Raw genomic sequence first — 461,373 nt, forward strand, 5'->3', positions numbered from 1 at the left:
AATGATCGGATCTTCATCACCAAGTCCATTTTCCGTTACATACATCTTTATGTCACCGTAACGCGTTTTCAACATATGCAATCCCTCTAAGAAACCTTCGGGAGATATTTCCCATCCCCATTTTGTATATGTTTTATCATCCATTTTAACTGTTCGATAAAAACCATCAAAAGAAGAGTTACCTGGAGCAAGCGTTGAGTTTTCTCGAGAATATTCCTCACTCTTTATATCCATATCATATCTTTCTACTCGTATTGGTTGATAATAATTCAAGCCAATAAAATCATTTTCTTCTGCATTTTGTTTAATGATTTCTAATTCTTCAACCGTCCAATTAGGAGTCCATCCTTTTTCCTTTAATTGTTGTACAACATAAGACGGATACTCGCCTTTTAAAATTGGATCATAATACCAATACGTTTCATATTCATTCGCATGATTTGCTGCTTGTATATTTTCTTTTTGATCATCCACACTATAAGCTGGTAAGAAAACATGTGTAATCCCAATTTCACCATATTGTTTCAGCTGCTTGTACACCGCAACTGTTTTCGCGTGTGCATAAAATACATAATGAGTAGCTTGAAAATACTTTGGAACATCATTTTGTATTCCTGGTGGATGTGCACCTTTTAAATAACCTAATCCACAAAACATTACGGTCTCATTAAAAGTAATCCAATGCTTAACTCTGTCACCAAATGCCTTAAAACAAGTTTCTGCATATTTTACGAAAGCCTCTGCTGTTCTTTTATTCGTCCATCCACCATCTTTTTCTAACGGTAATGGTAAATCCCAATGATATAAAGTGACAAACGGCACAATCCCGTATTTTAAACATTCATCAATTAAGTTGTTATAAAATTCAATCCCTTTTTCATTTACCTTTCCATCTCCAGTCGGCAATATTCTCGCCCAAGAAATAGAAAAACGATACGATTCTAATCCCATCTCAGCCATTAAGCGAACATCTTCCTTATATCGATGATAATGATCAACAGCTACATCACCATTTGTTCCATTGTATGTTTTGCCAGGAATTTTTGAAAACTCGTCCCAATTCGTAACACCTTTTCCATCTTCATTCCATGCACCTTCTACTTGATAAGAAGCTGAAGCAGCTCCGAATAAAAAATCATGTGGAAACTTCATAGTATATACCTCCATTTCATTACAACAAATCAAATTCAATCATACATATAAAATTTATAGGTACAAATTTTATATGTATGATTATATCTTATGTTTTTATTTTTTTCTATTATAAAAGTACAATTTATATTGTTGGTTATTGGAAAAGAAAAAGAAGCGATATATTTTATCGCTTCTTACTCTCATCATCTTTATTCTTTTATTAATGACTTATTCGCTCTTATAACTTCTTGATACAATAATGGTGACCACTTTTCATTTATGTAGTCTTGAATTACCCAGCCTACTCTCGCAGGATTCTTTTGTTTTATATGGTTTGCAATTTCAGGATTTATATAAGAGGCATAGTAATATGGACTATTCCATGCTGTACCACCAGAAGACAAGCTTGTAAAATTTATATATAGATGATTTAAATCCTCACTACTGTTCATCGTTTCATTCATCGTATCTTTAATAGATTTTACTTTCTCATCATAACTCACTTTATATTTATCTTGTACTGTTACATTTACATTTTGATTTACAGTTGTGGTAAACGTCTCATTATCTGGCCAATAAAAATTATTATATCCTCCAGATTCATTACTACCACTATATCTTTTTAGTAGTACAATTTTCCCACGAGCATCTCCAAGTTTTATATTTCCTTCTGTTTTTAAAAAGATAGGATCAACAAAATATTTTTTTTCAAACGTACTACTAAATGGACCTTCTGCCCCTTTCATATCCTCATACTCTTTTTTTAAAGACATAATAATCGTTTCACTCGGGTTATCTCTTAAAAATTGTTTCGCTTCGTTTATGAATTCATGCAGTGTTACATAAAGATATAATGGCCCATGATGAAGAACTATCGTATTATCATCTGTTAAACGTCCTCTTATATCAAAAATGCGAGCTCCATGGTCCATTTGATAGCGAAAATCATATTCTTGCGTCATTCCCCATACTTGCTTAATCGGATTTTGCAACTTGAACGTCCCACTATCGTGTGTTCCTGGAATTGAAATTCGTGCTAACGGGATATTATCAGGTATAGGTTGCATCCATTTTGACAAATTTTCAAACTCATTAACAGAGCTAGCTGCAACTACTCTCTTATCATGTAAAGCAAATACAAATGTGATAAATATTGTACTACATATGAATAATTTCAAAATTAACTTCTTATTGCTCATTATTATCCCTCTCTCTTTCTGTTTTTACATCAAACTTATTGAATATAATATAAGCTAGCTCAGAAAAAATAAATAACATTTCATCAATATGAAATATTGCATAGAAGTAAAGTTAAAAAATCATTCACATATACTAAATTAGAAAAATTTAAAGGAACTTCATCTGAAGTTCCTTTTACTTATTTTATGTTCAATACGTATGAACCATTTTTATTCTCATATTTATAGACGTATAAATAATATTTACCTGGCTTTGCATTATAAGTTCCTTTAACTACATTGCCTTCATTTTCACCATATGCTACATAGTTATTTAAATCTGATTCATGATGAAGTACCCATGTCATTCCGATATTTTGTTCATTTAGTAAAGAAATATTAATATTTTCCGGCGAATCAATTTGGAAAGTAAATACATCTACTCTATCACTATTATGTAGCGTTCCTTTCACCGGTGTATGAAAGTTAACTTTATTTGCCTGTCTAGGCTCATTATTTGGTTCATTTTCTGTTACTTGTAATTCATTCCCACCGTTTGGTTTTCTTTGTTCATAGCCTAAGTTTACTAGTATAGATTTCAAATCTGGTAAAACACCAATTTTATCTGCATATGGATCTTTAGATTTTGTTCCTGTACTCTGGTTGCTTAATATTGCTCTTAGTTCACTAGGTCTATATGGTTGTCCTAAATTTTCTTTAGCAATGCTTTGTACTAAAGTCGCTGCCCCAGCAATAATTGGCGAAGCACTAGATGTTCCGCTAAAGCTTGAAGTATAAAGATTTACAGCACTTCTACTTTGTTCAGCTGTAGTTGTATCTACATTTTCTCCCCATCCGTACACATCAATACGGCTTCCATAATTCGAAAACCACATACGTTCATGAGGGAAAGATGAAGAGCCAGCTCCTACCATAATTGCACCCGAATCTTTAAAATCTTTACTATTACGATTTAAGACTTGCTTACCTTTTCTATCTTTGAACTGGTCTAAATCATTCCACCCATTTGCTCCGGCCTCTATAATTACAATCCCTTTATCTGTGCCAGCACGAATTGCATCAAAGATATCTGGTTGTACTTCAACAGGTAAATATTTATCACCATATCCATCGAAAGATGCTTGCGCCTCTAACAATAAAACATCCCCAGCTTCTAACTGATTTACAGCACTTAATATTGCATCAGCCGTATTATACTGTCCGTTATCTCTTATTTGAGAGATAACCTTTGCTTTCGCTTTTGGCGCAATCCCAATATTCCCAACTTCATTGTCCTCAGAGGATACAATTCCTAGTACAGACGTCCCATGACCGACATGCTGATCTATATTTCTTCCAGACATTAACTCAATTTTTTGATGTAATAAATCCTCATGATTTAATAACCATCCGTATTCCATATCAACAAAAGTGATACCATTTCCATTACCGCCTTGAATTCCCCAGGCGAAAGGCGCATTAATACCGTATGGGGCCGCTTCAAGATAACCTTGTTTTTTAAATCTAGGATTGTTACTAGGATTAAGAGCTACACTTGATGATTGCACTTCAGGTGGCATTATTTTCTCTTGTTTCTTCATATACGCATCTTCTATTAAAGAAGATGCCTTTAACTTATCTACTATTTCTTCTTCATACCCACTATTTTGATTTTGAAGAATATAGTAGTTTAATAAACTTGTAGATACATGATTAGGTGCTTTCACTTCAAGGTTTTGTATTTGTTCCGGGCTTACAGATGTGAATAAACGAGTAAATGTTACATCTGGATATTCTGTCAAAAGATCTTTTATTACTTTATCATTCGTTTGAGATTGTATTTGTTTTTCAATACCATCTTCATACGGCAAATCCAAATCCGCTTTAAATTTTACAATGATTTGCTTATCTGTTTCTTGTTCTATCCCTGATTTAATCTGCTGTTCTATAGAATCAGCATGTACACTATTGATAGTACCTCCTGTTCCTAAAAGTGTTGTAATGATTACAGTTGACGCACACATTTTTTGAAATATTTTCATTACATTAATCCTCCTATTAATAATTAATCATTATATTAATCTATAATGATTTTATTTCTATAACGTATTCCCTTTCTACTAAATAGATTATAGTAATCAGAAATATGAACTTCAATGTATTTTCATATGCAATATTTCATATTCGGACTCTACACTACACGAATATGAAACTTATAGTGATTATTTATTTTATATGTGCTAATATACTTACATTAATATATTATGCATATACACATTCAAACTACATTACTTAATAGTTTCACCTTAATTTTTTGTTAGGAGGATTTACAATGAAATTACTAAAACTAAAACATATAATCCCTTTATCTGCAGCTGCAATTACATTCGTATGTAGTCAAAGCACAGCTGAAGCTTCTACCATTCATACAGTAAAAAAGAACGATACACTTTGGGGCATTAGTAAACAATACGGAGTTTCAATACAATCCATTAAACAGGCTAATAATAAAGGAAACGATCAAACCTTTATTGGCGAACAGTTACATATTCCAGGGTCCGTGAAATCAAATGAAATCACTGTTCCTCAAAACGCCAAGCCTGCGAACATTTCTGGACAAATTATTTATCAAGTTCAACCGGGAGATTCATTAGAAACGATAGCAAGGCGTTACAATGTCACTGTCCAATCTATAAAACAAATTAACAATATAGTCGGAAACAAGCTTTATACAGGACAACATTTAAAAATCAACTCAAGCATTTCACAAAAAGAAAAAGACTTAATGGCACGCTTAGTTACCGCTGAAGCAGGTGGCGAATCCTATAAAGGAAAAGTAGCAGTAGCGAAAGTTATACTAAATCGTGTAAATGCAAAAGGTTTTCCAAATACAATAACAGGCGTTATTTATGAACCTATTAAATACGGATATGCATTTACTCCTGTTACAGATGGAAGAATTAATCAGCCTGCAAGCGCAGAAGCAAAAATGGCTGTAGAAGAGGCTATCTCCACAAATGGAGTACATTCTGACTGGCTTTATTTCTACAATCCAAAAACATCAACAGACAAGTGGATTACGACACGTCAGACAGTAGCAGTAATTGGTAATCATGTGTTTGCTAAATAAGATTTAAAATCATTAACAGACCTCTTCACTTAAAAGGTCTGTTTTTTTTCTATGTAAGATGTTATTAATCATATGACATAGTTATTTTTTAAACTATTTCTTCTTTCAAATAAAAATTTTTGTATTTACTCCGCCACTCGTAGAAATTAATAAAGCATCAAGTTCAAAAACTCCCACTTTATTAATAAAAGCTATTTCTTAACTTCATAAAATTGTTATACACTAGAAAAATAAAAAACAAACTATTCGTTAGCAGGTGGAAGAATATGTATGATGTTACGATTATCGGCGCTGGAGTAAGTAGCATTTTTATGGCTTATTCACTAGCTAAAAGTAACAAAAAAGTTTTAATTCTTGATAAAGGTAAAGCGCTAGAAGATCGCCATTGTCCTTTAGACGAAGGAAAAGTGTGTAATTGTACTACATGTGATAAATATTTCGGGTTTGGTGGTTTAGGCAAATCTGAAGGGAAATTTAATTATACAAACGGATTTGGCGGAGAACTTGAGAAAAAAGTCGGTAAAGAGGGTTTTATACAACTCATGGCTGAAGTAGATGAAATTCTATGTCAGTTTGGTGGAAGTTCGGTTTCAAAATATTCTACTGAAAATTCAAGTCTCACTAAGAGAGCTGAAGCGTGTGGTTTACAAATGCTAACAACAGAAGTAAGACATCTTGGTACTGCACTTTCCAGTAACATTTTTCAGCAGCTCTATGAATTTTTACTGACGAAAATAAAGATCCAATTTCATATAGATGTACAACATATTCTGAAACAGGAAGATCATTTTACAATAGATACAAATCAAGGAACAGTTCAAACTAAGCAACTAGTATTTGCAACTGGGCGCTCTGGGGCCGATTGGTTAAAAGAAATGTGCAGTTCCCTAAATATTTCTCAGGAGCAAACACGTGTAGATTTAGGAATTAGAGTAGAATTGAAAGAACATCAATTACGTTCTATATTAAAAGATACTTTTGAAACAAAACTTTCTTATCAAGGTGAGCATTTCACAGCAACTACTTACTGTATGAATCCAAAAGGACGCATCATTCGAAAGTGCGAAGAAGGTTTAGTTATGCCTGACGGTCAAAATTTTCGAGAGCAAGGAACTGGCACTTCTAATTTAAATTTCACTTTATTTATTCCTCGCTATTTTCCAACTCTCAAAGAAGCAAATGCATACGCAAATTCAATTATTAAAGGCATTAACCAAGGACGAGATCGGATTGTTATACAGCGCTTAGAGGACTTACTAAAGAAACAACCTACGGCGGAAAACAGCATGGAACATAGCCGTATACAGCCTACACTACAGGGGGATTATGGAGATTTGAATCAAGAAATTCCTCAATTATATATTGAAGGGCTCAAAGAATTTTTATTACGTTTAGAACAATTTATACAAGAACCTATTGATCAACATACTTTACTATATGGAATTGATGGAAAGTTCTATGCTCCTACGATAAAAATTAATAATCATTTTGAAACTAGTATACATGGGCTATTTTTAATTGGAGATTGTTCAGGCGTTACGCACTCATTATCTCAAGCAGCTGCAAGTGGTCTGTATGTTGGAAAGTACTTATCTGACATTTAATTTCTATCATTAAGATTCTAGTCAAATATTCCTAATTTCAAAACACTTTACTTATATAGTAAAAATATATTAATAAGCCCCCTATCCTTCCCGGCTAATGATTAACCGACAAAAAATCGGAATTTTACAAGATACATATGTAATATAACTACATATTTAAAACTGTTGGTATTCAATTCTAATAAATTGAATGTCAACAGTTTTAAAAGTCTCTATCCATTTTCACTTTCATTTGTTCGATATTTTGTAACATCATCATAGTGTTTAATATGGTAGGATGTCTATAAGTCAATTTCACTACAACTACGACTTTTTCTGCCTGTTTCTCAAAAAAGAGTTATATTTATGCTACTACGCTTTAAAAATCCCCATTGTATATATATGAATACTTCAAATTATTCCCTTTAGAAAACAAAGTCTAAATGGTTCATTACACTCTAATAGTTATAAAAACATAATATATAACTTCAGTTAAATAAATTGTATAAAGAAGGTGTAAAAATGAAGAATAAAATAAATTTACAAATGCAAAATATAAGCTTTGTTATAATAATGGCTTTAGCAGTATGGTTAAAAACATATCTTATTACGCGATTCAGTTTTGATTTAAAAATCGAGTCTTCAACGCAAGAGCTTATTTTGTTTATTAGTCCTCTAGCCGCATCATTAGCATTTGTTGGATTAGCATTATTTTCAACTGGTGAAAAGCGAAATTATATAGCGCTATGTATTAATTTCTTGTTAACAATCGTACTCGTTGGAAATGTAATGTTCTATGATTTTTATAGTGATTTCGTTACATTACCAGTACTTGGACAAACCTCAAACTTTGGACAATTAGGCGGCAGTATTATAGAAATATTAAACTACAAAATTATACTCGCATTCGTAGACATTGTTTTCTTCTTTATTTTATTAAAAAAGAAATCATTGGTCTTTAAAACCGAACGTGTAACTCATTCTACACGCTTGTTATACTTTCTTTTAACAATTGGTGTATTCTTTGCGAATCTACATCTTGCAGAAAAAGAGCGCCCCGAATTATTAACGAGATCATTCGACCGAGTCATGCTTGTCAAAAATTTAGGCTTATATACTCACCAAGTATATGACTTAACACTGCAAGTAAAAGCCGGTTCACAAAAAGCGCTTGCTGATAGTAGTAAATTACAAGAAACTGAAAACTACGTAAAAGCAAACCAAAGCGAGCCAAACCCTAATATGTTTGGTGCAGCGAAAGGAAAAAACGTAATTGTCGTCACTCTTGAATCCTTGCAAACCTTCTTAATAGGCGCATCAGTCAATGGGCAAGAAGTTACACCATTCCTAAATGAATTCATAAATGAAAGTTATTACTTTGATAACTTTTTCCATCAAACTGGTCAAGGGAAAACATCCGATTCTGAATTTCTAATCGATACGTCGTTGTATCCATTAAGTCGAGGGGCTGTATTCTTCACACACGGTAACAATGATTATACTGCGACTCCAGAAATTTTACGTCAGCAAGGTTATTTCACTTCTGTATTCCATGCGAATAACGCAACATTTTGGAATCGTAATATCATGTACTCTGCTCTTGGTTATGATCGTTACTATAATGAGCTTGATTACAAAATTACACCAGAAACAAATTTAAATTGGGGATTAAAAGATATCGAATACTTTGATCAATCAGTAGATATATTAAAAACTGTTAATCAACCATTCTATGCTCGTTTCCTCACTTTAACAAACCATTATCCATTTACGTATGATGAAGATACAAAATTCATTGAACCATACAACTCTGGTAATGGCGTATTTGATCGTTACATCGTAACAGTACGTTACTTAGACGAATCAATTAAAAAATTTATTGAACGTCTAAAGGCCGAGGGGCTTTACGATGATTCTATTATTGTGTTATACGGTGATCATTATGGTATTTCCGAAAAACATAATCGTGCAATGGCACAGTTTTTAGAAAAAGATCAAATAACAGAATTTGATACTTTAAATTTACAACGTACGCCTTTATATATTCATATTCCTGGACAAACAGAAGGTCAAACTATTTCAAAGCCTACGGGACAAATCGATATGAAACCTACGATTCTAAATTTATTAGGTGTTGATTCTACGAATGATATTCGTTTTGGCCATGATATGTTTTCAGATGAATATACTGGCTTTGTTGTTTTACGTGATGGTAGCTTCGTTACAGATAAGTATGCATACAAAAACAACACTTTCTACGACCGTATAACAGGTAAAATTGTAGATTTACCAAAAAAAGAAGCTCAAGCCCTCATTAAACGTGCCCAAAATGAATTACGAATGTCTGACAAAATTATTGAAGGCGATTTATTACGCTTCTCAGAAAGCAATAAAATTAAAACTGGCGAAGTACAAACTAAAATTAAAGAAACAGAAAAATAATCTATATATGAAAAAGGGAGCAACTTATTACAGTTGCTCCCTTTTACTTTTATTCTACGCTTGTTTCTAAAGCTACATCCGTATAGGTATTATCATTACCTATATTTAAAATTACTTCACATTGACGCAATCTCAATTCAAAGAGCATGATAGAATCATGATAGATTTCAGGATTTGATTTCATCTTATGTAATATCTCTTGTTTTTCTTGTATTTCTAAATGCGTGTTTTCTACAGCTTGCTTTAAGGAGTTAAATGGATTCCTAAAGAATATATTAATATCTCGCTCTTGTGTGTTTTCAAACAGCTCAAATTGCAAGAAAAATTTCTTCATAATAGAAGCCGTTACTTCAGTATAATCTTCATTTTCTACATACTGTTTGTATTTGTTATATAGCATAGATTTATTTTTAGGAAGAACTCCAAATAATTTACCGGCACTTTTCAGTAAAAATTGTGCTGGCGTAAATCGACGTAAAATATTTACTTCATCCATTTGTATTCTAGTCGTCATCCTGTCAGTATCTCTGCGCCAGTCATCAAGCACTTTAAAGTCACATTCTAACTGTATTCTATTTTCTCCAAATAGTGAATTAAGCCCTTCACTAAGTTCTTCTAAATACGTTTGACTTTGAAGAAGCTCATTATTAGAAGTTGCAATCCAATTTTGCATAGAAAGAGCAAGATTAGGTAATACAGTTTGTTCTAAATATTTATGCACTCTTTCATTCATTGCTTTATTTAGTTCCGTATCCATGTGCCCGAAATCACTTTCTTCACTAATTAAATTAGAACAGCTCTTTAATATCTTCGGAATATTTTCGGTAAGATCATTTGTAATTTCAGTCTTCATTGAACGATATGATTGTGTAATGAAATGAATTTTTTCCCTTTCAAATGCAGTAAGGTTATTAATGCTACCGTTTAGTTTCACTAGCATATCTTCATTCCAATTAATAGCATCCACCAGGTTATTTTCTTTCTCAACACGTTTCTCCAAAAGATATGTAATTGTTTTTCGAATGAAAAATAATAACTTTTCAGTACGTTCTGCATCGATATTTTTATGATTAAAGTTAAAATGAATAAACTCGATTAAACCATTTAATTGTTGACTACTTGTATATAACGAGGAATAAGGGAAAATTCTCGCATACGGGAAATATGTATTTATTCTCGTTGCCGTATCATGTAATACCCTTTTCACTTCTGCTTCACTGTAAATGTTATCGATTTTATTTAATAAGAAATGAATTTGTAAATTTGGCGTATGTTCTTGAATACTTAATAGAATGTCACGTTCTTTATCAGTAAAAGGTGAATCCGCATTCAATACGAACAGTAATTCGTCTACAGAATTTAAATATTCGAATATCTCATCTCTAGTGTCGTTATTTCTATTAAAGCCAGGTGTCACTACAAATGTAAGTTTATTTTCATTTAAAAATCTGCATGGTAATTTAAATTCAACACACGCTCTATCTCTATATGTTTGATGGTGCTGAGACATCATATTATGGTAATCAGTGATATCTTCCGTTGTTGTAATTGCTGAGTCTGTTATAGCGTTTATTTCTATATGAGCATCATTTTTTAAAACTACTACATTTGAAATTGATTTTTCTAATATATTTTCTCCTAATATAGAGTTAATAAATGTAGTTTTTCCGTTCCCTGAAGTTCCCGTTACTAAAATACGATTTGTTCTTAAATCTGCGAGCTCGTCAACTAACCATTTAAATCGGTGACCTATTTCTATATTCTGCTTTTGTGCCCACTGTGTAATAGATTCAAAAAGGTGTAAGCTGTACTCTAAACCATTTACATGATTAATAGAATGTGACAGTAAGTTTTCCGCATGTTCTATATTTGCTGAATCTATTTTGGAAGGGAAAATCTCATCCCATGCCAATACAGCTGCAGATGGAAATACAGCATAAGATGGATTGACTACCTTTAACCAGTTTGCTAACAGATTTGGTATGATATCGTCTAATTGTCTAAGCGTATATTGACCTTGAATTAATGTAAAGTACGTTTCTTCGTAAAGAGCAGAAACTTTGTTCCATATATCGGACGAATGTATTTCAATATGTAAGAAAAATTCATTTATTGTATTAAGCCATAATAAATAATTTGGTTCATCTTTATAACTGTTCCAAAGTGATGAAACCATTTGTGTAAATTGTACTTGATCTACATTATTTAATGTAGCTAATGCATCATAAAAATAGTCTGGTGAAATATGTTTAGTAAACCCTTTATCGATATATCCTTTTAACACCTCAAACCACGGATACGACTCTATTCGAATTAACTCATTCACAGCAAGCTCTACTGCACTATCAAAATCTTGCTGTTCCTCATAAAAGGAACGGGCAATTTTTGTGACGTTCGGATAATCAGGATTTAAAGAAACTGCTTCTTTAATAACACCGAAAGCTGAATCAAAATTATTTTGCTCAATGTAAAGAGAAAGTAGTTGTAATCTAATTTCGGTCATCAATATTTTATTATCAGTAGTAATGGAAGTATAAATATTTTCAGCATATGGTAATTGATTAAGTTCGAAATAAGCATCCGCAATATTTTTTTGTGCCCATGGTGCTAATTCATTACTAACCTTCTCCCATTTAAAAATAGCTGCTTCAAAATCTTGATGACGATAATAAAATTCACCTTGTGCAAAACGAATATAAGACCCATCAGAAATCTCATTTCGTTCTTCGTTTACATAAGCTTGTCCAAGTACGTCAAGAATTGACTTTGTTTCATTCTCCATTAGGAATGTTTCATAATACACCTTTTTTATTAATTGTTTTTCTAATCTCATCTTTTCCCCCACTATATCTTGAAAATACATTTTTAAGATATGTCAATGCTTTTTGTATGTATGCTTTTTATCTTAACAAAGAATATCTTTTGGAAAATTTCATTTTCCTTTCATTTTTCAAGTTAGATTGAATTTTTATGAGAAAAGTTTCAGTTTTTTTTCAATTCCCTTTCAGTTATGAAACAGCATTAAATGTTCCTAATAACCTAATAACACTATAATATTCCACATTATATTATCAGGAAAACCCCATATAAACCATATTATAAAAACAATCTATAATGAATTTATATGCGCAATTCACTGTGCTGTCAAACAAAAAACAACAATAGGAGCCAACATCTATTCATACCATTTCTTTCTCAAATTGTTTTCCTTTAAAATGTTTCAGTAGTTATGTAATTAAATTCCATTAACCTATATAAATAACTAGTCCAAAAAATATCTATATGCATATCATGTTATAGTAAAGAATTTAGGAGATCCTAAAAGGAGGCATTTTCATGTTTGAAGATAAATCTAAAATAAATTACCCATATGAATTTACTGAAACTACAACAGTTCCTCTAAAGAACCCCATTGACAAAAAATTCAAGAACGGCACAGGTACACATAACTTCCCAATTAAGAAGCACTATAAAGAGCAAGTTCTATACACTGAAAAAATTAATAATAATAAAAATAAGTAATTGTATAGATCCTTATGACAATTGGCTAAATAAGAAGCAACATTTGGCCATGCATAGTTATTTAGTTAGTAATGATACAATTCATGCACCTTTTAAAAAGTGCTGTATACAGCGCTTTTTTATACATAGATAAATTTAAGTTAACGCAACCAAGAAATACAATACAAAATTACTCCACCATATTCTCGTTTACAATTAAATCTACATATGAAAAGGGAGCAACAGTAAATGTTGCTCCCTTTTCATATGTAATCTATTCACTCTACATAACCCTCTTAAACATCTTCTCCAACTCATAAGTAGAATGATGCACAAGAATTGGTCTTCCGTGCGGGCATGTGTACGGGTTTGTTGTTGTACGTAGTTCTTCCAGTAAAGCAAATATTTGATCGTTCGTTAAATATTGATTCGCTTTAATGGATGCTTTACAGCTCATCATGATGGCTGCTTCTTCACGTAACTTTTTAATATCAACTTTTTTTAGTTTAACAACTTGCTCCATCATTTCATCGATGATTTCTGTTTCTTGTCCTTTCGGGAACCATGTTGGATGCGAGCGGACGATAAAGGATTGATGGCCGAATTGTTCTAAAAATAGCCCGACTTTTTTTAGTTCTTCTAACTGCTCTTCGACACGTAAAAATTCAGTAAGAGATAGATCAATACGGTACGGTACAAGTAACTCTTGTACTTCTTGCGCTACTCTTCCTACTTTATCACGGAAGTATTCATAATTAATACGTTCCTGCGCGGCATGCTGGTCAATCATATATAATCCTTTATCATTTTGAGCGAAAATATATGTTCCATGCATTTGTCCAATTGGATAAAGCGGTGGTAAGTCATTCCCGTTCATCTCAATCTCTTTTATTTCCCGAACTTCTTCTTCTAATTCCTCTAGTTCAAAGTCCTCTTCATTACTGTCCCACGATTTCTCTTCTTGAATTGGCTCTTCGATTATCGGTTTAGTGGATGGTTGCCAACTTTGTTCTTCTCTCACGAGCGACTGTGGTGGTTGCCATTCTTGCTTCGGTGGTTGCCAAAGCTGTTTCACAGCCTGCGGTTCTTCTTGTTTTGCATCCATGCCAGTCGGTAAAACGATGTCCGGCATAGATGGTTCTTTCGGCTTCGCATGCTCAAACTGGAACTGTTCTTGCACACTTTCGTCTTTTTCTTTTTTCTTCGTTGTTACACCTGCATCTGGAATAAGCTGTATTTTTTTAAATGCAGCTTGCAATGTTTCTTCGATCAGCTTTAGCAATTCTTGTTCTTTACTAAAACGAACTTCTAATTTCGCTGGATGTACGTTAACGTCAACTAACATTGGATCCATTTCAATCGATAAGAAACCAATTGGATACCGGCCAACTGGCAGTAATGTATGGTATCCTTGCTGAATTGCTTTCATTAATACAAAGTTTCGAACGTAACGACCATTTACAATCGTTGACATATAATTACGAGATGCTCTCGTTACTTCTGGTAATGTTACATAACCTTTAATTGTAAAGTCTAAAGATTCAGCTTCAATTGGAACAAGCTTCTTCGCAACTTGAATACTGTAAATCGATGCAAGTACTTGTCTTACATCACCGTTACCTGACGTATGAAGCAATTTCTTTTCATTATGAAATAGTTTTAACGATACTTCTGGATGTGACATTGCAATACGATACACGATATCTGTAATATTTCCGAGCTCTGTATGAATGGTTTTCATATATTTAAGACGTGCTGGTGTATTAAAGAATAAGTTTTGTACTGTAATATCTGTTCCTTTTCGGCTCGCAGTCTTCTCTTGCTTTATAATGTCTCCACCTTTAATAATAAGGTGTGTACCAGGCGCATCACCTGTGCTAGTAATTAATTCTAATTCACTAACTGAGGCAATACTTGGCAATGCCTCACCGCGGAAACCGAGTGTTCTTATGCGGAACAGATCGTTTTCATCTTTAATTTTACTCGTTGCATGGCGTTCAAAAGCGACGATACAGTCTTCTTCTGCAATACCATCACCATTATCAATGATACGAATTTTCGATAACCCAGCTTCTTCTAAGTGGATTTCAATAGATGTACTATTCGCATCGATAGAATTTTCCACAAGTTCTTTTACGACTGAAGCAGGGCGCTCTACTACTTCCCCTGCCGCAATTAAGTTAGAGAGTTGGTCATCGAGTTTGCGAATTTTCCCCATCTACTTACTCATCCTTTCTTTAACTTTTTCTGTAAGCGATACAATTCGTTCATCGCTTCTAAAGGTGTCATATCAAGTAAATCGATTTTTTTAATTTGCGCCAGTACTGCTGTTTCTTTTTGATCTAGCAGAGGCTTTTCTTGTTTCTTCGAAGACTGTTCTCCTCCAAAGAAAGATAGTTGCGATTCTTCTTCAGTCTCTACTTTCGTTTCCTGTATTTCTGCTATTTCTTCTTTTACAACTACAGGTTCTGGAGTAGCTTCTTGTACTTTCACTTCTACTCGTTTTGGAATAATAATTTCTTCCTGTCCTTCTAGCTGTGCTAACACTTCTTTCGCACGAGCGATTAGGCTATCTGGAAGCTCCGCAAGTTGCGCAACGTGAATTCCGTAACTTTTATCAGCTGCTCCATCTTGAATTTTATGAAGGAATACTACTTTTCCATTCTCTTCAATTGCTGAAACGTGTACATTTTTCAGTTGATTTAAACTCTCTTCTAACACCGTCAATTCGTGATAATGCGTAGAGAATAACGTTTTTGCACCAATTTGGTCATGAATATGTTCAATAATCGCTTGTGCAAGTGCCATACCATCATACGTAGATGTACCGCGTCCAATTTCATCGAATAAAATTAAACTTCTTTCTGATGCGTTTGCAATTGCATTTTTCGCTTCTAACATTTCGACCATAAATGTACTTTGACCTGAAATTAAATCATCCGCTGCACCAATTCTCGTAAAGATTTGGTCAAATACAGGTAATACTGCTTCTGTTGCTGGTACGAAACAACCGATTTGCGACATAACCGTTACAAGTGCTAATTGTCTCATATACGTACTTTTACCAGACATGTTCGGCCCTGTAATTAAAAAGACATCCATATTCTCTGGCATAATACAATCATTCGGTACATACAATTTCCCGTTCAATACTTTTTCAACAACAGGATGACGACCATCTTTAATAAAGATTTCGCGCTTCGTTGTCAGTACAGGTTTTACAAACTGTTCTTCTTCACTAACTGTCGCAAAACTTTGCAGTACGTCTAATTCACTAATTACTTTCGCTAAATGTTGTAATTTCGGAATAAATACTTTTACTTCTTCACGAAGTGCTGTAAATAAATCGTATTCTAGCTGTACAATTTTTTCTTCAGCTTCTAAGATTAACGTTTCTTTTTCTTTCAGTTCATCTGTAATGAAACGTTCAGCATTAGCAAGCGTCTGTTTACGCTCATAGCGACCTTCTGGAAGTGCTGCAAGATTCGCTTTCGTTACTTCAATGTAGTAACCGAAAATACGGTTGTATCCGATTTTTAACGATTTAATTCCGGTAATATCACGTTCTCTTTTTTCAAGCTCAGCAATCCACGTTTTCCCGTTTTTACTAACGTAACGATATTGATCAAGCTTGTCATTATAACCATCTTTAATAATATCTCCATCTTTAATCGAAAGCGGTGGGTTTTCTTGAATACTTCTTCCTAGTAATTCTGTTAAGCTTTCACATGGATCTGCACCTTGAATTAATCTCGATGCATAAGCGTTATCTAACAAACTAATTGCTTCTAAAATAGCTGGTACTTGAAGCAATGAACGTCTTAATTGTAATAAGTCTCTTGCATTTACGTTACCAAATGCAACTTTTCCTGCTAAGCGTTCTAAATCATATACTTCTTTTAACTTTTCCTTTAAATCTTCACGTAAGAAGTAATCATTTACAAACGTTTCAACCATTTCTAAACGCTCTTCAATTCTTTCTTTTTGTATAAGTGGACGTTCCATCCACTGTTTTAACATACGACCACCCATAGCTGTTTTCGTCTTGTCCAATAACCATAATAGTGATCCTGTTTTTTCTTTCGTTCGAAGTGTTTCTGTCAGTTCTAAATTTCGCTTTGAATGTACATCAATTTTCATAAATTGATTCGAATAATAAATTTCTACTGGTTGCAAATGATCTAAAGAACGTTTTTGCGTTCTTATTACATAGTTAAATAAACGTCCAACTGCTTTAATTAATTTTGCTTGTGAAACATTTTTCACAAGATGTTCTAATCCTTCCGGAATTGCCGTTGCATCTTCATACGAAATCGTCATTTTCAATGTTTCAGTTAACTTGTTTAGTTCATCTTTAGAAAATGAAGAATCAACAACAATTTCTTTCGAACCAGTTGCATACACTTCTAATAAAATATCTTCTACTGAACCAGTCAATAACGTTACTGTATTTTGTCCAGTCGTTAAGTCGTTACAAGCTAATGCATATGATCCATCTTCAAAATGTGTTAATGCGGCTAAGAAGTTATTTTCTTTCTCATCAATTGTACGCCCTTCCATCATCGTTCCTGGCGTAATTAATTGTACTACTTCACGACGTACTACACCTTTAGCTGTTTTCGGATCTTCTACTTGCTCACAAACAGCTACTTTATATCCTTTTTCAACAAGTTGTTCAATATAGTTTTTAGCCGCATGATACGGTACACCGCACATTGGTATACGTTCACTACTACCGCCATCTCGGCTCGTTAATGTAATTTCAAGTTCATGAGCTGCTTTTACAGCATCCTCAAAGAACATTTCATAAAAATCGCCTAAGCGAAAAAATAAAAAGGCATCTTGATAATCTGCCTTAACCTTTAAATATTGCTGTATCATAGGCGTATATTGAGTCATACTTTTCCTCCATAATTCTTACATGATAATCTATTTTCATATATGTCGCATTTCACGGACACTCTTATCTCCTATTTCAGGAGTCTTTCTTCATTATAACATATTTCATAAAGAATCATGTTCATTCAGCCCCACTTATGTAAAGTAAAAAGCTAGGAAGAACTTCTCCCTAGCTTTCTATTACTCTTCTTCTGCATCAACTATAAAGTTCGGATCTAATTCTTCAAATTCATCATCAGCAATTTGGAAATCATCATCTGATTCTACGCAGCCTTCAGGATTTACACTTACACAAATTTTCGTTTCTCCAACTACTTCTGTTACAAATTCACGTTCTACAGTTACAACAATTTTATTACCATTTGGTGATACAAGTGCTTCTAAACAATTTGGCGGCTGAATAACACGAGCAATAATTTCTAAATCGTCACCAGAAAAGTTTTTATCACGATAACCAATACTTACTTCGTCCGTGTAGTTCACACGTTCTGTTACAACTTCAGTCTTTGTATTTCCATCAAATGAATACCAAGTGTTCACATCATAGAAACCTTCAATTTCCACATGTTTTCCATTCTTTCTTGCTTCGTACGAGTGGTTAATTACCCAGCACCCTAAAATACTTGTTGGCTCATTATTCGATTCACATGTATGCGTTGACTTTGTATACTTACGTCCTTTTCCAACCACTGCTTTTGTAATAATCTCTCTAAATTCGGACATTCGTAACCCTCCTCAATCACTATTCACTTAATCATATGCGTGACAATAGCGGAATGTGTCATTCTTTTTTTGAGAAGAACTTACGTTTAATCCACAAAAAAAAGAGATGTCAATATGACATCTCTTTAACAACCACAATTTCCTTTTTTACTTTCTACCGCTGCGCCAGTTTCACCCTTTAGTACATCGCCACCAGTTGAAATTAATATTTCATCTGTTACGTTGTTAGAAATTGTACTAGCAACTAACTGTAATAAGTCATTTACGTATGTTTGTGAAGATTTAAATTGTTGTACGACTGGAATACTGTCTAACTTATCTTGCAATGCATCAATTTCAGCTTCTACCTTTTTTAAAGCTTCCCATTTCCCGTAATGTTGCAAGTTTACTGCTTGTTTTTGCAGTGCTTTAATTTCATCGATTGCGCGCTTTACATTTTCATTTTTATGAATTTGCGCCTCTGCTTTCTTAAAAAAATCAACTTCTTCTGTTTCAGAAATCATTTTTGCTAATTCTTTCGCTTGTTCAACAATGTCATCTTTCGAATATACTTTCATCTATTATTTCACCTCAATCGGCTCTTCAACTAATTCCCCGTTAAGAGACCAAGTTTTTGCTTCCGTTATTTTCACTTTCACAAGCTGACCAATTAAAGATTTTGAAGCGACGAAGTTTACAAGTTTATTCGTACGAGTATAACCTGCAAGTACTTCCGGATTATTTTTACTTTCCCCATCAACTAACACTTCTACAATTTGACCTTTGTAACGACTATTCTTTTCAATTGCCAACGTATTTACTAGTGTATTTAAGCGCTGAAGACGTTCTTTCTTTACTTCCATCGGTACATTATCTTTCATTTTTGCAGCTGGTGTACCTTCGCGAGGAGAATAAATGAATGTAAAGGCAGTATCAAACCCTACTTCACGATATAACGACATCGTTTCTTCAAATTGCTCATCTGTTTCATTTGGAAAACCAACGATAATATCTGTTGTTAATACTACATCTGGAATTGCTTCTTTAATTTTTCTTACAAGTTCTAAATAATGCTCACGCGAATATTTACGTGCCATAATTTTCAGCATATCTGTACTTCCAGATTGAACTGGTAAATGGATATGTTCTACTAGGTTGCCACCTTTTCCAAGCACTTCAATTAAGTGATCATCGAAATCACGTGGATGGCTCGTTGTAAAACGAATACGGGCAATATCAACTTTACGAAGTTCGTCCATTAAATCGCCAAGACCGTATTCTATATCTTCAAAGTCTTTACCATATGCATTTACGTTTTGTCCAAGTAAAGTAATTTCTTTATAACCATTTGCAGCTAAATGACGAATCTCTTGGACAATATCTTCTGGACGTCTACTTCGCTCTTTTCCGCGTGTATACGGTACAATACAATACGTACAGAATTTATCACAGCCATACATAATATTTACCCACGCTTTAATATCACCACGACGTACTTTCGGAAGGTTTTCAATTACGTCACCTTCTTTTGACCAAACTTCAACTACCGTCTCTTTCGAGAACATCGCATCTTTTAGAATATACGGTAGTCTATGAATATTATGCGTTCCAAATACCATATCTACATGCTGATTTTTTTGCATAATTTTATTTACAACAGATTCCTCTTGAGACATACAACCACATACACCAATTAAAAGGTCTGGATTTCTTCGTTTGAGTGACTTTAAATGGCCTAGCTCACCAAACACCTTATTTTCAGCATTTTCACGAATTGCACAAGTGTTTAATAAAACTACATCTGCATCCTCAGTTGAAAAAGTTGGTTCATATCCAAGTGCTGTGAAAATACCTGCCATTACTTCCGTATCATGCTCATTCATTTGACAACCATATGTACGAATATAGAACTTTCTTCCTGTACCAAAATTGCGAAACTCTTCAGGTAAGCCAAAATCCCGTTCAATTTTAACTTCTTCTTTCCCACGCTTTTTCGCATCCTTTAAGGAAGGTGGTTGATATACACTTTCAAAGTATTTACTATAATCTTTCTCTTCTTTTTTCGTAGAGGAATTTGCTTGTTGACTTGCTAATCGTTGTTGCTCGTTCATCGGTAATCTCCTTTCACCCTTAACTATACACACTCTATAGTCCATTTTAATGCGCTTAGACTCACCTCAAAAATGGTTAGATAGCTGGAGAGATAACTTGTCCTTTGAAACTTGAGTAATCAATCTAATCATTCATAAGAATGAAGTCTTCCCCACGCAAATAGACATTCCCTTTTTATCATTTCTTGTTGTCCTACCCAAAAGCATATTGCTTTATCCCTATAAACATTACCATAGTATGACGTGTTTCGCCAATTTTAACAATACAAAGGCCTTTTATTACCTTACATTTCATAAGCAATGAACTTGCCATTTTCATACAACGATTTATATATTATTTTATCATTCTGAATTTTCCAAGTAAATAAGACTACCCTATATTTTTGTACATAAAAAAAGGTTGCCAAATCGGCAACCTTTTTTTCTTACATTACATAAATTCAGCAACAAGCTCATCAAACATTTTCTGATCCATATTTAAATCAGATTTCACTAAAGGCTCTTCACTATAGCCTTTAACAAGTTCTTGATATGATGGTTGCTTAGTATTTTGATAAATTAACCCTGTTACTAAACCGTTATTTTCCATTAAAGTTTGCATAGCCATCATGCGATTAGATGGATCATATCCCTCTACTGTGCTTAGTTTCGTTAAGTTCTCTTTAAACCAATCGTAAGTATTTACTTTATTGTAAGTAACACATGGGCTAAATACGTTAATTAATGAAAATCCTTTATGGTTAATACCAGCTTCAATAATTTGTGTTAATTCTTTTAAATCACTCGAAAAGCTTTGCGCCACAAATGTCGCACCAGCTGTTAAGGCCATTTCCATTACATTTAGTGATGGTTCAATTGAACCTTGTGGTGTGCTTTTCGTTTTAAATCCAGCTTCACTACGTGGTGAAGTTTGCCCTTTTGTTAATCCATAAATTTGGTTATCCATTACGATGTACGTAATGTCGATATTACGACGAATAGAATGGATTGTATGTCCCATACCAATCGCAAATCCATCACCGTCACCACCTGAAGCGATAACTGTTAAATCACGATTTGCCATTTTCACACCTTGTGCAATCGGAAGGGCACGACCATGAATACTATGCACACCATATGAATTAATATAACCTGAAATACGGCCTGAACAGCCGATACCAGAAATAACAGCAAGTTCATCTGGATTTAGGCCAACGTTAGCTGCCGCACGTTGAATTGCAGCTTGCACTGAGAAGTCTCCGCAACCTGGGCACCAGTTTGGCTTTACACTGTTACGAAAGTCCTTAAATGTTGCCATTTAATACAACCCCTTTTTTGCATTCGTTGTAAATCTCTTTCGGCAAGAATGGGTTTCCATCATATTTTAAAAGACTAGAAATTTTCTCACCATTACCAAGATTCATTTTCATAATGTTAGCAAGCTGACCTGTTGCATTGTTTTCTACTACTACAACACGCTTCGCCTTTTTCACAAGTGGATCGATTTCAGCTGTTGGGAACGGGTGAATTAAACGCACATGAGCATGGTTTACTTTCATACCCTCTTGTTCTAAACGCGTCATTGCCTCTTCGATCGCACCACGAGTTGAGTTAAATCCAACAAGCAATACGTCTGCTTCTTCATGCTTAACATTTTTATAAACAGGGGTATTAAACTTCAAGTTCTCCATTTTACGGAAACGTTTGTCCATTTGATCTTTACGGTTTATTGCTGATTCCGATGGTTTTCCAGTTTCATCATGTTCTACACCTGTAACATGGTGAACACCATTTTTCATACCAGGTAAAACACGTGGTGAAACCCCGTCTTCTGTTACTTCATAACGCTTGAAGTATGCTTTATTTTCACGTTCTGGTAATTCTGCTTCTAAATCAAGCTTACCACGACGAATTTCCACTTTATCTAATTTAAGTGGTTCTACTGTTTGTTTTCCTAACGAAAGCTGTAAATCTGTTAAGAAAATAACAGGAACTTGATATTCTTCAGATAAGTTAAATGCTTCTACAATGTCATAGAAAGCTTCTTCAACTGTACTTGGCGCCATTACGATTTTTGGAATTTCACCATGCGTACCGTAAATCATCGCCATTAAGTCAGACTGTTCTTGTTTCGTTGGTAATCCTGTACTTGGGCCGCCACGTTGTGTATCAACAATTACTAATGGGGTTTCTGTAATACCTGCTAAACCGATTGCTTCCATCATTAATGAAAGACCAGGACCAGCAGATGCCGTTAATGTACGAACACCAGCATAGTTTGCACCGATTGCCATTGTACAAGCTGCGATTTCATCCTCAGTTTGGATTACTGTTCCGCCGACTTTCGGTAATTTTTTAATTAAGTATTCCATAATTTCTGATGCAGGTGTGATTGGGTATGCTGACATAAAACGAGCACCACCAGCTACCGCACCAAATGCGATTGCATCGTTTCCAATCATAAACATGCGTTTTTTACCATCAGCTTTTTCAAGCTGCATCATGTTTACTTTCTCACCTAGTAATTCTTTCATATATTGAGAGCCGCGTTTAATTGCGTCCATATTCTTTTGAACGACTTGCTCTCCTTTACGACCAAAGATTTCTTCAACAACATCTAAATAAGCTGTTTCATCTAATCCTAATACTGCACTTGATGCTCCAACAGCAACCATGTTTTTCATTAATGATGTGCCTAATTCTGAAGCAATATCTGTAAACGGTATCACATATAGATTTACATCTGTATTGTCAGGTATTGTTGGATTAAATTTCGCATCCGCAACTACAATTCCACCTGGACGTAGTTCGTGGAAATTAAAATCAATTGTTTCTTGGTCAAAAGCAATTAAAATATCTAAATCATCTGAGATCGCTCGTACTTCTGTTGTACTTACACGAATTTTATTATTTGTATGGCCGCCTTTTATACGTGATGAGAAGTGGCGGTAACCGTATAGGTAATATCCTAATCGGTTTAATGCAATACAGAAGATTTCTCCTGTACTTTCAATTCCTTCACCTTGTTGGCCTCCAACTTTCCATGAAAGTTGACTAATCATCTCCTACACCCCTTTTGGCTGCATTCATTGTAGTGTATTTTTTTACAGTAATAGTTTAGCATTTTTTATGCAAATAAACTACAACGGACGCAAATTATGCCTCTTCTGATTTCCCTGAATCTTTAGTATAAAGCTATTTTGTTTTTCATTCTAGTATTAGGTCTTAAAAAAAGCAATAAAATCAAATGAATTAATTTTAATTTTTCTGAATTTTAAATCAGAATTTAAAAACTCATATGTTCTACAAAATTATCATATAAAAATCGTTCTACAGTAGATGTAGCATAGTGTTTACAAAGCTCATTCATTACATTTTCATAATCTCGATACGCTGATACATTTACAACTGTTTCTAAAATCCCATCAAAATCGGAACCAAATCCTATATTGCGCTCTCCACCTAATGAACAAATATATTCGATATGTCTTACTATATCTGCTACATTCGCTTGTTTTTCATTTGTTAGAAACTGCGGTACAAAAGTGACACCAATCATGCCATTTCGCTTTATAAGAGCTTTAAGTTGTTCATCGTTTAAATTACGTGGGTGCTCGCAAAGTTTCATACAATTTGAGTGGGAAGCAATAGGATTTTTTGCAATCTCTATAACATCCCAAAAACTTCTTTCATTCAAATGAGACACATCAGTCCATACATGTAACGTATTCAGTTCTTGTACAACATGTTTACCAAAAGTCGTTAAACCCGCCCCACGTGTCTCTAGCGCACCATCAGCTAAGAGATTGGCATAATTCCATGTTAGTCCAAAAGAACGTACTCCTAGGCGATACAACAACCGTAATTTCATTGCATCTTTTCCAATTGCTTCGCATCCTTCTATTGTTAATATCGCTCCAATCTCGTCCTGTTTTAATATGTTAATATCATCTTTTGTCTGAATAAACTTCACACCTTGTAGGGATAAAATTTCATTATAAAAAATATCTACCATTTGTAATGCTACTTCAAATCGGTTTTCATATGCCACTGTTTCTGGTACATATATAGCAAAACATTGTATACTTCCTTTTCTTCTCTTTAACTGTTCAAATGTAATATGTAATTGTGAATCATCTTTAAAATTCCTTTTCCCTTGTGCACTCCATAACTGAAGAAGCACGTCACAATGAGCATCAAAAATTTTCATTTTCATTCCTCCATTATAAAAACAACCTGTTTGCATACTGCAAACAGGTTGTTTAAACTTAACGAGGTTCTACAATTAATTTTATTGCTGTACGCTCTTCGCCATCAATCATAATATCTGTAAACGCTGGGATACAAATCAGGTCCAAACCACTAGGCGCTACAAATCCTCTTGCGATTGCTACTGCCTTTACAGCTTGGTTCAATGCACCTGCACCAATAGCTTGAATTTCTGCTGTTCCGCGTTCGCGAATAACACCTGCAAGTGCACCAGCTACAGAATTAGGGACCGACGTTGCTTTAACTTTTAATATTTCCATTCCGCGTTTCCTCCTCGTTTCTTTAAAAAGTATTAGCAATTATTTCACTTTAACTTATATTCACGAGGAATGGCGCGTATTCCTGCTAAATTTTCGTAATTTTTCTAAAAAATTAAAATATAATAACTTATCTAAAATTTAACGAAAATTTACTCAAAAAATGGTTGATCATCATTAATTAAAATACGTTCAATTTTCTTTGCTTTTCCTGTATTTGGATCCACATCAATTAACACTGCACTTAATTGCGTTCTACCATTTGTTACTTCAAATCGTACTGGTAAGTTTGTTAAAAACTTCTTCAATACTGCTTCTCTGTCCATACCTAATATTCCGTCATACGGCCCTGTCATCCCAACATCTGTAATGTATGCCGTTCCGCTTGGTAAAATACGGTTATCCGCTGTAGGGACATGCGTATGCGTACCTACTACTGCTGTAGCACGCCCATCTACATACCAACCTAGCGCTTGTTTTTCACTTGTAGTCTCCGCATGGAAATCAACAAATATAATATTCGTACGTTTTTTCGCAATATTAATTAATTCATCCACTTTACGGAATGGACAATCAATTGGAGGAAGGAAAGTACGTCCTTGTAAATTAATAACTGCAACTTCTGTTCCATTACAGTTCACAAAGATAAGTCCTTTTCCTGGAGTTCCTTCTGGGAAGTTAGCTGGTCTTGCAAGATATTTTGCATCATCGATGAATTCAAATACTTCACGATTATCCCAAGCGTGGTTTCCAAGTGTAACTGCTTGCGCCCCACATTCTAAAAAGTTTCGATATATTTTTTCGGTAATCCCACGGCCACCTGCTGCATTTTCTCCATTAATGATTGTTACTGTAGGTGTATATTTTTTCTTTAATGCCGGTACGTATTGTTGAATCATACCTCTACCAGGAGATCCTACTACATCCCCAACAAATAATATTCTCATATGTCTTACCCTTTCTATGTACTGCATTTTTTATTGCTATAGCATCAAGTAAATTCCTTATAATATCTTTATTATAAGTTTGTTTCACTTTTATGCTATATAGCTAACTGTCTTTATTTTATCCAATTCCAACACAAAAAAATAAAGTGGTGTTTCACCACTTTATTTTGCGTATTCCACTGCACGTGTTTCACGAATAACAGTTACTTTAATATGTCCTGGGTAATCCAGTTCATTTTCAATACGTTTTCGGATATCACGAGCTAAACGATGTGCTTCTAAGTCATCGATTGTATCTGGTTTTACCAAAATACGAACTTCACGTCCTGCTTGAATTGCAAATGATTTTTCAACGCCTTCATAAGACTCTGAAATCTCTTCTAACTTTTCAAGACGACGAATATAGTTTTCAAGTGTTTCACTACGAGCTCCCGGTCTTGCAGCTGATAAAGCATCTGCTGCTGCAACTAAAACTGCAATGATAGAAGTTGGTTCTGTGTCACCATGGTGAGATGCGATACTGTTTATAACTACAGGATGCTCTTTATATTTCGTTGCAAGTTCAACACCAATTTCAACGTGGCTTCCTTCTACTTCATGGTCAATCGCTTTTCCGATATCATGTAATAGACCTGCACGTCTTGCTAGTTTTTCATCCTCGCCAAGCTCTGCCGCCATAAGTCCAGTTAAATATGCAACTTCCATAGAGTGTTTTAAGACGTTTTGACCATAACTTGTACGGTATTTTAAACGACCTAAAATTTTAATTAAATCTGGATGTAATCCATGAACACCCACTTCAAACGTTGTTTGCTCTCCGACTTCGCGAATATACTCGTCCACTTCACGTCTTGATTTTTCGACCATCTCTTCAATACGCGCTGGGTGAATACGTCCGTCCTGTACTAGTTTATCAAGAGCGATACGAGCTGTTTCACGACGAATTGGGTCGAATCCAGAAAGGATTACCGCCTCTGGTGTATCATCGATAATTAAGTCAATACCCGTTAACGTTTCTAACGTACGAATATTACGACCTTCACGCCCGATAATACGTCCCTTCATTTCGTCATTTGGAAGATTTACAACCGAAACGGTTGTTTCAGCAACATGATCAGCTGCACATCTTTGCATTGCAAGAGATAAAATCTCTTTTGCTTTCTTATCCGCTTCTTCTTTCGCGCGAACTTCACTTTCTTTTACCATAACAGCGATTTCATGAGAAACTTCACTTTCTACTTTACCAAGAATAATTGCTTTCGCTTGTTCGCGTGTCAGATTGGAAATGCGCTCTAATTCTGTTTGTTGCTTTTGAACTAACTCTCCCACTTTGCTTTCCAACTCTTCAATCTGTTGTTGTCTCGCTACAAGAGATTCCTCTTTCTTCTCTAACTGTTGCTCGCGTTTATCGAGCGTTTCGTCTTTACGATCAAGGTTCTCTTCTTTTTGCATTAAACGATTTTCTTGTTTTTGTAATTCGCTTCTACGGTCACGAATTTCTAATTCAGCTTCTGTACGAAGTGTATGAATTTCATCCTTTGCTTCTAAAAGCGCTTCTTTCTTAAGTGCTTCAGCATCACGATTCGCTTCGTCTAAAATACGTCTCGCTTCATTAGCTGCACCATTAATCTTCGCTTCAGCAATAGACTTTCGAACAAAAAAGCCAACAACTGCACCGACTGTTGCAAGCAAAATGGAGATGAGTATCCAAACTGTACTCGTCATGATTTCACCTCCCCTTGCTATGAATGAAAAAAGACTGTCGGCATGTACATTGAATTACAACATACAGCAAAGACCGTCGTCCCGCTTTTTTAAGGGACTTTCTTCATTTCACAATTAAAATGTCATATTATTATTTCGGTAAGATTTAAACCTTACTCCGAATATTACTTCTCTTCTTGAGAAGAGTATATTGTATATAAGAAAAAATATACATTCTCATTGTATCTATCGTAATTTTCATTGTCAAGCGTTGTCTACTTTTACTTTCTTTACCTTCAGCCTTGAATGTGACCTAAATTTAAAAAGTAAGGAGCCTACTATACTGGAAAACCTTAGTAATTCCCATTTCTTTTCCTTAAAATATTTAAATATCCTTCTTTACACAACCCATTTGAAGTAAAAAAATAAAAGACACGAGGCCGTGTCTTTTATTTTTTTAATCAAGAAGAGTTGAATCTTCTGCGCCCTCAGCACCAGAATCTTCACTAATTCCGTGATGCTCACGAATAAAGAAGGCAATTTCTTCTCTTAAATCTGTATTTTCTTTTAAGAACTGCTTCGAATTTTCACGACCTTGTCCTAGGCGTTCTTCATTATAAGAATACCAAGCACCGCTCTTTTGAACGATATCAAGCTCAGAAGCCATATCCAAGATTTCACCTTCTCTTGAAATACCTTCTCCGTACATAATATCAACTTCCGCAACACGGAATGGTGGTGCTACTTTATTTTTCACTACTTTTACTTTTGTTTTATTACCAACGATGTCGTTACCTTGCTTTAATTGCTCCGCACGACGCACTTCAAGACGGACAGTTGAATAAAATTTCAACGCACGACCACCCGGAGTTGTTTCTGGGTTTCCGAACATAACCCCAACTTTTTCACGAATTTGGTTAATAAAGATTGCAATTGTTTTTGATTTGTTAATTGCTCCTGAAAGCTTACGAAGTGCTTGTGACATTAAACGCGCTTGTAAACCTACGTGTGAGTCACCCATGTCGCCTTCAATCTCTGCTTTCGGTACAAGAGCTGCTACAGAGTCAATTACGATAATGTCAACCGCACCACTTCGTACAAGTGCTTCCGCGATTTCCAATCCTTGCTCCCCTGTATCAGGCTGTGATAATAGTAATTCATCTATGTTAACGCCTAATTTTTGTGCATATACAGGATCCATTGCGTGCTCCGCATCGATGAATGCTGCTTGTCCACCTTGACGTTGTACTTCTGCAATTGCATGTAATGAAACTGTCGTTTTACCTGAACTTTCAGGTCCGTAAATTTCGATAATACGGCCACGTGGATATCCGCCTACTCCTAGTGCCACATCAAGTGCTAAAGAACCACTAGAAACCGTAGAAACTCTACGCTCCGCTTGTTCTCCTAATTTCATGATTGAACCTTTACCGAATTGCTTCTCTATTTGTTTTAACGCCATATCTAACGCTGCTTGACGATCACTCATTCAAAATTCCTCCTTAACTGAATTGCTAATCTTATTATACCTATTTTCAATTCAATTTGCCAACAAAAATCGAACATTTATTCGTTTTTTTATTTTCTATCAAATAATATCTAAATTTAACCGTAAAAAAAACTAGAAGAAACTTATATCTCTTCTAGCTTTTTATATAAATGATAAAATCCATATTTTACTGTTCGTTCTCTAATTTGTTGACGACTTCCGCTTAAATTAAGAGGAAAGACTACAGTTGGCTCATCCTTAATCGAAAGCCCAACAAATACTGTTCCTGGTTCTTTCTGTTCTGAAGCATCTGGCCCTGCTACCCCAGTGAAACTAATTCCGATATCCGCTTTTAATACATCCTTAACATTTTCAGCAAGATAACGAGCACATTCTTTACTAACTGCACCATCAGTATGCAATACTTCTTCAGGCACACGTAAAACATGTTGCTTCACATCATTATGATAACAAATGACACCGCCTTTAAATACAGAAGAAACACCAGCGTTTTCAGTTACTTGATTTCCAAAAAGACCACCTGTTAAACTTTCTGCACACGCTAAAGTTAACCCTTTTCTCTTCAATAACTCGATTGCCTTATAATGCAAAAATTCTTGGTCATATCCGTAGAAAAATTCTCCTACTCTTTCTAAAATCAAATCTTCCACATGTTGAATTAGTTTCTCCGCTTCGCTAACATTTTGATGCTTAGCGGTTAAACGTAATGTCACTTCTCCATCATTTGCTAACGGGGCAATTGTTGGGTTTGTTTGTCCATCAATTAAATCTTGCACTTTCACCTCTAATTGGGACTCCCCAATACCGAAGAAACGAAGCACACGAGAATAAATGTTTTCTCCTGTTGTAAAATTACGTAAAAAAGGCTCTACGTAACTTACATACATTGGTTTTATTTCTTTTGGCGGCCCTGGTAATAAAACATAAACTTTTCCGTTCTTATTTACCCCCATACCAGGCGCCATACCGTGGTCATTTGCAAATACTGTTGCTCCATTTAAAACGAGCGCTTGCTTTTTATTATTCTCCGTAAATTCACGGCCTGTACGCTTAAAGTAATTACTTATTAAGGCTAATGCCTTTTCATCATACACAAGCTCTTCATCTAAACTAGCAGCTATCGTTTCTTTCGTTAAATCATCTTTTGTTGGTCCTAATCCACCTGTAAAAATAAGTATATCAGCACGTTCTTCCGCAGCTTCAATCGCCTTTTGCAATCGCTTATTATTATCACCAACAACAGTATGATAGTACACGTTAATTCCGATTGAAGCTAACTTTTCAGATAAAAACTGGGCATTTGTATTTGCAATTTGTCCAAGTAATAATTCAGTTCCAACCGCAATAATCTCAGCATTCATCCCAATTCCCCCATAAACTTCTATTTTGAGTTTACAAAAGCAGCTCTATTTTTCCAGAAATAATCCCATCCTGAAATAACAGTAAAGATTAATGCAATCCATATGAAGATATCTGCAACTGGAATATGGATTAAATTTAAAGGTACATCGTGTAATAAATATGCTGCAATTGCAATAATTTGTGTCCACGTCTTAATTTTCCCTAGCTGGTTTGCTGCAACTACTTCCCCTGTTCCAGCAAGTACAAGACGTAAACCTGTTACCGCAAACTCACGACTGATAATTACAATAACAATCCAAGCCGGTACATATTGCATCTCTACCAATGTAATAAGTGCTGCCGAAACAAGCAATTTATCAGCTAACGGGTCAAGAAACTTCCCTAAATTCGTTACAAGATTATACTTTCTTGCGTAATGTCCATCAATCCAATCTGTAGCTGAAGCAATGATAAAGATAAGTGCCCCCACTAAATGTTGAATTGGCAAATCAACATCACCAATTTTGTATGAACCCCAATCAAAGGGCGCTAACATAATTACCATAAAAATTGGAATTAAGAAGATTCTAGATATTGTAATTTTATTTGGTAAATTCACAGCTATTCCTCCATCATATCAAAAACATTTGTTCATCGAAAAAAAGTCATCGAAGCGATGACTGTTATTGTGCTGGTTGCTCTATCCCTCGGTTTTTAATCACCAATCTTTGGTGATATTCTTTTTGTGGATCTAACGGGAAAGCAAGCACTTGGCCATTCAGTTTAATTTCAACATTCGGTGCACTTCCAATATTAAGTCGTACTTCTTTTAATGTTGATACATCGCGTTTCTCTGTTTGACCGCTTTGTACTGTAGTATTTAGAATTTCGTTACCCGCATCATCCTTAACATCTACATAACTTGTACCCTTAGCTGAAATTTCCAGTTCTAATGTTTTATTATTATGAATTTCCAAAGTAGATACCTTTCCAGTTGTTCCAACTACTTTCACTTCTTGCTGTTCAGTTGGTTGTGCTGGTTGCTCCTCTTTCTTTGGTTCTTCTTTCTTTGGTTCCTCTTTTTTTGGCTCTTCCGCTTTCACTTCATCTTTCTTCGTATCTAACGGAGAATCTTTCGCTTTTTGAACTTCAATTTTCTCACTTTGAGCGCTTGGAACTTTTTCATCATCTTTTCCAGTTAACGCTTGAAACACAAACCAGATTACCACTCCAACTGCGATGACTAACAGCGCAACTAAGATTTTCGGCATGTGATCTGCAATTGGCCATGATGAAGATTTTTGCATTGTTTCTTGTGTTTTTTGTCCCGTTGATACTTGTGGAACTTCACGCTTTTCAGATTGTGGTATCGTACTCTGATGTTCTACAAGCAGTTCCTCTCCATTTAATCCAACCGCATCTGCGTATTGTTTAATGAATGCACGCGCATAAAAAGCTCCTGGCAATACATCATAATTGCCTTCTTCAATTGCCACTAAATGGCGTTTTTGAATTTTTGTAATCTCATGCAGCTGATCAATAGACAAGCCTTTCGCTTCTCTTGTTTCTTTCAGCTTTTGTCCCAATTCCGTCACTACTAACACCTCAATATTTCTTTAAAAGTCAAACATAGAGAAATTATTTTGCGTACCTTGCTCAATTTCATCTACTAAATTATATTGTATTTCTTCATCATAATCGTTACGCAACTCGATAATATAATCAAAATCATCCAATGTGTATTCTGACTGACTCACAAATACATCAGGATGTTCCACAACTTTCGTTGCAGGCAATCTCATAATTTCACGAACGAGCTGCCAATGTCTTTCGTTAGCACGCTTCGTTGACACAATTCCATCTAGGATGAAAATATTGTCATCGCTATACTCATCTTCAATTAATTGACTGCGAACAGTTTGCTTAATAAGAGTAGATGATACAAATAACCACCTTTTATTTGCACAAACACTTGCAGCAACAATGGATTCTGTTTTTCCGACACGAGGCATTCCGCGTATCCCAATTAGTTTATGGCCTTCTTTTTTCATGATTTCTGCCATAAAGTCTACAAGTAAGCCTAATTCATCACGCACAAATCGAAATGTTTTCTTATCATCTGCATCTCGTTGTATGTACCTACCATGCCTAACCGCTAGCTTATCTCTTAGCTTGGGCGGACGATATTTCGTTACCGTTATGTTATCCATCGTATTTAAAATTGATTCAAGTCTAGAGATTTGCTCTTGATTATCACACATAAGAAGTAACCCACGTCGTGCATTATCTACACCATTAATTGTGACAATATTAATGCCGAGCATACCGATTAACGAAGAAACGTCACCAAGCAAGCCAGGTCGGTTTTTATGTATTTCATATTCAAAATACCATTCAATCATCCAAGATCACTCCCCTTGCTTACTTTACACCTACGTACTATATTATATGATTTCACCCTAATAGGGAAGCTAAATGTATAATCTATCCTGTGTAATTATTATACAAAAAAAGTAGAGAGGAGAATCTCCTCTCTACTTTTACTTATGTTGTACGAACTTAACCATTAAATTTGCAATTGTATGTTGCTCCTGTTCATCAGCAACTTTCCAAAGCTCAGCTAATAATTTCTCTTGGTCATTGCGTCCTTCTACTTCATTAGCAAGATAGTCGCCAACACGAAATGCCATATCTGATACCGCACCGCCATCTAAACCTTTGTCTTGCGCTTGCTCTAAACGTTCTCCTAAAAAGCTCTTCCACTGATCAAAATTATCTAATACTGACATAATTAAGCACCTCACTATTGAGTAATAAAATCATCCTTAATTTGTGCAACTATTCATTTTTTATGTAAGAATTTTTTAGCAGTGCCAACCGCCATTCACTCCGATAATTTGTCCAGTTATGTAAGACGCTCCTGGTGATACGAGAAATGAAACTGTTTTCGCTACTTCTTCTGGTAATCCTATTCTACCTAATGGTATATCTTCAGCAATTCCCATTTTATCTTCTTCAGAAAAAACACTTAACATTTCCGTTTCAATTGCTCCTGGTGCTACTGCATTCACACGTAATCCACTTAAAGAAACTTCTTTCGCTAAAGCTTTCACATATGAATTTTGCGCCCCTTTTACCATTGAATAAAGCACTTCACAAGAAGCTCCTATTTGTCCCCATATAGATGAAACAATTACAATATTACCACTTCTTCTCTCAATCATAGGCGGAAGTGCCATTGAAAGTAATTTATATACGTTCTTCACTTGAAGTTCTACCATATAATCTAATTCATCGTTTGTTACATCTGTTACTAATCCAAAAATACTCTTCCCCGCTGCGTATACAATAACATCAATAGGATGTTCAATTTGTCCCCACAATCGTTCTGCTCCATCACTAGAAGCTAAATTGGCTTGAACAGGGATAACTTCTCCCCATGCCTTCTGCAATTCCAATACCTTTTCTTTACTGTTATTATAATGAACATAAACTGTATATCCATCTTGAATTAATTGTTTCGAAATAGCAGAGCCAATCCCTCCGCTCCCTCCAGTTACTAACGCATACTTTTTCATAAATTCCCTCTCTTATCTCTACAACTTCAATTTTCACACAACTAAATAATACCCTCATCTTACAATTTTTCAATGATAAGATGAAGGTATCTTTAAAATTTTATTTTTTCGGTAACACCTGACAAACACTCATTTTTTCTTCTGATAACAATAATCCCGCTACTTCTTGTAAGTCTTGAACGGTTAGTCCTTCTAATACAGTCAATGCATCAAATAGGCTAGATTCATTAAACGCGTATCGTGTAAATTGATTTGCAATATATTCTGGTGAATTTAACGAGCGTAAAAAACCACCAATTTTCTTTTTCTTCACTCGTTCTAATGCCGTCGCATCTAATTGATCATAATCTGTTTTTAATAAAATATCTTTTAAACGATCTGCCAATTCATCAGGTTGTTTCGTATCACCACCAACCATTGCAAAACCGAAGTTATTTTCTTCTGTATAGTCATACGAGAATGAATCATCAATAAGTCCTTCATTATATAAAGCTTCGTAATGAACAGAACTTTTTCCAAATAAATAATCTAAAAGTAACGTAAGCGCAATTTCTTGTTTTAAAAGCGCTTGCCCCTTTTCTTTTAAATTAGTCGCTTTAATACCAACTAAACATTTCGGTGTTTGCACAGGCATTGAAATAATTTTTTTCTTTTCATTTACCTCATTTGGTTCTTCTTCAAATGAACGCACAATTTCTGGCTGGTTTTTATAATCTTTTTTCGCTTGATTTTCACGTACTAAATCCATTGTTTTCTCTGGATCAATTGCACCCACAACAAATAATAACATATTGCTCGGATGATAAAATGTTTCATAACATTCATATAATAAATCTTTCGTAATTTTACTAATAGATTCGATTGTCCCCGCAATATCAATTTTAATTGGGTGTTTTACAAATAAGCTATCAATTAACCCAAAGTACAAACGCCAATCTGGGTTATCTTGATACATTTGAATTTCTTGCCCAATAATCCCCTTCTCTTTTTCAACCGTTTTTTCAGAGAAATAGGGCTCTTGTACGAAGTTTAGCAATGTATTTAAATTTTGTTCTACGTTTGAAGTACCTGAAAAAAGGTAAGCTGTTCGTGTGAAGGATGTAAAAGCATTTGCCGATGCTCCTTGTTTACTAAACAATTGGAAAGCATCATGATCTTCTTTTTCAAATAATTTATGCTCAAGAAAATGTGCAATCCCATCTGGCACACGAATCATTTCTTCTTTCCCTAATGGTACAAATGTATTATCTACAGAACCATATTTCGCCGTAAACGTTGCAAATGTTTTATTAAATCCTTGTTTCGGTAAAACATATACATCTAATCCATTAGGAAGTTTTTCATAATAGAGTGTTTCTTTTAATTGCTCATAAACAATTTTCTCCACTTACTCTCCCTCCGTTCCTTGTAAAAAGTAAATTGTATCTAGTTCAATATTTTTAGCAACTTTTACAATTTCTTCTTTTGTCACACTTTCTATACCTGTAAGCCATTCTTCAACTGGACGTGTACGATCTGAAATAATACCATGATATAGCATTTCTACAAAGCCACGTGGTGTATCAATTGCCTCTAATATTTGATTTTGGATGACACTTTTTGTTTGATGTATTTCTTCTTCAGAAAACTCTCCGTTTTGCATCGCAAGCATTTGTTCTTTAATAATCTCAACTGCTTTTTCATAATTTTTCGCTTCAATTCCTGACATAACAAATAATAAACCTTTATGACTTTCAAAGCGCGATGCTGCATAGTACGCTAAACTATTTTTTTCACGCACATTTACGAATAACTTCGAATGAGAAAAGCCACCAAACAATCCATTGAACAATTGCAATGCAAAATAATCTTCATCTTTATATGTGACAAATGTACGATAACCGATGTGTAATTTACTTTGTTTTAATTCTTGTTTTTCAACAACTTCTTTTTCTTCATTATTTCGTCTATGAAGGAGTACATTTCTTTCTCTCACTGGACGAGCTGAAATAGAAAAATACTTACTTACAAGATCAACGGCGTTTTCTGAAATATCACCAATAATATATAGATCCATTTCATCTTCCGCTAACACCTTTTGATAATATTGATACAGACTTTCATTTGTAATAGACATAACACTCTCTTTTTTTCCATTTGCACTTAAACGATACGGTTCTACTTTGCACATTTCTTCAATTAAACGCTCGTTTGCATAACGCATTTTATCGTCATAAGTAGCTTCAATTCTCTGTAACAGTGCTCTTTTTTCACTTTCTACGATAGAAGATAGGAAACCGTTGCCCTCCGTTGCTGGATGTAACACAATATCTGACAACATAGAAAGCGCTTTTTCAAATAACGGTGGTGCATCATGTAAGTAAACTTCATTTGCAATGTCTACATAAATGGAGATAATATGGTCTTCCCCTTTTTTACTTACATCTACCGCTAAAGAAGATCCGTATAATTCTTCTAAATATTGACGAAGACGAATTACAGAAGGTAATTTTTCTGTCGCACTTTGCAATACGTATGGCAATAAGGCACGCTCTGTCACCGTCTCCTCATTTAAAGGCGCTTTAAAACGAAATACAAAGGTATTCGTTTTATATTTATCAGTCGGAATAATATGTACGCGCAAACCATCTAACTCATGTAGTTGTTGTTCCATTAGTTTCATTTATAGCCCTCCTTTACGTATATAGGAATATTCCTCTTCAATATACAGTTTTTAGAAATAAAAAATCAACTTTTCTCCCTTATTATGCTTACATATGATTCTTTCTAAAAACTTTAATATGTAAGGAACATAGTAAAATTCCGTATTAAATATATTCTATGTAAAAAAGCCCACACTAATGTGCGAGCTTTTTTATACTTATAAAATACTTATCGTTTTCCTTTTTCATAAGGAGTTCCTAATGCTTTCGGAGCTTCAGAACGACCTACAAAACCAACAAGCGCTAATATTGTGAATACATATGGTAATATCGTTAATAAAACACTTGGAATTTGATCTAATACAGGAATTGTTCCGCCCGTTACACTTAGAGATTGCGCAAAACCAAAGAATAGAGCTGCACCTAATGCACCTAGTGGATTCCACTTCCCAAAAATCATAGCAGCTAAAGCTAAGAAACCTTGTCCTGTAATAGTTGCCCCTGAGAAGTTATTAGAAATTGACATTGCAAAAATCGCTCCACCAATTCCAGCAAACACTCCTGAAATACAGACTCCAATATAACGCATTTTATATACATTAATCCCCATCGTATCTGCTGCCATTGGGTGTTCACCAACAGCACGTAGACGAAGACCGAACGGTGTTTTATAAATAACATACCAAACAACGAATGCTAAAATAATGGCAATATACGACGTTATTGGTACGTTCGAGAAAAATATTTTCCCTAAAACCGGAATATCCGAAAGGCCTGGAATATCAATCTTTTCAATACGATACTGAATAAAGTCAGTCTGCCCTTTATCAAAAATCTTCTTAATTGCAAATACTGTTAAACCAAGAGATAAGAAGTTAATGGCTACACCACTTACAACTTGATCTGCTCGGAATGTAATAGAAGCTACCGCATGAAGTAATGCAAATAATCCACTACCAATTGCCGCAAATAATAACGCAATCCATGGAGTCATCGTTCCCCAAGTATCACCCATTAATAAGTTTGTAACAACTCCAATAAATGCACCAAATAGCATTAGTCCTTCTAATCCGATATTTACAACACCCGATCGTTCACTAAATACACCACCTAGTGCTGTGAAAATGATAGGTGCCGATGTATATAACGTACCCGTCACAAGAATGGCTAATATATCTAAAAAGCTCATTTATTTCCCCTCCTTGCTCATGCGTGTAAGCGCCCATCTTAACACATAACTACATGCAACAAAGAAGATGATACATGCAATAATTACATTAATAAGCTCTGACGGTACATCTGCCTCAAAGTTCATTTGAGGGGAAGCACTTTTCAAACCACCAAATAATAAAGCTGAAAGGATTATACCAAACGGATTATTCCCTCCAAGTAATGCTACGGCAATCCCATCAAATCCTACTCCTGTAAACGAAGACATCGCTGTCATACTCTGGAATGTCCCTAATCCTTCCATCGCTCCACCAATCCCCGCAAATGCACCAGCAATTGTCATAGAGAATACTACATTACGAGAAACTTTCATACCTGCATATTGAGAAGCATGCTGATTAAATCCTACAGACTTTAATTCGTAACCTAAAGTTGTTCGATCTAATAAGAACCACATTAAAATAGCGATTAAAATTGCTACAATAATTCCCCAGTGTAGACGTGAACCGTCAGTAATAGAAGCAAGCCAGTCTGAAGATAGTGACGCACTCTCTTTAATATCATACGTTTTGTCATTACCCGCATGTAAGAAACGCTTAATGATGTCATACGTTACATACAACGCAATATAGTTCATCATAATAGTTACAATAACTTCATTCACTTGAAACTTCCCTTTTAAATATCCCGGAATGAAGCCCCAAATTCCGCCCACCAATGCGGCAAATAAAATCGATAATGGAATATGAAGGAACGCTGGTAGTGAGACTGCATAACCGAACCAAACCGCTGCAAGCCAACCAACTAACAATTGACCCTCTACCCCGATATTAAATAAACCTGTACGAAATGCAAACGCCACCGATAAGCCAGCAAGAATAAGCGGTATCATTGTACGGAGCGTTTCACCAATCGCACTTGCGCTGCCGAACATTCCTGTCCAAAGTGCACTATAACCAACAATTGGATCATAGCCACTAACTAGCATTACAATCGCTCCTACAAGTAAGCCGAAAATAACGGATAGTACTGGGACTAAAATATTTATCGTTCGTTCTGTTAAAAGTTTTTTAGCCATTTGTACCCACCTGCTCCTTCTTTGTTCCTCCAGCCATTAACAATCCAAGCTGTTGTTCATTCGTTTCTTTCGCATCAACTATTGCTACAATTTCCCCTTCATAAATAACAGCAATTCGATCGCTAACATTTAAGATTTCATCTAACTCTAATGATAAAAGTAATACACCTTTTCCTTTATCCCTTTGCTCTATTAATCTCTTATGAATAAATTCAATTGCTCCTACATCTAAACCACGTGTTGGCTGTGCCGCAATTAATAAATCTGGATTTCGGTCTACTTCACGTGCAATAATTGCTTTTTGTTGATTGCCCCCAGATAGAGCGCGTGCTAACGTTTGCTCACTAGGTGTACGTACATCAAACTGTTCAATAAGAGCCTTTGCTTTTTCTGTAATTTTGCTGAAATTTAAAATCCCTTTCTTTGAAAACGGATTTTTATAGTACGTTTGAAGAACTATATTATCTCTAACAGAAAAATCAAGAACGAGTCCGTGTTTATGACGATCTTCTGGAATATGACCAATTCCTTCTTCTGTTATTCTTCTAACAGGCCAATTTGTTATTTCTTTTCCTTTAATTGCAATAGAACCTGACTCAACTTTTCGTAAACCAGTAATCGCTTCTATTAATTCACTTTGTCCGTTTCCATCAATCCCTGCAATCCCAACAATTTCCCCCGCACGAACAGTTAAGTCAAGGCCTTTTACAGCAGGTAGTTGACGAGCATCGTGAACAACAAGGTTTTCAATTGAAAGTACCTCTTCTTTTGGCTTCGCGTCTATTTTTTCTGTTTTAAAATTCACTTGACGTCCGACCATTAATTCTGCAAGTTTATTTTCATCCGTATTTGCAACGTCAACCGTTCCAATCCCTTTTCCTTTACGAATAATCGTACAACGATCGCAAACTTCCATAATTTCTTTCAACTTATGTGTAATAAGAACAATAGATTTTCCTTCTTGTACAAGCTTTTTCATAATTTGAATTAGCTCATGAATTTCTTGTGGTGTTAACACAGCTGTCGGTTCATCAAATATTAAAATTTCTGCACCGCGGTAAAGAGTTTTCAAAATCTCAACACGCTGTTGCATACCCACTGAAATATCCTGTATTTTCGCATATGGATCTACAGCCAAACCGTATTGTTCAGACAGTTTTTGAATTTCTTTAGCAGCATCCTCAACAGCAATTTTCCCTTTTTTCTTCGGTTCATTTCCGAGAATAATATTCTCTGTAACTGTAAAATTATGAACAAGCATAAAGTGTTGATGGACCATTCCAATACCAAGGTCATTTGCTATATTCGGATTTGTGATTTTTACAGGTTTACCTTTAATTTTAATTTCACCCTGCTCTGGTTGGTACAAACCAAATAGTACATTCATCAATGTGGATTTCCCTGCACCATTTTCTCCAAGTAAAGCATGTATCTCACCCTGCTTTACTTGCAGCGTAATATCATCATTCGCTACAATGCCTGGGAATACTTTCGTAATGTTATTCATCTCAATTACGTATTCCATTGTGTTCCTCCTTTTAACAGGGAACATTCCCTATTACACTATTAACTTATTAAGCAATTCGGAAGTTTTATACATACAAAGGTTAGTTCTATGAACTAACCTTTGCTATTTCTCTATTTATTTTTTTAGAGAAGCTTCGTATTCTTTATACTCTTTATCTGTAGCTGGCACTTTAATTTCACCGGCTGTAATTTTCTTTTCAAGCTCTTCTACTTTTGTTAAAATTTCAGGGTTAACTTTTTTCACGTTATCAGTTGTTTTTGAAATACCAATACCGTCATCTTTTAAGCCAAACTCTTCAATTTTCCCACCTTTTAAATTTCCATCTTTTGCTTCTTTAGCTACTTTTTCTACAGCTACATCAACACGTTTAATCATTGAAGTTAATGTTACATTTTCAGGCATACCTTCTTGATGTTGGTCACGGTCAACACCGATTACCCATACATTTTCACCTTTTTTCTTACGGTTTTTCGCTTCTGTGAACACACCGTTACCTGTACCACCAGCAGCATGATAAATTACGTCTACGCCTTGACCATACATTGCTGAAGCAAGAACTGTACCTTTTTCAGGCTTATCGAATGCTTCTGCATATTCAGATACGATTTCAATGTTTGGATTTACTGCCTTTGCACCAGCTTTAAATCCATTTTCAAATTTACTAATTAAATCACTTTTCATTCCACCAACAAATCCTACTTTATTTGATTTTGTTGACATAGCTGCTACCGCACCTACAAGGAATGATCCTTCATGATCTTTAAACGTAATGCTCGTTACGTTCGGTGCATCTACAACAGTATCTACGATTGCAAATTGTTGTTTTGACGATTCTTTTGCTACTTCTTTAATTGCACCCTCTAATTTATAACCAATTCCGAATGTTAAATCATATTTATCTTTCGAGAATTTTTTTAAATTCGGAATATAATCAGCCTCTTTTTCAGACTGAAGGTAACGATAATTTGTCTTTTCTTTTAAACCATTATCTTTACCAAACTTTTGTAACCCTTCCCAAGAAGATTGGTTGAATGACTTATCATCAACGCCCCCAACATCCGTTACAAGACCAACCTTGAAATCTTTATTGTCTTTCGTGTCTTTCTTGTCACTGCTCGCCTTATCCGAGTTACCACATGCACCTAAAACTGTACTTGCTGCTAATGTTAATGATAATAAAAGGCCTGCTTTTTTCTTCATACTAGAAACCCCTCCAAAAATGATATATATTTATTTATTCTTACGCTGCTGTTCCTTACTTCTTGCTGTCACCTCCCTAAAAAGGAATTTACCTACATACGCTTTCTTAATACGTGGAAGCTAAATTTATCAGCTCTAAAGTAATTGATAGAATATAAGATTGGCTCATCATTTTGATCATAGTGCATTTGTTTTAATACAAGCAGTGCTGTTTCAGGCTCACATTCTAAAATCGGTGAGATTTTAGGGTGATAGCCAATTGGCTCAATGTGGGCAACCGCATATGTTATGCGCTTATGTGTGTTATTATGTATCACCGTTAATAATGATTCCTCATTGTAACCCGATAAATCTGGCAATATTTCTTTTGCAAGTTTATCGATACAATACACAACAGGTTCCCCATCTGCTGTACGCACGCGTTCAATCATCACTGCATTAAAACCATCTTCACTATTAAACTTCTCTTTTTCCTCTTCTGTTAAAGTTGTAGTAGATGATGATAAAAAGATTGTTCCTGGTGTTTTCCCCACACTAGAAATCATATCTGTAATACTAGAAAGTTGTTCTATTCCAGAAGAAAATAATGGCTTTGCATTTACAAATGTCCCTACACCATGTCTACGAATGACAACATTTTCTTCTTCTAAAATACGCAACGCTTCCCTTAAAGTCGCTCTACTTACGCCAAGTTCTTTCGCTAAATCAAACTCTGATGGTAACTTTTGTCGTTCTTTATAAGCCCCATCTTTAATTTTTTCTTTGATGTGATCAATCACCCGTAGATATAGGTGACGACTATCGGATTTTACTGACATAAGACTCCCCCGCATTTCAATTATTCGACCTCTGATGTAAGACTTCTTTTCTCTTTTTTCAACTTACAACATAGTACAAATGACTAAACACCAAAATAAGCGTAATTGTCGAATAAATAATAATAATTTTTTTTAATGAAATTTTCACTCTTTATTGCATAAAAAAAACTTTGCACCATAAACATTCCTCATTTCGAGAAAAAGTTCGGCACAAAGATCCTTTACATCCTTTGTTACACACTTTTCCCCTCATAGTCTAGCAATTCATGGTTGCCAGGTAGAAACTTATGGACCTTATCTCCAAGATTATATGAGGCAGTGATTCTTTTCGAAGTAATCTTACCACTTGCTCTCATACGTGTCAACAAAATCGAACATTTTTCTGCATTAAATATCGAACATTTACATAAAACATACTCAAAGTATTCGTATTCTAAAGAGCACTCCTGAATGTAAGCCCTTTCTTTATTACTGAGTATAGTATATAACAAAAACACTATATAAAAAAGCCTAATTGTAAAAACAATTAGGCTTTTTTTAAGAACTTTTTTCTTGTACATCATTAATGAGCACTTCTCTCGGTTTACTACCTTCATATGGACCTACTACACCATTCATTTCCATTGCATCAATTAGGCGAGCAGCTCGCGTATAACCTACTCTAAACCTACGTTGTAACATAGAAACAGATGCTGTTTGCATTTCCACTACAAGTTGAACCGCTTCATCATATAATTCATCTTCTACTTCCTGCTTCGTATCAGGAACATCTTGCGGAATCATATCTTCTTGATATTGTGCTTTTTGCTGTCCAATGACATATTCTACAACTCTCTCAACTTCATCATCTGATAAAAATGCGCCTTGTACACGTACAGGTTTCGATGCACCAATTGGTATAAACAGCATGTCTCCACGACCTAGTAGCTTCTCTGCACCACCACCGTCAAGAATTGTACGAGAATCTGTTTGAGAAGATACAGCGAATGCAATACGTGATGGAATATTTGCTTTAATAACACCCGTAATAACATCAACTGACGGACGTTGCGTTGCAATAATTAAATGAATACCAGCAGCACGAGCCATTTGCGCTAGACGCATAATCGCATCCTCTACATCAGACGAAGCAACCATCATTAAATCTGCTAACTCGTCCACAATTACTACAATATAAGGTAATTCGGGTTGTTTCGCTTCTGATTGACTATTATGCTCTTTTATATAATCGTTGTATCCTTCAATGTTACGTGTACCACTATGAGCAAACAATTCATAACGACGTTCCATTTCACTCACAACTTTTTTCAATGCTTGCGATGCTTTTTTCGGATCAGTTACAACTGGCGTTAACAAATGAGGCACACCGTTATATACATTTAACTCTACCATTTTCGGGTCAATCATCATTAATTTTACTTCATGTGGTTTTGCACGCATTAAAATACTAACAATAATACCGTTAATACATACACTTTTCCCGCTACCTGTCGCACCAGCTACGAGTAAATGGGGCATTTTATTTAGACGGGCTAATACAGCTTCACCTGTAATATCTCGGCCAAGACCAATTAACAACTTCTCTTCCGGATGGTTATTAGCCTTAGAATCAAGCACTTCCCTCAGTGTTACCATCGAAACTTCTGAGTTCGGAACTTCGATCCCTACAGCTGATTTCCCGGGAATTGGCGCTTCAATACGAATGTCCTTTGCAGCTAAAGCAAGGGCTAAATCATCACTTAAACTGACAATTTTGCTTACTTTTACCCCCATATCAGGATACACTTCATATTTTGTAACTGCAGGACCTCTATGTACTTTTGTTACTTTCGCTTTCACTCCGAAACTTTGGAATGTACGTTCTAATTTACGAGCATTCTCATAAATTTCCGCATTTTCATTTGTAACTTGCTTATTCTTTGGAAATTTTAATATATCAAGTGAAGGAAGCTTGTAATCTTTATTTTCTACATTTGAAAATTGCATAGGAGGTGCTTGCGCTTCACTCTCTAACGATTCAACAATTTTTTCTCCACGCTTTTTCTTTGGTTCTTCAATTGGCGGAGTCTCTTCAATAAACGGTGAAGTGATCAAATCTTCTTCCTCTACTTCGATTCGTTTATCCTCTTCTTCATTTACAGGATAATTCTCAGTGAAATTCGAAATAATCGGAGGATCAATTGAAATTTCTTCCATAGGCTCAATAATTTCTTCTTGTTCTGCAGCACGTTTGCTTCTTGTGCTTCTTGTTGTTTTTTTCTTTTCTGTTTGTTCAGCCGTTCTTTTAGCTCTCCAATCTTTATAATCCCCTTGCATCACTTGAAATTGACTTCTAAGAATTCTACCAACTGGCGCTAACACTTCTCCAATATGCTTATTTGTTATACAAAGTATACCGAGAATAACTAGAATAATACCAATGATATAAGCTCCTACTTCGTCAAATAAGAAGTAACATGTTGCGAACATAAGCGCACCAAACATACCACCACCTAAATGAACGCTATCTGGCCCCTTTTTCATTTCAAGAAAGAAGTTATCTTTCGTACTCACAATAACAGAAGTATTTTGCACTGCTCCATCTTTTGTAAGAAGGTTAAATAATGTAATATGACTAAACATTAATATCGCCAATACAATTAAATAAAATCCAATTAATCGTTTATTTAAAAGGTTCGGCCATCCGCGTTTTATAACAAAGGAAACCGATAAAGCTATTACACCTAACACACCAATTATGTACCACTCACCAAAGAAGAAGCGAAAAAATAACACAAACGATTTTCCTACAACGCCTAGCTGTAAAATCGTAATGATTGAAAGTGCAAAAAGAGTTAAACCGACGATTTCATAATACAAAGTTGGCTTTATCGTACGTCTTGCCTTTGCCTTCGTCCCTCTTTGCTTTTGTTTTGCCATTTCTTCACCTCGCGTTCTACATATAAATAAAGCTCCCCTCAAAACGCTCTATTTATATGTCTGTTTTCTCTATTTTTCAGGTCTTTATATCTTCTATTTTTACACTTCTTGTAAAATGCTAAATAAACAGAAGAAAGCAGCCTACTCATGGCTGCTCAACCGTCTTGTTTTTTATATTATACCATAGCTTCTAAACAAAATCCTTCTTTTTGCTAAAAGGTTATTTTCTGACCGGGCTCAAACTCTAAATAGTGAAGTGGGTCCGTACTTAGCACACGTACAATAGAATAACATCCATGTTCCTCTTCAGAAACCATTAATTCCACACCATTTATATTTACAACTTTTTGACTTTCACATTGTGAATAATCGGCCGGATACACAAGTTGCTCTGGCATAATTGTATATAAAATCATTGTAGCATTGTCCCTTCTGTACTATCTTCCGCGCGAACATCTATTAATTCGTTTAATTTTCGAATCGCATTTCCAATACCGCCAACATCATCTATAAGACCGTACTTTACTGCATCCCCACCAATTACATTCGTCCCAATATCTCGCGTTAAATTCCCTTTCGCAAACATAAGCTCTTTAAAACGATCTTCTGTTACTTTTGAGTGCTTCGTCACAAAACGAATGACTCTTTCTTGCATCTTATCCAAATACTCAAATGTTTGTGGCACACCTATGACAAGACCTGTTAAACGAATTGGATGAATTGTCATCGTCGCAGTTTCCGCAATAAACGAATAGTCAGTAGAAACAGCAATCGGTACACCGATGGAATGTCCCCCACCTAAAACTAGAGATACTGTTGGTTTTGAAAGTGAAGCTACCATTTCAGAAATTGCTAGCCCAGCTTCAACGTCACCTCCAACCGTATTTAATATTAAAAGCAAACCTTCAATTTTCGGATTTTGTTCAATCGCAACAATTTGCGGAATGATATGCTCGTATTTTGTTGTTTTATTTTGCGGTGGTAATTGAACATGACCTTCCACTTGTCCGATAATCGTTAAACAATGAATACGTGATTCATTCATCTGTGGTACATTTGTCTGTCCAAGCTGTTGAATTTTTTCGACTATTGAAGCCTCTTTTCCAGCTTCTTTTGGCTCAGCTTCTTTTTCTTCATTTGTATATCGATCACGTTCTGTCATTTCGCATCCCCTTTCACTCGTATATAACTATTATTTCTTAAGTTATAAATTTCATTCGATAGGGTTAAAAAGAAAAAAGATCACCCATAAGGGTGATCTTTTTTATACTTCCATAATAATCGGTAAAATCATAGGTTTTCTCTTTGTCTCTTCGTACAAGAACTGTCCTAATAATTCACGAATATTTTGTTTTAACATTGACCATTCAATTGAATATTCTTTAATTGACTGCTCAACAATCATACGTACAATCTCTGTAGAACGTTCAATTAACGCTTCTGATTCACGAACATATACGAAACCACGTGAAATGATTTCTGGACCAGAGATAATTTTCTTTTCATCTTTACCAAGCGTTACAACAACTACTAGTATTCCATCTTGAGATAACATCTTTCTATCTCGAAGAACGATATTACCAACGTCACCTACACCTAATCCATCAATTAAAACATTACCAGCTTGTACTTTACCGACTAAGTTCGCTTCATCGTCACCAAAAGCAATTACATCGCCTTTTTCTACGATAAAGATATTTTCTCTTGTAATACCTACATCTTCAGCTAAATATGCATGCGCTTTTTGCATACGGAACTCACCATGTACGGGTACAAAGTACTTTGGTTTCATTAAATTTAACATTAATTTTAATTCTTCTTGGCTACCGTGACCTGACACGTGAACTTTTCTTTCGCCGTAATAAACAACTTCAGCTCCAGCTCTAAATAACAAATCAATAATTTTTGATACAGATATTTCATTACCCGGAATTGGCGAAGCAGCAATGATAACAGTATCACCTTTACGAATTGAAATTTGTTTATGTGCTTGTTTTGCCATTCTAGATAGAGCAGCCATCGGTTCACCTTGACTACCTGTCGTTAAAATAGCTACCTTTTTCTCTGGGAAGTTGTCTACTTCTTGTAATGAAATAACCATACCTTCTGGAACATCTAAATAACCAAGACGTCTTGCAATGTCTACTACTTTCACCATACTACGTCCTACTACCGCTACTTTTCGCCCTGTTTCAGCAGCTGCATCAAATACTTGTTGAATACGATGTACATTTGATGCAAATGAAGCAACGATAATACGACCTTCTGCGCCATAGAACACTTTAGAGATTTCTACACCAACTTCTTTTTCTGAACCTGTATAACCTGGGCGCTCTGCGTTTGTACTATCAGATAATAAGCAAAGTACGCCTTCATTTCCGATTTGCGCCATTTTCCCAAGGTCTGCTCCACTATTTCCAATTGGAGTTTGATCGAATTTAAAGTCTCCCGTATATACGACTGCACCTTTTGATGTATGGAAACAAACGCCAACAGAATCCGGAATACTATGTGTCGTTCCGAAGAATGACACCGTTGTAGTGTTAAATTCTACTGTTGAATTTGAATCGATTGTTTTTAGGTCTACACGGCCTAACATGCCCGCTTCACCAAGTTTTTCTTGTATAAGTCCTACTGTTAATTTCGTTGCATAGACTGGAATAGATAATTTACGAAGTACATACACAATTCCACCAATATGATCTTCATGACCGTGAGTAATAAATAAACCTTTTACTCGCTCTTGATTTTCCACTAAATATGTAATATCAGGAATAACGATATCAATTCCAAACATTTCATCTCCCGGGAACATTAACCCTGCATCTACGATAAAGATTTCAGAATCAATTTCAACACAGTACATGTTTTTCCCGATTTCACCTACTCCACCAAGAGCAAATACTTTAACAGACTCATTCTCTTTTCTCTTCATGTTGTTGCCTGGTTTAAAAATCTTGCAAACACTGATTTCACTAAAATTGCAGAGACACCAGGGGAAACTCTACAACCACCATATTTTCACCGTCCAAGACGAATGTCCTTACCGTTATGCGATATCATGTCCTTGTTTATTTTTTAAACCAGGTTTCACCTCTCTTTCATTATATAAATCAAATATCTTATTCGATATGATATGAAAATTTAATTAAATTATAATTTTTCCCAATTTTGCTAAGCATACCCGTACTAAGCTACTTAGCCATATTATACCTGATACAAGAAATAGAACACAAGTTAAATCGTGCGAAAGAAAGAGTAAAAGAACGGAATGACAACAAAAGTATCGAAGGTATTTCCTTTATATTTACTTTGATTTTATACTCCATATTATTTTGAAGAACTAGCCATACATACGCTAAATTCATTTCATAATAGGGAGTTTCAAGATTTATTTTTCTAGAATCCAACAAAAACACTTACAAAATGGAGTTTTTTTATGAATTACGTCAAATTTGAGGGGATTTCTCTAAAAACAAACACCGTAGTTTATTACGTTTATTCCATAATATCTATCATTTTTTGACTCGGTTAAAGGAGTACGATTATTTTCTTATACACATAATGAAGAAGCGATTAATATTCTTATAAGAACACATATAGGTGAGAAAACGAGAAAAAGATTTGCATATAATAAAAAATGACCTAGTTCTACACTAGGTCATTTTTTATTAACGAGGGATAGATTGCATTACAGATTGTAACGTTACTCTTTCTTCTTCTGTTAATGGAAGAAGTGGTAAACGTACAGAACCTACATCTAATCCAACCATTTGTAACGCTGTTTTTACTGGAGTTGGACTTGGCGCCATAAATAATGAATCAGTTACTCTTACAAGTAATTGATGTAATTTTTGTGCCTTCTTAAATTCTCCTGATTGAAATGCTGTAATCATTTCTTGCATTTCGTTTCCGATAACATGAGATGCTACCGAAACGATACCTTTCGCTCCAACTGCCATAGCTGGTAACGTTAAACCATCATCACCGCTGTATACCGCAAAGTCGTCCGCTGTTTTTTCAATGATTTCTGTCATTGTTAACACATCGCCGCCGGCATCTTTAATAGCAACAATGTTTTCTATTTCTGATAAACGAACAACTGTATCAACGGAGATTTGTACAATAGATCGTCCCGGAACGTTATATAGCATAACCGGAAGCGGCGTACTTTCAGCAATTGCTTTAAAATGCTGATACATTCCTTCTTGACTCGGTTTGTTATAATACGGTGCTACTAGCATTACTGCATCCACACCAACTTCTGTTGCCTTTTTAGTTAAGTCAATAGAAGCATGCGTATTATTGCTACCTGTTCCAGCGATTACGGGCACTCTTTTATCGACAACAGATACGACATGGCGATATAACGCTACTTTCTCTTCTGAAGTTAATGTAGGAGATTCTCCTGTCGTTCCTCCTACCACGATTGCTGTTGTACCGTTATCAATTAAATAATTTACCAATTTCGTTGTCTTTGCAAAATCGATATTCCCGTTTATATCAAACGGTGTTACCATCGCGGTTGCAATTGTCCCAAAATCTATCATGGTCTCACTCCTTATTGTTCCAGTTGCTTTTCTTTTGAAAGCTCAAACGCACTATGTAATGCATTTACAGCCTCCACCAAATCAATTTCTTTTACAAGAACCCAAATTGTTGTATGACTATCTGCCGATTGCAGGATTTGAATACCTTTTTCTGCTAAAGCTGTAACGATTTTTGCAGTAACCCCTGGGATGCCTGCCATTCCAGCTCCAACGATAGATACTTTCGCACAATGTTCTGTCACAATTGGCTCATATCCAAGTTGTTTTAGCACTTCGACAGCACGAGCTGATACATTATCATTTACTGTGTAAGCTACACCAGTAGGAGAAATGTTAATTAAATCAACACTAATGCCTTCGTTTGCCATTTCTTTAAATACATGCTGCTGTATGTCGTATGCCGTTTCTTTTGCAAGTACTTTAATTTGCGTTACGTTCGATACGTGGGCAATACCTGTAACAGGACGTTCTTCTACATCCTGCCCTTTTGTAGCACCATCGTATGCTGCAATAAGAGTACCTTCACTTTCAGAATACGTAGAACGTACACGAAGTGGCACTTTTGCATGCATCGCAATTTCAACTGCACGTGGATGAACGACTTTCGCACCTTGATAAGCCATGTTACAAATTTCGTTATACGTTACAGTTTGAAGATGACGTGCATCTTTTACAATACGAGGATCCGCAGTCATAACACCTTCTACATCAGTGAATATATCGATATATTCAGCATGAAGTGCAACACCTAATGCTGAAGCTGAAGTATCACTACCTCCGCGTCCAAGTGTTGTCGTATCACCTTTTTTCGTTTGCCCTTGAAATCCTGTAACGACGATTACATCTACATTTTCTAACTCTTCATGTATACGATCGCAATTCATTTCAATAATCTTTGCATTCGTAAAGTCATCATTCGTTACAAAACCAGCTTGTGCACCATTTAATGCTGCTGCTTTTATACCGTTCTCATTCAACATATTAGAGAAAACAATTGCAGAGATTAACTCTCCGCATGATAATAATAAATCTTGCTCACGTTTAGAAATAGTAGATTCCTCTTGATTTACAAGACTTAATAACGTATCCGTTGCATATGGTTCACCTTTACGGCCCATAGCAGATACGACAGTAACTACTTTATAACCAGCAGCTAATGATTTTTTTATATGATGAAGCGCATGCTTACGTCCATTGTCATCACGTACTGATGTGCCACCAAATTTTTGAACAATTATTTTCATATTTTGCACCTTCTCTTAGCCGTTTACACTAATTGTAATTTTACTAAGCGCTCTGCAATTTGAACAGAATTCCATGCAGCGCCTTTTAATAAGTTATCAGATACGACCCAAAGATGGAATCCTTTATCGTTATTTAAATCTTTACGGATTCTTCCAACGAATACTTCGTTTTTACCTACTGCAGTAGCTGGCATTGGATATAACTGCTCTTCTGGATTATCTTGCAGAACAATACCTTCCGCATTTGCAAGTAAGCTCTTTAATTCTGCTACTGTTACGCCTTCTTTTTCTACTTCGATGTAAACAGACTCAGAGTGTCCTGATACAACTGGTAAACGTACACATGTTGCCGCTACTTCTAATTCAGGCATATGCATAATTTTTTTCGTTTCGTTAATCATTTTCATTTCTTCAAACGTAAATCCATTATCTTGGAATTTATCAATCTGTGGAATCGCATTAAAAGCAATTGGGAAATGCTTCTTATCACCTGATACAGGAAGAACATTTGCCTTAACTTCTTCGCCATTTAAGATTGCTTGTGATTGTTCATGCAGTTCTTCAATAGCTGCCGCACCAGCACCTGATACAGCTTGATATGTGGAAACGATTACTCGTTTTAAACCATATTGCTGACGAACTGGCTCAAGAGCTACTACCATTTGAATTGTAGAACAGTTTGGATTTGCAATAATACCATTATGTTCTTTTAAGTCGTTTTCATTTACTTCAGGTACAACAAGTGGCACGTTTTCTGTCATACGGAATGCACTTGTATTATCAACAACAATCGCACCGCGTTTTGCTGCTTCTGGCGCTAATTGTTTCGATACAGATCCACCAGCACTAAATAGTGCGATATCTACTCCTTCAAAGCTTTCAGGAGTTGCCTCTTGAACTGTAAATTCTTCGCCTTTAAATACAAGTTTCTTACCTGCAGATCGTTTAGATGAAAGTAACGTTAATTTCCCGATTGGAAATTCTCGTTTCTCTAAAGTATTTAACATTTGTTCACCAACTGCGCCGGTTGCTCCAACTACAGCGACATGAAAAGTTTTTTGCTTTTCCATCACTATGCCCCTTTCTAGATACCAATCCTTCTATAACTTAGAATCAGAAGGAGTATACAATACCCCTTCTGATCTTAATAACGTTAATTTTATCATATTCTACAGTAAGAATGATGGTTTCATCAAAAATTGTCCGTTTTTTTTCGTTTTTTAATTCATATATCTGAATTTTTCTACGACCACCGGTTGCAATTGCTTCCCTTGCAGCGCTTCTAACACTGTATCTTCCAGCAGCTCCATGCGAGCTACCATTGAGTTCGGTTTTTTCTCTGGTGCATCTTGGCCGAATGGGACGAAGTAGATGTTTTTTGTTGCCATTAGGCGCATGAGGTTGACGCCAACATGGTAGCGACAATATAAACATTTCTTTTTTCTTCTATTATATATATTCATTTCAAATCCTGTAAATTTATTTTGTATACCATATTCTTCACAGGTACCCATAAACGAATTAGACGATACTTTAGTAATTAAATGGAAAAGTTCTACTTTGATATTGAGTTTACTACAGCAGCATATTTACATATATATCCTTTAATTGGTATGATTTACTTGTTCGCATAAAAGGGGGGAGATTTTTGAGTTTAAATATGTATTTAGGGGAAGTACATGCCCAAACACAAAGTATGAATGCTGTATGTACAGCTACCATTCAAGCTATGGAACAAGCGATTCAGTCGATTGACACTTTTGCAATGGATACTGTGTTACAAGGGCAAACATATAGCAGTGCAAAAACCTATCTTGTTCAAACATTTCGGCCTTTGGCGCAAGGAATTATATATTTATGTGAAGAATTAATTCGTCAAAATGATGCGTTTCCAAATGATTTTCAAGCAAAGGTTGCTTCAACAGATGTTATCGAACAAGAAATAAGAGAACAAATCCAAGAAATCAATCAAACAATTGCAAGTATAGAAGCAATAGAGTTACTTACACCTATGCCTGGAGTAGACGCAATTGTGGCTGTTTTAGTTGAGATGAAAAAAAAACTTGTAGAAAAACTAGAGCATTTATATGAATTCAATTATACATCCAGTAATAACTACAGCACTGCTCTTCAATTAGCAGCTAGTATCACAGCCGGACTCGCTGAAGTGCAAAGTGGAAAAGGATTTAGTCCCGCAAGTGGGACGTTTAGCACACAAGGGTTGAATATGGAATGGACGACTTCCATTCAGGTGATTGAAGAAGATAGGAAGCGTCAGGCTGACAATCTTTTAAATGGTAGTTCAATTGAAGAAGGAGCAATGTGCGGTCCATTAAATAGTGAAAAAAAAGATGAATCTTTACTAGATACGTTTAAACATGGTGTCGAAGATATTTATGAAGGTGCTTTGGACTTTATACAAGGCGCTGGCAGTGCAGTAGCTGAAGACTATATTGGACTAACACCACCTGATAATGATAAATTAGAAAGCAAAGCAACTTATCAAGCTGGAAGATTTACTGGACATGTTATATCAACGGCAGGATCTATTGTAGAAATCTTTGAAGGTATTTCAGTCATAGGTGGGGCTAATTTCTTAACATTCTTCGCAGAAGTAGGAAGTGGTGGGTTAGCATCACCAATTGTTCTTCCATTAGATGCAGTTGCTACAGCGGCTGGTGTTGGTGCTGTTGTACACGGTGGATTGGTTTGGGATAAATCGATTCAAAATGCCCAGGATACTCTTCAAAAATTCAAGTCTTCTTCATCTTCTGGTGAGCGTGTTAATAAAGTTAAAGAGAATGGTAAACTTGATAAAGAGGGAAATGCAACTAAAAAAATAGATAATGCTGGTAAGGAAGCCAACGGAGCTAATTCCACAATCACACCCGAAATGGAAGAAAAAATTCTGTGGGGACAAAGAAAAAATCCTAATAAGAATGAGATTATTGGGGGACATTCTTCTGGAATAAATAATAATCATCATAACTATGTTGTAGAGGAAATTAAAATTAATCCAGATGGAACAAAGAACATTAAGTATACTACTCAGTTTCCAGATGGTAAATTATCTAAAATAAAAAGTAGTACAGTATTTCCAGATGGGTGGAGTGACACAAAAATAATAAATAGCGTTAAGAATATCGGGAATTCTAAATTAATTAGTACTAGAGCTAGGGACGGAGCAACTTGGCATCGAGGTACTATTGATGGTGTAGAAATAGATGTGATAAAGAAAGGAGATAGTGTTATTAGTGCCTATCCGACAGGTAAAGTTAATGCATTACCACCATCTGGATTTTAGAAATAAAGGAGGAATAAGAAATGTATGAAGAATTAAATGAAATATTATCCGAAAATAGTTCAGAAGATTCTTGGTATGATGATGGATTTATGTATGCTCAAGAACTGCTGAATGATTTTACTGACAAAGATTGGGGAAAATTATTTCAAAGTATTAATGATAAAAATGATAAGTGGAAAATTAGGCTGGCTTATTGCATTGATGATGATTTAGGAATAAATGGATTAGAATTACTATTGAATATGCTTGATGAAAGTGATGAAGTTGTTGAGACTACTATAGATTCTTTAAGGTCTTTCAATTCTGAAGAACATAAAAAGATGATAGTATCCAATAGTCGAGTAATTGATACAGCACAAAAATTATTGGAAAAGGCTAGCTTACCCGTCAAAAGAGTTCTAGAAGATTTTTTGAAAGATATTAAAAATTAATTTTTCGGGATATAAAGAAGAAGTAGCATAGGTGAAAGTAATTGAATTTGACTAGCTATTTTACTAGATTCTGAGCACAAGTAAAGTAGAGAACTTTTCGAGGAAACAGTTTTCTTTAAGATTGGATATTTCAATGAAGCATGTTATCTAGCTTGGATTAAGTGAAGAGAAGTTACATATGGAGAATAATCAACAAAAGAGACCTCACATTTGAGGTCTCTTTTGTAACTCTTACTTTACATACACATAAGCTTCAATTGCTGATACATAGTATGTTTTGCCCTTTCTATTTTGTACTTTGTATTTTGGCGAACCATTCACACTTACCTTTGCACCAATAGTAAAGTCTAATCCCATATCTATAGAAACAGCAACATCTTTACCCTACCAAAAAGGAGATTCATGGAAAGGAGAATTTTATATGTCTTTAGATAAGTATAAAAATATGTCTGATGAAGAGTTTAAACAATTGTCTACTCAAGAATTTCAAAACTATATAAGATTAAAGCAAGAAGATTTTTCAAGACATTATAGGAAAATAAATGAAATTACTATAGATGTGATGTTAAAACCTCAGGAAGCAATAGAAATTGCTAAACATTATCATAAGAAAAATAAATTAGATGGAGTAGTTACTGAAGATATCAACCACCTTTTCTTTGATGAGGCTTATACATTTAAAATTGAGAAAGAAAATAGAAACAACGATGATATAAGACCAGCTTGGAGAATACTAGTGGATTTACCAAAAAAACCTTTTCTTATGGAGGACTATACACTGATTGTATCTGATAGGGATAAAAAAGTGATGGGTATGCTCGATCCAAATGGGCATCCAGTATTTAAAGACAATGAATTTACAGATGAGGATTCTGAAGATTAATTAAGGTAATTATTCGTTTGTTTTTAAATGGTAATGGTAAAATTATTTCTGCATTTCCAAGACAAGTTCGATGATGAAGATGAAATTGAAATCTCTCTTAAAATAGAAACTATTATATTACGAAATCTAATACACATTTGGATAAATGATCACACAAAACCATCTGAACTTACTCCAGCAGAAAGAGCCAAGGAAATTCGGGAACATTGGAAAAAACGTGGTAGTGAGTATGTTTTACCAGGAGAAGGTATTTAAAATTAAAAATAGAGGTGAAAACAAATGAATTATAATGAAGTAGAGTCTATATTATCAAATATTCTAGAAAGAGAAACCGAGGTATTAGACAAGCCCACAGATAAAGAATGGAAAGAATTAAGTGATAAATTTAATTGCTCGTTTAGTAATGAATTTAAATATTTTATTGAGTTGATGACATTCTGGTCATTTCCAGGTGATATTTATAATATTTCAAAGGGGAAAACAAATGGAAATGATACACTAGAAGCGGTATATAATTATGAAATGAGTAATGGTAATTGGGATTCAAATATGCTCCCATTCTATGGTATTGGAAATGGAGATTATTTTTGCTTACATAGATTAGAATCGAAGGTGTATTATTACTATGATGATAAAGAGAAATTCGAAGAATATTGCGATAGCTTCAAAGCATGGATAGAGGATTTACCAAATTTTTTAGCTTAAAATCTGTTTGAAATGGACTTATTTAAAGTTACGACTCAAATACCTCACGAATTAGATGTGCACCCCAATTATATCTAACATTTGGGGCGCATTTCATAATAGACGGCCTTTTTCGTTAAATTAACGTACATTCACATACGTATCACTAGCCGTAATATAAAATACTTATATAGAAATCATGTTTTGTTAAATTGCTGTGATTTTATATGGAAGAAAAATTTTTATATAATGATACATTTATTAATATCAACTAGGAGGAACATTCCTTGAAAGTTGTACGCTCTATATTTAAGGGCTTTCGTTTAATAGGTTTAATTATAAAGCCAGTACTTAAAGCATTATCTAAAAGTAAATTTTAAATCTCATAAATATTAAAATCCCCTTCTGCATATAGGTGCAAAAGGGGATTTTTTTCAAATTATTCTATTCGTTCTACAGACAGTACTCATAGATAAATAAGAAACGGTGTATATTTACCCTAACATTTATAAAGATGAAAATCAATATATAATTATCTACACATAGAACCAGATAATAATTATTGTTCATAAAACTATTCTTTTGTTTTATTTTTTAATGTACTCGTACCACCAGTTTCTTTCATCCATCCAAGCTGTAATCATATCAAGCTCACCATTAGGTAGTACTTCAGTTTGTAAGTAAGCTAAACCAGTTAATGGATCAGAGATAACCTTCCCTTTTGTTCCACGCTCATTCATAGCATTTACAACTTCCTGAACTAATGAAATACCAAACCCACCAGATTTAACATATTGATAGCCGCCATTGACAATAGCTTGTTCTGGTTGTTTTTCTCCTGTAAACCAAGATAATGATTTACTGCCAATCAATTGGTTCAAATCACACTTTCCGATACCTGGTACATTTCCTGTCTCGGTGTATTGCCAGATATCACATGGATAAGCTGGTCTATTCCCACCATATCGGGGAATCCATACAAAATCAGCGTTTACTTTATCCGCCTGGAACTCTTTATATGTATGATGACCAACATATAGACCAACCTTTTTAGCACCTAACTGGCGTAGTTCATCAATAAAAGCTAACGTTCCAGCTAACATATTCCCCATTGTTTTCACTTCCACATCCGCTACCCAGAACAATGCATCTTTATCTCCACGATTCCAAAAGTCGCGAGCTTCTACACGTGCATCATTTTCAGAAACGAATCGACAAAACGCATAGTTACCAAAAGAAACACCACGTTTTTTCATTTCACCCACATAACTTGGATACATATGATCAACTACGTTAGAACCATCTTGTACCCTAGCAATTACTAAGTCTAATTGCAGTGCTGCTACATCCCAGTTAATATTACCATTCCATTTTGAAATATCAACGATATACCCCATTATTGAACATCTCCTTCAAATAGTTTTTGTTTGATTTCTGTTACATCTTTAGAGATAGATCCAAAAGCCTTTGCTTGCTCTTCTATTACTTGTTGGTTTCTATCAATTACTTGTTGATACTTTTCTTCACGCTGCTCATTCTTTTTTTGTGTAGTAAATAGCATCCACACAAATAACGCTGCAAATGCACCTTGTTGAATAACTGAGTTGAAAATTGCATCTTCCACTGTTCTCATCTCCTTTTTTGACAATAAAAAAAGACCAGCTTATGGCTGCTCCTGCTCTGTTTGTGTGTTATTTTCATTAGTTGGTGTTGGCGGTTCTTGAGATGGGTAGTTCCCTGTAAGTGATGCATAACACTCTAAACAAATATTCTTTTTCGCAAATCCCATATCTAGTGGGTACAAACGCGCTCCGCGTTTACATATTTCACACAACGTAGCAATTCGAAACTTTACTGTCCCATCCATTTCTCTCCATACTTCGACCCTGCTAACACCGTTTAGCAGACCTGCATTATTTAACATATCAGCAGGTATTTGAACAAAAATCCCTGTCTCTGTACGCTCTGCATCCACCAGCCTCCCCATAAAAGGAAAGCTTTCACCTGCTTGAAGTGGCATCATTTGATTCTCATCCATTCTTACTTCTCCTTTCTATCCAAGTGCATTAAATTTCCAACCACTTGGAGTACTCGCATAAAAACCTGCTCCAGCATTACCGTCTGTAAAACGAATATGCCCCCATTGTTGGAATCCACCCCCACCTAAGTTAACTCCCTGCATTGCTCGTATATTCCTAAAGATTTTAACTTCTTTTTCAGTACTTATATCAAACGTTTGTCCGTCTGGTGCTGGAGTTATATTATTATTCACACCACCTATAGCAAGTGCGTTAAACGGCTGAATGCCATCCGCTCTTTCTGCTGCTGCACGATCCCAATTATACATAGATGCATATTTGCCACTGTATAGCGTTACACCACTTACACAAATCGCTGTCCCTTGTCTCATGTCAGCACTTCCAGAACAAACTTTAATAATCAATGCATGTTGTTGCGGAATATAGTTTTTCGGCACTTTGAAGGTAAATGAATATCTTCTGATTTCTCCATAAAATGTAGACGGCTCAGGAAAGTCCATTTTTTGTTCATTCCATATATCGTAACTTACATTGTCTCGGAATTTAACACAACATACATGTAAGCGTGGTTTCCCTGTTTTACGTACACCATTTATCATAGATGCTCTAAAGTGAGCAGATACTGTGTATTCATTTCCAGGATGTATCCCATTATTCACGATCGATTCTGGATAGTTATACATGTCTACCCTTGTAGCATTCACCATTTGCTCGTAATCGAATATATGTGTATTCTTTTCTATTACGACATTTCCCCATGACCTCCAAGTAAGACCGTATCCACCTTCAAACCCATAATAATCGTTATGTCCAATGTTTTTCTTTGTAACACTAGAAAAGTCGGGATCTGCTATTAGGTTTCGTCTTGATACCGCAGTTGTTTTTGTTCCCCATTCGTCTTGGAATAGAAAATCTAGCATTTTAACAGTTACACCATCTTTATCAATGGTTATCTTATCACCGTTAATTCTAATAAGATTCGTATCAATACCTTTTGCTGTTAGCCATTTGACCATTGTATCTGCATTAATATCCAGTTTTGCAGCATTGATTGTAATTTTCCCAGGGGACATATTGATGGCAGTGACAATGCCATCCTTTAAAATCTGCGCTAAAATCCCTTCATCTAAAACTTCTAACTTAGATTCCGTTTTCCTTACATAGGCATTATAAGTCTCATTTATAAACGTTTCTTGTTTTCCAGAGATGATTGAAACGCCTTTTTCATTAGCACTAATACTTCTTTCTAATTCTGTAACTTTCTGATTGTATTTCTCAGTAGCTACTCTATTAGCTATATCTTCTAGCATTTTATCAATATCCGTTTGATCTTTCGGATGTAACCAAAATTCTGTAGCTATAGTGCCACGTTGTAACATAGGTGCAGCACACCATAAACGCCCATTTCTTGTAACGTAATAACGCCATCTCACAAACGCTGCATTAGCAGGTGCTTTATCTGAACATACAGCACGAACCCATGTATGATTTACAACCTTGATATTCGTTCTAGCTGTTTTAATGCGAGTTTTTTTGTCACCAGTCCACCATTCAATTTCAATAAATGCACCACCACTATCAATAGGTGTTTTCCCATCAGTATTGAAGTAACCTGATGCAACAAATTCTTCGTTAACCTGACACTCAAGGAATTGGCTTGTAAGTCCCCACCAACGATCTTGAGTCTGGCCAGTAACTGTAATTGCAAATGTATTCATACCTTTGTATTTTAAATTCGTATCAATAGAACCAGTAGCCCCATTACCACTATTCCAAAACCAATATTTCTGCGCTAACTTAAAATCAGCATCACGCAACTCGTTGACAGTACCTAAACCGCCTACATAATCCTCAACATCTTTCTTTTTCATTGTTAATTTCAATGCTTCAGAGTGTTGCTGTATCGTTGTGGCCGCCTGAGTTAATGTTTTCCCTTGCTCAGTTTGTGTTTCCTGTAATTTCTTAACACTTGCAGTTGTTCCTTCTGCATTCTTTTCTACAGTGTTAACACGTTCATTAAAAGAGGTTTGTGTTTTTTCTACCGTTTTTATACTTTCTTTAATACCATCCACACTTTTTTCAATCTCGGTTGTTTTCTTAGTGAATTCATCACTCGTTACTTGATTTTCTGGAGCTGGTGTCCAATCCTGTGGCTTATTACCTTTATATAAAGCAACCCATTCTACAATGGCTTTTGTAGTGTTACTTGGAAAGTTATACAGACTCAACTTTCTTTCATTTCCACTCGTTGCTGCTACAGCTTTAAAAGTTACATAGGTAATTCCATTCGCATAAACACTTGTTGCATATCCAACATTATTCGAACCGCCATTTTGCCAAATCCCGAACTTCTGCCCCTTCGGAACGCTACCTTTAATTACAAATGTATATTCTTCACCTGTAGAGAAATTTTCGGTTAGAGAATATGAATTGATTAGATAATCTGTTTTTTCGTATTTAGCATTTGAATCTAATAACAGATTACGTCCTCCAGCTTTATCGTTATTAACTTTCTTTTCTACACTCTCCAACTTCTCACTAATCTGACCAGCCTTTTCTGTAATTTCAGTTGTGGTTTTCTTTAAAGCATTTGTTGTTTGCTGCACCTCAGAGATTGTCTTTTCTGTACCTTCAGCAGTCTCTGCCACTGTATTTAATTTTTCAGTGATTTCACCGTCTTTTTTTGTTAAAGATTCAATAGATTTAGTAAAACCCTCGTTAGTTTGTTTCATTTCAGAAACAGTTTTATTAATTTCACCTTGAAAGTTTTGTACATTTTTAATAGTTTGCGAAACTTCTTGGAGACTATTTTTAACTTCCTTGAATCGTCCAGTGGTTTCACTTTGAGCTTCTTCCACTTTCTTATTTAATTCTTCTTCTGTAAGTTTGATATCTTTATTAACCTGCTCCATTGTTTCCTTCTTGATAGTTTCCACATCAGGAATAAGAAGCTCCCAACCTTTACCGTTCCACACTTTTAAAATACCAGGTTTACCGTTGCTAATATCTCGCCATAATGTTTTACCTACTATAAGATTATCGGTCGGTGGATTTTTAGCTTCAATAATATTTACCGCATTATTTTTAAGATTCTCTTGCACTTTTTCAGCCAGTGTTTTTGCTACTTCTGATTCTTTCTTAGCATTATTAGCTGTTTCATTTGCATCTTTCACTAATTTATCTAACTGATCTATCAGTTCTTGCTTACTACCTAGTGAACTAAGGATACGATTGTAAATCTTTCGTAGCTCATCATTAGGGTCAACAATTTCGCGGTAATCACCAAATGCGTATTTATCTTGCGAAGGATCAGTATGTGATTCATCACCAGCGATTGCCCTTGCTTCTAAATAAAGCTTAGGTGTGAATCCAACATCTTTAATTCGGATTGTATCTCCTTCATTGATTAACTCGTGGGCCAGCCCAAATACACGCCCTATACTTTGTGCTTGAACATCATAAGAGACAGAGGTATTCACGCGTTTTGCTAACTCTGTTTTCATAAGAGTCAATAAGCGTTCTGGTGTTATATCTTCTTCTGTTTCTGGAGTATAAAATCCAAATTTGTGTTTACCTTTTTCATTCCAACGTTGAAATGCATCGTTATCCACAATATATGGAATACCCTTATTTATATCTGAGATAGTGAGAACTTCTCCACCTTCTTTTTTGATAAATCCAATTAAAGCTGTACAAATGTTTTGTGAGTTCTCAATACGTTTGATTCCAATTAAATCTTTACCTAACGTGACTTCCTTTCCTGTTTCTCTTCCTCTTTTTTTCACCATATCTACATACCAACCTACGATTTTAGAACCGACCACTTCAACACGGTATATAATTTCTAATTCAAATAGGGAAGCAATCTTTTTTAAGAAACTCAACGGATCTATAAATTCTTCAATAGTCATAGAACGAAATCCAGCATACTCCGTTTTACCACGCTGCCATTTTACACCTACAAGAGCAATGTCCATAAATTCATTTACTGTCTTACCTTCAATTTTCTGTGGACGAATATAGTCATCTTTAGCAAGATTAATCCATGCACCTGATGCATAAGTAATTACGGATCTATCGTCAGGGTCTTTTTCTACTTCAGTGATTACATACGGAACAATACGCCCATCCCTTACTTCTTTTAATACTAAGTTTTGTTGCATAAGTGTTGCTGCATATTTCGTGTTATCAAATACTTTAAACTCTAAAGTATCGATATTATTCTTGATTTCCCAATGACGTTTATCATCCCAATAATCCTTTGGTTGTATAGCTGAAACGATTTGACTCGTTTTAAAATCAATAATATGTAAAACTCCACTTGGCGTCCTCATCTAAATCGCTCCCTGTATTTAACCTTTGCTGTTCCGATATCATAAGGCATGATTTCTAGTGTATTCATACCTTTATTAATGATAGGAAAATTACTGAAAATGTCTTTAATATTAATCGCATCCTTCCCTTCAATCGTTACATGACTATTTTCGGTATCAATTACGACTTTATCGCCAACATCTACTATATAAGGCGGTGTGTTTTTCGTATTTAAATTCACTTTCCAAAACTTTAAATCACTAACTGACATTGCTTCTACTGGCGGTACATCCTGCCATTGCATAATGCTAATCTGTATTTGAGCTGCTTTTTCCATATGATAGTTATTTTTATCTGTCCACCGTGCAAAACGCTCTGAATCATCTTTTTCTGTCCCAGGAAGAAATTTCGAAATATACGCTTCCCATACATTTCCTGTTCTAGCTATCCACAATCGTCCAAAATATTGATTCCATGTATTCGGATAATCACCACTCTCATAAATCAGCCCTGTTTTCCCTGGCTTGTTATCGTATCCAATAACCATCGTTCCAAAATTTTGTTCAGCTTGCCAAAAGAGATCATTCATAGCAATTTTTGAAAGCACCTTACTGTTTTCATCTAATATCGCTATCTCAACTCGGCCCATTTCATTGATTTTCTTACTCTTACATGTAACGTAGGCTTGCATAATAAAATCTTGTACTGGACCACCAGGTATACTCTTTTTGACAGCTGCACCGTGCCATCCTTTTCCCGTTCCAGTCCCAAAATCAGAACAATAGAATTGGTATTTATCTGATTTCATTTCGCCAACCGGTTCACCATCTTCCATTGAACTGACTTTACTCCATCCAACAGTAGTGGCCATTTCATCCCATACTATACGTTGATTCCTTTCCACAGGCTTTTCTACAGTTTTTAGTGGCATACCGATACGAAAATAATCTCGATCACTTAAGGATACCCCGCCAAACCATACATCTAAAAAAGTGTTTGGTTTCGTAATGTCAATCTCAATAATAGGATTAGAATGAACAGTTCCTTTGTTTTGAACGTTTGCCGTTAACCCAAGCGCACCTGTTTGAAATTCTACTGTTCGGGTAGGTCCTAATTTATAAGGCATTGGACAAATAAATTTCAAAGTGCCTTTACCTAACGTAACGAAATCATCAAGATTAAAATCTTCATCAATTATAGCTAAATATGTTCGATCAGGAGTTGCATCAAATACTAGCTCAACTGCTTCTTCTGTAATTAACCATGCTGCTATTTCTTCTTTTAACGTTTCTAAATCTGTTCCATCTGGAACGATAATTCCTACAGGGACAGGAAGTGGACGAGGGTCTGTATCCGTTCCTAATAATCTTGCACCTGGATATCCAGGTGTTTTTAAGAAATTACGTTTTAGAGGTGCCCATGTTGGTGGACTCCATCCCTTTTCTATTTGAATGTACTCCTTTCGTTGGTTGTTAAAAGTAAAAGAACTCATGCCAACACCTCATTTCTTTATAAAATAAAAGAAACCCAAACCTAAAAGGCTGAGTTTCTTTTTGCTTCTCTTTCTTGATACTCAGTTGTATAGCGATAAGTACCGCGTGCCACATCTCTTCCTTCTAAATTAACAGGCACTTCAATAACTAAATCCCCCCCAAGCATTGGAATAACTTCACCACTAGAAGATGAACCAGATCCGTAATTAATCACTTGATTTGATACGCTGCTTGCCATAGCTTGTCTACTATTTGACATGCTTCCATACACACCACTCATGACACTCTTTAATCCTGATAATTGACTCACAGAACTAGCCATCATACGGCTCATGTCACCCATTAGTTGATTTATTTCTCTCGGCATAGCAAATTGTTGTCGTGGCATGGCTGCCACAATTCCTGCACCAATATCTCCAAGTGTCTTTTTATTCAGAGGAAGCACTGCTTCTCGCCCCGCTTCTCCTGCACCTTGCAAGTTTCCGCCATTCATTCCAAAGATAGTTGGTTTAGTAAAGATACCGCCTTTCGCACGCCAATCAATATTAATTCCTGACGGAAATGTAATATCTTTACCTAAAACATTTTTCGTGCTTGTTTGTAAGCTGAAGTGTGGAAGAGGTGGCATTTCTGGTTTTGGAATTTTCAACTTCAAGTCACTAAAGAATCCTTTAATCTTTCCAATAAATTTTTCTATACCGTCAACTGCATCTTTAATTGGATCTATAATGAAATGTTTTGCCGCTTCAAATTTTTCTTGAGCTGCATTCTTAACAGAATCAAATTTTTCCCGTGCTGTGTTGTACATATCATTGAATTTCTCTTTTGCAGAATTATAAGCTGAAATAACTGGTTCAACGATGTATGTGTAAACCATCTTCCACGCTTCAAGTGTATAACCTTTTATTTTCACCCAAATTCCTAACATCCAATTGGATAAATCACTAAACTTTTCTTTTACTAAATTCCAAGTATCTTGTACAGGTTTTATAATATATTGTTTAAATAACCCCCATGCTGCTGATGTATATGATTTAACTGTCTCCCATTGTGAATTTAGCCAAGAAACTAAATCACTGAACTTTTCTTTTACTAAGTTCCAAGTGTCTAGAACAGGTTGAATAATATATTGCTTAAATAGTCCCCAAGCAATTTGTGCCATAGCTTTTGCAATTTCCCATTGTGTACCAAGCCAAGTGACCATTTCACCGATTTGTGTACTTATCCAGTCGTAAGCTTCCTGAATCGGTTGAATAATATATTGACAGATTGCCGCCCATGCAATTTGTGCACCTGCCTGTATTAACAACCAACCAGCTTCTAAAACGGTAGAAACTGCCGAAATAATTGGATCTAAAACAGTAAGAATTGTATCCCATGTTTCTTGCCATGCTTGCGTTAATGTTCCCCACAATTCAGACGCCGTTTCAACTAAAGAGGACCACCAAGAGGAAGCAGTTTCAACAATGCCAGACCATAAACTACTAAAGAATTCACCTATCGGATCAAAGAAACTGTGCATCATTTCTATGAAAGAAGACCATGCTTCAGAAAAGAATTCAACAGTAGAATTCCATGCATCGCTACACGCCTGCTTTACACCCTCCCATAAATCACTAAAAAATTGACCTATCGGATCAAAAAATTCATGCATTGCTTCTAAAAATGAAGACCATGCTTCACTACAGGATTGGGATATCCCATTCCAAAGCTCTATTAAGTACTCTTTAATAGAATCCCATGCTTCTATTGTCCAATTTTTAATATCATCCCAGTTTTTATAAATAGCCACTCCTAGAGCAACTATAGCGGCTATGATAATAGGAACAATAGCAACTATACCTAGTGCCGCGGCGGCCCCAATTTCAAATACCCCCATGACCGATACAACAATTGGTGCAATAGCCATAAGTGCCCCTGAAATTACTCCAATAGCCGTTGCAACTGCCGCTAATGTCGCTGCTAATTCTGGATTATTAGAAATCCAATCAGCAATACTAGCAACAACATCAGCAATTACTCCTAGTATAGGTTCAAGAGCCATTTGTAAATCGCCCATCGCTTTTTGGAACTTTACAGCTGGATTTGCATCTAATTTTTTAACAGATTCATTTAAGTTGTCTTGGTTTTGTTGAAGATCTTTTGTTTTCTTAGAAGCTTCAATTAAAGTGTTTGTTAAATTTTGACCTTGATCTTCAAACATAGTGGCTAGAACTTTAACCCCAACCTGATTTTTCTTAACTGGGTCTTCTATTCCGTCAATAGCTTTAGCTACTTCTACCATCGCTGCTGCGCCATCTCTTCCGCCTTTAGCGACAGATGCTCCCCATTTTTCTATTTGTTCAGTCGCAATACCAGAACCGTCAAGCGCTTCTTTTAAAGCCTTATCAGCTCCTTGTGCGAATTCAGTTAATTGAATCCTACCTTCTTTCAGTCCGTCTAAAAGATTATCAATATTCCAACTACCAGTTTCAACACCAGCTTCCATAATTGCTTGGACTTCCTCAGCTTTAAAGCCTGCACGGGTTAGCTGGCTACCATATTCAGCAATGATGTCTAACTGTTCTGGCGGAAATCCCATTTTTAACAAAGCATCAACCATACCAAGAGCACTATCTTGCGTTATTCCTAATTCATTTCCTATTTCATAGGTTTCTTGAATCAACTCTGTAAAATCTATACCGTCATAGGATTGCGCGATTGTTGCTGCACCTTTAACGATAGATGCATTCGCTTCATCACTAATATCTTTATTTAAAGCCCATTGCCTACGTACACCAGCAAGTGATTCTTCAGCATCCACTCCATAAGCTGTTACGCCTCTTATTGCTTCTTCTACTGATTTTTTCGAGGATTCAGGGACATCAAAAGATATATCAATTTTGGTTTTCAATTTTGACATATCAAGTGCTTTTTCAACAGCTGTTGCAATTCCACCACCTGCTGTTAATCCACCGATAACATTCTCTAATCCCACTTTTAGACCTTCAAACTTCTTCTCGGTTCTGCCAGCTTCTTGTTGTAAGTCTCTTAACTCATTTTGTACTTGTTGAATAGAGTTTCCGGCATCCACAGATCGGAGGGCGCGTTGTAATTTTTCAATATCAGCTTCAGTTCCTAAAGCTTCACGACCAATAAGACCAATTGCTTGTTCTAACTGTCGACTTGTAGCCGATCCACTTTTAATTGCATTTACAAGACGATTACCTAATGCGCTCGCAAAATCATCAACACTTTTTCCTGTGGCACTAAATAAAGTTTCTAATTGCCGTGTTGAACTTGCTACATTTTCTTGTTCGGCTTTCATATTACCGAGCTTGTTTTTCAGACCATCAAGTGACCCTTGTGTAAATTCAATTTCACGCCTAAATGCGCGATACTGCTCTTCTGAAATTTTCCCATTTTGAAATTGCTCTTGAACCTGTTGCTCCGCTTCTTTTAATTTATCAAGCTTTTGTGTAGTTTTTTCAATTTGTTGTGTAAGCAACTGTTGCTTTTGAGCAAGTGCCTCAACGTTACCGGGATCAAACTTTAATAAACGTTCAACATCTTTTAACTCTTTAGTCAAAGAATCACTTTGCTTATTCACGTCTTTTAAGGCATTTTGTAACGGCTGCGTATTCCCTCCAATTTCAATCGTAATTCCTTTAATTTTTCCTCCTGCCATTATCTCACCCCTTTTTCTTAGAAAGCATTAAAGTCTTCTTGAGTTGCTTTTCGAACTTTTTCTTTTCCTGGATTTTTCATTTCAGCATACTCAGCGATATAATCAAAACAATCACCAATCGTCATCACTTCTAAGTCCCAATATGTGAGCTTTGCTTCATAACAAAGAGCAAGGAACAATTCAGTGTTTAATTCTTCATCACCGAAAGTCCCTTGCTCTCCATTAATTTTCTTTACTTTTTTTTTGCTCCCATTGTTTTTTGAACCATCTCATTAATTTCCGGCATTATATCGTAAATAGGAAACTCATCAAATCCTTCTAACCAAGTCATCGGGTCTGGAATTTCAGGATCAGCTGTTTTAGCGTATAACCAAACTAAATCGTAACAAACTTCAAAATCTACTTTATCGAAATCTAAGTTGGAAAAATCAATAGTGCCTTCTGTTGCATCTTGCGAAGCGAATGTCCCTATAGCTCCTAATTTAAACATATCGGCAAATAAATCCCGTCTAAATTGCGCCTTATATCGCTTGGCTGATGCTGCATTAGCTTTTAATTTGACCTGTTTTCCGTCTATTATAATTGTCTTTTCCATTTACTTACGCTCCTTTTGGTAATGCAGGTACTTTTGTATACACTTTTTTGTACCAATTATTATAAATATCTGTTTTTGATTTAGTAGTAGTTTTCGTTTTAACCATACGTTTTCCATTAATATCAATAGGGCTGGACACAAATTTAAGTTCATTTGTATTTGGCTCCGCTGAATTTGTTTTCGTTTTAGATGCAAGTGTTGGACGACTTGCAGAACAGTTAAACATAACGTGTCGAGTTGCTCGTACATCGCCATCAAATTCAAATAATAATGCAAATGATTTTCCTTTCGCATCCGCTAACTCATTTAACACACCATCTTCTTCGTCTAATTCCTCCCCTAGTGCATCAATTGCAAATTGTTCCGGAATAGTCGCAATAGAAAGCGTTCCATCATACCCTTGGTTATTACTTGCAGCGTAATAAAGCATGTCATCAGCGTAGAATTCAATTAAATCCCCTCGTGGATCAAACGTTAATTCAACCGCACCAGGTAATGGAATTGGTGTATTAAATGTAACTACACCATCTTTAATATCGAAAAGCGCATAATGGACATTCTTTAAACCAAATGCTACTTTATTTTCATTCATTTATATCAACCTCGTTTCATAAAATTTTTGATACATATTTTCAGATTCAATAAAAGTCCCATACGAGTCATAAGGAATCTCGTGATCATCTAGTACTTGTTCTAACTTGGCTTCCGCAACTACATCTTTCTTAGTTGTATAAAGCTCTATATTTACATCATTTATCTTGTGATACACCTTGTTATCAGCCATTAAATTTGCTGACCCATCCACAAGAAAACAGATATACGGTGGCGCTGGAACTGGATTACCTGGTGTTGCTATGAAATGCGAATAAGCCACAGGATAGCCTGTAGCTTCAAGAATTTTTATAAATTCTCCTAATGTTAATGTCATGATTCAATTGCCCTTTCAATACGTTTTGGCAATTCATCAATTACATACTCTTCAACGGGACGAATATGCACTTTCTCCGGTACTCGGCCACCACTAGCTTTCGCATGGCCATTTTCTAAAAGATGCGTTAATTGCCCTTTTGTATTATGGATAACAACGGCTTTACCTACTTTTTTCTTACGCCAACCTTTACGATAACCACCTGTTTTTTTAGGACTATTTTGTCTTAACTTATTTACAGCAATATCAGCTACATCTTCTTGTGCATTTGTTAATTCTTCTTCCACAACATTTGCATACCTTTGCAATTCTCTAGCAAGATCACTCGCAAAATTACTCATATTAAACATGCTCCTTTGCGATAATAGTCAATGTTTGATACATTTCATCATCATTCATTGGCGGTTCGATAATGTCAAAGATACGATTCTTCATATTAATTCGCATTAATTCTGTAATACCTGTTGTATAAGGAATTACAAACCGATAAATTCGTGTAGACTGTGAAGCTGAAGCTTCAATATACTCAGAGCCTTTCACCGTTTTTATCATTGCCCATGCACTTTTAACTTCTTCCCAATTACCTGTTTCAATTGCTTGATTCAATTCATCTTTTATTATTTGAGGTTGTTCAATGCTAATTCGATTTCTAAAGTCACCTGTATTCAGTGGTTTTTTATACTGAAAAGGACGCATATTACTCACCGTCCAATTTGATTTCTTCTAATGCTTTTGCAATACCAAAACTATTAATTTCGGTTAAAAAGTTTTTAGTAAAATACTCAAGTGCATCATTATAAGCATAACGAGAACGTTCAAAAACTAATTCTTTGAACGTCTCATCTTTGTTTATGTCATACAATCCACATACTTTTAATAAAGCTTCATTGGATGCATAAAGGATGCGCTTTAGGTTATCGTCTTCATCATCACCCAAGTGCATCCTATCTTTGAACTGCTGTATTATTTCGTCTGAAATTACTGTTTCCATTTACATCACCCTTCAGTCGGTGGTGTTACTTCTTCAAGCTTTAGTGTGTAAACTTGTGAAGTGTATTTATCCTTCGGTTTACCTGTAGCATATTGTTTAGCAATATAAACAGTTGCATCTTCTAAAGCTAATGTTTCTTCATACTTCTTGATTGGCTCTGTTCCACCCATTGCTGCAACATATTGACCTTTAACAAAGAATAATACTTTTCCTTGAGGTACAAACACTGACTCTGTAAGAATTGGATTAAATGGCAAACTAGTTACATATACTCCAGCCGCATTCTGAATTGTCGCGTTTGCTTGAATATCAAAAGTATCAAAAGGATTAGTTACCATAACTACTTTACCAGCAATATTTTTTGGTCGATCTGCGTCTGAACCATCAGCATTTAATTTTTTAGCTAGTAGTTTAACAACACCTTTTAATTCATTGATTGTTTTGCGGCCTGGCTCGAACGTTAAAGTGCCTACTGGCTTTTTATCTGGATATACTCCATTCACAACACTTCCACTTGGATCTTTTAATAACCCAATAGGTTCATTTTTACCTGTACCAGCTACAAATCCACGTTCTAAACCTACTTTCATCGCTTCTGTAATCATTGTACGAACATAACGTTCTACCCATACAGGCCCAAGTTTCAACATGTCATTTGCTAATGGAATAAATGCCGTCAATTTAAGTTGGGAAATGCTATCTTTACGGAATGTAGCATTTAATTGACCTTTAATACCATCAAATAATGGTCCCCATACCGCTGCGCCTTCTGGATCTCCGTAAATAAATTCTGTTACTGCACCCAGATTTTCAAGACCGATATGTTGTAGGAAAGGATGATCTTCAACTAAATCATCAAAAATACGTTCTTGGGTTGTCTTAGGTAAAGTTTCAGTAGACTTAAAGCCGCCTTCTTCCACAACTGTATTAAAGAACGTCATTTCTTCACTTGTTAATACATTAGCACCGCGAGATTGCATAATAGAACGATCTACCATTGATTCATTCACTTGATTTAAAATATCTGTTCTTACATCTGTAGCAAGTGCTTCAATCATGGAGTTCAATGCTACTGATTGTTCTTCTGCTGTACCTTCCTGTGTAGTTTTTGCAAATGCTAGTTTCTTTTCTTCAAAATTACTAAACTTGATAACCATATTTTATTTTCCTCCTAATGTTAAAAAGAGCGTACTCAGATTCTGTTTTGTATTAACAGGCTCTTGAATAAGCTCTTTTGGATTTTGATTATTTTGTTGTTTCGTATACTTAGCTACTAAACTTTCTTTTAAGTTTTCTACAACTTCCTCCTCTTCATCCTCTTGCGTATCATCAATTTCAATTTCATCAGCAATTTCATCAGCTAAACCAAGAGCTACTGCTTCCTCTGCTGTTAGCCAAGTTTCATCTTTTAAAAGTTGTTTTAATTCTTCATCTGTTCCAACAAAACGTTTCTTATAAGATCCTGCTAAAGCTGAATCAATCTTTCGTAAATCTCTTGCTGTTTTTTCAAAAAGATCTGCGTTTCCATATTCAAAGGTACTTGCTTGGTGAATCATCATCATAGTATTACTAGGCATAATAATTCTGTCTCCTGCCATTGCAATTACAGACGCGGCACTAGCTGCCCAACCATCAATATGAACTATAATTTCTGCACTATGCTGCTTTAACTGATTACAAATTGCTACACCATCGAATGCGGAACCTCCACCCGAATTAATATGAACGTGAATTTTTTCTGCTTTAACATCTTGAATTTTTCTTCTTACTGCTTCAGCATTATTTTCACTAAACCATCCACCAATTGATCCATAAACAGTTAATTTGTATTCATTTTCACCTTTAGCTTCAAAACGAATGTCTCGTTTTAAATTCAAAAGCTTACTCATATTCACATGTTCCATCATTTCTCCCCCCCTTCAGATTCATTTAATTTTGTATAGTTCTTCGTAATATGATGGACATTTAGGTTTGGATCATCTGACTCTTCATAATCTACTTCTGAACGAATTTCATTTCCTGTAAATGCACTTGAAGAAATGAGCTTATCAATACTTGTCGCAAGATCAAATATACTTTGATAGGAAACAGCTTTAACCTCAATTTTTTGTCCCAAAAGATATTCACTCATTTCAAAGAATTTAACGTTCGCTTCATCAGATAGTTTTTTTAATAATGGTCGTACTGTGAAAAGCATATAATTTTTCGTTTGCTTTTCTACATCAGCCATTTCTCCATATATCAAAGCTATAGGAATACCGATTGCCATAGCTACTTGATTTAAGAAACCATTTGTTACTTTATTGATTTCTTCCACACTTGGACCATTTGCAACACCATTGTATATCTCGTTATAATTAATACCTTTTTGCTGTGGAACAATAGCTATATCTTTCGCACCAATTGACTTATACATGTTGTCTATAAACTCTTGTAACTTTGCTATTTGTTCCTCAGTTTTAGCACCAATCATATCCATATCAACTGTTCCACGAACTTGATTTTTACGTTTTTGAGAGTTTAATATTCTGCCGAACAAATCCCCATAATCTGCAAATAATCCATCAATAAGTGGGGTTAATTTATCATTCCGATACTTCAAATGAATAACTTCGCTTTGCTTAAAACTTCTCTTAAACGTATAATCTTTTACCCTTACATCCGTAAAAGTATCTTCAAACACAGCGTACTCATTATGTTGAAATCCATCTGCAATAAGTAAATCACTATCATCTGCTTGTATAACTAAACACTCATTATCATAAATAAGTTTTCGAACAAACCGTTCCCAAAAAGTACTTGCGGTCATATTCTTGTTTGGTCTTACGTTTAATCGATAATAAAGCTCATCCTTCTTAAATGCTTTACCATTTCTTATTCTAAATTCAGATTGACTAATCGTCCTTCCTAAGAATGAAACGCATGTATCAATTGCCAATCGTTTCATATGAAGCCTGTTTGCTGTATCAGTTATTATGTCCAGATCCAACATGAATTCTAGTTCTTTATTTCTTTTAAATACTGAGCCTAACCATCCAATGGTTATCACCCCCTTTATTAGAATTTAATATTGCCTATAACAAAATCCGTAGCTTCTTGTATCTCATCCGCCCGATAAAGAGCATGAACAAAACACTGAAACCCATCTGTTTTTCGACGAACGGGCTCTTTCTTTTCGTATATTTTATTTCCATCAGCTTTGATAACAACCAACACATTTTGCGTATACCAACGCATTAGTGGATTATCCTCAAAAACAATTTGTTTATTTGCAAACGCCATTTCAATACGTGGAGCTAACAAACTATGAATTGCTTTTGGGTTTCGTATAACTTCTATTTCAAATCCTTCTGCTACTAATAGTGGTCTTATTGCTTCCATACGGAAGTTATCAGCTATAATTTTTTTAATCCCATATTGTTCTCGCATTTCTACAAACCAATCAACAATGTGTTGAGGATTAATAGTCGGTTCATCAACAACTGTTAGTAATCCTTGCTCCTCCCACTCTTTTATAGGAGCAAATTTCTGTTTTTTAAATTCACCTGCTTTTTTAGAATATCCGTAATATATATCAACAAATTCTTTTCGCACGAAGGAATGAGTTTTAAAAATGTATTCCCCATTTTGTCTAAATAAAAGACCACATGCTGCAAAGTCCCGAATACTTGCAAAGTCTAACGCCCCTATGCATTCTTGAGCATATAAATCAGGAAAAGGACGATTTGTAGCAAGAATTTCTGACCATTTTGCAACGGACCGTTCTAAATTTGTAACAGGTAAGTTCATTCGCTTTGTCATGAACTCTTCTCGGTTACTTGGATCGTCCTCTAAATCCTCATACTCTTCTTTTATTGTTTCAAGTAAGCCTTCGGCATACTCACTTAACGGCTGAGATAACATTGGATTCGCCATTTCCCAATTATCGATTTCATCAACTTCTTTTTCATCATTTAATTTACAGATGAAAGGGAACAGCGCATTCGGACGGGCTTCACCCTTTAAAACTTTCATTGCCTTTTCTTTTAATTTATCTAAGAATCCATCTCTTACATATCCATCTGTACCAATGTAAAACTCACGCGGATTTTTCTTTTTTCCCAAACCACTGATGTGAACACGGACATCTTTATTGCTTTCATATTGATGGACTTCATCAAACATTACAGCGCCATCGCGAAGACCATCTTTTGTGTCTCCGTTTGATGTTCTAAACTTCACTACACTTCCAGTCGATTTCGAAATGGTTTGTGTTAATGTTGTTTTAAAAGCTCTTTGTAAAACTTCATTTCTTTTAATACATTTATGAATTTCATCTGGGCTTGTTTTCGCTTGCTCTTCACTGTTTGCGACAACGGAAATGTTGTATTCAGGAATTCCATGTAATTCGCTTATTAAAAAGTGAAGAATAACTGTCATTAAACCATTTTTACCGCCGCCACGGCCAAGCATCCACAAGAATTTACGATAAAATACACGACCATTTTTCTTATAAAATAAAAAGACGAATGCTATTAAGAATTTTTGAAATGATTGTAATGGGAAGTACCACTTTTCACCAAAGCGGATACACTTCTCGATCATTTCATCATCAAAATACAAGTCGTCTCTATTTAAAACGTATTTTTCCAGGTATTCAATTAACAGTTCTCTTTCATTGTTGAACTTTACTTTACCACTTCTATAAAGTTCAATGTATTCATCTACATATTTTTGCCTAATCATACTAAATCACTTGGACTGTAACCCGAATTAGAAGCACCAACTTTAGGAGAAAGTTTTATATCTCTTCCCAAAGCAATTAATGAACTGTTAATTTTATTCCTCTCACTTATAAGAGGGTGGGCTTTAACAAAAACTTGAGAACCATTTTTTATCGTTACGGACTCGCCTTCTTTATTAATAGTTTTATTTATTTTTCTAAATGCTTTTACAAGATCAATATATCTTTCTACCTTTTCAACTTCGACTAAATCTGTAATATCAATACTATTCATAAGCTGTTCTTTTAACTTCACAATACTAACAGCCATCTACCTACCCCCCTTACGTGCGTAAAATCGAAAAAAACCTGACAGTTAACCCCCTCCTCCGGTGCCCCTTAGAGCAATTTTTGCTGAATTTTTTTAGGGGGGGTGTTATTACCGAATCATTTTCACCACTTTTCATCGTTTTCCCATTTATTCGATTTCTTTTTGAATGTTCTACCGTGTTCTTTATTATGACAATCCACACAGACTGTTTCTAAGTTATCTATTTCTAATGCAAGTTCTGGATGATGTTCTAGTTCTTTTATATGATGGACAACGAGTTGAATCTTCTTACGCTTTGCACGCTCACTGTATTCGTTAGTGTCTGTTTGTACTCGACCATTTCGTTTACACTCTTGGCATTCATAGTTGTCACGTTTCTTTACTTGTTCACGTATACTCTTCCACTCACCACTGTCATAGAACTTACGCTTCTGTTGTTTTGTTTTATATTCATTCACTATTCATAACCCCACTCATCATTTTAAATTTCCTCTTTCATCCCTCCAAAATAAAAAAGCACCCGTTACGGATGCTTTCAACTAATCACAATAGGCATTTCATTAGTACTTAATCTTTTATAAAATCCCTCTAACTCGGATTGATTTAATGCGTTTGTTCTAATTCCATTTTTAAACTTTTCGAGATTAGCATATGGAGTTACAGATATACATTCCACACCTTCGTCATATGCATATTTTTGAAGTCTTCTAATATAGTAAGTAGATATCCCTTTTTTTCTTAATGAGTCTTCATGAACATATAGTAACTCTATATCTTTCCTCAAGTTCTTATGCTATTACCATATACGGTAAATGAAGTTTTATTCTTCTTCCAGTTACTTAATAATTTGTTTACAAACTATTAAGTAGCTGGAAGAAGAGCAAAAGCCCTTCTCCGTTTACAAAACGTGAATTGCAATTGAATGTGAAATCGAGAAACAATTGCTCACCCAATCTGCGACCATCGCCACCGGTTATGACAATCCATTTTCAGTTATAAGGAATTTTATAAGCAATGTTTTCCGCCACTACTCACAATACAAATATATCACGTTGATTCCAAAACAACCGGCAAATTTACTGCCAAAAAACGGTCGTGATTCTGCCAAAAATATTTTATTAAAATAAAAAAGCCCCCAAAATGGGCTTTTTATAAAAATGGACCAATTGCCGTTTTCCAAGTTTCATAGGCCGTGATTAGAGCTGGAGATTTTGTAATAAGATCTATACCCTTTTGTAGACCTTCTACAATTCCTTTTAACATAAATTTATTGGGCTTTCCACTTTCTACTTGCTGTTCTACCGTTTCAATCGCTTCTTTCATTTCTTGCTTAACTTCAGGATCTACACTCGCTTTTTCTAGTTCTTCTAACAATGTTTTAGTTGCATTTTTACTATTTTGAACTATATGACTAACATTTTGATGTTCACCAATTACAACTTGTCCATTTTCTTTGGCATCTATATTAGCATTACTAAAATCATATTTACTCAATTGATTCCCCTCCATACTAATGTTTATATTTATTATCCCTTGATTCCCCTCTAAAAACTTGCTCCACCCAGGACTTAATTCCTTAATTAATGCCAAACTTCCCTCATTATATAATCCAGAATCAATTACAGATGCAGGTTCTATAATATTTTTATTCATTTTGCTAGGGCGAACGCCCTTTTTTTTTTTCATCTCAGCTGAGTTTCTAATGTACTGTCTGTAATCTGGATTAAATTCAAAAATAGGGAATATTTGCTCTGCCAATAAATCTATATCGTCTTGGCAACGTGTGCAAAATACTGTTGAAGGAATACTCATAGGAAATTCATCTAAAGTCATTATAGTATAACTACAATCTGGACATCTAACTTCCCATTTTATATTTAATTTCCCACCTTTTACAAGGTGTAATAACCTTTCAAATACATCGCTTAAAGGAAGTTCCAACTCCCTTGCAACGACTGTTGGATAAAATGATTTAATAAAAGAATTCACTTTTCTATCAACCCAACTATCTACATCCCATACACTGGCCATAGCAGAACCTCCTCTAAGCTTTTAATCATTATTATATACTATTCTCTCCCGAATGTAATTTATTACACCTTCAGTTGCAGACGAGACAAAAAATATGCTATTTACTCTTAATCCTACACGTATAGTATAGGACTGCATTATACCATTATCCGGACACTTAAACCTTATAAATCCGCTTTGGTGTTGTAAATATGGACGTAAGAAATCATATAAAGGTTGTCCTCTTAATTCTTTATCTGATCCCATTGAAACTTTCTGCAAACCTGCCAAAATAATAGCTGTAAAAGGAGTTTCCAGTAAATTTTCACCAAAAACCTCTTGTGCTCTTACAAGATTTTCTTGTAAAACCTCAATATCATCTGTTGCAAAGAAATTATCTAATGCCCCTAAGATATCTACAGTGGCTTCTGCTTGCTCATGGCTAAAACCTTCAAGAAGATATTCAGGCTTAGAATTAGTATCGATGACTTCCCCTTCTAATTCATCAGCGAACGCCTCTACATTATCACCAAAAGGAGCCATTACTTTAACCGGTTCCATAAATGTTCTCTGATTAATTAAAGTAAAAATTGTTTTAGCAATCTCAGTTGCCATCCTTGGATCGGCCCTAACCTCTACAATTCCTCTTTCTTCATTAATATATGCCGTACATGCTCTTGTCTTCGGATAAGTTGCCATATCCCTATAATAATCAAACCCCACCCCATATTTATAAATAAATCGTAGGTAATACTCGTGATCATTTTCTCCATCAGCCGCACCAATTAAAACAGGAGTAGATGTTATAGCATCCTGAGGTGGGATTACAACTTGTTCAAAAGGATTAAAACGTGAATTATTTCTAATTATTAATTCTTTTGAACCAATTAAATTTTCATTAGTTGTACTATACCATGTTACTGAACTTTTCCCCGCTACAATCTTATCTTTTACACTTTCTAAAGACGTGTTCTGTAACTCCCTACTTTCTCTTACCATCCCCCAAATTCTACCTGCTAAATCTTTTATAGTTCCTTCAGTAGGTAAATTAGAATCTGTACATATTTCTTTCAACAAATCTTTAGGTAGACTTACTAAATCTTTTATCATCGCAAGATTTTGTATTGTATTCATTTCCCCTTCACATCCTACACCTTATATTCCTTATATTAGATTTTACTCTTTATGTAATCATTTATTTAGTTCATATGATATTCAAATACTACAATTAACTTATATACGTATTTCTATATTAACAATATTTTCATATTTTTGTAACCCCCAATTACCCATATCTTATATTGTGTGTAACTGATCCCTTCGTTGAATCCTTTGGTATCATTGATTTCATTTAACTTTCTCTTTTGAGTTACACAGTACGAATATTATGAGTAACTGTATAGTGATACCACCAACATTTTGCAAAATAACCTACTCTATGTGAAAAAATAAAATAAGCTGTCCATGTGGACAGCTTATTTATATAATTATCGTTACCAGAAGTAAAATTTAACTCGAAAATAGCTAATTTTATCAGTTGTGGAATGTCTGAAAAAAATCAAACCAATGATATTGTTGAGATCCTTTGGCGATTTCTTGCTGTGATGACTATCATAGTGACTTTTTCTCCAACAACAACTATTAGTAGCTAATTACCATAAGGACTTATTTTTGAAATTTGCTATTTTTTAGAAAGTGTGTTAATTTAAGAAAGACCTATTTTTGTTTGGCTTGAGATTAAGAATAAATTTTGTTTTTCGTCTAAGGTATTTGAGCAAGGGTAGTAACATATGTGTGGGTATCCACACTAGGAGGCAACAATTATGGAACAAGGTAAAGTAAAATGGTTTAATGCAGAAAAAGGTTTTGGATTCATCGAGCGTGAAGGTGGAGAAGACGTATTCGTACATTTCTCAGCTATCCAAATCGACGGTTTCAAATCTTTAGACGAAGGACAAAGTGTAACGTTTGAAGTAGAAAAAGGACAACGTGGCCTACAAGCTACTAATGTTCAAAAAGCTTAATATTAGCTGATGAAAGACCCTCTTGTAGGGTCTTTTTTTATTTTGTTACAATATTCCGCATACAACTTTTTCAAGGGAATTTGGGGTGCTTAACTTTTAATAAAAAAGAAGATGTTAGAAATCATAGTTTTAGCATTATGGGCTTTTTTTAGTTATCTTGCAATTACATTAAAAATACCAAAAAACGGATTATATAGTCGTAGGATTTCCAATCTTATTTGTTGGTGGACTTTTGATTGTGCATCTATTTTTGTTAAAAGCTTTTTTGGATAATTACGATCCTATTGGGAACATTAATTTTTATGGAGGTGATTGTAATGAATAATAACAAACAACCAAACAAAACTTCTATAGGAACAAATGCTGCATCTGCATCTAACAAATTTGGAACGGAATTTGCTAGTGAAACAGATGTACAAGCAGTAAAAAAACAAAACGCTCAAGCAGAAGCTAAAAAGAACCAACAATCTAGCCAACAATAACCTTAACAAACAAGGGATATTTTCCATAATCGTGGGAAATATCCTTTGAGCAAACTATCCAAGATGCGATAAGACGTCATTCATGAAACCCAATTACGTAATAGAAAAAGACTACTTCTTTTAACTGGGAAAAGGTAGTCTTTTTCTGTTTTTAAACTGTATATGGTATTCATGCTTGGTTAACATAACGTCTCATTATCGGTTGCAATGAAAAGGGGAAACCGTACGCTCACCAAGGAACCTTCTTTTTTGTTCTATGGATTTATGCATTTTTTTATACTTCCCTATCCTAGCGTGGTTTTAGGGTTCTTGTTTGTTACTGGAACTGTATAAAATCTTGCATACTCTTAGCTTGTTTTTTTCCAAAGTGCTGCGATACCCATAGATTTAAAAAGAAATAAGCAAGGATTAGATTTTAAACCTAGTCATTGCTTTATCCATTGCATCTTGATTTACACCTATATAACGTAACGTGACCTTCTCTGACGAGTGATTGAATATCTCCATGAGTAATGCTATGTTTTTCGTTTGCATGTACATGTGATACCCGTATGTTTTTCTTAACGTATGTGTACCTATTTCATCTAACCCGAACTCTGCCGCTGCTCCGCTTAATATCTTATATGCCATGCTACGACCAATTGGACGATTCTTACCTTGTCTGCTTTGCAATAAATACTCATTGTCTTCTCTTTCTATAATAAACCATTTAAGCTCTCTTTTCAGTGCTGCAGTAATTTGGATTCGTTTCTGTTTCCCTGTTTTCTTTTCCCGCATAGATATATGACTGCTTTTAACATCCCCTACTTTCAATTTCAAAATATCTGAAATTCTGAGGCCTGTATTAATACCCATAATGAAGAGAATGTAATTACGTAAGCTCTTTTCCTTAAAATACTCTTTTAACTGCTGTATTTGCTCTGGATCACGTATTGGTTGAACAAAATTCATTATTCATTGCCTCCAGTTTCTTCTGCCTCATATACTTCTAATCTAAGTGCAAAAGCTAGTTTATAAAAAGCATTAGATTTATTTCTTCTATACGTACGCTCACTCATACCAATTTCGTTATAAACCATGTAATCATAGACCTCTTCATCTTCTAAATATCGTTTTACAATAATATCCCTTTGGTTTTTACTAAAACGACTTAACGCCTTATCAATTTGAAAAGACAAACGTTGTAGTTTCACTTCTCTTTCACTCATAGCAACATTGGCTAAAGCGATATCTTCAGCTGGCTTCCCTACTATATTTGTCGGACCGTGATATCTTACCTCGCTAGATGCTGTAACCTTCATCTCATGTCTAATCATCCCAAATTGTCTATAGATACGAACGTTTTCAAGAATCTCTTCTACACGAACCTGCGTTGCTTTGCGATCAATTTTAGGTAAGAAAGTTAATTGCGTCATATATAAAAACACCCCTTATATATTTTGTTAATAAAAACAAAAAAGCGGACACCAAACTACAGAGCAATATCAATAATGCTCTTATAGTTCGATGTCCGCTGGTTCTTCCAGTAGGACTAAATGTGTAATTTGGATTATTATATCATTTTCTCATATTTTAGTAACCTTTTATTAGAAAAGGATTATTTTGTTAAAAATTTCACTCTAATTTATAAACACTATCTTTTTCTTATATTTTCCATTAAAATTTAATAGAAATATTCCGATAACAAAGGAGCAACCTATGAAACATAATATAAATCTATGGTCCTTTATTTTTTCATTCGTTTGCATTGCTTTTTTTCTTTTATATCTTGAAGTATGTACACCTGAAATAAATGCATCTTTTATAAACGCCGTTTATTTTCACCCTTTATTTTTCGTACTCATTTTTTCAATAGGAACTTTTTTTGCTGGTATTAAAGGATTCTCTAAAGTAGATAATTGGATATCAATGCTTAGAAGCTTAGAAGCATAGTAACAGTTCTACTAACACTGTTATTATCAGTGTTTTTAACACTAACTTTGATTGTGGGCTATGCATTAAGTTAATCGTAGTTCTTCACGAATAAAAACCAATATTCCGTCAATACTGTAGACACATGGTTATCTTTCTCCGATTTCCTTATATGAGCAGTTAGCTTTTGCTAGCTGCTCTTTTTTATTGAGTTGAAAATAAATATTAGGTCTTATTCCTTTTCTACATCATATATTTTTAACCTAAACATCCAGCTCAAAGTGTTACCTCCTATCTTAAAAAGCACTTATGCATGGTGCTCTTTTTTATTTTATTTTCTTTCATTTCTGAATAACATTTTTAACCCTGTTCATACTATTTTTGTAACTTAAAGTTACAAACTATTTCTGTAAGCGCGGCGTTTCTTTTGTATAACAAGCGGTTAGTTTTATTAACTAGCTGCTTTGTTGTGCAAAAGAAAGGTTTTTTTAAACTGCACATTTATTAAAAACATACATAAAATATCATGTGGTATTCTTTTTCAATTTTAGTTTTGGTCATGGAGCGCCTTAAAAAGCGCTCTTTATATTTGTTAATAAATAACCATTTTCCTCAAACATACTCACGGTTCATATAAATCAAGCATATATTTACATAGACAAGACATAGCTTTTTATTATACATGCGCAATTTTTGTGCATGTTTTTTCTTTAATACAATAAAAATTTTGTTCAAACCACCCTAGTTCCCACATTTTTCCAGAATATAATCCCATACATCTTTTGAATTATTTTATTTAAAGATTATAAAAGTCTAATCATGGATTCTATTATTTTCATACATATATAATAGTTTAACTTTTCTAGGGATGTCTTATCTAGCTTCATGTACAAAAAGGGATTTTTACTAATCTATGTAAAGAAGAGAGGTGATTTTTTGATTACTAATCTCATTATTAATGGTGGATTTGAAAATGGAACACTCGTACCATTTTTAACAGTGAATGCTTTAATTGATGGTACACATAGCCATTCTGGCCTTTTCAGTGCAAATCTTTTGGGCGGAATAGGGAATGCCGTTATTGTTCAAGAGGTACCTGTTCCCTCGAATCAAAGTTTTGAACTATTCGCTTCTCTTTCTAAAGTTGGAGCAGCTGCAAGCCCTACTATCTCGATTACAATTGCTTATTATGCAGGGGCAGTTATTGCAGCAAATTTTTTAGGGTATGGTCTATCTGTTATAATTCCGTCAAATCGTCTTCCAGATAACAGTCAAAATACCTGGTTGAATGTGTATCAAACTACTTCTGTAGCACCAGCTACAGCTACCAAAGCCCTTGTATCTATTTTTAAGTTAGGGCAGATTGGAAGTCCCGATGTAGTAGTAGATGATATATCATTGCTAGCATCGGAGCAATTTGGCGCAACTGGTCCTACTGGCGCAACTGGTCTTACTGGTGCAACTGGTCTTACTGGTGCAACTGGTCCTACTGGCGCAACTGGTCCTACTGGCGCAACTGGTCCTACTGGCGCAACTGGTCTTACTGGTGCAACTGGTCCTACTGGCGCAACTGGTCTTACTGGTGCAACTGGTCCTACTGGCGCAACTGGTCCTACTGGCGATACAGGTCCTACGGGTCCTACTGGCGATACGGGTCCTACTGGTGCAACTGGTCCTACTGGTGCAACTGGTCCTACTGGTGCAACTGGTCCTACTGGTGCAACTGGTCCTACTGGCGATACAGGTCCTACGGGTCCTACTGGCGTAACTGGTCTTACTGGTGCAACTGGTCTTACTGGTGCAACTGGTCCTACTGGCGCAACTGGTCTTACTGGTGCAACTGGTCCTACTGGCGATACAGGTCCTACGGGTCCTACTGGCGATACGGGTCCTACTGGTGCAACTGGTCCTACTGGTGCAACTGGTCCTACTGGCGATACAGGTCCTACGGGTCCTACTGGTCCTACTGGCGATACAGGTCCTACGGGTCCTACTGGCGATACAGGTCCTACGGGTCCTACTGGCGATACGGGTCCTACTGGTCCTACTGGCGATACGGGTCCTACTGGTCCTACTGGCGATACGGGTCCTACTGGTGCAACTGGTCCTACCGGAGTACTGTAATTAACAGCCGTCAACTATATTTATATAACAAATACTAATAATGCTACTGTATCTGTGATTGATGGTACAACAATTAGCGTAATCGCTACGATTCTATTTGGACATGATTCAGGAAGAATAGAAAGCAATTCAACACTTCAAATTCGAAATAACAGCCTCTTTAACAAGCAAAATATTGTAACCTGCTTTAGTGGTGTAAATGCTATAGAATAAATCATCCCTAAAAATTAAACTAATAAAAATATCCCTTCGAATACAGTTTTTATTACCCCATAAATGAAAAACCGTACTGTTCTTTTACTCAAACAGTACGGTTTCTCTTTTATTCTTCATATATTTACTCCATACCTTACTTAACTCTATATTCCACCATTTGACTACCTTACTATCAATAGTTTCAATTTCATATTCACCATCAGCCATGAATTTAATTAACTTCCCAACCTTTAAATTCTAGGATTTGTATAAAGAATATTTTTCGTCTAATACATCCATTCTATTATCTATCATTTTCCATTAAATTAATTGCGTTTTCCGCTCATCCATACGAGTTACTTTTCCATCTTTATATACAAACGACTGTTCACCATGACCAGTTGACGGCGGTTCAATTGAATGAATCTGTCCATCCTTCACAACATAAATCATATTTTCCACTAAAGAAATTTCAGCCTTCATTCCTACAATATTTTCTTTGATAATCGGCACCGAAACCACTCCCAAATGTGTTATAATTACTTTGTCGGAGTAAGTTGAGAGTGATCTCAGCTTTTTTTATTTGTCTATAAATACTGCACAACATTTTCCGGAACAAATGATTGTTCCAGTGATAGATGGAGCCGAATTGAAATCGGCTTTTTCTCATCCCGTGCTCGCTTACACATTTCTTCTGCTTCTTCCCATACAAATTGCTTATCCTCCGCTCGTTTGTAACGCCAAATCCCTATTACGTAATCTTCAAACAACTCATACCGCTCATCAGGCGCTGTTGTCAGTTTTAATTCATCAATTGCTTTAGCTTGGCGTGGTATTTGCACAACCACATCTGTATACCTTAATTTTGAATTCAAACGGTGAATATGAGCTTTCTTAGGATCAAATGATAAAACTGGCTCCACGTCAAAAATTGTTAATTGCTTTGGCATTGTTTTTCCCCTCCAATACCTGCAAGCTTGCAATTAAAATTCCTTCAAGCTGCGTTAACGTTAGTTGATCTAATGTTTTTCCGTTAATTTCAGTTAATCCTAATCCCAATAATTTACGAATGATTATTAGTTTTCTACGTTCTACTTCCTGACGTAACAACATGATTAAGCCTCCTGTTGATGGTTGAACTTTCTCTCTAAATTTACAAACTTACTAAATTCTTTAATAAATGCTAGTTCAACAACACCAACTGGACCGTTCCTCTGTTTCGCTAAAATAATTTCCGTTATGTTTTTATTTTCCGTCTCGCGGTCATAGTAATCTTCACGGTATAAGAATGCGATTAAATCCGCATCCTGCTCAATTTGACCATTCTCACGTAAATCTGATAGTAACGGCCTCTTATCTTGCCTACTTTCTACAGCACGACTTAACTGTGATAATGCAACTACACATACATTTAATTCTCTTGCCATCAGTTTTAACTTACGACTAATCTCACCTATTTCTTGCATGCGGTTCCCTCTATGCTTCGGATCCCCTACAATAAGCTGTAAATAATCAATTGCGATTAAAACTTTTTTATCAGGGTACTTACGCTTTAATTTCCTAGCCTTTGCATAAATCTCTTGTATCGTTACATTTGCTTTATCGTAAATTTCTAATGGCAAATCATTAATTAATCCCATTGCTTGACTAATCTTTTCCCAATCCTTTAAGTTACATAGCTTCTTAGGATTCTTTAATTTCGTAGCATCTATATTTCCGGTACTTGAAATCATACGTTTAAGTAACTGCTCCTCCCCCATCTCGAGCGAGAAGATTCCTGTTGCTGTATGAGCACTTGCTGCATGAAAAGCAACGTTTAATACAAATGCTGTTTTCCCCATTGAAGGACGGGCACCGACAATGATTAAATCCCCTTCTTGTAACCCTGCTGTCATTCTGTTCAAGTCGTCATAACCAGTTGGTATACCGGTTAAATCTCCTACATCAATTTGCATGTTCTTGTACAAATCAACAAGCGTATCTTTCAAGTTAAATTCATCTGAGTAACCCGTTTCTTCAATGGCGCTTAATTCATCAATTGATGTACTAATAGCACTCATATCCCTATCTTGCTGAAGGCGGTTATATAAGTTACCAGCAACCTCTTGAGCATGTCTCATTTTCCATGCTTCGATAACTAAGCCTTCGTGATACAAGAAATTTTTAGTAGTCGTAACAACTTCTGTTAAGTTTACAAAGAATTCGATTCCGCCAATTTGATGCATAAAACTTTCATCAAATTTTCCAATGAGAGCAACAAGATCTATCGGAACCTCAGCATCCTCTAATTCTCTCATCGCCTTGAAAATCACTTGATGCGTTGGTGAAGAGAACTGTTTTACCTTTAGCTGACAATCTTTAATTAAATCGCCTTCTTGGATAATGCTACCTAAAACACTTTGTTCAGCTTCTACGTTACGAATCATATCGTTACTCATTGGGCCAACCACGCATTCCGTTGGTTAAGTACTGCAAGTTCTTCTTCTGTTGGAATGTTCCGCTCCCATGCTTGTTGCTGTTGTATTACGTTTTTAGTAGTTTCCGATAAGCCCTTTTGTTGATAAGGTGCTTGTGTCTGTTGCTGAGATTTTGTTAATCGCTGAGCACGAAATGCTTTATCAGCTGCCTCAACATCAGTTACTGTTTTAAAGCCTTTAAGATGCCAATCTCTTAAAATCGTATTTACGTAAGACATGTTTCTCGTATTCTTCTCTAAAGCAATCTCCATAGCCTTAATAACTAGCTCTGCATTTAAATCATCTATCCAAGCATAAATACCATCTGCGATAAAAGGTGTAATGAATCCGAAGTTTTGCTCGTAAAAAGAAATTGGATTAACCTCAACAACTTCTTCCGCGCCTGCGCGTTCTTCTTGTTGTTGTTGTTCTTTTTCTTCTTCTTTTTCTTCTTCCTTGCTAGGGTCTTGGAAGCCCCTTATAAGCCCCTCCAAACGGACTGATAAATACTCCTTAATACGAGGAATTTTAAAATCTTGCTCTTTTTCTAATTGCAAGCAAGTTTCATAGAAATCAACTAAAAAATCCTGGTCCTTCACAGATTGAATCTCTTTTAAAACACACTTTTCAATGTTTACATTTTTAATTGGATTGAATTTCAACCAGTTGATTAAGAACAACTCTTTTGTTTTTTGGTTGTAATTAATTTTTCCATACTCAGCAAAACGTTCTAATAGCTTCATAACAGTTTCACGGTTATATCCTGTATCAGTTTCAATGATACGAAGTGGAAGCTCATAGATTCCTGATTGAGACGTCTTACTGTTTGTCATCAAATATAAGTAGAAATACTTCTCCTCCGGTGTAAGATCTAAAACAAATGAATCCTGCCAAAATGAAACGTGTACTGGTCTATAAACTGCCATATTATTCATCCTCCCGTTTACATATCGCGAATCCGTCCTCTACACGTAATAAGCGATAATTCTTATATCCTATTTTGAGATATTGTTTTACTAAGCAAATTAGGTGTTGCTCTGATGTTGCTTGTTGAAACACTTTAGGGTTCAGCAACACTCTATGTAACGATTTGTCTAAAAGTATGTAGCACACTCCGTTGTTATACGAATGCTAATTTGATATAATTAATCCTAAGATCTTTTGCAAGACCGTTTGTCTATCACTCTGCCAAGTGATAGATCTTTTTATTTTCTACGTGTTACTAACGAAGCGTTAACTCCTCTTGCTCTTAAATCTTTAATCACTACACGATAACTCATCGATGCCTCATGTTCCTCTTTCGTATCACGAAGCATTTTAAATTCCCTTATACATCGCTCCAGCTCTTCTTCCCAGTGATTTGATTCTTCGGTTGACTCTGCATTAAACATGTTATAAATACATTCACTCATACAGTTACGAAGTTTACTCGCAAATGAAAAATCTCCAGGAAGAACTAGATCATGAAGACAATTGTTTTTATCGTTCATGAATTACATCTCCTTTCTAATTAAATTAATGCTGTACGCATCGTTACAACCAGAAAGGAGTTTTGTAGGGGTAAGGGAGGAACAATCCCTTTCTGGTCATAACGACAAGCACAGTGCTTGTCTAGTTAATAAAAATATCTAAAAACCTATTATTTTGGTATAATCTTCCTTGAAAGGAAGGTGATAAAATGGATAAGTTAGAAAAAATTATTGACGTTCTTAAAGAGTTAAGGGAATCTTCTTTAGCAATCGATTCTGAATCAGATTTAAAATCAACAATGCAAAAGTACAGTATGCTTTTCTTAGGCGGCAGTTTTAATAAAATAACTTCTATGGAACTTCGCCACTGTCTACTGACTATCTTTGAATACGAGATTTCGGAAGAAGAGTTTCTTAAATTAATACCAGTTGCTTGCAAATCTCTAGGCATGGAAGTTGAACCATTATCGCGTTTGAAAGAACCTGGACAACTAGTTGGATATTACATTCAACTTTTTAAATAACCTCTCATGGCTAGGGTCTTCAATTGGCTCTAGCCCTATTAACGTTCTAGATTCTTTTAAAGATATTCTCCCTTGTATAAATAAATTGTTTATTAATTCATTTCTCCTATCCTGACAATCTATTTCAGGAGCCTTCTTTTTCGTTTCCATCATCTACACCTCATTTCTTCTTTTATGGATGCTGTACACATCGTTACAACCAGAAAGGAACATTGTAGAGGTATGGGAGGAACAATCCCTTTCTGGTCATAACGACAAGCACAGTGGCTTGTCCAAATGATTTATATAATGTTATAATTGCTTTACGATATTTTTCAGAGCTACTGTTGTCTAGGCGGTAGCTTTTTCTTTTGCCCATTTATGTTTCAAAATAAATGATGCTTCAATAATTTTGATTCGAATCCCCAACAATTTCTTCTCTTGCTTTAACTCAACTGTTTTTGAATCCTCATTGAGTAATTGTGCTATTTTAATTTCACCAGTTAGTTTTGCATCATAGCGAATTAATTCCTTATATTCTCTTAAACTAGGTTTCTTATAATCTACTGTCATTTTCCTTCCCCCTTTACAGCACCTTTGTTAAATTCATTAAGCTATCCACCGATTGAATAATAACGTTTTCTGCCATAGCCTTTTGCAACCAACTTCTTTGTATTTGTTCCATAATGCCAAAATGAACTTGTTCAAGAGCTTGAACTACACATTGAGTAGCTTGGATTGTATCGAATATTTCTTTTGCATGAACTGCGTACTCATGTTTCTTCTTCTCATCATGCTTCCATGACCTTGTTGTAACTTGTAGATTCATGATTTCTTTAGCTGCCGCAATTCCTTCTTCAGCTTGCTTAATATAGTTCATCAATTGTAGATTTACATCTTGAGTTAAGCGTGGATCTGTAGGTGGCAACCCAACACCATAAATATGTTTAATTGCTTGTTGATTCAACTTTGCTCCTGTTGCATGGCACCAATCCATCGCAAGTTCAAATTCTGGTTTAGAAAGTCCAGATTCAATACGGGTTAACCTTTCATGTGTAATACCCAGGTACTTAGATAACCCTTTCTTCGTTTTCAGCTGAACATTATCACAACATTCTCTAGCATTCTGTAATAATTCCCCTATTGCTGAATTGCAGTATATGCTTGTTCCCATATCTGTTCGCCTCCATATTTAGTTTTCAAATGGTTACAATGAACTTAGTACATATGTAACTTGTCTACTTTTCGTATAAAAAGAGAGGAACTATTCCTCAACATTTTCTTTTACTTGTATTTCTTTGATGATGGCCCAACCAGCCTTGTAATATGCTTGACGGATTTTATCAATATCCTTTTGTGATTTTGGCTCAGGAGCCACAACATGGACTTTCGTTTTTCCAAATTCATAAGTCGCCGCATATTCTTCTTGTTGGCTCATGGTGTCACCTCTTGAAGTGCTTTTTATATGTTTATGCGACGGTTCTGTTGGTACTGCCATGTTAGTTGATGGCATTTTCTCACCTGCTTTCCATCTATTAAGTATAAGATTCTTGTACTCTTGTACATCAAATTAAATCCTTTACATCACTACCAAGAATAGTGGCTAATCTAATAGCCTTTTCAAGATTTGGATTACTATAACCATTTTCCCAATTACTTATTGTAGATTTTGTAACTTGCATTTTTTTTGCAAGATCTTGTTGCGTTAACTTACTTTTTTTTCTAGCTCTAATTAATTTGATATTTTTGTTCACTGTCTCGCTCCTTGTATAAGTATTTTGTACTTTTATTATAGGTATAAGATTCTTGTACGTCAATACATTTGTACAATTATCTTGTACAAAGTTTTACAATCCATCTTTATAAGGTACAATATCTTTGTACTTTTTATTAACGGGAGGTGCTAAAAATGTTGAGACAAAGATTAAAAGAGATGCGTAAAACGCGTAAGCTCACTCAGCAAGGATTAGCCGATAAAGTAAATACCACTAAAGGCACCATTAGTAACTATGAGAATGGTCATAGCACTCCCTCAAACGAAATGCTAAAAGATTTAGCGAATGTTTTAGGAGTAACAACAGATTATCTATTAGGAAGAGAAGATGAATCAAGAGTGTCTAATACACTTCCTGATTTAAACAAAAAAGATACTCGTGATATCGCTCGTGACTTAGAAAAGACTTTAAAAGACTTAGAAAATAGCGAAGATGCTTTAATGTTTGATGGAGAACCAATAGACGAACATACAAAAGAAATGATTCGCATTTCTCTAGAAAACTCTATGCGCATGGCAAAACAATTAGCAAAACAAAAATTCACTCCAAACAAGTATAAAAAAGATTGAACGGAGCGAGAAATGAAAATTAAAGACTACGTAATGAAAATCGTAAAAAAACACGGCACAACAAACCCCTTTGAAATTGCTAAACGAAAAGATATTATAGTGTTGTTTGAAGACCTTGGGAATACTCTTGGTTTTTACAACACTTATAAACGCTTTAAATTCATTCATATTAATAATCAAATTAACGAAACTACTCAACAATTTGTTTGTGCACATGAATTAGGTCATGCTGTACTTCATCCTAAAGCAAATACCCCCTTCTTGCGTAACCAAACCTTCTTTTCAGTGGATCGCTTAGAAATCGAAGCAAATACATTTGCTGTAGAATTGTTACTTACCGATGAAATGATTTCTGCTTATAAAGATACTCGTTTATCTATTCAAGAAATTGCGGAGGCTCATGGGATTCCTGGGGGATTCGCTCGTTTAAAAACTTACGTTTATTAAGAAAGCAGGTGTAATTCTATTAAATTATGGAGGATTAATAATGAAAAAATACCTAATACCATTTACAGCGCTCTTTTTATCTATTGGACTAGTTGGTTGTGATACTAACAATCCAGTTAAAGAAGACGAACAACAACATCAAGAAGCTAAAGTCCAACGCCTAGCAGAGGAAAAAACGAAGCAAGAAGAACAACAACGTCAGGAAGCTGAAGTCCAACGCCAAGCGGAAGAAAAAGCGAAGCAAGAACAAGCAGCCAAAGCAGAACAACATCAGAATCAAGAAAAACAACTCGAAGAAAATGATTCCAGTAATCAGTCAGCACCCAAAATAGAAGGACCCGAATTGGAGCGATTCAAGGAGGAGCAAATAAGAAAACTTCAAGCCGCTGATCCAAAAGAGAAAGAGGAAGCTTTCGAGAGGGCGGCAGCCTCTCGTCGTGAACGATTCGAAAGACAAGAAATTGAAAAAATGGATTGCGATACAGCACGTTCTGCTTTATCTCAATTAGAAAAAATGGATGACGATCCGATTGCAAAAAAACAGGTAGTTTATTTTTACGATAAAGTAGCAAGGTGCAACAAATCAGGTAATTAAACAACTTAAAAAATTGTAAGGAGTTGTTCAAAAATGAATGACGTTTGGAAGTTTTTAGTTCCGTTTATTATTTCACTTTTCTCAGCTATTCCAATTATGTATCTCAAACTCATACATTTTAGAGAAAGGGATCGCTTATTTTTAACAAAATTAAACCAGGCTAAATTAAATTTAAGTAATTCAATTGGTATATATATAGTGCTCTTAATAATGCTTTATATCATTCCTGCATCAAGTTTTCTATTCATGGATGGTCTTAGTCTAATGACAAAGTTTGAAAATCAAAATAATTTCTTACTCTTTCTTACGTGTAGTTTGTTGATATGTTCCATCTTCTTATCGCTTACTTTGTTTGTAACAAAAAAATGGAACCCTCATAAAAAACTAATTATGATCCTAGCTTTTATAACTATAATTAGCTCTTTATTTTTTTACTGTCCAGTTTTTGCCTCAACAGTACTATATCTTCGTATTTATAGTGCTTGGGCTTTTATTATTGTAATCCCTATCGCCCTAACTGGTTTCCTGATGTATGTTGTGAATCAAACGACTGAAAAAAAGGAAATTCTATATTTATCAAGGATTGTTTCTGAAGAATATATTAAAGATTTAGACTTAATTCATTCTCATATGGTAGATGACAGTAGAGCATTACTATATGATAGATACCGTTCAAAGGAATATGTATTTTATATATGCGATTATTCAGCAAAGGTATACCTCGAATTTTTAGAAATTAAATCAGTAGATGATGACGATAACTAAAAGTAATAATACATATCAAAAAATTTTCATTAATTTCAAACACACTATGAAAATTTAAATTTTCGTTAGAAACTTCTACAAACGCTTTTAAGTATATAAAAGAAAATCCTTTAAATAGGGTTTTCTTTTATTATTCATTACTTATACTTCTTGAAAATAAACGCCTTTTATATAATAGTTACTAAGCTAAGGAGGTAATCTTATGAAAACCGCAATCTACTTAAGAAAATCCCGCGCTGATCTTGAAGCTGAAGCCCGAGGCGAAGGCGAAACTTTAGCAAAACATCGAACTACCCTGCTGAAAATTGCCAAGGAAATGAACTTAAATGTTTTAGTTGTCCGTGAGGAAATCGTTTCTGGTGAGAGTTTAGTGAAACGACCTGAGATGTTAGCACTGCTCGAAGAAATTGAAGATAACAAATATGATGTTGTTCTTTGTATGGATATGGACCGTTTAGGTCGTGGTGGTATGAAAGAGCAAGGAATCATTTTAGAGACGTTTAAACGCTCGAATACGAAGATTATGACACCTAGGAAGACATATGACCTTAATGATGAGTGGGACGAAGAATACAGCGAATTTGAAGCGTTTATGGCACGTAAAGAATTGAAAATTATTACACGACGTATGCAACGAGGTCGTGTCGCCAGTGTAGAGGCTGGGAATTACCTTGGTACACATGCACCATTCGGATATGATATTCATCGCTTAAATAAGCGAGAACGTACTTTAACGATTAATCCAGAAGAAGCCTCAGTTGTAAGAATGATATTTGATTGGTATGCAAACGAGGATATGGGAGCAAATGCAATTAGGAGCAAATTAAATGATCTTGGCTACAAAAGTAAGCTAGGTAATGAATGGAACCCCTACAGCATCTTAGATATATTAAAGAACAATGTGTACATCGGAAAAGTAACGTGGCAAAAACGAAAAGAAGTAAAACGTCCTGATGCTGTAAAAAGAAGTTGTGCACGACAAGATAAATCGGATTGGATTATTGCCGATGGTAAGCACGAGCCAATCATACCTGAAAGTTTGTTTGAACAAGTACAAGAAAAATTAAACTCAAGATATCACATTCCTTACAATACGAACGGAATTAAAAATCCTCTAGCTGGTATTATTAAATGTAGTAAATGTGGTTATAGTATGGTCCAACGTTATCCGAAAAACCGAAAGGAAACGATGGATTGTAAGCACCGTGGTTGCGAAAATAAATCAAGCTATACGGAATTAATTGAGAAGCGTTTACTCGAGGCATTAAAAGAGTGGTATATTAATTATAAAGCTGATTTTGAAAAACATAAGCAAGATGACAAATTAAAAGAAACACAAGTTATTCAAATGAATGAAGCTGCATTACGAAAACTTGAAAAAGAATTAGTGGATGTCCAAAAACAAAAAAATAATTTACATGATTTATTAGAGCGTGGTGTTTACACAGTCGATATGTTTTTAGAACGCTCGAATGTAGTTTCTGATCGTATTACTGAAATTACTTCCACGATGGAAAACTTAAAGAAAGAAATTAAAACCGAAATTAAGAAGGAAAAAGTCAAGAAAGATACAATACCTCAAGTGGAGCATGTTCTTGATCTGTACTTTAAAACAGATGATCCAAAAAAGAAAAACAGCCTCCTAAAGTCGGTTTTAGAAAAGGCTGTTTATAAAAAGGAAAAGTGGCAAAGGCTCGATGATTTCGAACTTGTGCTTTACCCTAAGCTCCCTCAAGATGGCGACATATAAGCGTTTATGCTTTGTCGTCACCTTGTTGGTGTAATTAGGTTTACTCCATTAAGCCCTAGAGCATCATTCGTCGAAACAGCCAATACGACAGGCTTGCCATTTCTTAACGTCGCTTTCGCTGCCATTAATACTGGAGAGTCTGTCATTGCATTTGCAAATTTACTCATAGAATTCCCTGTTAGTGGTGCAATTACCATACAATCTAGTGGAATTTTAGGTCCTAGTGGTTCTGCACCAACGATTGAATTAATTGCTTTAAAACCTGTTATTTCTTCAATCTTCTTAATCCACTCTGCTCCTTCTCCAAATCTAGTATTTGTTGATTGAACAGTGTAAGAAACAACAGGACGTACTTCTGCTCCCTCAGCAATTAATTTTTCTAAATGAGGCATTACTTCTTCGTACGTACAATGTGAACCTGTAAATCCGAAACCAATTCGTTTCCCCTTCAAACTCATTTCTTTTCCTCCTCCTTTGCAATTGCATCTGCTGCTAATAACTGAGAAAGAACATTTGCTAAAATTTGCCCAGCCGTTTTTGGGGCAACAATACCTGGTAATCCAGGTGCTAGCAATGCTTTGACTCCTCTTTTTTCCGCATATCTAAAGTCGGTACCGCCTGGTTTAGAAGCTAAATCAATCACTAACGTATGAGCTGGCATTTTTGCAATAACATTCGCTGTTACAACGAGATGCGGAATCGTATTAATTACAATATCGATATTTCCTACTTCTTTCTCTATGTCTTGCATATGAAAAGGAGAAAACATCATTTCTGTAATACGTGCAATATGTTCAGAGCGTCTTGCTCCAACTTTGACATGGGCTCCTAATGATTGAAATGCTCTCGCAACACTCATTCCTGTTCTCCCAAATCCTAGAACCATTACATTGGATCCATGAATTGTATAGTCGGTATGTTGAATTACCATCATTAATGTACCTTCTACCGTTGGAATAGAATTGTATATTGCTACATCATCACGATCAAATAATTTAACAAGTTTTCGATTCGTAGTAGATACGAGATTTTCCAAGTAAGGTGTACCAATACCTGAATATATAGTAAAGTGTTCTGGTGTATTTTCAATTTGTTCTTTCGTTATTGAAACTTTTTCATTTGAAAAAATAGTATCTACTTCTCCTTTGGCATTTGTACCGGCAACCGGCAAAATAATTGCGTCTACAGAAGTGAAATCTAAATTTTGTATACTTTCTTTTGCTGCCCCTGTGAAACCATGATCTAACTGATCAAAACCTATCAAAGAAAGTTTCGCATCCAATTCAACTAGCTTACGAATTACTTCTAGCTGCCTTGCATCTCCTCCTATGACAGCAATATGCATCTCAGTCAACATTCCCTAATTCACCTTCTTTTTCTGTCATTTATAAGAAAAGTGCCTACTTTTTCTTTTTCCTCCACATCATATGTAATGTACGAGTTTATGGTGATTGAAAATCCAAATGCACATATGATTTATCAGGTTTCTATGTAGATACAAAAAAAGATGACCAAAATGGCCATCCTTCACTCCGAATTTGAACGATCTATACTATCACAAAGAAGCATATCGTGTCCGACTTTCTTTATTTGACTCCATGCCACTCTTACTTCTTGTGGTTCCTTTTTAAAACCTCCCCACTTCCCTACAGGTATTATAAGTGTTTGTATTTGTCCGTCTTTCTCATTAATCTCTAAATCCATATAACCTAAGGCTCCCATTTTTTCCGCTTTTTCTATATCTACAACCTCTTTACCGCTTAATTCACTTAATCGCATACTCACTCCACTCCCCTACTAAATTTTTCATTTGCATTGTCTATAATTAGTACCTATTCTATATGTATAAAAAAAATAACCTTCTCTCATTTAAAAAGAGAGAAGGTTATTTTCAGATACATCGTAAAAGTTGATTATAGTTTTATTCCTTTTGGAAGTTTTCCATCTGGACTAATTAATGCTGCAGAGAATTCATCTGTAAACATGTTACGAATTAACCCATCTACATTTTCTTTTGTTACAGTGTTTACACTTTCGATAATCTCATCAAGTGAACGATGCTTACGAAGTAGCAATTCATTTTTACCATTACGGCTCATACGACTATTCGTACTTTCTAAACTTAACATTAAGTTTCCTTTTAATTGCTCTTTACTATTAATAAGCTCTTTTTCTGTAATACCTGTATTTTTCAATGTTTCTAATGTTTCTTGCATTGTTTCATACAGTGTATCTAATTGTTGACTACCTGTTCCACCATACAGTGTTAACATACCTGTATCTTCATAAGAAGAATGGTAAGAAAATACTGAGTAAGCTAACCCACGTTGCTCACGTACTTCTTGGAATAAACGGCTACTCATACTACCGCCTAAAACGTTATTTAATACAATTAAGTTATAAATATCTTCGTGTCCCATTTGTAAGCCTTTATATCCTAAACATAAATGAGCTTGTTCTGTTTCCTTTTTACGTGCTACTTTGTTAAAATGGAAAATTGGACTATGTACTTGTTCACGGTTTGTTGTTCCTTCATAACTACCGAAATATTGCTCTACCGTTTGTAAGAAGGCTTCATCAATATTTCCTGCAACTGAAACAACTACATTTTCAGGTGTATAATGATCCTTAATATATTGGCGTAGCGTATCACCTGTAAACGTATCAAGTGTTTCTTCTGTTCCTAAAATAGGATATCCAAGCGGATGCGTTTCATATGTTGCTTTCGTTAACATATCATGCACAATATCGTCTGGAGCATCTTCGTACATTTTAATTTCTTCACATACGACATTCTTCTCTTTTTTCAATTCTTCTTCATCAAATGTTGAATTAAAGAACATGTCAGCTAATACATCTAAAGCATATTTAGCATGTTCATCTAGCACTTTTGCATAGTAACAAGTGTACTCTTTTGAAGTAAAAGCATTCACTTGCCCACCAATACTATCAAATGATTCTGCAATTTCGCGTGCACTACGTGTTTCTGTCCCTTTAAAGAACATATGCTCTAAAAAGTGAGAAATCCCGTTATTTTTTTCATTTTCATTTCTTGATCCCGCATGGATCCAAATACCAATCGCAACCGATCTTACAGTTGGTATATTCTCCATAACTATTCTTACACCATTTTTACAAGTATATTTTTTAATCAAAAACTTTCCTCCTACTGCCAGTTTCTCTAAATAAGTGCTATTATTTAATGATAACAAGTTTAAGGATGAATGTCATGCAAATGTATTTAATCCACACGTTTTTCATCCAGTAATTCTGTTATATTCCCTACTTTATATCCTTGTTCCTTCAATTTTTTAATCATTGTATCTAATGCTTCTGCCGTTGACGAAGTAGGATGCATTAATACGATAGCACCTGGGTGTATTTTTCTCATTACTCTCTGCAATAGTACATCTGGCTCAGGTCGCTTCCAATCGATTGTATCGACAGTCCACATAATCGTTCCCATTTGGAAATCATCAGCGATTTTCACGACTTCATCCCGAAAACTTCCACTCGGCGGGGCAAACCATCTCACCTTTTGATTCGTAGCAGCTTCAATCATTCGATTTGTTTTTTGTAACTGCTCTCGTATTTCATCAGACGATAGCGTTTTCATATTAGGGTGCGTATAAGAATGATTTCCGACTTCTTGATTTGCATCGACAATCATTTTTGCAAATCGTAAATTTTCTTTCACCCAACGTCCTTCTAAAAAGAAAGTCGCCTTCACATCATGCTTTTTCAATATTTCTAATATACGAGGCAAATACTCGTTTCCCCATGCCACATTTATTGTTAATCCCACCATCTTTTTATTCGGATGCCCCCTATAAATTGGAGCAGGTGATAAATCTTCTAAGTGGACACTCGGTGATACTTCCTTAAATTCAAGGTGTTTTTGATCAAATTCCTTTAGCTTCTTCATATTGTTATAGGATGCTTCCATATCAACTTGTCTTCCATTATATCCTGGTGTTGCTTTCCATATCTTATCAATCATCGCATTTTGAGGTGCAATCTCATATTGTTTTGCATGCTTTTGAATTTCTTCATATAAGTTATCCTGTGCAAAAACAGAATAAGAGCCTAAACTGACATATAAAGAAAATATACATATGTATGCCAATATACGAACTTTCATATAAACCCTCCCAAATTAACTATATAAAAAAACATTTTCTTCTTATCTTTGTTAATTTGAGCGTTATAATGAAAACTATACCTATACTGACATAAAAATATATATAAATCATATTTTTACATAACAAAAAAAGCCAGTTAAACTGGCTTTCGCTTATTGCTGCTCTTGTTTGTTTTCTTCTTTAGCAGCTTCTTTTTCTTGCTCTTCTTTTAGCAATACTTTTCTAGATAGATTAACACGACCTTGCTTGTCAATCTCGATAACTTTAACCGTAATTACGTCACCGATTTTTACAACGTCTTCTACTTTACCTACACGCTCAAGTGCAAGTTCAGAAATGTGAACTAATCCATCTTTACCGCTGAATAATTCAACGAAAGCACCGAATTTCTCAACACGTTTCACTTTTCCTTCGTAGATTTCACCTACTTGTACTTCGCGAACGATATCTTCGATAATTTTCTTAGCTTTGTCGTTCATTTCTTGGTTTATTGAAGAAATGAATACTGTGCCATCTTGCTCGATGTCAATTTTAACGCCAGTTTCTTCAATAATTTTATTGATTTGTTTACCGCTCGGTCCGATAACGTCACGGATTTTATCTGGATTAATTGTCATTGTAATAATCTTTGGAGCGTACGCTGATAATTCAGTGCGTGGCTCTGGAATAACAGATAACATATGATTTAGAATGTGCACACGACCAACTTTCGCTTGTTGTAATGCCTCTTCTAAAATTTCACGAGATAGACCATCGATTTTAATGTCCATTTGTAGTGCAGTTACACCTTGTGCTGTACCTGCTACTTTAAAGTCCATATCACCTAAATGATCTTCCATACCTTGAATATCAGATAAAATTGTGTAATGCTCACCAGTTTTAACTAGACCCATTGCAATACCTGCAACTGGAGCTTTAAGTGGAACACCAGCATCCATCATTGCTAAAGTACTACCACAAATACTTGCTTGTGAAGTAGAACCATTTGATTCTAAAACTTCAGATACAAGACGTACTGTGTATGGGAAATCTTTTTCAGATGGAATTACAGGCTCAAGTGCGCGTTCTCCTAGTGCACCGTGACCGATTTCACGACGACCTGGTCCACGCATTGGTCTAGTTTCACCAACACTAAATGATGGGAAATTGTAATGGTGCATAAAGCGTTTTGATTCTTCTACACCAAGACCATCTAAAATTTGCACATCGCCTAATGCACCTAATGTACAAATACTTAATGCTTGTGTTTGTCCACGAGTGAACAAACCAGAACCGTGTGTACGAGATAAAATGCCAACCTCTGATGCTAATGGACGGATTTCGTCACCTTTACGGCCATCTGGGCGGATTTTTTCAACTGTAATAAGACGACGTACTTCTTCTTTTACAATTTTATATAAAATCTCATTTACTTGTCCTAATGTATCAGCGTCAGCTTCCTGCGCTTCGTAATGCTCAATAACACGCTTTTTCACTTCGTTAATTGCATCTTCACGTGCATGTTTCTCATGTACTTGAATTGCTGAATGCATATCTTCTTCAGCCATTTCACGTACAGCTTGGTTAAGATCAGCGTCAACTTCATAAAGTTTCACTTCTGATTTCTCTTTACCTACAGCTTGTACAATCTCTTCTTGGAATGCAATTAGACGTTTAATTTCGTCATGACCAAACATAATTGCTTCTAACATTGTTTCCTCAGGCACTTGATCTGCTCCTGCTTCAACCATGTTAATTGCATCTTTCGTACCAGCTACAACAAGGTGAATATCACTTTGTTCTTGCTGTTCTACTGTTGGGTTAATAACGAATTCGCCGTTAATACGACCAACTGTTGCACCCGCGATTGGACCTTCAAATGGAATATCTGAAATCGATAACGCTAATGAAGAACCAAGCATAGCTGCCATTTCAGAAGAACAATCTTGATCAACACTCATTACGATGCTGACAACTTGTACTTCGTTACGGAAACCATCTGCGAAAAGTGGACGGATTGGACGGTCGATTAAACGACTTGCCAAAATTGCTTTTTCACTTGGACGACCTTCACGTTTAATGAAACCGCCAGGAATTTTTCCGACTGCATATAAACGCTCTTCATAGTTTACTGTAAGTGGGAAGAAATCTACATTTTTTGCTTCTTTTGATGCAGTTGCTGTAGATAGAACCGCTGTATCGCCATATCTTACTAATACTGCTCCGTTCGCTTGTTTTGCAAGCTGACCAGTTTCAACTGTTAGCTGGCGACCAGCTAAATCTATCGAGAAGACTTGCTTTTCTTGACTCATTTAAGTACCCCTCTCAATTTAAAGTATTCAATTCTTCTATGTAAATGGATAGTATATCACAATATTCTACCTCTAGTATTGCCTAAAATTAAGTAAGCTATAAAGCGTAGAAGATATATTTTTACCTAACAAAAAAGCGGGAATATTCCCGCTTCTTTGACTATCGACGTAAGCCAAGCTTTGTGATTAATTCACGGTAACGTGTGATATCGCTATTACGAAGGTAAGTTAGTAAGTTACGACGTTTACCAACCATCTTTAATAGACCACGACGTGAATGATGATCTTTCTTGTGAGTACGTAAGTGCTCGTTTAGAGTGTTAATTTGCTCCGTTAGGACAGCAATTTGAACCTCTGGAGAACCAGTATCAGTCTCATGAGTTCTAAATTGTGCAATGATTTCATTTTTACGCTCTTGTGTTAAAGCCATCCTATTTCACCTCCTATTAATTAAACCCCCAATTACCTAGCAAGCGTCGGTGAGTCGCAATGCCAAGCAATGGTTGTCATAAAGTACATAACATAGAATACTACTTTTCATTTGAAAAAGCAAGTATATTCTTTTCGCTCACAAAATATTCTTGGGCTGTTTTCTTATCTTTTGCGATTTGTTCAACTAACTCATCAATACCGTTGAATTTCTTTTCTGCTCTTATACGCATATGCCACTCTACTGTAACATTTTGATCGTATATATCTTTGTTAAATTCAAATAAATGCACTTCAATTGATAATTGACGCTCATCTTCTTTAAAAGTCGGTTTATATCCAATATTACATACACCATCGTACCATTCACCGTGAACTTTTAATCTCACTGCATAAACACCTACAGGTGGCAATAAATACTCATCACTTAAACCTACATTAGCTGTTGGAAAACCAATTTGACGTCCACGTTTGTCGCCGTGTATAACTGTTCCCGCTACAGTATAGGCTCTACCTAAAATAGATGGAATTTGCTCCATTTCGCCATTTCGAATTAACTTTCGTAATGCTGTAGAACTTACTTTCTCTTCTTGAAATTCAACTTTTTCAATCACAGTCTGTGTAAACTCCCCTCTTGCATGAAATGGTAAAGTCTCCATCTTTCCTTTTCCTAAACGTCCATATGAATAATCAAACCCTGCTACTACATGCTTTACATTTAAACCAATAATATAATCATCTACAAATTGTTGCGGTAATAACCCTGCAAATGATTCATCAAATTTAATTACATATAATATATCGATTCCTAAGCTTTCGACTATTTTTTCTTTATCGCGCATCGGTGTAATATACTCCACATGCGCATCCTTTTTTCCTAAAACAACAGATGGATGAGGATGAAATGTCATAACTGCACTTTTATATCCTCGGTCGTCCGCTATTTTTTTCGCAGTTCGAATTACACATTGATGTCCTAAATGAATGCCATCAAAAAATCCTAATGCCATTACAGTAGGTGGTAATTCTAATTTATTTTGTTCATGTGGATGAGTTAAATGAATAAGTTTCACGCTTGAATTCACCTTTTTCTGTAATAATCCTTCCAATAATTCATTATAGCTTTAGTTCTTGATTATTCACAAGTACTTTCATCGGCTTTAACATACCAGGATGTTTCGGATGATGTTCATAAATTGCTAAGCAACGATCATTTTTATCAAACACTGTAATAAATGGTGCTGTTATTTCTAATTCATTTTTTAAGAACATACCATTCTTTATTTTCTCTGCTTGCTTTTCATCTACAACCATTTTTGGAAACTTACTTAATGCTTCATCAATTGAAATGAAGATAGACTCTACTGTTCCATTTTGCACGTTTTCTTCAATTTCTTCAAATGATATGCAATCTTCTAATAAAAATTCACCAGATGCCGTTCTTATAAGGTGCGACATATGTGATGGGAAACCAAGTTTTTCCCCGATCATTACAGCTAACGTTCTTACATATGTTCCTTTACTACACGTTACACGGAAACGGAATGAAATATTTTCTCCTTCAAAAACTTCACGATCATCAAGTAATATGAATTCATGAATTATAATTGTACGAACTGGACGTTCCACCTCTTGCCCTGCTCTTGCATATTCGTATAATTTTTTCCCGTTTACTTTTACAGCCGAGAACATTGGTGGCATTTGTTCAATCGTGCCTGTTAATTCCGCAAGGACTTTCTCTACTTCCTTACGAGTAATAGTACGATCTACATTTTTCGTTTCAACAACCTCACCAGAAGCATCTTCAGTTGTCGTTGAAAACCCTAATGTTACTTCACCTTCATATGTTTTCGTTTCACTTGTTAAAAATTGTGCAATTTTCGTTGCTCTTCCAACGCAAATTGGTAATACTCCTGTTACATCAGGGTCTAATGTTCCCGTATGACCAATTCTCTTTTCTCGCAATATCTTTCTTAATTTAAATACACAATCATGTGATGTCATGCCTTTTGGCTTATGTAATAATACTACACCTTCCATATATGTTCACCTCATCATAATTCTCTCGTAGTAAATATCCAAAACTTATTTTGCATTGAAAAAATGGATAGACAAATGTCTATCCATTATTCTTCACGTTTACCGTCTTTATTAATTTCATGTAAAAGTGTATCAATTCGATGACCATATCCGATAGACTCATCAAACTCAAAGGTAATTTCTGGTGTTTTACGAAGACGAATACGTTGGCCAATTTCTGAACGAATAAAGCCTTTTGCCTTCGCTAAACCTTTTAAAGTATTTTCTTTCTGTTCTTCATCACCTAAAACAGAAATATATACTTTAGCAATTTGTAAATCACCACTCACTTGTACATCAGTTACTGTAACAAATCCAATACGTGGGTCTTTAATTTTACGACTGATAATGTCGCCTAATTCTTTTTTCATTTGCTCGCCCACACGGTTCGCACGTAATTTCATAACTCTTCACCTCATTCAATACCATTCCAAATGTGTTATTGTACGTTCAATTTCAGGAAATGAATCGATGTACTCAAGTACACGATTCATTTCTTTCTCACAGATAACACGATTTGAGGATACGGAAACAACTGCAATTTCTGTACGTTGCCATACATCTTGGTGCCCAACTTCAGAAACAGCTACATTATAGCGCTGTTTTACACGAGTTAACACACGTTGTAAAATTGCACGTTTCTCTTTTAAAGAATGCACATCGTAAATCATACACTCGAATGAGAGTGAAGCGATAATCATCGCTTCACTTCTTCCATAATGTACGCTTCAATGATGTCCCCTTCTTTAAGATCATTATATCTCTCAATTGTAATACCACACTCATAGTTTTGTGCAACTTCTTTTACGTCGTCTTTGAAACGTTTTAACGTATCAAGTTGTCCTTCGAAAATTACTACGCCGTCACGGATAATACGTACGCCACTATCACGCGTAATTTTACCGTCTGTTACGTAACAACCTGCGATTGTTCCAACTTTTGTTACTTTAAACGTTTGACGAACTTCTGCTTGACCGATTACTTTTTCTTCGAATTCTGGATCAAGCATACCTTGCATAGCTGCTTCAATCTCTTCGATTACTTTATAAATAATACGGTGTAAACGAATATCAACGTTCTCTAATTCAGCTGTACGCTTCGCGTTCACATCTGGACGTACGTTAAATCCAATTACAATTGCATTAGATGCAGAAGCTAAAATGATATCAGATTCTGTAATCGCACCTACACCAGTGTGAATGATTTTAACTTTTACGCCTTCAACATCAATTTTACGAAGTGATGCTGCCATCGCTTCAACAGAACCTTGTACGTCTGCTTTTACGATTAAGTTAATTTCTTTTACATCGCCCTCTTGGATTTGTTGGAATAAATCTTCAAGGCTTAATTTAGATTTCTCACCACGTTGTGCAACTAACGCTTCTTGTGCACGTGATTCACCAATTTGACGAGCTTTCTTCTCATCAGCAAATGCCATGAAACGATCTCCAGCCTGTGGTACTTCGTTTAAACCAGTAATTTCAACAGGAGTTGATGGACCAGCAACTTTTACACGACGACCAATATCACTTACCATTGCACGAACACGTCCGAATGAAGTTCCAACAACGATTGGATCTCCAACTCGAAGCGTACCATTTTGAACAAGTAATGTCGCGATAGTTCCTTTACCTTTATCAAGCTGTGCTTCGATTACTGTACCAGTTGCATAGCGGTTTGGATTTGCTTTATATTCTTCTACTTCACTTACAAGAAGGATCATTTCTAGTAAGTTGTCAATGCCTTCGCCTTGAATTGCAGAAATTGGTACGAAAATAGTATCTCCGCCCCAAGCTTCTGGAACTAATTCATATTCAGTTAGTTCTTGCATTACGCGATCAGGGTTTGCAGCTGGTTTATCCATTTTATTCACAGCAACAATAATTGGTACTCCTGCTGCCTTCGCATGGTTAATTGCTTCAACCGTTTGTGGCATAACACCGTCATCCGCTGCAACAACAAGGATTGTAATATCCGTTACTTGTGCCCCACGAGCACGCATCGTTGTAAATGCTGCGTGACCAGGTGTATCTAAGAATGTAATCTTCTTATCGTTTACTTCAACTTGATATGCACCGATATGCTGAGTAATTCCACCCGCTTCGCCTGCAGTTACTTTTGAGTTACGAATAGAATCCAGTAATGTTGTTTTACCATGGTCAACGTGTCCCATGATTGTAACTACAGCTGGACGTTCTTTTAAGTTCTCTTCATCATCTTGCTCATCAATGAATGTTTCAAACTCAGTCTCGCTTACAATTACTTCTTCTTCTACTTCAATACCGTAGTCGTTAGCAATTAACTCAATTGTATCTTTATCCAAGTCTTGGTTAATTGTCGCCATAATTCCAAGCATGAAGAGCTTCTTAATAATTTCAGATGGCTCTTTGCTTAATTTTTTAGCAAGATCTCCTACTGTAAGGCTTCCAGAGAAAGTAATTTTATCTGGTGTTTCTACAATTTGAGTTTGTTGTCTACCAGCAAAGTTCTCTTGACGTTTGTCTTCGTTTCCTTTGCCTTTTTTCTTTTTCTTATTGCTGTTCTTTTTACTGCGAACAACTTTTTCTTCTACTTCAAACTCATCTGCAACAGAAGGTTTTTCAGTTTGATATTCATTATCTAATTTATTTACTACTTCATCGTCTAACATTGTCATATGATTCGAAACCTCGATATTCATTTCTTTTAGTTTTGTCATAAGATCTTTACTTGAGATATTATGTTTTTTTGCATATTCATGCACTCGAATTTTACTCATACCTTCACCCCCGGTAATTTGTATCGAGCATGCTACGCAGCTTTTTCGCAAAGCCTACATCTAACACAGCTACAACGACTCGCTCATCTCTCCCAATCGCATGCCCTAATTGTTGTCGATTTTCGACCTTTCTCATTGGTACGTTGTAGTACGTAGTTTTATCTGTGATGCGTTTTGTAGTATTTACTGACGCATCTTCAGATAGCAATACAAGTTTTGCTTTGCCACTTCGTACTTCTTTTAAAACGAGTTCTTCACCCGAAATAATTTTCCGAGCCCGGTTTGCTAGTCCTAAAAACGATTTCCAATCGGACACTTATTTCGACTCCTTCTCAACAAGCTCAAGAAGCTCTTCATATAAAGAACCGTCGATTTTCGCTTTTAGATGATGTTCCAAAACATTTTTCTTTTGAGCTTGAAGAATGCTCTCCTTGTCCTTCGACAAGTAAGCACCTCGTCCTGATTTTTTCCCAGTTAAATCAATGGACACTTCTCCCTCTTTGGAACGAACAATGCGAACGAGCTCTCGTTTTGATTTCATTTCTTGCGTTGCAACACATTTTCGTAACGGAACTTTTCGATTGCTCATACTCATCACCTCTATTCGATTTCGTCTTCCACTGAATCGAATCCAAATGCGATTACGCTATCTTCTTCTGTTACAATACCAAGTTGTTTCGCATCAGACTCACTCTTAATATCAATTTTCCAGCCTGTTAATTTAGCTGCAAGACGTGCATTTTGTCCACGCTTACCGATAGCTAATGATAACTGGTGGTCTGGAACAACTACTGTTGTCGCTTTTTCTTCTTCATCTACAAGTACTTTAACAACTTGTGATGGGCTTAATGCATTTGCAACATATTCAACTGGATCATTTGACCAGCGGACGATGTCAATTTTTTCACCTTTTAATTCGTCTACAATGCGTTGTACACGTTGCCCTTTTGGTCCTACACAAGAACCAACTGGATCAACATCAGTGTTCTCTGCATATACAGAGATCTTAGAGCGATCGCCAGCTTCACGTGCTACAGAACGAATTTCTACAGTTCCATCATAGATTTCAGGAACTTCCATTTCGAATAAACGTTTTAAAAGACCAGGATGTGTACGTGATACGTAAATTTGTGGTCCTTTTGTCGTTTTTTCTACTTTCGTAATGAATACGCGAATACGATCATGTGGTTTGTATTGCTCATTAGGCATTTGCTCACTTACAGGTAATAAAGCTTCTACTTTTCCTAAGCTTACATAGATGAAACGAGCATCTTGACGTTGTACAATACCTACCATAATATCTTCTTCACGGTCACTAAACTCAGAGTAAATAACACCGCGCTCTGCTTCACGCACTCGTTGTGTGACAACTTGTTTTGCAGTTTGTGCTGCAATACGACCAAAGTCTTTTGGTGTTACTTCAATTTCTAGTACGTCACCATCTTGGTAGTTTGGATTAATTTGTCTTGCTTCCTCTACAGAAATTTCAAGACGTGGATCAAACACATTGTCTACTACGTCTTTACGTGCTAAAACTTGAATTGTTCCCACTTCTGGGTTAAAGCTCACACGAACGTTTTGTGCTTGATTAAAATTGCGCTTATAAGCAGAGATTAAAGCTGCTTCAATCGCATCAATAATAATGTCTTTGCTAATGCCTTTTTCAGATTCTAATACGAGCAAAGCATCTAATAACTCAGTGCTCATGAAGATCCCCCTTCTAACTAAAACGTAACAGCAAGTCGCGCATTTGCGACTTTATCCATCGAAATTTGGATTTCTTTTTTACGTGTTTTAATTGTTAATAATAATGTTATTGTTGTACCATCGTAAGAAAGCAGTTTTCCTTCAAACATCTTTTCACCATCAATCGGCTCATATGTTTTAATTGCCACTTGTTTTCCTACCGCTTGCTGGAAGTCTTTTTCTTTCTTTAATGGGCGTTCCGCTCCAGGAGATGATACATCCAAAAAGTAAAGATGAGGAATTGGATCCTCTTTATCTAAAGCTTCGCTTAAACGTTCACTTACCGCACCGCATTCTTCAATGTCGACTCCCTTTTCAGAATCGATGAATACGCGTAAGAACCAGTCTTGTCCTTCTTTCACATACTCTACATCTACAAGTTCAAGATTTAACTCTTCAACGATCGGCTGCGCAAATGCTTCTACAACTTCTGTGACTTTCTTATCCATAAACAGCCTCCTTCCTGCCGTCATGTACCATTTAAAAGAAGAAGACCCCGCCACTTTAAAAACGGTCTATCTTATTCTTTCTCGTTAGCTAACAAAAGCCCCTGCTGTTCAGCAGGGATTATCTGTCTTAGTATTACCAAATTTAAGAAGTAAAACTTGTAACAAAATATGTATATACGACAGAAATCTTTTACCTATCTACGTAGAGAAAACATAGATAGTAACACGAAAGAGTGGGTTTCCCCACTCTTTTCTTTACACAATATACATGACATGGTTATCTCGGTTAATAGTATATCATAGGAAATGTTGATTTGCAAAGACTTTTCCTACCTACTAGAACAGTGATAACTGGTTTTGATCCGGTAAATCTCCTAAACAACCTTGACTATCTAAATACTCAATAATTGTTTTCGAAACCTTACTACGCTGCTGCAAGTCCTCTTTTGATAAGAAGTCTCCATTTTTACGTGCTTCCACAATACTTAAAGCTGCGTTTGTACCAAGACCAGGTACCGCATTAAATGGAGGAATTAATGTGTCTCCATCAATAATAAATTCTGTTGCATGTGAGCGGTATAAATCCACCTTTTGGAATGAGTATCCACGCTCACACATTTCAAGTGTCATTTCTAGTACTGTTAATAAACTTTTCTCTTTCGGCGCTGCATCCAATCCTTTTTGAGCAATTTCATCAATTCTTGCACGTATAGATGCTGAACCTTTCGCCATTGCCTCTACATCAAAATCATCTGCACGAACTGTAAAATATGCGGCATAGAATAACAGTGCAAAATGTACTTTAAAGTATGCGATACGTACAGCCATAAGTACGTAAGCAGCCGCATGGGCTTTAGGGAACATGTATTTAATCTTCTTACATGAATCAATATACCAACCTGGTACATTATTATTTTTCATGTCTTCTTCCCATTCTTCCGGTACACCTTTACCTTTACGAACCGACTCCATGATTTTGAAGGCTAATGATGGATCTAGACCTTGATAGATTAAATATACCATGATGTCATCACGACAACCGATAACTTCGCTCAGCGTACATGTACCGTTATAAATTAACTCGTTTGCATTACCAAGCCATACGTCAGTACCATGTGATAGTCCAGAAATTTGGACTAACTCTGAGAATGTCGTCGGTTTTGTCTCTTCTAACATCTGTCTTACGAATTTTGTACCAAACTCTGGTATACCAAGTGTACCTGTTTTACAGTTAATTTGCTCTTCCGTTACCCCTAACGATTCTGGACCAGAGAAAATTTTCATTACTTCTGGATCATCCGTTGGGATTGTTTTCGGATCAATACCACTTAAATCTTGTAACATACGAATAACGGTCGGATCATCGTGTCCTAGTATATCAAGTTTTAATAAATTATCATGAATCGAGTGGAAATCAAAATGCGTTGTTCTCCATTCAGCACCAATTGAATCAGCTGGGTACTGTATTGGTGAGAAATCAAAGATATCCATGTAATCTGGCACAACGATAATACCGCCTGGATGCTGTCCTGTTGTACGTTTTACACCGGTACACCCTGCTACTAAGCGATCAATCTCTGCATTTCGAATCGTTAAGTTATGATCATTTGCATAACCTTTTACATATCCGTAAGCAGTTTTTTCCGCAACTGTACCAATCGTTCCTGCGCGATATACATAGTCTTCACCGAACAGTACTTTCGTATAGTTATGGGCACGTGGTTGGTATTCCCCGGAGAAGTTCAAATCGATATCGGGCACCTTATCTCCTTTAAATCCAAGGAACGTTTCGAAAGGAATGTCATGTCCATCTTTTACATATGGAATATTACAAGCAGGACATTCTTTATCTGGTAAGTCAAAACCAGAACCTACAGAACCATCATTAAAGAATTCTGATTGCTTACACTTCGGACATACATAGTGTGGTGGTAATGGGTTTACTTCTGTAATTTCCATCATCGTTGCAACAAATGATGACCCTACCGATCCACGCGAACCTACTAGATATCCGTCTACTAACGATTTTTTCACAAGCTTATGTGAAATTAAATAAATTACGGCGAATCCATGCCCAATAATACTTTTTAATTCTTTTTCTAAACGTGCTTCTACAATTTCCGGTAGCTCTTCACCATAAATGCTACGCGCCATTTTATAACTCATATCACGCGTTTCATCATCAGCACCTTCAATTTTCGGTGTGTATAGATCGTCTTTTACTGGATGCACATCACCAATTAATGACGCAATCTTTTGTGTATTTGTTACAACAACTTCTTTCGCTTTGTCTTCACCTAAGAATGAAAAACATTCTAACATCTCATCAGTTGTACGGAAATGTACTGGCGGTAATGAATGTCGATTTAACGGATTGGCTCCGCCCTGCGAACTGACTAAAATTTTACGATACATCGCATCCTCAGGGTCTAAATAATGCACGTTTCCTGTAGCAACAACTGGTTTATCTAACGTCTCACCTAGTTTTACTAAGTTAGAAATAATTGTTTTTAATTGACCTTCGTCTCGAACAAGCTCACGTTCTACTAAATGACGCAACACCTCTGGAGGCATTACTTCAATGTAATCATAGAACTGGGCAATTTCTTCTACCTCTTCAGGTGCCTTTTGCATCATTGCCTCGAACACTTCACCTTTATCACAAGCCGTTCCTACTAAAATTCCTTCACGATATTTTTTTAATAGTGACCTCGGCACACGTGGTACACGGTAAAAGTAATTAAGGTGAGAATATGAAACAAGTTTATATAAATTTTTCAATCCAACATCCGATGTGGCAAGTAACGTCATATGACTTGGACGGCCACGCTTATACGCATCCCCTTGTCCCATGCTATCATTTAATTGATCGTGATATTCAAATCCCTTTTCAATTACGTCTTTCAACATTTTCACAAGTAAATATCCCGTCGCTTCTGTATCATAAATCGCACGGTGATGTTGTGTTAATTCAATATCAAGTTTTTTACACATCGTATTTAATCGATGATTTTTCATTTCTGGGAATAAAAATCGTGCAAGTTCTAACGTATCAATAACTGGATTATTCGTTTTTTCTAGTCCAGCCTTTTTAAAACCTACGTTAATAAAGCCCATATCAAAGCTCGCGTTATGGGCAACAAGTGTATGGTCGCCCATCCATTCCTCAAACTGTTTAAACACTTCGTCCACTTCAGGTGCATCAGTTAACATATCATCCGTAATACCTGTCAATTCAATAATCGTCGCTGATAATGGTTGATGTGGATTTGCGAAAGATTCAAAGCGATCAATAATTTCGCCACCCTTTACTTTTACGGCAGCCAACTCAATGACTGTATCGTATACAGCTGATAAACCTGTCGTCTCAACGTCGAAAACAACATACGTTTCCTCTGCAAGTAAACGATGCGCTTCGTTATACGCTATCGGTACACCATCATTAACTAGATTTGCTTCTACACCATATATAACTTTAACACCAGCCTTCTTCCCTGCAGAATACGCCTCTGGGAAGGACTGAGCCACGGCATGATCTGTAACCGCAATAGCCTCATGTCCCCATTTACCAGCTTGAGCAACAAGCTTAGAAACTGGAGTGACAGCGTCCATTTGACTCATCGGAGTATGGAGATGCAGCTCTACTCGTTTTTCGCCTTCTGGTGCTTTATCTTTACGAGACGGTCCTGTTATTTCATTAATATCATTTGCAATCATTACTAAATCTCGAACGAATGTATCGTTTTGAACAGAACCACGCGCTTTCACCCACATTCCTTTTTTCAAGGATTGCAGCATTGGAATATCTTCTTTGTCACGCGAGAACATTTTGATCATAATAGAATCCGTATAATCCGTTATTTTTAAAGTTAATAACGTACGCCCACTACGAAGCTCTTTTGTTTCTACATGGAAGACATATCCTTGAACCGTTTTTCTTCTTTCTTCATCTTGAATTTCTCGCATCGGTGTAATCTCTTCATCTGGCTTAATAAGATACCCGAGTGTAATCGGTCCTTCATACACAACGCTGCTTTCTTCAGCTTGCTTCTTCGCCATTTCTTCCATAGCTTGTATAACACGCTCACGGTCTTCTTGCTGCGTTTGTTCACGAAACTTTTGCATTTCTTCTGTATTTTGCTGTATATGTGTGTCTAACTGAAAACGCGGGAATCCAAAAACTTCGTATTGATCCCCTACTGGTTTCGCAACGTTTTTCTTTAAAGCCGTAGACTCCAGCTCGTTATTTACATTTATTAGCAACTTCACTCCATTCACCTGTGGAAGCTGCTTCTTTAAGTATGCGAACATAGGTGAAAATGTAATTCGTTCCGTACAAAGCGGCCAATACGCCCTCACTTCTTCTTCTGTAAATTGTTTATTCTCTGTTTCTAATGCAAATGTTGTTCTTGCAATATGAGAAAATGATTGCTTAAGCTTTGTTTCTAGCAATTCATATAATTCTGTAGGCAAAATACGTGGCACTTGTAAATCAAAATGCCAACTTTTATTCGCTTTATCAATAACGAGCCTTTCAATACCACCGCCTTGTAAATATTGATTTATAAGGTCGTCTGGTATTTGCAACTGCTGGAGCAAAATTTGAAATCGCTCTTGTTGTTCATTTGTTAAAGACATAAGCACTCTCCTTCCATTTGCTATTATAAATTGAAACGTACCACAAAGAAAGATTTCTCACCTCTTCTTTTACAAAATACGTTTACAAAGAAAGAGAAGGTACCCCATTACGAGGTACCTCTTCTTATTTTAAAATATTTGCAATATATGTTTGAAGTTCTTCTACTTTTACTTCTTCAGACTCACCTGTAGCACGTACTTTCACTTCTACAATACCTTCGTCTGCTTTTTTACCAACTGTAACACGAACTGGAAGACCGAATAAATCTGCATCTGCAAATTTAACACCTGCACGTTCTGCACGATCGTCTAATAACACTTCATAGCCTTGTTCTTGTAATGAGTTGTAGATATTTTCACCCATTTCACGTTGTGCATCAGATTTCATATTTACTGGAATTACATGCACATGGAACGGTGCTACCACTTTTGGCCAAACTAAGCCGTTCTCATCGTTAAATTGCTCTGCAATTGCTGCTACTGTACGAGATACACCGATACCGTAACAACCCATAATAAGTGGTTGTGTTTTTCCATTTTCATCTAGGAATGTTGCGTTCATTGCTTCACTATAACGAGTTCCTAATTTGAATACATGACCAACTTCAATTCCGCGTGCGAAAAGAATTGTTCCGTTTCCATCTGGAGATTGGTCTCCTTCTTGAATAAAGCGTAAATCTGTATATTGACTTACTTTAAAGTCACGTTCTGGATTTACATTTACATAATGGAACCCTTCTTCATTCGCTCCTGAACATCCGTTAACAATTGATGCTACAGCGTGATCAGCAATAATTTCGATATCACCTGTTACATTAATCGGTCCTAATGAACCAACTTCACAATTTAATAATGCTTTTACTTCTTCATGAGAAGCAAGCTCAACAACTGAAGCGCCGTATACATTTTTCACTTTCACATCGTTTACTTCGTGATCACCACGAACAAGTACAACTACTAATTTCTCATCTACTTTAAACACCATAGACTTAATGCACTTGTCAGCTGCAATGTTTAAGAATGCAGATACTTCTTCAATTGCTTTTTGGTCTGGTGTTGCTACTTTTTCAAGTGCTTTTTCTGCTTCGTCACTCTTCGTATACGTAGCTACAACAGGAGCCATTTCGATGTTTGCTGCATAATCAGATGTGTCAGAGTATGCAATTGTATCTTCACCAACATCAGATAATACCATAAATTCATGTGTATCTTTTCCGCCCATTGCTCCAGAATCAGCAATAACTGCACGGAAATTCAAGCCACAGCGAGCAAAAATGTTAGAGTATGCTTTATATAAGCGATCGTATACTTCATCTAAGCTCTCTTGTGTAGCATGGAAAGAGTATGCATCTTTCATTAGAAACTCTCTTCCACGTAATAAGCCGAAACGAGGTCTTTGCTCATCACGGAATTTTGTTTGAATTTGGTATAATGTTAACGGTAATTTTTTATATGATTTCACTTCATCACGCACAAGATCCGTAATTACTTCCTCATGTGTCGCTCCTAATGCGAATTCACGAGCGTTACGATCTTTCATACGCATTAATTCAGATCCGTAAGAATACCAACGACCTGATTCTTGCCATAATTCTGCAGCTTGCATAGCTGGCATTAATAATTCTACAGCTCCTGCGCGCTCCATTTCTTCTCGAACGATACGTTCTACTTTGTGTAATACTTTTAATCCAAATGGTAGGAAGCTATAAATACCAGAAGCATTTTGACGCATAAAACCTGCACGAAGTAATAACTGATGACTCTTAATTTCAGCATCAGCTGGAACTTCACGTAATGTAGGACTGAATACCATACTTTGTTTCATTTATTTGCACCTCTTCATTTTACTCTTACACGCAGTAAAACCCCTCACCTCGAGTTAGGTGAGGGATTTTATTCTACGAGCTCTATTTCATTATAAGTTTCACTTTATTTTACAAGAAAAACTTACGAATGTCATTCCAAGTTACAACTAACATAAGTAACATTAATAATGCAAAACCAATAAAGTGAACCATTCCTTCTTTTTGGCGATCAATTGGTTTCCCTCGTAACGCTTCAATTAAGAAGAAGAATAAACGGCCACCATCTAAAGCAGGAACTGGTAATAAATTAAATAAACCAAGATTAATGCTTAGAACTGCAGCTAAACTTAGTACACGCGTAAACCCATAATCTACAACTTGATCTGTTAGATTATAAATTCCTACTGGACCTGACAACTCATTAATAGAAAATTGACCAGTTACTAATTTAACAAGAGATTCAAAAATTAGTTTCGTCCATTGGTACGTTTGTTCAAATCCTGATTTAATAGAACCCATTACTGTTTTCTCTACAGGAGAATAAACACCGATTCTACCAACTTCGTCTTTTCCTTCTTTATCGAGTGTTGGCGTTACTTTCACATTAAACTGTTCATTATCACGCTTTACTTGTAACGTAATTTCTTTATTTGGGTTTTCACGTACAATAGTAACAACATCTTTCCATGTACTTGTGTTTTTCCCATCAATAGCTTGAATTGTATCATTCTCTTTCAATCCAGCTTGCTGTGCTGCACTGTTATCCATCACTTTTCCGACCATTGGTTTGTCAATAGGGACCCCTTGTACAAATCCAAGAATCACAAAAATAACAAATGCTAAAATGAAGTTCATTGCAGGACCCGCGAAGATTGTTAAAGCGCGTTGCCCTAGTTTTTTCGAGCCAAATTGTCTATTATACGGAGCAATTTGAATTTCTTCCCCCGCAGTAATAATACGAGCCTTTTCATTCACTCGGAATGTTTGAAGCTCTTCCTCGTACTCTTCATAGCCCGAAATTGTTAAATTATGCTCCAAATCAGCTTGTTCGACTTCAATAACACGAACATTTGGATACTTTTCATATCCATCAAAAACTAATTTCACAACTTCGTCTTTTTCATTTAATACAAGGCCAACCTTTTTCCCAGGCTTTAACTCAACTGTGTCCGCATCCTCGCCAGCCATTCTTACATAGCCACCAAGGGGCAGTAATCGAATCGTATACACCGTTTCATTCTTTTCAAATGAGAATATTTTCGGACCAAAACCAATCGCAAACTCGCGGCATAAAATACCTGCTCTTTTTGCGAAATATAGATGCCCTAGCTCATGGAAAAATACGAGTGCACCGAAAATTAATATAAAGGCAATCGCTGTATTCAATTCCATAACCACCTTTGCTAAATTTGTTCCATCACAAACCGTCTTGTGGCCGCATCAATTTCCAAAATTTCCTCTAAGCTCGGTCGTGCAATGACATTGTGATGGTTCATTGCTTTTTCAATGAGGTCTTCCACTGTTAAGAAATCAATTCTCTTTTGTAAAAAGGCTTCAACAGCTACTTCATTCGCTGCGTTCATTACAGCTGGCATACTTCCACCTGCTTTTCCAGCTTCATACGCAAAACGTAAACAACGGAATCGTTCTTGGTCCATTTTCTCAAAATGCAACGTCCCTATTTCCCATAAGTTTAACTGTTTTGTGTCTGAAAGAGGCAATCTATCAGGATATGTAAGTGCGTATTGAATTGGTACTCGCATATCAGGTGAACCAAGCTGCGCCATTACACTACGATCTTCAAATTCAACCATAGAATGGATAATACTTTCTTTATGTAAAACAACATCGATTTGCTCATAAGGGATACCAAAAAGCCAATGTGCTTCAATTACTTCTAGTCCCTTATTCATCATTGTAGCAGAATCAATTGTAATTTTCGAACCCATTGACCAGTTTGGATGTCGAAGCGCATCTTCTACGGTCACATGATGCAATTCATCCCTCGTTTTATCGCGGAAACTTCCACCAGAAGCCGTTATAATAAGACGAGAAATTCTTTTTTCATTTTCACCATTCAAGCATTGAAAAATAGCCGAATGTTCACTATCAACTGGAAGTAACGAAACATTATGTTTTCGTGCTGCTTCCATTACAAGATGTCCTGCAGTTACTAACGTTTCTTTATTTGCAATTCCAATTGTTTTTTTCGCCTCAATTGCACGAAGTGTTGGTAACAACCCTACGCTACCTACAACAGCATTTACTACAATCTCCGCATCTGGATGTAATGCTACTTCTAAAAGTCCTTCACTACCATATACAATTTTTGTATTACCAGAAACAGATTGTAATTTTAAAACATCTTCCTCTCTTTGCACAGAGACGATTTGCGGAGAAAATTCTTGAATTACCTTTACTGCGTAGTCAATATTTTTCCCTACAGAAAAAGCAACGAGACGGAATTGGTCTGGGTGCGAGCGTAATACATCTAAAGTTTGTGTACCAATTGATCCGCTTGCACCTAATAAACTAATGTTTTTCATGACTCCAACCCCTCGTTCATTTATTAATTATATTGTAATAAGAAGTAGAGAATTGGTAAAACGAATAACCAACTATCTGTTCGGTCTAATATACCACCATGCCCAGGTAAAATTGTACCTGAATCCTTTACGCCATAATGACGTTTAAAAGCAGATTGTACTAAATCACCAATTTGTCCAAAAATAGAAATAATAATTGTCAGCACAATTAAAATTACTACATTCGATTCGACTGGGAAGAACACGTTGTAAACAAGTGCCACAATAATTCCACAAACGATGCCCCCTAATGAACCTTCAATCGTTTTATTTGGACTGATTTCTGGCCACAATTTTCTCTTGCCCAATGCTTTTCCTACGAAATATGCGCCTGAATCAGTAGCCCATATAACAAATAATGCGCAAAATACATATTTAATTCCTAATATTCTCGTTTCATTTAAATATAAGAATCCCATTGCCACATATGTCGTTGCCATCAGTAAAAATGAAGCATTATCAAAAGTAAATGTATTCTTAGAAAGGACTGTATATGATAAAAGTAATAAAACAATCACAAATGTGATTTCCAATTTACCTAATCCAATCCATGTAAACAGTTCTGATGCACTACTTGGAATTAAAAGAATCCACAATAATACTGCAGCTAAAACTGTCGGTACTGAAATAAGCGTAAGCTTATTCATACGAATTAATTCATATAAACCTATAGAAGCAAGTGCATACACTAAAACCGTAAAAGGCACGCCACCGTATATTACGATGGGAATGAATAGCGCGGCAGCAACCACTCCAGTAATAATTCTCTGTTTCACTACCAAACCCTCTCTTTCTACACGCCTCCGAATCTGCGCCCTCTATGTTGAAAGTCAGTAATCGCATTTAGCAAATGTTCTTCTTTGAAGTCTGGCCAATACACGTCTGTAAACCAAAACTCCGAATATGCAATTTGCCATAACATGAAATTACTAATACGTAGCTCTCCGCTTGTTCGGATTAACAACTCTGGATCAGGTAAAGAACTCGTCATTAAGTAGGAGGAAAGCATTTCTTCACTTACCTCTTCAGAACGAATTTTTCCTTCCTCATTATCTTTCATCATATGTTGCACAGCAGAAACGATTTCATCTCGACTTCCATAGTTTAACGCGAAATTAAGAATTAATCCCGTATTCTCTTTCGTATCTTCCATGGCTTTCTCCATCGCTCTGCGTGTATGCGTAGGAAGACGATCTTTTTGCCCTATTACTCGGACTTGTACGTTTTCTTCAATCAATTCTGGTAAAAATGTACCTAGAAATTCTTCTGGAAGCTTCATTAAATAATCAACTTCCTTTTTCGGTCTTTTCCAGTTCTCAGTTGAAAAAGCATAAAGAGTTAACACTTTCACATTAAGTTTACTTGCAAATTTTGTAATTTTCTTTACAACTTGCATACCTTCATGATGTCCCGCAATACGAGGCATTGCTCTACTCTTTGCCCATCTTCCATTCCCATCCATAATGATGGCAATATGTTCTGGGATATATCCTTTTTTCACTTCTTCAACGAGATGATCAAACGATGTGTCCTTTTTACCTTTAAAAAAAGGAAAGTTTTTAAACATCATTCATACCCTCCAGCAAGCAGACGTATGCCTAAAAGTGTAAAAAGACCCCCTTAAGAAGAGGGTCATAATTGCGAAGTTATCGCTATTACACTTCCATGATTTCTTTTTCTTTGTTTTTTGCGATTTCGTCAACTTTTGCAATATATTTATCTGTTTCTTTTTGGATATCTTCAGTATATCCTCTTAAATCATCTTCTGTAATCTCGCCAGCTTTTTCAAGCTTCTTAAGATCATCATTTCCGTCACGACGTACGTTACGAACAGCAACTTTAGCTTCTTCAGCATATTTTTTCACAACTTTTACAAGATCACGACGACGTTCTTCTGTTAATGCAGGGAATGCAATACGAATTACAGTTCCATCATTAGAAGGATTTAAGCCTAAATCTGCTTTTAAAATTGCTTTTTCAATATCACCGATAGAAGTTTTATCATAAGGTTGAATTACTAGTAAACGCGCTTCTGGAACTGTAATGTTCGCTAATTGCACAACTGGTGTTGGTGCACCATAGTAATCAACTTGTACCTTATCTAATACAGACGCGTTTGCACGGCCAGCACGAACTGTTGCTAATTCACGAGAATAAGCAGCAACTGCTTTTTCCATTTTTTCATTTGAAGACTTCAATACTTGTTGTCCCATATTTATTTCCCCCTTACCACTGTTCCGATATTTTCGCCTAAAACGGCACGTTTAATATTACCTTTTTCCATAACTGAGAATACAATTAATGGAATATCATTATCCATACATAGAGAAGAAGCTGTAGAATCCATTACACCTAAACCTTCTTTTAATACGTCTAAGTAAGTAAGCGTTTCATATTTCGTAGCTGTTGGATCAATAGATGGATCCGCATTATATACACCATCTACATTGTTTTTCGCCATTAAAATTACATCTGCTTCAATTTCTGCCGCACGTAATGCTGCTGTTGTATCTGTAGAGAAGTATGGGTTACCTGTACCTGCTGCAAAGATAACAACACGTTTTTTCTCTAAGTGACGAACTGCTTTACGACGAATGTAAGGTTCTGCAACTTGACGCATCTCAATTGAAGTTTGTACACGAGTTTGAATTCCGATATTCTCCAAGCTATCTTGAAGAGCTAACGAATTCATAACTGTCGCTAACATGCCCATGTAATCTGCCCCTGCACGATCCATGCCCATTTCACTTCCAATTTTCCCACGCCAAATGTTACCGCCACCAACAACAACAGCAACCTCTACATCAAGTTCTGCAATTTCTTTTACTTGTTCCGCAACTGACTTAATAACAGTTGGGTTAATTCCAAATCCTTGCTCTCCAGCTAAAGCTTCTCCACTTAGCTTTAAAACGACACGATTATATTTCGGTTTACTCATAATGAACCTCCAATTGCTTACATCTTTATTTTAAAAAAGGGAACACAATGTGTTCCCTAATCTGTATTAGTTGCTACCTTTTACTTGGTTCATTACTTCTTCAGCAAAGTTGTCTTCGCGTTTTTCGATACCTTCACCAACAGCGTAGCGAACGAATCCTTTTAATGTTCCGCCTTTAGAGTCAACGAACTGACGAACTTTCATATCAGGGTTTTTAACGAATGCTTGGTCAAGTAAGCAAATCTCTTCGAAGAATTTGCCTAAACGGCCTTCAACCATTTTTGCAACGATTTTCTCAGGCTTGCCTTCGTTTAATGCTTGTTGTGTTAATACTTGACGCTCATGCTCAACTTCTTCAGCTGTTACAGCATCGCGGTCGATGTATTTAGGGTTAACTGCAGCGATGTGCATTGCAACATCTTTAGCAGCAGCTTCATCAGTAGAACCTTCAAGAACTGTTAATACACCAATGCGTCCACCCATGTGTAGGTAAGCGCCGAATGCATCTGCATCAGTTTTTGATACGATTTCGAAACGACGAAGTGTAAGTTTTTCACCAATTTTAGCGATTGCTTCGTTGATGTGCTCTTCAACTTTTTTACCGTTTTCCATTGTTTGAGCCATAGCTTCTTCAACGTTAGCTGGTTTGTTAGTTAATAAGTGAGCAGCTAATTCTTTAATTAGTGTTTGGAAACCTTCGTTTTTCGCAACGAAATCAGTTTCAGAGTTTAATTCTAAGATTAAAGCGTCGTTACCGTTTGTTTCGATGAAAGTTAAACCTTCAGCAGCAATGCGGTCAGCTTTTTTAGCAGCTTTCGCAATACCTTTTTCACGTAAGAAGTCAATTGCCTTCTCCATGTCGCCGTTAGTTTCTGTTAAAGCTTTTTTGCAGTCCATCATACCTGCGCCAGTTTTTTCACGTAATTCTTTTACCATTTGAGCAGTGATTGCCATACTTTTCATCCTCCTAAAATATGTATTTATACCTTTTATAAAGGTGTTTATACCTTAAAAAAGGTGATAAAAGGCCGAACCCCTTATCACCTTTCCAACTTTGTTACGCAGTAACAGTTTCTTCACCTTGTTTTGCTTCAAGGATCGCGTCTGCCATTTTAGATGTAAGAAGTTTTACAGCACGAATTGCATCATCGTTTGCTGGGATAACGTGATCGATTTCGTCTGGATCACAGTTTGTATCAACGATACCGATGATTGGAATGTGTAATTTGCGTGCTTCAGCAACTGCAATACGCTCTTTACGAGGGTCTACTACGAATAATGCACTTGGAAGACCTTTCATATCTTTAATACCGCCTAAGAATTTCTCAAGACGCTCTAACTCTTTTTTAAGTTGAACAACTTCTTTCTTAGGAAGTACTTCGAAAGTACCATCTTCTTGCATTCTTTCGATGTCTTTAAGACGCTTGATACGCTTTTGGATTGTTTGGAAGTTTGTTAAAGTTCCGCCTAACCAACGTTGGTTAACGAAGTACATACCAGCACGAGTTGCTTCTTCTTTAATAGCTTCTTGTGCTTGTTTTTTAGTACCTACGAATAAGATGTCTCCGCCTTCAGCAGCGATGTCGCGCATCGTTCTGTAAGCTTCCTCAACTTTTTTCACAGTTTTTTGTAAGTCGATGATGTAGATACCGTTACGCTCTGTGAAAATGTAACGCTTCATTTTTGGGTTCCAACGACGAGTTTGATGTCCGAAATGAACACCAGCTTCAAGCAATTGCTTCATAGAAATTACTGACATAATATAGTTCCTCCTAAATGGTTTTTGATATCCTCCGTTTACTTCATCTCTAAGCGAAACTACAAACGTAGCACCAACACTTAAATCAGTAAACGTGTGTACTTTGTACTGACACCACTGCTTACTATATCATACTGAAATATTACAATCAAGTCGAAAATGCGAACAATGTAAAACTTTCTTTGTTCATACTCGAATTCTAGTATTACCAACCTTCATTTCTTTTAAGCAAAAAAATAAATACAATTAATAGTTTTCTCAGAAAACACGCTTATGACACTTTTCACAAGCACCATCTATCCATTGCACATAAAAAACTCTCCTCAATCGAGGAGAGTTTTTTACAAATTAGTTTGTTTTTAATTTAGCAAGTTCCTGTAGAAACTTGTCGTTTAGCACTTTAATGTATGTTCCTTTCATACCTAAAGAACGAGACTCAATAACACCAGCACTTTCTAATTTACGTAGTGCATTTACGATTACAGAACGAGTAATTCCTACGCGATCAGCAATTTTACTTGCAACAAGTAAACCTTCTGTTCCATTTAATTCTTCGAAGATGTGCTCAATCGCTTCTAACTCACTGTAAGATAATGAGCTGATCGCCATTTGAACAACAGCTTTACTACGTGCTTCCTCTTCGATTTCTTCTGCTTTTTCACGTAAGATTTCCATACCTACAACAGTTGAGCTGTACTCAGCAAGGATTAAATCATCATCTAAGAACTCTTGACCAAGACGAGCTAATACTAATGTACCTAGACGCTCACCGCCACCAACGATTGGTACGATTGTAGTTAAACCTTGACCAAATAATTCTCTGTTTTCTACTGGGAATGCTGTGTAAGCACTGTTCACATCTAAGTTTGAAGATGTTTCTGTAATGTTGAATAAGCTTTGTGTATATTCTTCTGGGAATTGACGTTCTGCAAGCATTTGCTTCATGCGTTCGTTTTCGATTTGTTGGTGAATTGCATAACCTAGTAATTTACCACGACGGCTAACTACGAATACGTTTGCTTCGATTACTTCACACATTGTGTCAGACATTTCTCTAAAGTTTACAGGCTTCCCTGCTGCGCTCTGTAATAACGCATTTAATTTTCTCGTTTTTGCTAATAATTCCATTTCAAAAGTTCCTCCTACATGTTACTCACATATTTTTTCATCACTTGGAAACTAGGGCGAGTCACCTGATGACACTATTACAAAATAAACTGGCTCACATCTTTATTTTTAGCAATTGTTGCTAATTTCTCCTCAACGTATTGAGGTGTTATCGTTATTTTCTCTAACGTAATTTCAGATGCTTCAAACGATAAATCTTCAAGGAGCTTCTCCATAATCGTATGAAGTCTTCTTGCTCCAATATTATCTGTATCCTGATTAACTTGATAAGCAATCTCAGCAATCTTACGAATAGCTTCGTCTGAAAATTCAATTTCTATACCTTCAGTCGCTAATAATGCCATATATTGTTTAATTAACGCATTGTCAGGCTCGATTAGTATTTTAACAAAATCGTCTGTCGATAATTTTGTTAATTCTACTCGAATCGGAAATCTCCCTTGCAATTCCGGAATTAAATCCGACGGTTTAGACATATGGAACGCTCCAGCTGCAACGAATAAAATATAATCCGTTTTTACTGATCCGTATTTTGTCGCAACATTCGACCCTTCTACAATCGGCAAAATGTCACGTTGCACACCTTCACGTGATACATCTACGCTATTCGACTGCTTACCAGCAATTTTGTCAATTTCATCGATAAAAATAATCCCGAGCTGTTCAGCACGATAAACAGCCTCTTGTGTAACTTCATCCATATCAATTAAGCGCTGTGCCTCTTCATTTGTCAAGAGTTTTCTTGCTTCTTTTACAGAAAGTTTACGTTTTTTCGTTTTTTTCGGCATAAAACTTCCTAGCGCATCTTGGAAATTCATTCCCATTTGCTCCATGCCAGTTCCTTGTAACATATCAAACATGGAAGACTGTTGTTCAGTCACTTCAATCGATACAATTTCGTCTTCAAGAAGCCCTGCAGCAAGCTTTCTCTCCACATCTTGACGCTTCTTTTCGATTTCAACATCTTCTTGTGTATCAGACGTTTGATTCGAATTTTGAGTACCTCCAAAAAGCATCTCTAATGGATTTTTGAATCCAGATTGTTTCTCTGGACTCGGTACTAAAATTTCAACAAGACGTTGATTCGCTTGCTCTTCGGCTTTATCTTGAACTTTCACTACCATTTCTTCTTTTACGATACGAACCGATGTTTCCACCAGGTCACGTACCATTGACTCTACATCTCTACCCACATATCCAACTTCTGTGAATTTTGTAGCCTCAACCTTAATAAAAGGTGCTCCAACGAGTTTCGCCATTCGTCGTGCTACCTCTGTTTTCCCAACACCTGTCGGTCCAATCATTAAGATATTTTTAGGTGCAATTTCGTCACGTAAATTTTCAGCTAATTTACTGCGACGATATCGATTTCTCAACGCTACAGCAACCGCTTTCTTTGCGTCTTTTTGACCGATGATGTATTGATCTAATTTTTCCACAATTTGGCGCGGAGTAAAATGTAAATGCATATAAAATGCCTCCCTTACGATTCTACAATTCTTCAACAATTATGTTGTGATTCGTATAAACACAAATATCGCCAGCAATCTCTAAACTCGCTTTCGCAATTTGCTTCGCTGTTAAGTGTTCACTTGCATATTGCTTTAAAGCACGACCTGCAGAAAGTGCATAATGCCCACCAGATCCAATTGCTAAAATACCATCATCCGGTTCAATCACTTCTCCTGTACCTGAAACAAGGAGCATAGTTGTTTTATCCATGACAATGAGCATTGCTTCTAGCTGACGTAACATTTTATCGCCACGCCATTGTTTGGCCATTTCAACAGCAGCACGCTGCAAGTTGCCATTATACTCTTCTAATTTCCCTTCAAACATTTCAAAAAGAGTAAATGCGTCAGCAACTGATCCTGCGAAACCAGCTAAAACTTTACCTTGGAAAAGTTTACGAACTTTACGAGCTGTATGTTTCATTACAACAGCATTTCCCATTGTCACTTGGCCATCTCCAGCCATTGCACATTCTCCATTATGATGAACTGCAAATATCGTTGTAGCGTGGAAATTTCCCATAGAAAAAACTCCTTTATTTGTTTTTATAGCTTTTAAAGCAATTTATGCCCGCGGGTGATGCTTCATGTAAACAGAACGCAATCTTTCTTTAGAGACATGCGTATAAATTTGTGTCGTCGACAAATTTTCATGGCCTAATAACTCCTGTACAGTACGTAAATCCGCCCCTTCATCTAGCATATGTGTAGCAAATGTATGCCTTAACATATGGGGACTTATCCGCATTGTCAGCGAAGCCTTTTTAATGAGTTCATTTAAAACATAACGAACTCCACGACTTGTTAGCGGTTTACCTTTCGCATTTAAAAATACCATATGAGAGTCTTCGTCAGTCTTATTAACTAACTGTTTTCTCCCATTCTCTATATAAGTAATTAAAGAATCTTGCGCATAGCTTCCGAACGGAATATACCTTTGTTTTTTTCCTTTTCCCATTACTAAAATTGTTCCCACCGCAAAGTCAATATCGGTAAGTTGTAAATTGACACATTCACTCACACGGATCCCAGTCGCATACATCAACTCTAACAAAGCTTGATTCCTTTGACCTAATGGTGTTTCCGTGTCAGAAACTTCAAATAATTCCTCTAACTCTTCAGCATATAAAAACTTTGGGATTGACAATTCTTTTTTGGGGAGTGACGCAAGTGCAAACGGATTATCCTTTCGATAACCTTCACGCATCAAAAAACGATATAAACTTCGTAAGCTTGATACTTTTCTTGCGACAGATTTACGGGCTAACTTCTCATCGTGCAACGTCGTTAAGTACAAACGAACATCCGCGTATGTAACGTCTAAAAAAGAGGATATGCCTTCTCGTTCCATAAATTGCACAAAATGTTCTAAATCATTTTGATAACTTGCAATTGTATATTTTGAATAATTTCTTTCAATTTGTAAATATCCAACGAATAATTGTAACAATTTCTTCACATTCACACAACTCACCTCAATAAAGGCTACTAAATCGTATCACAACTTAGTAGCCTTTGCAAGAAATTTAACTAAATATTTACAAAATTTCGAATCGTTTCTAAAGCGCGTGCTGCGTACGCTTCATTTCGTTCTGCTTTCTTTTTAATCTTCTTCTCTAACGGTGCAAATAGACCGAAGTTCGCATTCATCGGTTGGAAGTTTTTAGCATTCGTTGCCGTAATGTAATTTGCCATGCTACCCATCGCAGTTACTGGCGGTAATACAACTGGCTCTTCACCTTGCACAAGACGCGCAGCATTAATTCCTGCTAATAATCCTGATGCTGCTGATTCAACATATCCCTCTACTCCAGTCATTTGACCAGCGAAGAATAAATCATCCCGTTGTTTATATTGATATGTTGGACGAAGCAAATTAGGTGAATTAATAAACGTATTACGATGCATTACACCATAACGTACAATCTCTGCATTTTCCAATCCTGGAATTAACTGTAGCACTTCTTTTTGCGGTCCCCACTTTAAATGTGTTTGGAAACCTACGATATTGTATAAAGTTCCCGCTGCATCATCTTGACGTAACTGAACAACAGCATATGGCGTTTTCCCTGTTTTTGGATCTTCCAATCCAACAGGTTTCATAGGTCCAAATACTAACGTCTGTCTCCCTCTACTTGCCATAACCTCTACTGGCATACAACCTTCAAAGAAAATTTCTTTTTCAAACTCTTTTAAAGGCACTGTCTCAGCAGCAATTAGAGCCTCATAAAAACGATCAAACTCTTCTTCTGTCATTGGGCAATTTAAATATGCAGCTTCACCTTTGTCATAACGCGATTTTAAATATACTTTATTCATGTCAATGCTGTCTTTTTCTACGATTGGGGCTGCAGCATCATAGAAGTAGAAATAATCTTCTCCTGTTAATTCTTTCAATTTTGCAGAAAGATCAGGAGATGTTAATGGACCTGTAGCAATAATTGTCGGTCCCTCTGGAATATCTGTAATTTCTTCATTCATTACAGTTACATTTGGATGGTTCTTTACGTATTCTGTTACTTTAGCTGCGAACTCATGACGGTCTACAGCTAAAGCGCCTCCAGCTGGTACAGAGCACTCATCCGCCGCACGAATAATTACAGAATCCATTAAGCGCATTTCCTCTTTAATAACGCCAACTGCATTTGTTAAAGTGTTTGCACGAAGTGAGTTACTACATACTAATTCAGCGAATTTATCTGTGTGATGAGCTGGCGTTTGCCTTACCGGTCTCATTTCATATAATCTAACTTGGACACCACGTTTTGCAATTTGGTAAGCTGCTTCACTTCCTGCAAGACCTGCGCCAATGACGTTTACTACTTGTGTTGTCATTTATATCACCTTTCCTTTTCTTCCCGAAAAAAATGTGAGCAGTTACGCTCACATTTGTTGTTCTTCTTCATAATCGCACGAAATACATTGTACTTGCACGCCTTTTTTCAACTTTTTCTCTACAAGCATGCCTTCGCACTTCGGACACTTACGACCAATTGGCTTATCCCAAGATACAAAGTCGCATTCCGGATACGTACCGCACCCATAGAAAAGGCGTTTCTTTTTATTACTACGGCGTTCAATAATTTGACCCTTATCACACTTTGGACAAGTAACACCGATTTCTTTCACAATCGGCTTTGTATTACGACAATCTGGGAAATTCGAGCAAGCCATAAATTTCCCGTATTTACCCATTTTAAAGACCATTGGGTGATTACATAATTCACAATCTTCCCCAGCTGGTTCATCTTTAATTTCCACTTCACGCATTTCTTTTTCCGCTTTTTCTAAACGCGGTTCAAAACCTACGTAGAAATCATCAACAATTTTTACCCAATTCGCATTTCCTTCTTCTACTTCATCAAGGCTTTGCTCCATATTGGCAGTAAATTCAATGTTAATAATTTCTGGGAAAAACTCTAAAATAAGTTCAATTACTATTTCACCAAGTTCAGTCGGAACGAAGCGTTTATTATCCAAGCCTACATACCCACGCTTTTGAATCGTTTCAAGTGTAGGTACATATGTCGACGGTCTTCCAATTCCAAGTTCTTCAAGTGTTCTTACTAGGCGAGCCTCTGTATAGCGCGGAGGAGGTTGTGTAAAATGTTGCTTTGGTTCTAAATCCTTTGAAAATACAGTTTCCCCTACTTCTAAAGGCGGCAACATCTTATCCTTTTCTTCAGCACCATCATCTTTTGACTCTACATACACTTTCATAAATCCCGGGAACTTTACAACCGATCCACTTGCACGGAACTGAACATTGTTATTAATGAGTCTCGCTGTCACAGTATCCATTATAGCAGACGCCATTTGACTTGCAACAAATCGCTCCCAAATCAATTTATATAATCGAAGTTGATCACGACCTAAGAAACTTTTTAGTTCCTCTGGCTTTCTCATTACCGAAGTAGGACGAATTGCCTCATGCGCATCTTGTGCATTTGACTTTTTCGTTTCTTTCTTCTTTTCTGTTCCTATGTATTCCGTACCATACGCTTCAGTGATGTAAGTACGAGCCTCTGTTTGAGCTGTTTCTGAGATACGTGTTGAATCAGTTCTCATATACGTAATAAGACCTACAGTTCCTTGTTTTCCAAGATCTATCCCTTCATACAATTGCTGTGCAAGCATCATTGTTTTCTTTGCTCGCATGTTTAACTTACGGGCTGCTTCTTGTTGCAAGGAAGATGTTGTAAACGGTAATGCAGGGTTACGTTTTCGCTCTTTGCGCGTTACATTTTCAACTGAAAACGCATTGTCTTTCATCTGTTCAATTATTTCATTCACTTGCGTTTCATTTGTTAATTGAACTTTTTCACCATCTACACCGTAAAAGCTTGCTTCAAATGTGTCTTTTCCTTTTACAAATTCTGTTTTAATTGTCCAGAATTCTTCAGGTTCAAAGTTTTGAATTTCCCTTTCACGCTCGATGATTAAACGAACTGCTACAGATTGTACACGTCCTGCACTTAATCCTTTTTTTACTTTCTTCCATAATAAAGGACTAATATTGTAACCAACAAGACGATCAAGTATACGTCTTGCTTGTTGTGCATCCACTAAATCCATATTAATTGCACGAGGATGTTTAAATGATTCTTTGATCGCATCTTTCGTAATCTCATTAAACACAACCCGACAATCTGATTCAACGTCCACATTTAACGTATTCGCTAAATGCCAAGCAATCGCTTCCCCTTCACGGTCTGGATCGGCCGCGAGATAGACTTTCTTTGCTTTTTTGGCCGCTGATTTTAAATCTTTTAAGACGGGACCTTTACCACGAATGGTAATATACTTCGGGGTGAAGTTGTTCTTTACTTCTATCCCCATTTGACTTTTTGGCAAATCGCGAACATGTCCCATAGACGCGACAACTTTGTATTTTTTCCCTAAATATTTCTCAATGGTCTTCGCCTTAGAAGGCGACTCCACGATTACGAGGTAATCTGACATGCTAGTGCCTCCTTAAGAGGTGGATTCAAGTCTTCATTAATCTTATTGATTTCTCTTGTTTTTGTCAATCAAGAATGAATATACCATACAGTGCCAATCTACCATTTGTCAATAATTGTTTAATAAAAACATAAAAATATAAGGTTAATTTAAAATCTCTTCCAAGATATCTTCTGCATTTCTTACTAGTTTTGCTCCTTGCTGAATAAGATGATTCGTTCCCGATGCCCCCTCTATAAATATAGGTCCAGGAAGCGCAAATACCTCTCTACTTTGCTCTAACGCAAGGTCCGCAGTAATAAGTGTTCCACTTCTCGATTTCGCTTCTACAACTAAAACACCTTTACTTATACCACTAATAATCCGGTTTCTTTTTGGAAAATACCATTTTTTCGGTGCATAGTGCGGCGGATACTCTGTCAATAACAATATATATTCCTTCCACATTTCATATAAAGGTCTATTTTCTTTCGGATACATAAAAGACAATCCATGCCCTAATATCGCAATAGTCGGGCAATGATGCCTTACTGTAATCTCATGAGACATTGTATCTATCCCTTTTGCAAACCCACTGACAATAAGCCACTCTCTTTCTAATAAAGGGTGTAAAATAAACTTCAAACTCTCATGACCATATAATGATGGTTCTCTCGTTCCAACAACTGCTAATTTATTTACTTTATTCAGGAAATCTTTCTCTCCTTTTCCATATAAAATGAAGGGAGGGTCTTGTATTTCACGTAATAATTGCGGATAATTTTCATCCCATATCGTTATATAAAAAATACGATTTTTCTCTAAATAAGATATATATTGCGGAAGATTTGAACTTTGAAGAAATTTTACTAGTTCTGAAGATTTTTTCGAGGATATTCCAGTGTAGTGTTCCATTTGTTTTTCGTTAAAATTATATATGTTCTCTAATTCTGGATCGACATATAGTAGCCTCTCCATCGCTTTCCAATAATCTGCTAGCAAGTAATGAAGATGTAATAATCTCTCTCTTTTCATCTTGATTCTCCTTACCCATAATTTTTATTATGTAAACAGAAAAAGTCTAAAAAGACACCCTCAAGTAAGAAGGTGTCTTTCAACAGATTAATAGTTTTTACAAGTCTCAAATAAACCTTTTTCTTTTAAAACAGAGATTAGCGTTTCTCCCATAACTGCTGGAGTTTCAGCTACTTTAATGCCACAAGCTTCCATTGTTTTAATCTTTTCAGCAGCAGTTCCTTTACCGCCAGAAATGATTGCACCAGCATGGCCCATACGTTTGCCAGCAGGCGCTGTTTGACCACCAATGAAGCCTACAACAGGTTTTGTCATATTAGCTTTTACCCATTCAGCTGCCTCTTCTTCTGCTGTACCGCCGATTTCACCAATCATAATTACAGCATGTGTTTCTTCATCTTCATTAAATGCTTTTAAAGCATCAATAAAGTCTGTACCGTTAACAGGGTCTCCGCCGATACCTACAGCAGTAGATTGGCCAATACCTTCTTGTGTTAACTGATGTACAGCTTCATACGTTAATGTACCAGAGCGAGATACGATACCAACATGACCTTTTTTATGAATATATCCTGGCATAATACCAATCTTACATTCATCCGGTGTGATTACACCTGGGCAGTTTGGTCCAAGTAAACGTGTATGTTTACCCGCCATATATCTCTTTACGTTTACCATATCTAATACAGGAATCCCTTCAGTAATACATACTACTAAATCAATTTCTGCATCAACAGCTTCCATAATTGCATCTGCCGCAAAAGCGGGTGGAACGTATACAACTGAAGCGTTTGCGCCTGTTGCTTTCACTGCATCTTCTACTGTATCAAATACTGGTACACCTTCAATATCAGTGCCGCCCTTACCTGGTGTTACACCACCGACAATTTTCGTACCGTATTCAATCATTTGTTTTGTATGGAATAAACCTTGAGAACCTGTAATACCTTGAACAATAACTTTTGTATCTTTATTAACTAATACGCTCATTTTTCTCCCCCGCTTTCTATTAGCCCACTAGTGAAACAATTTTTTGTGCACCGTCTGCCATAGATTCTGCTGCAACAATATTTAAGCCAGACTCATTTAAAATTTTCTTACCTAGTTCTACGTTTGTACCTTCAAGACGTACAACTAAAGGTAACTCAAGACCTACTTGTTTCGTTGCTTCAATAACACCTTCTGCAATAACATCACACTTCATAATGCCACCAAAAATGTTAACGAAGATACCTTTTACATTTTTGTCAGAAAGGATAATTTTGAATGCTTCTGTAACTTTTTCTGCAGTTGCACCGCCACCAACATCTAAGAAGTTAGCTGGGTCACCGTGGTAATGTTTAATGATATCCATTGTAGCCATCGCTAAACCTGCACCATTAACCATACAACCGATATTTCCATCTAAAGGAATGTAGTTTAAGTCGTATTTTGAAGCTTCAATTTCTTTTGAATCCTCTTCATCAAGATCACGAAGCTCTAAAATGTCTTTATGGCGATATAATGCATTAGAATCAAAGTTTAATTTTGCATCTAATGCCATAACTTTACCTTCACCTGTTGTAACAAGTGGGTTAATCTCAGCGATAGAGCAATCTTTTTCGATAAACGCACGGTATAAGCCCATCATAAACTTCACAGCTTGTCCTACAAGCTCTTTTGAAATATTGATGTTAAATGCGATTCGGCGCGCTTGGAAACCTTGTAAGCCTACTGCTGGATCAATATATTCTTTAAAGATTTTTTCAGGTGTTTTTTCTGCTACTTCTTCAATTTCTGTTCCGCCTTCTTCAGACGCCATTAAAACAACTTGAGAAGTTGCACGATCTAAAACTAGACCTACATAATATTCTTTTTTAATATCGCAACCTTCTTCGATAAGTAAGCGTTTTACTTCCTTACCTTCAGGACCTGTTTGATGTGTCACAAGTGTAGTTCCTAAAATGCTTTCTGCATATGTACGAACTTCATCTAAATTTTTTGCAACTTTTACTCCGCCAGCTTTGCCGCGTCCACCAGCGTGAATTTGTGCTTTCACTACACATACATCTGTTCCTAATTCTTTCGCCGCTTCTACAGCTTCTTCTACTGTAAATGCAACCTTCCCGTTCGGAACGCTAACCCCATAGCTTCTAAGGACTGCCTTACCTTGGTACTCATGGATATTCATGGTCCCATCCTCCCCTGTTTTCCTGTTTTACTCGAAAAGTTTTTTAATGTTTAAAAAACATTACATTGCCATTGTATAAGATGATTGGCACGCTGTCTACAATAAAGTGTCAGAAAACTGAAATCGCTTTATTCTTTTTCGAAAATAGTAATGTTTATATGCCAAAATAAAAAAATAAGCTGTATATTTACAGCTTATTTTTGAATCATATCTTTAATTGGTGCGAATGACTTGCGGTGTTCATCTAGTACTCCATGCACTTGAATTGCCTCTAAATGTTGCTTTGTGCCATATCCCATATGTTGCTCAAATCCATATTCAGGATACTTCTCTCCCAGTTCTTTCATCATACGATCTCTCGTTACTTTTGCGATAATGGATGCTGCTGAAATCGAAACACTTTTCGCATCACCTTTAATAATTGATGTTTGCGGAATTGGTGTAGGAAGCTTCATCGCATCAATTAATAAATGTTGGGGTGTACAAGATAAATTTGCAACTGCATCTAACATCGCTCGTTTCGTTGCTTGGTAAATATTAATGTCATCAATAACTTGCGGTGATACAATTCCTACTCCAATTGCAATTGCTTGTACTTTTATTTCATCATAAAAACGCTCACGTTTCGCTTCACTCAACTTTTTCGAGTCATTTAACCCTGGAATATAAAAATCCTCAGGAAGAACGACAGCTGCCGTCACAACAGGCCCAGCCAATGGCCCGCGCCCTACTTCATCAATACCCGCGATATATGTGACCCCTTTTTCACGCAAAGCATTTTCATACTTGGACATTTCAAAAAACTTCTCTTTTTCTTTCTGTTCTAACTCTTTTTGTTTATACCACTTCAAAACGAGCTTTTGAACACCTTTTCGATCATCTTTCATTAACAGTTGAAAGCGATCATCTTCTTCATTCATAATTTCTTTCAATACATTTTCTGCTTCTTTTATCGTCATAGTTTGCATTTATACAAGCTCCTTTTTAAACATATCCAAAAAGAAAAGACGCACAAACGCACGTCTTATACTTCTTCTATTTTTTCCACATCTTCTACTTGCTCTGCAAACTCTTCCGGTGTTTCAAACGTCATTTTTCCAAGTTTGCCACCACGAAGCTCACGAAGCACAAGCTCAGATGTCTTATCATAATCAATCATTCCGCCGCCCATTAAGCAGCCTCTATTTTTTCCAATTGCATCGAATAATTCCACAATATCTTCTGGAATCTCATTTAAATTATAGCGTTCTTTCAAGCGTTCTGGATAATGTTTCTCCATAAAACGTAATGCGTAAACAGCTACATCTTGTAAATTTAAAATTGAATCTTTAATTGCACCCGTTGTCGCTAAGCGAAGACCCACTAATTGATCTTCAAATTTAGGCCACAGAATACCTGGTGTATCTAACAATTCCATTTCCTTCCCAACTTTAATCCATTGTTGAGCTGTTGTCACACCTGGACGATCTCCTGTTTTAGCAATATTTTTCTTTGCCAATTTATTAATCAATGTAGATTTACCAACATTTGGTATACCTACAATTAATGCACGAATCGCTCTCGGTCTAATACCTTTTGCAACCATTTTATCAAATTTTTCTTTAACAAGCACTTTACAAGCTGCTGCAATTTCCTTCATACCTTGTCCAGCTTGCGCGTTAATCGAAATTGCCATATGGCCTTTTTCTTTAAAATATGCGATCCATTGTTTTGTTAAACGATCATCCGCCATATCCGCTTTATTTAAAACAACAAGCCTTGGCTTATGTGTAATGATTTCATCAATCATTGGGTTTCGAGATGATAATGGTAATCGAGCATCTACAAGTTCAATTACAACATCAATTAATTTTAATTTCTCCGTTACTTGGCGTCTAGCCTTCGCCATATGCCCTGGAAACCATTGAATTACCATGTTGCCACCTTCTTTTTCATTTATTTCACAATACGTGCGTCTTCTAACGGCCAATATAACATATTAGCTTTACCAATTACTTGATCCATTGAAATCGTACCGATTGAACGGCTATCTTTACTAAAACGACGATTATCACCTAAAACAAATAATTGATCTTTTGGAACGGTTTTCTTGCCTGTCATTTCTTCAAGATTAAAATCATATGTAAGCGGTCCGTCAGCAATTTGCTTTTTCTGCTTGTCTAAATACGGCTCCTCATAAGCTTTTCCGTTAATATACAGTTTATCATTACGATACTCTATTTCATCGCCTGGCAGGCCTATAATGCGCTTAATGTAATCTTTATCTTCTGTTGCTCGAAATACGATAATATCAAAGCGTTTTGGATCTCCAATGTGATAACCAATTTTATTCACAATCATTCGATCACGATCATGTAAAGTAGGTGCCATCGATACCCCGTCTACGAGAATTGGCGCAAAGAAAAACTGTCTAATAACACCAGCTAATACAACAGCAATCAAAATTGCTTTAATCCATTCCCAAAGTGAACTCTTCTCTTTTTTCATGCATTTCCCCTCCACGGTTATGTAAACTGCTCGTATTATACCAAAATTTCATATAGATTGGAAAAAGGGAGCTTGTGCATTTACAAGCTCCCATACATGTCTTATCGAATTTCTTTAATACGTGCTTTTTTACCGCGAAGGTTACGTAAGTAGTATAACTTAGCACGACGTACTTTACCACGGCGAAGTACTTCGATTTTCGCGATTCTTGGCGTGTGAACTGGGAATGTACGCTCAACACCTACACCGTAAGAAATCTTACGAACTGTGAATGTTTCACTGATTCCGCCACCACGACGTTTAATTACAACACCTTCGAAAAGCTGAATTCTTTCACGAGTTCCCTCAACAACTTTTACGTGTACACGTAAAGTGTCACCAGGACGGAATGAAGGAAGGTCAGTTTTTAATTGGCCTTTTGTAATTTCTGCGATTAATTGTTGCATATTAAATTCTCTCCTTTAAACAGATGCTCTTATAAAGTCTTAATAAATTACAGCGGAACATCGTTAATACGGCTACTGATTTCAGTAGCACAAATGTTATAATAGCATATTACTAGGCCTGTTGCAATAGCAAATATATGAAGTTATTACTGCTCTCGCTTTATTTCCTCAAGCCATTTTTTCTCTTGTTTAGATAGCTCTCTCTCATCTAATAAATCAGGTCTACGCGTATACGTTCGGCGCAAAGATTCCTTATGTCGCCATTCATCAATGTTTTTATGATTCCCTGACATTAATACATCCGGTACCTTCATACCACGAAAATCAGCTGGACGTGTATAATGAGGATGCTCTAATAAACCTGTACTAAACGAATCCTCTACTTGTGAAGCATGATTTCCTAGCACACCTGGCAAGAGACGTACCACACTATCAGTAATAACCATAGAGGCTAATTCTCCGCCCGTTAATACATAGTCACCAATAGAAATCTCATCCGTTACGAGATGCTCACGAATTCGTTCGTCATATCCTTCATAATGCCCACATACGAAGATTAAATGTTCTTCCCCTGCAAGCTCTTCCGCTTTCTTCTGCGTAAATCTTTCGCCCTGCGGACACATTAAGACAACTCTCGGCTTACGCTCTGTCTCTTTCGTCAAATCTTCTACAGCATCAAAAATAGGCTGAGGAGTAAGCACCATACCAGCTCCTCCGCCGTAAGGATAATCGTCTACGCTATTATGCTTACTTGTTGTATAATCACGAAAGTTAACAACACGAAGGTTTACCGCTTCTTTTTCTTGCGCCTTCTTTAATATAGAAGATCCAAATACACCGGTAAACATGTCTGGGAACAACGTTAAAATATCAATTTTCATTATAGCAGCCCTTCCATTACATGAATGGTTACTAATTTATTTTCAATATTAACTTGAAGTACAACATCATCGATATAAGGAATTAAGAGATCTTGACCCTTCGGGCGTTTAATTACCCAAACATCATTTGCACCAGGAGATAGAATCTCTTTGATTGTCCCTAGCGCTTCTCCTTCTTCCGTTACAACACTGCAACCAATAATTTCATGATAGTAGTATTCACCTTCAGCAAGTTCGCCTAACTGCTCTTCTGGTACTTTTATTAAAGAACCTTTAAACTTCTCTACTTCATCTACATTGTTATATCCTTCAAATGTTAATAAATCGAATGTCTTATGTTGGCGATGAGAAGTTACCTTCACCGGAAGATAGTCTGTGCCTTTCTCATTCGATATGTATAGCGTGTTTCCTACTTTATATCGCTCTTCTGGAAAATCAGTACGAGAAATAACACGGATTTCTCCTCTTACGCCATGAGTATTTACAATTTTCCCTACGTTAAACCATTTTGTCATAAATAGTATGTCACCCCTGGTTTCTATATAAATTAAGCATCTCCATTTCGCAGATGGAACATGCAATCTCTATTTAAATGTTAAAAAAGGGAGAGGAATAACTCCTCGCCCTTTTTACGTTTATTGAATTTCCAGTGTTACTTTTTCATCATTATGATGTCCCACTGAATACAAGAGCATTCGAATCGCTTTCGCAACTCTCCCTTGCTTTCCAATGACTTTTCCAACATCCTCAGGATGTACAGTTAATCGATACTTTATCTCTCCGTTGCAAAGTTCCTGTGTAACTTTTACATCTTCAGGATAATCGACAAGAGGCTTGACAATCGTCTCGACTAACTTCTTCATAGTCATTGCCTCAATTACTTACCTTGTTTAGATAAGTGGAATTTCTCCATGATACCTTGGTTAGAGAATAAGTTACGAACTGTATCAGATGGTTTAGCACCATTTCCTAACCATTTTAATGCTGCTTCTTCGTTGATCTTAACTTCAGCTGGTTGAGCAACTGGATTGTAAGTTCCGATTTCCTCAATGAAACGTCCGTCACGAGGAGAACGAGAATCTGCAACAACTACACGATAGAAAGGAGTTTTTTTAGCTCCCATACGTTTTAAACGAATTTTAACTGCCATTTATAAAGCACCTCCGAATTTATTTCACACAGATAATTATATTAGCAAAAAGACTATTGCTTTGTAAAGTATTTTTTCTTAACAGAGCCATCTTTTTTTCCTTACATGAATGGAAACTTCAATCCACCTAGTCCTTTTTTCTTACCTTTTTGCATTCCCGTCATCGTCTTCATCATTTTTTTCATGTCATCGAATTGCTTAATTAGACGATTGATTTCTTGTACAGTTGTACCGCTACCTTTGGCAATGCGCTTTTTGCGACTAGCATTGATTATTTCCGGTTGTTCTCGTTCTAATTTAGTCATAGAACGAATAATTGCCTCAATATGCCCAATTTGTTTTTCATCAACTTGCGCATTTTTCAGCCCTTTAATTTTATTTGCACCAGGAAGCATTCCTAACAATTCATCAAGCGGCCCAAGTTGGCGCACTTGTCCAAGTTGTTCTAGGAAATCGTCAAGCGTAAACGAAAGCGTACGCATTTTTTGCTCAAGTTCTTTTGCTTTCTCTTCATCAACTGTAGCTTGCGCTTTTTCAATTAACGTTAAGACATCGCCCATCCCTAAAATACGGGATGCCATACGCTCTGGATGGAACGCTTCAATTGCATCTAGTTTTTCACCCATACCAGCAAATTTAATCGGCGTGTTTGTTACAGCCTTAATAGATAATGCAGCACCACCGCGCGTATCACCATCTAATTTCGTTAATACAACACCTGTTAAACCTAACTGTTCATGGAAACTTTGTGCAACATTTACCGCGTCTTGCCCCGTCATCGCATCGACAACAAGGAAAATTTCATCCGGTTTCGCAACTTCTTTCACTTTCGCTAATTCATCCATTAATTCTTCATCAATATGCAGGCGACCCGCTGTATCGATTAAAACATAATCGTGATGATCTTCTTTTGCTTTTGAAATCGCTTGTTTCGCAATTTCAACAGGACTTACTTGATCTCCTAAAGAAAATACAGGCATGTCCAATTGCTTCCCTAATGTTTCAAGCTGTTTAATCGCTGCTGGACGGTAAATATCCGCTGCAACAAGCATCGGTTTACGATTATGCTTTTTACGAAGCAAATTCGCAAGCTTACCTGTCGTCGTTGTTTTACCCGCACCTTGCAGACCAACCATCATAATAACAGTCGGTGGCTTATTAGCAACAGCAATTTTGCTTTGCTCTCCGCCCATAAGTTCTGTAAGTTCTTCCTGTACAACTTTAATTACTTGTTGTCCAGGTGTCAAACTTTTCATTACATCTTGTCCGACAGCACGTTCAGACACACGCTTCACAAAATCTTTTACTACTTTAAAGTTAACATCCGCTTCTAAAAGAGCTAGACGAACTTCTCTCATCATTTCTTTCACATCGGCTTCAGAAACTTTTCCTTTGCCGCGGATTTTTTGCATTGTCTGTTGAAGTCGGTCGGCTAATCCTTCAAATGCCATATTGCCGCCCTCCTAATCTAATTTTTCGATAGCTTCAACAACTTGTTTCATTTCTTCATTCACATGCTCTTCTTCGCTGATTAGCTGTTTTAGCTTTGCAACAAGTCGCTGTCGCTCTTGAAACTTTTGAAGTAATACTAATTTTTCTTCATATTCTTCAAGCATCGCTTCAGTCCGTTTAATGTTATCATACACGGCTTGGCGACTTACATCAAATTCTTCCGCAATTTCACCAAGAGATAAATCATCTAGATAATAAAGCGACATATAACTTCTTTGTTTTTGCGTTAACAACGATTGATAAAAATCAAATAAATAGTTCATTCTCGTTGTTTTTTCGAGCATGTTGGATCATCCTTTGTTAAGTGATTTCCCTTTACATGAATTAGTTTACATGTAGTCCAAAAGAGTGTCAAGTTTTTTTCTTAACATCATATATTTTTTATAGAAAAAGAAGCGGAAATACCGCTTCTTTCGCTTATACTTCTTCTGTTTCTACTAAGTTCGCAAATAAACCATACACATATTGTTCTGGATCAAACTGCTGCAAGTCATCCATTTGCTCTCCTAATCCAACAAACTTCACCGGTACATCCATTTCGTTACGAATCGCTAATACAATACCACCTTTAGCAGTTCCATCTAACTTCGTTAAAACAATACCAGTTACATTCGTTGCTTCACGGAATGTTTTCGCTTGGCTTAAACCGTTTTGTCCTGTTGTTGCATCAATAACAAGCAATACTTCATGAGGAGCACCTGGTACTTCACGCTCAATTACACGCTTCACCTTCTCTAACTCTTTCATTAAGTTCACTTTATTTTGCAAGCGTCCTGCTGTGTCACATAGTAATACATCTACCTTACGTGCTTTCGCTGCTTGTACAGCGTCATACATAACCGCCGCTGGATCAGATCCAGATCCTTGTTTAATCACTTCTACACCAACGCGATCGCCCCATACTTCTAATTGTTCAATCGCTCCAGCACGGAATGTGTCTCCTGCCGCCAATAGGACTGACTTACCTTCTGATTTAAACTTATGCGCCAGTTTACCAATTGTCGTCGTTTTTCCTACACCATTAACACCAACAAATAAAACGACCGTTAATTGGTCCTCTTGCATATTAATTTCGTTACTAAAATCGCTGTCACCTTTGTAAATTCCTACTAGTTTTTCTGAAATAACAGCTTGTACTTCTTTTGGATCTTGAATGTTACGACGTTGTACTTCTTCTTTCAATTGGTCAATTAATTCCATTACCGTCGCAACGCCAACGTCTGCACCGATTAAAATTTCTTCTAACTCTTCGAAGAAATCTTCGTCCACTTTACGGTAACGATACACTAAATCATTCACTTTATCCGCAAATGAATTTCTCGTTTTTTCTAATCCTTGTTTAAATTTCTCTGTAACTGTATCCGTTTGTTTTGAAATTTTTTCTTTTAGTTTTTTAAAAAAACTCATACTTTCCCATCCTTCCTATTCACTTGCAATAAGTTCTTCTCCGGCGTCTAAACGAACCGAAACAAGTTTAGATACCCCCGATTCTTGCATTGTTACACCGTACAACACATCAGACTCTTCCATTGTACCTTTTCTATGTGTAATTACAATAAACTGCGTCTCATCACTGAATTTCTTTAAATACTGTGCAAAACGAGCTACATTCGCCTCATCAAGGGCTGCCTCTACCTCATCTAGTACACAGAACGGTACTGGGCGTACTTTTAAAATACCAAATAAAAGCGCAATTGCTGTTAAAGCACGCTCTCCACCTGAAAGTAAACCTAAGTTCTGCAGTTTCTTCCCTGGCGGTTGTGCTACAATATCAATACCCGTATTTAGTAAATCCTCTGGATTAGTCATTACTAAATCCGCTCTACCGCCTCCAAATAATTCAGAGAATACCGATTGAAACTCCATTCTAATGCCTTCAAACGTAGTAGAAAAGCGTTTTTTCATTTCTTCATCCATTTCGGTAATAAGCTGGTGCAATGTCGCTTTCGCTTCTTCTAAGTCGTCTCTCTGCTCTAGTAAGAATGTATGACGCTCCGCTACACGTTCATATTCATCAATTGCCCCTAGGTTCACTGTACCTAACTCTTCTATGGATAATTTGATTAATTTTACTTTCTTACGCGCATCTTCTGCAGGCATTGTCATTGTATATTTTAGTTTTGCCGCTTCAAATGAAATCGTATATGTTTCACGTAAATGTTGTAATCTATTTTCCAACTCTACATCCAGTCGATTTATTCTCACTTCTTGATCTTTCAACATTTCAAGAACATATTTATGTTTACCTGTCGTTTCTTTCAAATTGCGCTCTAAATGTTCTACTCTCTCTTGCAACGATACACGTTGTTCACGACGAGAGCGAATTAATTCTGAAGTTTGATTACGATCATATGCTTTCTTCTCAATCATATTCGTAATTTGCTCTTCACCACTTGAATTAGATGTCATTTCTTGTTTTAAGAACGCTAAATCCTCTTTCGTTTTTACAAGTGTCGCATCCGTTTCTTCTTTTTCCTTCGTCAATCGTTCAACTTTTTCTTTTTGATTAGATAAGCGTTGTTGCTTTTCAGCTGCCAGCACTTTTAACTCAGTCATTTCTTTTTGAACTTTTTCTTTCGAAGAATGTTGCTCACTTTTTTGTTTTGTTAAAGCTACAATTTTACTATCTAACTTAGTGATTTCAGCTTGAAGATTCGTTAAAACCCCTTCTAACTCCTCTTTACGCCCTTGCATTTTTACTCGATCTTGTAAAAACCCTTCAATCTCTAAATCATAAATAGACAACCGATCATTAATACGATGTTCTTCTAATTCTAAACGATTAATCTCTTCTCTTAATTTCTGCTCATCTACACGATCTGCTTCTACAGTTTGCCTTAGTTCGCGTATTTTCACTTCTTTTTCTTGAATCTCTTGTTTTACTGCTTTAACAAAGTTTTCTAACTTCGTTGTTTTTTCTTCCATATCAGTTAACTTGCGAGTCCACTCTTCCAGTTCACGTTGGCGTCCTAATAAAGAAGATTTCGCTTGCTTTACCGCCCCACCAGTCATAGAACCGCCAGGATTCACTACGTCACCTTCGATTGTTACAATGCGATAACGGTATTGCAGTTGTTTCGCCAACTCATTTGCTCCACGTAAATCTTTCGCAACAATAACAGTACCTAATAAATTTGAAACTACATTTTCATATTTATTGTTGTACTGCACAAGTTCTGCCGCCACACCTACAAACGATGGGTGTTGATTTGCAATGCGTAATTGCTCAAATGATAACGATCTGCTTTTAATAACAGCTTGCGGTAAAAACGTTGCACGTCCATGTTTATTTTGCTTTAGAAATGCAATCGCATTACGAGCATGTTCCTCTGTTTGTACAACAATATGCTGCATCGCTGCACCTAGAGCGATTTCCATTGCAACTTCGTATTCTTTCGGTACCGTTAACAGTTCCGCAACAGCACCCTCGATACCTTGCAACCTATTTTCTCTAGCTTTCAATACTTCACGTACACCTTGATAGAATCCAGAATAATCTTCTTGCATCTCTTCAAGCATTTCTTTTCGAGAACGTGCCTGTTGCACAAATTGATATGCTTGATACAGTTTTGTTTCATTTTCACTATACTGCGTCTTACATTTCCCAAGCGCCGCCTCTGTCTTCTGTATATTTGAGAGAATGCCAGCTACTTTTTCTTTCGCTTGTTCGTAACTTTCTACAAGTTTCGTCTTTTTCGCTGTAATTTCCATACGCATTTCTACATATTTCGCATTCTCTTCATCTAGACGCTCGTTTTTAGACGTTTGCTGTTTCGATTGTTCTTCAATCATAGATAATTCATTACGATGACTAGCTTGTTGATTTAAAAGCTCAATATAGTCACCTTTTAAATTCTCAATCTGTTCCTCTAAATTGTCAGCAAAAGTAGCAAGCAGTTGCTCATTATCATGCAATTTTTGCTCCAACTCTTTTACTTCATTCACAAATTGCATTAAAGATTCTGTACTTGACTCAATCTCACCATCGTAACTTTTAGCTTTCTCAGTTAATTCAACAATTAACTGCTCAAGTTGCGCACAATGCGTCGTAGCATTTTGCTTTCTTTCTTTTAACAACTCACGCTGCCCTTCTAGTTTTTCTAGCTCTTTACTAGAAAGAAGAAGTACTTCTTGCAACGAGTCTACAGACTCGTCTACCGCTTGTAATTGTCCTCGTAATTCCTCAAGCTCTTCTTCACTTTTTTGTAAATTCGTTGACATTTTAGCTTCTTCGTTTTTATTATGCCCAAACTGATTTCGAAGCGCTTCCCATTTCTCATGCAATTCTTCAATTTCATGAACAATAAGCGCAGCTTCTACTTTCTCTAATTCTTCTTTATTCTCAAGATAATCTTTCGCAATAGAAGCTTGTCTTTCTAAAGGTTCTACTTGACTACTTAATTCATGAATTATATCTTGTACACGATTTAAGTTTTCTTGTGTTTCTGCTAGTTTCCCTTCAGCTTTCTTTTTGCGAAGTTTGTATTTTAGTACGCCTGCCGCTTCTTCAAATACACCTCGACGCTCTTCTGACTTACTACTTAAAATCTCTTCCACTTTCCCCTGGCTAATAATTGAAAAAGCTTCTCTTCCCATACCAGAGTCCATAAATAAATCGATAATATCTTTCAATCTACATGATTGTTTATTAATATAAAAATCACTATCACCTGAACGAGATACACGACGTGTTACACACACCTCATTGTATTCAATTGGTAAACGTTGATCTTCATTATTTAAAGTTATTGTTACTTCAGCAACATTAACCGCTCTCCTCGTATCACTGCCTGCAAAAATAATATCCTCCATCTTTGCACCACGTAATGATTTTGCAGATTGTTCACCAAGTACCCAGCGAATTGCATCAGTAATATTACTTTTCCCGCTTCCATTAGGTCCTACTACAGAAGTTACACCTGGGACAAAATCAACAGATACACGCTCAGCAAAAGACTTAAACCCTGCTATTTCTAATCTTTTTAAAAACACGAAAGGCCTTCCTCCTATTCTCCGTCGTTATAAATGTTCTCTATATAAAAACAAGTATTATACGGATTTACCTTCTTTTTCTTTATAAACAAAAAGAAAGTTTCATTCTATGCATAAGGAATCCCCCTCATTCAAAGGGGGATTCCTTATAGTTGTTCTTTTAATTTTTTCAATGCTTCTGCAGCAGCTTGTTGCTCTGCTTCTTTTTTCGACCTACCACTACCAAGACCTAAAGCTACGTTATTTAACGTAACACGTGACACAAATTCTCGATTGTGAGCTGGTCCTTTTTCTTGCAAAATTTGATACTCAACATTGCCACTGCCATCACGCTGAATCAATTCTTGCAACTGACTCTTATAATCCATCACATGAGAAAAAGCACCCTCATTAATTTTCGGATATACAATTTCTTTTAAGAATTCCCAAACTGTTTCTAGCCCTTGATCAAGATAAAGGGCACCAATAAACGCTTCAAAGACATCCGCTAATAAAGCTGGTCGTTCACGTCCACCTGTCATTTCTTCACCTTTTCCTAATAAAACAAGGCTGCCAAATGACAATTCGTTCGCAAAACGAACAAGAGATGGCTCACATACAATAGCTGCACGTAGTTTTGTTAACTCTCCTTCGCTCATTGTCGGATATTTTTGAAACAGATACTGTGATACAGTCAGTTCCAATACTGCATCTCCAAGAAATTCAAGACGCTCATTATCTTCATGCGGTTTTTTTCGATGCTCATTCACATACGATGAATGCGTAAATGCTTGAATCAATAATTTTTCATCTGTAAACGTAATACCTATCTTTTCTTGAAACACTTTAAATGCTTCACGATATTTTGTTTCGTATTTTTTTTCTCTATATTTTCGGTACGGCATAGGTCCCTCCAGATATAAGCCAGAAAGCCCCGCTAAAAAACGGGACTTCACTTAAGCATTATAGATGACTCTCTATGTAAGTCACAGCATCGCCAACAGTAGCAATCTTTTCAGCATCTTCATCAGAAATTTCCATTTCGAATTCATCTTCTAATTGCATTACAAGTTCTACTACATCTAGGGAGTCTGCTCCTAAATCTTCCTTGAAGCTTGCAGCTGGTACTACCTCAGTCTCTTCTACTCCTAAACGATCAACGATGATTTTTGTTACGCGCTCTAAAACATCTGCCATTCCATTCACCTCCCCTCAAATATTATATTAAATATTGACCAAAAAAACTAGGTGAAATCGATTCTTTTATTACATTACCATACCGCCATCAACATTTAACGTTTGACCTGTAACATATTTGCTTTGATCAGAAGCAAAAAACATTACAGCATTCGCGATATCTTTCGCTTCACCAAATTGAGCAGCTGGAATAACTTTTAACATTTCAGCTTTAATATTCTCATCTAGTACATCCGTCATATCAGTCGCAATAAAGCCCGGCGCAATTGCATTCACAGTAATATTTCGACTTGCTAACTCTTTTGCAGATGTTTTTGTTAATCCAATAACACCCGCTTTAGCAGCAACATAATTAGCTTGCCCTGGGTTTCCTATAACACCCACAACAGAAGCGATATTTATAATTCTACCGTGACGTTGACGCATCATATAACGAGATACTGCTTTTGTACATAAGAATACACCTTTTAAGTTTGTATTAATAACTGTATCCCATTCTTCTTCTTTCATACGCATTAATAAATTATCTTTTGTTACACCAGCATTATTTACAAGAATATCAACTTGTCCAAATGTATCTACTGTTTGTTTCACCATATTTGTAACATCATCAGCATTTGCAACATCTGCTTTTACCGCAATTGCATCAGAACCTAATTTCTTAATTTCATCTACTACTTCATTTGCTTTTTGTTCATTACCTGCATAATTTACTACTACATTTGCCCCTTGTTTCGCTAAATCGATCGCAATCGCGCGACCAATTCCACGTGAAGCGCCAGTTACTAATGCTACCTTCCCTTTTAACATCAGTTTTCTCCTCTCAAATTTGAAATGGTATCTTTTAATGTCTCTTCATCATATATCGCATATGCTTTCACTGATGAATCAATTGACTTCATAAGTCCAGCAAGTACTTTTCCAGGCCCAATTTCAATAAATGTATCTACTCCCTGCTTCACCATACATTCAATAGACGGGTACCATAATACAGGCGAATAAAGCTGTTCGATTAACTTTTCTTGAATGTCGGCACCACGTGTAATAACATCCGCCGTAACATTTGCAATAACAGGAATGTTCGTATCATGAATTGTAATTTCATTCAAAACACTTTGAAACTTCTCAGCTGCCGGCTTCATAAGTGAAGAATGGAATGGCCCACTTACTTTTAGTGGAATTGCTCTCTTTGCACCATTTTCTTTCGCTCTTTGAGAAGCAACCTCTACGCCTTGCTTCGTTCCAGAAATTACAATTTGCTTCGTACTATTCATATTAGCGATTTGCACTGCATATCCTTCACTTGTTACTTCTTCTGTAACTTGTTTCAGCATATGTGGGTCAGCACCTAATATAGCTGCCATTGCACCTTCCCCGCCCGGAACAGCTTCTTCCATATATTCCCCGCGTTTCCTTACAGCATATACCGCATCTTCAAAAGTTAATGCACCAGCTGCTACAAGAGCGCTATATTCACCTAAACTATGACCAGCGACAAAGTCAGGTGTAATGTCATACTCTTTCAAAGCTGTCAAAATAGCAAAACTCGTTGTTAATAATGCAGGCTGCGCATTTGTTGTTAATGTAAGCTTTTCCTGCGGTCCTTCAAAAATCACTTCTGAAAGTGAATCTTGCAACACCTCATCTGCTTTTGCAAACACTTTTGCAACCTCTTTATTATTCTCTGCTAATTGTTTACCCATTCCAACTGCCTGTGAACCTTGGCCCGGAAAAAGAAATGCTATTTTTCCCATTTCAAATCCTCCTCTTATTGGAGTGACTCTTTCTCCATTACGCTTGAAATCGTAGGAATTACTTCTTTCGCTACCATTTCTCTCGTTTGACGAATCGCACTAAATATCGACTGGTCATTAGAAGAACCGTGAGCCTTAATGACAGGTGCTTTCAATCCAAATAATGCAGCTCCTCCATACTCCGAATAATCCATTTTATCTTTTAATACCATAAGTTTTGGCTTTAATACCGCCGCTGCTAATTTACTCGTAAATGAACTCATTAATTGTTCTTTCAACATAGAGAATAGCGCAAGTGCTGTTCCCTCTAATGATTTCAACGCTACATTCCCTGTAAAACCATCACATACAACAACATCTGCTACACCTTGCAATAAATCTCTTGATTCAATGTTCCCAACGAAATTAATTGGCGCATCTTTAAGCATTGCAAATACTTGCTTTGAAAGCTCGTTTCCTTTTCCATCCTCTGTTCCAACGTTTAATAGTCCAACGCGAGGATTTTCAATTCCTCTTACCTTCTCAGCATAAACAGATCCCATTACTGCATATTGATATAAATGAATTGGTTTTGCATCAACATTTGCTCCAACATCTAACATAACAAAACCTTTTCCATCTACAGTTGGCATTGTAGGCGATAAAGCTGGTCGCTCAATTCCTTCCATACGACCGACAACAAATAATCCAGCTGCCATTAAAGCTCCTGTACTACCTGCGGATATACAAGCGTCTGCTTCTCCATCCTTTACTTGTTGTGCCGCAAGCACCATTGAAGCTTGTTTTTTTCGACGAACCGCTCTTACTGGTTCCTCCGTTGATTCTATTTTTTCGTCTGTATGAAGAATAGTAATTCGTTCATCACTCGTTAAGTATTGACGAATTTCCTCTTCTTTCCCTACTAACGTAATATGTAAATCAGAATATTCCTTAATAGCTTTCATTGCCCCTAATACTACAGCCTTTGGAGCGTGATCTCCGCCCATTGCATCTATTGCGATTTTCATAAGTTGTTACCTTCCTCACTATAATTACTAGATCGATACATTTCAAAAGTGCCTGTAAAAACAAGTTCTTCTCCAACGAAGCTACGCACTTTGACAACCGTCCGTCCCTTATCATTCTCTACATCTTCAACGCGCGCTTTTGCAACAACACGCTCTCCTAATTTTACAGGGCGAATGTATCGAATGGTAGACTTTGCAGTTAAAGCTAATTCTTCATCAATAACTGCAACAGCTAGTGAGTTTGCTTGCGCAAACAGATGATGCCCACGGGCAATTTGATTTCTTTTAAATACATGTTCTACCTTTACTTCAAAGATAGAGATTGCATGTCTATCTAATTCAATATCAATAATTTCTCCAACAACCTCTTCTAACGGTAAAGATTTCACATCTTCTTCATGTTGCTTTGTAGCTACATGTTTAATTCTCTCTCTTAATTCAGGAATAGACAATTCCATACGATCAAGTCGTACTGTTTGTATACTCACTTGAAATTTTTCCGCTAAATCTTCATCCGTAATAAAAGGATTTGATTCGATTGTTTGTTGTAATAACTCTTGTCTTTCTTTTTTACTTCTTCTTTTTTTCATACCGCACCATCCATTTTTATGACTAGGTACTAACAGTAGTATATAATCATTAAAAGTAGAATGCAACAAAAACTTTTGTTGACTCCCTTTAATCGAGCTTCTCTCCTTGGAACACCCCTGTCCCATCAAGATACGTACGCAAGGCAGCGTACTGATCATTGTGCCAAAACGCTTCTGAATCTACTAGTATCGCCGCATCTTGCCTTGCTGTTTCTAACGCTCGATAATCATGTACCATGTCAGCAACCTTAAATTCTGGTAAGCCACTTTGCTTACTCCCAAAGAAATCTCCAGGACCTCGTAATTCTAAATCTTTTTCTGACAATACAAATCCATCATTTGTTTCAGTCATTATGCGCATTCTTTCTTTCCCTGTTTCTGATTTAGGGTCTGCTATTAATAAACAATATGATTGCTCACTACCACGGCCGACACGCCCTCTAAGCTGATGAAGCTGCGATAAACCGAAACGTTCTGCATCATAAATAACCATTACAGTCGCATTCGGTACGTTCACACCTACTTCAACAACTGTTGTCGATACAAGAATTTGCACTTTATTTTCACTAAACTGTCCCATTATCTCTTCTTTTTCCTGAGACGATAATCTCCCATGCATCAATCCAACTTGGCATTTCCCTTGGTAATGATGCGTCAGCATACTATGTAAGTCGATAGCATTTTGCACATCAAGTTTCTCAGATTCTTCAATTAGAGGACAAATAACGTATGCCTGTCTTCCTTTTTTTATCTCCTTTTCAACAAAACCGAGAACGCGATCTAACATATCATGTTTTGCCCAATATGTTTCAATCACCTTTCTACCTGCTGGCATCTCATCGATTATCGAAACATCCATCTCTCCAAATGCAGTAATTGCAAGCGTACGCGGAATTGGTGTCGCTGTCATAAATAATACATCTGGACTTTCACCTTTCTCCCGTAAAACTCGGCGCTGCGCTACACCAAATCGATGCTGTTCATCTGTAATAACGAGACCCAACCTATGAAATATAACTTCATCTTGAATTAAGGCATGCGTTCCAACAAGAATATCTATTTCTCCTTGTTCTAACTTCGCTAAAATTTCTCGACGTCTCGCACCTTTAACAGAACTTGTTAACAGTTCCACCTTCATACCAAAATGCGAAAACGTTTCAGCAAGCGACTGATAATGTTGCTCAGCTAAAATTTCTGTAGGAACCATTAAAGCACCTTGATAATGAGCTAATTTCGATGCATAAAGGCCAATCGCAGCAACAACTGTTTTCCCAGAACCAACGTCACCTTGCAATAGTCGGTTCATCCGATAAGGAGATGTCATATCTTTCAAAATTTCATCTACAACTCGGCGCTGCGCACCCGTTAATGGAAACGGCAGTGCATCGATAAATTCTTGTAATTCTACTGACGGAATCTCTTTCTTCGTCCCTTTTGAATTTTCCCTCTCCATTTTCCGGAGCGTTTGCATTTTCAGCTGAAATAAGAAAAATTCTTCATATACAAAACGGCGACGCGCTTGCTTCAAATCTTCCTGTCCTACCGGAAAATGCAATGCCCTAAGCGCTTCATATCTTGGTAATAATTTATATCGCCCTAACAAACCATCCGGTAACACTTCGACTATAGAATCTCCATATTCCTTTAACGCTTGAGCAATAAAACGACGCATCTGTTTTACTGTAAGTTTCCCCTTTACTGAATAAACAGGTTCCACTTCTTGTTGACGTACAACCGGCCCAAAATGAAGTTCTGATACAGCAATTGTTTGACGATGTTGATCCCATTTACCAGTAATCGTTACCGTTTCATCTAACTTTAATTTTTGCTTATAGTAAGGCCTATTAAAACATACCGCCGTAATTAAATAACGACCGACGAGAACACGAACTGTTAAACGCGATTTCTTCTTACCATAATATTGCAGCAAAGGAGCACTATGAATCTTCCCTTCAACCGTTACACGTTCATCATGCTTTACTTCAGCAAGATCTTTCATCGCATAATCTTCATAACGGTATGGAAAATGTTCTAATAGATGAGAAACTGTATAAATACCCATCTCATGTAGTAACTCAGATGTTTCTCCTCCGATCCCCTTTACATCCGTAACAGGAACTTGTACAACATCATTCAAGATTCTCACACCCCGTCACATTATTTTCTTTATTGCATTTTATTTGAGTACCAATTAGCATCTGTAATCGCTCTCTTTCACCTTATATATTCTATCATAGGCATTCTAAGAGAAACTACTCAAATCCCTTATATAAAACAAGTAAAAAAGAGCCTCACTATTAGCAGCAAGGCTCTTTTCTCTCTTCAATATGCTAGCCTTTTGAATAAAAACTAGTAATAAACTTCATATTACTACTTCTTATCCATTAGCAAGTAAGTAATCCATTTATTTTCAAAACGAATCTTATCTTATTCTACAGAGAAGATGAAAGAATACACTGGTTGGTTTCCAGCATGCACTTCTACTTCTGCATCTTCAAATTTCTCTTCTACAAATTCAACTAACTCCGCTACTTCTTCGTCAGTTGCATCTTCACCTTGTAGAATCGTTACGATTTCAGAATCTTCATCAATAAGCGCTTCTAGTAATTGCTTCGCAGCTCCTACTTTTTCAGCATTTGTAGATACAATTTTCCCATCTGCAATACACATGAAATCATCTTTTTGAATTGCTACACCATCAATTTCCGTATCACGTACAGCATACGTAATTTGACCTGTTTTCACATGAGATAAAGCTTCTTGCATGTTTTCTTCATTCTCTTCTAACGTTCCAACTGGGTTAAATGCTAACATTGCTGCCATACCTTGAGGAACTGTTTTCGAACGAACAACAATAACTTCTTGATCTACAACTGATGCCGCTTGTTCTGCTGCCATTACAATATTTCCGTTATTCGGTAAAATAATGATTTTTTCAGCATTTGCTTCTTCAATTGCCTTCACGATATCCTCCGTACTTGGATTCATCGTTTGACCACCTTCGATAACTTTCGTTGCGCCGATGCTCTCAAATAAAGTTTTAATACCAGACCCCATAGCTACAGTTACGATACCATATGGTTGTTTTTCTTTCGATTGAGCTGGTTGTTCAGGAACCATAGTAGGTTCATCTAATAAAGCAGTATGCTGTTCACGCATATTTTCTACTTTAATCTTAATTAAACTACCGTATTTTTGCCCGTAGTTCATAGCGTCTCCAGGATGTTCTGCATGGATATGAACTTTTACAATTTCATCATCAGACACAACTAGTAGAGAATCACCATATACACTAATATCTTCACGGAATTTTTGTTCAGAGAAATTATGCTCTTTCACCTTTTCAGCCTCTAATTTCACCATGAATTCCGTACAATATCCATACTTAATATCTTCTGTACTCAATTGGCTTTGTACACTACGGTGATGTTCTGCGCGTACCATTTCATTCATAGATGGTTGCGTCGGTGCATCAGAAGAAATCGTTTCTCCTTTTAAGTCAGCTAAAAATCCTTCGTATACCACTACAAGACCTTTACCACCGCTATCTACAACGCCAACTTGTTTTAATACAGGTAATAAATCTGGCGTACGATTTAACGATGCGTTTGCTTCTTTCACAACGTCTTCCATAAACAAAACAAAGTCGCGCTGTTTTTTCGCAACTGTTACTGCATATTTACCCGTTTCTCTTGCAACCGTTAAAATCGTTCCTTCAATCGGTTTCATAACCGCTTTATAAGCCGCCTCTACTCCAGCTTCTAGTGCTGCAGCAAAATCAACTGTTGTTAATTCTTCTTTTTGTTCAATGGATTTAGAGAAACCACGGAACAACTGAGATAAAATAACTCCAGAGTTACCACGAGCTCCCATTAATAATCCTTTGGCTAAACTTACGCCGACTTTACCAGCATGCTGTGAAGGGTTTGCTTTCACTTCACGCGCACCTGAAGTCATAGATAAGTTCATGTTTGTACCGGTATCGCCATCTGGAACTGGAAATACGTTTAATGCATCAACAAGCTGAACATTGTTTGTTAAATTATTCGCTCCTTGCATGATCATTTGTGATAAACGTTTTCCATCAATTTTTTGAATTGACACAGATTTTCCTCCTTAATGCACATTACAAGTTTATTACTTTAACTCCTTGTACGTAGATGTTTACAGAATCTACTGCTAGTCCTACAGTTTGATCTAATGTATATTTCACTTTCGTCTGCACATTATGTGCCACTTCTGAAATTTTCGTACCATAGCTCACAATAATATACATATCAATATGTACTTCATCTTCATCTTTACGAACAATAACACCTCTAGTGAAGTTTTCTTTTCGTAAAATGTCTGTTAATCCATCTTTTAACTGATTTTTTGATGCCATACCTACGATACCGTAGCAATCTACCGCGGCACCTCCAGCAATTGTTGCAATTACATCTGTACTAATATCAATTTGACCGTACTTCGTTTTAATTTCAATTGACATCTCGTTTCCCCCTTCATAAATGGTGAAAGTGAGCTAGACTACTTTAGTTACTATCATATAATCTTTTTAAAGAAAATTCCATCGTTCTTTCTTTTCACTCTCATATTTTATGTTTTAAATTACACTTTTTTATGATGAGCAAAATAGTCCATTGTTATTATACAACATGTACCACTATAATATGTCAAGCAATTTTTATGGATTTCAACTTTTCTTCATTGACATATAGTGTCAAGTAAATTTTCTTGATTTCTTTTTTCTACGGTGTTGCATTCTCTTTTTAGTTGTGTTAAATTATAGTAGTGTTTTTAGCATCGCATAAAAGACTAACATTGAAAAATTACGTATGGTAAGGTATCAAGGGAGGGAAATATAAATGGCTCGTGTTTGTGCTATTACTGGAAGAAAAGCTCGTTCTGGTAACTCTCGTTCTCACGCAATGAACGCTACAAAACGTAAATGGGGCGCTAACCTTCAAAAAGTTCGCGTACGCATCGACGGAAAAGTTCAACGTGTTTACGTTTCTGCTAGAGCATTAAAATCTGGCAAAATCGAACGTGTTTAATAATAAAAAAAAGAGCCGATAGGCTCTTTTTTTACTATAACAATGGAAAAAGCACCGGTGATAGGTGCTTTTTTTAATCTTTTTTGAAGGTATTTAACATTGCACGAACTATTCCACCAAGAAATTTAGGTAACTTAATTGTATAAAATCTCATGGTTTCCCTCCTAATCCCCATTACTCCACTTGGTCACTATATGATGTAAGGAGCAAAATTGTTTCTTCAATCAGTGCTTCTTATCAACATTAATATGCCAGAAGTAAATGAAAAAGTACCTTTTTCCTCAACGAGTTCGTTACTAATACAAAGTGTTGATCCCCACTCTATTGTTTTATTAGTAAGAGGGTACTTAAAACCAAACAATGTAATCCCTTCCACTATTTCAGTAACTGGTACAAAAGATACATAAGGAAAATTTTTATTTTCTTCAATTATATGTGTACCCATTTTTTTAACTGTTATTTCATTTTTATTGTCCACAATACACATTTCTATCTCTACTTCTAACCCTTTTAAAAGCATCTGTATATTTGCCAAACCGTGATCAAGCCTTCCACCAGTAGCACCAAAAATACGAATTAGTGCCGGCTTCTGTTCTAATGCCCAGTTGATTGCAATTTCTAAATCCGTTTGATCTTTTTCCCGCGGAACAATATGTAATTCGTTCGTTTGCTGTCCCATCCATACTAATTCTTCTTCAGTAACTGAATCGTAATCTCCAAACGCAACAGCCGGGGTAATCCCTTTCTTTAATAGACGGTATACTCCCCTATCAACCGCTGCCCACACTACTTCCTCATTCTCGTATCGAGCAAAATCTGCGCAATATTCCGAAGGTCCTCCTGCCAAAATATGAATAATCATTTTTTCTTCTCCTCCCATTGTAAAAAGGCAATCTGCCATTCGGTAGATTGCCTTTTTACATATTTTTATCCTATCCTATAAATGCCTTACTAGGATAAAAGTTCATCACTACCCACGAATTACGCGAATTGCTTCACCGCGGTCTTTTTGATTGTATACTGCTGACCCAGCTACAAGTACATTTGCTCCTGCTTCCACACAAAGTCTTGCTGTTTCAGCATTTACACCACCATCAACTTCAATTTCCACTTCTAGATTGCGCTCTTTCACCATGTCTGCAACTTGTTTAATTTTCGGTAATACAGAATGGATAAACTTCTGTCCACCAAATCCAGGGTTTACTGTCATAAGTAATACCATATCTATATCTTCTAATACATGCTCAATCACTGAAACTGGCGTATGTGGATTTAATACAACGCCCGCTTTAATACCATGAGATTTAATTAACTGAATTGTACGATGTAGATGCGGACACGCCTCTACGTGAACAGTAATAATATCCGCTCCCGCTTGTGCGAAAGTCGGGATATAGTTATCAGGATTTTCAATCATTAAATGTACATCTAATGGTAATGATGTAATCGGACGGATTGCTTCTACAATTAACGGTCCAATCGTAATATTTGGTACGAAATGTCCATCCATTACGTCAACGTGAATGTAATCCGCTCCGCCCTTTTCTACATCTTTAATCTCTTCCCCTAATTTTGAAAAATCTGCTGATAAAATCGATGGTGCAATTTTAATCATAACTAATACCTCGGCTTTCTCTCTCTAATTTCTTCTACGAATTGTTTATAGTTCTTATAGCGATATTCTGTAATCTTCCCTTCTTCAACCGCAGCTTTCACCGCACATTTCGGTTCAGAAAGATGTGTACACCCTCTAAATTTACAGTATTGGCTCGCTTCTTTCAACTCTGGAAAACAATATGTAAGATCTTCTACTTCTATATCAATGAAATCTAGTGAACTAAAACCCGGTGTATCTGCTACTAGTCCACTCCCAATTGCAATTAATTCTACGTGTCTTGTCGTATGCTTCCCGCGTCCTAAATGGGAAGAAATATCATTTGTTTTCAGCTCTAATTCTGGACGTAGCACATTAAGCATTGAAGATTTCCCAACACCAGATTGGCCCGCAACGACAGAAACACAATTTTCTAAGTATGGTTTTAATATATCAATACTTTCTGACGTATTAATAGAAGTAAATAAAACATCATAACCCATCTCACGATAATCATTCGCATAAGCTTCAACAGTTGCTTTCATCTTTTCATCTACTAAATCCATCTTGCTAATACAAATAATTGGCTTAATGTTATGATATTCAATCAGCACTAAAAATCGATCTAACAGTCCAGGATTAAAATCTGGTTCTACTGCAGAGAACACAAGGATCGCTTGATCGACATTAGCAATAGGAGGTCTAACAAGTTCATTTTTTCGATCAAACACTTCAAGCACATAACCTTCAGTTGGATTATCTGCCTGAAAAACAACTTGGTCTCCTACAAGTGGTGTAATTTTATTTTTTCTAAATACACCTCGCCCACGACATTGCGTAACCCCTTCTTCATGCTGCACGTAATAAAACCCACTTAAAGCTTTTATAATTTTTCCTTCTGGCATAGAATTCTCCTTTTTTGTATAAGGTGATGCTGAATTTAAAAATGAATGGATTTAAATTTTCCAAATAACGATTTCAAAACCTACCATATATACTTTCGCTAATATACATTGAATTTCCCATTAAATGCAAAAAAATATTTACAGCTGCATCACTTTACTAGCTTTTTGAATCATATATTTTTGCCTGCTATACCGTCCACTTTGTAGACAGCATAACAGGCAATAATAATAATAAGTAGACTTTCACTATTATTGAGTTGGATATGGTACTTCTTTATCAATAATCGTTACTCCATCCCGTACAATTTTATAGTGTCCCTTTGAACCTTCTTGAATTACAAATTCTAAAGAAATAGTCGCTGATTCAGTAATTGTTCTCGTTTCAACCGGTCTATCCATTTTTTGCTGCATGTCTTCTTTATAAATTTCTATTGTTTGCGGCTTTTTTTCACCTGTTACAGCAGGCTCATATGGGATAGAGATATTGTCCACTTTTACCGTTTTAGTCACTTTAGGCTTTTGACCATCAGAGATAATAATAGTTACTTTATCTCCCTCTTTTAATGGTGTACCTGGTTTTGGAAATTGCGAAATTACAAGTCCTTTTTCGACTGTATCTGAATACTCTCGTTTTATATCTGACGTTAGTTTTCTCTCATTCAAATAACCAGTTACACTATTTTCAGTCCACCCCGAAAAGTCACCTGGTCTAATTTGATAAGGCCCTTTACTTACCCAGATTTTCAGTTCTTGCTCCGCTTCTATAACCATCTGATCAGGCGTCGGAATTTGTTCTACAATTTCACCTTTCGGCTTATCATTTTCAATATAATTTACCGTAACTTGTTTATATTTTTCTTCTAACTCAGCTTTTACACTCTCAAAGTTTTGACCTGTGAAATTTGCCATCTTACTTTTCTTTTTTCCACCTGATTGATAGATAGTAATTTTAGCGTTTTCTTTTACGACTCTTCCTGCTACAGGGTCCGTTTTTATTACATCCCCAACTTCAACATCATCTGTATATACAATATTAGGCTCCGTCACCTCAAAGCCCTTTTCTACTAATGTATTTACAGCTGTCGTGTATTTCATACCAGCCACATCAGGAACTTTCACATCTTTCGGAATAAATAATCCTGGAATAACCGTAAGTGCTAATGTTATTCCTATTGCTAAAAATAAAAATGTTGAAATTAAAACTTTAAGCCACTTGTTACTCCGTTTTTTCTTCTTATCTAACTCAGCTGCTTCTGCTCTTATCGGTTCTTCCACCTTACTCCCTTTTAAAACAATCGTTTCATCACTTACATTTTCAAATAATTGTTCTTGTTGAATAATCGGAATCGCTTTCGTCGCTTCCATATCTTCCGGTATGTAAAATGGTTGCTCATTTATCCTCTCTGGATATAGCGCAGTTTCAATATCTCGCTTCATCGCATTGGCAGATTGATATCGGTGAAACGGATCTTTTGCAGTTGCCTTTAATATAATATTTTCAACACTTTGCGGAATATTTTCATTCCATCTTTTTGGTGATGGGATTTCACTTTGTAAATGTTTTAAAGCTATAGCAACAGCAGATTCGCCAGAAAACGGTTGTCTTCCTGTTAACAATTCAAACATAACTATTCCAAGAGAATAGATATCTGATTGTTTATTTGCTATCCCGCCACGTGCCTGTTCTGGTGATAAATAATGGACTGAACCGAGCACTGAATTTGTATGTGTAATTGTTGTTGCACTTGTAGCTGTCGCAATTCCAAAATCTGTTACTTTTATTATTCCATCAGCTCGAATTAAAATATTGTGCGGCTTTATATCACGATGCACAATTTCAAAATGATGGGCATGTGCCATAGCGGATGTTAACTGCTCCATAATATCAAGAGCTTCTCCTATAGGTAACATCCCTCGCTCAATTATGTATTGCTTCAATGTTTGCCCTGGTACATATTCCATGACAAGATAGTATATACCATCTTCTTCTCCGACATCATACATATTCACAATATTTGGATGCGACAACGTTGTAACAGACTGCGCTTCTCGATGGAAACGTTTAATAAACTCTTCGTTATTTGAGTAGTCGAGTCTTAATATTTTTACCGCTACATCTCGGCCAAGTATATCATCATGAGCTAAATATACATTGGCCATTCCGCCACCACCAATCATTTTCAGCAGCTTATAACGGTCATTTAAGCGTTTTCCAATCAGCACGTTGCACTTCACCTACTTTCGTTTGTCGAACCCGCATAATCAATAAGAACAAGTGTGATATTATCTTCTCCACCGCGATCATTTGCCAATTGAATGAGACACTGCCCTTTACCTTCAAGCTGTTCATTTAACTGTAAAATTTGTCGCATATCATCAATAGAAACTTTGTTTGATAACCCATCAGAGCAAAGAAGTAATTGATCATCTTCCTCAATCACCAACGTTTTAACATCTAACCCAACTTTTTCTTCTGTTCCTAATGCTCTTAATAACACATTCTTTTTCGGATGATACTCTGCGTCTTCCTTTGAAATTTCACCATGTTTCACAAGCTCATTTACAAGTGAATGATCTTCCGTTACTAGCGTCATTTCTCCTTCTGATACCATATAGCAACGACTATCTCCTATATGCCCTATTGTCACAAAGCTTGGTGTACAAACAGCTATTATAAGCGTTGTTCCCATACCATTACATTCTGCATTTTGCTGAGCGTATTCATATATACGCTCATTAATAATCCCAACACTAGTATGTAACCATTGTTCTACTTTTTTCGGCTCATTCATATTATGTGTTTGCTTCCAATAATCATGGAATAATTGAATGGCCATCGAGCTAGCTACATCACCAGCTCGATGACCTCCCATTCCATCTGCTACTACCGCTAATACATTTCCATCTAAATTGTGAAAAACTCCTGCACTATCTTCATTATGTTGACGAACTTTTCCTTTATCCGATAGAAATACGGCTTTCATCTCGTCACCTCGTCTCTTCTTTGCGCTCCTTCGCACGCAACTGACCGCAGGCTGCATCAATATCATGACCTTGTTCACGGCGAATCGTTACATTCACTCCACGATCTTTTAACGTTTTCTCGAACAAGAAAATTTGTTCACGTGGCGTACGTACATAATCACGTTCAGGTACGTAGTTTACCGGAATCAAGTTCACATGACATTTTACACCTTTTAAGAGCGCAGCAAGCTCTTCAGCATGCTCTACTTGGTCATTTTCTCCTCCAAATAATCCATATTCAAAAGTAATACGACGCCCTGTTCTATTTACATAGTATTTAATAGCTTCCATTAAATCTGGTAATTTATAAGCACGGTTAATCGGCATTAATTTTGAACGTAATTCTGAGTTTGGAGCATGCAATGAAATCGCAAAATTAATTTGTAGATCTTCTTCAGCAAACTTATAAATTTTCGGGATAATTCCACTCGTCGAAACAGTCATATGTCTCGCACCAATATGAAGTCCTTTTTCATGGTTAATGATGCGTAAGAATCCCATTAAATTATCATAGTTATCAAATGGTTCTCCAATCCCCATAACAACAAGAGAACTTACACGTTCTTCCGTTTCATCAAGCGCACGCTGAACTTCTACTACTTGCGCTACGATTTCTCCAGCTTCTAGGTTTCGCTTTAATCCACCAAGTGTCGAAGCACAGAACGTACACCCAATACGACAACCCACTTGCGTTGTTACACAAATGGAATTTCCATATTCGTGTCGCATTAATACCGTTTCAATAGAATATCCGTCATATAATTGGAATAAGAATTTAATTGTTCCATCCGAAGACGTTTGTTTTACTAACGTGTTTAAAGTAGTAATATCAAAGGAATTCGACAATTTATCACGCAATCCTTTAGAAAGGTTTGACATATCCTCATAATTTTTTACACGTTTTTTATATAACCAATCAAAAATTTGTCCAGCACGGAACTTCGGTTCTCCTTGTTCCTTTAACCAATCTTGCATTTCATGAAGTTGTAAAGAGTAAATTGATGGTTTCTTCGTTTCTAAATTTTTCTTTTGTTTTCTTACAGTCGTTTCCATGATGCTACACCTTCTTCCTTAAACAAGCAATATAAAAGCCATCCGTCGCAAAATAATGCGGTAAAATTTGTACTTGACCTTCATCAATATACGGAGTTAATTTTTCTGGCATACGCTCTTTAAGCGTAGTATCCCATTCAAATTCAGGATGTTCTTGTAAAAATTTCTCTATTACTTGTTCATTTTCTATTTTCTCAATTGTGCACGTACTATAAACAAGACGACCGCCTTGTTTTAATAATGGTGCTATTTTTTCTAGTATTGCAATTTGAATCGTCGATAATCTTTCACTATCGCCTTTATCTTTTCCTAACTTAATATCAGGCTTACGTCTAATTACACCAAATCCAGAACACGGTGCATCTACCAATATTTTATCAAACGTTTCATTTGCAAAGTGCTCTTGCACTTTTCTAGCATCTAGCGCTTTAGTTTCGACATTTTCTAGACCAAGTCGCTCTGCTTGCTGTTTAATTAAACGTACTTTGTGTGCATGTAAATCAAGGGACATGACCTTACCAGTTCCCTTTAATCGTTCCGCGATATGCGTTGTTTTTCCGCCTGGAGCAGCACAACTATCAAGAACTGCATCTCCCGTATTCGGTTCTAAAGCGCGTGCTACAAGCATAGAACTTTCATCTTGAATAGAAAGAAATCCTTTTTTAAACGCTTCTGTATGCGCTACATTTCCTCTTTCAATCTGAATTGCATCATCTGATAAGTCACCACTTTTTGCTTCTATACCTTCACTTGCCAACAACTCAATCGCTTCTTCTACCGTTACCTTATCAACATTCACACGCGCTGTTGGTACAGGGGGTAACATGTTTACTTCGCACATTTTTTCTGCAGTTTCTAAACCGTATTCTGAAGTCCACTCTTGGACAAGCCAAACTGGATGACTTGTTGTAATTGCAAGACGTTCTACTGGATCCTTGATTTCATCTACAGAAGGTACACCTTCTCTCTGAATCGAACGTAATACACCGTTCACCATACCAGCAATTCCTTTATGCCCGCGACGCTTTGCAATCTCAACCGCTTCATGAATAGCCGCTCTTTCTGGCACTCGGTCTAAATAAATCATTTGATATAAAGATAAGCGAAGCAATACTCTTACCCACGCCTCAACCTTCTTTTTTAAAAAAGGCTGTAAATAATAATCTAATGTGTCACGACGTTGAATCGTTCCATATACAATTTCAGTTAATAAACCAATATCTTTTCTATCAATTGTACTTTTTTCAATTAGATTATTTAAAAGTAAGTTGCTATATGCACCACTTTTTTCCACTTGAATTAAACCATCAAGAGCTAATTCACGAACATTTTGTCTCATGCATTTTCTCCTAACTTCGTTCCAATTTCAGGTTTTGTTCCACGTAAAAATTGTGAACAACTCATACGCTTTTTACCAGAAGGTTGCAATTCAGTAATTTTAACACCTGTTTCATTACTCGTTGCTACAACAAAACCATCTTCTTCGATTGCAACAATCGTACCTGCTTCAGCCGGTTCAGTTATAGGCACTTTTTCTCCCCACCATACTTTAACAACTTGTCCCGCTAAAGTTGTATAAGCAACTGGCCATGGATTCAATCCGCGAATGTGATTGTATACTTCTTCACCTGTTTTTGTCCAATCAATTTTCTCTTGCTCACGTTTTATATTGTACGCAAACGTTACTTCTTCTTCGTTTTGTTTAATCGGTTCTAACTTACCTTGGATTAATAAAGGTACTGTTTTAGATAGAAGGTGTGCTCCTGCTTCACTTAATTTATCAAATAATGAGCCTGTCGTTTCACGCTCTTCAATTTCAACTTCCACTTGCGTTAAGATATCACCAGCATCCAATTTTTCTACCATATACATAATTGTAATACCTGTTTTTTCTTTACCTTCCATAATTGCATAATGAATTGGTGCACCACCACGAAGTTCAGGAAGTAAAGAAGCGTGAACATTAATACATCCATACTTCGGTGCTTCTAAAATTTCATTTGGTACAATCTGCCCAAATGCAGCTGTTACAATTAAATCTGGCTCTAATGCCAATACTTTTTCATATTCATCTTTTTCACGAATTTTTAACGGCTGTAACACAGGGATACCATGTTTTTCCGCTTCAACTTTAACAGGTGTAGGTGTTAATACTTTTTTTCTACCTACTGGACGATCAGGTTGCGTCACAACACCTACTACCTCATAGCCATCTTCAATAAGACGACGAAGCACCGGCACTGAAAAGTCCGGTGTTCCCATAAACACTACTTTTATCATTTAAAAACCGCTCCTTTTAACACCTATTCTAGTTCGTTTTCTTCATAATATCTTGTCACTTTCGATGTAAATAAAACACCGTGTAAATGATCAATTTCATGTTGAATTGCACGCGCTAAAAATCCTTCCGCTTCTAATAAGAATACTTTCCCACGGCGATTTTGCGCTCTTACTTTAATATAATCGGCACGTTCTACTTCACCATAAAGTCCCGGGAAGCTTAAACAGCCTTCGGGACCTACTTGTTCACCACGTTTTTCTAATATTGATGGATTGATTAACTCGATTTTCCCAGTATCATCATCGACATCAACAACCGCTACTTGCAAGCTTACACCTACTTGAGGCGCAGCTAAACCGACTCCGTCCGCAATTAACATTGTTTCATGCATATCTTTCAACAATTTCACTAACTTTTTATCAAAGTTAATTACTCTTTCGCATGGTGTTTCTAACACTTCATTTGGATGCTTTATTATTTCTAAAACTGCCATATTTCCCTCCGCTACATTAACATTGTTGGATTAAAATCAATTGAGATTTGTAGCTCTTTTTGCATTTCTGCTTGATAATGTTCATTTACCATTTTGAGCACGTTCTTTAAGTTTGGTTCCCGTTTGTATTTTATCATGCATTGATAACGATATCTATCTTTTATCCTTGGAATCGCTGAAGCAACTGGTCCTAGCACCATTGTTTGCTGTGAGCAATGCGTTCGTAAATACGAGGCAATTTTTTCCGTCACTTGTACCGCTTTTAATAATTCAGGATGAGATACAGTTACGAGTACAACATAGTAATATGGGGGATATTGTCTTGTTCGTCTCATTTGCATTTCTTGGTCAAAAAACACATCATATTGTTGGTTCTTCGCTAACTCTATACTGTAATGTTCTGGCGTATACGTTTGAATCACAACTTCCCCTGGCAATTCATGTCTACCCGCTCGTCCACTTACTTGCGTCAATAGCTGATATGTCTTTTCACTCGCCCGAAAATCAGGTAAGTGAAGCATCGTATCTGCAGTTAACACCCCAACGAGCGTTACTTTCGGAAAATCTAATCCTTTAGCAATCATTTGTGTTCCGAGTAATATATCTGCTTTTTCTTCCCCGAACGCCTTTAATAATTTTTCATGCATTCCTTTTCGACTTGTCGTATCTACATCCATTCGAATGACTCGTGCCTCTGGAAATAGTTTTGTAATTTCTTCTTCTACCTTTTGTGTACCTGTACCAAAGAAACGAATGTATGTACTTTGACAAGCTGGACACTCAGTTGGCATATTCTCTTCGTAACTACAATAATGACATTTTAAACGATGATTCATTTTATGATATGTCAATGAAATATCACAATGCGGACATTGAACAACATACCCACAATCACGGCACATAACAAATGTAGAATGACCTCTTCTATTTAAAAAGAGTACCATTTGTTCTTTCTTTTCTAATCGATCTGCTATTTTTTCATGCAGCGCCTTAGAAAACATTGATCGATTCCCGTCACGAAGTTCTTCTCGCATGTCAACAATCTCTACCGTTGGTAAAGCTTGTTCATTCATACGTTTTTCCATTGTTAATAGTTCATAAACACCTTTTTTCGCCCTTGCAAACGATTCAAGTGTTGGTGTCGCACTACCAAGAACGATAGGACATTTATGATATTGTCCTCTCCAGACAGCTACATCTCTTGCATGATACCTCGGATTATCTTCTTGTTTGTAACTTGATTCATGCTCTTCATCAATAATAATAATCCCTAAATTCTCAAAAGGCGCAAAAACAGCTGAACGCGCACCAACTACAACTTTCACTTCTTTTCTTAAAATCTTACGCCACTCGTCATACTTTTCTCCAACAGACAACGCACTATGAAGAACTGCAACTTGTGAGCCAAACCTACCTTTAAAACGATCCACCATTTGGGGCGTTAGTGCAATTTCAGGAACAAGAACGATAGCTTCTTTTCCTTTCTTGAGCACTGCTGCTATAGATTGTAAATATACTTCTGTCTTTCCACTTCCTGTAACACCATATAGTAAAAATGGATTATAAGTTTCATTTGTAATTGATGATAAAATCGGTGTAATAACTTGTTTTTGTTCCTCCGTAAGTGGAAATGGTTTTGTTTGTTCAAAATCATCATCGTCATACGGATTTCGGTATACTTCCACATACTTTTCTGAAATGAATCCCTTTTTAACAAGTGCTTTTATTGGAGCATCTGTTATTTGTAACTCTTCTGTAATTACTTTCAACGGTGCACTTTTATAATTTTCCACAAAATAATAAAGTACATCTTGTTGTTTTTTACTTTTCAGTTCAAATGCCGCTAATTCCAATTTATCTTCTGGCAACTCCGGCTGAACCACTCTTTGCTTCTTCTTTTGTACTTTATCTTTCACTTGATAAACGACTTCAACCGTACCATTTTTAATTTCTTGTTGAATAGTTCGGTATAAATGTGGCTGTTGCTCGATTACTTCAAAATCAATTGCTTCTTTATCCTGAAATAAATATAGTATTTCAGGTGCTATTTCTTCCTGTTTACAAAGTTGTAGACGTTTTTTATACGTTGCTTTTATCGCAGTTGGAAGCATCACTTGAAAAGCTGAAATCATGTAGCATAACGTTTCACTTGTAAGCCAATATCCAAGCTTTAATAATTCATCATTTAAAACCGGTGTTACATCTAATATTTCATGGATTGTCTTTAACTTCTTACTTTCTACATCCACCGAATCTTTAATCCCAATAATAAAACCTTGCAATTTTCTTGGGCCAAACGGAACTACTACACGCATTCCTGTCTGTACAATATCTTCCCATTTTTTAGGGATAATGTAATCAAATGGTCGATCTGTCTGACGGGCAGGTACATCAACAATTACACTTGCAAATTTCATAAACGATCATCTTCTAACATCATTTCAATTTGCTTCAATATTTCACGAGCTACCTCTTTTTTCATTAAAATTGGCAACTCAATAACTTTTCCATCTTTTCTATACATTGTTACAATATTCGTATCCGTGCCAAATCCAGCTCCTTGCGCTTTTACATCATTCGCGACAATCATATCTGCATTTTTCTCACGTAGTTTTTTCGTTGCATATTCCTCTACATTTGTCGTTTCAGCAGCAAAACCGATAAGTAACTGTTTATCCTTTTTCTGACCTAACGTTTTTAAAATATCCACCGTTCTTTCAAGTTCAATGACAGCATCACCATTTTGCTTTTTCATTTTATTCTCATGAACATATTTCGGACGATAATCTGCAACTGCTGCTGTTTTAATGACAACGTCTACGTTTTGATAATGTTGAAGAACCGCTTCTAACATATCTTGTGCAGATTCCACTTGCACTGTCGTTACATGTAACGGTGGATTTAATGCTGTCGGTCCTGAAACGAGTATAACATCAGCGCCTAAATTCGCTGCCACTTCCGCAATCGCATACCCCATTTTTCCAGAAGAAAAATTTGTCATAAAACGAACTGGATCAACCTTTTCACGTGTTGGGCCAGCAGTTATTAATATTCTTTTTCCCTGCAATGGTTTGTGTTCTGAGAAAGCTTCCTCTAACCGTGCAATAATTGCTTCAGGTTCTTCTAGTCGTCCCTTCGCCACATATCCACATGCTAAAAAGCCTTCCCCAGGCTCAATAAATGTATATCCTAGCGTTTTCAATGTCATCATATTTTTTTGAACTATTTTATTTTCATACATATGCACATTCATAGCAGGCGCAATCCATACCGGAGCTGTAGTAGCTAACAAAGTAGTTGTAATCATATCATCTGCAATACCACCAGCTAACTTTCCAATACAATTGGCAGTAGCAGGTGCGACAAGTACAACATCCGCCCAATCTGCTAAATCAATATGAGCAATAACAGCTGAGTCTTTCTCATCAAATGTATCCGTATATACATCATGGCGAGAAAGCGCTTGGAATGTAAGAGGCGTAACAAACTTCATTGCCGACTCACTCATCATTACTTTTACAATCGCGCCAGATTGTGTCAATTTACTCGTTAACGCAGCTGCTTTAAAAACCGCAATGCCTCCTGTTACACATAGAAGTATCTTTTTCCCTTTTAGCATATGACTCGTCCTCTTTCTTTTTCAAACTTATAATACTGAAATAGAATTCTCAGCTCGTCAGTACCAATATTTCATTCCTTTCGTAAAAAAATAACAACCTACTTGTAAATAGGTTGTTACCGTTACATAGAAAATTATAAAGTCTATGTTTTATTTTGTCGAAGGCAAAGGCTTATTCAGCTACTTTATCTTCACTTGGTACGTAGCTTAATGCTTCTGCATCGATTTCTTCTAATGCTTTACCTACACATTTATGAGAAACAGGTTTTTCTACAACACAGTTATTAGCAAGTTGCATTTCACGCGCGCGTTTTGCAGCTACTGTTACTAATGTGTACTTAGAATCGATTTTTTGTAGTAATGAGTCAATTGATGGATTTAACATAATTATAGACCCTCCGTCATTTCTTTATAATATTTTGCTACCCTTTCGCGGCGGCAATGTTCGCCAACCACAATTGCTTTAATTCTATCACAAGCTAATTCAACTTGATCGTTTTCTACTACATAGTCGTAAGCGTCCATCATCTCGATTTCTTCTTTCGCTACAGTTAAACGATTTTCAATAACATCTTCAGTCTCTGTACCACGTCCGACAATACGGCTCTTTAGTTCAGATAAACTTGGAGGTGCTAAGAAAATAAATACACCTTCTGGGAAAGCTTTCTTAACTTGAATTGCTCCTTGCACTTCAATTTCTAAGAATACATCTTTTCCTTCTTGTAATGTTTTTTCAACATAGTCAATCGGTGTTCCGTAATAATTACCTACGAACTCAGCCCACTCAAGTAATTTTTCATTACGAATCATTTCCTCAAATTCTTCTCTTTCTTTAAAGAAATAATCCACACCATCTACTTCACCTTCACGCGGCTTACGTGTCGTTACTGAAATAGAGTACTGAAAACGTGTATCCTCATGGCTAAACAGCTCTTTACGAACCGTCCCTTTTCCAACCCCAGAAGGCCCTGAAAGAACGATGAGCAATCCTCTTCTACTTCTCATAAATATGTAAAACCTACCCTTCCTCACTTAAATCTTCTTTATTATTCAAACGATGTGCAATCGTCTCTGGTTGAATTGGACTTAATACAACATGCCCATCATCCATAACAATAACCGCCCTTGTTTTTCTCCCATACGTAGCATCAAGCAAAGCATTATGTTCGCGTGCTTCCTGTACTGTTCGTTTAATAGGAGCTGACTCCGGACTTACAATAGCAATAATTCGATGAGCAGATACAATATTTCCGTATCCAATATTTAAAAACCGCATGGCCATAGTTTGCGCCTCCTAGTAAGTCTATCCGATTTCTCCACCACGTATAACTTTATATATTTTTTGAAAGCTACTCAATATTTTGTACTTGTTCACGAATTTTTTCAAGGTTATTTTTCATTTCTACAACATATTTTGAAATTGTTAAGTCATTTGCCTTAGAACCAATCGTATTAATTTCTCTATGCATCTCTTGCACGATGAAATCCATTTTCCTTCCAACAGGCTCTTCAATCTGCAATGTTTCACGAAATTGCTCTAAATGACTTTGCAAACGAACTAACTCTTCATGAATATCACAACGCTCTGCAAAGATTGCGACTTCTGTTAGCAATCTTTGTTCATCTAGATCTTGATTATGTAATTCTTTTAAGCGATTTTCTAATCGTTCACGATATTTTTGTGTAACAATTGGTGCATGTGGAATAATTGCATTTACACAATTGCTAATCTCTTGTAAACGATACGCTATATCTTTATGTAATCGTTCTCCTTCGCCATCTCTCATCGTTTTCAACATATGAGCAGCTTGACGAACAGCCTCATATAAACTGTTCTCAAAATGTTCATTTACATTTTCTATTTCTTCAATTGCTGTTACTTCTGGCATTGCCATTAATTGCTGAAGTGTAATAGAATCTTGTAATTGAAATTTCCCTTTTATATCTTCCATCATCGATTGGTACTGCTCAAGAAGTGACCAATTCACACTTAATTTTCTTTCAACAAGTCCTTCACCCACTATACTAATAGACACTTCAATGCGTCCACGTCGAACTTGCTGTGCAATTATTTTACGAATTTTGTCCTCAAATACCATCATTTGCTTAGGAAGTCGAATACTCATCTCTAAAAAACGGTGGTTCACCGATTTCATTTCTACTGTAATTTGAAAAGTATCACTTTCTACTTTCGATCTTCCAAACCCTGTCATACTAGAAATCATTTTTATCACATCCAAGCCATAAAATAACTCAATGAAAAAGGTAATAGAGACAAGGCTCTACTACCTTCTGTAAATTATATCACATTTTCATAACATTGACTATTTCAAGTTTAATCCCTTCTTATATAATATCGGCTTTTTCTTCTTAGTCTTTTTCCCTGTTAATAAAGAACCTACTAGTAAGAAAGTCGGAATTGATGACAAACCTCCAATTAATAACCAATCTCTTGCTTGTATCGGCATTGTGCTAAAGATTGGTTGTAACGGTGGATAATATATAACCACTAGCATGAGTAGTAACGAAATAATAACCGCCCCTACTAAATACACGTTCCCAAATGGATTACGGTGAAAGACAGAATGCTCACTACGACAATCAAATACATGAATAAGCTGAGCAAGTACCAACGTCGCGAACGCTACAGTTTGTGCATATTTCAGTTCATTTGGATGTTGGTTATACGCAATAATAAACGCCACTAACGTCACTGCTCCAATTAAAAACCCTCGACTTATTATTTTCCACGCAAGCCCTCTAGCGAATACCCCTTCTTTCGGGTGACGCGGTGTTCTCTTCATCACATCTCCTTCAGCCTTATCCAAACCTAATGCCATCGCTGGTAAACCATCAGTAACTAAGTTCACCCATAAAATTTGAATAGGAACCATCGGCAGTGGTAATGCAAGTAACATCGCAAATAACATAACTAAAATTTCTCCAACATTTGACGCCAATAAGTAGCGAATGAACTTACGTATGTTCTCATATATATTTCTTCCTTCTTTAATTGCCGATTTAATTGTAGCAAAATTATCGTCTAGTAAAACAAGTGAAGAGGCTTCTTTCGCAACATCTGTCCCTGTAATTCCCATCGCTATCCCAATATCCGCTGTTTTTATCGCTGGAGCATCGTTCACTCCATCACCTGTCATCGCTACTATATGTCCTTGATTTTGCAGTGCCTTAACAATTTTCAATTTATGCTCAGGTGATACACGAGCGAATACATACGTATCTTCTACAACATTTTCTAATTCCTCCACATCCATATTCGCGAGTTCTACTCCTTCAACAACGCGTCCATCTGGTGGTAAAACTCCTAATTGTTCAGCAATCGCCATTGCTGTCACTTTATGATCACCTGTAATCATTACTGTTCGAATACCAGCTTCTTTACACTCTTTTACCGCCTGCGCCACTTCTGGCCTTGGTGGGTCAATCATACCTTGTATTCCAACCAACATAAAATCTTTTTCAACGTCTCTTTCATGTTCAATAGAATCCGTGACTTTTAAAGGTTTAAACGCAACTGCAATTGTTCGAAGCGCTTGACTACCTAAGCTATGAATAGCCGCCTGTACTTCTTTTCTATATAGCTCACTTAACGGCTGCTGCTTATCCCCCCATAAGATTGTTTGACTCAGTTGCAAAAGAACATCCGGTGCTCCTTTCGTAACAATAAACTTTTTCCCCTCTCGATCTCGTACAATAACACTCATCATTTTTCGAGTTGAATCAAAGGGGAATTCACGAATAATTTCAAATTTCCCTTTCAATGCCTCACGTGTTATCCCAGCTTTCATTGCTGCAGCTACAAGCGCTCCCTCTGTTGGATCTCCATCTAATACGTACGCCTTTTTCTTTTGAATAATATTTGCATTGTTACATAGTGAACCAAATGTAAGTAGCTGATAAAGTGATTTTGTCTTAGCTGGATTCACTTCTTTTTCACCTTTCATAAAAGAGCCATTAGGTTCATATCCTTGCCCTGTCACTTTCCACAATTCTCCGCCTGACCACATATGTGTTACCATCATTTTGTTTTGCGTCATTGTTCCCGTTTTATCAGAGCATATAACAGAAGCGCAGCCTAACGTTTCTACGGCCGGTAACTTCCTTACAATTGCTCTCTTTTTTATCATACGCTGTACACCAAGTGATAAAGCTACTGTAACAATTGCTGGCAATCCTTCTGGAATAGCCGCAACAGCTAGCGATACGCCAGCTAAAAACATATGATATACTTCATTCCCTTGATACACACCAGCCAATACAACGAGCGCTGTCAAAATAAGAGCTACAATAATTAATATTTTTCCGAGCTGTTCTAACCTTCTTTGCAGTGGCGTTTCCATTTGCTCTGCATTTTGCAACATATTTGCAATTTGCCCCATCGCTGTATTCATACCAGTTGCTACAACAACTCCTGTACCAGATCCTCGCGTAATCATTGTCCCCATAAAAGCCATATTTTTTTGATCCCCAATTGCAACATCTTGCCCTTGCAATGCTTCTACCTTCTTTTGTACAGGTACGGACTCCCCTGTCAAAGCAGACTCTTCAATATATAAACTTGATGCCTCAACAAGACGCACATCAGCCCCAATACGATCACCACTGGAAAACTTAATAATATCCCCTAAAACAAGTGCTTTAGATGGTGCTTTTACCCACTTTCCATTCCGCATTACAGTAACTTGCGGAGCGGCTAGTTCCTTTAAAGCTTCCAATGATTTTTCAGCTTTTCTTTCTTGAAAAAAGCCGAGAATACCATTGATAATAACAATGGCAACAATAGCAATAGAATCAATGTATTCACCTAAAAACGCAGAAACAATTGTTGCTCCAAACAAAACGAGTACCATGAAATCTTTAAACTGTGCTAAAAATACCATTAGTGCAGAAGGCCTTTTTGCTTCTTCTAATTCATTAGTACCAAATTTCTTTACTCGCCCTTCTGCTTCTTTCTCTGTAAGTCCAACCTTTACATTCGTATTCGTTCTTTCTTCCACTTCATGTGCTCGCATTCCATACCAGTTCATCCTGCTATCGACCTCCTGATTCCAGACATACTCTATTGAAAGCTTATTCAGCCTCGTCCAAAAAAATGCTATAATTAACATTTAGTTAGAAAGGAGTGTTCATTTATGGCATTCGATGGATTATTTACAAGAGCAATTACACATGAAATTGAAAATTCTCTTTACACAGGAAGAATTTCCAAAATATATCAACCTTCAAAATACGAGATTTTATTACATATTCGAGCGAATGGAAAGAACCAAAAACTAATTCTTTCATCTCATCCTACATATGCGCGTATGCACTTAACGAATCAAAACTACGATTCGCCAGCAATACCGCCGATGTTCTGTATGCTTCTTCGCAAACATTTAGAAGGTGGATTTATTGAAAAAATTGAACAAATCGACTTAGAACGCATTATTCAAATTACAGTTCGCAGTCGTAATGAAATCGGAGACGAATCATTAAAAACATTAGTAATTGAAATAATGGGACGACATAGTAACATTATCTTATTAGATACGAAAACAAACGTGATTTTAGATAGCTTAAAACACGTTTCATTAGCCGTAAACCGTCACCGAACTGTATATGCTGGTGCTGAGTACGTCGCGCCACCAGCCCAACATAAAATCAATCCTCTGCAAATTGAAACCGCAGATGATTTTATTAGACCGCTAGACTTTCTATCTGGAAATATGGATAAACAACTCGTCGGTGCTTTCATGGGAATATCCCCATTATTTGCAAAAGAAGTAGTAAAGAAAGCCGGTATGGCAAACGAGAAAGCATTATCAGAAGCATTTTTCTCTATACAAACACCATTACTATCTCATGCATATACACCTACAATGATTACTGCAAATGGAAAAGAATTCTTTTATCTTTTCCCTCTTACACACTTGCAAGGAGAAGAAAAAACATTCTCATCAGTGAGCGAATTGTTAGATCGTTTCTTCTTTGGCAAAGCAGAACGTGATCGTGTAAAACAACAAGCTCATGATTTAGAACGCTTTATGCAAAACGAAAAAAACAAAAACGAGAAAAAACTCATTAAACTCGAAAAAACACTGCAAGATGCTGGAAAAGCAGATAAATATCAACTATTTGGAGAGCTACTTACAGCCAATATGTACGCTTTAAAAAAGGGCGATAAAGATATTGAGGTCGTTAATTATTACGATGAGAATGGTGGAACTGTAAAAATTACATTAGATCCTTTAAAAACACCATCTGAAAATGCACAACGCTATTTCCAAAAGTATCAAAAAGCAAAAAATTCAGTTGTTGTTGTAGAAGAACAAATCGAAAAAACAAATGAAGAAATTCTTTATTTTGATAGCTTACTTCAACAAATGGAAGCTGCTTCTTCAAAAGATATTGAAGAAATTCGTGAGGAATTAGCTGAAGAAGGTTATGTGCGCAATCGCAAAACGAAAAACGCAAAGAAAAAGCCTACTAAACCAGTATTAGATAAATATGTAGCAAGTGATGGCACAGAGATTTTCGTTGGTAAAAACAATAAACAAAATGATTATTTAACAACGAAGTTTGCCCGCCGTGATGAAATTTGGTTACATACGAAAGACATACCTGGCTCTCACGTTGTCATTCGTTCTTTAGAGCCTGCTGAAGAAACTTTACTAGAAGCTGCCAAAATTGCTGCCTATTACAGTAAAGCGAAAGAGTCTAGCTCTGTACCTGTTGATTTCACCAAAATACGCCATGTCAAAAAACCGAGTGGTGCAAAACTTGGTTTTGTTACGTACGACAATCAGCAAACCGTATATGTAACACCAGATGCTGATATTGTAATGAAATTAAAAGCGTAAATAAAAAATGCGTTGCTTATAAGCAACGCATTTTTTTATATTCGTTCACACTAATTCATATACCCATTTACTAATTCATAACACCTTGCTTTTGTCATCTTATATTTCTCTTCTGAGGCTTCGATACGCCTCATCGTTCCGTTATTTGTATCAGTACCAATTGCTTTAACTTTACTTTCTTTTTCTTTAACCCACGCAATTTGTTTCGTTTTTAACGACTGGAACGCATCAGCTGACATCGTACTTTTTAATGTACTGTAAATTTCATTTAGTTTATTATCCCACAGTTCATAATTTCCTTCTATTTCATTTACTATATCATTGGTTGACATAGCATTCGTATGTTTTTCTTGTTTATCTATAGCAGCTAATTCGCTTAAAACATTTGCTCTATCTATCTTTGAAGAAGATTCTTTTTGCGATTGTTTCTCGTCTTTTGAGCCTGTATACGCACTGGAATCCTTTCTCTGTACTTGTTCTGTTTCTTGAATATTTCTTTCTTTCGTTACTTTTTCATACCTATTTTCATCTACATTGTATGAAATAAGAGATGTTTTCGCATTTACAGTAATTAATCCGTTACTATCTTTGAATATATATTTCTTATCGCCACTATTTTCTTCACTTACAAATGACACATTCTTATCGTCTGGCATTTGTAAAATTCTATTTGCTTCTTCTTTTGTAAGTTTTAAATCTTCAGGAAAAACGAATGACCATTTATCCATTAACCATTCCCCTTCTTTATACACCAAATGAAATTCCCATTCTTGGGCCGCATGACCTATTTCATCTTCTAAACTTAATGTATGTACCGTTAAATTTTCTTTATCTTGTGAAGAAGAAAATCTTATTTCAGATTGAAAATAATTTGGGAATGGTAACATATCAGTCTCTCTCGATCTATTAAAGTTATTAAGCAATTCAGGAAGCTGATTCTCTACAAACTTTTTTGACACTAATCCCTTAACTCCTTTTTTAACTGTCTCTAAATCCCCAGGATTATTTCGGCTCCATCCATTTTCTTTTTCCATCTCACTAAACGCGTTTGCTATTCCATCTACACTCTTTCTTACAATCTTTTTTGCTTCTTTTTCTGTCACTTCTGGCGCTTCATCAAGCTGGTCAATCATTTTATTCACTTGAACTTTGTTTTCACTTGTTTCACACCCCGTTATAACAAGCATACTAGCGGCCAAACAAAATGACATTACTTTACTTAATTTCTTCATACATTCACATTCCTTAACCCAATTTTTTCGTTACATCTCTTTACCTACAAAAAAACGTAACAATCCCTTATTATACCAATTTTTTAATTTATTTATACAAAAAATATAATATTTAAATTAAAAAGATTTTGTTTGCAAGTTTACATTATTGTTCATTCACATAAAAACTTACTGTAAAAATTTTATATATATTTATTTTACATCCGTCTAGTTTTTTTGACACACAGCTACCCTCTTCTCTTTTATTCTAAATAAATATATTGGCACAATTCTTGCTTTATTAATGTAAAAAGGAGGAATTAAAATGAATATAAGAATAACTAACATCCAAAAACAACTACATAATTACGGAATCGACGGGTTACTTATTACAAAGAAAGAAAACCGTCAATACGCAACAGGCTTTACAGGTAGTGCTGGCGTCGTCTTAATCTCTGCCGATCAAGCTGTTTTTATCACTGATTTCCGCTATGTAGATCAAGCGAAATCACAAATAAAAGATGCTGAAATTATTATGCATAAAGGAAATTTAGAAAAAGAAATTGCACATCAAGTATCGAAATTAAACATTCAAAAACTTGGAATTGAAGAAAACAACATGACATTGCAACAATATAAAAACTTGCAAAAATACGTACAGGCGGAAATGATTCAAGTGTGCGAAATTATCGAAAATATTCGTATCATTAAAGACACGCCTGAAATAGAAACAATGAAAATTGCAGCTAATATCGCGGACGAAGCATTTCACCACATTCTTACGTTTCTAAAACCAGGAATAAGTGAAAATGCTGTACGAGATGAATTAGAATTTTTCATGCGAAAAAAAGGGGCTACATCTTCTTCATTCCAAATCATTGTAGCCTCAGGCGTTCGTTCTTCACTTCCCCATGGAGTTGCATCAAATAAAATAATCGAACGAGGGGATATCGTTACATTAGACTTCGGTGCACTTTACGACGGATATTGTTCCGATATAACACGTACTGTAGCAATAGGGGAACCATCGGAAGAATTCAAAAAAATATACAATGTTGTACGAGAAGCGTTAAAACGTGGGACTGAAGCGATTAAGCCTGGAGAAACTGCGAAAAGTATCGATGATATAACGAGGGATTACATTACAGAACATGGATACGGTCAATACTTTGGCCACTCTACTGGGCACGGTCTTGGGTTAGAAATACATGAACCTCTTCGCTTATCTCAAGAAAGTACGGCTACTTTAGAAGAAGGTATGGTTGTTACAGTTGAACCTGGTATTTACATTCCGAACTGGGGCGGTTGTAGAATTGAAGATGATATCGTCATTACAAAAGATGGATATGAAGTTATTACAAAATCAAATCGAGAACTAATTGTTATTCCTTGTTGAAATCACGACCTTTTTTAAAGGAGTTTTTCGTTGCACATAGAATTCTTTCTCTGGAGTCATCGTTTAAGAGGGGGAATTTAAATTGAATTTTGTAATTGATAAGATAGATGGGTTACAGCCTGAATTTTCAAATCTTGTTTCCATGATGAATTACGCTCGCTATACAACAATGCAAGGGGTGGAAGGTTTAACAATTGAGGAACTTGATTATTTATATGATAAGGACACAAATTCAATTGGCATGTTATTGTACCATATGGCCGCTATTGAATTTTACTACCAGATTCATACTTTTGAAGACCGTGAACCAACGGAGGCTGAATTAGAACGCTGGTTACCTGGCATTGAATTAGGCGATCTTGGACGTGAGAAAATAAAAGGAAACGCTATAGAATTTTACATAAATACATTACAAGAAGTACGTTCCAAAACAATCGAGACTTTTCAATCGTTACCTGATGAATGGTTATTTAAAACGACAGACTTTTGGTATGACAAACCAGCAAATAACTATTTTAAGTGGTTTCACGTTTTTGAAGATGAAATCAATCATCGTGGACAAATTCGTTTAATTAAAAAGATGCAAAAAGCTCATGCAGTAAAATAAGAAAGTGCCACCATATAAGGTGGCACTTTCTTTTATTCATTTTTTAGGATTAACTGTATTGTAACATCCATTTATCGTTCTCACCATTACAGTACATGAAATTTTTTTCTTTTTCCTATACTCACATACTTTCACTGCTTTCATACAATACACTACACGAATGCCTAAAGGATGTGAATGTTATGGGAGTTGAATTAACGCTATTACACGCTCTCTACATTATTTGTTTACTCACTATTATTACCTTTTTTATTCTCCGAAAAGATACGACTATCATTTGTATCGTTTTTATCTTTTTATTAGCATTAACTGCAACAAGTTCTATCCCTCTTGCCATTAGCGGAATTTTTCAAAGTTTCATTTACGCCATTACTGAGCTATTACCAACTATATTAATCATCTCCATTATCGTATCAATGAGCAATTTACTCGTTCATACTGGCATAAATGATACGATGATTTCACCATTTACAAAAATGATTCGTACACCTACACTCGCCTACTGGATTATCGGCCTTTTAATGATGACCATTTCTTTCTTCTTTTGGCCTTCTCCAGCTGTCGCCTTAATGGGAGCTATTTTATTACCGGTTGCTGTACGTGTCGGCCTTCCTCCAATTGGGGTTGCAATTGCTATGAACTTATTTGGACACGGCATCGCCTTATCTGGAGACTTCGTTATTCAAGGTGCACCGAAATTAACTGCAGACGCGGCTGGTCTCCCTGTTTCCAGCATCGTATCTGCAAGTGTTCCACTCGTTATCGTTATGGGCATTGTGACAACTTCTGTCGCTTTTTTCTTCTTACGAAAAGAGTTTCATACAGGCTTATCTATACAAGAAGCTATTCCATCAACTGAGTCTTCTAAAACGCTCACTTCATTATCTTCTCGCATAAAAAAATGGCTCGCTATTTGTATCCCTATCATATATATCATTGATATCCTTTGCATGATTCAATTTAAATTACAAGGAAGCGACGCAACTGCACTTATCGGCGGAACGACTGTTATTATGATTATCATCATTTCCCTCATCGCCTACAAAGGAAATGGACTGAATAAAACGACCGATTATTTCATAGAAGGGCTCCAATTTGGCTTTAAAATTTTCGGACCAGTTATTCCTATCGCTGCACTCTTTTATTTAGGAGATAGTGGATTTGTAAAAATTATCGGGGACTATTTACCGAAAGGTTCACACGGAATCATTAACGACTTAGGCATCGCTTTATCTCAAACTGTTCCTTTAAATCAATATGTATCGGCAGGGACATTAACCATCGTTGGTGTCATTACCGGCTTAGATGGATCAGGTTTTTCAGGTATATCACTTGCTGGTTCCATTGCCAATCTTTTTGGAACAGCACTTGGCCATGGAACAGCTACATTAACAGCACTCGGGCAAATTGCAGCTATATGGACCGGGGGCGGGACGTTAATTCCTTGGGCACTTATTCCTGCTGCTGCGATTTGTAAAGTCGATCCATTTGAACTTGCACGCCGAAACTTTTTACCGGTTGTTATCGGTTTAATTGTCACCACGATCGTTGCGATGTTTATTCTATAACGTAAGCAAGTGTTCTCTTGCTTACGTTTTTTGCTTGTAAAATTCATCATGAATTATCAGTTTTCAAGAGGGATTCGTTATTACTTAGCGAAATTATATTAGGAGAGTAATTATTTCAAAACGTTTACGAGAAACAGATTACTGCAATTAGAAAAGGGGACATACCTATGAATGAATTGATTTTCGTCTTATTAATTTGTCCATTACTTATCTTTATCGTTTCTGTTATTGGAACGCGCAAGACGAAAACGTATTACGTAATGCCGATTGTAACGTTTGCTAGTTTTTTAATAATAGGTGTTATCGCCTTTACTCCAAAATTTTTCTTTTGGGTTGGCATGTACAGCATCTTCTCATTTATTGTTTCTTATATGACTTTATTGTTTGTAAGAGGATATGAGCTTGCAGAAAGCGCTAAGTAGTTAAGGAGATTGTAATATGATTTTCTTTGATATTGATGGAACTTTACTTGATTATGAGGCTGCAGAAAGAAATGGTATTATAGATTTTTTTCAAATATATAATACTATTTTTTCAGGCAATGAATTAGAGGCAACGAAAGTCTGGCATGAATTATCAGAAGAATATTTCAACAAATTTTTGTCCAAAGAATTATCTTTTCAGGAACAACAAAGGATGCGAATGTATCATTTATTTAAAGCATATGGAGTAAACTTATCCCCCGAGGAATCTCAGCATAAATTCAATCAATATATAGAACTATATAAGAACAACTGGACCGCATTTGAAGATGTAAACTATACATTACAGACCTTGCAGGAAAAAGGGTACTCATTAGGTATCATTAGTAATGGTGAATATGAGCAACAAGTCGAAAAGTTAACTACTCTAAACATTCTACAATATTTCAAATATATATTTACTTCTAGTGAACTTGGGATATCGAAACCAGATCCTGAAATTTTTCACAGAAGTGTATTACAATCGAATCTTGAAATGAAAGATTGCTATTATATTGGCGATCGATTAGAGACTGATGCGATTAGTAGTACAGCAGCTGGGATGCAAGGGATATGGTTGAATCGGGATAACTCACAAATCAAGTACGATATTCCTACTATCTGTTCGTTACATGAAATTATAACAATGATATAAAAAAACGACCGCGTTCCCCCGCGGTCGTCTTTTTTCGTGTTACGCTGTGATCCAAGCTTCGTTAGCTGGATTTTTACGCCACTCTTGTAATTTCTTCGTTTCAGCTTGTCCAATCATACCTTTTTCTGCTGCAACTTCAGTTAATGCACTGTAATCACTTAAAGAATATGATGCTACGTTCGCTGCTTCTAACTTTTCTTTTCCTGCTTCTAGCTCGTATGTGAAGATTGATACGATCCCTAATACTTCACAGCCAGCTTCGCGAAGTGCTTCTACACATGTAATTGCACTACCGCCAGTTGAAATTAGGTCCTCTACTACTACTACTTTTTGACCTTTTTCAGCTTTTCCTTCGATTTGGTTCCCTTTACCGTGACCTTTTGCTTTACTACGTACGTAGCACATTGGTAAATCCATACGATCGCTTACCCATGCAGCGTGCGCAATACCAGCAGTTGCTGTTCCTGCAATAACTTCTACAGTTGGGAAGTGCTCTTTAATCAACTCTTCTAATCCAGCTGCAATCGCTTGACGTACTTTTGGATAAGATAAAGTTAAACGGTTATCACAATAAATTGGTGATTTCATACCTGAAGACCATGTGAATGGATCGTTCGGTTGTAAAAATACTGCTCCAATTTCTAATAAATGCGATGCGATTTCTTTTTTCATACTGTTACACCTTCCCACTGTTGTTTTACTGTTTTATACGCTTCAAGCGGATTTTCTGCTTTTGTAATACTACGTCCAACTACGATGTAGCTTGAGCCAAGTTCCCTCGCACGTTTCGGTGTTGCTACGCGCACCTGGTCATTTACATCATCGCTTGCAAGACGAATCCCCGGTGTTACTGTTACAAATTCATTTCCGCATACTTCACGTAATTTTGGAACTTCAAGTGTTGAACAAACAACGCCATCAAGTCCACTTTCTTTCGTTAGTTTTGCATAATGAGCAACCGCTTCTTCTAACGTTTTCTCAATGCCGATCTCTTTTTTCATCATAGCTTCCGAAGTGCTTGTTAGTTGTGTAACTGCAATACAAATCGGTCTCTCTTTTCCTTCTTGCTTACCTTCCTCTAATCCCTCAATCGCAGCTTTCATCATACTGCTTCCCCCTGCGGCATGAACATTTACCATATCAACATCTAGACTAGCTAGGCTACGCATAGCGCTTTTTACTGTATTCGGAATATCATGAAGTTTTAAATCTAGAAAAATCTTATGTCCTTTTTCTTTTAAGTACGTAATAATCGCAGGGCCTTCTTTGTAAAATAACTCCATACCAACTTTGACAAATAACTCTTCCCCTTCAAAGTGGCGCAAAAATTGTTCTACATCTTGTTTCCCTGGAAAATCTAATGCAACGATTAACGACTGTGACATGTTTGCTTCCAGCTCCTTCCTTGACATTCCGAAATGTGATCAAATCCTAATTCATCTAGTAATGCTGGTAACTCTTCAATAATTGTCGGACATACGAACGGATCAATAAAGTTCGCTGTACCTACTGCAACTGCGCTTGCGCCAGCATAGAAGAATTCAATTACATCTTCCGCTGTCTCAATACCACCCATTCCGATAATCGGAATGTTTACCGCTTGGCTTACTTCATGTACCATACGAATTGCTACTGGCTTAATCGCAGGACCTGATAATCCACCTGTACGGTTTGCTAAAATTGGTTTAGCTGTTTTTAAATCTAGACGCATACCAAGCAATGTATTAATCATCGTTAAACCATCTGCACCTGCATTTTCAATCGCTTTTGCAATTTCCACAATGTTTGCCACGTTCGGTGACAACTTCACGTATACAGGTACTTCAGAAACCTCTTTTACTCGCTTCGTTAAATCAGCAGCAATTTCAGGATTTGTACCAAAGGCGATACCACCTGTTTTTACGTTCGGACAAGAAATATTTAATTCTAGTGCATGGACATTAGGCGCTTTAGAAATTTCCTTCGCAACCGCTACGTAATCCTCAGCTTGTGAGCCTGCAACGTTTGCAATAATTGGAAGGTCAAATTGTTCTAACCATGGTAATTCCGAATTCATTACTTTGTCTAATCCCGGGTTTTGAAGTCCGATTGCATTTAGCATGCCGCCTGGTGTTTCAGCAACACGAGGCGTCGGATTTCCATAACGTGGTTGTTCTGTCGTCGCTTTAATCATGATTGATCCTAATACACTTAAATCGTAAAACTGTGCATATTCACGACCAAACCCAAAGCATCCAGATGCCGGTATAATTGGATTTTTTAATGATAATCCTGGTAATTCAACTTGCAATCTGTTCATAGTACAACCTCCCCGATTGGAAATACTGGTCCGTCGCTACACACCTTCTTGTAAGAATGTCCACTTGGATCTTCTTGTAAGTGGCATACACATGCGAAACAAGCTCCAATACCACAGCCCATACGTTCTTCTAATGAAATATAGGCTTTTTTCTCTTTGTAACGTCCTTCTAATGCACGAAGCATCGCTAACGGACCACATGAATAAAGAATATCAAAGTCAATTCCGTAATTATCAATTACATCTGTGACAAATCCTTTTGTACCGTGTGTACCGTCTACTGTTGCAACGTACGTATCACCAAGTTCTGCAAATTTTTCTTCATAGAAAACTACATCTTTCGTTTGAAAGCCTAAGATGTGAATAACACGTACACCTTTTGCAACGAGGCGCTGTGATAATTCATAAAGTGGTGGTACACCAATTCCCCCGCCTACTAGTAAAGCTGTTTGACCAGCTTCTGCTTCTTCTACAGGAAAACCGTGTCCTAATGGTCCTAGTACATCTACCATTTCACCTTGTTTTCTAGTTGCTAATGTTTTTGTCCCTTGTCCTTCGGCACGATATAGCATTGTAAATTCGTTCTTCTCTTGATCTACATTACAAATACTAATTGGGCGGCGCAGAAGGGGCGCAATGCCCTCTGCTACCTTAATGTGTACAAACTGCCCTGGTTCGTTCATTTGCTGTACTAACGTTCCTTGAAGCACTAATTCGTAAATATTTTTTGCGATTTCTTTTTGATTAACGACGATCATATTTTGCTTTTGCATCATGCATGTACCACCTCGTGACGCTTTGTTTGCGTAATTTCTTTCATTGAATGAGCTGAGAATGTCATAGATTCTAATACTCGTAAGATTGCTCTCGTTGTATCAAGTGATGTTAAGCAAGCCACACCATTTTCTACTGATTCACGGCGAATGCGGAAACCATCACGCGCTGGTTGTTTACCTTTTGTTAATGTGTTAATTACAAACTGTGCTTTTCCTTGACGGATAATATCTAGTAAGTTGTAGTCTTCAGAATCAATTTTGTTTACAACTTGTACTGGGATATTTTGCTCTTCTAATGATTGTGCTGTTCCAGCTGTTGCTAATAAGTTATAGCCGATTTCGTGGAAACGTTTTGCAATTTCCATTGCTTCTTCTTTATCTTTATCAGCTACAGTAATGATTACTGAGCCGTGCGTTGGGATGTTAATTCCAGAAGCAACTAATCCTTTATATAATGCTTTTTCAAGCGTTAAGTCTTTACCCATTACTTCCCCTGTTGATTTCATTTCAGGTCCTAATGTTGTATCAACTGAGCGTAGTTTCGCGAATGAGAATACCGGAGCTTTTACATATACTTCTTTCTCTTCTGGGTGATAGCCAGTTCCGTATCCTTGCTCTACTAGGTCTTGCCCTAAAATAACTTTCGTTGCAACATTCGCCATCGGTACGCCTGTAATTTTACTTAAGAACGGTACTGTACGGCTTGCACGTGGATTTACTTCAATTACGTACACTTGATCTTTGAATACTACAAACTGGATATTTAGTAATCCAACAATGTTTAATCCTTTTCCAAGTGCAATTGTATGTTCAATGATTTGTTCTTTTAGTTTTTCAGATAAACTTTGTGGTGGATATACTCCAATTGAGTCACCAGAGTGAACTCCAGCGCGTTCAATATGTTCCATAATACCTGGAATGAATACATTCTCACCATCCGAAATTGCATCTACTTCAATTTCTTTACCAACCATGTAACGGTCGATTAATACTGGGTGATCTGCATGAACTTTAACTGCATTTTTCATGTAGTGCAGCAGTTCTTCTTGACGATATACGATTTCCATTGCACGTCCACCTAGTACGTAAGATGGTCTTACTAATACTGGGTAACCAATTTCTTCTGCGATTGCTACCGCTTGTTCTACAGTCGTTGCTGTTTTACCAACTGGTTGCGGGATGCCAAGTTTTGTTAAAGCAGCTTCGAATTTATCACGATCTTCTGCACGGTCTAAGTCTTCAAGTGATGTTCCTAAAATTTTCACACCGTGTTCTTCTAGTTTCGCTGCTAAGTTAATTGCCGTTTGTCCACCGAACTGAACGATAACACCTTCTGGTTTTTCTAAATCGATAATGTGCATTACATCTTCAATCGTTAATGGTTCAAAGTATAATTTGTCAGAAATACTGAAGTCTGTTGAAACTGTTTCTGGGTTGTTGTTAATGATAATTGCTTCATATCCAGCTTCTTTAATTGCCCATACTGAGTGAACTGTTGCGTAATCAAACTCAACACCTTGACCAATTCGGATCGGACCAGATCCTAGAACTACTACACTCTTACGATCTGTTACAATCGATTCATTTTCGTCCGCATATGTGCTGTAGTAATATGGCGTTGCAGATTCAAACTCTGCCGCACAAGTATCTACCATTTTGAATACTGGCATCATATTATTTTCTTTACGCATATCGTAAATTTCGCGCTCCGTTTTGTTCCAAGCTGCTGCAATGTAGTGATCGCTGAAGCCCATTTCTTTTGCAGTTTGTAGTACTTCTATATTTCCTACATTCGCTTTTACTTCACGTTCCATATTTACGATGTTTTCAACTTTTTGTAAGAAGAAGAAGTCCATTTCACACCATTCATTGATTTCTTCTTTCGTTACACCTTGGCGAATTGCTTCTGCTACAATAAACAGTCGTTCATCATCCGCTTTAATGATACGTTTTTTCATCGTTTCTTTATCAAGTTCTTTTAAGTGGTCTAATTCTAAGTGATAAATGCCAAGCTCTAAAGAACGAACTGCTTTTAGTAATGATTCTTCTAAGTTACGTCCGATTGACATAACTTCACCAGTTGCTTTCATTTGTGTTCCAAGCGTTCTGTTCGCTGATTCAAACTTATCAAACGGCCAACGTGGAATTTTTGAAACAACATAGTCTAACGCTGGCTCGAAGCAAGCGTAAGTTTTTTGTGTTACTGGGTTTACAATTTCATCTAACGTTAAGCCGACTGCAATTTTTGCTGCTAATTTCGCAATTGGATATCCAGTTGCTTTAGATGCTAGTGCAGATGAACGACTTACACGTGGATTTACTTCGATTACATAGTATTGGAAGCTATATGGATCAAGCGCAAGCTGAACGTTACATCCACCTTCAATTCCTAGTGCACGAATAATTCGTAATGAAGTGTTACGTAACATTTGATATTCACGGTCGCTTAGCGTTTGGCTCGGTGCTACTACAATCGAATCACCTGTGTGAACACCAACTGGATCGATGTTTTCCATGTTACATACTACAATCGCGTTATCATTTGAATCACGCATTACTTCATATTCAATTTCCTTACAGCCAGCAATACTTTTCTCTAATAAACATTGTGTTACTGGACTATGTTTTAAACCACTTGTTACGATTTCAATTAGCTCTTCTTCGTTATGGCAAATTCCGCCGCCCGTTCCTCCTAATGTGAACGCTGGTCGAACGATTACTGGATAACCAATTTCATTTACAAATCCATATGCTTCATCAAGGTTATGAATAATTTCACTTGGTGGTGTTGGTTCATTTAAATCTTGCATTAATGTACGGAATAAATCACGATCTTCCGCTTGCTCGATTGCTGATAATTTTGTTCCTAAAATTTCAACTCCGCACTCGTCAAGTACGCCTGATTTTGCAAGTTCAACAGCCATGTTTAAACCTGTTTGACCACCTAATGTTGGTAGGATTGCATCAGGACGTTCTTTACGAATAATACGGCTTACGAATTCTAATGTTAATGGCTCGATGTATACTTTATCTGCTGTTGCAGTATCCGTCATAATTGTTGCTGGGTTAGAGTTAACAAGGATTACTTTGTAACCTTCCTCTTTAAGAGATTGACAAGCTTGTGTACCAGAGTAGTCAAACTCCGCTGCTTGCCCAATTACAATTGGTCCTGATCCGATTACTAAAATTGTGTTAATGTCTAGGCGTTTTGGCATAACTCTTCCCCTTCTTTCTTGAAGTTTTCAATCATTGTTAAGAAATCTTCGAATAAATCATTTGCATCTTCTGGTCCCGCTGAAGCTTCTGGATGGTATTGTACTGTAAATGCTGGGAACTTCTTATGACGAAGACCTTCTACCGTTCCATCGTTTAAAGCAACATGTGTAATTTCAAGATCTGTATTTTCAACTGATTCTTCTTCTACTGCGTATCCGTGGTTTTGAGATGTAATTGCTACTTTTCCAGTTGCAAGATTTTTTACTGGATGGTTTAAACCACGGTGACCAAATTTCAACTTACTTGTATTTGCACCTGATGCTAGAGCGAACAATTGATGTCCTAGGCAAATTCCGAATAAAGGAACTTTACCGATAATGTCTTTTAACATTTCAATTGCTTCTGATACATCTTTCGGATCTCCAGGTCCATTACTTAACATAATTCCATCTGGGCTAAGGCGTAAAATTTCTTCTGCTGTTGTGTTGTAAGGAACTACAATTACATCACAGTCACGCTTATTTAATTCTCGTAAAATACCATGTTTCATACCGAAGTCTACTAGTACAACTCGGTGACCACGACCTGGGCTTGGGTATGGATCTTTCGTTGATACGCGTTTTACATGATCTGTAAATACTGTCGCTTTTAATTGACTTACAATGTACTCTACATCTGCATCCATATTACAAAGGCGTCCGCGTAATGTACCGTATTGACGAATTTTTCTCGTTAATTTTCTCGTATCAATCCCTGCTAATCCTGGGATATTTCTTTCTTTCAAGTAATCATTTAACGAAATTTCATTACGGAAGTTTGATGGATGATCACAAATTTCGTTTACGATTAAACCATTTACAGATGGGTGAATGGATTCAAAATCGTCACGGTTAATGCCGTAGTTTCCGATTAATGGGTACGTGAATGTTACGATTTGACCGCAATATGATGGATCAGATAATGTTTCTTGATATCCAGTCATTCCTGTTGTAAATACAACCTCACCTGACTTTTCGATTTCGCCTCCGAAACCTGTTCCAATTAATACTGTTCCATCTTCTAAGATAAGTTGTCTTTTCATACTAATGCACTCTCCTTTTGCCATGCGATCTTACCACCAACGATTGTCATTACCGGCCATCCTTGGCATTTCCAACCTGCGAATGGTGTATTTTTTCCTTTTGATAAGAATGTTGTTGGGTCAATCTCTTCTTCTTGTTCTAAATCAATGATTGTAATATCAGCTGCTCTACCTTCTTTTAGGCGACCTGCTTCTAAGCCGAATGTATCAGCTGGCTTTTCTGTTAAGAATTGAATTAACTGTTCTAGCGTAATAACTCCCTTTTTCACAAGGTTTGTGTATAGAAGCGGGAATGCTGTTTCAAAACCAGTAATTCCAAACGGTGCTCTTTCAATTCCTTGTGCTTTCTCTTCCGCTGTATGCGGTGCATGGTCAGTTGCAATCATATCGATCGTTCCATCTAATAAACCTTCAATTAATGCTGCATGGTCTTCTTTTCCACGAAGCGGTGGGTTCATTTTAAAGTTAGGATCAGCTGATGGGATATCATCTTCACATAACACTAGGTGATGCGGTGTTACTTCTGCTGTTACTTTAATTCCAGCGCGTTTCGCATCACGGATTACACGTACCGAACCTTTCGTACTTACATGACATACGTGATAGTGGCAATCTGCTGCTTCAGCAAGCAGTATATCCCTTGCAATATGTACAGATTCACATACTGATGGGATACCGTTTAATCCGTGTTTCTCAGAAAACTTCCCTTCATGTACACAACCTTTATTAATAAGCGTATTCTCTTCACAGTGCGCAACTACTGCCATATCTAATTTTGCTGCACGTTTCATAGCCGCTAACATCATGCTCGCATCTTGTACGCCTACGCCGTCATCTGTGAAAGCAAATGCTCCAAGTTCTTTTAATGTTTCGAAATCTGTCATTTCAGAACCAGCTTGACGTACTGTAATTGCTCCGTATGGTAGTACGTTAACATGAGCTTTTTCTTCAATACGTTTTTGCAAGTCTTCCATATGTTCTCTGCAATCTGGTACCGGGCGTGTATTTGGCATTGCGCAAATTGTAGTGAATCCACCTTTTGCCGCTGCTAGTGTACCTGTTTCAATTGTTTCTTTATGTTCACCACCTGGTTCACGAAGATGTACGTGTACATCTACTAATCCAGGTGCGATTAACTTTCCGTTCACATCGATTACTTCAGCATTATCTGCCGTAATATTTTCTGCTACCTTAGCGATTTTACCGTCTTGTACGAGAAGATCCGTTGCTACGATTTTTCCTTCTTCATTCATATAACGACCATTTTTAAACAAATAATTCATGTTTCATTCCTCCTAATACATTTGGTAAGGCGCGTTTTAGTACAGCCATTCTTACGTAAACTCCATTTTCCATTTGTTTAAATATGCGTGAACGCTCACACTCAACAAGTTCACTTGCAATTTCAACATCACGGTTTACAGGAGCTGGATGCATAATAATGCTTCCTTCTTTCATACGCTTTTCTCTTTCTACTGTTAATCCGTGTTTCTCATGATATTCTTTCATAATGTCTGTTTCATAATGATCATGACGCTCATGTTGTACACGGAGTAACATCATTACATCAACTTCTGGAACAAGTTCATCTAATGGTTTGTATGTTCCAAATGTGTTGTCTTCATCTTTCCACTCTTCTGGACTTGCAAAGTAAATTGTTGCACCAAGCTTCGTTAATGCTTCTGCATTAGAACGTGCTACTCGGCTATGACGAACATCTCCTACTATTGCAATCTTCAAACCTTCAAATCTTCCAAACTCTTGTTTAATTGTAAGAAGATCGAGTAGGCACTGCGTTGGGTGGTTTCCGCATCCATCTCCAGCGTTTAAGATTGGAATATTCACCTGATCTTTTAGTTCATCGAAGTAGCGATCTTGCTCGTGGCGGATGACCACTGCTTTTGTTCCGATTGATTCTAGTGTTCTTATCGTATCGTATAAAGTTTCTCCTTTTTGTACGCTAGATGCATCAGCTGAAAAGTTTAAAACATCAAGTCCTAATCTCTTCTCAGCAACTTCAAAGCTAAATCTCGTTCTCGTACTATTCTCAAAGAACAAGTTCGCAACAAAAGTTTGCTCTGTCGTTTTGCTCTCTTTTCCATTCGCAAAATCTTCTGCATCTTTTAGGATTTCTGAAATTTCTACTTCCGATAATTCACTCATCATTAACAAATGGCTCATCGTCATCCCTCATCTTTCTGATTTTTATGTTACCACTTTTGAATTTTTATAACAACCTTTGCATAAAAATACCCTAGTCATGTGAGACTAGGGTGCAAGAAAGAAGCCACCCTTTCCGGTCTCACAGGACTGAATTAAAAGGTTATTATTATGAAGCAATCTGCTTAGATTGTTTTATTTGTTTCGTTTCCGGTAGTAGTAGATTTAACAGTACACCTACAATTGCTGCTAGTGCCATTCCTTCTACTTGGAATGATTCTCCTACGTGAAGTACCGCTCCACCAATACCGATTACTAATATTACTGATGCAATCATTAAGTTTCGTTTGTCACTTAAATCTGTTTTATCATCTACCATCATGCGTAATCCGCTTGATGCGATTACACCGAATAGTAAGATTGATACACCACCCATAACTGGTGTTGGGATCGAATGAATCAGTGCAGAAATCTTACCGATAAACCCGAACATGATTGCGAATACTGCTGAACCGATGAATAAGTATACACTGTATGCTCTCGTAATTGCTAGCACACCGATGTTTTCACCATACGTTGTATTCGGTGGCCCACCGATTAGTGACGCAATTAATGTTGCTACTCCGTCACCGAAGATTGAACGGTGTAAACCTGGTTTTTCAATTAAATCTCTTTTAATAACATTTCCAAGAACAATTTGATGTCCGATATGTTCTGATATTGTTACTAGTGCAACTGGTACCATCAAGAGTACAATCTTCCATGAAAACTCTGGTGTATATGTTACAAATGGTACTGTGAAATCTGGTACAACAAACCATTTTGCCTCAGCTACCGGCTTTAAGTCTACTAGCCCTTGGAAGTAAGCGAAGATATATCCGCCGATAATGCCAAGTAACACTGGTATTATACTGAAAAATCCTCTTCCAAATATCGAGCATATAATTGTAATTGCTAATGTTACTAATGCTACTGAAAAGTGTGTAAAGCTATATTTGCCATCCGCACCGTTCATCGCCATGTTAACTGCTGTATGTGCTAAAGCTAGACCGATTACCATTACTACTGGACCAACTACGATTGGTGGTAGTAATTTCATAATCCACTCTGATCCTGATTTCTTAATTCCGAGTGAGATTAAGATGTACACAAGTCCTGCTAGCAAACCACCAAGCATTGCTGCTCCCGGTCCACCTGCCGTTTTCGCTGTTATAATCGGTGCGATAAAGGCGAATGATGATCCTAGATAGGCAGGTACTTGACCTTTCGTTATAAGAAGGAACGCTAACGTTCCTAATCCACTTGATATTAATGCTACTGATGGATTCAATCCTGTTAAAAACGGAACAAGCACTGTTGATCCAAACATCGCGAACAAATGTTGTATACTTAAAAATAACCATTTTCCCGGTTTCGGTACTTCATTAACGTCTAACACTGGCTTTTGTTCCATTGTTACATCCTCCTTCAGTTTAAATCTTTGCAATAAAAAAACTCTTTGTGCCTGTGCACAAAGAGTCCTACACTTTCGTATGCCAAATTTGACATATGAAAGCCAAGACCCTTTGGCAGCCTCACAGGACTACATTTAAAAGGGCTTTACTTATCGTATATGCTTACTCGATCTTGTTGATCTGTCTCTTGCAAATCAACTTCGATACGCTCTTCACTTGATGTTGGAATGTTCTTCCCTACATAATCAGCGCGAATTGGTAATTCGCGATGACCTCTATCAACAAGAACCGCCAATTGGATTTGAGATGGTCTACCTAAATCCATAAGAGCATCCATTGCTGCTCGAACTGTTCTTCCTGTATATAATACGTCATCCACAAGGATAACTTTCTTCTTCGTAATATCTACAGGGATATCAGAACCTTTTACAAGTGGTTCTTTATTTTTCGATTGTAGTGTTAAATCATCACGATATAACGTAATGTCTAACTCTCCAACTTCCATTTCTTTTCCTTCAATTTGACCAATTCGTTCTGCCAAACGTTGTGCAATAAAAATTCCACGAGTTTTAATTCCGACAAGAACACAATTATCGACACCTTTATTTCGTTCCACGATTTCATGACTAATTCGTGTTAAAGCGCGGCGAATCATTTGGTCATCTAAAACGACAGCTTTCTCTTGCATGCTCTACACCTCCAAGCTTTTTTCTTGCGTGAGAGTAATGGTATAAAAAAAGTCCTCTCAGCGTGTGCGAGAGGACTTTTGAAAAAAGGGTACAACATACAACATACCCTAAGTATTTCAAACCGTTACCTTCTCAACCTCACGGGGCTGTGTTAAAGGATCATTATTTAACTGTTGTCAGTATCTCAGTTTTCTTATGATTTGTCAATACTATTTTCGTAAAATATTTAATACGTCTTCAAACACTTCTGGAATCGGTGCCTCAAACTGAATATATTCACCAGTACGAGGATGATCAAAGCCTAAAATACCCGCATGAAGTGCTTGTCCATTCATATCTAACGTTTTCTTCGGACCATACTTCGGATCTCCTGCAAGTGGATAGCCAATATATTTCATATGAACACGAATTTGGTGCGTACGTCCCGTTTCTAAGCGACATTCTACAAGCGTAAAGTCTTTAAAGCGTTCTAACACTTGGAAGTGCGTAACAGCGTTCTTACCATTTTCATCAACTGTCATACTTTGACGCTCTTTCTTATCACGAGCAATCGGAGCATCAATCGTTCCCTTATCATGCGGAATCACACCGTGTACAATCGCTTTGTAACGTCTCGTTACTGTTTTTGCTACAAGCTGATTTACAAGCGATTCATGTGCCATATCATTTTTAGCAACCATTAATAGTCCAGATGTATCTTTATCAATACGATGCACGATACCTGGACGCATTACACCGTTAATGCCTGATAAGTCTGTACAATGGTGCATAAGGCCGTTTACAAGTGTACCACTTGTATGCCCTGGTGCTGGATGTACAACCATACCACGTGGCTTATTTACAACAAGCACATCTGCATCTTCATAATAAATTTCTAAATTTAAATCCTCTGGTTGAATATCTAACTCTTCTGGTTCAGGAATTGTTACTGTAATTTCATCTTCTTCTTTTACTTTATAATTCCCTTTTACCGCTTTTCCGTTTACTGTCACAACGTCATCTTTAATCCATTGCTGCACTTGCGTACGTGACCATTCGTTATTTATCCCTGCAACGAATTTATCAATTCGCTCGTTTTTTTGCTCTGCTGCAACTGTTACTTGTACTACTTCACTCATTCAATTACTCCTTCGCTTTCTTGCCTTCTAATAATGTTTGAATAATAATTAATACAACACCAATACATAATGCTGAATCAGCTATATTGAATACTGGATAGTTGTACGAGAAAATATACACGTGAATGAAATCCACTACTTCTTGTCTAAATACACGATCAATAAAGTTACCAATTGCCCCGCCCAAAATTAGGCTTAACGAAATACCTAGAAGCTTGTCTGTTTTCGCATACTTTTTCATATAAAATACAATAAACACTACAAAAACAACTGTAATAATGTAGAAGAACCACATTTTATTTTCTAAAATACCCCAAGCAGCGCCTCTATTTCGATGTGATGTTATGTATAATACATTGTCGATAATCGGAATACTCGTACCCAATTCCATGTTCTTTACAATTAACCACTTCGATATTTGATCGATAGCAATGACGAATAACGCTATTACATAATATATCATTTTCATTTCCCCCACAAAGACAGTGTACCTCAAAATTTTAGCATAGCTGCTACCTTTTCACAATGAACCTTTATAGAAGAATAAAATAAATTAAAAAAAGGTAATATAATATCGTTGTGCGTATTCATACATTTACCTTTTCGTAGAAGAATTCATGAATCGTACGGGCAGTCGGCATTGTCTTCATTTGCTTTGTCGAAATTAATCTCCCCGTCTCTTCACAAATACCATACATGTCTATTTCCATTTTAAATAATGCGCGTTCTACATCCTTTAAATCCTCTTTTATATCATGTAATAGCAATTTTTTCTTTATCTCTTCCTTAATTTCATATCCAAGCTCTTGGCTGAACTCGACATCATATTTGTGCATTACTTCTTTAGCTAGTCTCTCTTGCAACTCTTTTCTCATCAATTGCAATTCTTCTTTTATTTCCATGTAAATTTCATTCACGTGTACATTCCTCCTAGCTGTAATGTACAGTTAGTGTGTCCGAAATTTATTTGCTTACCTCACACACATTTTTCCTTCACAGGAAAGAGTCTGAAAGTGATCTTGATATACCATCAACAAAAAACTGACCGCATCAATAGCAGTCAGTTTTTTATTATTTTACATAGTTTTCTTTAACAACTGTTGCACAACGCTCACATAATGTTTCATGTTCAGCATCTTTACCAATTGTTTCTGAAACCACCCAACAACGTTCACATGTTTCACCAGTTGCTTGAACAACAACAACCGCTGTATGTTCATACTTCGGTGCATCTGCTGGCGCTTCATCCATCATACCACCAAGTTTATACTCAGAAACGATGAATAATTGCTTTAAGTCTTCGCTAATAGACTCTAACATAGCTTTCATTTCTGCAGTTGGATATAGCGTAATGCTTGCATTTAGTGACTTACCGATTACTTTTTCATTACGAGCTACTTCTAGTGCTTTTAACACGTCATCACGTAATGTCATAAATGCATCCCATTTTGTTTTTAACGCTTCCGCGTCATCTAATTGTACAGCTTCTGGCATATCAGTTAATTGTACACTTTCTTCTGTTACGCCTGGAATATATGGCCATACTTCATCAGCTGTGTGCGGTAAGATTGGTGTTACAAGTTTCGTTAACGCAACAAGAACATCATATAATACAGTTTGAATTGCACGACGATCTTCGTGGTTTGCACCTTCAATGTATAAAATGTCTTTTGCAAAGTCTAAGTAGAATGAACTTAAATCAATTGTACAGAAGTTATGAATTGCATGATACACAGCAGCGAAGTCGTATGTCTCATATGCTTCTTTAACTTTTGTAATTAAGTCATTTAATTTTACTAACATGTAACGATCTACTTCACGAAGTTCAGCTACAGCTACTGCATTTTCACTTGGCTTAAAGTCGTCTAAGTTTCCTAATAAGAAACGGAATGTGTTACGGATTTTACGATACACTTCTGCTACTTGTTTTAAAATATCATCTGAAATACGTACGTCAGATTGATAGTCAACAGAAGATACCCATAAGCGTAAAATGTCTCCGCCTAATTGATCCATGATTTTCTTCGGTACGACGATGTTTCCAATCGACTTACTCATTTTACGTCCTTCACCATCTAGTACGAAACCGTGGCTTAGTACGCCTTTATATGGAGCTTTACCTGTTACAGCAACTGCTGTTGATAATGAAGAGTTAAACCAACCACGATACTGGTCAGATCCTTCTAAATATAAATCAGCTGGACGCTGTAAATCTTCGCGCTCTTCTAATACCGCTTGGTGGGAAGAACCTGAATCGAACCATACATCCATGATGTCTGTTTCTTTACGGAATTCACCATTTGGGCTACCTGGATGTGTAAATCCTTCTGGTAATAGATCTTTCGCTTCACGCTCGAACCATACGTTAGAACCGTGTTCACGGAATAAATCTGCTACATGGTTAATTGTTTCATCCGTAATAATTGGATCACCATTCTCAGCATAGAATACCGGAATTGGCACACCCCATGCACGCTGACGAGAAATACACCAGTCACCACGGTCACGAACCATATTATGAAGACGAGTTTCTCCCCATGCTGGTACCCATTTTGTTTCTGCTACAGCTTCTATTAATTCTTTACGGAATGCTTCGATAGATGCAAACCACTGTGCTGTCGCACGGAAAATAATTGGTTTTTTCGTTCTCCAATCATGTGGGTATGAATGTGTAATGAATGTTAGTTTCAGTAACGCGCCTACTTCTTCTAATTTTTCTGTAATTGGTTTGTTAGCTTTATCATAGAATAAGCCTTCAAATCCAGGTGCTTCATTTGTTAATACACCTTTATCATCGACTGGGCAAAGTACTTCTAATCCATACTTTTTACCAACAACGAAGTCATCTTCCCCGTGTCCTGGTGCTGTATGAACACAACCTGTACCTGCATCTGTTGTTACGTGATCTCCTAGCATAACTAATGAATCACGATCGTAGAATGGATGTTTTGCAACTGTATACTCAAGTTCGCTACCTTTTACTGTTTTCACAACTTCAGCATTTTCCCACTCTAACGTTTTTGCAACTGTCTCAAACAGCTCAGAAGCAATGATATATTTCTCATCATTTACTTTTACAATGCTATATTCAAGCTCTGGATGAACAGAAATACCTAAGTTTGCAGGTAATGTCCAAGGTGTTGTTGTCCAAATGATGTACTTTTCATCACCTTCTAATACGTTCTTTCCATCTTTTACAGGGAATGCTACGTAAATAGATGCTGATTTTTTATCTTGATATTCAATTTCAGCTTCCGCTAAAGCAGATTCACTCGTTGGAGACCAGTAAACTGGTTTTTGACCTTTATAGATATAACCTTTTTTCGCCATGTCACCAAACACTTTAATTTGTTGTGCTTCATAAGCTGGCTCTAAAGTAATATATGGATTATCCCAATCTGCACGTACACCTAGACGCTTAAATTGTTCACGTTGACGTTCTACTTGTTCATATGCATACTCTGCACATAACTTACGGAACTCAGCAACTGTCATTTCTTTACGTTTTACACCTTTATTTGTTAAAGCTTGTTCAATTGGTAAACCGTGCGTATCCCATCCCGGAACATATGGCGCACTAAAACCAGTCATTGATTTATAACGAACAATAAAGTCTTTTAATACTTTATTTAATGCATGTCCCATATGAATGTCACCATTCGCATATGGAGGTCCATCATGCAATACAAATAAAGGACGACCTTTTGTATGTTCTTGTACTTTTTCGTAAATATTCATTTCAGCCCATTTTTCTTGCATTGCAGGCTCACGTTTTGGTAAATTCCCACGCATTGGGAACTCTGTTTTTGGCATCAGTAATGTATTTTTGTACTCCATGCTCAATTCCTCCTTACATGTATAAAAGAAATACTTAAAAAACGGAATAAAAAAGAGACCTTCTCATCCCCAAAAGGGACGAGAAAGTCTCCCGCGGTACCACCCTAGTAGATCATATACATATGTATAGAATCCTCTTTATATTCTTAACGCGAATACACGCCTACGCTTACTCTATTTGTTCAGCGCGGAACTCCAGGGTGATATTCCCACTATCTCCTTATCCTGAGCTTACACCATCCTCAGTTCGCTATATAAGGTTTGAAAAGGTACTTATCCCTATCTTCGTTTTTCTTAATAAATATGTTGTTTAAAATTATATGTAATAATGAGAAAAACGTCAAGCTTACACTGTTTCTTCTTTTTTCAACAGTTCATCTACTTCGTCTTCTAATTCAATTAGTTTATCCCAATCATCGTTGTTTAACATCTCAAGCTGTGTTTCTAATAACATACGGAAACGAGTTCGGAATACTTTCGCTTGTTTCTTTAGCTCTTCAATATCAAAAGCAACTTTTCTTGATTTTACTAATGCTTCGTTAATAATACGATCAGCATTCTTTTCAGCTTCACGCACAATTAATTTCGCTTCTTTTTGCGCATTACGTTTTACTTCTTCCGCTGCTTCTTGTGCAACAACGATAGATTTGTTTAACGTATCTTCAATATTAGAGAAATGATCTAACTTCCCTTCTAACTGCGCAACTTTTTCTTCTAAAGCTTTTTTCTCACGAATGACCAATTCATAATCTTTGATAATTTGATCAAGAAACTCATTTACTTGATCTTCATCATAGCCACGGAATCCGCGACCAAATTCTTTGTTATGAATATCTAATGGTGTTAACGGCACAACGCCACCTCCAAGTAGTTATCTAAATTTCCTCTTTCAATTATATCTTTTCTTCGACAAAATAGGAGGATTTCCTTCTAAAAAACCAATCATTTTAGTATACCATACAAAATTCTCCATTTGTCGCGTTTTGTTCTACCTTCTACAGAAAATAACTTACTTCGGCCATATCCTCTAACAGAAAAAACATCTCCTGGATAACATTCATAAGAAGTTTGCTCCACTGTTTTCCAATTGACTTTTACTAAACCATTTTTTATGAAAGGTTGTACTTTCTGTCTAGATAAATGTAACATTTCAGCTAACATAACATCTAAACGAAGTGAAGAAACCGTTCCAGATTTCTCTCCCCACGTTTCATGTATCTGTAGAATTTGTTCTCCTTGCACTGACGCTAAAGAGACTTTTACTTTCCCTATTGATTGTAAGTTCATCTCAATATACGATACAATTTCTTTCGCAACTACAATTTGGGCACGATTTTCTTGCAGCAAAATATCACCACATTTTTCTCTTGTTAAACCAAGAGACATAAATGTACCTAATATTTGCCTATGTTCTAGCGTATAAAACTTGGAAGGATAGTCAATTTCTAATACTTCTACTTGAAATTCTTCTTCATTTAATTCTAGATAGTCTGGATAAATAAGTGCTCTTTTACGCTCTGCATTAGGCGTTGCACCACCAAATTGCACAGCAACATCACCTTGTCCTATTACCATAGAAACAATTTGTTGTTGCCTAGGATCAAGAAAATCCGTTAACTTCACTTGATGGTACTCCGCCGCTCGCTTCCACTCTAGCACTTTATCCACAAAGACCTCCTCATCAGGCCTAAAATGTTCGTAGATGCTCATGTATTTACCTTCTTACTATAAGAAATAGCTTAATAAACTGAACAAACCAGTTTTAGCAAGTTTCAACGCAAAGATTGCAACGATTGGAGAAATATCAATCATTCCAAGCGGCGGAATAAAGCGGCGGAATGGTTCTAAATACGGTTCACAAATACGTGCCAGGAACTCTCCAAAAGATGATTCCTTTGCACCAGGAAACCATGATAGGAGAATGTAAATAATAAGTGCCCACGAGTAAATCTCGATAGCATAACTTAACACTATAAAAACTGTTGTCATGGCGTATTACCACCTCTTTATATTTGTTTCTTCTTCTTCACCGAATAACTCTGAAATCGCACCAACAATATCTACATTTTCAGGTGTACACATAAATGTTTTCGGCCCTATTTTTTGAATGTCCCCGCCTATAGCGTATACAGTACCACTTAAAAAGTCAACGATACGTACCGCTTGATCAGTAGACATTCTCTGCAAATTAATTACAACAGCTCGTCTACCTTTTAAGTGGTCCGCAATCCCTTGTGCTTCCGAATATGTGCGTGGTTCTAATAAAACAACTTTTGAAGATTGTTTTGCTGTTTCAATACTCACAACATTTTGCTTCGGTTGCGCTTTCGGAAACGTAACGTCTTGTTGTTCTGGTGGATCTTGCTGCTTTTTCATGTCTGTTTGCTCCTTTTCATAACCATATTGAGCTGCTTCTTTTTCTTCCGGTGTATCAAAAAAGAAGTATTTTACTTTTGACCAACTCATAATAAGATTCTCCTTCCTTTTACGCTTTTCCTACTAAAATCGTTCCCAAACGAATATATGTAGCCCCTTCTTCAATTGCAATCTTGTAATCGTTGGACATTCCCATTGATAATTCTTTACATGGCGCATGTAATAACTCTAGCTCCTGCACCTCTGTTTGCAGCATACGTAATTCCTTAAAACAGCGTCTGATTTCTTCCTCTTCTTCTGTAAATGGAGCCATCGTCATTAGTCCAACCACTTCAATTTTATCGAATTCTTGCAAACTTTGAATAAAAGAAACAACCTCTTCTATTGCCAATCCTTGCTTCGATTCTTCAGATGAGGTTTTCACTTGAATAAAGCATTTCACTTTCTTATCAGCACGTTTCTGAATTTCTTTCGCCAGTGAAAGACGATCTAACGAATGTAAATAATCAATTTCATTAATGATTTCTTTTACTTTTCTCGTTTGTAATGAGCCAATAAAGTGCCAATTAACTTTTGAACCGAAATGCTCGTATTTCTGTAAGAAACCTTCATTTCTATTTTCACCTAAATCGATAACTCCAGCTTCAATTACTTCGTTTGTTTTTTCAATCCCTACAGTTTTTGTAACTGCAACAAGTTTAATATCTTGCAACGAACGTCCAGCTCGAGCGCAAGATTCTTTAATAGCTTCGTTTACAATTACTAAATTTTCTTGTACTGTCACTTGCTTTCTTCCTCCTTAAAACCTATGAAACTCAACATTCTTCCTGTCTTACCTTGATCACGACGATGAGAGAAAAATAGTTGCTCTTCACAGCTTGTACAAAGAGATGACATTACAATATGCTCTTCTTTTATGCCTGCTTGTACACATAATATACGATTAATTTCTTTTAAATTAATTGCGTACTGCCCGTCAGAAATTTTTTGATGAGGAACAGCACCCCTAACTACTTCCTGTGCTGCTGTTAATACACGATCATCCACAACATAACAACAAGATCCGATCGACGGCCCAATTGCAACATGAATTTCATCACTTGAAATACCTTCTGCATTCCACTTTTGAATCATTTCCTTTGCAATCTCTTGTACAGTGCCTTTCCATCCAGCATGCGCAAGTCCTATCATACCATGTGATGGTGCATAAAAATAGAGCGGAACACAATCCGCGTAACAAGACGTTAACAGAACATCTTCATTACTCGTATAAATGCCATCTGTTTTTGAAATGCCGTCCTCATATGAATAGACACCACTTCCCTTTTCCTGTTGCCCTACTTTTTCAACATGATGAGCATGAACTTGTTCAGAGCAAATCCAATTTTCTAATGGTTTTTGTAACTTATTTGCTAAAATGCGTCTGTTTTCATGAACGTTCTCCACGATATCATTCACATGTAATCCTAAATTCATCGCATGAAAGGAGCCCGTACTTATCCCACCATCTTTTGTCGTAAATCCAGCAGTAATGTTTCCAAGTTCTTTCCACGCTTGTAAATACAGTATACCGTCCACATATTTAAATGGTTCTCTCATAATAAAGCGGCTCCTTTTAATTAAAATAACAGAAAAAAGCATGGTACTTCCTGTCTATTTTACCATACTTTTATTTTTTCATAATCCTAACAGAAAAAAAAGAGGAATTTGTAATATTCTTTATGAAATTGTCGGTGTTTGTATTGATTCTGTTACAGAATTAACAGGATTTACTCTTACAAGTATGACATCTTCCCCAATTTTCACAATTTCCTTCCAAGGAATTACAATCTCAACATCTTTTCCAAAAATACCTAGCATACGTGTCTGTTTGGAAATAATAACAGAACAAATTTTCCCTGTGTTCATATCAATTTCAATATCTCCAATATTCCCAATCCTTTTTCCATCTGAAATATTTATAACATCCTTCATCTGTAACTCTGAAATTCGTATCACCATTTTTATCCTCTCCCTTATATGACAAATTGGAAACTGTTTCTCATATTTACAGGAAGCCACCTACACGAAACACCATGCTAGTTTCATTATATGAACACAAATCCCCTACTATGAGCACAAACCATATTACATATAAAAAGGTCTCACCATAATTGGTGAGACCTTATCCTTGAATCGTTTTATTCATTTGTTTAATGGCTGACTTCTCTAAACGTGATACTTGCGCTTGGGAAATCCCAATTTCTTCTGCAACTTCCATCTGTGTCTTTCCTTGGAAGAAACGTTTTCTAATAATCATTTTCTCTCTATCATTTAAACGCTTCATTCCTTCTTTCAATGCTAATTCTTCAACCCACTGCTCGTCCTTTTGTTTTTCATCACTTAACTGATCCATAACAAAGATAGGATCTCCCCCATCATTATAAATCGGTTCAAATAATGAAACTGGATCTTGAATTGCATCTAAAGCAAATACTATCTCTTCATGAGTTACTTCTAGCACTTTTGCAATATCCATTGCTGTTGGTTCTTTTGAATTTTCTGCAATCAACTTTTCTCTTACTTGCAAAGCTTTATACGCAATATCTCGCAATGAGCGCGATACGCGAATCGGATTATTATCACGCAAATATCTGCGTATTTCCCCAATAATCATCGGCACAGCATACGTTGAAAATTTTACATTTTGGCCTAAATCAAAATTATCAATTGATTTCATAAGTCCGATGCAACCAACTTGAAATAAATCGTCAACATATTCTCCTCTGTTATTAAATCTTTGGATGACGCTCAGTACAAGACGTAAGTTTCCATTCACTAATTTTTCTCTTGCGCTTATCTCTCCACTTTGCATTTCACGAAATAATTTACGCATCTCTTCATTTTTTAATACTGGAAGTTTAGCTGTATCAACACCGCAAATTTCTACTTTGTTTCTCGTCAAAGTGTTCCCTCCTATCGGGAGTTGCTGTACAGTGTAAAGTATTTCCTTTGAAGGGGATTTTATGCATGTGGTTTTTTCACGATTTGTTATTTAAATTATCTTTCCTAATACAACTAAATAGAATAAGACCAGCCTACATAACGGCTGGTCTTATTCTTTACACCATTTTATTAAATTCTTTTCGTAATCTTTTTATAATTCTTTTTTCTAAACGCGAAATGTATGACTGTGAAATCCCAAGCATATCAGCCACATCTTTTTGCGTCTTTTCCTCTCCTCCAGCAAGCCCAAACCGAAGTTCCATAATTTGTTTTTCACGATCATTTAATTGGTGTAATGCTTTCATTAAAAGGTGACGATCTACAGTAGCTTCTAAATCTTTTGTAATAATATCATCATCTGTACCTAACACGTCAGACAATAACAGTTCATTCCCATCCCAATCAATGTTTAGTGGTTCATCAAAAGAAACTTCCGAACGATTTTTGTTATTTCGACGTAAATGCATTAAAATTTCATTTTCTATACAACGCGATGCATATGTTGCTAATTTTATTTTCTTTTCTGGATTAAATGTATTTACCGCTTTAATAAGGCCGATTGTTCCTATACTAATCAAATCTTCAATATTTATCCCTGTATTTTCAAACTTTCTTGCTATATATACAACGAGCCTTAAGTTACGTTCAATAAGTAATGACCTTGCTGCCTGATCTCCTTTTGGCAATTTATTCAAAAGAACTTCCTCTTCTTCTTTTGTTAACGGTGGTGGCAACGCTTCACTTCCACCAATATAATAAATTTCATCGGTCTTAATTCCTAATTTCAGCAATACTTTATACCAAAGGTATACTAAATAAAATTTTAATTTCATCATATTATCCCGCCTCTCATTATTAAGCGATTACCATTTTTTGCGAAATCAACATTTTTGGATGCACAATACATTGATACTCCCCATTAGTAGAAAGCTGTTGTGTATTTAATCCAATTAATACTTTGTTTACAACAATAGAACTACCTTCATGGTCAACTTGCACACTGTCAGGCTTAATTGCCCACAAAAATTGACTCTCTACTCCTACTGCACGGAAAGGAATTAAGCGTAATTTTGTCGCCCAACCAGAATCATTTTCTGGTATTTGAGGAATTTCTGTTTTGGAATAAATTTGTTCTGTTAACCAAGATGGTAAGCAATGTTCTAATGATGAAACATGCATAATCATAACGGGTGTTTTTGTTAATGGGTCATAAAGTTGGTTCCCACTGTCAATAAGACCTGCCAGTTCTAGTTCTTCTTCTGCTAATTGAATTTTTACTTTCACAATTTGATCATAGTGTATTTTCGTGACCTCTACGCTTTCAATACGCTTTTTAGAAAAATAATAAATTACTGGAAAACCAAAAATAACAAATAACCAACTAATTGGATCACCGTAAGAAATTGACTGAGATTGAACCAATCCATTTACCATTTCATTCGTTTGCAAAAAGAAATGAGTTCCAATTAATCCTCCGCCAACCATAAAGGTTACAAAGTAAAAAGTAAAAACAGTTTGTGCATAATTTCTAAATGTTGTAAACCCAAATGCTGTATACACAATAAGTAACGAGTACAGTAGTTTCATAATTGGATGTGTCATCATAGAAGCAAAAGGAGTAAAGGCAAAAATAACAATAGTTGAACCTATAAATGCCCCTAACACAAGCCTCCATTTTTTGATTTTCTTTTTTAACACGGTAGCTGTTAATAAAAGCAAAAGAAAATCAATGCAGGCGTTTAACAACCAAACAACGTCGGCGTAAACAACCAAACAATTCACCTCTTTTTTCAAGTTGAGACTAGTATAATGCATATCCAATAGGAAAGTGTGTCAATTTGCGGAGGTGTTTTTTTGTTATTTTGTGATTTCTAGACATAATCTGTCGGTAAAAAATAAAAGTACAAATTCATAGAATGATATACTCTTATTTTCACCAACAAAATATACCAAATAAAAAAAAGACCTGCTTAGCAGGTCTTTTCCATTTAAAAAACAAAAAAGGAGCATGAAAGCTCCTTTTTTTATCGTCTACGACGGTTACGTAAAAATGCTGGAATATCGATATCATCTGAATCTGAATGACGCTCATGTACAACTGGCTCTTCACGCTTCATTTCACGTTTTACTTCACGTTGTTTTGAAGGTTGAGCTACTGGTTGTTGCTGTTGTTGCGTGTGGTTCGCATTCGGGCGAATAATTGGTTTTGGTGGTTGAGTTGCAATGCTATCATCAAAACCAGTTGCAATTACAGTTACAACGATATCATCTTTTAATCCTTCGTTAATAACAGAACCGAAGATCATATTTACTTCTGGATCTGAAGCTGAAGCTACGATATCTGCCGCTTCTTGTACTTCATATAAGCTTAAGTTAGCGCCACCCGTAATGTTCATGATAACACCTTGAGCTCCATCAATAGATGTTTCTAGTAATGGACTAGAAATCGCTTTTTTCGCAGCTTCTGCAGCACGATTTTCCCCGTTACCAGAACCAATACCCATTAAAGCAGAACCTCTATTAGACATAATTGTCTTTACGTCTGCAAAGTCTAAGTTAATTAAACCTGGCGTTGCAATTAAATCCGAAATACCTTGAACACCTTGACGTAATACGTTATCAGCTTCACGGAATGCTTCTAACATTGGCGTATTTTTATCAACAATCTCTAATAAGCGATCGTTTGGAATTACAATAAGAGTATCTACATTTTCTTTAAATGCTGCAATACCAGATGCTGCTTGCGTCGCACGCTTACGTCCTTCAAAAGTAAATGGACGTGTTACAACACCAACTGTTAAAGCACCTAATTCTTTTGCAACTTGAGCAACAACTGGAGCTGCACCAGTTCCAGTTCCACCGCCCATACCGGCAGTTACGAAGACCATATCCGCACCACGAAGTGCTTCTTGGATCTGTTCTTTACTTTCTTCTGCAGCTTTTTTCCCTACTTCAGGGTTTGCGCCTGCACCAAGTCCACGCGTTAATTTTCCACCAATTTGCATTTTTGTTTCAGCTTTTGATAGATTTAATGCTTGTGCATCAGTGTTCACAGCGATAAAGTCTACACCTTGTACACCGTGTTCAATCATACGGTTTACAGCATTGTTTCCGCCACCGCCGACACCGATAACTTTTATATTCGCTAATTGATCTTGAGTAGTATCAAACTCTAACATGTCGAAATCCCCCTAGAACCTCATTTTTCGTGTCCAATTTTAATCCCATAAATAACGGAATACACGTTTTACTTTTGACATCATGCGGTCATCATTTTGATTATTATTGTTTTGATTACGAGTTTTTTGTTTCGCGGGTTGCTGTTGTACCGGCGTTGGTGCTGGTGCTGGTACTGGTTCAAAATGCTCTTGCTTTTCCTGCACATTTTTCCCACGTAATTTAGCTTTTTGATAAGAATGTTTAATTAATCCAACTCCACTTGTATATTGGGGCTCACGCACACCAATATAATCAGGAGTTGCTACACGAACATTTTCATGTAAAATATCATATGCAAGATCAAGAACACCTGGCATAGAAGCAATTCCGCCAGTTAGTACATAACCAGAAGCCACTTGCTTTACTCCTAACTTACGCACTTCATCTTGAACAAACATTAAAATTTCCTCTACACGAGCCTCTATTATATCCGATAATTCCAACTGAGAATATTGTTCTGTTTGATCACTTCCCATAATAGGAACCGTAAACATCTCTTCTTCAGATGCTGTATCATAAAAAGCATGTCCATATTTCAACTTAATTTGATCTGCATTTTCTGTTGAAGTTTTCAACCCAATCGCAATATCTTTCGTTATATGGTCTCCACCTAATGGTAATACGCTCGTCGCTTGTAACTCTCCATCTTTAAAAATAGATAAAGTTGTAGATCCTCCCCCCATATCAACAAGGGCTACTCCTCTATTTTTTTCATCTGAAGATATAGCAACTGTTGCAGCCGCTAAAGGTTGAAGACAAATATCAACAATTTCAAGACCTGCTTTTTCTACACAACGAAGTAGGTTATGTAGTAAAGTTCTCGAGCCTGTAATAAGTGTACCTTCCATTTCTAATCTTACACCGATCATCCCGCGTGGATCGTTAATCTCGTCAAGACCGTCTACGATGAACTGTCGAGGTACCACATCAATAAACTCACGCTCTGGAGCAATTGACACAACTTGTGCTGCATCTAGAACGCGTAAGACATCTTCATTCCCGATTTCACGATCTTCATTTGAAACAGCGACTACTCCGTGACAAGGAAGTAGCTGTACCTGGTTTGCATTGACACCTACTACAACTTGCTCAATGTGGATTCCCACCATGCGCTCAGCTTGTTCAATTGCTTTTTTAATTGATCGAACAGTCTCGTCTATATCAACTATCGATCCCTTCTTTAAACCATTTGATTTTACATTTCCAACACCAATAATGTTTAAGCTGTCATTAACCATTTCACCAATGATGACTTTAACATTGGATGTACCGATGTCAAGACTAACATATATTTCATTGCTGTTCATTCTTTGGCACCTCCTTCTTTATTTATACCATACAACTCAATATATGGAACAACAATCGCAACTTTACTATTTATAAGAAAAATATTCAACGTCTTTATACGTTTCCCTTTTTTAACCCTATATTTTTCTTATTTTTATTTAGCATTCAATTAAGAATATCGCAGTAAACTATGAATAACTGCTTATCTTGAAATAATTCTATTTCCAGTGTAAAGTTTACCGCCAAGTATAAGTCTACACTAAGATGTACTCATAGAAAAGTGAAACTTGTACCAATACTAGTATGAATCTAAGAATTTTTACATATTTTTCATCAAATGAACCATTCTTCTAAATTCGTATACATATAATAGAACATTCGTTTCGTTTTTTCTGCTATAAGCAACGAAAACTACCATTCTATTCTTTTTTGTCTTCCGCACCTAATTCTTTCGTATATGCACCTACTTCTAAGTCAATTAATACCTTCTTACCTGGCTCAATTGTTTTTAAAATAAGTGGATAGGCTTCCATACGTTTTGCGAAATTTTGAATCGTAGTGCTCACTTCATAACCTTCATTCATATATAAAGTAAGATGATCTTCATTCGCATTCGTTGGTGAATAGCGAATCTCCGAAATAGATTTTAAAATAGCTGGTGTTAATTTTTCTAGTTCAGCGATTAACTCCTTCATTTTCTCTTCTTTAAAAGGTTCGAAAATCGGTGCTGCAACAGGAAGTTTTCCATTAGGTAGTACATCAAGCGTTTTTCCATTTTCTAATAACGGTTGTAGTTTTCCCTCTTTATTTATATAACCAATCGTTAAATATTCTTCGATATGAATATCAATCTTGTTTGGAAAACGTTTTTTTACATTTACTGCTTTAATTTCTTTTCGCTTCGTTAAGTTTTCTTCAGCTTTATGTGCTGTCACTCGGAAATAACTTGTATCATATGTCACGCCTGAATCCTTCATTACTTGCTCATCCGTCATATAGTGATTTCCAAACACACTAATCTTTTTTATATTACTAAGCGGAGACCGAAAATAAATTAAAAAGAGCACTAATAAAAATAAAATTGATATGTATAAAATCAATCGATGATTAACATTTTTTTTGTTTTTTTTCTTTTGATTTTTCAATTTTGGTACACGATCTTGTAGTTTAATCACTTTACTATTATTCATGTACGATCCCCCTATGTAACATAAAGAACGGCATGTTCCTCATGCCGTTCTTATCTTCTTATTATAACATAAATGATAATGAGCGGAACGAATAACCGTTATCTTCCAATGATTTCTACTTCTGTGTGCATATCTACATCAAATTTATCCTTAATTGTATGTTTTATTAATTCAATTAAAGACAATACATCTTGCGCTGAAGCTCCCCCGGTATTAACAATAAAATTGCCATGCATTTCAGAAATTTGAGCTCCACCAATCCTATAACCACGAAGCCCTGCTTTTTCTACTAAATCTCCTGCAAAATGTGGGATTGGATTCCGAAATATACTTCCTGCACACGGATGATTCCATGGTTGCGTTTCACGGCGGTAGTCTTTATTATTTTGCATACTACGTACAATTTCTTCACGTTTTCCCGCCTGTAATTGAAACTCCGCTTCTAAAACAATACCAGGACGTTTCGTTTGCAATACAGATGACCGATAAGAAAACTCCAGTTCTTTATTCGTTAACCAGGCAATTGTACCGTCTTCAAACAGAATGAGAGCCTTCGATAATACACTCGATATATCCGATTTATGTGCACCTGCATTCATATATACTGCACCACCGACACTTCCTGGAATACCGCTCGCAAACTCCAATCCAGCTAACCCTTGACGACTAAGTAAAGTTGACAATTTAATAAGAGGATATCCACTACCAACTCTTACCTTATGTTTTTCGACCTCTAAGTGATCTAATCCTTCTCCTAAACGAATAACAACACCTTCTATGCCTTGATCAGATACAAGAAGGTTTGAACCGCGACCAATTACAGTCCACTTCGTTTTGTATTGCTTTACTAACTGTAATGTTTTTTCAATACCGGCTACATGCTTTGGCACAATTAAAATGTCCGCTGGTCCACCTATTTTCATAGTTGTATAACGTGCTAACGGCTCGTTAACTAAAACACGACCAACGTCTGCTTCTATAAGCTCATTTACTAATTGTTCCATAGACAATCTCCCCCATATTAAGTCTCCTTATGACAATAATATGCAGGGCGTTCATCTAACGTTATCCCGCTATTTACGGGCAGTACAGCTCTTAAATCAAAATTCGGCGATAACAAAGAAATTAGGCGGAATCAGGATGTCAGTAAACATCCGATTAGTGAAAGATAATAATCAACGAGAGAGAATCACTCCCCACTGATTAGAGCCTCACTTTATTTTTTTACAAGCTTATTCATTACTTCATACAGCTTATTTGCTGCATCTGGAATACCTAGTTGCTTAGCCGCTAGCTTCATATTTTGTAATGTTTGTGCATTCAATAAAATCTCATCAATATCACGAATAAGCGTTTCAGCTGTTAAATCTTTTTCAAGTAACATTTTTGCCGCTCCTTTATCAACAACTGAACGTGCATTCTTTTCCTGATGATTATTTGTTACATATGGACTCGGTATTAACACACTTGGTTTTCCTAACGCTGTTAATTCTGCAAGTGTTGTTGCCCCAGCCCTTGAAACAACAAGGTCTACACCAGTTAGTACCTCTGGCATATTATGAATGAACGGCTTAATAATAACATTGCTTGGGTTCCCTTTTTGCTTCACGGCTTCCATCACTTTATCATAATGTACTTCACCCGTTACATATAGTATTTCGTAGCTTTTGTTCCCAAACTGTTCAATTGCTTCAACGAAGGCATCGTTAATCGGTCTAGCCCCACGACTTCCACCAAATATAAGTACAGACTTTTTAGGAAGAGAAAGCCCAACTGAACGTTTCCCCTTCATTCCATTTTGATCCATTACCTCTGATGCTCGTGGATTACCTGTCATTACCACTTTTGACTCTGGAAAATGCTCTATAGCTGCTTCAAAACAAACAGCAACTTTATCAACATAACGGCTTAAAAACTTGTTCGTTACACCTGGTACACTATTTTGTTCATGTACAATAGTTGGAATACCTAATTTGGCTGCAGCGTATACAACTGGTCCACATACATATCCACCCGTTCCAATTACAATATCCGGATTAAAACGACGAATATATCGTTTACTATCCTGTACACCTTTTAGAAAACGCATTACTGTTTTCACATTATCTAATGATATTTTTCGTTTAAATCCACTTATAACAATAGATTGAAATGGTATACCTGCTTTTGGAACGATTGTACTCTCTAGTCCATTTTCCGTACCAATATATAAAAATCTTGCTTCTGGATTTAACTTTTTTATTTCTCTAATTAAAGCAAGAGCTGGATAAATATGACCACCAGTACCCCCACCACTCACTAATACACGCACTACTAACTCCTCCGCTTCTCTTTTCTTATTTCCATTATATTTATTTCTATATACATATTGCATTTTTACACACATACGAAAAACCCTGTCTTATAAACAGGGTTTAGTAGCGAGAATGGCGACTTATATTTAATAATACACCTACTGCCATTAACATTAATGTCAAACTTGATCCACCATAACTTAAAAACGGCAAGGTAATACCCGTAACAGGCATCAGTCCTGTTACAACACCAACATTAATCATTACTTGAATCGCAATCATCGCCACAATACCTACTGCTAAAAACGTACCATATAAATCTGGCGCTCCTAATGCGATACGAATCCCGCGCCATAATAATAGACTAAATAATAATAACACAAATGAACCACCAATAAAACCTAATTCCTCGGATAAGATCGCAAATATAAAGTCAGTTTGCGGTTCAGGTAAATAAAGAAATTTTTGTCTACTTTGTCCAAGTCCAAGCCCAAATAATCCACCAGGTCCAATTGCAAGTAATGATTGGATAATTTGAAATCCACTTCCGAGCGGATCTGACCACGGATCTAAATATGATGTAATGCGTTTCATTCGATACGGTGCTGATGCAATTAACCCTACAAATCCTGCTACACCAATCAAACCAAACATTGCAAAGTGAAAGACCCTCGCTCCCGAAATGAATATCATAATGATACATGTCCCAACCATTACCGTTCCTGTCCCAAGGTCTGGCTGTAACATAATCATCCCAAAAGCAAGAAAAACAAAACTAAGAGCCGGTAATAAACCACGTTTAAAAGATGTAATCAATTTTTGACGTTCTGCTAAAAACTTTGCCAAGAAAATAATCATCGCAAACTTCATAAATTCTGACGGTTGAATCGAAAATGCTCCGATTCCAATCCAACTTCGTGCTCCTCCTCGAACAAGACCTACTCCAGGAATAAGAACGAGAATAAGAAGAATGAAGCAAACTAGCAAAATCACTTTTGAATACGTACGCCACACCCAATAATCAATTTTCATAATAAAAAACATAGCTACTACACCAAGACCCGCAAACAGTAATTGTCTTTTTGCAAAAAAGAATGAGTCCCCCATTTTATAAGAGGCCCAAACTGCACTCGCACTATAAACCATAATCATTCCGATTGTCAACAATGAAAGTGTTACGATGATGAGAATAAAATCAGGCGTTTTCTTCATTACCCACAAACACCACCTCTTTAGGCAGAACCTTTTGCCCTATGTAACAAAACATCAGTAGGTGTTAGCCTACTGATGTTTTGATTTACTTTATATAAGTTTATGCACAGCTTGTATAAAAATGTCTCCTCTTTCTTCAAATGTTTTAAATTGATCCCAGCTTGCACACGCTGGAGAAAGAAGAACGACATCGCCATCTTTAGAATGAGCATAAGCCTTCACCACTGCTTCATCTAAAGTATCGACACTTTCAATTATATCTAATCCCGCTTTTTCTGCCGCTCTTACTAGTTTGGGAGCTGTTTGTCCAAATGTTACAATCGCTTTTACATTTTTGAAATACGGAATTAAATCATCGAATTCATTTCCGCGATCAAGCCCACCTGCTAGTAACACAATCGGTTGTGTAAACGCAGATAGTGCTTTCTCAGTCGCTAACATATTCGTTGCTTTTGAATCGTTATAAAACTTACGGTTGTTAATCGTTGTTACATATTCTAAACGATGTTTTACACCCGTAAAACGTTTTAACACGACCGTAATTGCTTCATTAGAAGTACCTAATAATTTCGCAATACTCATCGCAGCTAAAATATTTTCTAGATTATGTTGACCAGGTAAAACGATATCGCTTACTTCAACAACTTTTTCACCTTTGAAATAAAGAGCGTTATCTTTTATACACGCGCCATCTTCAATTTCTTTCGTTGTCGAAAACAGGATTTTTTGACCTTTAGAATACGCAGACAAAGCCATCACATCTGCATCATCCGCATTTATTACACTATAATCATTTTCTGTTTGGTTTTTAAAAATATTTGCTTTCGCTAAACCATATTCTTTCTTCGTCCCATGATAATCTAAGTGGGCCTCAAATAAATTTAAAAACGCAGCAATTTTAGGTTGGAACAATTCTACTCCCATCAATTGAAACGATGAAAGTTCTGTAACTACAACTTCATTTTCTTTTGCATCCTGTGCTACTTCACACGCTACAGTTCCAATGTTCCCTGCAATTACAGGATGCTTTTGTCCTTCTTTTAGCATTTCAAATGTCAGCATTGTCGTCGTCGTTTTACCGTTAGACCCCGTAATCCCAACAAATGGTGCTTCTGAAATACGATATGCTAATTCAACTTCCGTAACAATCGGAATTTGCTTTTCTTTCGCAGCAACTAATATTGGATTAGAATACGGGATTCCTGGATTTTTTACTACAAGAGAAATATTTCTCTCTAATAATTCTAAAGGATGACCACCGCATACAACGTCCATTCCTTTTGCTTGTAATTCTGCAGCAAGTACATTCTCTGCTAAAGGCTTTCCGTCATTTACAATAACATTTGCCCCTAACTTTTGTAACAATGTAGCTGCTGCATAACCACTTTTTGCAATGCCTAATACAAGAATATTCTTATTTTGAAATTCAGTTACAGTTTTCAATTACATCCACACCCCGATATAAATTCCTAACACAGCTAATAAAAATCCTGCAGACCAAAACGTCACAACAACACGCCACTCTGACCAACCACATAATTCATAATGATGGTGTAATGGACTCATTTTAAAGACACGCTTTCCTGTTGTTTTAAATGAAATGACCTGAATGATAACCGATAAAGTTTCCATTACGAATACTCCGCCAATAATTACAAGTAGCAATTCTTGTTTTAATAAAATCGCTACAGCTGCAATGGCTCCACCTAAAGCTAATGAACCTGTATCTCCCATAAACACTTTTGCTGGATTCGCATTGAATACTAAAAATCCAAGTACAGCTCCTACAACTGCCATACAGAATATCGCCACTCCAAATTGCTCTTGTGCCACAGCAATAATACTAAATGCTCCAAATGCAATAGCAGCTGTTCCTGATAATAAACCATCTAAACCGTCAGTTAAGTTAACTGCATTTGATCCACCAATAAGCATAAATAGTACAAGTACGAAATACGCCCAACCTAATTCAAACTTAACATCCGTTCCCGGAATCATGATGTATGTGTGGAACGCTTGCCCTTTTCCAATTAAAAAGAATGCAATAGCAATAACAAGCTGACCTACTAATTTTTGTTTTGATGTTAAACCAAGATTTCTCTTCTTAACTACCTTTATGTAGTCATCTAAAAATCCAATCAAGCCGTAACCAAACGTCACTAATAGTAATAACGAAACCTCTGCACCTAAATAATTAAACTTAATCGCCATAATAAGTGAAGTTACCATCATAGATACGTATATGACGATACCACCCATTGTCGGTGTCCCTGATTTTTTTTGATGTGACTTTGGTCCCTCATCACGAATACTCTGTCCGAACTTTAATTTTCTTAAAAATGGAATAAACAATGGCGAAAGGGCAACAGAAATTAAGAATGCTACCCCAGCCGTTACTAATAAACCTTGCTCAAGCACATGTAGTCCTCCTCTCACGTTGTTACTCTTCGTTGCTTAAACGCCCTTTAATTGCTTCTTTAGCAACTTCACGATCATCAAAATGATGAACTTCTTTACCAATAATTTGATACGTTTCATGACCCTTACCAGCAATAATAATGATATCATCTGCTTTCGCTTTAGTGATTGCATGGTGTATCGCTTCTTTTCTATCAATAATCACTTCATAATTTTTCCCACTTGCACCATGTACCATATCATCTAAAATAGCCGCTGGATCTTCACTTCTTGGATTATCTGATGTGTAAATTGCATGAGTTGCATATTTTGTTGCAACACTTGCCATTATCGGTCTCTTCGTTCGGTCCCTATCGCCGCCACAACCAACGATACAATACACATCACCTTTTGCAAATTGTTTTGCAGTTTTTAATACATTTTCTAAACTATCCGGCGTATGGGCGTAATCAACAATAACTGTATAATTTTGTCCTCCATCAACAACTTCAAAACGCCCTGGAACCCCAGCTAGTTCTTTTATAACAGCAATGATTGTTTCTAATTTCACACCCGAAACAAGTCCTGCTGCTGTTGCTGCAAGTACGTTATATACATTAAATTTACCTATTAATTTCATCGTAACATTTACACTTTCATATGGTGTGACAAGCGTAAATGTAGTCCCGCCACTCGTCATAACGATATTTTTTGCCATAATGTCACTTGTTGTATCAATACCATATGTTACAACTGTTGCTGCAGTACTTCTCATATACTCTTCTGTTACATTATCATCGCTATTCAGCACAGCGTACTTTTCACGATTATGATTATAACTATTGCCAAGCTGTGCAAATAGTAACCCTTTTGCATGTTTATATTCTTCCATCGTTTTATGATAGTCTAAATGATCTTGTGTTAAATTCGTAAACACCGCTACATCGTAATCACATCCGTGTACACGACCAAGATCTAACGCATGTGACGAAACTTCCATTACCGTGCTGTCCACACCTTGTTCAACCATTTTTGAAAACGTCTGTTGAAGTGTTAGTGCATCTGGTGTTGTATTTTTCACCTCAAATGTTTCATCACCGATTTTCATATTAATCGTTCCAATTAGCCCTGTTTTATGACCATGTGCTCGCATAATCTCATCCATAATATGCGATGTTGTTGTCTTTCCATTTGTACCTGTAATTCCGATTAAATGTAACTTGTGTGTCGGTTGACCATAAAAATAATCAGCTAAAACCGCTAACGAACGAAAAGTATTTTTCACAAGTACAACTGGAACGTCAACATCAATTGGTCTTTCCGCAACAATAGCAGCCGCTCCTTGTGCCGCTGCTTGCTTAGCAAAATCATGGCTATCAACCGTATATCCTTTCATACATACAAATAAGCTTCCCTCTTTCACTTTACGTGAATCAGCTTCTATAGATGTGATTTCTGGATTTTCTTTTGGAACAACTGGAAAATCATGCAAACATGATACAAGTGTATGCAACTTCATTTCACTAAACCCTCTCTACATTGTTTATTTATCTTTTTTCAGTAAGCAACACATTACCTCCTATATAAGGAGGTAAGTGCTACTGACCTATTTATGAATGAGACACTTACTGTCTCAAATTAAGTAACTGTTCTATAAAGAACTCACTTCCACCAATTGTACCATAAAACGTACTATGTTACCTTTAATTCCCGAAGTAAATTCTAATTTTTGAGCCTTCTTTTACTTTAGCTCCCGCTTCTGGTGATTGTTTAATTACTTTCTCTCCATCTCCACTTATATCAAGCTTCAAATCGACGAGTTGTGTTTGTAAGTCTTTCTTTTTCATTCCAATTAAATTCGGAACTTCCACAGTTGGTGTATCGCCCCATTTATATTCTTTCTCAACTTGTTCTTTTCTCGGTTTCACTCCCATAACAGGAAGCGCATCTCGAAGGATATTCCCGACAATCGGAGCTGCTACCACTCCACCAAACTGTGTAACCCCTTTTGGATTATCAACAGCTACATACACAACAATCTCTGGATCATCCGCTGGAGCAAATCCGATAAAAGATACTATATAATTATTCTCTAAATATTTACCATCCTTCACCTTTTGAGCAGTACCCGTTTTTCCACCTACGCGATATCCATCAATATAAGCACCTTTACCAGAACCTTTCGCTACAACATTCTCTAATGCATAACGAACTTTTTCTGAAGTTTCCTTGGAAATAACTTTTCTTTTCTCAACAGGTGTCTTTTTACTAACAACTTGATTATTTTTCGGATCAATAAACTCCTTAGCTATATACGGCTGATACAATGTTCCACCATTTACAGCCGCCGCTACAGCTGCTACTTGTTGAATCGGCGTAACAGAAACTCCTTGGCCGAATGAAGTTGTTGCTTGCTCTACTGGACCAACTTTATCTAAATTAAATAAAATCCCACTGCCTTCACCTTGCAAGTCAATTCCAGTCTTCTGCCCAAAACCAAAATTACGAATGTATTTAAATAATCGGTCTTTACCAAGGCGATCACCAAGTTCAATAAATCCCGGGTTACATGAGTTTTGAACGACTTCTAAAAACGTTTGACTGCCATGACCTCCTGCTTTCCAGCATTTCAATCTAGCTCCACCTACTTCAGCTGCTCCATCATCATAAAACGTATCCTTCTCTAAGTCTACTAAATTTTCATTCAATGCTGCAGCTAATGTAATGATCTTAAATGTTGAACCAGGCTCATACGTACTCCATACAGGTAGATTTCTGTTATACACTTCTGGAGAGACACTTTGAAAATCCGCTGGGTCAAAACTCGGTCGACTAGACATCCCTAAAACTTCACCATTTTTAGGGTTCATTGCAATCGCAATCATACCGTCAGGATTATAAGTTGACTCCGCAATATTCATTTCTCTTTCCATAATCCTTGTAATACGCGCATCGATTGTTAATCCTAAATTTAAACCGGCTTCTGGCTTTTTGAAATCATCACCAACATTAGGCATCCTTTGTCCTTTCGCATCTGCAAAAAAACGCACATGACCTTTGTCCCCATTTAGCTCTTTATCATAATATTTTTCTAGTCCCATAAGACCTTGGTTATCGCTACCTGCAAAACCTAATACATGTGATAAAAAGTTTCCAAATGGATAGTACCGGATAGAATCCTCTGCGATATACACGCCCTTCAGACTTAATCCTCGTACTTCTTTCGCTTTGTCATGTGATATTTTCCTTCCGCCTTTATCTAACCTTACAATCGATTCTTTTTTTGTAATCCTTTTATAAATCTCATCTTTTTCCACACCTAATACTGCAGCTAACTTCTCTGCAGTCTCCGCTGGTTTTTCAATTTGCCTCGGTACAACAAAGACAGTTGGAGCACTTTTATTCGTGGCAAGTTCCACACCATTTCGGTCTAAAATTTTCCCACGTTCGGGTTCAAAAGTAATATTACGACTCCATGAATCTTTCGCACGATCCGTTAACATATTCCCAAGAAAAAATTGCACATATCCAAGACGAATATCGATAATCGTGAAAATAAGTATACCTGATATAAGTATAAAAATAAGTCGTTTTCTAACTGTTACATTTGATACACGCATATTGGAACAAGCCTCCCTTACGCCTAGCTTGTTCCAATATATGCTTGTACTTATTTAATTAGAACTTATTCTCTTTTACCATTACGGCTTTTCTGCTTCTTGCTGTGGTTCGAGTGGCGGTACGAGTGTGACACCTAATTCTGTACCAGGTTGTAATAATGTTCCTTCCGCCACACTTTGTTCTGTTACGTATCCTGTACCAGAAGGTTTCAAGTTAAGCTGTAATGTCTTCGCTAAATTCATAACATCACGCAGTGCCCATCCTTGTATATTTGGCATTGTAGGCTTATCTCCTACCAAGAAGACTCGGTCGCCTTTTAATGTTTGTTCAGTCGCTTTTGGTACTTGTTGCTGTACTTTCCCTTCACCTAGTACAATTGGACGAAGTTTTGCTTTATCAATCGCTTTCCCCGCTTCAGCCATCGTTTTACCATTTACATCCGGAACAGTAGTTTGTTGTTCTTTCAGATGTTTTTTCGGATCTTTAACTTCATTTGGCTTAATCTTTAAATACTCTAAACTATTTTTTGTTACATATTTAAAAATATCAGCTAACGGTTGTGCACCGTTCTCATCATCTTTTAATTTAGGCTGTTTAACAGCTACATACACAACAAGTTGTGGATCGTCCATTGGTGCCATACCTAAGAATGAGAATATATAATTCTGTCTCCCTGTCATATAGCCGCCTTTTCCATCCGGAATTTGCGCTGTACCTGTTTTACCACCAACTGAATATCCATCAATTTTATAAGCTGTCCCTGTACCTTTCGGAGATGTAACAACACGTTCTAATAATTGTCTTACTTGCGCTGCTGTTTCCTTTGTAACAGGTTTTCCTACTTCTTCTGGCTTATGTTCTAATTTTACTTTGTCTGTTATCGGATCTACAATTTTATCAATTGCATAAGGTTTCATCATTTTCCCATCATTTGCAATGGCCGTTGCAGCTTGTACAAGCTGAATTGGTGTTACAGTGGAACCTTGTCCAAAAGCTGTTGTCACTTGTTGTATTTGCTGATCAAATAAAATTGTATTCGATCCTTCACCTGATAAATCAATGTTCGTTTTTTCATCTAATCCAAAACTATGAATATATTTTCGGAAACGTTCTGGACCAAGTTTTTGATCTCCTAAAATTGCAAACGCTACGTTTGAAGAACGCTCTACCCCTTCATCAAACGTGATAGAGCCCCAACCAGCACCACCGTTATGATCTTTTATTTTCCTATTTCCGACTTGATATGTCCCGGACTGATAATAATCTTGGCCTTTGTACACACCTTCATTAATAGCTGCCGCTAACGTGAAAATTTTCATTGTTGATCCAGGTTCAAATGCATTGGCAATTGCGTCATTGAAGAAATATTTAATTTGACGATCATTAGGGTCATAACTAGGTTTAGTAGACATCGCTAATATTTTCCCAGTTTTCGGATCTGCAACAATCCCTATTAAACTTTCTGGCTCATATTGCTTACTTGCTGCTTTCATCGCGTCTTCTAAATAACTTTGGACACGTTGATCGATTGTTAAATAAGCGTTATCTCCATTTTTAGGTGCCTTTACATTAACTTTTCCCCCATCAAGGGACACACCTTTACGATCACCTGTATATGCTACTTCTCCGTTCGAGGCACTTAAGTATTTATCCAAGCTTTTCTCTATGCCAAATTGACCTACCGAGGTTCCATTCTCATTTGGTTTTGCATGACCTATAACGTAAGATGCAAAATCACCGTTTGGATACACCCTTGCATTTTCTGTAATAAAAGATATTCCCGGCAACTTCAACGCTTCTATTTGTTCCTTCTTTTCTTTCGTCAAATCCTTGCCTAACGTTCCAAATTCGACTTGACTTCTACCTTCCTTATTTAAAGAAGCTAAAATATCCTCTTCGCCTTTTCCAAGTACTCCTGCAATTTTCTTTGCAGTATCTTCTTTATTCTCAACTGAGTTAGCACCTTTTAGTGCAGCTACCATTTTGTAAGAGTTTGCGTCTTGCGCTAACACATGACCGTTTTGATCATAAATGGTTCCTCGGTTCGCTTCAAGAACTCCTTTTTTACTATGCTTTTGTTTAGCAAGTGCATCTAAATCCTGATTATGAACTGTTCCTGTTGATTGTATGTAAAAAAATCGGGCTAATAACAGCAAAAAGAGCAGGAGGAAAAATATCATAAAATAACCTGCTCCCTTATTGGTATGAAATTTAGTCATATTCTTCTTCATCGTTCCTTCACACCTATTGCCTTATTTGAGGCCTTTCACATTATTCGCATTAATTTCTAGCCCGTGTTTTTTTGCAACTTCAGCGATTCGTTCATAGCGACTTAACTTCTCTACTTCAGCTTGTAATTCTTGATTTTCTTTTTGCTGCTGTACAATTTTTTCTTCTATCGTCGCTGCTTCTACATTAACTTGATAAAGGCCTGCTTTATTTCCAATAAACGCGACACAGGCATACAATAAAAAGCCAATAAACGCTACATACAACAGTTTTTCGATTCTTGTAATTTTCGCTTTAACCTTCGGCTTAGCCATCTGCTGTGGGGGCGTTTGAATTTGCACCTCTTCTTGCGCTTGTTGTTTGTACTTTACAGCTAAATTAGTCATACCTCTCTCTCCCTTTTATCGTTTTTCAGCGATTCTCAACTTCGCAGAACGCGCACGATTATTTTCTTCTAGCTCTATATCAGAAGGTAAAATCGGTTTTCTTGTAATAAGCTTTAATTTCGGCTTAAATTCATCAGGAATAATCGGTAATCCTGGCGGCAATTGTGGCGTTGTACTATTTCGCTTAAACGTTGTTTTACAAATACGATCTTCTAATGAATGGAATGTTATAACACTAACTCTTCCACCTGGCTTAACCATCTCAATAGCAGATTCCAATGCTTCTTCAAATACTTTTAATTCATCATTTACAGCTATACGAATTGCCTGAAACACTCGCTTAGCAGGATGCCCACCCGTTCTACGAGCTGGAGCCGGAATACCTTCTTTAATTAGCTCTACTAATTCTCCTGTCGTTTCAATAGCTTTATTCTCACGATAAGCTTCAATTTTTCTTGCAATTTGTTTTGAAAATTTCTCTTCACCGTATTGGAAGAAAATCCTTACAAGTTGTTCATATGACCAGCTATTTACAACATCATACGCTGTTAATGGGGCATCTTGATCCATCCGCATATCTAGCGGTGCATCATGATGATAACTAAAGCCTCGTTCTGGTGTATCTAATTGTGGGGATGAAACACCTAAATCAAATAAAATACCATCTACTTCTGTTATACCTATTTCCTGCAGTTTTTCAGCTAAATAACGGAAGTTACTCTTTACTGTTATAAACTGTTCACCGTATGAAGAGAACTTTTCTTTCGCGTTTTGAATCGCTATCTCATCTTGATCAAACGCTATTAATTTTCCACCTTCAGTTAATTGGGATAATAAATAAGAACTATGTCCTCCTCCCCCCAGTGTACAATCTACATATGTACCATCTGGCTTTATATCTAAGCCGTCTACTGTTTCCTTTAAAAGCACTGTTACGTGTTTAAACATTGTTGCACCTACTCTTTTTCCAATTAATTATGTTGAATGTATCCCTTCCTCTAAACACATATTTCACGCTTAGAGAATGAAATAATACGAAAGAACGACTCATTTAACTTACCAACAAAGGCAACATACTATACAAATCGCTATTTTCTTTTATTATATACTAAATTTTATCATCTTTTGCGGGAATTTAAATAAAAAACTGTCGAAAAAGCGAATAATACGTTTACATTTTGTGCTATTTTGTCATATATTTAAGTATCCAACACAATTGCCATATCTAACATTTTTTGATTGATAATTCAGAAAAAAATCACTTCACAGTAAATTCAACGGAATAAAAATAAAATCCTGCTCCAAAGAGCAAGATTTTATAGTTTTATAACATGATGTTTTCCGTCCCAAGAAAAAGGTTTTTCCATTACACGATCAACGAAATCCAAACCAAACTGATTTAAATAATAACATACATTCCACACACGTTCTTGCGGCGCACCTAATGGACGAAGTGCGAATTGTATACGGCGGAATTTATTTAGCTGAACCTCATACTTTTTCTCAACATTTCTTTTCAACATTCTTTCCAACAGTTCAATTTGTTCATTAATTTTCAATTCGTTTTTCCCTGCAAACGCACCTAACCCTGGCTCTATTTTCTTTACAAATTGCTGTAAAGATGTATGAATATCGGCAATTTCTTTTTTCGCCTTTTCAAAATGATCATCAATCGGTTCCTCTATTTGATTAGACAACCAGTTTTCACGCAGTTTATCGACATCATTTAAAAACGGATCAATTTCTCTCAATTGCAGATCGAATAAATCTGTCGCTATATCTCTCTCCACATAAGTAATTGTAAGACGAGGAACGACAGGTGGCATCTGAAAACCGACAGTATGGAATACTTGTTGTAATTCACTCCAATAAGCTAATTCCCCTGGACCTCCAATAAATGCGAGCGTAGGAAATACATACTCTTGCATAAGAGGACGTGTTACAACATTATTACTAAAACGTGCCGGATTTCTCTCCATCTCTTCAATCAACTCTTCGTATGAAAAGGAATACGCCCCATCCTTTCCAACAAACTTACCTTGATGCTCTTCAAGCAATACTCGTTCATTATCTATTTCCATGAATATATGCACTGCATGAGACTTCGTTTCAATAATCGGTTTGTATCCTAGTTCTTTAATTACTTCCTGCTGATTACGAAGGCCCTCTTGCACCTCTTTATACTTACTTATAATTCGCTTGAAAAATGGAATTTCTAACTTTCTTAATTCAGGATGATGTGAATCAACAAGGATTAAACCAGAATTAGCAAAGATTTTCGTAATAAGATGAGCAAAGAAATCTACATACGTATTCGATTTTTTCAAAGCATCATCAACAAATTTTAATACATCTTTTGTAAAATTTGTTTCTGGGTATGTTTTAAAAATCTCTTCAATCCAATTTCTACAATCTTCCACAGAAAGTTCAGACTCAGAAGCACTTGCCTTTTTCGGATTACGGTCATAAAAAATAGTTTTTTTCATCTTTTTATTTTTCGCTACAAAAGTATGATTAATCTCATCCATATCATGGTCTTCACCCGCAATCCAGAAGACAGGGACAACTTTAACTCCTAAACTTTCTTCCTTTTCCTTTGCAAGCTGTAAAATTGAAATAACTTTATGAATTGTATAAAGCGGTCCAGTTAATAACCCCGCTTGTTGTCCAGCTATAACAACATATGTATTTTCATCTCCAAGCGCTTTTACATTTTGAAGTGTAGATTCTCCCGCTTGTAATTTTGTATTATATTCTAATAAATGCGCTACTAAATCTTGGCGGAAAAACTCCCTTTCACGCAAATCATGTAAACGTTGTTTAAAAGCATCTTCTGTTAACATATAATCAAAACATGACTGTATCTCTTTTTTACCGTTCATATAGTCCGCTACAATACCTTGTTGCGGAACAGAGATTTCTTTTATCTCCATATAATTCTTCCTTTCGTATCCAGTTCTCTCACCAATCCACATTGTAGTCAATGTTTCACGTAAAAGCAAAGAATAACACTTATACTCTTGTTTCTAAACCTTTTATTGCATCGAACAAAAATTGAAGTGTCGGAACTGGTCGTTGCTGTTTCTTAGCTTCTTCTAATACATATCCAACAATCGCATTAATTTCCGTCTTTCTACTCGCTCTTACATCCGCTAGCATAGAAGATGTATTACGAGACGTTCCTTCACACACATTTCGTACCATTTGCCATACCATTTCTTTTTCTCCTCTAATAAGAAATGCTGCCTCCTGAAACACTTGCTCCATCATTTGATAAAAAAAACGATTCGTGATTAATTCACCATTCTTAACTCCCAATAGCGCTGTCAACGGATTGATACATACATTTACTACTAATTTTTTATGCATAATCTCTTCCCAATCCGTTTCTATTTGAACTGGAAAATAAGCAACAGGAAAATAATTGAATATTTTTTTAAAATGTATAGATTGACCACAAACCACTCCAAATTTTGTTACCCCTATCCCAGTATGATGAACGATATGCCCTCCCTCTTTTTTCGCACCATGTTCTACAATACCAACAGCTATATTTTTACTCCCTATGTTCAGCATCTTTTGAAGATGCGACATTCCGTTTTGCAAAAAGATTAATGATGATGCCCCTTCCACAAACGGTAGTACGTCATCTATATGATATTGCTTCACAGCAATAAATATATAATCTAAATTTTGCGCTACCATACTTTCTATCGGTAAAACAGATGGATATACTGTTTCACATCTTCCATCTCTAATACAAGTTACACCTGTTTCATTTAATTCTTCAGCTTGCTTAGCTGTTCTTGTAAACAACGTAACATCTTGGTTATTTTTTTGTAAATAAAATGTATACAATAGACCAATAGCACCTGGTCCGACAATTCCAATTTTCATTTTCACACAAGGAATTCACACTAAGTGCCCTTGCCTTCCCCCCTTTATATCTTTTTAAAGCACCTGAGCACGCCCTATAATTCCGCTGTCCTCTGCCCAACAAATATACTCTCATTTTTCACTATGTATGTACCACCTATTAATACGCTTCTACTCTTAGTTTAGCAAATCCTCAAAAAAATAAAAAAAGAAATATACTATCTTCTTCATAAAAATAAAAAAATGAGTTATACTATTATTATAAATATTTTTACTTTTCTGCATTCAACGAGACAAGAAAAGGATGTGATGTAATGGGATTCCCAAAAGTTGAGCGCTTGCTCATCAATTATAAAACGTTAGATGAATTCAAAAAATTTAAAGGGTGCGGAGCCCAGGAACTATCTATGCTGGAAGAATTACAAGCAAACATTATTGAAAACGACAGTGAATCTCCATTTTACGGTATTTATTATGGCGGATCACTAATCGCACGTATGAGTCTATATATGAAAAGAAACGGCGGAGAACCATTCGAAATTACAGGTCCCTACCTAGAACTTTATAAACTTGAAGTATTACCAACTTTTCAAAAACAAGGATTCGGGCAAATGCTTGTAAATCATGCGAAACAAATGCAATTTCCTATTAAAACGATAGCACGTATTCATTCAGCTGGTTTTTGGGATAAATTAAATTTCAACCCCGTATCAGTAACTGATGGAGATTTTTATATTTGGCATCCAGAAGCAAATTTGAATGCGGTTACAAACGAAGAATCGGCTTAAGAAATAAAAAAACAGCTGTATAACAGCTGTTTTTTATTTCTTAAGCTTCTCTAACTTCTCATTCGAGCGAGCATTGTTTCTTTCCGCTACCATTACACTTCTTTTTTGATCGATATAATCAAGTAGTGTTCTATACTCTTCTTCATATACTGATAATCGCTCCAGAAGACGCTCTCTTTCTGTTTGTAATGATTCAACTTGTTGTTGCAACACCGTTAAAGAGTTTTCATCTTTATAATTTTGCAAGAAATCAATAACATCATTCAACGTAATTGACGTAGGTTCTAACACCTTTGTCTCTTTCACTTCATAATTTTCTACTTTACGAAGTTGCTTTGCTTCCTCAATACGTTCTTTATATTGCTTTCTTACGTAAGAATTCCATCTAAACCCACATGCTGCTGGTGTACGAGATAAATTTTTCCCCACTTCCTTAAAGGCAGAAAGTTGTGTTCCACCTTCTCGAATATGCCGGAGTACTACTTCTGCCAGAAGCAAATCTTCATCATCAGTCCAAGCATCTTGTCTTGTTGTCGCCATCTCTCTAGTCCTCCCTATGCATTTTTTATTAAGCATATGCAGTTACTAGAAAAGATAGAATACAACAACTAAAGATTAAGACAAAAAAAATAAACGCAGAAGATACCTTCTGCGTTTATTTTCCCGCAATTACTTGCTGATTACTTCTTTACCTTTGTAAGTACCGCATGCTTTACATACACGGTGAGCTAATTTCGCTTCACCACAGCTTGGGCACTCTACCATACCAGGTACTGATAATTTGAAATGCGTACGACGCTTTCTTTTTACTGTTTTAGAAGTTCTTCTAAAAGGTACAGCCATTCTTCCCACCTCCTTAAAAGAAATAGTTATTTTCATATGAAGGCCTGAACCAGTCTTCCGATTATTTGTCAAAAAACTTTGCAAGTCCTGCCAATCTTGGATCAACAGTCTTTTCTTTGTCTTCTTCCGAAATCACTTGCCAGTCTTGACCTTGCGTCGGTGCTCCACCAGAAACATCATCACTGAAAATTTGCATTGGAATCTCCAAAAGTATATTTTCCTTGATTACGGGCAGTAAGTCAAGTACTTCTCCTTCTAAAGAATGAATTTCAGCTTCAGTTTCAAATTCTTCTTGTGAAGTTTGGAACACCTCAGTTGTTTTAATGTCAAATGGTAATGTCACATCTACTAAAGAGCGAGAACATGGTAAAACCATGCTTCCAGTTATATGTAGATGAAACGTAAACTTACCGGAGCCAAAATCAACTCTTCCCGTTACATGAACAGGATTAATTTCACGAATATCTTTCTCGACCTCTTTTAGCTCACTTACATCTACCATCTCATCCAATGTCAATCCTTTATTTCTCAATTTATTCAATTGATGGATGGACCATTTCATATCATATCACCTCAAGGCAACAAACAAAATTATAGCTAGCCATTTTATATTTGTCAATGTTTTTTCTTTACACTATAATGAAGTCATCATAGTAAATAATATATAGAGTATCACGTTTTTCAAAAAGATGCTACATCGAAAGGAGAGATTACCATAAAAGCTGGTGGTATTGTTGTTGAATATAACCCTTTTCATAACGGTCATCTTTATCATGTGCAACAGACAAAAAAGTTAACACAATCCGATATAATAATTGCCGTTATGAGTGGTCCTTTTTTACAGCGTGGTGAGCCCGCACTCATTTCCAAATGGTATCGCACTAAAATGGCCTTAGCAAACGGCGTAGACCTTGTTGTAGAGCTTCCATACGTCTTTGCAACACAAAAGGCTGAAACCTTCGCAAATGGTGCTATTTCCATTTTAAATGCCCTACGTGTTTCTGAAATTTGTTTCGGTAGTGAGGATGGACAAATCGAAAATTTTTATAATACCATCTCCGTACAAAAAAACGAAGATGAGACTTTTAACTGCCTTGTAAAACAATTCATGGACGCTGGTAATAGTTATGCAAAAGCAACATCGGATGCTTTCTCACACATTTTAACATCTGAAAAAAACATAGATATGTCACAACCAAATAATATTTTAGGCTTCCAATATATGAAAGCAATTCTGTCACAAAATAGCTCTATACAAGCTCAAACTATAAAAAGATTTGCCTCTCATTATCATGATGAAACATTTAATGACCAACATATTGCAAGCGCGACAAGCATCCGAAAACAACTCTTTAGCGAAGAAGGATCATTTACAACAATTGAACCTTTTCTCCCACAGGCAACCACTTCGCTTTTAGCAAATTACAAACAAAACTATGGGATATTACATAATTGGGAACAATACTTTTCATTTTTTAAATATAGACTCATGACGATGTCTCCAGGGGACTTACGACATATATATGAAATAGAAGAAGGTTTAGAGCATCGTATTTTATCAAAAATACAAAACAGTTCCTCCTTCTATTCATTCATGGAAGCATTAAAAACAAAACGTTATACATGGACTAGATTACAAAGAGCTTGTACACACATTTTAACAAACACAACAAAAGAGGAAATACGTAGCGCAAATATAGAACAACACGCACCATATATTCGCCTGCTAGGTATGTCACAAAAAGGACAAACTTACCTTTCAAAAAACAAGAAAAAAATCGAACTTCCAATCCTTACTCATACAAAAACATTCGACCATGCCGCTTTAGATATAGAGAAAAAAGCAAACTCTGTATATTTCTCCATCATGCACGAACCGTTACGCACACAACTATTAAAACAGGATATAACACACCATCCTGTTCGCTATGATGAAACAACTACAAAATTCCTATAAAAAAACCTCTCTATTTCAGAGAGGTTTTTTCCTTATCCATCTTTTCTAAATATGTTAACGCATCATCCAGCGTATCTACTGGTACAATTTTCATTTTTGTTTTAATATCCTTTGCAGTCTCAAGTGCATCTTTATAGTTCGATTTCTCCGCACCTTTTTCATTTGGCGCAAAGAACACTTCAGCCCCGGCATCGCTAGCAGCCACCACTTTTTGATTTATACCACCAATTGGGCCCACTTCTCCTTTTTCATTAATTGTACCTGTTCCAGCTATTTCATGTCCTTTCGTTAAGTCTTCTTCCACAAGTTGATTATATATTTCTAATGTGAACATTAAACCTGCGGATGGTCCACCAATTTCATGAGAATTAATTTTCACTTTCGGATCGACCACTAATTCTCTTTCCGTAACGATAGAAACACCTATGCCGACACGCCCATTCCCATTAGGAATCGTCTTTACATTTAAATTTTCTTTCAATTGTTTTCCATTTCTCATGTACTCAATACTTACAGCATCGTTTTCTTTTTTCCCTGTCATATATTCAATAAATTGCTCCGTCTTTTCAAATGTTTTTCCGTCAACAGCTATAATAACATCACCAAGCTTAAGCTTTCCTTCTGACGGCATTCCTTTTGCCACACCAGCAACTAATACACCTTTATTTTCAAAAGATACTGAGCGATTTGCACGTTTATATGCATTATAAATTGCTGCATTTTGCGAATCTTTCATCGCATAATTTTGGCGAAATTGATATTCTTCATCACTCTCACCTTTTTGCAATATTTCTTCCGCTTTCGAAATATGTGTATATTTATTAAACTGTGCCGCTATTAAATTCACCACATTTGCTGGTCCCATTGAAACCGTAACAAGCATAAAATCACCAGATTCTTTCGTTCCACCCTCAACTTGAACATAAGGCTCTAATTTGGCAGCCATTCCTGGTTTTGTTATATAATACGGTAAACGTACGTAAACAAGTAACATCGCCAATATAACCCCTATTAAGATTGCATATATAAACCGAAAACGCTTAAACATTATGTTTCTCCTTCCACTGCTCAATTAATAAATAAATATTTGAAACATGTTTTTCTGCTTCTACTTCTCCAACTCGAATAATGTCTTCAATGTTTGTAAAAGCACGTGAACTAAATTGCTCTACAGCTGGTCGCATCATTAAATCCGATGCAATTTGCCGATTCATTACAAGCTCATGCTGCATAATTTCAATACTTTGCATGATTACGTCATAAATGGACGTAACATCGCCATTCACCTTAATTGGAGATACATCAACAGCGATAACAATATCGGCCCCTAACTCTTTCACAACCGATACTGGGATGCGATCAATGACTCCACCATCCACTAATAATCTTCCATCTATTTTTTCTGGTACAAACACTCCAGGAACAGATATGCTAGCCCTCACCGCATCTGCAACTGGCCCACTTGTAAAAACCACTTTTTCCCCCTTCAATATGTCAGTAGCCACAACAGCCGTCGGGATATCTAACTCTTCTAAATTTTTATTATATGTAAACATTTTAATCATATCTTTGACACGTTTTCCAGCAATAAATCCCATTTTCGGTACCGTGAAATCTAAATAATACTTCCGCTTAAAAACAGATGCCAATTTATACAATCTTTCAACGTTACTACTTGCCGCATAAAACGTACCTATTAGCGCCCCCATACTACTTCCTGCAATCATGTGAATAGGGATACCCGCTTCCCTTAAAACCTTTATTACACCAATATGAGCAAACCCTTTCGCTCCTCCAGACCCAAGTGCTAAACCAATCTTTGGTTCTTTCATTTTTCTCACCCTTTAATTTTTTTCATTCCTTTTTCATACTTATGGTCTAAATTCACTACGTATCCACGTATACTGAAATGAACGTTTTTTGGGACAAAGGGGGATTTACTTACATGTATGAAAAATGGAAAACCGCTTTCCTTACCATATCAACGCTATTTTTAACCTTTTCTCTTGTACTCCACCCCCAAGCCGCTTTGCAAGCTTCTATTCGCGGGTTAAATATATGGTGGGAAGTTGTATTCCCTTCACTACTACCGTTTTTCATCATTGCGGAACTTCTAATTAGTATCGGTGTTGTAAAATTTATTGGCGTTATATTAGAACCACTCATGCGCCCACTTTTTCGCGTTCCAGGGATAGGCGGATTTGTTTGGGCGATGGGAATGGCTTCTGGTTTCCCTGCAGGCGCCAAATTAAGCGCTAGACTACGAAAAAGCAATCTTTTAACTCAGATTGAAGCGGAGCGCCTCGTTTCTTTCACAAATTCTTCCAATCCACTTTTTATTTTCGGTGCTGTGTCTATCGGCTTTTTTAATAATCCGAAATTAGGAATTATATTAGCCGCTGCCCATTATTTCAGTAACTTTGCTGTCGGATTAATTATGCGTTTTTACGGCGATAATACCGCTTACAAAAATAATACACACACTACAAAAAAACGTCGCTTTCAAAACCCTTTTTTAATTCTTCACGAGACACGCTTACAAGAAAAAAGACCAATTGGTAAATTACTTGGGGATGCCATTGTTTCTTCTATTCAAACATTACTTATGATTGGCGGATTTATTATTTTATTCTCTGTGTTAAATAAAATGATTACTGTATTCCACATTACAGCAGCTCTTTCTTTTATTATGCAACATATTTTATCATTCTTCCAACTAAGTACAGATTTTAGTATACCTATATTATCAGGTATTTTCGAAATGACACTCGGAAGCCAAATGATTAGTCAAATAAATGAAACACCGCTCTTACAACAAGCTATGGTAACAAGCTTCATTTTAGCATTTAGCGGCCTTTCTATTCAGGCACAAGTTGCTAGTATATTAGCTGAAACAGATATCCGATTTAAACCCTATTTTTTCGCACGAATTATTCAAAGTATTCTTGCCCCTATTTTTACATTTGTATTTTGGACACCATTTTATGAGAAAGTGAGTTCTTTCTCACCTATGCCAAAAGATATTCCTGTATTTTTATCCGAGCATCCTTCTATACTACATGAAATTTGGACATCTTTTATACATTATGGACCAATTTTTACATTATTTTGTCTATACTTATATGTTATTTTATTATTTTTGCGCACGTATAAAGAAAAACCCCGTTCACTTTAACGGGGTTTGAAACTTTTCTTTTAAAGCACGCTCTACAATAGGAGGTACAAGATCCACTACACTTCCTCCATACCTCGCAACTTCTTTTACAATACTCGAGCTTAAAAATGAATATTGGTTGTTTGTCATAATAAAAAATGTTTCAATATTTTCATCTAATTTTCGATTCATAGAAGTAATTTGCATCTCATATTCAAAATCAGAAACTGCTCGTAAACCACGTAATATTGCATTTGCATTACGCATTTTTGCATACTCTACTAATAGCCCACTATGCGAATCTACCTTTACATTCGGGATATCCTTTGTCGCTTCTCGAATTAGTTCTAATCGCTCTTCAACTGAAAAGAATGGTTTTTTTGATGAATTGTTTAAAACGACTACGTACACCTCATCAAATACTTTTGCTCCCCTTTTAATAATATCCAGATGCCCAAGGGTAATTGGATCAAAACTTCCTGAAGAAATAGCTATACTTGTCATTCTGTCCCCTCACCTTCATACTTATAAATCGATATTGCAGTAATCCCATAATTCTCAGCTCGTACTTTTACAAGCCTTCCTATTGAATTAGGTAAAACTACATCATTACCATGCTCTGCCATAATTAATCCATCACTATGTAGCAATCCATGTTGATCCATTACACTAATTAAAGATACAATTTTTTGCTCTTTATATGGAGGATCTATTAATATAAGATCGAATGACATTTCACGTTTTATTAACGCCTTTACTGCACGTTCAGCATCATTTCGATATACTTCAGCTTGTTCCTGTACTCTACAACTTTCTAAATTTTGATGAATTACTTTTATCGCTTTACTATCCCGATCAACAAAAATTGCTTTATCGATCCCTCTGCTCAAAGCCTCAATTCCAAGACCACCACTACCACCAAATAAATCAAGGGCGATACCACCATCAAAATAAGGACCTATCATATTAAAAATAGATTCTTTTACTTTATCTGTCGTTGGACGTGTTGTATTACCAGGAACCGCTTTAAGTGGGTGTCCTTTACATTTTCCTGAAACTACTCTCATCTGTTGTCACTACCTTTATTTCAATCTATCGAGCGATTATAGAAAGCCATTCCCACTTCGGTAACCGTTAACAAACCACATTCACCTAACTATAGAAAAACTCGGCCTCAAATAACCTCTCGTTATTTTTATGTATTCATCTCATCATTCACTAATATGAACCCAATATGTATATTAGTTCCACTTTATCTTTTTTATCCTATCACAAAATAAAAAAAAGAAAAATAAAAAGCCCAACATAAAATTTAATTTCATTATGTATATCTTCATTTAGATTGGACATAAATAATTATAACAACATCACCTTCGATGTTGTTGCCAACCGCGGAGAAGACTTACGTTTCCCCATAAGTTCTTCCTCCGGTTTCTCCTCTCCCTTTGCCTTCTTACTAGTACATGCTAGTATAAGAAGGGCCCTGCTATGCAGGGTTTTTTTTCTTTGTGTGCTTTTCATTTAAAAAGTGAAATGGTACAGTAAAAGAAAGAGGAGGAAAAGATATGATTCAACGCTTTATAGAACTTGGAGAAGGCTACTCTGATTTATATGAATTACTTGAAATTGCCAAAACAAATCAAGAACGTATAGCACATATGTTACAATTTGAAACGATAAAAAACGATAAAAAAGTGTGTTCGCTTGTTGTAATATTAAAACCAACTACTACTGGTGATTTCCAACCATTATACATATGTCGTGAAGGCATTCCTGTATTTGAAAATAAAAAAAGTAAACGTGTCATTTTATTTGAAGAAACGGCAGAACAACTCGGGAAAAAAGTGGCTACCTTTACTGTAAAACCATCTACAACTTTCCCAGAAAAAGAACTATTTTTTAATCATTTAATTGGTATTTTACGAATGAACAATTTCATTCCTCCGATGAAATAACACGTTATTTCAAGTGAAAAATCCCCCGCTAAATTTAGCAGGGGATTTTTTCTATTAGCTATAATCGTATTCTTTTGCTCGATCAGGACGGGAATTTTCAAATTCCGTTTTTAAATACGGGCGATACGACTGTTCTATCTTTTTCACAAAAGGAAGTTTGTTCAACTTATGCATCATATGCTCAATTTGTTCCATATCACAATATACTACAGCATATTTTAATCGTTTTGATATGTAATGTATGTTACCATATTTCCTTAAAATCTTGGCATGTTTCAATGAATGTAAATAAACAATCATACTTTGTCGTTGCCCGAACATAATCTTCTCCATCTTCTCCTTTTAAAAACATATATTTTATATTCTATGAAAACCAATCAGAAATTTATAACATTACAGGACAAACTCTGTATACGTTTTCTTCCAACTTCTAAAAAACGGGGTACATCACCCCGTTTTTTTACAACCACAACCTCCGCCAGTACCACAACCTCCACCACAGCCACCAGCATCAAAGAATGGATTTCCTGTTGGCACTTTAATGGAAGAAGACACTTCCGAACCGATTGCTACACTAACTTCGTCTAATAACTTCTGCAAAGCAGTTTCTGCTCTTTTAAAAGCTGCAACCTTATCATGTAAGTCCACAGAACGCTTTAATTCTCTCATTTTCATCGACACGGTAGTATAGTCAGGATGGTATTTTCCAAAACGCTGTACTTCCTCATACCGTTCTTTCATCGCTGTAAATTGCTGAATTAGCGTCTGAAGTTCCATATCTTCATGTAATTCTCTATAATACTTACGATAATCTTCTGCTATATCTGAACAGATAATCGCTTTTGCAAGCTGCTCTGCCTTATCTAATATTAATACGCTTTCTAGCGTCGCTACAATCATGAGAGACACCTCCGAGTATCCATCATACCACATTTAGATTAGAACTACTAATTGAAGTGACTTACTCAAAAGAAAGATATAACGTAACTATTTTTACACTATATCCGTACACACTTATACATTAATATGTTCCGCTATATTATATTTAAGAACATCCCATTTTCCACTATTTTGTTTCACATAACTAATACACGCATTTTTTAATGGTGTCTTAAATGTAATTTCATCTGGTTCAATGGCATGTAAAATCGCTTTTATCGCGTGTGAGTGAGCAACAATAATAATACGTTTGCCAAAATGAGTTGTCGCAACATCTTCTAAAGCAGCAAAGCAACGAGCTACAATCTCTTCATCTCGCTCCATACCTTCTACTTTACCCTCAGCAATCAACTCTCTAACAGCCGCAACCGGCTTCCCTGAAGCTTCTCCAAAATTCCGTTCAACAAATCGCTCATCTAATAAAATCGATTGTAATCCAACTGCCGTTGCGATTTCATTAGCCGTTTCTTGCGCTCTAATTAACGGGCTACTTATAATGATATCCCACGTTTCTTCTTGTAAAGCAGCTGCACTTTGACTCGCTTGCTTCTTACCAACTTCATTAAGCGGAATATCTTCTCGCCCCTGAATAATTTCTTGAAAATTCCAATCAGTTTGTCCATGTCGTACTAAACAAATTTCCGTCATGCTGCAACTCCTTTTTAAATAATCAACTTCTATTGTAACAAAAGTTCTGCATGACGGACATATTTTTCACTTCCAATTAGGTTGCGTTTTGTTGCTTCATATACTGAAACATATCAATCATGATCGAAGCAACGGCCAATTGATTTTGAAACTTTTCCACTTTATCTGGTATCGTTTTTTTGAAATGTTGCATCGCCGCTAACTCAAAAGCCTCTTTTTCTTCAGGATTTCGTGTTAATTTTCTATACCAGTACGGTTGCTCTCTAATATAACGAGATAAATCCTCATCAGCCTTTATAAACTCCATAATTTCTGCTCTCATCATCTTTCCCCCTAATCCTTTTGAAAGAAAAACGGGTTATTTTCTGAAGTACTTTGCTCTTGCTGCGTACGGTTACCTTGAAATTGCTGAATAACTTGTTGCACGCTCCCAATTGCACTCGTCACATTGGCTAAATGGTTCTGCATTTGTTCCACGTCCAACTTTTTAAAAAAAGAAAGCATTTGCCCCATCACATCAGCAGTTTTTTCCTCTTCAGTTCGATTATCTTTTTCTTTTTTATTTTCTTTTATCGAAGAAAACGCAGGCGCTCCATCCGGTCTATAAGTTGCCCATATTGGATCTTCTTCACCAAGTAAGTACCATTCTTCATAAAATTGTTGCCATGTTTTATGACCACTTCTAACCTCATGAACCATTTTAGGGTGATGGTTTACAAATTCTTTAAACTGTTGAACCGATGGATGTAACGGTCCTTTTGTTGTTGGCATAATCCTCACCTCTCCATGTATATCTACTATATAGTAAGAAAAAAAAGGCGCATGGTTCGCCTATTTTTAGACGATTCATGCACCTTTTTTTCTGCTATTTGCATACGGTCACATTCCCACCTACAATTCAGTGAATACGAAGTAACTAATTAGGTGATGTAACACCCCACCGCTTACAGTTTCGCTTTATTTTCGAATAAAGTTTTGTGTATAAAATTTATCGTATACACCAACACCTAATCCTGTAAATTGTTCATTTAATAAATTCTTTCTATGCCCCTCACTATTTAACCAACCTTGCACTGCCGCAATTCCATCACTATGTTGCGCCGCTATGTTCTCACCAGCAAGTTGAAATCCTACTTTCCCGCGCTGCAAACGATCTCCTAGTGTACCTAATGTAGGTGAGTCATGAGAAAAATAATTATTGTCTTTCATATCTTTACTGTGACCAACAGCAACATCTGCTGTTTCCTGATCCCATGTTAATAATGGTAATTTATGACGACTTCGAATGATATTTGTTAAATCAAAAATTTGTTGCATATTCCCATTTTCTACTTGTTTTATTTTTTCTGGAGTCAATGGTTGTTCTGCTATTAATTCACCTGAATAAACGAGCTGATACGGTCTTTGGCGTAATAAAGTTTCATCATCCATATAACGAACACCAACAAGCTCATGTGTAAATTGATCAAAATACAATTGCGCCCATCCATCTTCTACAGGTATTAACGGTTGTTCCATGACTTCGGTATCAGATAGCTCAAATTGATAACTATTTTTCCCTCTTTTTAATGAAATTTCATGCGAAAGCGGACTTTTTTTATATACTTCTTCATATTTTTCATTTATATAATAAGGTGGAACCTTAACTTGTTCACCAGCTGCGTATGCCGTTACAACTTTACGTTCAGAAACTCCAAATTGAACATACTGAGTTAAATCCTGGTTGTATACCCACCATTCATATCCGTATGCAGATGGCTCTATTCGAGAGGGTTCTCCCCACTTCGCTAATAGGTTTTCAGAGTCTTCACCAATCATATTTAAAACAGTGTCTGAGGAGTCTTCCTTAATTTGCTTTTTCTTTTTCACAATTTTATTTTCTTGCTTTGATTGAGATGGGGTTAATATATATTGTGAAACGAGTAATTTCCCGTATAAATCAACAGCTAAAATTAAAAATGTAATCATTACGATACGCAATAATTTCTTCAAACGATATACCTCCTGAACAAAACATAAAATTGAGATATACACAAATCCTTTTCTTTCTTTTTGTGTGTACCGTACTCTTTTCACTATATCATATTTTTGTGAAAAAAGTCTGGATTATCCCTTTTCTCTCAATATGAATTGCACTTTCTTATTATTCATACTATTATAAAAATAATGGTGTAACATTAAAAAAGGAGGTATTATATGCAATTTACAAATACGAAATTTAATGGAGCCGTCGTTGAATTAACTCTTTTAACTGAAATCATGGAAAACAACCACTTCGTACTTGCCGGACAGTGGGATTATGAACGAGTTACATACGATTATAAATTTGAAATATTAAAGGATGTTTATTATTTACGAGTGCAAGGAGTTGCTGTTGAAGGTGACATTGGCAGTAGACACGCTGAAGTAAAACTACTCCCCCCCTTATTAGGAAAACATTATTATCCTCACGGCGTTGAATATGGTGATGATGAGACTTTCCCAACGAATGTACTTCAAAAAAGCGAACAACTCCTACAAAATGTCGAAAAAGAGTTAAAAGAATTTCAAATTATTGATTAACAAAAACAAGCGCATCAATATGATGCGCTTGTTTTATTTCCCTTCCCTAAGAATGAATCGTTTTTTTTACTGGATATCCATAAATAGATCCATCTTTTACTTTAATCTCATCTTCCCAAGGGACCTTATATTTACCTTCAGCTAAATCTTTTACAAACGTATATGGATTTTCTTTCACCCCACCAGGAGTTGCTACATATCCTCTTGAACCTAGATTATATATATTATTTTCCAATCCCCATCCTATTCTAGCCTGATCTGCTAGTTCTGGATATACTTCAGCAGTAACAATCTCCCAAGGATTTCGATGACCCTGTACTAAAGTAGTCCCATCAAAATTACATACTTGTCCTTCACCAAAGTAATAAAATACACCATCATAACCCGCTAAGTTTACCGACAATGTATACATTAAATTTTGCCATGCATTTGAACGATTCGTTAGCATCCATTGTTCACTAACTTGTGTACTATATCCAGAAATACGAATTAAGACATTTGCACCTTTATAGGCCGCTTCACGAGCTACTTCAGGGAACATGCCATCATGACAAATACAAACAGCTAATTTACTTCCTCCAGGTCCATCACAAACAGGTAAGCCTAAATCTCCAGCTTTCCAAGGCTCGACTGGCACCCAAGGATTTAGCTTACGATACTTCAAAATCATTTCACCTTGTGGATCAATAATAACTGCTGTATTATATGGCTCTCCACCATCAGGATTTTTCTCCATTATTGAAAAAACACCATATACTTTAGATTCTTTACATGCCTCAGCAAATAAGTCTGTTTCTGGCCCAGGCACTGTGCATAAAAATTCTTCTGTAGTCCATTTTTTTGTATTGAGCCCTTGTGTACTATATTCAGGAAATACTATCAATTCTAAACCAGGGTAACCTGATTTGGTCGAATGAATTGTTTTTATGATTTGTTGAATTTGTTTATCAATGTCTGCACGCGATTCTACTACTGGTACTGGATATTGAATTAGTGCTGTCAAAAAACCACTAATCGGCTTTACCATACTTCCACTACTACCCATTTAAACTCCCCCTTAAAATAGTTCGTGTTTATTAAAGATAACAATATATATTTGTAACTCTCTAAAAAACTTGCACTACATATGGAATTATTACGCATGAAAGCTAGTAGTAAATTTTATCTCCACTTTTAGTACACGCCTACACTAACTTAACATAAAAAGTTAGAAAATTCAATCTTTTTAAGGTAGCTAAAAAGAAAAAGCGCATGGAATCCCATATACTTTTTTACTTAATCTGTAAATACGGCGGCAATTGTTGCAACTGCTCCTTATCCTTTTCACGTTCTCTACGTGCCCATCTAAAGAATACATAGCCTATAATTGTACCGTACACTATTTCCTGGACAATTTTCATTATGATACCACCAGTTTGCTGATCTTGTACGACTGGCATCCAGTGCAAAAATTCTGGTCCCGTTATATTTAAATCTGATAAAGTGCCCGCTGGTACACATAGTTCCATCGCTTTCATCCAAGCAGCCGGATCCGTATACGTTGCAAATAACGGGGCTGTCGCAAAAATGATTAACGCACATGCAGGCGTTAATAATATGCCGTTAGCAAACATATAACCAAGTTTCTTTATATCACTTAATGTTTGATATTCTGGTAATGGATTTAACATCGGCCACCACATCATGATTGCTGTAAAAAACAATATAGCGAGACAAATAGGATGAGCTATTTGACTTTGTTTTACTGTATCAAAAACAACTGGTAAATGATAAAAAGAAAACAGGCCGTTAAATACAAACAACGCAATAAGTGGTTTAGCAAATGCCTTTAATATAATTTGAACGAACTTAAAAGAAGTAATGTAACGATATAACCAAATTGGTATACCAAGCAACAGTAACGGTGGAACTGCAATATACATGACTGCCATTTCAAACATATGAGCACTAAATATAATATGGCCAATTAAATCAATAGGCCCTCCCTTTACAAAATACAAAAGAACAATACCAGTCGTAAAATAAAAAATTTGCTTCTTACTTACCTTCGTCGCATTTTCAAATCGCATTCTATATGGTCCAATAATTAAGAAGTACCCAATAAGAATCGAAAGCATAAATAATAAAAAGATTGGACTCCATAAAGCCTGAAAACCAAATATCCACAAGTTACTCATTTTCACACCTGCCTTCGTAAGGTTATCTCATAATATGAAGAGGGAGCTGTGACAACACAAGCTCCCTTATTTTTCACTTTTCAAATCCACACGATTGTCATAAAAGCTAAAATTGTAATTAACCCTATTAGCAGACCAGAGTAAAGAAAGAAACTTGCTGCTTCATGTCCTTTATGACTCATATGCATAAAATAATACAATTGAAAAATTACTTGTACCACTGCTAATAGTAAAATAAACGGTACAGAGAAAATCGGACTAAAAGTTTTTGGATACGCCACTGCTACAAATGCAACTAATGTTAAAAAAATCATTAATGCAAACGTAATAACTTGATGCCTCATTTCCTCCGCACTTTTTCTCTTCCGATAAACAAGATCAACTTTAGGATTATTCGTTTGCTTTATCGCCATTGTTTATCCCACCATTCCCATTAAATATACTACAGTGAAAATAAACACCCAAACTACGTCAATAAAGTGCCAATAAATCGATGCAACATAAAACTTCGGTGCATTGTATAAATTTAGACCTCTCTTCGCATTTCTAAAGATTAATGTTAAAATCCAACATAACCCAAACAATACGTGGAGTCCATGTGTACCAACAAGAGCATAAAACGCAGAGCCAAAGGCACTACTTCTCATAGTATGCTTAAATTCATGTGTATAATGATAAAACTCATATATCTCAAATCCTAAAAACCCTAAACCTAGCAATACTGTTACTAGTAACCAAAGCTGCATTTTCTTAAAGTTAAAGTTTTTCATGTGATACATCGCATATACACTCGTTAAGCTACTCGTTAATAAAAGCATCGTCATAATGAAAACGAGTGGCATTTGGAACATCTCTTGAGATGTTGGTCCACCATTTGTAGAATTCTTTAACGCTAAATATGTTCCGAATAAGGAAGCGAACAACACTGTTTCGCCTCCAAGAAATAACCAAAAACCGACAAACTTATTTTTCCCTTCAAGGGTTGCTTTTTCAGGCTCTGCTGGAAATGTTTCATTCGTTAATTTTTCATCTACATGCATTATGCCTTGCCCCCCTTATCCTCTAAATCTTCTTTATGAATATGATACCCATGATCATCAATTACTGAACGTAGGAACATTGTGCCAAATGTAATGATTAAACCAATAATTGCTACTAATAACCAGAACTTATCTTTTCCGCCCTGCATATACATCGCACCAAATGCCGCTATAAACAATCCGAAAGAAATGACAAATGGTGAAAACGAAGGATTTGGCATATGAATATCACCAACTGGTTCCGCTGCTGTCATTTCTTTATTACCTTCACGTTTTTCAATCCAAAACGGATCTAATCCGCGAACAAATGGTAATTGTTTAAAGTTATATTCTGGTGTCGGTGCTGGCATTGTCCATTCTAATGTACGTGCATCCCACGGATCACGACCAGCTTTTTCTTTTGATACTGTCGTTTTAATTACATTGAATAGAAGAACAATCGTTCCAAGAGCCATAAACACCGCTCCGATGGAACTAATCATATTCCCCATTTCCAACCCTTGCCCTTCAAGATATGTGTAGTAACGGCGTGGCATACCAATCAAGCCAAGGAAATGCTGAATAAAGAAAGTTAAATGGAAGCCGATAAAGAATAGCCAAAACGTTATCTTTCCTAATGTTTCATTTAATACTTTATTAAACATCAGTGGCCAATAATAATGAGCTCCTGCAAGTAAACCAAATACAACACCGCCAACGATTACATAATGAAAATGCGCTACTACGAAATAGTTATCATGAAATTGATAATCAGCTGGTGCAGATGCTAGCATAACCCCTGTAACTCCACCCATTACGAATGATGGAATGAAAGCTACTGCCCACATCATTGGTGTCGTAAAACGAATACTTCCGCCCCACATTGTAAAGAGCCAGTTGAATATTTTGATACCAGTCGGAACCGCAATCGCCATTGTTGCAACTGAGAAAATAGCATTAGCAACTGGACCAAGTCCAACAGTAAACATATGGTGCGCCCATACCATAAATCCTAAAAATCCAATTAATACAGTCGCAAACACCATCGATGAATAACCAAACAATCGTTTTTTCGAAAATGTTGCGAATATTTCTGAGAATATTCCGAAAGCTGGGAGTATAAGAATGTATACTTCTGGATGACCGAAAATCCAGAATAAATGCTCCCATATAATTGTATTCCCGCCCAATGCCGGATTAAAGAAACTTGTTCCAAATAAACGATCTAACATTAAAAGTCCTAATCCTACAGTTAACGGCGGAAAAGCGAATAATATAAGCGAAGATGTTACAAATGTTGTCCATGTAAACATCGGCATACGCATATACGTCATTCCTGGAGCGCGCATATTAATAATGGTTACAAGGAAGTTAATTCCTCCAATTAGTGTACCAATACCTGAGATTTGCAAGCCGAGTACATAGAAATCAACACCATGACCTTTAGAGGCTAAAGCTAAAGATGCATAAGATGTCCATCCTGCATCAGGTGCTCCACCTAAAAACCAACTTAAATTTAAAAATACTCCACCAAAGAAAAATAACCAAAATCCGAGTGAATTCAAAAACGGGAACGCTACATCACGTGCACCAATTTGAAGTGGTACAGCGGCGTTCATAAATGCAAACACGAGTGGCATAGCTGCGAGGAAAATCATTGTTGTACCGTGCATCGTTAATACTTGATTATAAGCATCCCCAACAAGAAAAGCGTTGTTAGGAATCGCTAATTGAAGGCGAATAAATAGAGCTTCTATTCCGCCTATTACAAAAAACAATCCACCTGCAATTAAATAGAGAATGGCAATCTTTTTATGGTCTACTGTCGTTAAATAATCCCATATGACAGCACCCATCCCCTGTTTTTTTGCTACAGAACTCACGTTTTCAACCTCCCCTTCGCGAATAGTCCCTCTTTACTTTTCAACTTTTAACGTTTGTAAGTATGCATTTAATGCATCAATTTGATCATCCGTTAAGTTGCCATATTTGCCAGTCATTTTGTTTCCTGGCTTCATATTTTCAGGATCTTTCAGCCATTTTTTTAAGTTTTCTTCATTGTTTTCGGCAATACCGGCAACCATATCGCGATCCGCAAAGTTTGCTAAGTTTGGTGCGATACGAGCGGAAGGTGGTCTACTATCATTAGATCCAACTGCGTGACAACCAATACAGCTTTTATTAAATATTTCTTGGCCCTCTTGCGCCTTTGTTGAAGCTACTTCTTTCTTCCCATCAATCTTCTTCATATCAGCAAGCCATTTTTTGTACTCGCTTTCATCTAAAGCTTTCACTTTAAATTGCATTAAAGAATGTGATGGGCCGCAAAATTCTGTACAAAAACCATTATAAGTGCCCGATTTATCTGCCTTTAACCACATTTTGTTCACATTGTCTGTATTTGTATCCATTTTCCCTGCTAAAGATGGAACCCAAAATGAGTGTTTAATATCGGCACCCTTCAAATTTAAATACACTTTCTTACCTGTGGGGATGACCAAATCTTGCGAAGTTACTATCTTTTCTGATTTATAAGAAAATTCCCACCAATAAAGATTCGCTGTTACATCAACAACGATAGTATCTTTATCAATATTCTTTTTCTCCATCGCACTTACATCAGCAAGTTTGAATGTATATGTAACTGTTGGAACAGCTAAGATTAGTAAAAGAATAATCGGAATAACTGTCCATATAATTTCTAGCTTGTGATTCCCTTCAACTTGCTCTGGAATATAATCTTCCTGACCTTTCTTTTGTCGGAAACGCACAATTACATATAAGAAAATAATAGTAACTACTAGTACTACTCCTACCATGATTGCACTCGCCAGTAGAAGTAAATCATATTGCATTTTTGCTACTTCTCCTTGCGGAATTAAAGTAGATTGAAAGGCTTTACCGCATCCCCCTAACAGTAAAGCCAGCAGTGAAACGAACGAAAGCAGTCGCCACTGTTTCTTCATACAAACAACCCCCACTTTCCTTGTGAATTAGATTGTACTTTATAGTTAAGTAAAGTAAATCTCAACGTAAAGAAATCCAATTATGTCGTTGTCTTAGAAGAATGTAACTACAATCATTGATACAAATAAGATTGTTAAATAATTTAGGGAATAAACAAACATTTGCACGGACCATTTGATGTCATCTTTCTTACGGAAGCCATAAAATCCTAAAACGATCCATCCGATGTTAAGCAGTGTTGCAATTACCATAAATGTTATCCCTAGTCCACTCATATAAAATGGTAGTGGTAATAAACATACTGTCCAAATCATAATTTGGCGTTTCGTAATTTCAAATCCATGAACTACAGGAAGCATTGGAATTCCTGCATTTCGATATTCATCAACACGTTTCATTGCTAATGCAAGGAAATGTGGGATTTGCCAAATAAACATAATTAAAAATAACATCCAAGCAATTGGATGGCCTAAAGATGGATCGATTGCTGCCCATCCAATTAAAGGAGGAACTGCACCAGATATACTACCTACAACAGTATTTAGTGTATACTTTCTCTTTGTCCATAAACTATATAGAACAACATATGTGAAAGCACCAATAAATCCCATTAAGACTGCCATTGGTGTTGTTAATAATAAAAATACAAAACCAAGAAGTAATATGACTAGTCCAAATGTAAGTGCAAATCCTGGTTTATACTTTCCAGTAACCGTTGGACGGGTCTTTGTTCTTTCCATTAATGGATCGATGTCTCGATCAATGTAGTTGTTTAAACAACATACCCCTGCCATAATTAATCCTGAACCAACGATTGTAAAGAATAACTTATCCAGATTGTCCATTACACTTAATCCATTAAAGTGTAATGCCAACCAAAATCCTGTAAATACAGTAAGTGTATTTGAGTTTACAATCCCCATTTTAACGAGTGCTTTTAAATCTTGTAACCGAGTTGTTTCCGGTACACTTGTAACAGCGGACTCATCATGCAGCTCACTTGTTGCATGGTTCATCACTCTAACCCCCTCTTAAAACTTTCATCTTTCTTTTTGCGCCTATTTCAAATGAAATAATTCGCTTCTATATAGCAATATTATTACAGTAGAAACATTGTTAACCCATTCTACTACTAATCTACGCCCATACTCCAATATATTAAATCATATTTCCCGAACATTTTGTGAAGAAAACATGAACTTTTTGTGTCGAATATAAAAAACTTCATTCTGACTTGTCCTTATCATAACATGATGTTACCTTCTATAATAAACTATTTTGTCCTATTTAACACGTATTCTCCCCATTTCTTTTCAAAATAGCCTATTTTTCACCCAAAATTTTCCTTGCGAACCCTGTTTTTACACCTATTTTCTCTCCCTTTCCTTCCCCCTCCATTTCTTTGCTATTTTATTATTTTTTATATATCATAGGAACTAGCGCGTTTTATTCTATACATAATGGAATGAAAATATTTCGCAATAACTTCATAGCAGAAAGATGGTGAAAGAGATTGCAACGCTTTATTAAATGGTTAGCAGTCATTACAAGCCTTGATTTATTAATAGTTTTATTAGGAGGCGCTTTAGTTACAAAAACAGGTTCTGGTCAAGGTTGTGGTAAATCATGGCCACTTTGTAACGGTGAATTTGTTCCATCTAATTTATCAATGGAAACTATTATTGAACTTAGCCACCGATTAACATCAGGATCAGCTGGAATTCTTGTCACTCTACTTTGTATTTTGTCCTGGAAATATTATAAACATGTGCGTGAAACAAAAACGTTAGCAATTTTATCCTTCGTATTTTTAGTTGCACAAGCATTAATGGGAGCAGCAGCAGTTGTTTGGGGACAAATGCCAGCTGTACTTGCTATCCATTTCGGTATTTCCTTAATTTCATTTGCTTCTGTCATTTTATTAACGTGTCTTATCTTTGAAATTGACCAAAAATTTGATGCACGTTCACTTATTATGGACAAAAAAATGAAATTTCATATTTATGGTGTAACAATTTACAGTTATATCGTCGTCTACACAGGTGCTTTAGTACGTCACGAACGAGCTAGCTTAGCCTGTCCAGACTTTCCTTTATGTAGCAAAAACAGACCTATGCCAACTCAACTACATGAATGGGTTCAAATGGGCCATAGAGTTGCAGCGATGTTAATTTTCGCTTGGATACTATACGCCATGATTCTCGCTATTCGCCATTACAAGCAGCAACCTGTAGTATATTGGGGATGGATCATTTCATTTATCCTTGTTACACTTCAAGCTGTAGTAGGAGTTTTAGTTGTATTTACAAACGCTAGTTTAGCGATGGCATTGTTACATTCTCTATTCATTTCTTGCTTGTTTGCCGTACTATGCTATTTAGTTATGTTAGGAACAAGAAGTAAAGTGAATGCCAAAGAAGCCGAATCAACTTCTAAACAAACAAAATAATTTAAAACTAAAATCCCTTGCCAATTCGGCAAGGGATTTTTTGCAATAAAAAAGAGCTGTATTTACACAGCTCTTTTCTTATTTTAGTGATCTAATTCAATAAGTAAATCACCCGTTTGAATCGCATCACCATCGTTAACATATACTTTCTTTACTTTACCATTGAACGGCGCTTGAACTGTCGTTTCCATTTTCATCGCTTCTGTAATTGCCATAGAATCGCCTTTTTTCACTTCGTCGCCTTCTTTTACAACTACTTTAATTACCGTTCCTGGCATCGTTGCACTAATATGATTTGGATTCTCACGGTTTCCTTTCACACGTTGTGCAACTGTTGCTTTTACACTCTCGTCTTTCACGATAATTTCACGTGGTTGACCGTTAAATTCCAAGTAAAGAACGCGGTTTCCATCCGGCTGAGGTTCTCCAATTGATACTAGTTTAACCATCAATGTTTTACCCTGTTCAATTTCTACATCAATTTCTTCACCTAGTCTCATACCATAGAAGAACGTCGGTGTATCAAGTACAGATACATTTCCATAAAGCTCAGCAACTTTTTCATAATCCATAAATACTTTTGGATATAAAGCATATGCCACTACATCAAAAATCGTTACTTCGCGTCCAAGTTTATGGAATAATTCTTCTTTTAACGCTTCGAAATCTACTGGCTCTAGTAATTCACCTGGTCTTACTGTTAATGGCTCTTTCCCTTTTAAAATAATCTTTTGTAATTCTTTCGGGAAACCACCGTACGGTTGACCTAAATCACCAGAGAACATTTCAACAACAGATCCTGGGAAGTCCATCGCATGTCCACGCTCTAAAACATCTTGTTCTGTCAGATGGTTTTGAACCATAAATAATGCCATATCACCAACAACTTTTGATGATGGTGTTACTTTTACAATATCTCCAAACATGTCATTCACACGGCGGTACATTACTTTCACTTCATCGAAGCGATCTCCTAAACCAACCGCCTTCGCTTGTTGCTGAAGATTACTATACTGCCCACCCGGCATTTCATGCATATATACCTCTGTATGAGGCGCATTCATACCACTTTCAAACGGTGCATAGTATTTGCGTACATCTTCCCAATAGTGAGATAGTTTTTCTAAAGAATCTATATTAACATCTGGTTGTCTTTCGTTTCCGCCTAACGCATAGTATAGCGTGTTCGCACTTGGTTGTGACGTTTGACCAGCCATAGAACTCACTGCTACATCGACGATATCAACACCTGCTTCAATTGCCTTCGTATACGTTAATATACCATTTCCACTCGTATCGTGCGTGTGCAGATGAATTGGAATCGACACTGTCTCTTTTAATGCAGAAACTAAATCATATGCTGCATTTGGTTTTAGTAAGCCCGCCATATCTTTAATACCTAAAATGTGAGCTCCTGATGCTTCTAACTCTTTTGCTAAATTTTTATAATAATTTAAATCATATTTACTACGCAGTGGATCATGAATATCCCCTGTGTAGCACATTGTTGCTTCTGCAATTTTACCAGTGTCTCGTACAGCGTCAATTGCAACTCTCATGCCTTCCACCCAGTTTAAACTATCAAAAATACGGAATACATCAATGCCTGCTTGAGCAGAACATTCCACAAATTTTTGAATTAAATTATCTGGATAGTTTTTGTATCCAACTGCGTTTGAAGAACGAAGTAACATTTGGAATAACACGTTCGGCATTTTTTCACGAAGATCTAGTAATCGTTCCCATGGATCTTCTTTTAAGAAACGATACGCAACATCAAACGTTGCACCGCCCCACATTTCCGCTGAGAATAGGTTCGGTAACATTCTCGCTGTTGGCTCCGCAATTTGATGTAAATCTTTTGTACGAATACGAGTTGCAAGTAATGACTGGTGTGCATCACGGAATGTTGTATCCGTTAAAAGTACACGTTTTTGATCCTGTACCCATTTTACTAATCCGTCCGCTCCACGCTCGTCCAAAATTTGTTTCGTTCCATTTTGGATTGGCTCTGAATGTTTTAAACATGGAATACGAGCATCTGGGAATATTGGTTTTTCTTTTTTCCCTACTCCTGGGAAACCATTTACTGTTACTGTACCAATGTAATTTAACATTTTCGTTCCACGGTCTTTACGTTTCGGGAACAAGAACAATTCAGGTGACGCATCGATAAATGAAGTATCATATTCTCCTGATAAGAAGTTTTTATGCTTTACTACATTCTCTAGGAATGGAATATTTGTTTTAATACCACGAATACGGAATTCTTTTAAGTTACGTTCCATTTTTGCAGCAGCTTGCTCAAAAGTAAGTGCCCAAGTTGTAACTTTTACAAGTAAAGAATCGTAGTACGGTGTAATAACTGCACCTTGGAAGCTATTCCCTGTATCAAGACGCACACCAAAACCACCACCTGATCGATACGCCATAATTTTTCCTGTATCCGGCATAAAATTATTTAGCGGATCTTCAGTTGTTACACGAGATTGAATTGCAAATCCATGTACAACTACTTCCTCTTGCTTCGGAACACCTACCATTTTGCTATGTAATGAATGTCCATCCGCTATTAAAATTTGTGATTGAACAATATCTACTCCCGTAATCATTTCTGTAATCGTATGTTCTACTTGAACACGTGGATTTACTTCAATAAAGTAAAACTCATCATCTTTTACAAGGAATTCTACTGTTCCTGCATTTAAATAGTTTACATTTTTCGTTAACTTCACAGCAGCATCACAAATACGCTGACGCAGATCATCTGAAAGTGATACACTCGGTGCAATTTCTACAACTTTTTGATGACGACGTTGTACAGAACAGTCACGCTCGTATAAATGAACAACATTGCCTTCTTCATCTGCTAAAATTTGTACTTCTATATGTTTAGGTTTTTCAACGAATTTTTCGACGTAAACTTCATCATTACCAAAAGCTGCTTTCGCTTCTGATTTCGCTCGATTATATGATTCTCCTAATTCCTCTCTAGTACGCACAATACGCATACCACGACCGCCACCCCCAAGGGATGCTTTAATAATAATCGGGTAATCATACTTTTCAGCAAATTTTTCGACTTCTTCTAATGAATTTACTGGACCATCACTACCAGGTATAACCGGAATTTGTGCTAGCTGCGCTTGTGTTCTTGCTTTCACTTTATCTCCAAACATATCTAAATGCTTACTTTTCGGACCGATAAAGATAATTCCTTCTTCTTCACAACGTTTAGCGAATTGAATATTTTCTGACAAGAAACCATATCCAGGGTGGATTGCATCTACATGATTACTTTTTGCAATCTCAATAATGCCTTCAATATCTAGATAAGCATCAATTGGTTTTTTTCCTTCCCCAACTAAATAGGACTCATCGGCTTTATAGCGATGATAAGAACCACTATCCTCTTTAGAATAGATTGCAACTGTTTTTAATCCAAGTTCCGAACAAGCTCGAAACACACGAATTGCAATCTCTCCACGGTTAGCTACCAATACTTTTTGAATACGTTGCAGCTTTGTCATGATTTTCCCCCTCTACTTTCCTACCACTCTAGAGATAAAATATATACACACCTTAAAAAGCGTGAAGTTCTTCACTTTCCACATTATATTATACTTAGAAAGCTTCACTTTATTTTTATCCATCATACCTTATTTTCTAACAAATGATAAGTTTTCTGTGCAATTTGTTTCACAAAAATAGTATAGCATACCTCTTCCTTTTCTAACAACTTAATTGTATATCACATTTAAGTTAATGTGATATATCTTTTTAACTGAAAGAGAAATTAGTACATCATATTTAAAACTACTTAAAAATAAAAAACACATCATGCTCTAAAGCACAATGTGTTTTTATTTTACAACTACAAGATGTGGTCCATTTTGTTCTCTTTCTTTCATTAGACCATTCTGTTGTTTCTCTTGTCGTTTCACGTGACTAGCAATATTGAGTAGTATTCCCATTGCAAGTAGATTAGCTAATAAAGAACTTCCGCCGTAACTAACAAACGGTAATGGTACTCCTGTAAGTGGTATTACTCCAGACATACCACCGACATTGATAAACGTTTGAACTCCAAACAAGCTTGCAATTCCGATAGCTATTAAACTTCCAAATGGATCTGTACACTTTTGCGCAACTCTAAATGACCGAATAATAATAAGTAATAAACAGATTAAAATGATAGCTACACCTATAAAACCAAGTTCTTCAGATATAATTGCCATTATAAAATCCGTTTGCGGTTCTGGTAAATAACCATATTTTTGTACACTATTCCCTAATCCTCTACCATTAAGCCCTCCAGAAGCGATTCCAATAAATGAATTCACTAATTGAAACCCATCCTTTTGAGGATCATTAAACGGATCAAGGAAAACAGAAAAACGTGCCTTTTGATATGGATTTAATGCATAATTACCAAGAAGATATAGTGCCGGAATCCATACTATAGAAGTTAAAGCAATTCGTTTAATCCATAAGTTAACCTGTACTCCCGAACAAAGAAACATAATTCCTACTGTTCCTGCAATTAACAAATCAGTACCTAAATCATTTTGCTTTAATATTAAAAACATGATTATTCCAACACCAATAAGTACTGGACCTGACCCTTTGAAAACAGGTGTATTCGTTTCTTGTCTTTTCGCAAAAAAATGAGCTAAGACGAGAATAACTGTTATCTTAACAAATTCTGCAGGCTGTATTCCAAATATCCACCCGTTTGCACCGTTTACTGACTTAGTGAAAAAGGCAGCTGCAGCTAATAAGGCAACACTAGCACCGTAACTCCCCAACAAAAAAATTCGTTTTCTCCAAACTTTATATGGGATAGTAGCAATAATTATTAATACCATTGTCCCAACAACTAAAGTAATTAATTGTCTTTTAAAAAAGAAATTTGCTGGTTTATCAAATCTCGAAATCGCAACAATGGAACTCGAACTATATACCATTATTACCCCCAGCACACATAAAATAACAAGAGGAAGTAACAATGAATAATCCATTGATTTCCATACTTTTTTCATTTCATTTCCTCTTTCTGTTTCAATTTAATTATTGTTGTATTCCATATGTACATTGATTCTTCCTGCTTTATTATACAAATAAAAAGCTCAAACTAATTTAGTTTGAGCCCCCTTATTTGAACCCGTTATTGTTGTTTGTTTGTAAATGCTTCATGAAGTGCAGATAACTCACGTTCGAGCTCACCTAACATTGCTTTCCCTTGTTCTTCTGCAATAAGACCAAGGCGAACCGCAAAATCGACCTCGCGGGATAGTCCAAACATTTGTGTGTCTAACACTTCTTCATATAATGGACATTGCGGCATTGTAAGATGGTCCATTTGCACCTTAATAAGTCTTAAAATCTTCTCTGCATCCGCTTGTAGAAGGGCTAGTGCCTTTTCCTGATGATTTGCTACTGTCTCAGACGCCAAATTGATTCCCTCCGTTTCCGTCCTACTCTCCTCTATCCTATCTATTAATATTAGCGATAGTTTTAATAAATTGCAATAGAAACATTTTTTGTGACAACAGTGTCTAATACTATTATACTGAAAAGTGGGAGTATAACACAAATGGGGGAACAACAATGAGCGAAATTTTATTTATTAACGGAAAAGTACGTTTTCCAATCACTATTGATCCAACTGTTTGGATCTTTGATGATCGAAAAGTAGATTTGACAACTTACTTTGATGAAACTAGAGAAAACACGTCTGAACTAGAAACTTATTTAAAAAACACTTCAGAACATTGGGATCGCGAAATCCGTGATGGTGCCGCTTTTCCTCCAATACAACAAAGTGTGAAGAAATATAAAAAAGAACAGCTGATTACTGGAACATTTGGTATACCATTTCATCCATTCCTTGCTAACGCTGAAATTTTAGAGGACGCTACGCAAGTTAAAATTGAAACGGTAGATCATACAATGACACTTCCATTAGAAACTGTCAAAAATGCTATACTAGGCTTTTCAAAAGAAGGAAAACCATTAAAAGAAGACGGGCCTGTTCATCTCTATTTCAATGATGGATCTAATCAACAAAATCCAATCCGTAACATCCGTAAATTTACAATTATTTAAAGAAAAGGAGTGAGCTTAAGCTCACTCCTTTTTACAATAAATCTGCTGCTAGTTGAGCTAAATTAGATCGCTCACCTTTAACAAACTTCACATGACCACTAATACGCTGTTCTTTAAACTTCTCTACAACATATGTTAAGCCATTATTATATTCATCTAAATATGGGTGATCAATTTGCTGAGGATCTCCCATTAATACAATCTTACTCTTTTCCCCTACCCTAGTTAATATCGTTTTCACTTCATGCTTTGTTAAATTTTGTGCTTCGTCAATGATAATGAACTGATCTGGAATACTTCTCCCGCGTATATAAGTAAGGGCTTCTACTTCAATCGAACCCATTCCAGCTAAAATAGCATCTAACTCTCCTGGCTTTTTCGTATTAAATAAATACTCTAGGTTATCAAAAATTGGCTGCATCCATGGTCTTAACTTTTCTTCTTTTTCTCCTGGTAAATAACCGATATCTTTTCCGACTGGAACAATTGGTCTTGCCACAAGTAATTTTTTATATAACCCTAAGTCTTCTGTTTGCATAAGTCCCGAAGCTAACGCAAGTAACGTTTTTCCTGTGCCGGCTTTCCCCGTTAACGTTACAAGCGGAATATCTTCACGAAGCAACAATTCTAATCCCATAATTTGCTGCACGTTTCGTGGTCGTATCCCCCATACTTGTTCATTGTGAAAAATAAGTTTCTTTACCTTCTTACCTAAGTGATCCACAATGCCAAGAGCAGAACTAGAGCCCCCTAATGCATCTTTCATCACTACAAACTGATTTGGGTAAAAAGGATGATTCGCAATTTCAGATAGAGGCAATTCACCTTTCTCATAAAAATAATCCAATTGTTCTTTTGATATATATCCTTCTAAAAAGCCAGAATATATATTTTCTACTTCAATTACGCGATCACTTAAATAATCTTCAGCCTTCAAACCAATTGCATCAGCTTTTACCCTTACGAGTACATCTTTACTTACTAAAATAACAGACTTCCCGTCCTCTTTTTCCTGTTCTTCTAAAGATAGATTTTTTGCTACAGCTAAAATTCGATTATCATTTGTTTTTTCTACAAAAATATCTTGTAGTTGAACAAATGAACGATGGTTCAATTCAATACGAAATGTTCCGCCGTTTTCTAGCGGGATACTTTCATGCAGCTTTCCTATTTCACGAAATTTATCTATTAACTTAGATACATAACGAGCGTTTCGTCCTACTTCATCCATATAACGTTTTTTCGAATCAACCTCTTCTAATACAACTGCTGGAATCACTACTTCATTGGTTTCAAATGAAAAAATAGATAAAGGATCCTGCAAAAGTACATTCGTATCTAACACATAAATTTTATCCAACCTGTTACCCCCTGACTCCACTTTTAAATTTGTAGAACAAGGGTTTCATCCATACAATATGGACGAACCATTGTTATAATTATATGTACCGTGTAAACGAGGTAGAATCGAAAATCATAGTCATTAAACCTTTTATTTATTCTTTATTCATTTCTATTCAATATATTACTTTTTATTATAATTATTAACGTTAAATCACAATAACCGATTACAAAAGTGAATAAACGAATTTCCTATTTAGCATCTTTATAATTCTCTTATCCCTACTAACACTTCATTATCCAGCTTTTTCGCTGCCCGAAGATCATATGTTTTTTCATATGTTGGTTCAATTGCAAGTTTCGCTCCATAAAACATAACATCACGCACTTCTTGCACATTTACTTCTATTACAGTTAATTTTAGAGAAATACCTTCCATTCTATCTGTCAAAATTTCACCTGCACCACTTATAGAAAATACGGATTCATTCGCCATTATAGTCAATACCACACCTGTATTATGCCGTATATTTTCCACAATACGTGAACGTTGATCTACTGCAAATCGAATACTAGTTTTACTCACTGCATACACCCAAGAAATAGCACTTACGTTAGGAACTTGCTTTTCGAAATCTGTCGTTGCTATCATAACAATACACTCTTTACGCAACGTTTGTACTAAATCCTCTGTTAAGGTAGGCTCTACTACATTCGCCATATTTTCACCTCCAAACATACTTGGTATATCCTTATCATAACTTATTTTTTGAATTGCGAAAATATTATTTTTTCCCACTATTATTCAAAAACATTATACTTCCATGATATACTTATACTGATAGAATTCGTATTGAGGTGACGAAATGAGAGTCAAATGTATGATTTGTGATAAAAAAGATATGTTAGATGATGAAAATCCTATGGCAAAAAAACTGCGTAATCGCCCTATTCATACATATATGTGCATGGAATGTTCGGAACGAATTGCAGAGCGTACAATGGAACGTCATGCAAGTGGTAATTTCCGATTATATCGTGATAAAAAAATCGAAGATGATTGGTAAAATGTAAATAAGTCCTTACTCATATAGATAAGGACTTATTTATATTTTTCTGGTTCACGATTCATCTGATCCAAAAAACAATCAATGGCTTCTAACGGAAACCTTGCAGATTTCCGTTCTCCATTCATTTCATATGTAATTAAATACATTTCCTCGTTCTTTTCGACTTCCACATTTCTTAATTTATGTTCTTCATATATCATATTTTGAAATAACAAATATGTTTCTTTTGCAGCACTATCATCTGGGCGTGCTTCCGCAACTGTTTTAATTGTTAACCAATTATATAGTGCATCTTGTACTGAACGCATGAAAACTCCCCTTCCTTATCCTGCTTTTTGTTGTTTCGCTTGACGCAAACGCAATCTATAAATTCCAAGTACAATTGCCGCTACAACAAGTCCTTCTCCAACAGGTAAAAACACAGCAAAAAAGGTTAATACTGTGCATCCAATTGCTAATGATATGTATATCACAATATTTTTTAGTACAGACAACTTTCTAGCAAACCCTAAATTATAAACGAGAGCACTTAATATAATAATCGTCCCATAAAGTAACCACATTCCTAACTCTGGATTTTCATCTACCTTACACAATTTTGCAAAAAAAGACATCCTTTCTAACACACTCTTCCCCCCCTAGCAGTAAAATGCAATTTTCTTTATACACTTAATACAAGAGTAACTCGCAAAAAAAATACTGTCCACAAAAATGAGTAAATATTCTAAAAAATAAACAAAATAAAAAAACAACACCCTTTATAAAGGGCGTTGTTTTTTTATTTTTACGCTTCGACAGATTTCTTTTTCTTAGCAGCTCTTTCGCGCTCACTCTTATCAAGAATCTTTTTACGTAGACGAATTGATTCTGGAGTTACTTCACAGAACTCGTCATCGTTTAAGTACTCTAATGATTCTTCTAAAGTCATTAGGCGTGGTTTCTTCATTGTTGAAGTTTGATCTTTCGTCGCAGAACGAATGTTAGTTTGTTGTTTCATTTTCACAACGTTAACTGTTAAGTCGTTCTCACGAGTGTGTTCTCCTACAATCATACCAGCATATACTTCTGTACCTGGTTCAACGAAGATTACACCACGGTCTTCAACTTGCATAATACCGTATTGTGATGCTTTTCCTGTTTCAAGTGAAACTAGAACACCTTGACGACGTCCACCAACTTGTCCAGCGTGTACTGGTTGGTAGCAATCGAATGTATGGTTTAAAATACCGTAACCACGAGTTAATGTTAAGAATTCTGTTGTGTAACCAATTAAACCACGTGCTGGAACCATGAAAGTAAGGCGAACTTGACCGTTTCCGTTATTCACCATATCTAACATTTCACCTTTACGTGCACCCATAGATTCCATAATAGAACCAGTGTATTCTTCAGGTACATCGATTTGTACACGCTCTACAGGCTCACATCTTACGCCATCAACTTCTTTAATGATTACTTCTGGCTTAGATACTTGTAATTCATAACCTTCACGACGCATGTTTTCAATTAAGATAGATAAATGTAGTTCCCCACGTCCAGATACGATCCACGCATCAGGAGAATCTGTATTATCTACACGTAAACTTACATCTGTTTCTAATTGTGAACGAAGACGCTCTTCAATTTTACGAGATGTAATGTATTTACCTTCACGACCTGCAAATGGGCTGTTATTTACAAGGAACGTCATTTGTAGTGTTGGCTCATCAATACGTAATAATGGTAACGCATCTTGATGTTCAACTGGACATACTGTTTCACCTACGTTAATGTCTTCCATACCAGAAACGGCTACTAAGTCCCCTGCTTTTGCTTCTTCAATTTCTTGACGTTTTAATCCCATGTAACCGAATAATTTCGTTACGCGGAATTGCTTCACGCTTCCGTCTACTTTCATTAAAGCAACTTGTTGTCCAACCTTCATTGTACCGCGGAATACGCGACCAACTCCAATACGTCCAACGTAGTCGTTGTAATCAAGAAGTGCTACTTGGAATTGAAGTGGCTCTTCGCTGTTATCAATTGGTGCTGGAATATGTTCGATAATTGTATCGAATAATGATTTCATATTCTCTTCTTGATTTGCTGGGTTTGAATCTAAGCTTGCTGTTCCGTTCATTGCTGATGCAAATACAACTGGGAACTCTAATTGATCTTCGTTTGCACCAAGCTCAATGAATAAGTCGATTACTTCATCAACTACTTCATCTGGACGAGCGAAGTCACGGTCAATTTTGTTTACAACTACGATTGGAGTTAAGTTTTGCTCAAGAGCTTTCTTTAAAACAAATCGTGTTTGTGGCATACAACCTTCATATGCATCAACAACAAGTAAAACACCATCAACCATTTTCATGATACGTTCTACTTCTCCACCGAAGTCAGCGTGACCAGGTGTATCTAAAATGTTAATTCTTTTATCTTCATAGTGAATCGCTGTATTTTTCGCTAAAATTGTAATACCGCGTTCTCTTTCTAGATCATTTGAATCCATTGCGCGTTCTTCAACGTGTTCGTTCGCACGGAAAGTCCCCGCTTGACGTAATAACTGGTCAACAAGTGTTGTTTTACCATGGTCAACGTGGGCAATAATTGCTATATTACGTAAATCTTGTCGTTTTTTCAACATGTCCAACTCCTAATGTCTTTTTAATCCTTCTCTATTATAAGAGCGAAGGGGATACAATAGCAATTAAAATAAAAGCAAGAATGAAAATATAGTTGTATTCTTACTTTTGTGAAAGTAAAATGAGATTGGAGGGTGAAGAAATGGAACACATTCAATATCGCTTTTTATTAACTGCAATTATCGGTGTTATTTTCTTAATCGGTATCGGCATTATGATTGCTGAAAATAGTCCAATCGGTATTATTATTTGCATTATCGGCACATTTGTTACAGTTGGATACGGTTTTGTAACAAAAAGAAAAATGCGCAAATCACAATAACGCTAAAAAGTAAGAAGCTTATACACAGCCTCTTACTTTTTTTGTTGCTCTCATATAAACGATAACACTTCTTCATACACTCCTGGTTTTGCAACTAACACACTGCTCTTCTCTATGATAGAAAGTGGCGCTCCAGAGAATGTCGTCACCTTACCTCCAACTTCTTCTACAATTATCTTTCCTCCGCCAAAATCCCATGGTGATAATCTCGGCGTTACATATGCATCTATTCTTCCTGTTGCAACGTATACCATCTCTAACGCTGCACAGCCATATGATCTTGTGCCTCTTGCTTTCTTAACAAGTGCCATCATACTTTCCATATTAAGCAATGGATTATCTGTAAGCCATATCGCATTTAAAGCTACAATACCTTGCTCTACAGTTCCTTTTTTCAGTGGAGGAATTGATATATCATTACAAAAAGCTCCAGATCCCTTGACTGCATGATATAGTTCATCATGCACTGGATCATATATAAGTCCAATCTTTCCGATACCGTTCTCATAAATCCCAATTGAAATCGCAAAATTTCTTTTTTGATGAACAAAGTTCATCGTGCCGTCAATTGGATCAATTAACCAAACAACCCCGTCAGAAGACGTTATCTCGTCTCCATAACCCTCTTCTCCTAAAATATTATGATTCGGGAATGTTTCTTTAATTTTCCCAATTAAAAACTGTTCTATCTCTCGGTCCATATTTGTAACTAAGTCAGCTGCATTTGATTTTGTTTCTATAATAAGTGCTTTTTTCATTGATGCCATTAAATGCTCTCCTGCATCCCGAATCCACCGTTTGGCGTGTGCATCAATGTCTTTCCATACTTCTTGCATGTTTAAACACTCCGATCTATACTGTTCACAGAAAAAACGAACCCTTTATAAGGTTCGCACCAACTAATTTTTTATACATATACTATTATTACGCTTCTAAACGAATCATTTCAAGTCTTAACACTTCTAACTTTTGTACACACTCTTCTTTTTTCTGTTTGTCATCTTCCATCATCGCATCATATAAAGTTGCTAATTCATAATCTAGCTCCAAACGTAGCACCGGTATTCTCTTTTCAGCATCTGTTCTCTTTAACGCATTAATCACCTGTCTCATATTATTTGCCTCCTCCCAATATTCGTCTGCCCTCGGACTAGAATTAATTCAATTTTCTGATTTTTTGTTTTATACTATACTATGTTGGATAAATCATCTATGCAACAAAATTATATTTTTTTATTTAAATTTTTTTGTGCTGTTTTTTTTATGAATAGTACAAGCTATGCTAAAATAAAAGCAAAATAGGAGTTGGAGGAACAATCATGACAATACAAACATTCAAGTCAACTGATTTTGATGTCTTTACAGTTGATGGTCTCGAAGAACGAATGAGTGCAATTAAAACGAACATTCATCCTAAGCTAGAAGCTTTAGGGGAACAATTTGCAGAATACTTATCCAAACAAACTGATGAGAACTTTTTTTATCATGTTGCAAAACACGCACGCCGCAAAGTCAATCCACCAAACGATACTTGGGTTGCTTTTTCAACAAATAAACGAGGATATAAAATGCTACCGCATTTCCAAATCGGCTTATGGGGTACTCATGCCTTCATATACTTTGGTTTAATCTATGAGTGTCCACAAAAAGTTGAGACGGCTCATGCCTTCTTAGAACATTTAAATGATTTAAAAACAAATATTCCAAATGACTTCGTTTGGTCCATTGACCATACTAAACCAAGTGTGAAATTACATAAAACACTTGAAACCGAAGACTTACAAAAGATGATTGAACGATTAGCTACTGTAAAAAAAGCAGAATTATTAGTTGGTATTCATATATCACCAGAGGAGTTTTCAGCAATGACCAACGAACAATTCCTTGCTAAGATTGAATCTACGATGCAATCACTCCTTCCTTTATATGCACTGTGTAATCGATAGTAGAAAACGGACAATTTATATTGTCCGTTTTTAGTTGTTATCACATTATATCACTTCAGTTTTTATTTTTCAAAATATTTTTTACATTTTTACGAGCTTTTGTTCTTCGACTTCTTTTGCTCTTTGAATAGCACGATATATAGAGTATCCACTTACTTCTTGAAATTCTTTATCAATTTTCTTTTCTTCTGCTTTCGATGGAACAATCTCTTTAAAACGACGATATAAACCCATTAACTCTTCTCTTATAATCCCTTTTTCATAAGCTTTCTCAATCGCTTCATAAAACTTAACAATTGTAACCATTTCCTCATTTGACCAATCATAATCTAACGGATATTGATATTCCATTTCGCACCTCATTTATCATTTCTTCTTGTTTCATTATGCTATCTTAAAGAGAATATTTTATTCTTCATTATAGCCACTCTGCATTATACACTATTTATTCATTTTAATGGAATTGTCTTCCTCTATTCATTAGTTGAGGCTAACTATTAAACATACTCACCTTAAAAACATTTTTTTCTATACATCTATAATTATTGGTGATATAATGCTTTTGTTTTATAGAAAATAAAGTGAAGCTACCATCTCAAAAACGATTTTTTGAATGGCAGAAAAACAAGCCTTATTCTAAAAAAGGCTACACTTTTTTAGAGCAGGATTATATAAAACAAATTACACTAAATATTATGAAGAAGAAGGGGTGTATAGATTGTCCCAATACGAAACACCATTGTTTACCGCTTTAGTTGAGCACAGTAAGCGAAATCCAATTCAATTCCATATTCCTGGTCATAAAAAAGGACAGGGCATGGATCCTACATTTCGCGAATTTATTGGGCATAATGCATTAGCAATTGATTTAATTAATATTGCGCCACTCGATGATTTACATCATCCAAAAGGTATGATTAAAGAAGCACAGGATTTAGCAGCCGCTGCATTCGGTGCAGATCATACTTTCTTTTCTATTCAAGGTACAAGTGGCGCTATTATGACAATGGTGATGAGCGTTTGCGGTCCTGGTGACAAAATCCTAGTACCACGAAACGTGCATAAATCAGTAATGTCAGCTATTATTTTCTCAGGTGCAAAACCGATTTTCATGCATCCTGAAATCGATCCGAAGCTCGGTATTTCTCATGGAATCACAATTCAATCTGTCAAAAAAGCACTTGAAGAGCACTCAGATGCAAAGGGCTTACTTGTTATTAACCCAACGTACTTTGGGTTTGCTGCAGACTTAGAACAGATTGTACAATTAGCACATTCTTATGACATCCCTGTACTAGTCGACGAGGCTCATGGTGTTCATATTCATTTTCACGATGAATTACCTATGTCAGCGATGCAAGCTGGTGCGGATATGGCAGCAACAAGTGTTCACAAATTAGGAGGCTCTTTAACTCAAAGTTCTATTCTTAATGTGAAAGAAGGCTTAGTGAATGTAAAGCATGTCCAATCTATTATTAGCATGCTTACAACTACATCAACTTCTTACATCTTGTTAGCATCCCTTGATGTTGCGAGAAAACGTCTTGCTACAGAAGGAACAACACTCATAGAACAAACAATACAATTAGCTGAGCATGTTCGTGATGCTATAAATTCTATTGAGCATCTTTACTGTCCTGGAAAAGAAATGTTAGGTACAGATGCTACCTTTAACTATGATCCTACAAAGATAATTGTATCTGTAAAAGATTTAGGTATTACCGGCCACCAAGCTGAAGTATGGCTTAGAGAGCAATATAACATTGAAGTAGAACTCTCAGATCTATACAACATACTATGTCTTATCACTTTGGGAGATACAGAAAGTGATACAAATACACTTATTGCAGCTTTACACGATTTAGCAGCAACATTTAGAAATAGGGCAGATAAAGGTGTTCAAGTACAAGTAGAGATTCCAGAAATTCCAGTGCTAGCACTTTCTCCTCGAGATGCTTTTTATTCGGAAACAGAAGTCATCCCATTTGAAAATGCAGCGGGTCGTATTATAGCTGATTTTGTTATGGTTTATCCGCCAGGGATTCCAATCTTTACTCCGGGGGAAATTATTACACAAGAAAACTTAGAGTATATTCGGAAAAACTTAGAAGCAGGTTTACCTGTACAAGGTCCTGAAGATATGACATTACAAACATTACGTGTTATTAAAGAGTACAAGCCTATCAGTTGATAGGCTTTTTTTTCACCTTTTTTCCTTTTCTTCATACGATACTTAAGAATGTAACGTATAGGTGGGGATACTATTATGATTGTAATAGGCCGTTCTATTGTACATCCTTATATTACAAATGAATATGAGCCATTTGCAGCAGAGAAACAACAAATTTTATCAATAATGGCAGGAAATCAAGAAGTTTATTCCTTCCGAACAGCTGATGAACTCAGCTTTGATCTCAATTTACGAGTTAATATTATTATCTCTGCACTAGAGCTTTTTCAAAGTGGATTTCAGTTTCGCACATTTCAACAATCCTTTTGCAACCCCCAGTATTGGAAAAGAACATCCCTTGGAGGATTCGAGCTTCTTCCAAACATACCATCTTCTATTGCCATACAAGATATTTTTAAAAATGGAAAACTATATGGAACTGAATGCGCAACCGCTATGATCATTATTTTTTATAAAGCTTTACTATCATTGTATGAGGAAGAAACTTTCAATCGTCTATTTGCAAATCTTTTACTTTATACATGGGACTACGATCAAGATCTAAGGCTCATAACAAAAAACGGTGGCGATCTTGTTCCAGGTGACCTCGTTTACTTTAAAAACCCACAAGTGAATCCAGCTACGATTGAGTGGCAAGGAGAAAACACAATCTATTTAGGAAATTTCTTTTTTTACGGACATGGCGTGGGTGTAAAAACAAAAGAAGAAATTATTTATTCATTAAATGAACGAAGAGTCCCTTACGCTTTTATTTCAGCTTTCTTGACTGATACTATTACCCGTATCGATAGCCGTATAATGAGCCAATATGCTTCTTCTAGTACACCACATACATCCATAAGCTTTATTCCAATTAGAGATGATGCAATCGTTGCAACAGTTGGTCATACAACTACAATTTATTAAAAAAGCGCCTACACATGTAGGCGCTTTTTCTTATTATTAAGCTTTTGTATGTTCTTTATGGTCACATTCGCAATGAGATCCACATTTCCCGTATAGTACTGTTGATTTTTCATCTTCAAAATGTCCAATTGTTCCTTCACATACTTGGCATACGATTGTTCCCATTTTCATTTCCCCCTGAGTTTTAATAGTAATCTATTTATTTATCATTAAGCTTTCGCATTATCTTTTCTAGCACAGTCACAATTTGTTCCACATTTTCCGTAAAGTACCGTCGTTTTCTCATCTTCAAAATGTCCGATTGTTCCTTCACATACTTGGCATACGATTGTTCCCATTTTCATTTCCCCCTAAGTTTATGGTCCTAAAAACTTTTAGCTGTCCATTTCCTATCAATTATTGGGCTTTTGTATGCTCTGTGTGATCACATCCGCAAGATCCACATTTCCCGTAAAGTACCGTTACTTTCTCATCTTCGAAGTGTGCAATTGTACCTTCACAATCTTGACATACGATTGTTCCCATTTTTCATTTCCCCCTAAGTTTATAATCCCAAAAACTTTTTGTAACCGCTTAACTTTCTGTCTTCATTTTAATATGTTATACTTTTTACGTCAATAGGTTTTTAGTATAACACATTAAATATTTTTAATTTAAATTAGTATGCGATATTAAAATAAAAAAACAGCCATATTTATAAGTACGACTGTTTCACATTAATTATTCTTCATATTCCGCATGTAAAGAAGTTGACGGAACTAGAAATTTGAAAAACTGAGCTAACTCCTTTGCTTCCTCTTCTGATCCTAATTTAAAAATCTCCTGTATATATTGAACATTCTCTACATCATCTCGTCCGAGTAAAGTAGACCTTCCTGTTTGCATACAAACAATGAGCAGCTTTCCAAAAAACATATTTGTATAAATAACACCAAAATCATAACGTGTATCATGTGTCATAAACCCTAAAAATCGTACCTTCACACTTTCATGCTCATCATACAATTTTTCAAACATTGGTTTCCACCTTTCTACATCACGTTTCATTAATAGTATATTAAACAAAACATGTAATACTCCTTTTAATTGTCAAAAAATTCAGTAGGATGTAGAATGATAGTATTCTACTAAGCTAGGGGGAACTTATATGCAACACGCCTTTATTACGCTTGTACCGAAATCCAACCAACAATCAGTTTCAATAGATGATATAAAACAACTTTTTCATTATTATAAAACAGTTACTTCTAAAACTGGTGCCCAAATTAATTACACGTATACAAATACCGCTTTTCCTTATGAAATTTTAGATACATCTACAACAACATTAAAACTTCAATCCACTCACGACCGGTATGACTCAATTTATATTGGTGTTGGTATAGAAAATGAACAACCTTTCATCCAAGTTTCTTTACCACCTAATGCAACATTTGGTGACAAAGGGAAAGCAAATGAATTTTGCCGTTTTTTAGCGAAGAAATTAGAAGGAGAGTTACAATTATTTAATGGAAGAACAATGTATTTTTATAAACGCTAATTTAAAAAATAGATAATATGATTAAAAATAATATACAATTCGAACATGTAAGAAATAAAGCTTGCTTTCTTACGTGCAATACAAAATATGCTATTACATAGGCTAAATATAGAAATACGAAAAAAAGAATAACTTTATAATGAAACTTATCACCATTCGATAATGTTAATACAGTGGAAAAGCCACTCCATAGTAGTAAATGATAAAATATAACATGTAATATTTTCATGGAACCTTCTCCTTTGACATGCTCTATTTTATTAATATATGGGGGTAAGTTTGAATCAATTACATATTATAGGATGATATATATTACCTTCGAAGTAAGTTAAGCCTGAATCATTTGTTAAAGTATTATATATTCATTCGACAAGTACGTTTAAAGACCTTGCAAGTCATTTGATGAAAATAAAAATAGCCCCTCTCTTACAATAAGAGAAGGGCTATTTACATTACTTAAATTATTTTACAATGTGAATTGGCATTCCAAGAGCAACTTCAGCTGCTTCCATTGTGATTTCACCTAATGTTGGGTGAGCATGGATTGTTTGAGCGATATCTTCAGCTGTCATTCCAGCTTCGATAGCTAAACCAATCTCAGAAATAATATCAGAAGCACCTGCACCTGCAACTTGAGCACCTACAAGAAGACCATCTTCTTTACGTGTTACAAGTTGTAGGAAACCGTCAGTGCTGTTTAATGATAATGCACGACCGTTAGCAGCGAATGGGAACTTAGATACAGTTACAGTCATTCCAGCTTCTTCAGCTTGTTTTTTAGTGTAACCAACAGATGCTAGTTCTGGATCAGTGAAGCATACTGCAGGAATTCCGATGTAATCGATAGCTGATGCATGGCCACTAATTGCTTCTACAGCTACTTTACCTTCGTAAGAAGCTTTGTGAGCTAATGGTGGTCCAGGAACGATATCACCGATTGCATAGATGTTTGGTACATTTGTACGACATTGCTCATCGATTTCGATGATGCCGCGGTCAGTCATTTTAACTCCAACTTGCTCAAGACCGATTTCTTGAGTGTTTGGACGACGACCTACAGTTACTAATACGTAATCTGCTTCTACAGTTTGGATTTCACCTTTAACTTCAAAGCTAACTTTTACGCCAGTTTCTGTTTCTTCAACGCCTTTAGCCATAGCTTTTGTATGGATATTTACGTTACCTTTTTTCTGTAGAGCACGTTTAACAACAGAGCTCATAGCTTTTTCGAAACCAGCTAAGATTTCGTCGCCAGCTTCTACTACAGTAACTTCTGTACCGAAGTTAGCATATGCAGTACCTAATTCCATACCGATGTAACCGCCGCCGATTACAACAAGTTTTTTAGGAATTTCAGGTAAGCTTAAAGCACCTGTAGAGTTGATAACACGTTTAGAGTATTTGAATCCTGGAATTTCGATTGGTGTAGAACCAGTTGCAAGAACAGCATTTTTAAACGTATAAGTTTGAGCTGCATCTTCAGTCATAACGCGTAATGTATTAGCATCTACGAAGTAAGCTTCACCGCGAATGATTTCAACTTTGTTACCTTTAAGAAGGCCTTCAACACCGCCAGTTAATTTCTTAACTACGCCGTTTTTCCATTCTTGAACTTTTGTAAAGTCAACTTTTACGTTTTCTGCAGTAATACCCATGTCATCAGAATGCATTGCATTCTCATAACGATGACCTGCATTGATTAACGCTTTTGAAGGAATACATCCAACGTTTAAGCATACGCCACCAAGGTTAGCTTTTTCAATGATTGCTACCTTTTGACCTAATTGTGCTGCACGAATTGCCGCAACGTATCCACCAGGACCTGCACCAACAACGACTGTATCTAATTCAATTGGGAAATCTCCTACTACCATTGTTATTACGCCTCCATTACTAATAATTGTGGGTCATTCAATAGACGTTTAATTTGGTTTAACGCTTTTTGAGCAGTTGCACCGTCAATTAAACGATGGTCAAAGCTTAGAGATAATGCTAATACTGGAGCTGCAACGATCTCACCGTTTTTCACAACTGGTTTTTCAGCGATACGGCCGATACCAAGGATTGCTACTTCTGGGTGGTTGATAACTGGAGTGAACCATTGTCCACCTGCAGAACCAATGTTTGTAATTGTGCAAGAAGCACCTTTCATTTCAGCTGGAGCTAGACGACCTTCACGTGCTTTACCAGCAAGATCATTGATCTCGTTAGAGATTGTGAAGATAGACTTACGATCTGTATCTTTAACAACTGGTACTAATAGACCTTTGTCTGTATCAGCTGCGATACCGATGTTGAAGTAATGTTTATGAACTACTTCTTGAGATGCATCGTCTAAAGAAGTGTTTAACATTGGGTATTCACGTAATGCAGATGTTAAAGCTTTAACAACGTACGGAAGGTAAGTTAATTTAATACCTTTGTCAGCTGCTACTGCTTTGAACTTCTTACGGTGAGCAACAAGTTCTGTTACATCTACTTCGTCCATTAATGTTACGTGAGGAGCTGTGTGTTTAGAGTTAACCATTGCTTTCGCAATCGCTTTACGGATACCACTCATTTTCTCACGAGTTTCTGGATATTCACCAGCTGGGATTGGTTGTGCTTTTGGTGCTTCTTCTTTCGCTGCTGCTGGAGTAGCTTCTACTGCTGCTGGAGCCTCAGTTGCTGCTACAGTTTGTCCACCATTTGCAAATGCATCGATGTCAGCTTTTACGATACGGCCATTCTTACCAGTACCAGCTACTTTATGAATGTCTACACCTTTTTCACGAGCGTATTTACGAACAGATGGCATAGCAATTACGCGCTCATTTACTACTTCTGCAGTTGCTGCTGGAGTAGCTTCCGCTGCTGGAGCTTCTACTGCTGCTTCTTCAGCTTTTGGAGCTTCATCATGATCGTCACCTTTAAATTTAAGGTTTTCGTATCCAGGAGCATCAAATTTAATTAATGTATCTCCTACGATTGCAACTGTTCCTTCTTCTACAAGTACTTCAAGTACTTTACCTTTAACAGGAGAAGGGATTTCTACTACTGCTTTATCATTTTGTACTTCAAGAAGTACATCGTCTTCGTTTACTTCATCGCCTGGTTTAATAAACCATTTTACGATTTCACCTTCGTGGATACCTTCACCGATATCTGGTAGTTTAAATTCAAATGCCACGGAATTCAGCCCCCTGATTCATTTCATTATTATGGAATATGTACAAAAGAAACCAGCATGTGCTGATTTCTTTTGCACATGAAAAGCTAAAAATTAGAAGTTCATTACTTTGTTTACAGCTTCAACAATATCTTTGTGGTTTGGTAACCATACGCTCTCTGCTTGAGAGAATGGGAATACTGTATCAGCAGCTGCAACACGTACAACTGGAGCTTCTAAGTTTAAGATTGCACGGTCGTTAATTTCCGCTACAACGTTAGCTGCAATACCAGCTTGTTTTTGAGCTTCTTGAACTACAACTACGCGACCTGTTTTTTCAACAGAAGCGATGATTGTTTCGATATCTAATGGTTGAACTGTACGTAAGTCAACAACCTCTAAAGAGATACCTTCTTTTTCAAGTTCTTCAGCAGCTTTTAATGCAGCGTGAACCATAGCACCGTAAGCGATAACAGATACATCTGTACCTTCACGTTTGATATCAGCTTTACCTAAATCAATTGTGTAATCACCTTCTGGTACCTCTTGACGGAATGAACGGTACAATTTCATATGCTCTAAGTAGATAACTGGATCGTTGTCACGAATCGCAGAGATTAAAAGACCTTTAGCATCGTATGGAGTAGATGGAATAACAACTTTTAGACCAGGTTGTTGAGCCACTAATCCTTCTAAGCTATCAGCATGTAGTTCAGGAGTATGAACACCACCACCGAATGGAGAACGAACTGTTACTGGAGCAGTCCAACGTCCACCAGAACGGTAACGCATACGAGCTAATTGACCAGAAATTGAATCCATTACTTCATAAACGAAACCGAAGAATTGGATTTCTGGAACTGGACGGAATCCTTCAAGTGCAAGACCAACTGCAAGTCCACCAATACCAGACTCTGCAAGTGGAGTATCCATTACACGATCTTCACCAAATTCAGCTTGTAAACCTTCAGTAGCACGGAATACACCGCCGTTTACACCAACGTCTTCACCAAATACAAGTACGTTAGGGTCATTTTTCATTTCAACGCGTAAAGCATCAGTGATTGCTTGAATCATTGTCATTTGAGCCATGGCTTACTTCGACTCCTTTTCTTTGTAGATTTCATATTGTTCAGCTAAGTTGTAAGGCATTTTTTCGTACATGATTTCCATTAAATCAGTTACTTTTTGTTTTGGAGCTTGGTCAGCCTTAGCAATTGCTTGTTTGATATCTTCTTTTGCTTCTTCGATTACTGTCTCTTCAACTTCTTGAGACCATAGGCCTTTAGCTTCTAAGAACTTACGGAAGCGTACGATTGGGTCTTTTTGTTCCCATTCGTTTTCGATATCTTTTGTACGGTAACGAGTTGGGTCATCACCAGCCATTGTATGTGGACCGTAACGGAATGTTAAAGTCTCGATTAAAGTAGGGCCTTCGCCATTTACTGCGCGCTCACGAGCAAAAGCAGTTGCTGCGTATACAGCTAATGGATCCATACCGTCTACTTGAATTCCGTAAATACCTGCTGCTACTGCTTTTTGTGCTACAGTTTTAGCTGCAGATTGCTTTTCTACTGGAGTAGAGATTGCATAACGGTTGTTTTGAACAACGAAGATTGCTGGAGCTTTGAATGCACCTGCAAAGTTCATACCCTCGTAGAAGTCACCTTGTGAAGCACCACCGTCACCAGTGTAAGTAATTGCAACAGATTTTTTACCACGTAGTTTCATACCTAACGCAACACCAGCAGTTTGGATGATTTGCGCACCGATAATAATCTGTGGAGCTAATGCATTTACATTCTCAGGCATTTGGTTACCCATGAAGTGTCCACGAGAGAATAAGAATGCTTGGTATAATGGTAATCCGTGCCATACTAATTGTGGTACATCACGGTATCCTGGTAAGATGAAGTCTTCTGCTTCAAGTGCGAAATGACTTGCTAATTGAGAAGCTTCTTGTCCAGCTGTAGGTGCGTAGAAACCTAAACGTCCTTGACGGTTTAAAGAAATAGAACGTTGATCTAATACGCGAGTATACACCATACGACGCATTAATTCTTTTAATTGATCATCAGATAATTCAGGCATAGCTGCTTCATTCACAACTTCACCGTTTTCATTTAAAATTTGTAATGTTTCAAATTGAGCTGCGATAGCTTTCATTTGCTCATCAACATTAAATAGGGTCTTTTTTGTTTTAGTACCCATTCCGTTCACCTCTTCCTCTCTTGAACCATATTCTGAAACGCTTTCACTGGCTATTTTCCAGTTTAAAAAGCGCAACGATGTAAACCAACATGTTTGTATGTCGGTTGAGAATAATTTTGTGTACCTAACAATCTGTACTAATGTTTTTTCAGAAACATATTAATACAATCTTGATCACGTTTTTTAGTTTACAACTATTCTAATTACGATGTCAATTACTTTGAATACGTTTTTTTATAAATAATATGCAGGTTTCTACTACACAAACGTGTTTTTATTTTTTACATCTGTATTAGTAAGCATTGACCTACTGTTATATTATTCCCTTTTTCACTTATTTTTTCTCTTAGAATAATATGTAAACGATTTAATTCTCTTTAGTTTTTCTCTCTTCGTAACAAAAATATACAAACTACTCTTCCTTTTTTAGGTAAATACCTATACATTTCTACCCTCTCTTCCATACATTATAGTAACCGCAGTATTAGCGGGAAATGATAAAGGAGGTCATCTCATGTACGGATACTCATATTGCTATCCAACTTGTTCATATCCTTCCTACGGTTATGGCGGTTCTTGTGGCGGGTCTGGACGCGGCTTCGCCTTAATCGTTGTGTTGTTTATTCTTTTAATTATCGTTGGTGCTGCTTGCATTCGCTAATGTAAAACGAAACAACTATGGAAAGAAAAAGACGGCTTTGCCGTCTTTTTCTTTTTATCACATACATAACTACTCTATAATAGAACAATTTCCAAAATGCCTTCCCTTTCTTGCCGATGACTTTTTCCATCTCCTTTGGTAGACTAAAGAGGAAAGGAGAGATTACATATGCTTACAATGAAAGATGTTATTCGCGAAGGAGATCCTATTTTGCGCAACGTTGCAGAAGAGGTGTCATTACCGGCAAGCGAAGAAGATACAACTACCTTAAAAGAAATGATTGAATTCGTAATAAATAGCCAAGATCCTGAAATGGCTGAAAAATATAGTTTACGCCCTGGAATCGGATTAGCGGCTCCGCAAATCGGTGTTTCAAAAAAAATGATTGCAGTTCATGTAACCGATGCGGATGGTACATTATATAGCCATGCATTATTCAATCCAAAAATCATTAGCCATTCTGTTGAACGTACATATTTACAGGGTGGTGAAGGCTGTCTGTCTGTAGACCGCGAAGTACCTGGTTATGTTCCTCGTTATACAAGAATTACAGTAAAAGCAACTTCTATTAACGGAGAAGAAGTAAAATTGCGTTTAAAAGGTTTACCAGCAATCGTATTCCAACACGAGATTGATCATTTAAATGGCGTTATGTTCTATGACCATATCAATAAAGAAAATCCTTTTGCCGCTCCTGATGATTCCAAACCTCTAGAGCGATAATAATAAAAAGGCGGAAGTTAATCTTCCGCCTTTTTATTATGAAATGGGTTCCATATTCACTTATAGCAATCCAGCCCACTTTAGTCCATGATATATACCGTCTTCATTAACATCCTTTGTCACATGATTTGCAAGTTTTTTCAAGTCTTCATGGCCATTTCCCATCACAATACCTGTGCCAACGGCTTCGATCATTTCTAAATCATTTAAGCCATCTCCAAATGCATACACTTGATCACGATTAAAACCTAACTTTTCAATGTATTTCTCAATTCCTTTTGCCTTAGAACCACCATTCGGAATGATATCCATTGAATATGCATGCCAACGAATAAAATGAAAATCTGGATAATGATTAATAAACTTTTCCTCTTCATTTACTTCACAAAAAAGTAGTGTTTGATAAATATTACGTTCCTCATAAAAATTAGGCTCATATGCTGGATGCTCAAAGTTTAAGCTTCCAAAGCCTTCTTTCACATAATCATGATATTCCACTGATGCTCTCATATCTTGATGGTCAAGATATACAAGTGGATATCCTTCTTGTTTTGCAAACTGAGTAAACCTATGTAAAGCATCTGGATGTAACGGATTATTAAATATTACCTCATCTTCAAAGACAACATATTGTCCATTAAAACTAACATAATTATGTATATTAAGTTCCCTGCGAATATCTTCGAACATAAATGGCGCGCGCCCTGTCGCAATTGCTACATGTACACCTTTTTCTTGTAACTGTTTTACTGCATCTCGTGTAGATTGCGGAATTTTTTTATCATGATCTAATAATGTTCCATCAATATCAAAAAAGACAATTTTATCATTCATTTGTCAAAATCCTTTCTGGGACTCTATATTCCTATTTTGAATATCACTTTTCAAATTCTAAAAAAAAGTATAACATATTAAACATCTGTGAAGAAAGCGTTCCCTTTCTGACCTTATTTGTAAACTTTGCATATATATATTAGTAAAACATGTAGATACTTGTTCGGATGAATTTTCTTTTCCATTCTTCCTCATACTATACCTATAACTAACGGCTACTGATCGTTACTATAGAATAACTTTCACTGTATGGGAAAGGACAAGATTCACCATTCACTTTTGTCCTATCTCTTATATCAGAGATAGAGTTTTCACTAGTAATAGGCATGTTTAAAATAAGGAAAGGAAGGAGTAATCATGCTGAAGAAGCTGAAGAAAAAGCTCAAGCGTTATTTAAACGGTCTAGTCCGTAAAAAGACAATCGCTTAAATTGTGCCCATTTCGGGCTTTTTCTTCATTCTCATTCGAAAAAACATGAAAATCGTGACTGTTTGCTTTATAATAAGTAACAGATAATGCAAAACATAGACAAGGAGAGGTTTTCCAAATGATTTTTAAAGTATTTTATCAAGAAAAATTAACTGAGGTTCCAGTACGTGAAAATACAAAAGTTTTATATTTAGAGGCTACGTCTGAAAAGGATGTTCGTACAAAGTTAAATAAGTTCGCATATAATATCGAGTTTGTTCAGTCTGTTACTGGCGCTCATCTTGAATATGAAAAAGAAAACGCTGATTTAACATTAGCGGAAATCGTATAGCGATATGAAATTTCTAAAAAACGACCAAGTTGCTGTATTTGCTCTCGGTGGGCTTGGTGAAATCGGTAAAAATACATACGCTGTTCAATTTCAAGATGAAATTATTATAATTGATGCTGGAATTAAATTTCCAGAGGACGAACTTCTCGGGATCGATTATGTAATACCAGACTACACTTATTTTGTGCGAAACGAAGATAAAATTAAAGGGTTATTCATTACACATGGTCACGAAGATCATATCGGCGGAATCCCTTACCTATTACGTCAAGTGAACATTCCGATTTACGGCGGAAAATTAGCAATTGCACTCATCAAAAACAAATTAGAAGAACACGGCTTACTTCGTAAAGCAAAACTTTACGAGATTCAAGAAGATGACGTTATTAAATTCAAAAAAACGTCTGTATCCTTCTTCCGTACAACTCACAGTATTCCAGATTCGTACGGCGTTGTTGTGAAAACACCTCAAGGTCAAGTTGTTCATACAGGTGACTTCAAATTTGACTTCACACCAGTTGGTGAACCAGCTGATTTAACAAAAATGGCTGAAATCGGTAAAGATGGCGTACTATGTCTATTATCTGATAGTACGAACAGTGAAGTTCCAAACTTTACTATGTCTGAGCGTCGCGTTGGTGATAGCATTCAAGACATTTTTCGTAAAGTAGAAGGACGGATTATATTCGCAACCTTTGCATCAAATATCCACCGCTTACAACAAGTTGTTGAAGCTGCTGTTGAAAACAACCGTAAAGTAGCTGTGTTTGGTCGAAGTATGGAAGCAGCGATTGAAATTGGACAAAACCTTGGTTATATTCGTTGCCCGAAAGATACATTCATAGATGCATCTCAACTAAACCGCTTACCAGCTAATAAAGTTGTTATTTTATGTACAGGTAGTCAAGGTGAACCGATGGCAGCACTTTCACGTATTGCAAATGGTACACACCGCCAAATTCAAATTATTCCTGGAGATACAGTTGTTTTCTCTTCTTCACCAATTCCAGGAAATACAATTAGCGTAAGTCGTACAATTAACATGTTGTACCGCGCTGGCGCTGATGTAATTCACGGGAAACTTTCAAATATCCATACAAGTGGACACGGTGGACAAGAAGAACAAAAGTTAATGTTACGTCTAATTAAACCGAAGTACTTCATGCCAATTCATGGTGAATATCGTATGCAGCGTATGCACATGAACATAGCAAATGATTGTGGCATCCCTGAAGAAAATTGCTTCATTATGGATAATGGCGATGTTCTTGCTTTACGTTCGGATGAAGCTAGCGTAGCTGGAAAAATCCCATCTGGTTCGGTCTACATTGATGGAAACGGTATTGGAGATATTGGCAATATCGTATTACGCGATCGTCGTATCCTTTCTGAAGAAGGACTTGTAATTGTAGTTGTAAGCATTGATATGAAAGAATTTAAAGTTGCAGCAGGACCTGATATCATCTCACGCGGTTTCGTTTACATGCGTGAAAGCAGCGATTTAATCAATGATGCACAAACATTAATTACAACTCATTTAGAAAAAGTAATGGAGCGTAAAACAACACAATGGTCTGAAATTAAAAATGAAATTACAGACACATTAGCCCCATTCCTATATGAGAAAACGAAACGTCGTCCAATGATTTTACCAATCATTATGGAAATATAAGAAAAAGGACAATGCCATGAAGGCATTGTCCTTTTCTTTTCTCTTATCTTAAAAAGTGTTTAAATCGATCCACTTCATCGTCATGACCAATGACAATTAATATATCTCCTGCTTGAATATTCTCCGTAGCTCGAGGGGATACGATAACTTCTTTGCCTCGTTTAATTGCTACAATATTCAATCCAAACTTCGCACGAATATCTAATTCAATTAAAGAGTGCCCATCAATTTTTTTATTCGCAATAATCTCTACAATACTATGCTCATCTGAAAGCTCAAGGTAGTCTAGCACATTGCTTGATGCAATATTATTAGCAATCCTTTTTCCCATATCACGTTCTGGATGCACAATATGATCTGCACCTATTTTACTTAACACTTTTTCATGATAATCATTTTGAGCTTTTACAGTAATATTTTTTACACCCAACTCTTTCAAAATCAAAGTCGTTAAAATACTTGAATTTAAATTATCTCCAATAGCAACGACTACGTGATCAAAATTTCGAATACCAAGGCTTTTTAATACCATCTCATCTGTTGAATCTGCAATTACAGCATGCGAAGCTATATTTGCAAATTCATTAATTTTATCCTCATCTGAATCGATTGCCATTACTTCCATACCTAATTGAGCTAGTTCTCGGCAAATACTTCCACCAAAGCGACCAAGTCCAATGACAGCAAATTCTTTTTCTTTCTCACCCACAAGAATTCCTCCAATAACTTCAAGTACTATTTATTTTCAGTGTAACACACTTTATATGCGTCACAAAAACTATGATTAGCTCTTATTTTTGTTTTTGTATATAAAAATATTGTTGCAAGTAAAAAGCGATACCAACAAGTAGCATAGCAAATACAAATATATTTCCAAAAGAACTAAATGTTTCAAAAACGAATAATAATGTTTCTTGACCAAAAAAGGCAAATAGAAGCTGTGTGAATGCAAATAACAACGCCCATATGTAATGATGTTGATGGAATAAATAATGCGTTGCACCTAAAAAAGCAATAAACGAAAAGATAAAGATCCACCAATTTTCTAAAAATAGTTGCCAATTAGAAAATTGATATCCATTTACTAATATTGCAATAAGCGCGATAACTGCCATCGTCGGCACACTCCAAAATAATGCCCGTCCTCTAAAGAAACGAGTGCCTTTAACATCTCCTTTTTCATGTGCAATATATGTTAGTACTACTGTGCTTATATACAAAACAGAAAGAATTGTTAAAACGATAATAAGCCAAAAATGTAATTGATAATATTCATGCTCTATATTTGTCACGATTGCAGCTAACATGCACGGAATTAACATTCCCGTCCAACCATCTACTTTTCTTTCATTCCAAAAGACCGTATTACCAATCCTTATTCCTAACAACATAAAAATAATGATACCCAATACAAATAACGTAGTTTTATTCCCTACTAAACTCGTTGAGAAAGCAATTAATCCAATAAATAAAAAGAGCACAAACCCATTCATAATTTCTAGTACAGGTGATAAATATCTCTTCACCCATTTGTATGTTTCGTCATATTCATTATTATCTACTAGACGATAGGCATAAAAACTTATCCCAAAATAAACCGCCGCAATAATAACATACGCATATAAGACGAAACATAAAATCGCACTGCTAATTTGCACGTAATTCCCCACCCTTTTTTCTATGTTTCACATTGATTTTACACACTTTTCATACTAAAAGTAAACATATATAAGTTAGTCAAATAATTAATAATGAGCAGTGGCTAAACCCCCTGCTCATTATTAAAACAGTACAATTAACTTTAATTCTTCCATTTGTATGTAAATGTCTAAAATCAATCTATACGAGCGTTACTTACACCTCAGAACAAAAAGTTTTTTGGAACCTTCAAGAGAGCGGAAGTTTTATTTTCTATTCCCTTTCCACTTTACATATTGGCTTAAAAATGTGATTGCCTTTTCAATCACTTCTTCGTCTGGTTTTAATTTTGCATGATGTAAACCATATTCTGAATTTACTCCAAGCCAAAACATAAATCCAGGGATTTCTCGAAGCATATAACCAAAATCTTCACCCGTCATTGCCTCAGTACATGTAATAACATTCATATCAGTTTGTTTATGTACAAATTCCATAAACTCTCTCGTTAACTCTTCATGGTTATATACTTGATGATACATTGCTCCGTAATCTATAATCGCCTCACACTGGAAAGAAGCTTCGATACCTGCAACAATTGACTCAATTCTGCTTTTCACACGCTTCATTGATTCCACTGATAATGTTCGAATCGTTCCTTCTAAACGAGATTTTTCTGCAATAATATTTTGAACCGTACCACCTGTAATTTTCCCGATTGTAATTACTGCACTATCAAGAGGATTTACATTGCGACTAATAACGGATTGAAGCTGTGTAACAAGGTGACTCGCTGCAACAATCATGTCATTTGCAGTATGCGGATAGGCAGCATGGCCACCTTTCCCTTTTAAATCAATATATAATTCTGAAGTATTGGCAAATAACAGTCCTTCTTTCGTTGCAATTGTCCCCACAGCGTATTCTGGTGCAATATGAAGACCAAGAATTATATTTGGTTTCCATTCTTTTAACTCTTCACTTTCTAACATAGGAAGAGCACCGCCTGGTCCTTCTTCTGCTGGCTGGAATAGAAATACAAGGTCATCATCTATTCTTTCGCTCACAGCTTTCGTTAGAAGGCCTAAACCGATTGTTGTATGTACATCATGGCCACATGCATGCATCATTCCTTCATGAATAGAAGCAAACTCGTATCCAGTTTCCTCTGTAATTGGTAAACCGTCTATATCTGCACGATAACCTATTATTTTTTCGGGATTTTTTCCATTTACTTTAACGATTACACCCGTTTTCCATGTCTTCACTTCCACAAATTCATGAGAAAGTGTTCCTATATAATCTAAAATATACTGTTGTGTTTTCCATTCCTTAAATCCGATTTCTGGAATTCTATGTAAATCTCTACGAATTTGGATAAATTTGCTTACTGTCATTTTTGCACCTCTATCTATAAAAAGCGTAAGAGCCCATTTACGCTCTTACGCTTTTTTTACTTTTTATTTCTCTGGGTTTAATTGACGAAGCTCTTGTTTAATTTCTGTTTTTGCTTTTGTCTTCTCATCAATTTCTTTAATTACGCGTGCTGGAGTACCTGCAACAACTGTGTATGGAGGCACATCTTCTGTTACAACAGCTCCTGCTGCTACGACTGCACCTTTCCCTACTGTAACACCCTCTAAAACAACCACGTTTGCACCGATTACTACATCATCTTCAACGATAACTGGTTTTGCAGAAGGTGGCTCAATAACACCTGCAAGTACAGCACCTGCACCTACGTGACAGTTTTTACCGACTGTTGCACGTCCACCAAGTACTGCGTTCATGTCGATCATAGAACCTTCACCAATTACAGCACCAATGTTAATTGTTGCATTCATCATAATTACAGCGTTGTCACCAATTTCAACATGGTCACGAATAATAGCACCTGGCTCGATGCGAGCTTTAATACCTTTTAAATCAAGCATCGGGATTGCAGAATTACGACGATCGTTTTCTACAACGTAGTCAACGATGTGCTTATTATTCTCATCAAGAATTGTCTTAATTTCAGACCATTCTCCGAATAATACACCTGACTTTTTATTCACAAATGCTTGTACTGTTTCAGGGAATGTTACTTCTTTTAAATCCCCTTTTATGTATACCTTTACAGGAGTTTTCTTTTCACTTTTTTGAATAAACGAAATAATTTCGTTAGCGTCCATCATTTTCATTCTTGTTGCCTCCTAAATCCATTTATAATGTTACTCTACCAAACGAAAGAGCGAGTAGCAAGATAATAATCTTATTTTTCCCTTTGAATTTCTTCTATAATTTCTAAAAATGCTTGTACTTGCTTCAACTGCCTTGCCGAGTCACTTGTTAACAACCATGTTTCTCTCGTCAGTTGAACAGGTGTTTTATACATATTTTCCTGTACTTCCTTTAAAACAGTAGAAGGTAAAAGGGCATAACCTATACCATTTAAAACAAGTTGTTTACATGTTTCAATTTGGTCAACTACAATCGTTCGCTTAGGCGGATTAGAAAATAAACCATACCACCAATTTTGTATTTGTCCATAATAAGTCGAATCACTTTTAAATTGAATGAACGGCCTATTTGTTTCTTTTAACATCGAAATATCTTTTATTTCTTTATCAACTAAATACAGTTCATCTTCAAATAATTGTTGCTTCTGACCTTTATATTCTTGTGTTCCCCTCAGTATAGCAACATGAACGTCTCCTTCATAAAACTGCTTTTGCACTTCACTACTCCATCCAGTAAACAGCGATATCTTGACAGAAGGATATTTATGCACAAACTTTTTCAAAACAGGAGGGAGCCAATATTGACCAATAACTGATGCAACAGCTATTTTTAACGTTCCATGAGTTTCCGTTCTGAAAACAGCTAGCTCACTTTTTATATCTTCTTCCCTTTGCAACATTTCTTTAGCATAATTTGCAATTTTTTCCCCTTCAGGTGTAATTGTCAATCCTTTTTGTGAGCGAATAAAAAACTTCATTCCCCATTGTTTCTCCATAGATTGTAATCGTTGACTCAGCGCAGGTTGGGAAACAAATAAACGTTCCGCCGCTTTTCTCATATTTGATTCCTGAGCTAACACAACCATCATTTGAAAATCATCAATTTGCAACTTTCTCCCTCTTTCCTTAGCTTCCATACACCTTATTTCAATAAGCTTTTCATCCTTAATTTACCCGAATGCTTTCATTCAGAAAATACAATTGTCCAGCGCAAACTTTCCTTATGTTTTATGTCTTTTTAAATATAATACATACACAAGTGATATGCACGAAAAAAAAGTGACTTCTTCGTTTCTATGAAGTCACTTTTCTTACGTTATCGATTATGTTGCCTTACTTTCTTATTCAACAATTTTAAAATAGCCCGACGTGTTAAAATCCCCTCAAAATAGCCTTCTTCATTAACAGCGCAAATAAAAGGATGATCAATTGTCATTTCTAAAGCTTTTGCAAATGAATCGTCTAATTTAAGAACAGGTATATCTTCTTTCATCACCTGCTCTACTTTCATATCATCGAGTCTTTCAAACTCAATACGTTCTAATCCTAACATACCATCTAATATCATGGCAGTACTAATCAAACCATGTAGTTTATACATTGGATCTAAGACAGGTATCGCCGAATATCCAGATTTCACAAGAACGAGTAAAGCATGTTCTAAACTATTTCCAATTTGGACATGAGCTACTTTTTCCGATGAAATCATTAAATCCTTCACAAGAATTTGTTGAAATTCGTCTTTCGGAATACTAATCATATTACATCCCCCATTTTCCCTTTTTCCTGCTTATGTTCACAACTCTATTCACATTTTATGACAGCGTTTTCATATTATTATTTTGTCCTAAATTTATTTCAATAAAAATACAATCACACAGCTATTTTAGCATACAGCACAAAAAAAAGACTACCATTCCGGTAGCGCTTAATACCCTTTATTTTTTAATCTGTAAAATAACCTTGTGATTTTTTTATATTGCATCACATCTGTCTGTTTCAAACCATTCTCAATATCTGTAAGTTCCACAGCTAAAATTTCACTTGCGTAATTTTGCTGAAATAAAATATCTAGTAGTAAACTTTCTTCTTCCTTCGTTAAAACAACTTCCCTTTGCATATACCCCTCTCCTTACACTCGCATCGTTACTCTTATTATATAAAAAATTCAACCTATTTAATAGATGTAATATTCAGTTTTTATTAAAAGATATGTAGCAATCGTATACATACAAAAAAAATCATTTCGTATATCGATTTGCATAGCTAAACGCCGCATAAGCATCTGGCTTAATTTTTGCAGTTAATCCCATCGCTCGAATTTTTTCTGTCATATCTAAAATAAATTCTTTTGTTAAACCATCATTCCCAATGTCTAAATGAATTTCCATTATGAATCCAGCCCCATCTTGAGCATAAGGATGCAATAACTCCCATATTGTTTGTATATGAGTAGGCGTAAATAGACATGCTATTTCTTGACTAAACTGCGTTTCTAAATATATTTTCTCACGTAAGGTTGCCGGCTTATCTTTTACTGATCTATGGTGTAAACAGCCCCAGGCACCTTTTCCAACACGATGAATATGGATTGCTGTAATAAACCTCGTATCCTTTTGATGCGCTTGTGAGTCTGTCCCAATGGATAATCGATATAAATTTCGCGGATCCTTTTCAATGAAACTACAAATACGGTTAAAGACCATATCAAAATTTAAATGTCTCTCTGAAACATTGTAAAATTTATGTGCACCGTCCACAGAGTCACGTCCTTTCAATTAGACAGACTTTTCGTATTCTCATTGTATGGGACAAAAACTAAAATTATAACTTCCTATCCTTTATTCGTTTCAATATTTCGAATTACAAAGTGACAAACTTGGCACGTATAAATTACATTTTGATTAGATTGAGCCGTTAATACATGAATAATCTCAGCAGAACTTTGACAATTAGGACAAATCACAACTGGTAAACGTTCCATACGATAACCTCCTAGTTATATTTCTCCCGCTATTTGCAGAACCCAGCGATTGTGAGAAGTTTAGCTTCACATATTCACCCGGTTGACGGGACTCATTTTCCACATGGATAAGCAAACTTGCACGGATTAAAATTTCATTTTAATACCATTGTAGGAAAAATAAAAAACTTCTATACATTCCACTAGAAAGTAATAGAACTAAAAAAGGTACTGCCACATGGCAGTACCTTTTTTATATGTATCAAGAAATGATATCGTAAATCTCAATTGCAACCATGTCGATATTATCGAATTGATACACTTGAGGTTTTTCACCTTGTTGATACACTTCTAACTCATACATTTCACTTTTATCGAAAAATTTCACGCTACATTTGCGCTCACCGTTCACTTCAAAATAGCGTTGTGCTACTTCACCGCTTTCAGCTTGTTCTTGTAGACTAACAAGTCGAGTTAAAATTCCTTGGAGTAGAGACATGAAATCTCTCCTTTCTCTGATCTTCCTACCAATAGGTTTTACAGCTATACTCATTCTATCCGTCATAACAGAAAAAATGTTCCACACTCTAGGATAAAGGTTATTGGCCAGAAACTCAACTAAAAATTTGTCGAAATGCGAAGGAAAAAACAGAAAGAACATATTTCCCCTTCTTTATTGCGGTTTTTATACTGGAAGAATATAATAAAAAACAGAAAAAAGGAGGAATAACAATGAAAAAAATTGAGGTTTATACACAACCCGATTGTCCACCCTGTGTTATTGTGAAAGAATTTTTGAAGCATAATAACGTTGCATATGAAGAATTTGACGTAAAAAAAGACGCTGCTGCTCGCAATCGTCTTTTATACGACTATGATTCTTATTCAACTCCAACAGTCGTAATTGATGGCGAAGTAGTTGCAGGGTTTCAAATTGAAAAGTTACAACAACTACTCAATATAGAATAGGAATAGGTAAATACCTATTCCTATTCTTATCCCGCTATTTGTGGGTAGTAAAACTCCTACCCCAAATTTAGCTACAGCAAAGAAGTTAGATGGAAGAGTAATCCCTCCCACTGATTAAAAGTTTCACTTTATAATTGTTGCAACCTTTTTATTTCAGTTAAAAGTTCCTGACTTTCATGATATCCTGCTAGCTTCCATTTATCTTGATCCCTTTTCAATGTTACAATTTGATACTGTCCACTTTTTGTCCGCTCATATACATATAAATTTTTATGTTCTTCATCATACGACATTTTCGTTTCTGAATTAAAAGAAAACGGTGCTTCTTTTGCCGGAAGTAAATATTCACCACTTTGTTTATCACTTCTGCTATTTTCATCTGTAAATACTTGAAGGAAATTATCTGTAAAATACGGTGATAACGTCTCTATCATCTTATTCATCGGCAAATGCTTCCCACGAATTGAAAACTGGGTTTCATAGCCTTTTTGTATCGTTGTAAATACTTCTTTCCGATCGACTTCCACTTCCTCTTTTCCTAAAACAGTCGTAACACTATAACCAACTAGAAAGGCAACACATACAAATAGAACAAGCCATATTCCATATTTCCTCATTTTTTCACCTTCCTTTTAAAAGAACTTGTCTTTGTAGTATTCATTGTAACAATGATTATGCAAAGACAGGACAGATTTCGTTCGTAAAATCTTTACAACGATAGACAGCATTTTCATCACCATTTTCACTATTACCAATTTATGATAAAAACAAACAAAAAATGCACGAATCTCTTCGTGCATTAAAATAAAACATCTTCTTCATATAAATATTCATAAGATAAATCTATAAATAAAAAGTTGTCATCATCAATCGGGAAAGAAAATGTTCGTACCATTTCTCCCGTTTCAATATCTGCATATAAATCTGAAAGCCTCGCCTTATTCTCAAAACGCATTTTCATGATATTCTCGAGAAAATACGGGCGCCAACTCCAGTTCTTCATATAATAATCCGGCATCACAATCCATTCTCCATCTTTTTTCATAACATTTCCTGATTGTTGGAAACCATCTTCATTACAAATAAATATACGAAAACTACACTGTGATACACTTTGACTAAATTGTAATAACCAATCATTTATATCTTCATTCTTTTTTTGTTTTGATAAAACATCGCCAATGCGATCGCGTAACATCTCTGTTAAATTATAAATTTTTTGTAACTTCTTCTTTTCATGCTGAATAAACTGATGACATTCATTACCTAGTCGCTCTTTCAAAACATTCGTTTCAATAAAATCAGGTAAACATTCTTTCAAATAATTACCTTGATAATATCTTCCGCCGTTCTTCCAAGCATATTGCAGTTGATAAAAAGCATCTATTTCTTCATATAACAAAGTTGCACCAATTCTTCTAGCAAGTAATGATAAAGAATATAAAATATCTTGATAAGATTGTAAAAGTGCTGTTTGCCTTAAGTTCGTTAAATCTACTTTTAAAATATCAGGTGCTAACACGCTAATACGCTCTAAATTACTTGTGCCCGTTCCGACTTTATTAATCGAAATTTGAATACCATATGTACGATAATACATAAGCAAATGATTAAATTGCTCTATATCTTCTTTACATTCATGTTCTGTAATCTCTAAAACAATTTGTTTTAAATTTAAACCTTGTTCTTCATACCTCAATAAAAGTTGAAGCAAGCTTTCATCATCATCATTCATTAATACATTAGCATTCCGATGTATAAATAATAATAATTTTTGATCGCTTTCTAAATAACGATTTAAAGCTTTTTCTACTATAATATTATCCGCTTCCAGTTGAAATTCACTTGGAATCGAATCATCGTGAAAGAAAGAAGCTAAACTTTGTATGCCCTCTTCTGTTTGAATACGTCCTACTACTTCGTATCCAATTACAGTATGCTCATCAGCACTAAAAATAGCTTGATAATAAGGAAGGACTTTATCCAAGTTACTCATTACATCTAATGCATCTATCAACGTGCTTCCCTCCCTTTACTTTTCAAAAATTATAACATGATATTTACGGAAAAATAATAAAAAATCCCTTCAGTTTTCCTGAAGGGATTAGAGGGGTAAAATGCTAAGGGGAATTAGCAATTCTACTATGAAGAAAAAAGAGGTCTTAAATATAACGTATATATGACCTCTTGTAAACACTTTTCTTTCATATGTCACAATTCCGTCACATTTAGCCATAAAAAAATGAATCAAATATTCATTTTTTTATCCCTTTTAAAATGGATATTGATGTAAATGTTGTCCTCCATCCATTGTCATGCAAGTTCCATTTATGTACGCAGCTTCATCTGAACATAAATAATAAGCTAGACCAGCGATTTCTTCTGGCGTACCCAGCCTTCCAAGCGGAACACTTTGTATCGTACGTTTAGCCATTTCTTCTGAAATCCATAATTTATCAGCACCGCCCGTACGTTCAATTGGTCCTGGCGCGATAGCGTTAACTCGTATTCCATATTTACGTCCCCACTCAACAGCGAGCGTCTTCGTCATCGCTAATACTCCTGCCTTCGCTGCAGCCGAATGAATAACTCCTGGACCAGCATCCCATGCATATGTTGCTACCATGTTAATGATATTCCCTTTTATACCTTTTTCAATCCAATATTTTCCGACAGCATGACTACAGTAAAACGTACCGTTTAATACAATATTAATGACTGAATTCCAGCCATTCACAGATAAATCTTCTGCTGGACAAATAAAGTTTCCAGCTGCATTATTTATTAAAACATCAATTCTACCAAACTTCTCATCAATCTGTTCAATCATTTTCTGAATGTCATCCGTATTTCTTACATCCATTTGTACAGGTAATACTTGCCCTGGAAATTGTTCAATTTCCAACTTTGTTTCCTCTAGTTTTTCCTTTGTACGTCCTGTAATAACAACTCGTGCCCCTTCTTTTGCAAAACGAGTCGCCATTCCTTTTCCCATTCCACTCGATCCACCTGTTATAATAACTACCTTTTCTTTCACATACATCCCCTCCAAAAAATGAATACACATTCATTTTATCACTTTATTTAATAGAAATCTTTATATTTTTAAACTTTTCTGATATTTTAGCGTAAAGAACTTTCTTTTTATTCATTTTTTTTCGTAATCTATACTACTTTTTATTATGTAAAGTATATTTTAAATAAACTGAAAGGAGATTTGAGTAGCCTATAAATGGAATGAAAACATTGAGGTATACTCATATTTTTATGAAGCACATTACAAGAAGAAATTTTTTAAAAATTGGTATGCGTACTTGTCTCTATTCATTTATAACCAGTAGCATCGGATACTACTATGCTAAATATATAGAGCCCCATTTCATTTCTTTTACACAGCACACATTAAAATCACAACTCATCCCAAAAAGTTTTCATGGTATGAAAATTCTTCAATTCAGCGATTTACATCTCGGATACTATTTCTCGCTTCAACATTTATCTAAAGTTGTTTCTAAAATTAATGCTGTAAATCCAGATATTGTCCTTTTTACCGGAGATCTCATTGATAATTATCAAACGTATACTGACACTCCTTTCGTTGCATCCATTTTAAAAAATATACAAGCCCCCTTTGGTAAATTCGCTATTTATGGTAACCATGATCACGGTGGATATGGAACTGAATACTATGAGCACATCATGCGTGAATCAGGATTTGAGCTATTGCTCAATAGTGAAAAAAGAATTCATCTAATGGATAATAGTGAAATTTCTATTTTCGGTCTCGATGATATACTATTAGGCAAACCAAAAATAGAGAAAACATTAGAGCATGCACGGCAAAGTACTTATAACATTGTTCTTGTTCACGAACCAGATATCGCGCCCAAAGTTTCTAAATATCCAATCAACTTGCAACTTTCTGGTCATAGTCACGGCGGACAAGTACAAATTCCTTTTTTAGGAGCTATTATTACACCTTCACTCGCCAAAGACTATATTGAAGGCTTCTATACAATTCAGGATTTAACTCTCTATGTCAATCGAGGCCTGGGAAGAACACGTGTCCCATTTCGCTTTATGTCAAAACCTGAAATCACAATTTTCACACTCCAACATTCGTAATAATTCGCCTATTTTCTTACATATCCTTTCTTGTACGCGCTCATCCACGTTTTGTTTACCATATGATAAAAGTGAGTCCAATAAAGGAGGTATGTTCATGTATCCATATTATCAACCAATTCCAGTCCGTTCAGCACCTATTGGTCCAGTAGGCGACTCACGCTTCTTCCCGTTTTTTGGCGTTCCCTTTCTAGCTGGAATTGCTGGTGGATTGCTCGGCGGAGCATTAGCTTTCGGCCCTCGACCATTTTATCCACCTTATCCACCACCTTTCCCGCCGCCAGCACCTTATCCTTGTTACGGTGGACCATGTCAGCAACCATACTATTACTAAGTTAAAATAACGATTCTTTCAAATATTATTCTCTCAACGAGCCATCTCATTACACGCTTATAATAAAACTATTGTTTCTACTCATCCTTCCATTTTTGGAGCATATGAGTAGAAAAAAGTAAAAACCTCTTATTGACATAAGAGGTTTTTACTTTTTTCATTATTCAGCGTCTGTATTTTGATATGCCATCTTAAACAACTTCACTTGGCTATCAATTTCTTCTGTACTACTATTAATAACATAATAGTAATCACCATCTTTATTTTGTTCACGTGTTTTCACATTATCAGCTAATGTAAGCTGTAAAATCGCCTTAATTCGTGCCTTCATTTCAATATCTAATATCGGGAAAGATATTTCCACTCGCTTCTCCATATTTCGCGTCATCAAATCAGCTGAAGATAAATATATTTTCTCCTCCCCATTATGATGGAAATAATAAATACGGCTATGCTCTAAGTATCTTCCAACAACACTAACTACACGAATATTTTCACTTACATTTGGAATGCCAGGTCTTAAACAACATGTCCCTCGAACAATGAGCTCTACCTTTACTCCAGCTTGTGATGCTTCGTACATTTTTTTAATTAATGGTTTATCTGTTAATGAATTCATCTTAGCGATAATATATCCATTTCCATATTGCCTATGATAACGGATTTCTTCATCTATTAAATCTATAAATTGCTCTCTTATATCAAATGGAGCAACCGATAAATGATGAAAATGTGGCTTTGTTGTATAACCACTTAAATAATTAAAGAAATTGGTTGCATCAACCCCAAAGTCTTTTCTTGATGTAATATATCCAAAATCAGTATATAACTTCGCTGTTGCATCATTATAGTTTCCAGTTCCGAGATGTACGAACCTTTCGATTTTTCCGTTTTTTCTTCTTACAACTAATGTAATTTTACTATGTGTTTTCAAGTGACTTACACCGTAAATAACATGACAGCCTGCCTGTTCCAATTCTTTAGCCCAATGAACATTGTTTTCTTCATCAAATCTTGCCTTTAATTCAACTAATACTGTCACTTGTTTTCCCTTTTCAGCCGCTATCTTTAACGCCTGAATAATCGGTGAATCACCACTTACACGATATAACGTTTGTTTAATCGCAAGTACATTCGGATCGTCCGCCGCATCACGGACAAAATCAACTACCGGCTGAAATGATTCAAAAGGATGATGTAATAAAATATCATGCTCAATTGCTTTTTCAAATACATCTTCTTCATCACCTAAATCTTGAGGTGGTTGCGGAATAAGAGCCGGATATACAAGATGTTCATATAAAGGAGCTAGTTTTTTATATAAAGAAAACAAACATGTTAAATCTAATGGACCATCCATTATATATACATCTTCATCTTTTACTTCCAGAACCTCATATAATAACGCTAGTACTCTTTCATCAATGTGTTCTTTCCCAACTTCTAAACGAACAGCAGCCCCCCACTTACGCTTTTTTAATTCTTTTTCAATTACCTTTAATAAATCTCTCGCACCTTCTTCATGAATCGTTAAATCTGCATTGCGTGTAATACGGAAACGAGTAACAGATGATACTGTATATCCCGTAAATAATTTATGAGTAAAGCTACTAATTACGTCTTCTAATAAAATAAATTTATGCTTTTGCCCTTCGCTCGGTAAAATTATGAAGCGCTCAAGTAATGAAGGAACTTGCACAATTCCTAACTTCGTCCTGTTTTCCTCTTCCGCTTGCTTCTCATCATATAAAAGAGTAGCCAAATTCAAACTTTTGTTTAATAACATTGGAAATGGGCGATATGCATCAATAGCTACAGGAGTTAACACCGGAAAAATTTGCTCATCAAAATACTCTTCTATAAATTCTCGCTGCTCTTTCGTCAAATCATTGAATGTTAAACGTTCAATTCCCTCTAACTCAAGCGCTGGTAATACATAATTTTTAAATGTATCATATTGTACTGTCATTAGTGCATGGGCTTTTATCGCAATTTTATTTAATTGCTTTTTTGGTGTTAAGCCAGCTTTATTTTCTGGCTGATTAAATCCAGCACTCACTTGATCCTTTAATCCCGCTACACGTACCATAAAAAATTCATCTAAATTCGAACTAAAAATACTAATAAATTTCAATCTTTCCAAAAGTGGATTATTTGCATCTTGCGCTTCTTGTAAGACACGTTCATTAAATGCTAACCAACTTAACTCTCGATTATTGTAATAAGCTGTATCATTTAAATTTACTGCATTCCCCTTCAATAATTCCATTCTCTTCACACTTCCCCTTGAAACTTTTTCACTATAATTTAGTTACTTTTATTTTAGCAAATTACAATATTATAAAGTGTAAATTTTTTGTAAAGACATCCGTACAACCTAATGTTTTAGTTCGAATAACAAGTTAATATTCGTTTTTAACACTCTTTCTAACTGTTTTTTTTGTTTTTCAGCCTGCACTTTTTCCGCTAATGCCGATTGTTCACATAAAGCTTTAAATGTTAATCCTTCTTCGTTTTCTGTTATAGATATGGTATCAATAAGCGATCGTTGCCTTACATTTAAAGTAGCTGAAAATTGTAAAACAGCTCCTAACAGGCGGATTTTTTTTTGTTCGCTTTTATCAAACCAACCTTCAAATGGAGATAAATGTTGTTTAAATAACATTTTTGATTTATACGATGCAATAAGCGCTAGCCTTACTCGATCTTTATGCATCATGCCATCAATTGTCTTATTCGCTAATAAATAAAACGTATGTAAACGACTTGCTTCTTCGTCTATATATTTGCCTATATTAAATACTTTCGCTGCTTGATGGAACACTTCCCAGTCTTTTACTGACATAGAAATAAGCCCTATTTCCTCAAGTTGTTTGCAAATTAGTCTTCCATGTTTAATAAGCTGAATAACAAATTCCATGTCCATTTCGTATTCATGTGATAGTAAATGCAGACTTTCTTCAACTACGTTCGGATAATATGAAATCCCCAAATCTTTTGTCAACTCTTCATAGAAAACACCTTCTCTTAACCCTTTTCTACTTAATACAAATGCCGGTGCCTCTATAACATTAACAAGTGTATGAAATACTTCAACCGCTGGAATAATCGTATCTGCTCGATCTTTTGCCAATCCTTCCAATTTCTGAAGTTCTATGTACGACAATTTTTCCAATTCATCTTTTACACTTTCAATATCTTCTTCTTTCATCTTGTATAAATGTAATCCTGCTATAGGATAGCATATTAAATTTTGATGGATTTTCACTAAGTTCCTAGCACTACCACCAATTGCAATAAGAGGCAATTTCTTATTGATTAACCATGGTAACGTTCGAAATTGAAACTCTAAATACTGTTGCATTCCCTCTAACTCATCTTTAGTAGGAATATCCCCTTTAATAAATTGTTGCTTTAAAGAAAGTGCCCCAAATGGAAAACTATGGTACTCTAAAATCTCTCTATTTCTAAAGTATGTAACTTCTGTACTTCCCCCGCCGATATCTACCGTTATTCCTTCTGAAAACGATGTAGAATTCATAACCGCCAAGTATCCGTAACGCGCTTCCTCATACTCTGATAATACTCTAAGAGTAAAGTCCGTTTGTCCTTCAACAAGCTTTTTAATTTCCTCTTGATTCTCCGACTGTCTAATTGTTGCTGTTGCAACACAAAGTACATGATGCAACTGATGGAATCTTGTACTTTCTTGAAATTGAAATAATGTCTGTAATAATACTTCTATTCCCTCTTCATTCAACACACCATCAATTAAGTAATTCCTTAACCTAGCAACAACTTTCGTATTTTCAATCTCTTTATAAAAACCTCCATTTTGCTTTTCATAAATAACTAAACGCATTGTATTAGATCCAATATCTATAATGGCATACTGTTGTTTTAATATTTCTTTCAAACTTCTCACTCTTTCATTATCAAATTTCAAAAACATATTCTATTACTATTATACAAAATAGTTGTTTTTTGTAACAATATTGCTTTAATATTGAAAATATATACAATCACTTTTTGCGTATAATAAATACCTATTTTATTTATGGTATAATAATGAAAAATTGAAAGGAGATTCAATATGAAACCTTCACAACCACAATCTCAATTACAAAACCAACATTCTATTAATCGACTAGCTCAATCTATTTTCGTTGTGAATCGTCATGCTAAAGCAGCTACTAATCCTAAATATTTATACTGGTTAAAAAAGACAGCTTTAGAACGTTTGATTGCTGAAAAAAAAGCAATTAAAGAAGGATTACATTTTTCTAGAAACCCACGTTTTAGCCAACAACAATCTGATGTCCTTATACGTTTAGGCGATTATTTTTTCCACATCCCTCCTACGAAAGAAGATTTTCGAATTCTACCGCATCTTGGTCATCTTGAATCCTCCTATCGAAATCCGAAAACAACCTTATCTTTAACAGTGGCAAAAAAAACAATTCAAGATTATATTGGTCCTGAAGCATTAAAACAAGAAAAAAAATTAAGTGAACCTGTTCCATGGTATAGTCGTACTTATACAAAAAAATAAAACAGTTTGGCCAAGTGTAGGCCAAACTGTTTTATTTTTTCTCTTCTTTAATTTTAATATTTGCTTGTTTATAAAAAGCTACTTTTTCTGTATTATAAGACTTTGTGAATTCATTAAATTTATCTTTTTCTGACTCAATATCCTTATAAGATTGATTTACTACTTTTACTTTTTCACTAATATCTTTTAATTTAGTACCTTTATCTTGTAACATTGTATATAACTCTTTTTCTTGTTTTAAAGATTTGTCATAGCTGTCATACATTTTATTAAATGAATCGTGTCGTTTCTCATACGTGCTTTTCACTTTATCAGCTTGATCTTTCAATTTCTTCTCTTCAATTTTCTTCACATACTTATCAGCTGACTTCACTTCTTCTTGCGCTTTATTTAAAACTTCTTTTTCTTTTGCAAGCACTTTTTCTCGTTCAGTTGTATTTTTCACTGCTTGATTCAGTTTTTCTTTAACAGTTTGATTATTATCTTTTCCTTCTTGAACAATCTGGTTATATAATTCTTGTCCTTCTTTCTCTAAAGTCTCAAGTTTTTTTGCATCTTCAAACATTGTTTTTTCTTGTTTAGCAGCGTTTTCAAACGCTACATATAATTCTTCTTCTGGTTTCGGACCGAAACAACCGGCTAATAAAATCATTGATAATGCAGTTACAATTGCTAATTTACTATATTTCAACATCTCTTCCTCCTACTTATAAATGACCATCGTGTAATATAAAAAAGTTATAAAATATGTAATTGTTCTATACACTCGCATCTTTTTTACGAAGATCATTAATATTGTTTGTACAAATTATTACTTGATATTACATTATTCTTTTTGAATTATTTAGCAATTCCATATCCATCTTTAAGTATACTACTTCGTGTTTTTTAAGGCCTGTTCACACTATGTATTACTTTAATGTCCACGGAATTTCACCTCAGTCTTAATAAGACTATAATAGTTCACCTGATAAAAGGTGATCGCTCCGCTCTCACGTCTATCATTCCCTTTCCAGCTTTCTATCAATTAATCTCTTTGTTCATTTTACACAGTACAATCGATATCTCGCAACAACTTACAAATATTCTTTTCATTTCCTAAAAAGGAAAAGTGTAGAGCTTGCTTTCCTCTACACTTTTAAAATAAAACACACTGTGCAAATTGCATTGACACTACCATCATAATTATATGCTTATTTCATATATTTTTAAAGACTTTTATTACAAACATGGCGTTTTTTTGTAATAAAAGTCAAAAAAATGTTACAAATAAAACATCTTCCTATCATATATCTTCAAATCAAAGCTTCACTCATTTTCTTGCAAATTTCTATACTGGTACAATTGATTTTGCGACTTTCTCAACAGTTCTTCAAACGTTTTTCCTTCTACTGGATAGCTAGCTGCTCCAAATAAAAGAGTGACACTGAGTAAATCACCTTCTATTTCACTTTCAATATTTTTCATTAATCGTTTTGTTATTGTTGATGTTTCATGACCATTATCAATTGCTACAATAACGTACTTATTTTCATCCCACTTTGTAACAACATCGCCCTTCCGAATTGTCTTTACAATGGTACTCTCTAATTTTTGTACTAATACTCCCAACTTTTTTTCTTGCAACGTGTCTTTTAATCCTTCCCATTCTTTTACAGAAAGAATGTACACTGTAATATTACGAGAATCTCTTTCAGATAAAGCAGCTACTTTCCCAAAAAAATCAACAACAAAATCATTGCTTGCCATTCCTCCTACTTCCATACCCATACGCTCGTTCGCTCTTTTATCGTACCAATGTCCAAAATAATAACTTAGTATCATTTGCAATATATAAATAATAAAGACGGTATAAAATGATCGTGAATCCAGTTTTGCAATTACATCCTGAAGTGCAATCCATTCTGTAACTGCCACAGTATTGCCAAGCAATAATCCACTAATTTTCCCTTTATGTTTCATACTTTTCCCCCTTTTATACCAATATATGTTTCTATATCAATAATGTTTTTCTACAAAATAAAAAATGTACATATGCAATGTACATTTCTGCTTAAGCTTGTATACCTTTTCTACTCTATTTCATATATATATAATATAACTTTTATAGAAAGGAGTAATCTATATGCTACAAAAAGAGAATCTATCAGATGCTATGCGTTTACTAGCTGGTTTTCTATTATCATTAAAATTATTATTTACCTCTTTCGGCATACACTTTATTACAAACGATCAAATCGACGCTATTGTTAATGTTGTTTCATTTTTATTTATTCTATACTTTGGCTACAAAAATAACTATGTAGGAAAAAAAGGAATAGAGCAAAAGAAAATACTCAAAAAACACAACCTTCACTAAAAAAGGAACCTTTTGTACAGGTTCCTTTTTATCATTGACGCACAACAACTTCATTTGTTTGCAGTGGGCCATATGATATCTCTTTATCTTGAAATGTATATGTAGCCTGAAAGAATGTTTGTTTAAGAGCTTTATCTTTATTAGCTTTTATTTTACAACGTAGTTCCACCTTCTCATTCGGTAACAAATCATCAATTCGCCATCTAACAAGCTGGAATAAAAACTCACTTATCCCCTTATCAACTTTTAAAGAATTAGGAATATAAGCAAAGTAATCTCGAATCATATGACTTACAACAACTCTCGAAATCATTTCTACCCCTTTATTTTCCACTTCAATTCGCATAATAAGTATGTCGTTTACATCGTAGGTCAATTCATACGAAAACTGTTCTGTATACATACTACCAATTTGTAATGTAACGGCTACTTGAGGAAATTCGTTTTCCTTTTTCGATCCGTCAATCCACAATACTGGTTGTAGCGGTATTGAATACTTTCCTGTATCCGAAATTCGTCCCCATATTTTCATAATATATATTCACCTCATTTCAGATGTAACATACACACAATGAATTCCCCAAATCACTAAAGCTTGCTACAAGCAATGTTTAATATTTCTCTTCCTTTTATCCTATTCGACAATATGAAGAAAAAACCATTTTTCATCTATTAACAGAAGGTGTTCTTTATGAAATTTTTTTACAATTTACTTCATTTCCTTTATAGCAATATTCAGTATGGCTCACTCGTTCTCTACTCATACGAAAGAATATTTTGACGGAAGAAAAAGTTTGCCTTATAGTCAAATTTGACTATAATATTCTTTATGGCATATCAGTGCACTTATGGAAAAGGAATTAAAATCAACTATACATTTAAAATTTTTTATCCACTGCACTCAAAACTTAATATAGTTTACTTATTTCTAAAGGAGGGTTATATTTGGAAACTCAACCATTAAAAAAAGACGCCAACAAGACAAAATTTGTTGTTGCTGGTTTACTGCTTGGTATATTAATGGCCGCAATGGATAATACAATCGTTGCAACCGCAATGGCAACAATCGTTGGAGACCTAGGAGGATTTGATAAGTTTGTTTGGGTCACATCAGCTTATATGGTAGCAACAATGGCAGGGATGCCTATCTTCGGGAAACTTTCTGATATGTACGGGCGGAAACGTTTTTATATTGGCGGCCTCATTCTTTTCTTATTCGGTTCTGCTCTTTGCGGAACAGCTTCAAGTATTGAGCAATTAAGTATTTATAGAGCTATTCAAGGTATCGGTGGTGGTGCCCTTATGCCTATCGCCTTCACAATTATGTATGATATCTTCCCACCAGAAAAACGCGGGAAGATGACAGGACTATTCGGTGCTGTTTTTGGGACATCTAGTGTATTCGGTCCTTTATTAGGTGCTTATATTACTGACTATATAAGTTGGCATTGGGTCTTCTATATTAATATTCCATTAGGACTTATCTCCTTTTTCTTCATTACTAAATACTACAGTGAGTCTCTAGAATTTAGAAAACAAAAAATTGATTGGGCTGGTGCTATTACACTTGTCATAAGTATCGTTTGCTTAATGTTCGCATTAGAACTTGGTGGTAAGGAATATGCCTGGAATTCCACTGTAATTATTGGCTTATTTACAACAGTATTTATTACGCTTATTATTTTCTTCTTTGTAGAACGAAAAGCAACCGAGCCTATTATTTCGTTCCATCTATTTAAAAAACCTTTATTCGCAGCTAGCCAAGGAGTTGCCTTTTTCTATGGTGCCGCTTTTATTATCTGTACAGTTTATATTCCAATCTTCATTCAAGGCGTTCTTGGAGGTTCCGCCTCTAATGCTGGATTAATTTTAACACCAATGATGGTTGGTTCTGTAATTGGAAGTCAAACAGGAGGACAATTAGCTTCTCGAACAAGCTATCGTAACATTATGATGGTATCTGGTGTCTTCTTCGTTCTTGGTATTTATTTATTAAGTACTTTAACAATGGACACACCTCGTTTACTCGTAACACTATTTATGATTCTCGCTGGGCTTGGTGTTGGTTTCTCATTCTCAGTATTAAGTATGTCTTCTATTCACAAGTTGGAAATGCGGGACCGTGGTTCGGCGACATCAACAAACTCATTCTTCCGATCACTCGGTATGACTCTTGGTGTAACGATTTTCGGTACAATTCAAAATCATATTTTTACAGATAAACTAAACTCTGTATTTCCCCCTGAACTAGCAAAATTAGCTCCAAAAGGCGGAGACACAAGTTTCTTATTATCACCAGGCGCTACCGCAAAAATTCCTGCTGAAATATTAGCGGGTATTAAAGAAGCTCTCGCTACATCTATTGCGAATACATTCTTCTGGGCACTCATCCCGGCTGTACTAAGTATTATTTGTATTTTACTTATGGGAAATGAACGCCTCTTTACAGGCCCTAAAAAGAAAGAAAAACAAAAGCAAGTTAGTTAATATAAAAAAGAAGCGGCATATTCCTTTATGAAAAAGGATATGCCGTTTATAATATGTATAAAGTGAAACTTTAATCAGTGGGGGGGTGTTCATCCCCCACTGATTATTAGCCCTCACCAATCGGGCTTTTACGGGCAGTTAATCCCCACCTAACTTCTTTGCTTCCGCTGAATTTTTGGGTGGGGATCTTACTAGATAAAGTTTTTATATACAGGAGTTGAGACAGCATGAGCATGAAATTAGTCATTCTCGGCTTGCTACTCGAAGGAGATAAACATCCATATGAAGTGCAGCATATTATGAAAGAACGACAAATGGATTGTTACATTAAATATGCTAAAGGATCACTTTATTACGCCTTCGAGCAATTAGAAAAGCAAGGCGCAATTCATATTACAAATGTAATTAGAGACACAAATCGACCTGACAAAACGATTTTTCATATAACAGAAGAAGGCAAAAAACTATTCCACACTTTACTATTAAAACAATTCGAAGCCAAAAACCAAATATATAAACCTATTTATTCGGCCTTATCTTTCGCTCACTTTAGCAATGATCACGAATTAGTTCCTATTTTAGAAAAAAAGAAAAACGATACTCTTCAATATTTACATACTATGCAAACGATATATGATTGTAATAAAGGAAAGGTTCCACGTGCACAACTATATATTTTGCAAAGTGTAATTGAGCATATTACAGTTGAATTACAATGGCTAAACACCCTCCTTAAAGATGCTATAGCAGGCCGACTTTCAGAAGTTGCTATAGATGAAAATTGAGCTATGAAAGAAGGCATCCCTACTTCTTTCATAGCTCAATTTCTCTTTTTATACTGTAATATTATTAGTTAATCCAGGATGAAAAGTCATAATAATAAGAAATAAAAACTTTTGAATTTTCTTATTTCAAAACAGTAGACAAAATTCCAAAAATTGTGTTAGAATTTGTTTCAATATCATATCGCTTGTTAAATTCCTTTCAAAAGGAAAATAGGTACACGAAAGTTTCGTTTCGTGTTTAAAAGGGAAGCTTGGTGAAACTCCAACACGGTCCCGCCACTGTAAATGCTGAGATTTCTTTTTGGTGCCACTGTGAAAACGGGAAGGTGAAAGAAATTATATGAAGCATAAGTCAGGAGACCTGCCTGTTTTAACAACACTGATAGATTCACGGATGATGATGAGGTGTTAAAACAAAAAGGAAGGCTTATTTTCTATGTCTTTGTACTTTTTGTTATAGGTATTTCCTAGTAAACGGAAATGCTTACTTTCAATTAGGGAGGAATTTAAAATGGCAATTCAAACAAGTAACTTAGGTTATCCACGTATCGGACTACAACGAGAGTGGAAAAAAACATTGGAAGCTTTTTGGTCCAATAAAATCGATGAAGAACAATTTTTAACAACAATGAAAGAAATTCGCCTTCAACACGTAAAAGTACAGCAAGAAAAAGGGATTGAACTCATTCCAATTGGCGACTTTACATATTATGATCACGTTTTGGATACTGCCTATATGCTAGGATTTATTCCATCACGTTTTTCTGAGTTTACATCTTACCTTGATGTATATTTCGCAATGGCGCGTGGCTCTAAAGATCACGTAGCTTCCGAAATGACAAAATGGTTTAACACAAACTATCACTATATCGTTCCTGAATATGAAGAGGGATTACAAATCTCTTTAAAAGATAATCGCCCACTTCGCTTATACGAAGAGGCAAAACAAGAATTAGGAGTAGATGGAAAGCCTGTTATTTTAGGACCATATACTTTCTTAAAATTAGCTAAAGGCTATACACAAGAACAATTTCCTAACATTTTAAAACAGTTAGTTGCACCTTACGTACAACTGCTTTCAGAACTACATGCAGCTGGGGCACAAGCCATTCAAGTTGATGAACCGATTTTCGCTTCTTTAACTAAAAAAGAAGTTCAACAAGCAAAAGAAATTTATGAAGCTATTCGTAAAGAAGTTCCAAATGCGACTCTTCTTTTACAAACATATTTTGATAGCGTAGAAGAAAACTATGAAGAAATTATTACATTCCCGGTATCCGGTATTGGATTAGATTTCATTCATGGTAAAGAAGGTAATCTAAATGCTATTTCAAAATATGGATTCCCAGCTGATAAAACTTTAGCTGTCGGTTGTATAGATGGCCGTAACATTTGGAGAGCTGACCTTGATGAAGTTCTTGAGTTATTTACAACGTTACAAAAACAAGTCCAAACGAAAGATATCATCGTTCAGCCTTCTTGTAGCTTATTACATACACCAATCGATAAAACAGAAGAAACTCACTTATCGACTGAGCTGTTTGATGCGTTAGCATTTGCAAATCAAAAATTAGAAGAGTTAGTTCTTATTCATTCCGCTCTCACTCAAGGTACAGAAAGCATTAGTAATGAGCTGGAAACATATCGAAACGTACATCATACAATTCGTTCATCTGCTGCACGTAACCGAGAAGATGTCAAAGCAGCACGAACAGCACTAAAAGAAGAAGATTTTTCACGTCCTCTTCCATTTGAAAAACGATACGAATTACAACAAGTTGCTCTAGAGTTACCGCTATTACCAACAACGACTATTGGTAGCTTCCCGCAAACAACTGAAGTTCGTCAAACGCGAAAAGAATGGCGTAACGGTGTTATTTCAAATGACCAATATGAACAATTTATTGAAAAAGAGACAGAAAAATGGATTCGTTACCAAGAAGAAATTGGGCTTGATGTACTTGTACATGGTGAATTTGAAAGAACTGACATGGTCGAATATTTTGGTGAGCGCCTTGCTGGTTTCTCATTCACTAAAAACGGTTGGGTACAATCATACGGTTCCCGCTGCGTAAAACCACCTGTTATTTATGGTGATGTAGCCTTTATTAACGGCATGACTATTAAGGAAACAGTTTATGCACAAAGCTTAACAGAGAAAGTTGTAAAAGGAATGTTAACCGGACCTGTTACAATTTTAAATTGGTCCTTCGTTCGAAATGATATTCCAAGAAAAGAAGTTTCGTATCAAATTGCACTAGCTCTTCGTCACGAAATTGAACTACTTGAATCTTCTGGAATTAGAGTAATCCAAGTCGATGAGCCCGCACTTCGTGAAGGAATGCCACTAAAAGAAAAAGATTGGGATGCTTATATTACATGGGCAGTACAATCCTTCCTTTTAGCAACTTCTTCTGTAGCAAATGAAACACAAATTCATACTCATATGTGTTACAGTAACTTCGAAGATATTGTTGACGCGATTCGCGCATTAGATGCAGATGTAATTTCTATCGAAACATCAAGAAGTCACGGAGAATTTATTGATACATTAAAACATACAACATATGAAAAAGGCATTGGCCTAGGTGTATATGATATTCATAGCCCACGTGTACCGAGTAAAGATGAAATGTATAAAATCGTAGAACAATCTTTAGAAGTATGTGATCCTAAATATTTCTGGATTAATCCCGATTGTGGTTTAAAAACGAGAAGAACAGAAGAAGTTATTCCAGCTTTAGAACATATGGTGCAAGCAGCGAAAGATGCTCGTTCCCTTTTAAAAACAAACGCATAACAAAAATGGGTTATCCTTTTCTCAGGATAACCCATTTTTTATTCTTTACTTTCAAAAAAGAATTCATATTGTATTTTATATAATTCATCATCCGTTGGCTCTTCAAGAGGAATTGCTTGTAATACAACTGTATACTCACCATTTGGAATAGGTATTTGAAATTTATTAGAAAGAATACTCGTTATAACGATACTTTCATTTTCAACTGTAAAAGGAACCGTAATCGTTCTAACTACTTCTTCTTTTTCAATATGTTTCCCTGGGGTCACTTTCACTTCACAAGTATAATCAGAAAGTGCTTCAAAAATAACAGTTCCATCTGCCTTAGCATAACCTCTTTCAAAATCTTCATCAGTCCAATCTACATAAGGCTGCTCACCGTCATAGTTCATCAACATTAATTGCGAATAAGAAATCGTTAACTCCATAGTTCCCCTTCTCCTTCATTATGAAATATACAACTACTACTTCACTTCAAATTTTACTCGCGTACCATCTGGGTATTTATCTAACTTATTCCCTACCCAAGAGCCTGCTCCACGGTTATCCGCCGGACTTATATATTCAATATGTGCTCCTTTTCCGCCTTCCTTGCACATCGCCATTGGCCATTCATCACGATCATACCCTTTTTTTGATGGATATGGTGCTAACGACAATTTCCTTCTATCTGCAGCACCACCACGATCGATTGTACAAACTTCTGAATGCCCTTCTTTTATAGCATCCGTAATATGTTTTCCTGTCTCTGGATAACGTTCTTTCGGAAATTCTAACACTTGATCATACGTATTCGTTTTCTTTACACTTGTTTCCTCTGGCACAAGTACTTCATAAACTGCTACTAAAATAGACAGAATTGCGATAATTGAAATGATAATACCTTTTAATTGCTTCATGTATACCTCCATGTTTCTACCAGTTTCTTTTCCTCCGTTATTATAACAAACTTCTCCTGTATATGTTTTCAGACATTATTTTAGTTATTCCTTGCCATTCCGCCAAAAATTTTCATTTTTTCACTAATGCTGTAGAAAACTAATAGCCTTCCGACATTCTTTTTCAAAGGAAGTCCTCATAAAAGATTGAAATGATATATACGATACTTTTTGGGGAGGAAATATGATGGAAGCTACCTATAAAACGAAAGATGTCACGAATAAAACAGGCATCCCAAAACATATAGTTCGCAAATATAGTCAGCTGTTAGAGGAACATGGTTATATGATTTCCAAAACAGCTGATGCTCGTATTTATAAACTTGATGATTTAAAACTATTGAAATCTATACACGAAAGAGCTGCTACATTACAAGAAGATATTTCAGAAACGATACCGATTATTTTAAAAGAAAAAGAGGCCCCACCTGTACCAGTTATACAAGATAAGCAAGAGATACAAACGAAAGAAAAAGAAGATGGGCGTAACTTTGAGGAGTTCATGTTAAAACTTGAAATGCTAGCTCAATTAAATGAAGCAATTATTCATCAAAATTCTACTCTAATTACACAAAATCGTTTAAAGGATGAGAAACTAGACGAATTGATGCAACAAGTTTATGTAAAAGAAGGCTCTCAAGAAAAAATGCTTCAAGAGTTAGTCGATCACGCCGCTCAAACAGATGCACTGCAAAAAGAAAAGATGGACTTATTAATGAATCATATGTATAAACGAGAATCCAAACAGGAAGAAAAAATGAATAAACTTGTTAGTCAAATTTATAACAAAGACAGTAACCGTGATGCACAGCTTATGCAAGTTATTCGAGAAATTCAAGAAACAAAAAGAATGGTTGCTGCCTCAAAAGAGCAAAGCTTCTTTCAATCATTTAAAAGTTTATTTAGCCGAGCAAAACAAGAAAAAACAAATGAATAAACAATATAAATTAAAAAGTTACCTTTCATCGGTAACTTTTATTCCTTATTTTGTACAGCTGGTAATATAATAATTGCTTCAGTGCCTTTTCCACTTTCACTCTTATATTCCAATGTACCATTATGCGCTTGTAAAATACTAAATGTTACCATAAGTCCTAATCCTGTCCCTTTTTCTTTTAAAGAATAATATGGTTGCCCAAGCCTTGCTAACTGTTCTTTCGTCATACCAACACCACTATCTTTAACTCTTATTATGATTGTTTCATCTTTTTGAATAGCTGTTACTTTTAAATATCCTTTATTTCCTTGAATTGCTTCAATACCATTTTTAACAACATTCATAATAGCTTGCTTCAATTTTGTCTTATCACCAATCGTATAAAGGCTTTCTGAAATTTCAACTTGTAAATATACACCTTGCATCGCTGCAAATGACGACATAAGAGTGGTCATTTCTATTAATTGGGCTGATAAACAAATGTGTTCTTTTTTCTCAATTTGCGGCCTTGCTAAATTTAAGTAATCTGAAATAATTTGTTCCGCCCGATCCAATTCAGCTAATACAAGACGCATATAATCCTTATTCTTCACATCTTCCGTACTTTCTAGCAATTGGATAAATCCACGAACAACAGTTAGTGGATTTCGAACTTCATGTGCCACACTTGCTGCTAACTCACTTACAATATTAAGCTTTTCTGATTTTTGCATCTCTGTACGTAGCAATGCATTTTCATTTAAATATTCAGTTAAATACACCTGAAATACCATTGTCATGACCATGATAAGCGAGGCAAATATAAATCCGCTATATATTTGCGAAATATACGGTGTAAATCCTGTTTCCAAAAGAACATTAATCATGCCTAATACTAAAGAAACAAGCACATAAAATGATGAAATCATAAATGCTAAAATTAATTTCTTATCCCTTGAAAAAAGAGACCATTTCTTTGATAAAAATAGCGGAACTATCAATAGAAATATTACTTCTAAAACTGGAAGAAAGCTCATTCCCTTTAGTAACCATTCATATGCAACAAAAATAACCGCTGGGATTAAACCAACAATCCCACCATATAAAAAACCACTGACAATTGGAATGGGGTGAAAGTTATACCCACACACATTGCCAAAACAAATAGAGTATGTCATGGAGAGAACGAGCGTAACGCTAGATAAAAACATAATAAAGTAACGATTTGGCTTCGGAGGCATTTCTTGATAGCGATTTAAACGAATCGCTTCATATAAAAATAGTGGCAAAATTATGATGGCAATTTGAATCAATAAATCACGGATAAGCTCCATAACCTCTCATCCCCTATATGTATTTTGATATGATTATATCATTTTATAGGTGTATTTGTTTTAAAATTTTGATTTTTCTTAACATATTTGTTAATTCTTTGTTAACAACTCATAATAATTGTTACAGATTTTCGAAATGATTGTAAACCCTGTACCAAATTTCCTTCGTGCAGTATACAATGAATACGGATTACAAAGAAAATATAAAAATACTTTTTTAGACGGACAATTATAGCAAAATACAGCATATAATCCATACTATCTATGTTTACAAATAAGTGATCATTACTTTAGTAGGAGGAAGATAAATATGGCGGGTACTACGCTTGTTTTAAAAGAAGAAAATTTGGTTGTTCTAGAAAATGTTGAAAAATCAGTATATGAAGAGTTACAGCATAAAGCGGGAGATGAAAACTGCACATGTGCTGTAAACGAATCAGTCGTTCACCTTGGCAAGGTATCCTCTGTACTCTGGAATGAAGATGAAATAGATTGGGAATACGGATATTAAAAAGTCGCTTATAGCGGCTTTTTTTCTCTTTTCTCTCTCTTTCTAAATAACATATACAAAGCGTAATCATAGAAAATATGATAAAATGAACTTAATTTTCAAACGGAAGAAAGGGAGATACAATGGAACAATTCATTAACCCTAGAGTGAAGGACATCCAAATTTCTGGAATCCGTCAGTTCTCTAACATGATTCAAAACTATGATAATTTGATTTCTTTAACAATTGGACAACCCGATTTCCCTACACCTTCTCTCGTGAAAGAAGCGGCTAAACGGGCTATTACAGAAAACTATACAAGCTATACACATAACGCTGGTTTACTAGAATTACGTAAGGCAGCTTGTAACTTCGTAAAAGATAACTACGATTTACATTATTCACCTGAAAACGAAACCATCGTTACAATCGGTGCTAGCGAAGCAATTGATGTTGCATTCCGAACGATTTTAGAGCCAGGAACAGAAGTAATTTTACCTGCTCCTATTTATCCAGGCTACGAACCTATTATTCGATTATGCGGTGCAACGCCTATTTTTGTAGATGTTCGTGAAACTGGATTTCGTTTAACAGCTGAAGCGCTTAAAAATGCTATTACAGAAAAAACAAGATGTATCGTACTACCGTATCCTTCTAACCCAACCGGTGTAACTTTATCAACAGAAGAGCTAAAAGATATTGTAGATGTTTTAAAAGATAAAAATATTTTCGTCCTTTCAGATGAAATTTATAGCGAGCTTGTATATGAACAAAAGCATACATCTATCGCTCATTTCCCAGAAATGCGTGAAAAAACAATTGTCATTAACGGTTTATCTAAATCACATTCTATGACTGGCTGGCGTGTTGGACTTTTATTTGCACCAAGTTATTTAGCAGGACACATATTAAAAGTTCATCAATACAATGTAACGTGTGCTACTTCAATCGCTCAATACGCTGCAATTGAAGCATTAACAGCAGCTAAAGACGCACCAAAAATGATGCGCCACCAATATAAAAAACGCCGTGATTACGTATATAATAGACTCACTCAAATGGGATTAACAGTTGAAAAGCCAACAGGTGCATTTTACTTATTCCCATATGTTGGTCATTTGACATCTTCATCATTTGATTTTGCACTTGATCTTGTCAAAGAAGCGGGACTAGCTGTAGTTCCTGGAACAGCATTCTCTGAATACGGTGAAGGCTACCTTCGCTTGTCCTATGCGTATAGTATCGAAACTTTAAAAGAAGGCTGCGACCGATTAGAAGCCTTTCTAATGAAAAAAGCTAAGAGTTAAACTCTTAGCTTTTTTATGCATAATGATCACAAGTTTGACGTTTTAGTAATTTATGAGGAATAATGATACACTTTGCAGTGGATTCTGCATTCTCTACTTTATCAACTAAAGCTTTTGCTGCCTCATATCCTAGCTGATAAATATTCACATCAACTGTCGAAAGTGGAGGGCTCGCAATTTCTGATAATAAAGCATTATTAAAGCTTACAATAGAAACATCTTTCGGTACAACGAATCCTTTTTTAGAAAGAGCACTTAACACACCAAGTCCAATTAAGTCATCCGTTGCCATAATTGCCGTTGGCGGTTGCTGCAGTCCCATTAATTCCTCAACAGCTTGTTGACCACTTTCCCTCGAAAAATCAAAATGTAAAATATATTCTTTTGGTAATACAATGTCTGCTAATTTCAAGGCATCACTCATACCAGCTAAACGATCTCTCGTTACAAGTAAATCTGATCCACCACCAATGAACGCGATTTGCTTATGCCCTAATGAAATTAAATATTCTGCCACTTCTCTTGCAGCTGTATAATTGTCATTATCTACATATGTAATTTCATCTTTTCGATCATATGGTTTTCCTATTAAAACAAACGGGAAATTTTGTTCATGTAAATATTGAATAATCCGATCATTCTCCCTTGAATATAAAAGAATAATGCCACCAATTTGGCGTCCCTGTACCATCTTTACGACACCATTAAAAATTTCTTCTTCCGTTTCACCTGTCGACATGTAAAGCGCATAACCTTCTACGTGTGCAAATGAACTAATCCCTCTTATAACTTCTGGGAAAAATGGATTTTGAAAAGCTTTACTTGCAGAACTTGGCATAACAAGACCAAGTGTTTTCGTCGTTTGGTTCGCAAGATTTCTCGCATTTAAATTGGGATGATACCCTAATTCACTCATCACTTTCCTAACACGGCGCTTTGTCTTTTCACTTATACTTGGATTATCAGCAATTACACGAGAAACTGTTGATGGTGCAACATTCGCTTGCTTCGCCACATCTTTAATTGTAACTGTCATAAAAATCCCCCTCCTCTCATTTCTCTGCCATTTTTCATATATTTTATCTCGCACTCATTGCAAGTCATAAACTTTCATTTCTTATATCTTGCAAAACTAATCCTATTCTCCCTCTTCATGTATTGTAAGGGATATAGCTATTTTTTCCTATACTATAATATACTATTTATTTCACTTCTTTTCACATGTGATGTCAAATCTCTTTTCATCTCCCTATAAACTTATTTATAGGGAGATGAAAAGAAAAATGGGACGTAATGTCCCATTTTTCATCCTTTTGTACCTCCAGCTGTTAAACCAGAAATAAAGTATTTTTGTAGTGATAGGAATAAAATTGAAATTGGGATCGCAATTAACACAGAACCCGCTGCAAACGTTGTAAATTCATTACCGAATTTCTTCGCAACCATTTCATATAATCCAACTGCTAAAGTATAATTTTCTGGTGTTCGCAAAATAATACTCGCTAAAATGAAATCTGTAAATGGACCAATGAAAGTAAATAACGCTACAACCGCTACGATTGGCTTTGCAAGTGGCATAATGATTTGCCAAAAAATACGAAAATGTCCTGCTCCATCCATTCGAGCTGATTCATCCAGTTCTTTCGGAATCGTATCAAAATACCCTTTCATAAGCCATGTATTCATCGGAATAGCCCCGCCTACATAAATTAAAATTAATGCAAGGTGTGTATCAATTAATCCTGTTAATTGAGCTAATACGTATAAAGCAATTAACGCTGCAAAGTTTGGAATCATTTGCAGAATTAAAAATGTTAATAAACCATTTTTTCTTCCAACAAAACGATATCTCGAAAATGCATAAGCGGTAAAACTAATTGCTAACACTGAGAAAATCATCGTTAAAACACTTACTTTTAATGTGTTTTTATACCATAGTAAGTAATTACTATTCTCTAGATCTAATAACTTACGATAATGATCTAACGTTGCATTTTGTGGAATAATACTTGATCCAGATAAACTATCACCTGGATTAAACGATGAGCCAATAATCCATAATAACGGATAGAAAATGATGGCACACATTACGAAAATAACTAAATAACTTAATGAGAGACGTAACATCTTCTGTCTTTTAATATTCATTTACATCATATCCTCTTCTTGGAATGATTTTGTTCTCTTAAATTGCCATAACGCAACTGTAATAACAATTAACGATAATATCATTGTAAGAGCTGCTGCTTTTCCGTACTGCGCTGAAGTCATCGTTAACTTATAAATCCATGAAATTAAAATATCCGTTCCACCTGCGTCTTGTCCAGCTACAGCAGGACCTCCACCATTAAATAGATAGATGATACTAAAGTTATTAAAGTTAAACGTATATTGCGTAATTAATATTGGTGCTGTTGCATATAACACAAGTGGCAATGTAATTTTACGAAACTGTTGCCAAGCTGTCGCTCCATCTACTGTAGCCGCTTCATATAATTCTCCCGGAATCGATTGCAGTATACCTGTTGTCATCGCAAAGATAAACGGGAACCCAAGCCACGTTTGAATCATAATTAAAGCAATCTTCGCCCAAAATGGATCTGTCATCCAAGCAATCTTTTCAATTCCGAATAAAGCTAATACTTGATTGTTAATCGCTCCGAATGTTTCATTAAACATACCAGAGAAAACAAGAATAGATACGAATGCTGGAACCGCCCACGGTAAAATGAAGATTGTTCGAATAATCGCCTTTCCTTTAATACCAGGCTGATTTACGATAATCGCTAAGAAAATACCAAGTGCAACTTGTAATGTTGTTGCAACGAATGTCCAAATGACAGTCCAAGAGAATACACTTACAAATGTCTCTCTCCACATCGGTAAAGTGAAAATATCAATAAAGTTTTTAAAGCCCACCCAATCTACTAATTTAGCTGGAGGAGAATGATATAAATCATAGTTTGTAAATCCAATTAAAATTACGAAGATGATTGGAAATACGACCACAAAGATAAGTAGTAGAAAACCTGGTGAAACCATTAAATAAGGAAAACCTTGATCTAACAAATTACGATATTGCTCTTTTACAGAATTTAACGGTGTTCCGCTATCACGTTTCTTTCCATTTTGGTATGCATCATATAAGTTAAATGCATATATGCCTAGCCCAAAAGCGATAACGATAAGGGCCAAGATTCCTTCTACTAATAGAAAGACAGAATGGTCACGTGGAACTTCTGTACCAAGCGTTACAATACCCCATAATCCCATATTTAATAAATCAGCAAAGGCTACAATAAAAGAACCTGTTAATACTAGAAAAATAAGACCTTTTACAAATTGTTTATTATACATTTGGCCCACGCCTGGAATGATTGATAACATGGTTGCCATTTTCCTATGCTTTGAATGGTTTAACCCATTTGCTGGTTCCATAGATGTTTGCATGTTCCTTCCCCCTTTTTTCTTCCTACATGGAAGGGAGAGAATTCGTGCCTCTCATATTAGAGGCACGAATTTCACCTTATTTTTTCTTGTTATGATTTGCCTCAATATTACCTTTAATTTGTTTCACTGCACTATCAAGCGCCGCTTTTGGTGCCTCTTTATCTGTAACAACTAATTGAAGCGCATCTCCAGCTGGTTTCCAAACTTCTTGCATTTCTGGAATGTTTGGCATTGGAATTCCATTTTCAGATTGCGTTGCAACTGCTTTTGCAGCTTCGTTATCTTTAATAATTGGATCTTCCATTACTGATTTTACTGGAGGAATTTCTTTTGTTTTCTCAAATCGAATTTTTGCGTTTTCTTCATTTGTTACCCACTCAGTGAATTTTGTAGCTAAATCATTTTGTTTAGAGAAACTTGTTACATGCCATCCTTTAACCCCAACAAACGTTTTCATTGGTTGACCATTTGGTAATTTCGGCATTGGAGCAACGCCATAATCAATCCCGTTCTTTTCCATTGCTTGGAACGCCCATGGGCCATTCATGATAGAAGCTGCTTTTCCTTCATTGAATAGTCCATCAGCAGCAGGCCCACCTGATTCACCGATAATACCTTTTGGGAATAATTTTTCCTTGTACCATTTTTGAAGATATTCAGCACCTTGTACTGCTCCACTATTATTTAATCCAACATCACTTGCATTTGGCTTTCCATCTTTTTCACCAAATACATAACCGCCCATACCTGCCATGAATGCATTAGCAAAGTAGAAGTTATCTCCTAATGCTAAAAATCCGTACTTGCCATCTTTCGTAAATTCTTTTGAGAAGTTAAACAGCTCGTCCATCGTTTCTGGCGCTTTTGGCATTAGTTTTTTATTGTAAATAAAGACTGGTGTCTCAATTGCTTTTGGTAAACCATATAATTTTCCATTATATGTCTGTGCTTCTATTGATGAATTAGTAAATTTACTCTTTACAGCATCATCTGCTTTCACTTCAGAAAGTAAACCTTCTGTTACTGCATTTCCGATTTGATCGTGTGGCAATGTTACAACATCTGGTCCAGTCCCCGCTGGCCCATCAAGGCGTAACTTCTTCACTTGATCTGTCATTTGCATTTCAACAACTTTTACTTTTACTTTATATTTTTCCTCAAAGCTTTTCACTGCTGGTTCTAAACCAACACCTTTTTTATCATCTTCCCAAACAAGAAGATCATAGTCTTTTTTCGCTTTACTTTCCTCTTTTTTCCCTGAATCTTTCGGTCCACATGCAGATAACATACCAATAGATAATGCTGAAACCGTTAATAATGATAATGCTTTCTTCATCCCAAAAACCTCCCTAAATTGTCTATGTACCTCAGTAACTGAAAACGTTTGCATTTAATAGTTTAATTGAAGCGCAAACAATATCTCAATCTATGAAAACGTTTGCGCTATTTGTCTATCATTATACATTCTTTTATTCATTTTGCAAATATTAATTTAAAAATTATGTCATTATACTCTTTATACATTGACTTTATATAAAATGAATACTACTCTTATAAGCAATATTAAAGCTACGAGAAAGGCAATCGTTTGCAATACAGGCTTTATTATTACACTTAAGGGAATACTATGTATAGAGATATTGAAGGGGGATTTTCTATATGTTTAAAGAAGCCATTTATCATAGGCCGAAAGATAATTATGCATACGCTTATGATGAACAAACAATTCACATCCGAGTACGTACTAAGAGAGATGATATTCAAAGCGCCGATCTTATTTACGGTGATCCTTACGAATGGAAAGACGGGAAATGGATATCAGCAAGTACACCCATGAAAAAAACGGGTTCTACTGCATTATTTGATTATTGGTCCATTGCAATTGAACCAAAATTTAAGCGCTTACGTTATGGGTTTGAATTAAAATCTGAAACAGACACTCTTATTTATGCAGAGCGAGGATTCTTTTCTAGCATTCCAAATGATGATGTTGGTAACTTTTTCTGTTTTCCATTTATTCATGCAGATGATGTATTCAAAGCACCATCTTGGATTAAAGACACCATTTGGTATCAGATTTTCCCTGAGCGATTCGCTAATGGCGATAGTACGCTGAATCCAGAAAACACCCTTCCTTGGGGAAGTGCGAATCCAACTCCAACTAATTTTTTCGGCGGAGATTTTTCTGGTGTTATTCAAAACCTTGATTACCTTGTTAAGCTTGGCATTTCCGGAATATATTTCACACCTATTTTCAAAGCTCATTCAAACCATAAATATGACACAATTGACTATATGGAAATTGACCCACAATTTGGGACGAAAGAAACTTTTAAAGAGCTCGTTGAAGAATGTCATAAGCACGGTATAAAAGTAATGCTCGATGCTGTGTTTAATCATAGTGGATACTTTTTCGAGAAATTTCAAGACGTACTAGAGAATGGTGAGAAGTCCGCATATAAAGAGTGGTTCCACATTCATGAATTTCCGATTATAACCGAACCACTTCCAAATTATGATACTTTCGCCTTTACACCGTATATGCCTAAATTAAATACAGCTCATCCAGATGTAAAAGAATACTTACTTGAAGTAGGACGTTATTGGGTACGAGAATTCAATATAGATGGCTGGCGCCTTGATGTCGCCAATGAAGTCGATCACAACTTTTGGAGAGAATTCCGAACTGAAATAAAGACACTAAATCCTGAAGTATATATTTTGGGAGAAATTTGGCACGATGCCCTTCCGTGGCTACAAGGCGATCAATTTGATGCTGTCATGAGCTATCCTGTTACAAATGCTCTACTTTCTTACTTTGCTAACGATTCCATTAAAGCAAGTGAATTCATGAAGCAAATTACAGAATCTCTACATTCCTACTCTATGAATGTAAATGAAGCAGCATTTCATTTATTAGACAGCCATGATACTCCAAGAATTTTAACAACATGCAACGGAGATAAAAATAAGTTGAAATTGCTCTATGTATTCCATCTTTCTTTCATCGGCTCTCCTTGTATTTATTACGGGGATGAAATTGGTATGGATGGCGGCATGGACCCTGATTGCCGTAAATGTATGATTTGGGATACTAAAGAACAAGATCATGCATTATTTACCCATATACAAACATTGATTTTATTACGTAAACAACATAAAGCATTTGGAGGACATGGTACTTTTCAATTCATCGAAGCAAATGATGAACATAATTATATTTCTTATACGAAAACATATGAGGATGAAACTATCTTTTTCGTTTTAAACCCTACTAATAGTGAAGTTACAGTTTCACTCCCTCTTCATGTTACTGGTAAGAAAATAATTAACATTTATACAAACGAAGAATTTTCAGCGGAAGCAAGTGTATTACAAGTTACACTTCCTCCATATGGATTCTCCATATTAAAATGGTAATCCAAAAAAGCCTTATGCCAAGTTCGAAATGGCATAAGGCTTTTTCTTATTTCAATTTGAACACTATCGCTTCATACGGACGTAATGGAATGTTATCTATTGATCCGATTTCTACATCGTAATTGTGTATAAATAACTCTGATTCACTATAACTAATATCCTTAGGCATTTCAAATACACTTTCATCCGCAGTAAAGTTTGCAATGACAAGTAGTTTTTCATCTCCATATGTTCTTACATAAGCAAAAATAGAAGGGTCATTATCTAATATTAAATCATATGATCCATACACAACTATTTCATTATTTTTGCGTAGTTCAATTAATTTCTTATAGTAATAAAAAATTGAACCTTCATCTTGGATTGCTTGTTTCACATTAATCTCTTTATAGTTAGGATTTACAGTAATCCAAGGTTCACCTTTTGTAAATCCAGCGTGATTCTGATCATTCCACTGCATCGGAGTTCTAGCATTATCACGACCCTTTATATAAATAGATTCCATTACTTTTTCTATATCTTCACCATGGTCTATCACTTTTTCTTTATACATATTTAACGTTTCAATATCTCGATATTCATCAATTGATTGGAATCGAACGTTCGTCATTCCAATTTCCTCTCCTTGATAAATATATGGCGTTCCTTTCATCATATGAAGAACTGTCGCTAACATTTTTGCTGATTCAATGCGATACATTCCATCATTACCAAAACGAGATACAACGCGAGGCTGATCATGATTATTCCAATAAAGGCTATTCCATCCGGTATGCTCTAATGCTTTTTGCCACTTTGTTAAATTCTCTTTTAAAGTAAGAAGTGAGCATGGTTTTACATCCCACTTTCCACCTTCTCCTGAATCTAAATCCATATGTTCAAATTGGAATACCATTTGCAACTCTTTTCGTTCTTCTCCAGTATACAATTTCGCTTCTTCTGTCGTTACACCAGGCATTTCACCAACCGTCATAATATCATAATGCGATAATACTTCCTCATTCATTTCATGTAAATATTTATGAATGTTTGGACCGTTCATAAAATGCTTATGACCTGAAACATACCCCTCTTCTTCTGTTTCAACAGCTGGTAATCCCTCTTCTTTAGAAATAAAATTAATAACATCCATACGGAAGCCATCAATTCCTTTTTCTAACCAAAACTTCATCATTTCATAAACATCTTGTCTTACCTTTTCATTATCCCAATTTAAATCTGGCTGTTTTTTAGAAAACAGATGTAAATAATATTCATCCGTCATTTCATCATACTGCCATGCAGATCCACTAAAAGCAGCTCCCCAGTTGTTCGGTTCTTTCCCTTCTTTTCCAGGGCGCCATATATAGTAATCTCTATATTTATTATCTTTTGATTTACGTGATTCAATAAACCAATTATGTTCATCCGAAGTATGATTAACAACTAAGTCCATCATAAGTTTCATATTACGTTCATGCATTTCATGTAATAGCTCATCCCAATCTTCCATTGTTCCGAACTCGTTCATAATTTTACAATAATCGCTTATATCATAACCATTATCATCATTTGGAGATTCATAGACTGGTGATAACCAAATCACATCAATCCCTAACTCTTTTAAGTAATCTAGCTTTGAAATAATCCCTTGAAGATCTCCTATACCATCACCATTACTATCCATAAAGCTACGAGGATAAATTTGATATACTACACTTTCTTTCCACCATTGTTTTTCCATTATGCTACCCCATTTCATTCATCATTCATTTTTCTCTTTTTTAAGGCGCAAACGTTTTCATTAATGAATGATAACAGATTCTATCTCAATTTAAAATAGCGCTTACAATTTTTATTGTTCTTTTTCTAAGAAAACATATGAAAACCACTAATAAATCTCCAATAAATGAAAACGTTTTATTTTTTTATTTATTTTTTGAATCTATTCGTTTATAATGAACTCAAAGAAAACGTTTGCATAATTATTTCTAGGGGGAAATACCATGGCAGAACTTAAATTAGAAAACATTTATAAAATATATGATAATAACGTAACAGCTGTAACTGATTTTAATTTACACATTCAAGATAAAGAATTTATTGTATTTGTCGGTCCTTCTGGATGCGGAAAATCTACAACATTACGAATGGTAGCTGGACTTGAAGATATTTCAAAAGGCGAGTTTTCAATTGATGGTAAACTAATGAATGATGTTCCTCCAAAAGATCGAGATATCGCTATGGTATTCCAAAACTACGCTCTTTATCCACATATGAGTGTATATGATAATATGGCATTTGGATTAAAACTTCGAAAAATACCAAAAGATGAAATCGATCGTCGTGTGAAAGATGCAGCAAAAATTTTAGGACTTGAACAATATTTAGATAGAAAACCGAAAGCATTATCAGGTGGACAGCGCCAACGTGTTGCGTTAGGTAGAGCAATCGTTCGAGATGCAAAAGTTTTCTTAATGGATGAACCATTATCAAACTTAGATGCTAAACTCCGTGTTGCAATGCGCTCAGAAATTTCTAAGCTACATCATCGCCTTGGAACAACAACAATTTATGTAACACATGACCAAACAGAAGCAATGACTATGGCTTCGCGTCTTGTCGTTATGAAGGATGGAAAAATCCAACAAATTGGAACTCCAAAAGAAGTATACGAAACGCCAGAAAACATTTTCGTGGGTGGATTTATCGGCTCACCAGCGATGAATTTCTTCCGTGGTAAATTGACTGAAACCGATTTCGTTATAGACAATACTATAAAAATTAAAGTATCTGAAGGAAAAATGAAGATGCTACGTGAACAAGGCTATGTAAATAAGGAAATTGTTTTAGGTATTCGTCCAGAGGACATTCATGATGAACTACTATTTTTAGAAGCTTCACAATCTACTGCCTTCACAACAAAAATTGAAGTCGCTGAGTTATTAGGTGCTGAATCCATTTTATATATGAAACTTGGGAATCAAGATTTTGCGGCACGTGTAGATGCAAGACATACGTTTTCACCTGGTGACCAAATTAAATTAGCATTTGATATGAATAAAGCGCATTTCTTTGATAACCAAACTGAACAACGTATTCGCTAAAAAATTTATCTTTACTATACACATACAAAAAACCGTCCACATATATTGAGGGCGGTTTTCATTATTATACTAGGGCTTCTACTGTATGAAATGATTGTCCTTTCGTGCTAATAATACCGAAAATCGGTAAATCACTAAGCACCACTTCTTCTTGCTGTTTCATAAAAGATGACGTTAATTGTTTTATCTCTATCCAAACGTCATTAATACAAAGTACATTGGAATCGTTCTCTTGTTGGCGAGAAAAAATAGAATCTATTTTATATAAACCTGCATTTTGAAAAAGCATATCAATGCGACTGAATGCATTCAAAGTAATGCTAATAACGCGTTGCCAATCTCCTTGCTTTCCCATATCATAGGATACAAAAAGTGCCTCTCCGCCTAGATTCATAATTTCCTCCACTGTTGCTTGTCCACTCTCTTGATCAATGTCCGTCACAATAACTTTTGCGCCTTGTTTAGCCAACAAAAGAGCTGTATTACGTCCAATACCGATGCCACCGCCAGTTACGATAGCAACTTTTCCTGCAAGCTTCATTTTCATTACCCCTTCTATAAGTCTTACCGTCATTCAGTATACTCCTTTATAAGATTAATCTGCAAGCAAGAAAAATTGCTATTTTATTTGTAAACGTTTACTTTTTATCCTTCTTTTTTCTTATTATTACGCTGATCGAAAACTAAACCGATGAAAATTAAAATCCCCCAAAAGATTACACTACCTCCAGTCATTTTAATCTCCCCCTTATTATATAAAGTGAAATTTTAATCAGCCCCAATATGGCGGAATAAAGATATTATTTTTAATCATTATATCATTTTCTTAATTTTCAATCTATTATAAATAGAATTAACACATTTTAGCTTTTCCTTACTGTAAACATTCCCCATATACTTATAAAATCAAAAAGACCCTTTTATATATAAAAAGGTCTTTTTTTCATTATACAAGACTTATTACTTTCGTTTTTGTAATTAAATCCTGAAAACCACAATTATCTTTGCGGAACAACATCATATATATATTACATATTAATGGAATTCCTAATAGCAATACGTTCGGCAATAACACTACAAAAAATCTTATAATTAATGTTTGCAACGTTAGCTTTTCGCTCTTCAATGAAATTAATTTTATTCTCGTTACCTTTTTTCCAAGTGTAACACCGTTCCAAATAAAGGGTAACACAATAAAATAAATCGCCATTAATATAAAAACTACTGCGAAATCATATCTAAAATCACCTAAGCTTATATTAAAGCGCTTAAACATAGCACTATAGTTTCCAGTCATAATAGCTACTACTGCACCATACATAACCGAGATTAAAAACATGTCAATTAGGGAAGCACCTATGCGATTCATTACAAGCGCTGGACGATGTATCTTTAACTTCATTTTATGTCGACTCCTTCATATCCTTCTTTACCCGTCTCATCGTACCACTTCTAAAAAACATTGTAAACTAGCGTTTCTCTTACTTTTCTTGTACAATTTGTTACAATAGCATTATAAAGGAGGTTCCCATATTGAAAAAATGGATAATCCTATTCGTCGCCTTCCTATTAACTGGTTGTGCAGGAAACACAGGTCACTTAACTTATACGGTTAACGATGAATACGAACTCATACGTACTTCTGGAAATGCATTTGAACTTTTCCCCTCGCAAGATGCTGTATATGCCACACAATACATCCCTGCAAAAATTACAAACATTGCTTGGGATGATAAATACATTATTGCAAAACAAACCGAGGAAAAATCAGATCCGAATAACCCTGACGCAGCAATTGCAAATAAAAAAAGTGAACATTATTGGATTATTGACGTAAAGCACAATAAACGTTTCGGTCCCTACAATGAAAAGCAATTTAATGAACAAAAAGATGCGTTTAAAATTAAGGTGCCTTTTCAAAATGTAGATTCATACATAAAAGAAATAAAAAAACAGTCAGCATAATATTTGAATGCTGACTGTTTTGCCTTACATTATTTTAGTGAGATGTTAAACGTTTGTGGCTCTTTTACAACATCTTGTGTTTCTGAATCTCCTGCAAGTAAATCATCAGTTGTAAACTGAATATCCTTTACCTTGTCTTTTCCATCGTCAAGTATTAAACCAATAATACCATCTCTTGTTTCACCAGGCTTATAGTCTTCTCTTGATACATTTTTTGTACCAACTAACGTATCTTCGTCATATAAAAAGTTTTGAGTGGCTACTTTAAAATGTTGCTTACCATTAATCATAACATCATTCATAGAGAAAAATTGCATATTTTTATTTCCGGTATTCTCCACTTTATATGTAATCTCAACGTAACGAATTGTATTACTAATCTCTGTTCCACTTAGCGATGCATATAATTCTGCATCTTCTTGGCTTACTTTATCTCCTAATCTCCGTTTTACTTCTTCAGGAGTTAGTGCCGTGTATACTTTCAATGTTTTTTTTGCCTTTTCACTCATCTGTGATAAAGAAATTACTTTCACATCTTGTACGTGAATTTTCATTGGCGCTACTTCAAATGTTTGATTCACAGAATGCATCTGCTCTAACTTGAAAGTACCCCATCCTGTTTCTTTCACTTTTTGTCCTACTTTTTTCAGCTCACGCCCACCATATTCTTTTGTTTCAGGAATAGATTCTTTCTTCTTTGGTTCAGCTTTCTTTTCTTCTTGATGGAAGCAACCACTTAACATAAGAAGAAAACTACATAAAACAAAAATACTTTTCCATGCTTTCATCATTTCATTTCTCCTAACGCTATCATTCATGAATATAAAATTAGTCCCTGGCTTTGTAAACTATAGAAACAATGACAAGTCCACAAAATGAACTTGTCAGTCCAGATACTATTATACCTCCAATTTGGAAAATATGAAAATAGGGATCTAGGAACGCGTGCACGATAAATATAATAGTTGCTACAACAATTACTGAAACCCAATACTTTCTTTTTTCCGAAGCTAAAATAAGATCTTTACCCATTTCATTTCTATACTTCCATAAAACGTATACTAATAGTAGAACACCAATACATGTACTTCCATGTTGCATATATTTATAAACAGAGATACCGTACCATTCTCTTTGTAATAATGGTATTTTCATAACGAAATAGCCTGTCTTATGAGTGAATGCATCCCAAACAACATGCGTGAGCATACCGAATAATGCAGAATAGCAAAATACAAAGAATTCTTTCCAGGTATGTAGCCCCCACCTCTCATCTATTGCATATGAATAATAACCAGCAAACGGTTTAGGTAAATGCGTTATAAACGGCTTTTTTAAAATGTAGTGATATATGTATGCGAGTAGAAATACAAGCGGTAAATTTAAATATAAGAACCCGAGCCATTTATGGCCAATAACACCATACGGTCTAAAGTGTAAAAAATATTCAAAGTCAGGCGCCATACTACCTAATATAAGAGCCGTTACTGAAATATGTTTAGAATGCTTTTTCGCAAAAGGAAGAACTGCTGCTGGATGTGCAAATGTAAACGGCATACTTTAACTCCTTCTCACATTTTCAATAGAATACCATATATCATAACGAGAGAATGGATCTTCATGCAATATTTATTTTCACATTGGAATATGATAGTTTAAATGATATAATCCACATAAAATATTCAGAAAATAAGGAAGGAATTCAGGTGTCATTAACACTTGTATTTGCCGCCTTTTTAGAATCAAAATCCGTTATGAATTGAGGTTTATATATTGATTGACGTACCCTTTTTACAAAATGTTACATTAAAAAAAGAAAATATCCCTAGTTTTTCCGCATATCCTTACTGCTTACCTGCTATCCGAACATTACAATCACTAGTTTTTCATCCAAATGTAACATTCATTATTGGAGAAAATGGAACGGGTAAATCAACATTACTTGAAGGAATTGCAATTGCGTTAGGCTTTAATGCAGAAGGTGGAACGAAGAATTTCCGCTTTAGCACTAACGATTCACATTCATCTTTACATGAATACCTTCGAATTTCCAAAAGTTTCAATACACCAAACGACGGTTTCTTTCTTCGCGCTGAATCATTTTATAACGTTGCTTCTTATATTGATGAAATAGATGCTATAAAATCTTACGGCGGCGTTTCACTACACGAACAATCTCACGGCGAATCATTCTTTTCCTTATTTATGAACCGTTTTTCAGGACAAGGTTTATACATTTTAGATGAGCCTGAGGCAGCTTTATCACCAATGAGACAACTTTCCATGCTTATTCGAATGCATGAGCTAGTGGAACAAGGTTCACAATTTGTTATTGCGACGCATTCTCCTATTTTAATGGCCTACCCTGAATCCACTATATATTCTTTAACACAAGAAGGGATTCACGAATCCACATTAGAAGAAACTGAGCATTACCAAACGACGAAACTTTTCTTTGAAAATCGTGATCGATTATTTCATCATCTATTTGAGTCGTAAAAAAAGAAGCAGCAATAGCTGCTTCTTTTTTATAGTGCTTCTATAAATAAGGCAACCCCGATACCGCCACCGACGCATAAAGAGGCAATTCCTTTTTCTAACCCACGTCTTTTTAATTCGTGAATTAAACTTACTGTAATACGAGCCCCTGTACAACCAATTGGATGCCCAAGTCCTACGCCACTACCGTTTACGTTCACTTTTTCACGGTCTAAGCCTAACTCTTTCTCTACAGCTAAATATTGAGCCGCGAAAGCTTCATTAATTTCAAGTAAATCTGCATCTTCCAATGACCAATCTACTTTTTCTAAACCTTTACGAATTGCTGGTGCTGGTCCAATACCCATAATTTTCGGGTCTACTCCAGCTACTGAATATCCAACAATTCTAGCTAACGGTTGTAAGCCTTTTTCTTTCGCTTTTTCTTCGCTCATTAATACTAGAACTGCACTTCCGTCATTCAGGCCAGATGCATTACCTGCAGTTACAGACCCATCTTTACGGAATGCTGGTTTTAACCCTGCTAATTTTTCCGCTGTAATATCTGCACGTGGATGCTCATCCTTCGAAAATATAACTTCTTTTCTACGTTCTTTTATTGTAATAGGAACAATTTGATCGTCAAAGTGTCCAGACTCGATTGCCTTCAGTGCCAATGTATGACTGCGAAGAGCAACTTCATCTTGTTCCTCTCTTGTAATTTCATATTGTTCAACTAAATTTTCCGCTGTTTCACCCATCATAATATGGTGAATCGGATCTTCTAACACTTCCCACACCGTATCACGAATTTCTCCGTGCTGTAGACGTTGTCCCCAGCGGTGCTGTTTCAATGCATAAGGGCTCGAACTCATCGCTTCTACTCCACCTGCAACAACAACATCACTTACACCTAATTGGATTTGCATTGCAGCTGACATAATTGCTTGCATACCTGAAGAACATTGACGTTGGATTGTATATCCCGTAACTGTGTCAGGAAATCCTGCCGCTAATGCAGCTGTTCTCGCTGTATTTGCTTCATCAGTTCTTTGAATACAATGACCTAAAATTACTTCATCAACTTCATGTGGTTCTACCCCGCCTCGTTTTACAGCTTCCTGAAGTACAGGAACAGCTAATTCTACTGGCGTTACATTTTTTAGCGCTCCTCCAAAAGTTCCAATTGGCGAACGAACTGCAGCTGTAATAACAACATTATGCATTTTGTACTTGCCCCTCTCTTATGTACCCTAGTAAGTTTTTAGGTGAAATTCCATAAGATGTATATCTATAACTATCATACTATAAACATACTAAAAAATCAAAATATTTAATATAATAAAAATAGAAGGAATTAACCTTCTATTCTGTCAGTGCATATAAAAACTTTTGCAAAATTTTCTCTGTCGTTTCATTCAATTTTGGCAACTTATCTACTGGAAAATATTGAAGTTTCAACCCTTCATGATCGAGCTTTAATTCCCCGCTCACATGATGTGCCTGATACAGATGAATGACATTGAAAATTTCATCGCCATTCGGATAACGGAAATATACTTCTTTTCCTGATAGAACACCAAGAAATTGCATTATTTTTGCAGTTAACCCCGTTTCCTCAAATAACTCTCTACGTGCCGTTTCTTCTGTCGTTTCACCCAGTTCCATCGCCCCGCCAGGTACACCCCAATCATATGTATCTGAACGATATTGAAGCAATACTTCTTGTTTATCATTTAATATAATGATTGCTGATCCTACGAGAATAAGCGGTCTTGTACCAACGACTTTTCGTAACTCTTCAATATACCCCATATGTAAATTCCCCTTTCCCTAACCTCCCTTATCATAACAAAATTTCTCTCTTTTTGTTCATGTAATTTTAAAGAAAAAAAGGAAGCTTTCGCCTCCGTTTTTTCATCTTTATTTCTTAAAACTTTCATATTTTACAGCTTCAAAAGCTTCCTCAATTTCATCATTACGATAATGGACATATGTAAAACGACCCAATTCTACTAATCTTGCTATTTCCTGTAACGCTTTATGCTGCTCATATGTTTCTTTCAGCTTAATATGTACATAAAACTTCATTAAAGGATGTTCATATAAAGGTTCTCCCACCTCTACATATACATCTTCAACCCCTTGTACAACTCTTACATAACTCGCAAATTGATAAAGTGCTTCTCTGTCTGAAACGATTTTTAATGTATACATATATTCTCCCCCTTTCCTTTACTATATCAAAAAGACGACCATACCATGTTATAGAACTATGAAATTTTTTCGACTTGTCATCTACATATTCAATAAAGAAGGCGTTTATCCATACATGACATCTTTTCCCCACATATATTATAGGAAGAACTTTTTTTCATTTGAGGTGTTCCTTATGGATCCATACGTCAATATATGTATTTGCATTACTCCCGGCGCCGATATTTCTGATGACCGCATCGCAAAAGATTTAGCTGTTGCAGAATCAATTTGGCACCCCATTACATTTCAAATTCAAGAAGTAATTGTATTAAATGAACTTTTCCGTTTTTTTGACCGTGAAATCAGTTATAAAAATTCCATTCAAAGTCAAGAAAAGTTGGCATCCTTTTTCCAAACATGTGTAAATGAAGCTCCTGAATGCGACCTTTATATTTGTTATATTGGCAGTGATTATTTCAAAGAAACAGCAGTAATTGCCTGCGCTTATTCTTTAGCAAAACAACAGCAACTTACTGGCTATATCGTTTTAACAAATTCGGCTGCCCCTATGAAAAATATATATACGCTCGCTCACGAAATCGGTCATATTTTATTTACAAGACGTATTCATGGAAAACTTACTCATGCAGATCCTCATTCTCCAACCGGCTCGGAGCACCACCCTTCTCCAACAAATCTTATGTATCCGATAGTCCCTCGTCCAGAAAACGTTCATATTCATTCCTTATTAACAGCAGAACAAAAAGCGCTCTCTTTACAAAGCTCTTTATTACAAAGAAAAAAACAGTAACCCTCATGTTACTGTTTAAAACAACTTATTCCAATCAACAAAACAAATCCCGGCTGCTAGAAATAAAAATAGACAACTAAATGTAAATGTAATCCCTCTAAAAATCCCTATATAATATTTCTTTGGAAATAATTTTTGGTATATCCAGAGCAGCCGCTTTTTATTGAATTTCTAGTTCATACTTTTTCTTTCTTCAATTTTTAAAGACCATTTCATTAATCCATATATACTTCCATACATAAGTAAGACCTTTGTAATTCCCCAAAATACATTACTTTCTTCTAAGTCTTTAAATAAGAACATAATCATAAGAGGAACAATTAGTACAAAAACACCCATCCAGCCAAGAACATATACTTCACCAATAAGAAGTAATAAAAAGATAATTGCTGCTAATATATATGTTTGCATTGTCGCCAATTGCAATACAGGTGTCCCATACCATTTATTCATAAACATCAATAACACCAATAATAAAATAGGAACCATTACTATTACATAAATCATTCCAAATTCTACTAATTTACTTTTAAAAGAAGACATTCTAAATGCAACAATCGTTCCAATAATCGTAATGATTAAAACGATAGGATAACCAATTAACTGTACATTTGTTAACGTAAATTGTTGATCGGGGCTTCCAAATAAAATATTTGTCAGTAACCAATATCCACCAATACCAATAATCATCCCTAAAATACTTTTTATGCTCCCGCTTTTATCCTTCTCCATCTCTTTCGCTAATTCTTCCGCATACTCTTTTGGTGAGTCACCAAATATGTCACTTACTGTCTTTCCCTTTTTTTCACCTTCTATTAAATGAAGCTCTGCATCTTCTAGAAAAGCGTCCACATCTTCTTCTTTAATCCCTTTTGTTATTAAATATACTTTCGTATCGATTAAAAACTTTTCACCTTCTTTAGAAATCTTCATTATAACCCCTCCCTTATTTAACCATTTCTCTTCTATTCGTCTTCATCATAATTTCAAGGAAGATTAAAATAAACAAACTTCCGTATAAACATATAATTTGAAATAACATTGGCACGAGATCTTCAGATGTAAATGTTTTAAATAGTAACATAATCGAAAGTGGAATAATTAAATATAAGTTTTTAAACCATCCATCAAAATACATATTTACCGCTACTGTAATGATAAAAATACCACCAGCCAATAAATAACTTTGCATTTGATTGAATATAAACATTTTTGTAGGATATATCACATCTAGTACCATAATGACTCCCATTAAAAACATTGGCGCTATCATTACTAAAAACCACATAGAAAACCACGTTTTTGAAAAACTTGTTACAAAAGTCATTTTGCGAAGTAGAAAATTAGGACCTATAACAACTAAAATAAATGAAAAACTATAACCGATACACTGAATAAGTGAAATCTATAACATTCCATGGTTCACTATTAAGATAGAAGCAATAATCCAAAACGATACGATATTCATTACTGTAAAACCAATTTGCTTCCACGTTTCCTGTCTATCCCTTTCCATCACTTTTACAAGTTCATTTGCATATTCTTTCGGTGAGCTTCCGAAAATATCTTCTACACTCTTCCCCTCACTCTCAGCTTCTATTAAATGCAACTCTGCATCTTCTAAAAAGTTTTCAATATCACTTTCTTTTACACTCTTTGCCGTCAAAAATAATCTCATATCTAACAAAAACTTTCGCGCTTCACTTGATAGCATTATTTTTTTCTCCCCTTCCCTTCAAGTAGACGCTCTACACTACTTTGCATCGCTTCCCAGCGATCCATAAATTCACCAAGTGCTTCCTCACCTTTTTCTGCTAATGTATAATATTTTCTCTTTGGACCAGATGGAGATTCCTTCATTACGCTTGTTATTAGTCCTTCTTTTTGCATTCGTATTAATAACGGATAAATACTTCCCTCACTCGCCATTGTAAAACCATACTTCGCTAGCTTTTCACTCATTTCATAACCGTATATTTCGCCTTCAGAAATAATAGCAAGTAAGCATCCTTCTAAAATCCCTTTCAGCATTTGACTTGTCGACATAATTTAAATCCTCCTAACGATATTTTTTTCCAAATGTTTGCAGGAATTTCATTATAGCTTCTCTAAATAGAGCACTATGAAAACTTTATTATGAAGGGATGTTTTTCATCATGGTTACAAATCGAGTTGTCTTTTTAACAGGTGCTGCAAGTGGTATTGGTTATGAAATGGGAAAGGCTTTTGCAAAAGAAGGTGCAAAAGTTGTGATTACCGATCGACTTGAAGAACGTGCAAAAGAAGCTGCTGAACAATTACAAAATGAAGGTTTTCAAGCTATCGGTTTAAAATGTGACGTTACATCTGAAGAGGAAATTACAGCAGCAATTTCTCAAACAGTTGATCATTTCGGTTCATTACATATATTAATTAACAACGCAGGAATGCAACACGTTTCACCCATTGAAGACTTTCCAACTGAAAAGTTCGAGCTACTAATTCAAATTATGCAAATTGCTCCGTTTATCGCAATTAAGCATGCCTTTCCGATTATGAAACAACAAAAATATGGTCGTATTATTAATGTCGCTTCTATTAACGGCCTTGTCGGATTTGCTGGAAAAGCTGCCTACAATAGTGCAAAACATGGCGTAATTGGATTAACAAAAGTTGCTGCTTTAGAAGGTGCTACGCATGGTATTACTGTTAATGCCCTTTGCCCTGGTTATGTCGATACCCCTCTTGTACGTAATCAACTACAAGACTTAGCTACTACACGAAATGTACCACTTGAAAATGTTTTAGAAGATGTTATTTATCCACTCGTCCCACAAAAGCGCTTATTACAAGTACAAGAAATCGCTGATTATGCGATGTTTTTAGCGAGTGAAAAAGCTAAAGGTATAACGGGACAAGCTGTTGTTATAGATGGTGGTTATACCGCTCAATAAAAATAAAGTTTGCTCAAGAAGAGCAAACTTTATTTTTATTCCCGAGGATCTTCGTACTTTAGTAATTGCCGCGGGAGCTTCTCAATTGCAACAATTCCCCCCTCTAGTTTACTTTCAATACGGTGGAGTAAATATAATGTTACAACAATCGGAAACCCTACATTACCTATCATCTTGATCCACTCTTCCATCCTCTTCCCCTCCTTTCATTATATAAGTAAGAGAAAACACTGCATTTAGGCATAAAAAAACAAGCTATTATGTATTAGCTTGTTTTTCAAATAATGATGCAATTTCTCGTTTATAGTCCCCGCGTATAATACCTTTCTCAGTAATAATTCCTGTAATTAATTCATTCGGCGTTATGTCAAATGCTGGATTATAAACATCCGTTCCAATTGGTGCTACTTGTTTTCCAAAGATTTTCGTAACTTCTGTTTCATCTCTTTCTTCAATAATAATTTCAGCTCCAGTTTCTTTCGTAACATCAAATGTTGACAGTGGAGCAGCAACGTAAAATGGGATATTAAAGTGCTTTGCTAAAATAGCTAAATTCATTGTCCCTATTTTATTTGCCGTATCTCCATTTGCGACAATTCGATCCGCCCCTACAATAATTGCATTTATTTCTTTCGTTTGAATAGCATGAGCTGCAGTATTATCTGTAATAAGGGTCACATCAATATTTGCTTGCTTCAATTCCCAGGTCGTTAAGCGACCACCTTGTAAAACTGGTCTCGTTTCACACGCATATGCATGTAAACGCACACCTTTCTCTTTTCCAATATAAAAGGGAGCTAATGCAGTTCCATATCTGGCAGTTGCGATACTTCCAGCGTTACAGATTGTTAAAATATTATCGCCATCTTTAAAACATGTTAACGCATATTCCCCAATATTTCGGCACACCTCTTCATCTTCCTGCTGAATGCGAAGCGCTTCTTCTTCTAATGTTTTTTGTGCTTCTTTTATTGTAGTAATCTCTCGAATAGATTCTCTCATACGATCAATTGCCCAAAATAAATTTACTGCTGTCGGGCGTGACGTTCCTAAATAATTACAATCTCTATTAAACTTCTTTTGAAATTCTTCAATATGTACAGTGTTATATTTTTTTGATGCAAGCGCCAAGCCAAATGCAGCTACAATTCCAATTGCAGGCGCTCCTCGTACTTCTAACATTACGATGCTTTTCCAAACCTCTTCAATAGTCGTCAATGTTTTGTATTCTGTGCTATGCGGCAATTTCGTTTGATTTAATACCGCAATTGCATCACCTTTCCAGCTTACAGATCTCGGAACAGTAACAATTGTACTCACGCTTTTACGCCCCCTGAAACTGTCTGTTGAAATAATATTCGAAACAGTTGAATATCAGCACTTTTAGATTCATATTTTATTAGTTCTTTACCTAAGGATAGCGCTTGTTTCTTAGCTTGAATTCTTGTTTCTTTATTTTCTATTTCATCTAAATCTGCTACATGAGCTAAACCAATTGTTCTACGAATCAGTTCACATCCGGCAAATCCAACTGCATCAGTAAAGATATTTTGCAAAATAATTGGTAACCATTGTTTTTCTTTCGTATATGCTTCTACACCTTCTCCAATCCATAACTTTGTAAAAGTTTCTACAAAATAACTCCACGTCTTTTCTATATGGAAAAATAGTACACTTCTTTTTTCTTCTTCTCTAGATAAAGCATTTAATAATAGATTTGCAATAAATTGACCTATGTCAAATCCAAATGGGCCATATGTCGCAAATTCTGGATCAATCACTTTCGTTTCAGAAGGTGACGAAAAAATACTACCAGTATGTAAATCACCATGAATAAGAGTTTCTTTTCTTGTTAAGAACTTATATTTATATTGTGCTACTTTTAGTTTTAAAGTTTTATCACTCCAAAGTTCATCAACCACGAGCTGTAAATCTGGCTCATAATCATTTGTATCATAATGTCCAAACGGATCTGTAAACACTAAATCCTCTGTAATTTTACAAAGGTCCGGATTTACAAAGGTACCTTCTAGTACCCTCTTCTCTTCTGACTGTAAACCAAAATCTGAAGTATAAAATAAAACATGTGCTAGAAAACGGCCGATATGCTGGGATAAAAGCGGATATTCTTCTCCGTCTATTAATCCTTTTCTTGTAATTGTTAGTCTTGATAAGTCTTCTATTACCGTTATCGCTAACTCTTCATCATGACTGTACACTACTGGAACATAATCCGGTACATACTGCGCAAAAATTTGTAATGCCTTGCTTTCAATCGTTGCTCTTTTTATAGACAATGGCCAGCTTTCACCAACTACTTTCGCATAAGGCAGTGCTTGTTTTATTATAATGGATTTCTCTCCATCATCTAATTTGAACACGTAATTTAAGTTTCCATCTCCAATTTCATGACAAACGACATTTGCCTTCGCTTCAAAATAGCCATGATCTTTCGCATATTGTACAGCTGTTATTTCTGTTAATGAATAATATCCCATCGTCTTCTCCCCCTTTTTAAATTCAGAGGTTTTTCTAACATAGAAAAACCTCTTTCCACTAAGAAAGAGGTTTGAAGTTTATCTTCTCCCCTCTTATCTGCCAGAAAGTTTTACTTTCTGCTGGAATTAGCACCGTGCCTTTTGGCGTAATAAACGCCCCATTTCACAATGGTATTACGGTCGGTTGCTGGGCTTCATCGGGCCAAATCCCTCCACCTGCTCTTGATAAGAGTTGTATAATTTTTTGAATTTTTAACTTTATGTTGAAGACTATACCAAGAATAAAAATCACTTGTCAATATTTTATTTGTATAATTCTGGACGGCGATCCGCAAAAACCGGAATTCCTTTACGTACTTCTTTAATTTTCTCGAATTCAAGCTCTCCAAATAAAATTGATTCCTCTTCATTCGCCTCTACTACAACTTCACCCCAAGGGTCCACAATTAAAGAATGACCCGCAAATACATTATTTGGATCCTTTCCTGCTCTATTACACGCAACAACATAACACTGATTTTCAACTGCTCTTGCTTGCAATAGCAAACGCCAATGTGCTAAACGAACTAATGGCCATTCTGCTACAACAAATAATACTTTTGCCCCTTTAGCAGTATGGACACGCATCCACTCTGGAAAACGAATATCATAACAAATTGTTCCAGCGCATTCGACATCATCTAGCTTAAATTCGCCCGTACCATTACCGGCTATTAAATATTTATGTTCATCCATAAGCTGAAATAAATGTACTTTACTATATTCGTTGACTAGCTGTCCTTCATTATTTACAACATACATCGTATTTGTAACGCCTTGCTCTGTTTGCTTTGCTATAGAACCACCAACAATATGTATATCATATTGCTTCGCCCATTCTATTAACTTTTCTTTCGTTTCCACTCCATCCCTATCTGCAATTTCAGAAAGTCTCGTTAAATCATATCCTGTTGTCCATAGTTCTGGTAAGACGATAACATCTGGCCTTTCCTTCATAGCTTCGCTTATTTTATTTTTAGCATTCTCAATATTTTTTTCTACATCTCCAAAAACAATATCCATTTGAATACATGCGACTTTCATTTTTTCAGCCCCATTCTTATTTTTTTCTTTACAAAATACTGGAAAGATTATATCATTTGTCACTAGAATTGTAACAACTTTCAAAAGAGGTGGAAAGTATGAAATTATTTCAACCTTCTGAGATAGTAACATCATTGCCAACACAATTTTTCGCTTCACTTGTTGCAAAAGTTAACAAAGTCGTTGCAGCTGGTCACGATGTTATTAATCTAGGTCAAGGTAATCCAGATCAACCAACACCGCAGCATATCGTAAAAGCTTTACAAGATGCTGCCGAAAAGACCATTCATCATAAATATCCGCCATTTCGCGGACATGAAAGCTTAAAGGAAGCCGTGGCTACATTCTATAAACGTGAATACGGCGTCGAATTAAACCCAAAAACTGAAGTTGCTATTTTGTTTGGCGGGAAGGCTGGACTAGTAGAATTACCGATTTGTTTTACAAATCCTGGTGATACGATTCTCGTTCCGGATCCAGGTTATCCAGATTATTTATCCGGAGTTGCTTTAGCAAAAGCACACTTTGAAACAATGCCGCTTATTGCAGAAAATAACTTTTTACCAGATTATACGAACATTGATGACTCTATTGCAGAGCGTGCAAAATTAATGTTTTTAAACTATCCAAATAACCCTACCGGTGCTACTGCATCAAAAGATTTTTTTGATGCAACCATTCACTTTGCTAATAAACATAATATATTAGTTGTTCACGATTTTGCTTATGGCGCTATCGGATTTGATGGTCAAAAACCTGTTAGTTTCTTGCAAGCAGATGGTGCGAAAGATATAGGAATTGAAATTTACACATTATCAAAAACTTTCAATATGGCTGGCTGGCGCATCGCTTTTGCTGTAGGGAATGAAAGTGTGATTGAAACAATTAACCTATTACAAGATCATATGTATGTTAGTATATTCGGTGCAGTTCAAGATGCTGCTCGAGAAGCGCTATTAAGTTCACAGTCTTGCGTAATAGACCTTGTAAATAGTTACGAATCTCGAAGAAACGCTCTTATTTCAGCCTGTCACTCAATTGGTTGGAATGTAGACATTCCAAAAGGATCATTCTTTGCATGGCTTCCCGTTCCAAAAGGATATACCTCTGAGCAATTTTCTGATATTTTACTAGAAAAAGCACATGTCGCAGTTGCTCCTGGTGTTGGATTTGGTAAGCATGGGGAAGGGTATGTCCGTGTTGGTCTCTTGCATGCAGAAGATAGATTACGAGAAGCCATTAATCGAATTGATAAATTAAATTTTTTCAAAAAGTAATTGACAACACGAAAAATATCTGACAAAATTCAGTTATCTTAAAAATTTAAACATTTCTAAATACTTCTTATCAAGAGCAGGTGGAGGGACGAGCCCGACGAAACCCGGCAACCGATCTACAATTGTAGACACGGTGCTAATTCTCGCAGCATTACGCTGACAGATAAGGAGCTGGTTGTAAAAAAACCTCTCCTTAGCTGAGAGGTTTTTTTATTTAACTAGGAGGTTATAACAATGAGCGGAATTATAGCGACGTATTTAATCCATGATGATTCACATAACTTAGAAAAAAAAGCTGAGCAAATTGCACTCGGTTTAACAATTGGCTCTTGGACTCATTTGCCACACTTATTGCAAGAACAATTAAAGCAGCATAAAGGCAACGTCATTCATGTTGAGGAATTAGCTGAACATGAATATACCAATTCGTATTTACGTAAAAAAGTAAAACGCGGAATTATTAAAATCGAATATCCGCTATTAAACTTCAGTCCAGATTTACCAGCGATTTTAACGACTACATTTGGAAAGCTATCACTTGATGGCGAAGTAAAACTAATTGACTTAACTTTTTCAGACGAGTTAAAAAAACATTTTCCTGGTCCAAAATTCGGGATAGATGGTATTCGAAATCTTTTACAAGTGCATGATCGTCCCCTTTTAATGAGTATTTTTAAAGGAATGATTGGACGAAACATTGGGTATTTAAAAACGCAATTACGCGATCAAGCAATTGGTGGTGTAGATATAGTAAAAGATGATGAAATATTATTTGAAAATGCATTAACACCACTTACGAAACGCATTGTATCTGGAAAAGAAGTTTTACAATCTGTCTACGAAACATACGGTCATAAAACGTTATATGCCTTAAATTTAACAGGACGAACTTTTGATTTAAAAGAAAATGCTAAACGTGCAGTGCAAGCTGGAGCTGATATTCTATTATTTAACGTATTTGCTTACGGACTAGATGTACTACAATCACTTGCAGAAGATGATGAAATCCCAGTTCCTATTATGGCACATCCTGCTGTAAGTGGTGCTTATTCAGCATCCAAGTTATATGGAGTTTCATCACCATTATTACTTGGAAAGCTACTACGTTATGCTGGGGCTGACTTTTCATTATTCCCATCTCCATACGGAAGTGTTGCGCTAGAAAAAGAGGAGGCTCTTGCTATCTCAAAATATTTAACTGAAGACGATGCATTTTTCAAGAAGAGCTTTTCTGTTCCGTCTGCTGGTATTCATCCTGGTTTCGTTCCCTTTATTGTACGAGATTTCGGTAAAGATGTTGTTATTAATGCTGGCGGCGGGATACACGGACATCCAAATGGAGCGCAAGGCGGCGGTAAAGCTTTCCGTACTGCAATTGATGCTACTTTGCAAAATAAACCACTCCATGAAGTAGACGACATAAATTTGCATAGTGCACTACAAATATGGGGAAATCCCTCTTATGAGGTGAAATTATGAGTATTCAAGTATTTTGTGATTTCGATGGCACGATTACAAATAATGATAACATTATGTCCATTATGGAAAAATTCGCACCACCAGAAGCCGAAGAAGTAAAGAATAAAATTTTATCACAAGAACTATCCATTCAAGAAGGTGTTTCTCGATTATTTCAATTAATACCTACTAATCTGCACGATGATATTATTCAATTTTTAATAGAAACTGCTGAAATCCGTAGTGGTTTTCATGAGTTTATACAATTCGTAAAGGAAAATAACATTTCTTTTTACGTGATATCAGGTGGAATGGATTTCTTCGTCTATCCACTCTTACAAGGAATCATTCCAAAAGAGCAAATTTATTGTAATGAAACAGACTTTTCAGCAGAGTTTATTACAGTTAAATGGCCTCATTCTTGTGATGATCATTGTCAAAATCATTGCGGATTATGTAAATCATCATTAATCCGTAAATTAAGTGATACAAATGACTTTCATATTGTAATTGGAGATTCTATTACTGATTTACAAGCCGCGAAACAAGCTGATAAAGTATTCGCTCGCGATTTTCTTATTACAAAGTGTGAAGAAAATCATATTGCTTATACACCGTTTGAAACATTTCAAGATGTGCAAGCTGAATTAAAACTTTTGTTGGAGGTGAAGGCATGAAACAACTTTTTCGTCAATGGTATGACTTAAGCGAGTTAAAAAAAGAGTTAACAACACGAAATTGGTTTCCAGCAACAAGTGGTAATATTTCTATAAAGGTTAGCCATGAACCACTTACTTTTCTTATTACAGCAAGCGGTAAAGATAAAACAAAAACCACTCCAGATGATTTTCTATTAGTAGATCATGTAGGAGTTCCCGTTTTAGAGACTGAATTACGCCCTTCAGCAGAAACAATATTGCATACACACATTTATAACAATACGAATGCCGGGTGCGTACTTCATGTTCATACAACTGATAATAATGTCATCACAAATTTATATAGTGATGCAGTCACCCTTCAAAATCAAGAAATTATTAAAGCACTCGATATTTGGGAAGAAGGTGCAACAATTCAAATTCCTATTATTGAAAACCATGCCCATATCCCAACGCTTGGAGAAAACTTCCGAAAGCATATACAAGGAGATTCGGGTGCAGTATTAATCCGTAACCACGGTATTACTGTATGGGGCCGAGATAGCTTTGATGCAAAGAAGAGATTAGAAGCTTATGAGTTTTTATTCCAATTTCATATAAAACTATTATCAATTCAAGGAGGCGTTTCTAATGGCGCAAATTCGTATTCATGAAGTAAATACTCGTATTGAAAATGAAGTGGAAGTATCTAAATTTCTACAAGAGGAAGGCGTTTTATATGAGAAATGGAATATTTCTAAACTTCCTACTCATTTAAATGAAAATTATTCGTTAACAGATGAAAACAAAGCTGAAATATTAGCTGTGTTTTCAAAAGAAATCGCTGATGTTTCAGCACGCCGTGGTTATAAAGCACATGATGTAATTTCACTTTCAAATAGCACCCCTAACCTTGACGAATTATTAATTAATTTCCAAAAGGAACACCATCATACAGATGACGAAGTTCGCTTTATCGTCAGTGGTCATGGCATTTTCGCTATTGAAGGTAAAGATGGGAAATTCTTTGATGTTGAACTTGAGCCAGGCGATTTAATATCTGTCCCTGAAAATGCAAGACATTATTTTACCTTGCAAGATGATCGCCAAGTTGTAGCTATTCGTATTTTTGTGACAACTGAAGGCTGGGTTCCAATCTATTAAGGTAGTTAGTTGAATAAAAGGACTTGGACCCCCTTTTCCAAACTTTTATTCACTCTACATATATACATCCTCCTATGGAACAGGCTTATTTCATTTTGAAATAAGCCTGATTTTTTATTTACTTGAAAGTACTATTTCATCACAAATTTAACATCTTGATTTTTCAAGTGCATTTTTCGAACATTTTTTGAACATTTATTGAATTTTTTCTGAAAATTCTGTTTTATATGTGATATACTACAATTAACTAAGAAGGAAAATAATATCGCAAACAGAGGGGGATAATCATGAGCTTACTTATCGCACTTATACTTGGAGTTACATGTGGAGCATTTCCTGTTATTTTAGGAGCTATTATGGAAGAGTTAGAAATTGGTGTTTTAGGATTTGTCGCATCTTGTGTAAGCGCTTTATTATTTGGTTTATTCGGCGCTATTCCTGTTTCAATTCTGTGTGCTTTTTATATAATACGCCATGCTCGTACAAAACAATTTGGCCCTAATCACATCGCACAAATTATCCCGTTCCCGGTTGAACGATGCCGCCGGGCTTCTAACTTATAATTATAAAAATTAAAGATGACTAAATAAATAAAAGTCCTCATTTGAGGACTTTTATTTATTTTCTTCTAGAAATTGAAACAATTCTTGTAGATGTAGGGCATCTTCACCATAGCTAATAGATACATAAAATATGCCGTCAATCTCAGCTTGCATATAAAGATCCACTCCATCACGATCATATTTCAATGCTAAATAAAACTCCATTTCTTCTAACATCTTTTTTGAGGTTCGAATTACATAATGCCCCTTCTCATCTCTTCCATATTCAAATTCTGGTTCAAAATCATATTTTTGTTTAAAAGCTTCTTTTTGTCTTTCATTAATTTGCATACAAGTAGCTCGCTGTACAGTATCAATCATCTCATCAAACTTTTGAAGGTCCACCTCGTTTACCCCCTTATATATTTTTTATATAATACTTGTGTTCCACTATTTTCTTCGCCATCCTTAATTAACTCTTCATACAATTCTTTCGCCAAACTTAAGCCTGGGACTGGTAATTGTAATTTTTCTGCTTCCTCTAAAGCAATTTTCATATCTTTCATAAAATGCTTTACATAAAATCCTGGCTCAAAGTCTCCTTTTAACATTCGAGGAGCTAAATTACTTAATGACCAGCTACCTGCTGCTCCTGTTGAAATACTCTCTAACACTTTATCTGGATTCAGTCCAGCCTTCTTCGCGTAAGCAACAGCTTCACATACTCCAATCATATTGGAAGCAATGGCAATTTGATTGCACATTTTTGTATGTTGTCCACTCCCAGCTGGTCCTTGTAATTGAATGTTTGTTCCTAACTTTTCAAGTAAAGGTAAGCATCTATCATATATTTCTTTCTCTCCACCTACCATAATTGCGAGTTTTGCTTCTTTCGCGCCAACATCTCCTCCTGAGACAGGTGCATCTAACGTATATATTTTTTTGCTTTTTGCAACTTCATTAATACGTTTTGCTAAAGTAGGTGTAGATGTCGTAAAGTCAATTGCTATCGTACCTTCTTTTGCATGTTCTATAATTCCTTCTATACCAAAATACACTTCTTCTACATCATGTGGATATCCAACCATTGTCATTACAATATCAACTTGCTTCACTAACTCTTTTGGCGTATTACACCAATGTGCACCAGCTTGCACTAAAGAATCTGTTTTTGCTTTCGTTCTATTATATACATATACTTTATGACCATCTTGCATTAAGTGATAAACCATACTTTTTCCCATTACGCCAATACCAATGAAACCTATTGATACAGTTTTATGTTCCATTTTCTCATCCCCTTTGTTCTAATAATTCATTTACCATCTTTCGGAACTCTTTATTAAAGTCATCATCCATACTATTTTTCACATTTGAAAATAACATAACAAAAATTCCTTTTTCTTTATTAAAATTATTGAAAGTGTTCCAACCAGATAACACACCATGATTATGAAAATAATCTGGATATATATAAAAACTAAATGCATATTTCCGTTCTGCTGAAGGCGAAAACATTGCTTGTATACTTTGTTCAGAAAGAAGTTTTCCATTTATAATTGCTTCGTCTAACTTCTTCATATCTCCAACTGTCGTATACATCTCACCACAACCATATAGCCAATCCATGCCTAACTTCTGCGCTGGTACAAGCTCTTTATCTTTTTTCACATAACCCTTTGCAAAATTTTTATCTCCAGGTACCATATTTCCCATACCGGATTCATGCATATCTGCTTTTATAAATATGTTTTCTTTTATGTAATCTCCTAAAGGTTTTTTGGAGATATGTTCTATTATATAAGCAAGAACCATATAATTATAATCTGTATATCTCCAACCTGTTCCTGCAGGAAATTCTAAATTTTGACGTCCAATCCAATTAATTAACTGTAAACGGGAAGCAGCATTCACATTTCCTTTCGCATGTTCAGGTAAACCAGAGGTATGCGTTAATAAATGATATAGCGTAATATTTTTATTCTCCGGAAATGAAGGAATATATTTATTTACATTATCTTGAATATTCAATTTACCTTGTTCTTGCAACTGTAAAATAGATGTGGCAACAACTGTTTTCGTAATAGAACCGATACGATATTTTGTTTGAGGCGTATTTTCTATTTTATTTTGAACATCAGCATACCCATATCCTTTATTCAATATAACATGCTCTTTATCTGTTACCAAAACTGTTCCATTGAATTGCTTTCCGACTAAATATTGATCTAATTTTTGAGATATGCTAGCATAATCAATTTGTTGCTCTTCTTTTTCTTCTATATTCCCTTGTACTTGCGATTCAATAGTAGGATTCACTTTAGTTGTTAATACAGTGTTTTCCTTTATATTGGGGCTAACAAGAAAATAGTATACTCCGCCGCCAACTATAGCAGACAGTGAAGCCATCACCATTACTTTTTTTATCATATTGATCCTCCATAATTCCTTCGCTAAAAATTATCCCCCCTATTCTATTATCAAACAATAAAAAAAAATCGCAACAATTTGTTGCGAAAAATTACATTTTTTCTTTTCTATACACACATACTTGATTCTTTCCATTTTTTTTCGCTTCATATAATGCAATGTCCGCTCTTTGCATTAATTCTTCTCTTGTAGTTCCTTGTTCATATAACGCAACTCCAAAGCTAGCTGTTAACTTCGAAATTCCAGTAAATTGCTTTGTTTCAATAAAGAATCGTAATGACTCCGCAACTTGAAATGCTTCCTTTTCTACTGTATTTGTCACTAATATAATGAATTCTTCTCCTCCCCATCTTGCAAATACATGTTGCTGCTCCACTTTAGATTTCATAAGCTCTGCAAGTTGTATTAATGCTAAATCGCCAAAATCATGACCATATGTGTCATTAACTGTTTTAAAATTATCTATATCAAATAAAATGATTGCTATTTTCTCATCACTACGTATTACCTTTTCCCATTCTACCTCTAGTATTTGTTGAAACTTTAAACGATTATAAATCTCTGTCAATGAATCTATCATAGCAAGTCTTTCTTGTTCTTGATAGATTTCATCTAATTCTGTAATTTCCGTGCACTTTACAATAAATCTTGATAAATCTTCTGGCAATGGTGTCGCACGTAATAGAAAAGTAGATACTGCCCCTTCATAATTTAACATCTTAATTCTTCTACCACTAGATAAAGTATCGTCTAGCCATGTTATATCATGCGTCGTCGAGTAGTATCCATTTTCTCTAATAAAATGTTCAGCAAATACTAAATGTTGCTCACGATAGGCAAACAAATTTTCATATCCGAAAAAAGCTAAAAAATTTGTATTACAATCAACTATTTCATCATCTTCTACTATAAATAATAGATCATTTTGAAAATCAAACATCGTTTGAAGCAATTCCTGCTGCAAACTAACTTGCCTTACTAAAGAAAGTTGATACAAACTCTTATTCACTTCCTCTAACACTGCTTGCGGAGTTACAGGAGCTATTACAATATTACGTATTCCTAATGCAAGTACATCTGTGAATTCTTTTGTTATTTGTTGATCCCAAATGACAATGAATGTACTGTGCGGAGTGTACATATTCTTTATATATTTTATTTGAGAATAATCTGTTACATACGTAATGATAATGTGTGGTTTCGTTCTTTGAAATAATAGTTCGCCCTCTTCAAAACTATTTGCTATAAACATACATTTTGGATGGATATTTTCTACCGTTTGTTGATGCTTACATCCATTTTCTATATAAAGGACATTTAACTGCAGATCTTGTAACACATTTTGGAAAACCGTATTCTCTAATAAAAAATGTAGTATGTTCATCACTAGTCTTCACTCACTTCATATATCTTGTTCTACTGAATTCCTCACAAACTTTTTTAAAAGACTGGTCTCCAATAAACTTTAATTTGTGAGAGATACATATTAACAAGCTAATTGAGAATGTTATCTTCGCTTTTCACTCTATAAATTCCTTTTTTAGTGTATGATTGTAGGAATTGTATCGTTTGTATGAATGCCCTAGCTAATTTTTAAAACTTGACAATTAAAATAAAGATATTATATTCTTAAATTCGATAACTTACAAAATGTAAGTAGTGTATATTATTTTTTTGAAAATAATTCGATATACAATTTGGAGGATATACAATGACAAACGACAACTTTTTTGACGTTCTATATGAACGCACATCTACACGTGCATTCAACCCAAATAAAGAAATCTCATCTACAGAATTACATGAGATTTTAAAAGCCGCAGCACAAGCACCTTCCGCTTGGAACTTACAACACTGGAAATTCCTTGTTTTTCAAGGCGAAGATGTACAAAAACGATTACACCCAATAGCTTATAACCAACAACAAATTCTTGATGCTTCTGCAGTAGTCGCTATTTTAGGCGATTTAGAAGCTTATAAAAATGTTGAGCCGGTATATGGTCCAATTGTAGAACAAGGATTTATGAAAGAAGAAGCAAAAGAACGCTTAGCTAAAAATATTGAATCTGCATATGCTCGTGAACAATTCCCAAGAGATGCTGCCTTTTCAAATGCATCTTTAGCAGCAATGCAACTTATGCTTGCAGCTAAAGCAACTGGTTGGGATACTTGTGCTATTGGTGGCTTCAATCCACAAGCACTGACAGACGAATTTAACGTTTCATCTCGTTACGTTCCAATTATGCTTATTACAATTGGTGAATCAACTTTAAAAGGCCACCCTGCACCTCGCATGAGCGTAGAGCAAGTGAGTGAGTGGGCAAAATAATAAAAAACGAAGGTAACTACGTTGCCTTCGTTTTTTTATTTCCTGTCATACTTTTGTAATATTACTACAAATCATTCGACATTTATACTTATGGGAAAGTATATTCTATTCCCTCCTCATAAATAAACGTGACGTTTCGTGTCGAATTTTGTTAAGGTGTTGAAATATACCCGTGTATTTTTGTTACAATTGTGATACAATGATAACAAATAGATAACAAGAGAGGGATTTTCATTGAGTTCATACGGAAGCTTTATCGCACTTTTATGTTACATAGTAACTGTACTGCTTCTATATTTTATTGGTGATGCCGCAAACATCTCCATTTTACAATTTCCAAAAGAAGAAGCATTCCAATTAGAATCAGAAAAACATACTGCACGATCCATTGTGCCACTACTCCTAGCTCTTCCTGTATATATCATCGTTTTATATAAAAGTAAAAAAGTGTAAAGGCTACCCATTTCATTTATTTCGGTGGTTTTTACATTTTTTTGTTATATTCCCCCTATTTTAAACATCATTCCATACTAAACACCCAGCTAGTCATTTAAAATGAGAAAATCCCCTAGAAAAAATTCCACTCTCTGTCCAGTCACTAACTACCGAACTTACATAGATTATAAGTGTGAAGGGGGTGATGAGGATTATGTTTGGATCATTTGGATGCTGTGATAACTTTAGAGACTGTCATCATCGTGAAAGAGAGTGTGACCATCGCGAACATCGCGAGAAAGAGAGAGAAGTAGTTAGACCACAACAACCAGCTGTATGTAACGTACTTGCTAGCATTTCAGTTGGAACAGAGCTTTCTCTTTTAAGCATTAGAGGTAATGGCACTTTCAATAATGTAATTTTTGAAGGTTTCGCTAACGGTGTTGCTCTTTTCTCTGCTTTAGCTCGTAATAACAAAGATAACAAAGATAACAATAAAGACGATAAGAACAATCAAAATCGAAATACTTTTACTGGTATTTTACGTGTATGCCCAACTGATATCGTTGCAATCGCTATCTAATTCTGTCTCTTATCCTCGATAGTAAGCAAATAAGATTTACTTTTCTCATAGAAAAAACCTGAGACCGATTTCAAATCGGCTCAGGTTTTTTTATTGATTATATGCTTTTAACTAGTTCAACAACTTCTTCAGCAGTTGACATCATTAATGCTTTTTCTGCTAATGTTTCCATTTCTGCTTTTGACAACTTGCTTAGCTGTGTTCTTGCAGGAAGAATAGATGTTGCACTCATACTGAACTCATCTAAACCTAATCCTAATAATAATGGGATAGCAAGTGAATCGCCCGCCATCTCACCACACATACCAGCCCATTTGCCTTCTTTATGAGCAGCATCGATAACCATTTTTACAAGACGTAAAATAGATGGGTTATATGGTTGGTATAAGTAAGATACTTGTTCGTTCATACGGTCTGCAGCCATTGTGTATTGGATTAAATCATTTGTTCCGATAGAGAAGAAGTCAACTTCTTTCGCGAATTGATCTGCTAATACTGCTGAAGCTGGGATTTCAACCATCATACCAACTTCAATAGAATCAGAAACAGTTGTACCCGCTTCTACAAGTTTCGCTTTCTCTTCTAATAAAATCGCTTTCGCTTGACGGAACTCATCAAGAGTTGCAATCATTGGGAACATAATTTTTAAGTTACCGTATACGCTAGCACGAAGTAATGCACGAAGTTGTGTACGGAACACATCTTGCTCATCAAGACATAAGCGAATTGCACGGTATCCTAAGAATGGGTTCATTTCTTTTGGTAAATGTAAGTATGGAAGCTCTTTATCTCCACCGATGTCAAGTGTACGAACAACGACTGGTTGACCTTCTTTTACACCTTCAAGAACTGCTTTATACGCTTCGAACTGCTCTTCTTCTGTTGGAAGATTGTCACGGCCCATGTATAAGAATTCTGTACGGTATAAGCCAACGCCTTCTCCGCCATTATCGATAATACCTTGTACATCATTTGGTGTTCCGATATTTGCAACAAGCTCAACGTGATGTCCGTCACTTGTTACAGTAGCTTGGTCTTTTAATTTAGCCCATTCAGCTTTTTGCTCTTCAAATTTCGCTTTCTTTTCTTCAAACGAACGAAGAGTTTCTTCTGATGGGTTTACAATTACTTCTCCATCTAAACCGTCAATGATAACGATATCGCCGTTTTGGATTTTCTCCATAACAACTTTCGTACCAACAACAGCTGGAATTTCCATAGAACGAGCCATAATTGCAGAGTGAGATGTACGTCCACCGATATCAGTAGTGAAACCTTTTGCATACTTACGGTTTAACTGAGCTGTATCAGATGGTGTTAAATCTTCAGCAATGATGATTACCTCTTCAGAAATTGTACCAGGATTTGAGAAGTTAATTCCTAGTAAATGTGCAAGAACGCGTTTTGTTACGTCACGAATGTCCGCAGCACGTTCTTTCATATATTCGTTATCCATGTTTTCAAACATAGAAATAAACATTGATGCAACTTCATCCATTGCAAATTCAGCATTTACTTTTTCGCTATTTACTTTATCTTTTACTGGGTTTACTAGTTCTGGATCATTTAACACTAATAAATGTGCTTCAAAGATCGCAGCTTTGTCAGCACCTAGTTCAGCAAATGCGTGGTCCTTAATAGCTTCTAATTCAGTTTTTGCTTTCTCAAGCGCAGCGTCTAAGCGTGCAATTTCTGCAGCTTCGTTTGTAATTGATTTCTTTTCGATGTTAAATTCAGGATTTTCAAGTCTGAAAGCCTTTGCAATAGCAATCCCACTTGATGCAGCGATCCCTTGAATGTTAAGAGTCATTATTCTCCTAATCCTTCGTTTTTCATAGTTTCTTCGATAGCTGCTAGTGCTTGAGCTGCATCATCACCATTTGCAGTGATTTTAATTTCTGTGTTTTGTTGAATGCCTAAAGACATAACGCCCATGATTGATTTTAAGTTAACGTTCTTTCCGTTATACTCTAAGTTAATGTCAGAACCGAATTTGCTTGCAGTGTTTACAAGTAGAGTTGCTGGACGAGCATGAATTCCTGAGTCGCTAGTTACTTTAAAGATTTTTTCCATGATAATTTATCTCCTTTAAATTACAGTATTTTTTAGTTGTATAGACGTGAGTACTACACCATCTATTGTATATAATAGGCGATGTTCGGTCAACCACATCGCCTATTATAATTATAAACATTTTGCGTCAAATTCCTACTGAATGTCAATAATAGCGGTTTCGCCCTTCTTAACATTTCCATCTTTTTTCAATTCGACTTGTTGCCCTTGTTGTAAGTTTGTAAAGACAATTGGTGTAATGATAGATGGTGCATTTTCTTTTACAAATGCAAGATCTACTTTTAATAATGGTTGGCCTTGTTTCACCTTGTCGCCTTGTGCTACAAGCGCTTCAAAACCTTCACCATTTAATTTTACAGTATCAATACCGAAGTGGATTAAAATTTCTTTTCCGCCTTCAGATTGAATGCCAATCGCATGTTTTGTAGGGAATACATTGACAATCTCACCGTTCACTGGAGAAACTACTGTTCCTTCAGTTGGTTCAATTGCAAATCCGTCTCCCATCATTTTTCCTGAGAATACTTGGTCAGGTACTTCTGTAATTGGTAAGATTTTTCCTTCGATTGGTGATACAATTGTTTCATTTTCATCAACTTTTTGAGGAGTTTCTTCCACTTTTACAGGTTCTTCTTTTTCAACATGAGGTGTACGACCTGACATAATATCATGAATTTGTGATTTTAATGTGTCAGATTTCGGCCCGAAAATAGCTTGAATGTTATTTCCAACTTCAAGTACACCAGCTGCTCCAAGTTCTTTTAAGCGGTCTTTGTTTACATTCTTTTGTTCGTTAACTTGAACACGTAAACGAGTAATACAAGCATCTAAAGAAGCAATGTTTTCTTTACCACCAAGTGCTACTAATACTTCACGAGGAAGTTCGCCTGCTTCTGCTTTTCCTGCGCCGTCATTTGCATTTGCCACTTCACGACCAGGTGTTTTTAGATTCCATTTGCGAATTGCAAAGCGGAATCCGAAGTAGTAAATAACTGCTAGTACAAGACCAACAATAATTACCCACCACCATGCTGTACGGCCTGGTAATACACCGAATAATAGGAAGTCAATTAAACCACCAGAGAATGTCATACCAATTTTAACACCTAAAATTTGCATTGTCATAAATGATAGACCAGCAAATACAGCGTGAATTCCGAATAATACTGGCGCTACGAATAAGAATGAAAATTCAAGTGGCTCTGTAATACCTGTTAAGAAAGATGTTAATGCTGCAGAACCTAAAATACCTGCTGCTAATTTTTTATTTTCTGGACGTGCTTCATGGTACATTGCTAAAGCTGCTGCTGGAAGACCAAACATCATGAACGGATACTTACCAGTTGTAAATGTACCTGCTGTTAATTCTACACCGTCTTTTAACTGTGCCATAAAGATTTTTTGGTCACCACGGATTAATTCGCCAGCTGCATTTGTATACTGACCGAATTCGAACCAGAACGGTGAATAGAAAATGTGATGTAATCCAAATGGAATTAATGAACGTTCAATTAAACCGAATATAAATGCTGCGATTGTTCTATTTGCATCAATCATTTGATGTGAGAACGTGTTTAAGCCACCTTGAATGTATGGCCAAATGAAGCACATGATAATACCTACTATTAAAGAGAATGTTGCAGTTGCGATCGGTACGAAGCGCTTACCTGCAAAGAAACCTAAGTATGATGGTAATTCAATGTTGAAGTATTTATTATAGCAATATGCCGCTACTATACCGACGATAATACCACCAAATACTCCTGTTTGTAGCGTTGGAATACCTAATACGTTTGCATACGCTGGATCTGCAAATCCAATTTTTACTGGGTCTGCTCCAGAACTTGTTACTTTCACTAGCTTATCTACTTCTAAGAACACACTCATCGTTTTGTTCATAATTAAGTAGCCGACGAATGCTGCTAAACCAGCTACTCCGTCTCCACCAGCTAAACCAATTGCTACCCCAACTGCGAATAATAATGCAAGGTTAGCGAAAATAATATCACCAGATTGTTCCATAATTTTTGCAACCATTACGAACCAATCTGCTTTTAAAGCAGGAATAACATTTGTTAACTGTGGATTTTGAAATGCATTACCAAATCCAAGTAAAATACCTGCCGCCGGTAAAATCGCTACTGGAAGCATTAACGCTTTTCCGACTTTTTGAAGAACACCAAAGATCTTCTTAAACATGGAAACCCTTCCTCTCTTATCTATATTGATACCTTCCGACAAACGCCAAAAAGACATGAGGAAAAAAAGATAGAACGATAGCTATACAAAGGGTAGTATATCCCTTTCTCTAGCTTACATTCCTTACTTTTCTCCACTCATGCCTGATCGAATCAGTAACACGTGTCAAAAATAGGTTTACGTATAAGTTCACTATAATTAAGGCAAACGTTTTCGTTACTCACCTTAATGTGTTTGTCGAAATTTGTATAACTTTGCAATAGTTATTATACATAACTATTGTAAGCGATTCAATCATTTTTTTTAACGTTTTCATTTTAGACAAAAATATATGACTTTTTACACATGCTCTGCCTTTACTAAGCGTTGCAAGTGCATCGTTAAATAAATACTTTCAGCTTCATATACAGGTAGTTGCAACTCTTTTTGCATGACCTTAACTAGCTTCCAAGCCAAGTTATAGCAAACTGGATACTCCGCCTTTAATAAATCAGCAAAACTTTGCGATTCCTCTACTTTTTCTCCTTTTTTCACCCTCTCAATAGCATATTGAAGATGACGAATAAGACGTAAATAATGAATGCTCTCTTGATCTAATGTAATTTGTAAGTTTGTCTCAATTAAAGATACAAGTTGTGCAATAAGACGGGAGTTTTGATTAACTGAAGATAAATCAGAATTTGTAAGCGAACTGTAAATGTGAAGTGCAATAAAACCAATTTCTCCTTCAGGCAATGTAATTTGCAAACGAGAATTTAAAAGTTCTACAACACCTTCCGCAATTTCATATTCCTCTGGATAGAGCATTTTTGTTTCAACTAAAAAAGGGTTATCAATTGTAAGTCCTTGTTTTAACCTTTTAATCGCAAATGAAATATGATCTGTTAACGCAATATGAATATGTTCATTTAGTGGAGATTTCGCTTTTCCTTGAATGTACAGCATAATATCGTTCATCAATTCAATTAATTTTTCACTAATATGCGGCACTAATAATTTGTATTGTTCACGATCACGTTCATTTTTTAAGACAAACATTTTTTCGATTTGTTCTTGCTCCAATACATCTTTCGCTTTTTTCCCAAATCCAATTCCTTTACCAATCACTACTACTTCCTCGTGTTCCGGATGGCTAGCAATGATGACATTATTATTTAAAACTTTTTTAATTTCTAGATAATTACTCATATAACACCACCCTCGTACTTAAATAGCCTACTTTTATGTTACAGAATATTCTTCTTTGTCGTCAATGTAAAACATCTGCCATTTAATAAAAATTCATTTTTTAGACATGTTTATATATGATGCGTATAATGTAAGAGCAACTGTACATAGAAAGGAGATAACAGCATGATTAAAATGTTTGTAAGTGATATCGATGGTACAATGATGCAACACGGAGGTCTTATTGATGAACAAGATGTTGCGGCACTGCGCAGCCTTGCCGAACAAAATGTTATTCTTTGCTTCGCTTCCGGAAGACTTGATAATGAAATTGCAGACTTAATGAAAGCTGTAAATACAAATTTTCATCGTATTAGTGTAAATGGTGTTTTTGTATATACACATGAGAATAAACAACTATTATCTGCAACTTTTGATTCCAGCATACTTCCCGATTTGTTAGCTATGACGAATGAAGATCCTTATTTCCGTTATGTAAGTGATGAGCATAATTATTACATTGAAGAGAAAACACCTTTTATTCAAGAACTTGAACAACAAGTAACTATGACTTCTGTTGAAGAACCAAACTTACTACAGAAGATTGATGATACAATTTTCCCAAATAAAATTTCTGTCGGCGGAACAAAGGAGAGCTTACAACTCCTTCAGAAAAAAATTGATGAAAAATTCCACGGGAAAGTTAGTACTTTCATCTCAGCAGAACAATGTTTAGATGTAATGCCACCGAATGTTAGTAAAGGCTCTGCCATTTCTGTTTTATTAAATGAGTTTCAAATAAAACCTGAGGAAATTGCTTGTATAGGGGATTCTTACAATGACATTCCTATGTTTTCTTTAACTCCTCACAGTTTTGCTATGTCACAAGCAGATGATGCAGTAAAAAATCACGCTCACTATGTAGTAAATCACGTCAAAGATGCTGTTAACCACGTAATTGCTCATAATAAAAATACGACTCATTCCTTATAAGGATGAGTCGTATTTTTATTTCTTTACATGTTAACCATTTTCAATTCCACTGTACTTCACAAACTGAAATATACTATTTGTTACGTGCGATATTCGTAATAAATTTATAACGATCTCCACGATAAATACATTTCACGTACTCTAGCGGTACCTCACCTTCTGAATATGACCATTGACGCATTACAAGTACAGGCGCCTTTTTAGGAATATGCAGATGTTCAGCTTCATTTTCCGTCGCAACGGAAGCTTCAATTGACTGAGTAGCGCTAACAAGTTTAAAGCCCAGTTTTTTCTCTAAATGTTCATATAAAGATTGTTGCAATATCTCTTCGTTAATATCTTTTACAAGAGCTGGCGACAAATATGTCGTCTCAAAAGCAATCGGTTCATCATCAGCTAAGCGAATACGCCTCACTTCATAAACCGATTCCCCCTCCTGTATTCTCAACCGGTCTGCTATTTTCGCAGTAGCTGGAACTAGGCGGAAACTAAGTAATTGACTACTTGGGTTCATCCCACGAGAAATCATGTCTTCTGTGAATCCCGTCATTCCTTGCAATTTTTGTTCCACTTTCGGAAGTTGGACAAATGTTCCAATTCCACGCTTCCGATATAAATAGCCCTGTTCCACCAAATTATTAATCGCCTGTCTGATTGTCATTCGACTCACTTCGAACTTATCACAAAGTTCATTCTCAGATGGGATTTTATCTCCCGGCTTCCATTCGCCGTCCTCAATTAGCTGTTTCACCCACTCTTGAATCTGATAATAGATCGGAAATGGTGAATACTTGTCGATGTTCATCAGCAATCGCCTCACTGCATAAAGATAGAGCTTCTTGATCAGCGATTACGGTTACATTCGGATGACGTTGTAAAACTGTAGCCGGACACTCTTCACTATATTCACCTTGCAATAATTCTTTAACAGCTTCTGCCTTTTTAGAACCCATAGCAACAAGTAGAACTTGTTTCGCTTTCATAATGCTTCCAATTCCCATTGTAATCGCATGAGTTGGCACATCTTCTTCTTTTTCGAAGAAGCGAAGGTTTGCTTGGCGTGTAGATTCTGTTAATTCAACAATGTTTGTTGGAGAATTAAACGGCGTTCCTGGCTCATTAAATCCGATGTGACCGTTTTCACCGATTCCAAGAATCTGTAGGTCAACTGGGTTAGCAGCTAGAATGCTCTCGTAACGTTTGCACTCTTCCTCTAAATCACTTGCCATCCCGTTTGGTACATAAGTTTGTTTAAATGGAAGATGATCAAACAACTGTTCTTGCATGAAATAGTGATAGCTGTTTTTATCTTCATGTGGTAAATTTACGTACTCATCTAAGTTTACAGTGGTTACACGGCTTGTATCAAGTTTATTTTTTCGCATTTCTGCATAAATACCTAATGGAGAGCTTCCTGTAGCCATTCCTAACGTTGGATTTTCTTTTGTTTTTACAACTTCTTCAATTAATTTATAACCTGCTTCTGCTAGTTCTTCTGGAGTTTTTACAACAAGAATATTCATTTAATTACTTCCCTTCCTTCATATGAATTCCTAAACGAACCGTATCATATACATGTAAATCTTCATTCATCACAACAAAGTCTGCATCTTTTCCTACCGCTAATGCACCTTTATTATTTAATCCAAACTCTTCTGCTTGGTTAACTGATGTCATCAGTACTGCATCTTCGATTGAACAACCTGTAAATTCAATTACATTTCGGAAAGCTTGATCCATTTTCAAAATACTACCAGCTAACGTTCCATCTTCTAATCGAGCACTACCATCTTTTACATGTACTGGCTGTCCGCCAAGCTCATATAATCCATCTTCAAGACCCTTTGCACGCATTGCGTCAGTGATAACACTTACTTTTTTTGGTCCTTTTAACTTATATGCTAATTTCACCATATCAGGGTGAATATGAATGCCATCTGTAATTACTTCAACCATTACATCTGGATTTAATAACACATGACCAACAACTCCTGGTTCACGGTGATGTAATCCACGCATTTGATTGTATAAATGTGTCGCATGTGTAATCTTTCTATTTTTTAGTTGCGCATCAATTGCATCTGTATGCCCCATTGTGCCAACTACACCAGTTTCAGCAAGATATTGTTCAAACTCTAACGCTCCCTCTTCTTCTGGTGCATATGTTACTAATTTAATTAAATTCCCACTTGCTTCTTGCCATTGTTTAAATTGCTCAATATTTGCAGGAACGATATGTTCAAGTGGTTGTGCACCTGCACGTTTCTTTGAAACATAAGGTCCTTCTAAGTGAATATATTCGAAATGCGCTCCTTTTTCTTTTGCTTCTTTTGCAGCAGTTAACGCTGCTTCAATTGCCTCTGGAGCTTGTGTCATTGTTGTTGGGAAGTAAGTTGTAACCCCTTCTTTTAACATTTCTTTACCTAGAGTTACTAACCCATCGCTATTTGCATCCATCGCATCAATATCGTATCCACCATGAATATGAACATCGATCATACCTGGAATTACAATCTTCCCTGTAGCATCAAAAACAGTTTCATTTTCTTGTGGTACATATTGAGCCATCAAACCAATTTCTTTAATGGTTTCTGCGTAACGAATAAATCCGTTTTCCACTATTTCTTGACCTGTGTAAATTTTGGCATTGATGACAATTTGCGTTTTCATTTTCATCGATCCTTTCCCATGAATTACCTACTTGTTATTATTACCTTATTCGCCTAGTTCCATCTTAATATACGCACGAGTAGTTGTCTATACATTCTAATGAAATTTCCTTTTTATTCAACAGAAAAGGAAATTTCTTACGTCTCTTATAATTATAATATATATTATTCATTTTTCCAAAAAGGGACAGTATCGCCCCCTAATCTAGAAATCACTTCAATAATGGCATTAACCCGCTAGACTCTAACATAATATGTTCACCATCTGTTTCCATTTCTACTGTACGTTTATTCGTTCTATATACCATTATACCGTGCCTTTTTAAGCGTTTCACTACACTTTGGTGAGGATGTCCATACGGATTACTACTCCCGTACGACAAAATAGCAAACTGCGGTTCCACTTTTTTTATAAACGTTTCACTTGTTGAAGTATATGAGCCGTGATGCCCCACTTTTAACACATCTGCATGGACATCAAATTGTTTTAATATTTCATGTTCTGTCCGTACATCCGCGTCACCCATTAATAAAAAATCCGCTTTTCCATATCGCACCTTTAAAACAATTGAGGATTCATTATTTTCATCTTTTGATTTCCCGTTGTTTAATACTTGTATAGAAACATGTGGATCCAGCGGTATATATTGTCCTTCCTTTACTGAAACGAAAGGTATCCCTCTTTTTTTAATATTATTCCGATACGTATGATAAGTAAGAGAACTATATGTTTTTCCGCTATCTAATATAAGCGATACCGGCATTTGCTCTACAATTGGAATTAACCCCCCTATGTGATCCATATCGGGATGCGTACTGACAATTACATCTAAATGATTAATCCCTTTCTCAATTAATTTCTGAATAATAACCTCTCCTGCTTCATAAGGTCCTCCATCAATTAACATTGTTTGTCCATTTGGCATTATAATAAGTGTTGCGTCACCTTGCCCCACTTTTAAAAAGCTCACTTTCATTTTACTAAGATGTTGCCGATGCATATGTAAAGGAGACGTAGTATGAATGGACATCATATACCTTTTAGCTGATGCGCTATTTAAAGAAAAACATAATAAAACAGAAACTAATAATAAAATAATCCGCATACCTCTCATAACTCGTCTCCTTTTTTCATTTAGTATGGCACTGTAAATAATTGATATACAAAAAAAGCTTAGCAAAATGCTAAGCTTTTATTTCGATATCTCTTGTAAGGAACCGAAGAATAAATCTGCTTCATTCATTTGTTCATTCTCTTCAGAAAGCAGTGGTAAATCATCTAATGTTTTCAATCCAAATGTGTCCAAAAATTCTTTTGTTGTTCCGTATAAAATAGGACGCCCTGGTCCTTCTGCTCTTCCCATTTCTTTTATAAGTAAATGTGAAACCAACGTTTGTAACGCCTTATCGGTTTTAACTCCTCTAATCTCTTCCATTTCAGTCCTTGTGATTGGTTGGCGATATGCAACAATCGCTAAAGTTTCGAGGGCAGCTTGTGAGAGTGAAGTAGCTGTTGGTGTATCTATTAATTTTTGATAATATGAAGCATGTTCTTTCTTTGTAGCAAAACGATATACTTTTGCATACTGTACAATTTGCAAACCACGGTTTGCACCTTCACATTCTTGTTGCATTTCTTCTAAAATATTAATTACTTCATTCATTTCAATTTCAAGAACTTTTGCTATTTGTTCTGGATAAATCCCTTCATCACCAGAAACAAATAAAAGGCCTTCAATAATTGACTTTTGTTCTTTCCTATCCATTTCACGAGCTCCTTCCTTCTATTTTCCCATAAAAATACACATCAAAAAACCGAATCACAATTAATGCGTTCGGTTCAATATTTTTTCTCTTGTTCCAAACGATACATTAAAACATAGCATGAGATAAAATGTTTCTATCCCATTTTCACATACTTGCTCTATGCAGATTTATTAGAGCTTGATACGAAAATTTCATCAAAATTATGTTCTTGCTCAATTATGATTTGTTGATTTTTCATAAGTTCCAGAACTGCTAAAAATGTTACAACCATTATTTCACGTTCATCATCAACAAACAAATCGTAAAAACTTTGGCGACCACCCTTTATTTTTAACTGCTTTAAAATATCAGTCATTCGCTGTTCAATTGGTATTTCTTGACGAGTAATACGTGTTGTTACAGGTTTTTTTGCCTTTTTACGGCGCATTAATTTTTGAAATGCTGCTAGCATATCATATAACGTAACATCAAGAGGTAAGCTTGTCTCCTCTTCTTGTTGCAACGATGTAAAGTCAATTGGTGGACGTGTATATAGCTGTGCTCTTTCTTGTTCTCTTTCTTTTAACTCAGTAGCAACTTGCTTATATTTCTTATATTCAATTAACCTCTCCATCAATTCTTGACGAGGATCATCTATAAAATCATCACCGTTATCAAGTACATCTTCTTCATGTTTCGGCAACAACATCTTACTTTTAATTTGTAATAACGTTGCAGCCATTACTAAATACTCACTTGCAACATCTAATTGAAGTTCTTTCATCGTATGCACATAAGATAAATATTGCTCTGTAATATCTGCTACAGGAATATTATATATATCAATTTCATAACGATGTATTAAATGTAACAATAGATCTAACGGCCCTTCAAAAGCCTCTACTTTAAAATTATATTGCACAAAGCATCCCACCACATTTTTTCTATAACAACATAAGTATAGAGCATACTCATGTTCTATCCAACCTTTTTAAGAAATTTAATTAAAAATAGACCGATGCCTATGTCATCATGCCCACCACTTCATATGATAACAGTGTAGTAAGAACAATGTAGGAGGTCAAAAAACTATGGGTCACGTTGATTGTGGTTTTAGCGGTGGGTTCGCATTACTTGTTGTACTGTTTATTTTACTAATTATTGTAGGAGCAGCTTGCTTCTGCTAATATGAACAATAAACGGCTAGGGGGAAACCTCCTAGTCGTTTATTGTTCATATTTCTATGATACACTTATATGTATAACCGTTAGATAGGAGCGAGAAAACATGTATCCTACCGAATACATACAATTTTTAATTCATTTCCATGGAGATTATGACTATTTTGAATGCCACGAAATACTAGAAGAGTATTGGAAAACAAAACCAAGAGGTAATCGTGATCATTACTTAGTTGGTCTCATTCAAATCGCAGTTTCTTTATACCACCAAAGACGTGCTAATTGGAATGGTTCCACAAAAATGATGAAAAGCGCAATCACAATTTTAGAAAAAAGCGGTGTGCCTTTACAACGTTTAGGAATTAATCAAGTACAACTTCTTTCCTTGCTCAATGAAAGATTGCAATCTATCCATAAAAAAGAACGTTTTTTACCTTTATTTTTACCCTTATCAGATCCATCGTTAGAGAAGCAGTGCATAGAGTTATGTCAAAAACAAAACCTCTCTTGGAAAGACTTGAATGCTATCCCAGGTGAATATATTATAAACAAGCACACTTTGCGTGATCGCACAGAGGTCATTACTGAACGAAACGAACAATTACAAAAAAGAAAGCAGAGATAATAAACTACTTATCTCTGCTTTCACGAATGTATATTTTGTTCTAGCCCTTTACATTTTTCGCAAAAACTTGCCGTTTGCTCATTTCCGCAAATTGTAAACTCAAGAAATTTACTCTTTAACTCTTGAACCATCTTCGTCCCAATCCCCACATGACGGTGAGACGGGTTCACACTCAAATGCTGAATTTCTAATACTTGATTCTCTTTTTTTACAATCCCCATTATTCCAACAAAATCTTCATTTTCTTTCCACAAATACAATTGCCAATCATCTTTTGCTTCATATTCTTTCATTGTCAATTGTAATGTTTTCACATCTTTTTCAGTTGGCATAAACGAAAGAAGCCCCATTGCAATTTTTTCATAACTTTTTTTAAAACGAATTAACATAACCCTTATCCCTTCTTACAAAAGTTACAAACTAGTAATCCCCTCAATCACTCTTTTCATATCACATTCATTTTACAATATTTTCAACAGAGTGAGAAGAGTCTAAAACAACTTGATAATCATACAAAGCGAAAAGAAGAAAGTCAAATCTATGTTTCAGCACTATTCCTTTAATAAATAGAGTTAAAAAAGAAAATTTTATATGGAATGGAAAGAAACATATCATTCAATAGCACTTCATTCATAGTTACCCTAAAGCAGCACAATTCTAGCAAAATTAATATAACAAAAAATATTTATTGAAACATATAATGTAATGTATTCTATGTAATTGGTTAAAGGTTTGTTCTCACAAGCAATATATTTTAGCAACAATACTACTTGTATGATGAGCTGTAGAAGAAGTACTCAATCTCATTAAAAATAAAAAAGAGAGCAAAAGCTCTCTTTTTCCTTACCTTATTCTTCCCAAACTTTAACTTCTTTCATTACATCGCCTTGACGCATTTTTAATACTGTTTCAATACCGCTTGTTGCTTTACCAAATACAGTATGAACACCATCTAAATGCGGTTGTGGCTCATGAACGATAAAGAATTGGCTACCGCCTGTGTTACGGCCAGCGTGAGCCATAGAAAGTGATCCTACAAGGTGTCTATGAGGGTTTCCATCAGTTTCACATGGAATAGAGTAACCTGGGCCACCTGCACCTGTACCTGTTGGGTCTCCACCTTGGCTTACGAAGCCAGGAATAACACGGTGGAATGTCACACCATCATAAAATCCTTGCTCTGCTAATTTTTTAAAGTTTTCTACTGTTTTCGGTGCTTCTTCTGGGAAAAATTCCAAGTCGATTTTTTCACCGTTTTCCATTAATATGTATCCTAAAGTTTTCATGCGTATATGTCTCCTTTCAATTATCTCAGCACTATATTACCACATTCATGACTAGAAACAAAAAGAATCCGACAATCTAGATACTTCTTTTTTGAAATGTGGAAAAAGCTAGGTGACAAATAAGAAATATATACTATAATAACTTTGTTGCCCGAAAATTTTAGAAAGAGAAAGGGAGCGATTTTTCGTGAAAACGAAATTATTAGCTCTGCTATTAGCTGTAACGGTATTTATGATGCCAACAGCTTCATTTGCAGACATCATCGAGGGAGAATCAATTGTTACATTAGGAGAGAACTTATCCGAACAACAAAAACAAGATCTGTTAAAAGAAATGAAAGCACCAAAAGATGCTACAATTATCACTGTATCTAATGCGGAAGAACATAAATTTCTAGAAGGCATTGTTCCAAAAGCACAAATTGGTACGAGAGCAATTTCTTCTTCTATGATTACATACACAAAACCAGGATCTGGTCTTATTGTACGATCAAAGAACATTAACTGGGTAACAGATGCAATGTACACTAACGCTTTGATTACAGCAGGTGTAAAAGATGCAGAAATTCAAATTACTGCACCTTTTAAAGTTTCAGGAACTGCAGCTTTAACTGGATTAATGAAAGCATACGAAACTGCGTCCAATAAACAAATTCCTGAAGAAGTTAAAAAAGTAGCGAATGAAGAAATGGTACAAACAGCCCAGCTTGGTGATAAAATTGGTGAAGAAAAAGCAGTTCAACTTGTTGCAAAAATTAAAGAAGAAATTGCAAAAGAACAGCCAAAAACAACAGAAGATTTACGTTCATTAATTAAAAAAATTGCTGATCAACTCGGCATTACATTAACAGATGAACAGTTAGATAACTTAGTATCGTTATTTGATAAAATGAAAAATCTTAATATCGATTGGAATCAAGTTGGTAGTCAATTAAACAAAGCAAAAGAACATGTTTCTGCCTTTTTAGGATCTGAAGAAGGGCAAAGTTTTCTAGATAAAGTGAAAGATTTCTTCTCAAGTATCATTGATTTTGTTAAATCTTTATTCAAGTAAAAAAGAAGCCCGCCAATGACGGGCTTCTTTTTTATACAAGTAACGGTAATTTCATAACAGCCTCTTCAACCGAACGCACTATATGATTTGCTTTCTCCTTTACATATGGATGGGCATGATGAAGAGTAAATGAATGTGGGGTTACTTCAAACATAGAAATATCATTGAAAGAATCTCCAATACAAGCAACTTCATTTGCTTCAATTTGCAAATGATCCATTAGTCGCTTTAGAGCACTCCCCTTACTCACGCCTCTTGGCATAATATCAACATAGCGTTTACCTGATATAAAAACTTCCGCTTCGCCTTGAAACGTGTCTCGTAGCTCTTGATCTAACGTCACAATTTTCTCTTCTTCTCCAAAAACAAACAATTTTGCAGGGTGTACAGTCTTACCAAACTCTTCTTCTAACGCTTCAATTTCAGCGATATGCACGCCCATATATGCTTCAAAATTATGGTGATGTTCATTCTTCCTTTTTGTATATCGCTGCTCATTTGCACAAACAATATCCGCTAGTCCTTTTTTATGTATATATCGATATATTTCCTGGGCAACCACATTTTCAAAACTCGATTCATGAAATAAATTTCCATCCGGAAGTAACATTGTCGCTCCATTTAAGCCAGTTGTGTAATATGGGAATGCAAACCTTTTTACAACTTCATCAATTCTGTGTGTAAAGCGGCCAGAGGCAAAACAAATATTTGTCCCTTTCTCAGCTAACCAACACAGCGCACGTTCATCTTCTTTTTGCATATGATTCACATCGTAAACGAGCGTGTCATCTAAATCACTTACAAATAATTTAATCATGTCCTCTTCCCCTTTCATACACAATATCTACTCTAAGTGTACACAAAAAATGTTTGATTTTTGTTAAAAAATAATAAATTTTTTGCTAAAAAAAATAAACGGGTGTATAATCCCGTTTATTTTTGTCTTTTTACATTTTGAGGTCTTACAATACTTGGTCGTACTTTTAAACTAGACATCGTTGGACGGAGTAAAATTTTTGTTAACGCGCCCCAATCAAATGGTAAAAACGGCCATAAATAAGGTGTTTGTAAACTTTTTATAGACGTTAAAAATAAAATTAATATCGTCATACCAATTACAAATCCCATCTCATGGAAGAGACCTGTTAAAATAATAACAAACAATTTCCCAACCTTATTCCCTAATCCTAATTCATAACTCGGTGTTGCATATGCACCAACCATCGAAACTGCTACATACAAAATTACTTCTGGCACAAACAAACCTACATCAATTGCAATTTGACCAATTAATATAGCGGAAATCAACCCTGCTGCAGACGATAACGGCGTTGGAGTATGAATGGCTGCCATCCTTAAAAACTCAAGTCCGACCTCTGCCATTAACACCTGTAATAAAATTGGTAAATGCGTCATCTTAGTCGGTCCAATAAAAGCAAGATTTGCTGGCAAAAGAGTTGGATCAAATACAAACACTAACCAAAATGGTAATAAAAATAACGAGAATATAACACCTAAAAAGCGCACCCAGCGTAAAAATGTACCGACAGCTGGATTTTGTCTAAACTCTTCCGCGTGCTGTAAATGATGAAAATATGTTGTCGGTGTAATCATAGCACTTGGCGATGTGTCAACAAGTACTAACACATGTCCTTCCAGTAGATGATTTGCTGCTACATCTGGCCTTTCTGTATATCGAATAAGTGGGAATGGGTTATAGCTTTGCTTTACAACAAATTCTTCTACTGTTTTATCCGCCATCGTAATTCCATCTACATCGATGTTATTTAATTCTTGTTTTATAATCTTTACTAAATCTGGATTTGCAACATCTTGAACGTATGTAATACAAATATCCGTTTGCGATCTATCTCCTACTCGAACCATTTCATTTCGAAGACGTGGATCTCGAATTCTCCTACGAATTAACGCTGTATTTACAACGATATTTTCAACAAATCCATCCCTCGCACCTCGTACTACCTTTTCGGTATCTGGTTCTGTCGGTGTTCGCCCTGGATAACTACGAACATCGATCGCGAACGCTTCCGTTTCACCTTCCACAAATATCACGATGAGTCCTGATAATACTTGGAGCATTACCTCATCCATCGTTTTCACTTTACTTACTTGTTGATGGATTAAGCGATTCTCTAAAAGCTTCACTGTATCTTCTTCTACATCCCTTATCTCATTTGTATCCACCGCTTCTTCTAAAATAGGGATAATATAATTTGTATCACAAAGTCCGTTTACAAATAACACACCAATTTCTTTATTCAAAATTTGAAATTTACGAATGCCAACATCGTATGTAACGCCTAGTCCAACTGTCTGCTTTAAATAATTTTCATTGTCACTTATGAAAGTTGATATAGGGATATCCACTTTTTTAGGCTTCGTCATAAAAACCACTCCTTTCCAAAATTAATTGAATTGCTTTCTTTGTAATAGGTGACCCTCTCTCCCATTCATCATTTCCGCACATTTTACCAATATCACCAACTCCAACAATGACAGGAACATTTAAATCGTCTAAACAATATATTGTATCTCCACTAATCCTGCCAATTTCACCATCTGGAAGTCCAAATTTATCAACACCATATTCGGTTAAATTCCCGTTCCGATCTACACTTACATCTACACGTGCCCATTCCCAATGATGCGTATTAGACGCCACTGCTAAAATACCGAGCACATCAATTTGTTTATGGGTAGCCACATATTTTAATGCCTTTTCACCAGATCCTTCTCCAATAAATCCACTGTCATCAAACATGACAAATACAGGGTCATATGGCGTTTGCATAATAAGCTCAACAACTTTTTTCCCTGTCAATTTGGTTGGATTACTTTGTGATGCTGAAATACACCTTCCCCCAAATTCCTTCGTTAAAAGCTCAATTGTCCGCTTTGCATATTCATCTCCATCTGTGACCAAAACAACCCTTCGTCTCATTTGATTTATCCTTTCGGTTTACATATAAGTGCTATAAAAAATGAAAACAATATCGCTGCGGAAATGCCCGCAGACGTTAAACTAAACATGCCAATACCAATTCCTAAATATCCATGTTTTTCTGCTGCATGCATTGCTCCGTGCAATAGTGAATGTCCAAAACTTGTAATAGGGACTGTCGCTCCAGCACCTGCAAATTTTATTAGTTTATCGTACAATCCAAATCCATCTAAAATTGCTCCGATGACTACAAAAGTTACCATTAAATGAGCTGGTGTTAACTTTACGAAATCTAACAATAGTTGCCCAATTAAACAAATAGCTCCACCTACAAGAAATGCATATATAAAATCCACAATTCACTCTCCTTTAACTCTCTCAAATACGACACCATGTGCAATTGTTGGAATCGTTTCCTTCTGTTGCATCATCATCGGGCTTAATAATGCACCAGTCGCAACGACAAAAATTCGTTGTAAATTCCCTTTTTGCATCTCGTGTAATAAATGGCCATACGTAACAACTGCTGAACAAGCGCAACCACTACCACCTGCAAACACTTCTTCTTGACTTGATTCATAAATCATCAATCCACAATCATTGTATATATGCCCAAGATCATAACCTTCCTCAAGTAAAAGTTGTTTCGCAATCGGCGTCCCAACAGCTGATAAATCACCCGTAACAATCAAATCATAATCATCGGCACTTCTTCTTAAATCTTCAAAATGTTGTTGAATTGTATGAGCTGCTGCTGGAGCCATCGCTGCCCCCATATCCAAAGGATTTGTAATTCCTAAATCTTGCACTTTTCCGATTGTAGCTGACGTAATTTTAATTGCACTTTTTTCATTGCTAATTAATATAGATCCTGCACCAGTCACAGTTGAATTTGCTGTCCCTGGTTTTTGCCCACCGTACTCTGTTGGATAGCGAAATTGTCTTTCAGCCGTTGCATTATGACTGCTTACTGTAGCTAAGACACGATTTGCAAATCCACCGTCTATAAAAGCTGAGCCAACTGCTAAAGTCTCCATAGACGTTGCACAAGCGCTAAACATTCCTAAAAAAGGAATGCCCCACTTACGCGCAACATAATTTGCTGTCACTGTTTGATTTAATAAATCTCCCGCTAAAAAGAAATCAATTTGCGATGTTTTTATATTCCCTTTTTGCACTGCTTGTTGAATTGAGTCTGACATTAATCTTCGTTCGGCGAGCTCCCAATTTTCTTCTCCACAATGCAAGTCATCATATGAAATATCAAATTTTTTCCCAAGAGGGCCCTCAGCTTCTTTCGGACCGACAGCAGTACCCGTTGCATTCACATATATATCATTTTGAAATACCCACGTTTGTTTTCCGGTCAACCTCATACTAGCCCCTCCTTTAAGACATAAAAATTTTAAAGGTATACCTTATTAACCCAATGATATATGCACCAACAACCCCAAATACAATCACACTTCCTGCCAGTTTAAACATATTTGTAGCAATCCCTAGAACAACCCCTTCGCTCTTATGTTCTAAGGCAGCGCTCGCCATAGAATTTGCAAATCCTGTTACCGGTACCGCTGATCCTGCTCCAGCAAATTGACCGATTTTATCATATACACCACACCCTGTTAAAATCGCGGATAATAAAACAAGGGTTGCAACAGTTGGGTTTCCTGCCTCTTGTTCACTGAAGTGAAAATAATGTATATAAAATTTCATCAATACTTCTCCAACTGTGCAAATGAGTCCACCTACAAGAAATGCTTTGATACAATTTAGTAAATAGTTTGGCTTTGGATGATACTCCTTCACTTTATTTATGTAATCATCCTTCAATTTCTGACTTGTCATTTATATACTGCCTCCTACTTTACGAAATAAATCCAGTGAAACAACGATCCTATTACTTTCCCAAGTACAAGAGCAACGAGTAAAACAATAATCTTCCCCTCTACCCCTACTCGTTTCGCTAAAATAGGTAGAACATTTAACACCTCTGTTAATGCTGCAGCAAGCATTCCAATGAACGTGCCACAAAATATCCCTAATATAACGAGCCAATATTGCGACGTTTGAAATGTAATGTTTTTCAAACTGCACCAAGCCCCTGTTAAAGTACCTGCAATGACTGCCCACTCAAAATATTGAATATGCTTTCCACTTCTCGTTAATTGGGCTAAACGGGGGATTATACCAAGTACAGCTAAAAATGCGACATATCCGCTACCTACCGCAATCCCTCCAGCTAAACCAATTAAAATAACAAATCCATACTCAATCATCGGTAAGTTGTTTCATATTATCCTTGTTTTCATTAACGATTACATACTGATCAAGTGACTGTTGGTATTGAAACATCTCAACTTCTAGCGGACTTGGCTCTTCATTAATTCGCTTTTGAAATACATGATTAAAGAATAAAACCATCCCTAAACCAAGACCTAAAGAATAAGGAATTTGAAATAAAAGTGGTTGCGCATTAAATTCTCCAGTAATCATGTAATATAACCGTTGATGTACTTGTTGCATACTTACATCTTCATGGAAATAAATGATCGCAAGGGCCGCTCCAATGAAAAGTAATAGCCATACAAGCCCGAAAAAAATTGGGTGTGCCTTCTTTTTTTCGTATATAATTTCAACAAGAGTTTGTCCAGAACCGAGTAAATTAATTTGTAGATGAGATGCTTTCTGTTGAATAATCTCAATTACTTTCATAACATCAATTACAACATGCGTCTTATCATGCGCTGTTATTTTGTAAACTATCTCATTTTGTAACAACTCAACTACGGAAGAATCTCCGGCAAGTTGAGCAACATCGCCCAGCTTTACTTCATAAGTAGGAGAAACTTTTAAACGATTGCGCATTTTAATATAAATCGTTTGTTCCAACTTTCATTCACCCCTTCACTCTTCCTCGTAGTTGTAGTATGGTTATTGAATTTTTTTCTAATACAATTTTTTCATAAAAAAACATCTGCACCATTTCGGTACAGATGTTTTTTACTTATGCCTTTTTCTTAAATAAGTTTGCAATACTTAATGCAAGCCCTCCCCAAATGACTACTATTCCAATAACCATCATCATAATTGCTGATCCACTCATTATGAAACACCTCGATCTTTCCACTCTTTTTCAAGCTTGGCAGAATCCGAATGTATTTGTGCATTCCATTTCTTTAGACTAATAATTAGCGCAACGATAAGGAAGGCTGCTGCTATCGACCAACCATACGTTACAACAAACTCAGTCGGATAATCTCCATAATTCTTTTTAATGTTTTGGATTGTACCATCAATTAGCATATACCCTAACATAAGCGGAGTAATAACGAGTAAACTTACTCTCCAAAACGTTCCTAATTTAATATCAGATACAAAGTTTGCATGATTTTGATAAACTGGTAAACGACGTAAAATGAGCCCTATCGTCACTACTTCCGCAAGTGCAATTGTAATTAATCCGAAATTATTAGCGAAATAGTCGACAACATCTAAGAACATAAGCCCACCACGTGTTGCAAATACAAGAGAAACTAACACGAGAAGGGTTCCCATAATTCCAATGGTTTTTTCCCGACTTAAACTGAATTTTTCAGATACAGCGGCAAAACATACTTCCGCGAGTGAAATAAGTGATGTGATTCCAGCAACCGTTAACGATAAGAAAAATAATACACCAAACAACGGTGACATCGGCAATTCATTAATAATTTGCGGAAATACTACGAACGCAAGCCCAACGCCAGCACTTGCTACTTTATCAACCGGTACTCCCATATTATTCGCCATAAATCCAAGAGCTGCAAAGACCCCAATACCTGCTAATAATTCAAATCCTGAGTTGGCAAATCCAGTAATAAAGGCATTATTTGTTGTATCCGAGTTTTTCGGTAAATAACTAGAATACGTAATCATAATTCCAAATGCTAAAGATAAACTAAAGAATATTTGACCATAAGCAGCAAGCCATACTTTCCCATCAAAAATACGACTCCAATCTGGTTTAAAGAATGCATCTAGTCCTTGCATAGCACCTTCCATCGTCACTGCACGAACGACGATAATAAGGAACATAACAACTAATAAAGGAATAAATATACGGTTAACAACTTCGATTCCTTTTTTAACTCCTTTAAATGCAACGCCAAGCACAATAATCCAAACGAGAGCTAATGGAATTAATACTTCCGGTACAAGTCCTCCAAATTGCCCTGGCTTATCTGCAACATGTAAGTACTCTTTAAATAAAAATGATTGCGTGTCTTTTCCCCATGCTCCAGTAATTGCAAAGTATGTATACGATATAGACCAAGCAATAATCACTGCATAATATGTTGAAACGATAAATGTTACGCACATTTGCCACCATCCAATAAATTCGGCACGCGGGCTAATACGGAAAAATGTAAGTGGTGCTGAACCACGATGACGATGACCAAGGGCAAACTCAAACGCTAACAATGAAATACCAGTCGTTAATAATGCAAATAAGTACGGTAAAAAGAATGCTCCTCCTCCATTTTCATACGCTGTATAAGGAAAACGCCATATGTTTCCTAATCCAACGGCAGATCCGACCGCTGCAAAAATAAATCCAGCTCTCGTTCCCCATTGTTGCCTCGTTTCCATGTTTCCTTCCCCCTTTATGACAAGTTCATACTTGGATTATATTTTAAATTGACTAAATTATCAATAAATTCTGTTAATTTTTGCGAAAATTAACATCTCTCTCCTATTAACGGCATAAAAAAATCGAATAGACAATTATTCGTCTATTCGATCTTTCATCTGTTTTAATATTTTCTTTTCAAGTCTTGAAACTTGTACTTGCGAAATGCCTATGCGCTCTGCTACTTCTGACTGTGTTTGATCTTTATAGTAACGCAAGTATACAATTAAGCGCTCTCGTTCATCTAGTTCTCTAATCGCTTCTTTTAAAGCAATTTTATCGAACCATTTCGTTTCAGATTGATCTGCAATTTGATCTAAAATAGTGATTGGATCTCCATCGTTTTCATATACAGTTTCATGTATAGACGAAGGGGCCCGGCTCGCTTCTTGTGCTAGAACAACTTCCTCTGGCGTTAGTTCTAGTGCCTCTGCCACTTCATTAATCGTTGGAGCCCTTCCGAATTCTTTCGAAAGCTCATCTCTCATCTTTCGAATTTTGTTTCCTGTTTCTTTTAAAGACCTACTAACTTTCACTGATCCATCATCACGTAAGAAACGTTGTATTTCACCAATAATCATTGGAACTGCATATGTTGAAAATTTCACGTCGAAAGATAAATCAAATTTATCTACCGATTTCAAGAGCCCAATACATCCAATTTGAAATAGGTCGTCTGGTTCGTATCCTCGATTAAGAAACCGCTGTACAACCGACCAAACGAGGCGCATATTACTTTGAACGATTGTATCTCTCGCTTGTTGATCTCCATCTTGACTTTTTTGAATTAACGCTTTTAGCTCGTGGTCCTTTAACTGAGGTTTCTTCTTCTCATTTTTGACCTCTATGTCCATAGGCTATTCTCCTTAATTGCATAGAGCGTTACTATTTGATAAGTATTTTGTCAAATGGATTGTTGTCCCGAAAGATTCGTTTGAAATAACTTCTACTTCATCCATAAAATTTTCCATGATAGTAAATCCCATTCCGGAACGCTCTAATTCAGGTTTAGTTGTAAAAAGGGGTTGTCTCGCTTCATCTAAGTTAAAGATTCCAATCCCTTCATCTCGAATCGTGAGTTTCACCATTGCTTCTTCCAAAATTACAGAAATATAAACAATACCTTCTGCATTTCCTTCGTATCCATGAATAATTGCATTTGTAACCGCTTCTGACACAACTGTTTTAATCTCCGTTAATTCTTCCATCGTTGGATCTAGTTGTGCAATGAAAGCCGCTACTGTAACGCGAGCGAACGATTCATTTTGACTTAATGCTGAAAATTGAAGGTTCATTTCATTTCTCATCTATGCCACCCCCAACGTCGCGAGCGCGTGCGCTTCACTTTCTTCTAAGCGAACGATTTTGAATAAGCCCGACATTTCAAATAAACGCTTAACAGGCGGTGAAATTGCACAAACAACCATTTCTCCACCTAATCCCTTTACGTGTTTATATCGGCCTAATATAACACCTAGACCAGAACTATCCATAAAAGATAAGTTCTCTAGGCTCAAAACAATATGATGAACACCATGTGTCTCAATCATATCTGTTACTTTCGTTCGCAACTCTTCAGCCGTATGATGATCTAATTCACCCTCTAGTCTCACACATAGGACGTCACGTTTTACTTCTAATTGCATGGAAAGACTCACACGATTTCCTCCTTATGCTCAAACTTTACTTATTCACATACATAAAGATTTTCGTGATACAAAATAAGAATCCTTCCTGCTGACAAAAGAAGAACTATTTCGTCATAAAGTGAAACCTTTCAGCATTATTCACTTACATACGAATAGAAAAGCGGCAAAATATTTGCCGCTATTTTGATGTTGAAAACATCCCAAAACTTCTTTTAAATAACTCCCACCAGCTCGCTGCAGCAACATCTTCTTTTGCTACAATTGTTTGTTTTAATAAAACATCTTTATCTTTTTTAATAACAAGTGTACCAAGCGCGTCACCTTTTTTAATCGGTGCTTTTACTTTCTTTTCAGCAATTACTTCTTGTTTTACCTTGTCCATATTCTCGCCCTTCTTCATAAGAAGAGAAACATTATCTGATGCAACTAAATCTACTTTTTCTTTTTTCCCTTTCCCTACTTGAACTGTCTTAATTTTTTCGCCGCGCGTATACAATTTCTTTGTCATATATTGACCAAATGCGTAGTCAAGAAGCTTCGTCACTTGGTTGTTCCGTTCTTTTGATGTTGGTGCTCCCATGACAACTGAAATGACACGCATGCCATTTTTTTCAGCCGATGCTGTTAAACAATATTTCGCTTCTGTCGTAAAACCTGTTTTTACTCCATCTACGCCAGGATAAAAACGTACTAGCTTATTCGTATTAACAAGCCAAAACTTTTTATCCGTATCTTCACGTAAATAATCTTCGTACTTACCTGTGTATTTACGAATAAGTGGATACTTCATCAATTCTCTCGCCATTATAGCCATATCATTTGCTGTCGAATAATGGTCTTTGGCCGGAAGACCTGTTGGGTTTTGAAAATGTGTATTTTTCAGCCCTAGATCTTTCGCCTTTTTGTTCATCATATTTACAAATCCTTCTTCTGAACCTGCGATATGCTCGGCTACTGCAACAGATGCGTCATTTCCAGATGCAATTGCAATACCCTTTAACATCTCGTTTACAGTCATCTCTTCCCCAGGTTCTAAAAAGATTTGCGATCCACCCATTGAAGCTGCATGTTCGCTCGCTCTAACTTTATCGGTCAGTTTTAGTTTTCCTTTTTCAACTTGTTCCATAATTAAAAGCATTGTCATAATCTTTGTCATACTAGCAGGTGGTAATTTTTCATTTGGGTTTTTATCAAATAAAACTTTACCTGTATCTTGCTCAATTACGATTGCTGACGACGCTTGTTCCGCTAACTTCGGTGTTGTTTCTTCTGTTTTCTCCTGCTTCGTTTTCTCAGATTGTGCGAAACTCACTGAAGTTCCAGAAAGCAATAACATGAAACAAACAAGTATTCCAAAAACTCGCTTCATGACTAACCCTCCATTCTATATCAGACCTATTTTTTCCAATTTACCTTTTTTTAATACCAAATTTTTCTAACATTTTCAGTTGACAAATATATTCGTCCCCTATATTGTATTAAGTGTATTACATACAGTAGTACACTTAATACATATGAGGAAGGAGACATTGCTCTTGCATATTCAACTTGACCCAAGAAGCAACACTCCGATATGGGAACAAATTGTTCAAAATATAAAAGAACTCGTATTGAAAAACATGTTGGCTCCAAGTGATAAACTTCCTTCTGTGCGCGAACTCGCTTCTTTACTCGTTATAAATCCAAATACAGTGAGTAAAGCGTATCAAGAGTTAGAGCGACAAGGAATTATTGAAACGTTACGAGGAAAAGGAACATTTGTATCCCAATCGATTACCCCAACATTAGACGAAAGGAAAATCGCTATGGTTGAAAAGCAATTTCATCAATTACTATTAGAAGCCTCTTATCTTGGTATTACGAAAGATAAAATTCATGATTGGATAGATTCATACTATAAAGAGATTGGAGGGAATACGGATGTTGAAAGTGACAAGCTTGAAGAAAACAATTGATAATCAAACAATTTTAGACGATGTTTCTTTCACATTGCAAAGAGGGAGTATCATCGGATTACTCGGAAGAAACGGCGCGGGAAAAACAACTTTATTGCGAACGATGGTCGGCATTTTGGACCCAGACGAGGGAACTGTTACATATGAGGATATCGACATCCATAAAAATCCTGAAACGAAACAAAAAATCGTATATGTTCCTGATTCTACTAATATACTGAACGGCTATACGATAAAAGAAATCGTAAAGTTTTATAAAGAAGTTTATACCGCATTTGATGAAACACATTTCTATGAACTGTTAGAACGTTTTAACTTACCAAACAAACGAATTCGTAGCTATTCAAAAGGCATGAAAGCACTGCTCGCCATCATTTTAGCCGTTTCTACAAAGGCAGAATATATCATTTTAGATGAACCGACAAATGGACTTGATCCTATCGTGAAAAGGAAAATTTTACAGTTTCTCGTTGGAGAAGTTGCAGAAAAAGAGATTACCATTTTCATCTCCACTCACCATTTAGATGAAGTAGAACAAATTGCAGATACAATTATTATATTAAAAGGCCATACTATCTCGTCTATTACATCACTAGACGATGCAAAATCACGATTTGCTAAAATACAAGTTGCTTATGAACGTTCACTACCTCAAAAACTAGAAAACTTAAGCAATATTAAAATATTAAATCAAACAGGAAAAGTATATACAATCTTAATCGAAGGAAATGTGGCAGCTACATTAGAAAAGTTTCATAAAGAACAGCCACTGCTCATTGAAGAATTAGCCATGTCGCTCGAAGATATTTTTATCACAACGTTTGAGGAGGATTCGCATGTTTCATAAAGCTTTATGGATAAGGCAATGGAAGCAAGGAAAATATATAATTCTATTATTTTGGTTAATTAGTTTATATCAACTACCTTATAAATATTATCAAGAAGCGCAAATGCAGCTAAAACAATCAAAAATGAAGTTTGATGACTATGCATATTACTACTCCTACTATTTTCACGCATCTGATGGTGCCGTCCTCTTTCAAGGAGTTACTCTTATTGCACTTGCTTGTCTTTTAATTGGGTGGGAACGTAACAATCAATCAACTGATTTTCTCTTCTCAATGCCTTTTAAACGAAAAGATATTTTTTTAACAAAATGGTGGCTTGGTGTTTTGAATATTATTACAGTGCAAATTGTTTGCTGGCTTAGCATGTACGGAATAAAGAACATGTCGTTTCACAATGAGTATCAAATCTTTACTCCGTTCTATAGTTACTTTCTATATGCTACGGTTGTACTTATCGCTATTTATACATTCACCTTATTTATCGGAACCATTACTGGACATATATTCTCTCAAAGTAGTTTAGCTATCATTCTATTATTTTTACCATACGGTTTTGGATTGTTAATTTCCGGATTCATTTATTCCCATACACAATGGTCTTTAGATGCAATGGGAGAAATAGAGCAACGTACTCATGAGTACTTGCAACATATAGATATCATTTCACCATTAGAATCTTTTTCTATTACTTATGATTACCACCCGATAGAAACATTTGATAACTATGGCAATAAACTTTCTAGTGTACCACAGGACAATCCAATGGAGCATACTTTTGTACCTTCTCCTTGGACACTATTAACACCATCTGCTTACATCATTATCTTTTTATCAATGGCAACCTTTCTATACACACGTACACCAAACGAACAAAACGGAAAAATACTATTGTTTCCTAACTTGCAAAAATGGTTCATGATTTGCACTGTTCTATGCTTCGGACTGCTTGGCGGTAGAATATTAGGTGGACGAGATGCACTTCTGTCTTATTATGTTGGATTTTTCCTATTCGCTATCATAAGTTACTTCATTTTTACACGTCTATTAAAATTGAAGTTTGCTTTTGGAGGGAAATAAACATACATTAAGGTGATGAATACATGTTTCAAAAAGCATTATAGATGTGAAACTATAAAAACGGAACAATGGCATTAATAGAAGCTGACAAAAGAAAGATGTTATGAATTATTTAACTCTTATATTAACTAAATAAAAAGGCATTGCACAAGAGCAATGCTTTTTATTATATATGTCCCTATCTAAATAAAGAGGTTATTTCACATTCTCTCTCCTATCCCCGTACACCATCTCTTCTTTCATCCCAAATCCATCACCATTTTGCACAATTTGCTCTGTCGGTGCAACTACACTTTCAGCAATTTTCCATTCCCCACGCTCTTTCACGAATACTTGTAGAAAATAGTTCATGCCATCTAATTGATATGCATTTTCTTTTTTCACATTATAGTGAATCGCAATGTAGTACACTTGAATATTTTCTTTTCCTATTTTTGATACGTATTGCGATAGTCTCGGTATATAGAGTGCTGCTTTCTGAAAAGATAGTTGCTTCGCTTTAACAAGCGATGAACTTGTTACATTACGTAATGTGTCCTGATTACGAATATTATCGCTATGGTGGAATAATACTGCGTTTTGCATAGAACGAACCCATAATTTCGAATATAAGACTGTATTATCGGTTTCAATGTACTTCACTTCTTTTCGTACCACTTGGATAGGCGTATCTGCGTACGTAAATGTTTGAAAATAGAAAAAACCACCAAATAAAATGGTAAGTGCAGCAATATATTTCATAATCTTTCCTCCGATCTTTTAATTAAAGTATCGGAGTTTCAAAATATTTTTATTCAAAAGAAAAAGGATAGGAATGCTTTCGCTTCCTATCCTCATTTATTATAATACGCGGCCAAATAGTTCTAAGACCATTTCTATTTCTTGGTCGCTCCAACCTTTAAATCTCTCTTTATAATATTCTTTACGCACAGCTTCAAGTTTTTCAGTTACTTCTCTTCCGTGCTCTGTAATTTCTAAATACACGATTCGACGATCTGAATTAGAACGTTTTCTTTCTACTAATCCTTTTCGTACGAGACGATCTGTAACAGCTGTAATATGACTGGAGGTTACGTTTACTTCACTCGCAATTTGCGAAGCCATCTGTGGACTCTTTAAAAATAACGCACGTAATACAGAAAATTCATTATATGGCATATGTTCTGCAAAACGTGTATTAATATCATTTTGTAATAAACGTATCATTTTTCGAAATGATGCAGATAAATCTAAAATCAGTGTTTCTCTTTTTTCGTTCAATAGCCTCGTCCCTTTTTTATCATATTTACACATATTATAATCTATAAATACCTATGTTGTACATGCTTTCTTTCCTCAACATTCTCATTTATGTAACTTTTTTCATATAAATTTCTTTTTTGTTCACACATATACATATAAAAAGGATGGTGATGGAAAATGCAGGGTGGAATGAATCCTTATTTACACAACGTACGCACAGCTAATACTGGTAAAGAAGCTACTATTACTGTACAAGGCGAAGGCGTTGTCAAAGCAAAACCGAATGTTGTTATATTAACGCTTGGCATTCGAACAGATGATAAAAATGTAAAACAGGCTCAAGAAGAAAATGCAGTGCAATCCAAACAATTGCTGGATGCACTTAAACAGCTTGGTATTGCCGATAAAGATATAGAAACGATTTCTTATACAATTACTCCTCAATACGAATATGTAAATGATAAAGCATTGCTACAAGGATACCGCGTGGAGCATTTGTATGAAATTACCGTTTTAAATGTACAAAAAGCTGGGGAAGTATATGATATAGCCGTTTCAAATGGCGCAAATGTAGCAAAAGGTTTACGTTTCCGAGTATCTCATCCAAATAAATATTATGAGCAAGCTCTCATTCAAGCTCTGCACCAAGCAGTAGAAAAAGCTCGTGCTATTGCGAGTACATATAATTTAAATATTAATCCTGTTCCCCTCTCATTCGTCGAAGAATCTGCCCAATTACCACGGGAGGTTACGTCTTATGCTACTTTACATGCGCAAGCAGCCCCTCCCATTCAATCGGGTGAATTAGAAATCATTTCATCCATACGGGCTATTTTTACGTATTTATAACGAATTCTCTTTACAAGTAAACGTTATCATTTTACTTGTTGTAAAAACATGATGTTCTGATATAATAAAGAACGGTGAGCTCTTACATAAGAGATATCACGGGTGGGAGAGGGATATGAAAAAGAAGGTTTAACATGAAAGGAATACTTGAAAGAACATTTAAATTAGGTTTACACGAAACATCACCAAAACAAGAAGTATTAGCTGGAGTTACGTCATTTTTCACAATCGTATATATTATGATTGTAAATGCATCAATCTTATCAGATGCTGGCATTCCTCTTGAAGCTGGAATTTTAGCAACTGTTTTTAGTTCATTTGTCGGATGTCTACTCATGGCATTTTGGGCAAATGCACCTGCTATTCTTGTCCCGGGTATGGGTGTAAATGCATTCTTCACGTACACAGCTGTGCATACGCTTGGACTAACTTGGCAAGAAGCATTGGCTGCTGTCTTTATCTCTGGTATTATTTTTGCAATTGCCGCTTTTACACCAATCGCTCGCGTGCTATCAGTATCAATTCCAAAGTCATTAAAGGAAGCGATTACTGTCGGCATCGGATTATTTTTAGCGTTTATCGGATTGCAAAAAGGTGGTTTAGTCGTTTCGAACCCAAATACTGCTGTGGCAATGGGGAAATTAAGTAATCCTGTCGTTCTTGCGACATTACTTACTCTTATAATTGCACTTGTATTATTTATTCGTAACGTACGTGGAAACTTTTTATGGACGATTGCAATAGGAACTGGTATCGCCTGGCTATTTGGTCTTGTGGATACGAGTCAAGTGGGAAATAGTTCATTCTCATTCGCTAATTACGGTGATGTGTTTGGAGCTATGTCATTTGGGAAACTTTCTTCCTTACCATTTTGGATTGCAACATTCTCTTTAAGCATGGTGCTTATCTTTGAGAACATGGGACTTCTGCACGGTTTATTAGAAGATGATCGTAAATTCCCACGTGCTTACCAAGCCAATGCAATTTCAGCAATGACATGTGGTCTATTTGGCACAAGTCCTACCGTTTCAACAGTAGAAAGTGCCGCAGGTATTACTGCAGGTGGTAAGACAGGTCTGACGTCTATCGTTACTGGGTTGCTATTCTTTGCATCACTGTTTGCTCTTCCATTTGTCAAATTAATTCCTGATAGTGCCATTGCACCAATCTTAATTATTATTGGCGGTCTGATGATTACAAGCATTCAACAAATTCCTCTGAATGACTTTTCAGAAGGATTTCCAGCATTCTTAATTATCGTTATGATCCCGCTCACATATAGTATCGCTGATGGCATTGCGTTCGGATTTATTGCTTACCCTATCTTAAAAGTTGCTCTTGGAAAGCGTAAAGAAGTCGCACCATCTATGTATATCATTACATGCTTATTCTTAGCTATGTTTGTATTACATGCTATTGGTTAAAAAAACACCGAGGAAATCCTCGGTGTTTTTTTACTTAAACCATCCTTTTTTATAAAACCAGGCCATCATTCCGCCGCCAATTAGTGCCATAATAAGTAGACAAATAAAATAACTATATTGTCCACCAAGCTCTGGCATATGCGTAAAGTTCATTCCATATACTCCCGCAATAAATGTTAATGGCATGAAAATAGTCGAGAATACAGTTAATGTTTTCATAATGTTATTCATATGATGTGAGTTTAATGAAAAATAACTATCCCGAATATCTGCTGTTAACTCTCGGCTTGCCTCAATCATTTCTGTTAGTTTAAGCAAATGATCATGTATATCTTTAAAGTAAATTTCATGATCACTTATACCGTAAAAACGAGTCGAATTTAAAATACGATATAATAAATCACGCATCGGAATGATTGTACGCCTTAGCTTTGATAAATCTGTACGTATATCAAATACCTCTTCTAATACACTTCCTGCTGTCTCCCCCGTTAAATTATCATCAATTGCATTTAAATGATCCTCAATGTAATATACAGGCGCAAAATAGTCATCTACAATTTGGTCGATAATTGTATGAGCTACGTGTAAAGGACTATTTTTAATACGCTTCTTTTCTCCAAGTGTTTTCCATACTCTTTCGATTGCATTGTTATGAGAAAAGTGGAAAGAAACAATATAACGATCACTAATAAATAAATCGATTTCGTGCGGTTCTAGTCCATCTTCCCCAAATGCATGAAGTACTAAAAAGTTATATCCATCATAAAAATCAACTTTTGGCCTCTGTACATATTCTATACAGTCTTCAATTGCAAGGGGATGGAACTTAAAATGGTCTTGCAGAATATATGTATACTCTTCTTTCGTTGGCTTATATAAATCTAGCCAATACCATACAATATGGTCTTTCTTTGTTTCTTCTAGAGAAACATCATATAATACTTCATCTGTTTTTGTTACTGCACAAATTCTAATCATAATTTCACCCATTATTATTATAAACAAAAAATAGTAAAAAAAGCCAAGGAGAAATCTCCTCAGCTTTTTTTTATTACTTCGTTACGATACCGTGTACTAAAGTTGGTGCATCTACGTGTTCTTTAGAGATCTTCATGTTCTCATAAATTTTCGCTTTTACATCTTCAACATTTTCGCGGTTTGCGTAAATTGTAACGAGAGATTCACCTTGCTTCACGCTATCGCCTACTTTTTTGCGCAGCATTAGACCAACTGCTAAATCAATTTCAGACTCTTTCGTTGCACGTCCTGCTCCTAAAAGCATTGCTGCTGTTCCGATTTCGTCTGCAACGATTTCTGATACATATCCGTCTTCTTTCGCTTCCACTTCAATTTTAAATTGTGCTTGTGGCAATTTAGAAGGGTCATCAACAACAGATGCGTCGCCGCCTTGCGCTGATAAGAACGTTTTAAATGATTCTAGCGCTTTTCCGTTGTTCATTACTTCAATTAGCTTTTCACGTGCATCTTCTAAAGATGAAGCTTGTCCAGCAAGGTACACCATTTGACTTCCAAGTGTTAAACATAGCTCTTCTAAATCTTTCGGCCCTTTACCTTGTAATGTATCAATTGCTTCTTGAACTTCTAATGCGTTACCGATAGCTTCACCGAGTGGTTGACTCATATCAGAAATAACTGCCATCGTGTTACGACCAACGTTATTACCGATGCGTACCATTGCTTCTGCTAAACGTTTTGCATCTTCGTCCGTTTTCATAAATGCACCTGCTCCAGTTTTTACATCAAGAACAATTGCATCTGCACCAGCAGCAATTTTTTTACTCATAATCGAACTTGCAATAAGCGGAATTGAGTTTACTGTTGCTGTCACATCACGAAGTGCATATAGCTTTTTATCAGCAGGTGTTAAGTTACCACTTTGACCGATAACAGCGATTTTGTTTTCATTTACAAGACGCATGAATTCATCGTTTTCAATTTCCACATGGAATCCTGGAACTGCTTCTAATTTATCAATTGTACCACCAGTATGTCCTAAACCGCGTCCAGACATTTTCGCTACTGGTACATCTAAAGCGGCTACTAATGGACCTAATACAAGTGTCGTTGTATCACCAACACCACCTGTTGAATGCTTATCTACTTTTACACCTTCAATAGCTGATAAGTCGATTGTATCACCGCTATTTACCATTGCCATCGTTAAATCGGCACGCTCTTGATCGTTCATATCTTGGAAGAAAATTGCCATTGCAAGTGAACTTACTTGATAATCAGGAATATCACCATTCGTATATCCTTCAACAATAAAGTTAATTTCTTCTGTCGTTAATGCATGTCCGTCACGTTTTTTTGCAATTAGGTCCACCATTCTCATTGTGAAGTCACCCCTTCATTTGTTTTACGATTGCTTTTACTAATGCTAAGAAGTTAGCTTTAACACGTTCTGTCGTTTCAATTACTTCATCGTGGTGAAGTGGTTGATCTAAAATACCAGCTGCCATATTTGAAATACAAGAAATACCTAACACTTTCATACCAGCATGACGCGCTACAATTACTTCAGGTACTGTTGACATACCAACTGCATCTCCGCCAAGTGTACGAAGCATACGAATTTCAGCAGGTGTTTCATATACAGGACCTGTCATTCCTACGTATACACCTTCTTGTACTTTAATATTTAAGTCTGCTGCAACTTGTTTCGCCATTTCGCGAAGTTCTACTGTATATGATGTAGACATATCAGGGAAACGTACGCCCATTTCAGAATCATTCGGTCCGATTAATGGATTCGTACCCATGAAGTTAATGTGGTCTGAAATTAACATAAGATCGCCTGGCTCAAATGATGTATTTACACCACCAGCTGCGTTTGTTACAACTACTGTTTCTACACCTAGTTCTTTCATAACACGAACTGGGAATGTTACTTTTTGCATGTCGTATCCTTCATAGAAGTGGAAACGTCCTTGCATTGCTACTACTGTTACACCTTGAAGTGTACCAAATACTAGTTGACCTGCATGGCCTTCTACAGTTGATACTGGGAATTCAGGGATTTCACTGTAAGGTACTGTTACTGCGTTCTCAATTTCGTCTGCTAATACACCTAGTCCTGATCCAAGGATTAGTCCTACTTGTGGTGTCTCTTGAAATTTCTCTTTTAAGTATGAAGCTGATTTTGTAATAAGTTCACGATTCATTTGTTTATCCCCCTATTTCTTTAGCTCGTTTAAGAAGCTTGTTCCGTATTCTGGCATTTTCACACCGAAGTTTTCTGCTACTGTTGCACCAATATCAGCAAATGTTTGACGAAGTGGTAATTCTTGTCCGCCTTCTTTCATGCTTGGGCTATATGCCAATAATGGTACATATTCACGTGTATGGTCAGTACCAGGGTGAATTGGATCATTACCGTGGTCTGCTGTAATTAATAATAGATCATCTTCTTTTAGTTTTGCGAATACTTCTGGAAGACGTGCATCATATTCTTGCAGAGCTTCTCCGTATCCTTGTGGATCACGGCGATGGCCGAATAATGCATCAAAGTCAACTAAGTTTAAGAAGCTAAGACCTGTAAAGTCCATATTTAATGTATCTACAAGCTTATCCATTCCATCCATGTTAGACTTCGTACGAAGTGATTCAGTTACCCCTTCACCATCATAAATATCAGAGATTTTACCGATAGCAATTACATCGTAGTCACTATCTTTTAATTCATTCATTACTGTACGGCCGAATGGTTTTAATGCATAGTCATGACGGTTTGGTGTACGTGTAAAGTTTCCAGGTTCACCAACGAATGGACGAGCAATAACACGACCTACCATGTATTTCTCATCTAATGTTAATTCACGTGCAATTTTACAGATTTTATATAACTCATCAAGTGGCACTACTTCTTCGTGTGCTGCAATTTGCAATACGCTATCAGCAGAAGTATAAACGATTAAAGAGCCTGTTTCCATTTGCTCTTGACCAAGTTCATCAAGAATCTCAGTTCCAGAAGCTGGCTTATTACCGATAATTTTACGGCCTGTTTTTTCTTCTAATTCATCAAGTAATTCTTTCGGGAATCCTTCCGGGAACACTTGGAATGGTGTATCAATGTAAAGGCCCATGATTTCCCAGTGACCTGTCATTGTATCTTTACCAGTAGATTTCTCTTGCATTTTTGTGTAATATCCAAGTGGTTTCTCTACTTTAGAGATACCTTTCATTTCTCGAATGTTACCAAGACCTAATTTCACCATGTTAGGCATTTGTAACCCATTCATATGTTCAGCAATGTGACCAATTGTGTCAGATCCTAAATCACCAAATTGCTCAGCATCTGGTGCTTCACCGATTCCCACAGAGTCCATTACGACTAGGAATATACGTTTATATTTATTCATAACTGCGCCCTCCTATAAGTTCAGTTCTACTTCTTGTAGTATGTTCAAAACGCTATAAAGTGAAACTGTTATCAAAAAGAATTCTCATTGTCAAACAGTACTTCTTTAAATCATTTTCTAACCTATTTCGTTTACTTGAAACGATTCAAAAACATTTCTAGTTTTTCTAAGTCAGATGTCAGACATCTGATACTGATATCATAACATGTTTACGCTTTCTTTTTAATACATTTTCGTAGAATTTCTTATTTTCTTCACACTTCTATTGTAATCCATTCTGCAACGAAGTGCTAATTTTTTTATGATTTATTTCTTCATATTAAAAATAAAAAGTAGCTCTAAAGAGCTACTTTTTATTTTACTTCTATTGTTTCTTCTTTATGTTCATGCAATTCGCCTTTTCTTACATGTACTTTCACTTTGTAAGCACCGTTCTCTTTGAAAGTATGTTTCGTTTCATACTCTCCTTTATTTCCTTCTTTCGCTGGAATAAATTCGTGTTTTTCAACACCATCTTTCCAAATCTCTAGTTGTACTTCAGCACCAGTTAATGCTTCTTCTTTTTGCTTTAAATGAACTTTCATTGTAGATTCAGCATTTGCCTTTATGTCTCCAGCCATAAGATGGATCATTGTGTCACTTTTATGATCTCCATGTCCTGCACTGTGATCACTATTTTCTTTTTTTGCATCTTCTACTTTCGCATTTCCTACAGCAACTTTTACTTCTGGCATAACGTGCATTTCACGTGCATTTGTGTGAGCGATAATATGGTATACTCCATCCGTTTCGAATGTTTTCTCTACTGCATAAACACCTTTTCCTTTATGCTTACCATCTAACATCTCGTGTTTTTCGTCGCCATCTTTCCAAATTTCAAACTTTACATCATCGGCATCCGTTACTTTTTCTTTCCCTTGTGTAACAAGTGCTTGTACTTCTGTTTTTTCACCTGGTTTAATTTCTTTCGGATTTGTTTGTACTGCTACTTTTACAGCTTCAAGTTTCTGTTCTTTTTTCGGTTCTTCTTTGTTTGTATTACAGCCAGCCAACGCTAGCATCGCGATAAATAAAGTTATAATCAGTTTTTTCATCATCATTTCCTCCTTTATACTTTATTTAGTATAGAGGAAATACATTGTAATATTCCAGTCTTCTGCTGAAAACAATATACGAAATGTTTGTGAAGTTTCTGTGAAGCGGTCTTCCCCTCTTAATCTATGAAAAAAGAGCATAGTAACTATGCTCTCGGATGAAACTGTTTATATACATCTTTTAATCTAGTTTTTGAAACGTGCGTATAGATTTGAGTCGTTGAAATATCTGCATGTCCAAGCATTTCTTGTACAGCACGTAAATCTGCTCCATTTTCTAATAAGTGCGTAGCAAACGAGTGACGCAACGTATGAGGTGTAAGCTCTTTTTCAATATTTGCTTCTTTCGCTAATCGTTTTAATATTTTCCAAAATCCTTGTCTTGATAAACGATTACCATGATGGTTTAAAAAGAGTGCATCTACTACTTTTTTCCCCATTAATTCTCTTCTTCCTTTTTCAATATACTTTTGAATCGCTTCCGTTGCTAAACTTCCTAGTGGAATAATTCTTTCTTTATTCCCTTTCCCTATGCAACGAACAAATCCCATCGTTAAATGTACATCTTCTAAATTGAGTGCAATCAATTCTGAAACACGAAGTCCTGTCGCATACAGTAACTCTAGCATCGCCTTATCACGAATCCCAAAAGCACTTGTCATTTTTGGTGTTTGAAGTAACGCCTCTACTTCATCAACTGATAATACTTTTGGTAATTTCCGTTCCCCTTGTGGCGTTTCAATATGTACGGATGGGTCGTGTTCTACCGCTCGTTCACGAAGTAAAAATTGGTGGAACGAACGAATTGATGCGATATGACGCGCCAATGTTTTCGAAGATTTTCCGTTCTCTTTTAAATACTGCAAAAAATTAACAATGTGTAAACGGGTCACTTCATGAAAAGTTTTCGTCTGTTCCACATTTTGCAAATACTTTACGTAGCTTTTTAAATCCCGTTCATAAGATACTACTGTATTCTTTGCTAATCCTTTTTCGACAACCATATAATGAATAAAATCTTTTAATTGATCTTCCACTCTACACTACTCCCCATTTTCATAGAAAAACATCATTCTATTTACGAAAGCATCCTTTGCCGGTTCTTCATTCCCTGATACTTTTTCTACAGTCTCTTCTTTAGGTTTTTCATAACGATGATAGCTTTCATATTCTTCATTTATCCATAGTATAGCGAAATAAAACAAAATCGTACAACTTGTAAATAATAAAAATACTTTTATTCCATCAAAAGTTAATTTTAAAGCTCGGCGCATTGTAAATTCCTCCAAAATATAAGTTATTACAACATATGCCAAGCTTTCACCAATTTATACCTTATTCAAATAAAAAACCTCTTCCTAGATAAATAGGAAAAGGTTATTTTTCATCCGTTTCATTTTCTTGACAATTTTTACAAATCCCATGGAATGTTAAACGATGATCTTTCACCTTAAAGCTCCAGTCTCGTTCTACTTTCCTTTCCACTTCACCAAGTAAATCTTCTTGTATTTCTTGTACAGCACCACATTGTGTACAAATCAAATGATGGTGGAAACGCTGCGCACCTTCTTGGCGTAAGTCATAGCGTGAAACACCGTCTCCGAAGTTAATCTTATCGACAACTTTTAACTCAGATAATAGTTCTAAAGTTCGATAGACGGTTGCTAATCCGATCTCTGGCGACTTTTCTTTTACAAGGAGGTAAACATCTTCTGCGCTTAAATGATCTTCTTCATTTTCTAGCAGCACACGAACTGTTGCTTCACGTTGCGGTGTTAATTTGTAGCTCGCTGCATGTAATTGCTTCTTAATTCGTTCAATTCTTTCTTCCATTCGGTACTACTCCCTCCTCGCCACTCTTACACCATTATATCAGAAGAAGGGCTTCTGTCAAAAGAAAAAAACAATAAAAACAAATTGATAATTATTCTCAAAAAGTATTTATTTTTTATTAATAGCCTCAACGACTTCTTTCATTAAAACTGGTGATGCGTAAGCCTCCACACTAGAAGCAAGTGCTAACACCACTCCAATTACGAGAAAGAAGCATGTATAACGGATTAATAATGGTAATAGTGGCTCGGTTATTTTTCTAATAAATTGATGCCTAATCATCCGTAAAGAAAAACTTGCAGCAATTGTTGTCATAACGAGAAAGACTGGAATGATAATTAAATTTTGTGGCAAAACAGATACAAATGCTAATAATAATCCATTCCATCCATGCTGACTTACTAAAAAACCAACTGTAAATCCAACGACAACTCCTTTTACAAATAATAAAATAAAAATAAGTGGTAATCCAATAATTGAAATCCCTAAAATCCAAATAAATCCGATGTATTTTAATTGCGAAAAGTAACTTTCTCGAAACATTTCGCCCGCAATGGCAAATTCTCCTTTAGAGACTTGTCCAAAAAAACGTTGTAAATAAAATGATAAATCTTGTTTTTGATTGATTTGTAAACTATTCACCAGAATAGCTCCGAATATTACTCCCATCAATAATAAAACGGCGTTAAATATATATAATGAAGAGTTTTCCTGTATGTGAGACATTACACGGTCTTGCCAATTTTTTCGCCACATTTTTCTTCCCTCCGTTCACACTCTTATTAAAAATGTATGAAAGAAAGAAAAAAGTATGACGAATTAACATTGAAATTCCGCTCTACTTTGCTAAACTAAAAAGTAGAGAATAGGAGGGATTTCTCTTGAAACCATTATTATTAGATTTTCCAACATTATTTCAAACTGAACGCTTGCAAGTTCGTAAACCATTTCCAGGTGATGGTGCAGAAGTATATGAAGCAATCCAAGCTTCTCTAGAAGACTTAGTACCGTGGATACCAATTAACGCTGAAACAGAAGAGAGTGCTGAAGAAATTGTTCGCGAAGCTCACGGACAGTTTTTACTTCGTGAAACACTTGATTTTCACTTATACGATAAAGTATCTGGTACATTCATCGGAGCAATTACACTAAAGCCTGAAAACTGGGATATTCCAAAGTTTTCACTTCACTTCTGGCTACATAGTGCCTATACAAAACAAGGCTATATGACCGAAGCTGTTAAAGGTGCAATTCAGTTCGCCTTTGATAAACTAGGCGCTAGAAGAATTGAAATTCGTACTGATGCAACAAATATAAATGCATGTAGCTTAGCAGAACGTCTAGAATTCATTCTAGAAGGTACAATGGAAAATGATTTCCTAGCACCAGATGGTAGCTTACGTGATGCACGTGTATATGCAAAAATCAATTAAAAAACACTCGCCTTTGGCGAGTGTTTATTTTTGTAGTTGTAAATATTGTACTGCAAACATCGTCTTCGCATCATGAATACGAAGATCTTTCATAAGAGTAATCGCTTCTTCTAACGATACTTCCATTAATTCCACAAACTCATCTTCATCTAACTCAGCTTTATTTTCTTTTTTTGTCAAACCTGTCGCTTTATATACATATAAAATTTCATCTGCGAATCCTGGAGATGTATAGAAAGAAGTAATGAGCTCCATATTTTCACATACATATCCTGTTTCCTCTTCTAATTCACGAACTGCTGTTACCTCAGGTTTTTCACCAGGTTCTAACTTACCAGCTGGAATTTCTATAATCGCCTTTTCAAGCGCTTTACGATACTGCTCAACAAGCACAATTTTCCCCTCATCAGTAATAGCAATAATAGCAACTGCACCAGGGTGATTTACAATTTCACGTTTACTCATTGCTCCATTTGGTAATACTACATCATCAACACGAACTTTTATAACTCTACCATCAAAAATCGGCTCAGTTTTTACTGTTCTCTCTGCAAGATTACTCATACTACTTCATCTCCCTGTTCTATTTCCTATTCTTTCCTCATACATTTTACCACATTGAAAGGAGCGTGATAGAAATGAAAGTTTATATTTTACCAAATCGCGTCACTTTAGTCGGAAAAGCATGGCAAATTCGCCATAAGCTAAAGCAATATAGCAAAGAGTATACAACTGTACAAGAGTGGATTACAGCAAATAAAGTGAAACATTAATCATGCTTTTACGGGCAGTTAATGCGAAACGAAAAGTAAACGTTTGTCAACCTCTTTTCCCTCTCGTACAATAAAGGTAAGGAGGTTGACCTATGAAAAAACGTCAATTAGGAAACTCAGATTTATTTGTTACAGAAATGGGCCTTGGCTGTATGTCTCTCGGTACATCTGAAACAGAAGCTATGCATATTATCGATGAAGCAATCGATTTAGGAATTAATTTTTTTGATACAGCAGATTTATATGATTACGGATTAAATGAAGAATTTGTTGGAAAAGCCTTGAAGGGAAGAAGAGACCAAATTGTTCTTACAACGAAAGTTGGAAATCGTTGGACAGAAGAAAAAAATGGCTGGTCTTGGGATCCTTCTAAAGCTTACATAAAAACTGAAGTAAAGGAAAGTTTACGTAGACTTCAAACTGATTATATTGATCTTTACCAACTTCATGGGGGAACGATTGAAGATCCAATAGATGAAACAATTGAAGCTTTTGAAGAATTGAAAAAGGAAGGTATTATTCGCCATTATGGTATTTCTTCTATACGCCCAAATGTCGTTCGTGAGTATGCAAAACGCTCAAACATCGTTAGTGTACTAATGGAATATAGCCTTTTAAATCGTCGTCCAGAAGAATGGTTTCGCCTTCTGAATGAACACCAAATTAGCGTCATTGCCCGCGGGCCACTTGCAAAAGGAATTTTAACTGACAACAATGCAATAAAAATAGAAAGAGTAAAGGACAAGGATTATCTCTCTTATTCTTACGATGAATTACATACAACTCTAGCGAGTGTAAAAGAAACGATTGGAGAACGCTCTTTAACAGGAACAGCTATTCAATATTGCTTACATAATAAGACTGTTGCAGCTGTTATACCTGGTGCAAGCTCGCTTCAACAATTACAGGAAAATATACGAGCTAGCCAACAGTTACCTTTAACGAAAGAAGAATATATACAACTTCAAAAGATTGTTAAATATGACACATATGCTTTGCATCGTTAAAAATATCGAATTACCGATAAACAGAAGACTGTCTCCAGTATTAGGAGACAGTCTTTTTTATAACGTATCATATTTATCAGGATTCGTTCCTACATGTAAATCACGATTCAACGTGTTAATTTGACGTATCTCTTCTTCAGTTAGTGCAAAATCAAAAATAGTAAAGTTTTCTTCAATACGAGATGGTGTAACAGATTTAGGAATTGTAACAATTCCGCTTTGAATATCCCACCTTAATATAACTTGTGCAGGTGTTTTTTCATATTTGTTAGCAATAGCCTGAATGATTGGATGCTGGAATACTTCTCCGCCCCTCATTAACGGACTCCATGCTTCCATTTGAATTTGCTCATCTTGACAATAATTGCGCAACTCAAATTGCGTCAACATCGGATGAAGTTCCACTTGGTTTACCATCGGCTTCACTTTGCAATTTGGTAATAATAGTTCTAAATGATGTTTATGAAAATTAGAAACACCAATCGCGCGCACTTTACCTTCTTCATACAATTTCTCCAAAGCTCGGTACGTATCAACATACTTCCCTCTTACCGGCCAATGTATTAAATATAAATCTACATAGTCCATTTGTAATTTTTTCAAACTCTTTTCAAACGCCTCGAGTGTCTCCTCATATCCTTGATCGTCGTTCCATACTTTTGTTGTTATAAATATATCTTCTCTTGGAATTCCTGATTCACGTATCGCCTCTCCGACACCGCTTTCATTTTCATATACAGTTGCTGTATCAATCGAACGGTATCCAACTTCTAACGCTGTTTTTACTGCTTGCTTTACTTCGTCTCCTTCTTTCGCTTTATATACGCCTAGACCAATCATCGGCATTTTCACGCCATTATGAAGTGTAGTTGTTGGAATATGCACAGTCGTCTCCCTTTCATTGTTACATTTTTTATAAGCCACAACTTTATTTCAACAAGATTCATCCCAAAAGTCAAAACATACGTACAGTTTACATAACACTTTTATATAGCTAAAAAATAACGTGAACTCATTCATTTAAGTTATTTTCTCTCCATTCTTTCGCTTTTTCATCCACATTGCGCACAAACTCATTTTTCCCTTCCGTATATAACGTGCCATCATATGTATACTTTTCGGCTAATTCTCTCTTTAAGGTTGCATATGCCTCTGCTTCTTCACAATGAGCCATCATATAATCACGAAACGCTAAATGCCTTACAATCTCTGGATTTCCTTTTTCAAACACGTGTAAATGATACGAACGTTTTTCTTCAGTTCCATGAATAAAATATCGGCGTCTTGAAATACCATTTTCCCCTTTTACGATGTAACCAAGCTCTATAAATCGTTCATTCCACCCATCTACTCTTTCGATATTTTCTACTTCCATGATCATATCAATAATAGGTTTAGCTGCCAGTCCGGGCACTGACGTACTTCCAATATGATGAATTTTCACCGTTTCTGGCATCGCTGTTTTTAATCTTTCAGCCTCCATTTGAAATTTTTCACTCCAATGGTTTTCATGTGGAACAACGATAATTTTTCTCATTCTAACTCCCCTTTTCTTACAAGCTCGTCAAAAAATGATCAGTGAAATACCACTGATCATTTTTTATTATTTAAAGTCTTTCCAAGTAAGGTTACTTTCACTTAGCAGTTCTTCAAATGATTTATTCTTTTCACGTTCTTTTTGTTCTTGGCGCTTTCTTTCCAGTTCAGCTGCCTCTTTTTCCTCTTCCCTCACTTGCAACTCTTTCTTCTTACTCTTTAATTGTTGCATGAGTGAATCATTTAATTGATCGCCTAATGTAAGTGTTTCTTTCTTCGGTTGATTCACTTGTGATTGTCTTTGTATTTGTCTTTGTTTCTTTTTCTTCATGCTACTCACCTTTTACTTTTTTCTCCATTATAGTAGATACACGATGAAATCGACAATAAAAAAAGGTCTTCACTCTATTATTCACTTTTTGTAAATATGTTAATTTTTCGAAAAGACTAAATTTTTATGTAGCTATAATCCTATGAATCTATTAAAATTATGTCGTATGATGTCAGATTATAAAAAAAGGAGAATTATATTATGTGGAAAAAAATTATTCCTGCCGTTGCTGTTTTAAGCACCATTACTTTTTCAAGCGTATTTGCCGCTCCCCCATCTCAGAATCCAGCTGAACAAAACCGCTACATAGACGTACAAATGCTTGGTATTAATGATTTCCATGGACAACTAGATACTGTTAAAAAAATCAATAATAAAGAAGCTGGTGGCGCTGATTACTTAGCTACTTATTTAAAAGAACGTAAAAAACAAAACCCTAATACACTTCTCGTACATGCTGGTGATATCGTCGGAGCTAGTCCACCAGTTTCAGCATTATTACAAGATGAACCGACAATTGAATTTTTAAATGACTTAAAATTTGATGTCGGTACAATCGGAAACCATGAATTTGATGAAGGTATTGATGAAATGCAACGCCTCATTTACGGTGGATATCATGAAAAAACAGGGAATTTCAAAGGGGCTAACTTCCCCTATGTAGCTGCTAACTTCTACAACAAATCAACTGGCCGCTTATTTTTACCACCGTTTACTGTAAAAATGGTAGATGGTGTTCCTGTAGGATTCATTGGGGTTGTTACAACTGATACACCAAATGTCGTTATGCCTACGATGCTTAACAATGTACAAATTACTGATGAAGTAGAAGCAATTAATAAATCAACACAACAATTAAAACGTCTCGGCGTTAAATCTATCGTCGTTCTTGCTCATGTCGGTGGAACAACCGATGAGTCTGGGGTAACAAATGGCGATCTTACTCGAATTGCAAATGAAACAGACCCAGAAGTTGATGTTATTTTCGGTGGACATAGTCATACGTATGTAAATGGTACAGTAAATAATAAACTAATTGTCCAAGCAAATTCATACGGAACGGCTTTCTCAGACGTGGATGTAACAATTGATCGTAAAACAAAGGATATTGTAAAGAAAAAAGCTGAAGTTGTTACAACCTATCATGAAGGTGTAGAACCTGATAAACAAGTAAAGAAAAAACTAGATCAATATAAAGAAAAAATTGCACCACTTGTAAATGAAGTAGTCGGAAAATCTACAGCACCTATCGACCGTAAACAAAATGATGCTGGTGAGTCCACTCTTGGAAATTTAGTTGCCGATGCTCAGCGTCAAACGATGCAAACTCAAATCGCCCTCATGAATCCTGGTGGCATTCGTAATGACTTAGATGCTGGTGATATTACGTGGGGTGAGTTATACGGCATTCAACCTTTTGGAAATCAATTAATTAAAGTAGATTTAACAGGTCAAGACATTCGCGATATTTTAAATCAGCAATGGCAAAAAGGAACAACAAGAATGCTTCAAATTTCAGGTATTCAATATACGTGGGATGCAAATAAACCAAACGGTGAAAAAGTTACAAATATACGTTTAACAAACGGAGAAGAATTATCTCCATCTAAAATGTATAGCGTAGTTGCAAATGCCTTCTTAGCTTCTGGCGGTGACGGATTCGTATCATTTAAAAATGGTAAAAATGCAGAAACTGGTCCAAACGACTTTGAAGCGTTAGTCGATTACGTAAAACAATTAAAAGAACCAATTCAGCCAGTTATTGATGGAAGAATTCAAAAAGTAAATTAAGTGTTTCTCTAATAATAAATTTCATTTTTCACGCCATAAAGGATTTATACTGATCCTCTATTTTATACGTAATATACATCATAAAAAGGATACTCGTTCTTCCAATGAACATAGTATCCTTTTCTTTAGTTATTAAAATGTGATGTTTTGTCAACTTCATATTGCTGTAAAAATTGGTGCAACGCCTCTTCTACAAGTTTAGATTTTTGAATTCCTTTCGATTCTGATATAAGGTCCAATTGTGATAATATTTCTGTATTAATAGAAAAGGTTCGTCTCTTCTTCTCTGTACTTTTACTCATAATTGGTACAATTACTTCTTCTCTTTTTCTTAATAATTCATAAATGCTTTGTAATTGCTCATAAATTAACAATTGATAATCTGTTTTCTCATATTGAAGGGCGGTCGCTTCTTGGAGTTGTAAGTGACGTGGTTCTTCTCCATCTCCTACAAAAATACGTTTCTTCTGCTCTCCATCATATTCGTATCCAATCAATCTTAATTTCTTCGATAATGTATACGGGCTTATTTCAAGACGTTTTGCTATAATAGCGATGGGTTCACGTCTATTTAAACCATCTATAATTTCTCCAATCGTCACAATTTCCCTCCTCCCGTGTTGAAATGACACTAGTATGGTATGTTACAATGATTTTCTAACAGTATATGCAAAATGAATAGCCTGTGCGATTCATACGATTTCACAAAAGGAGGTTTTCAATATGCTTTTTCGTAGCTACACCCCTCAGTTCTATAATGAAAACAAACAACTCATTCCTAACAGTATCGCTACGATAGAAAGCGTTATGATTAATAATCGAAAACAAACTCTCCTTATGCGTGGACAAAACGTAGAGCAACCTATTTTATTATGCTGTCACGGCGGACCTGGGATGGCACAAATCGGATTTATTCGCCATTTTCAAAAAGAATTAGAGAAGCAATTTATTGTTATTAATTGGGATCAGCGCGGGGCTGGTAAATCCTTTTCAATGAAAGATTTCGGAGCAAATTTCACAATCGAACAATTCGTTTCCGATGCAAAAGAAGTGATTCAATATGTACTTAAAAGGTTCAACAAACAAAAACTATTTCTCGCTGGTCATTCTTGGGGAAGTATCATTGGGCTTAACATAGCACATCAATATCCAAAGTATATTGAGGCTTACATCGGTATTGGGCAAATTGTACATATGAAACAAAATGAAGAATTGCTATATCAACATTTAATTCGTTCTGCAAAAAAACATAATCATAAAAAAGCATTAGCTTCCCTTTTAAAATTAGGAAAGCCACCATTTTTAGATACGAGACGTCTCATTATTCAAAGAAAGTGGCTTGGCACATTCGGAGGCGCAATCCAAAATGGATCTTCCTTTTCTTTCATACGAAAAGGTTTCTTTTCTCCTGAGTACACGCTATTAGATTGGTTCAAGTTTCTCGCAGGAAATTTAAAATCTGGCGTTTTATGGGAAGAAATGCTGACAATCGATTTCTTTTCTTCTATCTCAAGTTTATCTATTCCAGTTTATTTTTGTTCTGGTCGCTATGATTATCAAACTCCTTATGCACTCGTTCAGGAATATTGCGATATTATTGAAGCGCCTATAAAAAAGATGATTTGGTTCCCAAACTCAGCACATTCTCCTGATCTAGAAGAACCAGAATTATTCGCCAATTCTTTGCAATCAATTAAACAAGAGCTAGCTTTTCAGCATTAGTCACAAAAGGCTCTTTTACATTTCATAGAAAACATTTTATAATAATATGTCGCAAGTATGTATAAACATAGCAAAATGTTTCATATGTACTTGTCTTAACAGAATAAAAATTTAGGGAGATTACATTTATTATGAACGCTGTACTCGTCGCAGTAGCAATTATGCTATTGCTTAGTTTGTTACGTGTCCAGGTCATTGTCGCCATCATTGTTGGAGCTTTAACAGGCGGACTTATCGGCGGACTCGGTATTTCAGAAACGATTAACACTTTTACAACTGGTCTTGGAAACAGTGCTCCAATCGCTTTAAGTTATGCAATGCTTGGTGGTTTCGCTATTTCCCTTTCCAAAACAGGACTTCCAGATGCTATGATTCAAACTGCATTAAAATGGATTGGCAATGAACAAGACACGAAAAAACAAGTTTATTCTAAGGTACTTATTTTATTCATTATTTTAATGATGGCTTGTTTCTCACAAAATGTGATTCCTGTTCACATTGCTTTCATCCCCATCTTAATTCCAGCACTTTTAAAAGTATTAACTGAGCTGAAAGTGGATCGCAGACTTGTCACATGTATTATTACATTTGGATTGATTACTCCTTATATGTGGATCCCTGCAGGGTTCGGAAAAATTTATCATGACGTTTTGCAAACCAACGCTGCGCAAAGCGGTCTTACATTTGATGTCGCACTTATTCCAAAAGCAATGACTATTCCAGCAATCGGTATGATTATTGGATTATGTGTAGCGGTATTCATTACGTACCGAAAACCTCGTACGTATGAAACAGAACAAATTCATACTACCGAAAATGAAATCGTTCCCTATACAAAACGTAGCATTACTTTCGGGTTATTATCTATCATTGCTACATTAACTGTTCAATTAACAACAGAATCAATGATTTTCGGTGCTTTAGCAGGTATTATCGTCTTATCAGTTAGTGGCAGTCTACCACTTAAAGAAGCAGATGCGATATTAACAAGCGGAATGCGTATGATGTCCTTTATTGGCTTTGTTATGATTGCTGCCGCCGGATTCGGCGCTGTTCTTCGAAAAACAGGACATGTTGAATCTCTAGTGCAAACGAGTGCACATCTAATCGGAAATAACAAACCACTCGCTGCATTTCTTATGCTCGTTATTGGACTTCTCGTTACGATGGGAATTGGTTCATCCTTTTCAACCATCCCTATCTTAACAACCATTTTTGTACCTCTTTGCATTCAGCTTGGATTTAGTCCAATGGCCACAATTGCAATTATCGGTACAGCCGGAGCGCTAGGTGACGCAGGATCTCCAGCATCGGATAGTACCCTTGGACCAACATCCGGTTTAAATGCTGATGGTCAGCACCATCATATATGGGATACATGTGTACCCACTTTTCTACATTACAATATACCGTTACTTATATTTGGCTTTATTGCCGCAATTACATTATAAAAAGGTGCGTATAAAACGCACCTTTTACTTTTTTATTTTTCCTTTTAATTGTTGAAAAGCTACTTTTCCATTATCTCTGACATAGCTTTCTATTGTCGGTAGTGATGAACCTCTCCATTCACACTCTATACTCCCATTCGGTCCAACAATTTTTAATTTATCTGGTATATGTATATTTAGAAATCTCGCTGACCGAATTAAATCAATAGCAATCTGATCACTTGAGGTTACAATTCCATCTATATACGGATTGTTTTGCAATAATGTAATAAATTGTTTATTTGTATATCCTTGTACACATTCTTCTCGATAAGAGATTCCTTCATCCCAAACAGCGTCTAAAAACCCTGCTATATGATCTTCCATTTCTTCACTTTCTTCTCCCTCACCGAAATATGCAAGAAAGTGACACCCTTTCTCTTTTAATAAAGAAACAGCACTCTGTCCACTTTCATAATAATTTCCATGTGATTGTTGCTTATCAATCACAACAAACGGAAATGGAATTTCTCCTATACTTTTAAAAACTGCTCTTGTCAAAATAACACCTGCAATGTTATTTTGCTTCAGCATATGTATGTATCTATCTTTATTCTCTATATTACAAATAATGATTTGATAGCCTTCTTTATATGCTATTTCCTCAATACAATGTAGCAAAGTGATGTTTGATGGGTTACATAAATTATCTACAAGTAATGCAATTATCGTTGAATTCTCTTTAAATAGTGGCTTCGTTGCACTGTTTGGCCTATAACGTAATTCTTTAATTGCTTCCTTTACTTGTTTTACTGTGTCCTCATGAACGTATCCTTTTTCATTCATAACTCGTGAAACGGTTGCGACTGAAACACCTGCCAATTTTGCAACATCACGTATAGTTGCCACATCGTCACCCCTTAATATGGTAATAGATTACAATTTCACGGTAACCTAAATTACACTATCCGTCAAGATTAATAACTCACATTTCTGAAAATTGTTACATCATTTCACCAAACGATATTCCAACTGAATTTCATGTAAAATTGGGATATTATCATATCCCATACGTGGAATTTCTTTCTTAATTTTTCGTGCCTCCTCTACCGCATTCACATATAAATTAGTCATTACAAAATTACGTTTTTGGTAAAATCGTAACGCATTCATATTATCATTTGTTGTAATAAGCCAAACCTGTCTGCACCGTTCTTCTTCTGCAACTTGTAATACACAATCCACAAGTTTCGTCCCTATTCCTTTTCTTTCTTCAAAGCTATCTAGCGATACAATTTCGCACATATTTCCGGTCACTTCATACGTTATAATTCCGATTATTCTGTCATCTGAGAGCGCAACAAATCCTGGCAACTCTTCTAACTGATGTCCCTTACCACGTGAAACCATCAATGAACTTCCCCAATTCCCACACATGAACATTCGGATTGTTTCTTTCATCGCTGGCGTAATTTTTTGTATATGCAGCATTTCCTATTTCTCCCCTTTTATATCATTGTGATACAATATAAGTGTATCACATGTAACGGTATTTGGAGGATGAGGTAAAGTATGAAACGTTTTTTTGCAGCATTGTTTACTATACTAGGTGCAATAACTGCCCTTGGGATTTTCTTTACAAATAAAGTGATGTACTTAAAGAAAAAAACAGAGGAAGAAGTACTCGAAAGAGAAACGAAAAAACATTTTCGTATAGAGGATTTTGATGCTCTTCATAAAGAAGAAATTCATATCCCTTCACAATTCGGATACGACCTTCACGGATATTACATTCCTGCTGGTCATTCCACCAATAAGTTTATGGTTTTTTGCCACGGTGTAACTGTAAATAAAATAAACTCTGTAAAATATGCAAACTTATTCTTAAAAAGGGGATATAACGTCCTCATTTACGATCATCGTCGTCATGGTAAAACTGGCGGAAAAACAACAAGCTATGGATACTATGAAAAACATGATTTAAAATCCGTAGTTGACTGGCTAAAAAACCGTTTTGGCACCAATATTACACTTGGTATTCATGGTGAATCTATGGGAGCTGCAACACTTCTTCAATACGCAGGACTTGTAGAAGATGGTGCTGATTTCTATATTGCAGATTGTCCTTTCTCTGATTTTCACGGACAATTACAGCACCGTTTAAAGGTTGAATTCCATTTACCAAAATGGCCTTTATTACCTTTAGCAAACGCATTTTTGAAAGTTCGTGACGGTTATACAATTCGTGAAGTTTCACCAATCGACTGTATAAAAAACATTAACAATCCCGTTCTCTTTATTCATAGTAAAGATGACGACTATATTTTAGCTGATATGACAAAAGCGTTATATGAAGCGAAAGAAAATAATAAGCAGCTTTATATTGCAGAACACGGTGCACACGCTTGCTCTTATAACGAAAATAAAGAAGAGTACGAAGCAGCCGTCGATCAATTTTTAAACACATATGTGAAAGAAACAAAAAACAGGCTTGCATAAGCCTGTTTTTTATTGCGCTAAAACGTCTGTAACTTGTTCCATATTTTCAGAAATCCATTGCATTGCATCATCTAACGTTGGGAATTCTGTCGTTTGAAATGTTACTTCATCTTGAAGTAACCAAACATCCTTTGCCTCTTGCCCTACACCTGCAATGGACCAATGTAACAAACTATATGGATGATTATCATTCAAAAATGATGCCCACGTGCGCTCATTTGCAATGTTTCGTAATGTATGTAATTGTTTATCCATCTCTCGTCACCTTACTCTAGTCAGTTATGAAAACTATTATAACACTCTCTTCTTTCTCAAACAAAGTGCTCTTTTTTCTCCGCTATTTGTGGGCAGTAAAACTCCCACCTCAAAATTCGGCTGAAACAAAGAAGTTAGGTGGGAGATTAACTGCCCCTAAAAGCCCGATTGGTTCAACTAATAATTAGTGGGGGATGCCTCCCCCACTAATTAAAGTTTCACTTTATATTGCCAAGCACCTCCCTTGATTATATGATGAAATTAAGCGTTTGGGAAGGAGGGATAACGTTGGCAAAAGTACAAATTAAAGTAAATGATAATGGCTCTTTTCGCGTTACAGGGGACGTGGAATTAGTCGACTCACAAGGGAATGTATTCCCAGCAAAACCGGCATTTTCTTTATGCCGTTGTGGTTTATCAAAAAATATGCCTTATTGCGACGCTTCGCATAAAGGTAAATTCGAGTCTGTTGTTAGAGCACCAGAGGCAGAATAATTTTACATGTGACATGCACATTTTTTTGTGCATGTTTTTTCTTTTTAGCAACTCCGTTATACCCCTTCTCTTTACAACATTTCTAATACTTTTATTTCCATTCCAGCCTGCATATATTTTCACACAATTCTTCACATTCGAATATTTTTTACTAGCCTTTTATTTTTTTTGTGCTATAATTTGAGCAAACAGCATCCTTCGGGGTCGGGTGAAATTCCCAACCGGCGGTGATGAAGTGAAAACTTCTAAGTCCGTGACCCGTTTTCAACTCGAAAACGGTGGATCTAGTGAAACTCTAGGGCCGACAGTATAGTCTGGATGGGAGAAGGATATGTTTCTAGTTTTTTATATAGTGAATACACTTTTATTTCAGTATGCATATTTTTAAAGATTCATTTTGATTCTTTATATATGTTTAATTTTCTATACTTATTTTTTATACTGAAATAAAAAGAGACAACTAGCGTTTAAAAATTCGATATTTTGCTAGGTTTTTTCCTTATGCAGAAATATCAATTATCGTTAGGTTTCTTTCCTATGCTTTCGTATTCAAACTATATTTCTAGAAATCACGTCTCCCAAACCCCAAGGATATTAAATCCTTGGGGTTTTTTGATTTTTTTAGGAGAGGTGAAGAAAATGACAGATCAAGAATATATGAGGATTGCCCTGCAGTTAGCAGAAGGGACATCAGGACAAACAAGTCCAAATCCTATGGTTGGTGCTGTTGTTGTAAAAGATGGAAACATCGTTGGTATGGGGGCTCATTTACGAGCTGGTGAAGAACACGCAGAAGTTCATGCCCTTCAAATGGCTGGTCAGAACGCCAAAGACGCTACCGTTTATGTAACACTGGAACCGTGTAGCCACTTTGGAAAAACACCACCTTGTTGTGAATTGCTCATCGAAAAAGGAGTTAAGCGTGTTGTAATTGCTACTCTCGATTGTAATCCGCTCGTTTCTGGTAACGGAAAAAGAAGATTAGAGGAAGCTAGAATTGAAGTAACTACCGGTGTTCTTGAAGCAGAAGCAGTTTTATTAAATCGCTACTTTTTTCACTACATGAAAACGAAACGCCCTTTCGTAACAATCAAAACAGCGATGAGCTTAGATGGAAAAACAGCAACTGTAACTGGTGAAAGTAAGTGGATTACAGGTGAAGAAGCACGTGCTGATGTTCACCAATATCGCCATACACATGATGCAATTCTTGTTGGAGTGAATACAGTTATAGCTGATAATCCTCATTTAACAACAAGAATTCCAAATGGTGGGAAACATCCTATTCGCGTTGTTTTAGATACCCATTTACGAACGCCACCATCTTCTCATGTTATAACAGATGGTTTTTTAGCACCAACATGGATTATTGTCGGTAAGGATGTAAAGAAAGAGAAGATATCTTCTTATGAATCTAAAAATATAGCTATATTCCAAATGGAAACGAAGTATATAGAAATCGAGGACCTTCTTTCCTTTCTTGGAGAGAAACAAATTCTTTCTCTATTCGTTGAAGGTGGCCAATCGATTCATGCAAGTTTCTTAAAAACAAACAATTTTAATGAAATTGTAACCTATATAAGCCCGAAATTAATTGGCGGGAAAGATGCTCCTACTTTATTTGGAGGAAATGGTTTTTCAAAATTACAAGATGCGCTTTCCTTGAAAATTCAAGAGATGAAACAAATTGGTGATGATATAAAAATCGTTGCGAATGCCCGAAACGAGGTGACGGAATGTTTACAGGAATTGTAGAAGAATTAGGAACGATAGCAAACATGCAACAAAGCGGAGAAGCGATGAAATTAACGATTCATGCAAAGAAAATTTTATCAGATGTTCACTTAGGTGATAGTATCGCGGTTAACGGTATTTGCTTAACTGTAACGAGCTTTACAACTACTTCATTTACAGTTGATGCAATGCCTGAAACGATGCAGTCGACATCACTTCGCATGATTAAACCGCACTCTAAAGTAAATTTAGAGCGAGCAATGGCTGCAAACGGACGATTCGGTGGACATTTCGTTTCAGGACATATTGATGGCATCGGAACAATTTTAAATAAAAAACAACATTACAATGCCGTCTATTACAAAATAGCAATTTCTGATGAACTACTGCGCTATTGTTTGCATAAAGGATCCATTGCTGTTGATGGAACGAGTTTAACGATATTTGCTATAGACGAATCTTCCATAACGATTTCACTCATCCCGCACACAGTAAGCGAATCTGTCATTGGGGAAAAAAATGCCGGAGATATCGTAAACATTGAGTGTGACATGATTGGTAAATATATCGAACGCTTTATTACTAAACCTACAAAACGAGTAGGTTCAATGACTGAAAGCTTTTTACAAGAAAACGGATTTCTATAAGGGGGAAGCACAATGTTTCATCGTATTGAAGAAGCTCTAGAAGATTTAAAACAAGGTAAAGTCGTTATCGTATGTGATGATGAAAACCGAGAAAATGAAGGCGATTTTATTGCTTTAGCAGAGTACATTACACCAGAAACAATTAATTTTATGATTACACATGGCCGTGGTCTCGTTTGTGTACCGATTACAGCAGGGTACGCAGAACGTCTACAATTAGAACCAATGGTATCTCATAATACAGATTCACATCATACTGCGTTTACAGTGAGCATTGACCATGTTTCTACAACAACAGGGATTAGTGCTCACGAACGTGCAACTACGATACAAGAATTGTTAAACCCTGCATCAAAAAGCACTGATTTTAATCGGCCTGGACATATCTTTCCATTAATTGCGAAAGAAGGCGGTGTCCTGCGTCGTGCAGGTCATACAGAAGCTGCTGTTGATTTAGCAAAGCTATGCGGTGCCGAACCCGCTGGAGTTATTTGCGAGATTATAAATGAGGACGGCACGATGGCACGTGTACCTGATTTAATAGAATGTGCAAAACAATTTGATATAAAAATGATTACAATAGAAGATTTAATTGCTTATCGCCGCCATCATGAAACACTTGTGACGAGAGAAGTGGAAATTACATTACCTACAGATTTCGGTACTTTCCACGCAATTGGCTATTCTAACTCATTAGATACGAAAGAACATATCGCACTTGTAAAAGGCGATATTTCAACAGGTGAACCGGTACTTGTACGTGTTCATTCTGAATGCTTAACAGGAGATGTATTCGGTTCACATCGCTGCGATTGCGGACCACAACTCCATGCAGCACTTGCTCAAATTGAGCGTGAAGGAAAAGGTGTTCTTCTTTATATGAGACAAGAAGGAAGAGGCATTGGGCTTCTTAATAAGCTTCGCGCTTATAAATTACAAGAAGAAGGATTCGATACTGTAGAAGCAAATGAAAAACTCGGCTTCCCTGCTGATCTTCGTGATTACGGTATCGGTGCTCAAATATTAAAAGATTTAGGTTTACAAAGCTTACGATTATTAACGAATAACCCAAGAAAAATTGCTGGCTTACAAGGTTACGATTTAGAAGTAGTCGAGCGTGTACCGTTGCAAATGCCGGCAAAAGAAGAGAATAAATCGTATTTACAAACGAAAGTAAACAAATTAGGACACTTACTAAACTTATAATTAAAGGAGAGATTTATTATGGTATTCGAAGGTCATTTAGTTGGTACAGGATTAAAAGTTGGAGTTGTTGTTGGACGTTTTAACGAATTTATTACAAGTAAGTTACTTGGCGGCGCTTTAGACGGATTAAAGCGTCACGGTGTAGAAGAAAATGATATTGATGTTGCTTGGGTTCCTGGTGCATTTGAAATTCCTTTAATCGCTAAAAAGATGGCTAGTAGCGGAAAGTATGATGCTGTTATTACATTAGGTACTGTAATCCGAGGTGCTACAACGCACTACGATTACGTTTGTAATGAAGTAGCAAAAGGTGTTGCGTCTTTATCACTACAAATGGACATCCCAGTTATTTTCGGCGTATTAACGACAGAAACAATTGAACAAGCGATTGAACGCGCAGGTACGAAAGCTGGTAATAAAGGATATGAATCAGCTGTTGCTGCAATTGAAATGGCTCACTTATCAAAACAATGGGCATAAAAAAAGAGGCTGCGGCCTCTTTTTATTTTTTCACCTTTTTTTGTACATCTTTTATTAATTCATTCATCGTTTTTCCTTCTGTTTTTATATGAAGAGCTTGTGCTGTTCTCCATACATTCTCTCTTTTTTTCGCTTCTTCTATAATAGTAATTTCTTTTCTAACTTCCTTTAAATCTTTTCCTTCCGTTTTCAATCCAAAATGTTCAGCTTTCGTTCGAAAGTGTTGTTCGATTCTTTGTTGCATCTCTTTTTGTTCAGGATTTTCGGCAGCCTTAACTGGATCAGAACTTATTGCTTTTATTAAAATTAAACAAGTCATAATCGCTAATATGTATTTGTACATGTAAAATCCTCCAACCCAATATAAATTACATATTTACTATGTACAATTAGGGCTTGGAAAATTCGTCCACAAAAATTCTTTTTTTCGCTCAAAAACCAATAGTATCAAGCGTTCACAACTATTTATTACATTTTATTTACAAAAAAGCAAACTCTTTTACAAGTTTGCTTTTTCATCTATCTTATAATGCACATTCTTCAATCTCAAATCCTAAATCTGCAATCATACCCCAGTCCGCAGTCGGCTCTTGTCCAGCTGTCGTTAAGTAGTCCCCGACAAAAATAGAATTTGCTGCAAATAAACCGATTGGCTGTACAGAACGTAAATTGATTTCACGTCCTCCTGAAATACGAATTTCTTTTGTTGGGTTTACAAAACGCATCATTGCAAGTACTTTTAAACATTCTACTGGCGTTAACTCTTTTTGCCCTTCAAGAGGTGTCCCCTTTACAGCAACAAGGAAATTACAAGGGATAGAATCTGCATCTATACGTTGTAATTCAAATGCAATTTCAGCACGCTCTTCAATTGTTTCTCCCATGCCAAAAATCGCTCCAGAGCATGGTGAAATACCAGCTTGTTTTGCTTTTTGAACTGTATCAACACGATCATCATACGTATGAGTTGAACAAATACTATCGTAATTATTTGCATGTGTATTTAAGTTGTGGTTATAACGGTGCACGCCTGCTTCCGCTAAACGTCCTGCTTGATCTTCATTTAAGAAACCTAAACAACAACAAATCTTCAAGTCTGTCGTTTCACGAATTTCCTTAACTGCTCCAATTACGTGATTTACCTCTTTATCCGTCGGACGACGACCAGACGCTACAATACAATATGTACCTGCTTTACGGCGTATTGCTTCATGTGCCCCTTCTACAATCTTCTCCTGCGTTAACCATGCATATTTATCAATCGGTGCTTCTGAAATAATAGACTGTGAGCAATATCCACAATCTTCAGGACATAATCCAGATTTCGTATTAATAATCATATTCAATTTTACTTTCTTACCAAAGTGATGATGGCGAATAATGTAAGCTGCATTCATAATTTCTAAAACTTCTGTATCATCAGCTTCTAATATCGCTATTGCATCTTCTTTCGTAATCATTTTCTCTTCCACTACGTCGTATGCAAGTTTTTTCCAATCCCTTTTTGTTTGTACTTGTTTCATTTCATCTCTTCCCCTCTTTTGTTATATGTATAAATAAAGCATGATACGTTGCCATTATCCCTTCATTTCCCGTGAAGTCTCTTTCGTATATGCGTAGCATCGCACGAAAGAGTGAGGGACTTTGACAATATGATCCTTCATTGCTATTAGTTGCTCCTACTTTTCGAATAGAATGCAGAAACTCCTTAACTTCTGTAAAACTCTCTATGTAACATGTTTCAGAAACATGCACATCCCCTGTTTCTATCTTACATATATGAAGCAACTGATCTTTTGAATAAAAACGTTGACCAATCGATATTTCATTTTTTATATTTCTTTCTTCTTTCGCACGTTGGAACGAAGCATGCAATTCTTGAAATGTTTCATGTCCAAACGTTGAAAAGAGTAATATCCCATCTATAGACAAATGTTGAAATAAATTTCTTAACACTTGTTGTAAATTATTTAACCATTGAAATGTAGCATTTGAAATAATGACATCATATGATTCTTCTAATCGTAATTGCTCAATATCTTCACAGTGAAACGTTACATTTTTTACATTTTGTCTAGTTTGCGCAATCGCAATCATACTTTCAGCAAAATCAACTGCTGTAATATGTGCTTTCGGAAATAACTTTGATAATTGTTCTGTTACATACCCCGTCCCGCATCCCAGTTCTAAAATACGTATTGATGCCGTTTCACTATATCGTTCCTTTAAGATTGAAAGTAATGAATGTGCCATCTTTTTTTGTACATTTGCATATCGATCGTAAGATACGGCTGCCCCATTAAACCGTTTTTGTAGTAACGTTTTGTTGATCATGTCGTATCCCCTCTACAAATTGAATTATCTCATTTGCACAATATTCAAAATTCGTTACACATAATGCATGCCCTGCTTCACTTACTACTTTCAGCTCGCTGCTGCTATTCTCCGTCATACTACGTGCCGCAGACAATGGGCATATTACATCCTGTTCTCCGTGAATAAGTAGTATAGGTACTTTAATTTCTTTTAGTTCTTCTCTCATATCTGTTTCTATTAAATAATCCAAACCTAGTTGTAAAGACTGAATAGAATCACCTTTAAAACGGTCTACAATGTCTTCAAAGTTTTTATTCCCTTTTAGCTCATCTTTCGTAAACATATTTTCATAAAACCGCTTGAGCGTATCTTCTTTCCTTCTCGCCAAATTCCTTTTCAGCCGTTCTACATGCAAAGCATTCCATCCATTACTATAGTCGCTCGTATTTGTAAATTTAGCAGTCCCACCAATTAATACGATGCCTTTTGCCTGAATCTTTTTATAAGCTTCAACTGCTGCTAACGCTCCTAGTGACCATCCAACTAAAATTACGTTGTCGTTATGCGCTACATCTATAGTTCGTTCCGCAAATTCACTTCGTTCTTTCACATTACGCCAATCTACGCATTGAACAGGATATCCTTTAAAATACGGAAGTACTAAATCCCAAATATTCTCTTCCATTCCCCATCCGGGGATAAAAATAATCTTTAGCTCGTTCATACGAAAATCTCCTCTTCTTTCGCAATGTGAATAATTCGGTCAATAGCCCATTTTAAATCAGCTATTGTATGTTGCGATGTAACTGCAAAGCGAATTCGAGAACTATGAACCGGCACAGTTGGCGGACGAATTGCAATGGCCGCAATCCCTGCCTCTTGCAACCTTTTACTAAATCGTAAAGCATGTTCATTTGAACCGACTACAATCGGTACAATATGAGTTGAACTATTCCCAATATCAAAACCAGCATCCCTTAATTTAGTTCTGAAGTATTCTCCGTTTGCTATAAGGTTCTCTCTTCTTTCGTTATCTTCTTTTACAATTTCAATTGCTTTTTGCACTGCTCCTAACGTACTTGGTGGTAAAGCTGTAGTAAAAATAAAGCTTCTCATCATATTTTGTAAATACTCTATATAAATTTCATCACCTGTCAAATACGCACCATAACACCCTAAAGCCTTGCTAAACGTCCCCATATGTATATCAATTTTTTGAGCAAGATTTTTTTCTATATGAGATAACCCAGCTCCGCCGATTCCATATATTCCACTCGCATGTGCTTCATCGACTATAATGATTGCCCCGTACTTCTCTTTCAGCTGTACTAAATCTCTCAAATACGCAGTATCACCATCCATACTAAAAACGGTATCTGTTACGATTAATTTTCTGTTTTCAGGCGAAGCCATTTTCAACAGCTTCTCTAAATGATCCAAATCATTATGACGATACCTTTTATGCTCTGCCCCGCTTAATATGATTCCATCAACAATACTTGCGTGATTTAACTTGTCACTAAAAACAATATCGTGCCGAGAGGCCAAAGAAGATATGGCACCTATATTTGCCGTATACCCACTATTTACAATTAAAGCTCTTTCAGTACCTTTCCAGTCACATATGCTTCTCTCAACCTCTTCATATAATGGATGATTTCCTACAACGAGACGAGAGGCAGTCGCTCCAGTTCCATATCTTTTTGTACAGGCAATAGCAGCTTCTTTTAACCTTTCATCTCCAGCTAACCCTAAATAATTATTTGACGCTAAATTTAACATCCTTTTTTTATCTCGAATAAGCCAAGTCTCTTCTGCCTTCTCTGTTACATGCAAATCACGATACTGCCCTTGCTCATGTAATTGTTGTAATTTACATTGAAGGTGCGCCCGCCACGTTTGATTCATTTTGGATAAACTCCTCTAATTTTGAAATCATAATATGTTCTTTTGCAGATTCTAATACTTCTTCTTTCGTAAACTCACCTTCAAAGAATGGTAATAATCCTAAAACTGGTACCCCGCTCAGCTCTTCAATCATCTCTTTATTTTCTTGCGCTCTTTCCATTTCACATTCTTTGCAACCTGATAAAATGACACCCGCTACGGTTAAGCCATGCGCCTTTGCGTAAGCAATCGTTAACACTGTATGATTTACTGTTCCTAATATAGGACGAGCTACTACAATAAGAGGCAACTGTAATTCTTTTGCAAAATCAATTACTAAAGCATCTTCTGTATATGGGACAGCAAGCCCACCTGCCCCTTCTACAAATAAGCTATTAAACTCTTTTAATAGTTCATTATAGTAATCAGTAATTTCTTTTAACTTTACTACTCTTCCAGCTCTTTTCATGGCAAGTCTCGGAGCAAGTGGTTCTTCAATAGAATAAGGGCAAATTTCATTTTCTTGTGTCGGCACACCTGATAATGCTTTTAACCTTGCCGCATCTCCCTCAGGGTTTGATGCAACATGCCCACTTTGCAACGGTTTATACACCCCTACGTTATATCCTAATTGTCTAAATACACCTGCTATAGCACCTGCAACTACTGTTTTTCCAACTTCAGTATCAGTTGCTGTTATGAAAAAACCACTCATTATTCTCCCTCCGTAACATCCGAGATTGCCTTATATAAAATGCGTAACATATCATCAATCTCTTCAAAAGTAGAAGCAAGTGGTGGCATAAATACAATCGTGTTACCTAGCGGTCGTAAAATCATACCCAGCTCTCTTGCGCGTTTACATACTTGAACACCGACTCTTTCTGTCCAGTCAAACGCTTCTTTCGTTTCCTTATTCTTCACAAGCTCAATACCAACCATTAATCCGCACTGACGAATATCACCTACATGTTTATACGCAAAGAGCTTTTCTAATTGCGCTGCCACATAATCCGTTTTACGTGCCACTTCTTCTATTAAATTTGTTTTTTCATATAGTTCTAGATTTGCGATTGCTACGGCACACCCTAACGGATTGCCTGTGTAGCTATGTCCATGGAAAAATGTTTTTTGTTCTTCATATTCTCCTAAAAAGGCATTATATATTTCATCTGTCGTTACCGTAACTGCAATTGGTAAATATCCACCTGTTAAACCTTTCCCAGCAGTTAAAATGTCTGGCGTCACATTTTCATGTTCACACGCAAACATTTTCCCTGTACGCCCAAATCCAGTCGCTACCTCATCTGTAATAAATAATACATTGTACTTAGTACATAAATCGCGCAGTCCTTTTAAATATCCTTTTGGCATTGTAATCATCCCGCCAGCACCTTGCATTAATGGCTCTACAATGATGGCAGCTACTTCTTCATGCTTTTCTTTCAACAATTCTTCCATTTCTTCTAAATGGCTTTTTACAATTTCCTCCTTATTATTTCCGTAAGGAGAACGATATGTATATGGATACGGCATTTTAATCGCATCAAATAAGAGCGAACTATACACTTGGTGAAACAAGTCTATTGCTCCTACCGAAACAGCTCCAATTGTATCACCGTGATATGCTTCTTTTAATGTAACGAATCTTTGTTTCTTTCGTTTCCCTTTATGCTGCCAATATTGGAAAGCCATCTTAATTGCAATTTCAACAGCGGTAGAGCCTGAATCAGAATAGAATACCTTCTTCAATCCATCTGGTACAACCTCAATAATTTTTTCTGCTAATAAAATAGATGGAACGTTAGCAAGTCCTAACATAGTAGAATGAGCAATTTTATTTAATTGCTCACGAATTGCTTCATCTAATTCCGGTACTTGATGTCCGTGAACATTTAACCATATAGATGAAACACCATCCCAATATTCATTACCATTTACATCGTATAGCTTTCTTCCCTCTCCACGTTCAATAATGACAGGATCTTCTTCTAAATAATCTTTCATTTGTGTAAATGGGTGCCATACGTAAGCTTTATTTTTCTCTGCTAATTCTTCATATGTATAAGATGATTTTTCAATCGTTTTACTATTTATTTTCACAATTGTCACCCCTAATGTTAACTTGTTTATAAATATAGTTAACATTAAATCTGAATGACTGTCAATTATTTTAAAATCAAATCGTTCTTAAAAAAGAACAACTTATCATATGATAAGTTGTTCTACTTTCCATGCTGTATCTTTCCAATTTCTAAAATAATTTCTTCATCTTTTTTCCCCTCTGTATCAATTCCAAGTTGCTTAGCGTGCTCAATTAATAAATCATGACGCTTCTCAAACCTAGCGGTATTTACTTCTTTCGTAACCTTTTCTTTTGTTTTCCCCTCAGTAGAAACTCCTAGTTTTTCTGCTGCTTTTTCCATTGATTTCTTCTCTTCTATTTCTTTTACTTTCTTCACTTCTGACTGTTGTATTTGCTTTTGTTTCAACTGCTCTGATTCAGCCGCAAAAGCTGTGTAAATTCCAGCACTTCCTCCAATAACTAATAAAGTGGTAAAAAGAATTATTTTTTTCTTCACTCTTTCCTCCCCCTTTCAAATTCATTATAACGTACATTTTTACAGCGTTAAAAACAATTATCCTTTATTTCCCTAAAAAAACATTTAATATTTTTATTGACATGTAAGATGAAAATATGATAAAAATTTAACTAACATCATATGAATCGGCGTTGATAGGATTTAGTAGTATTTCGATTTCTGATTTCAGAGAGCTGGTGGTCGGTGCGAACCAGTACAGAGCGAATTATGAATTACCCCCTGGAGCTTCTTTTACGAAACGTGAGGAGTAGTGAAAGACGGTTATAGACCGTTATGTCTAAAGAGTGGTGAAACGACACTGTTTCACAATTTAGGGTGGTACCGCGAATTTTTCGTCCCTGCATATATTGCAGGGGCGTTTTTTATTTTATAAGCGCATATCATATGACCCTTTATTTTGTGATACATTCATTTCACAAGCTAGGGTGGTACCGCGATTTCTTCGTCCCTGCATAATTATATGCAGGGACGTTTTTTTATCCAATCATTTCCGCATCATATAGAAGAACTAACAATTACCGGTAATTTGTCACAAAATTCTAAATTTTAGAAGGAAATATACAATATTGGCGAATTTTATATAAAAAAGAGCTATTTCACATTACTTAGGAGGGGAAAACAATGGTTTCAAAAATTGAGTCTGTTCTTTTAACAATTTTTATCTTTTTCTGCATTGGCTTTAGTGTTATCAAATTAGAAGTTTCACCACACATCCCGATTTTATTTGGCATCGTTCTTTTATTAGCGTTTGGATTTATGAAAAAAATTGATTGGTCTACTATGGAAAAAGGAATGATAAGTAGTATTTCAGCTGGTATTCCATCTATATTTATTTTCTTACTTGTAGGCGTATTAATTAGCATTTGGATCGCAGCTGGAACTATTCCAACTTTAATGGTATACGGCTTCCAACTTGTATCTCCAAAAATTTTCGTTCCAACTGTTTTTGTTGTTTGTGCAATTGTTGGAACGAGTATCGGTAGTGCATTTACAACTGCTGCAACTGTAGGACTTGCCTTTATGGGAATGGGTACTGCCCTTGGATACGATCCAGCTCTTATTGCTGGGGCAATTATTTCTGGGGCATTCTTCGGAGATAAAATGTCTCCTTTATCTGATACAACAAACTTAGCGCCTGCTGTAACGGGTGTAGATTTATTTGAACATATTCGTAACATGCTTTGGACAACAGTGCCAGCTTTCATTATTGCTTTTATCGCATTTTTCATTTTAGGAAGCGGATCTGGTGGAAACGTTGATTTCTCAGCATTTATTAACACATTAGAAAAAAATGCAACGATTTCTATCGTTACACTGATTCCTATTTTATTACTGTTCCTATTCGCATTTAAAAAGGTACCCGCAGTTCCAACATTACTTGCAGGAATTGTGGTAGGGATTATTATTCTCTTTATTTTTAAACCTAGCACTTCTTTAGCTGATTTAATAAAAATTATGCAAGACGGTTACGTTTCTAAAACTGGTATCAAAGATATTGATAGCTTATTATCTCGCGGTGGCCTGCAAAGTATGATGATGTCAATTGCTCTTATTTTCCTAGCTCTTTGTATGGGAGGATTATTACAAGGAATGGGTATTATAGCGCAGCTGATGAATATTATCTCTAGCTTCGTAAAAACTAGTACACGCTTAATTATTTCTACTGCTTCAACTGCAATTGGTGTAAACTTCTTACTCGGTGAGCAGTACTTATCCATCGTTTTAACAGGACAAGCATTTGCTAATAAATACGATGAAGTCGGTTTAGAACGTCGTAATTTATCACGAGTATTAGAAGATGCTGGTACAGTAATTAATCCACTCGTACCATGGGGTGTAAGTGGCGTATTCTTAACAAACGTTCTTAGCGTTCCAACATTCGATTACCTGCCATACGCAATCTTCTGTTTAGCATGTCCAGTCGTAACCATTATCGTCGGCTTTACTGGATTCGGCCTTTCATGGAAAAAAGAAAAAGCAGTACCAGTTTCATAATATAATAAAAAGGATTACCAAATCGGTAATCCTTTTTATATTTCTCGACTATCTATTCGCTTTCTTTCTTCTAAATAACATAAGTAATCCCGCTCCAACAAACGCAAGACCCGCTCCAATTGTAGAAGCAATACTTGCACCTGTTTTCGGTAAATCACGTTCATCTTTTTCAGCTTCTTTATTTTCACTTACAGTTGTTGTTGTTTCTTTTGTATTTTGATCATCTGTTGTAGTTTGTCCAGATCCAGTATTGTTTCCATCTTGTTTTGGTTCATTACCATTATTACCTTCTTCTGTTGGTGGTGTTGGGTTTTCTCCATTACCTGTTGGCGGTGTTGTTGGATTTTCTCCCCCACCTGTTGGCGGTGTCGTTGGATTTCCTTCACCAGTTTCTTTATCATCATTTTTCTTCGTTATATCAATTGCATATTTAGCAAATTCATTTTCAGATGGTCCAACATATGATATGTTCCCATCTTTCTTTATATACTTTTGTGCATTTGGTGAAGAATCAAATGTTGTATGTAATTTATCTGCAACAATCGGTTTAAACGTCCAATTTTGATCAGCTGCTGGATCAATATTTTTTATTTTTTGCATATACTTCACAATGATTTGACGTGTTTCATCTTGTGATTGGTATACAACCTCCCCTTTACTTACACCTGGGAACGTTTGACTACTTCCACGATAGTTATTTGTAGCGACGATGAACTCTTGATCATCAGCTACTGGCTTACCTTCATATGTCATATTTACAATACGATTCGTATTTGCATTTACAACTTTTCCATCTTTATCGTATTTCGCCGGTTGTGTTACATCAATTTCGTATTTTAAGCCATCTAAAATATCGAAGTTATATGTAGGATAGCCTATATTTACTAATGGCTGTTCTTCTGTTTTCTTTGGATCAATTGTATTAAACTGACCTGCAGACATTTCAAGCCATTCTTTCACTTGTGCCCCATTTACTTTTACAGCATATAACGTATTTGGATACACGTATAAATCTGCAACGTTTTTAATTGCTAACGTTCCAGCTGGAATATCCGTATAATATGTAGCACCGTTTCGGCCACCTGCTTTAAATGGTGCGCCTGCAGATAAAACCGGAATATCTTTAATCTTTTCGTACTCTGGTTTTTTAAGTTCTTGTTCTACATACCATTTTTGCGCATTTGTCACAATTTGTACGGAAGGATCATCTTGTACTAATGAAAAATAACTATTAATTGGTGCTTTCGTTTCACCTACAGGTGTATTTACATAGTCTATTGTCGCTTGATGCTCATCTTTAATTTCATTAACTAATTTTTGATCAGATTCTACTAATGGGGTACCTTTACTATTAGCAATCGGGCGAAGTTGTGGCTTAGATTGATCTTTTTGTACTTCCCATTTTCCGTTTACCTTTTTCAATTGCATATCAATAATACCTAAGTTACTACCAAAAACACCAGGCATTACAACTGGAACACCATTAAATACATCCTTCACTTCAGTATGTGAATGTCCCATTAATACTGCATCTACGCCAGGAACTTGTGTTGCTAAATGATATGATGCATTTTCCATTCCTTCGTTGTATCCACTCTTATCAACACCTGAATGCGCTAGTGCAACGACAATATCTGCATGTTCCTCATTTTTCAGTTTCGGTACTAATTTATTCGCTGTTTTGACAATATCTTTCGCTTTTACTTTTCCTTCTAAATTTGCCTTATCCCAGTTCATAACTTGAGGTGGGACAAATCCTATTACACCAATTTTTACTATTTGTTTTTGGCCTGCTTCATCCACTACTTCTTTCTCTAAAATATGATATGGTTTAAAATAATTTTCATCGTTCGCTTCATTATTATCATGATCATCTTTATAAACATTCGAGTTAATAACCGGGAATTCCGTTTTACTAATTACTTTGTTTAAATAGTCTAAGCCGTAGTTAAATTCATGATTCCCAAGAGAGATGACGTCATACTTCATTAAATTCATTACACGATATAATGGATGTGTATAACTAGGATCCACAGGATTCTTCGGATCTTTTATTTTATTTGCTACATAATCTCCAAGCGGTGTCCCTTGTAATGCATCTCCATCATCAAATAGGACAGAGTTTTTCGCTTCTTCACGTGCTTTATTAACGAGTGTTGCAGTTTGCACGAGACCTACTTTATTATCTGTTTTCGTTTGATAATAATCGTAATTCATTAAGTTAACGTGAATATCTGATGTTTCTAGAATTCGTAAGTTAACTGTACTCTCCCCAGTGTTCTCATCTGCATGAGCTGTTGTTGGCATTACTTGCGGTGCTATAACACCAATCGCAAGAGTTGCTCCAGCTAGCATTTTTTTTGACTTTTTCACAAAAAATCCCCCTTATACAATTACCAGAAATAATGAAATGAATCCCTATCTGTCTCTAACCACATACCTTTTTTCTTCTATTAGAGACACAATTTTCATTTCACCCTGCGCTAACGAGTAGTCCCCTTAAACGCCCGATTGATGAAGACTATTAATTAATAGGAAATAAAGCTCCCACTCATTAAAGTTTCACCTTATCTGACATTATCATATATAAAGTTCTTTCCTATCGTCAATATTTTTTGACAAACTTCAACAAATTTTCTGTAAAGTTATTATAAACTTTTCATAAACATATAATATGCCCTTACATTGCTAATACTGCTGAATATGATACAATTACCAATTACAAGGAGGATGAATTTATGAAAAAAGTCATCTTAACAATTGTTTGTCTCCTCCTTCTGATCATTTCTTATTCTTATTTTGAAAAGAACGACGAGACAAAACAAAATGAATCTGAAGAAAAAACAGAAAAAACATCTGCCCCAAATTGGATTGATAAGCAAACAAACGAATCTTTTTATCATCTTGTATTAGGTGATTCACTCGCTAAAGGATATGGATCGACACAAGGTGGATTTGCTGAATTAGCTTCTAAGCAAATAGAAGCACAAATTCATAAACCAATTACAGTAGAAAACCTTGGGGTAAACGGTCTTACAACAGATCGTCTCGCTAAAAAAGTTCAATCAGAAGATGTAAAGGAAAAAATTAGAGCAGCAAATATAATTACAATTAATATTGGAGGAAATAATTTATTTCGTTTAAATCGTGATGTTGGTGTTATAGATGGTATAAAAATGTTAAATAAAGAAAAAGCCCATTTTGAAGCGGATATAAAAAGTATTGTAAAGACAGTTCGAGATCAAAATCCGGACGCTTTACTCATTCTCTCAGAACTCTATAACCCGTTACAACTCGATGACTCCATCGCAAGTTATGCAGATATGTTTTTAGATGGCTGGAATGAATCTGTTTATTCCATTTCCAAAGCAAATCAACCATCTATCGTTTTACCAATTCGCAAATTAATATCGAATGATAAAAAAGAGTTATTATTTGACCAAGTACACCCAAATGATAACGGCTATGCAATTATTGCCAATACATTTACAAAGCAAGTGTTATCCTACAAATATTAAAGCGACCATGAAACAATTCTATTTTTATAACATGTCTTTTTTGTTACAATGATAGTGGAAGGGGGCCTTTATATGGAATCACGCGAGTGGGAACGTATTGTTGATCATCTTCTTTCGCTAGTGCCTCTTTTTTATCGCAAATTTATGCTTCCTGGAGAATTTTCTTCTCAAAGACATATGCCGCCATCACATACACAAGTATTACTGCTTTTGCATGAAAACGGCACATTAGCAGTTTCCGAAATCGGCAAGCGGCTAGCGATTTCACGGCCTAACATGACACCTCTATTAAACAAACTTATTCAAGAAGAACTAATAGAGCGTCATTATAGCGAAAAAGATCGACGGGTCATTTTAATTTCCCTAACAGCTGAAGGGAAATTATTAGTAAATCAGTATCAGCAATTCATTTTAGACAAACTAAAAGAAAATTTCCAAACATTATCTGAGGAAGAGCGCGAAAAGCTCATTCATTCTCTTCAAACCATTCAAAATTTAATTTTGAAAACAAACGTATAAAGCTGCTTCTAAATAGAAGCAGCTTTATGATTCGTAATAATTACCATAGTATACATTGGAATATGGCCATGTTGTTAAATATGGTTTTTTTTCCTGTGTAGGCTGTTGTGTTGGTAATTGTGGTATTTGTGATAATTGCTGTAATTGTTGTTGCCGATATAATTCGTATTGTCTACTCGTATCATAAACCGGATAATAATTTACATATGGATATACTTGAGGTACGTAATAATAATACATTATCCTCTCCTCCTTTTTCTTAAACATATTCAAAGGAGAAAATGAATGTGACATTGTTTATAATTGTACAAGTGGTTCTCTCACTCGTTTCTTCCTTTTCTTCAAACGTAACTTACGGTTCTTTTCGTATAAATAATGCACAACGAAATATGAAATGAGACCAAACACAACTCCTAAAATCGTCATTCCAATTAATACATACACTTCACTTTGTAATAAGCTCTTTAATATCGTAAAAATGTGACTTGAAAACAAGTCCGATATCGTAAATGGTTCATGATGAATTTTCTGTACATGAAATGGATAAATCATTTTTCCTAGCGCATACGCAAGCGGAAATAAAAATACTGGGAGAAACGATATTTTCCCAATAATATTGCCAATAACTGCCGCAGGAAAAGATCCCTTTGCTAACCTGACGATTGGATAAAATATTACATATACGAGCGATGCCGTATAAATGACTAACATTTCTAAGCCGAATCCTATAGCAAACCCTAACGATACTTTCTTTGCGCCTTCTGGCGATCGAAGCAACTTATAATATTGAAACTTTAATATTCTCCACATCCGCTGGAAAAACGAATATGTTTTCTTAGTTGTTTTCACCCTCATCATCTCTTTAACTATATTTTTATATGTAGTATGTCCTTACACACTCTGAAAAACAAATTTAGTTTTCTCTTTTATTATAAATGATATCGAAATGGTTAACCAAATATACATCCGACATTTTAATATAAAAAAACCTCCCTTTTAGGAAGGCTCTTCTACATTTTTAAATAAACTCACTAATAACGCTTTTTGAGCATGCAATCGATTACCAGCTTGCTCAAAGACGATAGACTGCGGTCCATCTATAATTTCTCCTGTTACTTCTTCTTCACGATGGGCAGGTAAACAGTGTAAGAAACGATATGTTTGCTTCGCATGCTTAACAAGTTCGTTATTGATTTGGTAAGGTTGAAATAAAGTATACTTCTCTTCTTCGCCCTCTTGCCCCATGCTCATCCAAACGTCAGTATAAATGAAATCTGCTTCATTCACCGCTAATTCAGGATCATGCAAAACTTCAATTTCAGCTCCTGTTTCCTTGGCAATTGCTAACGCTTTTTTTACAATCTCTTCATTCGGTTCATACCCTACAGGCGTTGCCACAGTCATATGCATTCCGACTTTTGCACTCGCTAGCAACAATGAATGACATACATTATTTCCGTCACCTACGTAAGCCAATTTTATTCCTTTAAATCTATTTGTTTCTTCGTATATCGTCATAAGGTCTGCCAATGCTTGACAAGGATGATGATCATCCGTTAAACCGTTAATAACAGGAATACTCGATTCTTTTGCAAGCTCTTCTACATCCGCGTGTGAGAATGTACGTATCATGATCCCGTCAATATACTGCGATAATACTTTCGCAGTATCTGAAACGCTTTCTCCTCTTCCCATTTGCATCTCTTTCCCACTTAAAAACATACCATGTCCCCCGAGCTGTACCATTCCTGCTTCAAAAGATACACGAGTACGAGTTGAATGCTTATCAAAAATAAGCCCTAATATTTTGCCTTGTAATAAAGGCTCTTGCTTATTCTTTTTTAAATATATAGCGAACTCAATTAAAGAAATAATTTCTTCTTTCGTTAATTCTTCTAGTGTTAAAAGATCTTTCGTATTTAATTTCGGTACTTGTACAGTTGACATGAAACTTCCCCCTTATATGATTGATACGTTTTTTGTACAAACTACTTTTTTTATTATATATACTGCCTGTTCTAACTCTTCATTCGTGACAATGAGTGGCGGTAATAGTCTTATCACATTAGGACCTGCTTGTAATACGAGAAGTCCTTCGTTTTCTAGTTGTTCTATAAAACTTGCAACTTCATGCTTACACTCAATCCCAATCATAAGCCCCTTACCACGTATATTTTGAATACATTCGACATGCTGTAATTCCTCTTGCAACTTCTCTAATACGTACTCGCCTTTTTCTTGTACTTCTTTTAAAAACGATGGTTTTTCACTTACTTGCAATACTTCTTTCGCTGCAGCCATCGCGATGTAATTCCCGCCAAAAGTTGAACCGTGTGATCCTGCAGTAAACGACGCTCCGAGCTCTTTCCGGCCAATCATTGCTCCGACAGGAATCCCATTCCCAAGCGCCTTTGCAACGGTAACGATATCAGGCTCTATTCCCACTTGTTCATAAGCGAATAGTGTTCCAGTTCTTCCTATCCCCGTTTGTACTTCGTCTATAATAAATAAGGAACCGAACTTATTACATAATGTTTCAATCTCTTTCAAAAAAGATAGATCAGCAGGTATTACTCCTCCCTCTCCTTGAACAACTTCTACCATTACCGCCGCAACTTCTTCATTCATTACTTCCTCTAATGCTTTAATATCGTTAAAAGGGATATGTAAAAAAGATGGAAGTAATGGACCAAATCCTTCTTTTACCTTATCTTGGCCCGTTGCACTCATCGTTCCAAATGTTCTACCGTGAAAAGACTGCTGGCATGTTACGACGAGAGATTTTCCAGTATGCTTACGTGCTAACTTTAAAGCCGCTTCATTTGCCTCTGCCCCACTATTACAGAAAAACACATAATCTAATTCTCTATTTTCTGTTAATAATGACGCAACTTCTTCTTGCAAGCTGTTTGTAAACAGGTTAGATATATGCCATATATCATCAAGTTGCTCTTGTACACCTTTGAGAACAGTAGGGTGACAATGTCCTAAATTACATACGCCAATTCCTGATGTGAAATCTAAATATTCCTTACCGTTATTATCAATAACTTTCGTTCCAGTTCCCTTTACAAACTCAATAGTTCTTCTGCCATACGTTTGAAAAAGATGACTCGTCATGCAATACTCACACCTTTCGTTACCGTCGTTCCAATACACTCTCCCGTAACCTCAGTAAAATCTTTTGTACCATTCACAATACTTATCTTTTGCACTCCCATTTTTAATGATGCTAGTGCCGCCTGTACTTTCGGAATCATCCCACCTGTAATAACACCTGTTTCTATAAAAGTAGCAATTTCAGATTCATCCGTTTCCTTTACCAAATTCCCTTCATGTAATATTCCATCTACATCCGTAATAAAAATAAGCTCTTTTGCCCCTAACGCAGCCGCTATCCCAGCTGCAGCATTGTCCGCATTTATGTTATAAACTTCATTACCATTTACCCCGATTGGAGCAATAACAGGAATATACTCCATATTCATTAATCCTTTTAATAAGGCTGTTTCTACATAACTTACTTCCCCCACATATCCTATCTCTTCACTGACAGGTTGAACTTGAAGTAAATTGCCGTCACATCCTGAACAACCTACCGCAAGTAAATTATGCTTTTGTAAATTCATTACGAGTTTTTTATTCGTACTTCCGCATAGCACCATTTGAACAACATCCATAACTTCTTTTGGTGTTACGCGTAATCCATCTCTTTTTTCTACGTTGATGTTACAATCTTTTAATTTGGCATCAATTTCTGGCCCACCACCATGAACAATCACTACTTTATACTTCTGTTGCAATTTCTTTATACATTCAAAAAACACAGCTTTTAATTGATTCAACATACTACCGCCGCATTTCACTACAATATATTCGCTCATCTTCTCTCTCCTTATGTACGATAACAAGCGTTTATTTTCACATATTCATAGCTTAAGTCACAGCCCCAAGCTGATCCTGTCTCTTCTCCTAAGTGTAAGTACACATTAATGACTATTTCATCTTCTTGTAATCTCTCTTTCATTTCTTCTTCAGAAAATGTTTGAGGCTCACTATTTTTTAATACCAATATAGATTGAAGAGTAATGTCAATTGTATTCGGACTAATAGCTACTTCACTTTGTCCAATACTGCTAATAATTCGTCCCCAGTTTGGGTCTTCACCATGTATTGCTGTTTTCACAAGACTCGAACCGACTATTTGCTTTGCAATTTTTTTTGCCTCTTCATTCGTTTGAGCTCCTAGCACATTTACTTCTATTAACTTCGTAGCGCCTTCACCATCTTGCGCAATTTTTTTTGCTAAATCTTCACATACCTTCTGTAAAGCACATACGAAAGTTTCCCAATCTGTATGTTCCATATTTATCGGCCTTGTTTCTGATAATCCACTTGCCATAACGATGACCATATCATTCGTAGAAGTATCTCCATCTACCGTAATTTGATTAAATGTATGATTCGTAATTTGGGATAATGCCGTTTGCAATACGTCATGCTCTATATGAGCATCTGTCGTAATAAAACTAAGCATCGTTGCCATATTCGGATGAATCATCCCTGAACCTTTTGCAACACCCGCAATCGTCACTTTCTTCCCATCAATAATCATTTCATAGCAAGTTTCTTTCGTTATGAGATCCGTCGTTAAAATTGCTTCAGAAAAAGAATATGCTTCACTTTCTTCCTTCGTCGGTATAAGAGTTGCAACTCCCTTTCGGATTATATCCATCGGCAGCGGAACACCAATTACACCTGTTGAAGCTACTGCAACGTAATTTTCTTTCAATCCAAAATGTTCCGCCCCTAATGTGCGCATCTCGTATGCGTCTTGTAATCCTTTCATTCCAGTACAAGCATTTGCATTTCCACTATTAACGATAATTGCTTGTAACTTCCCTTCTGCCGTTATACTATCCTTCGTTACTTGCAAAGGGGCTGCTTGTATTTGATTCGTTGTATACACAGCGGCACATGATGCTGGTACGTCACAAACGATTGCCCCTAAATCCTTTTTCTCCTTTTTCAGACCATTTGCAGTACCAATTGCCGAAAAGCCTTTCGGCGTTACAATTGAACCATTTTCTAATTTTGTAATAGACGCTACTTTAATCATCATGTCCCCCTTATAGATAAAGCGGCATATGTTGTAAACCTGTTGTCTCTTCTAGTCCCGCTATTATGTTTGCATTTTGAATCGCTTGCCCAGCCGCGCCTTTCATCATATTGTCTATAACAGAAACGACCGTAACTCTTTCTGTTCTTTCATCGTAAGCTATGCCAATATCACAATAATTTGAGCCTCTCACTTCTTTTGGACTTGGAAATTTCCCTTGCGTACAAATTCGGATGAAAGGCGATTGTTCATACGTTTCTTCATACAATTTTTGAAGTTGCTTTATTTCCATCTTTTGTTTTACTTTTGCATAAAGTGTAATCATGATTCCTCGTGATATCGGTATTAAATGTGTGCTAAATGTAATTGGCTGTAATTCACTATTCCATTCTGTAAGCATTTGCTCAATCTCTGGAACGTGCTGATGCTGGTTTACTTTATAGATGTGTAAGTTATCGTATAGCTCAGGAAAATGAGTCATTGTTGTTGGTGTTTTACCTGCTCCTGATACCCCTGATTTCGCGTCAATAATAATCGAATCTTCTTCAATCCTGCTACTACGTACTAACGGTGCTATCGCTAGCAATGTGGCTGTAGCAAAACATCCTGGGTTTGCAATTAAATTTGCCTTTTGAATCTCAGTCCTTTTCCATTCACTTAACCCATACACTGCTTTTCTAAGAATTTCTTCTTTCGCTGCTGGCCTTTTATACCACAGTTCATATGACGAAGGATCTATCATACGAAAGTCTCCAGATAGGTCAATTACTTTTAAACCTTCTGCTAATAACTTGGGAGTTAACTCCGCCGATACTCCTGCTGGTGTTGCTAGAAATACGATTTCTGCTTCTTTCCCTATTGTCTCCACATCAATTTCTTGTAACGTATGAACGAGGACATTTCGAAGATGCGGATATACATTTGTTATACACTCACCAACTTGTGAAAAAGAATGAAGAGATGCTATAGAAAAATATGGATGTTGTTCTAATAAACGAATTAACTCAATGCCCCCATATCCAGTGGCTCCAATAATTGCGACTTTCATAAGTTCCTCCTCAAATCGATTCTTTAAATTAAGTATGATTATAATATTGTATATTTATAGAGTCAATTAAATATTTATAAATTTCACAAACTTAAAAAACTTAATTTTACTAGAAAAACAATATACACAACCGGATTTTTATACAAAAATAGTGCACGGTAGTTTTTTTATTTCACTTCAAGTACAATAAAACAATACATACGTACATACAGGCGGGAAAAAATATGAACGAAAAATTAATTGAGAAAATGATTATAAAAAGTTTTCAGCAATATCAATGCAGTCCAATATCAAAAGAAGATCAGGAAATGCTAGTGAAACATATTCAAACGGTGACTCATTCAAATATTGAAATTGATTTATACGAGGAGATTGAGGATATTGTTTATGATTATGTGACTGGAAAACAATAAAAAATAGGAGATTTCCATGTGGAAATCTCCTATTTTTTACTTAATGATTTACCTGCTACACGTTCAAATAAACCTGGAAATAAAGCATAAAGTTTCGGGCCAATTCCCATCCACTTCGGTAAGTTTACTTCACGTTTTTTCGTGTGCATCGACTTTACGATTTGTTCTGCTACGTATGTTGGTTTTAACATGTAACGTCCCATATTCTTTACATAGGTACCAGATTGATCCGCTATTTCAAAAAAGTTTGTATCTATCGGACCTGGATTAATTGCTGTAACATAAATATCTGTATTCGCTAATTCCATGCGTAAACTATTCGTAAATCCTAATACAGCATGTTTCGTTGCTGCATACGCACTTGATTTCGGAGTTGCAATTTTTCCGGCAAGGGAAGCAATATTAATAATATGTCCTTCGTTCTTGTTTACCATATAAGGTAGTACCGCTTTCGTACATGCTACTAATCCAAATACATTTACTTGGAACATATCTTTCACTTCATCCATTGACGCATCTTCAAACGTTTTAAAAATACCAAATCCCGCATTGTTTACTAATATATCAATACGTCCCACTTCTTGTAATACCTTTGAAAAAACAGACTGTACTTCCATCTCTTCACTTACATCTAATACATAATAATAGCAAGGCGTATTATAAGTTTCTTTAATTTTGTCTACTAACGCTTGTAGTTTCTCTTCTGTTCGAGCCATTAATACGGGAGTCGCTCCCCGTGCTGCAACTTGCATTGCAACTTGCTCACCAATCCCACTAGAAGCACCTGTAATGACGATTACTTTATTTTGTAAACGTCCTGTCATTGCTGTCACCTACTTTGCATAATAAATCAATTGTTGCGATGATTCATCAATCATCACTTGTTGATTATATGCTAAATAGTCCAATTGTCCAACCGTTTCTGAAATAGTAAGTGGTAATTGTTCTTTATATAATACCGGAAATAGTTTTACACATACTTCAAATGCTGTCATTGGTTTTTCCTTTAATAACTCAAGCACTTTAAAAGCACGTGTTTCTTGCTTTTGTAATCTCGTTTCAATAAGTTGTTTCACATTTAGAACATCTTCCCCATGCCCTGATAAAATGCGTGAAATATTCATTTCGCTTAAACGCTGTAATGTTTGATTATATTGTAGTAATGGGCGTGCCCGTTCTGTTTGCCCTTCATATGGTGGTTCTAGTATTGGATTCGAAGAAATATGACTGATGAGAGCATCTCCACCAATTAATATTCCATCAGATTCTCTATATAAAGAAATATGAGTAGAAGCATGACCTGGTGTTTCAAGTACTATAAATCCAGGCAAAGAATCAATACGATCTCCTTCTCTCACAGTATGCGTTAACGATCTATTACAAGAATATTTAAGTGTCCTCGTCGTCAATAACGACTCGTCTTTCAAAAATGCTGCTGGCACACCAAACTGTAAGGCCGTCTCTCTAAAAAATTCATGATACCGCTTTAAAAATTCTGGATTTTGTGTGATCCAAGGCTCATTCCAAGGATGTCCAATAATATTCGTCTTCTCAGAAAATATATTTAAAAGTCCACAATGATCTGCATGATGATGCGTAATGACTACTGTTTCAATATCTTCTATCGTATGTCCTAATGTACCTAATTGACTTTCTAACGCATTCCTTGCCTCTTCTGTATTCGTCCCTGTATCAATTAATGTTAATGTCTCCCCCTCAACTAAAAACACATTCACAGTTTCCACTGCAAATGGTACAGGAATCTCCATTCGGTGAATCGCCGTCATGCTTAGCCCCCCTGTCTCTTTCCGGTTCAAAAATGAATACTTCTTCAGTTTACAACTTCTATATATATTTGTCATTATTTTCAGATAAAAAGAGGTGTTTCCTATAAAAAAACGAATGTATGTACATTTATAAGAATTTCTAACCAAAATTAAAGGAGGAACATCATGTCTATTCAAAACATTTCCTTTCTCGGTGCAGGCTCTATTGCCGAAGCTATTATTGGTGGCTTGTTACATGCAAATGTCGTTAAAGGTGAACAAATTACTGTAAGTAATCGTTCTAACGAGACAAGATTACAAGAGCTACATAAAAAATACGGTGTCAAAGGTACTCATAATAAAAAAGAATTACTTACTGATGCAAATATTCTTTTTCTAGCAATGAAACCAAAGGATGTTGCAGAGGCGCTTACCCCTTTTAAAGAATACATAAATAATAACGTGCTTATTATTTCATTACTAGCAGGTGTTTCTACTCACTCAATTAGAAAACTACTTCAAAAAGACGTTCCAATTATTCGTGCAATGCCAAATACATCCGCAGCCATTTTAAAATCAGCTACCGCTATCTCCCCTTCAAAACATGCAACAGCGGAACATATTCACACTGCAACATCTTTATTTGAAACGATTGGTCTCGTCTCTGTTGTAGAGGAAGAAGATATGCATGCTGTCACTGCATTATCCGGAAGTGGACCTGCTTATATTTATTACGTAGTGGAAGCTATGGAAGAAGCTGCAACAAAAATTGGTTTAAAAGAAGATGTTGCAAAATCACTTATTCTTCAAACGATGATTGGTGCTGCTGAAATGTTAAAAGCAAGTGACAAACACCCTTCTATTTTGCGAAAGGAAATTACTTCTCCTGGTGGAACTACTGAGGCAGGTATTGAAGTATTACAAGAACATAAATTTCAACAAGCACTTGTTTCTTGTATTACACAGGCAACGAAACGATCACATAATCTTGGAAAAACATTAGAACAACTAACAAAAGAAAAATAGAAAAAGGAGCTCAAGTTTATTTGAGCTCCTTTTTCTATAATTACACTTAGTTATTGTTCTTCCCAAAAATCTCTTCTTGCAGGCGACGACCAGTCGGCGTTGCTGCAAGTCCACCTTCTGCTGTTTCACGAAGTGCTACTGGCATCGTTTGTCCGATTCTAAACATTGCCTCAATTACTTCATCACATGGAATTGTACTCGTTACACCAGCTAATGCTAAATCTGCTGAGATCATCGCATTTGCAGCTCCTGCTGCATTACGTTTTACACAAGGTACTTCTACAAGTCCTGCAACAGGATCACACACTAAACCAAGCATGTTCTTTAATGAAATTGCCATCGCTGTAGCTGCTTGATCTTGTGTTCCACCAGCCATCTCAACTGCAGCTGCAGCCGCCATTCCACTTGCTGAACCAACTTCAGCTTGGCATCCTCCTGCCGCACCAGAAATACAAGCGTTATTCGCAACAACCATACCGAAAGCTCCTGCTGTAAATAAGAATTCAATCATTTCTTCACGTGTAGGCTGCAATTTTTCTCTTAGTGCAAATAGTACACCTGGCACTGTTCCAGCAGACCCTGCTGTTGGTGTTGCACAAATAATTCCCATCGCTGCGTTTACTTCATTTGTTGCAACAGCTTTGCTTACCGCATCCAAAATCGTATCTCCAGATAAGCCTTTTCCACTCTTCATATACGCTTGAACTTTTACAGCATCTCCACCAGTTAAACCAGTTGGTGATTTCACGCCGCGAATACCACGTTCTACTGCTTGCTCCATCACTACTAAGTTCTTTTCCATACCAGCAATTACTTCTTCACGTGAAATACTTCTTGTTTCCATTTCACATTGAATCATAATTTCTGCGATTTTTACATTTTGTTCTTTAGCTTGCGCCACTAGTTCCGCTGCGTTCCGAAACATGGTGTGTCCCCCCTGCAATTATTCCATAATAGTTACTTGACAAATATTTTGTTGCGCTTTTATTTCTTCAATTACTTCATCTGCTAATAATTCATCTGTTTCGATGACCATAAGCGCTCTTCTTCCTTTTTCTTTACGAGATACACTCATCGTACTAATGTTAATCTCATGTTTCGCAAGGATTGAAGCTACCGCTGCAATAGCACCAAAGCGATCGTTATTTACAATAAGTAGTGCTGGGCTCGTGCCTGATAATTGAAGATCGAATCCGTTTAATTCTACAACTTCAATTTTACCGCCACCAATTGAGCAAGCAACAACTTCAATTTCATCTTCACCTTTATACAAACGAATTCTCGCTGTATTTGGATGAGGTGCATTGGCATCTTCTTTAATGAATTCCACTTCAATTTCGCGCTCTTTTGCTATTTCTAGCGCCTCTGGAATACGTAAGTCATCTGTTTCAAATCCTAATATTCCACCGATTAGTGCTACATCCGTACCATGCCCTCGATACGTCTTTGCAAATGATCCATATAACGAAATGCTTACTCTTTCTGGTTCATGACGAAACAGCTGGCGAGCAACTTGCCCCATTCTTGCCGCGCCTGCTGTATGTGAACTTGATGGTCCAATCATAACTGGACCGATAATATCAAATACTGAGCGATACTTCATCATAACTCCCCCTAAACCTCTATGAAAAAAATTTATTCTACTATTCTATTAAGCTGCTACATCTGTCGCTTTTCCAGTTGTACCACGAATTTGTTCTGCTATACGAATTGGATAGTTTTTGAATAAAAGTAATCCAATATAACCTGAAATAATACCAGTTATCATAATACATAAGAATCTTAGCATTATTTTCATTTAAAAATGATACAAGATAATCCACAATAAAGTCTGGTAGCAATCCAAAGTTTAACACAGAAGCCATTGCAAGCATAGCATAAACAAGTGATATAACCATTGCTAATGCAACTAAATTTGCACCCGCTATTCCACCTAGACTACCTGCTGATGTTCTGAACTCTTTTAAAGAGTGGTATACCAATTAAATCTCCACCACCTTATTAATAAAAAGCTTCAACTAAGGAACTTGCAATAGATACACTCGCTAATCATATCGTTTAGCTAAAAAGTGAAAAAGACTTATGACAAATAATAGTAATATCTTTCCTATTATAATTCTCGTGTTACTCTCTCATGATTTAGTCAACTTCACTTGTTACGATAATGACTAAAATACATGTGACTTATCATAAATTATAATCTGCCCTCATTATAGCTTGTTTTTTATAAAACGCTTACTTTTGTTGAATTTTAAAAGTTCTGAATAAAAGTCCATTTCTGCTATTTGTATCACTTGTATGTCATCTGACTTATATAACAGTTTTTCTAAATAATCATTATTTCGTATTTTTATCCTATATATTCAAACCATCCTAATTTTCTGTATCATCCAAGTATAAGTATAAAATAATAACAGTTTTATTTTTAAATTTTTTTAGACATAAAAAAATGGTAACCCGCCGTTACCATTTTTTATAAAATTATCATTTTTCTACTGGGAATGATTTCAAATCCGTCGCTATTTCTGTATTAGAAAACAACTCTCTAGCCTCTTTCAATAATTCCTTATATGTATCTCCTTGATAGCGAGAACTAATGTGAGTTAATATTAGTCGCTTCGCATTTGCCTGAAGTGCAATGCTCGCAGCTTGCTTAGATGTAGAATGAAAATAATCATACGCTTGTTGCTCATCTTCTGCTGCAAAAGTCGCTTCATGGACAAGTACATCTGCATCTTGCGCAAGCTCCCTACTCGCTTCGCAATATCGCGTATCACCTAAGATAGTAATAATTCTTCCTTTTTGAGGTGGGCCGATAAACTCATTTCCATTTAATATCGTGCCATCCTCTAATTCAACTGCTTCACCATCTTTTAAACGTTTAAAGATTGGACCTGGTTTCACACCCATCTCAAGCAACTTATCAACTAAAAGAGCACCTTGTATATCTTTCTCTACAATACGATACCCAAAACATTCTATACCGTGTGACAATCTTTTCGTTTCTACATAAAATTCATTATCTTCAAATACGGTACCTTCTTCTGTTATCTCCACAACTTCAAGTGGATATTTCACATGTGTCGTACTTACCGATAATGCCACTTCAATAAATTGTTTAATTCCTTTCGGTCCATACACCGTTAAAGGCGTAGTTCCTCCTTGAAATGAACGGCTACCTAATAAACCAGGCAATCCAAAAATATGATCGCCATGTAAATGCGTAATAAATATTTTTTCAATGCGGCGCGGACGTACAGATGTATGTAATATTTGATGTTGCGTGGCCTCGCCACAATCAAATAACCAAGTTTGTCCTCGTTCTTCTAACAATTGTAAAGCAATTGCTGAAACGTTCCTTCCTTTTGAAGGAACACCTGCACCAGTTCCTAAAAATACAAATTCCACTTTCTTTCCTCCAGCTCTAAATATACTCTATCTCTCATCTTACGGAATGTTATTTCAAATGGCAAATTGAATTTACATAACCAATCATCTAGACAACTATATAACACGAACGTTATACTTAAAAAATTTAGCCATCGTTCGTGTTTTATGGTAAAATGATTATACTACATTTTAAGGGAGCGTTTTATTATGAAAGAAGTATTTCGTTTACAAACTGATTTTTCATCTTCATTTGATCGCTGGGTAAGTTCTTTCGTGTCTGATCACCCAGCACAATTAGAATGGACAACTTTAAAGGAATTAATCCATGAATATACAACATCACATACAAATGATACGTTACCAGCATATATTTCTTCAGCTTTAACATATTACGCCCAACGTGTTTCAACTACAAACAGTTCAGAGATTGTTATTTTTGAAAACCCTACAATCTCGTAATCTATAATAAAAAAGCACTGGTTACAGTGCTTTTTTATTTATACTTATTTAACAAATGATCATATTCCGTCCAAAAGTCGGTATACATACTTCGCTCAAACTCATTTGAAATTATCTTTTCACTTGATTTATTAAATAATTCTTTTGCTTGTAGTGCAAAAGAAGCAATTTGTTTTCTATATTCATTTTCATTCAATTCTATATGAAGTCCTTCATAGTAGATAGCCTTTTGATTAGTAGAAATAACTTTGACAAAGTCCTTTAAAATCACGTTTTCACCTATATGGTTTATAGTCCAATGAATTGAAATTGGGCATCCTAACATGAGCATAGTGCCACATCCGTGCAAAATAAGCCCCGCTTCATTTTCAATATCACAAATATATTCTTTATCTAAAGTTCGTAACAAAGCTAAAGCTGATTCACTTATTCCCCATTCCTCATCCATACCTGTCTGCGTAATAATCGTTCCAGCCACATTTAAATATATTTCTCCATGAGAACATAAATCTTCATGCTCATTAAACAACCATTTTTGATTCTCAATATTTATAATAAAATTTTGTGGTCCCATTACAAATTCCCCTTTTATAAAAATATTTTTTCCATATTATTCATAATCAATATCATGCATTTCATCCCACATATCTATTATAAATCTGTTTAATATTTTAAAAACACAGATAAAAAAGATATTGACACTACGATTTTACAGTGCTAACATTCAACATGTAATTGAATATGGTCTCTGTTAGGTGAGGCTCCTGTATAGAGAAACGCTGCTGCCCAAAAATGTCGAGAGACGCCAATGGGTCAACAGGAAAGGTCGGAATGAAGGCCTTTTTTAACGTAGCTGGTTTCAGTACCTATGCTATACAGTGCTAAAACTCAACGAGGGAGAGGTGCATGTATTTTGTCATACACAAAAACTGTTTTTATTTATGTCTACTAACAGTCTTTGTTGTGGACTCTTTTAACTGCGAATTCAGACCTTTACTCGTTTTGAGTAAAGGTCTTTTTACGTCTATATGCACCTTACTATGAAACAAACATAGCATATTCAGAAACTACTAAATTGTACGGAGGTGAGGAACAGTTGGCAATTGATGATTCGGCCCAGATACCCATACGTTTTACATTCATATTTCATCATGTAGGTAGGAAAGAAACTGTTCCTCACCATTTCAAATAGTTAGGTAACAGATTGTTTCCTCCTTCATGACAGAGGAGGAACTACCGATGTTTAATTTACAAAGACAAGAAACAAAGCATGCTTATGAGCAAGATAGCATGAAAACAAATAACGAATTATTAGTGGAGGTTGCAACACAAGATGTAAGCTCTGCGTTAAAACTTTTAGAAACAACACAAGGTGGATTATCTAAACAAGAAGCGTCTCGTAGACTTTCTTTATATGGTCCGAATGAAATAGCTCATAATAAAATGGCGCCGTGGTACATTCAATTTCTATTGGCATTTAAAAATCCATTTATTTTCGTTTTATTAGCTCTTGGAGCACTCTCCTTTTTCACAGATGATATGCAAGGAACGATTGTCGTATCTGTAATGGTCCTACTTAGTGCAACGATTCGGTTTTCCCAAGAATTTCGTTCTCAAAAAGCTGCCGATAAGTTAAAAGCTATGGTTCGAACAACTGCGAGCGTATTTAGAATAAATGGATTTGTACATGAAACAAAAAATGTAAAGAATTTAAACCGAAATTACACAACAGAAATTCCAATTGAGGAACTTGTACCTGGCGATATCATTTCCCTTTCAGCTGGTGATATCGTTCCAGCTGATGTGCGTGTTGTATCCGCTAAAGATTTATTTGTTAATCAATCTTCTTTGACAGGGGAAGCACTTCCTGTAGAAAAATACGAACACTGCTACCATACAGAAAATAAGCATATCTTACCGAAAAACATGAAAAAAAATTACAATCCACTCGATATGGAAAACCTTTGTTTCATGGGAACAAATATTGTAAGTGGCAGCGCAAAAGCTGTTGTCATCTCAACAAGTACCGATACGTATTTCGGCTCTTTAGCAAATAAGGTAATTGGAAAGCGTGTAGAAACAAGCTTTGATAAAGGTGTAAACAAAGTAAGCTGGCTCTTAATTACATTCATGCTTATTATGGCACCTATTGTCCTTCTCATTAATGGATTCACAAAAGGAGATTGGCAAGAAGCTTTCTTCTTCGCTATTGCCGTTGCTGTTGGCCTTACACCTGAAATGTTACCAATGATTGTAACTGCTAATTTAGCTAAAGGTGCCGTTAACATGTCTAAACAAAAAGTAATTGTAAAACAGCTAAATTCTATTCAAAACTTAGGTGCTATGAACATTCTTTGTACAGATAAAACCGGAACTTTAACAGAAGATAAAGTGGTCCTTGTTCGTCACTTAGATCCCAAGGGAAATGAATGCAATCGCGTCTTGCAATTTGCCTATTTAAATAGTTTCTATCAAACTGGATTGAAAAATTTAATAGATAAAGCTGTTATTAAGCATACAGAGGAAAACAATAAATTTAATCCATCAGCTTTTCAAAAGCTAGATGAAATTCCATTCGATTTCGCCCGCCGGCGTATGTCAGTTATCGTAAAGGATATTTCAGGTGAACATACAATGGTTTGTAAAGGTGCCGTAGAAGAAATTTTATCAATTTGTAACTACACTGAAGTGGATGAAAAAATCGTTCCACTCACCGAGGAAATACGTTCAAATGTGAAAAAACTAAGTGAGACACTAAATAGTGAAGGTATGCGGGTTATTGCTGTGGCTTATAAAAAAGATAGAAGAATAAATGATACAGAGTACGCAGTAAAAGACGAAACTGATATGATTCTCAGTGGATATATCGGCTTTTTAGATCCACCGAAACCATCTGCAGCAGCTGCAATTCAAGCATTACAAAAACATGGTGTACAAGTGAAAATTTTAACTGGCGATAACGAAATTGTTACAAGAAAGGTTTGTAAAGAAGTTGGATTAGATATCGGCGAACCAATCCTCGGTTACGAGATTGATTCTTTACCAGATAAAGCATTAGCAAAACTTGCTGAAGAAACGACTGTATTTGCGAAGCTTAATCCAATGCAAAAATCTCGTATTATACACGCATTACAAGGAAATGGACACACTGTAGGTTACATGGGAGACGGCATTAACGATGCTGTAGCATTACGTGAAGCTGATGTCGGAATATCTGTTAATACTGCTACTGATATTGCGAAAGAAGCTTCCGATATTATTCTACTCGAAAAAAGTTTAACTATATTAGAAGCAGGTATTTTAGAAGGACGTACTACATTCGGAAATATTTTAAAATATATTAAGATGACAGCTAGCTCTAACTTCGGTAATGTGTTTAGCGTGTTAGTAGCAAGTGCTTTCATTCCTTTTTTACCGATGCTTGCCATTCATCTTTTAATTCAAAACTTACTTTATGATATTTCACAACTTTCTATTCCATGGGACAAAATGGATAAAGAGTTTCTAGAAAAACCACGAAAATGGGATACTGCAAACTTACGAAGCTTCATTATTTGTATCGGCCCAATTAGTTCCGTATTTGATATTATCACATACGTAGTCATGTGGAATGTATTTGGTGCAAATACACCGAGCGAGCAATCATTATTCCAGTCCGGTTGGTTTGTCGTTGGATTGTTAACACAAACTTTAATTGTTCACATGATAAGAACACAAAAGATTCCATTTATTCAAAGCACTGCATCAACACCAGTCGTTTTATTAACCGCTCTTATTATGGCAATCGGGATTTATATTCCATTCTCACCACTTGGTGCAGCCGTTGGTTTGCAAGCATTGCCACTTAACTACTTCCCTTGGTTAGTAGGAATACTATTAGGCTACGCTTTTTTAACACAGTTCCTAAAAAAGCTTTATATTAAAAAGTTTCATAGCTGGTTGTAAAAATAAGAATGAGTGGGTATTCCCCGCTCATTCTAAAAAACATAACACATATTTATATATGGAGGTGACCATGATGGTATGGTACGACATTGTATTCAGATTAGTTATCGCAATTATTGTAGGAGCTTGCATTGGAATGGAAAGACAATGGAGACACCGAATGGCTGGGTTACGGACAAATGCTCTCGTATCACTTGGTGCCTGTATATTTGTTTTATTATCCGTCATGCTTGATCATGATGCTAGCCCATCCCGCATTGCTGCTCAAGTCGTTAGTGGCATTGGCTTTTTAGGGGGTGGCGTTATTATCCGCGATGGTTTTAGTATTAGAGGGCTAAATACGGCAGCTACTTTATGGTGTGCAGCTGCTGTCGGTACTCTTACAGGCGCCGGTTTCCTCGTTGCAGCTATATTAGGTGCAGCCGGCGTGTTACTAGCAAATATACTTCTTCGCCCAATTGCTCTTTTTATGAATAAAAAATCAAAAGAAGAATCACCAGAACAAACGAACTACTTACTTTCCCTTACTTGTTCAGAAGAACATGAAGCACATATTCGTTTTTTACTTATGCATATGGTAAGTACAGAAGGGCTCCGTTTAAAAGAATTGTATAGTGAAGATGTAGATTCTAATCAAAAAGTTTGTATACAGGCTACATTACATTGCAAGACAAATGCGGCTATCTTAATTGAAAAAATAGTAAGTAGAATGCTATTAGAGTCTGGCGTTACTGGAGCTGGATGGAAGACTTCTTTAAATTTAGAAGCGAGTTAAATAGGAAAGGTGTCATGATTTTACTACTTCATGACACCTTCTACATAAACTTATTTTCTAACTTTTGTTGAAACGACTTCTCTTGCTTACGTAGTAGTTGACTACCTCGTTGTAAAATCGGTGTTCCATACTTATCATTAATTTGATCAATGACAGCAAGTAGTGGCTCTTTTTTCGCATCCTCTTCAAATGAAAACAAATCTAATTGTTTCACCGATTCTGTCTTCCACTCTATTTCAGTAGCTGTAACACCTAGTAAACGAACGGAATCACCATCCCAATGTTGCTTCCATAAACGGGATGCTGCTTGAAAAATATCGCGTTCTTCCCAAATTGCATTTTTCAATTGCTTACTCCGTGTTACTGTTCGCCTATCATGGTATTTAATCATAATTTGAATATTATAGCTGACAAGGGTTCGCTTTTGTAATCTTTTACTCACTGATTTTGATAAACGTTCTAACATATCAAGCAATTCTTTCTCTTCATCCATATCCTTTGAAAAAGTCATCGAGTTACCGACACTTTTATGTTGGCCCATTTGACTCGGATCCACTTCCCTATCATCCGTACCTTTTGCACGCTTTTGTAAATCAATACCGTGCTTCCCAATTTTAGCGCGAATGATATGCTCGTCTCCCTTCGCTAACTGTTCAATTGTATGTATATGAATTTCATTTAATTTTTCAGCTGTTTTTTCTCCAATCCCATGCATTGCTTCAACTGGAAGTGGCCAAATCATTTCTGGAATATCACGTTTTCGAAGTACGGTAATACCGAGAGGTTTTTTCATATCAGAAGCTGTTTTTGCTAGGAAAAGATTTGGAGCAATTCCGATACTACACGGAAGCTGCAACTCTGTTAATAGTGCTTGTTGAATCATCTTTGCTATTTCAAGAGGCGAACCAAGTGCGTAGCAATCTGTAATATCTAAATATCCTTCATCTATTGAGACTGGTTGTATCTTTTCTGTAAAACGGGAAAGGACTTGAAACATTTGAAATGAAGCTTCGCGATATAATGTGAAATTAGGACGCCTTACAACTAATTGCGGGCATAACCTTTTCGCTTCCCAAAGGGGCATCGTCGTACGTATTCCGTATTCTCTCGCCTCATAACTACATGTTATAATAATTCCTTTTCTCTCTTTTTCATTTCCAGCAACCGCTAATGGCTTTCCTTGTAATGATGGATCATGAGCAATTTCAACAGATGCGAAAAAGCAATTCATATCTACATGTAAAATAACACGACCATTTTTCGGATACATTTCTCGCATAGTACTCACTCCCTAATCAGAACGTTCGTTCTTTCATTATATCAAATTTTGCACAATAGTTATAATAATTACTTGTTCTTTTTTATAATCGATATAAAGAGGATATATATGTGAAAGGGTCTGATTATGATGAGATCAACTAATAAAGTGAAACTTTAATCAGCCCTCACCTAAATTCTTTACTTTCGCTGAATTTTGAGGTGGGGGGGCTTACTGTCCGGCAAATAGCGGGATAAACTCAATTATACATTCCTTGTAGTTATATTAATCATTGCAATTAATTATTTACTACTTCCGATTTTCAATATGAATACGTTAGGATTATTCCTTCGTCTAGTACATGTAGCAACAACGTATATACTTCCATAGGTTTTCTTATATTGGCTTATACGTCTTGTCAAAGCAATCGAATCAAAATAAAAAGCGTGTAAATCACAATTGATTTACACGCTTTTTCTATTCCATTACTTCGCTACTTCTTCAATAATTGCAACAACTAATTCTGCTGTTTTTGCTAATTCTTCAACAGGAATCTTCTCGTTTGTTGTATGAATTTCTTCATAACCAACTGCTAAGTTAACTGTTGGGATACCATGTCCTGCAATTACGTTTGCATCACTTCCGCCACCACTTTGGTGAAGAGAAGGTGTACGACCAATTTTTTCAGCTGCACGTTTTGCAACTTCTACAACATGATCACCATCAGCAAATTTAAATCCTGGGTACATAACGTTTACTTCAACGTCTGCATGCCCGCCCATTTCTTTTGCAGTTGTTTCAAATGCTTCTTTCATTTTCGCAACTTGTGCTTCCATTTTCTCATTGATTAAAGAACGAGCTTCTGCAAAGATTTGTACATGATCGCAAACGATATTCGTTTGTGTACCACCTTCAAAACGTCCAATATTTGCAGTCGTTTCAGAGTCAATGCGACCAAGTGGCATCTTCGCAATTGCTTTCGCTGCGATAGTAATTGCAGATACACCTTTCTCCGGCGCTACACCAGCGTGAGCTGTTTTCCCGCGAATAATTGCGTTCACTTTCGCTTGTGTTGGAGCTGCAACAACGATTTCACCAACTTTTCCATCGCTATCTAATGCGTAGCCATATTTCGCTGTAATACGCTCACGGTCTAATGCTTTTGCACCAACAAGACCTGATTCTTCTCCGACTGTAATAATAAATTCAATTTTACCATGAGGGATATTTTTCTCTTTTAAAACACGGATTGCTTCGAACATTGATGCTAATCCAGCTTTATCATCCGCACCTAAAATTGTTGTACCATCTGATACGATATATCCATCTTTAATAGAAGGCTTAATTCCATTACCAGGAACTACTGTATCCATATGAGAAGTAAAGTAAATTGTATCAACACCATCTTTTGTTGCTGGTAAAGTACAAATTAAGTTACCTGCACCATGACCAGTTACAGCCATTGTGTCATCTTCAAATACTTCTACACCTAAATCTGTAAATTTCTTCGTTAATACTTTGCAGATTTCTGCTTCAAATTTCGTTTCAGAATCTACTTGTACTAATTCCATAAATTCATTTACTAAACGTTCTTGATTAATCATAAGACTGCGCCTCCTGCACTACCATTATGTATGTAACACTATTAATTATAACAGAATTTCGCAAAAGTTTCGAAATACAAGACAAAAAACAGATGGTTTACATGTCTAGATAACCATCTGCTTTCTATTACTCATTTAACAATACCCAGCGCATATGATCTTCCCACACGCCATTTACCATTAACATCTTCCTAGATACGCCTTCATATTGAAAACCTATCTTCGTTACTACTTGTATAGATGCTAAATTACGAGGCATAATCGGAGCTTCTATACGATGTAACTGAAATTCCCCAAAAGCAACTTGAATTGCTTTTCTAAGCGCTTCTGTCGTATACCCTTTGTTTAACTCTGCTTTATCTAATTTATAACTGAGTACACAAGATTGATAAATGCCACGAACGATTAAATTAAATGAAATACACCCAATTATTTTCGTATCATCACCCTTTTTAAAAATCCATAGTCTGATGATTTTCCCTTCTTCGAACTCTTTTCTATCCTTTTGCAACTTTTTCTTTTGATAATCTAGCGTAAAAAAATCATCCGGTCTATACTCTTCCCAAGCTTTTAAAAATTCACGATTTCTGTCGTAATATTGAAGAACTGTTTCAGCATACGACTCATCAATTTCCCTTAAGTATAAACGATCTGTTTCGTATATTTTCATCATCGTATCTCCATTCTTCAGCTTGCCCAACTAAAAATTAACAATATACCCTTTTACTATATTCTCTACACACTCTCAAATTTCCTGTTATATTTTGCAATCCCCTCCCGAATTTTGTCCTCACTCTCCCCTTGTCCATAATTTCATTTCTCGTTACAATGAAATTGTACTGATTTGCAAGGAGGTATAACGATGCATAAAAAAGCTCAAAAAGTTATGGTTTATGTGATGCTAATTTCTATGCTTGTAACAACATTACTTGCTGGCGCGAGTATGTTTTGGTAAAAAGGGCGATGTGTTCGTCCTTTTTTTACTTTTTACACATAACAAAATAAACCATCTCGACATCGAGATGGTTTATTTTATATAAAACACAATCGCTACAATACTAAAGGAAAATGACATTACAAGCGCTATTACAAAACTTGTATATTGTTTCTGCTGAAATGCCCCAATAACAAAAGTGAGATTAAGTAATGCCATACATACAATCGCTACAAGATAAGAACATATATTAAAAGTTGCCAATATGAATGTAATAACAAATAGAAATCCCATAAAAAACTGCATATACGAAAGTTTTGGATTCAAGTACATATGAGCAACCCCTTTATCTAATTTTATCTTTCTATACTCTCATTAACGCACGGTTATGTACACATGTCAAGACAACTTATTATAATAGAAAAAGCCAACCTTTTCGTTGGCTTTTTCATATGCAACGGCTCCTTTTTCTTTTGCCAATTGCTGAAATGATTTTTTCGATTTCACAATCCATACTTTCGTTCCAATTGGAATGCGATCAAACAAATATTCCACATCGTTTTTCTTCATTCTTATACACCCTTGTGAAATATACTTTCCAATTGAACTCGGTTGGTTTGTTCCATGTATTCCATATTTACTTCCATCAGTTCCTCTTGCATTAAATCCAATCCACCTTGACCCAAGTGGATTTTTTGGCGATCCACCTGGAATATCCTTCGCAATGTAATACGGATCCTTTGCTTTCATTACAACATCAAAAGTTCCTTCTGGAGTTAATTCATTCGTTTTCCCTGTCGCTACTGGAAAAACCTTTTGAATCTTTCCATCGTCAATGTAAGCTAATTTATTCGTTGCTTTATTTACAATAATAAAAGGATCTCCGGCACGTGGATTATCCCCAAGAGGCCAAATCGGTGATAAAGAAAGACATAATATGATAGAGAGAAGATACGGCATAGATAATTCCTACCTTCTATATAAGTTCTTTTATATTATCCTTTCCCTTAAAGCGACTTTTAATGAGTAAATATTGTTCCATTTCATACACAAGTTGAACAAGTTTCGCACGTATCTCAAATTCTTCGCGTGTAGCTGGCAATGGCATGTCTCTAAATAATTCCCTCATTTCTTGAAGCTGCCTTAAGGAAATAACGCCAGTACTCTCAGGGCTAATAGCATTACCAATGTTTTCAACAACATCTGCAATCATGTCAGCTTGTTCATATGTCCACGATAAAGAAGCTGCTAGTGGTATCATTCGCTCTAAAATTTCGAATTGTTGCATACGCATATTAAAATAACGATAGTAATAATCATCTTCTCGCATAAATGCATTCTCAAGTTTTTTAAACGATAAATCTCTTGCTTCATTTAACATATTCTCGGTTTCAATGAGTTCTGCTCCACTCCAACTACTTTCTCGATTTCGTAAATACACAACCATTTCAAACAAAATCGTTTTAAAATTATTCTCTATTTTATCCTGATACTCTTTTAGCTTATTTTCACTACTCGGCATATACATATTTACTAATAACGCCACGCTAATCCCTATCGTTAATATAGCAATTTCATTTCCAACTATAAGCCATGTAATTTGCTTCAATGAATATAGATGCATAACAATAACTGAACTCGTGACAATACCTTCTTGAATTTTAAGCATTACTGCAGTCGGAATAAATGTAAGTAACAATATGCTAATTGCAAGTGGTGTATAGCCAATCGTTTCAAAAATACAAAACGCGAATGCCATTGATAATACACACGCTAGAAAACGATGTAACGACACTTGAAGTGATTTGCGCTTCGTATTTTGTACACATAAAATAACTAAAATGCCTGCTGAACTATAAAATTCTAACCCTAATAACTGAGCAATAAAAACTGCCGCACCTGTCCCTATTGCTGTTTTTACTGTACGATATCCAATTTTAAACATATCATTACTCCTATATGTATAAACGTATTTACAGCTAGTATAAAAAAAGGATGACACAATGTCATCCTTTTCTACTTATTATTCACATAACCTTTTCATATTACAATATTTTTTGTAAAAATTGTTGCGCACGTTCACTTTTCGGCGCTGCAAAAAATTCTTCTGGCGCACTATCTTCTACAAGCTTTCCTCCGTCCAAGAAAAGAACACGATCTGCCACTTCTTTTGCAAAGCCCATTTCATGTGTAACGATAGCCATCGTCATTCCTGTCGTAACTAACGATTTCATAACTTCTAACACTTCTTTCACCATCTCTGGATCTAGCGCCGATGTCGGTTCATCAAATAACATAACTTCCGGTTCCATCGCTAACGCTCTTGCAATTGCTACACGTTGCTTTTGTCCTCCCGAAAGACGATTTGGATACGTATCTTTTTTATCTACTAATCCAACCTTTTCTAAAAGTTTCTCAGCTTTCTTTTCAGCTTCTTGCTTCGTTACCCCTTTTACATTGATAGGAGCATACGTAATATTTTCTAATACAGTCATATGAGGAAATAAGTGAAAATGTTGAAATACCATACCGACATTTTCACGAACATGCATAACATTCGTTTTCGGATTCGTTACTTCTTCCGTCCCAATCCAAATGTGACCATCCGTTGGTGCTTCTAACATATTCATACAACGTAAAAATGTTGATTTTCCTGATCCAGAAGGCCCTATAATTGCGACTACTTCCCCTTTTTCAATTGTTGTTGTAATTCCTTTTAATACTTCGTTTTTACCAAATGATTTATGAAGGTTTTCAATTTTAATCACTTTTCTTCATTCTCCCTTCAATTGCCTTCCCGACTAATGTAAGAATAATGACTAACATATAATAAATCAGTCCAACAAAAAGTAATGGTTCAAGATATTTAAATGTCTCACCGCCTACAATGTAAGCACGACGCATTAAATCAGTCGCGCCTATTACTGTTACTACAGCCGATTCTTTCGTAAGTGTCGCAAATTCGTTCACAAGCGCTGGTAATATATTTTTTAATGCTTGAGGGAAAATAATATTTCTCATCATTTTTCCGTACGGTATCCCTAAAGCCATTGCTGCTTCTGTTTGTCCTTTATCAACCGCTTGAATACCAGCACGAATTACTTCTGACATGTATGCACCTGAATTCAAGCTAAATGCAAGTACAGCAGCTAAGAATGCTGGTATTTCATAACCAATTATTTGTGGGACGCCGAAATAAATAATCATTAATTGCAATACAAGGGGTGTACCACGAAAAATTGATGTATAAAAATCTGCTGCTATATTTAATGCTCGTATTCTAGCAATTTTACAAAGTGCTAATAGCGTTCCTAAAATAAATCCTGCTAAAGCTGATACTGCTACAATTTTCAAAGTAACTTCTAAACCTTTTAGTATATATGGTATCGAAGGCGTAATCGCCGAAAAATCTAAGTTCATTCTTTTCATTCCCCTCACAGAAAAGTGAAAGGCAGCTTATTTTCCGCTGCCAAACCATTTCTTCACTAATTTATCCATTTCTCCATTTTCTTGCATTTTTTTAATTACTTTATTAAATTCAGCTGTTTTATCACTGTTTTTCGGAAGGGCAATTGCTGCTCCAACTTCTTCTGGTGCTTCTTTAATTTCAATTCCTTGTAAATCTTTCATTTTCTCTAAATAATTTTTAGCAACTGTATCTTCTATAATTGCAGCGTCAAAACGACCAGCTTTAATTTCTTGTACGATTTCTGGTATACGGTCACGTCCCTCAACTTGGAAATCTACTTGTTTTTTAAATTCTGAAGCTTTCTCTTCTTGAATAGACCCTGTTTGTACCCCTACTTTTTTCCCTTTTAAATCCTCTACAGATTTAATGTTAGAATCCTTTTTAGAAACGACCATATTTTTCGCAACAAAATAAATATCTGTAAAATCAACATTATTTTTACGCTCTGCAGTTGGCGTCATACCTGCCATTACAAAATCAACTTTTCCTGAACTAAGAGATGCTAATAAACCACCAAAATCCATATCTTTCACTTTCACTTCATACCCAAGTTCTTTTCCGATATATTTAGCAACATCAACATCAAAGCCAATAATTTCATCGCTCTTTGACGCATCTACATATTCATAAGGTTTATAATCTGCTGAAGTTCCCATTACGAGTACTTTTTTATTTCCTTTTGTTTCTTTCGATTCCTCATTACTACAAGCGCTGAATATACTTACAATTAAAATAAGTGCAAACGATATTGATACTAACTTCTTCATCTTTCTTCCCCCTAATAATGTATATTTAAAAGTTTAATAGAATATTTATTCGATGTTTGTATTGTATCAGCACTTTTATTTTTATGCAATATATAAAATAAAAATAAATAACGAAACAATATAAACGCTGTTTGTTATGTATAAAATGATGCATAAAACAACATAACTATGCATATCTCAGAAATTTTAATAATAAATAAAAAAGGCGGCACATCCACTTGATTGTGGACGTGCCGCCTTTTCTCTTATTTTTTATAGTTCTTCACAATTCTCTTCGAAATATGATTGTAGTTTCGCAATAACTTGCATCGGTTCATGACCTTCAATTTCATGACGCTCTACCATCGTTACAATTTTTCCATCTTTTAATAAAGCAAATGATGGAGAAGAAGGTGGGTACCCTTCGAAATATTCACGCGCTCTTGCTGTCGCTTCTTTATCTTGACCTGCAAACACCGTTACAAGGTGGTTAGGACGTTTATCATAATGTACGGAATGCGCAGCAGCAGGACGAGCAATACCACCTGCACAACCACATACAGAGTTTACCATTACAAGTGTTGTTCCATTTCTTTTAAACGCTTCTTCTACCGCTTCCGGCGTCGTCAATTCTGTATATCCAGCAGAGACAATCTCTTCACGCGCTTGGCGGACAACATCATTCATAAAAAAGTTAAAATTAATCACTCTTTTCCCTCCTCTAAAACTACCTATTTGTATCTTACCAGTTAATGTTTATGAAATACAAGTAAGTTTACTTGTATTTAAGTATAGAAAAGGTGTTAGAGCTCTTGCTCTAACACCTTTTCTTTAATGACCACGATGTTTTTGCTTTGCTTTTTGTACTTTCATTAAACGTCTTCTTTCTTTTTCAGCTTCTCGCTTCTCTTTAGACTGCAGTTTCTTTTCTTGTTTTATGCAATTCATAAGATAAACTAATCGCCTCTTGCGCCTTAGTAAAACGTTTAATAGTTGTTTCTTTTGCTGCTTGTCGTATGATACGCTTTATGTTTTTAGGACGCTGTTTTTCTTTAACTTCTACACCACATTTTGCAAAGTGCTGAAAATGCTCTAAAAGTGAACCATTCACAAACATAAGCACTTCTTCATCTGACGGTTCCGCCCCAAAAATATACCTCGCCCCATACAATTTCCCTTTTTCTTTACATGTAATGATTCCAACAAAAAATTGGCCATCGTGATATACTGTCAAATCCATTGACAGCCCCTCCTTTAAAAGATTAGAAATACGGGACATCCCGGAGGGGAAGGTTACTGACATGAAATCATGCGTCTGGACTACCAACCAGAGCTGTGTTTTTGTATTTCTTTCACTATTATTATATCTTCTTTTCCATAATCTTCATATATTCAGCAATCATTTTTTTATGCGATCCTACAATATAGTCAGGTAGTTCTGTTACTGAAAAGAATTTAAGCTGAACTGCTTCTTCTTTATTCATAACAAAATCCCCTTCGTATTCATCCGTATAATAGGCGGTTGTTACAGATTGAAATTCATCACCGTTTTCTAATTTTGTAAAGTAGTTCGCTCCAGAAAATACATTGATTAGTCGCAAGTTCTTCACTTTTATTCCTGTCTCTTCATATACTTCACGATAAGCTGTTTCTTCTGGTGATTCACTAAGCTCCATTAGCCCGCCAGGTAGCCCCCATTTTCCGTACGGCTCTGTCCGCTGCTGCAATAAAATATATCCATTTTCATTTATAACGAGTACAACAGCACCAACTAAAATTAAAGGGCGATGACCAACTATTTTTCGTAATTCTTCTACATATCCCACCGTATCGCCTCCTTTTTCGTTGTCCACACTATTGTATCATATGTACGAAACGACAAAATGCGTATATTTTTCATTTTTTTAACAAAATATTTATTTTATGTGATTCATCTACTGTAGCTAACATAATAGATTCGACTTCTGTACTCTCCTCTAGAAATTCTCTCGCCCACGCTTCTGTTTTTCCTAATAATGCAAGAACATCTTTCTGTATCCTCCCATCCTTTACTAATACAAAAGAAACTGGAGATTTTTTTCCCGCCACTTTAAGATCAAGCCGCGAAACTGCTTCATATTCTGGATACCGAAATATAGAAACGACACCGTTTGCTTCCCATAATGCTAATTTAATCGTTTGAATATCGCTCACATTTCGCATACGAAGTTCCGAAAACAAATATTCCAAGGTAATTCTCGCCTTTTTCAAATTGCTAAAATTAATGGAACCATTGTGTATAAGAATAATAGGTGCAGGCTCTAAAAAACGTCTCCATCTATCCCATTTCAGCATTAAAACTGAGCTTATAATATGAAGTACAACAAGTATGAACGTTGTAATCATCGATCCCAGTAACCCTACTTTTTCATCAGACAATGCGTTAGAAATATTCCCACCAAGCAATAACACTAATACAACATCTAAAAAACGAAGTTGTGCGATAGACCTTTGCCCCATCGCTTTCGCAACTAATATTAAAAATATGTATGCTATAATAGCCCGAATAACCCATTCACTATTAGAAAGATGTCGTGCTCCTTCAAAAATATGCATATGCATCACTTTGCACTCCTTACCCGTCTCAAACTGCTATCCTGTTTTAGTTTGCAACGTTTATGAGCATATATGTAAAAAAGCTGGTTCGTTTAAAAACGAACCAGCTTTTTTTACTTAACTGAAAACATATATTTTTTATACGTTTTCCGTACCGATAATATGAGCCCCATCATAATCATATTTGAGAATAAGGAACTTCCCCCATACGATAAGAAAGGTAATGCAATACCTTTTACAGGCATTAATCCAACGATCATACCGATGTTTTGGAATATTTGAACTGTTAATATACCGATTGATCCAGCGCATAATAATGTACCAAATAAATTATCAGCGGAATAACCAATAATAATTGTTCGATATAGTAGTAATAGGAACAAGAAGACAACTAAGGCTGCTACGATAAATCCACCTTCTTCGGCAATTGTAGCGAAAATAAAGTCAGTATGCTTCTCTGGAATATAGACGCTTCCTCCCCCAAACCCTTTACCTTCCATTCCTCCACTACCTACAGCTAAAATCGATTGCTGTGTTTGATAACCTTGATCTGCATTTTCAAATGGATTTAACCAACCTACAATACGCGACTGTTGGTGAGGCTTTAGTAAAGTAACTAAATTATTATAGAAAAAGTCTTGATACTTAAAGAAAATAAATATTAAAGCAGATAATATGGTCAACGGAATAACTGTACATAATGCTATCAATTTCTTTTGAATACCTGACATAAATAAAATACATGCAATAGCAGCAGCATATAAGAACACCATACCTGTATCAGGTTGACTATATACAACCGCCATAGGTGGAAGTGACACTAGCATAATTTTACCTACTAGCTTTAAATCTGTTTGGAATGTCCTTGCCATATACTGTGCATTATGTTTCACTGCTATACTCGCTACTACAAGTAGCAATGCAATTTTGAAAAACTCAGACGGCTGAATTTGCCCAAATACTGGGAAAACAAACCATCTTTTTGCACCTAATTTTTCAGGTGTAAAACCTGATGGTGGTAATACTTTCAAAAGAATAAGTGAAGCAAATCCAGCAATATAAAGCGGCCAAGATAATTTTTGCAATTGATCTAAGTCGATGCTTGCAACAAGAAGTAACAATACAACCCCAATTATGTAGTTAACACCTTGTTTCATAGCAAAGTTTGCAGCTCCATACTGTCCCGTTTGCTGACTGCTATATATAGCAGCTATACTCGTCACACATAGTGCACACAAAATTAAAATTAATTTTACATCTAAACTTTTTAGAAACTCGGTACTTCTTTTCATGACATCCTCCTGAAACATTGTTACGGCAAAAATAAAAAACCAGGAGTCAACATTCTTCATGTTTTGACGACTGATTACACATTATCTATAAAACACTTATATAGAATAACTCTCTTTTTCATACAATACAATATATTATACTACAGTTTCATCAGTAAGATTTGCCAAAAAAATTATTCTTTTCTTATTTTATATCCATATACCATATATCAGCAATGTATTTTCGTAAATTCCTAATACATAATCGTTTATTGTAAGATTACTGGGAAAGATATTTATACATATAGTAGGATGTAGATGAAGAAATAAGATAATAAAAAGCTCGCATAAGCGAGCTTTTTATTAATATACAGATGTATTATTTTCTGACATGTTTTCTAAAATTTCTTTAACACGTCCTAAGAACTTACCACAAATTAAACCATCAAGTACTCGGTGATCAAGTGATAAACATAAGTTAACCATATCACGAGCACCGAACATACCGTTATCCATAATTACTGGGCGTTTTACAATTGATTCAACTTGTAAAATAGCCGCTTGTGGGTAATTAATAATACCCATAGATTGAACAGAACCGAATGATCCTGTGTTATTAATTGTAAATGTTCCACCTTGCATTTCGTCTGCTTTTAACGATTTCGTACGTACTTTTCCTGCAAGTTCTGTAATTTCACGAGCGATACCTTTAATTGTTTTCTCGTCCGCTTGCTTAATTACTGGTACAAATAGTTCTTCCTCTGTTGCAACAGCGATAGAAAGGTTAATATCTTTCTTCTGAACAATTTTATCGCCAGCCCACATTGAATTAATTTGAGGATACTCTTTTAACGCTTGTGCTACTGCTTTTACGAAGAAAGCAAAGAACGTTAAGTTAAAGCCTTCACGCTTCTTAAAGTCACCTTTAATTGAGTTACGGTATGACACAAGGTTTGTCACATCTACTTCAATCATCATCCAAGCATGTGGTGCTTCGTGTTTACTACGTAACATGTTTGCTGCGATTGCTTTACGCACACCTGTTACTGGAATTTCGATATCTCCAGGCATTGTAGGTACAGAAACTGGTTTCGCAGCTTCTACTTTTTGCGCTACTGGTGCTGCTTTTGGTGCTTCTGGGCGAGCTTCTACTACTGCCGCTACAGCTTCCTCTTTCTTCGCCGCACCTGCTTGTGGGATATTTCCAGATTCCACTAGCTTTAAAATATCTTTACGAGTGATACGGCCGTTTGCTCCCGTACCTTCTACTAGATCTAAATCAACGTTATGCTCACCCGCAAGCTTTAACACAGCTGGTGAAAAACGTGGTTTTCCATCAGTTGGTTGTTTTACTTTCGGTGCTTTTTCAGACGTAGCTACTTCTGCCTTTGATTCTTCTTTAGTTTTTTCCTCAACAGCTGTTGCTGCTACTTCATCTGCGCCTTCTACTTGAATAACACAAACTACTTCACCTACAGCTAACGTATCACCTTCACCAGCGATTAACTCTTTCACAACACCCGTGAAAGAAGATGGTACTTCAGCATTTACTTTATCAGTCATTACTTCTGCAAGCGGATCATACTTATTTACGTGATCGCCAACATTAACGAGCCATTTACTAATTGTGCCCTCTGTAACGCTCTCCCCGAGCTGAGGCATTGTAATATTTTCTACAGCCATGTATAGTCCCCCCGATTAAAATTCCGCAAGTTCACGCATTGCTTTTTCAACTTTATCTGGATTTACCATAAAGAATTTTTCCATTGTTGGTGCATATGGCATTGCTGGAACGTCTGGACCTGCAAGACGTGCGATTGGCGCATCTAAATCAAATAGACAGTTTTCAGCGATAATTGCTGCCACTTCACTCATAATGCTTCCTTCTTTATTGTCTTCTGTTACAAGAAGAACTTTACCTGTTTTAGAAGCTGCTTCAATGATTGCTTCTTTATCTAATGGATATACAGTACGTAAATCAAGAATGTGTGCAGAGATGCCATCTTGTGCTAACTTTTCAGCCGCTTGAAGAGCAAAATGAACACATAATCCGTACGTGATAACTGTAATATCATCACCTTCACGTTTTACATCTGCTTTTCCGATTGGTAATACGTAGTCATCCTCTGGTACTTCACCTTTAATTAAACGATATGCACGTTTATGTTCGAAGAATAATACTGGATCTTCATCACGAATGGCTGCTTTTAATAAGCCTTTTGCATCATATGGTGTAGAAGGGATAACGATTTTTAAACCTGGTTGGTTTGCAAACATCGCTTCTACAGATTGTGAATGATACAATGCACCGTGAACCCCCCCGCCAAATGGTGCACGGATTGTAACTGGACAAGTCCAATCATTATTAGAACGATAACGAATTTTTGCCGCCTCAGAAACAATTTGGTTTACTGCTGGCATGATGAAATCAGCAAACTGCATTTCAGCGATTGGACGCATACCATACATTGCTGCACCAATTGCTACCCCAGCAATTGCAGATTCTGCAAGCGGTGCATCAAGCGCACGATCTTCACCAAATTGATCATACAAACCGTGTGTCGCTTTAAACACGCCACCTTTTTTACCAACATCTTCTCCTAAAACGAATACTTTCTCATCGCGTTCCATTTCTTCGCGCATTGCTAATGTAATAGCATCAATATAAGACATTACAGCCATGAAACGTTCCCCCCTATTCTGCGTATACGTGCTTCAATGCATCTTCAGGTGCTGCATACGGAGCATTTTCTGCATATTCTGTTGCTTCATTTACGATATGCATAATTTCGTCTAACATTTGTTTTTCGGATTCCTCAGTTAACACACCAGCTTCTTTTAAATAAGCTGCGAATGTTATAATTGAATCTTTTTTCTTTGCTTCTTCTACTTCTTCTTTATCACGATAAACACGATCATCATCGTCACTAGAATGTGCTGTTAAACGATATGATACTGTTTCAATTAAAGTTGGTCCTTCACCACGACGACCGCGATCTGCTGCTTCTTTTACAGCTTTATATACTGCAAGTGGATCGTTTCCGTCTATTGTATATCCAGGCATACCGTAACCAATCGCACGATCTGATACGTTTTTACATGCTAATTGTTTTTCAACTGGAATAGAGATTGCATATTTGTTATTTTCACACATAAAAATAACAGGTAGTTTGTGTACACCAGCAAAGTTTGCCCCTTCATGGAAGTCACCTTGGTTTGAAGAGCCTTCTCCAAATGTAACGAACGTTACTAAATCTTTCTTCTCCATTTTTCCAGCTAGTGCAATACCAACTGCATGTGGTACTTGTGTTGTTACTGGAGATGAACCTGTAACAATACGATTTTTCTTTTGACCGAAGTGACCAGGCATTTGACGACCACCAGAGTTTGGATCCCCAGCTTTCGCAAAAGCAGACAACATAAGCTCTTTAGCTGTCATACCAAATGCTAGTACAACACCCATATCACGGTAGTATGGTAATGCATAATCTTTCTCTCTATCAAGAGCGAACGCCGCTCCAACTTGTGCAGCCTCTTGTCCTTGACAAGAAATTACGAATGGAATTTTACCAGCGCGGTTTAATAACCACATACGTTCGTCAATTTTACGTGCAAGTAACATTGTACGGAACATTTCTAATACTTGCTCATCACTTAAGCCAAGCTCTTCATGGCGCTTTTCTTTTACTTCTGCCATTTTTCATAACCTCCTAAATCCACATTTTTATGCGTGTAACGCTCTTCCATCTACAGCAAGTGCTGCTTCACCAATCGCCTCAGATAATGATGGATGCGGATGAATTGTATGTGCTACTTCCCAAGGTGTTGCATCAAGTACTCTTGCAAGACCCGCTTCAGAAATCATATCTGTTACATGTGGTCCAATCATATGAACACCAAGAATGTCATTTGTCTCTTCATCAACTACAAGTTTTACGAAACCATCTGATTCTCCGTATACAAGTGCTTTTCCGATTGCGCGGAATGAGAACTTACCTACTTTTAACTTATAGCCTTTTTCTTTCGCTTCTTGTTCTGTTAAACCGACAGAAGCAACTTCTGGACTGCTATATACGCATTTTGATACCATAGAGTAATCAATTGGTGTAACTTCTTTCCCTGCAATATGTTCTACTGCAGCAATTCCTTCATGAGAAGCAACGTGAGCAAGTTGCAGGCCACCGATTACATCTCCAATTGCGTAAATATGCGATTCTTTCGTTTGATAAAACTCATTTGTTTGAATGTATCCTTTTTCCACAACGATATCTGTGTTCTCTAAGCCAATATTTTGCGTATTCGCTTGTCTTCCTACAGATACAAGCATTTTTTCTGCTTTAAATTCTTTATTTTCACCGTTGTGTTCAGCTTGGATTGTTACTCCATTATCTTTTACCAATGTTTCTGGTAATACTTTTGCACCAGTTACCACTTTAATACCTTTTTTCTTGAATAGACGTTGCATTTCTTTTGAAACGTCTTGATCTTCTAGTGGTAATATTGTTTTTGCATACTCTAATACTGTAACTTCTACACCGAAGTCAGCAAGCATAGATGCCCACTCAATACCGATTACACCGCCACCAACGATAATAATCGAACTAGGAAGCGTTTCCATTTTTAGGGCATGATCTGAAGACATTACGTACTCTCCGTCTAATTCTAAACCTGGTAATGAATTTGGACGAGAACCTGTTGCAATAAGTACATTTTTTGGAATTAACATTTCATTCTCTTCTCCACTTGCAAGTTCAACTGAAATTGTCCCTGGCATCGGAGAGAAAATAGATGGGCCAAGAATACGGCCAATACCTTCAAACACATCAATTTTACCTTGTTTCATTAAGTGTTGAACGCCTTTATGAAGCTGCGTTACAATCTTCTCTTTACGCTCTTGTACTTTCGCAAAGTTTAGTTCTACATTGCTTGCAATAACTCCGAACTCTTCGCTTTTTTTAGCAGTTGCATATACTTCCGCACTACGTAAAAGAGCTTTACTAGGGATACATCCTTTGTGTAAACAAGTACCACCAAGATTTTCTTTTTCGACTAGTGCAGTTTTTAACCCTAGTTGTGATGCACGAATTGCAGCAACATATCCACCAGTACCGCCGCCAACGATGACTAAATCATATTCTTTTGCCATTATCTCAACCCCTAGCTACCGTTTCTTTTTCACGTACAACATATTCTTTTGGAGCTTCTTCTTCACGTAATACACGAAGTGCTCCTTCTGCTAACGCTTCTAACTCATCTTCGCCTGGATGTACGATAACATCTGCAATCCAGTCCACTCGCTCTTTTATTTCATCGACAAGAATTTTACTGTATGCCAGTCCACCAGTTAATACGATTGCATCGATTTTCCCGTGAAGTACAGCGCTAGCTCCGCCAATCTCTTTTGCAACTTGATATGCCATTGCTTTATAAATAAGAGTTGCTTCAGGATCACCTTTTTCAACCATTTTCTCTACTTTAATCGCATCATTTGTACCGATTAAACTTACAAGTCCACCTTGTCCGACAAGCTTTTTAATCATTTCATCTCGGTAATACTCACCAGAGAAACACATTTCTACTAGTTGCCCTACTGGTACTGTACCAGCACGCTCTGGACTAAATGGTCCTTCTCCGTTTAAACCGTTATTCACATCGATTACTCTTCCTTTTTTATGAGCACCAACTGTAATACCACCGCCCATATGTGTAACTAATAAATTTAAATCCTCATATTTGTGGTTTAACTGTTCGGCTACTTTACGAGCAACTGCTTTTTGATTTAATGCATGGAAGATACTTTTACGTTCCATACCAGCAATACCACTTATACGAGCAACTGGCTCCATCTCATCTACAACGACAGGATCCACAATAAATGCAGGAATGTTTAATCCAGAAGCAATTTCATATGCTAAAATGCCTCCAAGGTTTGAAGCGTGATGACCGCTAAACCCATTTTTTAAATCTTCTAACATCGCATCGTTTACTGTATACGTACCGCCTTCGATTGGACGAAGTAATCCACCACGTCCACAAACAGCGTTTAATTTTGAAATGTTAATACCATGAGAATGTAGAACTTCTAAAATCGTTTCTTTTCGAAACTCATATTGGTCGATAATTCGCTTGTATTTCCCAATCTGTTCTACGTCATGACGAATCGTTTCTTCTAAAACGGGTCTTTCATTATCAAAAACACCAATTTTTGTGGATGTACTACCTGGGTTAATAACAAGAATTCGATTTACAGACAATGTTGCTACCTCCACTAATAAATTCAAAAGGAAGTGGAAACCTCATAAGAGGTAACCACGCCTTTTGTAAAAGTTATATATGAATGATTAGCGACGGCTAATAATATCGTGACCGTTGCGTAAGTAAGTGCTACGAGAATTTTTCAAGCTTGCAATGCGCTCTTCAGCTAGACGATCTGCCGCTACATAAGTTGCTATGCCATCGCGTTTTGAAATTTCGATTACTTTTGCAATTGTGTCATAAATAGACTCAACACGTTTTAGTGCACGTTCTCTATTGTATCCATATAATTCGTCTGCTACGTTAATTACGCCACCTGCATTAATTACATAATCTGGTGCGTATACAATACCCATTTCATGAATGATGTCACCGTGACGATTTTCTTTTAATTGGTTATTTGCAGAACCTGCGATTACTTTTGCTTTAAGTTGTGGAATAGTTTCATCATTAACTGTTGCGCCTAATGCACATGGTGCGTAAATATCGCATTCAACACCGTAAATTTCATTTGGTTCAACTGCTGATGCACCGAATTCTTCTACAGCACGTTGTACAGCTTCTTTATTAATATCTGTAACGATTAATTTTGCTCCTTCAGCGTGTAAATGTTTGCATAGGTGATATGCTACGTTACCAACGCCTTGAACAGCAATTACTTTTCCTTCTAAATTGTCAGTACCGAAAGCTTCTTTTGCAGCTGCTTTCATACCACGGTAAACACCGTATGCAGTTACTGGAGATGGGTTACCAGAAGAACCGAATGATGGTGAGATACCTGTTACAAAGTCAGTTTCTTCATGGATAATATCCATATCATCTACTGTTGTACCAACATCTTCAGCTGTAATGTAACGTCCGTTTAGTCCTTGGATATAACGTCCTAGTGCACGGAACATTGCTTCGCTCTTATCTTTACGAGGATCACCGATAATTACTGTTTTCGCACCACCTAAGTTTAAACCAGCTGCTGCGTTTTTGTATGTCATCCCTTTTGCAAGACGCAATGCATCTTCAATCGCCGCTTCTTCAGAATCATATGTCCACATTCTTGTTCCACCAAGAGCCGGTCCAAGTGTTGTATCATGAATTGCAATAATTGCTTTTAAACCAGATTCTTTATCTTGACAAAATACTACTTGCTCATAATCATATTTTTCTAAGTATTCGAAGATTTCTAATGTCATTGTCGTTTCCCCCTAATGTTTTACCCTTTTTGGTTTATTTTGAAGCAGTCGCAACTGCCAATGCTAATGAATATACTTTTGTTTCTGCTGAATCAGCACGAGATGTTAAAACAATCGGTGCTTTTGCGCCAGCAATCATTGCTCCTACTTTTGCATCCGCAAAGTATACGAGTGATTTATATAGCACATTTCCAGCTTCAATCGTTGGGACGAGTAAAATATCTGCCTTACCTGCTACATCACTTACTATGCCTTTATGCTCTGCTGCAATTTGTGATACTGCATTATCTAAAGCAAGTGGTCCATCAACGATACAATCTTTAATTTGTCCGCGGCGATTCATTTGTGTTAACATCGCTGCATCAATTGTCGCCTGCATCGCTGGATTCACAACTTCTACTGCTGCGATTGGTGCCACTTTGGGCAAGTCGATTCCTATTGCCTGGGCAACTTCTACAGTATTTTTTATAATAGCAGCTTTTTGTGTTACGTCAGGTGCGATGTTCATCGCTGCATCTGTAACGAAAATAAGACGGTCGTAATTTTGAACTTCAAATGCTGCTACATGTGAAAGTACGCTCCCTTTACGTAGGCCCCACTCTTTGTTTAACACAGCCTTCAAAATATTCGCTGTTGGGATGTTCCCCTTCATAAGCACATCTGCTTCACCATTTCTCACAGCTTTAACAGAAAGTTCTGCAGCTTCAGCACTAGACATTGCTGCAATCACTTCAACATGTTCTGAAGTTTGTAAACCATGTTCTTGTAGCATCCCCATTATTTTTTCTTGATTTCCATATAGACGAAATTGAGCTAGCTGTAATTTAATTGCTTTCGCTACAGCTTCAATTACTTCATGATCTTCAGCTACTGCTACAGCCACAGTTTTTTTAGGCTTTCCTGCTGCTTGATCAATTAAGTATTCTAACTTCATATTTTGTAATCAACCCTTTCCGTCGTCCCTCGTCTATTTATAAAGCAAATACCGTGCCAACTTTTAAAAGTGGTCTTACCAATAATGAAAACGCATTCAAAATGCAGTAAAATCAATACTTTGGAAAACAACGAAAGATTCTGTCTTATTTTGTCGCTTTTTGTATACCATGCAATAAATTGCACGGTACGCAATTTATTGCATGCTATTTTTTGCATGGTCATACTTTTCTAGCTTGTAATATAAATTTCGAACGGAAATTCCTAACGCTTTTGCAGTTTGTGTTTTATTCCCATCAAATCTCTCCAAATATTCATAAATAATATTCCCTTCAAACTCTGTCACTAAATGTTCAAGTGGCTTTTCTTCTAATTCAGGTAATAAATGAGATTGCTTTGACTCCACCTGCTCTTCGTTATGTAATGGCGGTAAATGGTGTACATCAATATAGGTCTCGTTATAATTCATAAAGATAATAGCTCTCCCCAAAATATTTTCAAGTTCCCTCACATTTCCTGGCCATTCGTATGATTGTAAATATAAAACGGCTGAATCAGTGAGCCCTTCTACATTACGACCGTAATCTTGATTAATTTTTTGAATCAATCTGTCCGCAATTGTCGGTATATCTCCTTTACGTTGACGAAGAGATGGAATTTGAATTGGAATTTTATTTAATCGATAATATAAATCCTCCCTAAACTTCCCTTCTAGAATAGCCTTTTCTAAATTCACATGTGTCGCTGCAATTACTCGAACATTAATAGGTATCGCTTTCGTTCCACCAACTTTTACAATTTCTTTTTCCTGCAATACACGAAGGAGTTTCGCTTGTGTATTTGCAGACAACTCCCCTATTTCATCTAAAAAAATACTACCGTTATTCGCTTCCTCAAAGAACCCACGTTTCCCGCCTCTTTTCGCTCCAGAAAACGCCCCTTCCTCATAACCAAATAATTCACTTTCTAACAACGTCTCCGAAATGGCCGCACAGTTTACACGGACGAACTTATTGTATTTTCGATTACTTCCATTATGGATTGCATGTGCAAACAATTCTTTACCAGTCCCAGATTCCCCGCGTAACAGTACTGTTGCTGGTGTATTCGCTCCTAGCTTCGCCTGTTCGATAGCTGCCGTTGTTTCATCTGAATTTCCGACAATATCATCAAATGAATATTTTGCTTCTAATGTACGAATAATTTGCCTTGCTCTATTCAATTCATTTGTTAATTTTTGAATTTCCGACACGTCACGGATAACACCGACGCTTCCTTTCAATATTCCATCCACAATAACTGGTGCTACGTTTACAATTACATCTCGCTTTTTTTGCCCAATCTTCATATGTATTCCGCGCACCGCACGACGCGTTCGAAGTACTTTCATATGCATACTTTCGCCTTCTACAATATCAGTTGTAGCAGGCTTCCCAATAATATCTTCTTCTGTTAAACCCGTTAATTTCGTATATGCTGGGTTAATGACTAAACCTCTTCCTTTTTCATCCACAACCGAAATCGCTTCTTCAGATGAGTTAATAATTGCCTCTAATAGTGTTTGAATTTCTTTTAAGTCTGTAACTTCTTCCGCAAGATCTACAACTTCTGTTATATCTTTAAAAATTGCAAATGCCCCTTGTACCTCTCCTCCTTCTTTTAATATTGGAATACGCGTTGTAATAATTTTCTTTCCATTCTCTAATGTCAGTTCATAATTTACTTCTATTTGTTTCGTACGTATAATGCGAAGTAATTTACTAGTTGGAATGACTTCTAAAATATACTTTCCTATCGCCTCTTCTTTTTTATATCCGATAATACGCTCTGCACTTTTATTAAAAAGACGAACTTGTCCCTCTCGATCAATTACAATCATGCCGTCATGTGTAGAATTTAAAATTAATTCTCCTTGTTGCGTCTGTTCCTCTAACCGCCCAATTAGCCCTTCCTTCTCATGCGCTAATCCTGTAACAATTTTTGCGATATCACCTGGTATAAGAAGAGTGTCTTTTTTCTTTTTTTCTAATAAAACTTTATGTACATCATCTTCACCTGTCATATCAAATATTACATCGATATGCATAGAAAGAAATGGAGTTACACTTTCTCCAATTGCAATCCCGTATTCCTTAGCAATTTGTAGTCCTTTTGCCAACGGATTTATATCAATAATCCCTATAATTTGAAATATATTCGAACTTTGTAACAGATTCAGCAGCGCGCTCCCGCCTTCACCTGCACCAACAATTAATACTTTTTGTTTCATATATTACACTTCCTCTCGAAGTAACTCTGCAAATTTTTTCACACCCTTATCTTACTCGTTCAGCACCCTCTTGACAAACCCCCTTTCCGTATAACATCATTAAAATATACGAAATAATCTGAAAAGGAGCGTTATGTATGCAGCGTTACGTTGCTCTACTATTAGCACTCATCCCTATTTCATTAGCTGTGTTTGGTATAAAGTTAATGAGAGATACTGTATTCGGGATTCTATTTCCACCAATTTCTATACTGTGGTTACAATTTTTAATCGGCGCTCTCTGCTTCGCGCTCGGGTTTTATATCTTTGGTGGCTTCGTCTTGCACCGAGATCGCAAACGAAATAAAGTACAAGCTCGCTTTAGAAGATAGGAATACCCCACTATTTATAAATAAAAAAATGAGACCGTTACACGCGGTCTCATTTTTTTATTGGCAATAACGTTCTTGCCGTTTCAGGGTAATCAGTAATAATCGCCGATATATTCATATCAAAATATTTACGCATAAGCGTTTCTTCATTAATTGTATAAGGGCGAACTTCTACACCACTTTCCATCGTTAGTTCGGCAATAGCATCTTGAAGATAACGATAATTCGGATGTACTGCTGTAGCCCCCATTTTTTTCGCGTATGCCCACGGACTATGCAAACCTTCGCGATATAAAATTGCTGTTTGAATATCAGGAGCCATCATATGGCACCGTTTCATACTGTAGTGATTAAACGAAGAAAATATAACACGATCCTCTAGACTAAATTTCCGTACAAGCGTTATAACTTCTTCCTCTAAACCTCTGTATGGAATTTTATTATTTTTAAGTTCAATATTAAGTAGCAAACTCGTTTGTTCAAGCCATTCTAATACCTCTTCTAAAAGTGGTATTTTACAAAAACCTACTTTATCACCAAATTTATAACTTGCATCTAACTTGCATAAGTCCTCATATACATAATTCCGAACCGCACCTTTTCCATTTGTTGTCCGGTCCACCGTTTCATCGTGAATGACGACAACTTTTCCATCTTTCGTTAATTGAACATCAAGTTCAATTCCATCCGCTCTAAAAGACTCAGCTGCTTCAAATGAAATCATTGTATTTTCTGGGTACGTTCCAGCCGCACCACGATGTGCAAATATAAGAGTCATCCTCACTCCCCCAATCTTATGCTATACTATACGAAAAAGGAGGTACTTCTATGAGACCATTACAAATCTCTCCAGATACTGCAGTCCGCTTATCAAAAGCACTAGGTGTTCCACTTGAACAACTCATGCATATGCCGCAGCACATTTTAATTCAAAAACTAGTTGAATTAGAAAAACAAAATAAAGACGAAGAATAATACAGTCCTGTTTTGCAGGACTTTTTATTATTTTCTATTATATCACGGATGCCTTTCCTACTAAAATCCTTTAACAGATGTACTACGATGTGATTTAGCCGTTCCTTCATCATTTAATAATGAATTACATCTTTTCTTTTTTGTTACACGTCATAAAGAAAGCAGACCATTTATTTATAAGTCCCCATTGCGTCCTAAAAACACGATCATAAAAAAACTAGAAGCCCTTTATATTGTTTTTATTGAACGTGCGGAGCATCCCCTGATTCGTATAGTTCTTTCGCTTTTTCCTCCCCGAATGTAGTTAAAATATAATGTTGCTCTTCTAACGCATCCATTGCTCTAGTTGCTTTACAAACGCTATCTTCTTGAGCATCTGAGAAATAATTGTGATCTTCTACAATTTTACTAAAATCTTTTTTCGCCCATCTATCAGCAATTGCTAAAAGTTCATTTTTCTTCGCAAAGCTACTCTTATTTATAATTTCTTTTAATTTTTTAGTATTACTTTGAATCATTGGGATAGAGCCCGATTTTCGTTCTGCCACCACTTTTTGATGAGTCATGCGATGCATCGCTGTAATGACTTCGCTTTCAGTAGAATTTTCAGTAACATACACATCAACAAAGACCCCATCTACCTCTCTACCTACTATTGTTTGGTCTTCTTTTTTATCTATTTGAGCACTCACTTCTTTATCTACGGGATTATCTGCAAGTTCTAACATTCCAAATGTAACTGCAATAGCAAGAACTCCCATAGCTGCTACTATTCCTAGCCAAGTTGAAATTTTATTTTCCATTCCCCTTCTCCCTATCTATATCTATTTTATTGCCTTATAAAAAACTCACTTACATGTAATATTACTAAAAATAGGTTTTATTTTCCATACTATCAAATAATCTCTTTTTCTCAACAAAATAAAAAGACCAACGAATTATAACATTCATTGGTCTTTAAATAAAAAGTTCATTGGTTTTAAATTTGATATCGAGTATCAATTTCAAGAATTATTAAGCTTTACTAAAGCTTAAATCCCTTACTACTTTTACTCTCAACTAGCTTTATGTTCAAGTCTCAGCTTATCCGCAACCATTGCGATAAACTCAGAATTCGTAGGTTTTGCTTTTGACATGGATACTGTATAACCGAATAAGGACGAAATAGAATCAATATTCCCACGGCTCCAAGCTACTTCAATTGCGTGACGAATTGCGCGCTCCACACGGCTTGCTGTTGTATTATATTTCTTTGCGATATCTGGATACAATACTTTCGTAATCGATCCTAATAATTCGATATCATTGTATACCATGGAGATTGCTTCTCGTAAATACATATATCCTTTAATATGAGCGGGTACACCAATTTCATGAATGATACTCGTAATACTCGCATCTAAGTTTTTCGGTTTTCCATCTACTGTTGTGGCTGATCGGAATGATGGTAGTGGACGCTTAATCATAGTGTTTGCTTTACCACTCACTTGACGAATATGACTCGTTAAATTCTCCATATCAAATGGTTTTAATATGAAATATGAGGCACCTAAGTCAACTGCTTTTTTCGTCACATCTTCTTGGCCAAATGCTGTCAACATAATTACGCTAGGCTGTTTTAACCTTTCAATATGTCGCATTTTCTCCAATACAGCTAAACCATCTAAGTGTGGCATAATAATGTCTAAAACGAGTACATCAGGTTGCTTATCTGTTAATAAGTTTAAACACTCTTGACCATTATAAGCAGTACCGATTACTTCCATATCATCTTGAGCGGCTACATAGCTCTCTAACATTGATACTAGTTCTTTATTATCATCCACAAGACATACTTTAATTTTCTCCACAGCTTTTCCTCCCTTACCGAATCGATTCTCCGACATGTGTATCCTTCTAGGCTACATGAATTGTTCGACAATTGTGTGAAAATTCCCTTTTAAAGTTTCTTACTTTCCGATAAAATCACAAAAAAATATGTTTATCGTTCATTTATTCCCTTTCGCAACACATTCCATCATAGAAATACAACGAAACGTTCAACCCTTTCCTTTTATTTTACAACAAAAAACACCTCTTGCGGAGCTTTTACAAAATTTCAACGAATTTTTCAACAGAAAAAGCGAGCTAATAATATATATTAGCTCGCTTTTTTCTCTTGATCATAAATATTAATTCCAGCTTGATGTAACATCCATTCAATATGAACACCATATCCTGATGTTGGATCATTTACAAATACATGTGTAACAGCACCAATTACTTTTCCATTTTGTACAATTGGACTTCCGCTCATTCCTTGTACGATACCGCCCGTTTTCGCTAATAGACGTTTATCTGTTACTTTTATTACCATACCCTTTGTGGCTGGGAATTTTTGCTGCACTGTACTAACAACTTCAATATCAAACGCTTCTACTTTATCTTGATCAATAACTGTTAATATTTTTGCCGGTCCTTCTTTTACTTGATGAGATAATGCGATAGGCATTGCTTTATCCATTATACCGTTTTTCATATTCGTATTTAATTTTCCAAAAATACCATATGGACTATTAATTGTAATATTGCCAATCACTTCACGGTCTGGTGAGAATCTTGCTAATTTCTCCCCTGGATTCCCATGACTACCTCTTTCAATTGATGTAACTGTCGAGCGCATAATTTGTCCATCTTCGACTTGAATCGGCTTTTTCGTATCATTATCAGAAATAACATGACCAAGTGCCCCATATTTCATAGAATCTGGATGAACAAATGTCATCGTTCCAATTCCAGCTGCCGAATCACGGATATACAAGCCAATTCGATAAGACGATTCACCGTTGTCTTTTTGTGGAGTTAGCTTCGTACGAATATATTTTCCATCTCTTAACAATACAAGATTAAGCGGTTCACCTGTTTCTCCACTATTATGAATAAACGGTGCTACATCACTCATTCTTTCAATTGTTTTACCATTAATTTCAGTAATCATATCTCCAATTTGTACACCTGCTGTTTCACCAGGAGATATTTTACCTTTTTCAGTTTGAATTAAATGATGGCCTACAACAAGTACACCTTTTGTATTTAATTTCACACCAATTGATTGTCCACCTGGAATCACTTTAAAATCTTTTAACACTTTCACATTTACTTTTTTCACTGGAAAACCAGCAAGCTGAAATACCATATCAGCTTCACCATTTTGATGAGAATTTACCATAAGTCCTTGTTTTTGTTCATTCGAACTCACTGTAAATACATGACGATTTGTGGATGAAGCTTTGAAAACTGGTAATGATGATATTTCTGATTGTTGCCCTTCAAAAACAACAAGTTGTTTCGGTGATGAAATAAACGTTCGAAGCGGTTTAAAACATCCAATAAAAACTAAAGAAACAAGGAGACAAAGACCTATTATTTTTCGAAATTTTTCTAATTTCAACTTGTTCACTCTCCTCGCTCCTACCCCACATTCAGCCTCTTGGCTTCACTTTTTAATCTCTCCTTGCAGTGCTTTATTTATAACCGGAAGAATTAAGAAATCGTCATTTGAGAAAAAAAGCTATCCATTACTGGATAGCCTCTGCTGTCTGTTTAAAATGATGCGCTTGCGTAAGTAATTCTTTCGCATGCTCTGTCGTTAAATCTGTGATTTCCACACCAGAAATCATTCGAGCTATTTCTGTTACTTTATCCTCCATAGTTAAAACAGTAACTGATGTAATTGTCCGATCATTCGCTACTTGTTTTCGAATAAATAAATGTGAATCCGCCATTGAAGCTACTTGAGGTAAGTGCGTAATACAAAGTACTTGCGAGTTTACTGATACTCGATAAATTTTTTCCGCAATAGCCTGTGCGACCCGGCCACTTACACCCGTATCCACTTCATCAAAAATAACAGATGCAACCCCTTGATGCTTAGAAAAAATGCTTTTTAAAGCTAAAATGATACGAGATAACTCTCCGCCAGAAGCAACCTTTGAAAGTGGTTTTAGCGGCTCTCCTGGGTTCGTTGAAATATAAAATTCCACATGATCGTAACCATCCGCCGTAAGTCTTACCGGCGCACCTTCCACAAGGGGCTCTTCTGCATTTCCTTCTCTCTTCATAATTCTCACTTCAAATTTCGTTTTTTCCATATATAATTCTTTTAATTCCTGATGAATTGCATTTGTAAGGTGTTCTGCAAGCTCATGACGCATATTACTTAACAACGTTGCTTCTTTCATAATAACACTTTCTAATTCCTTCAACTGTTTCTTCGTCGTTTCAATATGAACGTCTTTATTTTCAATCGTAAAAATTTCCTGTTCAATTTTATCAGCATACGCTAAAATCTCTTCTACATTATTTCCATATTTTCTCTTTAGCATACGAATTTCATTCAAACGTGTTTCAATTTCATCTAAACGATTTGGATCATATTCCATCATATCGAGCTTTTCCCTCAGTTGATAGGCAACCTCTTCTAATAAGTAATAGCTATTTGCAATTGAATCATGATTCTCTTGATACACTTCATCTAAATGTGTAATACTTTCCATTTGCCCCATTGCACTTCTTACATTATCTAATCCTTGTCCGTCGGCACTTAAAGAACGATATGCATCACCTAACGCTTTATAAATCTTTTCAAAATTAGAAATTTGCAATCGTTCCTCAGTTAATTCATTTTCTTCATCCATCTTTAAATCCGCCTTGCGAATTTCCTCGTGCTGAAATTGAATTAAATCTAAGCGATGTGCCATTTGTTGCTCATTTTCACTTAACGATTTCAATTGTTTTTTTAATTTTTCATAGTCAGCGTATACGTTTTGATATATGTCTAATTGTTTAACGATTCGATCCCCATCAAAGTGATCAAGCATAAACAGATGTCGTTCTTCATTCATTAAATCTTGCGTTTCGTGCTGTCCATGAATATCAACAAGTGTTTTCCCAATTTCTTTTAATATGCTAAGTGTAACAAGCTTCCCATTTACACGACATACACTCTTCCCGTTCGCAGCAATATCACGCTTTAAAATAATCATACCATCTTCTATTTCTATATCTAACTCTTCTGCCTTTTCAATACATGGATGCTTCTCATCTTCAACATAAAATAGCCCTTCAATCTCAGCCTTTTCTGTTCCATATCGAACAAATTCTGCTGACCCACGGCCACCTACAAGTAAACTAATTGCATCAATAATAATCGATTTTCCGGCCCCTGTTTCACCGCTTAAAACCGTTAAACCTTTTTGAAAAGAAATATTTAATGCTTCAATAATAGCAAAGTTTCTAATCGATAATTCCGATAACAATGCCCCATTCACCTCGTTATAAAATAATCCCTTACTAAAGGATTTTCTCAGTTCTTCATTCAAATAATCATGCTATATATTTGTATGTATATACTCTTCTAACCCGCTTCATTGTACCAAACATTTGTTTTACGGGTCAATCCATCTATTTTTTAACTTTATGCAAACAAAATATTATATTACAATTGAAAATTCATATTTTTAACCAATAAAAATATCTTGTTCACTTTCCACTTTACGATGGAAAGCAAACAAGATTTTTTGTTACAACATATTTAAGAAACGATCAGAGACAACACCTGTATCGTCAGGTGTACGGCAAATAATTAAGCAAGTATCATCACCACAGATGGTTCCGATGATCTCATCCCACTCTAAATGATCAATAAGTGCTCCAAGTGAATGAGCGTTACCAGGCAATGTTTTTAGCACAAGCATATGTCCTGCCGTGTCTAATTTTACAAATGAATCCACTAGATTTCGTTTTAATTTTTGTAACGGGTTAAATCGTTGATCTGCTGGCAAGCTATATTTATAGCGCCCATCATGTAATGGCACCTTCACTAAGTGCAGTTCTTTAATATCGCGCGATACTGTTGCTTGCGTTACATTAAATCCCTCATTACGTAAAATATCAACTAATTCATCTTGTGTTTCAATTTCTTTGTTTGCAATAATTTCCCTGATTTTAATATGGCGCTGACCTTTATTCATACATTTGCACCTCACACTATCTCTTACCATAGTTTAAACATTGGTATACTTCACTTATTTATGTTAACTTATAATTCGTTTCTTGTACACAATTGTTTTTACAATCATTATACAATTACAGCAAAAAGAGGAACAACATATGTTATTCCCCTTTCCCTTTTTGTTTTAGAACGTCATGCGCTTCTGTAACAACTTGCTCTATAGAAATCGGAGAATGATTTTCGCCATTCTCACGTTCACCATGCCATTTCAGATGAATTAAAAATTCAATATTACCATCCCCACCCGTAATTGGTGAGAATGTTAAACCTTCCACATCATAGCCTTCTTTTAAAGCAAACTCGACAATCATTTCTACAACAGCTTCATGTACTTTTCTATCACGAACGATACCTTTTTTCCCAACTTGCTCTCTTCCAGCTTCAAACTGCGGTTTAATTAACGCTGCTACATCTCCGTTAGGCATAAGCATTGTTTTTAAAACTGGCAGTATAAGCTTTAATGATATAAATGAAACATCAATACTTGCAAATTGAGGTAAACCACGTTCTAAGTCTGCTGGTGTCACGTAACGGAAGTTTGTTCGTTCCATTACAACAACACGCTCATCTTGACGTAATTTCCACGCTAGTTGATTGTATCCTACATCTAATGCATAAGATAATTTCGCTCCATTTTGAAGCGCGCAATCTGTAAAGCCACCAGTTGATGAACCAATATCTATCATAACTTTATCTTGTAAATCAAGATGAAATGTCTCTAATGCCTTTTCAAGTTTATAACCACCACGACTTACATACGGCATAACTTGTCCCTTCACCGTAATCTCAGTATCTTGCGAGATTTTCTCTCCTGGCTTATCAAGTCTCATCTCATTTGCATATACGAGTCCGGCCATAATGGCGCGCTTTGCTTTCTCACGCGTTTCTATAAGTCCTCGCTCTACTAATAGTACATCTACTCTTTCTTTTTTTACGCTCATTTGTTACGCCCTTTTTTGTTTTGATGGAATCATTGTATGAATACGGTCTACAACAGCATCTGTCGTTAAACCAATTTCTTCTAATAATTTTGTTACACTTCCGTGCTCTATGAAGCGGTCTGGAATACCCATTCGTTCAACTAATGCACTATGGTAACCATTTTCAGATGCAAATTCAACTACTCCTGTTCCAAAACCACCGATTAAACAAGCTTCTTCAATCGTTAAAATCGGTATATTCTTTCCTAGAAGATCATGTAAATATGCTTCATCCATTGGTTTAATAAAGCGAGCATTCACTACTTTCACTGAAACCCCAGCTTTTTCAAGACGCTCAGCTGCTTCCATTGCCATTGGTATTGTCGTACCAAACGTTAAAATAGCTGCTTGTGTCCCCTCTTTTAACGTCTCCCACGTACCGATTGGAATCGCCTTTAATTCTTTATCCATATGAACGCCAAGTCCATTACCGCGAGCATAACGCAATGCGATTGGTCCATCTTCATATTGCATCGCCGTATAAACTAAATGTTGCCCTTCATTTTCATCTTTCGGCATCATAAGCACCATATTCGGCAAGTGACGTAAGAATGAGATATCAAATACGCCTTGATGCGTTTCACCATCTGCTCCTACTAATCCCGAGCGATCTATTCCGATGAAAACATTTAAATTTTGGCGGCATATATCATGAACAACTTGGTCATATGCTCTTTGTAAAAATGTTGAATAAATCGCTAAGAATGGCTTCATTCCTTGCGTTGCCATACCTGCTGCCATTGTTGTAGCATGCTGTTCTGCAATACCTACATCAATCATACGATCTGGGAATTCTTTTTGGAATTTCTCAAGTTTTGATCCAACAGGCATTGCAGGTGTAATTGCTACGATACGCTCATCCGCTCTCGCTAGCTTAAGTACTGTTTCACTAACGACAGCACTCCATGCTGGTGCAACTTCTTTCGGCTTAACGAAGTCACCTGATTCAATTTTATAAGGTCCTGTTCCATGCCAAGTTCCAATAACGTCACTCTCAGCCGGTTTATAACCTTTTCCTTTTTTCGTAATAACGTGAACAAGCACTGGGCCTTTTGTTTTCTTTGCATATTGCAACGTTTCGAATAACTTTTCATAATCATGCCCATCGACTGGACCTAAATATGTAAAGCCTAACTCTTCGAAAAAGACACCAGATACTAGTAAATATTTAAGACTATCTTTTATTTTCTCTGCTGTCGCAGCCACTTTCCCGCCAACTGCTGGGATTTTCTTTAATATATACTCTAATTCATCTTTTACCCAGTGATATTTTCCTGCGGTACGTAAACGACCGAGCACATTATGAAGCGCACCAACGTTTGGTGCAATTGACATTTCATTATCATTCAAAATAACAATCATGTCTGTTTTTTCATGTCCAATATGGTTCAATGCCTCTAAAGCCATTCCGCCTGTTAAAGCACCATCTCCAATAATTGGTATAACATATTCTTTCGTTTTCTTTAAATCACGTGCCAGAGCCATTCCCATTGCAGCCGATAACGAAGTCGAGCTATGACCAGTTTCCCATACATCGTGCTCACTCTCGCAACGTTTCGGGAAACCACATAGACCTTGATATTGCCTTAATGTACCAAACTCTTTCGCACGTCCAGTTAAAATTTTATGTACATAGGATTGATGTCCTACATCCCATAAAAATTTATCTTGCGGGCTATCAAATAATTTGTGCAGAGCAATTGTGAGTTCTACTACACCTAAATTAGGTGCAATATGTCCACCTGTTTGAGAGAGCTCTTCAATTAAAAACTTACGAATATCCTCACTCAATCCCTCTAGTTCACTGATAGACATATCTTTCAAAAAACTAGGGTTTTGAATTTGCGTTAGATCCACATGGATCACTCACTTTCATTTCATAATCTGTCAACATGTCAAATATTATAAAAAACATTTACACAAAACAAGAAATTCTCTTTTCTATTTTTCGTCTTGTCCCGCTATTAACCAGTCTATTGCGCCCTAATCCTATTATAAACCATATTTCTTTAGGCGATGAAAAAAATAGCCGCTAACACGAAGTGATAACGGCAATGTAATCTACATATATTTTTGCCAATAACAAGAAAAGAAAAACCTTTTCCTACATTTATATCATAAAATGATGAATGACTCAACAAATGAAAACGCTGTTATATTAGTTATTACGTTTTGCAATCAAATCACAAATAGATAGTAAATATTCATCTTGTAATTGCAAGGAACTAATCGCACCTTTTGCTTCTGCAATTGTTTCTTCTAAAATATCCTTTGCTCTATCTACAGTAAACAACGTTGTATATGTGCTCTTTTCATTAGAAAGATCGCTACCAATCGGTTTTCCAATCTCTTCTTCAGTTCCTTCGACATCTAAAATATCATCTCGAATTTGGAAAGCTAGACCGATATATTTGGCAAACGTAAGCAACTTTTCTTCTTGCTCTTCTGTCGCATCAGAAAGTATCGCACCCGCAAGTACAGCAAATTCAAGCAGTTTTCCGGTCTTATGTTTATGGATGTACTCCAATTCATCAATCGTAAGGCGTTTCCCTTCAGCTTCCATATCTGCCACTTGTCCGCCAACCATTCCTTCTGGTCCTGCTGCTTTTGCAAGTTCAAGTACAAGTCTTACTTTTTTTTCGGCAGAAATTTCTTTTTGCTCATATGCCATAATAACTTGAAAAGCATACGTCAATAAGCCATCTCCTGCTAAAACTGCCATCGCTTCACCAAATACTTTGTGATTTGTGGGCTTTCCTCTTCTTAAATCATCATCATCCATACAAGGTAAATCATCATGAACTAATGAATATGTATGAATCATTTCAAGAGCACAAGCTGCACCTACTCCAAGATTTCTTTCTTTCCCAAACGCTTGTAATGTTGCAAACAAAAGTAACGGGCGGAGACGTTTTCCACCCGCTTCCAAAGAATATGCCATCGCTTCACGAAGTACATTTGGACATTGTAATTCATTTGCATAGCTTACAAGTTTTTCTTCTACGAAAGTTTTACTTTCTTTCAAAAAAGTATCAAAAGCAATCGTCACTATGCTTCATCTCCTAAAGCAGTAAACGGTTCAAGCTCTCCATCTTCCCCAAGAATAACTGCCATTTGTTCTTGTACATTCTTCAGCTTCTCATCACAAAGCTTAGATAATTCCATACCTTCTTTAAAATAAGAAATCGCTTCTTCTAAAGGTACGTCACCTTGTTCTAGCTTAGAAACAAGATGCTCAAGTTGCGAAATTGCCTCTTCAAAGCTTAATTTATTTTCCATTATTCAATTCACGCTCCTCTATGCCTGATACGCTACAATCTAGTATTCCATCTTGTAATTGAACTGAAACAGCATCTCCAAGGCTTACATCTTTCACACTTTTTAACACTTGCTTCTCTTCATCATATACAAGCCCGTACCCTCTCATCATTACTTTAAGCGGACTTAACGCTTCAAGTTTTTGAGCAGCTCTTACAAAGGCAAATTCTTTCGTTTGAAGTAACGTTTGCATTTCACGTTGTAATTGCTTTTGCAACGTTTCAACAGCTACCTTCGTTTGCATAATTTTTTGAGATGGGTGGTGCTTCTCTAAATAAAATGAAAGTTGCTTTAACTGATTCACCTTTTTATCAATATAGCGCTCTTTCGCTAAAACAAGCTGTTCTAGCGCTCTATCTAATTGCTCTTCCTTTTGCTCATATACTTGTCTTGGATAACGGAACGCATACGATTTTTGCAACACTTGTAGTTTTTCTTCTTTTTTATGTACTAACTCTCTCATTGCTCTTTGCAATCTCAGAGTTCTTTGTAATACCTTTTCTTGTAACTCTATAATGTTAGGTGCTGCCAGCTCAGCTGCTGCAGTCGGTGTTGGCGCGCGTAAATCTGCAACAAAATCTGCGATTGTAAAATCCGTTTCATGGCCTACTGCCGAAATAATAGGAATTTCACTCTTAAAGATTGCTCTTGCAACCATTTCCTCATTGAAAGCCCATAATTCCTCAATAGAACCTCCACCACGACCAACGATTAGTACATCTATCTCTCCCATTTCATTCGCTGTACGAATCGCTTGTACAATCGAGGGAGCCGCTGACTCCCCTTGTACAAGTACCGGAAATACAATAACATTCCCAATTGGATAACGACGTTTAATCGTTGTTATAATATCACGAATCGCTGCTCCTGTTGGCGACGTAATCACACCTATTGTTTTAGCGTAAGGAGGAATCGCTTTTTTATAAACTTGAGAAAAAAGTCCTTCTTCTTCTAAACGAACTTTTAACTGTTCGTACGCTAAATGTAAATTCCCGACTCCGTCAGGCTGCATGTCTTGAATATAAATTTGATAAGAACCACTCGCCTCGTAAACAGAGATTTTCCCTTTCACGAGTACCTTCATCCCATTTTCAGGTTTGAATTTAATATTACGATTATGGCCCGCAAACATAACCGCTGCGATTCTTGCATTTTCATCTTTCAATGTAAAATACATGTGGCCACGGCTATGATTTTTAAAGTTGGAAATTTCACCTTTTAACCAAACAGACTGCAAATGCGGATCATATTCTATTTTTGTTTTTATATAGCGTGTTAACGCTGTAACGGTTAAATATTGCTTCTCCATTTCTCTCTCCTCATAGCCGACTCAAATTATTTACAAACGACACCTGCACGTTTGGCAGATTCAACAGTATTATGAAGAAGCATTGTGATTGTCATTGGACCAACACCCTTTGGCACAGGTGTAATGTAACCCGCAACATCTAACACGTTGTCAAAGTCAACATCACCACAAAGTTTTCCTGTTTCTAAACGGTTAACACCAACGTCAATTACAACCGCTCCTTCTTTAATATAATCCGCTGTTATCATTTTAGGTCGTCCAACAGCTACGATTAAAATATCAGCTAACTTCGATAACTCTTTCATATTTTGCGTCTTAGAATGACAATATGTTACAGTGGCATTTTCATTTAAAAACAATTGTCCCACTGGTTTACCGACAATATTACTTCTTCCAATTACTACTACATGTTTTCCAGAAATATCAAGATTTGTTTCTTTTACTAATTCTACAATACCATGCGGTGTACATGGAAGGAATGTATCTTGTCCCGTCATCATACGTCCCACGCTGATTGGGTGAAATCCGTCTACATCCTTTTCTGGTGAAATTCTTTCAATGATAGCTTTTTCTTCAATATGTTTTGGTAAAGGTAATTGCACTAATATGCCATTAATACGGTCATCGCCATTTAAGCGATCGATTTCAGCAAGCAAACGTTCCTCAGTAATTGTTTCAGGAAGTTCAATTAGCTCTGAGTAAATCCCTACTTGT

Annotated in this window: 465 protein-coding genes, 9 pseudogenes, 6 riboswitches and 2 other annotated features (2 of these 482 running past the window's edge); of the genes and pseudogenes, 101 read left to right on the forward strand and 373 right to left on the reverse strand. The window is 35.9% G+C overall.

The window, feature by feature from the left end; genetic code table 11:
• The 3 genes from DN407_RS18290 to DN407_RS18300 all read right to left on the reverse strand — a co-directional run.
• Window positions 1-1,152, reverse strand: partial view of a glycoside hydrolase family 1 protein gene (locus DN407_RS18290; RefSeq protein ID WP_149216550.1) — the 5' portion only. The gene continues 258 nt to the left of window position 1, outside the view; only the first 1,152 of its 1,410 coding nucleotides appear in the window; its start codon is at window positions 1,150-1,152; its stop codon lies beyond the left edge, outside the window.
• Window positions 1,153-1,343: 191 nt separating this feature from the next.
• Window positions 1,344-2,333 carry a phosphatidylinositol diacylglycerol-lyase gene (plcA, locus tag DN407_RS18295; protein ID WP_149216551.1) on the reverse strand — a complete coding sequence of 330 codons (990 nt, stop codon included), beginning with the start codon at window positions 2,331-2,333 and terminating at the stop codon, window positions 1,344-1,346.
• Between the two features lie 179 nt (window positions 2,334-2,512).
• Complete coding sequence (locus DN407_RS18300; RefSeq protein WP_149216552.1) at window positions 2,513-4,354, reverse strand: S8 family peptidase; 1,842 nt, start codon at window positions 4,352-4,354, stop codon at window positions 2,513-2,515.
• A gap of 290 nt (window positions 4,355-4,644) precedes the next feature.
• Between DN407_RS18300 and DN407_RS18305 the strand changes: the two genes are divergently transcribed.
• The 3 genes from DN407_RS18305 to DN407_RS18320 all read left to right on the forward strand — a co-directional run bounded on the left by DN407_RS18305 (window position 4,645) and on the right by DN407_RS18320 (window position 9,467).
• Window positions 4,645-5,442: a cell wall hydrolase gene (locus tag DN407_RS18305; protein ID WP_149216553.1), complete on the forward strand. Its 798-nt coding sequence runs from the start codon at window positions 4,645-4,647 to the stop codon at window positions 5,440-5,442.
• 266 nt (window positions 5,443-5,708) lie between these two features.
• Complete coding sequence (locus tag DN407_RS18310; RefSeq protein WP_098664229.1) at window positions 5,709-7,046, forward strand: NAD(P)/FAD-dependent oxidoreductase; 1,338 nt, start codon at window positions 5,709-5,711, stop codon at window positions 7,044-7,046.
• A 501-nt stretch (window positions 7,047-7,547) separates the two neighbouring features.
• Window positions 7,548-9,467, forward strand: a complete 1,920-nt coding sequence (locus tag DN407_RS18320) for an LTA synthase family protein (RefSeq protein WP_149216554.1) — start codon at window positions 7,548-7,550, stop codon at window positions 9,465-9,467.
• A gap of 49 nt (window positions 9,468-9,516) precedes the next feature.
• On the opposite strand, the gene DN407_RS18325 is transcribed toward DN407_RS18320, so the two are convergent.
• Entirely contained in the window at window positions 9,517-12,300 is a 2,784-nt protein-coding gene (locus DN407_RS18325) for a dynamin family protein (RefSeq protein WP_149216555.1), read from the reverse strand.
• A gap of 503 nt (window positions 12,301-12,803) precedes the next feature.
• Between DN407_RS18325 and DN407_RS18330 the strand changes: the two genes are divergently transcribed.
• Window positions 12,804-12,989: a hypothetical protein gene (locus DN407_RS18330; RefSeq protein WP_000461138.1), complete on the forward strand. Its 186-nt coding sequence runs from the start codon at window positions 12,804-12,806 to the stop codon at window positions 12,987-12,989.
• Window positions 12,990-13,251: 262 nt separating this feature from the next.
• Here DN407_RS18330 and mutL read toward each other — a convergent pair whose 3' ends face one another.
• The 33 genes and pseudogenes from mutL to spoVFB all read right to left on the reverse strand — a co-directional run.
• Window positions 13,252-15,186: a DNA mismatch repair endonuclease MutL gene (gene mutL, locus DN407_RS18335; RefSeq protein WP_149216556.1), complete on the reverse strand. Its 1,935-nt coding sequence runs from the start codon at window positions 15,184-15,186 to the stop codon at window positions 13,252-13,254.
• A gap of 8 nt (window positions 15,187-15,194) precedes the next feature.
• Complete coding sequence (gene mutS / locus DN407_RS18340; RefSeq protein ID WP_149216557.1) at window positions 15,195-17,867, reverse strand: DNA mismatch repair protein MutS; 2,673 nt, start codon at window positions 17,865-17,867, stop codon at window positions 15,195-15,197.
• Window positions 17,868-18,047: 180 nt separating this feature from the next.
• Window positions 18,048-18,590: an outer spore coat protein CotE gene (gene cotE, locus DN407_RS18345; protein ID WP_001288799.1), complete on the reverse strand. Its 543-nt coding sequence runs from the start codon at window positions 18,588-18,590 to the stop codon at window positions 18,048-18,050.
• 125 nt (window positions 18,591-18,715) lie between these two features.
• Entirely contained in the window at window positions 18,716-19,147 is a 432-nt protein-coding gene (locus tag DN407_RS18350) for a YlbF/YmcA family competence regulator (protein WP_000870461.1), read from the reverse strand.
• Window positions 19,148-19,150: 3 nt separating this feature from the next.
• Window positions 19,151-20,680: a tRNA (N6-isopentenyl adenosine(37)-C2)-methylthiotransferase MiaB gene (gene miaB, locus DN407_RS18355; protein WP_149216558.1), complete on the reverse strand. Its 1,530-nt coding sequence runs from the start codon at window positions 20,678-20,680 to the stop codon at window positions 19,151-19,153.
• A gap of 430 nt (window positions 20,681-21,110) precedes the next feature.
• Window positions 21,111-21,977, reverse strand: coding sequence for a 2-oxoacid:ferredoxin oxidoreductase subunit beta (locus DN407_RS18360; protein ID WP_000190155.1), 867 nt, complete (start codon window positions 21,975-21,977; stop codon window positions 21,111-21,113).
• Entirely contained in the window at window positions 21,964-23,721 is a 1,758-nt protein-coding gene (locus DN407_RS18365; protein WP_000625417.1) for a 2-oxoacid:acceptor oxidoreductase subunit alpha, read from the reverse strand. The genes DN407_RS18360 and DN407_RS18365 overlap by 14 nt, the downstream gene beginning before the upstream one ends.
• 224 nt (window positions 23,722-23,945) lie before the next feature.
• Window positions 23,946-24,869, reverse strand: a complete 924-nt coding sequence (locus DN407_RS18370; protein ID WP_065703380.1) for a dipeptidase — start codon at window positions 24,867-24,869, stop codon at window positions 23,946-23,948.
• A gap of 58 nt (window positions 24,870-24,927) precedes the next feature.
• Entirely contained in the window at window positions 24,928-25,188 is a 261-nt protein-coding gene (spoVS, locus tag DN407_RS18375) for a stage V sporulation protein SpoVS (protein ID WP_000404341.1), read from the reverse strand.
• 149 nt (window positions 25,189-25,337) lie between these two features.
• The gene (locus tag DN407_RS18380) at window positions 25,338-26,132 is read right to left on the reverse strand and encodes a TIGR00282 family metallophosphoesterase (protein ID WP_001221095.1); all 795 of its coding nucleotides are present in this window, start codon (window positions 26,130-26,132) and stop codon (window positions 25,338-25,340) included.
• A gap of 162 nt (window positions 26,133-26,294) precedes the next feature.
• Complete coding sequence (gene rny, locus DN407_RS18385) at window positions 26,295-27,857, reverse strand: ribonuclease Y (protein WP_000204911.1); 1,563 nt, start codon at window positions 27,855-27,857, stop codon at window positions 26,295-26,297.
• Window positions 27,858-28,293: 436 nt separating this feature from the next.
• Complete coding sequence (gene recA, locus DN407_RS18390; protein WP_001283860.1) at window positions 28,294-29,325, reverse strand: recombinase RecA; 1,032 nt, start codon at window positions 29,323-29,325, stop codon at window positions 28,294-28,296.
• A 143-nt stretch (window positions 29,326-29,468) separates the two neighbouring features.
• Window positions 29,469-30,707, reverse strand: a complete 1,239-nt coding sequence (locus DN407_RS18395; protein WP_149216559.1) for a competence/damage-inducible protein A — start codon at window positions 30,705-30,707, stop codon at window positions 29,469-29,471.
• 20 nt (window positions 30,708-30,727) lie between these two features.
• Entirely contained in the window at window positions 30,728-31,306 is a 579-nt protein-coding gene (gene pgsA / locus DN407_RS18400) for a CDP-diacylglycerol--glycerol-3-phosphate 3-phosphatidyltransferase (protein WP_001052967.1), read from the reverse strand.
• 64 nt (window positions 31,307-31,370) lie between these two features.
• A complete protein-coding gene (locus DN407_RS18405) occupies window positions 31,371-32,282 on the reverse strand; it encodes a helix-turn-helix domain-containing protein (RefSeq protein WP_149216560.1) in 912 nt (303 codons plus the stop codon).
• A gap of 21 nt (window positions 32,283-32,303) precedes the next feature.
• The gene (locus DN407_RS18410; RefSeq protein WP_000574107.1) at window positions 32,304-33,089 is read right to left on the reverse strand and encodes a DUF3388 domain-containing protein; all 786 of its coding nucleotides are present in this window, start codon (window positions 33,087-33,089) and stop codon (window positions 32,304-32,306) included.
• Between the two features lie 138 nt (window positions 33,090-33,227).
• Window positions 33,228-33,476, reverse strand: coding sequence for a DUF3243 domain-containing protein (locus DN407_RS18415; protein ID WP_000114450.1), 249 nt, complete (start codon window positions 33,474-33,476; stop codon window positions 33,228-33,230).
• A gap of 75 nt (window positions 33,477-33,551) precedes the next feature.
• Window positions 33,552-34,265 carry an elongation factor P 5-aminopentanone reductase gene (gene ymfI, locus DN407_RS18420; protein WP_149216561.1) on the reverse strand — a complete coding sequence of 238 codons (714 nt, stop codon included), beginning with the start codon at window positions 34,263-34,265 and terminating at the stop codon, window positions 33,552-33,554.
• Between the two features lie 100 nt (window positions 34,266-34,365).
• Window positions 34,366-35,652: an EF-P 5-aminopentanol modification-associated protein YfmH gene (gene yfmH, locus DN407_RS18425; RefSeq protein ID WP_149216562.1), complete on the reverse strand. Its 1,287-nt coding sequence runs from the start codon at window positions 35,650-35,652 to the stop codon at window positions 34,366-34,368.
• Window positions 35,653-36,927 (reverse strand): EF-P 5-aminopentanol modification-associated protein YfmF, encoded by a 1,275-nt coding sequence (gene yfmF, locus DN407_RS18430; RefSeq protein WP_000772405.1) that lies wholly within the window; start codon window positions 36,925-36,927, stop codon window positions 35,653-35,655.
• 209 nt (window positions 36,928-37,136) lie between these two features.
• Window positions 37,137-38,096 (reverse strand): ABC transporter permease, encoded by a 960-nt coding sequence (locus tag DN407_RS18435; protein ID WP_000008857.1) that lies wholly within the window; start codon window positions 38,094-38,096, stop codon window positions 37,137-37,139.
• Window positions 38,097-39,155: an ABC transporter permease gene (locus DN407_RS18440; protein ID WP_001085254.1), complete on the reverse strand. Its 1,059-nt coding sequence runs from the start codon at window positions 39,153-39,155 to the stop codon at window positions 38,097-38,099.
• Window positions 39,148-40,680, reverse strand: coding sequence for an ABC transporter ATP-binding protein (locus tag DN407_RS18445; RefSeq protein ID WP_000456908.1), 1,533 nt, complete (start codon window positions 40,678-40,680; stop codon window positions 39,148-39,150). Before DN407_RS18445 ends, DN407_RS18440 begins: the two co-directional genes overlap by 8 nt.
• A 117-nt stretch (window positions 40,681-40,797) precedes the next feature.
• The gene (locus DN407_RS18450) at window positions 40,798-41,883 is read right to left on the reverse strand and encodes a BMP family lipoprotein (RefSeq protein WP_000725771.1); all 1,086 of its coding nucleotides are present in this window, start codon (window positions 41,881-41,883) and stop codon (window positions 40,798-40,800) included.
• 92 nt (window positions 41,884-41,975) lie between these two features.
• On the reverse strand, window positions 41,976-42,701 hold the full coding sequence (locus DN407_RS18455) for a GntR family transcriptional regulator (protein ID WP_000114182.1): 726 nt from the start codon (window positions 42,699-42,701) through the stop codon (window positions 41,976-41,978).
• Between the two features lie 232 nt (window positions 42,702-42,933).
• Window positions 42,934-43,035, reverse strand: a riboswitch (purine riboswitch).
• A 203-nt stretch (window positions 43,036-43,238) separates the two neighbouring features.
• Window positions 43,239-45,620 carry a DNA translocase FtsK gene (locus tag DN407_RS18465; protein WP_001118776.1) on the reverse strand — a complete coding sequence of 794 codons (2,382 nt, stop codon included), beginning with the start codon at window positions 45,618-45,620 and terminating at the stop codon, window positions 43,239-43,241.
• Between the two features lie 212 nt (window positions 45,621-45,832).
• Entirely contained in the window at window positions 45,833-46,036 is a 204-nt protein-coding gene (locus tag DN407_RS18470) for a YlzJ-like family protein (RefSeq protein WP_000605020.1), read from the reverse strand.
• The gene (tepA, locus tag DN407_RS18475; RefSeq protein ID WP_000139806.1) at window positions 46,033-46,782 is read right to left on the reverse strand and encodes a translocation-enhancing protein TepA; all 750 of its coding nucleotides are present in this window, start codon (window positions 46,780-46,782) and stop codon (window positions 46,033-46,035) included. The genes DN407_RS18470 and tepA overlap by 4 nt, the downstream gene beginning before the upstream one ends.
• A 102-nt stretch (window positions 46,783-46,884) precedes the next feature.
• On the reverse strand, window positions 46,885-48,555 hold the full coding sequence (locus DN407_RS18480) for a ribonuclease J (RefSeq protein WP_000823096.1): 1,671 nt from the start codon (window positions 48,553-48,555) through the stop codon (window positions 46,885-46,887).
• 736 nt (window positions 48,556-49,291) lie between these two features.
• Complete coding sequence (dapA, locus tag DN407_RS18485; RefSeq protein WP_000564764.1) at window positions 49,292-50,170, reverse strand: 4-hydroxy-tetrahydrodipicolinate synthase; 879 nt, start codon at window positions 50,168-50,170, stop codon at window positions 49,292-49,294.
• 11 nt (window positions 50,171-50,181) lie between these two features.
• Window positions 50,182-51,414 carry an aspartate kinase gene (gene dapG / locus DN407_RS18490; RefSeq protein ID WP_000692453.1) on the reverse strand — a complete coding sequence of 411 codons (1,233 nt, stop codon included), beginning with the start codon at window positions 51,412-51,414 and terminating at the stop codon, window positions 50,182-50,184.
• 23 nt (window positions 51,415-51,437) lie between these two features.
• Complete coding sequence (gene asd, locus DN407_RS18495; protein ID WP_000414846.1) at window positions 51,438-52,484, reverse strand: aspartate-semialdehyde dehydrogenase; 1,047 nt, start codon at window positions 52,482-52,484, stop codon at window positions 51,438-51,440.
• A gap of 150 nt (window positions 52,485-52,634) precedes the next feature.
• Window positions 52,635-52,823 (reverse strand): annotated as a pseudogene (spoVFB, locus tag DN407_RS18500) (dipicolinate synthase subunit B); the annotation flags it as partial.
• Window positions 52,824-53,062: 239 nt separating this feature from the next.
• Here spoVFB and DN407_RS18505 point away from each other — a divergent pair.
• The 5 genes and pseudogenes from DN407_RS18505 to DN407_RS18530 all read left to right on the forward strand — a co-directional run bounded on the left by DN407_RS18505 (window position 53,063) and on the right by DN407_RS18530 (window position 56,737).
• A complete protein-coding gene (locus tag DN407_RS18505) occupies window positions 53,063-54,718 on the forward strand; it encodes an EndoU domain-containing protein (protein ID WP_149216563.1) in 1,656 nt (551 codons plus the stop codon).
• A 20-nt stretch (window positions 54,719-54,738) separates the two neighbouring features.
• A complete protein-coding gene (locus tag DN407_RS18510) occupies window positions 54,739-55,149 on the forward strand; it encodes a hypothetical protein (protein WP_000272778.1) in 411 nt (136 codons plus the stop codon).
• 421 nt (window positions 55,150-55,570) lie between these two features.
• Window positions 55,571-56,032 carry a hypothetical protein gene (locus tag DN407_RS18520; protein WP_098869208.1) on the forward strand — a complete coding sequence of 154 codons (462 nt, stop codon included), beginning with the start codon at window positions 55,571-55,573 and terminating at the stop codon, window positions 56,030-56,032.
• Window positions 56,033-56,092: 60 nt separating this feature from the next.
• Window positions 56,093-56,287: pseudogene (locus tag DN407_RS18525) on the forward strand (hypothetical protein); the annotation flags it as partial.
• 24 nt (window positions 56,288-56,311) lie between these two features.
• On the forward strand, window positions 56,312-56,737 hold the full coding sequence (locus tag DN407_RS18530; RefSeq protein ID WP_149216564.1) for an SMI1/KNR4 family protein: 426 nt from the start codon (window positions 56,312-56,314) through the stop codon (window positions 56,735-56,737).
• Between the two features lie 566 nt (window positions 56,738-57,303).
• Here the strand turns inward: DN407_RS18530 and DN407_RS18535 are convergent.
• From DN407_RS18535 to DN407_RS18630, 20 genes are all read right to left on the reverse strand, one after another.
• The gene (locus DN407_RS18535) at window positions 57,304-58,113 is read right to left on the reverse strand and encodes a GH25 family lysozyme (protein WP_149216565.1); all 810 of its coding nucleotides are present in this window, start codon (window positions 58,111-58,113) and stop codon (window positions 57,304-57,306) included.
• On the reverse strand, window positions 58,113-58,349 hold the full coding sequence (locus DN407_RS18540) for a BhlA/UviB family holin-like peptide (protein WP_001261076.1): 237 nt from the start codon (window positions 58,347-58,349) through the stop codon (window positions 58,113-58,115). The genes DN407_RS18535 and DN407_RS18540 overlap by 1 nt, the downstream gene beginning before the upstream one ends.
• A gap of 30 nt (window positions 58,350-58,379) precedes the next feature.
• Entirely contained in the window at window positions 58,380-58,754 is a 375-nt protein-coding gene (locus DN407_RS18545) for a hypothetical protein (RefSeq protein WP_097999696.1), read from the reverse strand.
• A 15-nt stretch (window positions 58,755-58,769) separates the two neighbouring features.
• The gene (locus tag DN407_RS18550; RefSeq protein ID WP_149216566.1) at window positions 58,770-63,089 is read right to left on the reverse strand and encodes a phage tail spike protein; all 4,320 of its coding nucleotides are present in this window, start codon (window positions 63,087-63,089) and stop codon (window positions 58,770-58,772) included.
• Window positions 63,086-64,561 carry a distal tail protein Dit gene (locus DN407_RS18555; RefSeq protein ID WP_149216567.1) on the reverse strand — a complete coding sequence of 492 codons (1,476 nt, stop codon included), beginning with the start codon at window positions 64,559-64,561 and terminating at the stop codon, window positions 63,086-63,088. Before DN407_RS18555 ends, DN407_RS18550 begins: the two co-directional genes overlap by 4 nt.
• Window positions 64,562-64,602: 41 nt before the next feature.
• Entirely contained in the window at window positions 64,603-68,229 is a 3,627-nt protein-coding gene (locus DN407_RS18560; protein WP_149216568.1) for a DUF2207 domain-containing protein, read from the reverse strand.
• 232 nt (window positions 68,230-68,461) lie between these two features.
• Complete coding sequence (locus DN407_RS18565; protein WP_000415905.1) at window positions 68,462-68,824, reverse strand: hypothetical protein; 363 nt, start codon at window positions 68,822-68,824, stop codon at window positions 68,462-68,464.
• 4 nt (window positions 68,825-68,828) lie between these two features.
• A complete protein-coding gene (locus DN407_RS18570; protein ID WP_001004907.1) occupies window positions 68,829-69,416 on the reverse strand; it encodes a major tail protein in 588 nt (195 codons plus the stop codon).
• Window positions 69,417-69,752 carry a hypothetical protein gene (locus tag DN407_RS18575; protein ID WP_000176452.1) on the reverse strand — a complete coding sequence of 112 codons (336 nt, stop codon included), beginning with the start codon at window positions 69,750-69,752 and terminating at the stop codon, window positions 69,417-69,419.
• The gene (locus tag DN407_RS18580) at window positions 69,749-70,093 is read right to left on the reverse strand and encodes an HK97 gp10 family phage protein (RefSeq protein WP_149216569.1); all 345 of its coding nucleotides are present in this window, start codon (window positions 70,091-70,093) and stop codon (window positions 69,749-69,751) included. Before DN407_RS18580 ends, DN407_RS18575 begins: the two co-directional genes overlap by 4 nt.
• Before the next feature lies 1 nt (window position 70,094).
• Entirely contained in the window at window positions 70,095-70,448 is a 354-nt protein-coding gene (locus tag DN407_RS18585) for a phage head closure protein (protein WP_149216570.1), read from the reverse strand.
• 1 nt (window position 70,449) lies between these two features.
• Window positions 70,450-70,743, reverse strand: a complete 294-nt coding sequence (locus DN407_RS18590; RefSeq protein ID WP_149216571.1) for a hypothetical protein — start codon at window positions 70,741-70,743, stop codon at window positions 70,450-70,452.
• A 5-nt stretch (window positions 70,744-70,748) separates the two neighbouring features.
• On the reverse strand, window positions 70,749-71,900 hold the full coding sequence (locus DN407_RS18595; protein WP_149216572.1) for a phage major capsid protein: 1,152 nt from the start codon (window positions 71,898-71,900) through the stop codon (window positions 70,749-70,751).
• 3 nt (window positions 71,901-71,903) lie between these two features.
• A complete protein-coding gene (locus DN407_RS18600) occupies window positions 71,904-72,647 on the reverse strand; it encodes a head maturation protease, ClpP-related (RefSeq protein ID WP_048558800.1) in 744 nt (247 codons plus the stop codon).
• Complete coding sequence (locus tag DN407_RS18605) at window positions 72,647-73,792, reverse strand: phage portal protein (RefSeq protein WP_149216573.1); 1,146 nt, start codon at window positions 73,790-73,792, stop codon at window positions 72,647-72,649. Before DN407_RS18605 ends, DN407_RS18600 begins: the two co-directional genes overlap by 1 nt.
• An 8-nt stretch (window positions 73,793-73,800) precedes the next feature.
• Window positions 73,801-75,468, reverse strand: a complete 1,668-nt coding sequence (locus DN407_RS18610) for a terminase TerL endonuclease subunit (RefSeq protein ID WP_149216574.1) — start codon at window positions 75,466-75,468, stop codon at window positions 73,801-73,803.
• Window positions 75,465-75,776, reverse strand: a complete 312-nt coding sequence (locus DN407_RS18615; RefSeq protein ID WP_149216575.1) for a P27 family phage terminase small subunit — start codon at window positions 75,774-75,776, stop codon at window positions 75,465-75,467. The genes DN407_RS18610 and DN407_RS18615 overlap by 4 nt, the downstream gene beginning before the upstream one ends.
• A 122-nt stretch (window positions 75,777-75,898) precedes the next feature.
• The gene (locus tag DN407_RS18620; protein ID WP_149216576.1) at window positions 75,899-76,234 is read right to left on the reverse strand and encodes an HNH endonuclease; all 336 of its coding nucleotides are present in this window, start codon (window positions 76,232-76,234) and stop codon (window positions 75,899-75,901) included.
• Window positions 76,235-76,925: 691 nt separating this feature from the next.
• Window positions 76,926-77,807 carry a hypothetical protein gene (locus DN407_RS18625; protein ID WP_149216577.1) on the reverse strand — a complete coding sequence of 294 codons (882 nt, stop codon included), beginning with the start codon at window positions 77,805-77,807 and terminating at the stop codon, window positions 76,926-76,928.
• 21 nt (window positions 77,808-77,828) lie between these two features.
• Window positions 77,829-78,920, reverse strand: coding sequence for a hypothetical protein (locus DN407_RS18630; protein WP_149216578.1), 1,092 nt, complete (start codon window positions 78,918-78,920; stop codon window positions 77,829-77,831).
• 689 nt (window positions 78,921-79,609) lie between these two features.
• Between DN407_RS18630 and DN407_RS18635 the strand changes: the two genes are divergently transcribed.
• Together DN407_RS18635 and DN407_RS18640 are read left to right on the forward strand one after the other, a co-directional pair.
• Complete coding sequence (locus tag DN407_RS18635; RefSeq protein WP_060750964.1) at window positions 79,610-79,810, forward strand: cold-shock protein; 201 nt, start codon at window positions 79,610-79,612, stop codon at window positions 79,808-79,810.
• Window positions 79,811-80,127: 317 nt separating this feature from the next.
• On the forward strand, window positions 80,128-80,292 hold the full coding sequence (locus DN407_RS18640) for a gamma-type small acid-soluble spore protein (protein ID WP_074651690.1): 165 nt from the start codon (window positions 80,128-80,130) through the stop codon (window positions 80,290-80,292).
• A 408-nt stretch (window positions 80,293-80,700) separates the two neighbouring features.
• On the opposite strand, the gene DN407_RS18645 is transcribed toward DN407_RS18640, so the two are convergent.
• Window positions 80,701-81,243 carry a site-specific integrase gene (locus DN407_RS18645; protein ID WP_001012165.1) on the reverse strand — a complete coding sequence of 181 codons (543 nt, stop codon included), beginning with the start codon at window positions 81,241-81,243 and terminating at the stop codon, window positions 80,701-80,703.
• Window positions 81,243-81,707, reverse strand: coding sequence for an ArpU family phage packaging/lysis transcriptional regulator (locus DN407_RS18650; protein WP_149216579.1), 465 nt, complete (start codon window positions 81,705-81,707; stop codon window positions 81,243-81,245). The genes DN407_RS18645 and DN407_RS18650 overlap by 1 nt, the downstream gene beginning before the upstream one ends.
• Before the next feature lie 283 nt (window positions 81,708-81,990).
• Between DN407_RS18650 and DN407_RS32195 the strand changes: the two are divergent.
• Both DN407_RS32195 and DN407_RS18660 read left to right on the forward strand, forming a co-directional pair.
• Window positions 81,991-82,298, forward strand: a pseudogene (locus DN407_RS32195) (hypothetical protein).
• A gap of 790 nt (window positions 82,299-83,088) precedes the next feature.
• A pseudogene (locus tag DN407_RS18660) lies at window positions 83,089-84,318 on the forward strand (NTTRR-F1 domain); the annotation flags it as partial.
• Between the two features lie 306 nt (window positions 84,319-84,624).
• Here the strand turns inward: DN407_RS18660 and DN407_RS32200 are convergent.
• The 7 genes from DN407_RS32200 to DN407_RS18695 all read right to left on the reverse strand — a co-directional run bounded on the left by DN407_RS32200 (window position 84,625) and on the right by DN407_RS18695 (window position 88,468).
• Complete coding sequence (locus DN407_RS32200) at window positions 84,625-84,750, reverse strand: hypothetical protein (protein ID WP_254915756.1); 126 nt, start codon at window positions 84,748-84,750, stop codon at window positions 84,625-84,627.
• Between the two features lie 93 nt (window positions 84,751-84,843).
• Window positions 84,844-85,035, reverse strand: coding sequence for a DUF3954 domain-containing protein (locus DN407_RS18665; protein WP_086389448.1), 192 nt, complete (start codon window positions 85,033-85,035; stop codon window positions 84,844-84,846).
• A 74-nt stretch (window positions 85,036-85,109) separates the two neighbouring features.
• Entirely contained in the window at window positions 85,110-85,472 is a 363-nt protein-coding gene (locus DN407_RS18670; RefSeq protein WP_149216581.1) for a cell division protein SepF, read from the reverse strand.
• A complete protein-coding gene (locus DN407_RS18675; RefSeq protein WP_089148379.1) occupies window positions 85,447-85,635 on the reverse strand; it encodes a hypothetical protein in 189 nt (62 codons plus the stop codon). The genes DN407_RS18670 and DN407_RS18675 overlap by 26 nt, the downstream gene beginning before the upstream one ends.
• A 2-nt stretch (window positions 85,636-85,637) precedes the next feature.
• Complete coding sequence (gene dnaB / locus DN407_RS18680) at window positions 85,638-86,960, reverse strand: replicative DNA helicase (protein WP_149216582.1); 1,323 nt, start codon at window positions 86,958-86,960, stop codon at window positions 85,638-85,640.
• Window positions 86,957-87,904 carry a DnaD domain-containing protein gene (locus DN407_RS18685; RefSeq protein WP_149216583.1) on the reverse strand — a complete coding sequence of 316 codons (948 nt, stop codon included), beginning with the start codon at window positions 87,902-87,904 and terminating at the stop codon, window positions 86,957-86,959. The genes dnaB and DN407_RS18685 overlap by 4 nt, the downstream gene beginning before the upstream one ends.
• Before the next feature lie 279 nt (window positions 87,905-88,183).
• Window positions 88,184-88,468 (reverse strand): hypothetical protein, encoded by a 285-nt coding sequence (locus DN407_RS18695; RefSeq protein WP_149216585.1) that lies wholly within the window; start codon window positions 88,466-88,468, stop codon window positions 88,184-88,186.
• A gap of 188 nt (window positions 88,469-88,656) precedes the next feature.
• Here DN407_RS18695 and DN407_RS18700 point away from each other — a divergent pair, with 188 nt between their 5' ends.
• Entirely contained in the window at window positions 88,657-88,971 is a 315-nt protein-coding gene (locus DN407_RS18700) for a hypothetical protein (protein ID WP_086407747.1), read from the forward strand.
• Window positions 88,972-89,301: 330 nt separating this feature from the next.
• On the opposite strand, the gene DN407_RS18705 is transcribed toward DN407_RS18700, so the two are convergent.
• The 4 genes from DN407_RS18705 to DN407_RS18720 form a co-directional block, all read right to left on the reverse strand.
• Window positions 89,302-89,523 (reverse strand): RNA polymerase subunit sigma, encoded by a 222-nt coding sequence (locus DN407_RS18705; protein WP_086389452.1) that lies wholly within the window; start codon window positions 89,521-89,523, stop codon window positions 89,302-89,304.
• Between the two features lie 13 nt (window positions 89,524-89,536).
• The gene (locus tag DN407_RS18710) at window positions 89,537-90,124 is read right to left on the reverse strand and encodes a hypothetical protein (protein ID WP_000537277.1); all 588 of its coding nucleotides are present in this window, start codon (window positions 90,122-90,124) and stop codon (window positions 89,537-89,539) included.
• A gap of 90 nt (window positions 90,125-90,214) precedes the next feature.
• Window positions 90,215-90,463 (reverse strand): hypothetical protein, encoded by a 249-nt coding sequence (locus DN407_RS18715; RefSeq protein ID WP_002082295.1) that lies wholly within the window; start codon window positions 90,461-90,463, stop codon window positions 90,215-90,217.
• Between the two features lie 52 nt (window positions 90,464-90,515).
• Window positions 90,516-90,704 (reverse strand): helix-turn-helix transcriptional regulator, encoded by a 189-nt coding sequence (locus DN407_RS18720; protein ID WP_065845234.1) that lies wholly within the window; start codon window positions 90,702-90,704, stop codon window positions 90,516-90,518.
• Window positions 90,705-90,859: 155 nt separating this feature from the next.
• Between DN407_RS18720 and DN407_RS18725 the strand changes: the two genes are divergently transcribed.
• From DN407_RS18725 to DN407_RS18745, 5 genes are all read left to right on the forward strand, one after another.
• Window positions 90,860-91,294 (forward strand): helix-turn-helix domain-containing protein, encoded by a 435-nt coding sequence (locus DN407_RS18725; RefSeq protein ID WP_063548461.1) that lies wholly within the window; start codon window positions 90,860-90,862, stop codon window positions 91,292-91,294.
• A 12-nt stretch (window positions 91,295-91,306) separates the two neighbouring features.
• Window positions 91,307-91,741 carry an ImmA/IrrE family metallo-endopeptidase gene (locus tag DN407_RS18730; protein WP_086389454.1) on the forward strand — a complete coding sequence of 145 codons (435 nt, stop codon included), beginning with the start codon at window positions 91,307-91,309 and terminating at the stop codon, window positions 91,739-91,741.
• Window positions 91,742-91,781: 40 nt separating this feature from the next.
• Window positions 91,782-92,336 (forward strand): hypothetical protein, encoded by a 555-nt coding sequence (locus DN407_RS18735; RefSeq protein WP_149216586.1) that lies wholly within the window; start codon window positions 91,782-91,784, stop codon window positions 92,334-92,336.
• 33 nt (window positions 92,337-92,369) lie between these two features.
• Window positions 92,370-93,101: a hypothetical protein gene (locus DN407_RS18740; protein WP_149216587.1), complete on the forward strand. Its 732-nt coding sequence runs from the start codon at window positions 92,370-92,372 to the stop codon at window positions 93,099-93,101.
• Between the two features lie 202 nt (window positions 93,102-93,303).
• Window positions 93,304-94,851, forward strand: a complete 1,548-nt coding sequence (locus DN407_RS18745; protein WP_149216588.1) for a recombinase family protein — start codon at window positions 93,304-93,306, stop codon at window positions 94,849-94,851.
• Between the two features lie 32 nt (window positions 94,852-94,883).
• On the opposite strand, the pseudogene dpaB reads toward DN407_RS18745, so the two are convergent.
• The 56 genes and pseudogenes from dpaB to DN407_RS19025 all read right to left on the reverse strand — a co-directional run.
• A pseudogene (gene dpaB, locus DN407_RS18750) lies at window positions 94,884-95,309 on the reverse strand (dipicolinate synthase subunit B); the annotation flags it as partial.
• Window positions 95,306-96,208, reverse strand: coding sequence for a dipicolinic acid synthetase subunit A (dpaA, locus tag DN407_RS18755; protein ID WP_000954735.1), 903 nt, complete (start codon window positions 96,206-96,208; stop codon window positions 95,306-95,308). The gene dpaA and the pseudogene dpaB, both read right to left, overlap by 4 nt.
• A 170-nt stretch (window positions 96,209-96,378) precedes the next feature.
• Window positions 96,379-96,630, reverse strand: a complete 252-nt coding sequence (locus DN407_RS18760; protein WP_001239756.1) for a YlmC/YmxH family sporulation protein — start codon at window positions 96,628-96,630, stop codon at window positions 96,379-96,381.
• Window positions 96,631-96,764: 134 nt separating this feature from the next.
• On the reverse strand, window positions 96,765-98,006 hold the full coding sequence (locus DN407_RS18765) for a M16 family metallopeptidase (RefSeq protein ID WP_000592989.1): 1,242 nt from the start codon (window positions 98,004-98,006) through the stop codon (window positions 96,765-96,767).
• An 86-nt stretch (window positions 98,007-98,092) separates the two neighbouring features.
• On the reverse strand, window positions 98,093-98,992 hold the full coding sequence (locus tag DN407_RS18770; protein ID WP_000868232.1) for a polysaccharide deacetylase family protein: 900 nt from the start codon (window positions 98,990-98,992) through the stop codon (window positions 98,093-98,095).
• A 153-nt stretch (window positions 98,993-99,145) separates the two neighbouring features.
• Window positions 99,146-101,284 (reverse strand): polyribonucleotide nucleotidyltransferase, encoded by a 2,139-nt coding sequence (gene pnp, locus DN407_RS18775; RefSeq protein WP_000076737.1) that lies wholly within the window; start codon window positions 101,282-101,284, stop codon window positions 99,146-99,148.
• Between the two features lie 160 nt (window positions 101,285-101,444).
• Window positions 101,445-101,714, reverse strand: coding sequence for a 30S ribosomal protein S15 (rpsO, locus tag DN407_RS18780; protein WP_001229392.1), 270 nt, complete (start codon window positions 101,712-101,714; stop codon window positions 101,445-101,447).
• Between the two features lie 100 nt (window positions 101,715-101,814).
• Complete coding sequence (gene ribF, locus DN407_RS18785; RefSeq protein WP_000766704.1) at window positions 101,815-102,786, reverse strand: bifunctional riboflavin kinase/FAD synthetase; 972 nt, start codon at window positions 102,784-102,786, stop codon at window positions 101,815-101,817.
• Window positions 102,787-102,829: 43 nt separating this feature from the next.
• Entirely contained in the window at window positions 102,830-103,753 is a 924-nt protein-coding gene (gene truB, locus DN407_RS18790) for a tRNA pseudouridine(55) synthase TruB (RefSeq protein WP_087967423.1), read from the reverse strand.
• Window positions 103,754-103,839: 86 nt separating this feature from the next.
• On the reverse strand, window positions 103,840-104,196 hold the full coding sequence (gene rbfA, locus DN407_RS18795; protein WP_000776437.1) for a 30S ribosome-binding factor RbfA: 357 nt from the start codon (window positions 104,194-104,196) through the stop codon (window positions 103,840-103,842).
• 15 nt (window positions 104,197-104,211) lie between these two features.
• Window positions 104,212-104,493: a DUF503 domain-containing protein gene (locus tag DN407_RS18800; protein ID WP_000582367.1), complete on the reverse strand. Its 282-nt coding sequence runs from the start codon at window positions 104,491-104,493 to the stop codon at window positions 104,212-104,214.
• Window positions 104,490-106,550 (reverse strand): translation initiation factor IF-2, encoded by a 2,061-nt coding sequence (gene infB, locus DN407_RS18805; RefSeq protein ID WP_000036343.1) that lies wholly within the window; start codon window positions 106,548-106,550, stop codon window positions 104,490-104,492. The genes DN407_RS18800 and infB overlap by 4 nt, the downstream gene beginning before the upstream one ends.
• Before the next feature lie 4 nt (window positions 106,551-106,554).
• Window positions 106,555-106,866 carry a YlxQ family RNA-binding protein gene (locus DN407_RS18810; protein WP_001286524.1) on the reverse strand — a complete coding sequence of 104 codons (312 nt, stop codon included), beginning with the start codon at window positions 106,864-106,866 and terminating at the stop codon, window positions 106,555-106,557.
• Window positions 106,867-107,139, reverse strand: a complete 273-nt coding sequence (gene rnpM, locus DN407_RS18815; RefSeq protein ID WP_000071127.1) for an RNase P modulator RnpM — start codon at window positions 107,137-107,139, stop codon at window positions 106,867-106,869. It abuts the gene before it with no gap.
• Window positions 107,140-107,150: 11 nt separating this feature from the next.
• A complete protein-coding gene (nusA, locus tag DN407_RS18820; protein WP_000102604.1) occupies window positions 107,151-108,257 on the reverse strand; it encodes a transcription termination factor NusA in 1,107 nt (368 codons plus the stop codon).
• 17 nt (window positions 108,258-108,274) lie between these two features.
• Window positions 108,275-108,745 carry a ribosome maturation factor RimP gene (rimP, locus tag DN407_RS18825; RefSeq protein ID WP_000359096.1) on the reverse strand — a complete coding sequence of 157 codons (471 nt, stop codon included), beginning with the start codon at window positions 108,743-108,745 and terminating at the stop codon, window positions 108,275-108,277.
• 336 nt (window positions 108,746-109,081) lie between these two features.
• Window positions 109,082-113,383, reverse strand: coding sequence for a PolC-type DNA polymerase III (locus DN407_RS18830; RefSeq protein WP_149216589.1), 4,302 nt, complete (start codon window positions 113,381-113,383; stop codon window positions 109,082-109,084).
• 124 nt (window positions 113,384-113,507) lie between these two features.
• A complete protein-coding gene (locus DN407_RS18835) occupies window positions 113,508-115,208 on the reverse strand; it encodes a proline--tRNA ligase (RefSeq protein ID WP_149216590.1) in 1,701 nt (566 codons plus the stop codon).
• 109 nt (window positions 115,209-115,317) lie between these two features.
• Window positions 115,318-116,574, reverse strand: coding sequence for an RIP metalloprotease RseP (gene rseP / locus DN407_RS18840; protein WP_001090243.1), 1,257 nt, complete (start codon window positions 116,572-116,574; stop codon window positions 115,318-115,320).
• Between the two features lie 17 nt (window positions 116,575-116,591).
• Window positions 116,592-117,734: a 1-deoxy-D-xylulose-5-phosphate reductoisomerase gene (gene dxr / locus DN407_RS18845; protein ID WP_000790372.1), complete on the reverse strand. Its 1,143-nt coding sequence runs from the start codon at window positions 117,732-117,734 to the stop codon at window positions 116,592-116,594.
• 23 nt (window positions 117,735-117,757) lie between these two features.
• Window positions 117,758-118,549 (reverse strand): phosphatidate cytidylyltransferase, encoded by a 792-nt coding sequence (gene cdsA, locus DN407_RS18850; RefSeq protein WP_000813592.1) that lies wholly within the window; start codon window positions 118,547-118,549, stop codon window positions 117,758-117,760.
• Between the two features lie 17 nt (window positions 118,550-118,566).
• Window positions 118,567-119,343 carry an undecaprenyl pyrophosphate synthase gene (gene uppS, locus DN407_RS18855; RefSeq protein WP_149216591.1) on the reverse strand — a complete coding sequence of 259 codons (777 nt, stop codon included), beginning with the start codon at window positions 119,341-119,343 and terminating at the stop codon, window positions 118,567-118,569.
• Window positions 119,344-119,428: 85 nt separating this feature from the next.
• Window positions 119,429-119,986: a ribosome recycling factor gene (gene frr, locus DN407_RS18860; protein ID WP_000531501.1), complete on the reverse strand. Its 558-nt coding sequence runs from the start codon at window positions 119,984-119,986 to the stop codon at window positions 119,429-119,431.
• Window positions 119,987-119,988: 2 nt separating this feature from the next.
• Complete coding sequence (gene pyrH, locus DN407_RS18865; protein ID WP_000042668.1) at window positions 119,989-120,711, reverse strand: UMP kinase; 723 nt, start codon at window positions 120,709-120,711, stop codon at window positions 119,989-119,991.
• Between the two features lie 66 nt (window positions 120,712-120,777).
• Window positions 120,778-121,665: a translation elongation factor Ts gene (gene tsf / locus DN407_RS18870; RefSeq protein ID WP_149216592.1), complete on the reverse strand. Its 888-nt coding sequence runs from the start codon at window positions 121,663-121,665 to the stop codon at window positions 120,778-120,780.
• Between the two features lie 103 nt (window positions 121,666-121,768).
• Window positions 121,769-122,470 (reverse strand): 30S ribosomal protein S2, encoded by a 702-nt coding sequence (rpsB, locus tag DN407_RS18875; RefSeq protein ID WP_000111485.1) that lies wholly within the window; start codon window positions 122,468-122,470, stop codon window positions 121,769-121,771.
• A gap of 348 nt (window positions 122,471-122,818) precedes the next feature.
• Complete coding sequence (gene codY / locus DN407_RS18880; protein ID WP_000421290.1) at window positions 122,819-123,598, reverse strand: GTP-sensing pleiotropic transcriptional regulator CodY; 780 nt, start codon at window positions 123,596-123,598, stop codon at window positions 122,819-122,821.
• A gap of 77 nt (window positions 123,599-123,675) precedes the next feature.
• Window positions 123,676-125,067, reverse strand: coding sequence for an ATP-dependent protease ATPase subunit HslU (hslU, locus tag DN407_RS18885; RefSeq protein ID WP_000550087.1), 1,392 nt, complete (start codon window positions 125,065-125,067; stop codon window positions 123,676-123,678).
• Between the two features lie 22 nt (window positions 125,068-125,089).
• Window positions 125,090-125,632: an ATP-dependent protease proteolytic subunit HslV gene (gene hslV, locus DN407_RS18890; protein WP_048567505.1), complete on the reverse strand. Its 543-nt coding sequence runs from the start codon at window positions 125,630-125,632 to the stop codon at window positions 125,090-125,092.
• A gap of 42 nt (window positions 125,633-125,674) precedes the next feature.
• Window positions 125,675-126,574: a tyrosine recombinase XerC gene (gene xerC, locus DN407_RS18895; protein WP_001101241.1), complete on the reverse strand. Its 900-nt coding sequence runs from the start codon at window positions 126,572-126,574 to the stop codon at window positions 125,675-125,677.
• A gap of 65 nt (window positions 126,575-126,639) precedes the next feature.
• The gene (trmFO, locus tag DN407_RS18900) at window positions 126,640-127,944 is read right to left on the reverse strand and encodes an FADH(2)-oxidizing methylenetetrahydrofolate--tRNA-(uracil(54)-C(5))-methyltransferase TrmFO (protein ID WP_000213002.1); all 1,305 of its coding nucleotides are present in this window, start codon (window positions 127,942-127,944) and stop codon (window positions 126,640-126,642) included.
• 48 nt (window positions 127,945-127,992) lie between these two features.
• Entirely contained in the window at window positions 127,993-130,071 is a 2,079-nt protein-coding gene (gene topA / locus DN407_RS18905; protein ID WP_001286963.1) for a type I DNA topoisomerase, read from the reverse strand.
• Between the two features lie 144 nt (window positions 130,072-130,215).
• A complete protein-coding gene (gene dprA, locus DN407_RS18910) occupies window positions 130,216-131,085 on the reverse strand; it encodes a DNA-processing protein DprA (protein WP_149216593.1) in 870 nt (289 codons plus the stop codon).
• 87 nt (window positions 131,086-131,172) lie between these two features.
• Window positions 131,173-132,075: a succinate--CoA ligase subunit alpha gene (sucD, locus tag DN407_RS18915; RefSeq protein ID WP_000115178.1), complete on the reverse strand. Its 903-nt coding sequence runs from the start codon at window positions 132,073-132,075 to the stop codon at window positions 131,173-131,175.
• A 19-nt stretch (window positions 132,076-132,094) separates the two neighbouring features.
• Window positions 132,095-133,255 (reverse strand): ADP-forming succinate--CoA ligase subunit beta, encoded by a 1,161-nt coding sequence (gene sucC / locus DN407_RS18920; RefSeq protein ID WP_149216594.1) that lies wholly within the window; start codon window positions 133,253-133,255, stop codon window positions 132,095-132,097.
• A 194-nt stretch (window positions 133,256-133,449) separates the two neighbouring features.
• Window positions 133,450-134,223 (reverse strand): ribonuclease HII, encoded by a 774-nt coding sequence (locus DN407_RS18925; protein ID WP_098294532.1) that lies wholly within the window; start codon window positions 134,221-134,223, stop codon window positions 133,450-133,452.
• Window positions 134,224-134,279: 56 nt separating this feature from the next.
• Window positions 134,280-135,170, reverse strand: a complete 891-nt coding sequence (gene ylqF / locus DN407_RS18930; RefSeq protein ID WP_000236702.1) for a ribosome biogenesis GTPase YlqF — start codon at window positions 135,168-135,170, stop codon at window positions 134,280-134,282.
• 20 nt (window positions 135,171-135,190) lie between these two features.
• On the reverse strand, window positions 135,191-135,742 hold the full coding sequence (gene lepB, locus DN407_RS18935; protein ID WP_000711851.1) for a signal peptidase I: 552 nt from the start codon (window positions 135,740-135,742) through the stop codon (window positions 135,191-135,193).
• 101 nt (window positions 135,743-135,843) lie between these two features.
• Window positions 135,844-136,188 (reverse strand): 50S ribosomal protein L19, encoded by a 345-nt coding sequence (rplS, locus tag DN407_RS18940; RefSeq protein WP_001186516.1) that lies wholly within the window; start codon window positions 136,186-136,188, stop codon window positions 135,844-135,846.
• 146 nt (window positions 136,189-136,334) lie between these two features.
• Window positions 136,335-137,069 (reverse strand): tRNA (guanosine(37)-N1)-methyltransferase TrmD, encoded by a 735-nt coding sequence (gene trmD / locus DN407_RS18945; RefSeq protein WP_000686903.1) that lies wholly within the window; start codon window positions 137,067-137,069, stop codon window positions 136,335-136,337.
• A complete protein-coding gene (rimM, locus tag DN407_RS18950) occupies window positions 137,069-137,584 on the reverse strand; it encodes a ribosome maturation factor RimM (protein ID WP_000170278.1) in 516 nt (171 codons plus the stop codon). The genes trmD and rimM overlap by 1 nt, the downstream gene beginning before the upstream one ends.
• A gap of 120 nt (window positions 137,585-137,704) precedes the next feature.
• Window positions 137,705-137,932: a KH domain-containing protein gene (locus DN407_RS18955; RefSeq protein WP_000737401.1), complete on the reverse strand. Its 228-nt coding sequence runs from the start codon at window positions 137,930-137,932 to the stop codon at window positions 137,705-137,707.
• Between the two features lie 14 nt (window positions 137,933-137,946).
• A complete protein-coding gene (gene rpsP / locus DN407_RS18960; RefSeq protein ID WP_000268750.1) occupies window positions 137,947-138,219 on the reverse strand; it encodes a 30S ribosomal protein S16 in 273 nt (90 codons plus the stop codon).
• Between the two features lie 101 nt (window positions 138,220-138,320).
• Window positions 138,321-139,670, reverse strand: a complete 1,350-nt coding sequence (gene ffh / locus DN407_RS18965; RefSeq protein ID WP_075717459.1) for a signal recognition particle protein — start codon at window positions 139,668-139,670, stop codon at window positions 138,321-138,323.
• Between the two features lie 12 nt (window positions 139,671-139,682).
• A complete protein-coding gene (locus DN407_RS18970; protein ID WP_000891062.1) occupies window positions 139,683-140,015 on the reverse strand; it encodes a putative DNA-binding protein in 333 nt (110 codons plus the stop codon).
• 133 nt (window positions 140,016-140,148) lie between these two features.
• Complete coding sequence (ftsY, locus tag DN407_RS18975) at window positions 140,149-141,138, reverse strand: signal recognition particle-docking protein FtsY (protein WP_000007655.1); 990 nt, start codon at window positions 141,136-141,138, stop codon at window positions 140,149-140,151.
• 15 nt (window positions 141,139-141,153) lie between these two features.
• A complete protein-coding gene (gene smc, locus DN407_RS18980) occupies window positions 141,154-144,723 on the reverse strand; it encodes a chromosome segregation protein SMC (RefSeq protein ID WP_000478977.1) in 3,570 nt (1,189 codons plus the stop codon).
• Window positions 144,724-144,869: 146 nt separating this feature from the next.
• Window positions 144,870-145,607 carry a ribonuclease III gene (gene rncS / locus DN407_RS18985; protein ID WP_149216595.1) on the reverse strand — a complete coding sequence of 246 codons (738 nt, stop codon included), beginning with the start codon at window positions 145,605-145,607 and terminating at the stop codon, window positions 144,870-144,872.
• A gap of 58 nt (window positions 145,608-145,665) precedes the next feature.
• The gene (gene acpP, locus DN407_RS18990; RefSeq protein ID WP_000786062.1) at window positions 145,666-145,899 is read right to left on the reverse strand and encodes an acyl carrier protein; all 234 of its coding nucleotides are present in this window, start codon (window positions 145,897-145,899) and stop codon (window positions 145,666-145,668) included.
• Window positions 145,900-145,968: 69 nt separating this feature from the next.
• Complete coding sequence (fabG, locus tag DN407_RS18995) at window positions 145,969-146,709, reverse strand: 3-oxoacyl-[acyl-carrier-protein] reductase (protein WP_149216596.1); 741 nt, start codon at window positions 146,707-146,709, stop codon at window positions 145,969-145,971.
• Window positions 146,709-147,653 (reverse strand): ACP S-malonyltransferase, encoded by a 945-nt coding sequence (gene fabD, locus DN407_RS19000; protein ID WP_000515903.1) that lies wholly within the window; start codon window positions 147,651-147,653, stop codon window positions 146,709-146,711. The genes fabG and fabD overlap by 1 nt, the downstream gene beginning before the upstream one ends.
• Before the next feature lie 14 nt (window positions 147,654-147,667).
• Window positions 147,668-148,660 carry a phosphate acyltransferase PlsX gene (plsX, locus tag DN407_RS19005; RefSeq protein ID WP_000684098.1) on the reverse strand — a complete coding sequence of 331 codons (993 nt, stop codon included), beginning with the start codon at window positions 148,658-148,660 and terminating at the stop codon, window positions 147,668-147,670.
• Window positions 148,657-149,250 carry a transcription factor FapR gene (gene fapR / locus DN407_RS19010; protein ID WP_000747349.1) on the reverse strand — a complete coding sequence of 198 codons (594 nt, stop codon included), beginning with the start codon at window positions 149,248-149,250 and terminating at the stop codon, window positions 148,657-148,659. The genes plsX and fapR overlap by 4 nt, the downstream gene beginning before the upstream one ends.
• 88 nt (window positions 149,251-149,338) lie before the next feature.
• Entirely contained in the window at window positions 149,339-151,387 is a 2,049-nt protein-coding gene (recG, locus tag DN407_RS19015; RefSeq protein ID WP_001000813.1) for an ATP-dependent DNA helicase RecG, read from the reverse strand.
• A 290-nt stretch (window positions 151,388-151,677) separates the two neighbouring features.
• Window positions 151,678-153,354, reverse strand: a complete 1,677-nt coding sequence (locus DN407_RS19020; protein WP_000027129.1) for a DAK2 domain-containing protein — start codon at window positions 153,352-153,354, stop codon at window positions 151,678-151,680.
• Window positions 153,355-153,376: 22 nt separating this feature from the next.
• Window positions 153,377-153,739: an Asp23/Gls24 family envelope stress response protein gene (locus DN407_RS19025; RefSeq protein WP_000021109.1), complete on the reverse strand. Its 363-nt coding sequence runs from the start codon at window positions 153,737-153,739 to the stop codon at window positions 153,377-153,379.
• Between the two features lie 376 nt (window positions 153,740-154,115).
• On the opposite strand from DN407_RS19025, the gene rpmB reads away from it, so the two are divergent.
• Window positions 154,116-154,304: a 50S ribosomal protein L28 gene (rpmB, locus tag DN407_RS19030; RefSeq protein WP_000124776.1), complete on the forward strand. Its 189-nt coding sequence runs from the start codon at window positions 154,116-154,118 to the stop codon at window positions 154,302-154,304.
• A 73-nt stretch (window positions 154,305-154,377) separates the two neighbouring features.
• On the opposite strand, the gene spoVM is transcribed toward rpmB, so the two are convergent.
• The 17 genes from spoVM to DN407_RS19115 form a co-directional block, all read right to left on the reverse strand.
• Window positions 154,378-154,458, reverse strand: a complete 81-nt coding sequence (gene spoVM, locus DN407_RS19035; RefSeq protein WP_001213599.1) for a stage V sporulation protein SpoVM — start codon at window positions 154,456-154,458, stop codon at window positions 154,378-154,380.
• A gap of 66 nt (window positions 154,459-154,524) precedes the next feature.
• A complete protein-coding gene (locus DN407_RS19040; RefSeq protein ID WP_002062149.1) occupies window positions 154,525-155,205 on the reverse strand; it encodes a thiamine diphosphokinase in 681 nt (226 codons plus the stop codon).
• A gap of 69 nt (window positions 155,206-155,274) precedes the next feature.
• Window positions 155,275-155,919, reverse strand: a complete 645-nt coding sequence (rpe, locus tag DN407_RS19045) for a ribulose-phosphate 3-epimerase (RefSeq protein WP_000589974.1) — start codon at window positions 155,917-155,919, stop codon at window positions 155,275-155,277.
• Window positions 155,920-155,921: 2 nt separating this feature from the next.
• A complete protein-coding gene (gene rsgA / locus DN407_RS19050) occupies window positions 155,922-156,803 on the reverse strand; it encodes a ribosome small subunit-dependent GTPase A (RefSeq protein WP_001113932.1) in 882 nt (293 codons plus the stop codon).
• Window positions 156,804-157,052: 249 nt separating this feature from the next.
• Complete coding sequence (gene pknB / locus DN407_RS19055; RefSeq protein WP_000904748.1) at window positions 157,053-159,026, reverse strand: Stk1 family PASTA domain-containing Ser/Thr kinase; 1,974 nt, start codon at window positions 159,024-159,026, stop codon at window positions 157,053-157,055.
• An 8-nt stretch (window positions 159,027-159,034) separates the two neighbouring features.
• The gene (locus DN407_RS19060; protein ID WP_000648703.1) at window positions 159,035-159,787 is read right to left on the reverse strand and encodes a Stp1/IreP family PP2C-type Ser/Thr phosphatase; all 753 of its coding nucleotides are present in this window, start codon (window positions 159,785-159,787) and stop codon (window positions 159,035-159,037) included.
• 4 nt (window positions 159,788-159,791) lie between these two features.
• Window positions 159,792-160,880 carry a dual-specificity RNA methyltransferase RlmN gene (gene rlmN / locus DN407_RS19065; protein ID WP_000450541.1) on the reverse strand — a complete coding sequence of 363 codons (1,089 nt, stop codon included), beginning with the start codon at window positions 160,878-160,880 and terminating at the stop codon, window positions 159,792-159,794.
• A gap of 4 nt (window positions 160,881-160,884) precedes the next feature.
• Window positions 160,885-162,219, reverse strand: coding sequence for a 16S rRNA (cytosine(967)-C(5))-methyltransferase RsmB (gene rsmB / locus DN407_RS19070; protein WP_098993686.1), 1,335 nt, complete (start codon window positions 162,217-162,219; stop codon window positions 160,885-160,887).
• Window positions 162,216-163,160, reverse strand: a complete 945-nt coding sequence (gene fmt, locus DN407_RS19075; protein ID WP_000598804.1) for a methionyl-tRNA formyltransferase — start codon at window positions 163,158-163,160, stop codon at window positions 162,216-162,218. The genes rsmB and fmt overlap by 4 nt, the downstream gene beginning before the upstream one ends.
• 23 nt (window positions 163,161-163,183) lie before the next feature.
• Window positions 163,184-163,654: a peptide deformylase gene (gene def, locus DN407_RS19080; RefSeq protein ID WP_000279455.1), complete on the reverse strand. Its 471-nt coding sequence runs from the start codon at window positions 163,652-163,654 to the stop codon at window positions 163,184-163,186.
• An 11-nt stretch (window positions 163,655-163,665) separates the two neighbouring features.
• Entirely contained in the window at window positions 163,666-166,071 is a 2,406-nt protein-coding gene (priA, locus tag DN407_RS19085) for a primosomal protein N' (RefSeq protein ID WP_000666715.1), read from the reverse strand.
• A complete protein-coding gene (gene coaBC / locus DN407_RS19090; protein WP_000911749.1) occupies window positions 166,068-167,273 on the reverse strand; it encodes a bifunctional phosphopantothenoylcysteine decarboxylase/phosphopantothenate--cysteine ligase CoaBC in 1,206 nt (401 codons plus the stop codon). The genes priA and coaBC overlap by 4 nt, the downstream gene beginning before the upstream one ends.
• Window positions 167,274-167,445: 172 nt before the next feature.
• Entirely contained in the window at window positions 167,446-167,658 is a 213-nt protein-coding gene (gene rpoZ, locus DN407_RS19095; RefSeq protein ID WP_000933960.1) for a DNA-directed RNA polymerase subunit omega, read from the reverse strand.
• Between the two features lie 2 nt (window positions 167,659-167,660).
• Window positions 167,661-168,278 (reverse strand): guanylate kinase, encoded by a 618-nt coding sequence (gmk, locus tag DN407_RS19100; RefSeq protein ID WP_001257741.1) that lies wholly within the window; start codon window positions 168,276-168,278, stop codon window positions 167,661-167,663.
• A 13-nt stretch (window positions 168,279-168,291) separates the two neighbouring features.
• Window positions 168,292-168,555 (reverse strand): extracellular matrix/biofilm regulator RemA, encoded by a 264-nt coding sequence (remA, locus tag DN407_RS19105; protein ID WP_001251456.1) that lies wholly within the window; start codon window positions 168,553-168,555, stop codon window positions 168,292-168,294.
• Window positions 168,556-168,622: 67 nt separating this feature from the next.
• Window positions 168,623-169,498: a YicC/YloC family endoribonuclease gene (locus DN407_RS19110; protein ID WP_000625872.1), complete on the reverse strand. Its 876-nt coding sequence runs from the start codon at window positions 169,496-169,498 to the stop codon at window positions 168,623-168,625.
• 99 nt (window positions 169,499-169,597) lie between these two features.
• Window positions 169,598-172,321, reverse strand: a complete 2,724-nt coding sequence (locus DN407_RS19115) for a calcium-translocating P-type ATPase, SERCA-type (RefSeq protein ID WP_001104777.1) — start codon at window positions 172,319-172,321, stop codon at window positions 169,598-169,600.
• Between the two features lie 105 nt (window positions 172,322-172,426).
• Between DN407_RS19115 and DN407_RS19120 the strand changes: the two genes are divergently transcribed.
• On the forward strand, window positions 172,427-174,136 hold the full coding sequence (locus tag DN407_RS19120; protein WP_000863279.1) for an Rqc2 family fibronectin-binding protein: 1,710 nt from the start codon (window positions 172,427-172,429) through the stop codon (window positions 174,134-174,136).
• A 50-nt stretch (window positions 174,137-174,186) separates the two neighbouring features.
• Here the strand turns inward: DN407_RS19120 and DN407_RS19125 are convergent, their stop codons facing one another.
• A complete protein-coding gene (locus DN407_RS19125; protein WP_000736527.1) occupies window positions 174,187-175,368 on the reverse strand; it encodes a lysozyme inhibitor LprI family protein in 1,182 nt (393 codons plus the stop codon).
• A gap of 304 nt (window positions 175,369-175,672) precedes the next feature.
• Here DN407_RS19125 and DN407_RS19130 point away from each other — a divergent pair, with 304 nt between their 5' ends.
• Together DN407_RS19130 and DN407_RS19135 are read left to right on the forward strand one after the other, a co-directional pair.
• Window positions 175,673-176,743 carry a M24 family metallopeptidase gene (locus DN407_RS19130; protein WP_001026209.1) on the forward strand — a complete coding sequence of 357 codons (1,071 nt, stop codon included), beginning with the start codon at window positions 175,673-175,675 and terminating at the stop codon, window positions 176,741-176,743.
• Between the two features lie 82 nt (window positions 176,744-176,825).
• Window positions 176,826-177,350 carry a DinB family protein gene (locus tag DN407_RS19135; protein WP_001012043.1) on the forward strand — a complete coding sequence of 175 codons (525 nt, stop codon included), beginning with the start codon at window positions 176,826-176,828 and terminating at the stop codon, window positions 177,348-177,350.
• A gap of 42 nt (window positions 177,351-177,392) precedes the next feature.
• Here DN407_RS19135 and DN407_RS32785 read toward each other — a convergent pair.
• Window positions 177,393-177,494, reverse strand: a pseudogene (locus DN407_RS32785) (YoqO family protein); the annotation flags it as partial.
• A 38-nt stretch (window positions 177,495-177,532) separates the two neighbouring features.
• On the opposite strand from DN407_RS32785, the gene DN407_RS19145 reads away from it, so the two are divergent.
• The 3 genes from DN407_RS19145 to DN407_RS19155 all read left to right on the forward strand — a co-directional run bounded on the left by DN407_RS19145 (window position 177,533) and on the right by DN407_RS19155 (window position 180,034).
• Window positions 177,533-178,918, forward strand: a complete 1,386-nt coding sequence (locus tag DN407_RS19145; protein WP_000537865.1) for a hypothetical protein — start codon at window positions 177,533-177,535, stop codon at window positions 178,916-178,918.
• Window positions 178,919-179,085: 167 nt separating this feature from the next.
• Complete coding sequence (locus DN407_RS19150) at window positions 179,086-179,340, forward strand: YbeF family protein (protein ID WP_001003933.1); 255 nt, start codon at window positions 179,086-179,088, stop codon at window positions 179,338-179,340.
• Window positions 179,341-179,356: 16 nt separating this feature from the next.
• Window positions 179,357-180,034, forward strand: a complete 678-nt coding sequence (locus tag DN407_RS19155; RefSeq protein WP_000575795.1) for an HAD family hydrolase — start codon at window positions 179,357-179,359, stop codon at window positions 180,032-180,034.
• Between the two features lie 39 nt (window positions 180,035-180,073).
• On the opposite strand, the gene pyrE is transcribed toward DN407_RS19155, so the two are convergent.
• The 39 genes from pyrE to panE form a co-directional block, all read right to left on the reverse strand.
• Window positions 180,074-180,706, reverse strand: a complete 633-nt coding sequence (gene pyrE / locus DN407_RS19160; RefSeq protein ID WP_000711449.1) for an orotate phosphoribosyltransferase — start codon at window positions 180,704-180,706, stop codon at window positions 180,074-180,076.
• Window positions 180,703-181,419, reverse strand: a complete 717-nt coding sequence (pyrF, locus tag DN407_RS19165) for an orotidine-5'-phosphate decarboxylase (protein ID WP_000083496.1) — start codon at window positions 181,417-181,419, stop codon at window positions 180,703-180,705. Before pyrF ends, pyrE begins: the two co-directional genes overlap by 4 nt.
• Entirely contained in the window at window positions 181,404-182,333 is a 930-nt protein-coding gene (gene pyrD / locus DN407_RS19170) for a dihydroorotate oxidase B catalytic subunit (protein ID WP_001081049.1), read from the reverse strand. The genes pyrF and pyrD overlap by 16 nt, the downstream gene beginning before the upstream one ends.
• The gene (gene pyrK, locus DN407_RS19175; protein WP_000983359.1) at window positions 182,330-183,109 is read right to left on the reverse strand and encodes a dihydroorotate oxidase B electron transfer subunit; all 780 of its coding nucleotides are present in this window, start codon (window positions 183,107-183,109) and stop codon (window positions 182,330-182,332) included. The genes pyrD and pyrK overlap by 4 nt, the downstream gene beginning before the upstream one ends.
• On the reverse strand, window positions 183,106-186,324 hold the full coding sequence (gene carB / locus DN407_RS19180; protein ID WP_001126097.1) for a carbamoyl-phosphate synthase large subunit: 3,219 nt from the start codon (window positions 186,322-186,324) through the stop codon (window positions 183,106-183,108). The genes pyrK and carB overlap by 4 nt, the downstream gene beginning before the upstream one ends.
• On the reverse strand, window positions 186,309-187,406 hold the full coding sequence (locus tag DN407_RS19185; RefSeq protein WP_000828684.1) for a carbamoyl phosphate synthase small subunit: 1,098 nt from the start codon (window positions 187,404-187,406) through the stop codon (window positions 186,309-186,311). The genes carB and DN407_RS19185 overlap by 16 nt, the downstream gene beginning before the upstream one ends.
• Window positions 187,403-188,689, reverse strand: a complete 1,287-nt coding sequence (gene pyrC / locus DN407_RS19190; RefSeq protein ID WP_001108367.1) for a dihydroorotase — start codon at window positions 188,687-188,689, stop codon at window positions 187,403-187,405. The genes DN407_RS19185 and pyrC overlap by 4 nt, the downstream gene beginning before the upstream one ends.
• On the reverse strand, window positions 188,673-189,587 hold the full coding sequence (pyrB, locus tag DN407_RS19195) for an aspartate carbamoyltransferase (RefSeq protein WP_149216597.1): 915 nt from the start codon (window positions 189,585-189,587) through the stop codon (window positions 188,673-188,675). The genes pyrC and pyrB overlap by 17 nt, the downstream gene beginning before the upstream one ends.
• 148 nt (window positions 189,588-189,735) lie before the next feature.
• Window positions 189,736-191,019 (reverse strand): uracil permease, encoded by a 1,284-nt coding sequence (gene uraA / locus DN407_RS19200; protein ID WP_000435928.1) that lies wholly within the window; start codon window positions 191,017-191,019, stop codon window positions 189,736-189,738.
• A 146-nt stretch (window positions 191,020-191,165) separates the two neighbouring features.
• A complete protein-coding gene (gene pyrR / locus DN407_RS19205) occupies window positions 191,166-191,708 on the reverse strand; it encodes a bifunctional pyrimidine operon transcriptional regulator/uracil phosphoribosyltransferase (protein ID WP_001156491.1) in 543 nt (180 codons plus the stop codon).
• A 210-nt stretch (window positions 191,709-191,918) separates the two neighbouring features.
• The gene (locus DN407_RS19210) at window positions 191,919-192,827 is read right to left on the reverse strand and encodes an RluA family pseudouridine synthase (protein WP_000005830.1); all 909 of its coding nucleotides are present in this window, start codon (window positions 192,825-192,827) and stop codon (window positions 191,919-191,921) included.
• Between the two features lie 4 nt (window positions 192,828-192,831).
• Window positions 192,832-193,290, reverse strand: coding sequence for a lipoprotein signal peptidase LspA (lspA, locus tag DN407_RS19215; protein ID WP_000642184.1), 459 nt, complete (start codon window positions 193,288-193,290; stop codon window positions 192,832-192,834).
• Window positions 193,291-193,414: 124 nt separating this feature from the next.
• Window positions 193,415-193,744, reverse strand: coding sequence for a TraR/DksA C4-type zinc finger protein (locus DN407_RS19220; protein WP_001002956.1), 330 nt, complete (start codon window positions 193,742-193,744; stop codon window positions 193,415-193,417).
• A gap of 154 nt (window positions 193,745-193,898) precedes the next feature.
• Window positions 193,899-196,664 (reverse strand): isoleucine--tRNA ligase, encoded by a 2,766-nt coding sequence (gene ileS2 / locus DN407_RS19225; protein ID WP_000455952.1) that lies wholly within the window; start codon window positions 196,662-196,664, stop codon window positions 193,899-193,901.
• Between the two features lie 71 nt (window positions 196,665-196,735).
• Window positions 196,736-196,959, reverse strand: a binding site (T-box leader).
• Between the two features lie 51 nt (window positions 196,960-197,010).
• Window positions 197,011-197,517: a septum site-determining protein DivIVA gene (divIVA, locus tag DN407_RS19230; RefSeq protein ID WP_001131611.1), complete on the reverse strand. Its 507-nt coding sequence runs from the start codon at window positions 197,515-197,517 to the stop codon at window positions 197,011-197,013.
• An 89-nt stretch (window positions 197,518-197,606) separates the two neighbouring features.
• On the reverse strand, window positions 197,607-198,374 hold the full coding sequence (locus DN407_RS19235; protein ID WP_002098127.1) for a YlmH family RNA-binding protein: 768 nt from the start codon (window positions 198,372-198,374) through the stop codon (window positions 197,607-197,609).
• A gap of 15 nt (window positions 198,375-198,389) precedes the next feature.
• Window positions 198,390-198,653, reverse strand: a complete 264-nt coding sequence (locus DN407_RS19240; protein ID WP_000214233.1) for a YggT family protein — start codon at window positions 198,651-198,653, stop codon at window positions 198,390-198,392.
• 6 nt (window positions 198,654-198,659) lie between these two features.
• The gene (locus DN407_RS19245) at window positions 198,660-199,130 is read right to left on the reverse strand and encodes a cell division protein SepF (protein ID WP_000119129.1); all 471 of its coding nucleotides are present in this window, start codon (window positions 199,128-199,130) and stop codon (window positions 198,660-198,662) included.
• A gap of 19 nt (window positions 199,131-199,149) precedes the next feature.
• Window positions 199,150-199,824 (reverse strand): YggS family pyridoxal phosphate-dependent enzyme, encoded by a 675-nt coding sequence (locus tag DN407_RS19250; protein ID WP_000218007.1) that lies wholly within the window; start codon window positions 199,822-199,824, stop codon window positions 199,150-199,152.
• Window positions 199,821-200,639, reverse strand: a complete 819-nt coding sequence (gene pgeF, locus DN407_RS19255; RefSeq protein WP_001209006.1) for a peptidoglycan editing factor PgeF — start codon at window positions 200,637-200,639, stop codon at window positions 199,821-199,823. The genes DN407_RS19250 and pgeF overlap by 4 nt, the downstream gene beginning before the upstream one ends.
• 120 nt (window positions 200,640-200,759) lie before the next feature.
• Window positions 200,760-201,041 carry a YlmC/YmxH family sporulation protein gene (locus tag DN407_RS19260; protein ID WP_000236745.1) on the reverse strand — a complete coding sequence of 94 codons (282 nt, stop codon included), beginning with the start codon at window positions 201,039-201,041 and terminating at the stop codon, window positions 200,760-200,762.
• A gap of 163 nt (window positions 201,042-201,204) precedes the next feature.
• The gene (gene sigG / locus DN407_RS19265) at window positions 201,205-201,984 is read right to left on the reverse strand and encodes an RNA polymerase sporulation sigma factor SigG (protein ID WP_000197755.1); all 780 of its coding nucleotides are present in this window, start codon (window positions 201,982-201,984) and stop codon (window positions 201,205-201,207) included.
• A 157-nt stretch (window positions 201,985-202,141) separates the two neighbouring features.
• A complete protein-coding gene (gene sigE / locus DN407_RS19270; protein WP_000976948.1) occupies window positions 202,142-202,861 on the reverse strand; it encodes an RNA polymerase sporulation sigma factor SigE in 720 nt (239 codons plus the stop codon).
• A 19-nt stretch (window positions 202,862-202,880) separates the two neighbouring features.
• Window positions 202,881-203,798: a sigma-E processing peptidase SpoIIGA gene (gene spoIIGA / locus DN407_RS19275; protein WP_000261970.1), complete on the reverse strand. Its 918-nt coding sequence runs from the start codon at window positions 203,796-203,798 to the stop codon at window positions 202,881-202,883.
• Window positions 203,799-204,049: 251 nt separating this feature from the next.
• Window positions 204,050-205,204, reverse strand: a complete 1,155-nt coding sequence (gene ftsZ, locus DN407_RS19280; protein ID WP_000888984.1) for a cell division protein FtsZ — start codon at window positions 205,202-205,204, stop codon at window positions 204,050-204,052.
• Window positions 205,205-205,243: 39 nt separating this feature from the next.
• Window positions 205,244-206,551: a cell division protein FtsA gene (ftsA, locus tag DN407_RS19285; RefSeq protein WP_001087557.1), complete on the reverse strand. Its 1,308-nt coding sequence runs from the start codon at window positions 206,549-206,551 to the stop codon at window positions 205,244-205,246.
• Window positions 206,552-206,950: 399 nt separating this feature from the next.
• Entirely contained in the window at window positions 206,951-207,721 is a 771-nt protein-coding gene (gene divIB / locus DN407_RS19290) for a cell division protein DivIB (protein WP_001065788.1), read from the reverse strand.
• Window positions 207,722-207,819: 98 nt separating this feature from the next.
• A complete protein-coding gene (gene murB / locus DN407_RS19295; RefSeq protein ID WP_000437021.1) occupies window positions 207,820-208,725 on the reverse strand; it encodes a UDP-N-acetylmuramate dehydrogenase in 906 nt (301 codons plus the stop codon).
• Between the two features lie 212 nt (window positions 208,726-208,937).
• Window positions 208,938-210,032 carry an undecaprenyldiphospho-muramoylpentapeptide beta-N-acetylglucosaminyltransferase gene (murG, locus tag DN407_RS19300; RefSeq protein WP_021728036.1) on the reverse strand — a complete coding sequence of 365 codons (1,095 nt, stop codon included), beginning with the start codon at window positions 210,030-210,032 and terminating at the stop codon, window positions 208,938-208,940.
• 103 nt (window positions 210,033-210,135) lie between these two features.
• On the reverse strand, window positions 210,136-211,227 hold the full coding sequence (spoVE, locus tag DN407_RS19305; protein WP_000753520.1) for a stage V sporulation protein E: 1,092 nt from the start codon (window positions 211,225-211,227) through the stop codon (window positions 210,136-210,138).
• Window positions 211,228-211,317: 90 nt separating this feature from the next.
• Entirely contained in the window at window positions 211,318-212,670 is a 1,353-nt protein-coding gene (gene murD / locus DN407_RS19310; RefSeq protein WP_000860116.1) for a UDP-N-acetylmuramoyl-L-alanine--D-glutamate ligase, read from the reverse strand.
• Window positions 212,671-213,645 carry a phospho-N-acetylmuramoyl-pentapeptide-transferase gene (gene mraY / locus DN407_RS19315; RefSeq protein WP_000893060.1) on the reverse strand — a complete coding sequence of 325 codons (975 nt, stop codon included), beginning with the start codon at window positions 213,643-213,645 and terminating at the stop codon, window positions 212,671-212,673.
• Between the two features lie 22 nt (window positions 213,646-213,667).
• The gene (murE, locus tag DN407_RS19320) at window positions 213,668-215,143 is read right to left on the reverse strand and encodes a UDP-N-acetylmuramoyl-L-alanyl-D-glutamate--2,6-diaminopimelate ligase (RefSeq protein ID WP_000766316.1); all 1,476 of its coding nucleotides are present in this window, start codon (window positions 215,141-215,143) and stop codon (window positions 213,668-213,670) included.
• A 184-nt stretch (window positions 215,144-215,327) separates the two neighbouring features.
• On the reverse strand, window positions 215,328-217,244 hold the full coding sequence (locus tag DN407_RS19325; RefSeq protein ID WP_001266237.1) for a stage V sporulation protein D: 1,917 nt from the start codon (window positions 217,242-217,244) through the stop codon (window positions 215,328-215,330).
• An 81-nt stretch (window positions 217,245-217,325) separates the two neighbouring features.
• A complete protein-coding gene (locus DN407_RS19330) occupies window positions 217,326-219,476 on the reverse strand; it encodes a penicillin-binding protein (RefSeq protein ID WP_000739958.1) in 2,151 nt (716 codons plus the stop codon).
• 21 nt (window positions 219,477-219,497) lie between these two features.
• Window positions 219,498-219,860 carry a cell division protein FtsL gene (gene ftsL / locus DN407_RS19335; RefSeq protein WP_000182804.1) on the reverse strand — a complete coding sequence of 121 codons (363 nt, stop codon included), beginning with the start codon at window positions 219,858-219,860 and terminating at the stop codon, window positions 219,498-219,500.
• A gap of 15 nt (window positions 219,861-219,875) precedes the next feature.
• Window positions 219,876-220,808, reverse strand: coding sequence for a 16S rRNA (cytosine(1402)-N(4))-methyltransferase RsmH (gene rsmH, locus DN407_RS19340; RefSeq protein ID WP_000472508.1), 933 nt, complete (start codon window positions 220,806-220,808; stop codon window positions 219,876-219,878).
• Between the two features lie 368 nt (window positions 220,809-221,176).
• Window positions 221,177-222,793, reverse strand: a complete 1,617-nt coding sequence (bshC, locus tag DN407_RS19345; RefSeq protein WP_149216598.1) for a bacillithiol biosynthesis cysteine-adding enzyme BshC — start codon at window positions 222,791-222,793, stop codon at window positions 221,177-221,179.
• Window positions 222,794-222,872: 79 nt separating this feature from the next.
• Window positions 222,873-223,757 (reverse strand): 2-dehydropantoate 2-reductase, encoded by an 885-nt coding sequence (gene panE / locus DN407_RS19350; protein WP_002101275.1) that lies wholly within the window; start codon window positions 223,755-223,757, stop codon window positions 222,873-222,875.
• Window positions 223,758-224,050: 293 nt separating this feature from the next.
• Here panE and DN407_RS19355 point away from each other — a divergent pair, with 293 nt between their 5' ends.
• Window positions 224,051-224,524, forward strand: a complete 474-nt coding sequence (locus DN407_RS19355) for an N-acetyltransferase (protein ID WP_000506692.1) — start codon at window positions 224,051-224,053, stop codon at window positions 224,522-224,524.
• A gap of 33 nt (window positions 224,525-224,557) precedes the next feature.
• Here the strand turns inward: DN407_RS19355 and DN407_RS19360 are convergent, their stop codons facing one another.
• The 3 genes from DN407_RS19360 to DN407_RS19370 all read right to left on the reverse strand — a co-directional run bounded on the left by DN407_RS19360 (window position 224,558) and on the right by DN407_RS19370 (window position 225,929).
• Window positions 224,558-225,064 (reverse strand): RsfA family transcriptional regulator, encoded by a 507-nt coding sequence (locus tag DN407_RS19360; protein ID WP_000246468.1) that lies wholly within the window; start codon window positions 225,062-225,064, stop codon window positions 224,558-224,560.
• Between the two features lie 129 nt (window positions 225,065-225,193).
• Window positions 225,194-225,367: a 50S ribosomal protein L32 gene (rpmF, locus tag DN407_RS19365; protein ID WP_001984764.1), complete on the reverse strand. Its 174-nt coding sequence runs from the start codon at window positions 225,365-225,367 to the stop codon at window positions 225,194-225,196.
• Window positions 225,368-225,428: 61 nt separating this feature from the next.
• The gene (locus DN407_RS19370) at window positions 225,429-225,929 is read right to left on the reverse strand and encodes a YceD family protein (protein ID WP_000872149.1); all 501 of its coding nucleotides are present in this window, start codon (window positions 225,927-225,929) and stop codon (window positions 225,429-225,431) included.
• Window positions 225,930-226,142: 213 nt separating this feature from the next.
• Here DN407_RS19370 and DN407_RS19375 point away from each other — a divergent pair, with 213 nt between their 5' ends.
• Window positions 226,143-227,324 carry a nucleotidyltransferase gene (locus DN407_RS19375; protein WP_002062184.1) on the forward strand — a complete coding sequence of 394 codons (1,182 nt, stop codon included), beginning with the start codon at window positions 226,143-226,145 and terminating at the stop codon, window positions 227,322-227,324.
• Between the two features lie 10 nt (window positions 227,325-227,334).
• On the opposite strand, the gene DN407_RS19380 is transcribed toward DN407_RS19375, so the two are convergent.
• Window positions 227,335-228,372 (reverse strand): SepM family pheromone-processing serine protease, encoded by a 1,038-nt coding sequence (locus tag DN407_RS19380; RefSeq protein WP_000476280.1) that lies wholly within the window; start codon window positions 228,370-228,372, stop codon window positions 227,335-227,337.
• The gene (locus tag DN407_RS19385; protein ID WP_000662590.1) at window positions 228,365-229,156 is read right to left on the reverse strand and encodes a patatin-like phospholipase family protein; all 792 of its coding nucleotides are present in this window, start codon (window positions 229,154-229,156) and stop codon (window positions 228,365-228,367) included. The genes DN407_RS19380 and DN407_RS19385 overlap by 8 nt, the downstream gene beginning before the upstream one ends.
• A gap of 113 nt (window positions 229,157-229,269) precedes the next feature.
• Here DN407_RS19385 and ylbJ point away from each other — a divergent pair, with 113 nt between their 5' ends.
• Window positions 229,270-230,499, forward strand: coding sequence for a sporulation integral membrane protein YlbJ (gene ylbJ / locus DN407_RS19390; RefSeq protein ID WP_000273083.1), 1,230 nt, complete (start codon window positions 229,270-229,272; stop codon window positions 230,497-230,499).
• Here the strand turns inward: ylbJ and coaD are convergent.
• Window positions 230,491-230,982 (reverse strand): pantetheine-phosphate adenylyltransferase, encoded by a 492-nt coding sequence (coaD, locus tag DN407_RS19395; RefSeq protein WP_000200601.1) that lies wholly within the window; start codon window positions 230,980-230,982, stop codon window positions 230,491-230,493. The two genes, ylbJ and coaD, sit on opposite strands and share 9 nt — an antisense overlap.
• Window positions 230,979-231,545 (reverse strand): 16S rRNA (guanine(966)-N(2))-methyltransferase RsmD, encoded by a 567-nt coding sequence (rsmD, locus tag DN407_RS19400; protein ID WP_001266979.1) that lies wholly within the window; start codon window positions 231,543-231,545, stop codon window positions 230,979-230,981. Before rsmD ends, coaD begins: the two co-directional genes overlap by 4 nt.
• Window positions 231,546-232,043: 498 nt before the next feature.
• Between rsmD and DN407_RS19405 the strand changes: the two genes are divergently transcribed.
• On the forward strand, window positions 232,044-232,433 hold the full coding sequence (locus tag DN407_RS19405) for a DUF7147 family protein (protein ID WP_000616017.1): 390 nt from the start codon (window positions 232,044-232,046) through the stop codon (window positions 232,431-232,433).
• A gap of 54 nt (window positions 232,434-232,487) precedes the next feature.
• Here the strand turns inward: DN407_RS19405 and DN407_RS19410 are convergent, their stop codons facing one another.
• From DN407_RS19410 to DN407_RS19435, 6 genes are all read right to left on the reverse strand, one after another.
• Entirely contained in the window at window positions 232,488-232,754 is a 267-nt protein-coding gene (locus DN407_RS19410) for a YlbG family protein (RefSeq protein ID WP_002082261.1), read from the reverse strand.
• Between the two features lie 126 nt (window positions 232,755-232,880).
• Window positions 232,881-233,333, reverse strand: a complete 453-nt coding sequence (locus DN407_RS19415; protein WP_000634366.1) for a YlbF/YmcA family competence regulator — start codon at window positions 233,331-233,333, stop codon at window positions 232,881-232,883.
• A gap of 114 nt (window positions 233,334-233,447) precedes the next feature.
• Window positions 233,448-234,020, reverse strand: coding sequence for a histidine phosphatase family protein (locus DN407_RS19420; protein WP_000134947.1), 573 nt, complete (start codon window positions 234,018-234,020; stop codon window positions 233,448-233,450).
• Between the two features lie 76 nt (window positions 234,021-234,096).
• Window positions 234,097-234,342: a YlbE-like family protein gene (locus tag DN407_RS19425; RefSeq protein WP_001200990.1), complete on the reverse strand. Its 246-nt coding sequence runs from the start codon at window positions 234,340-234,342 to the stop codon at window positions 234,097-234,099.
• Between the two features lie 11 nt (window positions 234,343-234,353).
• Window positions 234,354-234,791, reverse strand: coding sequence for a YlbD family protein (locus DN407_RS19430; protein ID WP_149216599.1), 438 nt, complete (start codon window positions 234,789-234,791; stop codon window positions 234,354-234,356).
• Between the two features lie 186 nt (window positions 234,792-234,977).
• Window positions 234,978-236,012 carry a CAP domain-containing protein gene (locus DN407_RS19435; protein ID WP_000735378.1) on the reverse strand — a complete coding sequence of 345 codons (1,035 nt, stop codon included), beginning with the start codon at window positions 236,010-236,012 and terminating at the stop codon, window positions 234,978-234,980.
• Window positions 236,013-236,216: 204 nt separating this feature from the next.
• On the opposite strand from DN407_RS19435, the gene DN407_RS19440 reads away from it, so the two are divergent.
• Complete coding sequence (locus DN407_RS19440; protein ID WP_001160947.1) at window positions 236,217-236,582, forward strand: YugN family protein; 366 nt, start codon at window positions 236,217-236,219, stop codon at window positions 236,580-236,582.
• Between the two features lie 46 nt (window positions 236,583-236,628).
• Here DN407_RS19440 and DN407_RS19445 read toward each other — a convergent pair whose 3' ends face one another.
• The 7 genes from DN407_RS19445 to ctaB all read right to left on the reverse strand — a co-directional run bounded on the left by DN407_RS19445 (window position 236,629) and on the right by ctaB (window position 243,761).
• Window positions 236,629-237,627, reverse strand: coding sequence for a formamidase (locus tag DN407_RS19445; RefSeq protein ID WP_149216600.1), 999 nt, complete (start codon window positions 237,625-237,627; stop codon window positions 236,629-236,631).
• A gap of 226 nt (window positions 237,628-237,853) precedes the next feature.
• Entirely contained in the window at window positions 237,854-238,759 is a 906-nt protein-coding gene (gene ctaG, locus DN407_RS19450; RefSeq protein WP_000069022.1) for a cytochrome c oxidase assembly factor CtaG, read from the reverse strand.
• An 80-nt stretch (window positions 238,760-238,839) separates the two neighbouring features.
• On the reverse strand, window positions 238,840-239,172 hold the full coding sequence (gene ctaF / locus DN407_RS19455; protein ID WP_000985706.1) for a cytochrome c oxidase subunit IVB: 333 nt from the start codon (window positions 239,170-239,172) through the stop codon (window positions 238,840-238,842).
• A gap of 3 nt (window positions 239,173-239,175) precedes the next feature.
• Window positions 239,176-239,799 (reverse strand): cytochrome c oxidase subunit III, encoded by a 624-nt coding sequence (gene ctaE, locus DN407_RS19460; RefSeq protein WP_000557861.1) that lies wholly within the window; start codon window positions 239,797-239,799, stop codon window positions 239,176-239,178.
• The gene (gene ctaD, locus DN407_RS19465) at window positions 239,799-241,634 is read right to left on the reverse strand and encodes a cytochrome c oxidase subunit I (protein ID WP_153578907.1); all 1,836 of its coding nucleotides are present in this window, start codon (window positions 241,632-241,634) and stop codon (window positions 239,799-239,801) included. The genes ctaE and ctaD overlap by 1 nt, the downstream gene beginning before the upstream one ends.
• Window positions 241,635-241,694: 60 nt before the next feature.
• A complete protein-coding gene (gene coxB / locus DN407_RS19470) occupies window positions 241,695-242,744 on the reverse strand; it encodes a cytochrome c oxidase subunit II (RefSeq protein ID WP_000745268.1) in 1,050 nt (349 codons plus the stop codon).
• 93 nt (window positions 242,745-242,837) lie between these two features.
• Window positions 242,838-243,761 (reverse strand): protoheme IX farnesyltransferase, encoded by a 924-nt coding sequence (ctaB, locus tag DN407_RS19475; protein WP_001015056.1) that lies wholly within the window; start codon window positions 243,759-243,761, stop codon window positions 242,838-242,840.
• 497 nt (window positions 243,762-244,258) lie between these two features.
• Between ctaB and ctaA the strand changes: the two genes are divergently transcribed.
• Window positions 244,259-245,194 (forward strand): heme A synthase, encoded by a 936-nt coding sequence (gene ctaA, locus DN407_RS19480; protein ID WP_001188744.1) that lies wholly within the window; start codon window positions 244,259-244,261, stop codon window positions 245,192-245,194.
• A gap of 83 nt (window positions 245,195-245,277) precedes the next feature.
• Here ctaA and pyc read toward each other — a convergent pair whose 3' ends face one another.
• The 3 genes from pyc to DN407_RS19500 form a co-directional block, all read right to left on the reverse strand.
• On the reverse strand, window positions 245,278-248,724 hold the full coding sequence (gene pyc / locus DN407_RS19485; protein WP_149216601.1) for a pyruvate carboxylase: 3,447 nt from the start codon (window positions 248,722-248,724) through the stop codon (window positions 245,278-245,280).
• A 333-nt stretch (window positions 248,725-249,057) separates the two neighbouring features.
• Entirely contained in the window at window positions 249,058-250,236 is a 1,179-nt protein-coding gene (locus DN407_RS19495) for an FtsW/RodA/SpoVE family cell cycle protein (RefSeq protein WP_000758406.1), read from the reverse strand.
• A gap of 125 nt (window positions 250,237-250,361) precedes the next feature.
• Window positions 250,362-250,649 carry an Fpa/YlaN family protein gene (locus DN407_RS19500; protein WP_000135694.1) on the reverse strand — a complete coding sequence of 96 codons (288 nt, stop codon included), beginning with the start codon at window positions 250,647-250,649 and terminating at the stop codon, window positions 250,362-250,364.
• Between the two features lie 155 nt (window positions 250,650-250,804).
• On the opposite strand from DN407_RS19500, the gene DN407_RS19505 reads away from it, so the two are divergent.
• Window positions 250,805-251,302, forward strand: a complete 498-nt coding sequence (locus DN407_RS19505) for a molybdopterin-binding protein (protein ID WP_001289811.1) — start codon at window positions 250,805-250,807, stop codon at window positions 251,300-251,302.
• 31 nt (window positions 251,303-251,333) lie between these two features.
• Here the strand turns inward: DN407_RS19505 and DN407_RS19510 are convergent, their stop codons facing one another.
• Entirely contained in the window at window positions 251,334-252,662 is a 1,329-nt protein-coding gene (locus DN407_RS19510; protein WP_000358083.1) for a PhoH family protein, read from the reverse strand.
• Between the two features lie 246 nt (window positions 252,663-252,908).
• The gene (locus DN407_RS19515) at window positions 252,909-253,364 is read right to left on the reverse strand and encodes a pyridoxamine 5'-phosphate oxidase family protein (protein WP_000024597.1); all 456 of its coding nucleotides are present in this window, start codon (window positions 253,362-253,364) and stop codon (window positions 252,909-252,911) included.
• A gap of 145 nt (window positions 253,365-253,509) precedes the next feature.
• Between DN407_RS19515 and DN407_RS19520 the strand changes: the two genes are divergently transcribed.
• A complete protein-coding gene (locus DN407_RS19520) occupies window positions 253,510-253,710 on the forward strand; it encodes a YlaI family protein (protein ID WP_002082250.1) in 201 nt (66 codons plus the stop codon).
• A gap of 35 nt (window positions 253,711-253,745) precedes the next feature.
• Here DN407_RS19520 and DN407_RS19525 read toward each other — a convergent pair whose 3' ends face one another.
• From DN407_RS19525 to typA, 3 genes are all read right to left on the reverse strand, one after another.
• Entirely contained in the window at window positions 253,746-254,021 is a 276-nt protein-coding gene (locus DN407_RS19525) for a hypothetical protein (protein WP_001258147.1), read from the reverse strand.
• A 15-nt stretch (window positions 254,022-254,036) separates the two neighbouring features.
• Window positions 254,037-254,339: a YlaH-like family protein gene (locus DN407_RS19530; protein WP_000893662.1), complete on the reverse strand. Its 303-nt coding sequence runs from the start codon at window positions 254,337-254,339 to the stop codon at window positions 254,037-254,039.
• A 158-nt stretch (window positions 254,340-254,497) separates the two neighbouring features.
• Window positions 254,498-256,342, reverse strand: coding sequence for a translational GTPase TypA (typA, locus tag DN407_RS19535; protein WP_000914762.1), 1,845 nt, complete (start codon window positions 256,340-256,342; stop codon window positions 254,498-254,500).
• A gap of 140 nt (window positions 256,343-256,482) precedes the next feature.
• Between typA and DN407_RS19540 the strand changes: the two genes are divergently transcribed.
• Complete coding sequence (locus tag DN407_RS19540) at window positions 256,483-256,662, forward strand: DUF5325 family protein (protein ID WP_000400127.1); 180 nt, start codon at window positions 256,483-256,485, stop codon at window positions 256,660-256,662.
• A gap of 50 nt (window positions 256,663-256,712) precedes the next feature.
• Here the strand turns inward: DN407_RS19540 and DN407_RS19545 are convergent, their stop codons facing one another.
• Together DN407_RS19545 and DN407_RS19550 are read right to left on the reverse strand one after the other, a co-directional pair.
• On the reverse strand, window positions 256,713-257,498 hold the full coding sequence (locus DN407_RS19545) for an inositol monophosphatase family protein (protein WP_001158702.1): 786 nt from the start codon (window positions 257,496-257,498) through the stop codon (window positions 256,713-256,715).
• A gap of 88 nt (window positions 257,499-257,586) precedes the next feature.
• The gene (locus DN407_RS19550) at window positions 257,587-257,775 is read right to left on the reverse strand and encodes a hypothetical protein (protein ID WP_001250164.1); all 189 of its coding nucleotides are present in this window, start codon (window positions 257,773-257,775) and stop codon (window positions 257,587-257,589) included.
• Between the two features lie 206 nt (window positions 257,776-257,981).
• Here DN407_RS19550 and DN407_RS19555 point away from each other — a divergent pair, with 206 nt between their 5' ends.
• Entirely contained in the window at window positions 257,982-258,608 is a 627-nt protein-coding gene (locus DN407_RS19555) for a YktB family protein (protein WP_000155317.1), read from the forward strand.
• 81 nt (window positions 258,609-258,689) lie between these two features.
• Here the strand turns inward: DN407_RS19555 and DN407_RS19560 are convergent, their stop codons facing one another.
• Window positions 258,690-258,959, reverse strand: coding sequence for a UPF0223 family protein (locus DN407_RS19560; RefSeq protein WP_000456552.1), 270 nt, complete (start codon window positions 258,957-258,959; stop codon window positions 258,690-258,692).
• A gap of 367 nt (window positions 258,960-259,326) precedes the next feature.
• Between DN407_RS19560 and speA the strand changes: the two genes are divergently transcribed.
• Complete coding sequence (gene speA / locus DN407_RS19565; protein WP_134995710.1) at window positions 259,327-260,799, forward strand: arginine decarboxylase; 1,473 nt, start codon at window positions 259,327-259,329, stop codon at window positions 260,797-260,799.
• 75 nt (window positions 260,800-260,874) lie between these two features.
• Entirely contained in the window at window positions 260,875-261,705 is an 831-nt protein-coding gene (locus DN407_RS19570) for a protein-glutamine gamma-glutamyltransferase (RefSeq protein ID WP_000635340.1), read from the forward strand.
• A gap of 36 nt (window positions 261,706-261,741) precedes the next feature.
• On the opposite strand, the gene DN407_RS19575 is transcribed toward DN407_RS19570, so the two are convergent.
• The 4 genes from DN407_RS19575 to DN407_RS19590 form a co-directional block, all read right to left on the reverse strand.
• Window positions 261,742-261,870, reverse strand: coding sequence for a GapA-binding peptide SR1P (locus DN407_RS19575; protein WP_000536796.1), 129 nt, complete (start codon window positions 261,868-261,870; stop codon window positions 261,742-261,744).
• A 44-nt stretch (window positions 261,871-261,914) separates the two neighbouring features.
• Window positions 261,915-262,043: a GapA-binding peptide SR1P gene (locus DN407_RS19580; protein ID WP_000536803.1), complete on the reverse strand. Its 129-nt coding sequence runs from the start codon at window positions 262,041-262,043 to the stop codon at window positions 261,915-261,917.
• 58 nt (window positions 262,044-262,101) lie between these two features.
• Window positions 262,102-262,230, reverse strand: coding sequence for a GapA-binding peptide SR1P (locus tag DN407_RS19585; protein ID WP_000536778.1), 129 nt, complete (start codon window positions 262,228-262,230; stop codon window positions 262,102-262,104).
• 195 nt (window positions 262,231-262,425) lie between these two features.
• Window positions 262,426-262,722, reverse strand: coding sequence for a DUF3055 domain-containing protein (locus DN407_RS19590; RefSeq protein ID WP_097796391.1), 297 nt, complete (start codon window positions 262,720-262,722; stop codon window positions 262,426-262,428).
• Window positions 262,723-262,852: 130 nt separating this feature from the next.
• Between DN407_RS19590 and DN407_RS19595 the strand changes: the two genes are divergently transcribed.
• Complete coding sequence (locus DN407_RS19595; protein WP_149216602.1) at window positions 262,853-263,245, forward strand: DUF1885 family protein; 393 nt, start codon at window positions 262,853-262,855, stop codon at window positions 263,243-263,245.
• A gap of 1 nt (window position 263,246) precedes the next feature.
• Here DN407_RS19595 and DN407_RS19600 read toward each other — a convergent pair whose 3' ends face one another.
• The 5 genes from DN407_RS19600 to pdhA form a co-directional block, all read right to left on the reverse strand.
• On the reverse strand, window positions 263,247-263,474 hold the full coding sequence (locus DN407_RS19600; protein ID WP_000697469.1) for a hypothetical protein: 228 nt from the start codon (window positions 263,472-263,474) through the stop codon (window positions 263,247-263,249).
• A 232-nt stretch (window positions 263,475-263,706) separates the two neighbouring features.
• Window positions 263,707-265,119: a dihydrolipoyl dehydrogenase gene (gene lpdA, locus DN407_RS19605; RefSeq protein WP_000260104.1), complete on the reverse strand. Its 1,413-nt coding sequence runs from the start codon at window positions 265,117-265,119 to the stop codon at window positions 263,707-263,709.
• A gap of 5 nt (window positions 265,120-265,124) precedes the next feature.
• Window positions 265,125-266,414, reverse strand: a complete 1,290-nt coding sequence (gene pdhC / locus DN407_RS19610) for a pyruvate dehydrogenase complex dihydrolipoyllysine-residue acetyltransferase (RefSeq protein WP_000863419.1) — start codon at window positions 266,412-266,414, stop codon at window positions 265,125-265,127.
• A 93-nt stretch (window positions 266,415-266,507) separates the two neighbouring features.
• Entirely contained in the window at window positions 266,508-267,485 is a 978-nt protein-coding gene (gene pdhB / locus DN407_RS19615) for a pyruvate dehydrogenase complex E1 component subunit beta (protein ID WP_000068168.1), read from the reverse strand.
• Window positions 267,486-267,488: 3 nt separating this feature from the next.
• Entirely contained in the window at window positions 267,489-268,604 is a 1,116-nt protein-coding gene (gene pdhA / locus DN407_RS19620) for a pyruvate dehydrogenase E1 component subunit alpha (protein ID WP_000536895.1), read from the reverse strand.
• Between the two features lie 514 nt (window positions 268,605-269,118).
• On the opposite strand from pdhA, the gene DN407_RS19625 reads away from it, so the two are divergent.
• Both DN407_RS19625 and def (DN407_RS19630) read left to right on the forward strand, forming a co-directional pair.
• Window positions 269,119-269,265 (forward strand): YjcZ family sporulation protein, encoded by a 147-nt coding sequence (locus DN407_RS19625; protein WP_000274562.1) that lies wholly within the window; start codon window positions 269,119-269,121, stop codon window positions 269,263-269,265.
• A 168-nt stretch (window positions 269,266-269,433) separates the two neighbouring features.
• Complete coding sequence (gene def, locus DN407_RS19630) at window positions 269,434-269,988, forward strand: peptide deformylase (RefSeq protein WP_000957048.1); 555 nt, start codon at window positions 269,434-269,436, stop codon at window positions 269,986-269,988.
• A gap of 60 nt (window positions 269,989-270,048) precedes the next feature.
• Here the strand turns inward: def (DN407_RS19630) and DN407_RS19635 are convergent, their stop codons facing one another.
• A complete protein-coding gene (locus tag DN407_RS19635; RefSeq protein WP_000998279.1) occupies window positions 270,049-270,822 on the reverse strand; it encodes a Cof-type HAD-IIB family hydrolase in 774 nt (257 codons plus the stop codon).
• 547 nt (window positions 270,823-271,369) lie between these two features.
• Between DN407_RS19635 and DN407_RS19645 the strand changes: the two genes are divergently transcribed.
• Window positions 271,370-271,582, forward strand: a complete 213-nt coding sequence (locus DN407_RS19645; RefSeq protein WP_000576435.1) for a DNA-dependent RNA polymerase subunit epsilon — start codon at window positions 271,370-271,372, stop codon at window positions 271,580-271,582.
• Between the two features lie 4 nt (window positions 271,583-271,586).
• Window positions 271,587-273,254 carry a ribonuclease J1 gene (gene rnjA / locus DN407_RS19650; protein WP_000670377.1) on the forward strand — a complete coding sequence of 556 codons (1,668 nt, stop codon included), beginning with the start codon at window positions 271,587-271,589 and terminating at the stop codon, window positions 273,252-273,254.
• Between the two features lie 43 nt (window positions 273,255-273,297).
• Here the strand turns inward: rnjA and DN407_RS19655 are convergent, their stop codons facing one another.
• From DN407_RS19655 to DN407_RS19695, 10 genes are all read right to left on the reverse strand, one after another.
• Window positions 273,298-273,963: a potassium channel family protein gene (locus DN407_RS19655; RefSeq protein ID WP_000504032.1), complete on the reverse strand. Its 666-nt coding sequence runs from the start codon at window positions 273,961-273,963 to the stop codon at window positions 273,298-273,300.
• Window positions 273,964-274,045: 82 nt separating this feature from the next.
• Window positions 274,046-274,912 carry a cytochrome c oxidase assembly protein gene (locus DN407_RS19660; RefSeq protein ID WP_001167321.1) on the reverse strand — a complete coding sequence of 289 codons (867 nt, stop codon included), beginning with the start codon at window positions 274,910-274,912 and terminating at the stop codon, window positions 274,046-274,048.
• Window positions 274,913-275,158: 246 nt separating this feature from the next.
• Window positions 275,159-276,289, reverse strand: coding sequence for an N-acetyldiaminopimelate deacetylase (locus tag DN407_RS19665; protein ID WP_000218663.1), 1,131 nt, complete (start codon window positions 276,287-276,289; stop codon window positions 275,159-275,161).
• Window positions 276,290-276,352: 63 nt separating this feature from the next.
• The gene (gene dapD / locus DN407_RS19670) at window positions 276,353-277,075 is read right to left on the reverse strand and encodes a 2,3,4,5-tetrahydropyridine-2,6-dicarboxylate N-acetyltransferase (RefSeq protein WP_000783241.1); all 723 of its coding nucleotides are present in this window, start codon (window positions 277,073-277,075) and stop codon (window positions 276,353-276,355) included.
• 71 nt (window positions 277,076-277,146) lie between these two features.
• A complete protein-coding gene (locus tag DN407_RS19675) occupies window positions 277,147-278,031 on the reverse strand; it encodes a transcriptional regulator CcpC (RefSeq protein WP_149216603.1) in 885 nt (294 codons plus the stop codon).
• A 179-nt stretch (window positions 278,032-278,210) separates the two neighbouring features.
• Window positions 278,211-278,654 carry a cyclic-di-AMP-binding protein CbpB gene (gene cbpB / locus DN407_RS19680; protein ID WP_000623579.1) on the reverse strand — a complete coding sequence of 148 codons (444 nt, stop codon included), beginning with the start codon at window positions 278,652-278,654 and terminating at the stop codon, window positions 278,211-278,213.
• Between the two features lie 168 nt (window positions 278,655-278,822).
• Window positions 278,823-279,014: an antirepressor AbbA gene (abbA, locus tag DN407_RS19685; RefSeq protein WP_001188692.1), complete on the reverse strand. Its 192-nt coding sequence runs from the start codon at window positions 279,012-279,014 to the stop codon at window positions 278,823-278,825.
• 121 nt (window positions 279,015-279,135) lie between these two features.
• Complete coding sequence (locus DN407_RS19690; protein WP_000348489.1) at window positions 279,136-279,654, reverse strand: ribonuclease H-like YkuK family protein; 519 nt, start codon at window positions 279,652-279,654, stop codon at window positions 279,136-279,138.
• A 74-nt stretch (window positions 279,655-279,728) separates the two neighbouring features.
• Entirely contained in the window at window positions 279,729-279,878 is a 150-nt protein-coding gene (locus DN407_RS31690; RefSeq protein WP_000440540.1) for a hypothetical protein, read from the reverse strand.
• A 241-nt stretch (window positions 279,879-280,119) separates the two neighbouring features.
• Window positions 280,120-280,356, reverse strand: coding sequence for a YkuJ family protein (locus DN407_RS19695; RefSeq protein ID WP_000055151.1), 237 nt, complete (start codon window positions 280,354-280,356; stop codon window positions 280,120-280,122).
• 233 nt (window positions 280,357-280,589) lie between these two features.
• Here DN407_RS19695 and DN407_RS19700 point away from each other — a divergent pair, with 233 nt between their 5' ends.
• On the forward strand, window positions 280,590-280,826 hold the full coding sequence (locus DN407_RS19700; protein ID WP_000717875.1) for a glutaredoxin family protein: 237 nt from the start codon (window positions 280,590-280,592) through the stop codon (window positions 280,824-280,826).
• Window positions 280,827-280,954: 128 nt separating this feature from the next.
• On the opposite strand, the gene DN407_RS19705 is transcribed toward DN407_RS19700, so the two are convergent.
• The 3 genes from DN407_RS19705 to fadH form a co-directional block, all read right to left on the reverse strand.
• Window positions 280,955-281,443, reverse strand: a complete 489-nt coding sequence (locus DN407_RS19705) for a DUF3993 domain-containing protein (protein WP_001233804.1) — start codon at window positions 281,441-281,443, stop codon at window positions 280,955-280,957.
• A 182-nt stretch (window positions 281,444-281,625) separates the two neighbouring features.
• Complete coding sequence (locus DN407_RS19710) at window positions 281,626-282,843, reverse strand: EAL domain-containing protein (protein ID WP_000564306.1); 1,218 nt, start codon at window positions 282,841-282,843, stop codon at window positions 281,626-281,628.
• Window positions 282,844-283,098: 255 nt separating this feature from the next.
• Window positions 283,099-283,863: a 2,4-dienoyl-CoA reductase gene (fadH, locus tag DN407_RS19715; RefSeq protein WP_000660913.1), complete on the reverse strand. Its 765-nt coding sequence runs from the start codon at window positions 283,861-283,863 to the stop codon at window positions 283,099-283,101.
• Window positions 283,864-284,093: 230 nt separating this feature from the next.
• Here fadH and DN407_RS19720 point away from each other — a divergent pair, with 230 nt between their 5' ends.
• On the forward strand, window positions 284,094-284,951 hold the full coding sequence (locus DN407_RS19720) for a metallophosphoesterase (protein WP_033667426.1): 858 nt from the start codon (window positions 284,094-284,096) through the stop codon (window positions 284,949-284,951).
• Window positions 284,952-285,048: 97 nt separating this feature from the next.
• Window positions 285,049-285,285: a hypothetical protein gene (locus DN407_RS19725; protein WP_000283738.1), complete on the forward strand. Its 237-nt coding sequence runs from the start codon at window positions 285,049-285,051 to the stop codon at window positions 285,283-285,285.
• A 160-nt stretch (window positions 285,286-285,445) separates the two neighbouring features.
• On the opposite strand, the gene DN407_RS19730 is transcribed toward DN407_RS19725, so the two are convergent.
• Complete coding sequence (locus DN407_RS19730) at window positions 285,446-287,554, reverse strand: polyphosphate kinase (protein ID WP_000421677.1); 2,109 nt, start codon at window positions 287,552-287,554, stop codon at window positions 285,446-285,448.
• A 108-nt stretch (window positions 287,555-287,662) separates the two neighbouring features.
• On the reverse strand, window positions 287,663-289,237 hold the full coding sequence (locus DN407_RS19735; protein WP_050552234.1) for a Ppx/GppA family phosphatase: 1,575 nt from the start codon (window positions 289,235-289,237) through the stop codon (window positions 287,663-287,665).
• 141 nt (window positions 289,238-289,378) lie between these two features.
• On the opposite strand from DN407_RS19735, the gene DN407_RS19740 reads away from it, so the two are divergent.
• Entirely contained in the window at window positions 289,379-289,837 is a 459-nt protein-coding gene (locus DN407_RS19740) for a YkyB family protein (protein ID WP_000804862.1), read from the forward strand.
• 31 nt (window positions 289,838-289,868) lie between these two features.
• On the opposite strand, the gene DN407_RS19745 is transcribed toward DN407_RS19740, so the two are convergent.
• Together DN407_RS19745 and DN407_RS19750 are read right to left on the reverse strand one after the other, a co-directional pair.
• Window positions 289,869-290,531: a YkyA family protein gene (locus DN407_RS19745; protein WP_149216604.1), complete on the reverse strand. Its 663-nt coding sequence runs from the start codon at window positions 290,529-290,531 to the stop codon at window positions 289,869-289,871.
• Between the two features lie 614 nt (window positions 290,532-291,145).
• Window positions 291,146-291,799, reverse strand: coding sequence for a diguanylate cyclase domain-containing protein (locus tag DN407_RS19750; RefSeq protein WP_000680811.1), 654 nt, complete (start codon window positions 291,797-291,799; stop codon window positions 291,146-291,148).
• Window positions 291,800-291,962: 163 nt separating this feature from the next.
• Between DN407_RS19750 and DN407_RS19755 the strand changes: the two genes are divergently transcribed.
• Window positions 291,963-292,196 carry an SPP1 phage holin family protein gene (locus DN407_RS19755; RefSeq protein ID WP_000939446.1) on the forward strand — a complete coding sequence of 78 codons (234 nt, stop codon included), beginning with the start codon at window positions 291,963-291,965 and terminating at the stop codon, window positions 292,194-292,196.
• Between the two features lie 31 nt (window positions 292,197-292,227).
• On the opposite strand, the gene DN407_RS19760 is transcribed toward DN407_RS19755, so the two are convergent.
• On the reverse strand, window positions 292,228-292,728 hold the full coding sequence (locus tag DN407_RS19760; protein WP_000708120.1) for a hypothetical protein: 501 nt from the start codon (window positions 292,726-292,728) through the stop codon (window positions 292,228-292,230).
• A gap of 413 nt (window positions 292,729-293,141) precedes the next feature.
• On the opposite strand from DN407_RS19760, the gene DN407_RS19765 reads away from it, so the two are divergent.
• The 3 genes from DN407_RS19765 to metE all read left to right on the forward strand — a co-directional run bounded on the left by DN407_RS19765 (window position 293,142) and on the right by metE (window position 298,268).
• Window positions 293,142-294,683 (forward strand): MDR family MFS transporter, encoded by a 1,542-nt coding sequence (locus DN407_RS19765; RefSeq protein WP_000449898.1) that lies wholly within the window; start codon window positions 293,142-293,144, stop codon window positions 294,681-294,683.
• 227 nt (window positions 294,684-294,910) lie between these two features.
• Window positions 294,911-295,468 (forward strand): PadR family transcriptional regulator, encoded by a 558-nt coding sequence (locus DN407_RS19770; protein WP_000062063.1) that lies wholly within the window; start codon window positions 294,911-294,913, stop codon window positions 295,466-295,468.
• Between the two features lie 195 nt (window positions 295,469-295,663).
• A riboswitch (cobalamin riboswitch) is annotated at window positions 295,664-295,851 on the forward strand.
• 128 nt (window positions 295,852-295,979) lie between these two features.
• On the forward strand, window positions 295,980-298,268 hold the full coding sequence (metE, locus tag DN407_RS19775; protein WP_001007604.1) for a 5-methyltetrahydropteroyltriglutamate--homocysteine S-methyltransferase: 2,289 nt from the start codon (window positions 295,980-295,982) through the stop codon (window positions 298,266-298,268).
• A gap of 38 nt (window positions 298,269-298,306) precedes the next feature.
• On the opposite strand, the gene comJ is transcribed toward metE, so the two are convergent.
• Both comJ and nucA read right to left on the reverse strand, forming a co-directional pair.
• Complete coding sequence (gene comJ, locus DN407_RS19780; RefSeq protein WP_000424030.1) at window positions 298,307-298,696, reverse strand: competence protein ComJ; 390 nt, start codon at window positions 298,694-298,696, stop codon at window positions 298,307-298,309.
• A 36-nt stretch (window positions 298,697-298,732) separates the two neighbouring features.
• A complete protein-coding gene (gene nucA / locus DN407_RS19785) occupies window positions 298,733-299,167 on the reverse strand; it encodes a DNA-entry nuclease (protein ID WP_000811494.1) in 435 nt (144 codons plus the stop codon).
• Window positions 299,168-299,393: 226 nt separating this feature from the next.
• Here nucA and DN407_RS19790 point away from each other — a divergent pair, with 226 nt between their 5' ends.
• Window positions 299,394-300,143 carry a DUF3967 domain-containing protein gene (locus tag DN407_RS19790; RefSeq protein ID WP_000388471.1) on the forward strand — a complete coding sequence of 250 codons (750 nt, stop codon included), beginning with the start codon at window positions 299,394-299,396 and terminating at the stop codon, window positions 300,141-300,143.
• A 38-nt stretch (window positions 300,144-300,181) separates the two neighbouring features.
• Here DN407_RS19790 and kinB read toward each other — a convergent pair whose 3' ends face one another.
• Entirely contained in the window at window positions 300,182-301,456 is a 1,275-nt protein-coding gene (gene kinB / locus DN407_RS19795) for a sporulation sensor histidine kinase KinB (RefSeq protein WP_000420369.1), read from the reverse strand.
• Window positions 301,457-301,766: 310 nt separating this feature from the next.
• Between kinB and DN407_RS19800 the strand changes: the two genes are divergently transcribed.
• Both DN407_RS19800 and DN407_RS19805 read left to right on the forward strand, forming a co-directional pair.
• Window positions 301,767-301,967: a hypothetical protein gene (locus tag DN407_RS19800; protein ID WP_000929277.1), complete on the forward strand. Its 201-nt coding sequence runs from the start codon at window positions 301,767-301,769 to the stop codon at window positions 301,965-301,967.
• Between the two features lie 122 nt (window positions 301,968-302,089).
• Window positions 302,090-303,253, forward strand: coding sequence for an aminotransferase A (locus tag DN407_RS19805; RefSeq protein ID WP_000434578.1), 1,164 nt, complete (start codon window positions 302,090-302,092; stop codon window positions 303,251-303,253).
• A 13-nt stretch (window positions 303,254-303,266) separates the two neighbouring features.
• Here the strand turns inward: DN407_RS19805 and malR are convergent, their stop codons facing one another.
• The 4 genes from malR to DN407_RS19825 all read right to left on the reverse strand — a co-directional run bounded on the left by malR (window position 303,267) and on the right by DN407_RS19825 (window position 308,039).
• Window positions 303,267-304,289 (reverse strand): maltose operon transcriptional repressor MalR, encoded by a 1,023-nt coding sequence (gene malR / locus DN407_RS19810; RefSeq protein WP_000219053.1) that lies wholly within the window; start codon window positions 304,287-304,289, stop codon window positions 303,267-303,269.
• Window positions 304,290-304,558: 269 nt separating this feature from the next.
• Entirely contained in the window at window positions 304,559-305,401 is an 843-nt protein-coding gene (gene malD / locus DN407_RS19815) for a maltosaccharide ABC transporter permease MalD (RefSeq protein ID WP_001022608.1), read from the reverse strand.
• Window positions 305,402-306,703 (reverse strand): maltosaccharide ABC transporter permease MalC, encoded by a 1,302-nt coding sequence (gene malC, locus DN407_RS19820; RefSeq protein WP_001194996.1) that lies wholly within the window; start codon window positions 306,701-306,703, stop codon window positions 305,402-305,404.
• A gap of 76 nt (window positions 306,704-306,779) precedes the next feature.
• Window positions 306,780-308,039 (reverse strand): extracellular solute-binding protein, encoded by a 1,260-nt coding sequence (locus DN407_RS19825; protein WP_000709923.1) that lies wholly within the window; start codon window positions 308,037-308,039, stop codon window positions 306,780-306,782.
• A gap of 323 nt (window positions 308,040-308,362) precedes the next feature.
• Between DN407_RS19825 and DN407_RS19830 the strand changes: the two genes are divergently transcribed.
• Window positions 308,363-310,123, forward strand: a complete 1,761-nt coding sequence (locus tag DN407_RS19830) for an alpha-glycosidase (RefSeq protein WP_000471776.1) — start codon at window positions 308,363-308,365, stop codon at window positions 310,121-310,123.
• A 46-nt stretch (window positions 310,124-310,169) separates the two neighbouring features.
• Here DN407_RS19830 and malL read toward each other — a convergent pair whose 3' ends face one another.
• The gene (malL, locus tag DN407_RS19835) at window positions 310,170-311,846 is read right to left on the reverse strand and encodes an oligo-1,6-glucosidase (protein ID WP_000415178.1); all 1,677 of its coding nucleotides are present in this window, start codon (window positions 311,844-311,846) and stop codon (window positions 310,170-310,172) included.
• 262 nt (window positions 311,847-312,108) lie between these two features.
• On the opposite strand from malL, the gene DN407_RS19840 reads away from it, so the two are divergent.
• Window positions 312,109-313,209 carry an ABC transporter ATP-binding protein gene (locus DN407_RS19840; RefSeq protein WP_000818931.1) on the forward strand — a complete coding sequence of 367 codons (1,101 nt, stop codon included), beginning with the start codon at window positions 312,109-312,111 and terminating at the stop codon, window positions 313,207-313,209.
• A gap of 64 nt (window positions 313,210-313,273) precedes the next feature.
• On the opposite strand, the gene DN407_RS19845 is transcribed toward DN407_RS19840, so the two are convergent.
• The 3 genes from DN407_RS19845 to DN407_RS19855 all read right to left on the reverse strand — a co-directional run bounded on the left by DN407_RS19845 (window position 313,274) and on the right by DN407_RS19855 (window position 314,611).
• Entirely contained in the window at window positions 313,274-313,783 is a 510-nt protein-coding gene (locus tag DN407_RS19845; protein ID WP_000218410.1) for an SDR family NAD(P)-dependent oxidoreductase, read from the reverse strand.
• Window positions 313,784-313,854: 71 nt separating this feature from the next.
• The gene (locus DN407_RS19850; protein WP_000145650.1) at window positions 313,855-313,944 is read right to left on the reverse strand and encodes a hypothetical protein; all 90 of its coding nucleotides are present in this window, start codon (window positions 313,942-313,944) and stop codon (window positions 313,855-313,857) included.
• A 211-nt stretch (window positions 313,945-314,155) separates the two neighbouring features.
• Window positions 314,156-314,611: an RDD family protein gene (locus DN407_RS19855; protein ID WP_097999114.1), complete on the reverse strand. Its 456-nt coding sequence runs from the start codon at window positions 314,609-314,611 to the stop codon at window positions 314,156-314,158.
• A gap of 131 nt (window positions 314,612-314,742) precedes the next feature.
• Between DN407_RS19855 and DN407_RS19860 the strand changes: the two genes are divergently transcribed.
• The gene (locus tag DN407_RS19860) at window positions 314,743-315,174 is read left to right on the forward strand and encodes a DUF3997 domain-containing protein (RefSeq protein WP_098541577.1); all 432 of its coding nucleotides are present in this window, start codon (window positions 314,743-314,745) and stop codon (window positions 315,172-315,174) included.
• Between the two features lie 29 nt (window positions 315,175-315,203).
• Here DN407_RS19860 and DN407_RS19865 read toward each other — a convergent pair whose 3' ends face one another.
• Complete coding sequence (locus DN407_RS19865) at window positions 315,204-315,965, reverse strand: hypothetical protein (protein ID WP_000973895.1); 762 nt, start codon at window positions 315,963-315,965, stop codon at window positions 315,204-315,206.
• Between the two features lie 37 nt (window positions 315,966-316,002).
• Window positions 316,003-316,731 carry a DUF4184 family protein gene (locus DN407_RS19870; RefSeq protein ID WP_001116847.1) on the reverse strand — a complete coding sequence of 243 codons (729 nt, stop codon included), beginning with the start codon at window positions 316,729-316,731 and terminating at the stop codon, window positions 316,003-316,005.
• A gap of 216 nt (window positions 316,732-316,947) precedes the next feature.
• Here DN407_RS19870 and DN407_RS19875 point away from each other — a divergent pair, with 216 nt between their 5' ends.
• Entirely contained in the window at window positions 316,948-317,673 is a 726-nt protein-coding gene (locus tag DN407_RS19875) for an AAA family ATPase (RefSeq protein WP_000568010.1), read from the forward strand.
• Window positions 317,674-317,702: 29 nt separating this feature from the next.
• On the opposite strand, the gene DN407_RS19880 is transcribed toward DN407_RS19875, so the two are convergent.
• The 3 genes from DN407_RS19880 to DN407_RS19890 form a co-directional block, all read right to left on the reverse strand.
• Window positions 317,703-318,878 (reverse strand): acetyl-CoA C-acetyltransferase, encoded by a 1,176-nt coding sequence (locus DN407_RS19880; RefSeq protein ID WP_088066411.1) that lies wholly within the window; start codon window positions 318,876-318,878, stop codon window positions 317,703-317,705.
• Window positions 318,879-319,017: 139 nt separating this feature from the next.
• A complete protein-coding gene (locus tag DN407_RS19885; protein WP_002005651.1) occupies window positions 319,018-319,467 on the reverse strand; it encodes an NUDIX hydrolase in 450 nt (149 codons plus the stop codon).
• A gap of 108 nt (window positions 319,468-319,575) precedes the next feature.
• Window positions 319,576-319,869 (reverse strand): DUF3928 family protein, encoded by a 294-nt coding sequence (locus DN407_RS19890; protein ID WP_000288330.1) that lies wholly within the window; start codon window positions 319,867-319,869, stop codon window positions 319,576-319,578.
• 175 nt (window positions 319,870-320,044) lie between these two features.
• Here DN407_RS19890 and DN407_RS19895 point away from each other — a divergent pair, with 175 nt between their 5' ends.
• Window positions 320,045-320,662 (forward strand): ImmA/IrrE family metallo-endopeptidase, encoded by a 618-nt coding sequence (locus DN407_RS19895; RefSeq protein WP_000371605.1) that lies wholly within the window; start codon window positions 320,045-320,047, stop codon window positions 320,660-320,662.
• Between the two features lie 15 nt (window positions 320,663-320,677).
• On the opposite strand, the pseudogene DN407_RS32205 reads toward DN407_RS19895, so the two are convergent.
• The 4 genes and pseudogenes from DN407_RS32205 to DN407_RS19915 form a co-directional block, all read right to left on the reverse strand.
• Window positions 320,678-320,821: pseudogene (locus DN407_RS32205) on the reverse strand (DNA-binding protein); the annotation flags it as partial.
• A gap of 12 nt (window positions 320,822-320,833) precedes the next feature.
• The gene (locus DN407_RS19905) at window positions 320,834-321,595 is read right to left on the reverse strand and encodes a DUF1129 domain-containing protein (protein ID WP_087967374.1); all 762 of its coding nucleotides are present in this window, start codon (window positions 321,593-321,595) and stop codon (window positions 320,834-320,836) included.
• A gap of 13 nt (window positions 321,596-321,608) precedes the next feature.
• Window positions 321,609-322,376, reverse strand: a pseudogene (locus DN407_RS19910) (DUF1129 domain-containing protein).
• Window positions 322,376-322,708: a PadR family transcriptional regulator gene (locus DN407_RS19915; RefSeq protein ID WP_087967370.1), complete on the reverse strand. Its 333-nt coding sequence runs from the start codon at window positions 322,706-322,708 to the stop codon at window positions 322,376-322,378. The pseudogene DN407_RS19910 and the gene DN407_RS19915 overlap by 1 nt, the downstream one beginning before the upstream one ends.
• A gap of 110 nt (window positions 322,709-322,818) precedes the next feature.
• On the opposite strand from DN407_RS19915, the gene DN407_RS19920 reads away from it, so the two are divergent.
• Entirely contained in the window at window positions 322,819-323,595 is a 777-nt protein-coding gene (locus DN407_RS19920) for a 3-hydroxybutyrate dehydrogenase (protein ID WP_000258428.1), read from the forward strand.
• 35 nt (window positions 323,596-323,630) lie between these two features.
• Here DN407_RS19920 and DN407_RS19925 read toward each other — a convergent pair whose 3' ends face one another.
• The 4 genes from DN407_RS19925 to DN407_RS19940 all read right to left on the reverse strand — a co-directional run bounded on the left by DN407_RS19925 (window position 323,631) and on the right by DN407_RS19940 (window position 327,260).
• Window positions 323,631-323,786 carry a YvrJ family protein gene (locus DN407_RS19925; protein ID WP_149216605.1) on the reverse strand — a complete coding sequence of 52 codons (156 nt, stop codon included), beginning with the start codon at window positions 323,784-323,786 and terminating at the stop codon, window positions 323,631-323,633.
• A 67-nt stretch (window positions 323,787-323,853) separates the two neighbouring features.
• On the reverse strand, window positions 323,854-324,915 hold the full coding sequence (gene mtnA / locus DN407_RS19930; RefSeq protein ID WP_000104612.1) for an S-methyl-5-thioribose-1-phosphate isomerase: 1,062 nt from the start codon (window positions 324,913-324,915) through the stop codon (window positions 323,854-323,856).
• A complete protein-coding gene (mtnK, locus tag DN407_RS19935; protein ID WP_000542673.1) occupies window positions 324,912-326,093 on the reverse strand; it encodes an S-methyl-5-thioribose kinase in 1,182 nt (393 codons plus the stop codon). Before mtnK ends, mtnA begins: the two co-directional genes overlap by 4 nt.
• Window positions 326,094-326,183: 90 nt before the next feature.
• A riboswitch (SAM riboswitch) is annotated at window positions 326,184-326,325 on the reverse strand.
• Window positions 326,326-326,396: 71 nt separating this feature from the next.
• Complete coding sequence (locus DN407_RS19940) at window positions 326,397-327,260, reverse strand: carbon-nitrogen family hydrolase (protein ID WP_000869881.1); 864 nt, start codon at window positions 327,258-327,260, stop codon at window positions 326,397-326,399.
• Window positions 327,261-327,274: 14 nt separating this feature from the next.
• Here DN407_RS19940 and DN407_RS19945 point away from each other — a divergent pair, with 14 nt between their 5' ends.
• The 6 genes from DN407_RS19945 (at window position 327,275) to DN407_RS19970 (ending at window position 332,276) form a co-directional block, all read left to right on the forward strand.
• Window positions 327,275-328,453, forward strand: coding sequence for a pyridoxal phosphate-dependent aminotransferase (locus DN407_RS19945; RefSeq protein ID WP_000765513.1), 1,179 nt, complete (start codon window positions 327,275-327,277; stop codon window positions 328,451-328,453).
• A gap of 64 nt (window positions 328,454-328,517) precedes the next feature.
• Window positions 328,518-328,623, forward strand: a riboswitch (SAM riboswitch).
• Window positions 328,624-328,687: 64 nt separating this feature from the next.
• Window positions 328,688-329,932 carry a 2,3-diketo-5-methylthiopentyl-1-phosphate enolase gene (gene mtnW, locus DN407_RS19950; protein WP_000014192.1) on the forward strand — a complete coding sequence of 415 codons (1,245 nt, stop codon included), beginning with the start codon at window positions 328,688-328,690 and terminating at the stop codon, window positions 329,930-329,932.
• The gene (locus tag DN407_RS19955) at window positions 329,929-330,588 is read left to right on the forward strand and encodes a 2-hydroxy-3-keto-5-methylthiopentenyl-1-phosphate phosphatase (RefSeq protein ID WP_000027467.1); all 660 of its coding nucleotides are present in this window, start codon (window positions 329,929-329,931) and stop codon (window positions 330,586-330,588) included. Before mtnW ends, DN407_RS19955 begins: the two co-directional genes overlap by 4 nt.
• Window positions 330,585-331,223 carry a methylthioribulose 1-phosphate dehydratase gene (locus DN407_RS19960; protein WP_000811347.1) on the forward strand — a complete coding sequence of 213 codons (639 nt, stop codon included), beginning with the start codon at window positions 330,585-330,587 and terminating at the stop codon, window positions 331,221-331,223. The genes DN407_RS19955 and DN407_RS19960 overlap by 4 nt, the downstream gene beginning before the upstream one ends.
• Window positions 331,201-331,713: a 1,2-dihydroxy-3-keto-5-methylthiopentene dioxygenase gene (locus tag DN407_RS19965; RefSeq protein WP_000057317.1), complete on the forward strand. Its 513-nt coding sequence runs from the start codon at window positions 331,201-331,203 to the stop codon at window positions 331,711-331,713. Before DN407_RS19960 ends, DN407_RS19965 begins: the two co-directional genes overlap by 23 nt.
• Before the next feature lie 287 nt (window positions 331,714-332,000).
• Window positions 332,001-332,276, forward strand: a complete 276-nt coding sequence (locus tag DN407_RS19970; protein WP_000054659.1) for a hypothetical protein — start codon at window positions 332,001-332,003, stop codon at window positions 332,274-332,276.
• Window positions 332,277-332,327: 51 nt separating this feature from the next.
• Here the strand turns inward: DN407_RS19970 and DN407_RS19975 are convergent, their stop codons facing one another.
• From DN407_RS19975 to DN407_RS19990, 4 genes are all read right to left on the reverse strand, one after another.
• Window positions 332,328-332,660 (reverse strand): DUF3909 family protein, encoded by a 333-nt coding sequence (locus DN407_RS19975; RefSeq protein WP_000365624.1) that lies wholly within the window; start codon window positions 332,658-332,660, stop codon window positions 332,328-332,330.
• A 5-nt stretch (window positions 332,661-332,665) separates the two neighbouring features.
• Window positions 332,666-333,544 (reverse strand): NAD(P)-dependent oxidoreductase, encoded by an 879-nt coding sequence (locus DN407_RS19980; protein ID WP_016111262.1) that lies wholly within the window; start codon window positions 333,542-333,544, stop codon window positions 332,666-332,668.
• Between the two features lie 4 nt (window positions 333,545-333,548).
• Entirely contained in the window at window positions 333,549-334,685 is a 1,137-nt protein-coding gene (locus tag DN407_RS19985) for a serine hydrolase (RefSeq protein WP_149216606.1), read from the reverse strand.
• 91 nt (window positions 334,686-334,776) lie between these two features.
• Window positions 334,777-336,069: a GGDEF domain-containing protein gene (locus DN407_RS19990; RefSeq protein ID WP_001023189.1), complete on the reverse strand. Its 1,293-nt coding sequence runs from the start codon at window positions 336,067-336,069 to the stop codon at window positions 334,777-334,779.
• Window positions 336,070-336,396: 327 nt separating this feature from the next.
• Here DN407_RS19990 and DN407_RS19995 point away from each other — a divergent pair, with 327 nt between their 5' ends.
• From DN407_RS19995 to DN407_RS20005, 3 genes are all read left to right on the forward strand, one after another.
• Entirely contained in the window at window positions 336,397-337,014 is a 618-nt protein-coding gene (locus tag DN407_RS19995) for a nitroreductase family protein (protein WP_000180372.1), read from the forward strand.
• A gap of 234 nt (window positions 337,015-337,248) precedes the next feature.
• On the forward strand, window positions 337,249-337,467 hold the full coding sequence (locus tag DN407_RS20000; RefSeq protein ID WP_000100485.1) for a hypothetical protein: 219 nt from the start codon (window positions 337,249-337,251) through the stop codon (window positions 337,465-337,467).
• A 196-nt stretch (window positions 337,468-337,663) separates the two neighbouring features.
• Window positions 337,664-338,032 carry a DUF3915 domain-containing protein gene (locus tag DN407_RS20005; protein WP_000468039.1) on the forward strand — a complete coding sequence of 123 codons (369 nt, stop codon included), beginning with the start codon at window positions 337,664-337,666 and terminating at the stop codon, window positions 338,030-338,032.
• Between the two features lie 97 nt (window positions 338,033-338,129).
• On the opposite strand, the gene ptsP is transcribed toward DN407_RS20005, so the two are convergent.
• From ptsP to glcT, 4 genes are all read right to left on the reverse strand, one after another.
• Entirely contained in the window at window positions 338,130-339,842 is a 1,713-nt protein-coding gene (ptsP, locus tag DN407_RS20010; protein WP_000174207.1) for a phosphoenolpyruvate--protein phosphotransferase, read from the reverse strand.
• Complete coding sequence (ptsH, locus tag DN407_RS20015) at window positions 339,842-340,105, reverse strand: phosphocarrier protein HPr (RefSeq protein WP_149216607.1); 264 nt, start codon at window positions 340,103-340,105, stop codon at window positions 339,842-339,844. Before ptsH ends, ptsP begins: the two co-directional genes overlap by 1 nt.
• 135 nt (window positions 340,106-340,240) lie before the next feature.
• Window positions 340,241-342,304: a PTS glucose transporter subunit IIABC gene (gene ptsG, locus DN407_RS20020; protein ID WP_000473174.1), complete on the reverse strand. Its 2,064-nt coding sequence runs from the start codon at window positions 342,302-342,304 to the stop codon at window positions 340,241-340,243.
• Between the two features lie 339 nt (window positions 342,305-342,643).
• On the reverse strand, window positions 342,644-343,492 hold the full coding sequence (gene glcT, locus DN407_RS20025) for a glucose PTS transporter transcription antiterminator GlcT (RefSeq protein WP_000073858.1): 849 nt from the start codon (window positions 343,490-343,492) through the stop codon (window positions 342,644-342,646).
• Between the two features lie 165 nt (window positions 343,493-343,657).
• Here glcT and DN407_RS20030 point away from each other — a divergent pair, with 165 nt between their 5' ends.
• On the forward strand, window positions 343,658-344,464 hold the full coding sequence (locus tag DN407_RS20030; protein ID WP_000594244.1) for a Cof-type HAD-IIB family hydrolase: 807 nt from the start codon (window positions 343,658-343,660) through the stop codon (window positions 344,462-344,464).
• Window positions 344,465-344,537: 73 nt separating this feature from the next.
• Here DN407_RS20030 and phnF read toward each other — a convergent pair whose 3' ends face one another.
• The 6 genes from phnF to scpA all read right to left on the reverse strand — a co-directional run bounded on the left by phnF (window position 344,538) and on the right by scpA (window position 349,801).
• Window positions 344,538-345,269, reverse strand: coding sequence for a phosphonate metabolism transcriptional regulator PhnF (gene phnF, locus DN407_RS20035; RefSeq protein WP_021727649.1), 732 nt, complete (start codon window positions 345,267-345,269; stop codon window positions 344,538-344,540).
• A complete protein-coding gene (nagB, locus tag DN407_RS20040) occupies window positions 345,199-345,987 on the reverse strand; it encodes a glucosamine-6-phosphate deaminase (RefSeq protein ID WP_001024210.1) in 789 nt (262 codons plus the stop codon). The genes phnF and nagB overlap by 71 nt, the downstream gene beginning before the upstream one ends.
• Before the next feature lie 4 nt (window positions 345,988-345,991).
• Window positions 345,992-347,134, reverse strand: a complete 1,143-nt coding sequence (nagA, locus tag DN407_RS20045; protein ID WP_001987227.1) for an N-acetylglucosamine-6-phosphate deacetylase — start codon at window positions 347,132-347,134, stop codon at window positions 345,992-345,994.
• 211 nt (window positions 347,135-347,345) lie between these two features.
• Window positions 347,346-348,248 (reverse strand): ComEC/Rec2 family competence protein, encoded by a 903-nt coding sequence (locus DN407_RS20050; protein WP_001214829.1) that lies wholly within the window; start codon window positions 348,246-348,248, stop codon window positions 347,346-347,348.
• Window positions 348,249-348,326: 78 nt separating this feature from the next.
• On the reverse strand, window positions 348,327-348,899 hold the full coding sequence (gene scpB, locus DN407_RS20055; protein WP_149216608.1) for a segregation/condensation protein ScpB: 573 nt from the start codon (window positions 348,897-348,899) through the stop codon (window positions 348,327-348,329).
• A 158-nt stretch (window positions 348,900-349,057) separates the two neighbouring features.
• Window positions 349,058-349,801 (reverse strand): segregation/condensation protein A, encoded by a 744-nt coding sequence (gene scpA, locus DN407_RS20065; RefSeq protein WP_001199753.1) that lies wholly within the window; start codon window positions 349,799-349,801, stop codon window positions 349,058-349,060.
• A gap of 169 nt (window positions 349,802-349,970) precedes the next feature.
• Between scpA and DN407_RS20070 the strand changes: the two genes are divergently transcribed.
• Complete coding sequence (locus DN407_RS20070; protein WP_000510194.1) at window positions 349,971-350,066, forward strand: YjcZ family sporulation protein; 96 nt, start codon at window positions 349,971-349,973, stop codon at window positions 350,064-350,066.
• 100 nt (window positions 350,067-350,166) lie between these two features.
• Window positions 350,167-350,685 carry a DUF309 domain-containing protein gene (locus DN407_RS20075; protein WP_000283591.1) on the forward strand — a complete coding sequence of 173 codons (519 nt, stop codon included), beginning with the start codon at window positions 350,167-350,169 and terminating at the stop codon, window positions 350,683-350,685.
• A 20-nt stretch (window positions 350,686-350,705) separates the two neighbouring features.
• Here the strand turns inward: DN407_RS20075 and ribT are convergent, their stop codons facing one another.
• Entirely contained in the window at window positions 350,706-351,074 is a 369-nt protein-coding gene (gene ribT / locus DN407_RS20080) for a GNAT family N-acetyltransferase RibT (RefSeq protein ID WP_000908401.1), read from the reverse strand.
• 459 nt (window positions 351,075-351,533) lie between these two features.
• On the reverse strand, window positions 351,534-351,971 hold the full coding sequence (locus tag DN407_RS20085; RefSeq protein ID WP_000853782.1) for a peptidylprolyl isomerase: 438 nt from the start codon (window positions 351,969-351,971) through the stop codon (window positions 351,534-351,536).
• 187 nt (window positions 351,972-352,158) lie between these two features.
• Here DN407_RS20085 and DN407_RS20090 point away from each other — a divergent pair, with 187 nt between their 5' ends.
• Complete coding sequence (locus tag DN407_RS20090) at window positions 352,159-353,025, forward strand: DUF1002 domain-containing protein (RefSeq protein WP_000850515.1); 867 nt, start codon at window positions 352,159-352,161, stop codon at window positions 353,023-353,025.
• A 31-nt stretch (window positions 353,026-353,056) separates the two neighbouring features.
• On the opposite strand, the gene DN407_RS20095 is transcribed toward DN407_RS20090, so the two are convergent.
• The 14 genes from DN407_RS20095 to dacF form a co-directional block, all read right to left on the reverse strand.
• Window positions 353,057-353,860, reverse strand: coding sequence for a Cof-type HAD-IIB family hydrolase (locus tag DN407_RS20095; protein WP_001987215.1), 804 nt, complete (start codon window positions 353,858-353,860; stop codon window positions 353,057-353,059).
• A 98-nt stretch (window positions 353,861-353,958) separates the two neighbouring features.
• Window positions 353,959-355,431 (reverse strand): spore germination protein SpoVAF, encoded by a 1,473-nt coding sequence (gene spoVAF, locus DN407_RS20100; protein ID WP_000165596.1) that lies wholly within the window; start codon window positions 355,429-355,431, stop codon window positions 353,959-353,961.
• On the reverse strand, window positions 355,418-355,987 hold the full coding sequence (gene spoVAEA / locus DN407_RS20105; RefSeq protein WP_001254415.1) for a stage V sporulation protein SpoVABEA: 570 nt from the start codon (window positions 355,985-355,987) through the stop codon (window positions 355,418-355,420). The genes spoVAF and spoVAEA overlap by 14 nt, the downstream gene beginning before the upstream one ends.
• Before the next feature lie 5 nt (window positions 355,988-355,992).
• Entirely contained in the window at window positions 355,993-356,343 is a 351-nt protein-coding gene (gene spoVAE, locus DN407_RS20110; RefSeq protein WP_149216609.1) for a stage V sporulation protein AE, read from the reverse strand.
• 3 nt (window positions 356,344-356,346) lie between these two features.
• Window positions 356,347-357,363, reverse strand: coding sequence for a stage V sporulation protein AD (gene spoVAD, locus DN407_RS20115; protein WP_001241163.1), 1,017 nt, complete (start codon window positions 357,361-357,363; stop codon window positions 356,347-356,349).
• 13 nt (window positions 357,364-357,376) lie between these two features.
• Window positions 357,377-357,835 carry a stage V sporulation protein AC gene (spoVAC, locus tag DN407_RS20120; RefSeq protein ID WP_000203810.1) on the reverse strand — a complete coding sequence of 153 codons (459 nt, stop codon included), beginning with the start codon at window positions 357,833-357,835 and terminating at the stop codon, window positions 357,377-357,379.
• Window positions 357,836-357,849: 14 nt separating this feature from the next.
• Window positions 357,850-358,266, reverse strand: a complete 417-nt coding sequence (gene spoVAB / locus DN407_RS20125; RefSeq protein WP_000575191.1) for a stage V sporulation protein SpoVAB — start codon at window positions 358,264-358,266, stop codon at window positions 357,850-357,852.
• The gene (locus DN407_RS20130; RefSeq protein WP_000438365.1) at window positions 358,259-358,879 is read right to left on the reverse strand and encodes a stage V sporulation protein AA; all 621 of its coding nucleotides are present in this window, start codon (window positions 358,877-358,879) and stop codon (window positions 358,259-358,261) included. The genes spoVAB and DN407_RS20130 overlap by 8 nt, the downstream gene beginning before the upstream one ends.
• 115 nt (window positions 358,880-358,994) lie before the next feature.
• On the reverse strand, window positions 358,995-359,093 hold the full coding sequence (locus DN407_RS20135) for a methionine/alanine import family NSS transporter small subunit (protein ID WP_000016826.1): 99 nt from the start codon (window positions 359,091-359,093) through the stop codon (window positions 358,995-358,997).
• Window positions 359,093-360,619, reverse strand: coding sequence for a sodium-dependent transporter (locus tag DN407_RS20140; RefSeq protein ID WP_000450089.1), 1,527 nt, complete (start codon window positions 360,617-360,619; stop codon window positions 359,093-359,095). The genes DN407_RS20135 and DN407_RS20140 overlap by 1 nt, the downstream gene beginning before the upstream one ends.
• A 135-nt stretch (window positions 360,620-360,754) precedes the next feature.
• Window positions 360,755-361,513, reverse strand: coding sequence for an RNA polymerase sporulation sigma factor SigF (gene sigF, locus DN407_RS20145; RefSeq protein ID WP_000350729.1), 759 nt, complete (start codon window positions 361,511-361,513; stop codon window positions 360,755-360,757).
• 12 nt (window positions 361,514-361,525) lie between these two features.
• Complete coding sequence (gene spoIIAB / locus DN407_RS20150) at window positions 361,526-361,966, reverse strand: anti-sigma F factor (protein ID WP_001243398.1); 441 nt, start codon at window positions 361,964-361,966, stop codon at window positions 361,526-361,528.
• On the reverse strand, window positions 361,967-362,317 hold the full coding sequence (gene spoIIAA, locus DN407_RS20155) for an anti-sigma F factor antagonist (protein WP_000059135.1): 351 nt from the start codon (window positions 362,315-362,317) through the stop codon (window positions 361,967-361,969).
• 169 nt (window positions 362,318-362,486) lie between these two features.
• On the reverse strand, window positions 362,487-363,677 hold the full coding sequence (dacF, locus tag DN407_RS20160) for a serine-type D-Ala-D-Ala carboxypeptidase DacF (RefSeq protein ID WP_000831998.1): 1,191 nt from the start codon (window positions 363,675-363,677) through the stop codon (window positions 362,487-362,489).
• Window positions 363,678-363,843: 166 nt separating this feature from the next.
• Between dacF and DN407_RS20170 the strand changes: the two genes are divergently transcribed.
• Genes DN407_RS20170 through DN407_RS20180 form a run of 3 tightly spaced genes read left to right on the forward strand, consistent with a single transcriptional unit; the run spans window position 363,844 to window position 366,188 of the window.
• The gene (locus DN407_RS20170) at window positions 363,844-364,263 is read left to right on the forward strand and encodes a GntR family transcriptional regulator (protein ID WP_000548027.1); all 420 of its coding nucleotides are present in this window, start codon (window positions 363,844-363,846) and stop codon (window positions 364,261-364,263) included.
• Window positions 364,229-365,110, forward strand: coding sequence for an ABC transporter ATP-binding protein (locus DN407_RS20175; RefSeq protein ID WP_097842602.1), 882 nt, complete (start codon window positions 364,229-364,231; stop codon window positions 365,108-365,110). Before DN407_RS20170 ends, DN407_RS20175 begins: the two co-directional genes overlap by 35 nt.
• Window positions 365,100-366,188, forward strand: coding sequence for an ABC transporter permease subunit (locus DN407_RS20180; protein ID WP_000468501.1), 1,089 nt, complete (start codon window positions 365,100-365,102; stop codon window positions 366,186-366,188). The genes DN407_RS20175 and DN407_RS20180 overlap by 11 nt, the downstream gene beginning before the upstream one ends.
• Before the next feature lie 195 nt (window positions 366,189-366,383).
• On the opposite strand, the gene DN407_RS20185 is transcribed toward DN407_RS20180, so the two are convergent.
• On the reverse strand, window positions 366,384-366,929 hold the full coding sequence (locus DN407_RS20185) for a hypothetical protein (RefSeq protein ID WP_000873785.1): 546 nt from the start codon (window positions 366,927-366,929) through the stop codon (window positions 366,384-366,386).
• Window positions 366,930-367,028: 99 nt separating this feature from the next.
• Window positions 367,029-367,448, reverse strand: coding sequence for a MarR family winged helix-turn-helix transcriptional regulator (locus tag DN407_RS20190; protein WP_001003305.1), 420 nt, complete (start codon window positions 367,446-367,448; stop codon window positions 367,029-367,031).
• 159 nt (window positions 367,449-367,607) lie between these two features.
• Here DN407_RS20190 and DN407_RS20195 point away from each other — a divergent pair, with 159 nt between their 5' ends.
• Together DN407_RS20195 and DN407_RS20200 are read left to right on the forward strand one after the other, a co-directional pair.
• Window positions 367,608-368,279, forward strand: a complete 672-nt coding sequence (locus DN407_RS20195; RefSeq protein WP_001161448.1) for an SIMPL domain-containing protein — start codon at window positions 367,608-367,610, stop codon at window positions 368,277-368,279.
• Window positions 368,280-368,413: 134 nt separating this feature from the next.
• Window positions 368,414-369,703: an NCS2 family permease gene (locus DN407_RS20200; protein WP_000676240.1), complete on the forward strand. Its 1,290-nt coding sequence runs from the start codon at window positions 368,414-368,416 to the stop codon at window positions 369,701-369,703.
• A gap of 30 nt (window positions 369,704-369,733) precedes the next feature.
• Here DN407_RS20200 and corA read toward each other — a convergent pair whose 3' ends face one another.
• The 9 genes from corA to spoIIM all read right to left on the reverse strand — a co-directional run bounded on the left by corA (window position 369,734) and on the right by spoIIM (window position 377,741).
• The gene (corA, locus tag DN407_RS20205) at window positions 369,734-370,696 is read right to left on the reverse strand and encodes a magnesium/cobalt transporter CorA (protein ID WP_002005674.1); all 963 of its coding nucleotides are present in this window, start codon (window positions 370,694-370,696) and stop codon (window positions 369,734-369,736) included.
• 61 nt (window positions 370,697-370,757) lie between these two features.
• Window positions 370,758-372,062, reverse strand: a complete 1,305-nt coding sequence (locus DN407_RS20210; protein ID WP_001243069.1) for a pyrimidine-nucleoside phosphorylase — start codon at window positions 372,060-372,062, stop codon at window positions 370,758-370,760.
• A 7-nt stretch (window positions 372,063-372,069) separates the two neighbouring features.
• Window positions 372,070-372,891 carry a purine-nucleoside phosphorylase gene (locus DN407_RS20215; protein WP_001078446.1) on the reverse strand — a complete coding sequence of 274 codons (822 nt, stop codon included), beginning with the start codon at window positions 372,889-372,891 and terminating at the stop codon, window positions 372,070-372,072.
• 12 nt (window positions 372,892-372,903) lie between these two features.
• A complete protein-coding gene (gene deoB / locus DN407_RS20220; protein ID WP_001046079.1) occupies window positions 372,904-374,088 on the reverse strand; it encodes a phosphopentomutase in 1,185 nt (394 codons plus the stop codon).
• Between the two features lie 353 nt (window positions 374,089-374,441).
• Window positions 374,442-375,182 carry a FixH family protein gene (locus DN407_RS20225; RefSeq protein ID WP_000733456.1) on the reverse strand — a complete coding sequence of 247 codons (741 nt, stop codon included), beginning with the start codon at window positions 375,180-375,182 and terminating at the stop codon, window positions 374,442-374,444.
• Between the two features lie 146 nt (window positions 375,183-375,328).
• Window positions 375,329-376,219 carry a site-specific tyrosine recombinase XerD gene (gene xerD / locus DN407_RS20230; protein ID WP_000390088.1) on the reverse strand — a complete coding sequence of 297 codons (891 nt, stop codon included), beginning with the start codon at window positions 376,217-376,219 and terminating at the stop codon, window positions 375,329-375,331.
• Between the two features lie 6 nt (window positions 376,220-376,225).
• Window positions 376,226-376,456, reverse strand: coding sequence for a YqzK family protein (locus DN407_RS20235; protein WP_001250432.1), 231 nt, complete (start codon window positions 376,454-376,456; stop codon window positions 376,226-376,228).
• A 103-nt stretch (window positions 376,457-376,559) separates the two neighbouring features.
• Complete coding sequence (fur, locus tag DN407_RS20240) at window positions 376,560-377,015, reverse strand: ferric iron uptake transcriptional regulator (RefSeq protein ID WP_000392657.1); 456 nt, start codon at window positions 377,013-377,015, stop codon at window positions 376,560-376,562.
• 108 nt (window positions 377,016-377,123) lie between these two features.
• Window positions 377,124-377,741, reverse strand: coding sequence for a stage II sporulation protein M (gene spoIIM / locus DN407_RS20245; RefSeq protein ID WP_013142149.1), 618 nt, complete (start codon window positions 377,739-377,741; stop codon window positions 377,124-377,126).
• Window positions 377,742-377,896: 155 nt separating this feature from the next.
• On the opposite strand from spoIIM, the gene DN407_RS20250 reads away from it, so the two are divergent.
• Window positions 377,897-378,448, forward strand: a complete 552-nt coding sequence (locus DN407_RS20250; RefSeq protein ID WP_000803479.1) for a GNAT family N-acetyltransferase — start codon at window positions 377,897-377,899, stop codon at window positions 378,446-378,448.
• 24 nt (window positions 378,449-378,472) lie between these two features.
• On the opposite strand, the gene DN407_RS20255 is transcribed toward DN407_RS20250, so the two are convergent.
• On the reverse strand, window positions 378,473-379,012 hold the full coding sequence (locus DN407_RS20255) for an NUDIX hydrolase (protein ID WP_000067041.1): 540 nt from the start codon (window positions 379,010-379,012) through the stop codon (window positions 378,473-378,475).
• A 74-nt stretch (window positions 379,013-379,086) separates the two neighbouring features.
• On the opposite strand from DN407_RS20255, the gene mciZ reads away from it, so the two are divergent.
• Window positions 379,087-379,221, forward strand: a complete 135-nt coding sequence (gene mciZ / locus DN407_RS20260) for a Z-ring formation inhibitor MciZ (protein ID WP_000870302.1) — start codon at window positions 379,087-379,089, stop codon at window positions 379,219-379,221.
• Between the two features lie 92 nt (window positions 379,222-379,313).
• On the forward strand, window positions 379,314-380,228 hold the full coding sequence (locus DN407_RS20265; protein WP_098283369.1) for an aldo/keto reductase: 915 nt from the start codon (window positions 379,314-379,316) through the stop codon (window positions 380,226-380,228).
• A 57-nt stretch (window positions 380,229-380,285) separates the two neighbouring features.
• Here the strand turns inward: DN407_RS20265 and DN407_RS20270 are convergent, their stop codons facing one another.
• From DN407_RS20270 to DN407_RS20280, 3 genes are all read right to left on the reverse strand, one after another.
• Window positions 380,286-381,113, reverse strand: a complete 828-nt coding sequence (locus DN407_RS20270; protein ID WP_000547991.1) for an aldo/keto reductase — start codon at window positions 381,111-381,113, stop codon at window positions 380,286-380,288.
• A 127-nt stretch (window positions 381,114-381,240) separates the two neighbouring features.
• Complete coding sequence (locus DN407_RS20275; RefSeq protein WP_001226445.1) at window positions 381,241-381,765, reverse strand: GrpB family protein; 525 nt, start codon at window positions 381,763-381,765, stop codon at window positions 381,241-381,243.
• A gap of 66 nt (window positions 381,766-381,831) precedes the next feature.
• Window positions 381,832-382,095 (reverse strand): YqkE family protein, encoded by a 264-nt coding sequence (locus DN407_RS20280; protein ID WP_000727548.1) that lies wholly within the window; start codon window positions 382,093-382,095, stop codon window positions 381,832-381,834.
• A gap of 201 nt (window positions 382,096-382,296) precedes the next feature.
• On the opposite strand from DN407_RS20280, the gene DN407_RS20285 reads away from it, so the two are divergent.
• On the forward strand, window positions 382,297-383,886 hold the full coding sequence (locus DN407_RS20285) for a bifunctional metallophosphatase/5'-nucleotidase (protein WP_000265548.1): 1,590 nt from the start codon (window positions 382,297-382,299) through the stop codon (window positions 383,884-383,886).
• A gap of 125 nt (window positions 383,887-384,011) precedes the next feature.
• Here DN407_RS20285 and DN407_RS20290 read toward each other — a convergent pair whose 3' ends face one another.
• Window positions 384,012-384,488, reverse strand: coding sequence for a ribbon-helix-helix domain-containing protein (locus DN407_RS20290; protein WP_149216610.1), 477 nt, complete (start codon window positions 384,486-384,488; stop codon window positions 384,012-384,014).
• Window positions 384,489-384,609: 121 nt separating this feature from the next.
• Between DN407_RS20290 and DN407_RS20295 the strand changes: the two genes are divergently transcribed.
• Both DN407_RS20295 and DN407_RS20300 read left to right on the forward strand, forming a co-directional pair.
• Window positions 384,610-385,608 carry an alpha/beta fold hydrolase gene (locus tag DN407_RS20295; protein ID WP_000898975.1) on the forward strand — a complete coding sequence of 333 codons (999 nt, stop codon included), beginning with the start codon at window positions 384,610-384,612 and terminating at the stop codon, window positions 385,606-385,608.
• A 131-nt stretch (window positions 385,609-385,739) separates the two neighbouring features.
• Complete coding sequence (locus tag DN407_RS20300; RefSeq protein ID WP_098022470.1) at window positions 385,740-387,059, forward strand: Na+/H+ antiporter family protein; 1,320 nt, start codon at window positions 385,740-385,742, stop codon at window positions 387,057-387,059.
• A gap of 24 nt (window positions 387,060-387,083) precedes the next feature.
• Here the strand turns inward: DN407_RS20300 and DN407_RS20305 are convergent, their stop codons facing one another.
• Together DN407_RS20305 and DN407_RS20310 are read right to left on the reverse strand one after the other, a co-directional pair.
• On the reverse strand, window positions 387,084-387,947 hold the full coding sequence (locus DN407_RS20305) for a LacI family DNA-binding transcriptional regulator (protein ID WP_016111640.1): 864 nt from the start codon (window positions 387,945-387,947) through the stop codon (window positions 387,084-387,086).
• Between the two features lie 99 nt (window positions 387,948-388,046).
• Complete coding sequence (locus tag DN407_RS20310) at window positions 388,047-388,529, reverse strand: GNAT family N-acetyltransferase (RefSeq protein ID WP_098283370.1); 483 nt, start codon at window positions 388,527-388,529, stop codon at window positions 388,047-388,049.
• A gap of 81 nt (window positions 388,530-388,610) precedes the next feature.
• Between DN407_RS20310 and DN407_RS20315 the strand changes: the two genes are divergently transcribed.
• A complete protein-coding gene (locus DN407_RS20315) occupies window positions 388,611-389,537 on the forward strand; it encodes an alpha/beta hydrolase (RefSeq protein ID WP_000819234.1) in 927 nt (308 codons plus the stop codon).
• Between the two features lie 9 nt (window positions 389,538-389,546).
• Here the strand turns inward: DN407_RS20315 and DN407_RS20320 are convergent, their stop codons facing one another.
• Window positions 389,547-389,792 carry a DUF2552 family protein gene (locus tag DN407_RS20320; protein ID WP_000360793.1) on the reverse strand — a complete coding sequence of 82 codons (246 nt, stop codon included), beginning with the start codon at window positions 389,790-389,792 and terminating at the stop codon, window positions 389,547-389,549.
• A gap of 288 nt (window positions 389,793-390,080) precedes the next feature.
• On the opposite strand from DN407_RS20320, the gene DN407_RS20330 reads away from it, so the two are divergent.
• From DN407_RS20330 to ribH, 5 genes are all read left to right on the forward strand, one after another.
• The gene (locus tag DN407_RS20330; protein ID WP_001151582.1) at window positions 390,081-390,287 is read left to right on the forward strand and encodes a CDGSH iron-sulfur domain-containing protein; all 207 of its coding nucleotides are present in this window, start codon (window positions 390,081-390,083) and stop codon (window positions 390,285-390,287) included.
• Between the two features lie 190 nt (window positions 390,288-390,477).
• Window positions 390,478-390,621, forward strand: a riboswitch (FMN riboswitch).
• A 305-nt stretch (window positions 390,622-390,926) separates the two neighbouring features.
• On the forward strand, window positions 390,927-392,042 hold the full coding sequence (ribD, locus tag DN407_RS20335) for a bifunctional diaminohydroxyphosphoribosylaminopyrimidine deaminase/5-amino-6-(5-phosphoribosylamino)uracil reductase RibD (RefSeq protein WP_098283371.1): 1,116 nt from the start codon (window positions 390,927-390,929) through the stop codon (window positions 392,040-392,042).
• A complete protein-coding gene (ribE, locus tag DN407_RS20340; protein WP_149216611.1) occupies window positions 392,024-392,668 on the forward strand; it encodes a riboflavin synthase subunit alpha in 645 nt (214 codons plus the stop codon). Before ribD ends, ribE begins: the two co-directional genes overlap by 19 nt.
• Before the next feature lie 12 nt (window positions 392,669-392,680).
• Entirely contained in the window at window positions 392,681-393,874 is a 1,194-nt protein-coding gene (gene ribBA, locus DN407_RS20345; RefSeq protein ID WP_087967348.1) for a bifunctional 3,4-dihydroxy-2-butanone 4-phosphate synthase/GTP cyclohydrolase II, read from the forward strand.
• Window positions 393,875-393,892: 18 nt separating this feature from the next.
• Window positions 393,893-394,354, forward strand: coding sequence for a 6,7-dimethyl-8-ribityllumazine synthase (ribH, locus tag DN407_RS20350; RefSeq protein WP_000230895.1), 462 nt, complete (start codon window positions 393,893-393,895; stop codon window positions 394,352-394,354).
• A gap of 22 nt (window positions 394,355-394,376) precedes the next feature.
• Here the strand turns inward: ribH and DN407_RS20355 are convergent, their stop codons facing one another.
• The 8 genes from DN407_RS20355 to DN407_RS20390 all read right to left on the reverse strand — a co-directional run bounded on the left by DN407_RS20355 (window position 394,377) and on the right by DN407_RS20390 (window position 401,139).
• Window positions 394,377-394,697: a hypothetical protein gene (locus DN407_RS20355; protein WP_000280032.1), complete on the reverse strand. Its 321-nt coding sequence runs from the start codon at window positions 394,695-394,697 to the stop codon at window positions 394,377-394,379.
• A gap of 181 nt (window positions 394,698-394,878) precedes the next feature.
• Window positions 394,879-395,877: a biotin synthase gene (gene bioB, locus DN407_RS20360; RefSeq protein WP_000815856.1), complete on the reverse strand. Its 999-nt coding sequence runs from the start codon at window positions 395,875-395,877 to the stop codon at window positions 394,879-394,881.
• A 1-nt stretch (window position 395,878) separates the two neighbouring features.
• Window positions 395,879-396,688 carry a malonyl-ACP O-methyltransferase BioC gene (bioC, locus tag DN407_RS20365; RefSeq protein ID WP_000608906.1) on the reverse strand — a complete coding sequence of 270 codons (810 nt, stop codon included), beginning with the start codon at window positions 396,686-396,688 and terminating at the stop codon, window positions 395,879-395,881.
• A complete protein-coding gene (locus DN407_RS20370) occupies window positions 396,654-397,394 on the reverse strand; it encodes an alpha/beta fold hydrolase (protein ID WP_098283373.1) in 741 nt (246 codons plus the stop codon). Before DN407_RS20370 ends, bioC begins: the two co-directional genes overlap by 35 nt.
• Window positions 397,391-398,578, reverse strand: a complete 1,188-nt coding sequence (gene bioF / locus DN407_RS20375; RefSeq protein ID WP_001077287.1) for an 8-amino-7-oxononanoate synthase — start codon at window positions 398,576-398,578, stop codon at window positions 397,391-397,393. The genes DN407_RS20370 and bioF overlap by 4 nt, the downstream gene beginning before the upstream one ends.
• A complete protein-coding gene (gene bioD / locus DN407_RS20380; RefSeq protein ID WP_149216612.1) occupies window positions 398,544-399,272 on the reverse strand; it encodes a dethiobiotin synthase in 729 nt (242 codons plus the stop codon). Before bioD ends, bioF begins: the two co-directional genes overlap by 35 nt.
• Window positions 399,272-400,705 (reverse strand): adenosylmethionine--8-amino-7-oxononanoate transaminase, encoded by a 1,434-nt coding sequence (gene bioA / locus DN407_RS20385; RefSeq protein ID WP_142263046.1) that lies wholly within the window; start codon window positions 400,703-400,705, stop codon window positions 399,272-399,274. Before bioA ends, bioD begins: the two co-directional genes overlap by 1 nt.
• A gap of 77 nt (window positions 400,706-400,782) precedes the next feature.
• The gene (locus DN407_RS20390) at window positions 400,783-401,139 is read right to left on the reverse strand and encodes a hypothetical protein (protein WP_098022464.1); all 357 of its coding nucleotides are present in this window, start codon (window positions 401,137-401,139) and stop codon (window positions 400,783-400,785) included.
• Window positions 401,140-401,282: 143 nt separating this feature from the next.
• Window positions 401,283-401,503 (forward strand) — a binding site (T-box leader).
• 278 nt (window positions 401,504-401,781) lie between these two features.
• Here DN407_RS20390 and nhaC point away from each other — a divergent pair.
• Window positions 401,782-403,155, forward strand: coding sequence for a Na+/H+ antiporter NhaC (gene nhaC, locus DN407_RS20395; RefSeq protein ID WP_000253716.1), 1,374 nt, complete (start codon window positions 401,782-401,784; stop codon window positions 403,153-403,155).
• Between the two features lie 48 nt (window positions 403,156-403,203).
• On the opposite strand, the gene cpdB is transcribed toward nhaC, so the two are convergent.
• Window positions 403,204-405,528, reverse strand: coding sequence for a bifunctional 2',3'-cyclic-nucleotide 2'-phosphodiesterase/3'-nucleotidase (gene cpdB, locus DN407_RS20400; RefSeq protein WP_000748656.1), 2,325 nt, complete (start codon window positions 405,526-405,528; stop codon window positions 403,204-403,206).
• A gap of 365 nt (window positions 405,529-405,893) precedes the next feature.
• Between cpdB and DN407_RS20405 the strand changes: the two genes are divergently transcribed.
• Together DN407_RS20405 and DN407_RS20410 are read left to right on the forward strand one after the other, a co-directional pair.
• Window positions 405,894-406,673: a GDSL-type esterase/lipase family protein gene (locus DN407_RS20405; protein WP_000755850.1), complete on the forward strand. Its 780-nt coding sequence runs from the start codon at window positions 405,894-405,896 to the stop codon at window positions 406,671-406,673.
• Window positions 406,674-406,745: 72 nt separating this feature from the next.
• Window positions 406,746-407,192: a MarR family winged helix-turn-helix transcriptional regulator gene (locus DN407_RS20410; protein ID WP_000445819.1), complete on the forward strand. Its 447-nt coding sequence runs from the start codon at window positions 406,746-406,748 to the stop codon at window positions 407,190-407,192.
• Window positions 407,193-407,216: 24 nt separating this feature from the next.
• Here the strand turns inward: DN407_RS20410 and DN407_RS20415 are convergent, their stop codons facing one another.
• The 7 genes from DN407_RS20415 to argC all read right to left on the reverse strand — a co-directional run bounded on the left by DN407_RS20415 (window position 407,217) and on the right by argC (window position 413,359).
• Window positions 407,217-407,432 carry a hypothetical protein gene (locus DN407_RS20415; RefSeq protein WP_000291957.1) on the reverse strand — a complete coding sequence of 72 codons (216 nt, stop codon included), beginning with the start codon at window positions 407,430-407,432 and terminating at the stop codon, window positions 407,217-407,219.
• Window positions 407,433-407,489: 57 nt separating this feature from the next.
• Window positions 407,490-408,050, reverse strand: a complete 561-nt coding sequence (locus tag DN407_RS20420) for a DUF2062 domain-containing protein (RefSeq protein WP_002005691.1) — start codon at window positions 408,048-408,050, stop codon at window positions 407,490-407,492.
• A gap of 138 nt (window positions 408,051-408,188) precedes the next feature.
• On the reverse strand, window positions 408,189-409,139 hold the full coding sequence (gene argF, locus DN407_RS20425; RefSeq protein WP_098283375.1) for an ornithine carbamoyltransferase: 951 nt from the start codon (window positions 409,137-409,139) through the stop codon (window positions 408,189-408,191).
• Window positions 409,140-409,151: 12 nt separating this feature from the next.
• On the reverse strand, window positions 409,152-410,312 hold the full coding sequence (locus DN407_RS20430) for an acetylornithine transaminase (protein ID WP_000200560.1): 1,161 nt from the start codon (window positions 410,310-410,312) through the stop codon (window positions 409,152-409,154).
• Complete coding sequence (gene argB, locus DN407_RS20435; RefSeq protein WP_000006080.1) at window positions 410,309-411,076, reverse strand: acetylglutamate kinase; 768 nt, start codon at window positions 411,074-411,076, stop codon at window positions 410,309-410,311. The genes DN407_RS20430 and argB overlap by 4 nt, the downstream gene beginning before the upstream one ends.
• 11 nt (window positions 411,077-411,087) lie before the next feature.
• Window positions 411,088-412,311 (reverse strand): bifunctional glutamate N-acetyltransferase/amino-acid acetyltransferase ArgJ, encoded by a 1,224-nt coding sequence (argJ, locus tag DN407_RS20440; protein ID WP_000598389.1) that lies wholly within the window; start codon window positions 412,309-412,311, stop codon window positions 411,088-411,090.
• 10 nt (window positions 412,312-412,321) lie between these two features.
• Complete coding sequence (gene argC, locus DN407_RS20445) at window positions 412,322-413,359, reverse strand: N-acetyl-gamma-glutamyl-phosphate reductase (protein ID WP_000861251.1); 1,038 nt, start codon at window positions 413,357-413,359, stop codon at window positions 412,322-412,324.
• A 224-nt stretch (window positions 413,360-413,583) separates the two neighbouring features.
• Between argC and DN407_RS20450 the strand changes: the two genes are divergently transcribed.
• Window positions 413,584-413,772 carry a YqzH family protein gene (locus DN407_RS20450; RefSeq protein ID WP_001003222.1) on the forward strand — a complete coding sequence of 63 codons (189 nt, stop codon included), beginning with the start codon at window positions 413,584-413,586 and terminating at the stop codon, window positions 413,770-413,772.
• Between the two features lie 29 nt (window positions 413,773-413,801).
• On the opposite strand, the gene DN407_RS20455 is transcribed toward DN407_RS20450, so the two are convergent.
• Both DN407_RS20455 and DN407_RS20460 read right to left on the reverse strand, forming a co-directional pair.
• Complete coding sequence (locus DN407_RS20455; protein WP_098294563.1) at window positions 413,802-414,596, reverse strand: SDR family NAD(P)-dependent oxidoreductase; 795 nt, start codon at window positions 414,594-414,596, stop codon at window positions 413,802-413,804.
• A gap of 9 nt (window positions 414,597-414,605) precedes the next feature.
• Window positions 414,606-415,559, reverse strand: coding sequence for an MBL fold metallo-hydrolase (locus tag DN407_RS20460; RefSeq protein ID WP_000125134.1), 954 nt, complete (start codon window positions 415,557-415,559; stop codon window positions 414,606-414,608).
• 165 nt (window positions 415,560-415,724) lie between these two features.
• Between DN407_RS20460 and proI the strand changes: the two genes are divergently transcribed.
• Window positions 415,725-416,564: a pyrroline-5-carboxylate reductase ProI gene (gene proI, locus DN407_RS20465; protein ID WP_000027253.1), complete on the forward strand. Its 840-nt coding sequence runs from the start codon at window positions 415,725-415,727 to the stop codon at window positions 416,562-416,564.
• Between the two features lie 46 nt (window positions 416,565-416,610).
• On the opposite strand, the gene sdaAA is transcribed toward proI, so the two are convergent.
• The 4 genes from sdaAA to rnz form a co-directional block, all read right to left on the reverse strand.
• Complete coding sequence (sdaAA, locus tag DN407_RS20470; RefSeq protein ID WP_000489461.1) at window positions 416,611-417,489, reverse strand: L-serine ammonia-lyase, iron-sulfur-dependent, subunit alpha; 879 nt, start codon at window positions 417,487-417,489, stop codon at window positions 416,611-416,613.
• 18 nt (window positions 417,490-417,507) lie between these two features.
• Entirely contained in the window at window positions 417,508-418,167 is a 660-nt protein-coding gene (gene sdaAB, locus DN407_RS20475; RefSeq protein WP_149216767.1) for an L-serine ammonia-lyase, iron-sulfur-dependent subunit beta, read from the reverse strand.
• A gap of 40 nt (window positions 418,168-418,207) precedes the next feature.
• Window positions 418,208-418,492 (reverse strand): hypothetical protein, encoded by a 285-nt coding sequence (locus DN407_RS20480; protein ID WP_048567782.1) that lies wholly within the window; start codon window positions 418,490-418,492, stop codon window positions 418,208-418,210.
• 556 nt (window positions 418,493-419,048) lie between these two features.
• Window positions 419,049-419,972: a ribonuclease Z gene (gene rnz, locus DN407_RS20485; protein ID WP_000397453.1), complete on the reverse strand. Its 924-nt coding sequence runs from the start codon at window positions 419,970-419,972 to the stop codon at window positions 419,049-419,051.
• A 189-nt stretch (window positions 419,973-420,161) separates the two neighbouring features.
• Between rnz and DN407_RS20490 the strand changes: the two genes are divergently transcribed.
• On the forward strand, window positions 420,162-420,413 hold the full coding sequence (locus DN407_RS20490; RefSeq protein WP_000665709.1) for a DUF3932 family protein: 252 nt from the start codon (window positions 420,162-420,164) through the stop codon (window positions 420,411-420,413).
• Window positions 420,414-420,447: 34 nt separating this feature from the next.
• Here DN407_RS20490 and DN407_RS20495 read toward each other — a convergent pair whose 3' ends face one another.
• Window positions 420,448-420,987: a hypothetical protein gene (locus DN407_RS20495; protein WP_000529164.1), complete on the reverse strand. Its 540-nt coding sequence runs from the start codon at window positions 420,985-420,987 to the stop codon at window positions 420,448-420,450.
• Between the two features lie 166 nt (window positions 420,988-421,153).
• Window positions 421,154-421,321, forward strand: a riboswitch (M-box (ykoK) riboswitch).
• Window positions 421,322-421,652: 331 nt separating this feature from the next.
• Between DN407_RS20495 and mgtA the strand changes: the two genes are divergently transcribed.
• Both mgtA and DN407_RS20505 read left to right on the forward strand, forming a co-directional pair.
• Window positions 421,653-424,358, forward strand: coding sequence for a magnesium-translocating P-type ATPase (mgtA, locus tag DN407_RS20500; protein WP_141529039.1), 2,706 nt, complete (start codon window positions 421,653-421,655; stop codon window positions 424,356-424,358).
• Between the two features lie 73 nt (window positions 424,359-424,431).
• Window positions 424,432-425,133 (forward strand): MgtC/SapB family protein, encoded by a 702-nt coding sequence (locus tag DN407_RS20505; RefSeq protein ID WP_000262341.1) that lies wholly within the window; start codon window positions 424,432-424,434, stop codon window positions 425,131-425,133.
• Window positions 425,134-425,173: 40 nt separating this feature from the next.
• Here the strand turns inward: DN407_RS20505 and DN407_RS20510 are convergent, their stop codons facing one another.
• The 3 genes from DN407_RS20510 to DN407_RS20520 all read right to left on the reverse strand — a co-directional run bounded on the left by DN407_RS20510 (window position 425,174) and on the right by DN407_RS20520 (window position 428,668).
• Complete coding sequence (locus DN407_RS20510; protein WP_001208856.1) at window positions 425,174-426,412, reverse strand: DNA polymerase IV; 1,239 nt, start codon at window positions 426,410-426,412, stop codon at window positions 425,174-425,176.
• A gap of 464 nt (window positions 426,413-426,876) precedes the next feature.
• The gene (locus tag DN407_RS20515; protein ID WP_000609803.1) at window positions 426,877-427,995 is read right to left on the reverse strand and encodes a tripeptidase T; all 1,119 of its coding nucleotides are present in this window, start codon (window positions 427,993-427,995) and stop codon (window positions 426,877-426,879) included.
• Between the two features lie 127 nt (window positions 427,996-428,122).
• Window positions 428,123-428,668: a GNAT family N-acetyltransferase gene (locus tag DN407_RS20520; protein WP_001987197.1), complete on the reverse strand. Its 546-nt coding sequence runs from the start codon at window positions 428,666-428,668 to the stop codon at window positions 428,123-428,125.
• Between the two features lie 189 nt (window positions 428,669-428,857).
• Between DN407_RS20520 and prli42 the strand changes: the two genes are divergently transcribed.
• Window positions 428,858-428,950, forward strand: coding sequence for a stressosome-associated protein Prli42 (gene prli42 / locus DN407_RS20525; protein ID WP_000549040.1), 93 nt, complete (start codon window positions 428,858-428,860; stop codon window positions 428,948-428,950).
• A 72-nt stretch (window positions 428,951-429,022) separates the two neighbouring features.
• On the opposite strand, the gene DN407_RS20530 is transcribed toward prli42, so the two are convergent.
• The 19 genes and pseudogenes from DN407_RS20530 to DN407_RS20625 form a co-directional block, all read right to left on the reverse strand.
• Window positions 429,023-429,262, reverse strand: coding sequence for a DUF3894 domain-containing protein (locus tag DN407_RS20530; RefSeq protein WP_000281167.1), 240 nt, complete (start codon window positions 429,260-429,262; stop codon window positions 429,023-429,025).
• 66 nt (window positions 429,263-429,328) lie between these two features.
• A complete protein-coding gene (locus tag DN407_RS20535) occupies window positions 429,329-429,889 on the reverse strand; it encodes a L,D-transpeptidase (RefSeq protein WP_001146566.1) in 561 nt (186 codons plus the stop codon).
• A gap of 16 nt (window positions 429,890-429,905) precedes the next feature.
• Window positions 429,906-430,874, reverse strand: coding sequence for an aromatic acid exporter family protein (locus DN407_RS20540; RefSeq protein WP_000472665.1), 969 nt, complete (start codon window positions 430,872-430,874; stop codon window positions 429,906-429,908).
• A 100-nt stretch (window positions 430,875-430,974) separates the two neighbouring features.
• Window positions 430,975-431,697 carry an amino acid ABC transporter ATP-binding protein gene (locus DN407_RS20545; RefSeq protein ID WP_000590202.1) on the reverse strand — a complete coding sequence of 241 codons (723 nt, stop codon included), beginning with the start codon at window positions 431,695-431,697 and terminating at the stop codon, window positions 430,975-430,977.
• Entirely contained in the window at window positions 431,690-432,349 is a 660-nt protein-coding gene (locus DN407_RS20550) for an amino acid ABC transporter permease (protein WP_001046915.1), read from the reverse strand. The genes DN407_RS20545 and DN407_RS20550 overlap by 8 nt, the downstream gene beginning before the upstream one ends.
• Before the next feature lie 36 nt (window positions 432,350-432,385).
• Window positions 432,386-433,165, reverse strand: coding sequence for a transporter substrate-binding domain-containing protein (locus DN407_RS20555; protein WP_000737665.1), 780 nt, complete (start codon window positions 433,163-433,165; stop codon window positions 432,386-432,388).
• Window positions 433,166-433,417: 252 nt separating this feature from the next.
• On the reverse strand, window positions 433,418-433,831 hold the full coding sequence (locus tag DN407_RS20560; protein WP_001979317.1) for a BrxA/BrxB family bacilliredoxin: 414 nt from the start codon (window positions 433,829-433,831) through the stop codon (window positions 433,418-433,420).
• 144 nt (window positions 433,832-433,975) lie between these two features.
• Window positions 433,976-434,384, reverse strand: a pseudogene (locus DN407_RS20565) (YjdF family protein).
• Between the two features lie 121 nt (window positions 434,385-434,505).
• Window positions 434,506-434,970: an NUDIX hydrolase gene (locus tag DN407_RS20570; RefSeq protein ID WP_098508225.1), complete on the reverse strand. Its 465-nt coding sequence runs from the start codon at window positions 434,968-434,970 to the stop codon at window positions 434,506-434,508.
• A gap of 70 nt (window positions 434,971-435,040) precedes the next feature.
• Window positions 435,041-435,745 (reverse strand): DUF421 domain-containing protein, encoded by a 705-nt coding sequence (locus DN407_RS20575; protein ID WP_000550964.1) that lies wholly within the window; start codon window positions 435,743-435,745, stop codon window positions 435,041-435,043.
• Window positions 435,746-435,852: 107 nt separating this feature from the next.
• Entirely contained in the window at window positions 435,853-437,031 is a 1,179-nt protein-coding gene (locus DN407_RS20580) for an FtsW/RodA/SpoVE family cell cycle protein (protein ID WP_000831181.1), read from the reverse strand.
• Between the two features lie 342 nt (window positions 437,032-437,373).
• Window positions 437,374-438,693 carry a dihydrolipoamide acetyltransferase family protein gene (locus DN407_RS20585; protein ID WP_000257681.1) on the reverse strand — a complete coding sequence of 440 codons (1,320 nt, stop codon included), beginning with the start codon at window positions 438,691-438,693 and terminating at the stop codon, window positions 437,374-437,376.
• 15 nt (window positions 438,694-438,708) lie between these two features.
• A complete protein-coding gene (gene bfmBAB, locus DN407_RS20590) occupies window positions 438,709-439,692 on the reverse strand; it encodes a 3-methyl-2-oxobutanoate dehydrogenase subunit beta (protein ID WP_000290071.1) in 984 nt (327 codons plus the stop codon).
• A gap of 13 nt (window positions 439,693-439,705) precedes the next feature.
• Window positions 439,706-440,707, reverse strand: a complete 1,002-nt coding sequence (gene bfmBAA, locus DN407_RS20595) for a 3-methyl-2-oxobutanoate dehydrogenase subunit alpha (RefSeq protein WP_000852551.1) — start codon at window positions 440,705-440,707, stop codon at window positions 439,706-439,708.
• Between the two features lie 27 nt (window positions 440,708-440,734).
• Window positions 440,735-442,156, reverse strand: a complete 1,422-nt coding sequence (lpdA, locus tag DN407_RS20600) for a dihydrolipoyl dehydrogenase (RefSeq protein WP_001051289.1) — start codon at window positions 442,154-442,156, stop codon at window positions 440,735-440,737.
• A 4-nt stretch (window positions 442,157-442,160) separates the two neighbouring features.
• Window positions 442,161-443,264: a butyrate kinase gene (gene buk / locus DN407_RS20605; RefSeq protein WP_000115780.1), complete on the reverse strand. Its 1,104-nt coding sequence runs from the start codon at window positions 443,262-443,264 to the stop codon at window positions 442,161-442,163.
• Window positions 443,265-443,351: 87 nt separating this feature from the next.
• Window positions 443,352-444,452, reverse strand: coding sequence for a leucine dehydrogenase (locus DN407_RS20610; RefSeq protein ID WP_000171357.1), 1,101 nt, complete (start codon window positions 444,450-444,452; stop codon window positions 443,352-443,354).
• A 34-nt stretch (window positions 444,453-444,486) separates the two neighbouring features.
• Window positions 444,487-445,386, reverse strand: a complete 900-nt coding sequence (yqiS, locus tag DN407_RS20615; RefSeq protein ID WP_149216613.1) for a phosphate butyryltransferase — start codon at window positions 445,384-445,386, stop codon at window positions 444,487-444,489.
• A gap of 195 nt (window positions 445,387-445,581) precedes the next feature.
• Window positions 445,582-447,654, reverse strand: a complete 2,073-nt coding sequence (locus DN407_RS20625; RefSeq protein WP_000810974.1) for a sigma-54 interaction domain-containing protein — start codon at window positions 447,652-447,654, stop codon at window positions 445,582-445,584.
• Window positions 447,655-447,791: 137 nt separating this feature from the next.
• Here DN407_RS20625 and DN407_RS20630 point away from each other — a divergent pair, with 137 nt between their 5' ends.
• Window positions 447,792-448,025: a DUF2627 domain-containing protein gene (locus tag DN407_RS20630; protein WP_001190210.1), complete on the forward strand. Its 234-nt coding sequence runs from the start codon at window positions 447,792-447,794 to the stop codon at window positions 448,023-448,025.
• A gap of 49 nt (window positions 448,026-448,074) precedes the next feature.
• On the opposite strand, the gene DN407_RS20635 is transcribed toward DN407_RS20630, so the two are convergent.
• Window positions 448,075-448,803 carry a glycerophosphodiester phosphodiesterase gene (locus DN407_RS20635; protein WP_000172580.1) on the reverse strand — a complete coding sequence of 243 codons (729 nt, stop codon included), beginning with the start codon at window positions 448,801-448,803 and terminating at the stop codon, window positions 448,075-448,077.
• Between the two features lie 50 nt (window positions 448,804-448,853).
• Between DN407_RS20635 and DN407_RS20640 the strand changes: the two genes are divergently transcribed.
• Window positions 448,854-449,000, forward strand: coding sequence for a YycC family protein (locus DN407_RS20640; RefSeq protein ID WP_001247671.1), 147 nt, complete (start codon window positions 448,854-448,856; stop codon window positions 448,998-449,000).
• Window positions 449,001-449,239: 239 nt separating this feature from the next.
• On the opposite strand, the gene DN407_RS20645 is transcribed toward DN407_RS20640, so the two are convergent.
• The 11 genes from DN407_RS20645 to folD form a co-directional block, all read right to left on the reverse strand.
• A complete protein-coding gene (locus DN407_RS20645) occupies window positions 449,240-449,803 on the reverse strand; it encodes a PRK06770 family protein (RefSeq protein WP_000428232.1) in 564 nt (187 codons plus the stop codon).
• A gap of 252 nt (window positions 449,804-450,055) precedes the next feature.
• Window positions 450,056-450,850, reverse strand: coding sequence for a sporulation transcription factor Spo0A (gene spo0A / locus DN407_RS20650; RefSeq protein ID WP_021727703.1), 795 nt, complete (start codon window positions 450,848-450,850; stop codon window positions 450,056-450,058).
• 290 nt (window positions 450,851-451,140) lie between these two features.
• Window positions 451,141-452,439 (reverse strand): SpoIVB peptidase, encoded by a 1,299-nt coding sequence (spoIVB, locus tag DN407_RS20660; protein ID WP_002000940.1) that lies wholly within the window; start codon window positions 452,437-452,439, stop codon window positions 451,141-451,143.
• Window positions 452,440-452,557: 118 nt separating this feature from the next.
• On the reverse strand, window positions 452,558-454,297 hold the full coding sequence (gene recN, locus DN407_RS20665; RefSeq protein WP_000947765.1) for a DNA repair protein RecN: 1,740 nt from the start codon (window positions 454,295-454,297) through the stop codon (window positions 452,558-452,560).
• Window positions 454,298-454,561: 264 nt separating this feature from the next.
• Window positions 454,562-455,011, reverse strand: a complete 450-nt coding sequence (gene argR, locus DN407_RS20670) for an arginine repressor ArgR (protein ID WP_001032580.1) — start codon at window positions 455,009-455,011, stop codon at window positions 454,562-454,564.
• Window positions 455,012-455,153: 142 nt separating this feature from the next.
• Window positions 455,154-455,993, reverse strand: a complete 840-nt coding sequence (locus tag DN407_RS20675) for a TlyA family RNA methyltransferase (protein WP_000111874.1) — start codon at window positions 455,991-455,993, stop codon at window positions 455,154-455,156.
• Between the two features lie 3 nt (window positions 455,994-455,996).
• Entirely contained in the window at window positions 455,997-457,889 is a 1,893-nt protein-coding gene (gene dxs, locus DN407_RS20680; protein ID WP_000366454.1) for a 1-deoxy-D-xylulose-5-phosphate synthase, read from the reverse strand.
• A 301-nt stretch (window positions 457,890-458,190) separates the two neighbouring features.
• Window positions 458,191-459,081, reverse strand: coding sequence for a (2E,6E)-farnesyl diphosphate synthase (gene ispA, locus DN407_RS20685; RefSeq protein WP_000150374.1), 891 nt, complete (start codon window positions 459,079-459,081; stop codon window positions 458,191-458,193).
• Window positions 459,081-459,311, reverse strand: a complete 231-nt coding sequence (gene xseB, locus DN407_RS20690; protein ID WP_000428423.1) for an exodeoxyribonuclease VII small subunit — start codon at window positions 459,309-459,311, stop codon at window positions 459,081-459,083. The genes ispA and xseB overlap by 1 nt, the downstream gene beginning before the upstream one ends.
• Window positions 459,301-460,659: an exodeoxyribonuclease VII large subunit gene (gene xseA / locus DN407_RS20695; protein WP_000415249.1), complete on the reverse strand. Its 1,359-nt coding sequence runs from the start codon at window positions 460,657-460,659 to the stop codon at window positions 459,301-459,303. The genes xseB and xseA overlap by 11 nt, the downstream gene beginning before the upstream one ends.
• Before the next feature lie 26 nt (window positions 460,660-460,685).
• Window positions 460,686-461,373, reverse strand: partial view of a bifunctional methylenetetrahydrofolate dehydrogenase/methenyltetrahydrofolate cyclohydrolase FolD gene (folD, locus tag DN407_RS20700; protein WP_000226732.1) — the 3' portion only. It continues 173 nt past the right edge of the window; 688 of the gene's 861 nt are visible here — the last part of the coding sequence; its start codon lies off the right edge, out of view — the gene reads right to left on this strand; it ends in the stop codon at window positions 460,686-460,688.

The sequence above is a fragment of the Bacillus sp. JAS24-2 genome (assembly GCF_008274905.1).
In the GTDB taxonomy this organism is placed as follows: Bacteria; Bacillota; Bacilli; order Bacillales; family Bacillaceae_G; genus Bacillus_A; species Bacillus_A cereus.

What these genes read in the sequence shown, in the direction of transcription:
- DN407_RS20405 (WP_000755850.1), top strand. Translation starts at nt 405,894, where the DNA reads ATGAAAAAAGTCATCTTAACAATTGTTTGTCTCCTCCTTCTGATCATT.
- trmFO (WP_000213002.1), bottom strand. Translation starts at nt 127,944, where the DNA reads ATGACAACACAAGTAGTAAACGTCATTGGCGCAGGTCTTGCAGGAAGT.
- DN407_RS20450 (WP_001003222.1), top strand. Translation starts at nt 413,584, where the DNA reads ATGAACGAAAAATTAATTGAGAAAATGATTATAAAAAGTTTTCAGCAA.
- DN407_RS19770 (WP_000062063.1), top strand. Translation starts at nt 294,911, where the DNA reads ATGAGCATGAAATTAGTCATTCTCGGCTTGCTACTCGAAGGAGATAAA.
- DN407_RS19700 (WP_000717875.1), top strand. Translation starts at nt 280,590, where the DNA reads ATGAAAAAAATTGAGGTTTATACACAACCCGATTGTCCACCCTGTGTT.
- nagB (WP_001024210.1), bottom strand. Translation starts at nt 345,987, where the DNA reads ATGAATATTCTTGTTGTAAAAACTCCAGAAGAACTAGCAGAAGCAGGT.
- spoIIM (WP_013142149.1), bottom strand. Translation starts at nt 377,741, where the DNA reads ATGTCTCACATACAGGAAAACTCTTCATTATATATATTTAACGCCGTT.
- lspA (WP_000642184.1), bottom strand. Translation starts at nt 193,290, where the DNA reads ATGATATATTATGTAATAGCGTTATTCGTCATTGCTATCGATCAAATA.
- DN407_RS19625 (WP_000274562.1), top strand. Translation starts at nt 269,119, where the DNA reads ATGTACGGATACTCATATTGCTATCCAACTTGTTCATATCCTTCCTAC.
- ylbJ (WP_000273083.1), top strand. Translation starts at nt 229,270, where the DNA reads ATGTATGAAAAATGGAAAACCGCTTTCCTTACCATATCAACGCTATTT.
- rimM (WP_000170278.1), bottom strand. Translation starts at nt 137,584, where the DNA reads ATGACAAAATGGTTTAACGTAGGGAAAATTGTAAATACTCATGGCGTA.
- mtnW (WP_000014192.1), top strand. Translation starts at nt 328,688, where the DNA reads ATGAGCGGAATTATAGCGACGTATTTAATCCATGATGATTCACATAAC.
- DN407_RS19830 (WP_000471776.1), top strand. Translation starts at nt 308,363, where the DNA reads ATGTTTAAAGAAGCCATTTATCATAGGCCGAAAGATAATTATGCATAC.
- DN407_RS19025 (WP_000021109.1), bottom strand. Translation starts at nt 153,739, where the DNA reads ATGTCAATTGAAATTAAAACGAAGTACGGTCAAATTGATATTAGTACA.
- DN407_RS19865 (WP_000973895.1), bottom strand. Translation starts at nt 315,965, where the DNA reads ATGATGAAAGCATGGAAAAGTATTTTTGTTTTATGTAGTTTTCTTCTT.
- DN407_RS18645 (WP_001012165.1), bottom strand. Translation starts at nt 81,243, where the DNA reads ATGAATTTTGTTCAACCAATACGTGATCCAGAGCAAATACAGCAGTTA.
- nhaC (WP_000253716.1), top strand. Translation starts at nt 401,782, where the DNA reads ATGGTTTCAAAAATTGAGTCTGTTCTTTTAACAATTTTTATCTTTTTC.
- nucA (WP_000811494.1), bottom strand. Translation starts at nt 299,167, where the DNA reads ATGAAGCAATTAAAAGGTATTATCATTTCAATTATCGCAATTCTGTCT.
- DN407_RS19735 (WP_050552234.1), bottom strand. Translation starts at nt 289,237, where the DNA reads ATGTTTTTGAAATTTGATAATGAAAGAGTGAGAAGTTTGAAAGAAATA.
- DN407_RS20355 (WP_000280032.1), bottom strand. Translation starts at nt 394,697, where the DNA reads ATGTACAAATACATATTAGCGATTATGACTTGTTTAATTTTAATAAAA.
- ftsZ (WP_000888984.1), bottom strand. Translation starts at nt 205,204, where the DNA reads ATGTTAGAGTTTGATACTACTCAAGATCAATTAGCGAATATAAAAGTT.
- prli42 (WP_000549040.1), top strand. Translation starts at nt 428,858, where the DNA reads ATGCATAAAAAAGCTCAAAAAGTTATGGTTTATGTGATGCTAATTTCT.
- spoVS (WP_000404341.1), bottom strand. Translation starts at nt 25,188, where the DNA reads ATGGAAATATTAAAAGTTAAAGCAACGTCGGTCCCTAATTCTGTAGCT.
- DN407_RS18545 (WP_097999696.1), bottom strand. Translation starts at nt 58,754, where the DNA reads ATGGATGAGAATCAAATGATGCCACTTCAAGCAGGTGAAAGCTTTCCT.
- ribBA (WP_087967348.1), top strand. Translation starts at nt 392,681, where the DNA reads ATGTTTCATCGTATTGAAGAAGCTCTAGAAGATTTAAAACAAGGTAAA.
- priA (WP_000666715.1), bottom strand. Translation starts at nt 166,071, where the DNA reads ATGAAATTTGCAAGTGTAATTGTTGATGTACCTGCCCGTCAGACAGAT.
- DN407_RS19585 (WP_000536778.1), bottom strand. Translation starts at nt 262,230, where the DNA reads ATGGGAACAATCGTATGTCAAGATTGTGAAGGTACAATTGCACACTTC.
- pyrH (WP_000042668.1), bottom strand. Translation starts at nt 120,711, where the DNA reads ATGAGTAAACCGAAATATAATCGTGTCGTTTTAAAGCTAAGTGGAGAA.
- rlmN (WP_000450541.1), bottom strand. Translation starts at nt 160,880, where the DNA reads ATGGAAACGACTGTAAGAAAACAAAAGAAAAATTTAGAAACGAAGAAA.
- proI (WP_000027253.1), top strand. Translation starts at nt 415,725, where the DNA reads ATGTCTATTCAAAACATTTCCTTTCTCGGTGCAGGCTCTATTGCCGAA.
- pyrD (WP_001081049.1), bottom strand. Translation starts at nt 182,333, where the DNA reads ATGAACAGATTGCAAGTTGAATTACCAGGATTATCATTAAAAAATCCA.
- lepB (WP_000711851.1), bottom strand. Translation starts at nt 135,742, where the DNA reads ATGAAAAAAGAGAAGAGTTCACTTTGGGAATGGATTAAAGCAATTTTG.
- DN407_RS19555 (WP_000155317.1), top strand. Translation starts at nt 257,982, where the DNA reads ATGACAATACAAACATTCAAGTCAACTGATTTTGATGTCTTTACAGTT.
- DN407_RS18395 (WP_149216559.1), bottom strand. Translation starts at nt 30,707, where the DNA reads ATGAATGCTGAGATTATTGCGGTTGGAACTGAATTATTACTTGGACAA.
- DN407_RS19665 (WP_000218663.1), bottom strand. Translation starts at nt 276,289, where the DNA reads ATGACAGTAAGCAAATTTATCCAAATTCGTAGAGATTTACATAGAATT.
- ylqF (WP_000236702.1), bottom strand. Translation starts at nt 135,170, where the DNA reads ATGGTAATTCAATGGTTTCCAGGGCATATGGCGAAGGCTAGACGCCAA.
- DN407_RS20215 (WP_001078446.1), bottom strand. Translation starts at nt 372,891, where the DNA reads ATGAATCGTGAACTTATTACAAAATCAGCTTCATACTTAAAAGAGAAA.
- DN407_RS20625 (WP_000810974.1), bottom strand. Translation starts at nt 447,654, where the DNA reads ATGAAACAAAAAGTATTAATTGTTGGTGCAGGTGAAGGCGGGAGCGCG.
- dpaA (WP_000954735.1), bottom strand. Translation starts at nt 96,208, where the DNA reads ATGTTGACTGAGATGCATATTGCTGTCATAGGAGGAGATGCAAGGCAG.
- bioA (WP_142263046.1), bottom strand. Translation starts at nt 400,705, where the DNA reads ATGTTAACTATATTTATAAACAAGTTAACATTAGGGGTGACAATTGTG.
- mtnK (WP_000542673.1), bottom strand. Translation starts at nt 326,093, where the DNA reads ATGGGATATTATTCATTAACAGAAATAACAGCTGTACAATATGCGAAA.
- mutS (WP_149216557.1), bottom strand. Translation starts at nt 17,867, where the DNA reads ATGACTCAATATACGCCTATGATACAGCAATATTTAAAGGTTAAGGCA.
- ffh (WP_075717459.1), bottom strand. Translation starts at nt 139,670, where the DNA reads ATGGCATTTGAAGGATTAGCCGACCGACTTCAACAGACAATGCAAAAA.
- spoVE (WP_000753520.1), bottom strand. Translation starts at nt 211,227, where the DNA reads ATGAAGAAAACGCCTGATTTTATTCTCATCATCGTAACACTTTCATTG.
- DN407_RS18365 (WP_000625417.1), bottom strand. Translation starts at nt 23,721, where the DNA reads ATGATTAGTCAACTTTCATGGAAAGTTGGAGGCCAACAAGGTGAAGGA.
- codY (WP_000421290.1), bottom strand. Translation starts at nt 123,598, where the DNA reads ATGGAATTATTAGCAAAAACGAGAAAATTAAATGCGTTATTACAGAGC.
- DN407_RS19505 (WP_001289811.1), top strand. Translation starts at nt 250,805, where the DNA reads ATGAGCGAAATTTTATTTATTAACGGAAAAGTACGTTTTCCAATCACT.
- DN407_RS20185 (WP_000873785.1), bottom strand. Translation starts at nt 366,929, where the DNA reads ATGAAATATATTGCTGCACTTACCATTTTATTTGGTGGTTTTTTCTAT.
- DN407_RS19560 (WP_000456552.1), bottom strand. Translation starts at nt 258,959, where the DNA reads ATGGAATATCAATATCCGTTAGATTATGATTGGTCAAATGAGGAAATG.
- pyrK (WP_000983359.1), bottom strand. Translation starts at nt 183,109, where the DNA reads ATGATGCAAAAGCAAAATATGATCGTCGTTAATCAAAAAGAAATCGCA.
- DN407_RS19995 (WP_000180372.1), top strand. Translation starts at nt 336,397, where the DNA reads ATGACAAACGACAACTTTTTTGACGTTCTATATGAACGCACATCTACA.
- dprA (WP_149216593.1), bottom strand. Translation starts at nt 131,085, where the DNA reads ATGAAAAGAGAGAGATTATTACATCTTCATTACTTGCTAGCAGATTAT.
- malR (WP_000219053.1), bottom strand. Translation starts at nt 304,289, where the DNA reads ATGACAGTTACAATTAAAGATGTGGCGAAGCAAGCGAATGTTGCACCA.
- DN407_RS18770 (WP_000868232.1), bottom strand. Translation starts at nt 98,992, where the DNA reads ATGAAAGTTCGTATATTGGCATACATATGTATATTTTCTTTATATGTC.
- DN407_RS18305 (WP_149216553.1), top strand. Translation starts at nt 4,645, where the DNA reads ATGAAATTACTAAAACTAAAACATATAATCCCTTTATCTGCAGCTGCA.
- ftsY (WP_000007655.1), bottom strand. Translation starts at nt 141,138, where the DNA reads ATGAGTTTTTTTAAAAAACTAAAAGAAAAAATTTCAAAACAAACGGAT.
- DN407_RS19885 (WP_002005651.1), bottom strand. Translation starts at nt 319,467, where the DNA reads ATGGGGTATATTGAAGAGTTACGAAAAGTCGTTGGTACAAGACCGCTT.
- DN407_RS19040 (WP_002062149.1), bottom strand. Translation starts at nt 155,205, where the DNA reads ATGGCAGATTGCCTTTTTACAATGGGAGGAGAAGAAAAAATGATTATT.
- DN407_RS18530 (WP_149216564.1), top strand. Translation starts at nt 56,312, where the DNA reads ATGAATTATAATGAAGTAGAGTCTATATTATCAAATATTCTAGAAAGA.
- DN407_RS20300 (WP_098022470.1), top strand. Translation starts at nt 385,740, where the DNA reads ATGAACGCTGTACTCGTCGCAGTAGCAATTATGCTATTGCTTAGTTTG.
- DN407_RS18320 (WP_149216554.1), top strand. Translation starts at nt 7,548, where the DNA reads ATGAAGAATAAAATAAATTTACAAATGCAAAATATAAGCTTTGTTATA.
- DN407_RS19745 (WP_149216604.1), bottom strand. Translation starts at nt 290,531, where the DNA reads ATGTTGAAATATAGTAAATTAGCAATTGTAACTGCATTATCAATGATT.
- coaBC (WP_000911749.1), bottom strand. Translation starts at nt 167,273, where the DNA reads ATGCTAAAAGGGAAAAAGATACTTCTATGTGTAACAGGAGGCATTGCG.
- DN407_RS20520 (WP_001987197.1), bottom strand. Translation starts at nt 428,668, where the DNA reads ATGATGAAAATATACGAAACAGATCGTTTATACTTAAGGGAAATTGAT.
- DN407_RS18540 (WP_001261076.1), bottom strand. Translation starts at nt 58,349, where the DNA reads ATGAGAACAGTGGAAGATGCAATTTTCAACTCAGTTATTCAACAAGGT.
- yfmF (WP_000772405.1), bottom strand. Translation starts at nt 36,927, where the DNA reads ATGAAACTAATGGAACAACAACTACATGAGTTAGATGGTTTGCGCGTA.
- spoVAEA (WP_001254415.1), bottom strand. Translation starts at nt 355,987, where the DNA reads ATGAGACGAAGGGTTGTTTTGGTCACAGATGGAGATGAATATGCAAAG.
- DN407_RS20460 (WP_000125134.1), bottom strand. Translation starts at nt 415,559, where the DNA reads ATGACGGCGATTCACCGAATGGAGATTCCTGTACCATTTGCAGTGGAA.
- DN407_RS18450 (WP_000725771.1), bottom strand. Translation starts at nt 41,883, where the DNA reads ATGAAGAAAAAAGCAGGCCTTTTATTATCATTAACATTAGCAGCAAGT.
- DN407_RS18735 (WP_149216586.1), top strand. Translation starts at nt 91,782, where the DNA reads ATGAAAAAATACCTAATACCATTTACAGCGCTCTTTTTATCTATTGGA.
- DN407_RS19890 (WP_000288330.1), bottom strand. Translation starts at nt 319,869, where the DNA reads ATGTATACATTAAAAATCGTTTCAGACAGAGAAGCACTTTATCAATTT.
- DN407_RS18600 (WP_048558800.1), bottom strand. Translation starts at nt 72,647, where the DNA reads ATGGAACATGTGAATATGAGTAAGCTTTTGAATTTAAAACGAGACATT.
- rpmF (WP_001984764.1), bottom strand. Translation starts at nt 225,367, where the DNA reads ATGGCTGTACCTTTTAGAAGAACTTCTAAAACAGTAAAAAGAAAGCGT.
- DN407_RS20265 (WP_098283369.1), top strand. Translation starts at nt 379,314, where the DNA reads ATGAAAAAACGTCAATTAGGAAACTCAGATTTATTTGTTACAGAAATG.
- DN407_RS20640 (WP_001247671.1), top strand. Translation starts at nt 448,854, where the DNA reads ATGAGACCATTACAAATCTCTCCAGATACTGCAGTCCGCTTATCAAAA.
- DN407_RS18675 (WP_089148379.1), bottom strand. Translation starts at nt 85,635, where the DNA reads ATGTTGTTACGTCAGGAAGTAGAACGTAGAAAACTAATAATCATTCGT.
- ymfI (WP_149216561.1), bottom strand. Translation starts at nt 34,265, where the DNA reads ATGAAAAAGTATGCGTTAGTAACTGGAGGGAGCGGAGGGATTGGCTCT.
- infB (WP_000036343.1), bottom strand. Translation starts at nt 106,550, where the DNA reads ATGAGTAAAATTCGAGTGCATGAATATGCAAAAAAACATAATATCTCA.
- argR (WP_001032580.1), bottom strand. Translation starts at nt 455,011, where the DNA reads ATGAATAAAGGTCAGCGCCATATTAAAATCAGGGAAATTATTGCAAAC.
- ctaD (WP_153578907.1), bottom strand. Translation starts at nt 241,634, where the DNA reads ATGGGTGCTGTCATATGGGATTATTTAACGACAGTAGACCATAAAAAG.
- DN407_RS20320 (WP_000360793.1), bottom strand. Translation starts at nt 389,792, where the DNA reads ATGGATAAACAATTACATACATTACGAAACATTGCAAATGAGCGCACG.
- ctaE (WP_000557861.1), bottom strand. Translation starts at nt 239,799, where the DNA reads ATGCATGTAGATGAAAAATTAACGAATGAAACATTTCCAGCAGAGCCT.
- bioB (WP_000815856.1), bottom strand. Translation starts at nt 395,877, where the DNA reads ATGAAACAAGTACAAACAAAAAGGGATTGGAAAAAACTTGCATACGAC.
- DN407_RS19440 (WP_001160947.1), top strand. Translation starts at nt 236,217, where the DNA reads ATGCAATTTACAAATACGAAATTTAATGGAGCCGTCGTTGAATTAACT.
- recA (WP_001283860.1), bottom strand. Translation starts at nt 29,325, where the DNA reads ATGAGTGATCGTCAAGCAGCGTTAGATATGGCGTTAAAACAAATAGAG.
- DN407_RS19990 (WP_001023189.1), bottom strand. Translation starts at nt 336,069, where the DNA reads ATGAACATACTACATTTTTTATTAGAGAATACGGTTTTCCAAAATGTG.
- ribT (WP_000908401.1), bottom strand. Translation starts at nt 351,074, where the DNA reads ATGTTAATTCGTTTTAAAAAAAGTTATGAAAAAATTGCAATGGGGCTT.
- DN407_RS20235 (WP_001250432.1), bottom strand. Translation starts at nt 376,456, where the DNA reads ATGCGCCGAGCTTTAAAATTAACTTTTGATGGAATAAAAGTATTTTTA.
- DN407_RS18835 (WP_149216590.1), bottom strand. Translation starts at nt 115,208, where the DNA reads ATGAAACAAAGTATGGTATTCAGTCCTACATTACGTGAAGTTCCAGCT.
- dapD (WP_000783241.1), bottom strand. Translation starts at nt 277,075, where the DNA reads ATGAAAATGATGGACGCTAACGAAATTATTTCGTTTATTCAAAAAAGT.
- DN407_RS19120 (WP_000863279.1), top strand. Translation starts at nt 172,427, where the DNA reads ATGGCATTCGATGGATTATTTACAAGAGCAATTACACATGAAATTGAA.
- ptsH (WP_149216607.1), bottom strand. Translation starts at nt 340,105, where the DNA reads ATGGAAAAAATCTTTAAAGTAACTAGCGACTCAGGAATTCATGCTCGT.
- DN407_RS20535 (WP_001146566.1), bottom strand. Translation starts at nt 429,889, where the DNA reads ATGCCGTATCTTCTCTCTATCATATTATGTCTTTCTTTATCACCGATT.
- typA (WP_000914762.1), bottom strand. Translation starts at nt 256,342, where the DNA reads ATGTTGAAAAAACGACAAGATTTACGTAATATAGCAATTATTGCCCAC.
- rimP (WP_000359096.1), bottom strand. Translation starts at nt 108,745, where the DNA reads ATGGATAAGAAAGTCACAGAAGTTGTAGAAGCATTTGCGCAGCCGATC.
- nusA (WP_000102604.1), bottom strand. Translation starts at nt 108,257, where the DNA reads ATGAGCACTGAGTTATTAGATGCTTTGCTCGTATTAGAATCTGAAAAA.
- DN407_RS19915 (WP_087967370.1), bottom strand. Translation starts at nt 322,708, where the DNA reads ATGTCGACAAGTCAAATGCTGAAAGGGATTTTAGAAGGATGCTTACTT.
- DN407_RS18370 (WP_065703380.1), bottom strand. Translation starts at nt 24,869, where the DNA reads ATGAAAATTTTTGATGCTCATTGTGACGTGCTTCTTCAGTTATGGAGT.
- pyrR (WP_001156491.1), bottom strand. Translation starts at nt 191,708, where the DNA reads ATGCAAGAGAAAGCTGTCGTTTTAGATGACCAAATGATTCGCCGCGCT.
- DN407_RS19970 (WP_000054659.1), top strand. Translation starts at nt 332,001, where the DNA reads ATGAGCTTACTTATCGCACTTATACTTGGAGTTACATGTGGAGCATTT.
- ribD (WP_098283371.1), top strand. Translation starts at nt 390,927, where the DNA reads ATGACAGATCAAGAATATATGAGGATTGCCCTGCAGTTAGCAGAAGGG.
- DN407_RS19730 (WP_000421677.1), bottom strand. Translation starts at nt 287,554, where the DNA reads ATGGAATTATTGAAGGGGAATGCAGTAAATTTAAATGATACAGCTTAT.
- DN407_RS18570 (WP_001004907.1), bottom strand. Translation starts at nt 69,416, where the DNA reads ATGAATGAAAATAAAGTAGCATTTGGTTTAAAGAATGTCCATTATGCG.
- DN407_RS18410 (WP_000574107.1), bottom strand. Translation starts at nt 33,089, where the DNA reads ATGATTGAATGGTATTTTGAATATGAAATACATAAAAACCGACCTGGC.
- DN407_RS20630 (WP_001190210.1), top strand. Translation starts at nt 447,792, where the DNA reads ATGCAGCGTTACGTTGCTCTACTATTAGCACTCATCCCTATTTCATTA.
- DN407_RS20135 (WP_000016826.1), bottom strand. Translation starts at nt 359,093, where the DNA reads ATGAGTGGATCAGCAATTATGATGATGGTTATTGGAATAGTAGTCATT.
- DN407_RS18350 (WP_000870461.1), bottom strand. Translation starts at nt 19,147, where the DNA reads ATGAAAGTATATTCGAAAGATGACATTGTTGAACAAGCGAAAGAATTA.
- murB (WP_000437021.1), bottom strand. Translation starts at nt 208,725, where the DNA reads ATGGAACAATTAGTAAATGAGCTTATAGAAGCAGACGTTGGTCGTGTT.
- DN407_RS20180 (WP_000468501.1), top strand. Translation starts at nt 365,100, where the DNA reads ATGTTTCATAAAGCTTTATGGATAAGGCAATGGAAGCAAGGAAAATAT.
- scpB (WP_149216608.1), bottom strand. Translation starts at nt 348,899, where the DNA reads ATGGATAGGAAAGAACAAAAGTCAATTATTGAAGGCCTTTTATTTGTT.
- rnpM (WP_000071127.1), bottom strand. Translation starts at nt 107,139, where the DNA reads ATGAGCAATCGAAAAGTTCCGTTACGAAAATGTGTTGCAACGCAAGAA.
- rpsP (WP_000268750.1), bottom strand. Translation starts at nt 138,219, where the DNA reads ATGGCAGTTAAAATTCGTTTAAAACGTATGGGAGCTAAAAAAACTCCT.
- miaB (WP_149216558.1), bottom strand. Translation starts at nt 20,680, where the DNA reads ATGAACGAGCAACAACGATTAGCAAGTCAACAAGCAAATTCCTCTACG.
- DN407_RS19515 (WP_000024597.1), bottom strand. Translation starts at nt 253,364, where the DNA reads ATGGCGAATGTAGTAGAGCCTACCTTAACAGAGGATTTAGTACAAACG.
- nagA (WP_001987227.1), bottom strand. Translation starts at nt 347,134, where the DNA reads ATGAAAACGCAAATTGTCATCAATGCCAAAATTTACACAGGTCAAGAA.
- tsf (WP_149216592.1), bottom strand. Translation starts at nt 121,665, where the DNA reads ATGGCAATCACTGCTCAAATGGTAAAAGAATTACGTGAAAAAACTGGC.
- sdaAA (WP_000489461.1), bottom strand. Translation starts at nt 417,489, where the DNA reads ATGTTTCGGAACGCAGCGGAACTAGTGGCGCAAGCTAAAGAACAAAAT.
- DN407_RS19675 (WP_149216603.1), bottom strand. Translation starts at nt 278,031, where the DNA reads ATGGAAGCTAAGGAAAGAGGGAGAAAGTTGCAAATTGATGATTTTCAA.
- DN407_RS19495 (WP_000758406.1), bottom strand. Translation starts at nt 250,236, where the DNA reads ATGAAAAAAGTATGGAAATCAATGGATTATTCATTGTTACTTCCTCTT.
- DN407_RS18640 (WP_074651690.1), top strand. Translation starts at nt 80,128, where the DNA reads ATGAATAATAACAAACAACCAAACAAAACTTCTATAGGAACAAATGCT.
- fabG (WP_149216596.1), bottom strand. Translation starts at nt 146,709, where the DNA reads ATGTTAAAAGGGAAGGTAGCATTAGTAACTGGCGCTTCACGTGGAATT.
- DN407_RS20510 (WP_001208856.1), bottom strand. Translation starts at nt 426,412, where the DNA reads ATGCGAGAAATGTATCCGAAAAATGGTCGTGTTATTTTACATGTAGAT.
- rpe (WP_000589974.1), bottom strand. Translation starts at nt 155,919, where the DNA reads ATGATTAAAATTGCACCATCGATTTTATCAGCAGATTTTTCAAAATTA.
- bfmBAA (WP_000852551.1), bottom strand. Translation starts at nt 440,707, where the DNA reads ATGGCAGAAGTAAAAGAAAAGCGCCATGAAGAGCTTGGCTTAAGTGAT.
- DN407_RS18710 (WP_000537277.1), bottom strand. Translation starts at nt 90,124, where the DNA reads ATGGGAACAAGCATATACTGCAATTCAGCAATAGGGGAATTATTACAG.
- bioF (WP_001077287.1), bottom strand. Translation starts at nt 398,578, where the DNA reads ATGAATCAAACGTGGCGGGCGCACCTTCAATGTAAATTACAACAATTA.
- DN407_RS20095 (WP_001987215.1), bottom strand. Translation starts at nt 353,860, where the DNA reads ATGAAAGGGGAAGAGGACATGATTAAATTATTTGTAAGTGATTTAGAT.
- DN407_RS18650 (WP_149216579.1), bottom strand. Translation starts at nt 81,707, where the DNA reads ATGACGCAATTAACTTTCTTACCTAAAATTGATCGCAAAGCAACGCAG.
- DN407_RS19805 (WP_000434578.1), top strand. Translation starts at nt 302,090, where the DNA reads ATGGAACAATTCATTAACCCTAGAGTGAAGGACATCCAAATTTCTGGA.
- pyrE (WP_000711449.1), bottom strand. Translation starts at nt 180,706, where the DNA reads ATGAAAAAAGAAATCGCATCGCATTTATTAGAAATTGGAGCAGTATTT.
- xseA (WP_000415249.1), bottom strand. Translation starts at nt 460,659, where the DNA reads ATGGAGAAGCAATATTTAACCGTTACAGCGTTAACACGCTATATAAAA.
- DN407_RS18745 (WP_149216588.1), top strand. Translation starts at nt 93,304, where the DNA reads ATGAAAACCGCAATCTACTTAAGAAAATCCCGCGCTGATCTTGAAGCT.
- trmD (WP_000686903.1), bottom strand. Translation starts at nt 137,069, where the DNA reads ATGAAAATTGATATTTTAACGTTGTTCCCAGACATGTTTACCGGTGTA.
- DN407_RS18435 (WP_000008857.1), bottom strand. Translation starts at nt 38,096, where the DNA reads ATGAGCTTTTTAGATATATTAGCCATTCTTGTGACGGGTACGTTATAT.
- DN407_RS19330 (WP_000739958.1), bottom strand. Translation starts at nt 219,476, where the DNA reads ATGAAGAAGAATATGACTAAATTTCATACCAATAAGGGAGCAGGTTAT.
- DN407_RS19520 (WP_002082250.1), top strand. Translation starts at nt 253,510, where the DNA reads ATGAGAGTCAAATGTATGATTTGTGATAAAAAAGATATGTTAGATGAT.
- DN407_RS19985 (WP_149216606.1), bottom strand. Translation starts at nt 334,685, where the DNA reads ATGATAAAAAAAGTAATGGTGATGGCTTCACTGTCTGCTATAGTTGGC.
- corA (WP_002005674.1), bottom strand. Translation starts at nt 370,696, where the DNA reads ATGGGTGAAATTATGATTAGAATTTGTGCAGTAACAAAAACAGATGAA.
- remA (WP_001251456.1), bottom strand. Translation starts at nt 168,555, where the DNA reads ATGGCCATGCGGTTTTTAAATATTGGATACGGAAATATTGTATCTGCT.
- DN407_RS20255 (WP_000067041.1), bottom strand. Translation starts at nt 379,012, where the DNA reads ATGAGTAATCTTGCAGAGAGAACAGTAAAAACTGAGCCGATTTTTGAT.
- pyrF (WP_000083496.1), bottom strand. Translation starts at nt 181,419, where the DNA reads ATGTCACAGTCGTTAATCGTTGCATTAGATTTTCCAGGGAAACAAGAT.
- DN407_RS19840 (WP_000818931.1), top strand. Translation starts at nt 312,109, where the DNA reads ATGGCAGAACTTAAATTAGAAAACATTTATAAAATATATGATAATAAC.
- DN407_RS20070 (WP_000510194.1), top strand. Translation starts at nt 349,971, where the DNA reads ATGGGTCACGTTGATTGTGGTTTTAGCGGTGGGTTCGCATTACTTGTT.
- DN407_RS18575 (WP_000176452.1), bottom strand. Translation starts at nt 69,752, where the DNA reads ATGACATTAACATTAGGAGAATTTATAAAAATTCTTGAAGCTACAGGC.
- DN407_RS18630 (WP_149216578.1), bottom strand. Translation starts at nt 78,920, where the DNA reads ATGAATACAATACAAAATCTTGCGATGATAAAAGATTTAGTAAGTCTA.
- fmt (WP_000598804.1), bottom strand. Translation starts at nt 163,160, where the DNA reads ATGATAAAAGTAGTGTTTATGGGAACACCGGACTTTTCAGTGCCGGTG.
- DN407_RS18670 (WP_149216581.1), bottom strand. Translation starts at nt 85,472, where the DNA reads ATGCCAAAGCAATTAACAATTTTTGACGTGGAGCCAGTTTTATCATTT.
- pnp (WP_000076737.1), bottom strand. Translation starts at nt 101,284, where the DNA reads ATGAGTCAAGAAAAGCAAGTCTTCTCGATAGATTTAGCTGGTCGCCAG.
- DN407_RS18415 (WP_000114450.1), bottom strand. Translation starts at nt 33,476, where the DNA reads ATGTCAGTATTAGATAATTTTGATCAGTGGAAGAGCTTTTTAGGAGAA.
- DN407_RS18330 (WP_000461138.1), top strand. Translation starts at nt 12,804, where the DNA reads ATGTTTGAAGATAAATCTAAAATAAATTACCCATATGAATTTACTGAA.
- fapR (WP_000747349.1), bottom strand. Translation starts at nt 149,250, where the DNA reads ATGAAAAAAAGAAGAAGTAAAAAAGAAAGACAAGAGTTATTACAACAA.
- DN407_RS18955 (WP_000737401.1), bottom strand. Translation starts at nt 137,932, where the DNA reads ATGAAGAAGTTAGTCGAGACGATTGTCAAGCCTCTTGTCGATTATCCT.
- DN407_RS18590 (WP_149216571.1), bottom strand. Translation starts at nt 70,743, where the DNA reads ATGGAAACAGTAATTTCAGACGAAATAATACAGCAGTTCAAAGATAGG.
- spoVAD (WP_001241163.1), bottom strand. Translation starts at nt 357,363, where the DNA reads ATGAGGTTGACCGGAAAACAAACGTGGGTATTTCAAAATGATATATAT.
- DN407_RS18970 (WP_000891062.1), bottom strand. Translation starts at nt 140,015, where the DNA reads ATGCTCGAAAAAACAACGAGAATGAACTATTTATTTGATTTTTATCAA.
- malD (WP_001022608.1), bottom strand. Translation starts at nt 305,401, where the DNA reads ATGAATATTAAAAGACAGAAGATGTTACGTCTCTCATTAAGTTATTTA.
- DN407_RS20295 (WP_000898975.1), top strand. Translation starts at nt 384,610, where the DNA reads ATGCTTTTTCGTAGCTACACCCCTCAGTTCTATAATGAAAACAAACAA.
- DN407_RS19980 (WP_016111262.1), bottom strand. Translation starts at nt 333,544, where the DNA reads ATGGAACATAAAACTGTATCAATAGGTTTCATTGGTATTGGCGTAATG.
- DN407_RS20200 (WP_000676240.1), top strand. Translation starts at nt 368,414, where the DNA reads ATGAAAGGAATACTTGAAAGAACATTTAAATTAGGTTTACACGAAACA.
- argC (WP_000861251.1), bottom strand. Translation starts at nt 413,359, where the DNA reads ATGAAAGTCGCAATTATTGGAGCCACTGGATATGGGGGCATTGAGTTA.
- DN407_RS20410 (WP_000445819.1), top strand. Translation starts at nt 406,746, where the DNA reads ATGGAATCACGCGAGTGGGAACGTATTGTTGATCATCTTCTTTCGCTA.
- DN407_RS20050 (WP_001214829.1), bottom strand. Translation starts at nt 348,248, where the DNA reads ATGAGAGGTATGCGGATTATTTTATTATTAGTTTCTGTTTTATTATGT.
- DN407_RS19360 (WP_000246468.1), bottom strand. Translation starts at nt 225,064, where the DNA reads ATGGCGACAACAAGACAAGATGCTTGGACTGATGATGAAGATTTGCTT.
- rpsO (WP_001229392.1), bottom strand. Translation starts at nt 101,714, where the DNA reads ATGGCTTTAACACAAGAGCGTAAAAATGAAATCATTGCACAATTTAGA.
- DN407_RS19240 (WP_000214233.1), bottom strand. Translation starts at nt 198,653, where the DNA reads ATGACAACAGTTTTTATAGTGTTAAGTTATGCTATCGAGATTTACTCG.
- ctaF (WP_000985706.1), bottom strand. Translation starts at nt 239,172, where the DNA reads ATGGCGATAAAGCAAACGAATAATCCTAAAGTTGATCTTGTTTATCGG.
- DN407_RS19855 (WP_097999114.1), bottom strand. Translation starts at nt 314,611, where the DNA reads ATGAAGTTAAAGATACATCGTCCAGCGCTTGTAATGAATCGCATAGGT.
- DN407_RS19130 (WP_001026209.1), top strand. Translation starts at nt 175,673, where the DNA reads ATGAATATAAGAATAACTAACATCCAAAAACAACTACATAATTACGGA.
- DN407_RS18360 (WP_000190155.1), bottom strand. Translation starts at nt 21,977, where the DNA reads ATGGCAACATTTAAGGACTTTCGTAACAGTGTAAAGCCAAACTGGTGC.
- DN407_RS19385 (WP_000662590.1), bottom strand. Translation starts at nt 229,156, where the DNA reads ATGAAAGAACCAAAGATTGGTTTAGCACTTGGGTCTGGAGGAGCGAAA.
- DN407_RS20580 (WP_000831181.1), bottom strand. Translation starts at nt 437,031, where the DNA reads ATGAAAAGAAGTACCGAGTTTCTAAAAAGTTTAGATGTAAAATTAATT.
- DN407_RS19425 (WP_001200990.1), bottom strand. Translation starts at nt 234,342, where the DNA reads ATGAGAGCAGAAATTATGGAGTTTATAAAGGCTGATGAGGATTTATCT.
- rncS (WP_149216595.1), bottom strand. Translation starts at nt 145,607, where the DNA reads ATGCCGTACCGAAAATATAGAGAAAAAAAATACGAAACAAAATATCGT.
- DN407_RS19370 (WP_000872149.1), bottom strand. Translation starts at nt 225,929, where the DNA reads ATGAAATGGTCCATCCATCAATTGAATAAATTGAGAAATAAAGGATTG.
- DN407_RS19590 (WP_097796391.1), bottom strand. Translation starts at nt 262,722, where the DNA reads ATGTTTGAAAAATTGTATGATGAGCATGAAAGTGTGAAGGTACGATTT.
- sucC (WP_149216594.1), bottom strand. Translation starts at nt 133,255, where the DNA reads ATGAATATCCATGAGTACCAAGGTAAGGCAGTCCTTAGAAGCTATGGG.
- asd (WP_000414846.1), bottom strand. Translation starts at nt 52,484, where the DNA reads ATGGAAAAGCAAAAAACTTTTCATGTCGCTGTAGTTGGAGCAACCGGC.
- mgtA (WP_141529039.1), top strand. Translation starts at nt 421,653, where the DNA reads ATGTTTAATTTACAAAGACAAGAAACAAAGCATGCTTATGAGCAAGAT.
- DN407_RS19945 (WP_000765513.1), top strand. Translation starts at nt 327,275, where the DNA reads ATGAAATTATTTCAACCTTCTGAGATAGTAACATCATTGCCAACACAA.
- DN407_RS18455 (WP_000114182.1), bottom strand. Translation starts at nt 42,701, where the DNA reads ATGTCAGTAAAATCCGATAGTCGTCACCTATATCTACGGGTGATTGAT.
- pyc (WP_149216601.1), bottom strand. Translation starts at nt 248,724, where the DNA reads ATGACAAAGCTGCAACGTATTCAAAAAGTATTGGTAGCTAACCGTGGA.
- DN407_RS20210 (WP_001243069.1), bottom strand. Translation starts at nt 372,062, where the DNA reads ATGAGAATGGTGGACCTAATTGCAAAAAAACGTGACGGACATGCATTA.
- DN407_RS19355 (WP_000506692.1), top strand. Translation starts at nt 224,051, where the DNA reads ATGGGATTCCCAAAAGTTGAGCGCTTGCTCATCAATTATAAAACGTTA.
- DN407_RS20530 (WP_000281167.1), bottom strand. Translation starts at nt 429,262, where the DNA reads ATGTACTTGAATCCAAAACTTTCGTATATGCAGTTTTTTATGGGATTT.
- coaD (WP_000200601.1), bottom strand. Translation starts at nt 230,982, where the DNA reads ATGACAAGTATAGCTATTTCTTCAGGAAGTTTTGATCCAATTACCCTT.
- uraA (WP_000435928.1), bottom strand. Translation starts at nt 191,019, where the DNA reads ATGGAACAAAAGCCAGTGTTAGACGTTAATGAAGTACCGAAACCGGGA.
- sdaAB (WP_149216767.1), bottom strand. Translation starts at nt 418,167, where the DNA reads ATGAAGTATCGCTCAGTATTTGATATTATCGGTCCAGTTATGATTGGA.
- bioC (WP_000608906.1), bottom strand. Translation starts at nt 396,688, where the DNA reads ATGATCAACAAAACGTTACTACAAAAACGGTTTAATGGGGCAGCCGTA.
- DN407_RS20575 (WP_000550964.1), bottom strand. Translation starts at nt 435,745, where the DNA reads ATGCATATGCATATTTTTGAAGGAGCACGACATCTTTCTAATAGTGAA.
- DN407_RS19870 (WP_001116847.1), bottom strand. Translation starts at nt 316,731, where the DNA reads ATGCCGTTTACATTTGCACATCCAGCAGCAGTTCTTCCTTTTGCGAAA.
- DN407_RS18325 (WP_149216555.1), bottom strand. Translation starts at nt 12,300, where the DNA reads ATGAGATTAGAAAAACAATTAATAAAAAAGGTGTATTATGAAACATTC.
- DN407_RS18580 (WP_149216569.1), bottom strand. Translation starts at nt 70,093, where the DNA reads ATGAGTAATTTTGCGAGTGATCTTGCTAGAGAATTGCAAAGGTATGCA.
- DN407_RS20585 (WP_000257681.1), bottom strand. Translation starts at nt 438,693, where the DNA reads ATGGCTGTAGAAAATATTACAATGCCTCAGCTCGGGGAGAGCGTTACA.
- DN407_RS19725 (WP_000283738.1), top strand. Translation starts at nt 285,049, where the DNA reads ATGTATCCATATTATCAACCAATTCCAGTCCGTTCAGCACCTATTGGT.
- frr (WP_000531501.1), bottom strand. Translation starts at nt 119,986, where the DNA reads ATGGGACAACAAGTATTGAAGTCTTCAAATGAAAAAATGGAAAAAGCA.
- bioD (WP_149216612.1), bottom strand. Translation starts at nt 399,272, where the DNA reads ATGAGTGGTTTTTTCATAACAGCAACTGATACTGAAGTTGGAAAAACA.
- DN407_RS18760 (WP_001239756.1), bottom strand. Translation starts at nt 96,630, where the DNA reads ATGCGATTAAGTGAATTAAGCGGTAAAGAGGTTGTAGATATAGAAAAA.
- rsmH (WP_000472508.1), bottom strand. Translation starts at nt 220,808, where the DNA reads ATGTTTAAACACGTAACAGTGCTTTTAAAGGAAACAGTAGACGGCTTA.
- pdhA (WP_000536895.1), bottom strand. Translation starts at nt 268,604, where the DNA reads ATGGGTACTAAAACAAAAAAGACCCTATTTAATGTTGATGAGCAAATG.
- DN407_RS18585 (WP_149216570.1), bottom strand. Translation starts at nt 70,448, where the DNA reads ATGCGTCCTTTTCAGTATAAAAAACCACTGAATACAGGTGACTTTAGA.
- rpoZ (WP_000933960.1), bottom strand. Translation starts at nt 167,658, where the DNA reads ATGTTAAATCCATCAATTGACTCATTACTACAAAAAATCGATTCTAAG.
- DN407_RS19125 (WP_000736527.1), bottom strand. Translation starts at nt 175,368, where the DNA reads ATGAAGAAATTAAGTAAAGTAATGTCATTTTGTTTGGCCGCTAGTATG.
- DN407_RS20225 (WP_000733456.1), bottom strand. Translation starts at nt 375,182, where the DNA reads ATGAAAAAACTGATTATAACTTTATTTATCGCGATGCTAGCGTTGGCT.
- DN407_RS20505 (WP_000262341.1), top strand. Translation starts at nt 424,432, where the DNA reads ATGGTATGGTACGACATTGTATTCAGATTAGTTATCGCAATTATTGTA.
- DN407_RS18705 (WP_086389452.1), bottom strand. Translation starts at nt 89,523, where the DNA reads ATGACAGTAGATTATAAGAAACCTAGTTTAAGAGAATATAAGGAATTA.
- DN407_RS18925 (WP_098294532.1), bottom strand. Translation starts at nt 134,223, where the DNA reads ATGCAAACTATGACGATAAAAGAAGCAGAAAATGTATTGAAAGAAATT.
- DN407_RS19235 (WP_002098127.1), bottom strand. Translation starts at nt 198,374, where the DNA reads ATGAGCATCTACGAACATTTTAGGCCTGATGAGGAGGTCTTTGTGGAT.
- DN407_RS18625 (WP_149216577.1), bottom strand. Translation starts at nt 77,807, where the DNA reads ATGGCCAGTGTATGGGATGTAGATAGTTGGGTTGATAGAAAAGTGAAT.
- hslV (WP_048567505.1), bottom strand. Translation starts at nt 125,632, where the DNA reads ATGGGAAATTTCCACGCTACAACGATATTTGCAGTTCATCATAATGGA.
- DN407_RS20075 (WP_000283591.1), top strand. Translation starts at nt 350,167, where the DNA reads ATGTATCCTACCGAATACATACAATTTTTAATTCATTTCCATGGAGAT.
- comJ (WP_000424030.1), bottom strand. Translation starts at nt 298,696, where the DNA reads ATGGAGTTAACGATTTCTTATTCGCAATTAATGTTGATGAACTATGAC.
- DN407_RS19925 (WP_149216605.1), bottom strand. Translation starts at nt 323,786, where the DNA reads ATGGAAGAGTGGATCAAGATGATAGGTAATGTAGGGTTTCCGATTGTT.
- DN407_RS19325 (WP_001266237.1), bottom strand. Translation starts at nt 217,244, where the DNA reads ATGCGTGTATCAAATGTAACAGTTAGAAAACGACTTATTTTTATACTT.
- rsmD (WP_001266979.1), bottom strand. Translation starts at nt 231,545, where the DNA reads ATGAGAGTAGTTTCAGGAAAATGTAAAGGACACCCACTTAAAGCGGTT.
- DN407_RS19845 (WP_000218410.1), bottom strand. Translation starts at nt 313,783, where the DNA reads ATGACGGTAAGACTTATAGAAGGGGTAATGAAAATGAAGCTTGCAGGA.
- dapA (WP_000564764.1), bottom strand. Translation starts at nt 50,170, where the DNA reads ATGATAGATTTTGGGACAATTGCAACCGCGATGGTAACACCGTTTGAT.
- DN407_RS18535 (WP_149216565.1), bottom strand. Translation starts at nt 58,113, where the DNA reads ATGGGGTATATCGTTGATATTTCAAAATGGAATGGTAATATTAACTGG.
- phnF (WP_021727649.1), bottom strand. Translation starts at nt 345,269, where the DNA reads ATGAACATCGACAAGTATTCACCATTTCCGATCTATTATCAGATTCAA.
- sigE (WP_000976948.1), bottom strand. Translation starts at nt 202,861, where the DNA reads ATGATGAAATTAAAATTTTATTTAGTATACCTTTGGTATAAAGTATTG.
- dapG (WP_000692453.1), bottom strand. Translation starts at nt 51,414, where the DNA reads ATGAAAATAATTGTTCAAAAATTTGGTGGCACATCAGTACGTGATGAC.
- abbA (WP_001188692.1), bottom strand. Translation starts at nt 279,014, where the DNA reads ATGCAAAGGGAAGTTGTTTTAACGAAGGAAGAAGAAAGTTTACTACTA.
- argJ (WP_000598389.1), bottom strand. Translation starts at nt 412,311, where the DNA reads ATGATTAAAGTAGCGTCTATTACAAAATTAGAAAATGGTTCAATTGTA.
- DN407_RS19260 (WP_000236745.1), bottom strand. Translation starts at nt 201,041, where the DNA reads ATGGTGATACGAATTTCAGAGTTACAGATGAAGGATGTTATAAATATT.
- DN407_RS20560 (WP_001979317.1), bottom strand. Translation starts at nt 433,831, where the DNA reads ATGAATGATGTTGTCCGCCAAGCGCGTGAAGAGATTGTCTCTGCTGGA.
- DN407_RS19600 (WP_000697469.1), bottom strand. Translation starts at nt 263,474, where the DNA reads ATGAAAATATTACATGTTATATTTTATCATTTACTACTATGGAGTGGC.
- DN407_RS19405 (WP_000616017.1), top strand. Translation starts at nt 232,044, where the DNA reads ATGATTCAACGCTTTATAGAACTTGGAGAAGGCTACTCTGATTTATAT.
- DN407_RS19740 (WP_000804862.1), top strand. Translation starts at nt 289,379, where the DNA reads ATGAAACCTTCACAACCACAATCTCAATTACAAAACCAACATTCTATT.
- DN407_RS19955 (WP_000027467.1), top strand. Translation starts at nt 329,929, where the DNA reads ATGAGTATTCAAGTATTTTGTGATTTCGATGGCACGATTACAAATAAT.
- DN407_RS18725 (WP_063548461.1), top strand. Translation starts at nt 90,860, where the DNA reads ATGTTGAGACAAAGATTAAAAGAGATGCGTAAAACGCGTAAGCTCACT.
- DN407_RS20175 (WP_097842602.1), top strand. Translation starts at nt 364,229, where the DNA reads ATGTTGAAAGTGACAAGCTTGAAGAAAACAATTGATAATCAAACAATT.
- plsX (WP_000684098.1), bottom strand. Translation starts at nt 148,660, where the DNA reads ATGAAAATCGCAATAGATGCAATGGGCGGAGATCACGCTCCAAAGGCT.
- DN407_RS20280 (WP_000727548.1), bottom strand. Translation starts at nt 382,095, where the DNA reads ATGAAGAAAAAGAAACAAAGACAAATACAAAGACAATCACAAGTGAAT.
- DN407_RS31690 (WP_000440540.1), bottom strand. Translation starts at nt 279,878, where the DNA reads ATGGAACGTTTACCAGTTGTGATTTGTCCTAATTGTCAAAGTTCTGCT.
- pyrC (WP_001108367.1), bottom strand. Translation starts at nt 188,689, where the DNA reads ATGAATTATTTGTTTAAAAATGGTCGTTATATGAATGAAGAAGGAAAA.
- DN407_RS20495 (WP_000529164.1), bottom strand. Translation starts at nt 420,987, where the DNA reads ATGGGACCACAAAATTTTATTATAAATATTGAGAATCAAAAATGGTTG.
- DN407_RS19705 (WP_001233804.1), bottom strand. Translation starts at nt 281,443, where the DNA reads ATGAGGAAATATGGAATATGGCTTGTTCTATTTGTATGTGTTGCCTTT.
- DN407_RS20030 (WP_000594244.1), top strand. Translation starts at nt 343,658, where the DNA reads ATGATTAAAATGTTTGTAAGTGATATCGATGGTACAATGATGCAACAC.
- DN407_RS19115 (WP_001104777.1), bottom strand. Translation starts at nt 172,321, where the DNA reads ATGAACTGGTATGGAATGCGAGCACATGAAGTGGAAGAAAGAACGAAT.
- DN407_RS19145 (WP_000537865.1), top strand. Translation starts at nt 177,533, where the DNA reads ATGGGAGTTGAATTAACGCTATTACACGCTCTCTACATTATTTGTTTA.
- DN407_RS18560 (WP_149216568.1), bottom strand. Translation starts at nt 68,229, where the DNA reads ATGGCAGGAGGAAAAATTAAAGGAATTACGATTGAAATTGGAGGGAAT.
- rbfA (WP_000776437.1), bottom strand. Translation starts at nt 104,196, where the DNA reads ATGAAATTACGTGCGAACCGTGTGGGCGAGCAAATGAAAAAAGAATTA.
- DN407_RS19185 (WP_000828684.1), bottom strand. Translation starts at nt 187,406, where the DNA reads ATGAAAAGACAACTTATCTTAGAAGATGGAACAGTATTAATTGGAACA.
- fabD (WP_000515903.1), bottom strand. Translation starts at nt 147,653, where the DNA reads ATGGGAAAAATAGCATTTCTTTTTCCGGGCCAAGGTTCACAGGCAGTT.
- pgeF (WP_001209006.1), bottom strand. Translation starts at nt 200,639, where the DNA reads ATGAGAGAACCATTTAAATATGTGGACGGTATACTGTATTTACAAGCG.
- DN407_RS19850 (WP_000145650.1), bottom strand. Translation starts at nt 313,944, where the DNA reads ATGACTGGAGGTAGTGTAATCTTTTGGGGGATTTTAATTTTCATCGGT.
- DN407_RS19245 (WP_000119129.1), bottom strand. Translation starts at nt 199,130, where the DNA reads ATGAGTTGGTCAAAAGTAAAATACTTCTTTTTTGATACACCGGAAGAA.
- rny (WP_000204911.1), bottom strand. Translation starts at nt 27,857, where the DNA reads ATGACGAGTACAGTTTGGATACTCATCTCCATTTTGCTTGCAACAGTC.
- DN407_RS20645 (WP_000428232.1), bottom strand. Translation starts at nt 449,803, where the DNA reads ATGGAAAATAAAATTTCAACTTGGCTAGGAATAGTAGCAGCTATGGGA.
- DN407_RS19430 (WP_149216599.1), bottom strand. Translation starts at nt 234,791, where the DNA reads ATGCCAACAACAAAAGGACCGTTACATCCATCGGTTCAACAGTTTAAA.
- DN407_RS19760 (WP_000708120.1), bottom strand. Translation starts at nt 292,728, where the DNA reads ATGAAAATATGGGGACGAATTTCGGATACAGGAAAGTATTCAATACCG.
- DN407_RS19720 (WP_033667426.1), top strand. Translation starts at nt 284,094, where the DNA reads ATGAAGCACATTACAAGAAGAAATTTTTTAAAAATTGGTATGCGTACT.
- DN407_RS18310 (WP_098664229.1), top strand. Translation starts at nt 5,709, where the DNA reads ATGTATGATGTTACGATTATCGGCGCTGGAGTAAGTAGCATTTTTATG.
- DN407_RS19540 (WP_000400127.1), top strand. Translation starts at nt 256,483, where the DNA reads ATGGAACACATTCAATATCGCTTTTTATTAACTGCAATTATCGGTGTT.
- DN407_RS19920 (WP_000258428.1), top strand. Translation starts at nt 322,819, where the DNA reads ATGGTTACAAATCGAGTTGTCTTTTTAACAGGTGCTGCAAGTGGTATT.
- cotE (WP_001288799.1), bottom strand. Translation starts at nt 18,590, where the DNA reads ATGTCCGAATTTAGAGAGATTATTACAAAAGCAGTGGTTGGAAAAGGA.
- DN407_RS19750 (WP_000680811.1), bottom strand. Translation starts at nt 291,799, where the DNA reads ATGAAACATAAAGGGAAAATTAGTGGATTATTGCTTGGCAATACTGTG.
- DN407_RS19645 (WP_000576435.1), top strand. Translation starts at nt 271,370, where the DNA reads ATGATTTTTAAAGTATTTTATCAAGAAAAATTAACTGAGGTTCCAGTA.
- def (WP_000957048.1), top strand. Translation starts at nt 269,434, where the DNA reads ATGCTTACAATGAAAGATGTTATTCGCGAAGGAGATCCTATTTTGCGC.
- divIB (WP_001065788.1), bottom strand. Translation starts at nt 207,721, where the DNA reads ATGAATAATAGTAAAGTGATTAAACTACAAGATCGTGTACCAAAATTG.
- ileS2 (WP_000455952.1), bottom strand. Translation starts at nt 196,664, where the DNA reads ATGGAGTACAAAAATACATTACTGATGCCAAAAACAGAGTTCCCAATG.
- spoVAC (WP_000203810.1), bottom strand. Translation starts at nt 357,835, where the DNA reads ATGACAAGTCAGAAATTGAAGGATGATTACATAAATAAAGTGAAGGAG.
- ctaG (WP_000069022.1), bottom strand. Translation starts at nt 238,759, where the DNA reads ATGAGTAACTTGTGGATATTTGGTTTTCAGGCTTTATGGAGTCCAATC.
- DN407_RS18800 (WP_000582367.1), bottom strand. Translation starts at nt 104,493, where the DNA reads ATGATTATCGCTTCACTCTCATTCGAGTGTATGATTTACGATGTGCAT.
- dacF (WP_000831998.1), bottom strand. Translation starts at nt 363,677, where the DNA reads ATGAAGCGAGTTTTTGGAATACTTGTTTGTTTCATGTTATTGCTTTCT.
- DN407_RS32200 (WP_254915756.1), bottom strand. Translation starts at nt 84,750, where the DNA reads ATGGCTGATGGTGAATATGAAATTGAAACTATTGATAGTAAGGTAGTC.
- DN407_RS20550 (WP_001046915.1), bottom strand. Translation starts at nt 432,349, where the DNA reads ATGAACTTAGATTTTTCGGCGATTACGCCTTCGATACCATATATACTA.
- gmk (WP_001257741.1), bottom strand. Translation starts at nt 168,278, where the DNA reads ATGAGAAGTAGAAGAGGATTGCTCATCGTTCTTTCAGGGCCTTCTGGG.
- DN407_RS19415 (WP_000634366.1), bottom strand. Translation starts at nt 233,333, where the DNA reads ATGATTGTAGCGACGCTAGAAAGCGTATTAATATTAGATAAGGCAGAG.
- mutL (WP_149216556.1), bottom strand. Translation starts at nt 15,186, where the DNA reads ATGGGGAAAATTCGCAAACTCGATGACCAACTCTCTAACTTAATTGCG.
- DN407_RS18830 (WP_149216589.1), bottom strand. Translation starts at nt 113,383, where the DNA reads ATGTCTTTAACAAATGAACAACAAGAGCGATTTCAAATTTTGCTCCAG.
- DN407_RS19880 (WP_088066411.1), bottom strand. Translation starts at nt 318,878, where the DNA reads ATGCATAATGTTGTTATTACAGCTGCAGTTCGTTCGCCAATTGGAACT.
- DN407_RS20310 (WP_098283370.1), bottom strand. Translation starts at nt 388,529, where the DNA reads ATGCTGCATATACAAAAAATTACGCCAGCGATGAAAGAAACAATCCGA.
- DN407_RS18380 (WP_001221095.1), bottom strand. Translation starts at nt 26,132, where the DNA reads ATGAGAATATTATTTGTTGGGGATGTAGTAGGATCTCCTGGTAGAGGT.
- argB (WP_000006080.1), bottom strand. Translation starts at nt 411,076, where the DNA reads ATGAGCGAATATATTGTAGTGAAATGCGGCGGTAGTATGTTGAATCAA.
- DN407_RS19445 (WP_149216600.1), bottom strand. Translation starts at nt 237,627, where the DNA reads ATGGGTAGTAGTGGAAGTATGGTAAAGCCGATTAGTGGTTTTTTGACA.
- coxB (WP_000745268.1), bottom strand. Translation starts at nt 242,744, where the DNA reads ATGAAGAAACAGTGGCGACTGCTTTCGTTCGTTTCACTGCTGGCTTTA.
- truB (WP_087967423.1), bottom strand. Translation starts at nt 103,753, where the DNA reads ATGGAAGGTGTAGTATTATTACATAAGCCAAAAGGCATGACATCACAT.
- xseB (WP_000428423.1), bottom strand. Translation starts at nt 459,311, where the DNA reads ATGGAAAATAAATTAAGCTTTGAAGAGGCAATTTCGCAACTTGAGCAT.
- DN407_RS20490 (WP_000665709.1), top strand. Translation starts at nt 420,162, where the DNA reads ATGAAAGAAGTATTTCGTTTACAAACTGATTTTTCATCTTCATTTGAT.
- ribH (WP_000230895.1), top strand. Translation starts at nt 393,893, where the DNA reads ATGGTATTCGAAGGTCATTTAGTTGGTACAGGATTAAAAGTTGGAGTT.
- deoB (WP_001046079.1), bottom strand. Translation starts at nt 374,088, where the DNA reads ATGAATAAATATAAACGTATATTCCTAGTCGTAATGGACTCTGTGGGA.
- DN407_RS18635 (WP_060750964.1), top strand. Translation starts at nt 79,610, where the DNA reads ATGGAACAAGGTAAAGTAAAATGGTTTAATGCAGAAAAAGGTTTTGGA.
- DN407_RS19575 (WP_000536796.1), bottom strand. Translation starts at nt 261,870, where the DNA reads ATGGGAACAATCGTATGCCAAGTATGTGAAGGAACAATTGGACATTTT.
- rpsB (WP_000111485.1), bottom strand. Translation starts at nt 122,470, where the DNA reads ATGTCAGTAATTTCTATGAAGCAATTGCTTGAAGCTGGTGTTCATTTC.
- dnaB (WP_149216582.1), bottom strand. Translation starts at nt 86,960, where the DNA reads ATGAGTAACGATATGATTCGTAACGTAGAAGCTGAACAAAGTGTTTTA.
- DN407_RS20635 (WP_000172580.1), bottom strand. Translation starts at nt 448,803, where the DNA reads ATGACTCTTATATTTGCACATCGTGGTGCGGCTGGAACGTACCCAGAA.
- DN407_RS19525 (WP_001258147.1), bottom strand. Translation starts at nt 254,021, where the DNA reads ATGCGTTCAGTACAAGATGCACTATATAATTGGTTAACAATTAAAACA.
- dxr (WP_000790372.1), bottom strand. Translation starts at nt 117,734, where the DNA reads ATGAAAAACATTAGTTTATTAGGTGCAAGCGGATCAATTGGTACACAA.
- DN407_RS18740 (WP_149216587.1), top strand. Translation starts at nt 92,370, where the DNA reads ATGAATGACGTTTGGAAGTTTTTAGTTCCGTTTATTATTTCACTTTTC.
- rsmB (WP_098993686.1), bottom strand. Translation starts at nt 162,219, where the DNA reads ATGAGACAAAATGTTCGTGAATTAGCTCTTGATGGTTTAATTCAAGTG.
- DN407_RS18685 (WP_149216583.1), bottom strand. Translation starts at nt 87,904, where the DNA reads ATGGCAGTTTATAGACCAGTACACGTTTCATTTTGGCAGGATTCATTT.
- cbpB (WP_000623579.1), bottom strand. Translation starts at nt 278,654, where the DNA reads ATGATTAGTATTCCGAAAGACGAATTTCAACAAATTCTTGTGAAGGAT.
- topA (WP_001286963.1), bottom strand. Translation starts at nt 130,071, where the DNA reads ATGTCAGATTACCTCGTAATCGTGGAGTCGCCTTCTAAGGCGAAGACC.
- panE (WP_002101275.1), bottom strand. Translation starts at nt 223,757, where the DNA reads ATGAAAATTGGAATTGTCGGACCAGGTGCTATTGGTCTATTGTATACA.
- spoVAB (WP_000575191.1), bottom strand. Translation starts at nt 358,266, where the DNA reads ATGATTGAGTATGGATTTGTTATTTTAATTGGTTTAGCTGGAGGGATT.
- DN407_RS19800 (WP_000929277.1), top strand. Translation starts at nt 301,767, where the DNA reads ATGGCGGGTACTACGCTTGTTTTAAAAGAAGAAAATTTGGTTGTTCTA.
- rnjA (WP_000670377.1), top strand. Translation starts at nt 271,587, where the DNA reads ATGAAATTTCTAAAAAACGACCAAGTTGCTGTATTTGCTCTCGGTGGG.
- lpdA (WP_001051289.1), bottom strand. Translation starts at nt 442,156, where the DNA reads ATGGCAAAAGAATATGATTTAGTCATCGTTGGCGGCGGTACTGGTGGA.
- mciZ (WP_000870302.1), top strand. Translation starts at nt 379,087, where the DNA reads ATGAAAGTTTATATTTTACCAAATCGCGTCACTTTAGTCGGAAAAGCA.
- DN407_RS18695 (WP_149216585.1), bottom strand. Translation starts at nt 88,468, where the DNA reads ATGAACGATAAAAACAATTGTCTTCATGATCTAGTTCTTCCTGGAGAT.
- DN407_RS20515 (WP_000609803.1), bottom strand. Translation starts at nt 427,995, where the DNA reads ATGATTAATCAAGAACGTTTAGTAAATGAATTTATGGAATTAGTACAA.
- DN407_RS20285 (WP_000265548.1), top strand. Translation starts at nt 382,297, where the DNA reads ATGTGGAAAAAAATTATTCCTGCCGTTGCTGTTTTAAGCACCATTACT.
- DN407_RS20455 (WP_098294563.1), bottom strand. Translation starts at nt 414,596, where the DNA reads ATGACAGGACGTTTACAAAATAAAGTAATCGTCATTACAGGTGCTTCT.
- ribE (WP_149216611.1), top strand. Translation starts at nt 392,024, where the DNA reads ATGTTTACAGGAATTGTAGAAGAATTAGGAACGATAGCAAACATGCAA.
- spoVM (WP_001213599.1), bottom strand. Translation starts at nt 154,458, where the DNA reads ATGAGATTTTATACAATTAAGTTACCTAAATTTCTTGGTGGAATAGTT.
- DN407_RS18510 (WP_000272778.1), top strand. Translation starts at nt 54,739, where the DNA reads ATGTATGAAGAATTAAATGAAATATTATCCGAAAATAGTTCAGAAGAT.
- DN407_RS18715 (WP_002082295.1), bottom strand. Translation starts at nt 90,463, where the DNA reads ATGCCATCAACTAACATGGCAGTACCAACAGAACCGTCGCATAAACAT.
- DN407_RS19545 (WP_001158702.1), bottom strand. Translation starts at nt 257,498, where the DNA reads ATGCAAGAAGTATGGAAAGACATTGATGCACACGCCAAACGGTGGATT.
- DN407_RS19550 (WP_001250164.1), bottom strand. Translation starts at nt 257,775, where the DNA reads ATGAGACAGGTGATTAATGCGTTAAAGAGAACAGATGCTGAAAAGAGA.
- ctaB (WP_001015056.1), bottom strand. Translation starts at nt 243,761, where the DNA reads ATGAACCATGCAACAAGTGAGCTGCATGATGAGTCCGCTGTTACAAGT.
- def (WP_000279455.1), bottom strand. Translation starts at nt 163,654, where the DNA reads ATGGCAGTTTTAGAAATAATAAAGCATCCAAATGAAGTGTTAGAAACA.
- DN407_RS19150 (WP_001003933.1), top strand. Translation starts at nt 179,086, where the DNA reads ATGAATGAATTGATTTTCGTCTTATTAATTTGTCCATTACTTATCTTT.
- DN407_RS19380 (WP_000476280.1), bottom strand. Translation starts at nt 228,372, where the DNA reads ATGTTTAAGCGTTTTCGGTTTATATATGCAATCTTAATAGGGGTTATA.
- DN407_RS18595 (WP_149216572.1), bottom strand. Translation starts at nt 71,900, where the DNA reads ATGGTTATCAAGTTTAGTAATTTTGAAGAAAAGAAACTAGCATTTGCA.
- DN407_RS19410 (WP_002082261.1), bottom strand. Translation starts at nt 232,754, where the DNA reads ATGTTCGGGCAACGACAAAGTATGATTGTTTATTTACATTCATTGAAA.
- DN407_RS18700 (WP_086407747.1), top strand. Translation starts at nt 88,657, where the DNA reads ATGGATAAGTTAGAAAAAATTATTGACGTTCTTAAAGAGTTAAGGGAA.
- DN407_RS18440 (WP_001085254.1), bottom strand. Translation starts at nt 39,155, where the DNA reads ATGGCTAAAAAACTTTTAACAGAACGAACGATAAATATTTTAGTCCCA.
- DN407_RS20610 (WP_000171357.1), bottom strand. Translation starts at nt 444,452, where the DNA reads ATGACATTAGAAATCTTCGAATACTTAGAAAAATATGATTATGAGCAA.
- DN407_RS19825 (WP_000709923.1), bottom strand. Translation starts at nt 308,039, where the DNA reads ATGAAGAAAGCATTATCATTATTAACGGTTTCAGCATTATCTATTGGT.
- DN407_RS20005 (WP_000468039.1), top strand. Translation starts at nt 337,664, where the DNA reads ATGTTTGGATCATTTGGATGCTGTGATAACTTTAGAGACTGTCATCAT.
- DN407_RS19635 (WP_000998279.1), bottom strand. Translation starts at nt 270,822, where the DNA reads ATGAATGATAAAATTGTCTTTTTTGATATTGATGGAACATTATTAGAT.
- DN407_RS18610 (WP_149216574.1), bottom strand. Translation starts at nt 75,468, where the DNA reads ATGATTAGGCAAAAATATGTAGATGAATACATTGAACTTTATAGAAGT.
- DN407_RS20555 (WP_000737665.1), bottom strand. Translation starts at nt 433,165, where the DNA reads ATGAAGAAGTTAGTATCAATATCGTTTGCACTTATTTTAATTGTAAGT.
- DN407_RS18550 (WP_149216566.1), bottom strand. Translation starts at nt 63,089, where the DNA reads ATGAGGACGCCAAGTGGAGTTTTACATATTATTGATTTTAAAACGAGT.
- tepA (WP_000139806.1), bottom strand. Translation starts at nt 46,782, where the DNA reads ATGACAGAACGTGATCGATATACAAATGAAGAAAAAGAAGCTGAGCCA.
- ptsP (WP_000174207.1), bottom strand. Translation starts at nt 339,842, where the DNA reads ATGACTCTTAACATTCAAGGGATCGCTGCATCAAGTGGGATTGCTATT.
- DN407_RS20085 (WP_000853782.1), bottom strand. Translation starts at nt 351,971, where the DNA reads ATGAAAACTTTAGGATACATATTAATGGAAAACGGTGAAAAAATCGAC.
- DN407_RS19580 (WP_000536803.1), bottom strand. Translation starts at nt 262,043, where the DNA reads ATGGGAACAATCGTATGCCAAGTATGTGAAGGAACAATCGGACATTTT.
- DN407_RS19965 (WP_000057317.1), top strand. Translation starts at nt 331,201, where the DNA reads ATGGCGCAAATTCGTATTCATGAAGTAAATACTCGTATTGAAAATGAA.
- ftsL (WP_000182804.1), bottom strand. Translation starts at nt 219,860, where the DNA reads ATGACTAATTTAGCTGTAAAGTACAAACAACAAGCGCAAGAAGAGGTG.
- ftsA (WP_001087557.1), bottom strand. Translation starts at nt 206,551, where the DNA reads ATGAACAGCAATGAAATATATGTTAGTCTTGACATCGGTACATCCAAT.
- DN407_RS19895 (WP_000371605.1), top strand. Translation starts at nt 320,045, where the DNA reads ATGGATCCATACGTCAATATATGTATTTGCATTACTCCCGGCGCCGAT.
- hslU (WP_000550087.1), bottom strand. Translation starts at nt 125,067, where the DNA reads ATGCATTTACATTTTACTCCGCGCCAAATTGTGGAAAAATTAGATCAA.
- DN407_RS18480 (WP_000823096.1), bottom strand. Translation starts at nt 48,555, where the DNA reads ATGAAGAGAAAAGAGAATGAGTCTGTTAAAGTATTTGCTCTTGGTGGA.
- DN407_RS18730 (WP_086389454.1), top strand. Translation starts at nt 91,307, where the DNA reads ATGAAAATTAAAGACTACGTAATGAAAATCGTAAAAAAACACGGCACA.
- DN407_RS20420 (WP_002005691.1), bottom strand. Translation starts at nt 408,050, where the DNA reads ATGATGAGGGTGAAAACAACTAAGAAAACATATTCGTTTTTCCAGCGG.
- bfmBAB (WP_000290071.1), bottom strand. Translation starts at nt 439,692, where the DNA reads ATGGCTGTAATGTCTTATATTGATGCTATTACATTAGCAATGCGCGAA.
- kinB (WP_000420369.1), bottom strand. Translation starts at nt 301,456, where the DNA reads ATGGAGCTTATCCGTGATTTATTGATTCAAATTGCCATCATAATTTTG.
- DN407_RS20275 (WP_001226445.1), bottom strand. Translation starts at nt 381,765, where the DNA reads ATGAGAAAAATTATCGTTGTTCCACATGAAAACCATTGGAGTGAAAAA.
- yqiS (WP_149216613.1), bottom strand. Translation starts at nt 445,386, where the DNA reads ATGAAGTTAGAATACTTAATTGATCAAGCAGCAGGAAAGCCTAAAAAA.
- DN407_RS19960 (WP_000811347.1), top strand. Translation starts at nt 330,585, where the DNA reads ATGAAACAACTTTTTCGTCAATGGTATGACTTAAGCGAGTTAAAAAAA.
- acpP (WP_000786062.1), bottom strand. Translation starts at nt 145,899, where the DNA reads ATGGCAGATGTTTTAGAGCGCGTAACAAAAATCATCGTTGATCGTTTA.
- DN407_RS19755 (WP_000939446.1), top strand. Translation starts at nt 291,963, where the DNA reads ATGCTACAAAAAGAGAATCTATCAGATGCTATGCGTTTACTAGCTGGT.
- DN407_RS18300 (WP_149216552.1), bottom strand. Translation starts at nt 4,354, where the DNA reads ATGAAAATATTTCAAAAAATGTGTGCGTCAACTGTAATCATTACAACA.
- DN407_RS19210 (WP_000005830.1), bottom strand. Translation starts at nt 192,827, where the DNA reads ATGAGTGAAGTAGTACAAGTAACAGTTGCAGCAGAGCAAAAAAACGAG.
- pyrB (WP_149216597.1), bottom strand. Translation starts at nt 189,587, where the DNA reads ATGAGCCATTTGTTAATGATGAGTGAATTATCGGAAGTAGAAATTTCA.
- DN407_RS20675 (WP_000111874.1), bottom strand. Translation starts at nt 455,993, where the DNA reads ATGAGCGTAAAAAAAGAAAGAGTAGATGTACTATTAGTAGAGCGAGGA.
- fur (WP_000392657.1), bottom strand. Translation starts at nt 377,015, where the DNA reads ATGGAAGAAAGAATTGAACGAATTAAGAAGCAATTACATGCAGCGAGC.
- DN407_RS20370 (WP_098283373.1), bottom strand. Translation starts at nt 397,394, where the DNA reads ATGAACGAGCTAAAGATTATTTTTATCCCCGGATGGGGAATGGAAGAG.
- DN407_RS19110 (WP_000625872.1), bottom strand. Translation starts at nt 169,498, where the DNA reads ATGATTTCTAGTATGACAGGGTTTGGAAGATCGAAAGTAGAAAGTGAT.
- sucD (WP_000115178.1), bottom strand. Translation starts at nt 132,075, where the DNA reads ATGAGCGTATTAGTTAATAAAGATACAAAAGTTATTGTTCAAGGTATT.
- rsgA (WP_001113932.1), bottom strand. Translation starts at nt 156,803, where the DNA reads ATGCCAGAAGGAAAAATTATAAAAGCTTTAAGTGGGTTTTATTACGTG.
- lpdA (WP_000260104.1), bottom strand. Translation starts at nt 265,119, where the DNA reads ATGGTAGTAGGAGATTTCCCAATTGAATTAGATACAGTCGTTGTTGGT.
- DN407_RS18565 (WP_000415905.1), bottom strand. Translation starts at nt 68,824, where the DNA reads ATGGAAAAGACAATTATAATAGACGGAAAACAGGTCAAATTAAAAGCT.
- malL (WP_000415178.1), bottom strand. Translation starts at nt 311,846, where the DNA reads ATGGAAAAACAATGGTGGAAAGAAAGTGTAGTATATCAAATTTATCCT.
- DN407_RS20415 (WP_000291957.1), bottom strand. Translation starts at nt 407,432, where the DNA reads ATGTATTATTATTACGTACCTCAAGTATATCCATATGTAAATTATTAT.
- DN407_RS20195 (WP_001161448.1), top strand. Translation starts at nt 367,608, where the DNA reads ATGCAGGGTGGAATGAATCCTTATTTACACAACGTACGCACAGCTAAT.
- DN407_RS18445 (WP_000456908.1), bottom strand. Translation starts at nt 40,680, where the DNA reads ATGGAATACGTAATTGAGATGAATAACATTACGAAAGTATTCCCAGGC.
- rplS (WP_001186516.1), bottom strand. Translation starts at nt 136,188, where the DNA reads ATGCAACAATTAATCGCAGAAATTACAAAAGGCCAATTAAAAACTGAC.
- DN407_RS19155 (WP_000575795.1), top strand. Translation starts at nt 179,357, where the DNA reads ATGATTTTCTTTGATATTGATGGAACTTTACTTGATTATGAGGCTGCA.
- bshC (WP_149216598.1), bottom strand. Translation starts at nt 222,793, where the DNA reads ATGGAGATAAAAGAAATCTCTGTTCCGCAACAAGGTATTGTAGCGGAC.
- murE (WP_000766316.1), bottom strand. Translation starts at nt 215,143, where the DNA reads ATGAAGTTGCATACACTTGTATCATGTTTGCATGATTTTCCAGTTGTT.
- uppS (WP_149216591.1), bottom strand. Translation starts at nt 119,343, where the DNA reads ATGATGTTTAAAAACTTTCCTTTTTTTAAAGGTAAAAAGGACACATCG.
- glcT (WP_000073858.1), bottom strand. Translation starts at nt 343,492, where the DNA reads ATGAGTAATTATCTAGAAATTAAAAAAGTTTTAAATAATAATGTCATC.
- DN407_RS19790 (WP_000388471.1), top strand. Translation starts at nt 299,394, where the DNA reads ATGGAAGCTACCTATAAAACGAAAGATGTCACGAATAAAACAGGCATC.
- argF (WP_098283375.1), bottom strand. Translation starts at nt 409,139, where the DNA reads ATGTCAACTGTACAAGTACCGAAATTAAATACGAAAGATCTTTTAACA.
- malC (WP_001194996.1), bottom strand. Translation starts at nt 306,703, where the DNA reads ATGCAAACATCTATGGAACCAGCAAATGGGTTAAACCATTCAAAGCAT.
- DN407_RS19570 (WP_000635340.1), top strand. Translation starts at nt 260,875, where the DNA reads ATGATTGTAATAGGCCGTTCTATTGTACATCCTTATATTACAAATGAA.
- plcA (WP_149216551.1), bottom strand. Translation starts at nt 2,333, where the DNA reads ATGAGCAATAAGAAGTTAATTTTGAAATTATTCATATGTAGTACAATA.
- sigF (WP_000350729.1), bottom strand. Translation starts at nt 361,513, where the DNA reads ATGGACATAGAGGTCAAAAATGAGAAGAAGAAACCTCAGTTAAAGGAC.
- metE (WP_001007604.1), top strand. Translation starts at nt 295,980, where the DNA reads ATGGCAATTCAAACAAGTAACTTAGGTTATCCACGTATCGGACTACAA.
- DN407_RS19695 (WP_000055151.1), bottom strand. Translation starts at nt 280,356, where the DNA reads ATGTCTCTACTCCAAGGAATTTTAACTCGACTTGTTAGTCTACAAGAA.
- spoVAF (WP_000165596.1), bottom strand. Translation starts at nt 355,431, where the DNA reads ATGACGAAGCCTAAAAAAGTGGATATCCCTATATCAACTTTCATAAGT.
- DN407_RS18615 (WP_149216575.1), bottom strand. Translation starts at nt 75,776, where the DNA reads ATGGCTGTTAGTATTGTGAAGTTAAAAGAACAGCTTATGAATAGTATT.
- carB (WP_001126097.1), bottom strand. Translation starts at nt 186,324, where the DNA reads ATGCCAAAACGCCTAGACATTAACACAATTTTAGTAATCGGATCAGGA.
- ptsG (WP_000473174.1), bottom strand. Translation starts at nt 342,304, where the DNA reads ATGTTTAAGAAGATCTTTGGTGTTCTTCAAAAAGTCGGAAAAGCGTTA.
- DN407_RS20540 (WP_000472665.1), bottom strand. Translation starts at nt 430,874, where the DNA reads ATGTTTAAAATTGGATATCGTACAGTAAAAACAGCAATAGGGACAGGT.
- DN407_RS18520 (WP_098869208.1), top strand. Translation starts at nt 55,571, where the DNA reads ATGTCTTTAGATAAGTATAAAAATATGTCTGATGAAGAGTTTAAACAA.
- DN407_RS18465 (WP_001118776.1), bottom strand. Translation starts at nt 45,620, where the DNA reads ATGGCAAAACAAAAGCAAAGAGGGACGAAGGCAAAGGCAAGACGTACG.
- DN407_RS20315 (WP_000819234.1), top strand. Translation starts at nt 388,611, where the DNA reads ATGAAACGTTTTTTTGCAGCATTGTTTACTATACTAGGTGCAATAACT.
- pdhB (WP_000068168.1), bottom strand. Translation starts at nt 267,485, where the DNA reads ATGGCTCAAATGACAATGATTCAAGCAATCACTGATGCTTTACGCGTT.
- DN407_RS19595 (WP_149216602.1), top strand. Translation starts at nt 262,853, where the DNA reads ATGCAACACGCCTTTATTACGCTTGTACCGAAATCCAACCAACAATCA.
- DN407_RS20430 (WP_000200560.1), bottom strand. Translation starts at nt 410,312, where the DNA reads ATGACGAGTCATCTTTTTCAAACGTATGGCAGAAGAACTATTGAGTTT.
- DN407_RS19905 (WP_087967374.1), bottom strand. Translation starts at nt 321,595, where the DNA reads ATGAAGATTTCTAAAGAAGGTGAAAAGTTTTTAATCGATACGAAAGTA.
- DN407_RS18470 (WP_000605020.1), bottom strand. Translation starts at nt 46,036, where the DNA reads ATGATTTTATATACAATTATGCCAGAGCAACTTGTGTATCCGGCCGAT.
- DN407_RS18555 (WP_149216567.1), bottom strand. Translation starts at nt 64,561, where the DNA reads ATGAGTTCTTTTACTTTTAACAACCAACGAAAGGAGTACATTCAAATA.
- rpmB (WP_000124776.1), top strand. Translation starts at nt 154,116, where the DNA reads ATGGCTCGTGTTTGTGCTATTACTGGAAGAAAAGCTCGTTCTGGTAAC.
- spoIIAB (WP_001243398.1), bottom strand. Translation starts at nt 361,966, where the DNA reads ATGAGAAATGAAATGAACCTTCAATTTTCAGCATTAAGTCAAAATGAA.
- DN407_RS20140 (WP_000450089.1), bottom strand. Translation starts at nt 360,619, where the DNA reads ATGGAAACGAGGCAACAATGGGGAACGAGAGCTGGATTTATTTTTGCA.
- DN407_RS19420 (WP_000134947.1), bottom strand. Translation starts at nt 234,020, where the DNA reads ATGACGGAAATTTGTTTAGTACGACATGGACAAACTGATTGGAATTTT.
- DN407_RS19060 (WP_000648703.1), bottom strand. Translation starts at nt 159,787, where the DNA reads ATGAAAGCCGTATTTCTATCGGATAAAGGAAAAGTTCGTCAACATAAT.